The sequence below is a fragment of the Vibrio sp. L85 genome, assembly GCF_963871815.1.
Taxonomy (GTDB): domain Bacteria; phylum Pseudomonadota; class Gammaproteobacteria; order Enterobacterales; family Vibrionaceae; genus Vibrio; species Vibrio harveyi.
On record NZ_CAWMYL010000176.1, the window covers coordinates 57,672 to 418,834 of the forward strand.

Genomic DNA, 361,163 nt, shown 5'->3' on the forward strand with positions numbered 1-361,163 from the left:
AGCTTCAGGCTTAACGCGTTGGCTGACTTCTAACGGTCGGAATACACGCTCACGGTCTTTTACCGGCAATGTCACAACGAAAGTTGTGCCCATCCCTTTACTACTACGAACCTGAACATCGCCTTCCAACATATCGACAAGATTCTTAACGATGGTTAAGCCTAAACCACTACCACCGTATTCTCGTGTTGTTGTTGCTTCTTCTTGTACAAACGGTTCGAACATTTGGTCTAACTTGTCCGACTCAATCCCGATCCCCGTATCAGTAATTTCAACAACCAATACACTGTTCTCTGCACCATAAAATTGCTCAAGCTCGGCATGGATCCGGATAGAACCCGACGGAGTAAACTTGGCGGAGTTACTAACAAGGTTAAACAGAATTTGGTTGAGTCGAACTTGATCCGTAAAGATTTCGACATTCGGATCCAGTTTGTTTTCGATAACCAGCTCAACACCTTTATTTGTACAGATTGGACGATAGATATTTTCCAATGTGCGAATCGTATCGGAGAATGAGAACGGGTGCTTCTGGATATTAAACTTACCTTGCTCTATCTTGGAGAAATCCAAAATATCATTCAGTACGGCAAGTAAGTGCTCACCACTGTGGCACAGAACATCAATTTGGCTCTTCTGCTCTTGAGTTTCTACCGTGTCTTTAAGCAATTGCGCAACACCTAAGATACCGTTAATTGGAGTACGGATCTCATGACTCATCTTCGCAAGGAAATCAGCTCTAGCTTGTGCAGACTTCTCTGCTTCTCTACGTGCGATATTACTTTGCTTTTCCGCTTCAATCAGAGTTGTAATGTCTTGCCCTTGCACAATGATGCCACTGATATCACCATCGACACGAATTGGTGATAGGTTCCAACGGTAAATCTTATTCCCAATTGGAACGTTGACGCCTGTTAACGTCGCACCTTGCGCTGCCATCTTTAGGTGAGGTGTCAATTTATCTTTGAAGCCTTGGAAGACAGGATGCATGGTTTCATTGTCATCTTCGATAACGAGCTCTTTGCGTGCTGCAGGGTTCATTTGGATAAGAACACTTTCCTCAGACCACACCATAATCGGTGATAACGCGAAGTTAAACAGGTCTCGGAATGACTTCTTCTGCGCCTCTAGTTCCTCAAAAGTACTTTCAAGAGTAGAGCCGATATGATCGAACTCTTCGATATCCGAGCCATCAAAGCGCTCAAAGCCCTTTTCCTCACGCGCGGAACGAGTATAGGACATCAGAGACTCCAACTGCGCCGCTACCTTACTCTCGATCCATTCTTTAGTGAGCAACGCAATCATGATCATACCGATGATAGAAGCCAACATTGCTAGGATATGTTGGATCTGTAACGTAACAACGCTTTGGTTATCCTGCACAGTAAGCAAGCATAACTCTGTCGTCACGGCATTCACTTCTATTGGAGTTTGAATCACTAGAAGTTTGTCGAGCCTTCTTTCTGAACCTTTGCGCTGCAAAATATCCGCAACATTGTATGGCTCGTCACCAATTAAGGAGTTAGCTAAAGGGACGTTATTCGCCACAAGGACCACATTGTCGACATTACTTTCGCTTTTTAGCTTCTCCATCAAAGCGAAGTTGTTATCAAGCACTACAACATTAAAAGAGAAGCCAAGCACTTCACCTGTCGCAGGATCCAACACTGGCACGCGACGCGTCAGCATATGTCTAGAACCAATAGAGGTCATCACATTAATGTAATACCAGTTATTACTAAAGGTGACGCGGTTCGCCAAACTGTCGAGGATAAGATCATTCACACCATAGAAATGTGCATTACCATCATCCCAAATGATGCCCTTATGATCGGTCAGAAAGCGAAACTCTGGCGTGTGCGATGGGTCACTTTGATCGATACTGAGAAAGAAAAAGTTAAGTGCATCAGTGTCGCGATTGGTGTAAAAGTCACGAATCACTTCACTTTTTGAGTTGCTGTCATGATGTATTTGAATCGCCGCAAAGTGACTATCAAATATATTGTGGATCAATGCAGAGGTTTGTTGCTTCGTTCTGTCGACTTCTTGCCAAATGATCTGTTTAGAGAAGTAATAGCTCTGAATAAAAATCCCTAGAATGATCGGAGCAAGAACAAGAATGATGATCTTTGTTATGAGCGTCGCCAGTGAGCGACGCTTCTTTATGTTTGATCGAGTTATTGTCATCAATTATCTGAATATCTAAATGCACGCTTCTTCAGCGTTTCGATTCTTTCCGGTGAATCAGCTTTGGTAACAATTTCAAAATCACCGGAATATACGGTTGGGACAGGTTTTCCTTCCAAATCCCACTTAATGGCTTCTGCCATGGCAATACCAGTATCATCATTCATACGCATGACAGTGATATCTAAGTCGCCTTTCTGAATAGCGTCAAGCTCTGCTGAACCACCGCCCCAACCGTTGATCATAACGTCACTTCGCCCTAAATCTGCTAACGCCTCAACAGCGCCTAACGCAACATCAGTCGAGCACGCATAAATAAAATCAACATCTGGGTGCTTTTCTAAACTTGCTTTTGCAGCATCATATCCCGACTGCTTTGTTGCTTTAGTGTAGTACGCTGATTGTAGTTCAAAGTTATTATCACGGTTAACCTGATGAATAAACGTGTCACCTCTCACATCACTAATGTACCCTTCCGAGAAATAGAGCACGCTGTAATAGGTGTGCTTCGGAAAGTACTTTCCGAATTCTATCGCTAATTCACGGCTACCTTCCGCGTGATCAAATCCGACATATAAAAACGGTTGATGTTTATCCCATTCACGCACTGGTGTCGTGATATTTTGTAAGATCAATTTGGTGTTTGTTGAATCAAGAACGTGTTCAACAAATTTGCGGTGTCTGGTTGTATCTAACGTAAAAATCAAATAATCGGATTTGCTCTTCAGCGCTTCCATTAACGACAAGCTTTGCTGCTTAATATCCGCATTAGGGCGTGTGAAAACTTGGTTGATCTGATAGTTGATATTTAGCTTGTCCAAGCGCTTTTCAAATGCCGCAATGTTTCGTACCCAGTAATCAGATACTTGCTGCCCCGGATAAACCACGGATATTTTAAGCGGACGCTTTTTGTTTTTAGAGAATGGTACAGGACGTTCACGAACGGCTTCTGCTAAAGCATTAGTGAGTTTTCGCTGCTGCGGGAATTCATCCAAGAACTCTTGATAACCCCAGTAGCCATTGAGCACTTGCGTTGCATGTGAAACAGGAGAGAAACCGACCATAGAAATCAGGGAAAATAGTAACGCTTTTTTCATCTGTTGCTCTTTTAGTTTTTTATGGAGCATGGAACTGCTCTATTTTATTACCTAGCCGAGTCATCCTTTACCCTATAATTCTGATATCCATAAATTGCCCGCTTCTATATAAATTTTTTTGATATTAAGCCTAGCAGGGCATCAATGTATTATGTGTTACTGTCGCCTGAAATGATACCCATAATAGACAAAAATAAACCGCCATTTGAAGGCGGTTTGCTCTCTAATACGCATAGTGTTAATTCAAATTGCCCAACATTGAACTAGCAGCACATATTTGGACTTTTTAGTTGATTAGAAGTTGTACAGCTCAATATTGGTCGAAAATATCACTTGCGAAAATCATTGATTAATTTGAACACTTCACTCGTGTTTGAAATGCAAGAGCATGTTTTTCATCGATGCAAATTTCAGCATCTTCGCTGACTAAGAGCTCTTTCTTAGCTTTAGTCAGTTGCTTGATAAAGTATTCCGCTTTCATCGCGACGCTTTTGCTTTCAAAAGAAGAGAACCATTCCAAGGTTAATGGTCCCTTCCCTTTCAGTGCTTTTGCACCTTTCCCGCTCTGATGCTGTTTGAAGCGTCGATCCACATCATTCGTTACACCACAATACAGCGCATTGCGGTTATTACGGATTAGATAGACGCTCCAATTTTGCTCGGCAGTCTCACTCATGAAAGCAGAGATTCAACCTGTTCTTTTAATGCGGTCAGCTCTGCACGAAGTTCTGCCACTTCTTGTTCTAACTGGCTAATGCGCTCAGAACCGGCTGATGATGGCGCCGCACTTGCCACAGCCAACTCACTGATGTCTACCTCACCACAAAATAGATGCATGTAACGTGATTCACGCTTGCCCGCCTCGCGAGGCAGTTTAACCACAAGAGGTCCTTTCTCTTCGCTTGCAAGGTGCTCAAGAACGTTTTCAACTTCCTTTACATCATTAAATGTTGCTAGGCGATTAGTGCGCGTGCGAATTTCGCCAGGGGTTTGAGCACCACGAAGCAGCATGCAACATACGATGCCTTTCTCTTGCTCGGTAAGTTGTAGGTCGCCAAACTCGGTATTACAGAATCGGTGTTGGTATTTGCTGACACGGCTATTGAAACCACTTTCATCACTGACAAGACGACGCTCGATGAGTGCATCAACCGCGTCTAGTACGTCTGCTTCAGACAATGACATGACAGGTTCGCGGTTGCTTTTTTGATTACATGCGTTCGTCAGCGCATTAAGGCTTAGGGGGTATTGGTCGGGGGTGGTGACTTCTTTTTCGATTAAGCAGCCAATTACTCGTGCTTCAATTGCCGTTAGCTCAACTTTCATAATGCATTTCCTTATTATTGTTGCATTTGAATTTGGGTATCAGGCTAAAGCATAGCGCATGGACCTGACACCCTTTGCGAATCGGGTTAGGTCTTAATGCTCTGATAGAATCGACACTTTGGTCATTTTTCCATTCTCGTCAATCATCATTATCTTCGAACGATTGAGTTCGACTTCAGTGATTTCGAGTTGCGTTCTAGCAGCCACATACGCTGCTTTGAGTTTGGTAGCCAAAGAATCGTCTTGGTTATCGACCTCTTGGCTTTCGACTTGCTCCGCAATAGTCCCAGAGTTCATTTCGAGCTTCATATTTTTGTATTGAATGAAGTTGATGATATAGCGAAGGCTCCACCATGACAACGAGTCCCTTCACTCAAGTGAGCAACATTCACGCTTTTAACACTCGATTGTTAATGCCACATCAGAATTGATGGATAAATGTCCAACCCAGCATGACGTTTGATCTAAAGACTGTTATGCCACGAGATGTTGTGCTTTAATCGAATCAGATATTCACAAATTAGGAAAGGGAACCATGAGTAGCGTATTTGAAATCGTGAACCAAGCTCGTCGTAAAAACAAACTAAAACGTGAGCTGCTTGATAACGAGAAAAAAGTTCGTGACAACCGTAAACGTGTAGACCTACTAGAAAACCTTCTAGACTACATCAAACCAGAAATGTCTCACGACGAAATCGTTGCAATCATCAAGAACATGAAAGCAGACTACGAAGACCGCGTTGACGATCACATCATCAAGAGTGCAGAAATTTCTAAAGCACGTCGTGACATCAGCCGTCGTATTCGCGAACTGACTGAAGAAGACAAACAAACTAGCGGCAAAAAATAAGCCCAAATAGTTGTAGAATTTAACCCCGAGCAGGGATAACTTGCTCGGGGTTTCTTTTTGTAACTTACAAAACCAGTGTGTACAATAACACCAATTCTTGTTCCCAAAACACCCAATTTCTCTATGTCTTCTACTTCTTCTAGCGTGCAACCAACGTTAGCAAAACAACTTTTCACTATGACCTGGCCAATGCTGTTTGGCGTATTGTCATTGATGAGCTTCCAACTTGTCGACAGTGCCTTCATTGGGCAACTGGGCGTTTTACCACTTGCGGCACAAGGCTTCACTTTACCATTACAAATGGTGGTTATTGGCATTCAAGTTGGTTTGGGTATTGCCACTACCGCAGTGATATCGAAAGCACTAGGAGCAAACGACACCCACTACGCAAAACAATTAGGTGGGTTAGTCCTAATGATTGGCTCTGTCGGCGTAGCTGTACTTGGTTTGATCATTTGGTTATTGCGTTACCCTATTCTCTCTTTATTAAGCGCACCAGAAACCGTCATGCCAATTATCGACAGCTACTGGCCATGGTGGTTGCTAAGCTCATGGACGGGTGCTGTGCTGTACTTCTATTACAGTATTTGTCGTTCTAACGGTAATACTATGCTGCCAGGCACCATGATGATGGTCACCAGTGTGGTGAACTTAGTGCTCGATCCACTATTCATTTTCACCTTTGATTTAGGCATCAACGGTGCCGCTATCGCTACGATAATCGCGTTCGGGTTTGGCATTTTGGTTGTGGCGCCTCGCGTACAAAAAAATCACTGGGCGACGTTCCAATGGCAAGAGCTGGATGTTGTGAAAAGCGTTCGCTCCATCGGTCACATTATGGGACCGGCAATGATCAGCCAATTATTACCACCACTCTCTTCTATGCTGGCGACGAAGCTATTGGCAGGCTTTGGTACCGCAGCGGTAGCATCATGGGCGTTAGGCTCTCGTTATGAGTTTTTTGCTATTGTTTCTGTACTTGCACTGACGATGTCAATGCCGCCGATGGTTGGTCGTCTACTAGGAGCGAAAAACTACACCGACATTCAGTCTCTCATCTCGATTGCGGTTAAGTTCATACTTGGTTTCCAATTGCTGATTGCTGTGATTACGTTTATCGCTGCAGACCCACTGGCATTATTGATGACCAGCGACGCGCAAGTCACCCATGTACTTGAAATGCACTTGATGATTGTACCTATCAGTTTGGGCTCGCTTGGTGTATGTATGTTGATGGTTTCGATCTGTAACGCCCTTGGTAAGTCCTACACGGCACTGACCATTTCGGCACTGCGCCTATTTTTGTTCTTCCTTCCGTGTTTGTGGATCGGCGCACAAATGGGTGGGATTCAAGGGCTACTTATTGGCGCGTGTTTGGGTAATATCTTAGCTGGTATCGCGGCTTACTTAACCTATAGAAAAACAATTCGTAAGCTCACAGAAGCTCATGCTGCCGCTTAAATAAGCAAGAAAAACGAAAGCCCTCGCATTGAGGGCTTTATGGTTTTTATACACTAGGGTCTGTTGATCTTTCGCGGTTAAATTTCACTCAGATGGGGACGCCTAGCCGAACCCTTGGGGCAGCGTTTGTAAAGAAAGACGTTAGCCTAGCGCCACTTTATCCGCTGGGAACACAACACCAGTCTGTCTTCTCACCTCAGTGAGCACTTTAGCAACGATAAGTGAGCGCTGCTTCATTTGTGGATCAATCGAGCCAACTTTGAGTTGCTTAGCAAATGCTTGCGCTTCGTAGAACATGTGGTTCTCTTCTTGAGGCAATGTTAGTACTTGTTTACTCTCACCTCGCAAAATGCGCTCAACACCACGTCCTGTGGCAATCATATCTACCAGCACACTGCCCTGTTCACCCTGGAATTCACTTGGGATTAGCGAATCGCTTACCTTGGAATGTAATAGGTTCACGTTAAAGCCGTCATACGCCAACGTCACACTGCCACAACCATCGACGCCAGAAGGCAAAATGTGAGCACTTGCTTCTATGCTGTGAGGCTCGCCAAACAACTCAATCGCGGAGCCAACACAGTAGTAACCGATGTCCATAATCGAACCGTTGGAAAATTCTGGATTAAATGTATTTGGATTCTCGCCATTTAAATATTTCTGATATCGAGAAGAGTACTGACAATAACTGATCGTGGCATGACGAAGAGGGGCGATCGCTGGTAGGCTGTCTTTTAGCACTTGAAAATTCGGCGTATATGGTGACATGAAAGCTTCGAACAACACGACGTTATTTTCTTCAGCGGTCTTAAACATCGCCTGAGCAAGAGGATAATTTGAAGCCATCGGCTTTTCGCAAATCACGTGCTTACCCGCTTTAAGCATTTGCATTGCCTGAGGCGCATGCAACGAATTTGGACTCGCTATGTAAACGGCATCGATATCGTTATCAGCCCCTAATGCTTCTAAGCTATCGTAATAAGATTGCGCATTATAAGGCTTGCCAAATTCGCACGCTTTCTCAACATCACGTGAATACACAGCTTGAAGACAAAATTCTTTGGTCTGGAGCGCAGCTTCAACAAATTGTTGAGAGATCCAGTTCGTCCCGATCACAGCAAGTTTGAACATGTTACTTCCTTTTCTTTATCGTTCTAGAAGCCGTAAGGAGTTCGGCTCGCAGACACGATTTAAGCAAGCTTTAGTTCATTAAACAACTCAAACAGTTGATTCGACTTGTAAGGTTTCGGTAAGTAAGCATCCATTCCCGCAGCAAAGCAGTTTTGAATATCTTCTTCGAGCACACTCGCTGTCAAAGCAATAATGGTGATCTTCCCACTTCCTACTTCTTTCTCCCAGCGGCGAATTTCTTTTGTTGCGGTCAAACCATCCATAACTGGCATCATGCAATCCATAAGAATTGCATCAAACTTCTCCCCCTTAGTGATGGCTTCTAATGCCTCTTGCCCATTGCTGGCAATCAGATAATCGTATCCCGCCTTATCTAAGAAAAAGCTGGCTATCTTTTGGTTCATCAAGTTATCTTCAGCAATCAAAATGCGACGATGTGTACGTGACTGGTTGATATTATGAACCACTGCCGAATGTGTGACATGGTAACTTTGAGTATTTTGTTCAATGTGTGCGAGTTCATCAATGGCATGCCTAAAGCGGTTACCTAAAAAAGGTAAAGTCAGCACAGAATGAATACGCTCAGAATTGGTGTAGGTAGAGATCAAATGATGTTGGCAAACAATGATTCGGCTAATATCAACCGTACGCGCTAACTCGTCTATTACAGAATCCAACGCCACTCTGCCATCATGACAATAAAAGATCACTTCCAGCCCCTTTGTAGAAGTCGGTAAATCCTTAATACTGCTTACCTCTGAAAGCTGAATACCAGCTAAACGACACTCTTTCATAATTTGATCGGCATACGCGTAGTTATCTCCAATGAGAATACCGTTACGAATGGTTTCTGAGCGCCAACCTACGGTCGGCAACACTTCCACTTCAATTGAGAACTCAAAACTGGTTCCCACTCCTTTTGAAGACGTCGCGGTTAACTTGCCGCCCATCATAGCCACCAGTTGACGACAAATGGCCAAGCCTAGTCCTGTCCCTCCAAACTGACGTGATATACCTTCGTCTTCTTGAGTAAAAGGCTCGAAGATGGAATCAAGCTTGTCCTTTTCTATACCTACACCGGTGTCAGATACTCGAAAAGTCAAAAATACGCTCTTTTGTGTGGTGGATTCTTGGTAGTCAACATCCACATTGATGCAGCCCTTCTCTGTGAACTTCACCGCGTTCGATACCAAGTTCATGACGATTTGCTTGATTCGATGGTCATCAACCTTGATGCGCGCGGGAATACGCTCATCTAAATTGATATTCAGTTCTAATTGCTTGGACGTGGCTTTGGACTGGAACAAAATCATCGATTGGTACACGACTTCGCGAATATCTGTTTCGATAAGAGAAAGCTGTAAATGACCTGATTCAATCTTAGATAGATCAAGGATGTCATTAAGTAACGTGAGCAAGGTATGCGACGAGGTATCAATATCGGTTAAAACTTCTTTTTGATGATCTGAAAGTTCGCTTTGTGACAGGATCTCTGTCATCCCGATAATCCCGTTCAAAGGGGTTCGAATTTCATGAGACATGCTTGCAAGAAAGACCGACTTTGCGCGGTTTGCCGAAATAGCAGATTCTTTGGTTTGCAAAATCTCTTCTGTTTGTCGGTTTTGCTCCTCCATCATTCGATTAACTTGTTGTGCAAAGATCGTGAACTCATCATTGCCATCAACCACCACCTTCTCCCCTTTTACATGTTCATGGATTAAGGTGTTAAGCGAATAAATAATCGAGTCCAATTTACTATGCACACGATACCAAGTACCAAAGCCTAACCAACATAACAGGATGATGATGACCATCACGCCCGAGGTCATTAGCGTAATGCTCTGCTTTTGCGAACTGACTTGGACCAACAATGCACTTTCAACCTGTTGCGTGAAACCCGCGGTAATGACTTGCAAACGTTGAACACGGTGGTCAAGATCTCGTAAATAAGTCACATAGTCAGATTGGGACATCTCTCCTGCCAATAAACGTCCTCGGGCTTCGATACTCGACAAATAACGAGGAGACGTATACAAACTAAGGAGCTTTTCTACCTGCTCATTTGATGCACCTAACTTTAAGAATCCTTCCAGACTCTGCTGTTGGCGCTCAATGGCTTGAAAGAACATATTTTGATTCGGTTGGCTATCAGGCTGTAGCACCAACCGATACGTCAACCAAGCTTCTTTTTGCGTCCAGTAAGAAAGTTGAGCAAGATAAGCGATGAAATCTTGCATCCAATGTGCTTCATCACTATCAAACAAGTGATTATGTTGAACCAGTGATTGAGACATTTCTTGCAACAGGCGAAACGACCAATCTCCGGCATCCACACTGTCTCTCAAGTCACCAGAGATCAAATCTAACATCGCTCGCTTAAGGTCATCAGAATACTCGGCAGTATAACTGTTCTGTATAAACTTCTCGTAGATAGAAAGCGCTCTATCACGTTGTACTTTCACTTCAATTGGTAAAGGCTGCTCTTCTCCATATCGATGACGCTCCTTCTCCATGTCATAGACAAAATGAGACGCTTCGGAAATCAGTTTCAACCCTTGAATATTACTGACCGTTTGATTGAGTTGATCGACTCTTTGAGAGTTAACGACAAATTGGTGAACGGCAAACACAGAAATAACCACCGCGGGTAACAGTGCGAGTAGAGCTAAACGTAATTTTATAGAAAGTTTTATCATCCGTTTGCCCGTGTTAGGAAAAGGCTCTCGAATTAATACTAGACCACTTTCATAGATTGAATATGAACTTGTATGAAGTGTTTTATCGGCAACTTAATCGGTCTGAACTGCCCAAACGGCTAAAAACAACACTCATTACCCTTCTATACATTGAGGTCATAAGAAGGAAAAATGTGATTGCTTGCAAAATTTTGCTGCATCATTTTTAAACAGATTTAGTTAAACCAACTCATACCATGGGCGAACTTAAAGATACCGCCTAAAATGGCGAAAAACGTTTACCATTTAAGTGTTAAAGATTATCCATATCACATTATTTAAAAGGAAGTTCACCTTGTTACATATACTCACTTTGAGATGAACCTTTATTGTCGCGAAATAAGTTTTATAGATAGGAAAAGTCAATCCCTATAAAACACCGCTTTAGTCACATTAATAAGCCAAAAAATGAATCATACCCCACACTTTTAACTGGATTTATTTTTCCTAGCAGAATAAGACCTCCACCCGTACAATCCGCACACATAATTATTACAACCCAATTACAAAACACCCTCACTTCACGCTCTACCGTTGAGGTAACAGCAGAAAGTAAGGTCAGCCCCCAAAACGTGAAAGGTCCAAAACAACAATGAGTCCAGAGAAATATCTCCAAGACTGGCAAACTAGCCAAACGATTGCTGAATCTATTTCCCCTCTTATTGGTAAGTTATATCGTCAAAAAGGAATCGAAGTGGTTCTGTTTGGTAAAACACTTATCAACGCAACAACCATCGACATTCTCAAAACTCACCGTATTGCAAGACGTTACACCGGAAGCCCTCTTTCTCTTGAACAAACCATGCCAATCATCCAAGCGCTGTGCGAAATGAGCATCTCGTCTTGTCGTGTTGATGTTGGTCAGCTTGCTGGTATGTACTGGAAAGATCACGAAGATACTGCCGCACTTAGCGACTTTTTACACACAGCACTTCAAGGTGCTCGTGATGCCGACTCTTCTCTAGCAGCTCGTGACGTGGTTCTTTATGGCTTCGGTCGTATCGGCCGCCTATTGACTCGCCTGCTGATTGAAAAGAGTGGTCCGGGTTACCCGCTTCGTCTGCGTGCAATTGTTGTGCGGGGCGGAAAGAAAGGCGATCTAGAAAAACGTGCTAGCTTGCTACGTCGTGACTCTGTTCATGGACAATTCAACGGTAGTATCGTGATTGATGAAGAGCGTAAAGCACTGATCGTGAACGGTAACTACATTCAAATCATTTACGCTAACAGCCCAAGTGATGTGGACTACTCGGTTTATGGTATCAACAACGCACTTGTTGTTGATAACACGGGTGTTTGGCGTGATGCCGAAGGTCTAAGCCAACACGTAGCGTGTAACGGTGCAGAAAAAGTACTGCTTACTGCACCAGGTAAAGGCGACATCAAGAACGTCGTATTTGGTGTGAATGAATCTGTGATTCAAGAAGATGACACTATCATCTCCGCAGCGAGCTGTACGACTAACGCTATCACTCCGGTTCTTAAAGCCCTGAACGACAAGTACGGTGTGCTTTCTGGACACATTGAGACCGTTCACTCTTACACCAACGATCAAAACCTAATCGACAATTTCCACTCAGGCGATCGCCGTGGTCGTAGTGCTTCATTGAACATGGTTCTTACGTCAACAGGCGCAGCGAAAGCGGTAGCAAAAGCACTTCCAGAACTTGCAGGTAAGCTTACAGGCAACGCAATTCGTGTACCGACTCCGAACGTATCAATGGCTGTTGCAAACCTTAACTTGGGTGAAGATGTAGACCGTGATTCGCTGAACGAATACCTACGTGAAATGGCATTAAACTCTGAGCTTTCTGCGCAGATCGATTACACAGATTCGACAGAAATCGTATCAAGCGATCTAGTGGGCTCTCGCCACGCAGGTGTGGTCGACGGTCAAGCAACCATCGCTCAAGACAAGCGCTGTGTACTGTACATCTGGTACGACAACGAATTTGGTTACAGCTGTCAAGTTGTACACTGTATGGAACAAATGATGGGTGTTCGTTACCAAACATTCCCTCGATAAGGTGAACCTTGCTCCACAACGTTAACCACAATGTGTAACGAGCAACACCCCAGCATTTGTTTTAAATAATAAGCGCCTTGCGCATTACTAATATACTTCCCCGCTTATACGCCTGATGACCCTCAGGCGTTTTTTCGTTTTAAGACACTTTGACATTCCTCAGACAAATCGATGCGAAATTGAACGTTAGATACCCAAATGACCTCAATATTCAGAATTCAGAGCGTTGTTACTAGCGCTAGTTCAAAGATAAATCGCTTGCGTAAAAGTTCACTATTGCCGAGGGATTTATCAAAGAATTGGCGTTAGTAACACGCTCCCTAGGGCAAATTGTCTTGCTGAAACTAGAATTTTGAGGTTATTTGGGTATGTTCATGTTTCGTTCATATTCAAAATCGTAGTATGAACCCATAGATTGAAAGAGAGGTCATGATTATGAATCGAATTATCGTTACTGCATTGGCACTGATTACTGGCTTTTTTACTTTGGTATTTAGCCTAATCATGGCGATTCCATTGACCATCGCAGCCCTAATCACTGGTAAACGTATTGAAAAACGCGTAAAGCAAATGCAGCGAGAAATGCATGAAGAATATGAATTCAATACGGGTAAGTCCGACGCAATTGAAGGCGAGTTTGAAGAAGTTCGTCGCTAACGCTTCTGAAGGTTCCACACTCCCCCTATGTTCCTGAGCAACCTTCTTTGCTGACATCCTATCTCGTTAAGAGTTAGGATGTTTTTTTATTGGTCATCGACAAAAAAGGCTACCATTACGGTAGCCTTTTAACTTCATGAGCAGTGCATTCTACTTGGTTAAATCGTCACAACCACACGCACTGCCAGCAACATTAAAACGATGCCAGACAGTCGGTCAATCAATACTGCCTTTGAGCGAATACGGTCAACAACTCGTGAGTTAGACAATACCAATGTGATGAACGTATACCACAAACCATCAACAACAAATGGGGTCGCGACGATAATCATTTGGTTACTTAGGTCATTACCTAACGCAACAAATTGACTGAACAGTGCAATAAAGAACAGTGCAATTTTCGGACTTAGAATCGAAATCAGAAAACCCTCTCGCGCCGATTGCAAAACCGTCGTCTCTTCACCGGATTCTAACTTCGCCGCTACGCCCCCCTTTGAACGCAATGCATTGAAACCAAGATACGCCAAGTAAGCTGCACCAGCTAAACTAATAGTCTTAAATAACAATGGGCTTTGTTGAAGTACCACGGCCAAACCGATCAAGGTAATGAAAGCATAAATACCGATACCAAACGCGTGTGCCCATGCGGTAGCCAAACCATTCACACGACCACCAGCCAACGAGTGCTTAGCAACAATCGCTAAACTCGGTCCTGGCGACATCGCCCCTAGTAAACACACGGTAAAAAGTGATAGCCAAACTGTTAGTGTCATAAGAATCTCCCCTCTTTGACGCTAATCTATCAATGGAATAGGTATAATTAGAAATCAAAGTTTTTCATACTAGCCATGATTTGAAATCATAAGGCAACAATGCATTTATTATCGAATGGAATACTCTGAAATCTGCATGACCGAACGAATCTCTTCGCGCACCCATTTATGTGCAGGATCCGTATCGTATTTTGGATGCCACATTAACCAATACTGATGAATAGGCGTTTCGAAAGGTAGTGCTTTATGGGCTAAGTCCCAATGCTTTGCGAGATTGACCGCAATATGCTCTGGAACCACCATCAGATGTTCACTAGAAACTAGGCGATTGATAGCAGCAGAGAAGAAAGGCACTTTGAACGTGACATGACGTGTATGCCCTAGCTCTCTTAACGCTAAATCGGTGTAAGAATCTTTATCTCCACCGCCTGTTACTTTGATATGAGAGTAAGAAATTAAATCTTCAACGCTGATGCTATCTTGCTTTGCTAAAGGGTGAGAGGCTTTCATCAAACAGACTGATGAGTCTTCGCCAATCTTCACACTAGACACACTTTGAGGCTTCTCTGGATACATGGAAGACGCGATATGAATACCAGTCTCATGAAGCTTATCTAGAAAGTCTGGTTGCCACAATCGATACGCCATATCCAACCGAGGAGCAAAGCCACTCAAGTGCGAGGCAATGTCAGGGAGTACGTATTGTGCGACGTAGTCACTCGATGCCAATACTAGCTCCCCTTTCCAATCTGCGGGTTCAAAAGGCTTGTCATCGAGAAGATGATCGAACTCAGCCAATAAGTCGTCCAACTTCTCTTTTAGAAGTAGTGCTCTTGGCGTTGGAATCAGTTGGTTCCCCTGCCGAACCAATAAGGGATCGCCGCACAACTCACGTAACTGTGCTAACTGACGGCTTACCGCCGATTGGGTGATATGCAAACGCTCGGCAGTTTTGCTCACATGGCACTCTTCAAGCAATACATGCAAAGAACGCAGCAGATTCAGATTGATGTTATTCAGCACGTTCTACCCATTTCGCGCGCCAATCTGCGGCGGCATACTCTTCTGGCCAGTATTCAACTTGTTTGCAAATCAACCCATCTCGCACGGTGTGAAAAGTAATCGCCCGATCGGAACGAACGCCATCGCTTACTATAACGTCAGTGACCACTTGCTCACCGTCACTTACGATACGCTCTATAGTAAAGGTCCACTCACCTTCTGCTGGATAAGCAGAGTTCAATTGGGCAAAATTCTTTCTGCCACGAATCACTTCTTTCGTCAGTGGCCAAACTACTTCACAATCAGGCGCAAGGAGTTCCGCTGCTGCATAGAAGTCATTGCTTGCCATTACTTTCCAGAAGTTGAGGACGATGTCTTTCTCGGTCATTTTACGAATTTGCTCCCTGTCGTATTGAAAAACTCCGTTAACACGGTATGTGTCATCACGTTACGAAGCTCTGGATAGCTTTGGATATAATCTCGAATCTCGTTGAGGCGAGCGATATTCGGAACTTCGACAAACAGCATCATATCGGTTTCACCACTGATTGCATGGCACCATTTCACACCATCAATTTTGTACAGATCATTCGCGTAGTTATCACAGTGATGACTAGAGGCTGATGTATCAAACTTCAGCGCCATATACGCACAAATCGTCGACTCTTTGGATGTCGCAATATCGGCATGATAGCCAAGGATCACTTGGTCATTTTCAAGCTTTTTGATTCGAGCTGTCACAGCAGAACGTGACAAGCTAACTTGCTCTGAGATTTCAGTAATAGAGAGACGGGCATTCTGCCGTAATAGATCTATGATCTGATGATCAAATTTGTCCATAACATCACCAAGCTTTCCTTAATTTTTTCATTCTACTCAATTACAACTTATTGAAAACCGACAATTTGCTGTTTATCGGTAAAACAACCGTCATTTTGACGGTCGACAACATCATTTTGATATGCAGAATTTAGATATGCTTGTGGCTTGCATTACCTAGATGTTCGAGGTCGTTATGGAACAACTCAAAAAAGACATTACGCTGATATCAGGAATTGGTCAGCTATCGACAACCTTAATGGGCACGGGTCTATTTATGATTCCAGCGATTGCCGCTGGCATTGCAGGGCACTTCTCACTTTGGGCTTGGATTATTTTATTCATTGCTATTTGTCCCATCGCTTTGACTTTCGCTCAGTTGGGCAAGCGCTATCCAAGTGCTGGCGGCACGGCGTATTTTGTTCGTAAAGCATTTAATAGCAAACTAGAGAGCAGCGTCGCGTGGTTATTTGTTAGTGTTATTCCTGTTGGTGTCCCTGCTGCTGTCGCACTTGCCGCTGGCTTTTTACAACAACTGTTACCAGAGCCCATTAGTAACCACCTTTTCGCTCAAATTCTCACAGTGGCTCTGCTAGTGGTCGTTAATCTACTTGGTACTAAATCATCGGGGCGGCTACAGACGGTCATCGCATTGAGCATTTTTGCTTTAGTCGGTGCATTTTTATGGAAAGGCGATGTGGGACCTGTTGATTTAAGCATGCCTAAGATAACGACGGATTCGACATGGTCAGTTGCTGCAGCGCTTGGTGTCATGTTCTGGTGTTTTGTCGGAATAGAAGCCTTTGCACACATGGGAGAAGAGTTTAAGAACCCGCAACGAGACTTCCCGATCGCGATCATCGTTGGCTGCTTTGTCGCGGGAGCAACCTATTGGGCATGTTCTGTCGTGATATTGAAGTTTGGTGCTTACGGCAGTGCTGAGTTCGACAGCGCATCAATTCCTTGGTTGAGCGCACATCTATTTGGTGATCATGCGAAATGGCTTATCAGTATTATTGGTTTCTCAGCATGTTTCGCTAGTGTAAACCTCTACACTCAAAGTCTGGCTCGAATGGTGTGGGCGCAAGCAAGAGAACACAAGCCAACCAGTGCTATCGCGAGAGTGTCCGTTCGGGGCGTTCCTGCCAATGCAACGCTAGTCGTTGGCGCAATTTTGCTTGCTTCTTGTGTTATTGGTTCGCTATCGGGACTGGATTTGGAGTTCTTCCTTAAGCTCGCGAATGGCATTTTTGTTCTGGTCTACCTGCTTGCTATGCTTGCCGCTTATAAGTTGTTGCAAGGCTGGGGAAAGACGCTCGCGGGAATTTCTTTGGTATTGTGCACCGCAGTGTTCATTTGTTTGGGTTGGTCTATGCTTTACGCCATCACTATTTTTGCCGTGCTGTCTTTACCGTGGAAGCAATGGCGAAAAAAGAACCCTAAACGGGTGATTGAGCAAGACTGATACTCTTATTCAAACAGCTCAGAAATCTGTTCAACCAGAGCATCAATCTCACCAAGCGCGACATTGCCATAACCAAGAACCACTCCTTGCCAATCTCGCACTTTATACTCTGGGTGCTCATAAAAACTCATCGGGCGCAGCACGATACCTCGAATCTTCGCTCGCTGTGTCCATTCGTTCTCATCAATACCATGTTGCCACTTCAACGTGATATGAAGACCGGCAGCTTGACTGATCACCTTAACTTTATCACCAAAGTGTTTTTCTATCGCCATACACAATTGCTCATGTTTGGTTTTGTACAGTCGACGCATTTTACGAATATGGCGGAGTAACCCTCCTTCAGTGATGAAATCAGCCAAAGCCTCTTGAGTATGAGAGGGAGAATCCCCGCTTAGCGCATCTTTAATCACTAAGCATTCTTCAACTAAAGCATCCGGTACAACAAGATACCCAAGCCGCAACCCGTTAAACATGACTTTACTAAAAGAGCCTACATAAAGAACGCGATCATCACGTCCCATTTGGGCTGCAAGCCCTTGCAAGCTGGTATATGGGCGATGGGCAAACTGAAACTCACTGTCGTAATCATCTTCGATAATCCAACGTGACTGTTGCACCGCCCAGTTAATGATCTTTCCTCTTTGTTCGGTATTAAGCGTTGTGCCCATCGGATATTGGTTACTTGGCGTGACATATAAAGCATCTGCATTGCTGGCCGTTACCGCTTCCACATCGAAACCCAATTGCTCTCGAATATAGAGTGGCTCAAATTGATATTGCTGGAATTGAATCAACTTACGCATTTGCGCGTAGCCCGGTTGTTCCATCAAGACTTTGCTACCCGGCTTAAGAGTAACCATAGTGGCAATCGACAACGCTTGCTGAGCCCCGGAGGTAATAATTATCCGCTCAGGGGAACAGCTCACAGAGCGGCTTGATGCAAGGTAGTTAGCTAAAGCGCAACGCAATGCCCAGCTTCCTTGAATATCTTGATTGCCCAACAAGCACGTGCGAGACATATGGCGTGCGAGTAACTTTTGCCATTGAGCCATCGGAAATGCGTCTAAATCAGGCACACCCGGTGCAAATGCACGGTTGATATCAAAGTTACTTTTCGGTGATAAGCCCTTCTTTTCTGAATTAGGCTCAGGCAGATACTGCTCTGGTAATTCCACTGCGACATAAAATCCCGAGCCTTTTTGGCTGATTAAATAACCTTCCGCCACCAACTGCTCATAGGCTGCGATCACCGTATTCCGGCTGATATTAAGCCCTTGTGAGAGTTTTCGTGTTGAAGGTAACTTTCCGTTTTTTGCCCACAATCCTTGAACAATTTTCTCGCGAATTGCGAAAAATAGCGCCTGTTGACGCGTCCCATCACTGTGCTTTAAGTACAAGTCACCAATATCAATCAAAGACAAACTGGATCCATCCATAAGTTAAAACTGGCTCTCTTTAAGCTACCAGTTAAGCGCTACATTGCAATCAAAGATTGAGGAGCAAGTGCTTACCCATATGAGTAAATAAGGAGAAAAAATGTTATCCAGCACCAATAGAACCGAGATAAAGAAAGGCGCACATAAGGCGGTGACGGATGTCGATAAGCTACACGCCATAATAGACGAAAGCTTGATCGCTCATATTGCAATAACCAATGATACGGGTCCGGTGGTTATCCCTATGTTGGCTTGGCGTGTCGACAATTATGTCTATATCCATGGCGCGAACAACAGCCGGCTATTACGCTCGCTCAAACAAGGAGTACAAACGTGCCTAACCTTTACTTTATTTGATGGTTGGGTGTTAGCTCGAAGTGCTTTTCATCATAGCGCACATTATCGCAGTGCCGTCGTCTTTGGGCAGTTTGAAGTCGTAGAAGATAATAATGAGAAAGACAGACTTCTGAATCATTTTATTGAGCAAATTGCGCCAGGTCGAACCGAAGAAGTGCGTTTGAGTAACGAAAAAGAGCTCAAAGCGACCATGTTACTGCGCATCTCCTTGGCGGAAGCATCGGTCAAAGTCAGTAACTTTGGCGTCAACGACGATGCAGAAGACATGGATCTTCCCGTTTGGGCGGGAGTCTTGCCGTACCGAACTGTGGTAGGTCCGCTTCAAGCTTGTGACGATTTATATGAAGGTATAGTAGAACCAGATTATCGTAGTGCTTACCCTAATCGTTGGCAGGAATAAGCACCGTAAAGCGCGCCCCACCTAAATGGCTTTCGCCGACAGAAAGCTCCCAACCCAGTTGCCTTGCTGCACTGGTTGCAATGGCTAACCCCAAGCCAAACCCTTTCACGTCGGCGTTACGGCTCCCATCTAAACGTGAGAACGGGATAAACACTTCTTCACGTTTCTCTTCCGGAATGCCAGGACCATCGTCTTCAATATCAACAATCCAAAAGTGCTCTACAGAACGAATCGTGACCTCTACGCTGAATTCCCCATAACGTTTTGCGTTTTGCAGTAAGTTATCCAGAACCAAGTTCCCTAATGTTGGCTGTAGATGGATAGACTGGTAATCGAGAGCATTTTCAACGGTCAGCTTTGCTTGTTCTAACCCACGATAATTCATGCGACTCTTGCACCACAAAGGCAACTCAATCGTTTCGATAGAGTCTTGTAACGAATGGTTCTTAAGGCTAAGTCGAGAAAGCATCACGATGTCGGATGTCAGATCCGTAACGACGTCTACGTAACGCTCAATGTCATCATGCAGTTCAGCTTGCATCTCACCCTCAGTACGCCTTGCTAAATCAGTGGCTAATTGGATTCGACTAAGTGGCGTTCGAACTTCATGAGGGATGGCTTGAGTGAAAATGTGTGTTTGACGCACTCTTCTTTCGATTTCTTCAGACATACCATTAAAGCCGTTCGCCAGCTCTTTAATCGGTGAAGAGTATTGTTCCAACTTAACGCGAGTATTCAGCTCACCTGAGCCAAATAATCCTTGTGCCTTGGTCAGTTGTCGAATCTGACGATCCAACCTTCGTACAGGGATGTATACCATAACTCCGAGGCTACAAATCACCGTGAGCAGTAGCGTCAAAATAAAGATGATTTCGGAGTCTTCATCCCAATCAATATCCGGACTGAAAAAATCACTCTTTTCTTTAAACACTAAGCTCTGAGTGGTATTAGGCAAAGGAAACACTGCGGCGTATATGCTTCCATCAATCAAATAGACCGGAACGCCTTGCATTCGATAAAGTAACTCGCAGTCCAAGCAAGGTGGCGTGCCATCCCAATTGTCGACAAGCGTTAAATCAAAGATGAAGAAATCTTGCTTTCCGTTTGCCGTTAACTTTTTGTAGAGAGAGTCCGGCGTACCTCGTTGTTCAATGTATTGATCAACAAAGTAAGCACCATCGTTGAGAAAAACACTGACTTCTGTTTTGCGCATATACTCGCCCCCCATAAAAAGGAACAAGCCAATCGTTAACGCAAGACCTGTCACCAGCCCTACATAGAGACGGGAAAACACAGAGAACATCGATTATTTGCCCGTCAGCATGTAACCGCGATTACGCACTGTTTTAATCGTTGCGGTGTGGATGTGCGCTTTGGCGAATTTTTTACGTAACGATGAAATGCGCATATCAATTGATCGATCGGTAATGCAGTACTCAATACCTCTCGCTAAGCGGCAGCATGACTCTCGGGAGACAGGTTTGTCGACATTGAGCATCAAAAGTTCCAAGATTTCGAACTCAGAATCCGTCAGGTCAATATCTTGTTCTAGATAGTACGCTTTAGAGCGACGCGTACACAGTTCAATACCGTATCGGCTCAATTCTGTCTCTTCAACCGTATCGACCTGACGGCAATAGCGACGCAAGGCGGCTTCAATCCGAGCTAAGAGAATATTACCTTTGATGGGCTTGGTTAGGTAATCATCAGCACCAAACTTAAACAAGCTTACTTCACTCATTTCATCATCTGTTGCAGTCAGAACAATAATGATCCCGTGAAAAAACTCGCGTGCTTCCTGACATATCTCTGCGCCATTTTTACCCGGGAGCATCAGATCCAGCAACACCAAATCAGGCTTCAAATCTTTGATTGCATCTAGTGCATTTAGACCATTGTCGACCACAGTCACTAGGTAGCCCTCAGCCTCTAGGTACATTTTGGTTAATCGAGCAATCTCAGAGTCATCCTCTACGAGCAAGATTTTATTGCCAACCATGATCTATTCACTCCATCTATAAAACAGGAGAAGTATATCGTTCGTTTTGTAGGGTGCAACCCACACCGCCGACACTTTTCCTACACAGAACAGCTTACAAAGCCTTACAAACCATACATTTACAATCGGCCGTATCATTGTAGGAGCCAGGAAACAGAACAACCCTCTATTTTATAAATGAATATCAAAACTTTAATTCGGAAATAAAACCAAGAATCACATATAAACCCGTTATTATTTTAGTTTTATCGAATTAACAACCTTACAACTAACCATTTTTAGTGGTTATGACTATATTTGCGCATATAGACAGAAATTTCCTATCCCCCTACATTCCTCGGCGAACCTTCAGTTTGTGAGTACAAAAAGATGAAATTCGCTCAATTAACACCTTTAGCAATGCTGTGTGTGGTCAGCCTATCTTCGTTCGGTAGCAATGAATTCAGTTCGGATACGTCAACACCTCAACCAAATCCAATCACAAGCACCGTATCTATCCCAGCAGCCGTCTCTTCACAGTTTCCACCGAAGTTAAAAGTCGCTTCTGATGCGGGGTTTACCCACTACTTGAAAGTTTCTGTTCCAGCAACCCACGATGACCAATCATTTCATATCATTGCGGTCGATGATGGAGCAAATAATGAGAAAATTTTTCGTGCAGCCAAAATCATCCAGCACTTACTCACAAACCAACCGGGGTCTAAATTCGGTGCCGACAAATCTGAGATCGCTAAGACACTAGCTGAGCACGATGCCACTTTAATGCTGACGAGAGACGATGATCAAAGCAATGAGCTATTAACTAAAGTTTTTGTTGGGGAACTGATTCGCCAAAACAAATTGAGTGATGCGGTATTAGATTCTGGTTTAACACACAGTTTTGATACCGATTCTTTAGAAAAGTTTGTTGCTAGCATGACGGTATTGAGTGAGGACGATATGGATGTTCTCATCGATTCCATCACGTCCACATTAATGAGCAGCCAAGACACGCCAAATTGGCTGATAAACAGTCAATCTTTGATGTATCGAGAGCTGACAGTCGAAGGTGACTGTCATTACATGAGCAACTTTTCGGATTACTGCGCCTATCTCGGAGAACACGCCGATCGAGATGCCGCTTTTGAAGAAATTTTACACTTGGTCCAAGCGCAAGGTATTGCACCTAACCCGTCGACTTCGTCATTGCAAAATGAAATCCAAGCACACGCGCTAAACATCTACAACGATGCTCAAGCAGGTAAGCAAACTGTCTGGCAACCGACTCAGCGTGATTGGCAAGATTGGGAGTCTGACGACTTTGATCCTGAACGTGTAAAACAAACGGGAAGATCTTATTCTCATGAATACTTTGCTGCCGCTTTTGAAGCCTACATGGGCGTAGCGAAAGCAAATGGGCATGGCTTAGATGGCTATCAAGCACTGACTCGTTCAGCGATGCACACGCAAGATCCACAAGCCGTTGAGTGGATTAGTGAACTCTTCCACAGCCACTTACAATACACTGCACACATCGATTCTGAAGGCGTCAAAGTCTACACAGATAACACCCGACCAGGTACGGTTCCTACCTTCCGTATGTCACCAAATGAAAACGGTGTAGTTGAAGCATATACCTATAAATCCCAATGGTTAATAAACGTGAAGATCATTGGCGACCAAGCGATGGATGTCATCGGGAATGATCAAAATAATACGTTTGAAGGCAACGGGCAAAACAACCGTATTTACGGCGAAGGTGGCGTTAACACTTATATCGTTTCGCACGCATTCGCAGACTGTACCCTTTTAACTGCGAAGAACGTATCAGTGACCTGCCCTAGCACTGGTACCGATGAATTATTCGATATACACAACATTCAATTTACCGATCAAATCCTAGATGTAACCAAGCGATAAATGATGAAAAACATGAAGAAACTTACTTTGCTCGCCCCTTTGCTCCTTGTTGGTTGTGGTGGTCTTGCCGTAATGGATCGATCCGATGCGGTGAAAGCACAACCTGAAATGTTGGTCAAAACAGATGGCGATTTCTGGGGATTTGGTGCTGATGGCTATTTCGACTTTGCTGGTAAGTACAAAGGAAAATACTCACGCAGCGCCTCAAAGTCGAGCTGGTTCAATCGCGTATCGTTTAAAGACGGGGCGATGGGTGCAGAAGTCACGCGTATCGACAATGGTAAAACTTGGCTATTGAGTTGCACGGGCGGCAGCATGTCAGTTAACTATATGGGCGTCGATTTCGGTGGAAACGATCCTTACACATGCCAAATCACCCAAGACGGTGTAAAAGTCGGTGAGTTTGCGATGGAGCCTAAATCGGCACTGATTGATATCAGCTTAGAAAAGAAAGAAACAGGCACCGTTCGCGTTGGCGACACTCATTTCAATGTGGAAACCGTACACACTAGCCCTGATGCCATGATGGCGGTAGACATTCCATTGGGTTACAGCTTTAAACAAGGCACACAAGAAATTGCGGCAGTGCAAACAAACGGCACAATCGCAGTACAGATGCTGCCAGAACTTAGCGAGCAACAAAAAGATGTTGTTGCTATCGGTGCGGTTGCAAGTGCACTGAGCTGGCGTCCCGAGCAGTAAACGTCTCATACCCTAAAAACCAAAGCCGCTAAAACGAGCGGCTTTTGTTTACTAACAACACTTGTTCTTACAAAGGCTATTTTTCCAATCGAGCCGCATATTGCTTAGGCGTTAAACCACGATGTTTTTTGAACATACGATTAAAGCTGGCCACATTGGTGTAACCGAGGCGCACCGCTATATCTTCAATGCTGACGTGCTTACTCAACAAACCCGCAGCAACATTGCTCAATACGTAACCCGATACCGTGGAGAAATTGAGACCTAGTTTATGAAGCCGGCGTTGAAACTGCTGGTCAGATAATCCTAACAACGCAGAGACACGCTCTAGCGTTGGTAATCCGTAATGACTGCTGTAGTGCACCACTTCATATATCACTTTCAGTTCATCTTCTGGATCGGGCATATTGAGTAAATCATCCAAATCGGAAAAACTCATTGCTAAACGGTTGTCCTCGCGATGAATTACCTGTCGAGAAGCGAGACGGTCATCGCCGTTAATCCATATTTCGGTCTTGGGTTGGCTCCATTCTACTTCACAGCCAAAGTACTCTTTATAGAGCTCACCGTTTTTCCTAGAGCCAGAAATCATCACGCGCAATGGTTTGTAATCTTGTCCCAGAAATTCACGTAAAATCTTAATCATGAAAATCGCACAGCGAATGCTGTCATGTACTTTCACTGAGGTTTCAACGAAGGGGTTATGGTAAGTCCACTTGATGATCTTCCCTGACTGCTCGCCAGCAAAAAAAGCCCCCGATTGCAGGTTACTCACTCCGTAATTCACACGTCGAATCGTACTGGCTAAATCGTTACCAGAAAATAACCATCGACCGACAGGACCGAGTTTCTGCAATTCGATGCCACGACTCAAATTAAGCACCACATCAGGATCATTACTGAGTTGCTCAACACGTCGATACCATTCCGCGACCGCCTTTAAAGGCACCAATGTCATTGGGTTATGAAACACCGACGACGGGATCCCAAGCTCTTCAGAGCTCAAATTATACTTAGATAACGCGAGGTTATGCATATTTAAAATACCCATCGCGCGAATAAATCGAACCGTTTTCATAACCAATCACATCAAATTTAATCTTATAGTGATTGAATTTGTCACAAACCCTCACCTATTTCAATTCCAGATCACAATACGCCAACAGTTTGATAGAGGAGTGTTTAATGAGTTTACTGAGTGTCCCATTTGTCGGAACAGGCGCAGATACAGCGTTACATGTTGTCGCTGCCGTCGTTTTAATCGCGAGTGTCGCTGGCGCATGTTACGGCTTTTGGAAAATCCATGAGTTGCCAATCAATAAGGCACACAGCAAAGACCATCACCAGATAGGGCTTATCACCGCCCTCACCTGGATAGGATTTGTCTGGCACTGGGTATGGGTGTTAGCCGTAATCTTTGCATTCGTTGATATGGAAAAAGCCATCATCAATCTGCGTGATACATGGAAAAGTAAACCGCAAACAGAAACACAGCCACAAGAGGAGGCATAATGTTAGAAGGTTTAGCGGTATGGGCACTCTTCATCTACCTGCTCCGTTTAGTCGGTATGCCTTGGAACAAAGCAACCAAATCGTTCGCTTATCTTGGCGGTTTAGGTTGGTTAATGTTCGTATGGGTAGGTCTCATTAACTTCACGCCTATGGACTTATCTGGCGGCTCTGTTGTGCAATCACCGCACATCCAATTGCGTCCAGATTCGACCAACGTGAAAGGCAAAGTTGACCATATTTACATCAAACCAAATCAACAGATTGAGAAAGGTCAGCTCATTTACGAACTCGATCCAACGCAATATGAGATCGCATTGAACCAAGCAAACGTGTCAGCTGATTCAGCTCGGGTAGCACTGGCAACAGCACAAGGTGATATCGAGATTGAAGAAGCAAACCATCAAGCTCTGGTACAAGATCTAGAAACCTCCAAGAGCCAATTAGAAGCGGCGAAAGTTGACTACAAATTGCAGAAAAAGATGCTCGATCGTTACGTTGAACAAAACCGTGTGGTCCAAAACACCATCACGGAAAGCGACATCGACAAACAATCGAGTGCCGTTGATATGGCACGCCACAACGTGTTAACTCTTGAATCTCAAATTAAGAAGAAACAAGTTGATATCTCACGAGCAAAACTGGCAATTCATAAAGCAGAATTAGCAGTTGAAACCAAACAGGCTGAATTGCGCCAAGCTGAGGAGCAAATTGCAAAAGCGCAATGGGATTTGAACAGTACAAAAGTTCACGCACCAGCAGATGGCTTTGTGACCAACTTTATCTTGCGTGAAGGTCAACGTGTTTCGATGATGCCGCGTATCAATATGTACACCAACGAGAAGTATGTTCTGATGCGCGTCAATCACCAAGCGATTCGTAACATCAAACCAGGTCAACCTGCGGAATTCTCTTCTTCGGTTTATCCTGGCAAGATCTTCTCTGCAACCGTAGAGGGCATTGTTGAAGCGACTGGTGAGTCACAAGGCAACCTACTTGGTTTGGATGATTCCGTTCGCGCTACAACTGGCAAGAACTTACAGAATAAGCATCACTTTGTCCGCCTTAAGATTGACGAGCCAGAAGGCTACGATATCCCTGTCGGTTCGGTTGGCTTAGCATGGGTCAGCGGTGAGAAGCCGATTGGTTTCCTAGCGTTCTTGGATGTGATTCGTGGCATCATCATCCGAATGAAGTCTCAATTGTACTTCTTCTACTCTATCTAAACTCATAAACCGCCAGTTCTGCTGGCGGTTTTCTTTTCATTTGTATCCAAGCACGTACTTTTCCCGTATAACAAATAGTTAGTCATAAGCGGAGAAGATTCATGTCGGCAAAGGAAAGAAGCCTACCTACCCATCGTATCTCAAGATTCAGCAAGTTTGCTTCCCTTGCAACCCGTGTCGCAGGCAACGTAATTGCAGAAGGCACTAAACAAATCGCCAAAGGTAATAAACCTAAAGCGAAAGACCTGTTGCTGACGCCACAAAACATCGCGCGTTTAACAGACCAACTTGCTCACTTGCGTGGCGCTGCAATGAAGCTTGGTCAAATGCTCTCAATGGATGCTGATGATGTTTTAGAACCTGAACTCGCCGATATTCTCTCCCGCCTTCGCTCCAACGCAGACCCGATGCCAGCCAAACAGCTAAATGGAGTAATGGAAAGTTCATTAGGGACGAATTGGAAAGCCGAGTTCCTGTCCTTTAACTTCAAGCCAATTGCCAGTGCCTCAATCGGACAAGTACACCAAGCCTACAGCGACGGAGGTGATAACCTAGCAGTCAAAGTGCAATATCCTGGCATAAGAAAGAGCATCGACAGCGACGTAGACAACGTGGGTACTTTGCTCAAAGTCGTTGGGTTGATTCCCGAGTCTGTTGATTACAAAGGGTTGCTGGAAGAAGCCAAAAAGCAACTGCATGATGAAGCCGATTACGCACGAGAAGCGCAATTTGCCATTCGTTATCATGACGCTTTGAAGGATCACCCTCATTTTGTCGTGCCAAAGATTCACACTGAAAGTTGTTCAGAATCCGTTCTCGCTATGGAATTCATTGATGGCAGCCCGATTGAGCAAATTGAACACTATGACCAAAATACGCGTGACTTCGTTATGCACAGCCTGCTCGAATTGCTATTCCGAGAGCTGTTCGAATTCAAGATGGTGCAAACCGATCCCAACTTTGCCAACTATTTATACATAGAGAACACCCGTCAAATCGGCTTGTTAGATTTCGGTGCGACTCGCGAGTACAGCGAACGATTCAGCACTGGTTATCGCCAAGCTTTTGCATCGGTTGTTAACGACGACGAACAAGGCTTGAACGATGCACTGGAACAGATTGGTTTCTTCAGCACAACCATCATGCCTACGCAGCGCCAAGCGATTCTTGATTTGGTAAAAATGGCATGTGAGCCAATGTTAGTGGATGAGCCTTATGACTTCAAAGCTAGTGGTTTAGCCCAGAAACTTCGAGAAGCTGGAACCATTCTAAGCATGGAGCAAGACTACTGGCACACGCCACCAGCAGATGCCCTATTCCTACATAGAAAGATCGGCGGAATGTACTTGCTGGCAGCCCGGAGTGGCGCAAAAGTGAACATTCGCCAATTGGTCTCACCTTACCTACAGATAAGTAACCAATAGGCTATTGTTTTTCTGCTAATTTCGAGTACCTTGATCAGCTGCCTATAAGAATAATCTGACTGTCGGGGTGCTCGGTGAGTAAGTTTCAAGACCTCTCCACTCTAATCGAACAAATTGTCCAAGCAGACGAAGCGGATCAAGTCACCGCTTTGAATGATTCTATCGAATGCGGTCTCGAGCCCGGTGCTGTTGCGCTTATCCTCGAAGCCTTTCCTATCGATGATCGTGTGCGCTTGTGGCGTGCATTACCACTAGAGCTACATATTGATGTACTAACGGAAATGCGTGCTGAAGTGCGCCTTTCTATCATCGAAGCATTATCGGAAATAGAGCTAAAGCTCACGCTAGCCAAGCTAGATAACTTATCTTTAATCGAATGGGCAGACTCTCTGCCAGAAGAGTTCATCAATGAAGCACTAGAGCTTATCGAGAAAGATGAACTTGAGCTTTATGATCAAGCGAACGAATACGAAGACGAACAACTCGGTCGTTGGGCAGAGCGTAAGATAATCACCCTCCCTTTTAATATCACCGTTGGTAAAGCAAGACGCTTGATGGAGCGCTATAGCTACGATACACCACAGCAAGTGTATCTCATCAACCGTAAGAAACAGTTTCGTGGTGCGGTAAACTACTATGAAATCTTGCGTAGTGAAGCTGACATCCGCCTTAAAACTTTAGCGATTGAGACCGTCACCGTACTCGATAGTAAAATGGAACTTCCGGAAGCAGTGGAAGCACTTGAGCACAGTGCGCTTCCGGCACTTCCGGTTACCGATGCGGATCAAACCCTGATCGGTGAAGTGGATTGGCAATTTGCATTGAGTACTCAACGTGAAATCTACGAAGCACGTTTGATGGCGGGTACCGGTATGGACGAAGGCGATGACTTATTCGCCCCTGTTTTAAAGAGTTCGCAAAAGCGTGGAGTTTGGTTGGGTATAAATTTACTCACTGCAATTCTAGCCTCCGTCACCATTGGTCTATTTGAAGACGTGATTGCGCAGGTGGTCGCCCTTGCTGTGCTGATGCCAATAGTAGCCTCAATGGGTGGTATCGCTGGTAGCCAAACACTGACCCTGATGGTTCGTGCTATGGCATTAAACCAGATCACTCCAGGTAACCGTTTTGCATTACTCAAAAACGAATTGGGAATCGGCTCTCTTAATGCATTGCTGTGGGCGCTGATCATCGGTGGTTTAGCAGGGCTTTGGTTCCAATCTCCCGTATTGGGCGGCACCATTGCTCTGGCGATCATCGTCAATATTGTTACTGCAGCCTTATTTGGTGTGCTTATCCCAATAGTTTTAGACAAGCTCAAACTCGATCCAGCATTGGCGGGCTCAGTGATTCTGACCACGGTAACGGATGTCGTTGGCTTCTTTGCCTTCTTAGGTACCGCAAGCCTAGTAATGTTATAAAAAGAATTACTCTAGTTAATTAATTCATCATTAGCATTATAATTACAAATTGCAATCCGCATTTGCAATTTGCAACAAACAGTTAAATTTAGGCAACTCATATCACAGAAACCGTGTTTTTTCGGTGGTTTTAAAGTTGGCACACTAACTGCATTGTTTAAAGTGACCCTTCTTAAGCCGAGGGTCACCTAGCCAACTGACGTTGTTAGTGAACTTGAATTTGTTCACAAGTATATAAGCCAATCGCACTCTTTGCGGTTGGCTATTTTTTTGTCTATTCCTTCTCCAACTTCTTCGATTTACCCTCCCGCGCTCAGCAATCAACCTTATTGAATAACTTTACAATCGATTACACAAGTAAAAGTTACGACGTTATCCGTTATAAATACCCACTTAACCCAAATCATCAAGTCAAACTCACAAAAGAATAAGCTTACAAATCGCCTTTCGATTAAATAACAAACAACGGTTACCAGCAAGCTCATAAAAACGTTTGCCAACCATCACTAAAATCAATCAAATCGCAATTTTATAAACAAACCACATAAATATGACATCATAACCACGAACCACCAATAACACCGATTTCATTACACATTACAGAAAACAAAACCCACTTGTAGCTAAACTTTTTTGATTTTTCAAAAAACCATAACACCATGTTTTAAAAAGCATTAATAAATAAAAACCTTAAAGCAAACGCTTAAGTGACAAAAAACTCATTGACTATGAGATTTACATCACGATAATACGCGCCGTTTGCCCAGAAATTGGGATCTATAATTCGTTTTAATTTTCTTTGCGGAGGTAAAAATGGCTGCAGACAATAACTACAGTCTTGGACCGGTTCCTAACACTGCCAGAAAGGGTGTTGCATCATTAACCATGGTAATGTTGGGACTCACTTTCTTCTCCGCAAGTATGTGGACAGGCGGTTCGCTCGGTACCGGACTTTCTTTTGATGATTTCTTCCTCGCTGTTCTTATTGGTAACCTAATCCTCGGCATCTACACTTCTTTCCTCGGTTACATCGGCGCTTCTACTGGTCTCTCTACTCACCTCCTTGCTCGTTTCTCATTTGGCTCTAAAGGCTCTTGGCTCCCTTCCGCTCTTCTTGGCGGCACACAAGTTGGTTGGTTTGGTGTTGGCGTGGCTATGTTTGCAATTCCAGTAAACAAAGCAACAGGCATTGACACAAACACACTCATTATCATTTCTGGTCTACTCATGACTGCAACGGTTTACTTCGGTATCTCTGCACTAATGGTACTTTCAGCGATTGCAGTACCAGCGATTGCTCTGCTTGGTGGTTACTCAGTAGTCGAAGCGGTAAACAGCGTTGGTGGTGTAGCTGAGCTACAAAAAGTACAACCAGCACAACCTATCGACTTTTCTGTAGCGCTAGCAATGGTCGTTGGCTCATTTGTCAGTGCAGGGACACTAACTGCAGACTTCGTACGCTTCGGCAAAAAGCCAAAAGGTGCCGTGATGGTCACAATGGTGGCATTCTTCATCGGTAACTCATTGATGTTCATCTTCGGTGCCGCAGGTGCCGCAGTAACCGGTCAATCAGACATTTCAGAAGTGATGATTGCGCAAGGTCTTCTTATCCCAGCTATCATCGTGCTTGGCTTAAACATCTGGACAACCAATGACAATGCGCTTTACGCATCAGGTCTCGGATTCTCCAACATCACAGGCTTGCCAAGTAAATACATCTCTATGGCAAACGGTTTAATAGGTACATTGTGCGCACTATGGCTGTACAATAACTTTGTAGGCTGGTTAACCTTCCTATCGCTTGCAATTCCACCAATTGGTGGCGTCATTATTGCGGACTTCTTCATGAACCGTAAACGTTACAAAAATTTCGCAGCAGCAGAGTTCCAAACAGTCAACTGGGCTGGCATTATCGCGGTAGCGATTGGCGTTGCAGCAGGTCACTTCCTTCCGGGCGTAGTACCTGTGAACGCGGTACTAGGCGGCACAATCAGCTACCTGATTCTAAATCCTATTCTTAATAAAAAGACACTGGCACAGCAGCCAGCGTAAGGAACCATCATGACAACACTATTGATCAAGAACGCAACGCTTAAGGGACAGGAAGGTCTCCAGCAAATTTTGATTGAGGATGGTCAATTCAAGCGTATTGAAGACAATAATGTAGAACTAGATTACACAGGTGACACTCTTGATGCGGAGGGTGGCATGGCTGTCGCGCCATTCTGTGAGCCGCACATTCACCTAGACACCACGCAAACCGCTGGTGAGCCGAGCTGGAACATCTCTGGTACACTTTTCGAAGGTATCGAGCGTTGGGCTGAGCGCAAAGAAATGTTGTCGATTGAAGACGTAAAATCACGCGCGAAACAAACACTTAAGTGGCAAATTGCAAACGGTGTACAGCACGTTCGTACTCACGTTGACGTTTCTGACCCTACTCTAATTGCTCTAAAAGCAATGGTAGAAGTACGCGAAGAAATGAAAGAGTGGGTAGACATCCAAATCGTTGCGTTTCCACAAGAAGGCATTCTGTCTTATCCGAACGGCAAAGAATTGCTAGAAGAGGCAGTTCAGTTGGGTGCTGACGTTATTGGTGCTATTCCTCACTTTGAATTCACTCGTGAGTACGGCATCGAGTCTCTGCACTACGTTTTCGAACTGGCACAGAAATACGACCGTTTGATCGACGTACACTGTGATGAGATCGATGACGAGCAATCACGCTTTGTTGAAACACTTGCAGCGCTAGCGCACAAGTTCAACATGGGTCACAAGGTAACCGCAAGCCATACAACGGCGATGGGCTCTTACAACGGTGCTTACGCATCTCGCCTGTTCCGTCTGCTACGCATGTCTGGCATCAACTTTGTTGCAAACCCATTGGTGAACATCCACCTTCAAGGTCGCTTCGATGATTACCCGAAACGCCGTGGTGTGACTCGTGTAAAAGAAATGTTGAACGCCAACATCAACGTATGTTTTGGTCACGATGACGTCTTTGATCCTTGGTACCCACTAGGCACTGCAAACATGCTGCAAGTTCTGCACATGGGTCTGCACGTATGTCAGGTAATGGGTTACGACCAAATCAACAACTCACTTGATCTGATCAGCACCAATTCAGCACGCACACTGAACATTCAAGACAAACACGGCATTGAAGCAGGTAAGCCAGGTAGCTTGCTTATCCTTCCTGCAGAAAATGGTTTTGATGCAGTGCGCCGCCAAGTACCTGTTCGCTACTCTGTTCGCCACGGTAAAGTCATTGCTGAAACTCAACCGGCAACAACGCACATTCACCTTGGTCAACAAGAGCAAGTAACGTACAAGCGTTAATCTCTAATCTGCACATACAAAAAAGGGTCTGACTTGCATCAGACCCTTTTTTATTTCTTTACGCGTTGCGTTAGCTGTCTACGGCAACTAATGACATTTCTTAGCAACGAGGGTGTATTCCCTAAATAAACAACCTTGCCATCTTGATCAATGATTGCAGGAACAACCTTTAAGCCTTTCATGTCTGCGCCGTATTCCACCAACTTACGCTCTAGCTCATATAAATCCTGCATAGCTTGGGCTCAATTTATAATTCTCAATTTCGCGTGAATGCTATCCCTCTGAAGGAGGATTAATATTGATCCAGATCACAAAATGGCGATCCAGTTTATGCTTGGCTCAAACATGAGACAGCACAAGCGATCTTGCGCTATTTCCACCATTTTAGATTGTTATCTGTTGTGATATTACTTCAAATTATATTTCATAATATAGATAGTTTACGTAATAAATATTTGCACTCGTGTTGAACAAGCACTAAAGTTAGCAAGTTAGTTGAGCTTTATATTAAAAAGCCAAAAATCGCCCAAAGTAGATTTACCACTAACAACGTCAAAATTAGTACTTATAAAATAAAAGAATAAAACCATATAGGGTCAACAGCGATGTTGACCCTTTTCTTTATCTCTTTTTTATCGAGCTATTCAGTTAAGATTTGAGCTTTTTAATAAAAATGTTTGCATGTGATAACTGACGGTTATCAGCGAGATAAGTGGATTCACAATCAAACAGCGTTCAATAATAGCTCCGAACCAAACATCTCGGAGTGAACACATGAACATTTTCAACAAAACAACATTGGTCGCGGCGCTATCTCTTCCCTTACTTGCAGGATGCGTGACTCCGGGAGAAGACGATCCAAATGCATTAACAAAACAAGGAGCCGCTGGCGGTGCACTTCTCGGTCTTACTATGGGCGCATTAACTGGCGACGCAGAGCTTGCAATGAAAGGCGCTGTCGCAGGTGGTGTTGCTGGCGGAGTAGCAGGAGCTGGCGCAGATATTCACAACAATCGAGAAAACATTCGCCATGATAGCCGTAACGAAGCGATTGGTGGCATCAATGGCGGTCAGAATACAGCAACCACCAACGCACCTCAGCAATGGCAAGAAATCGATAACTTTGTTGGGGATTGGAACGTAAACATCCAAAACCACAATCGCGATTTTAAAGGCTTAGACGGCTTACAAGCGCACGGTTCTCTGGCGAAAACAACAGAAGCAAATATTAAGGTGACCAACTCGCAAGGTGTTGACCTTAATGCCGCATTCACGTTCGACCAACAAGCTGGCTATCAATTGACATTAACTAACCAAGCAAAAGATGTATCGGTCGCATTTGCAGGCGAGCAACAAGCGCAAAGCAATCGCTACAACTTTTATCCGATGAACATTAACGACGTTATCTATCAAGGAATTCCAACCGGTGATGTACGTGTGGAACTAGGTTTCGCAGGTCCAAACGTTTGGACCATCGATAGCTATGCATACATCGACGGAGCAGAGCAAAAAGTGCAGACGTTCCGCTTCACTCGTACACAATAAAACGACAACGTATTCATCGTAACATCGCAATAACAACGTCTCATTTGGCAATTTAATAAAGGCTTAGGCATACTCTGTCTAAGCCTTTATTTTTTAGAAGAAATCCATGTCTCAACTCAATACATCAGAGCTCAACCGATTTGAGTCTCAGTTCCTTCAATTTATGCAACAAGAGATGCAAACCGATGCGGCTCACGATCTCAGCCATGTCCGCCGCGTAGTCAAGACAGCTCGCCAACTTGCACTTCAAGAAGGCGCTGAGTTAGCAGTTGTGTTACCCGCAGCCTATTTGCATGATTGTTTCACCTATCCCAAAGATCACCCAAACCGTAAACAAAGCTCCGCTATTGCGGCAACCAAAGCCATTTCGTTTCTTGAAAGTATCGATTACCCTGCTCAATACCATGACGCCATTGCCCACGCGATCGAATCGCACAGTTTTAGCGCCAATATTACGCCGAATACTTTGGAAGCTCAGGTCGTCCAAGACGCAGACCGCTTAGATGCGCTTGGCGCTATTGGCGTTACACGCTGTATTCAAGTCAGCACGCTATTTGATGCCACCTTGTATAACGAACAGGATATGTTTGCAGAGCATCGAGAACTGGAAGATAAACGATTCACCATCGATCACTTCCAAACCAAACTGTTTAAAATTGTAGATACGATGAACACCAAAGCGGCGTATGAAGAAGCTGTGAAGCGTAAAGCATTTATGCAATCTTACCTAGAACAGTTGCGCCAAGAAGTAGAAGGTTAATATGTCGGAAAGTCACAACCTAATTAAAGAGCTTAAACGCCAGCTCAAGTTGTCCGGTATACACTATGTCGATGTAGCAAAACACTTGGGCTTAAGCGAAGGTTCCGTAAAGCGCTTATTGGCAGAAGGCAGTCAAATTAGCCTCGATCGGTTGGAGCGAATCTGTCAACTAATTGGTTTGGAAATGGCAGAATTGTTTAAGCTATCAGCGGCACGTAACAAAGGGCTGGAATCGCTCACGTTAGAGCAAGAAAAGCAGCTGGTCGACGATAAAGGCTTGTTGCTTGTTGCGGTATGTGTGGTTAATGGTTATCGCTTCGAGCAAATCATCGAGCAATACACCTTTGATGAATTGGAGCTCATACAAAAGCTCGCACAACTCGACCGCCTCAATATCATTGACTTGCTACCAGGCAATAAGATTCGTCTGCGTATCTCCCCGACTTTTCGTTGGCACACCGGCGGTCCTATTCAGCGTTTCTTCCAACAACAAGTTCAAGATGCCTTCTTCCAAAGCTATTTCTCCGCCGAAGATGAAAAACTGGTGATGGCGACGGGGCTGATGAGCTTGCCAACAAACAAAAAGATGCAACAGAAGCTACAGAAGGTCATTGATGAGTTTTACCAAATCTGCCAAAGCGACGACTCATTAGACATGAACGAGAAACACGGTACTTCTCTAGTGATTGCCATGCGTCGCTGGACATTTCCGCTGTTTAAGCCTTGGGAACGTAAATAGGGACTACCTGATGCTCGATAAACTCAAAAGCCTATCTATCAAGACAAGACCTATTCTCCCTTTATTCGTGTTAATTGCATTTGGTGGTTTTGCTGTGTTCGTTGCAACGCTTCTGCAACTTTCCAATATGGTTAAAGAGTCTTATCTGATTCCGAGTGGTGTAGCGGCTTTATGGGCTCTTGCCGCTTGGGTGATGATCTCAAGCTTTCAGCATGTTCCAGAGCTTACGCCAAGCCTTGGCTTTTTCAAACGAATGAAAGCTCGCATGGTACGTCTGTTTTTTTATCTCATTGCTTTGGGCTTTATAGGATTGTCTGGCTTCATCCTATTTGTCACATTGAGAATGCTCAGTGTCTGGTTCCGACACTAAATTCATACTCGTAATACATAAAAGCACCAGTTCGTATCAAATCACGAATTTATGCAATCAAAAGTAGCATTAAGTGTTACTTTTGGTTTCTCATAACGTAACTCTTTTCTTCACACTGGCTTCCTAAAGCCAAGCCTTTAAAGTGCTCCCATCTCAACGCTATTTCGCCTTTACGGAGCCAGCATGTTTCTCACTAAACGATTCTTCCCTTATTTCGTCACTCAGTGCCTTGGTGCACTGAACGACAATATCTACAAAAATGTTCTTTTACTGATGGTGACGTACAGCCAAATTGACTCGCTGCCAATGTCGGTTGACCTTTTTGTTAACCTTGCAGCTGGCTTGTTTATCTTTCCCTTTTTTCTGTTTTCTGCCCACGCAGGTGCGATTGCAGACAACATGGACAAAGCAAAATTGATCCGCCGCTTAAAACTTATTGAATTAGTGATCATGAGTTGCGCTGCGACTGCCATTATGACGCAGAGTGCTATCCTGATGCTCGTCCTCCTCTTCATGACTGGTACTCAATCGGCTTATTTCGGTCCAGTGAAATACGCTCTACTTCCTCAAGCGCTAAAGTCGAATGAACTAGTGAAAGGTAACGCTTGGGTTGAGATGGGGACTTTCCTTTCGATTCTGATTGGTACATTAAGCGCTGGTCTATTGCTCGCAGTTCCAAACGGCATGATTATCGCCTCTTGCATTGTGATTACGCTATCTCTGCTTGGCCTGTTAAGCAGCGCTAACATCCCTTCTCTGCCAAGTAAGAAAAGTGACAAAGTAAAGCTCGAGCCTATTACTGGTTTGAAGAAAACGCTCAAACTGGCACAAAAACAACGCGGTATTTGGATGTCGATTCTAGCCATCAGTTGGTTCTGGTTTATGGGCGCAACTTACCTGACCCAATTTCCAAATTTTGCTCGCGAACACTTATTCGCAGACAGCACTGTGGTTTCTCTATTATTGGCTCTATTTTCAATTGGTATCGCTACGGGTTCATGGCTATGTGAGAAGTTGTCTTTCAATCAAGTAGAACTGGGCATTCTGCCATTTGGTATTTTGGGCTTAACAATTTTCAGTGCAGACCTTTTATGGGCGGTGCCTGCAATCGAATCTTTTCCAAGTCAGTATTACGATATACATAACTTTGTTACTCAGTCTTCGCATATTCGAGTGATGATCGATTTGTTCTTGGTTGGTGTGAGCGGCGGTGTGTTTATTGTTCCCCTTTATGCGTTTATCCAATCACGCTCTGAGGAAGGCGAATGTGCTCAATCTATTGCAGCCAATAACATAATGAATGCACTATTTATGGTCGCTTCTGCTGCTGTTTCAATCTTGATCTTAAGTGTTTTAGAGTTCTCTATCGTTGAACTGTTTGCCATTTTGGCCGTCGGTAACTTCATCGTAGCTGTCTACGTTTACCGCCAAGTACCTGAGTTTACTCAGCGCTTTGTTAGCTACTTACTAAGCCACTGTTTGTACCGAGTATCCGTAACTGGTCGTCAGCACATCCCAGAGCAAGGTGCAGCTCTGATTGTGGCAAACCATGTGAGCTATGTAGATGCTTTGATTCTAATGGGCACATCAACCCGCCCTGTGCGATTTGTGATGGACAAATCAATCAGCGAGCTGCCTGTTCTTAAATACGTTTTCCGCCATGCTGGCGTCATCCCAATTTGCTCTCCACGCAAATGCGCAGAGACTTACAAAAAAGCTTTCGAACAGATTGAGCAGGCTCTTAGTAACGATGAAGTTGTTTGTATCTTCCCTGAAGGTCGCTTGACCTCAAATGGCGAACTAGGCGAGTTCAGACCCGGTGTTGAGAAGATTTTAAAGCGTACACCTGTACCCGTGATTCCAATGGCGTTAAAAGGCTTATGGGGATCTTTCTTCAGTCACAAAAATGGACATGCGTTAACTAAACGCCCTACTCGCTTTTGGTCTCGTATCGAAGTCAATATCGGTGAGTTATTGCAACCAGCCACACTAGATCGCCATTTGTTACAAAAAGAAGTGCAAGATTTGCTAATTCGCTGACAGTAGCCCTGTGGAGAATTTAGTAGGATAAAATCAACATCATAAATCTAGGAGGTATTATGAAAATCATCATCTTACATGGTCTTTATATGCATGGGCTGGTCATGCAGCCTCTTAGCCAAAAGCTGAGAAAGCTGGGCTACGAGACCCAAGTATTGAGTTACAACACGGTTTCAATTAATGAAGAATCGCTATTTAACTCCATCGACAAAGCGCTTAACCCGTTGACTGCTAATGTGTTAGTGGGTCATAGCCTAGGTGGCTTGATGATTAAACGATACCTCGCAAGCAGAAAACCATCGACAAGCCTCGTTTCTCACGTTGTTGCAATTGGCTCACCGCTGAAAGGCGCTTCCATCGTGACTCGCATTCAGGATTTAGGTTTAGGTGCGATTCTTGGTAACTCACCATACCATGGTCTGAATAAGCACGAGGACAGTTGGACTTTCCCACAAAAGCTTGGCAGCATCGCTGGCACGATGGCAATTGGTGCAAGACCCATTCTAATGCACAGAGACAACACCATGTCTGACGGTACGGTTACTGTCGATGAGACACGCTTAGAGGGCATGCAAGACCATATTGAGACCAAACAAACTCATACCAGCCTTATATACAACACCTACGTGCCTGCACAGATTGATCACTTTATCAAAACTGATCACTTCAGCCGATAGCGCACTTTTCCATCAAGTAGTTGCAATCTACTTTTCAAGCCAAGGCGTTCGCAGTACTATCCCTACTCCGACCACTCATTTGAGTGTCGGAGTTTTTTACTTCTGACCATATTGGTTGGATTCAATGTTCTCAGGGCGGGGCGAAATTCCCCACCGGCGGTATACTCTTGTGAGTGAGCCCGCGAGCGCTCGATTCGTCGAGGTCAGCAGATCTGGTGAGATGCCAGAGCCGACGGTTATAGTCCGGATGAAAGAGAATAAGAAAACATCAGCGTTTTCCTCAACGTTCTTTGTTGATGAACACTGGTGCACTTCTTTTTGGATCGCATTTTTATTGCGTGGGTTTGTGCCAACTTACCGTTGGCGGCTCAGCGCATGCATAAAATGTGACGATCCCTCATACCGCCCTGATTCTGGTGATATTTAGGAGTTAACCATGAATCAGTCATCACTACTTGCCGAATTTGGCGACCCAATTACTCGCGTTGAAAACGCACTTATCGCACTTAAAGAAGGTCGTGGCGTACTTCTTCTCGACGATGAAGATCGTGAAAACGAAGGCGACATCATTTATTCCGTAGAGCACTTAACCAATGAGCAAATGGCTCTTATGATCCGCGAATGCAGCGGTATTGTTTGTCTGTGTCTGACCGATGCTCAAGCAGACAAGTTGGAACTGCCACCAATGGTTGTAAACAACAACAGCGCAAACCAAACGGCTTTCACGGTTTCTATTGAAGCAAAACATGGTGTAACAACTGGCGTTTCTGCCGCTGACCGCGTGACGACCATCAAAACAGCTGCTAATCCAAATGCAAAACCAGACGACTTGGCTCGTCCTGGTCACGTGTTCCCGCTACGCGCTCGTCCTGGTGGCGTAATGACTCGCCGTGGTCACACAGAAGGCACTATCGATCTAATGCAAATGGCTGGTTTGCAGCCTGCTGGCGTGTTATGTGAGGTGACAAATCCAGATGGCACTATGGCAAAAACACCAGAGATCGTCGCGTTTGGTCGTTTACACAACATGCCAGTACTGACCATCGAAGATATGGTTGCTTACCGTAATCAATTTGATTTGAAGCTAGCGTAATCAACACGTATTTGCTCTAGTAAAAAGCCGCTGAACTCAGCGGCTTTTTTGATCGATTTGGTTCCTTTTCTAGTAGTTATACTTAGTAAAAATAAAAGGAATCAACATCATGAAAGGAATTACTCGCAGCGCACTTATCGCGACACTACTCTCCACCAGCTCTTTGACTTTTGCATCGAGTTGCCCAGATATCTTGCAAGGTAAGCAACGACTTCTCAATTCAACAGAAGAAATAGCCCTGTGTGATGCCTTTAAAGGCAAAACACTATTGGTTGTGAACACCGCGAGCCAATGCGGCTTCACTCCCCAATTCGAGCAACTGGAACAGCTACACCAAACGTACAAAGATCAAAACTTTTCAGTTGTCGGCTTTCCTAGTAACGACTTTCGTCAAGACCGTGGTAGCGAAGAGAAGACCGCAAAAATCTGTTACCTCGACTATGGTGTCACCTTCCCTATGATGGCTAAAACGTCTGTCCTAGGTGAGGATGCAAATCCAGTATTTACCCAGATCAGTACCCAAGCGGGCATTACACCGAAATGGAACTTCTACAAGTTCTTGATCAATAAAGAAGGCAAAGTCGTCGCGACCTTCCCAAGCTCAACCTCTCCAACAAGTACTACGCTTACTAACATAATTGAACAGCAACTGTAAGGAAGGCTGCTATGACAACCACACGTACGACGATGTTGCAATTGGGTTATTTGGGGCTGTTGCCATTTCTGTTCAGCTTGGTTCTCATCGTTACGGAAAGGACTTTGTTTAACTTGTCTGGGGAACAATTTTTTATCGCTTACAGTGCAGTGATTTTGAGTTTTCTCTCAGGGGTACTTTGGGGCAATGCTATTGATCATTTTTATCACCGCTTGAGTCGCAATGCATTGGTGCTCAGTAATTTATTTGTCCTACTCGCTTGGGGAGCGCTACTACAAGGTAACAAACACTATGTGATTGCAACTCTGTTATTGGCTGCTGGTTACATTGCCGTTTGGTACGCGGAAAAGCTGATTCGAAAAATAGAAAAAGAGGCGGAGCCAAAAGGTTACCAGATGATGCGAGGCAAGCTCACGACAGGCGTAGTGCTCATACATGGGTTGGTTTTAATTGCATAATCTGGTCTGTCCACCTACCAGATCACAAAATTACTGTTGTTATATAAAACAATGTTCATTTCGTGAACCTATAGCAATTTTGAACACTGTTTTGTTCCAATTATGAACAGGCAAGCATATAAGTACTCAAAAGCATTCACAAAGGATATGAATATGTTTTTTCGTAAACTTCTTTTTAGTACTGCAGTTATCAACGCAACAGCAGGTTGCGTGTCTTACCAAGCTCATCAAGCTGCGGTCAATACGGTGAATAACACTGGCATGGTTTTAAATACCGTGGTGAAAACCACTATAGCCCAACCTTGTAACGTTGCCGTCACCATGGCGAGCTTGTTTTACCCAAACGCGATCTTTATGACCGATATGCCAACAGCAGCTTGCACAGCCGTCCTACGCTAAAGCGAACAAAACAAAAAAATGGCGACCTCATTGGTCGCCATTTTTCATTTTATAATTAAAGCGTTAGTAAGTAGTTTACCAACTTGTTGTACTCATCGTAGCTTCGGATTTCGTTCGGTAATACGATGTACTTGTTGTTAACAACCACCCCCGGAACACCAGTCAACGTACTTTGCTTAAACTGCTTATCGAAACCCTTTTGCATCGAGTTTACGGCAAAGCTGTTGTATGCCGCATCAAATTTCTTACCATCTACCCCATTGTCCACAAAGATTTGCTTCAATTCAGCTTCATTTTGAGGTGCTTGACGTTTCTGGTGAATTTGAGCAAACATCGCCGGTACCATCGTCTTCTCTACGCCCAAAGACACCATTGTCGCGTATGACTTCGCCATCGGCACCGCCATATTGCCGCCCATAAATGCGACATGTACTTTCTCAAAACTCGCGTCTTTTGGTAGCGATGGTTTTAGGTTATCGATGACTGATTCAAATTTGTAACAGTGTGGGCAATAGAAAGAGAAAAATTCGGTTACTGTCGGTTTCTTCGACTTCTCTACGTCCAACACTTTGTAATGTTTACCCGCTTCAAATTGCGCAGCGTGAGCAGTGAATGCCAGTAATAGAGTGCTACAAAGAGCAAATAGCTTTTTCATGTTTGATTCCTTCAGGCACACGTGTGCCGTATTCATTAGTGAGTTTTTAAAAAGCCCAGCAGGGCTGGTTTGTGATGAATAAAAGGATCAAACAATAGGAGGACGGTAAGGTTTATAAACCACAGTCACTGCTTTCGGTGTGGGTGATTTATCGATCAGTGCGAGGCTATGCGGGAGCAAGATGACATCATCTTGCAAAAGGTTAGTTGGAATTTTCACGATACAGGAAGAGCTGCAACTGGTATGTGCTTGCTGCCCTTTTTCCATCAAGTGATCACTATGGTGCGACTCGATGCAATCCTTATTATCTACACCCATTTTTTGATGAAGTTCAGCGACAGGGTCTTTGTTTGAACTCACATCAATTGGTGCCGTTGCTGCACGCACACTCGACACGACACCCGTTAGCAACATGGCTAATAGACAAAGCATTGTCGTCAGGAATGTACGGTTAAAACTCGGCATACAACTTCTTCAAAATATGGTGAATCTTCATCATACAGAATCCTTCTTTTCATACAAGCCAATCACTTAGTAGCACGTTCACAAACCAGAGGATTCTGACACTCGATACCGACTGCAATGCCGATAACACTTGAAATCCTTATGAAACCTGAGTAATAGTTAGATCAGTTTTTGTACAAACAAGGAAAGATTAATGCTTAAAAAGAGATTCTTTAAAACAAAAGACGAAGTCGAAGTCACGTTCGAGCTAGACAAAAACCAGTGGGAGTCGATTCAAATTGCAGGCGACTTTAACAACTGGCAACCAGAACCAATGAAGCTCGTGAAGAAAAGTGGACAGTTTAAATTTAAAACACGCTTGCCGAAAGAACAGAATATTCAGTTCCGTTACCTATTTAACGAAGCTGAGTGGGAAAACGACCCACAAGCGGATGCCTACGTACCAAATGGTTTTGGCAGTGATAACAGTGTCGTGTGCACTCAAGAGCAACCAGCTTAATCACACAGACAGAAAAGATAGGCGTACTCAGTGCGCCTTTTTTATCGCCAATTTTTCATCGAGTGACCATTGATTGTTGCTATACAACAACAGTGTTTTACCTAAAGTGATATATATCAACAAAAGCCATTTCCTTAATATACCTACATCGCAGCGAGATAGATGTTCTTAACTAAAAGCTGCTCTCATACAAAAGCAACTCTCAAACAAAGAGATGAAGGAAACAAAAGATGAAAAAACTGATTGTAATTACAGGTGCAAGTTCTGGTATCGGTGAAGCAATTGCCCGTCGTCTAAGCGATGAAGGTCACCCACTTCTTCTTCTTGCTCGTCGTGTAGAACGTTTGGAAGCCCTAAACCTGCCAAACACGCTATGTGAGAAAGTAGACGTAACAGACAAGTCTTCATTTGAAGCTGCGATTGCGAAAGCGGAAGAGAAATTTGGTCCAGCTGATGCACTAGTAAACAACGCAGGTGTGATGCTACTTGGTCAAATTGACACACAAGATGCATCAGAATGGAAACGCATGTTCGACGTGAACGTACTTGGTCTGCTAAACGGCATGCAGTCTGTGCTTGCACCAATGAAATCACGTAACAGCGGTACTATCATCAACATCAGCTCAATCGCAGGTAAGAAAACGTTCCCTGATCACGCAGCTTACTGTGGTACTAAATTTGCGGTTCACGCGATTTCTGAAAACGTTCGTGAAGAAGTCGCAGCATCGAATGTTCGTGTAACAACAATTGCCCCAGGTGCGGTAGAAACCGAACTGCTTTCTCACACAACATCGCAAGAAATCAAAGATGGTTACGGTGCATGGAAAGAGGACATGGGCGGCGTTCTTGCTGCTGATGACATCGCACGTGCAGTTGTATTTGCTTACCAGCAGCCACAAAACGTTTGCATCCGTGAAATTGCATTAGCACCAACTAAGCAACAGCCTTAATCTATACGATTTTAAGACGACGAAATTCAAAAAGCGGCTTCAAAGCCGCTTTTTCTCTTTATGTAATCAACGCTCTTCATGTAATCAGCAATCTTCGGTAAATGAGGCGACCGTAACGCTACCGCCGGAGACAGCATCTTTGTAATAAACGTAGCATTTCTTGTGCCACACGTTATCTTTCGTAAAGCCAATAAACGCTTCCCTACCCGCGGCATCACTGCCTTTGTTTGTAACGTAAACTTGCTCAGCATCGATATTAAAGCTCCGCAAAACATTATCTCGGTGTGCAGTGGGATACCCATTACAGGTATAAATGTCATCGATATAGGTATAACACTGGTTTTCAAGGCCTTGAGTCAGGGCCTTAGAGAACACAATATCCGAGCCTGTTTTCATCACCGCTTCGATTTCTTTTAATTTTGCCACGCGTCCATCACTAAAAAAACCTAAAATTCGAGGTGCAGAAGTGACAGACACGAGGGCCAATACAACGACAACAATAACCAGCTCTAACAAAGTAAACCCTTTGCTTCTCCTCATAATCTATCTCTCTACAAATCCAAGCAAGCCACCAAAGTAATGAAGAAAATTATTTCATAACCACACAGTCGCCACGTAAGCGTTTGTAAGAGGTCGTGCACTTCGTAGACAAAAAAGCCGAGCAGTTGCTTGCTCGGCTCAATCGGCTAACGCTGAAGAAGAAACCTTCTTTACTTCCTCGGCTTAATCGTTCGATAAGCCACATCAGTTAGGTAGTCATTTAGGCGATGTGATGCCGTGACCGCTTCCTCGGCATCAGTATGGCTGACAGCGCGTAAAACGGCAGCATGAAGAGAAGATGCTTCAACCAAATCTGAGTCTTGGTTTTTAAATGCAAACCAAAAGCGACGGGATAAACCTTGTAGTGGTGCCATCGCTAACTGTAGATATTCATTACATGCAGCTTTGACGAGCAAGGTATGGATTTCTTTAAGTAAAGACGCGTAAAGCAGGTCATCTTTGTTTTCTGCACAAGCTTCTAACTGCTCAGCCAACATTAACATCTGCTGCTTCTCTTCAACACTTGCTCGCGAGGCAGCGTAGTTGACACATAAGGCTTCAATGTCGCGACGGACTTCTAGGATCTTTAGTTGGCTCTCGACAGAGATTGCTGGGATTTGAATTCCACGTCGCGGGTGGATCTCAACCATACATTCATAAGCCAATCTTTGTAACGCTTCTCGAACTGGCGTTCGCCCAAGCTCTAACTCTTCTGCCAACTGCTTTTCACTGACCATACTCCCTGGTTCTAATTCGCGGAAGATGATCATTTTTTCAAGTTTGCTGTATGCAACTTCTGTCTTATTGACTGAATTTACGGTCATTCTCGTTCCTATTCCATTGATCAATCTTTTAGTGAGCAATCTCACGATAAGAAGTTTTGCCATTGTACCAAAAAAAGAAATACGAATATATTAAAAACATACAACTGATATATCAGATGAACATCAGTCATCTATTAGTGAGGTAAGAATGAAATCTTGGAACATTATCCGTCGTTATGAACACACTCCTGATCTACCTGTTTTGGCTGAAGTAGAAGTGCTAGTCATTGGCGGAGGTCCTGCTGGTGTTGCCGCAGCTGAAACGGCTGGTCGTCTAGGTAAGAACACTTGGTTAATTGAGAAATACGGTTTTTGCGGTGGTGCTGCCGTCGCGGGCTTATCTGGCACTATTTGTGGTATGTACATGGCATCGGACGATGAAAATGCACAGCCAGAACAAGTAGTATTCGGTTTTACAGAACGTTTTCGTCAAGCATTAGAAAACAAAGGTGGTGTCACTGCTCCACAGCGTTACGGTAAAACGTACACAGTGACGCACGATCCTTTGATGTGGCGTGAAGTTGCTGATGATTTCCTAGAGCAAGCAAATGTCAAAACTCTATTCCATACGTCAGTCACTGGCGTGATCATGGAAGGTGACACATTTAAAGGCGTGATCATCGAATCAAACGCAGGGCAAAGTATCATCTTAAGTAAACAGATCATCGACGCTTCTGGTGATGCTGCTGTGGTAGCTCGTGCGGGCATGGATTATTACTTTGGCGACAATGGTCGTATTCAAAACCCAACCATGTTCTTCCGTTTTGGCGGTGTCGATATGGACACTTATCTCGACTACTACGGCAACGACACGATCTGCCCTCCAAAAGTCACCGAAAATATTCTTGCAGCCAACGAAAGCGGCGAATACCAGTTGCCACGTCATAAGATTTGGATTTTTCCGACCACACGCGCGAATGAGCTGATGGTTAATGCGACACGCCTTGCAGGTCAAGATGGACGCATGCTGAACGTCATTGATCCTGAAGATTTCACAGAAGCCGAAGTGTTCGGTCGTCGCCAAGTTCGTGAGTACGCCCGTTTCTTGAATAACTTTGTTCCTGGTTGTGAACAGGCATTCGTTGTCGACACCGGTGTAGAAGTCGGCATTCGTCAAACGCGCTCTATTGTTGGTATCGAAACGCTAACTAATGAAGACGTTGTTAACTGTCGCAAGCGTGAAGACGGTATTTGCCGTACCCCTTGGCCTATTGAATTGCACTCCGGCGATAAACCAAAACTGCACTGGCTAATTAACGATTACTACGACATCCCATTCCATACGCTAGTGCCAGTGGTTGGTGAAAACATCATTGTTGCTGGTCGATGCTTGAGCGCTGAACACGAAGCGCTTGCTTCTGCTCGCGTCACCGCGCAATGCTTTGAGCTTGGTCATGCAGCTGGCGTTGCTGCTGCACAAGCGATTGATACAAATACGGCGATTCGTGACTTAAATGTCGCGGAGATTCGCGCCACCATGATTAAAAATGGCTCACGCCTGTAAGGACTGAAAAATGACCGATCTAAAAATTGAACGTGTAGAACTTTACGCTGTAGCAGACCGCGATGCAGCACCTGTACCATGGGCAGATAACCAAGAACCTTTGTTATACACCAATAACATCGTCCGTCTAATTTGTAACGATGGTACAGAGGGGTTAGGCGCAACAATCAGCTACACAGAGAACGATTTTGACCGCTGCATTATCGAATCTCAACGCACCATAGTTCCAGGTTTACTGGGTAAAAATCCATTGGCAACTCAAGAGCTCTACAACTGGTTAATGGCGCGTTGTACTTGGGGTGGTCTGCCGGCTAAAGCGCCAATTGATATTGCAGCATGGGACATCAAAGGCAAAAAAGCGGGCATGCCTCTTTACATGCTTTTAGGTGGCGCTCGAAACAAAATGTTGTCTTACGCATCGACGCCAATGTTCGACACCGTAGAAGAGTACTTCCCGTACCTAGACGACTGTATTGCACACGGCTTTAAAGCAATCAAGCTTCACTGCTACTGCGTGTACGAAAAGGACGTTGCCCTTGTTGACGCAGTTCAGGCTCGTTACGGCAAAACAGGCATTCGATTCATGCTTGATACGGCAACCTTCTACACGCCAGAACAAGCAATGGCAATGGCCAAACGCCTAGAACGCTACCACTGGGAATGGTTAGAAGCACCGGTTTCTGATTACGACTACAACACTTATAAACGCCTAGTTAAAAACACTGACCTTGAGATTTCTAGTCATGGTAACTGCTTGTTAACACTGCAAGAAGTGACCTATGCCTTATCACAAGAGATGTGGTCTGACATTCGCCAAGACGCGACGGTTTGCGGTGGTATTACACCTCTAAACAAATGCTTCCACATTGCAGAGGGCTTCTCTAAGAACCTAGAGATCCAATCAATGGGTTACACGCTAACGCAAGCCGCAAACCTGCACGTCGCTCTTGCGCACAACAACTGCAAATTCTTTGAACAGTTCTACCCTTACGAAGACTTTGAGCTAGCGTCGAAAACCGTTATCCGCACCGACAAAGAAGGTTATGTCCGTGCTCCTGAAGGCAATGGCTTAGGTGTTGAAATGGATTGGGACAAAGTGAAAGAAATGTCTGTGGCGTCGTACGTTTTCGAATAAACCGCATGCTTCACGACATAAACAATTAATACAGAGACAGCAAAAGACTGACATCCCTCTACCCCTACACTGTCTGCCTTTCTAATTACTCGTATGGGAACGGGAGAAAGGCAGACACCCTGAGTGTCAGTGACAATAAACAAGGCCGTCCGAGTATTCTCATTAATAGACAATATTGGAAAGTCACAATGAAATTGAATACTTCAGAAATCGACTGGAAACTTACTTTTGGCAGTTTTGGATTTGTACTGCTTCTAGGTATTCTTGCAGTGGTATACCCAGAAGCCGTAAAAAGCACCATGAGCGGCATGCTAGATTTTACCGTCATTAACTTCGGTTCTGGTTTCCTTTGGTACACACTTTTTGCAACAGGTGCCCTATTGTTCCTCGCCTTTTCTAAATATGGCGATATTCGTATGGGTGACACCAAACCTAAGTTTACGAAATTCCAACTGTTCGCAATGGCATTGTCTGCGGGCATGGGTGCAAGCACCATGTACTGGGGCTTTATTGAAGCGGTATACTACTTCATGGACCCTCAGTTCGGTATTACAGATAAAGCCATGGCAATGGAATACGCTACAGCTTACAACATGTTCCACTGGGGCGCTGCAGGCTGGTTTATCTACCTCATTGTAGCCATCCCATTCGCCGTCGTATTCTACCTAAAGAAAAGCCGTCGAATGAGCTTAAGTGGTGTCATTAACTCACTGTTTGATGACCGTTTACCGGTTTGGGCACAAAAGTTTATTGACCTACTGTTTATCATCACAACGCTTGCCGCAACCGCATTAACATTAGGTTTGGGCATCCCGATGATTTCCTCTAACCTAGCGAGCTTAACAGGCATACCAGACAATTTAATGTTGGGTATTGGCGTTATCCTTGGGTTGTCAGTGATCTTCTCTCTCAGCTCTTACATCGGTATTGAGAAAGGCATGGCCCGCCTATCTAGTGCAACCATTTATATCTGTGCAGCGTTTGTTGGTATCATCTTCATCATCGGACCATCAGCTCTGATCATGAACAACTTAACCAATGGCATTGGTATCATGTTGACTGAATACATCCGCATGAGCACCAACACAGATCCATATGGCACAACGTTGTTCCCTCAATACTGGACGGTATTCTTCCTAGCGAACTGGATTTCTTACTCACCGGGTGTAGGTGTCTTCATCACTAAGATCATCCAAGGTCAGAAGCTAAAAGACGTGGTTCTCATCCTCGTGATTGGCGGCACAATGGGCTCTGCGGTTATCTTCGGTGTATGTGGCACCTTCTCAATGGATCTTGTAAACAACGGCGTCGTTGATGGTGTCAAACTGATTGGTGAAGGTCAGCCAACTGAGTTGGTGAAGCAAGTATTTGACTCAACATCTATTCCAATGTTGCTAACTGCTATCTACCTAGTCACGATGATTCTGTTTACAGTAACAACATTAGATGGCACCTCGTATTCACTAGCAGGCATCGCAACTAAACAGCTAGATGAAGAAGCAAACGTAAACCCAATGTTTCGTCTGTTCTGGTGCTTATTGCTAACTGCACTACCAATCATCTTCTTACTGATTAATGCTGACTTGAATATCCTTAAAGCGTTCCCTGTACTGATCATCGTATTGATCGTGCCAGTGTTCTTCATCGCGGCGGTTAAAACACTCCAATACCTTAAGCAAAACTACGGACAAATTATGGAGCATCAACGCCAACAAGACGAACTTCTTGCAAAACAAGCACAAGAGCAACAAGTTGAAGTAACAAACTCGACACCCGCTCCTCAAGCTAGCTAGCATCGACTTCTAACTCTCAAAAGCTCCGATAAACGTCGGAGCTTTTTTTATTGGTTGTTAAGTTCAATCACTACCGTCTATAAATTCCACAAGACTATTGATGTTTATTGAAATCACTGACAAATTTGTTTAAGTTTCAGGAAGAATTCCTACAAAGCGCATCACTGCCATGAATGTACAAGACACTAAGCAATCAATTTTCATCGTTGAAGACGATCCTAAACTGCAAGCCATGTTAAGCGAATACTTTGTTGAACAAGGCTTCAACGTCCGTTGTATCGATAATGGAACAGATGCTCCAGATGCGATTATAGAGGCTCAGCCCGACCTCGTACTGCTTGATTTAATGTTGCCTGGTCAAGATGGATTGAGCGTCTGCCGCCAGATTCGCGAGTGCTTTAAAGGCAAAGTCTTGATGCTAACTGCTAGCGACGATGATTTTGACCACGTCGCTGCCCTTGAAATCGGTGCCGATGACTTCGTAAACAAGCCAATCAAACCACGAGTTTTGCTTGCGCGGATCCGCATGCTGTTGCGTCGTAAGGAGGTAACGACATCTGATTCCGATACTTGTCTAGAAGTGGGGTTACTATGTCTTAACCGCCTACGTAAGGCTTGTGCTCTAAATCAGGAGCTCATTGCCCTAACCGATGGTGAATTTGACTTACTTTGGGTCCTCGCAAACCACCCTGAACAAACTCTTTCTCGCGAGTGGCTAACAAAAACCTTACGTGGTATCGAATATGACGGCACTGACCGTACTATCGACAACCGCATCGTTACCTTACGCAAAAAACTGGGCGACAGCACCACTCCACCACAAAAGATCATCACTGTGCGTGGTAAAGGCTACTTGTTTATGCCTGATGCTTGGAATGCGTAATGAAACGTATTTATCTGGAAAGCTTCTTAGGTCTGATTATTCTTTTTGTCGCTAGCTTAGCTGGTTATGAAATCATTGTTTATCAACTAAACACAGACTACGACTACCTACTAGAAGAACATGAAGCGCAAGCTTTCCACGAACTTATTTATCCGATTTATCGCGAGAAAGGTGAGGACTACACCATTCAACAATTGGAGAAGTTCGCCTCATCTAGCCATATGTTGTTGATCGCGCAAAAGATGACGAACCTCCCTCCAGAGATTCAGTCAGCCTTCGATGAAGATCCTTCCGTCAATACCAAATTTGATGAAGATCGCGACCTTTGGTTTCGCTTTGAGCCGGGCTCCCCAGTATTTAGATTGAGCCAAAACCCCAATAGCCCAATCATTCAAGCCATTAATTTTGACGATAACATTGTTTGGCTGTTCTTCCTCGCTGGATTTGCACTGTATTGTGTTTTGCTGATTTGGTTTTTAAGCCGCCGCGTAAGAGCTTTAGAGAAGGTTACGATGGATTTTGCATCCGGTGATTTTAATGCTCGCGCCGATACCTCCAGCGCGAAGTCGGTGGGAACATTGAACAAAAGCTTTAACCATATGGCAGAAAAGGTTTCTCGTCTTATTACGAGCAACAAAATGCTAACCAATGCTGTTGCTCATGAGCTAAGAACACCAATCTTTCGACTTCAGTGGCAAGCCGATCTTCTGGCGGATGCTTCATTAAATGAGCATCAACAAAAATACGTCGATAGCATCGTAGAAGATATTGACGACATGGAAAAAATGGTCGAAGAACTGCTCTATTACGCCAAAATGGAACGCCCAAATTCTGAGATACAAACGTCAACCGTTGTATTGTCTCACTTTCTTCAATCGCTCCTCCCTAAATGGCAACGAGATACCTCTCTATCCATTGTGATCGATGATGCCGAGTCACAGGGTGTTGTTGTCAACGCTGATCCAAAGTTACTCAAACGTGCGCTGGATAACCTACTGCGCAATGCGATGCGTTATGCTGAGAGCGAGATTGTTTTGGAGCTGGTTGAAACTCCTGACCAATGCTGCATTCAAATTCATGACGATGGCTGTGGTATTGAGGAAAAAGATTGGCCTCACTTGTTTGATGCTTTTTACAGTGCAGATAAATCTCGAAACAAAAGCACCAGTGGCTTCGGTTTAGGGCTTGCAATCGTAAAACAAATCGTCGATTTGCAAGACGGTTCTGTATCTGTCTCTCACAGCCCTCTTGGCGGTGCCTGCTTCACCGTTTGCTTTCAAAAATAAAATCATAAACTTATCAATAACCTCATCAGAGCTGTTACAAAACACGACACTTCAATACATTCGATAGACAGAGCACAACAATAAAACAGTGTACATTTAATCCATTATTTCACAGCAATAATGGATCACCAAATGTATAAACCTCTTGTTCTTCTCACCCTTTCTTCCACGCTTGCTGCTTGTGCCTATAACCAAAAGCCTGTCGTTGATATGACCAATGTCGATCAAGCTCAATACGAACAAGACTTCGCTTATTGCCAAGGCTATGCCGAAAAAGTCGACAAAGGCGAAGCAGCAAAAGCTGAAGCGAAAAATGGGGCTGTAACGGGTGCTCTCGTTGGTGCCGTAGCTGGCGCACTCGAAGATGGGATCGGTGGTGCTGCTGTAGGTGCAGTAGCTGGAACAGCTGTCGGTGCTGGCGCAGGTGCGCTTGGCGGTGCAAATGACTCAACCAAAACCCAATCGCTTGTACTACGTAAATGCCTAGCAAATAAAGGCTATACGGTTTACGACCTTGATTCATAAAGTATAAATGAGCATCAATGGCATAAAATAATGGTCAGGCGACTTCTTTTTCACAAATGTTTCACGCTCGACCTATTACTCTCAACTTTCGCAATTTGATGCCTTTTCTTTTATCAGGGGGATGCTTATCCCTCAAGCACCCCTTCTTTTTTGGCTCAGCAGTATAGGCCCCATTTTGAAACCAGGAAAAACAGGCATTCGCCGGATATTGGACGCAACCGGCTATTCACTTCAAGGATTGAAAGCAGCATGGATTAACGAAGCAGCATTTAGACAAGAGTTAGTACTGACGTTAGTGCTCTCTATCGCTGCATTCTTGCTTCCCGTCACCATGCTTGAACGGACAATGATGATCAGCAGCTTACTGCTGGTTGTAATAGTTGAATTGATTAATTCCGCCATCGAAGCGGTTGTCGATCGTGTCAGTGATGACTGGCATGAACTCAGTGGAAGAGCCAAGGACATTGGTTCCGCAGCAGTATTCGTTGCGCTTGCTCTCGCCCTATTTGTTTGGGCGTCGATTTTAATTTAGTTACATCGAAGTGCGTCAATTATGAAGACAATTGAACTACCAACGAAAGGTCTCTCTTACGTTACCTTTACGCTTTTACTCGCCTTGTATTTCGCCCTTGTGGTGAACATCCCCATTTACAAGGAATTGGTTCACATCCTTACTAATCTCGATCAAGTTAAGATCGGTTTCATTATTACCATTCCCATCTTCTTTTTTGCCGCGCTGAACTTCTTATTCAACTTGTTCAGTTGGCCTTGGATCAGTAAGCCATTCTTTATGTTATTGCTGATCACCTCTGGTATCGTGAGCTACGCGAGCTACAACTACGGTACACTCTTCGATACCGACATGATCACCAATATTGTCGAAACTGATACCAGTGAAGCAAGTTCCTACTTCAGCGCTTACTCGTTGATCTGGACAGTTTTGATGGGGGTACTTCCTGCATTACTTGTCTTTAAAGTGAAGTTTCAATCGCTAAAAGGAAACTGGCTAAGATTCACATTAACTAAAATCGTCTCAATGCTTGCTTCTTTAGTGATCATTGCCGTGATTGCTGGTTTGTATTACCAAGACTACGCATCCGTTGGTCGTAATAATAGCTACCTAAAGAAAATCATTATCCCTACTCAGTACGTGTATGCGATCTCTAGTTATGTCAAAGAAACCTACCTGACAACACCACAACCATACCGTGAGATTGGCACTGATGCTAAGCAATCTCAGCTAGCTTTAGAACAAGCCAAAGAGAAGCCTACTCTGGTTGTCTTCGTATTAGGAGAAACTGCGCGTACTCAAAACTACCAAATCAACGGTTACGATCGCGAAACCAACCCATACACCAGCAAGCTAGACGTCATTTCATTCCAAGACGTTTCCTCTTGCGGTACAGCAACAGCGGTTTCCGTTCCTTGTATGTTTTCGCAACTGCCTCGTAGCGACTTCGATCGTAGTACAGCAGATAACCAAGACAATGCTTTGGATATAATGCAACGTGCTGGCATTGATTTGATGTGGAAAGACAATGACGGCGGAGATAAAGGCGTCGCGCATAAGATCAATAAGATGGATGTGGACCGCAGCCAGAAAAATGAACAGTGCAACGGCAGCACTTGCTATGACATCGCATTGCTAAATAACCTAGATGATCAAATCGCAAGCATGAAAGGTAACCGCCTTGTTGCGCTGCATCTCATTGGTAGTCATGGTCCAACGTATTTCCAACGCTATCCAAAAGACAAAGCCTTCTTCCAGCCAGACTGCCCTCGTGCAGACATCGAAAACTGTAGCGTTGAACAAATCGTCAATACTTATGACAATACTATTCGCTACACGGACTTCGTTTTGGATCAAACTATAGCGAAATTGAAAGCGCTAGAAGACAAATACAATACGGCCATGATTTATGTTTCTGATCACGGTGAGTCTTTAGGTGAAAATGGCTTGTTCTTACACGGCATGCCTTACGGATTGGCACCTGATTTCCAAAAGCGTGTTCCTATGATACTTTGGATGTCTCCGGGCTTTAAGCAAGCTAAACACATCAATACTGATTGTTTGGAACAAGAGGCGCAACAAACCGCGACGCACTCTCACGATAATGTATTCCACTCTTTACTCGGCATCATGGACGTAGAAACCGATGCTTATGATGGAGATTTGGATATCTTTAAAACCTGCAGAACATCTTAGTATCAAACAGCACGATAAAGCCTGATTCATATGAATCAGGCTTTTTTATGACCTTTTGCTCTCAGAAATCCAACAGGTTCTCGTTATAATGTTTATCCCGTCAACGAACAAAGTAGAGCCAAATGAAAATTGGCATCATTGGCTTGGGCGACATTGCTCAAAAAGCCTACCTTCCTGTTATCACCCAGATTCCAAATGTTGAACTGGTATTTTGTACTCGTAACGCAAATACACTTAACACACTGGCTCAACAATATCGCATCACAGAAACCTGTCAGGACTACCAACAGTTGGTTGGCATGGGTGTGGATGCAGTAATGATTCATGCAGCGACGAGCATTCACCCTCAAATCGCATCTTTCTTTTTAGAACAAGGCATCCCGACATTTGTTGACAAACCTTTGGCGGACAGCGCTGCTGAGGTGGAAAAGCTATACGAACTAGCAGAACGCGTGAATCAGCCTTTGTATGTCGGTTTCAATCGCCGTCACATTCCGCTCTACAATCAGCATATGCCGGGCGTACAGCAAGGCGAACTTTCAGGCTTGAAATCAATACGTTGGGAGAAGAATCGTCATCAATTACCGGGGGATATTCGTACCTTCATTTTCGATGATTTTATCCACCCTCTCGATAGCGTGAACATTACGACCAAAGCAGATCTACAAGACGCTTACATTACGCACCAAATGGAAGGCGACCAACTGGCTCGTTTAGATATCCAATGGCAGCATGGTGAGACACTGTTTCACGCATCAATGAACCGCCATTTTGGTATCACAACGGAGCGAGTCCAAGCTTGCTATTCAAATAAAGCGATTGAATTTGATTCATTTGTTGAAGGGAAAATGTGGCAAGACAATCAAGAGCAAAAGCTCAGCTTGAAAGATTGGACGCCAATGCTGACCAGTAAAGGTTTCCACTCTATGTTGCTTGATTGGTTTAACGTCATTCAGTCAGGTAAAGTCGCCACTGAAATTGTCCAGCGCAACATTGCTAGTCATCAACTTGCAGAAGCGCTCTGCCTTCATATCGAACACGTAGCACGTCGTTAATTAAGCACTAAAACGAGCGCGGAATGCTTTGGGTGCCAGTCCCATGGTTTTAATGAATACTTTTCGAAACGCGCTCGCATCTTGATACCCCACGTGATAAGCAATCGCCTCAAAAGCGAGGTTGCTTGATTCCAGCAAGTCACATGCTTTTTGTACCCGGAGGTGTTGTAGATACTGATTCAAGTTCAAACCTGTCGCTTTTTGGAAACGTCTCTGAAGCGTGCGCTCAGTTAAACAACTGATCTCCGATAGAGCTTGGTTTGAAATCACATGGGAGAAATGATCGGCCATGTAGTGCTGAGCACTAAGAACGGCACTATCGCCGTGTTGAAAATTAGGCATGAATTGCTGATAAAAACGTTGCTCTCTGGCACCAGTATCAACCACCAGCATCTTTCCCAATAACCGCATCACCGAAGGCGTGCTTAGCTGAGATACCAGCTCCAACCCTAAATCGAGCCAAGACATCATGCCACCAGCTGTGATGACACTGCCCTCGTTGATAAGGATGGATTCAGGCTTAAGCATCACGTTAGGAAACCTATCTCGGAATAACCCTGCCAGCCCCCAGTGTGTCGTGCACGCTTTGTTGTTCAACAAACCAGCTTGAGCGAGAACAAAAGCCCCGGCACATGCAGACGTAACAACCGCTCCTGCTTTGTGTTGCTCAAACAGCCAAGATGTTAACGCCTCACTTGGCGAAAGATAATATTGCTCCGCGCCGCTTGGCGGCAATATGACGACCGTGAAATCACCGGCTCGAATAACGTCTTCTTGCCAATCAATGATGTCTGCATCAAAGCGGCATTCAGCACCCAACTCAATCGCAGCGCGGCTTGCCATCTCAAACAGCTCCTGCAAACCATAGACTGACGCTTTTGAAGCCCCCGGATAGTTCACAATAGCAATGTTTATCTTGTTCATTCCAATTGTCGTTTTTAACCTATTTTTTGTCATTTTAGATACTGAGCAAGATAAAAGAAAGCACGCATAATAGCTCCCATACCAAAGCAATACATTCACTGAAAACAAAAGGAAAACACCATGAGCCAAGCAGCACTTCTTGTTATCGATCTACAAAACGACTACTTCCCAAACGGTAAATTTCCTCTATGGAATACAGAAGCAACACTAAACAACATCAAGAGCGCAATTGCTAAAGCGAATGAGAAAAATATTCCTATCATTCATATTCAGCACATTGCGGATCCGGCAATGGGTATTGCACCTTTCTTTAATGAGGGATCCGAAGGTGCTGATATTCACCCTGAGATCTTAGCGCTGGCGCCGAGTGCAGATGTAGTTATCAAGCACTTTGCAGACAGCTTTGAGCAAACAAACCTTGAAGAAGTGCTGCAAAAACATGGGGTAACAGAACTATTGGTATGCGGTATGATGACGCAAAACTGTGTCACTCATACTGCGATTTCTAAAGTGGCAGAAAAGTATGATGTCTCAATTCTTATGGACTGCTGCACAACGGTTGACGAAATGATCCACAACATTGCCTTACACGCAGTCTCTACCCGCGTCCCCCTAATAACTGCAGAACAAAAGCTATAAACGAAATATTATAGAGGTATGCATAGAACGCATACCTCTATTCACTTTTTGTAATTTGTCTCGCTAGACAATTATCTCTACACTTCGCGCTCATTTTTCTACTTGAGCGCAATGCATGCTTTTTTCTCAATCCATTTTCGCTCAGGTGCTGAGAATGTCCGTCATGTTGGGGCTATCTTTAGTTATCGTCCATCACTCTCCTAGGTTGCTGGAAATATTAGCAGAGCAAGCCATCAACAGCGGCTGTCACCAAACCACAGGCGACGGCGAGCATCATGATCATTCTCATCACCACCATCATTAATAAGAGCAAATTATGAGTATTTTCCGATTTCCAATTCTTGTTTGGCTTGGAATAGGGATTTTGATTATTTGTCTAGGGATCAGACAATCTTTCGGCATTTTCATGATGCCAATTTCAGACTACTTTCACACTGGTCGCGAGTTCTTTAGCTTTGCTATTGCATTGCAAAACTTGTTGTTTGGTGTGTTCCAACCGTTTGTTGGTATGGCTTCAGATCGTTGGGGCGCGAAGCGTATTATCATTTTAGGTGCCATTTCTTACGCTTTGGGTCTCTACCTGACTTCTATCGCAGTTGAACCAGCCATGATGTACCTGTCACTTGGTGTTTTGGTCGGTTTTGGTCTGAGCGCGACCAGTTACGTGATCGTGCTAGGTGCCGTTGCAAAGGTCGTCCCTGCGCAACATGCTGCGAAAGCATTTGGTTTGACAACAGCCGCAGGTTCATTCGGTATGTTCGCCATGATCCCAGGTGCCCAAGCGCTGTTGAGTGATTTTGGCTGGCAAGGCGCGCTTCAAGCATTCGCTGTACTGTGTAGCTTTATGATCATGTTTGCACTGTTCATGAGAACGGCGAAACCACAAGCGAGCAATGCAACTAATGCTCAAGAAGACACACAAACTCTAAAAGAAGCATTGAAAGAAGCCTTTTCACATAAAGGCTATTGGCTAATCCATGCTGGCTTCTTTGTTTGTGGTTTCCACGTAATGTTCATCGCGACTCACCTGCCGAGTTACTTAGCCGATAAAGATTTACCGGCATCAACGGCGGCAATGGCGCTAGCGTACGTCGGTATTTTCAACATCTTTGGCTCGTACTTCTGGGGTGTAATGGCAGACCGCTTTAACAAGCGTCATGTTATGTCTGCACTTTATTTGATGCGCACAGTCGTAATCGGTGCTTTTGTGACGCTACCTGTCACCGAACACACCGCTGCTATCTTTGGTGGTGCAATTGGCTTTTGCTGGTTAGGCACAGTGCCACTGACTTCCGGCTTAGTTCGTCAAATCTTTGGAGCTCGTTACCTTTCCACCTTGTATGGCTTGGTGTTCTTTACGCACCAAGTAGGTAGCTTCTTAGGAGCTTGGGTTGGTGGTCGTATTTACGATTACTACGGTTCGTACGACCCAATCTGGTGGTCAACCGTTGTATTAGCATTTATTGCAGCACTGATTCACCTGCCAATCAATGACAAGCCAGTCCCTCGCTTGAACTTAGCTACTGCCTAACCTGAAAGGCTCTCGACATTTCTCCTTGAGAGCCTTTTCTTTACTCCATCTCATGCGGTCTAGTACCTGTATTAAATCTGTGTTCTCATCAATGATTGCTTATTTAAGATAAAGTGTGTCCATTCATCCTCTGTTAAGATTCGTGTGACATACTTAACACAACGCTATAAATCAAAAAGGGTTTTAAATGAGAACACTCGGCAACATCATCTGGTTTGTATTCGGTGGCGTATTCATGGGTTTGCTATGGTGGTTCTTTGGACTTCTAGCATTCATCAGCATCATCGGCATTCCATGGGGACGCGCTTGTTTTGTAATGGGGAACTTCTCGTTCTTCCCATTCGGTAAAGAAGCAGTCTCACGAGATGAATTAACCAATGAAATGGACATAGGCACGAGCCCACTTGGTGTCATTGGTAACGTAATTTGGTTTGTGTTTGCAGGTATCTGGTTGGCAATCGGTCACGTACTTTCGGCCGTAGCGTGCTTTGTCACCATCATCGGCATCCCGTTTGCCCTTCAACACCTGAAACTTGCGGTTATCTCTCTAGCTCCGATCGGTAAAACAGTCGTGACAACAGAAGAAGCAGCAATGGCTCGCTACAATATCAATCGTTAATATACTAAACCCTCTAAGCTTCCGGCTTAGAGGGTGATTCCCGTCAAGAGCAACCCCATAATCGCCACTGCGTATTCAATCATCGTTGATTGTATGTTCATATCGACTCCTTAAAAGTTGAAGTTAACGCCTAGCTCCACACTATTTTCTTCACTTACCTTCGTGGAACCTGGAGAGACTCTATGTTCACCAAATGTGTATTTCACGTAAGGTTCAACCCACTTTGGTTTTAATGTAATTCGCACTTCATGGTTTGTACGATGACCGCCCTCCGTGAGCTTTTTATCGTAGTTATAAGCATAGCCGAGGCTGACAAATTCAATTGGTGTATAACTTGCCCCGATGGTGTTTCTCCATTCTCTTGTTGTATTTTCGAATGCCGGAAATGACTTACCAATAGCACTTTTTCTCCATTCGTGAGAGCTATTGGCATAAACCATCCAATCTTCACCCAACGCTGTTCCAGTAAATACGCCGGCGTCATACACATCAAACAAATCAGCACGTCCGTAACTCACAAAAGCCTCGGTATAAAACTGTCCCAGCATGACACCATATCCAGTCCCAAGTTCTAGGTAACCAGTCGAGTCGATTTCCGCTGAAATATTCCACTCTTCCGTTGCTTGTAAGTAGCCGCTGGCAGTGACAATCCATTCATCATCTGTATTGGATACGTCCAATCCAAACTCTGGCATTTTATAGTCAGCGGAAAAACACGGGACAGCAAAGAGCGCGCAAAGCAATGTCAAAGATTTATTCATTGGGGAGACCTGTGAAGAAGAGTTAAAACAAAAAAGGAGCCACTTTATTCAAGCGGCTCCTTGCTACTTACCCTTATGCGATTAGCTTACGAACGCTCAACGCGGTCGCGAATCGCTCTTTTTATTTGCTGACGTTGCTCTTGTGACAGAGATTGAACCTTTTGTTTCAGCTCTGCACGCTGTTCTTTGGTTAACTCATTTGCAGGAAGATTTACTGGACCTTCGATCGGGTGACCAATTTCCGGCTCGATTGGGTTAACTGGCGACGGCAGTTCAATTGGATGCATTGGCACACCTTCAATTGGATGGCTAATATCCGGGCGGTTCGTAACACCTGCGAATAAACGACCATCTTCATTACGGAATACGACTTCTGTACCATCTTCTAAGCGTACGATGTAGTTATCACCCTCTTTTGAAGTGTGTCCGACAACCTCACCGTCTTCATTTCGAATCTCACTACCATTAACGGTGTAAGAGGCACCCGAATCACCGACGGCAATGTTTATCGTGTCTGTTTCGTCTTTACTGATAAACACATGGTTGCCATTATCACCAACGATAACCGCAGCGCCTTCAAGCTCGATGATGTCACCATATGTAGGAACAACGCCGCCTCCGTAACCAGGATCTACATCTTCTTCAATAGGATGCTCGATCTTAGGTTTTACCTCTTCGACTACTAGACGACCATCGTCAACAGATAAGTGAATAAAGCCTTTGTCATTCACAAACACCAATTCATTATTGCGAACTTCAATGTTACCAACTACGTTACCAGAAGCGTCTTTCACCACATCGCCGTCAGTGAAGTACAGCTCACCGCCAACGTTGAATACGGTGTTACCTTCTACGCCGCGAATAGCTACTGTGTTGTATTCGCCGTTGTCACCTTGAATTGCCATGCCATCAAAGTGCTCACCTTCGAAGGTTTGTACCGATGCAACTCCTGCAGGCTCACTTGGGGAGTCCGAAGAACCAGATGATGAACAACCGGCTAGAAAAGACGCTGCGATAACTGCACTTAGTAATTTAACTTTCATGATTTACTCTCTTAATTTGTCGAAATTCAGGGCTGCCTCTTGCAGATTCAGTGGACTCCCTGCCCGATGAAGAGAAGTATATTGAGCGGTGTTTTATTGCTCTAATCGCTTATAAGAAACCCGCCATTAACGGCGGGAACCGATGGTTATTATTGTTCTTGAGGGCGTTCGAGGTGACTAATGATCACTTCGGTCACGATATTACGTAACCAGTGCACGGTTTCGTTGCGACGATTCTTATGATGGAAGTAAGCGTGCAAACACGGTTCTATCACCATGCCATCCAACTCAATATCCAACCTACGTAGCTTATAAAGTTTATCGACATTGACGGTTTTTGATGCAGGAAACACCATATCTGAGTTTGCGACTACGTCGATGATGGCTGATGGAAGCTCTGATCTAAAAGCAATTTTTGGCTCTACCCCTTTAATTTTCATGATCTTTTCTGAAAAAGAAATGTTCGAGTTCCAGTCAGCAGCGATGACAGTTGCAAATTCTAGATCATTGCAATCAGATATCTGCAGTCGGTGACCTTGCAGAGGATGATCTTTTCGCACATAAGCACAGAATTCATCTTTAACGATCATTTTAGTCAGAAGCTCTTTGGGTGCATGGTTTATTTCGTAATTAACTCCTAACACAACTTCGTCCTTGATGATCTCTTCCATGGTTGAGCGAGACCAATTCAGCAAATGAATTTGGACATGAGGGGCAGCTTGCCTGATGGCTTGAAAGATCTCACTCGCGTAAGAACTAAGAATAAATGGTGCCAGAGCGATCTTTACCGTGCCGTTCATTTCCAATGGGTTAAATGCCTTGGAACCATTTAACGTTATGGAAATATCATCCAACAAAGGCGCTAAGCTCTCTGCAAGATCATTGGCATATTCGGTTGCTCGCAAACCATGGTGAGTTTTCACAAAAAGCTCATCTTCAAAATGATCACGCAATCTTTGTAGCGCTTTGCTCACGGCGGGTTGGGAAACAAACAAACGTTCAGCAGCGCGCCGCATATTGCGCTCTTGATGAAGAATGATGAATGTCCTGAGCAGGTTTAAGTCAAGAGTTGAGAATAGATCTTTAGCCATGTTCCACTTCGTTAATAACTTGAGGTTATTATTCAGCATAAGAACAGATTGGCGCAGTTTCCAACCGAAGTGCATGAATTCTTTGCGCTCGATAACTCTCTATGACACAAAAATAACAAAACAGACAGTAAGATTATTTTGAAAAAAGGAATAAATGACGACGCAAATTTGTAAATGAACTCATCGTCTGACGCCATACATACATTACATTCCTGCTGTCAATGTATGAAGATCTTCGACTCGATAGGCAGCAAAGAAAAGAGATGATGGGGTGAAGTCTAGAGGAGATAGGAAAGGTTAATGCCATCAAACATGCTGCGTTTAATGAGAAAGATAGAAAGCAAAAACGTTGGCTAAACACCAACATAAAGAAATTAAAAGACCTGACTTCAAACACTTTGAAATCAGGTCTAAACATACTCAAGAGCCAAACAGCCTCTTGGTTTTAGCTATTTACTGTGGTGTTACTTGCTCATTTGGATCAATGAGCGACCAATCAACCACTCTAGCTCTTTGTCACTGCCTACGCCAAACTGGCTCTCAGCCATTTTGTACAAACGATCAATGCCGTTTGCCGCAAACTCGTGCGCGCTCTCAGAAGTAACAATATGGTGGAATAATAGACGCAAAATCGCTAAGAATTCAGAGTCTTCTAGAGCCGTGATCCAGCTCTTTGAAAACGCTTCTAGACCTTTATCGAATTCTAGATGTTCAACGAACATTTTGAAAATACGACCGTCTAAAGCGGCGGTAAAGTCCGTTTTCTTAGGGAAATGGTGGCTAATACCTGTACGCGATACACCTGTCTGCTGGCTTAACGTGGTGTAAGACATTTTGTCATAACCAAGTCTCAGAAGCTGATCAACAACGGCATCCATGATCTTCTGGATAGTGATTTCGGTATCTTCTTTACTACGCTTTGGCATATTTTAAGCTCTTCTCTTTGTAAATCCATCTAACTCACAATTAAATGAGGCCAGAATGAAAATCATCCTCAGCATTATGTACTGTATACCTCAAACATCAAAGTTAGAGGACCAATCATAACTAAACTGCACTGCGTAACGTGCAATTTACAGTGATATTTCTGTCAATACATGTGACTCAAAATATGGCGAAAAGTCCACTCCATCAAAACCTTGCACCAAATCATTCATCGAAACTATTCTCAGGCTAAGAATGATAATTATGTAAAAATAATTAATCCGGAAATAGTCTTATAAATTGAACCCCAGTTCAACTCACCTGACAGAAATCTCACGAATATCTAGGTTAATTGATTTTAAATATTGATACATATCACACTAATTTCCTTAAGGAAGTTCTAATAAAATTAGTTAACCCTCCATTAACAACATAGCATACTGTCCTTTTTTTATCCAAAATCATTCATTTTTGTAGATAGAGATCAAATACCTGATAGAATACTGACAGTATTTACAAGAGGATTCGTTATGAGTGTCGGATTAGAAGAAAACCAAGTATGTGAAGCTTGCGGTTGCGCTGGTGAAATGGGTTTTATCATCAAAGAAGGCGACGATGTCGCTGACGTAACGATTTTCGCAGAGACTAAAGCAGCACTTGAAGCTGAGTTGGCGAAATACATCGAACTAGCAAAACAAGTTTGTGCAGGCGTTGAATACAACGTTTCTGAACTAACGGAAGATTCGAAAGAGCTTACTGCTCGATTCAAATTTGAAGTAAGCGCTGAAAAGCTAATCTTCGAACTTAAGACTCGCTCTCTAGCGCGTTAATCGTCGATATTTCATCGTTAGATAGGTAAAAGCGAGCATCCAGCTCGCTTTTTTGATCTCTGATGAACCTATCTATTTCTTGTCTTTCTGAAACACAACCCACTTCAACGAGCCATTAGTTTCAAAATCATTTTCATCGGTACACATCAGTAGCACCCCATCTACGTTTAGCACTGCCCCAGTAGTGTAGGCTTTGTCGTCATAGTAACAAACACGCTGCCCTAGCTTACCGTCTGCCACCACTAACGCTTTTGAATCTGGCGTACTATAGGATTTCGCCATCGCAAAACTTGATAAAACAGCAGCAACGCTTGCAAGCAAAACAGAAATCGATCTTACATTCATGAATATCCCCTTAATGAAGAGCCATAAAACTAACAAAGAAGTGCTTTCAGTTCTTGGCAGCATCTCATATTCTTGAGACATGGATAGGTAGCAGCCCCCCAAGCTTTACGTTATCCTTTTCTCGCTTTTACCAATACTGTGGCTGCTATGCGCATTTTTCCTCTTTTATTAGCTCTGGTGTTTTTCTCGAGCTCTTCTATCGCTTACGAGCTTGATTACTATGCTAAATTCGGTCATACCGACAACTACGGTAATATCGATCTCCGCAACAAGCCCTATACGACCCTACCTGATGGTCTTGTCGTAAAAGGAAACCTCAATATTTCCCAGACACCGATTACTAAACTTCCTAAAGGACTCGATGTTCAAGGCAGCCTTGAAGCAACGAATAGCGCCCTCAAAACGATAAGACCAGGAGTTAAAATTAAAGGCTATGCAAATTTACTTGGTAGTAAAGTTGAACGCTGGCCTCGCGGTGTAAAACTGGGTGGTTATTTGAATTTAACCGATACCCCGTTAGCTAACCTACCAGCAAGACTAAGAGTAAAAGGCGACTTGAGCGTCATTCGGACACCATTGACCGAACTACCAGAAGGATTGGTGGTGGATGGTAACCTCTATATAGGAGGTTCAAAGGTCACAACATTTCCTGACACCATGACAGTCAAAGGCAACATCTTCTTGGGAGGAAATCGAGTGACAAAGTGGCCAACGAATTTGACCTTAGGCGGTGCGGTTGCACCATAAAAGTAATTGAAGTGAGGAACGAGCTCAGAATCTAACAAATAACACGCCTGAGATAGATTCCGATTAGGTCCCGTTCCTCGCAATTGAATGTCCATTGCTACTTCGCGCAATGGACAATAGCAAGGTTATTCTTGGTTATTTACTGGGTTAGCGTAACTTGCAACCAAGTAACTGTGCGCACCTATCGGTAGCTGTTCAAGTTTCTCTTGCAACTGAAATTTTACTGACTCAGTGATCGATTCGTCTTCACGACCCGCAGCGAGCAAGTTGATAGGGAATACGCGGTAGTTATTGTGGATTTGGCGATCGATTTCGTTTGCCAACTCATCCGGCGTCTCGAACTCTTGATCGATCACATCACCAAATGCGACATGCACTTTACCTTTGTAACCCACGATACCTTGGATGATGCTTTCAATATCTTCAAACTCACCTTTTTCATAACTGCCGTTCTCTGCTTTTTCATACAGTTCTTTAGCTTTTGCAATATCACAAGGGTCATTTTGGTAAGAGATAGAAACAGGCACAATCTTCAGTGAACGAGTGTATTCACCAAAGCTGATTTTTTGCTTACGACCTTCAACATGGAACATCTTCAAGATTGCTGGGTCAGTGAAATCATTACCGTCTTTCGCACGACCTTCTTTTTGCGCAATCCAGATTGAGTTACCGGTATCTAAAGAGTGCTTGATATAGCCCGACAGTAGACCAAGCGCTTTCATCATTTCACGTGGTGCTTTCGCAGAACGTTTTACGATGAAGCTCTTGTTGAGCCTCATTAGCTCCGTCGCACAAGGTTTCTTAAGCAGGTTATCACCAATCGCAATACGCACTGTACGGTGGTCTGTTTGGTGTAAACCAAAGTTAACAAGCGCGGGGTCCATTGCGATATCGCGGTGATTAGAGACAAACAAGTACGATGTGTTCTTGTCGAGTTTGTCCAAACCAGAAAAAGTAACTCCGTCAGTAGTCGTATCTAGTGTGTCTTTAAGGTACTTCTTCACTTCTAGCTGAATGGCTTCCACAGAATCCAGTTTACTCCACTTCGCTTTTAAGTAGACACGGATAATCGGACTCATGAGTGTTTTGAACCACGCCGCTTTGTTTGCAAAACGGTGGTTTAAAATCGCACTGATAAACTCATCGTCTTTGATCAGGCGGTCCAGCGCAGCTGGAATTTCTTCGTCGTTGTATGGACGAATTTCAATATAAGGATCGTTATTGGCAGTCATTATTCAATTCATTTCAAAAAAAGCTGGCACATTTTACGCATTGTTTTGCCAACCCGCAGCATTTCAGACCATACTTTTAACATGGTCATACCAGTAGCATTACAATTTCTATTCGCAAAAAAATCTGTTATCCGGTTGGCAATTTAGGGGTTTAGCGTTACCCTTAGCGCCCCAAAAACTCTGGTATTCACAATGAACTACGCAATTGAATTTCACGACGCTAATTACCCTTTTCTTAATGTTGCTGCGCGTAAAAAAGCGCTAAAACACAGCTTACTATCAGTAGTGGAAGGTTTGGCGATCATTAAATTGGGTAAACATGAGTATGCCATTGAACCGGGTCAACACTTCTGGATTCCTCAGGGATGTTTGAGCTCCCTCACCTTTTTACCTAACACACGAGTAACTCGCTGTGACTTCTCTGTGCGCTTAACTGATGCATTTGCTCAACAAGCAGGCTACGTGAAACTACCTGTGTTATTGTCAGCGCTGATTGAAAAGTTGGTGATGACAAAAGCACGCAGCGAACATCAGCTCGACTTGCTAGCGGTTGTGAAACACGAAGTGCTAACACTCAAACCAATGCTTACCAGTTCAGCATTAACGGATTCTATCAATAAGTGGAAACCAGGCTGTGAATCTCAGATTTCCATTGAGCTTTGTCTAGTATTAACGCTTCGAGAAGCACGCAAGATGAAGTTATCCGGCAAAAAACAAGCGGATATCGTTGCGAAGCTATTTAACGACAATGAAGAAGAATACGAACAGCTTTGCTTTTTGGTGTTTGGGGAAGCGCTATAAAGGGTAAGTCGCAATAGAATACAAAAAGGACGCATCAATGTGCGTCCTTTTTATTTTGATTCGAATATTAAAACGGTACTTCGATCTGCATCATCCAATCAGCGTCATAGTATTCATGCCAGCGGTAATCAACACGCATTCGTGGTTCACTGCCGTTCTTGTCACCAAAGCCGATGCTGAACATTAAGCCATGACTTCTCAGCCACTCTTCTGTACTCATTTTGGCTTCATCATCACGCAGTTCTTCTGGCATCCATAACCCGAGCCCAAAATAGTTACTATCTAAATTTTGAGTAAGTATTGGAGAGTCTTCAGACTTAAACGCCCATTGATCCCAGTAACTTTCTGTCGGACCTTCTATCTGTTTTTCTGCGGTATACCAATTGAGCGTATCGATACTAAGAACGCCAACACTGTCAAAGATGTCTTCACAAACTGGCATGGTGTTATCAGCAAATACAACGGAACGATCAGATAAATAGTTACATGCGGAACTCGCCTGTGTTGCCACAAGCATTGCGCATGCACTAAGTACGACGATTCTGACCATGAAAACCTGACCTCTCAGTTCTCAGATTACGATTGTTTATATAAGCCTTCGCTTAGCAATAATTCACTGACCGTTGATGTTGTATACCCGCTAATATCGTTACCTTCGAGCAATGCATTGCGAATATCGGTGCTCCTGATTTTCACTCTCTCAGGGCATGCCATCACAGTCCAACGTTCCGTAATTTCTTCTGCTTTGTAAAATTTAGCAAATTTGAAGAAATTATCAGGACCAATGACAAAAGTTATATCGGCTTGCGTGTGGATTTCTTGAATTTTTTCTAATAACGCAAAAGTCGTCACACTTTGTCCTGGTTGGTACAAAGTTTGCTCAAGGTCTGAGCGTTGAACATTAGAAAGCCCCATGTCTTTAATAAAGGCATCAACCAGTTTGCACCGAATTGGGTAATCCAACATATTTTTGCCCCAAGCGTGTGCAATGCTTGGTTCTAGTAGCACAAGATCAAAGTGGCTCAGTGACTCGATCACACTCTTGTGACCTAAGCTTGGTGGGTTAAATGCGCTGCCAAAAACGGCGATTTTTTTCATATCCGGTGATTACCTGGTTGAAGAGAGTTTTCTAATCCGATGAATTCGGTATGATACTACTAATCTTTAGAGCTTTTTGACACTAAAGCGACGTTTATAGACATCAACTGCATGGTTTGTCGCCATTTGTGAACTATAAACGCCTGCGACAGTATGAATTTATTCACACTCACTTGGTGTCGTACATATTTGCAGGAAAAGGAACCCTAAATGGAACAATCCATCCGCGATGAAATGCGAGTACTCCCTTCTATCGACCCGCATTTCGAAATTGAACGCCGTGTCGCTTTTATTAAGCGTAAATTGCAAGAAGCAGGCTGTAAGTCTCTTGTTCTTGGCATTAGCGGTGGCGTTGACTCAACGACATGTGGTCGCTTGGCTCAACTGGCTGTAGACCAACTAAACGAAGAAGCTGGTGCCAACAACTACCAGTTTATCGCTGTTCGTTTGCCTTACGGCGAACAAAAAGACGAAGATGAAGCACAGCTCGCACTTTCTTTCATCCAACCAACGCACTCTGTATCGGTAAACATTAAAACCGGTGTCGATGGTCTTCATGCCGCTTCTCACATCGCACTTGAAGGAACAGACCTTCTTCCAACGGATGCTGCAAAAGTGGACTTCGTGAAGGGTAACGTAAAAGCGCGTGCACGCATGGTCGCTCAATACGAAATTGCTGGTTACGTTGGTGGCTTGGTTCTTGGTACTGATCACTCAGCAGAAAACATCACTGGTTTTTACACTAAGTTCGGTGATGGCGCGTGCGATATGGCACCACTATTCGGCTTGAGCAAACGTCAAGTTCGCGAAGTTGCAGCAACATTGGGTGCGCCTGAGCAACTCGTGAAGAAAGTACCAACGGCAGACTTAGAAGAGCTTGATCCTCAAAAAGCTGATGAAGATGCTCTGAGTTTAACTTACGAACAAATCGATGACTTCCTAGAAGGCAAGCCAGTATCTCAAGAAGTCAGCGATCGCCTTGTGGCTATCTACAAAATGACTCAGCACAAGCGTCAGCCGATCCCAACGATCTACGACTAAATCACAATTGTGCACGTGAACGATTCGTTTTTAAATCGTTCAGCAATAGATAAAAACGCCGCTAATTTAGCGGCGTTTTTGTTTGCTTGTTACAAGCAGTGTTTATGCTCAGCAACGTTAGTCTGTTAGCGTCACATCCGTTTCTGGAATAGCACAACACGCGAGCACTTTACCCATCGCGCGCTCTTCTGCGCTCAGTGCAGGCACGTCAGGATGCTCTACCTGTCCTGATTCTAATTGAACCTTACAAGCACCACACAAGCCCGCACGACAACTATTGGTAATACTTTGACCGGCATTCTCAACTTGTTCAAGTAACGTTTGTTGGTTGTTACCCATCAACTTAAAGCCGTTGAATTCAATCTCAACACTTTTCTCTGGCTTAGCTTTTGTCGCTGCAACACCAAATGCTTCTTGATGATAATTGCCTTCTGGGAGCCCCTTCTTAAGCAATAGGTTTTTCGCCTTTTGCATAAAGCCGTCAGGACCACAAACAAACACTTGGCGCTGTTCAACATCTTTGATCTGTTTTATGTGAGATAGACTGATTCGCCCCTTAAGACCAAACCAATCTATCGCAGGTTGCGTTAAGCAGATCTTTACATCCAACCCCGGGTGTTGGCGCTTTAACTCGTTTAACTCATCTTTGCATGGAATATCAATCTCGCTGCTGCACTGATGGTAGAACACCACATCATCGAGTTGGTTGTGATCAGCCAAGTAACGAACCATCGACAGCATTGGTGTTACGCCGCTACCAGCAGACAACAGCAATAGAGGCTGAACAGAATGCTCTTTTAGATGAAATTGGCCATCTGGCGTTTCCGCTTCCAGAACATCCCCCACTTGTAGGTTGTCAAGCAAAGCATTGGATACGCGCCCACCAGAAACACGTTTCACCGAAATTGCGTAGCGTCCCGGGCGAGACGGGCTAGATGACAGCGTATAACGACGCCCTACTTTCTTACCGTCTATATCCACTTCAATAGGTAAATGCTGTCCCGGTAAGTACGTTGGTAATTGACCTTTGCTTGGCTCAAGCCACAAGGTGACAAAGTCGCGTGCGATTTCTTCTCGTTCGACACAAGTTAGCGTCATTCGCTGAGGAGAGTTGTCTGGATAGAACTCTGGCTCTTTGTATTCCAGCACTTCAACTTTGTCACCAGAACGAATAATGCCTTCGTTCAGAGCAACAAGGTTTTGACCGAAGAACACGCCCCCACGCTCGTTTGCACGAAACTCTTGCAATGTCTTCAGTGGTTCTTTGCTTTCTCGAAATGTGCCTCGCTGAGTATTAACGGTAGTTAGAATACATCGCTCACATGGTTTTACTGATTCAAATTCCACTTCGCCAATGCGAATACGCTTCCATGAGTCTTCTTCAAATGGCTTGGTATCAGATACCACAAGGTTGGTTCGGAATTGATCCATTGAGTGCAGCTCAGAGCTTCTGCGGTTTAATTCTTCCAGTGATGCCTCACTGATGACAAGTACTGGGTAGCCATCGGCAAAGCTGACGTTGTGACCCAGTTTCTCTCTTATGCGATTTGATTGCTCACCAGTAAAAAGTAACTCGACGCGAAGACCTAATACTTTGCTAAACCAATCATCCGCTTCATCCGTGGTGGTATATGCCGTAAAACTGTCTTTCCAAACCGTTGCAGGTGCTTCCTGCATTTTGAAATCTTGATAGCGAATCTTTAGTGGCTCTTCGCCAAGACTGGTAAACACCACTCCGTCTGGCAACAGCGCGGACTTGATGGTCACCATTTGAGGGAATTTTCGAGCTGTCACCATTGAGCCATCTGACGTCGCAATCATAAATCGACGATCAAAACTCAATCCTTGTTTTTCTACCCAAGCGGAAGATAACGCAACGCCTCCGACGGATTTGACTGGAAAAACATTAATTTGGGACAAAACTGATTGCGACATAGCCTTCTTCCTACAGGTACTTTCTCATTATTGGACTATCATATCCTTATAACAGTTATGACCCAAGCCTCTATAAAATATCGATTTATAACCGCACCTTCGTCAGTCACCCGATATGACACTTGCTTTGCAGGTGGAAGAACTTCTTTTTATGAATGGAGTCCCATAAATTTGCATAGTATTGACGAAACTAGGATTGCCAAGATGTGATATAGAGCACATAATTCGCCAACTTTTTGACACTATAGATAATCTATCCGGAGCATAGACCATGGATACTAATAAACTGATTCTAATTCTACTTTGTATCTTCCTTCCACCAGTGGCGGTTTACATGGAAAAAGGTCTAGAGAAAGACTTCTTCATCAACCTAATCCTGACTTTCTTCTTCTTCCTACCCGGCACAATTCACGCGCTTTGGTTGACGATGAAGTAACCAACTGAGCTCCTACCGTAAAGAAATGTGAAAAATGGGGTGAAATAGAACTGCAATTCCTCTATCATCCTGTCGCCTAAGCGCAAGCGTTTGCTCTTGAGGTAAATGCAGCGTTTAGGCTCCAAACATAACTTTTTAATGGTGGGAGCAATTAATGACAACACTGACTATTACTCGTCCTGACGATTGGCACGTTCACTTACGCGATGGTGAAGTTCTAAAAGATACCGTTCGCGATATTAGCCGTTATAACGGCCGTGCGCTGATCATGCCAAACACCGTCCCACCAGTGACCAATACTGAAATGGCATTAGCCTACCGTGATCGAATCCTTGCTGAGCAACACGGCGAGCAATTCGAACCTCTTATGGCGCTATACCTGACAGACAACACCACGCCAGACGAAATCCGCAAAGCCAAAGCAACAGGCAAAATTGTCGCAGCAAAGCTTTACCCAGCAGGTGCAACCACCAACTCTGATTCTGGCGTAACCGATGCAAAGAACATCTACCACGTTTTTGAAGCGATGGAAGAAGTTGGCATGCTGCTTTTGGTTCATGGAGAAGTGACTCACAACCACGTTGATATTTTTGACCGTGAGAAGGAATTCCTAGACACGGTTCTTGCTCCTATCGTTAACGACTTCCCTAACCTAAAAATCGTTCTTGAACACATCACGACGGCGGATGCCGCAAACTTCGTTAAGAACGCTTCTGATAACGTCGCAGCAACCATCACTGCTCACCACCTGCTGTTCAACCGTAACCACATGCTAGTCGGCGGCATTAAGCCTCACTTCTATTGCCTGCCAATCCTTAAGCGCAATACCCACCAACAAGCGCTTATCGAAGCAGCGACAGGCGGCAGCAAGAAATTCTTCCTAGGTACAGATTCAGCGCCGCACGCAAAAGGCGCAAAAGAATCAGCTTGTGGTTGTGCAGGTTCTTATACCGCACACGCAGCACTAGAACTTTATGCAGAAGTGTTTGAGAATGAAGGCAAACTAGAAAACCTAGAAGCATTCGCAAGCTTAAATGGTCCTGATTTTTACGGCATCGCTCGCAACTCAGACACAGTAACGCTAGAAAAAGCAGCTTGGGATGTACCAGAAACGATGCCGTTTGGTAGCGACATCGTTGTGCCAATTCGTGCAAATGAAAAGATTGAGTGGGAAGTGAAGTAATCATCTCCACGAAATAAAAATGGGTCATGCCACCATATTCGATATGGAAACGCATGACCCTTTTCTTTTGGCTCCTATAAAGCCTTATGTCTACTGTCTACTGTCTACTGTCTACTGTCTACTGTCTACTGTCTACAGAGTAATTATTTACCACGAACTTTCTCTACCAAAGTCCAAGCTGCAACCACAACCAAGCCAGCGATGACACCAATCACACCATTAAGCAATGTCGGCACAATCGCCGTCGCAATCGTATGGCCACGGAAATCCATGATGATCGGTTCAATCAGATGATGAATTGCAGGCACGTTATGGACAACAATACCGCCCCCAACAAGGAACATTGCCGCAGTACCCACCACAGCAAGCATCTTCATCAACTTAGGCGCAAACGCCACTAATGCTCCACCTAGCTTGGCTTTCAGTCCTTCACCATTTGATGTGCGTTCTAGGTAAAAACCTAAGTCATCAAGCTTAACGATGCCAGCGACTAAGCCGTAAACACCAATGGTCATCAATACCGCGATTAAGCTGACCACAAGAATTTGCGTTACGATGCTTGAGCCTGTCACCGTACCCAAAGCAATCACGATGATTTCTGCAGAGAGGATAAAGTCAGTACGAATCGCACCGGCGACCTTTCTCTTCTCGTACTCTTCAACCGATTCTCCGGTATTGAGCTCTTCTTTCTTCTCTTCATGTTGGTGCGCATGAGGAAAAAGCTTTTCTAAGATCTTCTCAGCCCCTTCAAAGCAAAGAAACAAACCACCAATGAGAAGTAATGGCATGATCAGCCAAGGAATGAAGGCACTGATCAACAACGCCGATGGCACTAGAATCAGTTTGTTTTTAAACGACCCTTTTGCCACCGCCCAAACCACCGGGATTTCTCGTTCTGACGCTACGCCAGACACCTGTTGCGCATTTAGCGCTAAATCGTCGCCCAGAACACCAGCGGTCTTTTTCGCCGCCATCTTCGACATCAACGCGACATCATCCAATACAGCTGCAATGTCATCCAACAGTGTTAGTAAACTTGCTCCAGCCATTTATTTATCTCTTTTATGGAATTGAATAAGTAACAAAATGTAACACCAATAAACTACTCAGCAAAGTTATGATTTCGCAAAGAATAAGGTCACAAATTGTGTTTTCTATTGCCGTGGCTTTGAGACAGGACTAGTCTTGTCTTACCTTTCACGCACACAAAAGAAAAAGTATAGATGAAAAGCGGATACACTTACCCAATTGGTACCCCAGGTCAGTCATGGGGTGAAGCAGAACGTAAAGCTTGGCGTGAGCAACGTGACGTAAAACGTAGCTACCAAGAAGAAGTCGTGACCAAAATTAATGCTCTTCGCGAACGTTTTGATGTTGAGCAATACGGCGCGCTCTCTTACGACGAGGCGCGCTTCCCTCTGTTTTGTATCAAGACTCGTAACTGGGATGCTGCAAAACCGGTTGTTTTAGTAACTGGCGGCGTACATGGCTACGAGACAAGTGGCGTACATGGTGCGCTGAAGTTTGTTGATACGCAGGCAGAGCGTTATGCAGAACACTTCAATATTGTCGTTGCACCATGTGTCAGCCCTTGGGGGTACGAGGTGATCAACCGCTGGAATCCAAATGCGATTGACCCAAACCGCTCTTTCTACGCAAATAGCCCTGCGGAAGAGTCAGCTAACTTGATTAAGCTTGTTGCGACCTTAGGTGATGTTCTAATGCACATCGACCTGCACGAAACCACCGATTCTGACGAGACCGAATTCCGCCCTGCACTTGCAGCACGTGATGGTCTTGAATACATCGAAGGCATGATCCCAGATGGTTTCTACACGGTGGGCGATACAGAAAACCCGCAACCTGAGTTCCAAAAAGCCGTCATCGAGTCAGTAGCGAAAGTAACGCACATTGCACCTGCTGACGATAAAGGCGAAATCATTGGTTCGCCAGTGGTGCAATTTGGTGTGATTAATTACCCAATGGTGAAGCTGGGTCTGTGTGGCGGCGTCACCAACTGCACTTACGGCACTACAACAGAAGTTTACCCAGACAGCCCGAAAGTCACTGATGAAGAGTGTAACGACGCTCAAGTTGCAGCACTTGTAGGTGGTTTAGATTACGTGCTTACTCAGCTATAACAAGCGGTTCTTATATTGCTCCGGTGTAATGCCGGAGTATTTCTTAAACATGGCGATAAAAGGACTGGCCTGGTTGTAACCCAATGTCAACGCTACCTCTTTTACTGTTTGCCCCTTCCTTAACAACTCCATCGAATGCAAGTAACGCACTCGCAATCGCCACTCGGTAAAACTCATCCCTAACTCACTTTGGCAATGGCGAGCTAAAGTGCGCTCCGTGGTATGAACCTTTTCCGCCCATTCCCCCAAGCTAATTTCATCAGTTGGCGCTTCTTCGACGGCTTTAAGAATTGGCTCCAGATATTTGTTGTCTGTGGTTGGCAAAAAGTGATGTTCGACTTCTTGTTTGGCTAGCTGATCCAACAAGACCTGAACGAGGCGTTTATCTTCTTCGCTCTTAGCAACATTAATATCACGCTGGCGAAAGTCTTCCACAATCGCCGAAACAATGGGCGTCACTTTGATCAAGCTCGTTTTGGATGGAAAGTGCTGAGTCAACTCTGGGTCGATATTTAACGAGCAGTATTCCAAAGGCTTACGATTATAACTGGTGTGACGGATCCCAGCCGGTACCCAAATCGCAAGATGCGGAGGCGCTAAGAAACGTGTGTCTTCCGCATCCATTTCTAGTATGCCGCCACTGATCAGTTGAACCTGCCCCCATGGATGGCTATGTATACGAGTTTCCGTGTTCGACAGAAAGGCTTCGAAATTCATAAATACATCTGATGGTGCTCTATCAATTGATAATGATGGATGAAGATTCCTTGTGCTCTTTTTCAAATTTGTCTTCCTATCGCTTACGATGTCTTTCCAGAGATACATTTCATTATAAAGACCTGTCAGACTAGCGCCATTAATTATTCTGCGATGAGGTTCTCATGGTTTATTTGCTTCCGTTTTTTACTGTCATGATTTGGGGTGGAAATTCCATCGTAAATAAAATGGCAGCAAGTGCCATCGAACCAAGTGCCATGAGCTTCTATCGTTGGTTTGTCGCTATGGTGCTTCTGACGCCATTTTGCTTACCAGCGGTTATCAAACAGCGCCATGTGATTCGCCCATACTTGGCTAAGTTAGCGTTCCTTGCGCTACTGGGCATGGTACTAAACCAATCACTCGGCTATTACGCGGGTCTTACGACGACCGCTTCTAACATGGCACTGATTACGTCTCTCGTTCCTTTGATCAGTGTTTTCTTGAGTGTACCTTTACTTGGCAAGTCGATTTCCATGCTGAGCGTGGCAGGTGGTGTGATTTCATTAGGCGGCTTGGCGTTTATGTTAGGGCACGGCGATATCACCTACTTCCTGCATCAAGATATGACGCAAGGTGACAGCTTGATGCTGCTGGCTGCGCTTTGCTACGCAATTTATTGTGTGTTACTAAAACGCTGGAAGATGCCTTTCAACAGTATGACTTTGGTTTACATGCAAGGCTTTTTCTCATTGGTTATGCTTGCGCCATTGTGGCTAAGCAGCGATCAACTTCTACCAAGCCAAAGCGCATTACCTTTAATTGCTTACGCTGGTATTGCCGCGTCTATCTTTGCTCCATTGATGTGGGTAAAAGCGATTGACTTGATTGGTGCTGACTCAAGTGCCATGTTCATGAACCTGATGCCTGTGGTTTCGGTAGCTCTCGCTTCAACCATGCTCGGCGAAGAAGTTCATGTTTACCACATCATTGGCGGTATGTTGGTTATCTCTGGCGTTATCTTGTCGCAAATGAAAGTACGCAGAAAAGGCAAAGTCATCGACCCAGAAGCTCAAACTGCAACGAGCTCATAGCAACTAAAAAGAAAAGAGCCATGATGGCTCTTTTCTTTTTGCTTTCATTTGGATTAAAGGGCTTCAGCCTGCTGTTCCAATTCTTTGCTTGTCTTTTGGCTCACAAACTCTTTGTATAGCGCCGCTTTATCCGTTGGATCAATATCCGTTCCTGCCGTTACAGCAGAGTTAAACATCTTTTCTGATTCAATCTTTGGCATGACTACTAGCGCACAAATTTGCTCTACACCACCAATTTCAACCAGTGATACTTGCTCAACTTGGCTCTTTTGAATTGAAGTATTAGTTATTTGCTTAGCGATTTGCTCAAAAGATGTGCCAGAGGTTTGACCGTCAACAGAGCTATCAATTTTTTGATAGTTCTTCTCTAACACACTGACTTTAATATCAAGGTTTTGCGCAAGCGTGTTACGTGCTAGAGAGATAGCGTGGTTACGATCAACAGAAAAGTTACCTGACGCCGTAACACAGTTTGACGCTGCAAAGCCATTCGCTGAAGTTGGGTTTAGTACCCAGCTAGGCACATTGCTGCCTTTGTTGGTTTCCACTTTCGCCGTGTTTTCAGAACCACTTTGACTCGCACAGCCAGATAAGATCACTGCGCTGATTGCAGCGGTAAGAATTTGATATTTCATCTTCAATTCCTTTTAGATAATTGAGTTGGACTGCGCATGATAGGTTTTCATTCTATCGTTGACCTTTTTGAGATATTTGCGAGTCTCGTTATAAGGTAAGTTCTTGATAAGGTGCTCATATACTTCATCAGAACTCATGGTATTGATTTTCTTAATCGCACTAGAAACACGTCGCTCACCAAATGCTTTGGCCACATTACCTGACCCGGTGTTGTAAGCCGCGATCACACTGTAAGTCGCACTTTGTGGGTCTTTAATGCCTTTTAGGTATCGACTCTGAAGAATTTTTAGATACGCCGTGCCAGTTTCGATATTCAAATTGGGATCGTATAAGTCATTCGCTTTCATCGGCTTATCTTTACCGCGATATAGCTTATTCACGTCATGACCAGCGGTTGTCGGCACGATTTGCATCAGCCCGTATGCTGGCACATGAGATTTTGCTTTCGGGTTGAAATGCGACTCTTCGTGCATGATTGCCAAAACAAGTGCAGGCGGTAGTTCTCGCTTTGCACTTTCTTGTTGAATCGCAGGAAGGTACTGATTGGCGCGGTTCGCCAGTGATGATTTTGGAATCTTGACCTTATACTCAACAATCTTTTTAGGCTGCTGCTTTAACTGCTTTTCTTGCTGAGCTAATTCTTGCTTCACAGCAGCAATGCGTTTTTCTTCCAGCTTCACCATTTGTTGTTTTTGCTGAACAATCACTTGCTCTTGCTTTTGTTCACTTAACACTGCACTTTTCTCAGCAGCAAAGATGTCAAGTTGACTCATTTGGCGCTCAGTTTGCGCCTCAATCTCTTTCTTCACCTCTTCGAAAGTCTTTGGTTCTACTTTAATTTCCTCAACGAAAACCATTGTGGGCTCAGCTTTTTTAGGTTGAGTTACACCAACTTCTTCAAACACCTTGGCGTTTTTCTCGATAACGGCATTGACGACTTCAGCTTCAACAACTGGAGCTTCGGCTTTTTCTTCTTCCGCAGGCGGTAAGTAGCTAACCGTAATCTCACCTTTCTCCAAATCAACAACGGTTCGTGCGTTATGTTGTTCGTCATAAACCACTACCACATCCGGAGAAGGTATTTTGGTGTCACCCCATTTTTGAATAGAGGCTTTCTGTTTTTTGTCCCAGTCCGCTAAGTAAGCTTGCTGCCATTGATTGAACTCTTGAATTTGGGCGGCATACCATTGCTCAAACTCATCCGTATCATCAGCGGTTAATTGTTCGATTTCTTGGTCCAGTTCAGCAAAAGGATCATTTGCAAAACTTGGTTGCATCACAATTAGGTTTAACAACGCAGCCAGTGCGCAATATTTCAATTTCATAAATTGAGTTACCGTAATTTGTTAAATCAGAAATAAGAAGACAGATCTCCGACACTCTCAGCTTGTTGCTCAAACATTTGCTCTTCAATGTCTATCACCAAACGCTCGCATTCTTTGCTTGAGCACTGCTTTGCGATGAACAAGCTTTCCTCAAGTTCTCCTTGCTCAAACTGCCATTGAGCTAGCCAGTGCTTGATTTCACTGTTGGAAATTGCGGGAACATCGACATACTGTTGATAGTAGTTTTCAGCTTTGGTCACGTCTGATTGAGATAAGAGCAAGGTGACCAAACCTGCGGCATCCATCGCAACGCTAGGTTCTTTGATGATCAACGGTAATATCGGCTTGATGTGCTGGTACTGCTTTGTTGAGTAATACGCAACGGCATAGTTCAGCGCTGTGGTTTGGAGATTGGTTTTGTAGCCAGTATCATTCACATTCGCACGGCACTGAGCTTGACTCTTACTCACTGAAGAAAACTGAATATTGGTCAGTTCGTAAGTTAGACTCGCAAAAGGCCACGAATCTAAAGTTTCACGAATGAAACCACCTTCAAGCAACTTGTCTTCGTATTTTTTGCGAAGCTCTAAACCGAGCCCTTTACGACACAATGACTTCATTTGTTTCGTGGTCAGTTCATGCTGTCTTTTCACTTCAACTGACACTTCTGCATCACTGGTTTTAAGCTCATAATCCGTGCCGTTGAACGACCAAGAGTGAGAGTCGGAAGCAAAAACTGGTAGGCCTAAAAGGCCTACCAGCACAAGCAAGTATCTGTGGTTACAGATCATTTGCGTTACTCACTTGACCAGATGGTCCTTGAGTATTGTTGCTTCCGTCAGTCAAACCGCCAGTTGTTGAAATTTTGTGGTCTGAGCTTGCGTTTTGACCTTCACGAACGCGCTTTTTGTTTTCTGCAGCTGCTTGCTTTGCCGTCGCCTCTAGAGAAGGGGCATAAACCGCAACGGCTAACATCCAGTCACCATCGCTACTCTTAAAGGTTTTAACAGAAACACCTGGAGGAACTTGACCCGCCGCAAATGACTTGTACGAATCAAAGCTCTTGATGTTGTTCATGAACGTGTGTTTGTCTTCTGCCAATACTTTCGCATCTGCTGGGTTAACGCTCTCAGGTGGGTACTCGAACTGTTCATTCTTCTCTAACTGGTTCTCTGTGAAACCACCTTCCCAGTAAACTTGTTCACCTTGCATTACTGCAATCAGACCGTTTCTCGCTTTTGCTTGCGCTTGAGATTTAGACATACCAAGCAGCTTGCGTTTCACGCTCTTATTCTTGTTGTCACGAATGATCGAAGAACCGAAACCAAGTACAAACGACTCGCCCGTTTCAGCGTTGGTAATCACTTTCGCACCAACAGGAGGCATCACACCCGCCTGCAGATCAGCGATGATTTGTTTGAAAATCACGTTTGGTTCTGTAGTCTGAGTCAGAGCGCCCACTTTACGCTTCGTTTGCTCACGTGTTTTCGGCGTTGAAATCAAACTAACACGAACTAGGTTTTCACTTGGATCATCATACACATCGAACGTCACGTAACCTGCCAACGCGCCTTTTACTGACTCAGCACAGTTATCGCTCATCATGCTTGTGGTGTTTGCCGCGCCTTCTGTCGCAGTATCAATCACATCCATGGTTTCGTTGATCGCTGTCGCACACATGTTGCTCATGCCTTCCATGTTTTCCATTAATTGCTTTTTCGCAATTTGGAAAGCTTTCATGTATGCACCACGCTTAGATAACAACGTCGCGTTACGGTTTTCGTAAGTTTCGTAGCTACCAGAACCCGTAGATAGAATACCGATACCCGAGCCAACTGCGATCATCTTAACGCCATCACCTTCGTCTTCGATCAGGCTTTGGTGAGCAACAAGTACCGCGGCTTTCGGGTCTGCCGCCACAACTAGATCACCCACCTCTTTTACGTCATCTGTATTTACAGCTTGTGTTTCAGAAGGTGCATCGGTTGCAGGAACGAGATCATTAAGGTCAAAATCTACATTTGCATGTGCAGAACCAAAGGCACTTGCTAGTACCAATGAAAGAAGTGTTTTTTTAAACATAAATATCCTGTAGAGGTCTTAAAGCACGTTGATTTGGTAATCGTTCAAAACACGTAGCTTGGACTGATAATTTGGCTGATGAATGCGCAACGTTGGCTGGATAAACTGAGCAAGGTCATTGGCGTTGTTTAATGAGCGAAGTCGGACAATAACCTTGCCAGAACGACTTTCAATCTTGATATCAGAAACGCCGTTAATCGCACTAAGCAAGGTATAAAGTTGACCTTGTTGACCCGCCGCTTTCGGCGTAAAGATCAATTCTCTAACCGGGCCACCACGCATTGCCATTTTTTGGACGGCGCTATGTAACGCTTGAGTCAGCATTTTCTGGTTTTGATCGACAGCCAAGTGCACTGACGCTAGTTCATTCAGCATCCCCTCTTTGTTAGGAAGGGTCATCAGTGTTGGATCGTTGTGCCAATTACCGTATTCATTACCCGCTCGGTCTAATAGCTTAGCCGCCAATTCCAACTGCAAGCCGGAAGGCGTCACTTTCTCTTTTTCTTGAACTTGAAGAATGATGGTTGCCTGCTCTGGAGTACCAGAGAGATCGAAGCCCATCTGAGCAAGAGAGCTACTGAACGTGGTTTGAACAACCGGAAGGTGCGCATCCACGTAAACGGCAGGTTGCCCTAAACTCTTGATAAGTTGAGCGATCTTAGCCTCAACCTTTTGGCGTTCAACAGACACATCGAGCGTCACGACAAGCACACCATTTGGTTTAGTTTGGCTAGAAATTTCGCTCCAACCAGTAATCATACCTTGCGATTGCATTGATAAGGATTGGACAGCCACATCATGCAAGTTAAAGTCATCACTGACCGCATTTGCCGACATGCTTGAATAGGTTTGCTGGAGGTAGCCAGATTTAACCATCACGCCCAAAACTTGGCTGATAGCACGACGAAATGCATCTTGCTCAGCCGCTTGGCGCGCACTTAAACCTTGCTTAGCGTTCGGGATACCCTCACCGATGACCACAACAGAAACCGTCGAGTCAGAACCCCAAACAATACCCTCGTCTGAGTCTTCTTCTGTTTGCGTTGGTGGCATAAGACGCACATTCACACAGGTATCATCGCCGTAGATTTCAGGTTGCCCAAAATCCGCAGTGATCATCCCTCTCTCGATTCCAGTTACTAACATTTCTCGAGCAGCTTGATTAAACTGTTCGTTGAGTAATTCGGAATCTTCAGAAGATAAAGAAAGTGAAACCTGCCCATTTAAAAACAGTCGCAGGTTATTGATCGCATCCGCTTTCGCCCCCTCTATCGCTAACGCACCACGACCATATGCGCACCCCTGCTCAACAAGAGCCAGTGTTGACTGGCTCTTATCAAGTTCAAGCGCAACTGCAGGTGCAACCGAAAGCAATCCACCGAGGGTAAGACTAAGACTTATCCCTTTTGCGCCCATGTGCTGCGTTCCTTCATGAATTCCATCGGGACACCGACGCTAACTGCAAAGATTCGACGCTGACGATCTGGACGGTAAATACCCTGCTCAGCTTCGTCTTTCACTTGATCAGCAAGCTTACTGTCTTTCCAGCGGACAATTTTGCCTTGAGCACTTTGTTGGCTAGGGTTAACCGTCGCCACACCGATTGGCTCAACAAAACCTGCACTGTACTCAAATACAACCATGGTTTCATTTGGTAATACACCAGCATTTTGACCACGATCTAGCGAGATTCGGTCGCCTTTAATGCCCATAACTTGTGCTGTTGCTGGCATCTCTTTTAGCAGACGAGTCAACATGATATCGAAACCACGTGACGCCATTTCGTTCATCACAGAATCAACGTCTTTACTACTGGTGTAGTTAAAACCGCGGTAGTAGTCACCATTTGCGATTACGGTTGTGAAGCTTTCCTTATCACGAACATCAAAGTTAGAAACGCGGATCTTACCGATATTCGGGTAGCTCAGCTTTTCACGAGTGTACGGGTCAATAACACCCGTCGTCATTTCCATTGATGTTTGGAATAAAGACTGCGTAGAACCAAAGAGCATATCGCCAGTTTTAAGCACGTCGACCTTCATGATGTAGTCCGTCGATAACTTGTCACGACCACTCATTTTTTGTGCGACTTTTGCTGCACCTTCATCGGCAAGAATCTCTTCCAGCGCCGCGTTTACTGACTTAGTGTCACGCGTCAAGATACGGAAACGGTTCACACCCGCAAATTGGTTTTCTAACGTGTTCTCAAGCGCTTTCGTTTCGAACTTACCAATACTTGAATGCATTGCATTGAATACATCGGCAGATTTGCCTTGAAGGTTCTCGCTAACGTCAGTTTGAACGTCACCGAAGTAAAGACGAATAGTCTTTTTAGCTAACGGACAACGGCTGTCTTTCTCGTTTGCTTCGTAAGTACAGAATTGAAGACCTTGAGTGTTGAAGTATGCTGGAACTTCGATGTCACTGTTGGTGAATTCAAACGCTGACTTACCAATGATTAAAGACGAGTTGCCTGCGTTACTCTCAACTGCGTAAGTTTGTTGGCTGGGTGTGCTATTACACCCAGCCAGAACAAGACCAGCAGCGACAAGTGTTGCGATCTTTGAATATTTCATTACGACTTAACTTTCTCTGCTAAAACTTTGTCTAGGTTCTCTAGTTGTTCGATTGTGTTTTGGTCTAGAGAAATCATGTCGTTTGCATCGTAAACAAGAAGAGAACGTGCTTTCATCTCGTTGTAAGCTTCAACAACTGGCACTTCTTCTTTTGCTTCTGCATCCGCTTCGCCTTCTTCTTCAGACTCATTCGATAGGAAAGAAAGTGCGTTGCCTAAACCCGCCATTGCAGAATCTTGCGCAATTACTGCCGCGTTGTCTGAAGCAATAATTGCAATTTCAGCTGCCTCAAGCGCGATGTCTTTCGCTAGCTCAACGTTCTTGTCAAAGATTGAATCAGACGCCGCTTTGTACGCTTCAACTTGTGGGCGAATTTTCTTGTTTTCAGCTTTGCCTTCATCGAATTCATTCATCGCAACAAGAAGCTCTTCATCACTCTTATCAGCATTGATCTTTAGGAAACCTGCTACGTCTGCATGCTTGTCTGCTAGTGTGCGGTAGTCTTGGAATACAGCACATTGACGCTCTTGAATCGATACCATCACTTTAGATACTTTGTCTACAGCGTAAGATACTGGTGTGTACTCAGAGCCTAGCTCAGTACAAGATTTAACAAGAGCTGCACTCATTTCGTTGCGGTCAACCGTCGCAGACTCCATACCTGGCATTGAAGAACAACCTGCTAGTGCGGTAGCAAATAGAGAAGCCATGACTGTTTTTTTAAACATTTCTGTATCCTTTAGATCAATACTGAATAGATAGATTTATTAGTAAGCTTTTTAATTATTTTTTGCTCAGCAGCGTGTTTTGCCGCCGCAGAGCTAGCTTGGGATTTACCTAACACGGTGATCACTTTTTGGGTCACCATATGAGATGAATTTGAATCGAAGACTTTAAGTTGAATACTTTGCTTGGCGACAAAGTCTTTCCCTTGTCGTCCCTGCTGGGATTTCGTCTTGATATAAACGGAGATGCCACCATGATTCGACGCAAATGCGTGACGTGATAGCAACTCGTGAATTTGATGAGAAAAAGCATCATTCGATGCGACAAACGAAATCGAGAGCATTTCTCTCTTCGCGTTCATCGTTTCGCTAATCTGTAGGTGTTGTGCACGGTATGACTGTGCAGCATCGGAATCTAAAATACCGAGCACATCGAGCTGAACGGCACTTTTCGTCATTAGCTCTTCAGCATGAAAGTAGTCCTTCACACCACGCCAGTTGTTGTTGAGATTTTTAAGTTTTATCGCAGCCGTTTGGTACGAGACCGTCAAATCATGCTCAACCTGTTTCTGCCAGGTTTTCTTACTCAGCCGATAGCGATACTCACAACCTTTCTCGCCACATTCATGACTTAAAACTTCCAAGTGAGGGATTTCAATTGGAAGTGAATGTATGGATGAATCCTGAGAAAAAGAGGAGTCGACACCATGGGAAGTCTTAACAATAGATGACTTTTCATTCACTTCGATAACACTAATCAAGTTAAGTGCCAATTGCTTCTTAGCATCTTTTAGAGCGACATGTTCAGCGTCACCAAACCCTGAAGCATACAGATACCCAGAGTCCACCCCTGCATATATCTTTATACTAATTAGTGAGATAGCTAAACTAAGACTTAGAACACGGAACAAGAGACTAACCATAAAGTGTTATTTAAAAACGGGCAGAACCATACGAAATAATTAAACCGTATGCAATTGAGCAAACAATCACCAAACAGCATTCAGAATGAATATTTATTCACAAATGAAATTATGTGACATTCATTCCACAATTACAGATCCTTACACAACCCTTACAAACAAAGACACATCATTCTCAAAAGTAAGATAACCAACAAAACAGATATTCAATTAATTGAATTAGTGCGCTTTTTATCAATAGTGTATTTTTTTAATAAGTGTGACTTATGTTTTATCTATAAAATGATAAAACTCGATTTTTGAAGGATTTTTAGCCAGCTTTCGGATTGCTTAATCCAACTCGAAACGACACTGATGTGATAAATGTTTTGCTGACGTATTTAAGAGTCGTTGCATTGCTGTTACATTGAAGCTAAACAACGCACAAAGGAATGACAGATGAGCAGTGGTCAAAGAGACATTACCCTTCGTTTTCTTGCAGAACCTGGAGACGTAAACTTCGGTGGCAAAGTACACGGCGGCGCCGTAATGAAGTGGATCGATTTAGCAGCTTACGCATGCAGTGCAGCTTGGAGTGGAAAATACTGCATTACCGCGTACGCTGGTGGTATTCGCTTTGTCGCCCCAATTCATGTTGGGAATTTAGTCGAGGTCAGTGCCAAGGTCATTTATACGGGGCGCAGTTCAATGCACATTGCTATTGATGTACAAGCCAGCGATCCAAAAGAATTGAAAAACCGCCTTACAACACATTGCATCGTCATCATGGTTGCGGTTGACGAAGACGGAAAGCCAACTGATGTTCCTAAGTGGAAACCGGAGTCTGAAGAAGATAAAGCGCTCGAACAATCAGCTATTCGCCTAATGAATATGCGCAAGCAGATTGGCGAAGAAATGGAAGCTCACGTCAAATATCTCAAATAAATCAACTTATATACCCAAGTGTCCTCCAGACACTTGGGTGTACCCGTGAAGTAATGTCATGGTTCTGTCATTCACTTCATGCCAGGTTCAAATTGTCATAAATCTTTCACTTTGATTTGGTTAAATCCACCCACAATTTTGGTGTTGGGTAGAGTTTGGATCTTGAGCTTAAAAAAGACCACGTTAAGTGAAAATACATTAACCAATTTAAAAGCGGTCGAATATCAGTGGGTCAGAACCATGTATGTCGAAGGCTATAACGAAGAAGAAATTAACCATTACATACAAACTTGTTTTGGTGGTGACTCAACTTTTGCCGATCTATTCCGCCGTGTTGCTCTACAGCAAGAAAGTTTATATACCTTACTTCAATATGTAGGCTGTGCTCCCTCTAGCCGCGAGTTTTAACGCTTTCTCAGAAAATCCAGCCCCTTCCCTCTAAATACGCTTAAATTAATTCTGTGAAGTGATACGCAGGGCATTCTGATGTCACTGTGTAATCCATTGCAAACTGGTTAGTCTGTATCGGAAACAAGAAAGCATAGAGATTCTACGGGTATAAAAAAACCTGAGTCGAGACTCAGGTTATGGTTACAAGAAACTGTTAGTGATTAAAGCGTAAGGAACTAAGCTAACAGCCAGCTATGCGTAACGCCAATAAAGCCTGATATTACTGATCGGCGGCCAAACCAAAAGCGTAATATCGATGCTAAATATAAGGGCGACCATTTGGTCGCCCTTTTCTAGTTATTCTTTTCTCTCAGAGACCAACTGAGATTATCCTTTCACACCACCAGCTGTCAGACCACCGACTAACCAGCGTTGTGCAAGCAAGAATACGATTGTAATTGGTAGTGCAGACAATACTGCTGCAGCTGCGAAATCACCCCATAGATAGTTCTGCGGGTATAGGTACTGCTGCATACCAACTGCTAGTGTGTAGGAGTTTACATCAGAAAGTAGTAGAGATGCTACCGGTACCTCACCTACAACACCGATAAATGACAAGATGAACACTACAGCTAGAATTGGCACAGATAGTGGTAGTAGTACCAAACGGAACGCTTGCCATGGCGTAGCGCCATCCAATGCCGCGGCCTCTTCTAGCGAGTTATCAATCGTCTCAAAGTAACCTTTAATGGTCCACACGTGCAGTGCAATACCACCTAGGTAAGAGAAGATCAAACCACCGTGCGTGTTTAACCCCAGGAACGGAATGTACTGACCTAGTTTGTCAAACAATGCGTAAAGAGCCACAAGCGCAAGTACCGCCGGGAACATTTGGAAGATCATCATCGCTTTCAAGATGGTGTTCTTACCTTTGAAGCGTAGACGTGCAAACGCGTAAGCCGAAGTTGTTGACAGTGCCACGATAAGGATTGACGTGATACCCGCAACTTTTACTGAGTTCCAAAGCCAAGTTAGTACTGGGAATGGAGGCGGTGTTACAGAACCATCTGCATTTGTTACCGAGAAGCCTAGTGCTAACTTCCAGTGCTCTAACGATGGGTTGTCTGGAATCAGACTACCCGTTGCAAAGTTACCCTCACGGAATGAGATCGCAATGATCATCAGCAGTGGGAAAATAATCAGTGACAGGAAAGCCCAAAGAGCAATATGGGTCGCCCATACACGGTACTTTAAAGATTTACCTTGTACTATAGCCATGGTCGTTACTCCTTAGTCCTGAGATAGCTTAGTGAAACGTAGGTTCAATAGTGCTAGCGCGCCAACCAATAGGAAGATAAGCGTTGCGATTGCACTTGCTAGACCGAAGTCTTGACCACCTGCACCTTCAAACGCGATACGGTACGTGTAGCTTACTAGTAGGTCGGTGTAACCCGCTGGCTCAGAAGTACCAATCATGTTTGGACCACCGCCAGTCAATAGCTGAATCATTACGAAGTTGTTGAAGTTAAACGCAAAGCTCGCAATCAGTAGTGGAGTCAGAGGTTTAATCATCATAGGTAACGTTACTTTCATGAAGTTTTGGACGAAGTTCGCACCATCGATTGCAGACGCTTCATAAAGGTCATCAGGAATCGCTTTTAGTAGACCCATACATAGAATCATCATGTAAGGGAAACCAAGCCAAGTGTTCACGATCATTACCATGGTTTTCGCTAGGAATGGGTCTGAGAACCAAGATGGGCTAATACCAAAGATAGCGTTCAATACCATGTTGATCTCACCAAAGCTTTGGTTGAAGAGACCTTTAAAGATTAGGATTGAGATAAACGCCGGAACCGCATAAGGCAGAATCAATAGCACTCGGTACACTGCTCGACCTTTAAGCTCCTCCCACTGAACAACACTCGCTAGAACTAAGCCAATAACTAGCGTGAACACAACCGTCAGGATTGAGAATACGACCGTCCAGATGAAGATACTGATGAAAGGCTCTTTGATGCCGTCGTCTTTCCAAACTCGCTCAAAGTTATCTGTGCCAATGTTTACGACAAAACCAGGAGAAACTGTGTTGCCAACAAACTGACCATTCTCATCAACGGGTTGGTAGTAACCCACATCCATGTTTGGACGCAATAGTTCTTGAGTACGGTTGTTGAACAGTGATTCGCCATCATCTTGAAGTGTGTATAGCGGAACCACAGCTGCGAACTTACGTAGACCGCTCATACGAATGTCATCGCCGCTTGGAAGGTGCAAGTCAACGCTGCTAAGTGCACTGCGGTTCTTAACGATAGTTTTGATTGGCTCTTTGTCACCAGTCGCTTCAGTGATAGGCGCTAAATCAAGATCCGTTGCAGAGAAGCCGTCAAGTTGGAAGGTTGGCGTTGCTAATAGCTCGTCGCCTTTCTTCACAACAATTTGATGACCTTGCTCAGTCTTGTACAGAGTGAATGGGAAACTTTCACCACTCTGATAAGTTCTGTCTAACAGTACAGTCTGTGCACGATCGAAAGAAAGCTGGTTTTTCGCGCTGTAGTTAGTAAACGCCAGACCGACGGTATATGCCAAAGGGAACAGGATGAATAGAATCATCCCGGCAATACCAGGGTAGATGTATCGGTGAGCGTAAGTTTTCTTACTACCAAAAATGAATAGCGCTAATGCGGTTAGAATGATCGTAAGTAGCGCAAACGCAATCTCACCGCGAGAATACATTAAGATAGTTGCGTAGCCATTGATAATGCCGACTGTGCCCAATAGTGCCCATTTGGTGAACACTTTTTTGCTGCTTGGTAGGCTGGCTTCTGGTGCTGTCATAGCATCTGTACCTTGAACTGACTGCATAGGGAACCTGCTAGCGAATATAGGATAAATATAGAAAAGTAAGGAGGAGTTGCCCCCTCCTTAAAAAGGGTATTACTGAATTATTTAGTCATTTGTTTTTCTGCATCTGCTAGAGCAGCATCTACAGTTTGACGACCGTCAACAACGTTGATGATAGCGTTCTTAGCTGCACCCCAGAATGCATTCATTTGTGGGATGTTTGGCATGATTTCACCGTTCATCGCGTTGTCCATTGTTGCTGCGATACGAGTATCTGAATCTAGCTCACGTTGGAACGAGTTAAGCGCTACTGCACCTAGAGGCTTGTCGTTGTTAACCATACGTAGACCATCGTTAGTTAGTAGGTAGTTCTCGATGAACTCTACCGCTAGGTCTTTGTTAGGTGATGCAGTACTGATACCAGCAGTTAGTACACCAACGAATGGCTTAGAAGACTGACCTTGGAATTTAGGCAGTGTTGTTACACCGTAGTTGATGCCAGACTTCTCGATGTTGCCCCAAGACCACGGACCGTTGATAGTCATTGCTGCAGTACCTTGGTTGAACGCAGACTCAGATACTGAGTAGTCCATATCCGCAGAGATTACGCCTTTGTCTACTAGACCTTTAACGAAGTTCATCGCGTCTTTCACGCCTTCCTTCGCGATACCAGCATCTTTAATGTCGTAACCTTCAGATGTGTATTTAAACGCGTAGCCGCCATCAGCTGCCATTAGTGGCCATGTGAAGTACGGTTCTTTTAGGTTCCACATGATCGCAGACTTACCGTCTTTCTTAAGCTTCGCATCTAGCGCTGCTACTTCTTCCCAAGTCTTAGGTGGGTTTGGAACAAGGTCTTTGTTGTAGATTAGAGATAGAGACTCAACTGCTACTGGGTAACCGATAAGTTTGCCGTCGTAACGAACTGCATCCCATGCAAAATCAACGATGCCGTCTTGAATTTCTTTAGATGGTTTGATTTCAGCTAGTAGACCAGATTCTGCGTAGCCACCGAAACGGTCGTGAGCCCAGAATACGATATCAGGACCATCACCTGTCGCTGCAGTTTGAGGGAACTTGTCTTGTAGACCGTCTGGGTGAGCCACTGTTACCTTGATGCCAGTGTCTTCTTCAAACTTCTTACCAACTTCAGCAAGACCGTTATAGCCTTTGTCGCCGTTGATCCAGATAGTCAGTTGTCCTTCTTCGATGGCAGCATTAGCACCAAAAGAACCCAAAGCAACAAGAGTACCTAGTGCTACAGCGCTTAATTTTTTCATGTTCGTATCCTTTTTATATTTTTGATGTAGGGCTAGTCCATTGAGGTTCAGCCGTATTTCGACATATATCATCTGAAATAATCCTATATGTCTCATCCTCCTAATCCCTACGCCCTTGCAATTATGACGTATTTTCGTGATCTGAATCGCCAAGGGTTAGAGACTCAAATCACAAAATGAATACTTCCTGTGATCGGTTTCAACTTTAGGTCACGCAATAATGTGATTTCAGCCCAACTCCCACTCTACTCCTCCTTTTTGACTCCTCCCCGCCTACTCCCCCTACAATTATTTCGATTAGGAGGATGTAGCAGTGAACACAATCTTAGAAACTGCAGTCATCCAAGAGTGGATGGTAAGAACCCTTTCCCAGCAGTACCTACCCTATAGGTGAAAAGATTTGCTGGTTTTTCATTGCCATACGAGTGGAATGTCATTATTGGTGTTGTTTGTGGTAATTATTTCACGGGGGAGACAACACGAATAATGTGGGGGAGAGAAACTCGTATTTGGCTATGATGGGTAGTGCTCCAGTTCAGGACATTTGGAGCGCTACCCTGTTTTTCTTACCAATCCCAATAACTTACCGATTCCTACTGTTACTGCTCGCTAGATAATTCATATAATGATGAGCGGTGAATAATAAAAATTGATCGAGGACGAGCTACATGGCGAGTGTCACGTTAAAAAATGTTTGTAAAGCGTATGGCGACGTACTGATTTCTAAGAACGTAGATCTAGAGATCAACGAAGGTGAATTCGTTGTTTTCGTAGGTCCATCAGGTTGTGGTAAATCTACCCTGCTACGTTGTATTGCCGGTCTTGAAGACATTACTTCAGGTGATTTGTATATTGGTGACCAGCGCATGAATGACGTAGAACCATCCAAACGTGGTGTTGGTATGGTGTTCCAGTCTTATGCTCTTTACCCACACCTAAACCTATATGACAACATGTCATTTGGTCTGAAACTAGCAAAAGCTGACAAAGCTGAAATCGATAAGCGTGTTGAACACGCAGCAGAAATTCTACAGTTGGGTCACCTGCTAGAGCGTCAACCAAAAGCACTTTCTGGTGGTCAACGTCAACGTGTTGCGATCGGTCGTACGCTTGTGTCTCAACCAGATGTATTCCTTCTTGATGAACCATTATCAAACTTGGACGCAGCACTGCGCGTAAACATGCGTGCGCAAATCACGAAGCTACAACGCCAGCTTGGTTGTACCATGATCTACGTTACGCACGATCAGGTTGAAGCGATGACAATGGCTGACAAAATTGTCGTTCTTGATGGTGGTTATGTATCACAAGTTGGTAAGCCATTAGAGCTTTACCACTACCCACAAAACCGTTTTGTTGCTGGTTTCATCGGTTCACCAAAGATGAACTTCATGAGTGTTTTCATTGACGAAGTCGAATCAGAGCGCGTAAAAGTACAACTTTCTAACGGTGTATCATTCTGGATCCCAGTAGATGGTACGACGGTGAACCGCGGTGACCGTATGTCACTAGGTATTCGCCCAGAGCACTTAGTTCAAGCCGTTGACGCTGATGCGACAATTCACGGTGAAGTGATGATCGTAGAGAAACTAGGTAACGAGACTCAAGTTTACCTAAACCTAGAAGGTGCGGACGCAGACGTTATCTACCGTCAACCAGATACACTACCAGTAGAGTCTGGTGACAAACTAGAAATCGGTATCCCTGCACATCGTTGTCACCTATTCCACAGCGATGGTCGCGCATGCCGCCGACTACATAAAGAAAACGGCGTAGATTTCGAGTAAAACTTCTTTCACCTTTGCTTGCTACCAATCCCTCTCATTCGAGAGGGATTTTTTATTTCCGAAACTAACGTATTAATTTTCCGTCCTAAGAATTAATTCGATAGACCATAAGCAAATTAAAACCTTAGTTTCTTTTCAATCCTTTACGATTAGTACTTTTACCCGCCCTACTCAGACAAGTATTAAGTTTTTCCTAAACTGCCAATATTAGCCGAAGGTCTAAATTTCATTCTTATTTCCACTTACCTAAACAGAGCGAATTTTTAAACTAATTTCCGAATTATGGTGATTGATAGATCGGTTTTCTGCGGTCACCGACAAACACATTTTATTTATCACTAAAAAGCGTTAACGACACGGATATTGGGAAACGACACCCAATGGCGGTAGCGTGTCTTAAGGGAAATTAGGTTATGAAACACAAAGGACTCATACGTTCTCATGAGATGGAATTCGCATTTTTATACCGCATCTCTGATCTCGTAGTCATCGTCTCGTTTATGCTGTTTTTGGTTGTCAAAGATGCCAACACGTCACTCTACAAAGATTACGTTATCCTATCTTTCGTAGGCAGCGTTTCTTTCCTCATCATGGCTGAGAGCGGAAAGCTATATCGTTCTTGGCGCACCAGTTCATTTAAAGAACAAATATTTATCCTGTGCATTTCATGGTTAGTGACCTGCACCTTCCTGTTTATGGTTCTGTACTTTTCTCAAGTACATGTCTTGTTCGAGCGCTACATTCTTGCATCTTGGTTCTTAATTACACCAGTACTACTTCTTTCTTGGCGCGTTGCGTTTCGTGCGGTCTTGGCATACATGAGAAAGATGGGCTACAACACTAGAACTGCAATTATTATTGGTCAAACGCCACACGGTTTAACACTTGCAAATGAACTAGAAAGCCACACAGAGCATGGTGTCTTATTTGATGGTTTCTACGATGAGCGCTCTAAAGACCGATTGCCAGAATCCGAATACCCAATAAAAGGCAATGTTGGCCTAGCCTTAGAACGAGCTAAACGCGGTGAAGTGGATTACGTTTATATCGCTATGCCAATGCACGCTAACGAGCGTATTGCATCATTCCTGACTCAGTTTTCAGACACCACGGCGAACACTTACCTTATCCCTGATTTCTTTACCTATAACTTACTGCACTCTCGTTGGGATCAAATAGGTCAAGTTCAAACACTCAGCGTTTTCGATACACCTTTCGCTGGTATTTCATCATGGGTAAAACGTCTAGAAGATATTGTTTTATCAAGCATTATCTTGCTTCTTATTTCACCAATCCTACTCGCAATTGCTATCGGCATTAAAGCTACATCTAAAGGTCCGGTTATCTTTAAGCAATTCCGCTACGGATTGGATGGCAGAAAAATTGAAGTTTGGAAGTTCCGTTCAATGACCACGATGGAGCAAGGGAACGACGTAAAACAAGCCACCAAAAACGATCCTCGCATTACACCATTTGGTGGGTTCCTGCGTCGCACTTCTCTTGATGAACTGCCCCAGTTTATCAATGTTCTGCAAGGCACGATGTCGATTGTCGGTCCGCGTCCGCATGCGGTTTCACACAATGAGGAATATCGCCAAATCGTCGACCGTTACATGCTAAGACACAAAGTAAAACCAGGCATCACAGGCTGGGCGCAAATCAATGGCTACCGTGGTGAGACCGATACACTCGATAAAATGGAAAAGCGTGTCGAGTTCGATTTGGATTACATCCACCAATGGTCAGTTTGGATGGACATCAAAATCATCTTCCTGACGATATTCAAAGGATTTACAGGTTCAAATGCGTACTAAGTCGATCATGATAAAAAAGACGTACTTGGGGGTTGTTCTAGTACTAAGCTCTGCTGCTTCAATGGCAGAACCGATGGCTTACAGAACCGAATCAGGCATTGAGTTTATTCCTACCGTAGGCGTGTTTTATGAAGGCAATGACAACATTGCGAAAGCTGACCAAGGTGAAAACGTTGAATCAGTAAATATTTGGGGTGTTGAGCCAAGCCTATTAACAAAGATTGAACGCAATCAATACCGTGCAGACTTGCTTTATAAGTTAAGCGCGGGCTTCTCCTCTGATGAACAAAATGATTACGATGATCATCTTATTCAATTCACTAACTTCTTTGAGTTTAATCATCGTAACCGCTTGGTCTTGGATTACCAATTTCGCGCTCAGCATGAAGAAAAAGGTGAAGAGTTTACTGAGGGGCAAGGAAACAAAATTACCGATCCGTTGGAGTTTCATCGCAATGTTTTCAGATCCAATTACATATTGGGCTCTGACGGTTCAAAAGGACGGTTTGAGTTTGGTATAGGTTACCAAGATAAAACCTATCAGAACTACCGTGATGGACTGCCAGGAAAGCCTGACTCTAAAACCAAATACAACGACTTTCGAGCGCCGAGCGCGCATCTCGAATTTTATTTGCGCGCCACACCCAGGACTTATTGGTTAATCGGAACAAAACAAACCTTAACAGATTATCAAACAGATAATCCAAATGTACCTTCCAAAGATAATCACTCGGGCTTCTATTACACCGGTGCTCAGTGGGAAGTCACGGGGAAAACACAAGGTATCGCGCGATTGGGTTACCAAATAAAGGACTTCGATAGTCATCAAAGAGAAACCTTCGAGGGATTTAGTTGGGATATCGGATTGGAATGGCAACCACAGGAACACACGCTCCTGACCTTAAAGACGACTCAAGCTGCGGTTAGCCCAGATCAGGATGGCGATTACAACTTGCAAACTCGTTATACGCTAGCGCTCAAGCAAGATTGGAACAGCTACTTAACCACACGTTTAGAAGCACTCTATCAGCAAGATGACTATACCGGCGTCACACGTAACGAGGATCGCTACGCCTTGTCCGCAGGTGTGGATTATCAAATTAAGCGCTGGGTACTACTTAAGGCAGATTGGCGCTATCAAGATAAAAACTCCAACTTGCAGGGCTATAGTTTTGACCAAAACGTTTGGTCTATCAGTGCCCGATTCTCTTTATAACAAGGAATATCAATGAACCTTTTAACAACGCTGCTTGGCTTAACGCTGGTTCTATTTAGCGCCTTTGTTTCGGCAAATACCAGTGAGCAAGATTATTTGCTCGATACAGGCGATACCATTTCTGTACAAGTGTATGGCGAAGAAGATCTGACGATAAAAAACATCCTAATTACGTCAGATGGCTACTTCGATTACCCATACCTAGGACGCATCAAGGCGATCAACAAAACACCAAAACAGCTGAAATACGAAATAGAAACCGGGCTAAAAGGTGATTACCTCATTAACCCTAAAGTCATGGTCACAATCAACAGCTTTCGACTTTTCTATGTGAACGGTGAAGTAAGAAAACCAGGTGGGTTTGAATATCAACCAGGGCTCACCATAGAAAAAGCGATCGCTCTAGCCGGTGGTTTGACAGACCGAGCATCAAGAAAAAGTATCAACCTTACCCAACATGCAACAGGTAAAACTGTTGAAAGCGTCAACATGCAGCGCTCGGTAGAGCCTGGCGACATTGTATTTATCGATCAGAGCTTCTTCTAATGACAGGCAATTCAATGAACGGAATTCATTCTACTCATCCTTCTTCCAATCGCATCGAGTTGATTCGTTTTGGGCATCACTACCGAACACTTAAAAAGAACTGGTTAAGCATTTTAGCGTTTACCATCATCTTTTCTCTCACTTGCACTTGGTATATCTATTCGAAAAAGTCGGTATACCAAGCCACTGCTACCCTTCTTATTCAAGAAGAGCAAAAAAGTGCACTCTCAATTGAAGAAGTGTACGGCGTGGACACCACTAAAAAAGAGTACTTTCAAACTCAAATCGCCATTCTGAAATCAAATCACATTGCCGATAAAGTGATTACTCAGCTTAACTTAACCCAACACCCTGAGTTCACAGGGTCGAGTAGATTTGAGCAGAAAATTGATGAGATTAAGTCCATCCCACTAGTACAAGATGTGTTACGAGTGTCTCCAAACCCTGAAGAAACTCAACAGCATGCAAAGCCATATTACCAAGCTCTTCAAGCATTCAAAGAGAAGCTAGAGATCGAACCTGTACGTAACACTCAACTAGTGAAAATTCGCTTTCGCTCTACTGATCCCGAGCTTGCTACCAAGATTGCGAATGCCGTCGGTCAGGCATACATCGATACCAACTTCGAAGCCAAGTTAGTAATTACTCAAAACGCAGCGACTTGGTTGACCAATAACTCACAAAAGCTAGAACAACGCTTGAGAACGTCTGAGCAAGCGCTACAAGACTTCTTATTGCAAGAAGGTCTTATTGATATCAATGGTATTGATGATATCTACGCCAGTGAACTCGAAGAGCTAAGCCGCAAGTTAAATGCCGCGATTAACAACCGTATTGAAGCGCAGACTCTGATCGACCTTTTGAAGCGTAAATCTTCACAAGACTTAGATAGCCTTCTGTCTATCGACGAATTTGCAAACCAAGCGCAGATCCGCGATCTTAAACTTTCTGAAGCTCAAGCTGAGAAAAATGTCTCTGAGCTTTCTCAACGCTATGGACCAAAACATGACCGTATGGTTCAAGCTAGGGTTCAGCTAGATTCAATTCGCACCCGAACTCAACAGCTGATTCGCGAAATCTCATTCAGCAAACAACAAGACTTACTCGCAGCGAAAGCGCAAGAAGATATGCTTCGCGCGGAATTAGACAGCAAAAAATCAGATTTCCAAATGTTAGGCTCCCAAAAAGCCAAGTATGAGCAACTGAAGCGAGAGGTCGAATCGAACAAAGATTTATATGAAGCGTTTTTGAACCGCGAGAAAGAGACCAGCGCCACTAGCGATTACAAAAACGTCACTGCGCGTTTTACTGATCCAGCAATCATTCCGCTTTTCCCGATTGCGCCACAACGTATGAAGCTGGTGTTAATTGCAACCTTCTTTGGTTTTGCTATTGCCTGTGCGCTTGTCATCATTTTAGAAACATTGCGTGAAGTGATTCGTACTTCTTCAGATGTACAAGAAAAGCTGGGTGTCACCTGCCTAGGCACAATACCAAGAGTGAAAAAGCGTAATCTACGCAAAGGTGGGGTGAGCTATACCGCTTATCTCGACAAAGATGAGAAACTGTTCAGCGAAGCCTGCCGCTCGGTCAGAACCTCTCTCCTGCTCAGATTAACAAACTCGAAACAGAGAGTGCTCCCTTTCACTTCAGCTATTCCAGAAGAAGGCAAAACATCAACGAGCATCAATATGGCAGTGTCTTTTTCCACCATGGAGAAAGTCTTGATCATCGATTGCGACTTACGCAGACCATCGATCGCCAAACGTTTTAATATCTCGGAGTCGAGCCCTGGACTCACCAATATCCTTACGATGGATACATCGCTAAGTGAGTGTATTGTTCGCAGCGAGGAGGCGAATCTAGATGTATTGCCTGCAGGGATTATTCCACCAAACCCACAAGAGTTGTTGGCATCCGATCGTTTCGACAAATTGATCGAATACCTCAAGGGGAAATATGACCGCATCATTATTGATACGCCTCCACTGCTATCAGTGAGCGATGCACTCATTCTAGGTAAGAAAGCAAACGGATTAATTACGGTAATCCGATCAGAATCGACCAAGGCATCATTGGTTAACGCAGCGCTATCTAAACAAATTCAACACTCAGTTCCTTCGCTTGGCGTTCTGATTACTCAGGCAAAATCAAAGGAAGGAGAAGCGAATTATGTCCAGCAGTACGCCTATTAGCCTTAGCATGCAGTGGTACCAACTGTTAAAGGAGCAGGACAGCCCGGTACTGATTTATCAAATGGGAAAAGTGGGGTCGAGCGCGTTGGAGAAATCGATTCCAAAATCGATTCATCTACACGATCTGATGTCTATCGATGCAGAAAAACAGATATCTCCAGTTCGTGCACAACTGCATAACCCTGCGACTAACTACATTAAGCGCTTATTAAAGCGCTTGATCATGAGTCGCATGCTCAAGCGTAAGAAACAAGTCCGCATCATTTCTTTAGTGCGTGAGCCGATTGGTCGAAACATATCCATGTTCTTCCAATCCCTACCATTCTGGATGGCGGCAAAGTACTTAAACGATGACAGTGCAGTACGCTCTGAACGTTCTCAATTGTTACATGAAGCTTTTGAGGAGCATGTAAACCATCAATATCCATTGGAATGGTTTGATAATGAAATCAAGCCACTCACTGGCATCGACGTGTTTACACACCCTTTTGATCATGAGCTTGGATATCAAGTTTACCAAAAGGACAACTTCTCTCTTATGGTTGTTCGTGTCGATAAACTCGATCAGTCACAAAAAGCAATTAGCACCTTTTTACAACAAGAAGTAAAGGTGCAGCATGACAACCAAGCCGATAACAAGTGGTACTCCCCTCTTCTTGTTGAATTTAAACGTACTTTTCATCCCAAAGTAGCGCTCATTGAAGAAATGCTCACTTCTAAATTCACTAAGCATTTCTTTTCTGCATCTGAGATCGAAAAGTTCAAAAAAGATTACTTATCTGCCTAATTATGAAAACAAAAATACTTCATATCATCAATGACTTATCCAAAAATGGGGGCGCGCAAAAATTCCTTGTGGATCTTGTGATGGAACACGCACCTCAATACGATATAAAGATTCTTGTATTGTGCGATGACAACGACTATCTGGACTTGTTATCTGCTCAAGGCATCGAATGTTTTAACTGGAAAACGCTTTCACTAAAAGAAAAGTGGTCACTGTTGCGTTGGCCTGATTTAGTTCATGGTCACCTATATCCTTCCATCTATCTCGCGCTATTAGCTGTGGGGAAAAAACGAATTCAAACCGAGCATTGTTCTTATAACCGCCGCCGTGACTACCCCCTATTCAAATTCATGGAACACCTGCTTTACAGAGGTCATAACCTTACTGTTAGCATCAGTGAAAAAGTGCAAGAAGAGCTCGTGAAATTCATGCCTCACTACCAACACAAATATCGTGTTGTACACAATGGCGTTGATCTCGAACGTTTTCCAATGGTCGCAAAGTCCGCCAGTTCAGTGCTACAAAAGCCAGTTATTAATATCGGTATGGTCGGAAGACTGCATGAGCATAAAGACCATGAAACCTTGATTCGTGCGACTGCCCTAATGCCGACCAATTATGAGCTTCACTTAGCGGGAGATGGTAGTAAACGCACCGAACTACAGTCTCTTAGTCATCAACTCAATATTGCCGAAAGGGTTCATTTTCACGGCATCATCTCTGATATTCCGTCATTCCTGAGCGACATCGACGTATACGTCCAGTCTTCTAAAGTGGAAGGCTTCGGTTTAGCTGCGGTTGAGGCGATGGCAGCAGGTTTGCCAGTATTGTCTTCTGACGTACCTGGATTAGATGAAGTCATGGGCAGCAGCGAATACCTGTTTGATCTGGGAGATTCAAAGCAACTTGCCCACAAATTAACTCAACTTTGCACCACCCAAGAAATGTACAACAGAGCAAGCGAGTACTCAGTTAATCGCGCCAAGTTATACACCATCGACAAATTCCGAGACGGTTACTATGGACTTTACCAGCAACTCTGCACCAGTAAGTAGTCGCATCTCATTACTGGCAGCAATTACGCTCTCCCTCTTTTTCGCACCATTTAAAGTGGGAGCAGGTAGCCTCGTACTCGCGCCTTCCGATATTGCAAGCTTGCTCTCGATCGGTTTAGTCGCTCTTATCATACTGGAAGGTAAAACCCATGCATTGCTACATCCTCGCATGGGCTTCTTATTACTGTTTACCAGCTATGTTTTTGTCAATGGACTTCTTAATCGTGTCCCATTTATGCCTTTGGTCACGGAGACAGTTCAATGGGTAGCCATATTAAGTTTGCTGTGTTTACTTTACGCCTACGGTGTCTTTAACGACGACCGAATCATGGTCTATTTTACATACAGCTTACTGGTGGTTTGCTCTCTTGTTGCGCTGTGGCACTTCTCACAAGGCTACCAGAGTGGATTCAAGCTACTGGGCGTGAGTAAGTACGCCTTCGGTGTTCTCTGCTCCCTACTCTACCTTTACAGAGACAAAATCCGCGCCTTTCCCCTATTAATGCTATTTGCATTCGTACTACTGGTTCTTTCTCAAGAGAGAAAAGCGTTGCTCGGTTTTTGTTTGTTGGTTTTTATGGATCAACTGGTGATCAAGCGATTAGTACGACAAACCATCAGTGAGACCTACACTTGGACTGTTCTGATTGGGGTAAGTTTGGTCATCTTCTTCATCGTATCAACAACGCTTTACGTGGGTTTTGACCAGCTTGCAGACAAGCTCGAAATTACTCAAGAAGACATCCTATTTGCCAACCAAAGTGAAGCGCGTTGGGTCTCCAATTTACACCGTAAATTGCTCTTGGCAAACGGGTTAGACATCTTGCTTCAATATCCAATTTTAGGTGTCGGAGCAAAGATGTTACCTCACTACATGATCAACTACTTTAACTACGATGAGTTAGCGATTTACACCCACAACTTTGTTCTAGATACCTCTATCGAATACGGGCTATTAGGCATTTTGTTGTTATTTGGTGGTTATGTGCACTTTATGAAGGGCTGTTTCAACTCATTGGAAGAGAATAGAAAGAGCTTCCTACTCGCAATCTACGCTCTAATCATGGTGTTTTTTGTCGCCGTGAATACCACCATCATTTTAATACTTTTACTACCCGTCATGATCAGTAAAGCAAGGCACTATAACCTCCAGCAAGAGACAACCGTTTCGGCAGAGTTCCACTCTCAACCTGCTCATGATTCAAAACCCAATTAACTGATTTCGCCACCAACCAACAAATAGAAATGGCGAAGAGCAAACAATTTAAAGCTATCAAGGATAGGATAAATGAAATATTCAATCTCTCGACAATTTGAGAAAAACCGAGAACTTCAAGCAGACAATTTCGTGCTGGTTTACCAAATGGGTAAAGTCGGTTCGTCGTCTATTGAGCATACTTTGGGTGAGCGTAAAATTCCGAGCTACCACATCCACACGTTTGATGATCACGAAGAGTTCCAGATGTACCACAATAAAAAAGATGTGAGTAAATTCTTCGACTTTAAAAACCGCACTATGTATCGCCTTGTTCTCAACAAAAGAAAACGCATCTTACAAAAGCGCGACAACATCAAGATTGTGACTCTGGTACGTGATCCAATTGCAACGGTTTTCTCCCGCTTTTTCCAAGACCTGCATATTCAATTCATCGAAGGCAAGAAAAACGACGCTATCCATCGCGATATGGATGTGACTTACAAACATTTAGAGCATTGCTTCGATAACTACCTTAACCTTAATTATTTTGCTAACTGGTTCGATAACGAGCTTAAACGTAACTTCAACATCGATGTACTTCGCCAAGAGATTGATAACACTCAACCTTTTTATACATTCAGTAATGAAAAGGCGAGTGTCATTCTAATTAAATGCGAACAGCTGAGCTCCCTTGATAAAGAGATCGGTGAGTTTCTTCAGCTTGATGATTTTATTCTTAAAAACAGCAACGAAGCAAAAAACAAGTGGTATTCCAATATCCATCAGTACTTTAAAGAGCGTTACGACTTCTCCAAGCTTTTCTACATGTACGATCTTCCTCTTTATCGTCACCTTTACTCAGAGCAAGAGCGTGCAGCATTTAAGAACAAGTGGAAGCAAACTCCAGGGACCAAAGCATAATGAAGAAAGTACTGCACATAACCGAAGCTTTTGGCGGTGGGGTTCAAACAGCACTCTACAGCTACGTTCACTCTTCGCGTAGCGAAGCATTCGAGCATTCATTGCTTGCTCGTGCTCGCTCAAATGATATGACTAATGAATCAAGCAACCATGTCTTTAGCCACACAAAATGGGTAGAGGGCAACTTATTGCAATTCATGAAGGACGCAAACGCATTCATTGCGGAGATCAAGCCAGATTTTGTTCACTTGCACTCAAGTAAAGCGGGCTTTCTCGGTCGATTCTTAAAGCTCGGTCATGCTCGCCTTATCTACACGCCCCACTGTTATGCATTTGAACGTGAAGATATTTCCAATTTTGCCAAACAGATTTACAAGACGTTAGAAAAAATCGCGCTTAAAAAAATCGATGTTGTTGCTGGGTGCAGTCAACGCGAATGCGATTTAGCCATCAGCATAGGCGCTAAGCGCGCTGAGTTACTCAATAACTACGTAACCTATGGTAGCGAAGAGCGCAGTCCAAATACTAACAAAACTCAACTGAAATTGGTCATTCTAGGACGAGTCGCTCCACAAAAAGATCCTCAGTTCTTGCTTGATACACTCGGTCAAATCAAAAAGGCTGAGTTAGCACATGATATTGATATCACTTGGATTGGTGGCGGCGAGAGAGAGCTTGAAGATCAGTTACGTGCACAAGGTATTAAAGTCACGGGCATGATTCCACGAGATGAAGTCGTTAGCCTACTCAAAACTTCGGATTTGTACTTACATACTGCTGCTTGGGAAGGTATGCCGCTGACCATTCTTGAAGCGGCGAAGCTGCATTTACCTATGGTCATTCGCTCTATCGGTGCCACCAAAGATCTTAACTACCCTTTCTTGGCACAAGGTCCACAAGAGATGGCAAAACAAATCACCCATTGCATTAATCACTACCACGATATTGACTTCAATCAGTACTCAAAGGAGCTCAATGAAACATTTAGTGAAGAAAAACAGCGAATCGCGCTAATCAGCATTTACAGCTAGAGGATCAAATGCTTCAACAACTACAACAAAAGCGCGCAGCCACTCAGAACAAGGAAAAAAGTCTGTTTTCCCTCGGCTTTCAAACCGCAGTTACCCGTGTTCTGAGTGCTGGTTTTGCGTTTCTTTTAACGCTCATCGTTTCCCGAGTCACAGATGCATCGACATCAGGGCAGTTTTTCTTTTTGTTTAATCTCGCTTACTTCACTGCCATTATTTCTCAGTTAGGATTTGATGTTTCGCTTGTTAAGTACAACGCTATTGGTTTCTCGAATAACAATAGTGAGGAACAGAGCAACAACTACCGTATCGCGCTAGCACGAAGTCTGTTGTTTAGTGTAGCAGCGTGTACTTTTATCTACTTGGCATTCAACTTTTTCCCCAAACACGTAAACACAACTGGCGTTTCCGACGCTGCACTGGCACTTGCTTTGTTGTCGATCCCATTACTCGTTATTGGACAGACAAATAGCCGAGTATTGCAAGCCTCTAGACGAGTTGTCCCCTCGCTATTTGCGTTACAACTCGGCGTGAGCTTCTTTATGGTTGCGCTGGTATTAGTGGCTCAGAGAGCTTACTCAATTGATGCAGATCTCCTTATGATTTTACTCGCCATAGCAACAGGGGCTGTCGCTCTCCAATCGAGCATCAAATGGCTTAAGTCTGATCAATATAGTCATGGGAAAACGGAGAAAAATACCGAGCTAACCTATTCAGCAAAACAAGTTTGGTTTGGCAGCATCTTTTCCAATTTGGTTCAATGGGGCAGCTTGGTCATTGCGGGTTTCTTTCTCGCAACTTCCGATCTTGGCTTACTCGCTGCAGCACAACGCACCTCATTACTCATTGGCTTTGTGTTAGTCACAATTAACTTCGTCGTCGCTCCGATGTTTGCTTCACTCTATAAGGAAGGAAAACTAGATCGACTGCAAAGCCTTAGTCGTTTGGCATGCCGTGCAAATATTGGAGCAGCAATGATTCCCGTGGTTGTGTGCGTCGCCTTTCCTGAGTTTGTTATGCAACTGTTTGGCAAAGAGTTTACTGCAGCTGCGCCCTTACTCGTTGCATTGTCGCTAGGGCAACTAGTGAATGTAGCAACAGGTTCAGTTGGGTTTTTATTGCTTATGAGTGGACATGAAAAGACCATGAAATACATCACTATCGTATCTGGTGTCATCTCCATTACATTACTGGTCACGCTCTCTCAATGGTACGGCGTATTAGGCGCAGCTTGGGCAATGGCGATAGGTTTAGCAATCCAAAACTTAGCCGCACTCTACTTCGTGAAACGTTATCTTGGCTTTTTTCCAGTGGGGTAAATATGACAAATACGATTGCACGAATTAGCTTTATCGGAGTGTTACTACTGACGATTTCTCTATCGCTTTGGAAGAGTTCTGATATCAGTCATGTCACATACCAAAATCTAGAGAATTATGTCGGCGGCTCAAGTACGTTACATTTTACCTTTAGCCTTTTGATTGGTTTTCTAGCCGTGTTTAACTTCCCTAAATGGGTGACAGCAACAAACGCGGACATGTTTGGTATTCGGTTACTGATCGTCCTATTGTTTATCGTCTCTTTAGAGGAGTTCAGCCAATTGTTTATCGCAACTCGCTCCTTCAGTTTTGATGACTTAAGCACTAATTGGATCGGTATTATATTAGGTTATTTCTGTGCCAAACTTATAAAACTCATTGTTAAACAATAACATTTTCGGCGCACTCAACACTCTAAAGCGACAAACTATACGCCTCGAAATAGCAACTCAACATAGGCGTCTTTGGTGAGCACTTTTTTGGATATTTTTCTTAAATGGCGAGATATACTCTCGCCCTATTACATTAATATGAGCATCGGTTATGTCTTTGCATCCAACTAAAATCACCTTCTTTGAATTCCTAACACCACTTATCACTGCAGGTAAAAAGACAATCACGATTCGTGATGAATCAGAAAGCCACTACGTGCCCAATACCGAAGTGGAAGTGTTTACCTTAGAAACAGATCGCAAGGTATGCGACATTAAAATCCTGTCAGTAGCACCACTGAAGTTTGATGACATCAACGAGTTCCACGCAGAACAAGAAGCGATTGAACTGCCAAAACTGAAAGAACTTATCCGTGAGATCTACCCAAATATCGATGAGCTGTATGTGATTGAATACGAACTGATCAAGTAAGATTCACAAATTACTAGACGACTGGTCTAATCGCTTTTATAGTATTAGTCATGAATGCAAAAACGAACGATACACGCCAACACATTCTTGATGTCGGCTACCAGTTGGTAGTGATCAAAGGTTTTACCAGTGTTGGACTCTCAGAACTATTAAAGGTAGCGGATGTGCCGAAAGGCTCTTTCTACCACTACTTCAAGTCGAAAGAGCAATTTGGTGAGGCATTGATTGAAGATTACTTCTCTCGCTACCTTAAAATGATCACAGCCCACTTTACTGAAAGTGAAGGCTCTGGTTCTGAGCGCCTGTTGAGCTACTTCGAGCGCTGGATGGCGATTGAAAATGGTCGATGTAATGCCAACAAATGCTTGGTGGTGAAGTTGAGCGCGGAAGTTTCTGATCTTTCAGAAGCAATGCGTGTAAGACTGGCTTCGGGTGCCACTCAAGTGGTGAAAGCCATCGAAGATTGTGTCCAAGCGGGCATTGAAGACGGCTCTATCCAAGTTGAATCAGCAGAACAAACCGCCCACTTGATTTATCATCAATGGATTGGTGCAAGCTTACTCAACAAACTGTATCAGGATCGTTCCGGCTTAATACGCAGCTTTGAGAGCACTCAAAGTATGCTAAAAGGCAAATAACGAACCACACTTAATCCGCCTTATCTTTACCCAAAAAGTACGGCGGATTTTTTAGGAATAAAAACTAGACGACTGGTCTAATAATTAATATAGGAACTTACCATGACCCAAACGCTTAACCGTCAAATCGTATTGGCTAACCGTCCAAAAGGTTCGCCAGTCCCAGAGAACTTCCGTTTAGAACAAACTGCTATCCCTACTCCAAGTGAAGGTGAAGTGCTTCTGCGCAGCGTATACCTATCTCTCGACCCATATATGCGCGGTCGAATGAATGAAGGCAAATCCTACGCAGATCCTGTTGAACTAAACGACGTAATGGTTGGCGGGACCGTTTGTCAGGTCGTGGAATCGAAGAACTCTGACTTCCAAGCAGGCGAATGGGTGGTAGCTTACACAGGTTGGCAAGATTACGCGCTATCTAACGGCGAAGGTCTATTTAAATTAGGCAGTGAGCCGACGCATCCTTCTTATGCCCTTGGTGTGCTTGGCATGCCTGGCTTTACCGCTTATGTGGGTTTATTGGAAATTGGTCAGCCTAAAGCTGGTGATACCTTAGTTGTCGCTGCTGCAACCGGTGCGGTCGGCTCTATGGTTGGTCAAATCGGTAAGCTAAAAGGTTGTCGTGTAATCGGTATCGCAGGCGGCGCAGAGAAGTGTCAGTACGCAAAAGAGACCCTAGGCTTTGATGATTGTCTTGATCACACCGCAGATGACTTTGCAGAGCAACTAGCAGCAACATGCGACAAAGGTATCGATGTCTACTTTGAAAACGTAGGCGGTAAAGTCTTTGATGCCGTGTTACCTCTGTTAAATGTCGGCGCTCGCGTGCCACTTTGTGGTTTGATTTCTCAATACAACGCGACAGCGTTACCAGAAGGTCCCGATCGTATGTCGATGTTGATGGGCAACATCCTGGTCAAACGCATCAAGATGCAAGGTTTCATCATTTTTGATCACTATGAGCAAAGCTACACAAATTTCGTGAAAGATGTAAGCCAATGGCTAGCGGAAGGCAAAATCCACTACCGTGAGCATTTAGTAGAAGGTTTAGAAAATGCGCCAGAAGCATTCATCGGTCTGCTGGAAGGCAAAAACTTCGGCAAACTTGTTATTAAAACTAATCAACCTGTATAAGAAAAGGATTCTTCTATGATTAAACTGCATCACTTAAACCAGTCTCGTTCAAAACGCATCATTTGGTTACTAGAAGAGCTGGACGTAGATTATGAGGTCGTACCCTACCTTCGTGACAGCGTCACCTTTTTTGCTCCACCTGAGCTCAAGAGCATTCACCCACTCGGCAAGTCACCCGTATTGGAAGATGGCGACGAGATCGTTACAGAGTCTGGTGCCATCACTGAATACTTAATAGAGAAGTACGCGGACGGGCGTTTTGCACCAGAACGTGGCAGCAAAGCTTACACGCAATACATTCAATGGATGCACTTTGCAGAGAGCTCAGCCATGGTTCCATTGCTTCTCAAAATGTTTGTCGCTAAAGATGGCGCGCAAACGAATTTCCTAGCTGACTATGCAGATGCGGAAACCATGAAAGTCATGGGTTACGTTGATCAAAGCCTTGAAGGAAAAACCTACTTTATTGAAGAGCGGCTAACAGGCGCGGATTTCATGATGTCGTTTATTGTCGACATCCTAAACAAGTTTGGCGTTATTGAGCGTTTCCCTAACATTCAACGCTATGGTGCACAGCTTGCCACTCATCCAGCATTCCACAAAGCTGAAGAGCTAGAGGTAAAGTATGGCTAACTTAATGACTGCCAATCTGCGCTGAGTAGCCTAAGTTTCTGTCTATTTCCGATTTAATTGAAATAGACAGAAATTATTCATATAAGCCATATTCAAGAACAACCTTTAATCCATACGACAAATAATGTTAATTGACACAAAGGCATTGTTTAACAAGCACTTAAAGCATAGGTGATACCTATCACACTGATTGCTAATAACAGTTTTTTTATTCTCAGTTGCAGCGCTATTCTCCTTGCATAACTTTCGAGCAGTTGCCGAAAAGTCGATAAATAATCACTATATTGCAAGGAAAATCAAATGAGCAAAAAACTGACTACAGCAGCAGGTTGCCCTGTCGCCCATAACCAAAACGTTATGACTGCTGGTCCTCGTGGCCCTCAACTATTACAAGACGTTTGGTTCCTTGAAAAATTAGCGCACTTTGACCGCGAAGTGATCCCAGAGCGTCGTATGCACGCAAAAGGCTCTGGTGCTTACGGTACGTTCACTGTAACGCACGACATTACAAAATACACTCGCGCGAAAATCTTCTCTGACATCGGTAAAAAAACAGAACTATTCGCTCGCTTCACGACCGTAGCTGGTGAGCGCGGTGCAGCAGACGCAGAGCGCGACATCCGTGGTTTCGCACTAAAATTCTACACTGAAGAAGGTAACTGGGACTTGGTTGGTAACAACACACCAGTATTCTTCCTACGTGACCCACTAAAATTCCCAGACCTAAACCACGCAGTAAAACGCGACCCTCGCACTAACATGCGTAGCTCTACCAACAACTGGGATTTCTGGACATCACTACCAGAAGCATTCCACCAAGTGACTATCGTAATGAGTGACCGTGGTATCCCAGCTTCTTACCGTCATATGCATGGTTTTGGTAGCCACACATTCAGCTTCATCAACGCAGAAAACGAGCGTTACTGGGTGAAATTCCACTTCAAAACTCAGCAAGGCATCAAGAACCTGACTGACCAAGAAGCAGAAGCGATCGTAGGTAAAGACCGCGAAAGCCATCACCGTGACCTTTACGAAGCGATTGAGCGTCAAGACTTCCCTAAATGGAAGATGTACGTACAGATCATGCCTGAGCTAGAAGCGGATGAAGTCAACTTCAACCCATTCGACCTAACAAAAGTGTGGTCTCAAAAAGACTACCCACTGATCCCAGTTGGTGAGTTTGAACTGAACCGTAACCCAGAAAACTTCTACGCAGAAGTTGAGCAGTCAGCGTTCAACCCAGCAGCAGTAGTCCCTGGTATCGGCTTCTCTCCAGATAAGATGTTACAAGGTCGTCTGTTCGCTTACGGCGATGCTCAGCGTTACCGCCTAGGTGTGAACCATCATCAAATCCCTGTGAACGCACCTCGTTGCCCTGTTCACAGCTACCACCGCGATGGCGCAATGCGCGTTGATGGCAACTTTGGTTCAACACTGGGTTACGAGCCAAACTACAAACAAGAATGGGCAGAGCAACCAGATTACTCTGAGCCACCTCTACGCATCAATGGCAACGCTGATCACTACGATCACCGTGTAGACGAAGACTACTTCAGCCAAGCGGGTGACCTATTCCGTCTGATGAGCGAAGAGCAACGTCAAACTCTGTTCGACAACACAGCTCGCGCAATGGACGGTGTGCCAGAGTTCATCCAACAGCGCCACGTTCAACACGCATACCAAGCGGACGAAGCGTACGGCAAAGGTCTTGAGATTGCGCTAGGCTTAAACAAGTAAGCGAACGCTGTAATCATCACGCTGTGTGATTAAAAGACATAAAAAAGGAGGTGCCCAACAGCACCTCCTGATTTCAAATTACTAATCCTTAATCACTAGCCACAACCAATGCTCAAGGAGATTCATTATGATTAACTTAGATTTCTTTAAGCTCTTTGATACCAAAGAACTGTTTATCTATTACTGACACATCAACTACTGATTTTTAGCGACCGCTTTGATCAGTACTGATGTATCCATGCGCCCTAAACCATCGCGTTGAAGGTCTGCGTATTGCTCATCCACTTTCTTAGTCAGTGGAAGTTCTAGACCCACTCGCTCTGCTTCTTGCAGGCAGAAACCCAAGTCTTTGCGCATCCAATCAATAGCGAAGCCAAAATCGAACTTATCTTCCGCCATCGTATTTGCGCGGTTTTCCATCTGCCATGAACCTGCAGCGCCATGCTTCAACGTTTCTACAACTTGAGCGATGTCCAAGCCTGATTTTTGTGCCAGTAGCAAAGCTTCACTCAGACCTTGTAAAACACCACCAATACAGATTTGGTTTACCATCTTACAACGTTGACCCTGACCGTTTTCACCCAGTAGCGTCATCTGCTTCGCGTACACATCCATCGCTGGAGACACACGATCAAAAATGCTCTGTTCGCCGCCACACATGATGGTTAGTACACCGTTTTCTGCGCCCGCTTGACCACCAGAAACTGGCGCATCAATGAAGTGATTGCCGTACTTTGCACACGCTTCAGCCAGCTCAACCGCTAGGTCTGCTGAGGTCGTTGTGTGGTCCACTAACACTGCATCCGCTTTCAAGCCAACCAGAATGCCTTCTTCACCGTAAACAACGCTACGAACGTCATTATCATTACCCACACAGGTGAAAACGATGTCACAGCCTTCTGCCGCTTCACGTGGTGTTTCACAAGCCACGCCTTGGTATTCTTCAGCCCATTTGTCGGCTTTCGCTTTTGTGCGGTTGTATACTTTGGTTTCAAAGCCCGCTTTACTGAGGTAACCAGCCATTGGGTATCCCATCACACCCAGACCAATAAATGCTACTCTTAGTTTTTCCATTGCAAGCCTCCTTGAATTCGAAGTAAGTGACGTTTTGAAACTATTACTATCTGAAACAGTTACTATTTGAAACATGTTACTAAAGATTTCAGAACATTACTTGTAATAATTTCGTCTTAAATAAGCGCAACAAACTCAATTAAAGGCGAAGCCACCAAAAGTGATAATAAAAGCGTCACAATTGACGGAATCGCATCTTTCCAAGTATCAAAACGAAAATGGAAAAGCATCGCACCAACGGAGGTGAAAACAATAAAACTTGCACCTATCGCGCTTAACAAGTTGTTCGTCGATAACAAGCCAATTAACATCAAAATTGCACCCGTTACCTCAACCAGTCCAACCAAAAACATAGCGGCACGGTTCAACCCATATTTTTGGAAGAACGCGAGCTGAGGCTCAAAAATCGGCTTCACCCAACCGATGATTTTGATAGAACTGGCAAACAAGAAAAACGCGATTAACAACCCTTGAATCAACACCATAATTTTAACTCCCGAACAGATGATGGAAGTATTAAAGCATTCCACTTGAAACTTAAGGAGAGTAGTATTTAGCTACTTATCATTCCAAACAGGAATGCATCATGGATAAATTTGATTGTTTGAAAGTCTTTTCTCGTGTTGCTCAGTTAGGTTCATTTACTGCCGCGGCTAACGAACTCAATACCACTCAGAGTGCAGTGAGCAAGAAGATCGCTTGGCTTGAGAGTGAAGTCGGCATCACCTTGTTTCATCGTCATGCTCGCGCTATCAGCTTAACTTCTGGTGGAAAACAATATCTCGAACTGGCACAAACACTCACAGAGCAAATGGATTCCTTCGAGTCGCAACTTAGACAAGAGCAAGCGTCGGTCTCTGGCGAGCTCAAGCTTTCAGTGCCGAGTGCGTTTAGCGTTCGCTTGTTATCTGCGCCACTGAATGAGTTTCTCAACCAACATCCGGAACTTAGCGTCGATGTGTCAGTTTCGGACAAGTTTGTCGATTTAGTTGAAGGCAATGTTGATATCGCGATTCGTGCCGCCTACCTAAAAGACTCGGGGTTAAAAGCGCGTTGGTTGATGGATAACGAATTGGTTTACTTCGCTTCTCCAAGTTACATCGACAAGCGCGACCCTATTCTTAGTGCTAACGATTTGAGTACGCACTGCTGCTTAACCTACTCACTCTCCAATCCGTCTAACTTGTGGCGTTTTAGCGATGGTGATGAAGCCATTAAAGTCAAAGTGAAAGAGCAGGTTCGAAGTGATAGTCCTGAGATGTTGGTGCAAATGGCAAAGCTTGGGCAAGGTATCGCTGCAATGCCAAAATGGATGGTAGAACAAGAGCTTAACAACGGTGAGTTAATTCAAGTATTAACGCAATATCAATCAGTTAAGCTACCAATGTACTTGGTTTACAAAGATAGTGAGTACCAACCTCAGCGCATTCGCACTTTTATTGATTTCTTAGTTCAGCACTTTTCGCAGGGATAAAAAAAGCTCCATCAAAAATGATGGAGCTAACGAGCAGATAGCCTTAGTGGGATTATCCCCAAATGACTTCAAGATGCAGTATTCAGAGCTTGGTCACTGACTCGAGTTCGAGGAAAACATCGCAGCGTAATAGTGAGCTATTTCCAAGATGTTTGACAAAGAAATCGCTTCAGTGACAAGCTCCCGAAGGGCGAGTTGATTTGGTTTGCATACTTTGTTAATGATTTTTGATTTAGCACCACTAGAACTTTAAATCGTTGCCTCGCCTGAAAACCAAATCATTCTCGCTGAACCATGCATATCGAGGTTACTTGGGGATATGTACTTAAGGGATTCTTTTCGCCTGCAACAGTGCTGCTGCATTGAGCATCGCGTCTTTAGTGCTGACATCCAGCACCTTCATTTTTCTGAATCGTTCTGGCTCTTTGATGGCGACATCGTGAGCGAAGATTACAAACCTCGCCTTGGCGATATCTTTGTCAGTGATTCGGTTAATGATGCCGTTCGCCCCTTGCGTTTCGACCTTGATCTTAATGCCTAACGCACAGGCGGCTTTCTCTAATGACTTCGCCGCTAAGAAGGTGTGCGCCACACCTGATGGACAAGACGTCACGGCAAGAATGTCTGCTTCGCCCTCGCCTTGCACAGATGTATACGCTTGAGATTGACCAACCGGACTGTCGTCTTCTGTGACCGTCTTCTTAAGCGCAATAACAATCAATGCGGTGGTAAACGAGCCTGCGATTGTGCCGACAATGTAGCCAATCTTGCCGTCCACAACTGGCAGCACAATCCAGCCGCCCCACGGAGCATGGTTAATGACATGGAACATAAACCCAATCACGTTACCGACGATACCACCAGCAACAATCGCAGGCAGTACGCGAGCTGGGTCACCCGCCGCAAACGGAATTGCTCCTTCGCTGATGCCAATCATGCCCATGATGCCCGCGGCTTTACCCGCTTCACGTTCATCACGTTTAAACTTACTTGGCGATAGAAAAGTTGCTAACGCCATACCTAAAGGCGGGGTACAAATCGCGATACCGACACCACCCATCAACCACGGCTGAGTATTCACCTGTGTCTGAGCAAACAAGGTCGCCACTTTGTTGATAGGACCGCCCATATCAAACGCGGTCATTGCACCCAGTACGGTGCCCAACATCACTTTGCCTGAGCCAGCCATACCCGTGAGCACATCGTTCATAGTCGTCATTGCGCTGGCGATAGGTGAACCAATCACCCACATCACTGCGCCACAGGTGACAAACGTACCAACCAGTGGGTAGATAAAAATCGAGCCGAGGGAGCTCATGCTGTCCGGCAATTGAATCTTCTTCAGTAGCCAAACCACAAAGCCGGCGAAAAATCCGACGACAATCGCGCCCAAGAAGCCAGTGTTGTAATGACTAACCGCAATCCAAGATCCAATCATTCCCGGAGCAAGACCAGGCTTATCAGCGATCGAATAGGCAATGTAACCACCTAATACCGCGGTAAATAGTGTCAGACCTGCAATGCCCATTTTGGCGATATCAGCCAGAATGCCTTCTTTCGGAACCCCACCATGACCTGAGATCATCACAGAGAGAGATAGCAATACACCGCCCGCGACAATAAACGGGATCATATGTGAAGTGCCGAACAGCAAGTGCTCTTTCATTCTGCTCAGCTTTTGTGCCCAAGGGCTAAGGGGTTCAGATGCGAATTCCAGAGGATCTAAACCTGAGTCGTTTGCGTTCGACTGAATGTCAGTGAGTAGTTCGTGCGCTTCATCCACTGATTTCGCTGCTTTTAACTTATTGACGAAACCATCTTCAATGATTTTGGTGGAGATTTGTGCCAAGACTTCGATGTGGTGATGATCATCCCCATCCGGAGAAGCCAGCATGAAAAATACGTCAGACAGTTCGCCGTCATCAGCACCGTAATCAATCCCTTTGCGGCTGATGCCCACTGCGACTGCGGGTTTTGCGACCGCATTGCTTTTGGCGTGAGGAATGGCAATACCCTCGTCAAAGCCGGTATTGCCAATCTCTTCTCGTTTCCAAATGTCCGCCAAGAACTGACTTTTGCTAGTGAGCTTGCCCGCCGCGTCCAACAATTCGACGAGCTCTTTGAGCGCTTCATCTTTGGTTTGAGCCTGCAAATCCAAGCAAATGGTTTCCGGTTCAATAAGGTTTAATATGTCCATTGTTTGTACCTTGCAATGTTCACGCTCGAGAGTCATGAGTTATTTGTTCCATCTATGACTGTGTACAGAGTAACCAACACTCGTCCTTTCCAATACAGGACAAAAAGTGCATTAACTGGATTAATGTAACATGAGATTTAAACTGTGATAGAGCTCTTGCGATTATCTGCTTTAAATCCATCCTTCCGACGGTCACTATGCTAAAATCCACAAAAAAATAAAGTGGATAGAACATGAAGATCGTAGCGGTGACAGCGTGCCCTACAGGCATCGCTCATACTTATATGGCGGCAGATGCACTAATGAAAGCTGCGCCTAAGCATAACGTACAAATTAAGGTTGAGACGCAAGGCGCGATGGGTATTGAGAATCAGCTCACTCCCCACGATATTGCACAAGCGGATCGTGTCTTAATTGTGTCCGATATTGAGATTGAACAACCAGCTCGCTTTGAAGGCACCAACAAAGTCCAAATCCCGATTGAAGACGTGTTACTCAATGTCGATAAAGTATTCCTTGTACACTGTCGATGATACGCTGTGCTGATGAACGAATACCAAATCACCTTTTTTGTCGACGATATTAATGCCAGTGCTCATGTCGCACAGCCCCTCAATCGCGTCGCCAAAAAGTTCAAAAGCACATTACACATCATCAACATAACCCAAAATCGCGTCGCTGAACTCACTAAGTCAATCGCGGTTTTACAAGTTGGCTTGCAGCAAGGCGACTTGTGTCAAATCACGGCTATTGGTATTGACGCCGAGCTTGCCTGTTTCGTTATCAAAGATATGATTGCTGAGAACTTCACCGTTGTGGGTTCTCACATCAACTACGAGTTCTCAAGCCAACTTGCTGAGCGTCTTCCGCAAATTTGCCCGCCTTGTGAAATTAAATGGCATTACGCCAAAGCGCACACTGAGCTCACCAAGTTTGAGTGCTTGAAAGGGCTAGCGCAGCTTATTCATCCTATTCATCCAGACGAACTCATTCTCGCCTTTATCAAACGCGAAGAACGATCTTCAACCGCAGTAACACCAGGCATTGCTCTACCCCATGTCATGTTCGAAGGTGTGGACCACATTTCTGTCGCAGTTATCGCTAACGAGATTCCGATGGATTGGGCATCCAAAATGGGTGAGGTGCATCTTGCTATAGCATTAGTAATGCCAGCGAAACCCACACGCGAGCACATCATTGCAGCAACCAACTTAACTCGTAATCTACTGACCGACCAAATGGCTGAACGTTTACTGCTAACAAAAAGCAGCGTCGACTTGCAGGCGCTTCTGATGTACGCCATGTCGAGGCTGCTCGCTTAGTCTTTATTGTTTTGATTTCTGTTCTAGATTGAACCGCGATATTCCGTTGGCGTTCTGCCCGTTCGGTTCTTAAAGACTCGGCAGAAGTAGTTCACATCTTTGAATCCACAGCGCACCGATACCTCATTCAACTTAAAGTTGTATTTCTTGAGCATAAACTTCGCACGGTCTACCCGTACCCACGTAATGTAATCGGCTAACGTCATGTGACCTTGCTGACGGAACAAACGCGACAAATGGTTAGAAGAAATGCTGAACCTCGACGCAATGCTGTCACGCGTAATTGGGCGATGGAAGTTCTCTTGGATATAGATACAAATGCCCTGATACAGGTCTTGCACTCGGCTGTGCGCCTGCGTCTCAATAGGCGCATCTAACATCGACTTAGCGTATTGCAACAAGGCTTGCAGCAACAGCTCATCCATTGGCTTCTTATTACACTCACGAGCCAATGAACTCAGCGCTTCCAAGATATTATCAATGGCAAATCCAGAACGAGTTTGAATACTGTGTTTTTGAATATCGTAAAAGCTCGCTTCCCCTTTACGTTTGGACACGAGACTCAAACCCAATTGACGGCGACCAAAGAGAATACTTAATACCGAGCAATCTGTATCCCAGTCAGGTTTATTCCAACAGTTAGGCGGAATAAATATCGCGTCACCGGTTTTCGCCACGATATGCGTCACTTTGCGATCATGACTTTCCATTTCATTAATATATTCACCAGATAAGACCAATTCTAATCGAGGGAAGTTAACCTGATAGCTAAATTCAGGCGGTGTATGAAAATCACCAGCAAACCATATATTGTGGAATGGTTCTCGCTCGTTTAATACTGATGAAATCAAATCATGAAAAATCATTTTACGTACTCTTAAACACGCATCCATGATGCTATACCTATAGATATACACCCTACTGGATTTTTGTGCTATTGAGCAAAATCACACTTCCATTTTAAGGTTACAAAAATCCAGTTAACGCATCAATTATCCAGTCTAGCAAATCATCAACAAAGCCTTCAAACCCTTATATATGGGAGCAATAACACATTTCACTTATGGTTCACCGACTTCCACATAATGTCACAGATATGCAGTAAGTTTATCCAGTAGACGATCTACATCACACTCTAGTCGGGCGGTTACAATCGTCCAGTAAATGCATTTTTTCTTCACTACTGTCTCCGCTTGGTTAATTTCAAAATACCCCTGAAATAAAAATTATATTTATAGGGGTTCGACAATGATCACCAAACTAATAAATGAAGACTTGATTAAGCTTGATCTTCAAGCGACTTCAAAAGAAGACGTATTTAAAGAACTGGTTGCAGTTCTACACGCCCAAGGTCGTATTTCAGACCAAGAGCAATTTCTTGCAGATATAAAAGCACGTGAAGAATTAGGTAACACCGGATTTGAGGATGGCGTTGCTATCCCACACGCGAAAAGTGCCGCGGTTCTTGAACCAGCGGTTGTGATCGGCGTAAGCAAATCAGGTATCGAATACGGCGCAGAAGACGGTTTGCCTTCAAAACTGTTCTTCATGATCGCTTCTCCAGACGGTGGCGATAACCACCATATCGAAGTACTTGCAGAGCTGTCTTCAAAACTGATTGAAGATGGTTTTATTGATGCATTCTTAGGTGCAGCAAACAGCCAAGACGCACTGGCACTCCTACTGGCTAAAGAAGAGCCACAACCAGTGGCGGACGCACCAGCAAACCAAGGTTTCATCATTGGTGTTACTGGTTGTCCTGCTGGCGTTGCGCACACTTACCTAGCGGCAGAAGCGCTAGAGAAAGGTGCAGCGGCGATGGGTTACGAAATCAAGGTTGAAACGAACGGTTCAATCGGTGTGAAAAACAGCCCAACCGCAGAAGAAATCGAGCGTGCAGACGCAATCATCGTGGCATGTGACAAACAAGTCGATATGAACCGCTTTGCGGGCAAACGCGTGGTTAAAACTAACGTAAAAGCCCCTATCCGCGATGCTCAAGGTCTGATTAACGAAGCGTTAAGCGCTCCAGAATACCAAGCAGAAGCAAGCAGCAATGCACAAGCGTCTGTTGCAAACAAAGCCTCTCAGGCTCGCTCGGACCTTTACCGCTACTTGATGAACGGCGTATCACACATGATCCCATTCGTTGTAACGGGTGGTCTGTTGATTGCACTTGCTCTTGCAGTCGGTGGTCAGCCAAGTGAAGCGGGCATGGCAATTCCTGAAGGCAGCATGTGGAACCAAATCCTCAACGTAGGTGTGGTTGCCTTTACGCTGATGATCCCAATCCTAGCCGGTTACATTGCTTACGCGATTGCTGACCGTCCTGCTCTAGCTCCTGGCTTGATCGGTGGTTGGATTGCAAACAACGGTTCTTTCTACGGCGCAGACGCTGGTACAGGCTTTATCGGTGCCATCATCGCTGGTCTGCTTGTGGGTTACTTCGTGAAGTGGATTACGTCGATTAACTACCACAAATTCATTCAACCTTTAGTACCAATCATGATTGCGCCAATCACAGGTTCGCTATTCATCGCTGGTCTTTTCATCTTCGTTATCGGCGCGCCAATCGCAAGCCTAATGGACGGTCTGACTGCGCTACTAACAAGCATGAGTACAGGTAACGTCGTTCTACTAGGCATCGTACTTGGTGGTATGGCTGGCTTCGATATGGGTGGTCCATTCAACAAGGTCGCGTTCCTATTCTCTGTGGGCATGATTGCGAGCGGTCAAACTCAATTTATGGGTGCGATGGCGTGTGCAATCCCTGTTGCACCTCTAGGCATGGCACTGGCAACGGCGCTTGGTCGTAAGTTCGACCTGTTCGAAGAATCAGAAACCGAAGCGGGCAAAGCTGCAGGCGCTATGGGTCTGGTTGGCATCTCTGAAGGTGCGATTCCATTCGCAGCGCAAGATCCAATGTCAGTGATTCCAGCAAACGTACTTGGCTCAATGGTAGCGGCAGTAATGGCGTTCTCATTCGGCATTACCAACAGTGTTGCTCACGGCGGTCCAGTTGTGGCTCTACTTGGTGCGATGAACCACCCAGTACTTGCTCTGATTTGTATGGCAGCTGGCGCAGTAGTTACCGCAGTAACGTGTGTAACTCTGAAGAAAGTTCGCAAAGCAAAAATGATGCAAGCAGCCGCTTAATCACCCCTACCCCCAAATGGCTCCTATGGCTTGGGCAATGTCGCTCAAGCCATGATTTTCTCTCATGGTGACACTCTATGTCTGATTTAACGATGTCCGATACACAAACAATTCAAACTCAAGCTAAGCATCCGATGTTTTTCCTGATGAACAACGTGATTCAAAACTACGCTTGGGGCAGTACTACTTCTGTTAACCAACTGTTTGGCATTGAAAACCCAACGGGCGAGCCACAAGCAGAAGTATGGATGGGCGCGCATCCAAACGGTTGCTCATTGGTGATGGTAAACGGTGAGGAGACCAAACTCTCTTCACTGATTGCTCAAGACATGAATGCCTTTCTGAGTGAAGAAGTCACAAACCGTTTTGGTGAACTTCCATACCTGTTTAAAGTGCTTGCCGCTGAGAAAGCACTGTCGATTCAGGTTCACCCAAACAAACAACAAGCAGAATTAGGCTTTGCACTGGAAGAAAAACAAGGCATTCCCCTAACCGCTGCAAACCGTAACTACAAAGATCCAAACCACAAACCTGAGTTGGTTTACGCGCTAACCGAATACCAAGCGATGAATGGCTTCCGCCCAATAAGTGAAATCATCAGTTTCTTCTCTGAACTGGCGATTCCTGAGCTACAAGGCTTGGTGGATGACCTTATCGCAAACCAAACGCCAACGGGCTTGGCGACCTTCTTCTCGGGTCTACTGTCACTAGAGGGCGAACAGAAAGAGATGGCGTTGACGGTGCTATTGGCTCAAGCTCGCATCACCGACTTACCTCTGTTCAACCTCATTCTTGAACTAGAGAAGCAATACCCTGGCGATATTGGTTTGTTTGCGCCACTGATGCTCAATGTGATTACCCTACAACCGGGCGATGCCATGTTCTTAGATGCAGAAACGCCACACGCTTACTTGAAAGGTACAGGTCTTGAGATCATGGCGAACTCAGACAACGTACTGCGCGCTGGTCTGACACCAAAATACATGGACGTGAAAGAACTCGTTGCGTGTACACGCTTCAACGAGAAGGCATTCGACAGCCTATTGCTCGCACCAAACGAAATCGACGATATGTTGGAATACCCAATTCCTGTGGACGATTTCAAATTTGCCATCGTTAAGCAAGCTCACCAACGCACTCTAGAAGTTCAAACCGCTGAGATCCTTATGCCTCTGGATACCAAACTTGTGCTGACTCATGCAAACGGCGAAACATGCGAAGTTGAAAAAGGACAATCAGTTTTCATTCCAGCTTACGCAAAACAGGTTACTTTGGATTGTGAAGGTCGCGTCGCACGCGCTTACAGTTAATCGTTATTATTGATAGTACGCCACTAAAACCAACGCCTCGCCACTCGCGGGGCGTTTTGCTTTTAACCTTAGTCTTTTTAACCCTAGTAAAGCAATGGTTAATTGAGCGCTATAGTCTTGATCCAAAACAGAAAAATTTCCCTACAAAACCAAGAAACTGTGTAAGACTTATTGAGTAGCCCTGTTGATAAAGGTGGCAAGATGACTCACAGAAACGCTCGCTCTCTTCATGCCATTATCGGCGCACTCGTCGGTGATGCAGCATCTCTCGGATTTCATTGGCTTTACGATCAAGAACTCATCAGGCAGTTTGGTTCTCCGCATCCGGAATTTCATCAACCTAACCGAACTGAATATCATGACAAAGGTTATTTTGCCCACGGTAGCAAGCAAGTCGGTGACCTCACCCACTATGGCGCGCAGCTTGTTGCCATGTTAGATGCTCTGGTTCAAACCGGGCACTACGACGAGGCGCGTTACATTCGCTCCTTTCGAGAATGGTTTGATTTTGGTGGTAAATGGCAGGGCTATACAGACAAACCGACTAAGCAAACACTGCTCAACATTCATGAGTTGGAAGCCAAAGAACTGCGCGTAGCTTTGTGCGGGGCTGACGACACACAAAACCCTGCATTATCTAAGCTTCCGCCTTTGGTGGCTTTTCATTCCGATGATGACAAACTCGCTAAACTGGTCGATTCCGCCGTACGGGTTACCAATAACAACGACATCGCAGTTATGTACGCCCAAGCTGTCGCTGTGATGATTCAGATGGCATTGCAAGGCGCTGCGCCCAAAGCGTGTGTAATGGCAGCTCAGACGGTTTCTCCAAAGATTGCCAGCGATATTCAACGTGCAGAGGCGATGAGTGGCAGAAACGCCACCAGCGTTGCGGAGTCCGTTGGAATGCATTGCGGTTTAGACGCTTCGTTTGTGGTGATTTGTCATTTGTTGATGAATTCAGAAAGCTACGAAACCACCATGCGTGAGAACATTTACTGTGGCGGCGATTCAAGTGGGCGAGCCATTCCGCTCGGTGCTATTCTCGGGGCAAGTTACTACGACACGCCAATGTCGATTCCAAATCATTGGATGGATCAAACCGCGCTACCCCGTCGTTTACTGCAGTGCTTATAACCCTCTTGAACCAGCGAAAAGAACAGAAACCATACTCTGGTCTTTTCGTTGGTGATGATTTGAATCTCGCCTGACAGAAATAATCCTCGAAATCTTTACGCTATCCACCTACATTGAAGATAAAGCAAATCAAAGAGATAGCCTATGGACCTTAACTTGTTAAAAACGTTTGATGCGGTCATGAAATCAAAAAGCGTCAACGATGCCGCTACCGCATTAAACATCACTGCGCCCGCCGTGAGTCACGCACTCAACAAGTTAAGAGATCAATACCAAGATCCCCTCTTTGTTCGTCAAGGCAGAGGTATCGTCCCGACGAATTTCGCGATTGAGCTACACGCAGAAATCAAAGAGCCTTTAAGTCTATTGATTAACGGTTCGAAATCTCGTCAAGAATTCACGCCAGAAACCAGCCAACGCACGTTTCGAATCTCTAGCCATAAAGATATCGATTTAATGCTCGTACCAGCCTTGGCAAAATACAAATCTCAGCATGCGCCATTGGTGTCTATTGAAGCGGATGTGGAACACTTAAACGAACAAGACCGCCAAGACGATTTAAGACGCCGACGCGTGGACGTGATTCTTGCTACCGTGCCTTTGACGGATCATGGTTATCACAATGAATTGTTATTTGAACAGGAACTTATGGTGACAGTAAGCCAAGATCACCCTCGTATTCAGGACGCACTCACGTACGACGACTTCATGCGTGAATCTCATGTGACTTGGCGAACTCAGCGACTCAATACCAATGCTTTAGACTCTTTGATCATTGAAGATACGCTGCCACCAAGGCAAGTGGCATATTCGACAGGTTCGAGCATGACAGCGCTTCAATTAGTGTCTCAAACCGATTGGATATGCGTCACCTCGCGTTGGTTCTCTGACAACTTGGCAAGCAAGCTCGGATTGAACGCTTTCCCGTTGCCCTTTGAAGCCAATAAGGTGCCTATTTACATGACTTGGCACCAATCACAAAAGAGCGACAAAGGGCATGAATGGCTGAGGAATGCAATTAAACAGGCGGTCGCTCAATCCATTGACTAACAGACAAATAATCACAGAACATCCATAGAAAAAGGGCGAAGCCTGCTGCTTCGCCCTTGTTGCTATTAGCCTTCGAATAACCAGTTTTGCCAACTCTGCATTCTCAAAATTACTTTACGTACAATGCTGAACATTTCCCATTTCGGTGAGTACACCGCAACATGTGCATCTGTGCCGGATGGCAATGGCATGTCTTTTACCAAGTCTGGATTATCCAGTTCCACTTTCACTAAGATTCGACCACCAGCAGGAATTTGTTCTGGGTACTTCATATTGCCTGATGGTGATACCGCGCCTTGAGCAAAAATGTCATTCACTTGTGTCACATGCGCCTTGTAAGCATGACCGGGAATGGTATTGAAGGTCACTTCCGCCGGATAACCGACTTTTACGTATCGTGCTGGCGCTTGTTTAAATGCAGCAAACAGTTGTTTGTCTTCTTTGTGGACGAAGGTCAGGTTTCCTTGAAACGGCACAATGCGACTCTTCATCCCCGGACGCAGCGCCACTTGCGTGACATAGCCATCCGTTGGTGCGGTGACGGTGGTTTTACTCAGATTAAACTGTGCAACCTCGAGCTCTGATTGGTATTTGCTTTGATTGGCCTTTTGTTCCAGCAATTGGTTCTCAATATCGTCCACTTTCTCTTGAGAAGAATACCCCTTACGCCCTAACTTTTGGTATCTCTCCAGCTCCGCCTGATAGAAATCAATCGCTGATTCGGTACGTTTGATATCACCTTGAATACGGCTCACTTTATCTTTGAACGGTGTATCGTCAATTTGATAGAGAGGGTCACCCGCTTTCACTTGTTGGTTTCCTTGCACATACACTTGAGTAATTATACCTTCTACCTGAGAAGTGATTGGTGTCGTCACACTGTACAAACGCGCCATGCGAGAAACGGGTTGATACATTGCCATATAGAGAAAAATCCATCCCACGATGAACATGCCAATAACGGATGCCGTGGTGAGTGTCCACTTGGTTTTAGGTACACGAAATACTCGAAATACGATAACGCACAGCGCTACGTAACTTAGGATGATAAGAGTTTCCATTATTCGCCCCCTCTCACTTGCTCAAGTTGATTGATACGAACCAGTAGTTGCTCATAATCTTGTTGAGATACCGAAGGCTTAGCACCTAACCAGTTTTGCTTCTCTCCGTCGTACATGGCTGCCCATATCCAAAGAAACGGCCAAATCACATGAAGAAAGAACAAGCTCACCCAACCGGCAATATGAATCGCATCGGCATGGGGATGGTTGCGCTTTTTTGCAATTTCGTAGGGGATATCATGTAAGGCTATCAATCCAAAAATCAGAATCAATAGCACCACAAATAAGATCGCCAGAGAGGCGTAGTCCAACATTAAATTCATTGTGGAAGCTCCTAGTTTAAGACGCTCTAGACGTTTAAGACGATCTAAACAATGCTAAAACGTAACTGAGTGATGACTTTCCTTAAGCTTGTCGCTCCGTCGCAATGAAGAAATTGTAGGATGAGGCTTACATCAGGACTATTGATTCCTATTTAAATGACAGTTTAGTGATATTTAATTGTCCATAAAATCATCAAGTTAGACCTCTATACCCATTCAAATCCTGAATAATTTCAGAATAAGCAGAACAGAATCGAATCTAGCTTTCTACAGGCAGAAAAAAAGCGATACCAATATTGATATCGCTTTGGATAAGGTTGCAAGACCAGTAAATAATCCGAAAAAATCGATTGGACCCCTCCATCTCTCTAAACGGGTATTAATAACCCAGCACAAGCAACAAACCTAAATCACTTTTTCATCTGGTTATTGACCCAAACAAGTGTCACCCATACGTGCAGGCGCAATCTGGTCCAGGACTTTGTTTAACGCTTTCCAATCACTCGCCATCTTATTTGCTTGTTCCTGTGTTAGTACTGCTCCATTTGCAGCAATACGGTCATGCTCTACTTTGGTGTAGTGGAAGATTGTCATATCTACTGCTTTGTCATCTTTGTAGGCATTCTTCATATTGACGACGTTCTTCTCACTGTCATCAACAAACACAACGTCCCTAAAGCTTTGATCTGTCTTATCTAAAATGTACTCAAGCATGGTGCCTTTGTTCATACCTGTGGTCATCATAATGCCATTGATGTAGCTCAGCGGGCGCTTGGGATTATCGATATAGATAGGCAGTGCGTCTGAACCTTTCTCTTTAAGCGCAGTGCGTGTCATATCAAATTGATTACGCATCATTTCACGCTCTGTGGCGTAACGATAATTTGGAGAACGAGACGTTAGAGCCATCACCGTTAGACCATCATCTTGCCAGCCGCGCAACATCGCAGGCACGCCATTTTCGATGGTTTTCATCGGTACTAGCTCGTACAGCATGCCGATAGAGTCTTGAAAAAGACAATCGACTTTATCGCCATCTTTCGGCTTCACATCCAATTTACCGCGTTGCCATTGGTACCAAATATCGCCCCCAATATCGGAAGTCGAAGTCAGCAAAGTATTGTCGATATCAACCACGATCAGTGGATTTTTCCCTGCTTCTTTCAGCTGAGTTACTTTAGCCGCAACATCGTTAAAGTTGTTGGTATCTTTGACCTCCACATCTGCCATTGCGTTAGTTGCGAATGCCAGTGCGCAAAATAGAGCCACTTTTTTTAGCGTCATAGTATTTCCTTAAGTTGATTCTTTCCGAATAACTCGAGCTTTTCAATATTAATTACGTTATAACATAACAAAAATATCGTAACTTTTTGTTACATTCCAACTATATAATTGATATCCATCACATAAATGAGAGCACGGTTTCGTTTTAACGCTCTTCTCGTCGGAGTTCTGTGTACGCAAACCATTATTCAACATCATTTGTAATCGTCGTAAAGTAAGAGACAAAAAAGAGCAGAGACGAATCTCTGCTCTTTTGCCTCCGCTTAATGGATAGTGTGATAGTAAACGCTTCTTCCCGACAAATTAGCGCTGTATTCACTTCTGTATGCGTTATTTCTTCGCGTGGAACATCGCTTGCCCACTCTTATCTTTGTTCGACCAAAAATTGATGTTGAACTGAGCATCATCGCTCATCTCAATTCGGTGCCAATATTGCGAAGGACTGGTAGCAAACTGGCCTGCATTAATCACCACCACCAATTCTGCTTCTGTGGCATTTTCATCAGCAAAGCCGTAGTAAGTCACTTGCCCTTCCATGACACACAGCTGCCCAAACACACCCTCAGCGGTATTATGATGAGTCAGTAGCGCTGGTGGCACATTGTCTTTAGTGAAGAAAGGCGTTGAACGTTGAACAGTCCAGTCTTTAGGAATTCGTAAGTGCGACATAATGATACCCTCTCTAATTACAATTCTTTTCGTTTAAATCGGTTAAGCCTGACCGGCTTGAGACAACTCTCGAAGTAATGGAAATGCTTGGCTGACTTGTTCGCCCGTCACGACGAAGCCCTTGAGTCGGCTATTTTCATCTTCAGCCTTTGCGGCAATGCCTGTTTGAGAAATCTGCACGCTCCAATTCGTCACCGAACTAAAATCGCCCGCTAATTGAATTGGGTAGCTCGGCGTTTTCACCTTTACCATCATAGGCGGTAGTTTCAACTCTGCTTCTTGCCCTAGTAGCTGTTTGCCCAAAGCATTGGCACTTAGCACGATCGGTTGGAGATAAGGCATCATTCGACCTTGGATTTCAGCACAATCGCCTAATGCGAACACATTGGCTGCTGATGTCTGTAATCGGGCATTCACCTTGATACCTTTATTGACGCACACCCCACAAGCCTTCGCTAACCAAGTGTTAGCACGTAAACCCGCCGCTGAAATCACTACATCAGCTTCAATTGCTTTACCTTGGCTCAAGCTTGCCACCAGCGAATCATCTGAGTGATTAATCGCAGCAACTCCAGTCTCCAAGGCTAGTTGAATACCTTGCTGCTTAAGTTGGTTTTCGAGCGGTAATGCGACGAATTCAGGAATCAAGTTAGCGAGCAAACGGGGATTTGGCTCAACCACCGTAACCGCTTTACCACTGGTTGCGAGATCCATGGCGATCTCGACGCCGATCAAACCACCACCCATTACTAGAATTCGTTTCGCACGACTGATTTGCTCTTCCGCTAATTGATATTCTTGTAGCGAGTTCAGCGTTGTCACCTCAGGTGCTGCATCACCAGATATTGGCGGCACAAAGGCTTTCGCGCCTGTCGCAAACACCAGTTTGGAGTAAGAATAGGTTTGGCCGTTGGCGACCACTTGCTGGGCTTGCACGTCGACATGCTCAATCATGGTATGGGCAAATAACTCAATGTTGTGTTCCTGTGCAAACGCCTCACCACTTTTAACCACTAAGTCTTGGGCCGTTTGTTTGTTACTGAATACATGACTCAAATCGGGCTTGTTGTATTCCGCGCCATCATCAGCAGTAAACACTTGCAGCGGAATATGTGCGTCCATTCGACGCACTGTTTTCACCAATTGGTAAGCCGCAAAGCCGCTACCAATAATCACAATAGGTGCTTGCATATTCGCCCCCTTACCCGTTGTATTCGACAAAGACGTCTTTACCCAAGTGACATTCTGGGCACAAGAAGTAATCTGGCACTTCAGACCATGCTGTACCCGGTTCAACGCCTTGATTAGGCTCGCCTTTAGCTGGGTCGTATACCCAATTACAAACGGTGCAAACCATGCATTGACAATCTGCAGGATGCGCCTCAGTACTAGGGTTGCTAGAAGCAGCATCTACTGCCGCTTGTGTTGCTACTTGTGCAGCGGGTTGTGATTGAACTTGTGGTGCAGACGCAGCAATCGCCGGAGAAATAACAGGACTTGTCAGGTCATGCTTCGCCCACAACTTCGCGATGTTCTGACCATGTTCGCGACATTCACGCATCGCTTTACCATCTGGTCGCCATTTGGTTTTCAAACTCACTGCGGTTTCAAAGCCTGCGTCGGTCAATCGAGCATGGATACGATCCACCGCACCACCGTTCCAACCGTAGCTACCGAACGCAGCAGCTTTCTTCGCTTTAAAGCGCAGACCGGTAATTTCTTCTAGCATGCCAGCGATCTTCGGCATCATGACGTTATTCATGGTAGACGAACCAACCAAGATGCCTTTTGAGCGGAATACATTGGCGAGAATTTCATTCTTATCATGCTTAGAGACATTAAAGACTTTGACCGCCACGCCAGGGTCGACATCGTGAATGCCTTGCGCGATTGCATCGGCCATCATTCGGGTGTTGTTTGACATAGAATCGTAGAAAATCGTAATGCGATCTTCTTGATAATTGTCTGCCCATGCTAAGTATTGCTCGATGATTTGAACTGGATTATCGCGCCATACAATACCGTGTGACGTAGCGATCATGTCGACAGGCAAATTAAAGCTCAGCACTTCTTTGATTTTGGCGGTTACCAAACTGCTGAACGGCGTTAGGATGTTTGAGTAGTAACGCAAACACTGTTCCATCAACTCATTTTGATCCACTTCATCATTGAACAGGCGTTCATCGCAGTAGTGCTGACCAAATGCGTCGTTACTGAATAGCACCGCATCGCCCGTTAGGTAGGTCATCATGCTGTCTGGCCAATGCAGCATCGGCGCTTCCACGAACACTAGTTGCTTGCCATTACCGATATCGATGCTGTCGCCCGTTTTTACGGTTTTAAAGTTCCACTCGGGATGGTGGTGATGACCAACGATGGAGTCAATCGCCGCTTCTGTACAGTAAATTGGCGTATTCGGAATCTTCTCCATTAATGCCGACAATGCGCCTGAGTGATCTTCTTCAGCATGGTTTACCACGATAAAGTCGATAGACTTAAGGTCGATTTCCATCTCTAAATTTTGGATGAATTGTTGACTGAATCGATGATCGACCGTATCAATCAATACGGTTTTCTCTTCACGAATTAGATAACTGTTGTAGCTGGTACCTTTTGTCATTTTGTATTCTGTACCGTGGAAGTCTTGAACTTCCCAATCGCGTTGACCTACCCAGTGGATGTTGTTTTTTACGTGAATTGTCATAATTACTACCTTGAATGACGAAATAAATAAGAAGAACTGACTTTTATACTGCATCGGGCATGCCAACTTTTTAACTTCTTTATTTTCAACAAGTTAAAACAAAATCAACAATAATAACTGTCATTAAGACACAGTTGAAAATTGTCATTAAGACACTACAATAGTCATATTGACACAATTGGCATTGGTTATGACTTCTTTAATCGCGCAGTGGCTACACATCACACAAGACCTTAACTCAGCACTCACTCAGCAAGCTCGTTTTGATACGTTGTTAACCACGATTCGAGAGGTATTAAAGTGTGACTCTTCTGCCCTTCTTTTGTATGAAGATCAGCACTTTAAGCCATTAGCGATCAATGGTTTGGCAGAAGAAGTGCTGGGACGCCGTTTCTCCATTGAGCAGCACCCAAGGTTAGAAGCCATTGCCCGAGCTGGCGACATCGTGCGCTTTCCCTCTGACAGCGACTTACCTGATCCTTACGACGGCTTGATTCCAAACCACGATGACAAACTACATGTCCATTCCTGCATTGGTTTACCTTTGCTGATCGACGATCAGCTCATTGGTGCTATTACGATTGACGCCTTCGACCCCAACCAATTTGATGGGTTGCGTAACCAAGAATTACGTTTTGTTAGTGCATTAGCCGCAGGTGGCTTACATACAGCTCTACTGTTAGAGCAACTAGAAACTCAAGCGAGCCTGCCACGTGATTCTTACGCCGAGAAACGCACCTTGAGCAACGAAATCATTGGCAACTCTCAGGGGATGAAGAATCTTCAAGAACAAATAGATGCAGTCGCCGATACCGAGTTGTCTGTACTGATCATGGGTGAGACTGGCGTGGGTAAAGAGTTGGTCGCCAGTGCTATTCACCATCGCTCCAATCGTTCCAGCAATACCTTGGTTTACCTCAACTGTGCGGCACTGCCGGAGTCCGTAGCAGAGAGCGAACTGTTTGGGCACATCAAAGGCGCATTTACGGGCGCAATCAGTAATCGTAAGGGTAAATTCGAACAAGCAGATGGCGGCACACTGTTTTTGGATGAAGTTGGTGAACTGTCATTAGAGCTACAAGCCAAGTTACTTCGAGCCCTACAATACGGCGACATCCAACGAGTGGGTGACGACCGTCATATCCGAGTCAATACACGCATTGTCGCCGCCACCAACCGTATTTTGCATGAAGAAGTCACCGCTGGGCGTTTTCGAGCCGACTTATATCACCGCCTAAGCGTCTTCCCACTTCATGTGCCACCTCTTCGCGAACGCGAGGATGATGTTGTGTTGCTGGCGGGCTTCTTTGCTGAACACTTGAGAAGTAAGCTCGGATTGAACAGCATTCGCTTGTCCCCTACGCTCGTTCACGCGCTTAAGGATTATTCGTGGCCAGGCAACGTTCGAGAACTCGAACATGTCATCAAACGGGCTGGAGTTTTGGCAAAAGCACGCACCCATTCCATGGATATTGAGTTAGTCGAACAAGATTTTGATATTCGAACGCCGAATCAGAACATCAAGAACGTTGAAGAAACGAAACAAAACTCTCGCTTAGAGCTGCCAGAAGGCGGATTAAAACCAGCCACAGACGCATTCCAAAAAGCGATGATTGTTCGAGCACTGGAAGAGAACCAAGGTAACTGGGCAGCAACGGCACGTCAACTTGAGCTGGATAACGGTAATTTGCACCGTTTAGCAAAACGCTTAGGAATAAAATAAGGATTGAGTAAAAAGCATGTGAGATGGTGGAATTCCACAAGAAAATCGTTTTCGCTTATGTCAAAATGCGCCATCTCAATCGACAAGTCATAACGTAATGAATTTTCAAGCTGCTATTTTTGACATGGATGGTTTACTCCTCGATACGGAACGTGTGTGCATGCGCATTTTCCAAGAAGCGTGTGAAGCACAAAACCTCCCATTCTATAAAGACGTTTACCTTTCAATCATTGGTCGCAATGCAGCCGGCATTGAAGTGATTTTCCGCAAAGCTTATGGGGATGATCTTGACCGCTTACACAAAGAGTGGCGCGACCGATACGATGCGGTAGTTAAACACCAAGCCATTCCGGTCAAAGAAGGAGTGATTGAGCTACTTGAATGGTTGAAAGAGCAAGGGTTACCCGTTGCTGTTGCGACTTCTACAGCAAAAGAAGTGGCGAAAAAGAAGTTGGAATTGGCAGGTTTAAGCCAGTATTTCGACAACTTAACTACCGGTTGTGAAGTTTCACACGGTAAACCCGATCCAGAAATTTATTTGCTTGCGGCAAGTCGTTTAGACATAGAACCAACCAAATGTCTCGCCTTTGAAGATTCAAATAATGGCGTTCGTGCTGCTGTTGCTGCCAACATGGTAACTTTCCAAATCCCAGACCTCGTTGAACCTTGTGAGGAAGTGCGTGGATTTGGTCATGCGATCGTTCCTTCACTGCACCACGCTCTCGCTGAGTTAAAACAAGACTAAGCAATTTTTGCTCATTGAAATGACTCAAAACGCTCCAACTTTCGGAGCGTTTTTTGTGAACAAAATTTACCCAACTTTACACTGTCATGTGTAGTTCTATTCACAACATTAATGGATAATCGTTCGCATAACCACAAAGAAAAAGAGGATTATCTTATGCTCAACAAAACGCCTTTAACTTGGCAAACTATCGCTTTGCACTGGGTAACTGGACTCGCTTTTATAGGTGTGTTCGCACTTGGTTTATACATGGTGGATTTACCACGCAGCCCAGTAAAATTCGAATGGTACGGGATTCATAAATCGCTAGGCGCTATCCTTTTAGTTATCGCTCTTGCTCGTCTAGTGTGGCGCTTAAAAGAAGGCGCTCTACCACCAGCTTCTAAGATGCCAGCATGGCAAGACAAAGCAGCCAAGGCAGTCCACGGTATTCTACTGTTAGCCACCTTAGCAATGCCTATCTCTGGTATTGCTATGAGTGCTGGCGGTGGTCGAGCTGTTGATATTTTCGGGTGGGTGATCATCGCAGAAGGCGCAGAAACACCTTGGCTGCAAGAGCTTGGCTCAACGATTCATCACTCTGCGGTAGAAGTGCTCATCTTAGTGTTTGTTTTGCACGTTGCTGGCGCTATCAAACACCAAGTGATCGATAAGGATGGCACCATCTCACGTATGCTTGGTCGCAGCTAATCTTCTTAATTTTATAAGAAAAAACGCCACTTAATGCGAATTAAGTGGCGTTTCCATTGAATATTATTCAGGCTACTTTTGCTGTTCTGCCAGTTCAAGCTCCCAATAAGGCGGTTGACCGTAATACTCCGCGAAATAGTCAATAAACGCTCGAACTTTAGGGGCGATCAGGCGAGAGCTCGGGTAGACCGCCCAGATACTCGCATTCATCACTAATGGATAGTCTTGTAATATTTCGACTAACTCACCTTTTTGTAGCTGTTTGTATACGCTCCAAATCGAGTTAATTGAAACCCCAAGCCCATCAATGCAAGCATCACGCATTGCATCACCATTATCGGTTCTAAAGCTGCCAGAAGCGCGCATCGAGTACTGTCCTTCTGGGGTTTCAAATACCCAGTTCTCCAAACCAGCCAAAGTCACACATTCATGATTTACAAGCTCTTCTGGCGATTGAGGTGCGCCATGCTGCGCCAAATACTCCGGTGACGCGACAACAATACGACGATCTGGAGCAAGTTTGCGTGCCACCAGAGACGAGTCTTTGAGCTCGGCAAGGCGAACAGCAACATCGAAGCCACCTTCCACCATGTCGATAATCGAATCGGAGAAGCGAAAATCAATGGTCAGCTCTGGGTACTTTGCCATAAACCCTTTAAGTGCTGGCACTAAATGCAAGCGCCCAAAAGATGCAGATGCGGTGACTCGTAACGTCCCTGTTGGCGCCTTGTGACCAACACCTACAGCACCTCGTGCCGCTTCAACCGTTGCCAACACTTCTTCAGCATGAGGTAAGAATGCCTGCCCCTCTTCTGTTAACGAGACCTTGCGCGTGGTTCGATGTACGAGGCGCACACCCAAACCTTCTTCCAATTTATTAATATGGGCACTAGCAACCGCAGGAGATAATCCCAGCTCTTGTCCCGCCATACTGATATTGTGGGTCGATGCTAAACGAACGAAAAGTTTTAGATGTTCTATGTTCATTTCATTTTCAACTTATTCTATAAAGTCTGAGGTTATTAATGACTATTTTCTTCCCACACAATAGTAAAGCAATCAATTTGAAGCAAAGACTTTTAGAAGAAACTGATAGGTAAATAGAAATCTAACTCGAAGACTTCTTCGTGATTAAGAAAATGGTTTTTATGATAGTGCACATAAGCAGGTGTCGAACGTTGCTTAAAACCAGAGTTAGGTAACCACTTTTCCAATACCATGCTGATTTGCGGCAAAAGCTCACCATAGACGCCTGTTAATCGGAACACCGCGTGTAAGCCACCTGGAATGGTCATTTGATTCACCACACCACGGTATTTAAGCGGTTTATCAATCGCCATGCACGCGACATAGCGACACTTATCCAGCTCTACCCAAGCAGGGTTGGAATGGTGCAAACCATATTGAGTAGAGAAATCACGCTGCTCAGAGTTCGCCCACGCTTTCAGCACCAGCCACGCATTACGAATCGAACGGTTGTAACCTTCATGGCGAACGTACGCAGCAAAGCGTTGTGGAACTTCAATAATCTTTGGCTCTGGTAGAGTGCGCTTTGCGACTCGATGATACCCTGCTGCCACTTCCGGATCCTTCAAATACGGCTTTTCTGCCACATGAAGGTCATGCTTACGCCATGCTCCTGGAGACAATTCAAACGTCGCTTTAAAAGCACGACTAAAAGACGACACTGAGCTGAAACCACACTTATTAGCAATTTCCAATACTGACGATTTAGTATCAAACATCAACTGATTTGCTGCGTATTCCATTCGCGTACGACGTATGTATTGATGAATAGACTCACCTACTACATCTTTAAATATACGGTGGAAGTGCTGTTCAGAATACGCCGCTACATCAGCTAGCTCTTTGGCGGATAATTCTCTACTGATGTCTTGATGAATATAGAACAGCACGTCATTGATTCTGGAAACCTGTTGCTGGCTCATAACTTATCGCTTTACTGAAATAGCATAAATGGACATGTTTAACAGCATAAATGGACACACCTTAGTTAGCAAATCCCATGTACTATCTTTCACATAAAATTAAAAAATACGAGAAACACAACACATGGAAATCGCACAATCACTGCAACAAGTAAAGTCATCGTACATTCGAGAGATCCTCGCTGCCGCTAGCGATAAAAACGTCATCTCACTTGCTGGTGGTTTGCCAGATGAAAAAACCTTTCCTATCGAGCTGATGAAGCCAACATTAGAGAACTTGGCAAACATGCCTGAAGTTTTCCAATACGGTTCAACGGCAGGCTATGGACCACTACTAAACTTCCTAAACGGTTACTTCAAACTGCCTGAAACACACACTGCGATGATCACTACTGGCTCCCAACAAGGTTTGGATTTGATCGCACGTGCTTACGTGAATCCAGGTGACAAAGTCGTGATGGAAGCGCCAAGTTACTTGGGTGCCATGCAGGTGTTTGGTTTAGTTCAAGCAAACATCGTTACCGTTTCTCAAACAGAATTTGGTCCAAACCTTGATGAGCTGGAGCAATGCTTCGCTAAGCAACAACCGAAGATGTTCTACGCCGTGCCAGATTTCCATAACCCAACAGGTGTTTGCTGGGCACTGGAAACACGCCAAAAGGTTGCGGAGCTTTGTATTCAATACAACGTGGCTTTCATTGAAGATGCACCATACCGCGAGTTACGCTTCTCTGGTGAAGCTCTGCCCTTGGTATCTGACTTCTGCCCACAAAACTCTATCGTGTTGCGTTCTTTCTCTAAGATCGCTTCTCCGGGTTTACGAATCGGTGTTGTAACGGGTAAAACCAGCTACCTAGAGCCACTGATTAAAATCAAACAGGGTGCAGACCTGCATTCTAGCGTGCCTATGCAAGCCCTGTTGCACGGTCTATTGCAACACGATAACTTTGCAACCCACATCTCTACTATTTGTGAGCTATACAAATCGCGCTACGACGTGATGTATGCAGAATTAGAAAAACAGCTTCCGACAAGTTGTGTATTGAAACCGGTTGATGGCGGTATGTTCGTATGGGTGGAGATTCCAGAGTGCGATACGTTTGAGCTAGCGAAGTCATTGCTTGCGAACGGTGTAGCTGTCGTACCGAGCCCAGTGTTCTACCCAGAAGGTTCAGAAGTAAAAGCAGCGCTTCGCTTGAACTTCACCAACGCAACACCTGATGAACTCAGAGTTGCCGTAACCCGTTTAGCTGATGTACTGAAGGCGCTGTAATCCGAATTCCCCTTTAGAATCCAATCACCTGCCTTTGGGATGCGAATTAAGTCCCAAAGGCAGCAGTATAAAAAGTTCCCTAAAAAATTTATTTTTTTCTCTCAAAATCAACTCTCTAGCTTAAGTGTCTGTTTTCGCTTGATCCTCGCACTATCGCAAAAAATAGATCTCGATCACGTATTTGAAGCTTGGAAAAGTTACGTCTATCTTTCAGAAAAAAGACATCGCCCTTGCAGCATCATCTGCGAATTCAAACACTTTTGATCGTGATGGCTTATCACCATCGAAAGTCGAGCTGACACCATCAGCAATGTCGTCTTGTGAAGATGAAGATGAACGTGGTGAGGACGCAATTACAACCATTCTGAATGTCGCTATACCAATCCGCGATTGGTCTTATACACGTCGGCTTAGCGCATCATATTACAGAGGGGTTTATCAGGATGAACAATCGACCATCGAAAGGACTCGTCTTCACGGGCTTGTCCGCCATGCTTTCTCTCGCAGCCATACAAACAGCGCATGCGGGCAATTCACCAAACTGTAGCGACGTACTAGCGGGTAACAAGACCGCCGCTTCTCAGAAAATGACGATATTGCTGGGTGAAGACATCACCAAATCAAATCTAATCACTACTGTTGTCCCAGCAAAAAATAATCCGTTTGTGACCGAAGAGCTTGTCTCTGTCTCTAACAATGTTTCACCAAATGGACCGTTATCCAAGCAGTCATTAGAAGAAATCAAGCAAGTACGAGAAAACATCGAAAAAGCAGGCGTAGAAGTGAGTAAGCTTCAAGGGACTTTTGAAGTAGCGTTTGTGAGCCTTATTGACGGGCACTGCCAGTTCTCAACCAACCAACTCACTACGCATGCAAAAATCGATTTTGACCATTTAGAGGGGTTAACTGCATTTTCAATACCAGCTCTGCTAACAATGGTCGATAAGTCTTATTCGATGGCAGAAAAACGTATTGCTGAAGAAGAAGCGAAACTCGCAGAAGAAAAGGCGCGCCAAGAAGAAGTAGAACGTGAGAAAGAAAGACAACAAGAGTTAGCGGCAGCCGCAGCAGCAGCTCGCTATCAAGACCCAAATGTTTTGGTTAAAGTTGAAAAGTTCGATGGCTCCAATGTGACCTTCTCTGTGACTAACCTATCCGCTGATGGTGAACTACAACCAAACTTCAATACGTTTAGAGCATACCAAACAGACAAAGGTGAACTTATCTACAAATCAGAATCCTTATTGAGCTTAGTAGACAGCGAGGGAAATGGTCTAACAACCGTGGGAATCGCTGAACTCGGTCCAGAAAGTGGAACTGATCTGGTGATTGCTCCGGGAGAAACACGCACTTTCATTACCAGTATCGAGTCGGAAGTCGCATCCGAAATGAAGCTTAGCCTAGAATTTCCTGCGAAAGTGTTGAATACCGACGAAGCATTCTCGGTGTCATTTACTGATGCGGTCGCCATGGCAACGGCGGGCTTGAATTAGATAGCAAAATTGACGATTACACAAAAACAAAAGCAGACCTCAGGTCTGCGTTTATTAGTTCTGGCATTTATACGCGTTAGCGAACATTGTCACTGAGCTCGAAAAACCAAGCGGTTGGTACAAATAAAGAGTGTCACCCCCCAGTTCAGCAGCTTTGATACGCATTTGGTTCAGCGTTCCCCAAACCATATCTTTGTCCGCATGCAACCAGTAGTCATAGAAGTGACCTTCTGAACCGATCACTGTACCTAAATGTTGGCAGTTCGCGATTGCGTTTGCGTCATCCCAAATCACTTTTACTTGTTCAGATTCTTGTGTTGGGAACGTCACACAGCCAGTTAATAACGCTGCTAATGCTGCACCAGTCATTAACTTTTTCATAATTTCATCGCCTTAGAATTAAATCGTCTGCGGATTCTATTTATCGTTTAGGCAATGACCAACAAATTATTTTTATGCTTTACATAACCGCTCGTTTAGGAGCTTTCTTAGGCTTCTTTAATGCACGCGCATCGCGAATTTTCAGCGTCATCAATGTTAGGTTCGTGAAACCAGCAAGCAACTCAACCAACTGAACAATATAGAAGGTCGTATCAAACTGATTACTTGCGGCTAAATGCTGCAAATAAATCGCCGCCGGAACCAAAATCAAGATGCCGTTCATCGCAACGAAAGGCATACGCTTTTTCTTTGCCGCTAGAGGTCCTTTTTTCACATTCGGAGCCATCTTTGATCCGGTTATGCCAGCTGCTGCCATAAGAGGGACAACTGCCCAAATCGCGTACGAGATATAAGTTTTAACCGCCAAAATTGTGTGATGATCACCAAACAACTCAACCGCGACTGTACTGGTGAAAAAGCTCATGATGAGCAGGTATGCACTAATAGAGGTGATTCGATGAGCAAAGCTGAGTGTCTTTTTCATAGCGATATTCTCTTTTCATGTTGTTGGGACTCACGGTACAAAAAAAGATTACACAACAACCATTGCATACGCAACACTTGCACCTGAAATAAAATCATTAAAATTTAGCTTAATTAAATGGATTTTTATTAAGTTTATGTTTTAGTTAGTAATTTAATAGAAAACATAAATAACTAGGCGATTTGCTTTTTGACCAAATTAGAGTAAAACAGAGGAGTAAGCGGCAAGAGGGACTGAATTTGACTTCGAAAAACAAACTGATCCGTTACCAATCTAAAGAAGTAGCGGACGTATTCAGCAAAGAAGACGAGTTAATCAAGCTTGTTCAATCTGGTCAACTTTCTCAAGTATTACTGTTGTGGCAAGTCAAAAGCCCTACGCTAGTGCTTCCAGCAGGTAAGAAGTGGACAATTTCAGAGCAACTAGAACAAGGTCTAGCAGACTCAGGTTGGAGGCTGTTTTCACGTAAAACCGGCGGTGCACCAGTTCCACAGGTTCCGGGGATCATAAACCTCTCTCATATCTACCACTGGCCTGAAGGTCAACCTTACGACATTAAAAAAGCGTATCTCGACTTATGTTCCGTACTCGCCGTGTTTTTTAAACAGTTAGGTGTCAAAGTTGATGTGCACGCTACGCCAAACTCCTATTGTGATGGCGAATACAACTTAAATATTGATGGGAAAAAAGTGGTTGGGACAGCACAACGTGTCTTACTGAAAAAAGGCGGAGGACAAGTAGTGCTCTCTCAAGCCTGTATTCTCATAGATGCTGACGTAGAAAAAATCGTTGAACCAGTAAAGCTATGTAATCACCTTTGCGGGCATAACGATGATATTCGTGGCGACGTTCATACTCCCCTATTCGACCATATAGAACAAAAACTAAGTGTTGATACGTTGTTTCAAACGCTGACTCAAGCGTTTTTGGATCACGCGAAGCGTTGAGTCTATTCGCGATATTCATCAAAAAAGGGAGCGTTTGCTCCCTTTTATCATTTATTAAACTCATTAAGTTAAAAACGAACTTCCACTTCAACGCCCTCAATCCATCTCGTTTGCTCTACTGGTTCGTCAAAAGATAATGTGACTTTCAGGTACGCTGGTTGACCCTCAAACGGGCTTTGCAGCTCTTGGGGTAGCTTGTTAACCACTTCAACCGGTCTTGAAACTGTCGCAGATAACTTTTTACCGTCAGGAAAGATGACCTTCGCTTTGGTTCCTTTTTGGCTGTAATCCAGATACTTAGGATTTAAAAATGCGGTAATGTCCGGTGTTACGTTCTGAGCTACCGTCAATAATGGTGCATTCTCTGTAACGCGCTGACCTTCATGAACATGAATATCCAAAACTCGACCACTAAACGGGGCTCTAAACGTCAAGCTCTCTTGTTGGGCACGCTTTACGACAAGCTCTTGCATTAACGCTCGATACTGCTGTGCAACCGGTCCCGCCAATGCCAATTGCTCTCTATCACGTTTGGCATTGATGTAAGCTATTTCTTGGTCGCTCAATTGGCTATCAATGGCATTGCTCACGTTAACTACCGCAGCGTAATCCACTTCTGACACCTGACCTTTCTTTCTAAATTGGTCGTACTTTTGCTGAATTTGTTGCACCTTAGCGAGGCTTGTTTTGGTACTGGCTATCGCTTGCTGGTACAACTCATCTGTACTTTGAACCTTGTTATTGGACAACGAAACCAACTCTTTTTGTAAAAACTCGACTTCTTTGTTTAACGCACTATCTGCCAATAGAATTAAAGACTGCCCCTTGCCTACCTCGTCTCCAACATTCGCCGGAATCGGTCCAACAATTGCGGCTTGAGTCGCCGTTATCGTTAATGGATAAGAGGTCACGATACCGGGCGCAGTCACTAGAATCTGCGTCTTAAACAAGTAATAAGCCATAAATAACAGTGGGCTAATGACAATTGCCAAAATCAGATACCAACGAAGTCGATAACCACCACGCTTCGCCTGACCGTAGGCGACTTTCATGCCACTCTCAGATTGTGGCTTGTTCTTTTTATCTAAGTGAAAGTTAACTTTCATACTAAAACTTTTTGCCTCGTTTCAATACCCACCAAGGTGCCATGCTAGATTCTTCGTGACTGCGTCTTACTACCTCATTCACCATCGAAAACGCCGTTATTAGACGCATGAAAAACTGATAAACGGGGTATAGAAATAGCCATTTCGTAAATTTTAAGTCTTCTTTTCTTCTCTCAGACACCAGCCCGATATAAACAATAAATATGATTAGAGAGAGAAATAAATACGTTAAGTACAGCAACAGCATTAACGCTAAAACAAATTTAAGCGGATACGCTATAAGCATATACACCGTAAAAATAACAACTAACAAAGGTAATAAGACGTTTTGAACCACACCATAAGCGAGAGTAAATAGAAAATTACCCCACCCCAAAAGAGATGGTGATAATCCTTCATTGTGCTTACGCAAAAATAGGAAAAGCAAATCGCCATCCCACCTTAAACGCTGCATAACTAGCCCTTTTAAGGTATCTGGAACATCGGTATGCCCAATCGCATGTGTGGCAAAAGCTAATTTATTGTTTGGATAGCGTCGCTTATATTGTTTTAAACGCATGGTTAGATCCAAATCTTCTGCAGTATGCGTATCCCAGCCACCCACTTGTTTGAGTAAGTTTTTTCTAAAAGCCCCAAACGCACCTGAAATATTATTTAATACGCCCCATTTTGCCATCCCAGTTTTGCCTGCTTGCATGGACAACATGTATTCTAAGGACTGCATTTTTGTCAGAATATTGGCGTCATGATTTCTAACCCGTAACGCGCCTCCGCTTGCAATCACATCTTTCGATGTAAATTGTTTCATCATGGTAAACACCATGTCGTTATCAAAGGAGGTATCACCATCGACGTTAATCACAATCTCGCCCTGAGCAACAGATAAACCAGCATTAAGAGTCGACACTCGACCGCCACGTTGCCACTTTGGAATAACCCGTACTTTGCGATTGCGGACGCCAGCGTGACGTAGTTCTCCGTTCAACGCCGCTTGGTAAGTATCTTGGTTCTGTACCGCGCCATCTACGACGGCGAGAATTTCTATGTGACCCGGATACACTTGTTCAACTAAAGTGTCGATGGTGATTCCAATCGCATCCCCTTCGCCATAACAAGTGATGACAAAACTGATCGATGGAAACTGCGTCAACTCAACGTCTTCCTGATCATACGACCATCGAAAAATGCCCGTTAATACCAACAGGTACAAGGGCAGTTCGATAATAATCATGACCGGGAATAGCAGTAGCCACAGCTCTTCATTGTGCAGCAGCATCCCGCGAAGATAATCAAGCAGAACAAGACTATCTTGCAGCATAAATATCACCAACCAGTGTTTCTAACCATACCGCTACGCCATCTTCAATACTTGCTTGAGGAAGTGCCCATGAGAAGACATTGAGTTCAAACTCTTCATCTTCAATTTGGCTTCCCAGTACCGAGAGTTTGTTCTGCAATACCGATAAGCTAGACGTTTCGGTATTCGGCATGAGCACCAGCAACACATCTTGCTTAAATTGGCAGCAGATATCCGTATCTCTGAATATCTCACTAAGACGCTTAGTCAGTTGATCCATCAAGGAGAAAAGCTTGGCGTCACCGTGCTGCTTTCCGTACTCATCTAAAGATGGAAGGTGTAACCCCAAAAGTAGGTGATGCTCTTTGTGGCGCATAGCGACTTTATTTAGCCACGCGAGTAAGTTCTGGAAGAAACTGTTCTCAACCTTGCCTTTGATTGAGAGCTCAGGAGCTTGAGAGGACTTTCCGTGCTGGAATATGTATTCTCCTGCTTCACCTAAACGGTATTGGTAAAGCTTGCGCACAACGAGATCATCAACCTTCATCTTCTCATCACAACTCAAGCATTGGCTCATCGTTGCTGCTTCAACAAAAAGATTAGAGCACTGATTACAAACGTGATTCTCTAGAGGGCGGTCGTAGTCCACACCAATGTGTCTTAGTTGCGTTAAACACTTTGGGCATTCCAACTTACCGCGGCGTTGAAATGACTGCTGCTCACCAACGTGACCACAAGTAAAGCAGTGGAGCGAACTCTGAGACTCAATGTCGATACTGCTGCATTGAGGGCAAACTTCAACGTAATTCAAGTGACCGCTGTTGCAATGCGTACAGACACGAATACGATCCATCAGTTGTTCACTTTCTAAAATATCTCTTGCTTTCTCGGACAACACGTAGCGATAGGTTGAGTAAATGTCAGGGTAAAACGCTTCTATCAGTGGATACGTATAAATTGAAGAAGATTCAAGGCTTTTCATCGCCGTTAATCTGCGGTTTCTATTTATGCCAAGCCAGCCAATCAGCGGATCTAAGGACGTCACCTGAGGTACCGATTCGAGGCGGCTTCGCGAACTTTGCCATGCTTTATAGGACGTCGTTAAATCAAAAGTGCCATCAGTAACACATCGAGAATATGGTGTTTCAATCGTGGTGTAGACAGCCCAACTCCATCGCTCTTGCTGTTGGTAAAAAGCTTTAAGTATTCCTTCAAGTTGCTTTGGTTCCGAAGCGTTTACACAAAACATACCTCCCATACCAACAGGCAGTGCCTCTACCTCATTGATATACTCAACATTTTCCAGTTCGTATTCCGTTGGTTTATCCCCGAGCCAATAGAACTTTTCATTCTCAATTAACATGATTATTACTCACACAAATATTAGAACGACCTACTAATTAAAAATATAGAACCTTTACAGATCTTTTTTGAATAATTTAATCGACAGGAACGCAAAAAATGCCTTGAACCCGAACCGCTAAATGACGTGGTCAGGTAAACAGCAGTGAATTTATATAATTTTCAAATCAGGGCGTTACAGAGCGGTACTTTCACGCTGGCACGCCGAAGCAGTCAATTAATTGACAGAAAGAATAACGTTGAACTTATAATAAATAAATGAGGATATATATTTTAAATTAATACGAAGAAACGAGAACATTAAGGAACCTTTATTAAGCAAGCTGAATATCATTTATCTATGTGGTTTATGATCGCTCTTATTACCACTATATCTATTTATTTTAATAGCCGTTTCGGCGTTCAGCATTTAAGCACAGCAATTGGTCTCATTGTTAAGACGATTATTTCTATTTTTTCATCTTCACTTTACACACATAAAATAAATTAGATTAATTCTTAATTTTCAATTACAAAGCGTCGTTTTATTGTTTGCTATATTTTTGCTTTATAAATAGAAAGAAAATTTAATTTGCATAACCAAATATTATAAAATAAAAAAGACACCTTTAAATTAATAAGCAACAATTACATTTAGCAACAGTATTCATATCTATGAAATGTGTTGTTAAGCCTACCTCCTCTATCATCACGACCAAAAATGCCAAAGGTATGAGAGCTCTTCTTCAACGCTCAAATCGCTTGATTAGCTCACTCAATTTCGAAATGAGATCTACCTCAAACATTTATCCATGACGGAAATAGTTGAAGCTAACGCCCAAAAGCCTCAGAATGTCGCACTTTTCGCGTCGCGCATAAAATCGACGCCTTGTTATCAAACTCGACAATTGAGAATCATACATATGGGTTTTACCTCGTTAGGTCTATCTGCTCCAATCCTTAAGGCTATTCAGGAAAAAGGCTACGACACCCCTTCGCCGATTCAGGCTCAAGCAATTCCTGCTGTTTTGGAAGGGAAAGACGTAATGGCAGCAGCACAGACTGGTACAGGTAAAACGGCGGGCTTTACGCTGCCAATTCTTGAACGTCTGTCAAACGGTCCACGCGTACGCGGCAACCACATCCGCGCATTGGTGCTGACACCAACTCGTGAGCTTGCGGCCCAGGTACAAGAAAACGTATTCATGTACAGCCGTCACCTACCTCTAACGAGTGCAGTGGTATTTGGTGGTGTGAAGATCAACCCACAAATGCTTCGCCTGCGTAAAGGTGCAGACGTATTGGTTGCAACACCAGGTCGCCTAATGGACCTATACAACCAAAATGCAGTGAAGTTCGACCAACTAGAAATGCTAGTACTGGACGAAGCAGACCGCATGCTTGACATGGGTTTCATTCGCGACATTCGCAAGATTCTTGAATTGCTACCGAAGCAACGTCAAAACCTATTGTTCTCTGCGACATTCTCAAACGAAATCCGTGAGCTTGCGAAAGGTCTGGTCAACAACCCTGTTGAGATTTCAGTTAACCCAGCAAACTCGACAGCACGCACCGTAGAACAATGCATCTACCCATCAGACGTGAAGAAGAAAGCACCAATGCTGGTCAAGCTGATCAAAGATGGCGATTGGAAACAAGTATTGGTATTTACCAAAACCAAGCATGGCGCGAACCGCTTAGCCAAGTTCCTAATCGACCAAAAGATTACAGCAGCTGCAATTCACGGCAATAAGAGCCAAGGCGCACGTACTAAAGCTCTAGCTGACTTTAAATCTGGCGAAGTTCGCGTATTAGTCGCAACAGACATCGCTGCGCGCGGTATCGACATTCCTCAGCTTCCTCAAGTGGTTAACTTTGAGCTGCCAAAAGTAGCTGAAGACTACGTTCACCGTATCGGTCGTACCGGTCGTGCTGGTGAAGTGGGTAAAGCGATTTCTTTAGTATGCGCACTTGAAGCATCCGAGTTGTTTGCGATTGAACGTTTAATTCAACAACTGCTGCCTCGTAAAGAACTGGAAGGCTACGCACCAACTAACGTATTGCCAGAGTCGAAGCTTGATACTCGCCCTATCAAGCCAAAGAAACCGAAAAAGCCTAAGAAGCCAAAAGCAGAAGGTGAAAACGGTCAAACAGCTGAGAAGAAAAACAACGGCGGTAACAACAAACCAAAGCGTCGTTTCAACAGCGACAACAAAAATGGCAAGGGCGAAAACAAATCAGGCAAAGGCGGCGCTGGTAAGCCAAAAGGCAACCGTGATGGTCAAGGTCGCACAAACGACAAGCCAAGCGGTAACAAACCGAATACCAAACAGCCTAATACGAACAAATCAGGCGCAAATAAAAATGGTAACGGTGGTAAACCATCAGGAAACCGCAAGCCTAACAGCGGTAAACCTGCGGGTGCAAAACCTTCAAACGGCAAACCGTCAGGCAACAAGCCATCAGGACAACGTCGCAAGCCACGTCCACAAGCAGCAAAATAATAAAAAACAGCCCCTCACAATTAGGGGCTGTTTTTTTGGGCAGTATGGCGAATAGCAAGCTTAGATTAATGCCACTCCATTTCACCACTTAGCACTTTCGCGCCCAGTTCAAGATCACCTTCTGTCGCAGCAAACTGTGGGTACTTAGCCTTCATCGCTGCCGAAATCTCGCTTGATGATGGCTTGCTTGACTTTTCTAACGTCTGCTCAATGTCTGCGATGTAGTTTATAGTGAATTGAACACCTTCCACACCTTTCGGCATATCACCAAGGTAGTGTCCCGGAATCACGGTTTTTGGTTTCAGTGCTTTCATACGCTCCAACGATTGAGACCATTGAGCTCGCTCTTGTTTCGACTGAGTGTCCGCCATCCAAACATGAACACCACTGTAAACCGATACACCACCAAATACAGTTTTCTCCGCAGGCACCCAAAGGTAAGCATCATGAGTATTGATTTCTTTTACTTCAATGCGCTTACCTTCAAGCGTCAGGGTGGTGTCATTGAGCACAGTAGGCACAACAATTTTTGATGGTGCCCCCTCTTCCAAAATAGGTCCCCAGTACGCCAGTTTCGCGTCTTTTGTTCGTTCGATATGTTTAACAACCGCTTCGCTCGCAACCACTTTTACATCAGGGAATGCAGCAACAATAGGCTCTAAGCCAAAATAATAGTCTGGGTCACCGCTGCTGATGTAAATCATCGACAGCTCTTTGCCAGTGTTTTTAATCTGTTCCACCAATTTTTTTCCGTCTTTGACGCTAAATTGTGCGTCAAACAACATCAGCTCTTTTTCACCAGAAACAAGCACAGAGCTTGCAGGAAAGATCGCATTTTTACCGGGGTTGTAGTGGGTAATCGTTAAGTCCGCAGCCGACACATAGTTCGATGCCGCTAGTGCTGTGATCAGTAGAGTAATTGAACGCTTATTCATCATCTTATTCCGTATTAGAGAACCAACTCATGCGGCTCGTTTAGTGTTGAGGTCATCTTATTTGATTGGTTTTAGATGAAATAGACAGCAAATCAACTTTCACTATTGCGAAATCCGGACATATACTGTGACGGCGATTTTCTTAAGGTGAAGCAACAGAATGGACAGACTTGAGGCAATGAACGTCTTTGTCACGATCGTAGAGCGAGGAAGCTTAAGTGCTGCCGCTGAGCATCTCGATCTTTCGCGAACTAAAGTGACACGTTATCTAGGTGAGCTCGAAAAGTGGATGGATACTCGTTTACTCCACCGCACAACTCGAAGCCTCAGCTTAACCAGTGCAGGGAAAGAGACGCTTGAGATTGCACGAGAGCTACTTGCACTTGAAGAGTCCCTAAGCGGAATCCGAAACCAAAATCGAGTGAATCTAAAAGGTCAATTGCGTATTACCGCAAGCTATTCCATTGTGAGTAGCTTCCTCATTGATGCAATCACAAGCTTTGTTGAACAATGGCCTGATGTGGCGATTGATATTGTGTCGACAGATGAAACCGTAAACCTCGTGGAATCACGCATTGATCTTGCCATACGCATCACCAATGAGTTGCCTGCTAATGTCGTAGCAAAGCAATTAGGTGAATGCCGCTCGGTGATATGTGCGTCCCCCAAATATATCGAACAAAAAGGGGCACCGTTAAACGCCCAAGACCTAGGACACCACAATTGTCTTTCCTTTAGCTATTTTGGTCGTTCCGAGTGGATATTCTCTGGACCAAACGGTGATGAATCAGTCTCCATCAAAGGCAATATCAGCGCGAATACCCCGGAAGTACTGCTTGCTGCCGCTTTAAATGGTAACGGAATCAGCTTACAGCCTTTCCCAACCGTGAAGGATTTGCTCACTGAGGGTAAGTTGATTCAGCTGTTACCAGAATGGCACCCAAAAACGTTAGGCGTTCATGCCATCTATGGCACACGTAAACAAGTCACACCGTTATTAAGAGCCTTTATCGACCATCTCTCCATTAGCATGTCGGAATCCAAGCGCTGGTGAGCACTTTTCCGCAAACGTCCTAACCTTACTCTCAACCTGTGTTAGTCTAGCGAAATCCGTGACTAAGATAGGTTGAGACGTCATCATGACATACGATGAATTTAATCAATTCTGTGGCTCATTCGCTGCTACTTCTCATGTTGTTCAATGGGGTGATGCGCACGTTTGGAAAGTCGGTGGAAAGGTATTTGCTATTGGTGGCTGGAGCAAAGACAAGCAGCCTGCATTTACGTTTAAAGCTTCCCCTTTAAACTTCGATTTTTTAAGTGATTATGAGGGTTATATTCCTGCCCCTTATTTCGCAAACCGTGGTATGAAGTGGATTCAACAAACGGAAACCTCCGGACGCCTAGACGAAGAGCTAAAGTACTATTTATCAGAATCTTATCGATTAGTTGCACTTGGCTTGAGTAAGCGAAAACGCGATGAATTGGGCATTGAGCTGCCACCAGCCAAATCTTAAGGGTGAACATGGAAGATCTTGTTCAATTATTGCTCGCCGACCCTGAGCGTATGAAAGCAATGGAATGTGCTCGCTCACTGGCTTTACCAGATTGCTACATTGCTGCAGGCTTCGTACGAAATCTAGTTTGGGACCATCTTCATCACAAACCGCAGCCTACCCCACTCAATGACCTTGATATTGTCTACTTCGACCCAAATGAAATAGATAACAAGGCGGCGTTGATTTATGAAGCCCAGTTAACTGCAATGATGCCAGAGTTCAACTGGCAAGTACGTAATCAAGCAAACATGCACCTAAAAAATGGTGATAAGCCATACCAAAGTACCTTGGATGCGATGAGTTACTGGCCAGAAAAAGAGACGGCGGTTGCTGCCAGATTGAACGAAAAGAACCAGATAGAGTGCATTTCAGCGTTCGGATTTGAGTCTTTGTTTAGAGGTTACCTGACTTGGAATCCAGAACGACCATTAGTTTTATTTCGACAGCGATTAACTCAGAAAAATTGGCTAACCATTTGGCCAAACCTAAAACTTGTACTCAAGTAACCTCAAGGTTCTCGGATATATAAACTAAATAAAAAGGACTTTATCTTTATGATCACTTGCTATGTTCGTTATGTCATTGATGCAAAAAAAACCAAAGAGTTTGAAGAGTACGCAAAAATGTGGATTCCGTTAGTAGAGAAATTTGGCGGACAACACAACGGCTACTATCTTCCATCTGAAGGTGCTAACAATATTGCACTGGCATTATTTACATTCCCAAGCCTCGCGGCGTATGAGGAATACCGAGAAAAGTCGCTCAACGATGAAGAGTGCATCCAAGCCTTTAAGTTCGCGGAAGAGACCGACTGTGTATTGAGTTACGAACGCAGCTTCTTCAGACCTGTTTTTAACTAACTCAGCCACACCGCACTTGATGCCAATATTCTTAAAAGCGCTGTGTTACTAATCTCTAACCTCAGTATGATGTAGCCTTTCCATGCGACACATCGAAACGTTCGCCTCATTAAAATTGAGTGTGAAAACGCTCAATCAAGAAATCCAAAAACAAACGAAGTCGCTTGGGTTGATACTGGCGGCTCAGGTAAATCACGTTCAAATCCGCGCCTGCAGAAGAGGTCGATGCGTTGAAGTTCTTCATATAGCCATTTAACACCGTCACTAAACGCTGCTGTTTGATGTCCTCTTGTACATCAAGAATCGATTTCAACGCAATACCCGCGCCATCTAACACCCACTGACGAATCACTTCGCCATCATCAGAAAAACGCTTCGGTACGACAGTAACAACATTGTGCTGCTCTTCATCTTGAAAGTGCCATGTTTTCAACTCTTCATTGCTGCGAACCATGGCTAAACAATCGTGATGTGCTAAATCTTGTGGCGTGATCGGCGTACCTTTCTTTGCCAAATACTGAGGAGAAGCACAAAGCACTCTACGACTGGACGCCAGTTTGCGAGAGATAAGGTTGCTGTCGGCTAGCTCCCCATATCGGATAACGATGTCCAAACCGGACTCAGCTAAGTTGGATAAGTTATCGTTCAAATACAGATAAGGGATCACATCGGGATAGAGCTGACTAAATTCCGACAGTATTGGCGAAATGTATTGCTTTCCAATATCACGAGGAGCCGAGATTTTAAGTGTGCCGCGCACTTCTTTGGTGCCAGTTTGGAGTAAGTTCTCCGTCTCTTTGACGCTGTCGATGATTTCCAAGCATGCCTGATGGTACATAGCGCCAGAGTCCGTCAGTGAGATATGCCTTGTACTGCGATTAAGTAATTTCACCCCATAGCGATCTTCCAGCGACTGCAATCTTGCCGTTACTGTTGCTGGCGATAAGCCGAGCTCTCTGCCAGCCGCCGCCAACCCTTGGTTCTTCACTATGCTGACAAACAGCGTCATATCCGAAAACTTGTCCACATTCCCTCCTTAAACTTCATTATTCATCTTAGCTGAATAATCAATTCAAATATTACTCAATTATCAAATTTATTCCAATCAATATACTGACTCCATCGAAACGAGATTGGAGAAACAAATCATGACAACAGAAAAAACCATTTATGTCGTACTGGGTGGCACATCAGGTATTGGCGCTGAACTTAGCCAACAACTTGCGAGCGACAATGCGGTTGTCCACGTAGCAAGCCGCAAAACAGGGTTAGACATCAGCGATGAACAGTCGGTTTACCACTACTTCGAAACTATTGGTGCTTTTGACCACCTGATCGTCACAGCAGGTTCTTATGCTCCAGCAGGCAAAGTGGTGGATGTAGAAGTTTCCCAAGCAAAATACGCGTTCGATACCAAATTTTGGGGCGCCATCAACGCAGCGAAACATGGAGCACGCTACATCAAGAAAGGCGGATCAATCACGCTAACGTCCGGCATGTTATCGCGCAAAGTTGTTGCTAACACCTACGTAAAAACCGCGATTAACGCTGCCATTGAAGCAACCACAAAGGTACTGGCGAAAGAACTGGCTCCGATCAGAGTGAATGCAGTCAGCCCAGGTTTGACCAAAACTGAGGCGTATCAAGGCATGAACGAAGACGACAGAAATGCCATGTACAAACGCACACAAAATAGCTTACCAGTGGGCAAAGTTGGCGAAGCCAGTGACGTTGCAAAAGCTTACCTACTTCTGATTGAAAACACCTATATGACCGGTGCCGTGATTGATGTCGATGGTGGCGCACTGCTTGGCTAACAACACGCGTTTGGATAACAACAAATAAAAACAAGGTGCCAGAGCAAGAAAAAAGCATGGCACCAATGGGTTAAAACTAATTAAAAAAAGAGACTCCCCCATGAATAAAGAAAAAATGCCGCTGCAGGTATGGATCTTAACACTTGCAGCTTTTGCTATCGGTACCGCAGAATTTGTTATTGCAGGAATCCTTCCTCAAGTCGCCAACTCTTTGTCCATCACGGAAGGACAAGCCGGTTACCTAATCAGTGCCTACGCACTTGCCATTGTATTTGGCGGTCCGCTACTTACGATTTACTTAGCACGCTTTAACAAGAAAGCCGTACTGGCTGGGCTAATGGTGCTGTTTATTCTCGGCAACGTGCTGTCCGCTTTCGCGCCGAACTACTTTGTATTGATGGTCAGCCGAGTGATCACAGGTTTAGTTCAAGGTCCTTTCTACGGCATCGGTGCCGTGGTCGCGACCAATTTGGTTTCAGAAAAAATGGCAGGTCGTGCGGTCGGACAAATGTTCGCGGGCTTAACGCTGGCTAACGTTTTAGGTGTGCCTGGCGGTACCTGGATTGGCTTGCAATTCGGCTGGCACACCACTTTCTTGACCGTTGCAGCTTTTGGTTTAGTCGCTCTGTTCTTTATCACTTCAGTGATCAAATCCACCGGTCATGGCGAAGCAAAAGATGTCAAAGCACAATTAGCTGCGTTCAAAAACCCAATGCTACTTATCAGCCTTGCGATCACCGTATTTGCTTGGTCGGGATTCATGACTCTGTATGGCTACATCGCCCCTATCGCCATGCACATCACTGGCTTTGGTGAAAGTGCCGTAACTTGGATTCTGGTTATCGTTGGTGTCGGTCTGATTGTTGGTAACACCATGGGTGGTCGTTCATCGGATAAAAACCTACAAAAAGCATCTATGTTCTGGGCTATCGCGATGATTGTGTCACTCGTACTGGTCGGAATCACTGTAGACAGCAAAGTGCTGTTCATTGCCACCGCCTTTGTATTTGGTATTGCGTCATTCGCCAACGTACCAGCAATGCAGCTTCGAGTAATGAACCACGGTGGTGAAGGTCAGGAATTAGCAGCGACGGCAAACATCTCGGCGTTCAACTTAGCTAATGCCTTTGGCGGTTTCTTAGGCGGCATGGTGCTCGATAGCCAAATGGGCGCAAGCATGATCCCTTACGCAGCCATCATTGTTCCACTGATTGGTTTGCTATTCATCGCCAAGGCAAACCGCAAAGAAAGCAAACAGGCTGAGTTAGCTCCGAGCTTCAACAACTAATGTCATCCCTACAGGTAGCCCTGACTTAACGCTTCTCGAGCAAGCGGGGCTACCCAATACGAATCACCAGGAAAATACTATGAAACTCTACATTTACGAACATTGCCCATTCAGTGCTCGCGTCCGCTACGTTGCTGGCATGCTGAATATCCAACTCGACGTCATCAATATTGCTTATGACGACGATAAAACCACAACAGACCTGATTGGAACCAAGCAAGTGCCACTTCTTATCAAAGACAATGGTGAAGCGATGGCAGAAAGTCTCGATATCATCGCTTACTTCCTTGAACTGGCAACATCAAGTGAAACAAGCCAACCGTCGCAAGCGGTGTTGGATTGGCAAAAAATCGCGTTCCTTCCATTACAAAAAGTGGGTTACCCACGTTGGTCAAACATGGATTTGCCAGAGTTTGCCACTCAGTCTGCACAACAAGCTTGGCGCGCAAAAAAGGAAACGGATGCACTCAACTTTGATGCACTTCTGCAAGACACACCAAACATTGCCAAAGAGGTCGAAGCGCTCATTGAACGTGCGAAAAGCGTGTTGAATCTCGACTCTTATCAGCATGTGACTTTGGTAGACGAAGCGATCCTATTTTCTATTTTGCGCGGGTTCTTCAGCGCCGCAGAAATCCAATGGGACAACGCTGTGAAAGATTGGATGGAATCTGTAAGCAACAAGACCCAAGTACCACTACTTAAGTAAGGAATCGATCATGAGCAAACTATTTGAACCAACACAGCTGAAACAACTAACTCTGCAAAACCGCGTAGCCATGGCTCCAATGACCCGAGCGCGCACTAGCCAACCGGGAAACATTCCAAACCAAATGATGGCGACTTACTACAAGCAGCGCGCTACCGCAGGGTTAATCATCTCTGAAGCCACCCAGATTTCAGACGATTCGCAGGGTTACTCATTCACACCAGGCGTCTACACTGATGAACAAGTGGCAGGCTGGAAAACCGTCACTCAAGCAGCAAAAGAGCAAGGCGCAGCTATGTTTTGTCAGTTGTGGCATGTCGGTCGTGTATCACACCCAACATTCCAAAAAGGTGAACAGCCTATTGCCCCATCAGCACTAAAACCCGTAGAAACCCAAGTGTGGATTGCCGACGAGCAAGGCAACGGCAACATGGTCGATTGTGTAGAGCCACGGGCGATGACTCAAGCCGATATTGACCGTGTGGTAAGTGATTTTGCCCATGCAGCGAAACGTGCGATTGAAGCAGGCTTCGATGGCGTCGAAATCCACGGCGGTAATGGTTACCTGATTGACCAATTCCTACGTACCAATTCAAACCACAGAACCGACAACTACGGCGGTACTCGCGAAAACCGACTTCGCTTTTTATTAGAAGTGGTCGATGCGGTGAGCGAAGCCATTGGTGCCAACAAAGTGGGAGTACGACTCGCACCTTTCATCACTTTCAAGGACATGAACTGCCCGGACATTGTGCCAACCATCCTCGATGCATCGAAACAACTTCAAGCTCGTGATATTGCGTACTTACACCTGTCTGAAGCGGATTGGGACGACGCACCAGTGATTCCAGAAAGCTTCCGCATCGAACTGCGCGAATACTTCACCAATACGATTATCGTCGCGGGCAGTTACACCCAAGAGCGTGCTGACGAGGTACTTGAGAAAGGTTATGCGGATTTAGTCGCGTTTGGACGCCCGTTTGTGTCTAACCCAGACTTGGTGGCGCGCTTACAGCACCAACAACCTCTGGCAGAACTGGATGGCTCCACACTCTTTGGTGGTAATGAACACGGCTATACAGATTATCCGGCGCTTAGTTGAGAGGCTTTACCCGCTTCTGATAACGATTCATAGCGTGCCGTATTTCTCAGATTAATCAGTTGCTATCCCATAAAAAGAAAAGCGCAACACAGCTCAACGTTTTCTTAAGTTTGAGTGTAATAAACTGGCTGCATATTCAGAATGCAAATTTAGGAGAACGCTCGTGTCTGATGAAAAAACAAAACAGGAAGTGACGGTTGTTGATATTAAAATGCCATTTATGTCGATGGTGATCTTTATGGTCAAGTTCGCTATCGCTTCAATTCCTGCAATGATCATCCTAGGTATTATTTTCAGTATCTTAGGGGCGCTTTTTGGTGGGATGTTCCACGGTATGGGTCACATGTAACCGACTAATCCACAAATAAAAACACTCTCCACGTTTTACTCATGGAGAGTGTTTCTTTTTAATCCACCAGCACTAAAGAATCTAAGATGCCTTTGCCGCTGTGGATGCCACCTTCGTTTTCACTGGCTGGTTTACTGCGAATCAAATAGCCCGCGTAGCCATCCAATTGCGTTACAGGTTCACCTTGATAGTGCGCCGTGAATAAGCCAATTTCACTCACAAGATCCGTCACCACGCTCTGCTTTGCATCACGCACCGCAATCGTCGGAGTTTCTCTTTCATGCGGATACAAACGCTGCATCAAAGCCCAAGCGCTGTATTGCTCTTGCGGAAGTCGACTCAGCTGTTTCGCAATATCGTCACCAAAGATACAGTGACCACCGCCCTCACCTTGGTTTTTCAATACCCATTCGTCTTTGTTACCAGAAGCAGCAAACCATTTGATCGTATCAGTGTTAATTGGCTTCATCTCTGCCAATACGCTTTTGACCAACTCGGCTTCTTCAAGATTGAGTCCCCAGCGCTGATACTCACTTGCCGGCATCATGGTTAACAACATTTGCATTGATTTGCTGGTCGCCAACTGTTGACTGATGGTCGCATTCATCGCCACGTAGTGCTTTTCCATGAACAAACGAGTCTGGCTCAAGGTGTGGCAACAGATTGGTTCATTTAGCTCTGGCGAGAAGTAGTCCATATATTGATAACCTGCGCGCAAGTACACAACGTCAAGACCGCCAATGTTTTCTAACAAGAGGCGTTGATTGTCACCACTCGATAGCTGTGAACTTAGCTGCTCAAAGGTACGTCTTACCGTGCGAACGCCAAGCTTCTGCAATTCCACTTCGAGTAAGTGTTGGTCATACACATTGTCTTCGTTTTTCTGCACCACCATCAAAAACGTCGGTGCGCCTTCTTCATTAAAATGCGCTTTGACTTTTCTCGCGGCAGTGGCAATGCCAAGCGCAAGTTGCTGCATGCCTTGGTTATCAGCTGGCGTTGCCGTTTTATCTTCTAACCATTGTTGGTAAACGCTGCCCCACTGAGAGCTCAAAAATTGATGCAGCTCTGTGGCACGCTGACCAAAAGGCGCCATCCCAGCCGCAATGCCATTAAACTCGATGACTTTCGCGCCGTGTTGACGATCATCCATAAAGTCGGTTCGTATTAACAACAGGGGTTGGCGTGCTGCTTCATGGTGAACCTCTTTATGCAGTTCCAACAAACGCTCAAAGAAAGTATCGGCTTTGCCTAGCTCGGCTAAGGAGGTTTGCAGGAATTCATAATCCTCAGACACATGACTGATCAGCTTGGCGATCAACGGCGTCACTTTCTTCAAATGTGCGAATACATCACGCTCTATCGTCATTGGCGCAAAGCTAAAAGGACAGTGTCTTGCGGTGTTATCTGCTTGACGAAATGCCACGCCGTGCATGATTGCCCACTCACAAGCTTCTTCAATCACTTGTTGCGGGATGGTTTGTTTGTCTGAGGTACTCATGTTTTTGCTTCAAAATTTTTCGCCTAATGTACTTAAGACGCTGGAAGTTGCAATAAGACGCACACTTTCTCGATTTATTTTTCGTTTTTTTGCTCAACAAAGCGCCGAGTCATATCCCGCCGTATGTTTAACCCTCTTTCTTTGCGGCGGATGACTGGTTAAAATGCACAAAATTGCGCACTAACTGGATAGATCATGGCAAAACTTACCCTTCAAGAGCAGATGCTAAAAGCAGGCTTGGTTAACGAGAAAAAACTGAAAAAAGCGAAAAAAGGCTCTAAAAAATCACGTGTTCAAGCTCGCGAAGTAAAAGCGGCGGTTGAAGAGAACAAACGTCAGCAGTTAGAGCGTGACAAGCAATTGAGCGAGCAACAAAACGCTGAGCGCTTGAACAAAGAAATCAAAGCGCAAATCAACCAACTGATTGAAATGAACAAGGTTGATTTGAAAGATGGCGACATCAAGTACAACTTCACACACGGCACGCTAGTGAAATCTCTGTACGTTGAGTCAGAGATCCGCGAACAGCTTATCAAAGGCATCTTGGCAATCGCGATTGTTGGTGAAAGCTACGTTGTCATCCCACGTGGTGTAGCAAACAAGATTGCTCAACGCGATGAATCAGTGATCATCGAACAGAAAGAACCAGAAGCAGACATCCCTGCAGAAGATGACCCGTACGCAGATTTCGTCGTACCAGACGATCTGATGTGGTAATGCTCCGCTGCGTGGAACCCAAATTGAAAAAGCCGCGATCATCGCGGCTTTTTTGTGTTTACTATTCGCTCTCTTGATGGCGTTGTCGAATGTAATCGACGATGTGTTTTATCTGGCTCTGCGCGTGTCTTCGTCCTAGATAGTACGCGTACATAACACGCTTACGAGGCTCCCAGTTTTCAATTTGTAACGTCACGATGTTTTCATCCTTCACCATAGACGCTGGCAACATACCCATATATTTGCCTGACTGGATCGCGTGATACGCCAAACCAAGATCATCCACCGTCAAACCTTGTTGTGGCGATACAGCGACTTCTTCAAATTGCTTGTTCACAAACATCCAGTTCATTGCAGGACGAGTTATCACTCCCGGCAGTGATTCCAACTGTTCGATGGAAAGAGTGAGTTCACTCAATTGATGGTTTTCAACGTAATCACGATGGGCACAAACGACGTATGGAATATCCCATAAATGCAATGCGATTGCAGATGAATCGACAAGTGGACCGACTCGGAATGCTAAATCGATGTCATCTTTAATCAGATGCTTATTGTCGTTCGACAGAGAAACATCAAGCTGAAGATCGGGGTGCTGTGCTGCAAAGTCGATAAGCCACGCCCCAAGAAAATCAATGCCAGCACGAACGGGCATCGACACATTCAACTTCCCCTTAAAGGCAACTTCAGAATCCACCGCAAAATCTATCGACTGGCGGATCGTTCCAAGCAGAGCCGAGCAGTTTTGATAAAGCTCTTCACCGCGAGTAGATACTTTGACTTCACGGGTGGTGCGATGAAGCAGCACTAAACCCAAGTTGTTTTCTAGCGCTTCAATACGTCGACTCACCGTACTGTGAGGAATTTCTAATCGCTCAGAAGCGCGCTTTAAACTGCCCTCTTCGACGACGGTGCAGAATACCTGCAAATCATCCAACACTCGTTTCACCCAGAACTCCTTTTAGCGAGTATGAATTTCTATTATCCCATTTTTGGAATAGTGATATTCAATATCGCCAATTTTTTCTCTCAGCGCAAGCGTCTAGTATTTGATTCACAGACACGGCAAATGCCCATTAATCGAATCACGAGGATGACATCATGAAAGCAGTATTACTGACTCAAACAGGCGGCAGCGACAAACTGGTCTACCAAGACGTAGCACAACCAACATTGAAAGAAGGACAAGTTTTGGTTCGCATTCACGCCGCACCAGTGAACTTCATTGATACCATCATCCGTGAAGGCAATATGCCTCCGGGTATGATGCCAGAGTTGCCATACATCTCTGGTGTAGAAGGCAGTGGCGTGGTTGCCGATTCAAACAACACAAGCTTAAAAGAAGGCACGAAAGTCGCGTTTCTTGGTCCAATTGGCGCATCAACTTACGCAGAGTTTACTGCTGTCGATGCAGATAAATTAGTAGTGCTACCAGAATCGGTCGACCTTCAAGAAGCCGCTGTTCTACCTGTTAACTACTTTACGGCTTACCACATGCTACATAACGTTGCTCGAGTTGAAGAAGGCAAAACAGCGCTGGTTTACGCAGCGTCCGGTGGCGTGGGTACGGCATTGATTCAATTGGCTAAGCTAGCAGGTCTAAACGTTATTGCTTTAGAGCGACAAGCCCACAAAGCAGAAAACGCATTGAAGATGGGTGCGGACCATGCATTTACCTCTGATAGCGATTGGGTAGAGTCAGCTAAAGAAGTTACCGAAGGTCGCGGAGTGAACTACATCTTTAACCCAGTAGCTGGCGATACCATAGTGCAAGACTTGGAAGTACTAGCACCACTTGGTCACGTTGTTGTGTTTGGTTTCTTAGCGGGTATGGGTGAGACAAACTTACAAGCCGAGGCGATTAAGCACTTTAGCAAAGCGCCAACTATTACTTACTCAGAAATCTACGCGACTTACTTCAACGACTACCCATTGGTGAAATCATCCATGGAAGCGCTTTACGAACTCCTAGAGCAAGGCAAAATTAAACCTGTGTTTACCACACTGCCGCTGTCCGAAGCAGCGCAAGCACACGATAAAATCGAAAGTGGTTCAGTGATGGGCAAAATGTTGTTGCTACCGTAAATCTATAGATTCCTCACCATGAAAAAGGTCGCTGTAATCGCGACCTTTTATCTTCTTGGACTTCGTTATTCTGCAAGTAACTTCGGCCAGTTTTTATCCCCGCTCGCAATGTTACCCGGAATGTCTTGTTGCCAAGAGGCTTGAACGGATTTGCTGTAGTTTAGGTAGAGCTTTCCATCGTGAATATTCCACGCATTGGGGTCTATCTTGGCGGTATAGCCTTTGCTCACTGCCCAAGCACAGTAGCCGCCATATTGCGGTGCAAATTTCTCAGGATTTTTCGCAAATGCATCTCGATTTTCAGCCGATGAAAAGTACCATTTGGCATCATTCCAACGGTAAGTGAAATCGCTGTCACCTTTTACCGGTTTCGATTGAGTGAAGTATGCGACAGGGTCATAACCACGAATCGCTTTACCGAGAAAGTCGCTATAAACAGGATCAAGCGCGAAAGCAGGAAGCGTCAAACTCCCCCAAATGAAGAATACGCTCAAAAGTTTCGATATCAGCTTCATAACTTCCTCTCTCATCTTATCCAATGTCGATAATCAGTCGCTTACCAGTATAGACAGGAAAAATCAGAAGAAACTTTCAGGTTTAAAGCATCTCAGCCTCGAAACGCGCCGTTCGAGCTTGGGCGATAGTACAGTTGGTTTCTGACATTAGCTCCGCCAAAGTAATGTTTGGATTCTCCAAGACCAATCGAATCAGCTTGGTTTCCAAAGGTTCAAGCTTATCGCTGTGTTTAGCCAGACCAACTTCCATTTTGTTTATCACGAACCGCATCGGCTCAGATTCTTCTGCCTTGATATGATCGAGGAACACTTTTAAATCCAACGCATCACCAGCAATTTGCCAATTACGAGAGCGTCGAATGCGCTTCATTTCGCACTTCTTCTCAGCCGCAATTGCTTTAGCTCGCTTAGCATGATCGCCACCAATTCGGTGAATCAAAGATGGTAGAGGGATGGAGATAGTCTTGTCAGTCATCACAATAGTGGCATGGTTAATTTCGTCGCCTATGATAAACAGCTCGCCTCATTTTTTCATCGAGAAAACCTAATCGTTTTCAAAGCGTGGTGATTTTGGTCGAAAATACAAGGTTTATGCTTGCCCGCTCAATAGACTTTAAAGATTCTGGCACCTTTCATTCTTGGACAAGGTGATATAAGAAATGGAGCGCATTTTAAGCCCTTATATTTCTGGCTATTTGCATTTAAATGGCAAGCCCGTCGAGGGCATCAATATAGAAAGGACGATTGTTTTCAACGGTGTTGCTTCTGACTCGACGCAATCTGACGCCGAAGGGCACTTTGTTTTTGAAGCTGTGCTATTAGATTCCAAACACCAACAACATTCTTTGCAAGATATTCGAGTGAAGCTGGATCTGAGTACCGAGTTTCAAGGTGATGAAGTGACGATATGGCAATCAAAAGTACACTCATTTCACCCGTCTCCCCTTCTGCTCATTTCTCTTGAAAGCTTAGCTTGTAATTTGAACTCCCCACTCAAAGTGTTCACTTACCCTACAACACAAACGGAACCAGTCACCAATGAAATCTATAGTGTTTGCGACCTAAATGCGCTTACTTTCGAAGAGCTTTATTAGGTATTACCCCACCACAGACACATTATCAGCCACCCATTTAAGAAGCTGTTTTGCGGCTTTGGACAGCACTTGGTTTTGGCGCACTATGTAGCCAAAATCTGTGTTGGGGAAACTAGGTAATGGCGTGACTTCTCGCGAGAGTTTCAACCTTGGGTCGAGGGAGAAGTCAGGTACAATCGCAGTTCCAAATCCGGCTTCAGCCCAATCTATTTGAGCTTCAACACTGCCGACTTCCATGACCCTATGCCTAGGAAGATTTAGCTCTGGTAGAGACGCGTCAATCAACTCGCGCGTTCGGGTGTCGTGACCGAGCAAGATCAATGTTTGGTTCTCTTCACTGTTTTCTCGCCAATCAAAGATGTTATCGCCGAAAGCACACCAATGAATTTGAGTAAGTGACGTAAAGTGCAATGGTTGGCTCTCTTTCTGCGCAATAACAAAGCCGATGTCTGCACGAGCACTTTTTACCAAATCTACCGCTTGTGATGATGTAGTGTTGAACAGCGCCAAATCAATTCCAGGATATTCACTTTTAAACTGTTGAAAAGGCTTGATAAGTAATAGGCGCGAGACAATATCACTCGCTGCAATCGAGAGCGTTCCTTGCGTTAAGTCATTGATGGCATTGAGGTCGGATTGGCAGATTTGCAACTCATTCAGCATGTGCTCGGCAGTGTCTAACAAACGCTTTCCGGCTTGGGTCAATTGCACAGGGTTGCGTTCAATCAACTTAGTGCGAGTGGCTTGTTCTAGCTGTTTGATATGAAGACTCACATTTGGCTGCGTCATGTGCAGTTCAATCGCTGTTTTTCCGAAATGTTTCACTTCTGCCAAGGTGACAAACGTGCGTAACCAGTTCAAATCCAACATAGAAAATTACCCGATATGAGTTTCTTATCAAGTTAATGAGTATAATTAATTTCTCTTATTCATGCGAGCATCCTAAGATTTTCCGGTCTGTTTTTGGAGAATGAATTATGTCGTCTATCGTTGTTGTGGGTGCAAACTGGGGTGATGAAGGCAAAGGCCGCATCGTTGACTTTTTGGCAGAGCAAGCTTCTGCAAGCATTCGTTTCCAAGGTGGTAACAACGCGGGTCATACCGTAGTTAACGACCTAGGTACGTTTAAGCTACACCAGCTACCAAGTGGCGTTTTCAACCCTGACTGTTTAGCAGTATTAGGTCCGGGTATGGTAATCAGCCCAGCGTCGCTGTCTCAGGAGATTGCGGAAGTTGAAGAAGCGGGCGTTAAAGTGAACATGTGCATCTCTGATCGCGCAACACTGTGTCTACCTCTACACGCACTAGAAGATACGCTAGAAGAACAACGCTTAGGCGACAAAGCATACGGTTCAACTCGTCAAGGTATTGCACCTGCATACGGCGACCGTGTGATGAAAAAAGGCATCCTAGTTGGTTGGTTGAAGCAGCCAGAAGTCCTAGTAGAGCGCATCAAATTCTGGATGGAGTGGAAACTTCCTCAACTACGTGCGCTTTACCCAACGTTCGAGTTTGAACAAACCGCTGAAGAGATGGCGAGCTGGTTGTTAGAAGTATCTGCACCTTGGCGTGACGCTATCTGCAACGTAACGCTGCCGCTAAAAGAACTGCAAGCAAAAGACCAAACTCTACTGTTCGAAGCGCAGCTAGGTGCAGGTCGTGACCTTGTTTACGGTGAGTACCCATGGACAACATCTTCAAACGTTGTGTCTATGTATGCTGGTATCGGTAGTGGTCTTCCTGCTCTTCGTCCAGAGCGTGTTATTGCGGTAGCAAAAGCGTTCAGCTCATCGGTAGGTACCGGCACACTAATTACTGCAATGGAAGAGCAAGATGCATTCCGTGAACTAGCGGGTGAGTTCGGTGCAACAACAGGTCGTCCACGTGACATGGGTTACTTCGATGCAGTAGCAACGAAGAACGGTGTTGAGCTTCAAGCAGCGACTGAAATCGCACTGACAAAAGTGGACTGTCTGACTGGTCTTAAAGATCTAAAAATCTGTGTTGGTTACGAAGGCGAGCACAGCGAAAACCCAATTTGGCCTCAAACGGCTGCACTAGCACCAATCTACGAGAAGATGGAAAGCTGGAGCGAAGACATTACTGGTTGTCGTAAATTCGAAGAGCTACCAGTCGCGGCACAAAAATACGTTCTACGTATTGAAGAGCTGATGGGTGTACCTGTGAAGATGGTATCGGTTGGTCCTGGTCGTGAACAAATGATTATGCGCTAAGACGTGAATTAACACGTCTATTGGCAAGCGGCTTTTATCTTTTCCGGGGTAAAGCCGCTTTTTTTTAGTTCTAGCCCGTCATTGTGCGCTTCCAGCACAGTATGCTGTCATTCAGTCATCATCGACAAACTATCCGCCCACACAAAGTTACAAATAAAGCTCAAAAGAGAAATAAAAGCTCAGCAAAAAACACCAAAAACACTCGTATTCATGACTATCTCATCATCAAAAACCTGCATTTTCATCGTTCATAAATCCAGTATTTAATCTCAAAAACTTCACTCCCAGAAACAAATAAAATCACATCAAAATCACCCTAAGATAATGCAAAAAAATCGTCTTTATCTCAGCCAATTTCTACTCGAACAGGCACGACCAGTTGCCTAAATAGCAACTAAAATTGAATAAACTCGCTTTATGGTCGCCTTATATTTAGATAAGGAAACCCATACTTTTTATTTTAAAATAGTAGTTTATAGATAATTTATAAGATCTAACTCACACATTTGAAATGTTCAATTCCTAAAAATGAGACACTTGTTATAGTTTTACGCAATTACTTGCTGGTAGCACCGATAACTGTGAACAATAAATTCTTTAAAAATCCGTCCAAGAGTTGGAGTGACAACATTGCATTGATAGTTGTTGGTGTACTCTCTTTTAGCATCACTATGCTGGCTTTTATCCCTTTTGCACACCAATATCATAAAAAGCTCACAGAAGAAGCTATCTTGACGATTGAGTCTGAATTTCACGATAACGTGGAGCAGTTAACACACCTGTTAGACGATAACTTTTTTCTTAAGTCGTGCGACGACCTTATCCATGATCTCAGGACAAGCATTTTTGGTTTGGGCATGGCAAAAGACATTGCCACCTTCGATCAAAACGGAAAAGTGTTGTGCACGAGTAGCGAACGCCACCCGTCTTTCAGTATCTATTCGTCAATATTGACGCGTCTTGGTGACAGTGATGTGCATGCAACATTGGCTTTTACTAAGCGAGCGCTCACCAACAACCAAGCTCTGATTCTCTTTTTCACCAAACAACAAGGACGAGGAATCAGTGTTGTTTTCCCGAAAGAGGTTTTGGAAGTTCTCGTTAGCGATATATTTCGTTTTGGTGATATGGATTACCGAATCGACATCACAGACAAAACCGCTATAGATTCTATTGCACTCAACCCACTTAGAATGGAACAAGCCAGTTCCGAGATTTTGCCTTTTACCGTCTACTCTGCAATCAGCTATCCATTCTATTTTCAGTTCTTAGGTAGCAAGCTTTGGATTGGGTTATTGGGAATGGCATGTGCGTTGATTGTTCACCTATTTTTCTCTTCCAAGAAGTTCGCCAAAAATAGCTTAGAATTCTCTCTTGCTCTTGCCATTAAAGGGCGTAACTTAACCGTTCATTATCAACCCATTGTCGATCAACGTGATGGCAGCGTTATTGGTGGAGAGTCACTTGTTCGCTGGAACGATCCAGTACAAGGGTTTATTTCACCAAGTATCTTTATCCCTCTGGCAGAAAAGGTGGGGTTGATCGATCAGATCACTTACCTTGTGCTAGATAAAGTGATCAGCATGATAAGCAGTAACAAGCTTGCGTTCCATGACCGCTACATTAGCGTCAACGTGAGCCGCTCATTGATCCTCAGAGAAGACTTTATTCAAGAGGTTGAATCGCGTCTTAAATATCATTATTTCATTAGTGAGCGTTTGGTGTTTGAAATCACCGAAGAAGCCATCTTCAGCGCGAGTGAACTGGCTATACTTCGAAAGCACTTGGACCGATTAACCGCACTTGGTATCCGAATTGCGGTGGATGATTTTGGTACCGGATATTCGGGTTTAGATTTTATCGGTCAATATTCATTCGACATCATCAAAATCGACCGCGTATTCGTTAACAACCTTGGTAATGGCCAGACGATCCAACCTTTGTTGGAAGCAATCCACACCCTGACAAGAAACCTAAGCATGTCAGTGATTGTCGAAGGAGTAGAAGAGCGAGCGCAATTGCAAGTCTTGCACGATCTCGGTTTTTACAACATTCAAGGGTTCTACTTTTCAAAACCACTACCTAAACCTCTCTTTCTCGATTATTTAGAAGTAAAGCCAACCGTCGCTTTTCAAAAGTTCGCACCTGCCGTCAGTTAAGCAGCGATCATCAACCACCAGTTGAACAAGCAGATTGGAGCTCGTATGGCTAACCAAAGGTAACTCAAGTGAACTGTCACTCCGAGTTCTCTCGCAGGGTCTTTACTTACAAATCAATTAATCAAATGTTGTCCAGATTACCGGAACATCTCACTTGTTAATGAAGCACGCCAATTAGGTTAAACACTTGATTTAATGTTCTTTAAGTGATTAGTTGATCACGATTTTCATCTGTAAATTGGTGAAGTTGTACTCAAAAAATCTACTGTTCTGTTTTTAGGATAGATAACGTTTCCCCCAACATCTAACCCAAAAACAGGTGATTCCTATGACCAAAAAGTTTCTCCGCCTCAGTTCGATCACGCTTGGTTTGTGCATGAGCTCATTTGCTTTTGCCAATGCCGATTTACCAAACATCAAAATTCTGGCGACTGGCGGCACTATCGCTGGCGCAGGTCAATCTGCGACAGAATCAAATTACACCGCAGGAAAAGTCGGTGTTGATTCGTTGATCGCCGCCGTACCCAGCATGACGAAGATCGCCGACATTTCTGGCGAGCAAGTGGTCAGCATCGGCTCTCAAGATATGAATGACGAGGTGTGGCTTAAGTTGGCTAAACGAGTGAATGAGTTACTCGCCCAAGATGACGTGGATGGCATTGTGATTACTCATGGCACTGATACATTAGAAGAGACAGCCTACTTCCTCGATTTAACGGTAAAAAGCGATAAACCAGTGGTTATCGTTGGTGCAATGCGCCCTTCTACGGCAATGAGTGCTGACGGTCCGGTTAATCTCTACAATGCGGTGGTCACAGCAACAGACGAAGATTCTCAAGGTCGTGGTGTACTGGTTGCGATGAATGACACCATATTTGATGCGCGTGACGTAACAAAAACTAACACAACGTCAGTCAGCACTTTCCAATCTCCTAACTTTGGTCCGCTAGGTTATATCCACAACAGTGATGCGAAATATCAAAGAAGCCCGGAACGTAAACACACTACTGAAACAACCTTCGATGTTTCCAAGCTCGATAAGTTGCCACAAGTCGGAATCGTTTATAACTATGCAAATGCGTCGAGCTTACCTGTTAAAGCATTCGTCGATGCGAAGTTTGATGGCATCGTCAGCGCAGGTGTCGGCAATGGTAACTTGTACCACACGGTATTTGATGAGTTAGAAAAAGCAAGCAAAGACGGCATTCTGGTTGTTCGTAGTTCTCGTACGCCTACCGGCTCAACCACTTTAGATGCAGAGGTTGATGATGATAAGTACGGTTTCGTAGCATCAGGTACACTAAACCCACAAAAAGCACGTATTTTGCTGATGCTATCACTGACACAAACCAAAAATTACCAAGACATTCAGAAGATGTTTCAGCATTACTAGGGTCTATTGACCTTTTGAGGTTAAATTTAAGAGGAGGCACAAGTGCCTCCTCTTTTTTTGACTTATTACAGGAAACTTAGCCGAACAAGCGGCGCTTCATCCCTGCTCTTTCAAGAATCCGCGTAGTGATCTCTTCTACAGACAAAGAAGACGTATTGATATACGGAATTGCTTCTCTTCTAAACAACGCTTCTACCGTATCTAGTTCCAGTTTGCATTGTTCCGTACTCGCGTATTCGCTGCCTGATAAGCGGTTCTCGCGAATCTCATTCAAACGTTCTGGATTGATGGTTAGACCAAACAGTTTGTGCCGATGAATTTCGAACTCCGGCAACAAACGCATCATCTTGACGTCTTCAGCGATAAACGGGTAGTTCACCACACGTAAACCAAACTGCATCGCCATGTAAAGACTGGTTGGGGTTTTGCCACTGCGTGAGACGCCAAGCAGAATAATGTCAGCCTCCTCCAAGCCTTTGAGCGTAATACCATCATCATGAGCAAGTGTGTACTCAATCGCCGCGATACGGTCAAAGTAAGTATCGGAATCTTTGCTCACGCTTCTTGAACGCTGCATCTTAGGCTGAGGAGCCATCTGAATGTCGTCTTGTACCTTTTGCACAATGCTTTCTAGCACGTCATAGCTGTAAGCGGGAGCTTTGAGCAACACTTCACGAATTTCTGGCACAACAATCGAAAAGAAAACCAGCGGTTTCACGCCATCACGTTGGTAGGAAATCTCGATTTCTTTGATGACATCGGCAACTTTGTCTTCACTTTCAACAAAAGGAAAGGTTTTTTCATTAGGAATAAAGGGAAACTGACCCAAAACAACATGTCCTAATGTCTCACATGTTATGGCCGTTCCGTCAGAAACATAGAATACATCACGACTTTGGTTATTTATTTGCATTTTAGTTTAATTTTTCAAATTCATTTGAGTAGGATGGTTTACATAATATTAATAAATGAGTTTGGCTTGCAATTACGTTCCCCACAGCTTTGAAAATTCTTCGGAGTTTTTTTCAGCAAATACGTAATCGTTTGCCTTTCATATCAACCAAGAAAAGTGTTGATACATGTTTGCGTCGGAAAATTCGTTTAAGCCCTAGTTGGGAAGTTGTAGTTAACGCCCCTTATCTACAATGGCTGCTATCAGCCCGAAACTGTGTCTTCAATGACATTGACCTGCAAGGATGCATAACCACTGTTCGAGGTTGGTATTAATCCCTACAAAGCTGCAATGTTTCTGGAGAAAGACATGCAAAAGAACACCCTCTGGTTCAATGGACTATCCATGGATGATGTCGACAAAGTCGGCGGTAAAAATGCTTCACTTGGCGAGATGGTTTCTAACCTAGCCAATGTTGGTGTATCGGTACCAAACGGTTTTGCGACAACCTCGTATGCGTTTAACCAATTCCTTGACCACGAAGGTTTGGATGAGCGTATTCACCAACTACTTGATGAACTGGACGTTGAGGATGTAGAAGCCCTGCGCAAGACAGGTGCCACCATTCGTCAATGGGTATTAGAAGCCCCGTTCCCAGCGGATCTTGAACAAGACATCCGCGATAACTACAAAGAACTGACAGATAATCACCCTGAGATTTCTGTTGCTGTTCGCTCTTCTGCAACTGCAGAGGATCTGCCGGACGCGTCATTTGCTGGTCAGCAGGAGACGTTCCTAAACGTAAAAGGCATTGATGCAGTCTTAGAAGCGACTAAGCACGTTTACGCTTCTCTGTTCAATGACCGTGCAATTTCATACCGCGTACACCAAGGCTTTAACCACCGAGGCATCTCGCTATCGGCAGGCATTCAACGCATGGTGCGCTCGGACAAAGCCTCTTCTGGCGTTATGTTTACCCTAGATACAGAATCTGGCTTCGATCAGGTCGTATTCATCACCTCTTCTTGGGGCTTGGGTGAAATGGTGGTTCAGGGTGCAGTTAACCCTGATGAATTCTACGTTCACAAGCCAATGCTAGAAGCGGATCAATACCCTATCGTTAAGAAGACGTTTGGCTCTAAGCAGATCAAGATGATCTACTCAAGTAGCCAAGAGATCGGTAAGCAAGTTGAGATCATCGATACCTCTGTAGAAGAGCGCAATGCCTTCTCTCTGAACGATGAAGAGATCAAAGAGCTGGCAAAACAGGCAATGATCATCGAGAAGCACTACCAGCGTCCTATGGATATTGAGTGGGCAAAAGATGGTATCGACGGCAAACTTTACATCGTTCAAGCACGCCCTGAAACCGTATGTTCTCAAAGCGAGCAAAACGTAATTGAACGTTACGAGCTAAGCAACAAAGCGGACGTTTTGGTTGAAGGTCGTGCAATTGGTCAACGTATCGGTAAAGGTCCAGTACGTTTGGTTGACTCTCTAGACCAAATGTCATTAGTCCAAGACGGTGATGTACTGGTTACAGACATGACTGATCCAGATTGGGAACCAGTGATGAAGAAAGCCTCTGCGATTGTTACAAACCGTGGCGGTCGTACTTGTCACGCTGCCATCATCGCACGTGAACTTGGTATTCCGGCTATCGTTGGTTGTGGTGACGCCACCAGCAAACTGACTGACGGTGAGACCGTAACAGTATCTTGTGCTGAAGGCGAAACGGGTTACGTTTACCAAGGCGAGTTGGACTTCGAAGTGAAACGCTCTGCGGTTGATGAACTTCCACTGCTACCAACCAAAGTCATGATGAATGTGGGTAACCCAGACCGTGCATTCGACTTCGCTCAGATTCCAAACGAAGGTGTCGGTCTTGCGCGTCTTGAATTCATCATCAACAAGATGATTGGTATTCACCCGAAAGCGCTGCTGAACTTCGACGCACAAAGCGATGAGCTAAAAGCTGAAATCACTGAACGTATCCGTGGTTACAAAGATCCAATCGACTTCTACGTTAGTAAGCTAACAGAAGGCATTGCGACCATCGCGTCAGCATTCTGGCCAAAGCGCGTCATCGTACGTATGTCTGACTTCAAATCCAACGAGTACAGCAACTTGGTTGGCGGTAAAGGTTACGAACCACATGAAGAAAACCCTATGCTGGGCTTCCGTGGTGCATCTCGCTACATTTCTCCAGTGTTTGAAGACTGCTTTGAGCTAGAAACTCAGGCAATCAAGCGCGTTCGTAACGAGATGGGTCTGAAAAACGTTGAAATCATGATCCCGTTCGTTCGTACACCGAGCGAAGCGGCATCGGTTATCGACTTACTTGCTAAGTTCGACCTACGCCGTGGCGACCAAGGTCTAAAAGTCATCATGATGTGTGAACTGCCATCAAATGCGGTACTTGCTGACGAATTTTTGAAGTACTTCGATGGCTTCTCTATCGGTTCAAACGACATGACTCAGCTTACACTTGGTCTTGACCGTGACTCTGGCGATGTTGCACACCTATTCGATGAGCGTAACCCAGCGGTGAAAGCCATGCTACAAATGGCGATCGATGCGGCCACTAAAGCAGGCAAATACGTTGGTATCTGTGGTCAAGGTCCATCAGACCACGATGACCTTGCAGAATGGTTAATGGAACAAGGCATCAGCTCTGTGTCATTGAACCCAGATACGGTTATCGATACCTGGTTGAAGCTAGGTAAAGTGAGCAAATAAGCCACTCTACTCTGTCGATAATATAGCCCTCAAGCTCCTGAGTTTGAGGGCTTTTTACTGTGTCTTAATTATGTCAAACCTACGTGAGTTCGTGACAGCAATCCCAACCCAATAAGCTGATCAATTCTCCCTGTTAAAATTTTCACCTAGAATAAAAGGATATGATTTCATAAAAGAACGGACCTATGAAAAAGCCTCTTGCTCTCATCACCGCATTAACGCTTCTTGCTTCTCCCGCTTATGCAGACTGGGATGACATTTCCAACAGCCTTTCAGACCTAGGAGATGCCGTCTCTGACACCGCGAAAGAAACTTGGGACAGCACCAAAGCCTTCTCCAAACAAGCTTGGGAGGACTTCACCAATTGGTCAGAAGATGCGATTAACACCGCTGGCGAGTGGACCGACGCAAGCATTGAAACCAGTAAAGGTTGGATCGATGAAGCGGACAAGAAGATCACCGAACTGATGGAAGGCGATACACCTGAAGAAGCACGCCAAGCGATTGATCTTATGGCGGATAGCACACTTCTCAAACTGTTCAATGAAGAGCCTAAAGCCAAAGCACTGTACGACAAGGCATACGGCTACGCGGTTTTTGATTCACGCAAACTATCGCTGATGTTCCATACCAACTCAGGCTCTGGGGTTGCGGTCAACAAGTCCACAGATCAACGTACTTATATGAATATGTTTGGTGCGGGTGTCGCCCTTGGTGTTGGTGGTAAGTTCTACCAGCAAGTCGTTCTGTTTGAAAAAGAAAAAGACTTTAACACCTTTGTCGAAGAAGGTTGGGAAGCATCAAGCGAAGCTTCTTTAGTCGCTGGTGAGGACGGCGAAGAAATGACAGCGCAATTCAACAGCGGCGTAGCAGTATATCAGCTAAACACCACAGGGTTATTAGTTGATGCCAATGTTTCTGGCTCAAAATACTGGGTGAATAAAGAGCTAACCGATTCACAGTAACCTCTTAGTGACAATGATTTATTGATGGGGAGCACAACGCTCCCCTTTCTGATCACTTTGGGATATCAGCATGTTGCGTTATGCTTACCCCAACCTTTATCGAACTCCCGAATCACCATGCCCAGCGACGCATTCAACACTCAGCTTGCAGAAACAATATCTGCCCTTAACTCACCAAGCTTTACGCCTAAACTCATGCGCGTGATAGCTTCACTACTGAGTTTTGATTGCGCAGTGATCCTCGGCTACCGCGAAGGCAAACACCCTATCTACCTGTATGATTCGATTGAAAATGAACGCGAGCTACTGTTCCAGCGTTATCTCACGACTTCTTTTCAAAATGACCCATTTTATCAAAAACTTAACGCTAACAAAGAACAAGGTATCTTTACGCTCAAAGACGTGGTGAGAAAAGATGTCGCGCGCAACGATCTCGATTATCAAGCCTACTGCGAGCAGTTCTACCATCAAACTGGCTGGAAAGATGAACTCAGCATGTTGGTCGAAATCGAACCGACACGTTGGGTGATGTTCTACTTCGGTTTTATGCAGGACGATAAGCGCTTCACCAAGCCTCAAGTAGCCACGCTCAAATCTTACTTTGCCATTATTCAGTCTTTGTGCCGACAGCACTGGAAACAAACCGAGTTTACACTCGCCGAGCCAGTTTTCAGTCCTACCACCTACTCGGGACAAATGCGTACTGCAATTGAATCCGCTCTGGCATCTTTTGGCGAAACTGTCCTCACTAATCGAGAACAAGAAATTGCCGCATTAATCGCGCAAGGCTATGACAGCAAAGAGATTGCAACGCAGCTAGATGTCGTAGAAGGCACAGTCAAGAATCACCGTAAACGCATCTACGCACAACTGAATGTGGCGTCTTTAAGCGAGTTCTTTCAGTTGTTTCTCAACCACCTGATCACTCAATCAAGATAACAAACTGTCCCTTTAGGGATATATCTCGATTCCGCATCGCCTTTTAATCTGAATACAACCGAACCAGATAAAGATAAGACGATGACACTGATTGAAGATTTACAAACTCGCGGCTTGATTGCCCAAGCGAGTGATTTAGACCAAGTTCAACAACTGCTTTCTGAGCCACAAACCTTGTACTGCGGCTTCGATCCAACCGCAGGTAGCTTGCACATCGGTCACCTTGTTCCACTTATTATGCTCAAACGCTTTCAAGATGCAGGACACCAAGCCATCGCCCTGATTGGTGGGGCAACGGGTATGATCGGCGATCCAAGTTTTAAAGCAACAGAGCGCAGCTTAAACTCAGAAGAAACCGTAACAGGCTGGGTAAAAGATCTGTCGAACCAAATTCAACAATTGATGAATAACCAAGTCAGCAAGCCAATGCTCATGGTAAACAACGCAGATTGGGTGAAGCAAATTAACGTGATCGACTTCTTCCGCGATGTGGGTAAACACTTCTCCGTGAATACCATGATCAGCCGAGAGTCGGTTAAGCAACGCTTACAACGCCCAGACCAAGGGATTTCATTCACCGAGTTCAGTTACGCACTGCTGCAATCTTACGACTTTGCAGAATTAAACCGTCAGTACGGCTGTCGCTTACAAATCGGTGGTAACGACCAGTGGGGCAACATTGTTAGCGGCATTGACCTTACTCGCCGTCAAAATGGTGAACAAGTATTTGGCTTAACCTTACCTTTGATCACCAAATCCGATGGCACTAAATTTGGTAAAACCGAAGGAGGTGCAGTGTGGCTGGATCCAAGTAAAACCTCGCCTTACGCCTTCTACCAATTCTGGTTATCCGCGGAAGATGCCGATGTTTACCACTTCCTACGCTACTACACCTTCTTGAGTTGCGATGAGATTGCAGCAATTGAAACACAAGACAAAGAGAGTAAAGGCAAACCGCAAGCACAGCGTATCTTAGCGGAACAAATGACAAGCTTTGTTCATGGCGAAAAAGGATTAGCAAGTGCAGAACGAATCACTCAAGCGCTATTTAGCGGTGATGTGCAGCAATTGAGCTTGAGCGAGCTAAAACAGTTGGAACTCGATGGCTTACCGAGCATGCAAAGTGCTGAGCAAGACTTGGTTGAGCTTCTGGTTGAATCCGGTCTAGCCAGCTCAAAACGCGTTGCTCGTGAGCTAATTGGCAACAACGCCATCAGTGTGAACGGCGAAAAAATCGATACAGAAAAACCAAGCTTGAACTTCCCACTGTTCGACCAGTACTGGTTGCTTCAACGCGGTAAAAAGCACTTCTGCTTGGTGAAGCGTCTCGAAGGTTAATCGCTCACACTAACTACCGATAATCTAGCTAACTTAACTAAAGCACGAGCCACTGTGCTCGCGTTTTAGTTTTCCTATTTTGTGAAGCTAAGAGCTAACTTGAGCGCAGATGCCCGCTATAGTGTTGTTCTTCAAAAACAACAACATGACCAAAACCATGATCAGACACATTCTACTCATCAAATTTAAAGCTTCTGCCACCAGCGAAAAAATTCAGCAATTACGAGAGCTATTCGAAACCATGCCAACGAAAGTAGAAGGCGTAACCGACGTTGAGTGGGGCTTAAACAACAGCCCAGAAGGAAAGAACAAAGACTACACGCACGCCGTGATAATGACATTTTCTGATGAAGCAGGTCGTCAGAATTATCTGCCTCACCCTGAGCACGACGCCTTGAAAGAAGTATTTAGACCTCTGCTTGAAGACATCATCGTATTCGATTACGAGATTTAGTATCGGCTATTCATTCCAAATCGGTGGGACATATCATCATCCATACGTCCTCCCTTCCAGCCGCCAGAGCCCAATAAATTCAACACATCTTGCGCGTTGTAGTCACCACCTTCGAAAAAATCATTGGCGACATCAGTGCGCAGAGACTGAATTTCAGTAGCTTCTTCTGAGTTAAGCGCTTCAGGGTTAGCATAAAGCGCTAAAGCAATGTGTTGTTGGCGCTTACTTAACTCAGTTGTACTGCTCTGAACTTGACCAATAGAAAAGTAGTCACGACTGCCATAGCCCTTTATTAGCCTTGCAGACAGTAATTTAATGACCTTTTTGATTCGACGGCGTTGGATAACTCTCAGCACATTAATTCCCTATTTCTATTTGATGACAAGTGACGGTTATCAAAAGTCGCGTTATGTTTTGTGCATAACCTCGTGATGCTTTAGAGTATCACGGTTTAATACAGTGTTCAATAAGCATGGAGCGCCAGAGTGAAAATTGACGATCTCAAACTGTTCATTAAGGTGGTGGATTTAGGTAGCTTTACCGCCGCAGCCAATGCGCTGGACTTACCACGTGCGAATGTAAGCCGGCGAATTGGAGAGTTAGAACAATCTCTTGGAGCACAGCTATTCCATCGAACAACACGCAGTTTATCGCTCACCAACAACGGCGAGGCGTATTACGAGAATCTGCAAAAAGCACTCACTATGCTCGACTCTGCAAATGAGCAAGTCAGCAACGATACCAATGAGGTTCGCGGTCGAATCAAGCTCGGTTTATTACCTGAAACCGATGAACTAGTGCGCCCTATTCTGTTCGACTTTCACGATCAATACCCTCATGTTGAGTTAGATATTCGTAATATCAACAACGGCTTTCATGATATGTTCCAACAAGGCTTGGATATTGCGTTTCACGGTGGTGCATTATTCGATTCTGATATTGTGGCACGCAAACTGCTGACGCTCGACCGATGCTTGGTCGCCTCCCCGAGCTACCTACAAACCCATGGAACGCCGGAAACACTAGAGCAATTAAAAACGCATCAATGCGTGTGCTTCCGTTGGCCAAATGGCGACATTGATAATGTCTGGCATTTTCAAGAACAAAGCGTACAACTCAGTCCCAAGCTTATCTCGAATAACATCGGTTTTATTAAAAACGCCACCATCTTAGATCGCGGCATTACTTTTATGCCCAAACTACTCGTAAAACGTGAATTAGAATCGGGCACTTTGGTCCAGTTATTGTCACAGTATTCGGTAACAGAAGAGTCTGGCTGGCTACTCTACCCTCAACCTAAAACCCTAAGCCAAGCGAGTCGATTACTTATTGAGCATCTAATTAAAGAAATCCCCAAATTGGTTTAGATACATTATTGTCTCATTTTTTGAGACAGTGAGTCTCAGAGTCGAGTAATTATCTGAACAGCGTTCGATTGTATGATGGCACCAAAATTAGGGAGCCATCTTATGAACCGTCTATTCAAAACCACAGCGTTAAGTGCAGCGACACTCGCGCTGCTTGGTTGTAACCAAAACCAAACCACATTCGCCGAACCTGAATCTCCTCGACCAATACAAGTCGTCGAAGTAAAGGACAGCAACTCCGCCTCAAGCAAATCATTTAGCGGCATTGTTCACGCCAAAGAAAGTGCTTCTCTTTCTTTTCGTGTACCAGGCACGGTAGAAAGCGTTTTGGTGAAGAAAGGCGATCATGTCGAGAAAGGGCAAGTCATTGCTACGCTTGACCCACACGATTATCAAGTCTCATTAGAAGAGCTACAAGCTCGTATGCTGGAGGCAAAGTCCGCACATAAACTGGCGAAAGCGGAGCTTAAGCGCGTTAAGCAAGCAACTGACGATAATGCCATTGCTAGCGTTAATTTAGACCGTGCCATCAGCGGTTATGAACGCAGTCTATCCGCTGTCAAAGTGGTAGAAAAAAACATCCAGCGAGCGGAAGACGCACTGACTTACACCACATTACGCGCACCATTTTCTGGCAACATTGGTGAAGTCCGTATTGATGCTTTCGAACAAACCCTGCCTGGCGTGAGCGTGGCTACGATTCAGCAAGATGGGCAATGGGAAGTGGATATCGATGTGCCAGAAAATATGGTTCGACAGTTTAACCTTGGTCAATCTGCAGCACTTTCTTGGTATGGTGCTGAGCAAACCTACAGTGCAAAAGTCGCCGAGATTGCTCCGAAGAAGCATTTAATCAAGCAAACTTATCCTGTCACGCTAGCGATCGATTCTATTTCTAAAAACTTGTTCAATGGTAAAGCGGTTACGGTAACGACTTCGTTCCAGCCGAATCAATCAAGCCACTGCTTCCCATACTCTGCCATTTTGGGCGAAAAAAAGACCCTACACGTCAACGTGGTGCGAGATGCTGTCGTACACAGTGAACCCGTTAACTTGCAATCCATCGATTCTCATCAAGCTTGTGTTTCCGGCGATTTCCAACAAGGTGACTATGTCGTTATCAGCGGAACTCACTATCTCAAACCAGGCGATAACACACCAAACCTAACCATCAAAACGCTATAGGTTCAAACCATGATCAATTTAGCCGAATTCGCGATAAGACAGCGTACTTTCGTGTTGTTCTTCATCGCCTTAAGTGTGGTGGCGGGTATTTACTCCTACTTCGACCTAGGGAAATTAGAAGACCCAAGCTTTACCGTTAAAACCGCTGTCGTGGTGACCTTGTATCCGGGAGCATCGGCTCAAGAAGTCGAACAGCAAGTGACCGATACTATTGAGACTAAGCTGCAGGAAATGGCAGAACTGAACCGATTACGTTCATTGTCTCGTCCTGGAATGTCGATGGTATTTGTCGATTTGAAAGAGAGTCTCAATTCAAAAGCGTTGCCTCAGCAATGGGACTTACTGCGACGTAAAGTGAACGACGTGAAGCTACAACTGCCTTCTACGGCACAAATCAGCATAGTTCAAGATGAGTTTTCTGAAGTGTACGGCATGCTTTTCTCTATCCACAGTGAAGACGCAGCACCAGAAGAATTACGTCGTTATGCAGAAGAGCTTCAGCGCCAAATTAAGGCAGTAAAAGGCATCAAAAAGATCGAACTTCACGGCGTACAGCCACGTGTCGTGCACATCGATATGCCTGATGAACGTTTAGCACAATACGGCTTATCTGTTGCGCAAGTGTGGAACCAGCTCAGCACACAAAACATGACCTTTGAAGCGGGGAAATTCGATGCAGGAACCGAGCGTATTCGCATCACGCAAACCAGCGAGTTTCAATCACTAGACGATATTCGCAACTTGGTAATCAAAGGTGGCGTAAGTGAACTAGGCACAGGTCTAATTCGCTTAGGTGACATCGCCGAAGTGAGTATGGGATACCAAACTCCCGCGCTGACAGAAAGTCGATTTAATGGTCAACCTGCCGTGACTTTGGCGGTGAGTCCTGTTGAAGGCATTAACGTTGTGTCATTGGGCGATACCATTCGTGACATTATCCATAACTACGAGCAAACATTGCCGCTCGGCGTCGATATTTCTACCGTCGCTTATCAGCCAGAGGAAGTACAAAAAGCCATTGATGACTTCGTGGGCAACCTACTGGAAAGTGTCGGTATCGTATTCGTGGTGCTGCTGGTCTTCATGGGCTTTAAAAGCGCAACGATTGTTGGCTCAAGCTTGTTGCTAACAATCTTGCTCACGTTGATTTACATGAACATCGCGGGAATTGATTTGCATCGTGTCTCGCTAGGTACCTTCATCCTTGCGCTAGGCATGTTGGTAGATAATGCCATCGTGATCACTGACATGATGATCGTGAAGCTGAGCAAAGGCATTGAGCGCACTCGTGCTGCTATTGATTCAGTCAAGGAAACGGCGGTACCACTACTTGGTGCCACCATCATCGCCATCATGGGTGCAAGCCCAGTATTGTTTTCGAAAACTGACTCGGCTGAATTTGCTGGTTCAGTATTCTACATTGTTGCTTCATCGCTGCTACTGTCTTGGCTGGTAGCCATGACCTTCACCGTATTGATGTGTTGGATGTTCATCAAACCAACACCCGCGGATGAAGATGCCAAACCAAGCCGATACAAGCAATTAGTGTTTTGGACAGTCGACAATCCGATGAAAGCACTGACAGCATTGATTCCGCTGATTTTAGTGACTGCATTTGCCGTGCCCAATGTAGCGGTAAACTTCATCCCACAATCGGATCGCCCTATCGTGTTCCTAGATTACTGGCTACCAAATGGCGCCAAGATTGAGCAAACCTCAGCAGACATGCGCAAAGTCGAACAGTGGCTGCTCAAGCAACCTGAAGTAGAAAGTATTTCTAGCTACATGGGCGCAAGTGCACCTCGATTCTCTGTGACTGTAGAACCCGAACCGTTTGATCCCGCATATGGTCAGATTTTAATTAATACCAAGGATTACGCAGGCATCAGCCAACTTGTTGAACGTGGTGATAAATGGCTGCAGAACACATTCCCGGACGCAGAGCCCCGCTTTAGAGCGCTGAAGCTCGCAACCTCGGACAAATACGCAGTCGAAGCTCGCTTCTCTGGTCCAGATGAAGTAGTACTGCATCAGCTAGCGGATCAAGCAAAAGCCATTTTTGCTACTCATCCTGATGCAAAATACGTTCGTGATGACTGGCGCCAAGAGAGCAAGGTTCTCAAACCCATCATCAATCAAGACAAAATGCGTCAAGCTGGTATCAACCGTGCGGACATCGCCTTTGCTTTAAAACGCGCTTCTGACGGCATGCCTTTGGGACAGATGAATCTCAATGATGAGCTCATTCCAATTCAACTGCGTGGCACTTCTCAAAACATGGCGTCACTGGAAACATTACCTGTACGTTCACTACTGGGCATGCACAGCGTACCTCTTGGTCAGGTGGTTGATGGCTTTGAGTTAGTACCAGAAGAGAGCATGATTTGGCGTCGTAACCGAGTAAAAACCATCACTGCGCAAGCGGGTGTCGCACGTCACTCGACACCTGCGACAGTAAGAAATGCAGTGAAAGATCAGATTGAAGCCATTCACCTTCCTGCGGGCTACAGCTTGGAATGGGGTGGAGAGTTCTACGACGAACACAAAGCTGTTACGGATATCTTCAAGCAATTACCGAAAGCGATGTTAATTATGGTGATCATTTTGGTCGCGATGTTTAACGGCTTTAAACAACCAATCATCATTTTTGCGACTTTGCCATTGGCCGCAACGGGCGCAACCTTTGCTTTGCTTGGTTTTGATAAACCATTCGGTTTTATGGCATTGATTGGTGCGGTAACGCTGACTGGGATGATCATTAAAAATGGCATTGTATTGATGGATCAAATCGAACTAGAGCGAGCAAATGGACGCGCATTAGTCGATGCCATTAAGGAGGCTACCGTCAACCGAACGATGGCGATTTCTATGGGGGCATTAACAACAGCCCTTGGAATGATTCCGCTGCTGTCAGACCTATTGTTCGACCAAATGGCAGCAACCATTATCGGTGGCTTGGCCGCAGCGACAGTATTGTCATTGTTCATCATGCCGGCACTGTATCGCTTGGCATACAAAGAAAAGCCACAAACAACCCACACTGACGCCAAACTGAAGGAGGCGTAATCATGAAAAAGTTCGTTCTTGCGCCACTTGTATTGGCAATGAGTTTATCCGGTTGCGCTGTTGGTCCCGACTACCAAGCGCCAACCACAAGTATGGCTGAAACCTATCTTCATGCTGAGCAAAGCAACGTCAGCCAGGTTAGCGAAAAAGAAGCCTTTTGGTGGACGGAATTTAATGATCCGACGCTGAACGATTTAGTCCTTGATATGCAAAGCCAAAACATCCCGTTACGAGTGGCAGCAGAACGCATAAAGATGGCTGAGAACTACAAAACCGTTGTAGAGTCATTCAAAGTACCAACCGTCAATATTGGCGCGGGTTACTTCAACTACCAACTGAGCAAAAATGATTCTCTGCTGGGTCCTGCACTCAATCCGATTGGTGATTCAGCAGCAGGTTTACCGCCACAGATTGGCAACACGACACTATTAGATAATCAACATGATGGCGTTTTTGCTGGTGCAAGCATCGCATGGGAAGTGGACTTATTTGGGCGTCTTGAGCGTCAATCTAATGCGGCAAAGATTCGTGTAGAACAAGCTGAAATCTATCAGAGTGGGCTCACCACATTGCTCACCGCTGATTTGATCCACAACTACTTACAATATCAAGGTGCAACAGAACGTCTCGCGTTGGCAACATCCAACCTAGAGGACCAACAAAAAACCATGGATTTGGTCGAAAAGGTGGTTCGCAGTGGTTACGGTTCCGAGCTCGATTTAGCCCAAGCTAAAGCAACATTGGCAGCAATGGAATCCTTCATCCCTCAATTGGAAATCGCACAACAAGTGCACAAGCATCGCATTGCGGTACTACTTGGTGAGCCTTTATCGAAAGTCGAGATACGACTCGCTCAGACACAAACAGTACCTACCATGCAAAATGTGGTACCGATTGGGCTGCCTTCTGACCTGTTGCAGCGTCGACCAGATATCCGCATTGCGGAACGTGAAATGGCTGCCATCAATGAAGAACTCGCAGCCAGTGTGGCCAATCAATATCCGAAGTTCTTCCTAACAGGGGCGCCAGGTGTTTCAGCGTCTAGCTTTGATGACTTATTCAGTAGTGATTCATTTGGCTGGGTAGGCTCAGCAGGTATCAGTTGGAATGTATTTGACGGAGGTCGTGGTGAAGCGTTAGAGAAAATCAACCAAGCTCGTTTTGAATCCGCCACCTTGGCTTACCAACACGCCGTTGATTCCGCATTTACAGAAGTAGACTCGACCCTATTTGCTTACGGAAGAAGCCAAGAGAACCAACGCCGAATTAAAGAAGCGCTGGAGGCAACGGACAACGCGGTCAGCAAAGCGAAATCACTCTATCGCGCAGGTTTAATCGATCACTTATCCGTCCTTGATGCACAGCGACAAAAACGCATGATGCAAGACCGTCAGCTTGCTGCCAAATTGCAAACGGCACAAGTTACCGTCGCACTCTATAAATCATTAGGCGGTGACTGGGCGTTGGAACAACCACCAAAACAAGACGGTAAGTAACGCGTTTTTGTAAAAACGGTTTTGGGGAGAGGATCAGATTCATCTGGGACCTCGAATCTGCCCTCTCCTCTTTTTTATATAAAGTCGCGCATTGATACGCATTTCCTATAGTTAAAAGGATTGAAATCAGAGAGTAAGGAAGGAACTCCCTCATGATGACACTAATTTTTGTACTATTGTTAATCGCGATGCTCAGTGCATTTTTAGGCAAGAAAGCGATGGGTTATGCCTTCTTTGCTTCCTCCGTGATCATTGGGCTGTATTGGTTCAACCATCATGCAACCGACCCTCTAGCTATTTTGTTGTAGGGGGCGTTGATATGAATCGCAACTATTTGGCTTTACTCAATACCCTCGGATTACTCGGCATGACCGCCGTGTTGTTAATTGGTTTTGTTCTGCAATTTGTACTCAATGAACTGCCTTGCCCATTGTGTCTGTTACAACGCATTGGCTTTGTCATGATCATGTTCGGCTTTCTATTGAATGTGGTTTACGGTCCGCACGCTCGACATTATGGCGTGGTTCTAATTGGCGCACTTTATGGAGTAGCCACATCGCTAAGACAAGTCTCACTGCATGTCATTCCGGGAACGCCTGGTTATGGTAGCCCTATCTTAGGTATGCATTATTACACTTGGGCGTTTGTCTTGTTCGTCGCGACTATATTTGCGGTGGCGGTCATCCTTATGCTCACCAGTAAAGAAGAGTCACCGGAACCTTACCAAATGAGCAACCTTGGTCGAATTGCTTGCCTGTTGGCTATCTCCGTTGTCGCACTTAATGCCATCGGTACATTTGCCGAGTGTGGTCCATACCAATGCCCTGATAACCCAGAAAGCTACTGGCTATTTAATTAGGGGCTTTTTGAGCTGATTCGACGAGGAGTCATGCATAGGTTAACGCAACCTTGTATCACTCCTCTTTTCTATCTGTCATGGGAATACCATACTCAGAGTAATCCGACTTGGTTCAAATTCATTAGTATGCAACTGGATGTCATTCAAACATGTCAGTATGTTTAGAGGTAAACGTGCCGATTAATTCTCTCATCATGTTTTATTAGAACAGGAGTGGTTATGAACTTTGTCGACGGTGTATTACAAGTCGAATCCTTTCTCGCGGTGACTCTTGGAATCATCGTTTTATTCTTAGGTAGGCGATTAACGCAAGCGAGTACTTTCCTCAAAGAGTTCAGTATTCCAGAACCGGTTTCTGGCGGTATTTTGGTGTCCGTACTGTTTGCGGTGATTCATTACGTTACCCAAATTGATGTCCAATTCGATCTCGCGACTCGTGACCTACTCTTAGTGTATTTCTTTACCACCATCGGCATTAACGCAAGCTTGCAAGATCTGTTTAAAGGGGGAAAGCCTTTATTAATTCTGCTTTCGGTCACCATCGGCTATATGTTGATTCAAAACCTTACTGGTATCGGAATCGCCACCATGCTCGGTCAACCAGAAGCGGTTGGCTTGCTAAGTGGCACAGTCTCATTAATTGGTGGGCATGGCACTGCTATCGCTTGGTCACCAAGAATTGCTGAAATTTTTGACCTAAATACCGCCATGGAAATCGGTATCGCTAGTGCGACATTCGGTTTGATCTTAGCAAGCTTGATGGGAGGACCTATTGCTAAGTACCTGATCAACAAACACAACCTCAAACCCACGAAAGTTGAAGAGATGGATGTCGGTACCGCGCAAGATGAGCCTCAACCCTCGATCAATGCCTATGACTTTTTAGACGCGATGTTAGCGATTCATGTATGTATTATCTTAGGTGCAATCTTGAATGAAGGCGTCAGCAGTTTAGGGTTAGAGCTGCCATTGTTCGTAACTTGTCTGTTTGCTGGTATTCTGATTTCTAACCTGATACCTGCTTCTTACCCGCGCCTAACAGGAACGCGCTGGCCGGCTAGAAAACCCGCGGTTGCATTGATCGCAGATATGGCGTTAGGAGCATTTTTGGCGATGTCACTGATGAGTATGCAACTATGGGCTTTGGTGGATTTGGCAGGACCGATTTTCATCATTCTTGGCGCACAGTTTCTTGTCGCTATTTGTATCGCGATTTTTGTCGTTTTCCCTTTGATGGGAAAAAACTACGATGCGGCGGTGGTTTGTTCTGGTTTTGGTGGAATTTCTCTTGGTTCCACTCCAACGGCGATGGCAAATATGTCGGCAGTCGCACAGAAGTACGGTAACTCTCACCAAGCGTTTATCATCGTGCCTTTAGTCTGTGCGTTTTTTATCGACTTAGCCAACGCACTGATCATTCCATACTTCATCAATTGGATTGGATAATTAAAACGCCATCTGGTTAAAAAGAGGACACTTCGGTGTTCTCTTGCTTTATTCAAGCAAATATTGCTACCACTTCCCCCCTCACTAAGTTGTATAATGTTGACCTTGAAATATTTTGTTACGAACTCTGTAACTCTTGAGATGAACATGAACAGCAGCAGATGGGTTGGCCTTTCAATTGGCACCCTCTTTTTAATCGGAACCCTTATTCTTTTTGGTTCGACCGTACACGCCTCTTGGTACAAGATCCCAATGGAAGCCGTTAATGGCATTGCTTTTACCCTGTCATTCGGCTTAGGGCTGAATCACCTGTTTGCCTACATTTCTGCGTTTATTACCCTTGCAGCCTTATTCTATCTTGGTTATGCAATAGGTTACCGTATCCACCAAAAACTCAAGTAGACATCTCAAACTTAAGACTCATTTTAATCACCCCGCATAGTACTTAAGTACTAGTTTTTCCTCAATAATTTACCGGTTAACGCACTTTTTACGCGGACATATTGAGATCGGAGCATTTTCCCGAAAACCGTATAGTTTTATGCAACCCCGCCTCATAGAATAGTTTATAAAAACGGCAGTAGGTATCGAGCAACTATATGAAATGCAGTGTCGCTTGCAGACGAGAAAAACGCCCGAAAAAGCATATGCGCCTCGCATTTCCTTATTTATGCGGGGCTGGTTCTATGTTTCTCTCGTCCTCCATCCACACTCAACCCATACAGAATCCTCTCTCTGACTGCCCATTATTTGCTGTTCCTTTGAGACATAACTATGGACAGAACGCAGTTCACCAAAATTTTTACGCGCTACTATATGCGCTCCACAAGTCTTGGGATTCTTATCACCTTAGTCGCTTGTGCAATCAGAGGGGTTGATTATGTTGTATACCTTCCTTATATATTTTCCGCGATGGTCTGTTTTGCCTACCTTTGGGTGGGCAAATCATTTGCACTCGAGCAAAAGCATCAGTCTGTTGTCATCGCTCTGATCCTCGGCTATACCCTCACTTTTTACCTGTATTACTTCTTAGGCGGGCACTTTCTCTTCTCTTCGTTAGTCACCGTGAATCTCCTTTTAACCCTGATTGAGTTTGGCGTATTTTGGTCGGCACTCACATATGTCTTATCAATGGCAATCTGCTTTAACATTGATTTGATAACCGCAGGTAATTACCTGTTTAAACTACAGGGTTTAAGTGAGTTCTCCATTCGGAGCACGTTTCTTTACTTGTTCAATCTCTTTATTTACCAAGGCTTGCGCTCCATCGAGTGCTATTGGTTTAGCGCCTGGCAAACGCAATATGAACAAGTTGAAAAACTAGAAAGACTGCTCGAGATTGACGAGCTAACAGGGTGTTATTCCCGATTCAAAGGCAATCAGTTGATCGAACAACAGATACAACGAGCTCAACCGTTTACTCTGTTATATATCGACTTAGATGGCTTTAAATCGGTGAATGACGAATTCGGTCATGACGCCGGAGATAAAGTACTACAAATCACCGCCCAGCGTATTTTAAACCTACTCAGTGGTGGTCAGTTCGCAACAAGGATAGGTGGTGATGAGTTTATTGTTTGCCTCCCTGAGCTAGAAAGTACAAAGGACTTAGAACAATTTCAGTCTTCGCTGCACCAAGCGTGTAGCGCACCTATTTTTATCCATTTTCAAAACGTTCACATCGGTTTGAGTGTTGGTATTGCACGTTTCCCTTATGAGGGCAATAGCAGCGATTCCTTAATCCAGCACGCAGACCAAATGATGTATCTCACTAAAAGATCAAGAACATAGATTTGCGACTCATACCGAGTCGTTTCAAGCAATCAAAAATATAATGAGTTCAGGACGTAGATATATGGTTAGCAAGTTAGAATTTTCGCATGCTGTTGCAACAATTCGAAAGGAGAGAGGTTTAACTCAAGGTCAGTTGGCAGACGAGTTAGCACGGAGTTACAGTGCTTTTGAAAGCTTAAATCAACCTACATTAAGTCAATGGGAAAGCGGAAAAGTCACACCGAGTTTATTAAAAAGGCTCGCCTTCTCTCATTATATTGGTGAGCAATATCAATATACCTCAAGCGAGTATAAGCGCGTTAAAGCCTCGCAAAGTAAAAACATTTATTTAAGCTTTAAAGACATTGTTTATGAGTATCAAGTCACCGATGTAAAGAGTTGCTCACTCAATCAAATAAGCGCGTCGGAGTATCAACAAATTGATGCAGTCCACAAGCAGTTAATCACCCCAGGCGGTATGGCAGATACGCTCAATCAATTTGATGAATCTTCAAGTAAGGTACGCCTGTATTACTGTAAAGGCATGTTAGTCGGACACCTTATTTATCAAGAGCTGAGGTCTGAATTTAGGATTCTAAGCTTATGGCATTTGGGGCGCTCTATCCTGAAGTTTTTAGTCACCGATATCATCCAAGTCATGGGGAATGCGGTTGTCCACTTTCCGGTTCATGAACCCGTGGTAAAGCAACTTTTATTCGACATTTTTATACGGGATTTCTATCACCATCGGCGAGTCACGTACTTCAAAGCACCCGCCACTCAAATATTTGAAAACCCAATGGTTAAACACTGCTTCGATGGATTCTTAGATCTTGTTTTGTATCGCTTCCATCAAGTAGGAAATGAATTTATGCAGTCTCGACAGGAGGCCCACTAATGATGAATAACAATCCAACCACCAACACCATCTTATTATTCACTTGCAACAACATTCAAGGAAGAGGCTTACAGACGACAATCGAACAACAGCTTGGTCAACCAGTCCTCTTGGCGAAAGGAGCAAGTACTGATCTTCCTGTTTATCGCGATGAACACTATGTTGCTATTGTCGACAGTTCACTGCCAGATCTCTCTGGGGTTAAAGTCGTGCTCAACGAGCTCGATCACGTTGATGCGACCGTTTTGGTTAATGCCGAACCTAATTTGGGCATAGAGAGTCTGCTCTCTTGGTCGAACTTAAAAGGTCTGTTTTACTTCGATGAAGATTTTGACAAGGTGATTCGAGGATTAAAAGGTGTTGTGAATGGTGAAAACTGGCTCTCACGCGACATACTCAATCGTTTAGTGAGCTATCTTGTAAACTTAAATCACTCGGTTTCTGAGCTCGACACGAAACTCGAAATTGAGCTAACTCGACGTGAAATGCAAGTACTTACAGCGCTTTGCCAAGGAGGTTCTAACCTCGATATCGCCGACTCGTTGTTTGTAAGTGAGCACACTGTGAAGTCACACCTCTACAGTATCTTTCGCAAACTTGAAGTGAAGAATCGAATGCAGGCGATCACTTGGGCAAAACGAAACCTGTTCTAAATCAAGCCGTTCTCAGGCTGAGAAATCAAAAGGGAGCACGGAAGCCCCCTTTCAAAAGTGCTTTCCGTTATTGCATTAAGTGGTAAACACGCAGAGACTCTGCCATTGCCGCCCAATCGTCACCCAAGAATGTTAACGTAACGGGCTGGTTTGCCAATAAAGTGATGCTTGAATCTTCAAAGCGCCCAGCCGTATCACACTCCAAATGAACAAAAAACGCCGCTTTATTTGCCCGTAGGGTCACTTGGTTTGCTTCAATCGTTACTTCAATATTTGCTTTAACCATAGGCAGCGTCTTAAGTTCATGAGTGCTAAACCAGGTATTGTTGATTCGTTCATCACCCACCTGCGCTTCCACATACAAGAACCCTGATTTCAGGTCGCCCAAACCAACTAGGTCAACCTGCTCATCTAAAGACCAAATGACAGTATTGCTATCATTCGTCACCGTTTTCTCTATCTGCCAAGTTTTCTCAATTTCGCCTTGCCAATTAACCCAATGAAGTTGAATATCCGCACTAACTGGTATTTTGGCATCGTTGAGCAGATGCAGGCTCAAGTTGCCTGTGTGTTCCGAGAACACGAAATACTGAGGTGCAAAAAAGCGTTTCGCATGGTAATGCAACTGCTTCCAACGACCACTGTATTCGATGCTAGACCATGAACTCACAGGCCAGTTGTCATTAAGTTGCCAATACAACATGCCACGACATATCGGTGCGATGGCTCGCCAATGGTCACACGCAGTTTTGATAGCCATCGCTTGCTGCACTTGGCTAAGGTACAACATTTGCTCAAAGCCGCTAGGAAAACGGAAATATCGGGTGAACATCTCAGTAATGATGCTGTTACCACGTGGGTTCTTTTGGTGCTGCTCAAAGGTAGGTGACGTAACGTTCCAGTCTTGTTCCGGTACAAACTGTTTTGCTTCCGCAAACGAAGGCCAAGATTGGAAACCAAATTCTGAGCAAAAGCGAGGATTAATGTTTAGGTAGGCATTAAATGATTTTCCTGAATGCCAAACGTCCCAAAAATGCATGTCGCCTTTACTGTCATCATGCCAAGCATCTCCGAAGTCCAGTTCACCATTACAAGGAGAGCTCGGCCAAAAACGACGAGAATCGTCCAACTGTCCGATCACCTGCTCTATCATGCGATTGAGACGGTCATAGTTCACCGTATATTTCACTTTGTTATGCTTGGATTCGTCATACCAGCCAATAGCTCCAATAACTTCATTGTCGCCACACCATAACGCAATAGATGGGTGTTCTTTTAAGCGTGGAATTTGGAAACGCAGTTCTTGTTCAACTTCTTTTAAGAAGTCATCGCTAGAAGGGTAAAGCGAACAAGCAAACATCATGTCTTGCCAAACTAACAGCCCCAGTTCATCACACAAGTCATAGAAGGTTTCACTCTCATACTGCCCACCACCCCAGACACGAATCATGTTCATGTTGGCATCAACGGCACTTTGTAAAAGCGTTCGGTAGCGGGTTTCGCACTCACGCCCCGGCATGGCATCGATCGGAATCCAGTTCGCCCCCTTAGCATTAATCGGAGTGCCATTAATGATGAATTCCATCGCCGATCCATGTTCATCAGCTTGATTGTTTAAGCTCAACTCTCGTAAACCAATCTTACGGACTAGAGTTTGTTCACCAGAAGTGACTGAAATGGAATAGAGGTGCGCTTCACCATAACCAGCCGGCCACCAAAGCTTAGGCTCGCTCACAAGGAATTCACAGTGGTAGTGACCACTTCCTTCGGTTTGGAGCACTTGTCGTTCACCATTAAAATTAACAATGATTTCATGACATTGATTACCAGTCTCTACCTCTATAAGAACGTCAACCAATACACTTCCATCTGTCTGCCATTGCTGGTTTGTGGAGAAGCTTTTTAACCACACGTCCTCGACAAAATCGATTTGAATCGGGTCATAGATACCCGAGACCATTAAACAAATGCCCCAGTCCCATCCCGAATGACATTGAGTTTTGCGGAGCAAATTCATGTGTGGAATTTGGTTGTTGCCCATTGCAGAAGGAATAGGAAACGGCAGTTTCTTTGCTCGCTCTGCGCCTTCTAAGTCTACGCGAGCAAACTCAACTCGAATCGTGTTAGTGCCTTGTTTTAAGTAAGGTTTAATATCAAGACGTTGTTGGGCAAACATGTTGCTGCAAGTTAGTACTTGCTCACCATTAATGTAAAACGTCGCTAAAGTATCAACACGAGTAAGTGTCATCCAAACTTGTTTGGCAAAGAGCACTGCGTCATCCACATCAAACTGACGTGAAATATGCCAATCACACGTTTCAATCCAACGAACTTTCGCTTCGTTATCCGCAAAATAAGGATTAGGGATGAGCTCTGCTTGTAACAACGCAGAAACGTTGTCTCCGGGCAAAGTCATTGGAATATCGATATCTGGGTGCTGTGGTGAAGTTAACTGCCACATTCCATTGAGTTCAACATGAGCCATAGGATAAGACCTTTAATTTTTATTAGAACAGGTTGGCTCAATGTAATCCTGAGATGTCCTTGCAAGAATAAGGGAAATGTCATTTACGTATGAAATGCGGCGCACTTCACGCAAAAAATCTCTACCCCAAAATCAGTAATTTGCTTCAGATTTCCATAATTAATCTGGCTCTACGGTTATATTGGTGTGCTCAACGTGCTAGTATCAGCGGCTTTTTGATCATCCTCACACTTTTCGAGCTATTCGTGTGAGGGAAATGCACGGCTTCCGAGCCCTAAAAAGCGAAGTAATTATGTCAAATATGACGAACGCCGCCTCTCATGCTCCTATTCAGGAGGCAGACTATTCTGCGATTCATCCTCCTTCCCTTCTCAAGCGTCTTGAACTCACTAACCCTGTTTTCTGGTTAAGTGGTAGCTTCCTCACTGTGTTTGTTTTGCTAGCTCTAACGAATACAAACTCTCTGACCGCAATGGTTAATGCAGGCTTTGGCTTTGCAACTCAATACTTCGGTGCCTTCTGGCAAGTATTACTCCTTCTGAATTTCCTTATTGGTTTGGCTATTGCGCTAGGTCGTACGGGTTACGTACGCTTAGGTGGTTTAGCGAGACCAGATATCGATACCTTTAAATGGCTATCAATCGTACTTTGCACCCTACTTGCTGGTGGCGGTGTATTCTGGGCTGCAGCTGAGCCTATTGCTCACTTTGTTTCTGCACCACCTTTATATGGTGAAGCCTCACCAAAAGCCTCTGCAATCAATGCGCTTTCTCAGTCTTTCATGCATTGGGGCTTCCTTGCTTGGGCTATCTTAGGTTGTCTTTCTTCTGTGGTGTTAATGCACCTTCACTACGACAAAGGTTTACCGCTTAAACCACGCACTTTGATGTACCCTGTGTTTGGCGACAAAGCGATTCACGGTCGAATTGGTGATGTCGCAGACGCGTGCAGCATCATTGCTGTAGCCGCTGGTACTATTGGTCCAATCGGCTTCTTAGGTCTACAAATCAGCTACGCATTGAACTCTCTGTTTGGTTTGCCAGATACCTTCATTACTCAAAGCCTGGTGATTGTCGCTGCGATTCTCATGTACACTTTGTCAGCGCTAAGCGGCGTGAGCAAGGGCATTCAACTTGTTAGCCGTTACAACATTGTGTTGTCTGTAGCATTGATTGGTTACATTCTGTTCTTCGGACCAACTAGCTTTATTGTGGATGGTTACGTACAAGGCATTGGTCGCATGGTTGATAACTTCTTCCCAATGGCGCTTTATCGCGGTGACACAGAATGGTTAAGTTGGTGGACGGTTTTCTTCTGGGGTTGGTTTATTGGTTACGGACCAATGATGGCGATTTTCATTGCTCGTATTTCACGAGGCAGAACCATTCGTCAGTTGATCCTCTCTATCAGCATCGCTGCGCCTTTGATCACCTGCTTCTGGTTCAGCATTGTTGGCGGCAGCGGCTTGGCCTTCGAGCTAGAAAACCCAGGTTTGATTTCATCAGCATTCGAAGGCTTTAACCTTCCCGCCGTTCTACTTGCCATTACCTCTGAATTGCCATTCCCAATGGTGATTTCAGTATTGTTTTTGATCCTGACTACGACTTTTATCGTAACGACTGGTGATTCAATGACTTACACCATTAGTGTCGTGATGACGGGTTCTACCGAGCCAAATGCCGTTATTCGTTCATTTTGGGGCTTGATGATGGGTGTGGTGGCAATCGCACTTATTTCTATGGGCTCAGGTGGTATCTCTGCACTGCAGTCTTTCATCGTCATTACGGCAGTACCCGTGTCTTTTATTCTGCTGCCAAGCATTTGGAAAGCACCAAGCATCGCGAACCACATGGCGAAAGAGCAAGGTTTGATTTAGTACGTTACTGAGTACGCAGCCTTAACTAAATGAAAATCGGCCCCGATAGATAACCTGTGTCGGGGCCGAATATTATGGTTTGGATTCAAAAAGTTTCACTACTTACAGATGAAGTTTACGCAGTTCTTTCTTATCCACTTTACCAACGCTGGTCTTAGCAATCTCGTCCACTATCTTCACTTTAAGTAGTAATGCTTCTCTAGCAAGAATCCCTTTATTGATGAAGTCTTTCGCAAAACCTAACAGTTCCTTTTCTGTGACTTGAGCGTCTTCTTTCAATGTCACCAAAGCTAACGGCACTTCACCCCACTTGTTGTGCGGCATACCAATCACCGCAACTTCGGAAACGCTCTGATGCTGGTGGAGAATGTCTTCAAGCTCTAAAGAGCTTACCCACTCACCAGATATCTTAATCATATCTTTTACGCGGTCAGTGATTTTGATAAAGCCTTCATCATCAATATGCGCCACATCACCTGTGTGCAGATAACCGCCACGCCATAGTGCTTTAGAGTTTTTGTTGTCTTTGTAGTAGTTAGGCGTTAACCAAGGTGCACGAACAACAATTTCACCAGCGGTTTCGCCATCATGAGGCAGTTTGTTCATATCCTCATCCACAATATACGCTTCTACAAGCGCAACTTTCTTACCTGTCTTCGAGCGATATTCCGCTTGTTGGTCGACATCTAACTCTAATTGCTCAGGCGTCAATTGGACGATAGAAAGAATAGGTCCAGTCTCACTCATGCCGTAACCAGCAAATACGTCGATATCACGTTCTAGAGCTGATTTACATAATGCTTTTGGTAGCGCAGCACCACCAATGACGACTTTCCACCCAGAAAAGTCCATCGCCTTCGACTTTGGAGAGCTCAGAAGTAGATGCAAAATAGTCGGCACACAGTGTGAGAACGTCACCTTCTCTTGCTCAATCAGGTTAAGCAAAACATCTGGAACATACTTACCCGGGTAGACTTGCTTAACACCAAGCATGGTTGCCATATATGGAAGCCCCCAAGCATGGACATGAAACATCGGCGTAATCGGCATGTAGATGTCACCTTGATGCAATCGACCTTGTGAAGCATTGGTACCGATTGTGCTTAGTATGCCCATAGTATGAAGAACAAGTTGACGATGCGTGAAGAAAACGCCTTTTGGAAATCCTGTAGTACCCGTGGTGTAGAAAGTTGTCGCCACCGTGTTTTCATCGAAATCAGGGAAATTGTATTCCGTGCTTTCCTGTTCAAGAAGGCGTTCATACTCACACTTTTCATCATCACGTAACACAACGTAGCGAGTGACCGTATCAATGCGACCTTTGATCTGGTCTAAAATTGGTAGAAACTCTTCATGAATAAGAATGATGTCATCTTCGGCATGATCAATGGTGTAAAGGATCTGTTCTGGAGACAAACGAACGTTAATCATGTGCAGCTTGGCACCAATCATTGGGATAGCAAAGTAACACTCAAGGTAACGGTGGGAGTCGTAATCCATCACAGCAACCGTATCGCCTTTTTTCACGCCCATTTTGGTAAGCGCGTTGGCAAACTGTCTTACACGGTCATGAAACGTTTTGTAGCTATGACGGCGGTGGTTAGCGTAGACGATTTCTTGCTCTGGGTTGAAAGCAACTGGGGAAAACAGCAAGTTTTTAATTAGTAACTGATAATTGGATGGATCATTTACATACTGGTTCATATCGGGGGTTCTTTTTGTATTTTTCTTAACGTTCGCTTTGCGAGTGACTCTATTATCGCTCAAAAGCGTGACTGTATTCAGTACACAAGAATAAGATTAGATTCGAAAGTTCTATTGTAGCTCTCTAACGCCAACTCAGAAATGCTTCATCCCTAATCATTGAAACTAAGTTTTGTGATAGTCCGGAGAAAGTGCAACGAAACCGTCACAGTTTGTCGTTAGCATACCTCACACACTCATAAGCCTCGCTCTGTACTGAGCGAGAAGTTACATCGTCCTCAACCCAACTAGTGAGAACCGAACTATGTCCAAACCTTTGTATGTATTTGATATGGATGAGACCTTAATCAACGCTGATTGTGCAATGATTTGGAATGAGTTTTTGGTGGAGAAAGGCATCGCAACTGAGCCTAACTTTATTGAGGAAGATCTTCGCCTAATGGGCTTGTACGCAGAAGGGAAAATGGAGATGGAAGATTACCTAGCGTTTTCCATGAAGCCAATAGAAAACATGTCGATTAAAGAAGTCAACGCCTTGGTTGAAGAATGCGTTGAAAAGCATATTCTGGCTAGACAGTACCCTCAAGCCAAAACGCTCATTGAACAACTGTCTCGTGATGGTATTGATATGGTCATCATCTCAGCAAGTGTCACTTTTTTAGTGACAGCTGTTGGACGACATCTGGGTATTCCGACTGCTCTTGGAATTGACTTGGTGGTGTCTGATAACCGCTATACCGCAGAAATCGATGGAATCCCAAGTTACCGAGAAGGCAAAGTTACCCGATTAAAACAGTGGTGGGCGACGCAGGCAAAGTCCTATTCGGAAATCCACTTCTATACTGATTCAATCAACGACTTGCCACTGTGTGAATACGCAAATTACGTCTACCTTGTGAATCCATGCCCTCGCTTAAAAGTGCACGCTGATAGACCGAATTGGACCTTGTTGAATTGGGGTTAGTGACGCTTTCTAATTAGCTAGAATATTACACCACTATGCTGGTGATCCTCAGCAAGACCTAAAGGCAACAGTTTCTATTCCTAAAACCAGCCAAAATATATACCCAAGCGACTGCAAGATGCAGGATTCTGAGCAAACTGCCTTGGGTATATAGATGAAACCAACTTAAAAAGTCATATTAGGTCTAGCTTATTAACTACTTTCTAGCTAAATCTATTTTGATTTTATGCTGCGCTATCTTGATATTTATTTATTAAAAATCTATAGGTTGGCTCTGGAACAATCTTTCTAATTCCTTCAAAGTCACCTGATTTTAATAATGCTCGCACTCTAGAAGCACTGATTACCTCATTATTACTAGAAATTCGTTCGATAATTTCAACCTCAATACCGTACTTTGGAAGCAATTCTTGCATCTTCTGGTTATATTGATTTGTAATCATACATTTCGGCTCATCACCTAAGAATATCTTCGTAATATTCAATTTTGGTGCAATATATTCGCAAAAGAACCAAGCTTCCATTGAAGCGTCAGCTTTTGCTTCATTTGTCTCTTTGTCGAAGTAATCTGGATACGTCAATTCAGTGCAAATGAACTTGCCTCCTCTTAAAACAGTTACATTTTTCAAGTGGCTTGTACTCTCTGTAACTAGTCGTAGACGGTCCTCAAAACTAAAAAACGACTTATCTTCCTCGATAACAAAAATAAATAACTTGTCGACATTTTTAGCTGCATACTCAAGTAGATGTAAGTGTCCTTTTGTTATTGGATTACAATTAACAGCAACACTACCTATTTTTAGGTCTAAGTCTTGAGCATGCTGTTCAAGTAAAGACAAGTAGTTTTTCATTTCGCAAGATTCTAATGATTGTGCTGTTTTTCTAAATAAAACATATTTAATGTTTTCTAATACTTGAAAGAATTTGCCACAAAGAATTATGTTAGAATTTTTAGTTACATCTTTATCTATTATTGGCAACAACATCTCTTTTGCTATTGATTCTCCCAAAACTCGATTTCCACGTGGTGAAAAATGACAGTGGTTTTTTGCTAAGTCTAAAAAGAAATCATCTCCACGGTCAAATTTATTAAGATCTAAATTATAAATTGAGTCATCCTGACATCGACTAAATTCGTCATAGTCAAAGAGCACAACAATATCACCTTCCTTAATATCTGTCTGCACCAGATTATTGATTGCAAGTAGTAGATTCAGACCTTGTACACCATGGTTTTCAACTCTAATGTTATCTTTATATTTATTAATCTCTTTTTGAACTTGACTAACGATTGTATCTTCATTGCATGTACCAACAGAATATGTCGTCGACGTTCCAAAAAACAATATACGTTTATCATGAACATCAGGCTGATATATTGTTGTTCTGATACCATTTTTAACAGAGACATATGGATTCTCCATATCTCTTAGTAGAACTTTCGTTGCTTTAATTATTGGTGGCTTAGAATTAAAAAGAGCATTAAAGTCTACACCTTGATAGTCTCCATATATTTTTTTAATGTAATCTGGCGCATTATTTTCCCTACTCCACCTTGGACGCTCTTTATTGTATAAGTCTATATCTGAAAGTAGCATTCTTTCTGTTTTATTTTTATTTTTTAATTTTTCACCTTTACCAGAAAGGAATATTAAAATTGGCTTAGCGCCTTTACTTTCTACATAATCTTTAACGAACTTAACTTTATCATAATCACAAACGGTCTCATTAATACCATCAATAATTTTTATAACATCATCTAGTATTTCAGATTTATCATTAACGGTTGTTATTTCAGATTTATCGACTTTTGAACTTAATACATATAAATTTTTTAGAATATGATAGTTATCGGCTCCTGAGACAGATGCATATATAGATTCTGCATACTTAACTGCATTTTTATAATCACCAACTCGACAATAAAGTTTTTTTAACTTTCTGTTTTTTTCTATATTAGTTTTGTTTGATGTTATAAAATTTTCCATTAGATATTTTGCTATTCTCAATCTAACTGATAATTTTCTAAAGTCCATGCCTGCAACCTAAATTCACAAAATAAATACAAAAACAATCTGACATAAGTCAAACCTATGAAGATTATCACATGTCAGACCACTGAATTGTAATGAAATGTAATGATTGGTAATGGCAATGTGAGCTAACAATAGTTAGTTTAGATACCCAAACTTATTAACAACAAGGTCAATTAAGAAGATCGAACAAGTAGAAGGCAAATGCAGGACGTAAAACATACTATTTGATGTTTTTGTGACTTGAAGTTAAGCACTTCGAGACATAATTGAAGCAGCTAAGTTTAACTAACTTCAATCGGTTTGTTTCAAGACTTAATAACACATCCAAAAAATTGACAATACTAACAATAAAGAAGTCTAATTGCTCTATCCCATCATTACTCATATGTTCACGCAACCTCTCGAAACGGTTGCCTTCTAACGTTATATTTGAGCTTACGGAAATTAGAGTCAATGAGAATATTAGGAAGTCATACTTTTAGCGGATAGCATACAACCTTGACTTACTTTAGAAAGACGAGTATTGAAAGAATAATTCTACGAGATGTATATATCAATATTAATCTGAATAAATAGTAGCTTATTGGCTTTTCTTACTTTTTCCTATCCTGAATTTATTTTACGAGATAGGGAAGTAATTATAAAAATGACACCAAACTTGTAATTAAAAAATAGTATTAACCATATAAAACATCGCAAAAAAGATAATTAAAAAATCTCATATCAATTGATATTTTGTGTAATTATATCTACTTTTTTTTCTAGCTTAGAGTCAATACAGTTTGACATTTCCAATCGTTCTAACACTTCTTTTTCAAATGTCTCGTCAGCTCTTTCAATCCATTTCAAAAACTTTTTTTGGGGATAGCCATATTGAGTTGCGTACCAAAACTCAATACTTAGGCAAAATCCATCTTTGATAATTAAATTATATACTCGACTAAACTCCCCTTTATACTTTAAACTTCCTTCCAAATACTTAGAAAACGTATATTTGCCTATTTTTACGTTTTCACACTTTATTGGTGGATAGCTATAGTAAAAACTATCGATAAGATATTTTTCTTTTTCCAATATCATTTCTTCAGATTCCGGGAATTCTCCCCATTGACGATTTGCTCTTTCAATAAAGTCTCTCATTGACTCCGTATGCTCTCCACGAGTAGAGTCTGAACTTGGATTCGGATCATGATAATATTCAAAATATTCTTTTTCTAAGTAGCTTGAGAGTTGATCATTTGTTTTTATACTTCCGTCTATCGACTTTATTTTTATTTTAATAAAAAGGTCACCTTGTTTATTCACTGGCGCAATAGGATTAAAAAACACTCGAAAAAAAGAAAAATTCACAGAAGCCAAATCAATTACAGTTTCGTGTTCTTCATTAGATGAACTAATGTCAAAATTTCCAAGATCAATGTCATCTTCATATAAATAACTTTCAAGAATGTTATTTGGACACTCAAATGAAATAACATATTCGTCAATTTTAAACATGTAATTAAAAAAACTAGAAAAATCTGGTTTACCACGAAAACCATCTTTATACACCTCGAAGAAATCCACACATTAATCCTTATTCTTTAATAAAAGAGAATCTACATCTCTAACACGTTTCAAAGCTCTTTTACTCCCAGACATTATTAGCTGTTGTCTATAAGATACAAGGCCAAAGTATGGTAATGTGTGAGGGCTCTCAGTCACATCTCCATTTATTACCAATCCAATAAACTTACAGCATCTTACGAGGCTGCTAGGAGATAATGGTGTTTGCCTTGCAGCAATATTAGGGACGAGGTCAAATGGATTGGTTCTAGTTTTATTCGAATTGAACTTCATTCCAATTCTGTTTGCATTCATCTCAATCTTTTCTGTACTTACACCGCCAGCATGGACCGCAACTTCCTGATTAGTTAGCTTCAAGGTTGGATATCTTCTCTTCACCCATATAAGCGCGGTATTGAAAATGATGGCTCCTTGACTGTGGACTGTCCATTTAACCTTTTTCCTCTGCTCAGCGCATTGTTTCATTACAGTAGCTAAGTGCTGGGCATTATGTGAGGTAAGTTTGAATTTATCAAAACCACATTCAATAATATCAAAGTGCCATCCATCTGAGGGGTTATGGAACAACGTATACTCCCTTGGTTGGTCTTCATTATATGCAACTTGAGTATGTAGACCCATTAAGGTTGCTGCTTTTTGATAGCCGTTTAACATCCCATTTACTGAAGCGTGTATGGTGTTTACTTTATGAGTCTGCTTAGCTCTATTGTGTCTCCACTCTGACAACAAAGCCGTCGCGGCAATATTGCCTTGCGACCCATCATACTCACCATCTTTACCCTGCTCTCTTTTGACATGATACATTTGTGTCCTTTGATAAGAGTTAGTGCTAATTCGACGACCATGTAGTTTCTCGTCAAAAGCAATATCATGGATAACAACCATACCATCCTTAAGGATACAGGTTATCAAGTAATGGTAGTTTTTAAACGGGTAAGTAGAGCGAAAGATTCTTACTAATGGATTACGTTTATGCCTTACTACAGACTTGGCGCTTGGGTTTGCCGACACAAAATACATCTCTTTGACTACCTGTTTTTGGTCATACTCGTTTAGAGAAGCAAGCATCAATAGAGCTTGCCTAGAAATATTTATCTTTTTTGCGCTAAAAAGAGAAGTAGGAATAGTGATTTTGCGACTGAGAAACTGATCCAGTTCAACCGCAGATCTATTATTTACAGTTATGTAGTCAAATGCATCTTTTCTTCCAATAAATTCCCAAGTCATTTCGCCGTCCTTCAAATCGTATTAACTCAGAATGGTAATTGAAAACAGATTCAGTTCGAGATGGTTATGAAGAGGAAATACTGATTTTTCGATTGACTAGAGAATTATATCTTATTGAGAAACATATCGTTTTCATTGATGTTAGCTTACTCATAATGCGAGTCGTACTGCTCCTCTCGTTGCTCGAAGTCGCCTTCATCACAAATTAATCAATTGATTAAATAGCGATGAATTTTTCGTATGTCGTATAACGAATCGCCGTCTTATAATTAATCAAATGTTTAATATTTTGAGAGGCAACGGTGACAAAAGCTCAAAGAAAAGCAGGAAGACCCACAGACCAAATTGATGCTCGTGAAAAGTTAATATTCCACGCACGCGAGCTCTTCACCATCATGGCCTACGACAAAGTATCCACTCGTTTGGTCGCACAAAAGGCTGGAGTGAATGTCGCGATGATTCGTTACTACTTTGGAAATAAGGAAGGGCTATTTGAAACGATGCTGCGCGAGACACTGTCACCCATGCAGAAGCAACTGCAAGCTCTCGTATCAGACAGCAGTGAGCAAAATTTTCTCGACTTAATGCGCACCTATTACCGAGAAATGATCAAAGTGCCGCAGTTTCCTCGCTTAATAGCTCAAGTCATGCACATGCCTCCTTCCGAAACTCAACGAAAGTTACTTGAAAAAGTATTTGCCGACATCAGCCAACCAATGCAAGGGGTTATCTTCGATAAGTTGGTCGACAGTGGTGTTCTGCGAAAGGGAGCTGACCCGCAACTTTGTCGTGTCTCTTATATCAGCTTAATGGTTTTCCCTTTTATGGCACCACCAGCGCTGCTCGCCATACACGGTATTGAACTCTCAGAAGCATTCTTGAACCGGTTGTTCGAACACAACATACAACTGATGAAACATGGACTCTTAGACTCGGGCGACCAATATGAAAATGAATAAAAAACTGCTGTTCTTTCCTGCCCTTGCTGCCGGGATCGTCATTCTGCTTTTGGCAATTAAACTCAAACCAGATTTGCCAGTAAAACCTGCGGGGGATCGCGCAAGGTTAGTCGAAACTGTTCCTCTTGAACTGAAAGCCATTGCTCCTATCGCTATTGGGTTCGGAAAAATTACACCCAAAATTGAGTGGAAGGCTATCGCCGAAGTCACTGGAAAAGTAGTTTATCGCCACCCTCAATTGGAAAAAGGGCAAGTACTACAAGCAGGAACGGAGATCTTAAGGATCGATCCACTCGATTACGAATTAAAACTGGTTCAAGCTCAAGCCGACCTTAAGTCTGCACAAACCTCTCTGGCCAAGCTAAACCAAGAAGAAGCGAACTTAAAAAGCACGCTAAAAATTGAAGCGAATCGTTTAGTGATCGCCAACAAGGAACTTGCTCGTAAACAAAACCTACGCAAGAAAGGCTTAACATCACAATCTGATGTGGATCAACAAGAGCAAAGTGCGCTTTCTCAGCGTAAGTTGGTGCTTGATATTGAAAATCAGATAGGTTTGATGCCAGATGAGAAGCGTGTCGCTGAGGCGTTAGTTAAGGTCAACGCTTCGAAAGTGGATGAGGCGAAACGTTCACTTGATAAAACCATCATCACGCTCCCATATGATCTGCGCATTGCTCTGGTGGATATCGAACAAAATCAAGTAGTGAACCTTCAACAAACTATGGTCACAGGGCATGGCATTGATGTGATGGAAGTTGAAGCTCAGCTGTCGATACATGATATGCAAACCCTTGCTTCAAGCATCGGTGAGTTTGTACGTGATGAGTCTGGTATCCCACAACCTGATATGAATGCTATCCACGCCATTATTGAGCTTAATAGCGGCAACCTATCTGCGTCTTGGTCTGCTAAAGTCGCGCGTATCAGTGAGACGGTGGATCCAAGCCAAGCCACCGCTGGGGTGATATTGGAGATTGAGCAAGATTATCGAGCATTGAAACCAACGTCTGTACCACCTCTCGTGAACGGTATGTTTGTACGTGCGTTGATTGAAGGACAACAGAATCCAAGCTGGGTTATTCCTGAACGCGCGCTCCATGGAGACAAGATCTACCTGATGGGTGAAGATAACCGCCTTCAAATCGTGACTGTTGAGGTACTCTATCGACGCGACAACCAAGTCGTTGTCGAAGGTGCCTTGGAACAAGGTCAAAAGTTAATCATTAATGACCTGTTGCCTGCTATCAACGGCATGTTGTTGAAGGAAGCATCAGAGCAGAGCCAAACGGTGACTGAGGGGTCCGACTCATGATCCGATTCTTTGCAAAACACCCAACCGCAGCCAATTTGTTGATGTTGACGTTGCTTATCTTGGGTATTTCTTCCCTCTCTGGCATCAAGCGAGAAACCTTTCCGGAGTTCGATCCCCCTTATATTCTTGCTGGTGTGGTTTATCCAGGAGCATCCCCTCAAGAAGTGGAAGAGAGTATCTGTGTTCGTATGGAAGACGCCGTAGATGGACTCGCTAATATTGAAGAAACTCAGTGTGAAGCTATTGAAGGGTCAGCTCGTCTCATCTTAAAGTTAAATGAGGACGCCGATATAGGTCGCATGCTCGTTGACGTTCAAACTCAAATTAACTCGATCAATGACTTCCCACAAGAAATTGAGTCGCCCGTAGTTCAAGAACTGGACTGGAACGAGCCTGTCGTTGATGTGGCAATCACTGCAGATACGACTTGGCCGGAATTAAAAGGGTATGCCGAACAACTTAAACGCACACTAAAACTCGATTACGGCGTGTCTTTGGTCGATGTGGCAGGCTTCTCGGATCATCAATACAGGGTAGAGCTTGATACACAAGCGATTCGACAATTAGGTCTGAGTGTGGGTGATATTGCGGAGCAAATTGGTCGTCAAAACGTTAAGTTACCAAGTGGTAATGTTGAAACACCAGACAAAAATTTCCTGATTCGTTTTGACGAACGCCGCGTTACGCCAGAAGAACTAGAAACTATTGTTGTTGGTTCAGGTCCGAATGGCTCAATCATTCGCTTAAAAGACATCGCTACGATTACAGATCGCTTTGAATTAGATGAGCAGAAAGTACTCTTCGATGGTCACCCTTCTGCCCTTCTAAAGATCAGTAAAAACAAAGAAGACGATGCTCTCAGAATTAAAGAACGTGTCGCTCAATTTGTGGAAGAACAGCAAGCCATTGCGCCAGACGGAGTCATGCTACAAATGACCAATGATCTCTCGTCAGTGCTTTGGGATCGTCTTACTATGATGGTCAAAAATGGCTGGCAAGGTATCATTTTGGTCTTCGCTACGATGTGGTTGTTTTTTAGCTTTCGCTATTCATTTTGGGTTGCCGCCGGTTTACCTGTTGCATTTTTAGGTGGCTTGTTTTTGATGGCACAGCTTGGACTATCCATCAACATTATGTCCTTAGTCGGCTTGCTAATGGCGATCGGTATCATGATGGATGACGCAATCGTTATAGCGGAGTCCATTGCCGCTCACCTTGACCGAGGCGAAGAGATCGATGACGCCGTTATCAAAGGCGTTAAGAAAGTTTTACCGGGTGTAATTTCTTCCTTCTTAACCACCGTTTGCATCTTTGGTAGCCTGCTGTTTCTACAAGGTGAAATGGGTGCAGTGCTAAAGGCGGTTCCGCAAGTACTTATCTTGGTATTAAGCTTGAGCTTAGTGGAAGCATTTTTGATTCTACCCAACCACTTATCTCATTCACTGCATAAACAAAAACAGGAAAAGACCACACCAAAGTTCAAACAAAAGCTACTGGCATCTTTTGAGAACTTCCGTAATACCACGCTGGTTAATGCCGTAGATAAAGTGGTTGAGTATCGCTACGCTTTCATGGGCAGTGTCATTACTTTGCTGCTGATTTCTGCCGCAACGTTAATTGGCGGTTTGCTTAAGTTCCAGCCCTTCCCTGAGCTAGACGGTGATATTGCCGAAGCTCGTATCATTCTTCCTCCTGGGTCTTCGCTATCCCAAACAGAGGCAGTGGTAGATAAGATCGTCGCATCAGCGCAAAAGCTCGATAAAGAATGGACTGAAAAAGTTGAAGGCGGTAATCCGCTCGTACTACACATAACCAGTCAATTCAACGCGAATGCCGATGCCAACGAATCAGGTCCCCATATCGCAACAGTTAGATTGGACTTATTAGGGGCAGAAAGCCGCAACACTCTCATTGATGACTTTATCGCAGCATGGCGTGAAGATATTGGAGAACTCGCAGATCCCATCTCTCTGGTATTCAAACAGCCCACGATGGGACCGGGTGGTCGAGCGATAGAAATTCGTGCAAAACATGATGATCTTGATGCATTGAAAGCAGCTTCGATTGATATTCAACAGTATCTTAATGAATTTGACGGTGTTCATGGCGTGCTAGATGACATGCGCATGGGTAAAGAGGAAGTTCTGGTTAAATTGCGTCCCGGCGCAGAAGCTTATGGCATCAATGGTCAGCTTGTTGCAAACCAACTGCGTGCGGCATTTTTTGGTCAAACCGCTGACGAAATCCAAGTCGGCGTTGAGAACATTTCGATAGAAGTTCGACTAGATAAAACGCAAGCAGGCGACTTACAACAGTTGGCGAACTTTCCGATTATCTTGCCAGACGGTAGCCAAATTCCGCTCGCGACCATTGCTACATTGAATTTCCAGCGCAACTACGTACGCATCCAACGTATTGATGGATTGCGCACGGTGAGCGTATTTGGTGATACCGACAACACCAAGGCAAACTCAACCGCTATCATTCGCCAATTCCAACAAGATGAAGCGCCAAAATTGATGCAGAAGTACCCTGGGTTACGTTTCGACTTTGAAGGCGAAGCTAAAGACACCGCCGAGACCGGAGCCTCTATGGGCAAAGGCTTCTTGCTTGGGTTATTTGGCGTGTTTGCCATCCTAAGTTACCAATTCCGCAGTTACTTGGAACCGTTTGTAGTCATGCTCGCGATCCCACTTGCTTTTATCGGGGTAGTATGGGGGCATATTGTGCTTGGGCATTCCTTAAGTATGCCGAGCATGATGGGCTTTGTCTCATTGGCTGGTATCGTAGTAAACGACTCAATCCTGCTAGTACAGTACATACGCCATCATGTAGATGAAGGTGACAATGTTCATGATTCTGTCGTTAAAGCGAGTAGAGAACGTTTCCGTGCCGTATTCCTAACCTCGATGACAACCGCTGCAGGTTTGCTACCGTTGCTAACGGAAACCAGTTTGCAAGCCCAAGTTATCCAACCTCTGGTTATCTCTATCGTGTTTGGTATTTTCGCCTCGACGTTGTTGGTACTGTTTATGATTCCTGCCGCTTATGCCATTTTGGCTGACTTCGGTCTAGTTCATAAGCACGAAGAGATCTAAAACAATCCGATAAGTTTCCTTATCAAAACAAACAAGAGCGGCTTAGGTCGCTCTTTTTGTTTTCAGTGAATAACGTTAAAAGCCACACAAACACGTAACAATTAAAAGGTTATTATGAGGCATTAAGTGCAAATATGAACAATTGAGAATGCGATATGTTGACTTTTATATAACTAATTCAAATGACAGGCACCGTGTTTATGATAAGTTTTATTATCAAAAACGACATTTAGCACAGTAAAAACACACACAGACAACACATTCACAATTTGAACTAACGATAATGAAATCATTGATTGAAGAATTAACATTTTAACAATGATTACAACAATGTTAACTTTAGCCCCGTTGGTCGCACTGGTGGTAAGCCTCTCACCAAGCCTATTGTCAGTATGATATGGACGTTCGACCATCTCCAAAATGAATAGACACCCAAATTGGTGCCCTTTTTTCGCCCGCGAAGGTATTCTTCGCGGGCTTTTTTCTTTCTAACTATTTCAACTCACTACTGTTGCCTATCATGTCGCCAGATATATCGTTCGTTTTCACTAACTCGTAAACACAAAAAAAGCCAACCTAGTTAAATAGATTGGCAAACAGAGCAACAAGATTGACGCCGATAATTCATCACGTCGCCCTTGTATCGGATGTACTTTGGTTAATCGCGCTTCCTTGTGACTAACACGGAATCTTTAACGTCAGAGCTTAAGATTTGGTTGCCTCTATCTTCTGGCACTTGATCTTTACCAACTGCGCTTGTTGTTCTTTGATGTGTTTAACAATGCGCTCATCACGTTCATCAATGGCGTCCATGTTCATTTGTTGGATGTCCGCAACTGCCTCATGCTTCATTGTTGTAAATTCTTGATGTAGATCTGCACTCCACTCATCTTTGTCTAGAGTGTTAGCAGCAGCGATTGGTGATGACATTACAGCAATAAGACCTAGAGTAGATAGAAATACGCTTTGCATAATAAGCTCCTTAGGGATTAGCAGTTCATTGGGTTGCATCCTATACGTTGCACATAGAATGCCAACTTTTTAAACCTTTAATATCAATAACTTAAAATAAGCATCATTTTTCCACCATCTGCTCGGTGGCGAATTTCACACACTCAGTGTTAAATTAACCAAGCAAATTTATGAATATTTAATCATTCACTCAATTTATAGTATAGGAAGTTCATTTCAGTTCGCTTAAGGTACAAAAAAAGCAGCCCGAAGACTGCTTTGTAATTTCGTTCTAGGTGAAACTAGCTTTGCATACTTTCTCTACCAGTTGTATTCGCTGACGGCTTCTTGAACTTACTCATCACACGCCCGAAAAAGCGTTTGATTGCTCGGAAGATGTTTTTAATGTCTTCAAGCATCAGGTACAAACAAGGCACCAAAATCAAGGTAAGTACAGTAGCAAACAGCACTGCGAAACCAAGGGCTACTGCCATAGGGATAACGAATCGAGCCTGCAAGCTGGTTTCAAACATGATGGGTAAAACACCAGCAAACGTCGTGATCGATGTCAGCGTGATCGCTCGGAAACGTGCACACCCAGCCTCAACGACTGCTTGCTTGATGCTCATGCCTTTTTCACGCACCTGGTTGACGTAATCTGTCATCACCAAGGAATCATTGATAACCACACCCGCTGCCGCGATCAAACCAAACGTCGACATCATGCTGATGTCCATATCCAGCCAGAAGTGTCCCCAAATCGCACCTGTTAAGCTAAACGGAATCACCGACATGACGATCAGCGGTTGGGTATAGCTCTTCAACGGCACAGCCAGCAAGATGTATACGATGATCATGCCTGCAATGAAGAACATGATTTGCTCGTTACGCTGTGCAGCTTGCTCTTCAATATCACCGCCCAATTCCGTTTTCACACTCGGGAAAGCTTGCTTCATGTCCGGTAAGATGTTGTCGTCAATTACCTTCACAACTTCTTGAGGTTCAACCAACTCTTCATCAATAGAACCATAAACGTAAACGGTTTGGTAACCACCTTCTCGTCGAATGCTACTCACACCCGGTTGTTCGTTGATCTTAACCACATCACCCAGCATGACCTTTTTCCCTGCTGGCGTCGTGATCACTGCATAGCGTAAAGAAGAAAACGCTTCACGAGTCAATTGCGGGTAACGCACCATGACTTTGATTTCTTCACCATCACGAATAATGCGCTGCGCTTCACCACCATAGAAACTGCCACCAACTTGTTCTGCAATCATCGTCAGATCCAAACCAAGGTCGTAAGCAACTGGAGCAAGTGATAGTAGAACTTCTTTGCTACCGGAATCGATAGACGAAGATACGTCATACAAACCTTCTTCTTGCTGCAGTCGACCAATCAAGTAACGACCAGCTTCATTCAGCTCGTTAATATCCGAACCAAACAATAAGTAACCAAACTCATCACGATCACCACCGCCTGCACTTTGCTCACGGATCTTAAAGCTCTTCATTCCCGGAATCACAGGCATAGCTTCACGCCAACGACGCGCAAGCTCAAAGGTATTAAATGGACGTAATTCTTCATCGACAAGTGGCACAAGAATGCGACCTTCAGTACGACTGCGGTTGTAAGACAGCACGTCACGAATCATACCTTGACCGTATTCATCGATGATCTGATCTTCGATTTCTTGCATCACACCTTCAATGGTTTTTAGCGCATTAATGGTTTGCTCACTCGATACCGTGTCATTCATTTCAATCGTAATCGCAGGATAATCCGTTGGTACCTTTGGATTCGGAATCACACGCACATAGTTAGAACTCACCAAGGCTGCACTAATAAGAAGCAAGCCACAGAAGAAGGCAAATACAGTCCAGCGCCAATGCGTACAAGCTTTAACAAAACTACGGTAAGGACCATTCACAAAACCAAAGAAACGCTTGTTAAAGCTATCACGCCATCCATCTGGTTTGATTGGTTTGAAGTTCGTATGCGCCAAGTGAGCCGGAAGAATCAACTTAGATTCAATCAAACTAAAGGTAAGACACAGGATCACAACACCAGCAATGCCATAAAAGAAAGCACTATCAATACCACTAGAAAGCAGGAAAGGTGCAAATACCGCAATCGTAGTCAACACACCAAAGGTAGCTGGGGTAGCAACACGTTTAACGCCAGTGACAACATTTTCGACACCACCGCCCTTCTCTTCGATTTCACTATAAGCACTTTCCCCAGTCACGATAGCGTCATCGACAACGATACCGAGTACCATAATAAAGGCAAATAAAGAAACGATATTTACAGTGATACCAAGCATGGGCATCATCATCACTGCGCCTAAGAAACACACTGGCAGCCCTAACATTACCCACATCGCCAAGCGGAAACGCAAGAACACGCTCAGCATGATCGCTACAAGCGCCGCACCTTGAAGCAAGTTTTTCAGCATCATATCGAGACGACCATTGAGGTAATAGGTCATATCAACCAGTACTTTTAACTGAATATCGCTAGGTAACGTTTTGTTCTTTGCTTCAATATAGTTACGAACAGACTCTGCAACAGGAATGATGTTTTGGTCGCGCGTGGCTTGAACCGCCATGTAAATTGCGTTTTGACCTGAATATTCAAAGTAACGATCTTCTTCTGTGAAGCCATCTTTGATGGTTGCAATGTCTTGCAGTAACACCTTGGCGCCATTTGCGCCGAGTTTAACGGGGATATTTCGAAATTCATCGCCATGGTAATACTGGTTCTCAATACGAACCGCAATCATACCTGCGTTGGTTTTCACCTCACCTGCGGAGAAGTTAGCAGAATAGCGACGAATCGCATTACTCACGTCATTCAGTGTTAGATCATACTTACGCAAAACAAGTGGGTCGACTTCAATCGCAATCTCTTCCTCTGGCGCACTGAGATCCACTAACATAACGTTTTGTAGTTGCAGAAGCTCATCTTCGACTTGTTTAGCAATAGGTTTGAGCTCTTCAAGAGGTCGGTCCCCGACTAACCCCATCTCAATCACTTCTTGCCGCCACTCCACTTGATAAACGTTAATCGGCTCCATGCCCGCAGGCAAATTGGATAAGGTGTCCACTCTTTGCTTTACATCGTCCAACACACGTTTGATGTCCGCGTTCACATCCACTTCAATCGACACATGCGCACTGCCTCGGGATGCGCGTGCGACCGTCTTTTTGATGCCGGTGACGTCTTTAATCGACTCTTCCACTTTCACCAAAATACTCTCTTCAATTTCTTGTGGAGAAGCACCTGGATAAGCAGCACGAATATTGATGTAGTTGACCTCAACATTCGGGAACATTTGGCGTTGAATGAATAAGAAACTCACGATGCCCATTACGATGATGAACACCATCATTAAGTTTGCAGCGACAGAGTTATTGGCAAAATAGGCAATAATGCCTTTTTGTTGATTCTCTTCCATGATTGACTCCTACTTACTGTACGACGGTTTCGGAGTCGTCATTCTTTTTTGCGACTTGGACTGCCATGCCTTTTTGCGGGTACTCAGGCAAAGTCAGAACAAGCATGTCTGATTGCTCCAAGCCTTCCCCAACAAGCAAAAACTCACCTTCTGCACGAAGCACGTTTACTGTTCTTGGCTGCAGTTCATTTTCACCATTCACTACCCAAACCGTTCGGTTTTTCACTAACTCTTGTGGTAAGCGATAAATGTGCTTTAGTTCTTTACCTGTGAAACTCACTTCGACATACGAGCCAAACTTAATCGGCGGCTGCTTGTTATCTAAGCCATAAGGATCTTTCACCTGAATGACCATGTTGATCATACGTGTCGCGCTGTCGATCATTCCTAAATCTCGAACGACCTTACCTTCTCTCGTTGTTGAAAGAATACCTTGTTGGGTCACCGTTGCTCGCAGTTCTTTTAAGGAGTCAGGGAGGAACGCACTGTCAAAGCCTGCGATCGGAACATGGATCTCTGCCACTTCAATGTTGTTTAACGTAGCCACGCGAGAACCAGAAGAAACAAATTGACCGACACCGATGTCGCGTTCAACAACGAGAGCATCGTAAGGTGCTACCACTTTGCAGTTTTCTAGGTCACGCTTTGCTCGTTTTAGGGCTGCTTGCGCTGACTTCACTTGCGCTTGAGCACTTAACACCTGTGGTTTGCGTAAATAGAGGTCTGTAATTTGTTTATCGCTTAACTTCTTCGCTTGACGTTTCGCTACCTCAGCTTTTGCTTGCTCTTCAATTAGAGCTGCACGAGCGCTTGCTAAACCGGCTTCAGCTTGGAGTACTGCCGCTTCGTAATTATCACTTTCAATCGTGAATAGCACTTCACCACGTTTAACGATGCCACCAGTGACAAAGTTTGGATGCCAACTCACGACCTCACCGCTGACTTGTGCAGCGAGGTGGGTTTTCTCAAAAGGGACCATCTCACCATGACTGGTGATTACGACTTTATGATCGGTTGGAAAAAGTGAAGAAGTTTGTACTGTAGGTTCAGTAACGGTGTCTTTGGTTGACTCTTTTTCTGGTGCGGTCGCAGCGATAGCGGCATAGCCCGCATAAGCCCCCCCCATCACGACGAAGGGTAAAAGCCAACGTAATACTGGTTTTGCTAACATCAAAAATCCTTTTTTATTTTTGTATTCTCCTATTCATCCCCATCAGGCATTCGCCTTAAGACCACGTTAAAAATCCGAGATTTTGTAACTGGACCTTACACTCCCCGCGGACAAACAGTGAGATATTTGCATCTGAAATAGACAACTTTATAAAAGAGCCGTGCTTCCGCTGTTTTTGTGACTATCGATCACAAAAGAACTATCCATGGCAAGTTAATAAAATTAACAAAAACTTAACCACTTTCGCAAGTTACGACCTCTCACACTCACCGTTTATACGCAATAGGTGTGCCAATCGTTTACTTTTTAAATATCAATAAGTTAAATTAATCTAGCTATTTTTTGTAGTTCAGTGTTGGTAATTACCACCAGATATTAGTGATATTAACCATTTACCAACAAAACATAAGTTAAAAACATGATATTGTCCGCCTGAATAATATTCCATTTTCATGCATTAAATGTGGTTTCGCGCTCTTTGCCTTGAATGTGAAAACTGCGACTTAACCTAACCCGCTCGCATTACCAGTTACCAACGCTTGATATATAATCAAAAGGTTATGATAAACAAGGAAGTGTGCATTGCGACGTTCTCTCTCAAAAGCCCTCTTGGGCTCTATGCTCTTACTGGTCTCAGCGTGTTCATCCATTCAACCCAGAGATCCAAGTGAGAAATCCACCAGCTTTCAATTTGGCTATCAAAATGATTCTGCTTTGGCTGATTTTTTTGAAAGCTACGACAAAGATCCAGACTCTGATACCGGTTTTTATCCACTAAACCAAGGCAATGACGCACTTCTTGCTCGAATAGCTCTGATTGAATCCGCCGAGAAAAGTTTGGATTTGCAGTACTACATTTACCGTAGCGACGAAACTAGCCAACTGATGACATGGCGATTGTATGAAGCCGCTCAACGCGGTGTACGTGTTCGCCTATTGCTGGATGACATGCAAAAACGCAATGATGAAGGTATGGCGCAACTGAATGCTCACCCTAACATCGAAATTCGTTTGTTCAATCCTCATCAATACCGAGACGCGCGCGTATTTGCTCTTGCGAGTGACTTTGACCGCCTTAATCGTCGTATGCACAACAAGTCACTAATATCAGATAGTGTCTCCGCGATTGTTGGTGGCAGAAACATTGGCAATGAATACTTCTCTTTTGAATCTAATGTCGAATTCGGCGATTTCGATGTCATGCTTTATGGCGAGGCTGTGACACAAACCGCGGATCAATTCGACCTTTACTGGAACAGCTTGTATGCGATCCCAATGGAATGGATTGTGCCTGAATCAGAAAGAGTTGCCGACGATGCCATTAAAACTCAAGTTAAGAACTTGAAATTAGAAGAAAAGTTCTCTACTGGTCCTTATAATTTTAAAGAACTCGATCTTTACGAAGAACTGCAACAGGGCAAGTTAAATTTATACTGGGGACAAGGTGAAGTTTGGTTCGACTTGCCCGATAAGATTGCAACTCAAGAAAGCCAACTTGTTGCCAACCTCAGTGAACTGTTAGCAAACGTAGATAACTCTTTTGTACTAATATCCCCGTACTTTGTGCCAACAAAATCTGGGACAAAAGCACTGACGGACGCGGCAAAGCGAGGTATCGACATCACAATAGTCACAAACAGCTTGGCATCGAACGATGTGTTTGCCGTTCATGGTTGGTATGCGAAATACCGAGAAGACTTGGTTAAAGCTGGGATCAAGCTTTGGGAAGTGAAAGCCAGCGCAAAAATCAAAAGTAAATGGAGTCTCACGGGCAGTAGCAGAGCAAGTTTGCATGCCAAAGCCATGATGATCGATAGTAAAACTCTGTTTGTTGGTTCCATGAATTGGGATCCACGTTCCGCTGAACTCAATACCGAAATGGCAGTCGTCATCGAACAACCTGAATACGTGCAAAAATCCTTAGCGCAGTTGCCCAAACAGCTCAGAGAAAATGCCTATAAAATCGTAATCAAAGATGGCGACATAGCGTGGGTTGATATGGAAACTGGTGAAGAATTCGATTCGGAGCCAGAAGCCAGTGTATGGAGAAAAATGGGCGCTTGGTTCTCTGGCATACTTCCAATTGAAGATCAGCTATAACCCTCGTTATGCGCCTGCTGAATACCAGAAACCAGAGAAAATAGCCCACCGCTCAGAACATAAGGGAGTCGTGTTCTATTGAAACGTAATACGACAAAAATAGAAGAGTGAAAAAGGAATCACGATGTCAGTAAAATGGAACGAATATTATCAAAAGGTCGCGCAGCAGCCGCACCGTCCCAACGTCGAGCGTGCAGCGAATTTACTTACTCTCGATAATAAAACCGCTATAGATGCGGGATGTGGAACTGGAAGAGACTCTCAGTATCTTCTTAGTCGAGGCTACACCGTTCATGCTTTCGATGCGCATCAAGACGCTGTCGAAACCTGCTTAACTCGCTTTGAAGGCAACCCTCACTATTCCATATCCCATTCTTGTTTTAGTGATTTTACGTATCCTGCTTGCAGTTTATTTATCGCCAGCGCCAGTTTGTTCTTTTGTCCTAGCGAACACTTCGCCAAGGTCTGGCAAAAAATCAACAAAGCATTAGTACCTAACGGCGTATTTTGTGGCGACTTGTTAGGAATCAACGATTCTTGGGTTGAGGCAGATACTCACCCCAACATCTGTGCTTTCACCAAAGAGAAAGTGGAAGCTTTGTTTGAAGGTTATGAAATACTTCATTTTCACGAACGAGATGAAGATGGCACAACAGCTGTTGGACACACAAAGCATTGGCACACGTTCAGCGTCACCGCCATTAAACGTTAATTAAAAGGTAAGCTATGTACCATTTCCAAGGCGTGACACTGCGACGCGCGACCCCTGAAGAAGCAAAGAATCTATATCAGTTAATTACTGGAGATGAACGATGGGCTAAATTCAATGGTCCTTACTTTCCATATCAAACTCCGACACTGGAAGGCTTTCGTAACAACACCTTACAACGCCTAATAAAAGGTGAAGACATGTTATTGATTGAGTTCGAGGGTAAACCTGTTGGCTCTGTAAGTTGGTATTGGGAATGCGAGAGCACGCGTTGGTTAGAAGCTGGGATCGTCATTTACGATTCTAACTACTGGAACAAAGGGTTAGGTTTTAGCGCATTGGTGCCTTGGATAAGCCATATCTTTGATACACAAGAGATAGAGCGAGTCGGATTAACCACATGGTCAGGTAACCCGAGGATGATGCGCTGTGCGGAGAAACTCGGCATGCAGCAAGAAGCACGAATTCGTAAAGTGCGTTATTACCAAGGCGAATACTACGACTCGGTCAAATATGGCGTATTGAAAGAAGAGTGGCAAACACTGATCCAAGGCATGTTCAGCCCAGATCAATTCGCATAGATCACTTACACAATACCGGAGTAAAAAGAGCAAACGCCCTACAAAGTGAGATAGCCCGCCACAAGACGAAAAGCTAATGACTCGTCAGAACACATTATAAAACAAGTGTTTTTCATGAGTTCTTTGCTAAACATAGTCGCTATTTGCTATGGTTTCAGAGATCCATCCACTCTCGACGCAAAAGGACGTTCTATGCGCTTAATCATCGGCATATTCTTCGCTGCTCTACTCTCTTTCCCATCTCTAGCATCAGAAGAAAAGTATTCAGAATCCGACCTTTTAGATCGCCCTTTGATGGAACGTTATATCCTCGACGAATTAAAGTCTCTACGTCAGGAACAACAGGATTTAGAACGACGGATGGTCGTCGAGATCACCGACCGCGAACTTACCGTAGCCGATAAATCATTGAACTACGCTAACGTCACCGTCACCTACTTCTTCTATATCATCGCAGGTGTTGCATCGCTAATTGCCTTTGTCGGTTGGCAGTCACTGCGTGAATTTAAACACAACACCAAAGAAATGGCAGACAAGCGACTAGAAAAAATCGCTCAGGAATACGAGAAAAAGTTCCTAGCATTAGAACGCGACTTAAAACGCAAAACTCGCATCATCAGCGAGAACAACAAAGAAATCGAGAAAATCAACGAAATCCATAACTTATGGCTTCGTGCACAAAGCTCACAAACTCCAGAGCAACGTATCGATATCTACGATGAGATTCTGCTGATTCGCCCGGGCGATTTGGAAGCACTGACTTACAAAGCAGATGCCGCAATGGAGATCAAAGAATACCACTGGGCACTGAGCTTATGTAATCGCGTTTTGGAAGTAGATGACACTAACGGACCGGCGCTTTATCAACGTGCATGTGCGTACTCTCGACTCGGCATTGAAGAACAAGCGATTGAAGATTTGGAGCGTGCAATAGATGCCAGTCCATCAATTCGCGACTTGTTAGCTGAAGAGCAAGATCTGGAACTGCTTCATGGGCATGAACGCTTCGAGCAACTTCTCACAAGTAACACTACAGAGTCTAAGCATGAGTAGCCACTTCAATCTCGAAGACGCCAGCCAAGTTCTCGTTGGTGCTTTTGCTTTAGCCGTGCCAATTTCATTTTCGGAAGAGGCATGGCGACTAGGAGAAAGCCTGCCTTTTATTAACTTACTGATGTTGTTTAGCCTTTCAGTACTCTTTTTAGGTTTTTTCGCCTATCAAAGTGTATTTCAAAGCAACATCAAGACTCGTATTACGGTATTTATTTTTCGTGTCGTGATTGCTTATTTTATTGCCGCTGTAGTTGTTGCTCTGGTTCTATTTTGCATCAACAAATTGCCAATGTTTACCGACCCAATTATCGCTCTTAAACGCGTAATAGTCATAACCATGCCAGCTTCAATGGGCGCTATCGTCGTCGATAGTTTTGATAAAGAATAGAACCACATTCTCGTCACTAGGGGCTAATTGCCCCTAATCATCCAACGTTAAGTTCGACCCCGAATGCTCTTTCCCTAATATGTCTTCTGGGTTTCTTAACGCACACGTTTCAAGCGACAAACAGCCACATCCAATGCACCCGCCTAAGTCATTTTGCAATGCTTTTAGCTTTTGAATTTTTAGATCCAATTGTGCATGCCAATGACTTGCCATGGTTTCCCACTGTTGCTTGTTTGGCGCTTGATGCTTGGGCAACTCTTCTAATGCCTGTTTGATTTCTTCGAGGGATAGTCCAACTTGTTGAGCAGCTTTAATTACCGCAATACGACGAAGTACACTGCGGTGATACCGCCTTTGATTGCCTTGGTTTCGCCAGCTTGATATGAGTCCTTTCTGCTCATAAAAGTGCAGTGCTGAAACCTTTACTCCAGAACGCTTTGCTACCTCACCAACACTGATTTCCATGCTTTGCCTCTTGTTCTTACAAATGCCAACCTCAAGCTTAATTGAGGTTTTAAGTTACATTACGCTAACAAATTAAGCCATTAAAGACGATGAAAAAGAAAATCCTGTACTCATTGGCTATGCAGTATTTAGAGGGCATTCTTCACGACTATTTATGATAAGAAAATTCTAGCAACAGATGCCAAAACGGTTACGGTAGGGATGATGCGACGCTTGGGTTAGAAAATGAATGGCAAAAACAGGTTGATTGCCATTCATTAGCTTTAGTGGGATCTTTCTCTGTGTGAACGCAGATTACTGCTGAGCAAGGATCATACGCGCATTAAGCGGCTGAATTGGACGGTTGTTGTGTCCCATTGCTTTAGCAAACTCTTTCACCTGCTCAGGTGAGATCGTTTTAGTGTCTTTGATTACCAACCAACGAACTCCTTCAGAGCAAGGCGGAGTCGTTAGAGAACCATTAAAACGGTAGTAATCTTTATCACTTGGGATAAGCGCGTCCGCATCAAACGGGACTTCAATAGCAACATCATGATCTTTATTAGGGATGTTTTGCAGTAACTTAGCTAGATCTGGATTCTCATTACCCAGTTTGAAGAACACTGCGACAACGGCTAGGTGACCCGCCTTATCAGCATGCACAAAGTGCGCTTCTAGAGGGTATTCCTTTCCATCTACATGGTTTTCTGATGGCGTGTGGAAGTGAAATTGTTTTAATACGAACTCTTTGCCATCAATCGTCAGTGTATTTTTCCCTTCTAAACTCGTCTGTAAGGTATGACCGTTGTTTAGCAATGAAATAGCTTTACCTTGATAATCAAATTGAAGCTTATCTAGTTTGGCTTCAGTAGACGATTGAATATTAATTGGGCTTTGGTTTTGTCCTTTAGCGCATTCGGAAGCAAACTCCCCCCAATGAGCAGGTCCATGCTCCCCCTCGTAGCCCCAATTCGCCGCATTCGCGGAGCTCGCAAATACCAAAGCAAGACCAAGTGCTGTTAGTGACTTTTTCATGTTTTCTCCTTGTTTTCTTCCATTCGAGTGTTGTGAAAGCACACTCATACTAATCGTTGTGGAAACATACATAACAGACTGAAAACAATGATTGCGAGCTAACTTTGGAACCCATCACTCTAGTCGCGAAATTGAGATATTACTTAGGATTCAAAAGTGAGAAAACATCTCACAAACGAAAAGACCGAGCACGAGGCTCGGTCTTTATTTTTGAATCACTTATCGAGCGTATCAAAGATGCTCAGATATTAGTATTGCTATAAAATAGAGAACACTAATTTAGAAGAGAGCGAATCCCGTCATAGTACCATTCCTGTACTACCTAGTCGTGCTCAGCTCTGGATCTTCTGTTTGTAAGTTCTCGGCTAACCCCATTTCTCCTGCTGCAAAGAGTACGCTCCCTAATGCGGATAGGGTTTCATTGCCCTCACGGTCTGGAAACTCACCCGCTTTAGCAACCGTTTCTGGCTCGATAGTGTTTTTACACACAACGCTCAAACAGCCCTCATCTTCTGGTTCTACATTGGGAACACCCAACACGTCATCAGCCAACACACTCACTGGGAAAGTGCTAAATAGGAGTGCTGCCAACATCAAATGTTTCATTCCATACACCATACATTCACGTCAAAGATAAAAACTAAGACAATGATAATGTGAGAATGTTCTAAGGGAAAGTACGTACGACTAAATCAATGGACTGTACATACCTGTCTCAAACTTAGAAATGCAACAGATGTTTATGGTTTAATATCCATTCCAACTTTGAAACAAGATTAATTTTTTTCATCGTAAACCTTTCGAAAGTGCTTTACTTCTTCTTGGTGCTCATCAGCCCAACAAACCAGTTCGTACAAAGGCTTAACCAACTCCCGCCCCAACTTCGTTAGTTCATATTCTACTCGTACAGGTACCTCAGGATGAACAGTTCTATTCACATAACCTTCTCGTTCAAGATCACGAAGAGTTTGGGTCAACATTCGCTGAGAGATTCCTTCTATTCTTGATTTCAGAGCATTAAATCGTTCTGAGCCATCTACAAGAGCAAAGAGGATCAAAAGCGACCATTTATCGCCAATCTGCGCTACAACATTACGTACAGGGCAATCTTCATTATTGTGAAAAACACGCCTTTCTGAGTTAACTTTCTTTGCCATTTGTCGCTCCCTTCTCAATCTATTGGTTACCAAAAAGTGCCTAACTAAGTATTTGGTGCCTTCTTGTTATGCAGGTTACTATTAATTACTATGGTTATCAATGTATACCTTAATAGCAAGACGACCATTGGAGTTACCTATGTTTAAATCACTTACCTCACTTATTCTTCTATTTGCAAGCACAGTGGTACACGCGCAATCTAAAGACACGTTGATCATTGATCTGCCATCGCTCCAGAAAACGAATTGGTCAGAACAAGAGGTTGAGAATGCAGAATTGATTACTGATTTCGTTCAAAACCTAATGAATAATCACAATTTTAGCTACATCCTGGAGCACTATAACGACAGCTCTTATGTACAGCACAATCGAAATCTACCTGATAAAGTGACAGGCTTAGTTAACTTCTTGGAAGAGTTTGTCGAAGACTACCCAGACTATGCCTATGATGTTAAACATATCTACGTAGACGGCGATTACGTGATCTTCCATTCACATGCCACATTAGATAGAGAGGACAGAGGAAATGATCAAAAAGGGATGAACATCATCGACACATGGCGCATCGAAGATGGCAGAATTGTCGAGCACTGGGATTCGATTCAAGCACTTGATTTCTCGATGAGGGTTTATTCCCTAATCAGCGGTGGGGATATCGCTAACTCGAATGGTGTTTTTTGACAAATTGATGTTAAGAGATAGATATCATTTTGCTCTAAATTGCCTTTCAACAATTGATTATTTTTATAACGAAGAAATTCTTAGTCTCACCATCCCAGCAGAATGAAAGTAATATGTGCGGCGATAAAAAACTAGAGACACAGCCGTAGCTTTATGATGTTACAGAAACAAAAACGCCCAAGGTTCACTTGAGGCGTTTTTGTCAAGTTGAGATAAAAAAGTCAGACCATCTCAATCAAATGCTCACATCAACTCCGGCCCATTTGTTCTGAATGGCTCTGACTTTAAATCCAAATCCACTTTACAGGTGATGACGTGACTTCTAGTTCACCCCAATCGCCCGACAGAAAATACTGATCATTCGATAATTGAAAAACATCAATATTGCCATAATCCTCTTCACCGGAAACATCTTTAAATGGAGTTTCGTTTCTACTTATCCATTTAACGCGCTTTAAGCCTTGAAAAACAATCTTACCTTTCTTATAACAATATTGCTCATCACTCTCAGGTGTCGTATACAATGGGTGATTCTCTGTTAAGACCGCTTCAACAATAAAAGATAAAGCTATCTTCAAAATAAATACCAGCAAAGCCTTCCCAGTGATAATAATTACTCATAACACAGCCCCCTATAAATCAAAGTCAATTGGTGTGTGATTTTCAGGGCTCTTACGCGTTACTTGATTACCAGCAGGATTTACCCTTTGACCACTAGAAGTTTTAAGCTCAACATGAGGGCCAGCACTACCAGGTGCACGTTGACTTCCACCTTTAATAGTTACCCGAGCCACTCCATTTTCAAAGGACCGTTTGCTGTTTTGGTGGATTTAAAACCTACCGATTCCGCTTTTGCTTTTATGGCGCTGGTCGTGGTTGAACCATCAGTTTTTATCATGCTTCCAACTTGCTGCCCACGTCCCCCCTTTGTAACACATCCCTGAGATTTAGCCTTGCTTTTACTGCTCTTAGCCTGCTTTTTAGCAGCGTCTTTCGCCTTTTTCTTCGCGATATCCCTTAATAGCTTTTTAAGGAGCGCTCGTGCCGCAGCAGCAGTCGTCGCCGCTATTGCAGCTGCCACCGGATTTCTACCATCCAGGTCCACATACCCTAATGGATCACCATTCACACAAGCATAGAGATTGATCCCACCTTGTTCTTGTAGTGAGTCTAAGTGGTCAAATTCACTATGCCACGACACTGATCCCATTCTTCGAGATAACAAATTGTGAAAGTATCATATCTTTGTTACTTTCCTCCGCTCACAGTTCTTTAATTTCTTTATCACAGTATTTTTTTATTGCTTTAAAAGTTACAATCTATGTGGTGTTGCCAATTGAAATGCATAAAGTGACAACCCTGCTAAAAATATAGCCGGAATAGGCGAGTCTGATAACAACCAGGAGACAAAATCTTTTGGCAAAAGGCAATACCTGCCCAGTTAATACATCACCTATTTAACCTGATTCAAAGAGTAATCAAAGAAAATGTATGGCTTATTCCTGTCGAAGTTTAGAACCATCGGGGTTACATGCTTCTTCGTCGATCAACGTTGGATAATAATCTTTTTTATCTTCCATTCCATAAAATAAAGTTCCATGGATTCCCTGAACATCGCACTTTCTAACCCTCCGGTCCCACAAATTCTTTAAAGCCTGTCTAACAACTAAATTATCTAAATCAATATCTTCTATAAACGCGATGTTAGTTTTGCCAATAAACAATAATGAAAACTCATCGTCTGTTGCCGAAAAAATATCATATGTTGCGTTAATTGCGTCATCTATAATCTGTATATTCTTCATTTTCTGACTTTTCTCCTGAAGTAAAATCTTAAAAGACTATCGTCACCATTATATACCTATCAAAACTATCTTATTTCCGACATAATATTAACTAGTTTAGTATTTTTTCTGTGATAAATATTCATATTTAATTTATAAAATACCTTCCAGTCCATCTATTTTTAAATTCTGTGCAAAGGGGACTTTCAACACATAGACCGTCATTGAAATTTGTAACGGAATTCATAACAATATTACCTAAACCTCAGTATCCTTTAGATCTAACTAAACCTTTTCAGATAATTTAAATAATGAGGCTATAAAGACTAACATTGCTATCATGGAATAGAGAAAATCAGTTCAAAAAGTCATGGAGCAATCGTTGTTCATCGCTTTGTTGTGCTTCTTCCAGTTTGTTGTTTCGTAAAGATGTTTAGGTATGAGACTTTCACAAATTGTGGGGGTAAAAGTCAATTGTCGTAACTTTTTGATTTAGTATCATTGATTTTAGGAGTAGAGGCTCGGGGTATCTTCTGTTATTTTTATTTTTACGTAAACATAATTATTAGCATATAGGTTAAGCTAACAACGCAGGTAAGGTAAATAGAATCGATAACCAAATTAGACCTACCCACTCGAAAAGTCACCACGCTTGGTTGATTTAGCTCTATCCACTTTAACAACAAAAGTTGCCCAAGGTTCAATTAGCTACACGTTAGTGTATATATTACCTTATGATTTAATATGCTTCTACTTTCATTCAAGAGCATTTTATCTTTATTTATCTCACAATAAGAAAGTGCATATCCTGATATTTTTTTACCATTTATGTTTCCCTTAAACTTACATACACTATTTGACTCTGTACCATTAGCAAGCCTGAGTGTTGGCTCACAGTGCACATCAAAGATCTCAAAATCTTCTACTTCACTTGGGTTAATTCCAACCAGAGTTAAGTGAAAAGATATATATAGAGATAAAAATATGAATATAGCCATAAGCATTATTATAGTAATTTTTTTCAGTTTACTTCTCACACAAAACTCCTTTGACAAACCTGTTGTATACATCAACAATCACACATAAAAATTTTGAGGGAGGAAAGATGGTACTAGCCATATCACATACTTTCTATTGGACTCTCTTTCAATTTTTTCAATACCATCAGTTACTTCTTTGGGATAGTAATTCTCTAAAGATCTATCTGGTACGCATGGTATTGGGATACTTTGTTGACCATCCGGGTCCACATACCCTAGCGGATCACCATTCACATAAGCATAGAGGTAAATCTCGCCTGCTCTGCAACCAACTCTATGGGGTCAGAGAACAATCATTGTGCATAGATCTATTCTATTTCTTCTAGCTTATTGTTTTATAGCGATATCTAGACATAAGTTTACGACAATTGGAAAGGACAACAGATCGATTGTCGCAAGTTTTTTAATTAGGTTTATTTATAGTCAATGGATAAGATCCATTTCCATTCCACTCTATTTTGCTAAGATATTCTAACAAAGTCTTTTCTGCGTAGAGTGAACCTTGATTAACATCAAGATGAAAAACTTGATAGCAACCTAAACTTTCAGCATCTCAAATAGCATTCTCACCATTATTATTTGATGTTACAATAACTCCATATCGACCAAAATCAGGAAATATCCCTTCAATTTCCCTAGTTATTCCTTCTTTATTTTTAAAAACAAATGGATAATTAAAGTCTATGCCAATTTTTTCATAAAAATCTATGCATAGTTTTCTTGCCGCATTAAATAATTGGAATATTTCTTGAATATTTTCACTTCTAGATTCGCATTCTACTTTATAAACTTCCAAATCTAAAAAACCAGACTAATCAAAGCTCACTAGCCAATATTTATCTCTCATTATGATTTTCACTGATATCCATGATGAGCACTTATAATCAATTTCATATTTAATATTTTCAGAATCTAATTTATTCAAAAATTCAAATAATTTCATATTTTCCAGCCATGATTTGTCAACCATTTTTAGCAATAATAGAAAACTTGGGGGCCGAATCTTTTGGCTCACCATCTTGATTTAGTGCTCCTCCTTTAGTTCCATGAACATGCCACCAAGAACTCCATACGCACCAGCAGTCTCTAAGATTCAAAATGTTCATTGTTAAAATTACCAAAGCGAACCTAATAAACATTATGCAATCCTTTAAAATCATTAATAGATGTAGAAATATTAAACTCTGCTTTGAGAAAAATAGTCATTTCGGTATAGTAACCTCGACTATATACAATAAGATTCATTAGTGGAAATAACGTTAATTCATACCATCATAAACATAACTTATACCATCATAGAATCATGTATATTGAACGATAGCTTTAATAAAAGGTAATTGGAGTTTATTGAGATGCTATTATGACTATTATAGTTCTCCTGCTCGCTGACCATTTGTGACAATATAAGAGTAACTCTGTGGTAGCCCGATAAAATCAAAGAGTTCTACATCAGTAATTCAGTTAAATAGTTAGAAAATTCAGGAAAAAGAAGAATCACGAAGATTGATGTAGAGCGGTTAAAAGAGGTAAGTCAGAAAAAGTATGGAAGGTGTTAAAAAGAGTTCATGAAGTGATAAATATTACTCTCTTACAAAAAACTCCGAAAAACACTGTAGTTTTTCGGAGTTTTTAACTGGTACCAGAGTGGCGGAGGTAAAATTCTCCTAAGAGAGCCTAGGAACTATTTTACCAGCTTTGCTCTATTCCCAATCAAGAATAACCTTGCCTGACATACCGCTACGCATTACGTCGAAGCCTTCTTGGAAATCATCAATCTTGTAGTGGTGCGTGATGATTGGTGATAGATCCAAACCAGATTGGATTAATGAAGCCATCTTGTACCATGTTTCGAACATTTCACGACCGTAGATACCTTTGATCACCAAACCTTTGAAGATAACTTGGTTCCAATCGATACCCATGTCTGATGGTGGAATACCTAGAAGTGCAATGCGACCACCGTGGTTCATCGTCGTTAGCATGGAGTTAAATGCTGACGGGTTACCAGACATTTCTAGACCTACGTCGAAGCCTTCTGTCATGCCTAGCTCAGACATTACGTCTTCTAATTTCTCTTCAGCCACGTTTACTGCACGAGTTACGCCCATCTTACGAGCAAGCTCTAGGCGGTATTCGTTTACGTCTGTGATAACAACATGGCGAGCACCAACGTGTTTCGCTACCGCAGCTGCCATGATGCCGATTGGACCAGCACCTGTGATCAGCACGTCTTCACCGACGAGGTCAAAAGAAAGCGCGGTATGTACAGCATTACCAAACGGGTCAAAGATTGATGCTAGATCGTCAGAGATGCCTTCTGGGATTTTGAACGCGTTAAACGCTGGGATCACTAAATATTCTGCGAATGCGCCTTCACGGTTTACACCAACACCGATCGTGTTGCGACACAGGTGAGTACGACCACCGCGACAGTTACGACAATGACCACACGTGATATGACCTTCACCAGAAACGCGGTCGCCGATTTCAAAGCCACGAACTTCCTGACCAATCGCAACCACTTCACCCACGTATTCGTGACCTACAACCATAGGAACTGGAATTGTCTTTTGCGACCATTCGTCCCAGTTGTAAATGTGTACGTCAGTGCCACAGATAGCGGTTTTCTTAATTTTGATCAGAATGTCGTTGTGGCCAACTTCCGGTTTTTCAACCTCAGTCATCCAGATGCCTTCTTCAGGCTTTAGCTTTGATAGTGCTTTGATTTTCATAATATTCACCCAATATTGCCCCGCTCTATGCGTGGCAAAAAATTCTTTCATCTACCGTCATTAAAGAAAAGGTAAAGGCTTTACCCATGAGCCGACTCAAAAGAGTTGGGAAAGCCTTTGTAGCCTTTTAGTCTCTCAGACTTAGATGATGCCCATATCTTTACCAACTTGGATAAACGCATCGATTGCTCGGTCTAGCTGCTCACGAGAGTGTGCTGCAGACATTTGAGTACGGATACGCGCTTGACCTTTTGGTACTACAGGGAATGAGAAGCCAATTACATAGATGCCTTTCTCTAGTGCGCGCTCAGCAAATTCTGCTGCTACTTTTGCGTCACCTAACATAATTGGAATGATCGCGTGGTCAGCACCACCCATAGTGAAGCCTGCGTCTTCCATTCGAGCACGGAAGTGTGCTGCGTTTTCCCATAGACGCTCACGTAGGTCACCGCTCTCTTCTAGTAGATCCAGAACGCGGATAGAAGCGTTTACGATTGCTGGTGCAACAGAGTTAGAGAATAGGTATGGGCGAGAGCGCTGACGTAACCAGTCAATCACTTCAGCTTTACCAGATGTGTAACCGCCTGAAGCGCCGCCCATTGCTTTACCTAGCGTACCGGTGATGATATCGATACGGTCCATTACGTTATGGTGTTCGTGCGTACCTGCACCTGTTTTACCCATAAAGCCAACAGCGTGAGAATCATCAACCATAGTTAATGCGCCGTACTTATCTGCTAGGTCACAGATAGCTGGAAGGTTAGCCACTACGCCGTCCATTGAGAACACACCGTCAGTTACGATAAGAATGTGGCGAGCACCCGCTTCTTTTGCAGCGATCAATTGTTGCTCTAGTTCTTCCATGTTGTTGTTTGAGTAGCGGAAACGCATCGCTTTACATAGACGAACACCGTCAATGATTGACGCGTGGTTTAGAGCGTCAGAGATGATCGCATCTTCTTTACCCAGGATAGTTTCAAATAGACCCGCATTTGCATCAAAACATGATGTGTAAAGAATCGTGTCTTCTTTACCTAGGAACTTAGAAAGCTTCTGCTCAAGCTCTTTGTGGATGTCTTGAGTACCACAGATGAAACGTACTGAAGCCATACCAAAACCGTGCTCGTCCATGCCTGCTTTGCCCGCTTCGATAAGCGCTGGGTGGTTAGCAAGACCAAGGTAGTTGTTTGCACAGAAGTTTAGTACTTCTTCACCAGTAGAGATTTTAACAGCCGCTTGCTGTTGAGACGTAATGATACGCTCTGCTTTGTAAAGACCTTCCGCCTTCACTTCTTCAATTTGCTGTTCAATCTGTTGGTAAAATGCAGAAGACATTCGCAATTCCTTCCTGTTTATTTTGTCGAGTTTTCACTCGATTAGAATTAGGTTGAGCCTTTATGTGACGGGGGTCACAGGCAATTACTTCTCAATTAAGTGTAGTGTAATTCAAGGAAGGAAAAACGATTATCCCTCAAGGTGGAAAAGCATTAATGAATTCTAGGCACGAATCCAACTAATGCTTTTCTATGAGGTTGTATTGAAAGGAGTTATAGCCAAGTTGGCGTTGTTAAAAGCGCTTCAAACTCCTTCGCTGGCAATGGTCGGCTATAGTGGAAACCTTGTCCGAACTCACAGTTTAGGTTTTTCAAGTAATCAACGTGACGCTGCTCTTCAATGCCTTCTGCGACGATCTTAAGGTTAAGCGCTTTCGCCATTGCAATAATAACGTTCACAAGCTCACGATCCGATTCATTCTCAAACATGTTCTGTAAGAAACTACGATCAATTTTAAGTCGGTCAAATGGGAATTTCTGTAAGTAACTCAATGCTGAGTAACCGGTACCAAAGTCATCAATCGTTAGCTTCGCCCCCATCGCACGTAAGTTATCTAACATGCCCATCAGTTCATTGCTGTGGTTGAATAAAAGACTTTCAGTAACTTCAACATCAAACAATTCTGGCGGCAGCCCCGACTCCTCAAGGTGAAGCTTGATTTGCTCAAAGAGGCGATCACAGTATCTGAACTGCACACTAGAAAAATTTACTGATACAAACAAGGGTGAATCTTTCTGCCACTTCGCTGCTTGGTGACATGCTTGACGAATAGCGAAATCACCAAGTTGATGAATCAAGCCGTTCTTTTCTGCAATCGAAATAAACTCTTCTGGGTTCACAAACCCAAACTTGTCGTCATTCCAACGCATTAGAGCTTCAGCGCCGACAATCGCTCCGCTTTCTAAATCAATAATAGGTTGGTAGTAAAGCTCTAATAAGTCTTGCGAAATGGCGTTACGCAAGCGAGTTTCCAACTCTAAGAAGCGCTGCAAATCTTGGTTCATGTTGTGATCGTAAAAACAGAAAGCGTTACGTCCATCCTGCTTAACTCGATACATGGCCATATCCGCGCACGCCAACAACTGCTCGGCGTTATCACCATCTTCTGGGAAGACTGACATTCCGACACTCGCCGAGAGGAAAAACTCGTGGTTTTGCCATACAAACGGCTCGTTAAATACAGATAGAACCGTTGTCGCAAATCGTTTTGCGCTGTCCGCATTGTGCAAGTCTGGAATCACTAACAAAAACTCATCACCGCCAATCCGAGCCAATAAGTCTGTTTTTCGAACTGCGTTGTGCAATCTTTCCGCTGCGAGTTTTAATACTTCATCACCAACGAAATGTCCCATGGAATCATTAATCTGCTTGAAGTGATCAAGGTCGATGAACATCACCAACACATTCGAACCGATGCGTTCTGCACGTGAAAGCTCTAAGTCGAGACGCTCGGAGCCATAAACTCGGTTTGGTAATCCGGTCAAGGAGTCATGTTTCGCTTGATAAGCTAACTCCATCTCTGACGATTTACGGCGCTCGATTTCACTGGTCAGGCGCTGGTTCTGTTGAGAAAGAAAGTCTTTACGCTTTTTCTCCTCTTCCAATTTTATTTTCAGCTCTACACGAGTGTTGTTTAGCGTGAATGCATAAAGCAACCCAACCACAATCATGATGGCAAGTACACTTAAACCATTAATGAACATGCGTGAAGTATAAATATCTCGCTCACTGAGTGATTCAAACCACGCCATCAACTTAAAGTGATGATGTTCAATGGGTACTTCAAAATAGATTTTTTGCTTTAGCTCTTTGGCAAGGGCTTCTGGATCCGTGATGTTTTCTTGTTCCAGCTTACGACTAATAGAATCCCAAACTTCCATTTCCACATCGTTGATCTTTAACACCATCCGGCTATAGCTGCCTTCATGTTCTTGATTCGTCAGTTGGGAAATCACCACTTCTTTGTTGATATCAGCAATCAAAAAGCCAACAGGCTTGCCAGAAAACATCACTTGCTTAACGACTTGAATGAGGACCTTACCATCATTTTGTATCGCTCTAACTTCCTCAGGATGAGCATGGTCGTTAAGCAATCGAGACGTATCGATGCGATGATCTGTTTTAACGCCCGTAGTGACGATGGTTGAACCATCTAGACCAACTAACGTCAGCTTGGTGTAGATGATCTGGTTGTTGACGGTTTTCGCGTCGGCTTTCTCTTGCAGCTTACGCTTCAAGTTGATCAAACTAGCACCTAGGCCATATTCCATCGACATGCCTGAAGCAAGATTCGCAAAGAAGGTCTGCACCGTTTTATCAGTTGATAAGTGGTCGACATCTTCGCTGGCTATCGTGAATAAATTATCGAGAGTACCCGCGTAGCTTTTTACCTTTAGGTCAAGTTCACGATGCTGAGAATCTTTTAATTTGTTTTGACCTAAACTCGTCACAGTAATAATCATCGCTAAATAGAGCGACACCAAAATAGCACTGACGGTGATGATCTTCTGGCTTGATATCTTTTTTACAGACTTTCTCATATATCGTTCTTACTATCTTCTAAGAAGTAGTCATTATAAAAATAGTAAATTGACGGGTAGTATTTCTCGACCAACTTCTGGTACGTCCCATCTTTTTTAATTGACTTCAAATATTGATTAAATGCGGCTTTTAATTCAGGAGAGTCCTTACGGAAGGCAACCGCCATTTTTTGATTTTCGGACACAGGACCAATTACTTTGATTTCTCCTGGCCACTTTTCCAATGCAATCAGTGTATCTGCTACATCAAGCAGTGTACTTTCTGCATCATTCTTCATTATCGCTGGCACCATCTCATTCAATCGACGCTGCCCATCAGGCAAAATAACTTTTGCTCCCGTGTCATACAGATTGTAAAGGTTCGGGTCTAGACACGAGTGCTCCATCGCCAGAACTTCACGACCTTTGATAAGCGATTTCACCATCGAGATATCGTTCTCAATGGAACCTGTCGGTTTGATTGGAGTAAGCGTGGAATCTGTGCGTGCGACTAACCAAACCGCAGATGGGAAGTAATCATCAGAAAAATCGACGACATGAGTTCGCCAATCAAGAATAGTGACTCCGTTAGCAATCAGATCACCTTCAATGGGCATCGTTTTGCCAACCTGAAGCTGAGCATCTTTGTACTCAACTTGTTGACCTGTCAGTTTGCCTACCACATTGTTCCATTGCGCTGGTACGTATTCATATCGGACGCCAAGAGACTGAGCAAACCCTTTAATAATATCCACATCCAGCCCTGTCAAAGTCTGCACTTCACCTTGGTCGATGTAAGAAACAAAGTTCGCGTATGGCACACCGATATGACGCAAAACGCCGCTGTCTTTGATGTCTTGTAAATCACCAGCAAACACTGAAGCAGAGAGTAGTGACGTCATACCAACAGCCATTGCCGTCATGGTTCGTTTGATTAATTTCACTGACATGGTGAATATCCCTCTCTTTAACAAAGCGCCCAAACATGGGCGCTTTGACGATAAACAACATTAGAACGAGTAATAAAGATCCGCAATGGCTTCAACCAGACCTTCTACATCTCTCTCATCATGGAATAAATGAGTCGAAATGCGCAACGCATGTGTTTCGTACGAATCATCCTTGTACAACTTGAAGCTTGTTGTACGGATGATGTAACCATAATCTTCACGAAGACGATCACGGAACTGCGTTAGTCGTTCTTCATCTGTTACATCAAAAAACGGGTTAAACGTAGTCAGACCGCTAGTTAAGCCCTCAACGTTTGGCGAGTACATTTGCGCCTCAGGTAACGCTTCGCTAAGCAGCACCTTACATAACTCACTTAACTCCAAGATGCGTTCTTGAATTCGATCGCGACCAATTTCATCCCACATCTTACAGCTGTCAGCAAGTGCTTGTTTTGCTGGGTAGTTGTCATTACCAATGTACTGCATTTGTAACTGCTTACCTAGGTAATCTGCATGAGATAAAGAAGAGTTAATCAACCACAATGGGTTTTCACGATCGCTCCAGTACTCATTTAAGCGTTTACCGTTGTCACGTACATATAAGATACCCGTAGCGCCCGGACCACACTGCCATTTATGACCAGAACCTGCATAGAAATCACAGTCCATGTCATGGAAATCAAGATCGAACATACCCACAGTGTGCGCACCGTCAACTAAGGTCGGGATTCGATGTTGCTTAGCCAAAGAACAAATGGCTTTCGCTGGAAGTGTTGTGCCAGTTTTGTAGGTGATATGAGAGAACACGATTAACCGAACATTTTGATGTGCTTGAATCGCATCGCTGAACGCTTGAATATAGTCTTCTTCTGTCACATCTTCTGTACCAGTGAAGACAGGAAGTTGAATCTCTACGACATCCACACCAAATCGATGCTTGGCAACGTTCATAGGGGACGTCGCCGCAACGTGTTCGTGATGAGTGGTTAAGATCACATCGCCCGGCTCGAAGTGAAGACCGTTGATGATAGAGCATAGACCATCAGTAGTGTTACGACTCAAGATGATTTCATCCGCATTTGCACCAAAGCCCGGTGCAACTTGCGTCACCATTTCAGACACATAAGGCCATGAACCAAATTTATTCTTCATGTCCCACGGGTATTTCGCAACCAGTTTGTTGTTGTCCTCATACCCTTCAAGAACATGTCTTGGCATTGAGCCCGTAGTACCGATGTTCATATAAGTCGTTCGCTTATCCAAAACGAACTGCTTTCGAACTTTACGCCAGAGGCGTCTTTCATTTCTTTTACCTAGTCTGCTCCAATCGATATTCTGTTCCTTTGCTTGAACAGCACCAGAAAACGCCGAAGCACTGACGCCAGCCACAACTGCACCAGTTGCACCTTTTAAAAAATTGCGGCGGCTGCGATTAGTCTTAATAGATTCCTTGTCGCTCATCTTTTCGATCCTTGTCGGAAGTTTAGCCATATTATTAATTATGAATCCGTAACTAACTGTTACTTAAACATTATTACCAAATAGATTCCCTGTTTAGATTTTTCGGCGGCAATTAAGTGACTTTAGTTCCATTTTTTTATTTCATTTGATGATATAAGCAACAGTTCTTTACTATAAAAATAAACAACTAAACGCATATTACAATATTCACTAAAACACCTAACTCTAATATAAATAGAAATTAATTTTATAATGTAAAAATCATAAAAAAGCGTGAGTTGTAATATTTACGAAAAAAATTAGATAGCAAGGTTAATATTAAGTTCTAGCACGTCAAATATGTAATAGAATAAATTTAATTCATCAGCGCTATCATTCGTTTGTTGAAATAACAATCATGACGAATTATTAAGCGAAAAATTCTATTTAAACAGTAGATTTGTTCGATGAACAGAAAGGGAAAGTAAGCAAGAGGAAGGTGGCGGTAGCTATACCCAAGTAATCTCGAGACACTTCATTCAGCGAGAATGGCTTGGGTATAGATAGATTAAACGGCTCGTAATGTGAACTTTTGTTGATATTGAGATGGTGTGCTGCTGGTCTCTAGATAACTGTGATGCAACATGAGTATCGACTGTACAATCTTGGTCCCAATACCTAGCGAGCCTCCCTGTGCTTCTTCTTCAATATGGTTAATAAAGGCAAAATGAATTCTTGATTTATCGTCACTCAAATGAGCATGACAATGTACTTCAGAACGCATTGGACTGTGGCGCAGCGCATTTTCAAGCAAGTTAAGCACCAACCGCTCTAAAAGACCTTTATCACCCACGGTTTGAATTTCGTTATCGACGTCTATTTTTAGCAGCACTTCTTTTCGAGCAAACTGGCTTTGCATCGTCTCGGCGCACTCTGCCATCAAGGCTCCAAGATCCACTGGTCGATACTCGTAATTCGGCATGGGAGCTTCTTTTCGAGCTACGTCCAACAAAGAGTGCAATTGCGTAGACAGCTTCTCACAGTTTCTGAAAGCGACGTCAATCAAAGGGTCGGATTCCGGATGCTGCAAACGCCACGTTTCCAAATAGCCAAGAACGCTCGATAACGGTGTTTTTAAATCATGACTGAGCTGCAATAAGCTTTGACGACGATGAGACGATTGATACTCCAACTGCAAAAACTGTTGCTGGATATGCTTCGCCATCATCTGATAGGAATTTGCTATCGGTACTAATTCCGGAACTTGGCGCGTAAAATCGGGTTGCAGGCGGAAATCATGTTCTGCTTGTTGTTGAAGCTGATTGGTCACACGCTCAATCGGGTTCAATAAACTGCGTTTCACTAACACATAAGCACCTAATGCAAAGCCTAAAATAGACACTAAAACTAACCCAGCGAGCGCGATATAAGGTGTGTCTACTTGGGCGTTGGCAATCGCATCATGTCTGGTACTGCCAATGACTACATAGAGATAACCCACGGTTGAGCCGAGTTCCTCAATCGCTGCTACGGAAAACACTTTGTGCTCGCCACGATTACGAGGATCTTCGCCTAAGATGGGGAATGGCTCGTCATTCAAGAATCGTTTAATTGGGTTAAGATCTACCTTACCCATGATCTCTGCACCTTCTGGTGCTGCATGGGTAGTGATGTTGCCTTGGCTATCAAGAAAGTAAATTTCGAAATCCGGACCAATCAACATAAGGGTATGAAAGATGGATTTAAGCGCTTTCGGGTTGTAATCCGTACCTATCATCAACGGATTATCATCACGCATGTGGCTTGCCAGCTCTTTGTGCAGACTCTGTTTAGTGCGTAATTCAATGGTCTCTTTTTGCCAATTGTACGTTAATGCAATAACGGCTGCTGCTAAACAAAACCATAGGCTCGTGAACACCACTAAGCGAGATTTGAAGCTCATCCTAGCGCCTCCTTAATCAGTCATTACTCGGGTAGTAAAGCTACTGTCGCGGTTGAAACTTGTACCCCACGCCCCATACCGTCTGGATAAAATGATGATCAGAGTCAGACAAAGACAACTTGCTACGTAGGCGATTGATGGTGCTACACACCGTATGATGATAACCGGAATGGCTGGTATTCCACACATGGTCGAGTAATTCATCTTTACTGTAGACTCTACCTGGGCGTGTCGCGAGGAATTGCAGCAAGGTAAACTCTGTCGCGGTAAGAATGACATCCTTGTCATTTAGGGATACCTGATGCAATTCTGGAATAATTCTTAATGGACCAAAATCCATGCTATCTTCAAGTTCACTTCTTTCAACTTGTACTTCAACGGTTTGACTTACCCGTCGCAATACATTGCGTACTCGAGCTTGAAATTCTAATACGCTAAACGGCTTGGTAATGTAGTCATCCACACCCGCCTCCAAACCATCCACTTTATCCATCTCACCATCTCTGGCAGTCAGCATGAGCACAGGGCTCCAATCTTGTTGCTGACGTAAATAATGGCAGATATCTAAGCCGTCACCATCTGGCAAACCTCGGTCAAGAATGAGTAAATCAAAAGGTTGTTGTTGGTATTGCGCTTTGGCTTCGGCGACATTCGTTACCCGCAACACTTGGTGTCCTTGAAACTTGAGATGCATTTGAACCAGTTCTGCCAAATCATCATCGTCTTCTACCAGCAAAATGTTCGCGACTAAATTGATTGCCTGCTGTTCCATGGTCCTTTCCCTGCGTCTGAGAATCCTCACTTTGCACATGACCGGAACAAATCGGAATTTCTTTCAAAAAAGGTTCCGATGACGCCATGAGGGTTAAAGCGCTCGGCTACAAGCGCTTTGGAAAGGAGACGCCATCGGAGCCTGTATTACTCGACTCGGGTGATAGTGAGTTTCGCTCCAGGATTCAGGAAGCGATGGTTCGCAGAAAGCGCAGAATTGGCTAAACCATCATCTTTACTTACCACTCCAGCGTGAAACGCCACTACGTCATTTGTGTCGTTACGAGTAGCATTAAAGCCTTCACCACCGCCTGCAGGTCCCGGAATGGTGGCTGCAAGTTCATCGTTCAATTCCGTGCCGGAATCCCAAACGTTCATGCTCATTTCGTAGCTTTCTCCCACCGCCAATGATTTAAGCGATAGACCCGTTTCCCCAACAAACGCATCGTTGGTGTTCACAAACATGGAAGCGACTGAAACGTAGCCCGCTTTGTGTGGGTCAACTGTAAAGGTTACGGAATCACTTGAACCAGGAAGCACTAAACCATTACCTGACAACGTTTGGTAGACATAGTCATTGGAATCCTTTAGCGCTAACAGCTCGGCATTGCTGCCCCCTTCTGCAAGATGCTCAAGCTCAACAGAAGCGCTTTTGCCAATTTCAAACAATTTGTATTTGTCGTTGTGAGCCAAAATCGCAAGTGGCGACATTGGTTGATTCGCGGTCAAGTTTGCAACGTTAATCGTGTAACGGTATGACTTCACCACATCATTATCATCATCGCTTGGACAACCGGCGAGTAAGCCGACTGAAGCTGCTACGAGTAAGATTCTGTATTTCATACATCCCCCTTACTTCACAACAATTGTGATGGTTGCAACTGGGTTCAGCCAACGATGGCTGCTGCTGTCTAGGTCACTGATGCCGCCAGTTGGATCGCTATCACCAAGGTTACCCGGATGCACGTGAACTTTGTCATTAGTCACTGCCGCTTCAACACCGGTGCCGCCTGTACCAAAGGTAATGAAAGGTGGATTTGGCATGCTACCTTTAAGTTCATCATTGGCTTCTGTGCCTGCATCATAACTTCTTAGCGTTGCTCGGTATGTGCCAGCTTCCGTTGGGATTTTCCAGCTATCTAGCCCCACGAAACCATCATTGGTTGGCAGAAGCATCGCACTAAGAGACAAGTATCCATGATCACCACTGTTCATGGTAAAGGTGGTTGCGACACCCGGATTCAAAATACCACCAGCCGGGTTCTCAACCACAACACCACCAGCATTACCAATGACACTAGCAAGACCCGAGATGTCACCACCTTCCGCCATTGCTTCTAACTCTGGGGTAGCGGCTTCACCGGTTCTGAACATCTTAAGATCAGAGCCATGCGCTGCGACAATCAGTGGCGTAAAGTAAATGCCTTTTGTCGCGTTAGTCACGGTGATTTCCAGTTCTGCTGCATTCACTGATGCAGAGCCTAGTGCCATAGCGACTGAAGTCATGACGAGTCCGAGTTGGGTACGTTTTTTCATTGTGATTCCATCCTTTAATGAGGGTTGAACTACTCAAGCCCATGTTTACGGCTTTACTTCTTTGTTTGTAACTTGAGTAGGTTAAGCATTACGTTTTGCGTTCTTGCCTCTAAGAATGACGAACAAATCTATCAGCAACTTCATCGAATTCTCATAAAATTCTCACAAGTTCTGTTCGATTTTTTCAGCAGCGATTTTTACTCTTAATCAGCTATTTACACTTCGTGTACTCCCCTCCTACAATGCGGTATTCCCTGTTTAAATCACGATTCTCAGCATGATTCATAACGTACTGGCTGCTTACTATGGCGAAATCTACGGCATCACTTTTTTCAATCACTACTTGAACCATTACGCCCATGGTGAACAACAAACGCTGTGGCAAACCTTGATTGAAGTAGAAGAGCTCACCGCAGAAAAGCTCAAGCCTGTATTACTAGCAAATGGCATGGATATCGAAAGCCGACACCAAGAGATGCTTGATAAAGGCTTGGCAGACGCAACCAAGTGGATAGAGTTGCCATGGCTGGAGTTGGTGGCAACTCTTCGGAAGTGGGTAGAACCTTATGAGGTCAAGTATCGAGAGTGGCATGAAGAAATGAAAGCTTCACAGCAGTATTCAATCGCTGAGCGAGAAGCTATCGAGTTGATTGCGGACCATGAAACAGCCATTTATCACTGTTGGCAGCACTACCATATTGGTGAATCTGGCTTGCCTGCCCTGAATGCCTTCTTAGCAAAATATCGCTAAAGCGAGACGGTGACACTTGAACCGAACAAAACCGTACCAGACAATACCGTTATTCCGCTGCGCAGAACTGAACAAATATGGTTAACCCAAAACTCATTGCCCTACTCCCTGATCTTGCTTCGTTTATCTTAGTGGTAAACGAGGGTAGTTTTACCGCTGCAGCCAAACAGCTTGGCGTGACGCCATCGGCTTTAAGTAAGTTGATCACACGGTTAGAACAAGCCCTCTCAGTGAAACTGTTCGAGCGAACGACTCGCAAGTTGATCATCACTCAAGCCGGGCAAAAGGTTTACGACCAAAGCATCGCCATGGTGAATGCGGCGCAGCAAGCGGTTGAATTATCGGCGGAAGATCATACCGAGCCCACGGGTGCACTCACAGTGGCTGCACCCGAAGCGTTTCTTAACTCGGTGCTTCAACCATTTGTGTTGCCATTCCTAGATCGCTACCCAAACATTCAGCTCAAGCTACGTGCTGCTGATGGTGAGATTGATCTTTTTCGCCAAGGTATCGACGTAGCATTTAAGCTCACCGACAAACCCGATGAGAATCTGGTACTCAAAGAGATCAGCAAGACCAATCTTGTTTTGTGTGCCTCTCCAGATTACCTTACCAAACACGGTATGCCAGAGCATCCGACTGAACTTGAGCAGCACGATTGTATTTATCTTGCTGAAAACGACAAAGACAACATCTGGTCTTTCTTTAAAGAAGAAGCTTTCCACTCTATTGCCGTGAGTGGACGCTACGCCGTTAACCACTCTCAAATGCGCTTGAACGGGGTTAAGTCTGGCTTGGGAATTGGAATCTTCCACGACTTCGTGATTAAAGACGCGTTAGAACGAGGAGAAGTGGTAGAGGTTCTGTCTGATTGGATGATCAAAAGTAACTACCACGGCGCTATCGCGATGCAGTATGCACAAACCAAATACATGCCTGCTCGCCTGCGCGTGTTTATTGACTTCGTTAAGGAGCACTTAGTCTCCGGAGAGGCTAACCATGTTTGAAGAGACTAACCATGTTTAATGCCATTCACCACGTCGCCATCATTTGCAGCGATTACCCAACATCAAAACACTTTTACACCCAAGTCTTGGGGCTAAAAGTCATTGCTGAAAATTATCGTGAAGCTAGAGACTCTTACAAGCTCGACCTTGCTCTACCTGATGGAAGCCAAGTTGAGCTGTTTAGCTTTCCGGGCGCACCGAATAGACCAAGCTTTCCCGAAGCACAAGGGTTGAGACATCTCGCGTTTTTGGTTGATGATGTTGATCAAGTAAAAGCCTACCTCGAATCGAATGACGTTGAAGTTGAGCCAATTCGCATTGACGAGTTCACAGGCAAAGCATTTACCTTCTTCCAAGATCCAGATGGCTTGCCGCTGGAGATTTATCAGAAATAAAAAGAGCCAGCAATTCGCTGGCTCTTTTACTATTTTACTCGTCTCTTGCTAGTTCAACGCCGTTTTCAGCTTCTCGACGCGGTTGAACAACAGCCAATCCAGTGCGAGAACGGTAACAATTGCCAAACCGCCCATCGGAAACGCCAAACACAATACTACCAACGTTACTAAACCAAGCTTCCAAATGCCGTCTTGTTGAAATTTAGGTGGCGCCCCTAATGCAGCACTGCGACTTGGTCGACGAATCCACCACATCACAACCCCTGTGATTGAGATTAAAATGAACGCCAGACAGAACACCACGTTGAGCACTTTGTTCAATACACTCACATCGCCTTGGTGCAATGACACGCCTGCCGCCATGAACTTGGCAAACAAACTGTAATCTTGCCATGTGACGTCCACCAACAAGCGACCGGAATATTGGTCAAAGTGACTGGTGCGATCTTGTCTTGGATCGGAAATATCACCGCCCATTGAGTTAGCAGCCACGGTGTAAACACCTGTCTCAGAGCGTGGCAAAAATAGCTTATAGCCAGTAAAACCCATCATTTCTTCCTTGTGGACGATATCATCAATAGATAGTGCATCATGACTGCCTGCATAAGCCGATTCTTCCTTCATGTTGGCGTGATCATGAGCTGGTTTATCTTTCGACTGTGGCACAGCAGCAAGCTCTAAGTTCCATGGCACCTCTTCTGATGCACCATGATTCAGGTCTTTGTGTATCAGTGTCGACTCTGGTTTCTCACCCCATGTGTAATAGGTTGGGAAGGTATTCCAAGCTTGCACCATTTTCGCGCCCCATATCCCAGCCCAAGACAGACCTGAAATCAAAAAGAACAACAGAACAATTGATAGCACACCGCCTAAATTCGCATGCAGATCTCGCATCAAAATACGAGTTCCACTGCCAAAACGAATTTTCAAAAAGCCAGCACGACTTGCGTTGTCTCTTGGTAACCACAGGTACAAACCAGACACCAACAGTAAAATGCCTAAACTGGCGGCGATTTCTATTAACCGATCACCCAAATCACCAATAAGCAAAGTGCCATGGATGTTATTCATCAGTTCATAGATGCTATCACCACGGTTAATCGTCCCTTGTACTTCTCCGGAGTATGGGTTCACAGCAACAATCAATGAGCTGCCTTCTTGATTTTGAATCGAGAATCGGTTGGCGATATCAGATGTTTTTGCAGGCACAAATTGGGTGATATTAAAATCGGGATACGCCTGCTTTACCGCGTCTAACTGTCTAGAGACAGGAACGGTTTGCTCTTGCGGTATAACGTGCAACGTTGCCTCATATCGAGCCAGTTCGATTTCATCATCAAACAGCATCACTAACCCCGTAAGGGAGAGCATCAACATAAATGGAATAACGAATAAACCTGCGTAGAAGTGCCATCGCCACGTCATAAAATAGATGGACTTTTCGCGTGAAGCTTCCTTGAGTTGAGGCTTTGCCGAGTTTCTCAACATGTGTATTTTCCTTTTTTCATTGTGAACACCCAAATTCAGTCAAACGCATCCTGAACATACTCATCGGTATGTGACGTCATTTGACTTAGATTCGGGAGTACCACTGCTCGAATGGCAGTGTTGTTGGCTTTATTTACTTGTAATTGTTTTTGTTATGAGAAAAAGGAAATTGGGGGAGCACGAGGAACTGGCGTTTCAAATCGCACACTTAGAGCCAAATAAGTGTAGCTGTCAGAAACGACCAAGCTCAATCTTGAGAGTATCGGTGTCGTTGGAAGTGTATCGTGATGAAAAGTCGAGAAGTGGCTGAACGGACAAGGCTTACCTTTGTGGCTGACGGAGTTGTCGCCCTCTTCTATCTGCACCAACTCAAAACCGTTCAGTGTACATAGCGTCGCCCACACCCCCATGCTGTTACCATGAGCATTGATAACAGGCATCAGTGTTACTAGTACCCAACTTAGAGCACTAGCAAATAACATGGAGCGGTAAAAAGGAATTAATCTACGCATAACGGTGACTTAACAAATTTCACATAGCGTAACCAATTCTGAGTGCTAGCTCAAAAAGAGGATTCATAAGTGGCTGCTACCTCACAGGTTTTCTTGAATACTGTGATTGACAGGCACAAAAAAGCCCGCCGAAGTGGCAGGCTGATGGTCATCTTTTCAAGTTGGATAAACGGTTAGCTAAACAGCTTGCTCCAAATACTTGGGTTACGCTTATCGTGGTACTCTTCGCGTAGACTATCGATTTCACGTAATTGATCTTTCGCTTCTTGTAGCTTGCCCGCATCAAGATCAGCTTCAATCTTATCTAGCGTTACCGTCAACTTGTTAAAGCCTTCTAGGTAGATATCAAACTTCTCTGGTGGGTAATTACCACGCTTAGATTGTTCGACGATCGCTTGCAAGCTATCAATCGCAGATTTCATGGTTTCAACATCAGACGCTTCCGCCGCCTGTTTGAATTCCATCTTCATCTGCTTCATGTTTTGTTTTAAATCGACGGCTTCTGCCATTGCATAAGTTGAGCCTAACGCAATCACACACCCCAGTATTAAAGGACGTAACATCTTCACTTCTCCATTGAATGCCGAATTCTGAGTCGGCTTTTTAATGCGAGCAGTGTAAAGCAATCCCTTAACACTTGCATAACCAAAAGTGTAATCAAGTTTATGCGTTGCGAATCTCGTCATACTCTGCGATTGGCTTACGACCGCGCAACTCTAAGAAGGCTAAGAATTGTTGTGCTGAGTGAGTAATAACTTTGCTACTGTCGATACCCACTCTGTCCATTAACTCGCCGACTAAGCTAAGATTACCCACATCATGGCAGAAGTGTGCATCGCTGCCGGTAGTGAAAAATACACCCAATTCTTTGCCGATTTGTGCAATCTCATGGCAGCGGTCTACACTACCGACGCGGCTATTGCCCTTCAGAGTGGTGTTGTTAATTTCAATCGCTACATTGTGCTCTTTAGCGCACTTCAGCACAGCTTCAAAATCAAAGTCAAAGTTCGGGTTACCTAAGTGACCCAACGCATCAACACGACCATTTTTGATGATATTCAACAACGCTTCCGTGTGCGTGGCACTATCTGCAGGGCGGAATACTGGCTCATGAAAACTGGCAATCACCCAATCCAAATTTCGATCAACGCTGTCGGGAATGTCGATATCACCTTGAGTGTTCATGATGTTAGATTCAACGCCACGAATGATCGCAACCCCCTCAAGAAAACGAGGCAGAATTTTCTGGTTAGAGAAAAACCAGTAATGAGGCGCACCCGGCATTGATTCAGCGTGATCGGTCGTACAGAACATATCAAGCCCGTTCTCTTTTGCCGATTTCGCGTTTTCAATCAACGTACTGTATGCGTGACCACTGGCGTACGTATGCGTGTGGGTATCAACCTTAAATTCCATCATCAACTCTCTTGGTGCGCAAATTGGCGGCTATTGTATACCCACAAGTCACCTGTCGTCAGCCCAATCTTAGCTTGCAACCTCACCCTATTCTTCGCTGATGGTTTTGATCAAAGGCAGAGCCTTCTCCCAGCCGTGGTTGAACATCGACACAAAATCACTATGAGTGTGAATGGTTATACTCAGCAATAAGCGATCCTCCAAAGTATCGATCTGATAGATCTCTCGCGATCCGATCCACTTTGACGCTAAGTCTCCATCCAATTGCTGCCGATTATCTGGGTTAAAAATGGCAACATGATGAAACTCCAGTTTTTGTAGCGGCTGTACTGTGTCAATTATCGCTCTCGTTCCGCCCATGTCTGGGTCAAAAAAGGTCATGTCACAACCTTCTTCCCATGCGCCATCAAATTGAGACTGAGGCGAAAAGGCTTGTGCCCATCGTTTGTATAGTTCGACATCGGTCAGCACGCTCCATACGCGCTGAGGTGTTGCGGCAATCTCGACGTGATAGTTTAAAGTCAGCATGTTTTCTCTCCCTGCACCTTTCTTGACGCTAGCTCATTCTGATTAAAAATCAAACAGTCACTGACGTTTACACTTCATTTGTCACAGCTTGCTAGGCTAAACCTCCCCTTAAGGTGTTTTAGCTCGCAGTACATGTACGCGGCGTGCCGAGAACCTAACCCAACAGGTATTCAATACCGTCGCTAACACAATCAAACTCACTCCTGCAACTTGGCTATGACTCATTTGGTCGTCAAAGAAGGTCCATTGCCATACTGCGGTAAACAACAGATTGGTGAATATCAGCGGTGCAAGCTGCGAACCACTGCTTGCAAGCTGGTACGCTTTGGAACGGAATACTTGCGTATTAATAATGAGTAACGACATCAAAAATACGAGTGCAGTATTGGGCGTTTCAAAAGTGCTTATCGATAGGGAATTAACCAACATACTCGCATCATTCACGAACACGAGTGGCAAGATAAGCAGTGCCGCTGTGCCGAAGGTCCAAAAATTGATTTCTAGTGGTGATAGACCACTCTTACTTGCTTTGTAGAGCGTCAATTGAGAACCCGAGTTAAACAGCCCACCAGCTAACCCCAAGAGCAAATCGATACGCCATGTAAACTCGCCATCTGCACCCGCCAATAAAATCACACCTGAAAACGCCATAACGAGCGCTACGATAGTCGACATTCGAATCTGACCACGCATAAACAGCTTCTCGACGATGGGCATAAACAGTGGTCCAGTTGCGAACAGTACAACCCCTTCAACCAAGGTGAGCGTTTGCAAAGAAGCAATGAAACACAACTGACACATTGCGATGAAAAGAGCACGCAGAACAATTGGTTTAATAGTACCTGCAGTAGGCAAAGTCAGATTCTTAAAGCGCAGCATGACCAATAAAATGAGAGCTGGAGTAAAGAAGCGTAAAAAACTGAACATGGTCACGGATAAATCATCACTGAGCTGCTTTGCTAACAGCCCTGTAACAGATAAGCTTAATGTCGACATCAACATAAAGATGACGGGTTTATTTTCTTCTTTCATTGGATACTCCTTAATTCACGGAGTATTTTAGGAAAAGGCGTTAGTGATAAATAGCGAGTATTTTTAAACGCTAATGTAAGTAAAACTTACAAGTTAAATTAAATCCAGTTCATAGAGAGAGCCGAAGCAGTATGCGCAAATTAGTCCCACTAAAATCCATCTACGCATTTGTCGCTGTAGCGGAGACAGGCAGCATGACAGAAGCCGCCCACCTACTCTCTGTGAGCCACTCTGCGGTGAGCCAAGCCATCAAATCGTTAGAAGGTCAGGTCAATAAACCTTTGTTTGATCGCATTGGTCGCCAAGTCAGACTCAACAATGATGGTAAAAAGTATTATCGCAAAGTGGCGCCTGCGTTGGAGCAAATCGTCGATGCTACTGAAGCTTTGATTCACGATCAAAACTCCAAGCGTATTACGCTCAATATGGTTAACTCACTTGCTTTGCATTGGTGGATCCCTCGCATGTCGAGCTTGCAAGATTACGCCCCTCAGTTGGATGTTCGTCTGTCTAATTTGGTGGGATTGTTTAGCTTAGAGCAAGAGGGGATTGACGCTGCGGTCGTGCATGGCAGTCCTCAAGAGTGGCAAGATTACTATTGTGAAAAGCTGAGTGAGGATGAGCTAGTGTTGGTGTGCAGTCCCGAGTTACTAGAACAGCCTGATAACCGAGACATTCAACAGCTGCTATCAACTTACCCCATCATTGAAGTCACTAACGATCGCCGAAAGCATGACTGGCAAGTTTGGGAAGAAGAGACAGGATTACTGCGACCTACCAATAAAAAGCCAATGACCTTCAATATGTCCATTCAAGCGGTGCAAGCAACGACAAGACGTTTGGGGTTATTGGTAACCCATCGTCTATTTGTCAAAGATGACATCAAATACGGGCAATTGGTGGAATTGGGCGAGCCTGTGGTCAACCCATACCAGCAGTTTTACTTTGCTTGCCCACCACACAAACTCAAACAGGAAGCCTTTCATTTACTGAGGTCTTGGCTAAGACAAGAGTTTAGCTGATACGCCAACATGCCCGTGTGCTAGAGCAGCGATCACACGATTTGTATTGAACCTAAAGTTTCGCCAGCACAAAGGTGCAATCGATTGAACATTAAATTGAGATAATCGACTTTATACCCAAGTGACTTCACGGTGCAGGATTCAGAGCGTTATCATTGATTCGAGAGTAAGGAAAACAACGCAGTGTAATAGCTAGCTCTTTCCAAGTTGTTTGACGCAGCCTTTTGTTTGACTAAAAAACGAGTCGAAGACACGCTCCCAAAGGGCACTCTTTGTAAATAGTAAGGGCCTTGGCTTGTATACTTTGTTGTCGATTCTTGATTTAGACCCACTAAACCTTTAAATCGCCGTCGCGTCTACAAACCAAGTCATTCTCGCTGAACCTAGCATCTCGACGTTACTTGGGTATAACGTGGATTTATTTGCATCACGAGTGAATAGATTAATGCCGGAATTGGTATAAAGTAAAAAGAGTGCTTTTGAAATCCAAGGATGGCTTTATGAGATTGTATCATTTCTTTATGAGTGGCGTTGTTCTCATTGCCCCACTTTCTAGCTCAGCCGAAACGATGGGTGAAGTCAGTTCACCTGACGTGAAACCTTTTATTATTGGCGGACAACAAGCTACAGCCAACCAACTCCCTTTCTTTGCACGCGTCATTTTACACCGTACGGGTTCCAGTCAGTTTGCCAACATTTGCGGTGGTACCATCGTTAATGACAGGTACATCATGACCGCAGCACACTGTGTCGAACCGAGTGTCTTCACTGGCGGATGGACAATCAACGATCTTCGCGTGTTGGTAAAAAACCCAACCATGAACGATGTGTTTGTGGAAGAATTTAAAGACGTGCGAGCTATCACCATTCATCCAAACTACGATCCAGATGACCTTTGGATTAACGATATTGCTGTCTTGGAGCTCACGCGTCCAATTACCGACAACGTCCAATCCATCACACTACCACAGGACTTTGGCGACTACAGTGAGCAGACGGTATATCAAATCTTTGGGCTTGGACAAACCTCAACGAACGATACATCAGGCCCTAACTATCTACGCTGGGCAGAAATCCAACCCTTAACAGATTTACAGTGTGCCTCACTTGTTTCAGGCTTTAACTCACAAGAAAGCTTGTGCGCTAATGGCTTCCCTAACCGAACTTACACTGGGATATGTGCAGGAGACTCTGGTGGTCCTTTGACCTATCAAGACAGCAACGGGGATTATCAACAAATCGGCATAGTGAGCTACGGATCTTCGGTTTGCGAGTCTCCCGCTATTCCTAGCGTATTTACAGAAGTACTCAATTACACTTCTTGGATCGAGGCGCAAACCAGTTCCGGAGTAAAAACGGTCTACAACGCCACTCTGGCTGAAAGCGAGGATTACCATAGCGAAGGGGATTCAGGGTTCGATCCGGAAGACACCACCAGCAATGATTTTGGCAATAATAACAGTGGTGAAAGCAGTGGCGGTTCACTTGGTTTCGGACTGGTCACTCTTGGCAGTTTATTCGCTTGGGTCAGACGCCGTCAGCCCTTGTAGCACGTGCTTTAAACCTCACTTACAATTTTTAGAATAAAAACTCTAAAACTTATCATTTTCCAGTACATCTTAAGCCGATAATCCTGTTATTATCGGCTACCCAACTACTTTCAGATCAAGTCCATGAATAATGCTGCATCGAGTCGCCGTATTTCAGCGATGCTGTTTTTGACTCTTGGCGTCATATTGTCCGTGTTTGCTGGTTTTGCGCTGTCGCAGATGTTTGTTATTGAGCAAGATTCCTTTCAGCTAATTTCTGCCGTCAGCTCCGTCATGATAGTGAGTTTTCTTCGTTATCAATGGCGCGCATTGCCTGCAGTAATACTCGGGTTATTCGCTTATTATTTTTGGACCGGAAGAACACTCGAACATGCGTTGCTTTACGCTTTCACTGTTCCATTGTTGCCTTTCGCATTTTCTAGCTTGTTTCATTACCTCAACAACCGTGCCCTCTATCAACCCGCAGAGCAAAGGATCACTTTATTCTTTGTCGTCATTGGGTGCTTATTTCCGTTCGCTAATACGATCAAGATGATGTTGGTCAACACCTTTGTTGATGGTCAATTTCTAAGTCCGGACTTTTTGTTCTATGCCACACTAGGGAATTACTTAACTCAGTTGTTGGTGACACCTATTTTGTACGTCATGGTGAGCTTACTCACCGATACCGACACACAATCGTATCTTGCCTTAGACAAGCGTTTAAGAGTTTCAAACTCTCGCTGCCGCGGCTACATAACATGGCTAGTAAGCTGTATTGCCATTTTTATTACTGCGGTACTTTCTTCATCCTCTTTCATGCTCAACTCGCTGAGCTTCTTTGCCGTACTTCTTGTCGTGATTGGTTTAGCTAAGCACGGACTCATTCGCCCACTGTTTGTTGGCGCGCCGTTCATTTTATTGATCATTAATGACAGTATCAGCCACTACAACGCAGGCTTAATTGGTGACAAACAGTTCTATGGTTTGCTGATCATCATTACCGTGCTCACTACCTTGGCGTATTTACTCGGTGGCTATTCAGTGAAGCTGTTCGAGATGACACAAAGACAGATTCGTTCAGAGCGGATTGACCCGTATTCAGGCTTGTCCAACATCGCCCAGTTAAAAGAAGACATCAGTCGTCAACGCCATTCCCTGTTGCTCTATCTTGATCTAACGCCAACGCTTTCTATGCTCACAGACCTCGGTCATGAGGGTAAATCGCAATTAATCATGCAACTGAGTGAGTTTCTTTATTCTCGCAACGACAGTATCAATCGCTGCTACCGCCCACCTTTCTCTACAGGGTTGTTGAGTTTTACTCATTACTCAGACCTCGCAGAGGAAGAGTTGCAAGAAGTCGTGGAGTACCTAGAGAGCTTTCAATTCTATTGGCGTGGCACCTCTGTTGCTCTTGTTTCGCCAACGATATTTTGTACCGTCGTTCATCACGGGCAAGACATTGAAAAGGTGGTGTCGATTTTGTGTGATCAACCACCTCAAAGCGATCGCAGTATTCATTGGATTAACGCACAATCGTTCGAAATGGACCGCGTCGATAAACTCAACCATATCCAACAGGTGTTTAAGCGCGAGCAGTTTGAACTGTTCTGCCAACCATATATGAAGCTCTCAGGTGTCGAAGAAACTAAGCACAGTTTTGAAGTGTTGTTACGCCTAAAAGAACAAAACGGAAAAGTGCTCTCACCTGCGGCATTTTTTCCTCTGATCAACCAATTCGGATTAGAGATAAAACTTGACCACTGGGTGATAATCAACACGTTTCGAATGCTTGGGGACAAGGTAAAAAACTGGGATGACATTGGGCATTGCGCGATCAATCTTACCGCGAAAACCCTAAGTGCAGAAAACCTAGCCTCTCGCATTATAGAGAGTGCCAAAAGCTTTAATGTACCGTTGGAAAAGATTTGCTTTGAGATTACTGAATCTTCAGCACTCATCAATGAACAACAAGCGATTGAAACCTTAAGCTTGTTACGCAAACTCGGCTGTAAAGTCGCAATTGATGATTTCGGTACTGGTTACGCTAGCTTTGCTTATTTGCGCCGCCTGCCATTAGATATTCTGAAGATTGAAGGGGCATTTGTACGTGAAATCACTAAGAGTGAAACCGACCGATTGATCGTCAGTTCCATTGCGACGGTTGCGAAAGAAATGCACTTAGAAACCGTCGCAGAGTTCGTAGAAACCGCAGAACATAGCGAGATATTACGCAGTTTGGGGATCAACTTTGCACAAGGTTATGGCGTCGCAAAGCCTATGCCGCTGAGTCGTTACCTAGCGAACCTCTTTGACCAGCAAGACAAGAAAGAACAGTTACCAGCGCCAGAGTTCGCAACTTTATAGCGGTTTGCGTTTTAAGCGGGAATTGATGATGTCTTCAATCAATTTCTGCTCTTTCTTGGCTTTCTCATAATTTTGTTTACTGCGCCAACGTTCCAACACTTTCTCTAGCCCCTGCACTCGGGCATGTTTGTACTCAAGGTGTTTTTGTACCGAAGCGCATTCTGCTTGCATCACGGCTTGTTCGTGTTCGTGGTGGTGAAGCATTTTTTGTAGCATGTGATCAACGCGATTTAAGTTCATCAGCGTCGCGCTATTAAGCACAGGTGTTGCAAGGGCGGATTGACCCGCATGGTTTTTGAGTTCAGAAAGCTGCTCTAGCTGCATCGCAAGATGAGAGTGACGCTGCCGCATCACATCGAGCTGCTGTCCCACTCTATCACGCTGCTTTTCTTCCATTTGCTGCAGCTTACCAACAGCTTTTAGTTTGGACTCCATGCTGTAACCTTATTGCGCCTCACTCTGGAACATCTGCGCCAACGCCGTCAAACTGGTTGGGTAGTCTACGGCTTCATTTGCAGACTGTTGTAGATAAGCACGCAATTGTGGATACATAGAAACCGACTGATCCAACTCAGGATCTTGTCCTGGTTGATAGCCACCCAGTGGTAATAACTCTTTAACTTGCAGATAGTTGGAGTAAAGCTGACGGAAGTTATTAGCAATCGTGCTGTGCGCCTCGTGAGTACAAGCGTTCATACAACGGCTGATAGAAGCATTGATATCAATCGCTGGGTAATGCCCTTGCTCAGCCAATTGACGAGACAACACAACGTGCCCATCCAAAATTGCACGAGCAGAATCAACCACAGGATCTTGTTGGTCATCACCTTCGGCAAGCACGGTATAGATTGCGGTCAGACTGCCATGCGGGTTTTCGCTGTTACCCGCTCGTTCTAAAAGCTGAGGCAAAACGCTGAATACCGAAGGCGGATAACCTCGTGATGCTGGCGGCTCACCTAAAGACAAGGCAATTTCTCGCTGCGCCATCGCATAACGCGTCAAAGAATCCATCAGGAGCAATACGTCTTTACCTTGGTCACGAAAGTACTCAGCAACTCGGTGACAAAGTAATGTAGCGCGCAATCGCATCAGTGGCGATTCATCCGCAGGTGCGGCGATAATCACCGCTTTCTGACGAGCTTCTGGTGTTAGGTTTCGTTCAATAAACTCGCGGACTTCTCGACCACGTTCGCCAATCAAACCCACGACAATCACATCGGCCTCTGTGTTCTGCGTGATCATTCCCATCAAGACACTTTTACCGACACCACTGCCAGCCATCAAGCCAATGCGCTGCCCTTTACCCACGGTCAATAAACCATTGATAGCACGAACGCCAACATTAAGAGGTGTATCGACCGGGCGACGTTTAAGTGGGTTGATCGGTTTAGGTTCAAGTGAAACACGATCTCCCCCTTTAAGTGGCGCACCGTCATCGAACGGTTCACCTAATCCGTTGACCACCCGCCCTAACCATTGCGAACTAAGCTGTACCGTGCTGTCTCCATCCAGTGGAATGACTTTGGCACCAGCAAATAAGCCACCTAAACGGCGAATAGGCATTAAGTAGGCGACGGTATGATCAAAGCCAACCACTTGCGCTTCGATCATATCCCCTTCTGCGGTTTCAACTAGGCAACGTTGTTCCAGTTTGAAACGACAGCCAACGGCTTGAAGCATCAAACCATTTACTTTGATCAATCGCCCTGTCACTCTCGCAACGGGAATTGAATCGAGCGACGCTAATGCATCGCTCAAACGCTCACTTAATACTTCATGGCTTAAGGTGCTATTCATCTTCGGTTTCAACCTGCGGAATCGACACTTCATCAAGCAGGTGCTGCTTTACGTTGTCCATACAAGCTTCCAAGCGTGAATCGCAGCTCGCATCAGCTTCGGCATCTTCGGTGACAAGCTGACAACCGCCCACAGGCAACTCGGCATTTGCAACCAACTTCCAAGCTGATGGCAAATCTGCATTAATCTGATTAATACGCTCTAAATCCTGCGGATTCAAATGCACAATCACACTCTCCGCTTTGCCCGGCATTGCCGATAGCGTTTCATCAACCAAGGCTAAGATTTGCTGTGGGATTAAGGTCAGCTCAGCACGAATAACCTGCTGCGCCACCTTTTGTACTAACTCGCAAATCATGTGACGTTGTTGCTGTTCTTTTTCGTTCTGCCAACGAGACAGAGCATGGAACAACTCATTCACTGGTTTCGCCGCTTCCATAAAACCTTGCTTTCCAGATTGCTCTCCAGAAATAAACCCTTTTTGAAAGCCTTCTTTTTGTCCATCGAGCAAGCCTTGTTGTTTACCCTGCTCAATGCCTTGACGTAGACCTTCATCATGACCTTGCTGTAAACCCTGTTGAAAGCCAGCCTCAAGCTGTTGCTGAATATCAGCTTGAGTATCTTGCCAACCTTGATTTTCCAGCGCGAAGTCATCTTCAATATTTACTGGCTGTGCCAAAGGTGGAAAGCGATGTAAACGGTAACCACTTGGGGGTAAACGCATGGTATTTGGTGCTTTGTCTGCCATTGCGTTACTCCACCGTTGGCTCTTCGTAAAGTAGCAGTTGAATTTCGCCCGACTCATCGAGCTCACGAACTAGCTGCATAATGTCCTGACGTGCACGCTGCACTCGGCTCAATACCACGGCGCCGCGCAGTTCCATATCGTCTTCTAGCGCTTTAACCATACGTTGAGGCATAGAACGTTTGATTGCCTGCTGCATAGTAATCTCGGAGCCTTTCAATGCCACAGCCCACAATTCCAATGGGATCTGTTGAACCAGTGCATCCATGGTTTCTTCGCGCTGACGACCCAGCACCATGAAGTCGAACATGTTCTCTTCGATTTCATTCACAACATCCTCGTCGTGCAGTTTGAGCATTTCCATCAAGGACGCGCGGTCACCTTCAAATCGGTTAATGATGTCTGCCGCTTGCTTCACACCAGACAAAGGCGTGGTTTGGCTAGCAGAAACCTTGTCAATACAACGCTCTACAAGCTCGTGCAAATCGTTCGCAACTTGGTGATCGATATCTTGCAACTGAGCAATGCGGAACAAGATCTCATCATGGTAATCCTGCGGCAGGTGCTTCAATACGGCTGAAGAACTGTCCGCTGGCAGATAAGCTAAGAAAATAGCCTGCATCTGTGGGTGCTCGTTGACGATAAATCGTGCCAACGTTTCCGCCTCTACCCACTGTAAACGCTGCATGTTATTGCGAATTTCATCGCCATACAGGTTGTTGAGCAACCCCTTTGCCAAATCGTTACCTAACGCTTTACGTAGCGTATTGGACAAGTATTCTTTTGACGCGCCACGAATGCCACTGTGCTCTCGGAAATCTTCAAAAAAGTTTTGGATGACACCACGAGCAGAATCACTTTTGATGCCATTCAACTTCGCCATTGCGCGAGTCACACGCTGGGTTTCATCACGAGTAAAGTTTTGCAGCACTTTTGCAGCTGCGTCCTCTCCCATCCCCAGTAGCACAAGGGCGGTTTGTTCTACATAACTAAGCGTCTGTTTTGACGTCAACGGCGCTGTGTTCATTGATGTTTACCCATTGTTTCAGAATTTCGGCTACACGCTCTGGCTCTTCGTTGGCAATAAGCTGTAGGTGTTTCAATTGAATCTCAAGTGGAGAGCCTGCTGGCGGTAACATGTCACTGTTAACATCCAATCCAGACGAAACGGCAATCCCTTTCTCTGATAGTTTGCGATTGAGCACTTCTTCACGCTCACGCTCTTCACGAGTTTGTAGGTTGTCGTAATCCGGTTCGATTTGCGGCTCAGCAAACTCCAGCTCAGGAGCAGGTTTGTCTGCACCTGTGAGATGCATGATAAGCGGACGAAGAACAAAGAAGATCATCGCCAAACCCAACATTCCGCCAATCACGTAACGCAAAGGCTGCTGTACCGTCGGGTCTTGCCACCAAGGCATTGCCGGCGGCGCGTCAATCTCGATTGGAGTGAAGTTGAAGCTCATAAGGCTCAAGCTATCACCACGAGCGTTTGAGATACCAACTGCGTCCATGATCATGGTCGAAATTTGCGTTTTATCGGCTTCGCTCCAAGCCACACCATCCGGCGCCGCTTGTGAGTTCAGCAAGACCGAAACACTTAACTTGTCTATCTGACCTTGTTGGTATTGAGTACGACGAACACTGCTACCCACTGCGTATTGACGGTTGATCTCCGAACGCGCGTTTGAGTTCTGGCTGTCATTTGTTGGCGTTTCACCAGTGACTGGCGGTTGGTTGCTCAATGAACCAGGGATACCAAGAGCGATTTGGTCAATTGAGTTATTTTGAATCGTATGCTCATTACGGACCACTGGAGCGTTGTCCAGAATTTCTTGAGTTTCTTCAACTTGGCTGAAATCCATATCTGCCGCGACTTGAACACGGAAGTTACTTGGTCCCACGATTGGGGTCAGCATGTCAGCGGCACGTTGAATGATTTGTTTCTCAACGTTTTTTTGATATTCAAGGTATTTGGCGTTCACTTTGCCAGCTTCAGCAGAAGCAACGTCTGCACTCAGTAGGCGACCGTATTGGTCAACGACAGAGACAAACTCCGGCTTCATTGCCGTCACACTGCCAACCACCAAGTTAATGATCGCTTCAACTTGCTCAGGCTTAAGGTCTTCACCCGGTTTAAGCTCTAGCATGACCGAAGCCGACGGGTTTTCCGTATTTTGACGCACAAACAGGGTTTGACGAGGAATAGCAAGGTGCACACGTGCGTTTGCGACCGAGTTTAGAGACATGATAGTACGTACTAACTCACCTTCTAAACCATGACGGTAGCGTGCAGTTTCCATGAACTGACTGGTACCAAGAGAACTGTCTTCTTTTAATGAATCAAGACCCGTTGGCAGCTTCGCTTTTACCCCTTTTGAAGCCAAAAGCATACGGATACGTGCAACCTCACCTTCAGGAACCAGCACTTGTCCATTTTGCTCTTGCATACGGTAGCTGATGCCTTCCGTTTCTAATACCGACACAATCTCGCCAATATCAAAGCGCTCTTGCTGGCTATATAGAGGACGGAAGCTCTGAGAAGAACTCCAAAGCGCGACCACAATGAGCGCGGCAACAATAGCAGCCAAAACAGCAGACAACACCAGGTTGCGTTGGCTGCTTGACCACAATTGCTTGATTTTGTTTGTAACGTCATCCATTCCATTGCTTGAAGAGAATGACTGAGTGGTGCCAGTATGCATTGCAGAAGTACCGGCGACTTGAGTGGATAGTTCTGACATGTATTACACCGGCATCTTCATAATATCTTCAAATGACATCACGACTTTGTTGCGCACTTGCATCAAAGCATTGAATGAGAGACTCGCCTTTTGGCTTGCAATCATTGCCCCGACCAAATCATCACTTGCCCCAGTTTCTACAGCCGTCATTTTCTGGCTTGCGACTGACTGATGTTGATTGACCGTATCGAGCACGTTCGTCATCGCTTGTGAAAAAGAAATTGGAGTATTCAAGGTTTTCTGATCAAGTGGGTTTGCACTTACCACAAATTCCGGAGGTTGAGCTTGTGTTCGCATCACCTCCATTTTTGACAGCATTAGCTGCTCTGCTGAAACCGCATTGGTTGGTTGACTTGCCATCTTTGTTTTCCCCTTTTAGGCAGCCGAGCCAAGCGCCGACTGTAGATCAATACCGTGCTCGCGCATTGCCGCGAGCTTGTAACGTAACGCACGGGTAGAGACACCCAATGCGTTTGCGGTTTTGGTTCGGTTTCCACCAAACTGACGTAATTTATCTAGAACAAATTGAAACTCAGCTTGCTTCTTCGCTTCGACATGTCCAAAGCTTGAAACAGGCTCAACAGACTGGACTGGTGTTAACAATTCAATCGGCAACATCAAGTCATGGGCGGTAATGTAATCACCGTGACGCATGACTAAAGCGCGTTGAATAACGTTTTCGAGTTCACGAATATTGCCTGGCCAGTGATATTGGCTCAGTGCTGAAATCGCATCTTGGGACAGATGACAACGACTGCCATCTTGGTATTTTTCGATGAAAAATTGGCTGATCGGTAAGATGTCTTCTTTGCGCTCACGCAGCGGCGGCCAATGCAATGGCAGTACATCCAAACGATAGTAAAGGTCTTCACGGAACGTGGCTTTTTGCACTTCTTCACGCAAGTCTTTGTTGGTCGCCGCGATCACTCGGATATCCAGTTGAATTGCTTTGTGACTGCCAACTCTTTCCACCTCACGCTCTTGAAGTACGCGTAGTAGTTTCGCTTGCACTGCTGGCGACATCTCACCGATTTCATCCAACAAAATGGTGCCACCATTGGCTTCTTCGAATTTGCCGCTTTGTGAGTTTGTTGCTCCGGTAAACGCGCCTTTTACATGACCAAACAACACCGCTTCCAACATGGATTCTGGAATAGCCGCGCAGTTGACCGCGACAAAAGGTCCATCCGCTCTTGGAGATTGTTCATGCACATAGCGAGCAAGCACTTCTTTACCCGTACCCGATTCACCAGTAATAAGGACGCTTGCATTAGTGCACGCTGCGCGATGAGCTAATTGAAGCACCTGTTTGCTACGCCATGATTCCGCCACGATGTTTGCCAATGGCTTACCTAAAGCTTCTACGCGCTTAAGTAAATTCAGTAATTGGTTGGTTTCGAACGGACGAAGTAGGTAGTCTGTCGCGCCTGACTTCATTGTTTCCGCAGCTAAGATGCCCTGTTCTTGATCGACAACAGCGATCACGACACCAGCATTGCGTTGCTTCTGGTGACATGCCACAAACTCACGCACACACATATCAGGCAAGTTAGAACTCACCAGAGTAATACAAGCACGCTCTTGCAAGAGTGCGCTACGACCAGTGCGGCTGTGTTTTGTCGAATATCCTGCATTCTCAAGTACACCCAACACTGGTTGAGCAAGGTTATCATTTGGCTCAACCAACAAAATATCTGTTTTCGTCATCATTGAACCTTTACCTTCTCTTGTTGGGGTTGTTTTACTTCTGGGCGATTTTTCGCAATCACACGTTCATTGTCTCGAACAAGTCTTAGTGTGACTCGGCGATTTTTAGCTTGTCCGGCTGACGTGTTATTGCTGGCGATAGGGTAGCGAGCGCCATGAGCACGAACTTCAATCATGCTGCGCTCAGCACCTAGCGCAACAAGGGCATCTGCGACTTGCTGGGCTCGTTGACGTGATACGCTTAAATTTGCAAGCTGAGAGCCTACATTATCGGTGTAACCATCGATCAAAATCTTAGTGACGCGCTCATCGACAGACACATAACTGTATAAGGCGGCCAATGTGTCTGATTGCTTAACACTTAATTGCTTTTGACCAAAATTAAATGGCAGATTGATATCGCGTGCTTGGGAAAACGAAAGCTTAGGCAAACGAGCGCGGCACTGGTTGAAGGACTCCAATACACTTTGCATTCGGATAGTTGGTAACGTTACACCGCTAATAGCGGAAGGATTACTTCCGTCAAGTGACAATGTCACCCAACGACCTGAAGCAACTTGCTCCAGTAATGCATCTGCACCATGGTCAAACTTAAACCGATTCGTCGCCAATTTATACTCAACCAACGCCCCATCTTTCGTATAAAGCTCATTAGACCATGGAGCATTCTCACTACTTAGCACCGCGCTATTCCATTTATTGTTGTTATTTCGAACATCTGCAATAAACGAAATTTGGCTATTTGGTTCCGCTAGGAAATAAAACTTCCCCTGTGGAACATTTGAATGCATCAAGTTGCACTCAAACTTATTTCCTTTATATGTCCAATTAGAAAGATCCATGGGTATGGTGATCTTTTCTCCAGCAACTGAAGAATTAGACAAGGTTAATAGTGCAATAGAAAATAAGCTTGAAAATATTATTAAGCCATTTCTGCCTAGGTATATCTTACAAAGCCCTGACATAGAATGGTTAATTAAATATGCCATCAAATTAGGAAATTTGGCATAGGTAATCATATTAAGACCCTATTCTGAAATATTAAAATTGGTCAACAAACGCCCACGAAAGCAGGGTTCATTCTTACTTAAACTTAATTTGACCAACAAAAAATGGTTTGTATTGCATGAGGTTAGATGAATTTATTATCTATCAATCCAAAATGATTGAATTAACATCATCTTAGCTTCCGCTTGTTATATTTTTTATTAACTATTTTATAAGCCACAACCTAACTCTTTTTAATTTTCATTAAAAGTGCATATAGTTACCTACAAATCAACATGTGAACTAAAGTCACAATATTCAAAGTTAACACTAAAGGATTATTAAATTTTATGTATAGACTGGCCGCCATTAAGTTGAAGCAGTTTAGATTGTTAACGCACGGTAAAATATAGATGGAAAACAAAGTTAACGAGCCTATTTCCGACATCAATTTGTTAGATGTATAATTATTAGGCAAACCTATTCATATCATTCGTGAAAAGCTCGAAATTTTGATTTCAGAATCCTGTTCTAGCCTCACAAATGAATTGCAAAATTGGCTCAGCTCAAACAAAGTCGAAGCGAGCTTAATTTCAGTCGAGCTGCATCGGTTCTCGCCAACTTTGTTGGATAAGGACCAAACGTCCACTTACCAACATCAAGATGAGGGCATGGTGTATGTTCATGGTGATTCGCAAACTCTGATTAAGTTAGCAGACCGTTTTTACGGCGCGACGACTGAGCGAAGTTCAACTTCATTAACCGCTAGTGACTTACGATTGCAAGAACGGATTAGCCGAATCATCACCAATTGGCTCGCTCCTCAAGAAATGTGGCAACTTTGTGAGTATGAAACGCCACGCGGAATTGGCTTACACGCCGAACTTTCCATCGCGTTTGAAGACTATCAGGGCACCATTCACCTCAAGCTAGACAGTGCGATGATTCAAACTCTGATTGAGCAGCTGGAAATGCACAGCGATGCCGATCTGTATCAGCCGTTTTGTCGTTCTTTAGAATCCACCCCCGTTCGTCTCAACGTCGTGCTAAGCAAAAAAACCATGGCGCTCAGTGACGTGGTGGGGCTACAGCCTAACGATATTTTGCCAATAGAGCTTCTAAATACCGTGCCTATCAGCATTGGTCCCCAAACCCTTTTCACTGGTCGTGTTGCCGAGCAAGACGGTCAGCTTGTTTTGATTTTTAACCCAGATAAGGAATCGCAGCGATGAGCGAAGCGCAAGAGAACACAGCATTCGACGCCGATGAATTAAATTTTGATGATTTTCAGTTGGAAGATTTTGAAACTGAGCCAACTTTTAAAGCTGAACCTGTTGCCGAGCGCGATTTGAGTTTCTTCAAGAGCATTCCAGTGACCGTAACACTTGAAGTCGCGAGCAAAGAGATACCGTTAGGTGACTTGATGAAAGCTGGTGAAGGCACCGTCATTGAGCTTGATAAACTCAACGGTGAGCCTCTAGACGTTAAAGTTAATGGGTCGCTAATGGGACAAGCAGAAGTCGTCGTTGTTAACGATAAATATGGACTTCGCCTTATTGATGTACACGACTCCGCACTTAGCGGTGTAGGTCGATAAGTTCGGATGGATTGCGCAATGAATGTTCTGAGTGTTTGTCAGCGTCGACGATCTTTGCTGACGATGGTGGTGTTCGGTTTATTACTGTTTGCACTGCCAACCATGGCGGCGGACAACGGCTTAACAATCCTATCGGTTTCCGACGGCGACACACAACAAGAGTACAGTGTGAAGCTTCAGATTCTGTTGCTCATGACAGCACTCAGCTTCTTGCCAGCGTTTATCCTCATGGCAACCAGCTTTACGCGTATTATCGTCGTACTAGCAATTTTGCGTCAGGCTTTAGGTTTGCAACAAAGCCCACCAAACCGAGTGTTGGTGGGTATTGCTTTGACGCTGACGATTCTGATTATGCGTCCCGTTTGGACTGACATTTACGACAATGCGTTTAAGCCCTATGACAACGGTGAAATTACTTTGGTTCAGGCGTTTTCTGTGGCTGAAAAGCCAGTCAGAAGCTTTATGTTAGCGCAGACGCACCAAAGCTCATTAGAGCAGATGTTACGTATTGCAAATGAGCCAATAGATCAAAATGTTGAAGACATTTCTTTCGCTGTTGTACTGCCAGCATTTGTGATCAGTGAACTCAAAACGGCTTTCCAAATTGGCTTCATGTTGTTTATTCCATTTTTGATCATCGATCTGGTGGTCGCTAGTGTCTTAATGGCAATGGGTATGATGATGTTGTCACCTCTGATCATCTCCCTACCCTTTAAACTGGTCATTTTTGTTCTTGTTGATGGTTGGGCGATGACGGTTGGCACCTTATCTGCCAGCTTTGGGTGATGGGAGAACATCATGACACCAGAATTAACCGTCACTCTATTCTCTGACGCAGTATGGCTTATCATCTTGATGGTGGCAGTGCTTGTTGTACCTGGTTTGATTGTTGGTTTGTGTATTGCGGTATTTCAAGCCGCAACACAGATTAACGAACAGACACTGAGTTTCTTACCGCGTCTATTAGTCACACTCCTTATGGTGATTTTCGCAGGTCACTGGATGCTGCGAAAAATCATGGAGCTGTTCGATTACCTATTCCACAACATTCCGGGGATGATCGGCTAATGACGGTCTCATTCGCGGAATTGTCCATGATTCTTGGTCAACTTTGGTGGCCATTTTTCCGTGTTGGCGCGGTGTTTATCTCCATGCCATTTTTCGGAGATGCACTTATTCCTGTTTGGGTGCGCAGCTTGCTCGCCCTTTCTATTGTGGTGATCACCGCTCCACTGATGCCACCCATGCCAGAAGTCGAACTCTTCTCTATGACGTCTCTGTTTCTTGCTTTCGAGCAAGCAATCTGGGGCGTGATGTTTGGGCTGATTCTGCATATGCTGTTCAATGTCTTTACCATGCTTGGTCAAGTCATCTCTCTGCAGATGGGTTTAGGTATGGCGATGATGAATGACCCAGTGAACGGACTTTCGGTCGCCATTCTTGGACGTATTTTTCTGATTTTTTCTACTTTGCTGTTCCTTGCACTTGAAGGACATTTGTTGGTTATCGACATTGTCATTCAGAGCTTTGTCGTTTGGCCGGTCGGCTCAGGTATTACCGCTCTATCTCTTCAAGGCATTATCAACATATTTGGGTGGATGTTTGCCTCTTCACTTGCTTTAGCGCTACCGGCTATCGTGTCCATGCTGCTTGCAAACATCAGCTTTGGTGTGATGAACCGAGCAGCCCCGTCACTTAACGTGTATGCACTCGGCTTCCCGATGACCATGTTATTAGGTCTATTTAGTGTTTTGATTTCAGTGTCCGGCGTCCCAAGCCGCTACACCGCATTGGTGCATGACACGATTCGTTTTCTGAACAACTTTATGTTGGGGGGCTCATGAGCGATCAGTCGTCACAAGACAAAACCGAGAAAGCTTCCCCCCAGAAGGTAAAAAAAGCCCGCCAGGAAGGGCAGATTCCTCGCGCAAAAGAGTTCACGACTGCTGTGATATTTTTAGCGGTGGCGCTGTTCTTTTATTCTCAACTGAATGGCATTTGGGAAAGCATCTCGGGCGTATTCCGCTACAACATGACCTTGACTAAAGCAGACTTAAAAAATCCAAAACAGTTGGTTGAGCACCTAGGTCAAAGTTTGGCTGTCATTATTGAGATGCTGTTACCGCTTTTCACGGTGATCATCATTGTGACCTGTGGCAGTAGCCTGGTGCTAGGTGGCTGGATGTTTCGACCAGCCAACGTGATGCCAAAGCTAAGCAAGCTCAACCCTATCTCAGGTATTAAGCGCATTTTCTCGACTCGCTCAGTCGTTGAGCTGTTGAAATCGACCTTCAAGGTTTTGGTTATCTTCGGCATCCTGTATGGCTACTTGGACAACCATTTGCAGCCGCTACTTGGTATGCAAAACTTGCCGTTGAGCCAAGGTTTTTCTCTGATCATGTCGATTTTGTTCGAAGGTCTACTGCTGATGGGGTTTGCTCTATTACTGTTTGGGGTTATTGACATTCCTTACCAACGTTGGGAACACCTCAAGGAACTACGAATGACCAAACAAGAGCTCAAAGAAGAGTTCAAAAACAACGAAGGTCGCCCTGAAGTCAAACAACGTATTCGACAAATTCAACAACAGTTTGCTCGTCGTAAAATCGACAAAATGGTGCCAACTGCAGACGTAGTGATCACTAACCCGACTCACTACGCCGTCGCATTGAAATATGAGCCATCACTTTCTGATGCGCCATTTGTGGTCGCAAAAGGCGTCGATGAGACCGCAATGCACATTCAACGCATTGCCCGCGAGAACAAGGTCGAGATCATCAACTCGCCGCCTCTTACTCGTTCGATTTATCACACCACCGCAATTGAGCAAGCCATTCCGAGCCAGCTCTATATCGCTGTGGCTCACATTCTAACTTACGTTTTGCAATTGAAAGCCTTTCGTAAAGGGGAAGGAAAAGAACCAACACCTTTGCCTCACTTTTCAATTCCAAAGCATTTGCAACACTGATTAACCCGCGTTTACCCAAGGACACGAGAGTATGTTTAACCGGTTAAAACAACTTCAAACTTCCACCAAAGGCTATATGGGAATTCCAATTGTCTTGCTGATGGTTTTGGCAATGGTAATTTTGCCTCTACCACCATTACTGTTGGATGCGCTGTTTACCTTCAACATCGTTTTAGCGATTCTGGTATTGCTGGTCAGCACTACAGCAAAGCGACCACTCGACTTTTCAGTTTTTCCAACCATTTTGTTGGTCGCGACGTTATTACGCTTAACACTGAACGTAGCATCAACGCGTATCGTATTGCTTGAAGGTCACAACGGTGGAGATGCGGCAGGTAAAGTTATCCAAGCCTTCGGTGAAGTGGTTATCGGTGGTAACTATGTCGTTGGTATGGTGGTGTTCACCATCTTGATGATCATTAACTTCGTCGTGATCACCAAAGGTGGTGAGCGTATTTCTGAAGTATCCGCTCGCTTTACCTTGGATGCCTTACCAGGTAAACAAATGGCGATCGATGCCGACCTCAACGCTGGTTTGATCGACCAAGAGACTGCACGTCTGCGTCGTAAAGAAGTCGCGAACGAAGCCGATTTCCACGGCTCAATGGATGGTGCATCTAAGTTCGTTCGTGGTGATGCTGTCGCAGGTTTACTGATCCTATTCATCAACATCATTGGTGGTATCAGTATTGGTGTATTCGAGCACGGATTACCTGCTTCCGAAGCCTTCAAGACTTATGCCCTACTGACCATTGGTGACGGTCTCGTTGCACAAATCCCATCACTATTACTTGCTACTGCCGCTGCCATTATCGTTACTCGTATCAACGACAGCGACAATGGCATGTCAGAAACCATGCATAAGCAGTTACTGGCAACACCAGCAACTTTGTTCACCGTTGCTGGCATTATGGTGGTGATTGGTATCGTACCGGGCATGCCTCACTTGGCATTTTTCACCTTTGCTGCAGTATTGGCATTTGCTGGATGGCGACAAAGTAAAAAGCCCGTTCAAGACCCACAAATTGACCAAGTAGAAGCGCTTTCTCATGCAATGCAAGAAGAAGAGACCACGCTAACTTGGGATGATATTCCACACGTTCACACTTTGTCTCTTGCCCTAGGTTACCGCTTAGTGCATTTGGTCAACAGAGAACAAGGTGCACCTTTGGCACAGCGTATTCGTGGTGTGCGTCGCAACCTCTCTGAACAAGTGGGTTTCTTACTGCCTGAAGTCCGTATCCGCGACAACTTAAGCTTAAAGCCAAATCAATACACCATCGCTCTAAATGGTGAAGTGATTGAACAAGGCTTTATCGAACCAGAACGCTTAATGGCAATTGCTGTTGGTGAAACCTATGGCGAAGTCGATGGTATTCTAGGAAGCGATCCCGCTTACCAACTGCCAGCCGTTTGGATTGAGCATCAAGAGAAAGCCAAAGCACTGAATATGGGCTATCAAGTAGTTGATGATGGTACGGTAATCGCCACCCATATCAGCAAGATCATGAAGACCAATTTGGCAGAGTTGTTTACGCACGATGACGTCGAAGCCATGACTCAACGCCTCACAGCACAAGCGCCAAAACTGGCTGAAGCTTTAGCGGCGGCATTAACACCTGCCCAACAGCTTAAGGTGTATCGTCAGCTTCTGCTTGATCAAGTGCCACTAAAAGACATTCGCACCATCGCCAATACCATGTTGGAATCATCGGAAAACACCAAAGACCCAATTCTGCTTGCTGCAGACGTACGTTGCGCACTCAAACGCACCTTGGTGAACCTAGTTGCTGGTCAGAAAAACGAGTTGAACGTATACGCCTTGTCTGACGAGCTCGAACAGATGTTAATGACATCGTTGCAACAAGCGCAAGCAGCAGGCACGGTAATGCTAGACAGCTTCCCAATCGAGCCAAACATTCTTGGACAGTTCCAGCAGAACTTACCCTTGATTCGTCAACAGCTTAAGCAGCAAGGTCTGCCACCAATTTTACTGGTGATGCCTCAGCTGCGACCATTGTTGGCGCGCTACGCCCGCACCTTTACCCAAGGGTTGGCAGTCCTGTCTTACAATGAAATTCCAGAAAACAAACAAATTAACGTGGTAGGTAACCTTGGATAATCTCATCTCAAACCAAGCGATGTACGACTATTTGTGTTGCCTTGCCGAGGAACACATTGTCACGGAAGACGATAAATTAGTCTTTGATGCACTCAAACACAATGACATTCAGCATGCTTGTCAGGCAATTCGTGAGACGAAAACCGGAGAAGTGGAATACCAACACCTCACATTACGTTTTGGGTCGCGTGGTGAGCAGAGCGTGTATCAATTTGAGCTTTCTGAGCAAATGCTGTTTTGCTTAGATCTTTACAGCTTGTACCTCGCACTTCGCCAAACTCAATTTCAATTGGAAGCGTTTCATCCCGATTTGATCAGCAACGTGGTCGTACCAATTCATGTTGATGCACTGCTTTGGCAGCCTGGCGCACACTTTCTTGAGCAAATGATTCAGTTTCACAATGCAGGATTTCAACATGTCGTGCCCTCCCTGCAAGCAGATAAAGCGCTCTGCTTACACGAGCGCGTTGGTACTTTGGTTGAGCAGCTCAAAGAAAACGCCTTTGCACTCTGGTTCGAGATCGCGACAAATCAAATTCATTTTGAGCATATTGTGGATTTCGAGCCAGACATGATTAAGTTATCCGTGACGATAGAAAACAAAGAAGATCAACATGCGTTTTTGCCTATCGCTCGTTTCCTACGTCGCAATCAATTCCCATGGGTAGCAGGGCGTGTCGCAAGCCAAGTAGAACTCAACCGCTACCGTTTATTAGGCGCGAGTTACTATTTCGGATACTTCAGCGATATTCCTACGTCACTGTCTTTTCAATCGTTTGATGACGAATAAAGTAAGAATGCCGTAGAACAATAAGGGCGAATTCTAAATTTAGAGTTCGCCCTTTTTTTATACCCAGTAATCTTGAGATTCTTGGTCCAGCAAGGTTGATTTGGTTTGTATGCACGAAGGACTTAGTTTGTAGATGTGATGACGATTTAACAGTCTACTGGGGCTAAATCAGTCACTTTCTGGAATGGGCGTCACCAAAAACCATCAAAATGACCCATTTAGAAAAAATATTTAACTTTCTAATTAATCATTAAAACCAATCAACCGCCTCTTGTTAGTGAGCAGGGAAATTCCCGAGGCCTGAAAAGATATTGAAAACCAAGGAGACTTACGATGGCTTTATCTATGCATACTAACTACGCTTCACTTGTTACTCAAAACACGTTAAGCAACACAAATGGTCTTTTAAACACCGCAATGGAGCGTTTGAGCACAGGCTTCCGCGTTAACTCAGCAGCTGACGACGCTGCAGGTCTGCAAATTGCTAACCGTCTAGAAGCACAAACTCGTGGTATGAACGTAGCAATGCGTAACGCACAAGACGGCATCTCAATGATGCAAACTGCGGAAGGCGCGATGGATGAAATGACTAACATCGTTTACCGCATGAACGACCTAGCAACACAATCGTTGAACGGTTCAAACAGTGCTACTGACCGCGCTTCTCTTGATAAAGAATTCCAAGAGCTAACTAAAGAACTTAACAACATCGTTGACAACACTAAGTTCGGTGGTCAAAACCTACTTAAAGGCGGCGGCTTCGGTGCAGGCGCTGTATCATTCCAAATTGGTGCATCTTCAGCTGAAACACTGTCTGTAGACGCAAGTGCTGGTATTACTGAAATCACAGATATCCTAGCTGATGCAGCAATCACTGACGGTGTTGGTGACGCAGCTAAAGCGAAAGCAGCTCTTGATAAAATCAGTGGCGCTGCAGGTCTAGTTGAAAAGATTGGTTCTTCTCGTGCAGACTTCGGTGCGAACATCAACCGTCTAGAACACACTATGACTAACCTTGGCAACATGGTTGAGAACACTTCTGCAGCGAAAGGTCGTATCATGGATGCTGACTTCGCAGCTGAATCTTCAAGCATGACTAAGAACCAAATGCTTATGCAAGCTGGTACAACGGTTCTTTCTAAAACGAACCAACTGCCTGGTATGGCAATGTCGCTACTACGTTAATAGTCCCCTTCTATTAACTAAGAAGTTACAACATTTAGTTCGTCTGAAAGCTCTAAGCCTCCCATTCATCCGGGAGGCTTTTTTCGTTCACATAGGGTTGATTTATACCTATACCCAAGTGACTTCAAGATGCAGGATTCAGAGTGTTGTCATTGATTCGAGAGCAAGGAAAACAACGCAGTGTAATAGCCAGCTCTTTCCAAGTTGTTTGACGCAGCCATTTGTTTGACTAAAAAAGCGAGTCAAAGACACGCTCCCAAACGGCACTCTTAGTAAATAGTAAGGGTCTTGGCTTGTATACTTTATTGTCGATTCTTGATTTAGACCCACTAAACCTTTAAATCGCCGCCGCGTCTACAAACCAAGTCATTCTCGCTGAACCTAGCATCTCGAGGTTACTTGGGTATAAGTGAAAAACCGCCACGCAAAGATTTATTAACGACGAATGTAGATACTACTTGCACCATTGTTTTGATTAGTAGGGACACGAAATCCAGCTTTGAGCATGGTGTTGATCAGCACCTTATTAAACAGCTCAAACTCCGCAGATTCCGCACCATGAGTCGGATGGTAAGATTTAAGCTCAGGGAATCGCGAAACCGCTTCAATACGAATACTCGCCAACTCCTCAGCATTAATACTCTGTTTACTGCGTAGTTTGGTTCCAATGAAGGCTTCGTATGCACGGGCACACTTCATAAGTCTAAAAACAAAATCATTCATTACTGTCGTTCTTTTTTGGATCTAATTGAGGAATAGCCGGACGTTATACCCAAGTGACTTCAAGATGCAGGATTCAGAGCGTTGTCATTGACAACCACAAAAATTGCAGGGGCATAAGATAGCAAAAACAGTTCTCTTATTAGGGTAAGAAAAATCTGAAACACTTAGCAGTAAACCCCGAAATCTGCTCACTATGCGTACAGCCTCATAGCCTCATTTTCTCCTCTCGATACCCAACTTATTCTCACTCAACCAAGCCTCTCAGGTTACTCGGGTATTGCGTTAAATCTTTGCCTATTTTTGGTCGCCTCTTCTATTTGGGAAACCCCAAGAGTATTCAGGGGAAGAGCGGAACCAACAGGTGGAAAATCCGCTTCCTCCCAACCACACAAAATCATCGTAGTGCATTGTTTTATATAGACTTAAACATTAGGCACGCATCTTGCGATAGACAATTTATTAGTGGCACTGCGACAGCTCGCAGTGCCAACCACAGATGAGAGAGGGAGCGACCTCATGAGTTCATTAGATCCAATACGCATGGCAACCCAATTCGCCACGTTAGATGTTCAACCATTTCAGAAACGCTACAAGCTGCAAACAGACAAGTATCAATCTCAATTAACAGCGTTAGGCAAAGTAGAAACTGCCCTTCGCGACTTCCGCACCGCCGTCAAAGAGATGAACAGCAGCACCAACAGCGTTATCAAAAACAAAGCTACGACATCTCAAGAAGGTTTTTTTACTGCTGAGGCCGATGCCAAAGCTTTGGTGGGTAACTATCAGATCTTCGTTAAACAAGTTGCAACCTCACACCAGATCTCTACGGGTATGCCCGCAAGCTTGGATGCATCAACAGAAATCCCTGCGGTGGGTTCTTTAGATTTCACCATCAACGGTGAAAGCATGAGCTTGGACTTATCAACCGTTGATAACGACGGCGATGGTAAAGCAACCATGACAGAGCTGGTTAGTGCAATCAACAACGACGCCGATAACCCTGGCGTTAACGCCACACTTGTGCGCTCTAACGGTCAAACTCACTTTATGTTGTCTAGCACCAAAACAGGTGTCGCAAACACAATCAATGCGAGCGCATCGGGTACTGGTGAAGCATGGTTTGAAAATGCTTTCACTAGCACGACTGAGATAAGTAAACCACAAGATGCCATTATTCGACTTGGTTCAGAAACCAGCGGTCTAAAGCTAACTAACGCAAGCAACACTTTTGAAGGCGTGATTGATGGTGTCGACCTTACAGTAACGAAAGCGCAAAAGTCAGGTGAAACACCGATTGCACTTGAAGTGAGCACAGATTCAGAAGGCACAAAAGAACAGGTTGATAAGTTCGTTGAAGCATATAACTCATTGATTTCAACCATCGATGAATACACCAAAACAGGTGGCGAAGATCAAGCACGTGGCGTACTTGCCAGTGATCCAACCATGCGCACTATCGAAAGCCAGGTTTCGAGCCTAGTTCGTGGTGAACACGGCGGCATGCGTTTGAGTGAAATCGGCATTACGTTAGACCGTTCTGGAAAGATGAAAGTCGATCACACCAAGCTTAACGAAGCTCAAAAGAGCAACAGTGCTGCACTAGGGTCCATCTTTAACGGTGATGGTGCACTTCTAGATTCACTGGATGACATGGCAGAACCTTTCCTGAAGTTCTCTTCTGGCACATTCAAATCTCGCAAAGATGCACTACAAGCCAACCTTGGACGCATCGAAGATAAACAAACCACGTTAGAGCGCAAGTACGAGATGTCGTACAAACGCTACATCAAACAATTTACCCAAATGAACACGTTAATGACGCAAATGAACCAAACCCAGTCGTTGTTTGGTTAAGGCTTTAGGAGAACTACTCATGCTCATGGATTCCGGCTACGACTCGTACCAGCAAGTCGATCTTGATGCACAAGCTGCATCAGCAAACCCACATCAGCTCGTTGTCATGTTAATCGATGGCTTACTCGATGAAGTTGAACGCATACGCGGTCACCTAGCTGCCAACCGACTTGCGGAAAAAGGCGCAAGTATTAACAAATGCATGAACATCCTCATTGGATTAAGCAGCGCTTTAGATGAAGAGAACGGCGGTGAAATTGCTGACAACTTACGTCAACTTTACGACTTCTGCCAAGTAGAGCTGTTCTACACCAGCGTACAAAACGACACATCACGTCTAGACAACGTTGAACGTGTCATGGGTAACATTCGAGAAGGTTGGATGAATTTTGGACAGCAAGCATAAAGTGTCGCCAGAGCGATTTCGCCACTTATCAAAACTGATCCAAATCGCCACTAAAACGGCTGATTGGCGAGCTCTTAAGCGCTACGACTTACAGTTGCGAGAGCTGCTTATTAGCCACAAGCCATTCTTGAAAGACCCAAAACTGGCGCCGGAAATCCAACGAGCGAAAGCAGTGCACGCAAGTGCTTTTACTACGTTGGAAAAAGCCACCAACGAGCTAGAGCAAGAAATGAGTTCGGTGAGTAACCAGCAAGAGCGAGCCATGGCGTATCAACTTGCAATGACCATGGAGCTAACACAATGATGGTAACCAATTCAATTTCTGGCGGTGTTGCTTCTCAGCCAACCCAAGATGGGAAAGTAATGCAGGCACGATCCGAGCAAGGGTTTTCTGCATCATCTTCTCAAACTCAGCAAGAAGCGCTATCCGGTCACGTTCCTGTACCCGGCTTTCGTTTGAATGCACAAGCGTTGCCTAAAGCGCCTGCCGATACAGAAACAACCGAGCAAGGTTCAAGTTCTGAAGATGCCCCGGTGGATGCCCTACTCAGTTCTCAAGCTCCAGCGACGCCAGCCAATTTAGCAGCTCAAGCACAAGCTCTGATGCAAGGCATGGTGAAAGCAGCCGGCAAACAAGGCGAATCTGGTCAAGTTACGACCAAAGCGATAAATGGCTCAACGCAAGCAACCAGTACGGCAACTCAACCACACTCTACACTGGGAGCGGCGACGCAAACGTCAGAGAATCAAAGCATAGCCAAAGCTAGCGCCACAAATCAGGTCAAAGTATCTGCAGCAGATTTGCAAACACTCCTTAACCAGCCAGTTCAGGGACAGCCTTTGACGGCTAATGCGCAAGTGCAGTCACCGACAGCTCATGCGGCGCACACCAATCCTACGACGCCGCTCGCAGCAACCCAAGCTCAGGGGTCGGAATGGGCGGCAGTTCGTGTCGATACCAGTTCTGGTAAATGGGGTGAGCAGATGATGCAAGTACTTCAAGACCGCGTGACGTTGCAAGCACAACAGAACCTGCAAGAAGCCAAGATTCGTCTCGATCCGCCAGAACTCGGTAAGTTGGATCTATTGGTTCGTGTCGAGGGAGATCGCTTAAGCGTGCAAATCAACGCTAATAGCACCGTAACACGCGAAGCATTGATGCAAGTTTCAGAACGCTTAAGAACGGAACTTCAAGAGCAAAACTTCGTTCATGTCGATGTCAATGTCGGCTCGGATCAAGGTCAAGAGCGACACGCGCATGATGGCAACCAAGAAGAGGCATCTATCTTTGCCGCTCGCGAATCCAGCACCTTTCAATCTAATACAACAACAAACTATTCAGAGCATTGGCTAAACACTCAAGCCTAATGAATCACCGAGGAAAAAGGTTATGACCAAACAACAAATGATCGCCCTGTTTATCGCCATGATCATCACCAGTGCCCTCGTTTCCGGAGTCACTGTGATTGGTGGTATTTGGTATCTAAACAAAAGCGCACAGTCAGTATCATCGGCGTCCAGTTTCAACGATTATTTAGAGGACTCCCCACTGGCTTTTCTAGCGGTCGAGCAACCAACGAGTAAAGGGCCAAGCTTCCATCCGTTGGAGAGAGTGGTATTGACTATCAAAGGTAAAAAACAAACGCACTTTGTAATGTTAGAGCTAGCCTTAGAAACACGTCGCCCTGAGCGCATCAAAAGCATCGATGACTACATGCCTATGGTGCAGAACTCATTGCTTAAGCTATTCAGCGATAAAACATTCGATGAGCTACAACAAACAGGTGCTATCGACACTTTGCAAAGTGAGGTGAAAGAAACCTTGCTACTGGCATTCGCAAAAACTGACATCGTGCGTGATATCGATGATGTTCTGCTAACCAAATACGTTGTGCAATAACGGGGCACAACTATGTTGGAGATGAACTTACAGGAAAGTTATACCGAGACGGAGGAAGTGAACACGCCGTCTCGCCCGATTGACGAGAATGCGCTATTGCAGCGTCATCAGATCATGGTCAAACGTGTTGTGAACCAACTGCGTGTTCATGCAACGTCTCATTGCAGCATCGAAGATATGCAACAAATTGGTCTGATTGCTCTTGTTGAAGCGGGTCGTCGTTACGGGGATGTGGAAGATCCACACTTCCCTGCTTTCGCCGTTTGTCGTGTTCGTGGTGCCATTCTCGATGAGCTACGCCGATTGGATTGGCGATCACGCAAGACACGTCAGCAAGCGCATGAGCTGAACGACGTGACCCGAGATCTCACTCGTGCTCTTGGCAGAATGCCAACCGATGCCGAGATCATTAAAGCCCTCGGCACCGATGAGAAAGATTACTACAACCGCCAAAACGCGGCGCTTGCAGGCGAAATGCAAAGTCTCGATCAGTTGATGGAAAGCGGTAATGACAGCCACTTTGGTGGTCAATATGACGGTATGGAGCATGAACATATACGTCGTAGCTTAGACAGTGCTCTTGGCAAAATGCCAAAACGAGACCAACTGTTGCTGACCTTGTTTTACCAACACGAACTCAACCTACATGAAATCGCGCTCGTGCTCGACCTGACACCACCTCGCATCTGTCAGTTGCACAAACAAGCGCTTAAACAACTTAACCAATTAATGTCCTCTTAGGAGTCACGAGATGCAAAAGTTTTTTGGAGCCATTACTGTCCTGTTGTGTGTCTTCGGCGGATACATGTGGGCAGGCGGTAATCTGGGTGCAATCTGGCAACCCGCTGAATTTATGATCATCATTGGTGCCGCTGCTGGCTCACTGATCATTGGTAACCCTCCGCAAGTCTTGAAAGAAATGCGTCAGCAATTGCGCGCAACCATTTCAGGTCCTGACGAAGAGTATGAATACTACATGGAGTTAATGGCGCTGCTTAACAATCTACTAGAGACTGCTCGCAGCCGCGGTTTTAAGTTTCTCGATTCACATATTGAATCACCAGAACAGAGCTCTATGTTCCTCGCTTATCCAAAAGTAAGTGACGACCATCGTCTTATTTCTTTCATTACTGATAATTTACGTTTAATGGCAATGGGACAAATGTCGCCTCATGAATTAGAGGGACTGTTAGAACAAGAAATCGAAGCAATTCAAACCGAAATGCTGTTGCCATCGCGCTCTATGCAACGCACCGCAGAAGCACTTCCTGGGTTCGGTATTCTTGCTGCAGTTGGTGGCATCATCATTACTATGCAAGCCATTGATGGTTCAATTGCCCTAATCGGTTATCACGTTGCTGCTGCCCTCGTCGGTACATTCATTGGTATTTTTGGTTGTTACTGTTGTTTAGATCCACTCAGTAACGCCATGGCTCAGCGAGTGAAACGAAACATGACGGCTTTCGAATGTGTGCGCGCCACTTTGGTCGCTTACGTTGCGAAAAAGCCAACATTGCTCGCTATCGATGCTGGTCGTAAACACATTCAGTTAGACATCAAACCTACTTTCAACCAAATGGAGAAGTGGCTATCTGAACAGGAGGGATAATGCAAAAACAAGAGCATGTGGTGTTCAAACGCGTCAAAGCACACAACCATGATGAGTTTCATGGTGGCGCGTGGAAGGTCGCGTTTGCCGACTTTATGATCGCTTTGATGGCGCTGTTTCTTGTACTTTGGGTCATGCAGGTGGTCGACAAGGAAGAGCGCAAAGCCATTATGGCTCACCTTCATAGCTCGAGTGTCTTCGATAAGAGTTACGGTAACCCTTTCGATACCTCGCAAAGTATCTCTCCAATCGACTTGGCACAGGACTCTTCTGTGCCAAGTAAACACAACTCGAATCATGTCGTGAGCTCGTACTTCCAAGGTGATGGCGATGGTCCAGAAATCGACTCGCTGATCCCTGGTAACTTCGACACACAAGAGCAACTTGCTCTACTGGCGAAAGTCATCGATGAAGTGGTAGGTCAAATCAGCGCACAAGGTAACGTCAACGTAACCATTACGCCACAAGGTCTACGTATCGCACTGCAAGATGATTACAAGCAGCACATGTTCAGTCGTGGTGGCGCGGAGTTGACCCCTTTCTTTGAAGATTTACTGCTTGCGCTTGCACCTGTGTTTGAACGCATCAGCAACCCATTGATCATCAGTGGTCATACTGACTCTACACCTTTCAAAAAGCACTTTGGTCGACAATCAAACTGGGCATTGTCCGCGTCTCGTGCCGACGTTGCGAGAAAAACGCTTGTTGAGGGTGGCATGCCTGATGAGCGAGTCATGCAAGTCACGGGGATGTCCGATCGTGCGCTGCTTAACCCGGATGAACCAGATTCAAGCGAAAACCGCCGTATAGAGTTGTTTATTCTCACTACGCCCGCTGCTCAGGTTTTAGAAACCTTCTTCGGAGACCAGCAAGACAGTGAGCTAGAAAAAGCAAAACAGAAAGCGGAGTTTAACCAGCCAGTGATAAGACAAGAAGTGATTCGTTATTCTGTTGAATCTGACAATCAAAAAGCCAAGATTCAAGACCTCTAAACCCAAAAAGGTCACCAGTTTCATTCCTTCTGCGTGACCTTTTTTTTCCCCAATATCATGATTGCAGTAATTGTTTAGTTGAGTTCGATATGCCATTACCCGCGGCCAATAAGCCTAACAATGATTCGCTAAAGAAAGCGTTCCTTTGGCTAATCGTTTTTGATTATCTATTGCTGGGATTCTTTCTTACTCAGTTATCAAGTTTAAGCCTGAATAGCGGTACCATGATCAGTTTGCTGCTCGTTGTTTACAACGTCTTGCTGGTCTCATTCTGTTACCAGCGCACCAGCAATCATGACTCCTACATCATCTATCCAGTGTTATCTGCAACCTTGCTGGCGTTTACCTTCCTCCTGTATTTTTTCTTTTTGGTGTAGCGACACGACTCGCTCATTTAATTTGGAACTAAGATTTACGTCAGCACATACTCGCTTATCATCTTGTTGAATGAGATTAGATCGAACGAGCCTTTTATCTCAAAGCTCACTCGCCCAACCTCACTGAGAAAGAACTCAATCTCACAGTCTAAATCGAACGTGCCTGATGTCTCAATTGAGAAAGCATTTATCTTGCTATAAGGAAGCGACGTGTAATCCACTTTTGAGCCAGTGATGCCCTGAACGTTAGCAGCGATAACACGCTTGTTGGTGAACACCACTTGGTCACGGACGGTTTTAAAGCCAGCAAAAACGGTCTCACCGTCAATTAAGAACTTGTGAAAATCGTCGCGAACTTTAGAGACTTCTATTGGCTTAAGCTTGAATACCGAGGAACTGTCAAAATCGATCATGGCATTACCTTGTGTTTGAATAAGTAGAGTGACGACTCCATTAATAGCAAAGTCTCTACAACGAACCTACTCATATTCATCACTTTTCTAACTCCATCTCGTTTTTGGGTTTCCAACGGCTTATTTCCATCCTTGTCGCCACTGCTGTGTATCTTTTAGATCATGCCAATCTAATTCACGCTCTCGCTTGGTCATAACCGCCTCAATCACACACCTCACGACATTGCCCTCTTCATCAAACTCCATTTCTGAAATGATAAAGTGCTTTTCTTTATTTACGGGTTGTGCCGCCGTCCATTTACTACGAAGCAATTTCTTAGGATGAATCCGATTCATAACGCCCTGCCATTCATACAAAAAACCTTGCTCTTCTTACGTATAAAGAGACAAATGCAATCACTTTCAAGACAAGAAATTATTTTTGAAAAATTACGCTTTTTTCGATTGGTTTGATCTGTTTTTGCTGCGGTTCCTGTTAGTTTGAAAATTCGTTCAAACACAACAAATCAGACAACAACAATGAAAAAAACAACATTATTACTTGCTTCCGTAGCACTGGCAGTTTCTGGCGTCGCTCAAGCCGACAAGCTAGAAGACATTCAAAAATCAGGAACATTGCGTGTCGGTACAACTGGCGATTACAAACCCTTTTCTTACTATGACGGCAAAAGTTACTCTGGTTACGATATTGATGTCGCGAAACACATCGCCGAGCAGTTAGGCGTAGAGCTAAAGCTGGTTCGTACTACTTGGAAAGACCTGCTGACAGACCTTAACCAAGACAAATATGACATCGCGATGGGCGGTATTACACGTAAGATGCAACGTCAATTGAATGCAGAACAAACTCAGGGTTATATGACGTTTGGCAAGTGTTTCTTGGTCGCAAAAGGCAAAGCCGAGCAATACAACACGTTGGATAAAGTAAACCAAGCATCCGTTCGTGTAGGCGTTAACATCGGTGGCACCAACGAGAAATTCGCCGATGCAAATCTGAAAGATGCCAGCTTTACTCGTTTCGAAAATAACTTAGATGTGCCGAAAGCTGTCGCTACGGGCAAAGTGGATGTGATGGTTACCGAGACACCTGAAGGTCTATTCTATCAAGTCACCGATGAGCGTTTAGAAGCCGCACGCTGTGAAGACCCGTTCACCAAAGGTCAATTTGGTTACCTTATCCCGAAAGGCGAACAGCGCTTATTGAATACGGTGAATTTCATCATGGACGACATGAAGCTCAAAGGCATTGATGATCAATTTATGCACCACAACTCACTGAAGTAATTTATTAGCCGGCTTTTCCAAGCCGGTTTTTCTTGCTTCTTTTAGCACTTAACGCCATATTGTAATGCTGCGCTAATTTTACCGCACTAACCATCTCCTGATGGTTCTAATATCAACCATGATTAATAGGTAAAATATGAAATTCTCAAGCACGCTCCCTAAAGCTCATGAACAGCTTCTAAAAAAGATTCTTGCGGTATTTACTGCCGACCAACGCATCCTCGGCATTGGAGCGAGTGGCTCTTATGCTTCTGATTCAATGGATAAATACAGTGATTTGGACTTGGTTATCGCCATCAACCCTGATGATGTGGAATCGGTGATGACAGAACGCTTTGCACTTATCGATAAGGTAGAAGGACAAGTCGCGGCGTTCACTGGTGAGCACGTGGGAGAACCAAGGTTGGTCATCGCGATTTACGCACCTGATGCCATTCACGTTGATTTCAAATTTGTCGCACTGCAGGATGCAGCAGCACGCGTGGATCATACAAAAGTACTTTGGGAGCGCGATGGTCAATTATCGCAAGTCTTCACCACTTCGCAGCCCCATTACCCTCAACCAGATCCGCAATGGATTGAAGACCGCTTTTGGATTTGGGTCCATTATGGCGCGACCAAAATTGCGCGTGGTGAGTATTTTGAAGCAGCTGAGTTCTTGTCTTTCCTTCGCTCGGTTGCCATATCACCACTGGCTTTACAGCAACAAGGATTAACCCCTTCAGGTGTAAGGAAGATTGAATCCCGTTTGCCTAAGTTTAGTGAACAGTTAAAGCAGACCGTTGCTATGCCAGAACGCGACGCCCTTATTCCCGCATTCCAAAAGATCATTGAACTCTACTTAGCATTGCGAGAAAACGAGCAGGTCAGTATCAAACCACAAGCCCAACAGCTTTGTATGGATTATTTTACCCAAGAGCTAATGGGTAAGTAGAAACAGTAAAGGGGATAGTCATATCCCCTTTTTGTTGTACCCTCACGCTGTGCTGTTACTAACGCCACCGTTGTTGTTCAAAGCCTTATAGTGAATAAAAGTAGCATGGTCGCTGAATGCAGAGGCGTCACTAAAAAGTGGTGGGCACTTAATAAAACTTCCTTAACTTGAGAACCGTCGACTCAACATCTCGAAGCTTACGTAAACGAACGCTGAGAAAGCTCTGATTGATACCCACCGTTTCAGTGGCTAAGCGCTGGCTTTTTCCTTCGACTAAGTGCATTCGAAGTGCTTTTATTAATACTGTTGAGCGAATTTTAGTAAGCTGAATCAATAACATCAGTTGTTCTTCTGAAACTTGACCTCTTCTAAGTGCCATCACCTTTTCTCCTTGAGCGCAGAGTTTAAATTGCCTTATGAATAGTCAAACTTTTTAATTTCGGTATTGGCGTAAGAACTCGCCAAAACCAAGATCCCCGGTCCAAAAATTAATCGCGTGTTCAACGCCTTGGCTGGTGTAGGTTGCCCCACTGATTCCATCGACAGAGTAAGCGTCTTGTGTATTGCGCCCTTCCTGTACGATACGAATCGATGGATGACCATGGTCGAATAAAGGCTTATCTTTGAACTGCTTTGTCCAGTTAGCGTTATCGGTAATCTCCGCCCCTAATCCTGCGCTCTCCCCATGTTTGTAAAACGACAGACTCGCAATGTGGTAGTTGTCGCTATAGAGGGCTAAGTAGCCATAAATCAAACCAAATTTACCTTCACCACGAATTGGCAAAACAATTCGAGAGACTTGCCCGTTATCATCTTTAATCAAATACACAGGCAACCTATTTTCACGCATTTTAATCCCAGCAAGATCATCACGGGAAGATAGCTTTACTGCATTACTTGGGTCGATGGGAAATGCAGAGAATGACTCGTCTACACTCATGGAGGCATCGCGATATTCACCGCTATCAAGGTCGACGGCTTCAACCGATACATATTGCTCCATCAATTTCTTCATCGGCATACGCTTGTCCATTAACCCTGCCGATTCTGCGAGGGTAAGACGCTGATCCAACTGCGTCAATTTAGGTGGCTCTTTCTTTGCTTGCTCGGGTTCAGAACAACCACTCAAACTAAACAACGCTGCTGCGACCAACGCCAAACCTATTCGTACTTTCATTGAGCCACCTTATTTCAGCTTACGAGGCACCACTTGCGCGATCACTTTGAAGTCACCTTGATTGGTGTTTACTACCATCGTCAGGTACTCACCAAGTTCTAATTCACGCTTTGGACCAAACATCATGAAATGGTGTGTATTTGGCGTAAGCGCGAGTTTTTTATGTGCAGGAATAGTGATGCTTTTCACCATAAACATTTTGCGCTTACCCGCTTCATACTTCGTCCCGTGTAGCATGGTCTTGTCGAATTCATCCACTTTGAAGCCATTGATGACTAAAGCTTCATCTGAGTTATTGTGAATGGTCATTTTCGACCCCGTTCCCTTTGCACCGCTGGCTAACTGAAAGATGACTGGTGATTCAATTTGTACTTTTTCTTGTAAGTTTTCAGTCGCCCAAGCAGAAGACATCATGGCAAAGACAGTAATCAGAGCGGTCAAAAACGGGCGGAATTTTGTAAGTAACATTTGGTTGATTCCTAAAATGATTAAAGTTGAGAGATGACCTTGTCCAGATCCATACTCGCTGAATAGCCGATGTGCATGTCCACCAGCTTTCCATCGCGATTGATGAGGTAAGTTGTGGGTGTCACCCCAATAGAGAAACGTTCTTTAGTGATGCCCAATTGATCTTTCACCATCGGAAATGAAAACCCATATTTGGTGGCGTATTCATTTAAGTCGACCTCGTAGTCATCAATGTTAATCGCTATCACTGCGACTTCATCGCTTCGACGTGCATATACGTCTTGCCATTTCTTCATCATGGCAATGCACGCACCGCAGGTGGAAGACCAAAATTCCAGAACAATTTTCTTACCTTGATAGCTTTCAAGACTTACCGTTTGTTGCGCCGCATTCATTGCAGCAATATCAGGACTCGGTTGCCCGATTTGTGCTTTTTGGTCTTTACAACCAAATAACGCAAGCATGGCTAACAGCGCGATCACGTAGCGGCGTTTATGCCACATCTAACACCTCCTCTCCGATGTACTTGCCGTGTTGGAGGCGGATGATTCGGTCCGTGTACTGACCTAAGCTTGGGTTGTGGGTGACCATAATGATGGTTCGGTTTTGTGCATGGAGTTTTTGGAAAATATCGAGGACGATTTTTTCGTTCTCCTCATCCAAGTTACCAGTGGGTTCGTCAGCAAACAGGATCGGGCTTTCATTCACAATCGCGCGAGCGATGCATACACGCTGCTGCTCACCACCAGAAAGCTGACTCGGTAAGTGTTCAAAGCGGTGCCCTAGACCTACTTGTTCTAACACTCGCTTTGCTGCTTCTTCATCGGGCACACTATGGTAATGCTGCGCAAGCATCACGTTCTCCAGAGCAGTGAGATAAGGAATGAGATGAAACTGCTGGAAGACCAGACCGATTTTCTCTGCTCGAAATGCTCGTCGCCCTTCTTCATCTAGGCTGTCCGCTTCCTCACCATCGAGGAACACCTTGCCTGAGGTCGGATTGTCCAAACAGCTGAGGATATTCATTAAGGTCGTTTTACCTGAGCCCGACGCCCCCATAATGGCAACAAACTCCCCTTTTTTGACCTCAATATTGATATCGTCCAATGCATGAACTTGGTCAAAAACCTTGCATAAGCCTTCGGTCTTAATAGCGTAATCTGACATGGTTAATCTCCTTTGAGCACTTTAGCCGGATCGATACGAATGGCTCTGATGGTTGGAAGCGTTGCAGCCACTAAAGCCGCAGCGAAAGAAAGTAAGCTAGTGATAACCAGCACAGGGAAACGTAAATCAATGGTGGCGTTAAACACCGAGTGTCCAAGAAATTGCGCTAACACATAGCCGATTAGCAACCCTGCAATAACTGCAGCAAAGGTAATGGCAAGAGTTTCAACAACAATCTGACGAGTAATGGATTGATTGGATGCGCCCAAAGACTTTTGTAGTGCGAACTCATAACGTCGCTCAGAAATCATCGACGTCATGGTTGTATTCACGCATAAGGTAGACAACACTAAAATGACCAAAGCGACGATGCCCATTAACAGCTTAATCTTATTGAGTACTTTACCTTCCGATGCTGACACCTTTCGGATAGGACGAACAAGCAAGTCTGGGTACTGCTGCTTCAAAGTCGATTCAAACTGCCCTACCTGACCTTTATCATTCGTTAGACTGAACATGGCAAAATTGATTTCATCCCCTTTTTTCAACCATTTTTGTACGAACGGTAGGTTTACAATTAGGTAGTTATCTTCATCCGAACCTGACTCAATGATGCCCTTAATCTTGAACGTATAACGGTCACTTTTGTTGTAGACCGTCAGGTCAGAGCCAACTTTGAGTTCTAATTTCTCTGCCAGTTTCTTTCCGATCATGACATTCCGATCATCAAAAGAGACACCAATCCATCGACCTTCCACTTGCCAATAAGGAACCAGTTTTTTCAACTGCGAAAAGTCGATACCCATTAAGACAATTTTCTCTAGCTCGGCTTGTACCATGCCGTACAGATATGGGCTGGAAGCAATTAAACTGTCTTTAGGTGCCTCAGCTTTGATCTGTTGGTATTGCTTTGTCGTTAATGTCGCTGTCGCGTCCGGTCCTACAAAAAAGTTCGCTCCGTAGTTTCGTAGCTCATGACTCATCTTCTGGTTAATGTCGAAGTAGACCCCTGCCATTGCAGTAATGATTGCCGCGCCAACCGTCAACGCCATAAACACCACGAGAACACGTTGCGCACGTAATCTCAACGAACGCCAAACTAAGGTAAGCAGCATAGAGGAAGATTTATTTGCGGCCATACAACACCTCAATTGGGTAGAGAGAAGCAATTCTGCGTGAAGGGAAGTAAGTACCTAACACTGTAATTAGGGTCGAGATAAACAGCACCACTGGAACGATGATCCAATCAAAAGAGATGGATGAACCAAACAGTGCATAACCAACCACTTTGGATAATCCCCACCCGGCAAGGCAACCAAGTAAGCCGCCCAACACGCCACAAATCATCGATTCAGAATAGAACAACGCATACACTTGCCAGTTGTGAGCACCAAGGGACTTCATCAAACCAATCTCTTTGGCTCGCTGCAATATCGCATTGGTCATTAATGAGGCGATCCCCATCGCAGAAGCGATCAAGGCGGCAAACGTCACAACAAACAATAAGCTTTGGATCTTATGAATCACCATGCCTTCTGAAGCGGCAACCTGCCACAAAGGCTTCACCATTGCGTTATTCATCGCACCTTCTAATTGGAAAGAGATTGAGGAGACAAACGCCGTGCAGAACCAAAGGTCATATTCATCCGAATCGAGCGATTCCAAATCTTCACGTGCTTTTTTTGATAGTGCGTTTTCCGGCACCGTCAATGCTGAGACTTTTACCGATTGTACTCGTCCTTCCAAACCCAGTAGTTTCTGCCCAAGGTTCAACGGCAGTAACACTGCGTTCTCATCCGTCGTGCCATTTTCCAGTAAACCCGTTATCGTTACTGACAATGTGCGGTTTTCGATGCCGCGCAACTCAAGCTTGTCACCAGATTTAAGACCCAGTTTTTGCGCCAATGACTGCCCTACCAAGGCTTGAGCTTTTTCATCATCTGGCCATTGACCATCGACATGCCAATACGTCGAGATGGTTTTATTACCCGTTCGGTATTTGCCATCGTCAGAAACAGGCAGGTTTTTATCAAAAAAAGTACCGATAATATTGACGGTTTTATTGAACTCAGACGCTTTAACTTGCCCACGTACAAATGGAGCAAAACCAATAATGTTATTGCGCCAAAAGATATCCATGATGTTGGGCAGTTCACTCTCTGCAAGTAAGTCTTCTTTTTCCAACTTGTTGACGTTCTTCGCCAAAATATCTGGCAGCTTTACTTGTCCTTCAGGAGAGATTTCAATGTTGGCACCATAGCTTTTCATCTCCATCGACATCTTGTTACCGATATTGATTGAAATAGCCAGCAGCGCTGAGATTAGGCTCGCCGCGAGAAAAACCGTAACGACGGCGAGTAATTTTCGGTTGGTATCATGTCGCCATGACTGACGAAGCATTCTGATTAACATGATTACTCTCCTAACGGATTTAGCGGTTCAACGTCCGCGTATTTCCATGGATCATCACGGAAAGCGTCATAAGATTGCTCAGAGGTAAAGAAGTAGGTCTTTCCTGAGAATGAATAACTGTGCTCAGCCTCCATATTGCTGATCTTCTCGCCATTGACTGGATCTGTCGCCATGACTTCCACCACGTCACTAAAATATTTCAGACCGCTTTCTAGGGTTGACTTCGAAATTACGATTTCATGATTCGCGACGGTCCATTTAGGAATAGGGATTGGGTTACACCCACCAGGCTTACCAATCGAAGGAATAAAGATATGTACGCCACACGCCAAGCACACCACTTGATCACCAACTTGCGCGTATCCTGCATCACCACACAGCATGCAAGCATCAAAGACAACGCCAAATTTCTCTTCACCGGCAAAACGATCAATGATGAAAAAGCGCACCACTTTGCCATCGCTTGCTACCCATTCAAATCGGTGCAGTTTTCCATCGATTAATTGCTCAGAGATAGGGACATGGACAGCGCCATCGGCTGCCACTTCAATACGTTGCGCTTCTGAACGACGAATCGGTTGAGAAGCGACAAGATCCCAGAAAAGCAGTGCAACCAGAATCGTAGCGATAGTCGCAATATTAAAACGCACTTTACGTTGAGCTGAATTCAAAACCGCTTGATGTTTGCGTCGTTCAATCGCGGATTCAGCTTGCTTCACCTGCTCTTGTAGTGGTCGAGTCTGAGTAACGAAAAAGACAGTCACACAAATAGAAACTAATGCCAGTACGGCGTAAGACAGAATCCAAGAGAAGTTGGTGACTTTAGATACGTAAGACAGTAAACCTTTATCGAGACCAAGAATCCCTAGCTTCATGCACGCCAGAATAATCTCACCAGAGAGGGGCAATGCTGCCAGCACTAACAACAGTAAACAAAGTGCATTACGAGCCATCTTGGATAGGGATTTGGTCGTCAAAGAGACCGCGATCTTGATTAGTGCAATCAAGACAAATCCTAGAACCACAGAACTGATGTTTAAAATCAGCTCGGTGTTAATAACGTTGGTTGTGCTCAACATCGTGAGCTTGGCTTCTTTTGCCCAAACAAAACTGCATAGAAAGACCGTTACGCTTTGCAAGCACACCAATAAGACCGAAGGCAATCGCCATATGGCACCAAGTAAAGCCGACAGGAAGATAACGCCAAGATAAACACTGTTAATAATAAGTACATTCACTTGGCTAAATGGCAGTAGATGAAACAGTGCGGAACCAGAGAGCACCGCAAGCACAAACCACCCAATCTGGTGTTTATACAAAGCGTTAGATTGCGCAGCCCACAGCACACCAAATAGCATCGCTGGGAGCAAAAAAACGAGTAAGACGTGAGAAAGATAGAAGCTCATATTTACCACTGACCATTCATGCACAGTGCATCAGACAGATAAGTCACTCAAAAAAACAGAGCAACCAGACCACAAACTGCGGCCTGGTTGTTACACAAGGAAGGTTACTTAATGCCTACGTACTTAAACTTGTATTGAGCATCAAATGGTTTGAACCAACGACCAACGCCAGTTTCTTCATCCGTATGACGCAGCAAACCCGCTTTTGACGGTGGATCGATGTGGAATGTAAGCTCGTAGTTACCCACACCTAACATGTTGATATTTGAGCCGTAGTGAGGACCATCTGCTGCCACCATCGGCATGAAGGTCCCCTCTTGCACTTTACCGGTATCGACGTTTTTCAACGTGTAGTTAATGGTTAGGTAAGGGATCCACTCACCCGCACCAAAGCCGTTTTTGTTACCAGCAAGAGCATGGATGTCTGCCTCTAAGTGCACTTCCGATTTAGAAGCTGCACGCATCATACCTTGAGGCTCCATCGTAACGGGCTTAAGGTAAACAGCAGCAATCTCCATACCATTCATTTCAAGAGGTTCACCAGCTGGGTGCTCAACGAAAGGTAGATCATTTGCCATAGCCATGCCTGATAGAGCTGAAGCAGCCACTGCGGTAGCGATGAGTTTTTTATTCAACATAGTAATGTCCTTTACTTACTTGATTTTACAAAGATTTTTTCATGTTTAACAACGAGCTTGCTGAGCAAGATCTCGCTTACTTCTTGCTTTCATTACGATAAGCGCAAAGACTGCTGCCACGATAAGCGCCAGTTGAGGCAGCAAAGTTTCCATGTATGGGTAAATGCCCAACGGAGCAAACTCTGGCGCGCCTGAAATTAATGTCGGTTGGAATAACTTGCCTTCAATCAGCTCTAGGACACCTTTACCCGCAAAGACAAACGCCATCAGATACATGAATCCGCCAGTAAAGATGAAGAAAGGTTTCAGAGGGAGCTTGACCACGCTATAGCGCATGACAAAGAAGATCACCGCGAGCAGTAGCACGCCAATAGCGAATCCAGCAATCAGGGCGACCATGGTTTGAGAGTTGGTATCGGCTGCCAAAGCAAAGTAGAACAAGACCGTCTCTGCACCTTCACGGTAAACCGCTAGGAAGCTCGCCAGCCATAAACCAAAGAGAGAACCTGTGGTGATCGACGTGGCAAGTTTGCTTTCGAGGTAGCGCTTCCATTGAGCGGCTTCAACTTTGGAAAGCAGCCAGTAACTCATAGAGAACAGCACGACAACAGCAATCAACATGGTGATGCCTTCAAGCAGCTCTCGACTTGCGCCAGAGTTTTCAAATAGCCACTGGAACAATACCGCGGTGATCGCACTGGCAATCAGACCAACAACGACCGAATTTTTGACAACATATAGCTTGTCAGAGGCATCGTTTTTGATCAGGTAAGCGGTAATGGCGGCAACGATAAGCAGCGCCTCCAATCCTTCACGGAAAATAATGGTGAAGCTCGCGATCAACATCGCCCACCAACTCAAGTTGCCTTCAGATAGATTGCCTGCTGCATCCATCAAGCCTACTTTTAGCTTTTGCACTTGCTGGTCAATATCAGCCTGAGCTTGATTTGCCTTTAGCATACTGACAATACGGGTGAAGTAGCCTTCAAGTTCTGATTTGAATGCGCTGTCTCTCGACCCCACCGCATTTTCCATACCTGATGCTTCAAAATGATCGAAGTAAGCATCTTGTACCGCAAGAATAGCCGCCGTTTTGTCACCATGTTTATAGCTATCAATAGCGCCATCAATCGCAGTCATGATATCGCTGACGACAGGGTTCCAATCACGTGCAGCAACTGCTGTATCGGCGTCCTTCGCAGTATCAGGAACTTGGAAATCGCGTGTCGCTGGCAGACCCGGTAATTCGTCTTTCAATCCTTGAACCAAGGTCGACAACTCATACCCAAATCGGATCAGGTTTTGTTGATTAAAAGGTTGCTTGGTGATTTTGGCAATAGAGCGGAACGCTGCGTTGTATTCTGCTGAACGCTCTGCAGATCGATGTAACCGAATAGCGATTTCCAGCTCGGTATTTTTGTACCCTTTGAACTGCGCTTGTTGCACTAAATCGAATGCACGCTGTTGTTTTTCTGCTGCGCTTTCTGGTTGTTCGCCAGATTCACGATATTCAGTCAAAGCCGCATTGAGCTGGGTGTCGATGCTTGTGACCGCTTCACGCCAAAACGGCAAGATATCCTCGGTATGTAGATTGGTGTTTTCAGCTTTAAGTTGGTGACCTGACGCCAAGATCTCCGGCAGACCCAGAATTTCTTTTTTCAACCAATTGATTTCCGTATCCACTTCATCAACTGGTTTTCCCGCAACGATTAACTTGCGAATGTCACCAAACTTCGCCTCTAGTTGATACGCGTATTGCTGCGAGTAATTAATTCGTACCGGACCTTCTAGGCTTTCAAACACCTCGAAATACGCCATTTGTACTGTTGTTTTTGCTTGGTCTTTATCGCCTTGTTCATAAAGCTGAGATGCTTTATCTAAGCGCTGCGCAATGTCGTTGACCGCACTGTCATAGTCAATCGCAAAGGCAAAAGAGGAATAAATAGAGACAAGTAACACCAAGAGTGTTGAGAACGTCGTTTTCTTTACCGCCAACATAGTTCGTCCACAAAACATGAATATTTCGTGAACGCTATTGCAAATTATTATCATTTACAATGAGTAAAATTTGCTGGGTGAAAACAACCATGAAGCACGTATAAGTGGTAAGAAGCTATCGCCTCAAATGTAAGGCTATGATTTTGTGGAGATATTTGCGTTACAGGATTTTTTAGTATTCATCTGGATAATAAATACGACAAAATCGACAAAACTTAAGTTTTCACTTCTGATGACAGGATATCATCCTGTTGTGAACTGTTTTCATCCGAATGAAAGTGCATATAAAACGAAAGTTCACGGTCCAATAAAAGTAAAAATGTAGAAATAAAGTCTGTATACCCAAGTGACTTCAAGATGCAGGACGAAGAAGATAGGCTCGAATAGCTGGCAAAAGGAAAATACCCACGACACATGCCATGGGTATTTCATTTTCCGGTTCGATTACATCACACACTCTTTGGCGGCTTGCGCTTTTTCGATGCCTTCTTCAATCAAAGATTTGGTTTCTTCACTACCGATCGATGACATTACTTTATCCATCACCTTATCCACCGTCGACTCTGAAGACGCTTCCACCAAACAAGCGTATGCGTTGGCAATATGCTCTTTTGCTTCAATCAAGGCTTGTGGATCACTGAAATCCACATTCATCGCTTCCTCTACAGATGCAGCTAACTGTTCTGCAGATTCAGCAGCATCACCAAACTGATCGAGATTGAATGCATCTTCTACCGATTCCATCTGCTCTTGAACCGTATCAATCGCTTTGTTTGCTGCTTCTTGTGCTTGGTCAATGGCTTTGCTTGCGTCATCACAGCCAGCCAGCGCCACTGCCAATACCATTATTGAGATTGTCTTTTTCATGTTTGTTCTTCTAACAAGTAAATCGCTCATCATCACAATACGTGATAAGCCAATAGATTTTAATTCAAGAGTTGTAAGAAGAGGAAACAGAAATACTTGAAAGCCCTAAAAACAAAAGCCGCTAAAACGAGCGGCTTTTGTTTTTGTCTTAACTTAATTATTTAACCAGCCGTTAAACTCACTAAGCTATTCTACCGTGGCTAATCGCCATCATTTCATCATACGACCGTTGTAACGCATCAAATGTCCACTCGAAGTACACTCTTCGCTCCATCAGTGGCGCAATTTGATCGGCATAAAATGATTCAATAGTAAGATCAGAGTACTCAACTTGTAGGCTATCGCCGTCCGTCCCCCAATCTTCGTATTCACGATTACCAATGAGATCATAAAGATTGTTACTTAAGAAGCTGTATATCACTAAGAATGATTTTACTGCATCTTCAGAAAAGTTAAGCATGCCGGCAATCTGCGCCACGTCATACGACTTTTCTTTATCACCTTGGTTAATATCAAGCCTTACCAATTGGGTCTCCCACGTTGCCAATTCACCGTGGGAGTCCAAGACATGTTGATTCAGGGCTTCAAACACCTGAAAAAAGTCTTGGATCATTGCAATGTATTTGTCAGACATAACGTCCCTTATTGTATTTGGTGAACGGGCGATCTTCGCCGCCGTATTGTTGCTCACCCTAGCCAGTGGTTGTTAAAACGTAGACTACAAGTTGCAGCATTGCATACTGCCTCTGTAATCTTATTGTCATTTTTGAGTGATTAGTCAACTAATAGCGAAGGGTCATCAATGCCCATGTAATCACACAATTCACGCTTAATGCGGTGGAATTCTTGGATTGAAACGAAGTAGTCGGCGTAATCAGTTTTGCCTTCAATACCAATATGAATCGATGTAAAAGTCTCAATTGCCGTGGTAATTTCAATGAAATCATTCGCAAGCGAGAACGTCACAACATGATCCATATTTAGGTAACGCCCTGACTCGATTTTTAATGCCTTCGCCATGATGATTTCCTACAGCCTAAAAGTAATAATGAAATTCGGTAACTGGACAACAGACCGATGAACAGCCACACAGTGACTGAAATTCTGCGCCAAGATTGACGTGAGACTATCATAAGCGCTCGCCTTCAAAATTAGAGCCAAACCGCACTTTCACTTGGATTTACTTACAAATGAAACATTTACCAAAAATCTGACCGCAAATTCACAAACAAGGTAAAAAGCGCGTGTATTTCACAAAATATACAAACAAAAAGACCGCTGAATTAGCGGTCTTAAGAGCGTTCATAGGACAAGAGCATTAGATGTTGATTTGGTACATCGCGAAATAAGTATCCGCTTGGATAACATGCTTTTGGTTATGCTGTTTCAGCGCTTCAACAGCGTTTACAAATGGGTCATCTCCTGCAAATGCTTCCGCTAACTTGGAGTATCGCTTAGAAGACGAGAACAACACATGCGCCAGTTCTTCTGCACTGACTTCTAATTCTACTGTCTCTTTATAAACGTTGACCGCTTGAAACCCTTCACAATCGCTGAAGTTGATAGCATGGTCGTAGTTGGATTCAACCAAGTCCATCTCGATACCAAGCTGCTCAAGAGGTTTTTCTAGCAGTACTTCAAAATCATAAACCACGACATGTGCTTTAGGCTGGCAAACACGCTGTAGCTCTGCCAATAAAGCCGTTGATTTTGCATAAGAGAGCGAGCCAGCAAACGTCACCACATCCACACTACTGTCTGAAAAAGGTACGTGTTCACCGTCACCAACATGATATTCAATACCTACTGATGGTTTGGCTTGTTCAATCATTGATGTGCTCGGGTCAACCCCATGAACCTGCTGACAGAACTTAGCCAAAGCAAACGTCGATACGCCCGTGCCGCAGCCGATATCCAATCCCAATTGAAACTGAGGTAACTCTTCCAAATTGGCTTGCAAAATCACTTGATGCAGTGGCGGACGATAAGCCGCGTAGTGCTTAGAAATGACTTGGTTGTATTCTTCGCTCACTGATATTCTCCCAAAAAACTGTCGATGTTAATTAATCGTATAGTGTCGGATATTACTGCCACTCAAAAGCAAAAAGCCACTCAATTGAGTGGCTCTATCTCACAACTTTAAATCCTTAGCGATTTTGTACTAAACGCAGCAAGAAACCGACCTATAGCTTAGGCTCCGCTTCAAACTGTTTAAGCTCATCAGTAATCTCATTCCATGGCGCTTTCGAACCGACAAAAATGTGGAAACTCGGTTTGTCGGCAGGGATATCGTCAAGGATACCTAAACGAACATTCACAATACCGTTGTTCTTTTTCGAATAGAGGCTAGAGCCGCAATGACGGCAGAATGAGAGTTCGGTATTTGCGCTCTTCTGATAGGTTTGGATATGCTCTTCACCTTCGATAACTATCAGCTTGTCGAGTGCAACACCTCCCGCCGATGAATAGTCAGAACCCGTAAACTTGCGGCATTCAGAACAATGACAATTGCCCATGTATTTGAATTCATCCGCAACTTCGATTTTTACCTTGCCACACAGACATGAACCTTTGAGTACTTCCATTTTTTAGTCCTTCTCTTATTGGAATTAAGGTAACCATGCCAGTCCCATACAACGAAATAAAGATAAGTAAGTCAGGTTTGCAAAAATGGAACGAAGAAAACCACCGCACTCTTCCATAAGCGCAGTGGAAAACAACTAGGACAAGTCGTTGCTTTTTTTAGAAGCGGAACTCTGCGCTTAGCGCGTAGCTGTTCTCAACAACTTTTGCTTCGTACATGGTGTACTCTAGTGCAACGCGAGCTGGGCCCAATGTCACACCAGCACCTACGCCGTAGTAGATGTCGTTTGAATCACCAAGGTTAGTTTGGAAGTGACCCATACCGACACGACCGTAAACGTCGAAAATAGTGATTGGTAGTGTTAGTTTCGCACTCGCTAGCCAAGCATCAGAATAGATGTGCTCGAAGTCTTTGTGCGTATCGATGAAATCTGCATATCCACCTTCAATCGATAGTAGGTCATTAAACTGGTAACCGATGTAAAGATTGTAACCGCTGTTTTGATCACTAAAGTCTGTGTTCTCGTTCTTTACTTGGTATTCAGAATATAGGTAGCTAGCACCAATGTATGGGTTAGCAGCAGCTTGTGTAGCAAAGAAGATAACAGCGATTGGAAGAATAAATTTGTTCAGTTTCATTTCTTAATAACTCTCAATATAAAAGGTTGACTAACATTCCCTAGTCCTTCAGTACGTGATGCTCATGCATCAATTTTTTATTTCCTTATTGCAAGTGACTTCAGGGAACGTTGCGCCTTTTCTCTTTAAGAAGCTCGCCCCTCACTTGCGGTGTGGGATGCATCATCCTGTGTTTTCGCCGCTGTGACATAACGTAAAGCTCAGCAGTTAATAAAACTTCATCACTGGCATATAAACAAAATATAAAACCAATAAATACATAAACTTAAACATCAAAAAAGAGAATAAAACAAACAAATTAATTGGAACTTTTCTTCCATTCTGTGTTGATTTCCTAGGTAAAAAGGAAAGCATTAGAGGTAGAGAGCGGAAATTGGTGTTCCGATAACGAAATGTGTAGAAAATCACGTTACTCGCGCTTTAAATTGTCAGCAAAATCATTCAATTGAGACTACATTTACTCAATGAGATGAATAAAAAATAGAAGAGCGAGCGTGAATGCCTGACAAAAACATCAGTTTTATCGTAGATGAGTGGCGTTTTGTGCCCAATGAGGGGCAAATACAGTTTGCTGACTCATGCATTACGATTGATAACCGTCTCTCAAAGTTGCTTGAGTTCTTGTGTCTGAACCCAGGACTGACTCACACGCGTGATGAACTTATCGAGCAAGTGTGGGGCGGCAGTGTATTAACCGATCAAGTGGTCACCCAAGCGGTATTTGAACTCAGAAAAGTGCTGAAAAAACACAGCCAACAGGAATGCAGCTACATCGTCACCGTCCCAAAGCGTGGGTATCGATTTGATGGCGAAGTAAAACTGGAAAAAATCGCGATACAGAAACCTGAAGATCAGGTGATTGAAGAGGAAGAGTCGCAAACTGAAGCCTCGAAACCCGCGATAGAGGCCGTTGAGCACCGTCCTAAAAAGAGCAAACAACCCATCTTAATTGGTGCACTTTCTTTGATTGTTCTTATTCAGGCGGCATTTTTACTGTTTAGCGCAAACGACTCAAAACCGAACCCTGATACTCACACCGGGCACTTAAGCCATTACGAATTTCGTTATGCAGTATTGAATGTCAGTGAGGATGTGAAAGCACGACCAGAATTGTACGGCATCGTCATTAAGTTCATGGAACACATTGGGTTTTACAGCAATATTCGTGTAGTCAAATCTAAAGAACACAGAAAACTCGCCGCCGTAGAGTTCAGCATCTCCACCAGCAAGAGCAGCGATGGTAAAAAGTTGCGTTTGTTGTTCCAGTATCACAATCGCGTTTCAGGGCAGACTCATTTAAATCGTCGTTACTCGACCAACTTTGAACGGTTTCATCAAACTTTCCCATCCATGATCGATGACATGCTACGCGCGATGTACATTGAGGTCCCGGAAGAAGAGTTGGAACACAATGTGTCAATCTTCCCTAAAGATCCTGAAGCTGTAAAAGCCTTGATGTCTGGAACGGGCGCTTTGTACAACAACGCTGGCTATGAAAATGCGATGGAGTATTTTCGTCAAGCAAAAGCACTCGCACCAGATAACGCCTACACCATTTCGGTAAGCTACATTGGTGAAGTCATGAGAGTATTTGCAAAAGATGAAGCGAATAAGAAGCAAGTAATTGAAACACTGAACAAAGAGTACTCTTCTTCTTTGTCCGAGGTATTGAAGCGAGGGAATAACCCAAGAGTGTGTGAAGCCAACGCAATCTTGGCGCTGTCGGAAGATAACCCAGATAAGGCATCACAAATACTGTTGTCGATTCCGTACAATCAGCAAACGTCCTTAACTTATCTATTACTAGCGAAAGCGGAAGAAGCTCGCGGTCATACAAGTGGGGCAAAAGAACTGTATTTGCAAGCGACACAAAACACGTCGTCGCCAATTGCACTGAAACTTGCGGGTCCATTGTTCTTTGACAGCAACTTGGACACCATGATTAAAGAATTGCAAAGCGTAAAAAGCGAAGCTAACCCATAGTGGTTAGCTTCGCATTAAAGTTTAGAAATATTGTCCTGCCACACGTCGAGAAGAAGGTTGTCGGCTGATCAAGATATGGCATAGCTCAAGTAGCAAACCAAACGCGAGCGCACTGTAAACGTAGTGCTTATCGATATTCAGCCCTAACCCTTCAACAATCAGCAGCGCGCCTAATACGATGAGGAACAGCAGCGCGAGCACTTTCAATCCGGGATGGCGAGTAATCACAGCCTGAACTTTATTCGCCATCAACATCAGAATCACGCTTGAAGAGATGATCACACCAGCAAGAATGGTGATGTCCTGCGTTAGGCTTGCCGCGATAATCAACGAATCGAGAGAAAACACCGCGTCCACCGCAATAATCTGCAATATTACCGTGCCAACTTGCCCAGCAAAGAATTGATGTGGTGGCGTTTCAATAGGCACGACCCACGCCCAAAGCTCTTTGATGCCTTTAAACAGCAAGAATGCACCACCAACAATAAAGATAAGATCATTACAAGAGAGGGATACCCCTTGGTATTCGACAAACGGTTCTTTCCAAGACAGCAACCAAGATACCGAAAATACCAGCGCAATGCGGTTTAACACCGCTAAACCGATACCGAGATTACGTACGCGTTGACGCAAATGAGCAGGAAGACGCTCAGTCATGATGGTAATAAAGACGATGTTATCGACACCCAGAATGAGTTCTAACATGAGTAACGTGCCGAAGGCGATAAAGTAGTCGAGATTCATTATGTAAGTTCTCTGTGCAAAGTACGAAAGAATAGTTATTCAATATCCACTCTCTCCTAAGCAGGCACTACCTTGCGCTCAAGTCCCCTCTCTAACATGGGGAAGTCTGTATTCCGTTCTTAGGTGCTTTGGGTGAGTTGTTCCCTAATGACGCGATTATGAGTAGCGTCTTTTCATTGCTTTGTAGAACACGTAAAGCAATTTGATCGCGATAAGTGTCATCACTTTCTCCAAGGTTGTGGTTAATCAGAGGAAGGCTATTGTATTCACCAGTTTCATAACCACATCACAAAGCACTTAGAAAAAGATAAAGAAAATATAAAACAAATAAACACCTTAATTTCATGGCTTTAAATAAACTAAAAACCACCAAAGGTGAAAAATTCGTACCAAAAGCAACGGTTTCTTTGGCTTATAAAATGACATGAGAGAGATATGATTTTTTGCTGAGAGAGACTTGACGCTTTTTCCGATGGTTGACCGTACACTCGCCCTATAAAGAGGAGAACGTAATGCTGTCATCGATTGAACAATTTCTACAAATCCTGAGTGACTACGACATACTGCTCGGTCTGATTTTCATTTTGGCTTATCAAATCTTCAGTACGATCGCGACGAAAGCACTCACTACGTTAGCGCGGAATAAAAAAGTCAAACCACCAAGAATATTATTCATTACCAGAACGGTGAACATTTTGTTGTTCGTCTTCTTATTTGCTACGTTTTTGCTCGTGAGCGGCATTGGCTACGGGAATTTTTCTATCTTCCTCTCTTCTGTGTTTACCGTTCTAGGCGTGAGCTTTATTGCTCAGTGGTCAATTCTGAGCAACATCACTGCTAGCTTTCTTATCTTCTTCGTTTTCCCTTACCGTGTCGGCGATAACATTCGTATTGATGATGGCGCAGGAATTGAAGGAACGATCATAGACATTCGTTTGTTTCACACCTTGATAAAGCATGAAGACGGCGACTTTTCGACTTATCCAAATAACCTCTTGCTACAAAAGAACGTCACCAAGAGAACCCATAAGAATGCCGTTGAGCCGACTCTACAAAAGGTCACCGACGTAGATATCGATGTTAGTGTCGGTGTTGATGACCTTCAGATACAAGAAAGCCGAGCATAGTGCTCGGCTTTCTCATTTTTGTTCGGTCAATTTAGAACACGCAGTGCTTAGCAAAGTCTGTCGCTTCGTTGGCTGTCCAATCGCCTTTTGGCTTCTCTTTTAAATCTTCACACCACTGCTCGCTACCGATGCCATCTTGCAGAACGCAGTGCTTTGCAAAATCTACTGCGTTGTCAGCGGTCCACTCTGTTTTAGACTTGTCACGCATGTCTTTACACCAAGCTTCTGTGCCCACTTCGTCAGTACATGCGGTAAGCGCTGTTGCCGCTAGCAGTAGCATTACCAATTTTTTCATAAATTCAGGTTCCACTTTCAATTGATGAATGGACTATACCCAAAATATCAGCGCAAGTGTTAAGACTCAGACAATTTATCGACGTTCACTCTGTAAAAGACGTGAAATTCGGCGAAATCAACCTAACTGTATCAATAAGCGAGTAAATATTAGCCGTTGAGCTAAAGACGACGAGCTTGGGTCAATGCTTGGAGATTTACAGAGCCGGAACCAAAGCACGCTAAACGCAGCTCTAATGCCATTTGTTCAAAGTGATCGACAACAGACTGTGTGCTGATTGTTGCGGCTTTTAATACCGCACCAGCTTGCCCAACTAGATTGGCACCCAGATGTATCGCCTTCGCGGCTTCTAAGCCGTTATGCACGCCGCCAGACGCAATTAAAGGTAAGTCAGGGTATTGAGCGTGAATTTGCTCTAAACACTTAGCCGTTGGAATGCCCCAGTCACGAAACAACTCAGCTGCGCGCTGCATCTTATTGTCTGTCTGACAGTAACCTTCGACCGCTGACCAACTTGTACCACCAGCGCCCGCAACATCAATCGCATCCACGCCTACTTCAACAAGTTGTTTCGCCACTGCGCCACTGATGCCAAAACCCACCTCTTTGATGATCATCGGAACATCAATGCGCTGTTTTAGCTGCTCAATCGATTTAAGCACACCAATCCAATCATGGTCGCCATTCTGTTGAAAAGCTTCTTGCATAGGGTTGAGATGCACAAATAAAGCGTCCGCTTGGATAAAGTCGACCGCACGTTGGGCGTTGTCGAGACGTTGTTTGTCTCTCAGTTGAGCGGCACCCAGGTTGGAATACAAAGGCACGCCCTTGGCGAGATCACGAATGGTTTTACCCAGGCCTGAATGTAGGCTGTCTTCTAGGCTCACTCGCTGTGAGCCAACCCCCATCGCAATGCCCATTTCACTAGCCGCTTCTGCCAAACGACAGTTGATGATTTCTGCGTCTTTTGCGCCGCCAGTCATCGAACTGATCAAAAACGGCAACACCAATGAATGACCAAGAAACTCGCTCGAAAGATCGATGGTGTTAAAGTCACATTCAGGCAATGCGCAATGCTCAAATTCGACAGACTCAAAGCCCGCCGTTTTGCTTTTCATGTTCATGTCATGATGTAAAACAGCGTCTAGATGTAAGTCTTTTCGATTAGATTGCGGAGCCATAATGTCACCCTAAAGTAAAACAGTCGCGCAGTATTGCGATCCTTGTCATTGCCGTCAATGCGAAAATTCGGAAATTGAACAATTTATTTGCCGAATCGAGCCTTGTGGGCTCTGGTCTTATGACTAAGGAATCATATTAAGGAGCAGCGTTTAAAACACTGCGCCTCACTGCTCTATTAAGCTTGGGTAACGATTAACAATGTTGCCACTCCGATGTGCCAAGAGTGGCAGTTCTATACGCCATTTGCGCTATTGAGTCTCGACCGATTGAATAAGCGCCACCACAGTGCTGGTTGTAGGCGGTTTGAACTGGTCTGGATCATCACAGAATTGAATTTTGCCTTTCTCTTCAACATGGAAAAGCGGAATCATCAAATTGTCTTTGTGGTGATCAAGGTAATGTTGGTAGGTGAAACTCTCGCTTAGCTTGGTGTGTTTGATTTCTGCCCCTTGGCTCAACAAACTTGCCATTTGGGTGTAACTGACGTTGCCACCCATCAGCAATTTGCCGTGATACTCTTCGGCAACCGAGTGTTTTTCATTGCCGTTAGATTTGGTTTTCTGCAGGCAATGTACTTTATCTTCGCCGAACTCGCCGACAAATTGCATACACGCCATGATATTGAAGTGTTGGTCTGGCGTCAGTGCCACCACTTGTCCAATACCAATCAGGTTCAGGTTATCATCCGCATGGCTAGAGATCGGGTTACCGTAGTAATGGTCTAAGCCCAACATGCGAACTTGGCTGATGTAATCCCAGTTAGAATCGGTGAGCAGAACTTTGCGATCGTATCTCGCCAGTGCTTTTCCTATCTCTTGCGCCACTCGGTTTGCGCCAATCAATAGAAAGCCTCTCGGTGCTGGCTCAGCCACGCCCAACACTTTAGCCATAGGGCGAGCCGTAGCACTTTGTAGTACCACGGTGCCGATGATCACCATGAAGGTCATTGGCACCAACAGCATGGCTTCTGAAATGCCATATTCTGTCAGCTTGATAGCAAACAGAGACGAGATGGATGCTGCAACAATACCTCGCGGCGCAACCCAAGAGAGGAACAGCTTATCCTTGAAGGTTAAGTTACTGCGAATAGTTGAAGCGAAAATCGAAAGTGGACGCGATACCAACTGCATGAAAACAAACAACATTACCGCACCAATGCCAAGCGCGGCAAAGTCATCAAGACTGATTCGAGCCGCTAAGAAGATGAACAACCCGGTGATCAACAAGATGGTTAAGTGTTCTTTAAAGTGCAGGATCTGCTGAATGTTGATGCCCTTTGCATTTGCTAACCACATGCCCATCACGGTAACCGTCAGTAGCCCTGCTTCCGATTCCATTTGGTTAGAAATCGAGAACACACCGAGCACCACCATCAAAACCGCAAATGGCTGAAGGTATTCCGGCAACCAAGCTCGGCGCAAAACGGTAGATACCGCAGCACCGGAGGCAACACCAAGAATCAAACCCACCGCAATGATGGTACCGAATACTTCGATACTGTTTACGGCATTGTGCGAGACAATAAACTCGTACACCATCACCACAAACAGCGCGCCTAGTGGGTCAATGAGAATGCCTTCCCAACGCAGAATATTGGCGAGTTTGGAGCTTGGGCGCACGGTCCTTAGCAATGGTACGATCACCGTTGGACCAGTAACTACGGTTAAACTGGCGAATAAAATCGCAAGCTCCCAAGTAAAGTTAAGGAAATAGTGCGTCGCCACACTGGTTGCCACCCAAGATATGATTGCGCCGACAGACACGATGCTCCACACCGAACCGCTCACACCACGGATCTCTTTAAAGTTAAGGGTTAAACTGCCCTCAAATAGAATCACCGCCACAGCGAGGGAAACTAAGGGGAAGAGTAAATCCCCGAGAATGTCATCTGGATTGAGCCATTGTAGAATCGGACCAACAATGATCCCTGCTAATAGCAAGAACAGAATGGCAGGTAAGCGCATTCGCCACGCCAACCATTGACAACCTAAACCGATAACCCCAACCGCCGACAGCACCAGCGCTTCGTTGCCCACTTGCATTTATCATCACCTAATTTGTTATTGTTATTGTTATGGTGAGCTTTCGCCCAAAACCAATTAACTCTATAAAAAAGATTAGTTTAGTGTGAATGCTCCGCCAGTTTTCGTTCAAATATGCGACTCTCCCTCAAAATTCTCGGTCTGTGTTGTATACCCAAGTAACCTCGAGATGCTCGGTTCAGCGAGAATGACTGGGTTTGTAGACGAGGCGGCGATTTAAAGGTCTAGCGGGTCTAAATCAAGAATCGACAACAAAGTATACAAGCCCAGTCAACTCGCCCTTTGGGAGCGTGTCATTGACCCGATTGCTGCGTCAAACAACTTGGAAAGAGCGGGCTATTACGCTACGTTGTTTTCCTTGCTTGCTTTCGGTAAAAACAGAGAATCAATGACAACGCTCTGAATCCTGCATCTTGAAGTCACTTGGGTATATATCCCGTTAGCTTGCCACACAGTGAACTAAACTTAGCTAAGTTGCTCAAAGTTAAGGGTTCTCAAACAAGGAAGGGAGTGCAACAGTTGTTAATCTCATTGGCGGTCATCTTGGCGGTTTGTGCCATAGTCATCACATGGAAAGCAGTCGGTCGAATATCAAGGCTCGAAGACGAAGTGTCTCTGCTTCATAAAGAACTGACAGAGCTGCGTGCGCGTTGGTTTGAGGGAGACACATCAACAAATCCACAGCCTGAGCATAAGGTTACAGCAGCACTGCATGCGTCAACACCACCAGACAGTCCCGTACCACCTAATGATCCGGATCCTAAATCAGATCCAGAGCCAAGAACTGCGTCTCTAGCAGCCAAAGAAGTGCCACAACCAATTGTTGAGCCGAGCCTCCCGTCACTCGACGAAGTGCACATTGGTGGTTTAGCCCATAGCAGTGAATCCGTTTTTGAGAAGCAAGCCAATAAACTGCTGACCAACATCCAAGAAAATTGGTTGGTTTGGGTTGGCGCGCTCGCCATGTTGATTGGTGGTGGTTACCTCGTGCAAGTGATTGGCAGTCATATCGAGTTCTCACCAATCATGCGCGTGACCATCGCATTCTCAATCTCCCTTGCTACCGTGATAGCAGGTGAGTGGTTCCATCGCCGTGAGCAAAAATCCTCAGACCGAGCAGAACGAGCGAAAGGTTTTACTTACGTGCCTGCTGCCATTACCGGAACAGGGTTAACAGGGATTTACTGCACAGTGATCTTTGCGTTTGTCTTCTATCAACTATTATCGCCTAGTGCATCGCTGCTGATCTTAGCGGGCGCCGCATTTTCGAGCTTAGCTCTCTCCCTGCGCCAGGGACCTTTAATGGCTGTACTTGGTTTGATCGGCGGCTACTCCGCGCCCCTGTGGATTGGCGGCGCAGAGCCCAACTATTACTTGCTCGCGGGCTATATCACTGCGATTTCAGTTGCCGCGACTTTGTTAATGCAAAAGATCCGACACGCTTGGATTTCACCATCGATAACCGTGCCGCATGTTTTGTGGATGCTTCTGCTGATCGAAAGCATACCAATAGAGCAACTATTCTCTTGGCTTACGCTCTTCCTTTCACTCAGTTTGTACCTGTTGTTTGTCGTACCAAGAATGGGCTGGATGCTCAAACCGCGTTACCATCATTGCCAAGGTAAGTGGACACATCCGCCAACAGGCATTGCTCTGGCTATCACGTTGTTAATACTGTCGGCATTGGCTCGCATGTCCAGCGTTGATACCGCAGAGATGGTTTACTTCTATGTGTTCTTTATTGCCATGATTTGGCTACCAGCCGTTCGAAAGGCTTGGTCGTTAAGAATCTTTTTACCATCAATTTTGGTGGCTTCTACCGTAATCATGCTGCTTTCTATCGCGCTTGAGTCTATCTATATGGCAGAGGGACAAACATCAGTGTTGGTTGCGCTCGGTGTCAGTATTGCATTGATTGCACTGCGAACGTTATTCCAGACACTAGCAGGTGATCACTCACGGCTGACGGGTATCCTCTTACTTGTTCTTGCCCCAGCAATGACATTGATTACCCTGCTCTACGCGCACGAGTTTATGAGTCGTCATGTTTTTGCTTGGACACTCTTCACCGCCGTGATTGCGGTTTATTACGCCTTACTCGGACAGAAATTCAAAGCTCTGGCGCTGGAGTGTTCAGCTATCATGCACGCCATCATTGCAGGAACGGCTTTTGTTTGGCTCAATGACACATGGCTTACGACTGCCATTTCGATTCAAGTGGCAGTTATGGCATTACAAACTCAAGCCAACTTGTTCCGCCCTGCAAGTTGGGCAGTGAAAGTTGCCATGGGGATCTTGGTCGTGCGTCTGACTTTGCTACCATTCATTCCAGAGTGGCAACCCGTTAATGCAGGGCACTGGGCTTGGGTATTGATCAGTTACTTGCCGTCTTTGGCGATTCTTGCTTACGCTCGTACTGTATTACATCACTCAGATACAGAGCTAGCCAATTGGTTTGAAGGTGCGTTTTTACACGTGTTCTTGATGGCAGTGTTTACTCAGACCAACTACTGGCTGACGGGGCAATACGGCTACCTTGGCTACGTCGATTTCACTTCTGCCATTGTGTTTGCCAACCAAGCGTTAGTGATGGGATTGGTTTACAGCTATCGCAGCAAGTTCGCGCAGCAATTAGAACGTGTTTATCAAGCTTACAGCTACCTACTTTGGGGCGTCTTTGTTGTGTTGGTAATGCTACTCAATAGCCTTGAATCACCGTTGATGACCAATAATGTTTCCGCTGAGTCCGTGCCTGTGTTCAACATGCTATCAGTCGGCTGGCTACTGCCTGCAATTATTTTGCTAGTAACTACTTACAAACACTGGAACACACTGCAAATCCCACGTCCTATTGTTGCTAGCTTTGGTCTTATCTTAACGGCAGCTTGGCTAGGTATGTCGATCCGCCAATTCTGGCAGCCTATCTCGATGACGCTAGCTCAACCAACGGGTATGGCAGAGCTGTTTACCTACTCGATTGCTGGTTTGATTGTCGGCGGCTTACTCACTTGGGTAGGCGCAACACGTAAAGCGATGACGATTCAACGCATTGGTTTGGCAGTGTTGGCGTGCGTCGCGCTTAAGGTATTCTTGTGGGATGTAAGCTCACTAGATGGCTTCTGGCGAGCGGTTAGCTTCTTGGGGTTGGGGGCGTCACTGATTGGACTTGGGTGGTTGTTCCAAAAACTCCATCGTTCGGTTGCAGGACCTGTTGAGCAAGCAGAATAGTGTTTGAACAAAGAAAGAGATTCCCGACGTCGCTCTCGGGAATGACCCAGAAGAGTATTGAGCGGTTGACGAATTCTAAAGCGGAATACGCGCCTAATGATCGTCTTTTCAGAGTTGAGGAATTAAGTGTCTGGAATCTCTCTTTTAATCGCGAACTAGAAAGGCGATTCCCAACTCTTTTCAGGTTTTTGAAACCACATATAGAATCGAGAAGGGAATCTTGGAGTGTTCTTGAAAGGTTATTTCAGGAGCGCCACAACCGTATGGCGACGCACATTCGCTTGTGCATTAAGCGCTTGGAACGTTGAGGTAAATTGATCTGACGTTGCCATAAATCCATCGAGTTTCGAATTCACATCCTCGGCACTCATCTGGTTAGATTTACTTTGCACCGAACGCATCTGAGCACTCAACTCACCGTGAAAAGCTTTGGCTTCTTCCAAGCTGGTTTGCACTTGTCTTAAATGCTGATTCACCTTGGCAATAGTTTGTTTGATGCCATCGCGAGAACCTAGGTCAAAGCTTAACTCTGCAATACCGTCAGGTTCCGATTTTAGGTTCAGAACATTGGCGTGTCCCGCTGGGAATCGATGCCCTTCACCCGTCACCAATACCTTTTGCTGCATTTGCTGATAAGCAGTATCGCGCGCTTCAAATAAAATAGTGCCGTCTTCCGCCAGTGATGAGCGCATTCCCATCGCAATCAAACTGCGATCGAGCATTTTCACCGTACGCGCACCATCCGCCTGACCGTCAAACTGGATCATCACCGATTGGCCCTGCGGAAAATCCAAGCGAATTTGCTCTGCTTTTTCACTCAAACGATGTACGTTCAAACCTGGGATAGAGAAGCGGCGAATATCGGCTTTATCCAGTTTTAGGTGCAGTTCGTTATCAATCACCTTTTGTCCATCAAAACGCGCCTGATCAACCACTTGTTGAATGGACGTTTTGGAGCGAACTAAGCTGTCTTGCAAACCAGGGACGTTCTGTGTGCCTTGGCTAACGGCTTGGGTCAAACCTCGCTTAATTTGAGTCAGCTCTCTACCAATCACTTGCAGCGATTTTGATGCGATCTGCACAGCGGTTGCTTGTTGCTGACCTTGAGTAAGCTGAATACCGGAAACAGAATAGGCTGACGCGGTGTCAGCCTGAACTTGCCTAGGACGCGGTTTAATCGCACTGCTCGTATCCGCTGAGCGGGTCGGCATGATAGAGGCTTGTTCTTGCCCACCTAAGCGTATACTGTGGGGTCTTACCTCTACTGTGCTCATCACCATATAAAACTTCCTTAAATACGATCAAACAGGTTGAGATCGTTGATCTTAACGTAGCTAGCTTGCGTTGCTTGTAACGCTGCCATGTAGTTGCTCAAACGTACTGATGCTTCACCGTAATCGAGCGCAGACAAATCGTTCGTCACTTTATCAACAAACAGCTTGTTTTCGCCGTGAGCTCCATCCATCAGATCTAGGTTGTTGTGGCGTCCACCAATCTCTGTGATAGCACCTAATACGTTTGCAGAGGTATCATCAATGGCAGCAAGGCTAGCGTCCACTTCAGCTCGAAAATTCGGACTCGGCTTCTCAAATTCTGCAATTAAAGCATCAAGTTGGTTCAGCACATTGTCGCCACTGCCAAGCTCTAAAATGTCTTTAGCGGTCATGTTGGATTCCATGGTGACACCTTTAGCAACCGTCACAACACGCTTATCACTGTTGCCGTCTACTTGGTAAACACCGCCCCCGTTACTCACCGCTGGTTTGTCGGTTTGGGTGCCTGAAAACAAGTAATGACCTTCTTCGTCTTGTGCATTAAAGGACGACTGTATGGCGTCTCGGTAGCTTTTTAGTTCGGTAACCATGCCGCTGCGGTCATCATCGGTTAACGAGCCATTTGCCCCCCAAAGCACCAAATCGCGAACACTTTTCAGGCTTTCATTCACAGAATCCAAATGTGTTTCTTGCGCAGAAAGCGTCGTTTTAAGATTGGCAATATTGCTTTGGTACTGACCGATTGCGCTGTTTTCACGCTCAAGGTTAAGTAGCTTAATGGACGCCATTGGATCGTCTGAAAGCTTGGTCAGTCGATTACCTGTCGACATTTGTTGTAGCACATTCCCCAAGCCTGCGTTGTTGGTTTGCAGACTTTGCAGCATCATTTGGCTGAATTGAGTGTCACTGATTCGCATATCGAGTTCCCTTTAGAAAAGCTGCAATACAGCATCGAAAAGTTGGTTAGCTGTGCTAATGACTTTCATATTGGCATTGTGTGCGTTAGCAAACGTCATCAAGTTCGCCGCTTCTTCATTACTGTTAACCGCACTAACATTATCGCGTGCTGCGTGAGCTTGCTTGTTCATTGCGGTTTTTGCTTCATAATCTGCCGCAGCTTGGCGCGCTTTAATCGCCGTTTCACCAACCATTGCGGTAAATGCATCGTTCAAGCTCAAAGAACCAAAACCTGTAATGGCGACCGGTTTGTTGCTCAACTTAATCAAGTTATTCAGTACGTCGGCATTACCTGGCGCGCCATCACTTGAGAATGCCAATTCCTCTGCGCTGATTCCCGTAATTTTTAAGCTAGATGAAGGGTTTGCTGGGTCGTAACTGAACAAAGGTTTGCCCGGGTTACCTTTAAGGTCTTTACCCGTCGCAAGTACCGCGTTGTACTCGTCTGCCATCGCCTTTGCCATATCGTCTAGTGCCACTTGGTTTGGCATTAGGATTTCTGTTTGATAGTCGTTAATCGCGCCCAATTTGCCGCCGACAGATTGATCGAGACCAAAACTTTGAGAAGCAAACTCAACATTTAAATCAGCAAGATAAGGATCGGAAGGGTTTGGCTTCGACGTTAGCTGACCGTAATCAGTCCCCATCACCAAAGGCTGACCTGAAGCGAGTGTCACTTGCATGCTTCCATCAGCTTGATCCGTTGTCTTGATTTCAACGATCTGAGAGAGCTCACCAATCAAAACATCACGAGTATCCATTAGCTGAGCTGGGTTACCGCCCGTTCCCTGCATTTCGACAATCTGTTTGTTTATGTGAGCGATGTTCGTCATCAAGCTATTGGCATGATTTAACGCCGCATTACGTTGCTCACTCATGTCTTTATGCTGATTATGAAGCGACTCGGTTAACGTATTGAAGCGACGCGCTAACGCTTCTGATTCGTTGATAATTTGCTGACGGTATGGAATTGATTCTGGTTTTACTGTGGCATCATTCAAAGCTGCGTTAAGCGAATCCAAGCCCGCAGAAATACTAAAACCATCAGCGCCAAGCGTACTTTCAAGCTGGCTCATTGCGGTAGTGTAACCACTTGAGTATGACGCTAGGCTGTTTGTCGACCAAGTCTGTTTGACCAAAAACTGGTCTGTTACGCGGCGAATACTTGTGACTTCAACACCAATGCCCGGACTGAGCTTGTTGTACTTGCCATCCCCTACAGATGCCATAAGCGCTTGTTGACGGCTGTATCCTGGCGTATTGATGTTTGCCACGTTTTGCGCCGTCACTTCAAGTGCGACTTGGTTTGCGTTCAAGCCTGAAAGGCCGATATTAACAAGGTTCATTTACAGCTCCATTTTTCTGATCAGCGGCTGAGTAAACGCGGTCGTCATACCGGCTTCACCGAGCACTTGTTTAACAGAGGCGACCACTTGCTGCACGGAATTAACTGCATCAGTGACTGTGGCGATATCATCACTTTCAAGTTGTGACTTGCGTTCAAGCGAGGTCACTTTTCCATCATTCGCCGAAGAGATACTGCGTGATTGGTCGAATGCTACCTCACGCATTGATGGGCTTAGCTGTTGAACCAACATATTGGCAATGCCCGCATTTTGCTTTTTAGCAAGCTCCATTGCCAGTTGACCGTCATACATATCGCGAAACACACCTTGTTGTTGGCTAGCAAATGGACTGTCTTTGTCAGCCAACACGTCGCTACTGCTGCGCATTTGACGAAGCACCATTTGCAGAAACATGGCTTCAAACTGACCTGCAACCACTTCCAAGGCACCTTCTTGATCACGGCTTCTCTTGATATTCGCTAACGCACTATTGTCGTGATACAACATGGAGCTCAGTTTGGCTTGATCGTTACTGGTATCTAATTTCATCTCAAATTCCTTAAATCACGACAAGCTCGGCATTCAACGCACCCGCTTCACTGAGTGCTTGCAGAATCGACATCAGATCCGTTGGTGTCGCACCTAAGCTATTCACTGCATTGACGATGGTGTTTAGCTCCGTTCCCGGCGGCCATATCACCATTTGCGCAAGCTCTTCATCAACGTTAATTTGCGTTTGATCTATGACTTTTGTATCACCACCAGCAAAGGCGTTCGGCTGGCTAACTTGTTGCGATTCCGATATACGGACAGTCAAGTTACCGTGGCTAACTGCCGCTTCGCCCACTTTGACATTTTTACCGATGACAACGGTGCCAGTACGAGAGTTGAAAACAATTCGAGCCGGTTTACGACCTTCTTCCACGCTCATCTCTTCTAGCATTGACATCATGGTTACACGCTGCTGGGTATCCATTGGTGCTCGCATTTCAACGCGTGCTTTGTTGATTGCTTTCGCTACATTTGGACCAAAGGTGTTGTTGATTTCACGGGCGATGTTTTTTGCGGTAGTGAAACTTGGCTTACGAAGGTTTAACGTGATTTCACCACGCTGGTTAAAGTCTGTTTCGATTTCTCGCTCCAACGTTGCACCGTTTGGAATACGACCTGCAGTTGGAGTATTCACTTCTACCTTGGAACCGCTTTTGCCTTCTGCCGACAAGCCGCCAACTACCACACTACCTTGAGCGATGGCATAAACTTCACCATCAATACCGCGCATTGGTGTAAGTAATAGCGTACCGCCACGTAAGCTTTTCGCGTCACCAATAGAAGAGACGACAACGTCGAGTGTTTGACCCGGTCCCGCCATTGGGTCTACCGATGCAGTAACACTCACCGATGCCACGTTACGTAGTTTCGGGTTCATGCTGTCATCAATTTGCACACCAAATTGGCGTAACATGTTGGTAATCGATTGAGCAGTGAATTTAACTTGGTTGCGGTCACCTTGACCTGCTAAGCCCACTACCAAACCGTAGCCGACCAATTGGTTTTCTCGGATGCCCTGAACATCCACCAAGTCCATGATCGGAATTTCCACTTCAGCTTGCGAAGTGGCAGGAAGTCCCAAGGTCAATGCCAATAGGAAAGAAGAAAAGAATGCGTTTATTGGCTTCATTAGAATGGTACCCATGGGCTGTTGAAGAACTGCGTCAGCCACCCAGCTGCGTTGCTGTCAGCTAATGCGCCGCGACCTGCATAGGTGATACGAGCATCTGCAATACGCTGAGAAGAAACTTGGTTGCTACGGTTGATATCATCAACACGCACGATGCCTGTTAGGCGAATAAATTCATCGCCTTGGTTAAGTCGCAACCACTTTTCACCGCTAATACGAAGCACACCATTTGGTAGCACTTCATGCACAGTAACCGTGATTGCACCCTGTAATTTGTTGCCCTGTGAACTAGAAGCGCTGCCATCAAAATTACGGCTGCCGTCCACGCTTACACCCAATTCATCGATGGTTTTAGTGCCAATGGTTGGCGCAACAAAATTTACAGTGGAGCTTTTACCAAACTTAGTGCCTGCTTTTTTGCTGGATTCCGTCTCTTCCGATAGCTGCACCGTCAAGACATCACCAACACGGTAGGCACGTCGGTCTTGGAATAACGTCATGGTGTATTGGTGACGATAAAGGCTACCTGAGTTTGCTTCTGGCAAGGTGTAATCCAACACCGGCGGCGCGTATTCCTCTGCATTTGGTTCAGGCGGAATAAACTCCTGACGCCCAGCACATCCCACCAGCAACACGACGGCAACTGCCCAACTTTTCGAAAGCCATTTCATTGCTTTTTCCTTCATCATCACCAATTTCTTACCTACATTGCCTGTGCGACAAACTTCAGCATGTCATCCGCTGCAGAAACGACTTTTGCGTTCATTTCGTATGCGCGCTGAGTTGTGATCATGTCGACCATCTCTTCAACAACTTGCACGTTAGAGCCTTCTAAAGCCCCTTGCTTAATGCTGCCCGCGCCATCTTCACCTGCGATTAACTCGTCAGCTGGTCCGCTTGCTGCTGTTTCACGGAACAAGTTGCCACCCACTGCTTCTAAGCCCGCAGGGTTAATGAACTTAGCCAGAGTGATTTGGCCCAGTTGCTGCGGCGTCGGGTCATCTGCTGACGTAGTTGTTACCGTGCCATCCACACCAACAGAGAATGAAATGGCGTTATCTGGGATCTGAATTTGAGGTTCTAGTGGTAGACCTTGACTGTTCACCATCAAACCTTCTGAGTTGATATGGAACTGACCATTTCGGGTGTACATGATCTGACCGTCAGAGTTTTCGATTTGGAAAAAGCCCTGACCCATTACCGCCAAGTCAAACTCACCAGTCGTATTTTGCGTGTTACCTTGTGTGAAGACTTTTTGCGTCCCCACGACACGAACACCAGAACCCAACTGAACACCGGTTGGTAGCTCGTTAACTTGGTCAACTTGCGCGCCTGGCTGACGCTGAATGCTGTAGAACAGGTCTTCAAACACTACTCGGTCACGCTTAAAGCCGACCGTGTTGACGTTTGCTAGGTTGTTCGAGATGGCAGTCATTTTTGTATCTTGAGCTGCCATGCCCGTTTTACTTACCCATAATGCTGAATGCATTGGTTATCTCCTTTGTGGCAGGAATTATCTAGAAGCACGATTTACGTTGAGCAAAAAGTGTTATCTCGCTGCCATCAATTTGTTTCCGGCTTGCGCCAAGGTTTCTGCGGTTTTCATCATGCGAACTTGCATCTCGAAGTTGCGCGTCAGTGACATCACGCTGAGTAGTTCATCGATGGCTGAAACGTTACTACCTTCGATATGCTCTGGTGCCAATTGCACCGTTTCATCAGCGACAAAAGGCACACCATCAACACTGTGCAGTAAGCTGTCGCTTTCTTTCTGAAGTTGGTTAATGGCAGGTTTCACCATTTTTAAAGTGCCAACTTCAACTTCTGCACCACCGCCCGGTGGGATCACAGACACGCGACCGCGCTCACTGATCTCAATCTTTTGAAAATCAGGCACGATCATTGGTCCGTTTTCACCTACAACGGGAAATCCATTGATACTCATGGCACCAAACGTATCGATTTTGATGTTACCCGCACGCGTGTAAGCCTCATTTCCAGCCGGTGTTTCTACTGTTAGGTAGCCTTCACCCATGATCGCAACGTCTAAGGGGCGTCCCGTTTTCATGATGTCGCCAGAATCAAAACGCGTTGATGCAGAGTTCGTCACCACCATGGTGCGACCATCAAAGCCCGCACCTTGCAATTCAACGCTTCGTACACGTTCCATATCCGCACGGAAACCAGCAGTATCGGCGTTCGATAAGTTGTTAGAACGAACGTGCTGAGCCTTAAGAACTCGGCTCGCACCAGACGTTGCAGTAAATAACAAGCTATCCATGCAATACTCCCATTACACTGCGTTGAACAGAGCTTGAGTTAGCTTGTCGTTGGTTGAGATGGTTTTGGCGTTCGCTTGGTAGTTACGCTGCGCCGTCATTAGCGCGACAAGCTCACTGGTTAAGTCAACGTTAGAACCTTCCAATGCACCCGGAGTAAGGTCACCCAGTGTACCTGTACCCGGAACGCCCATGATCGGCGCACCAGAGCTAAAGCTTTGTGTCCAAGCGGTACCGCTCACTTTCGATAGACCTTGCGTGTTAGCAAAGTCCGCAAGCACTACTTGACCTTGAAGTTGAGATTGACCATTGGTGTACGTCGCGTAAACCATGCCGTTGTCTTCCACTCGAACGCCAGCAAGTTCACCCGATGTGTAACCATTTGGATTATTGGTGCTCACGCCAAATGCAGCACCAAACTGAGTACTACCTGAAAGGCTAATATCAACGCTCATTGCGTTTGCACCCGCGGCTGGGAATGCCACATTAAATGCGCCAGCAGGAGAAGCCAGCGTACCATCGGTATTAAATTGAACGGTTTGAGCTGTTGCAGGAGTCGTAGGCGCGCCATCCACTTCTACATTCACTTGCCATTCGTTATCTGACGTTTTAGTGAAGTACTGAGTCACCGTATGGGAATTGCCTAGCGAGTCGAAAACCTTGGTGGTGTAAGAAGAGTTGAATGATTTAGGGTCCGAAGAATTAAATGGATAAACCGCTTGATCAATCTTGGTCGCACTTGCATCGAAGTTAGCAACAAATTCTAAGCTGCTTGTTGCTTTAGCACTCAGAGAAGAAGTGGATACCTTGATATCGCCGACTGAACCTGTTTGCAGGTTATTATTGTTGTCAACGCTGTAGCCTTGTAGTTTGGTTCCGTTGTTCGCGGTAACGAAATTGTTCTTATCTGTGCTAAATACACCAGCACGGGTGTAGAGCATTTGACCCATAGAGTCTTTGGTCACAAAGAAACCGTTGCCGTTAATTGCTAGGTCCATTGCTCTGCCAGTACCCGTTACAGAACCGTTTTTTTCGAAGTTCTGAGAGATTGACGCCACTTCTACGCCGCCTGGCTGCATGCCGTTGTAAACCGCCGCGAATTCAGTACGACCGCCTTTGAAACCATACGTCGAAGCGTTAGCAATGTTATGACTGATGGTGTTCAATTCTGTATTGGTCGCGTCCAGACCACTAAGTGCGATGTTAAAACTCATAAATAACCTCTGATTTCCTTATTTGGTTAAGCACCAAACTGAGTAATTTGATAGAAAGGAACGTTGCCAACGCCTTGAACATTGACCAGTGCTGAGCCACCTGAGCTTGGAATACGAACCTGCTCAACCGTGCCTGCCAGCAAAACTTTAGGGCTTTTCTGCCCATCTTGAACTTCCACCGCAACGGTGTACTTACCCGGTTTCAAACCGAGCTCTTCAGGATTAATGGAGAATTCCAAATCACCAGCAGCGTGCGCGCCAAGAGGCACTTTCGTTGATTGACCAAACTGGTCTTTCACCACTAGCGTTACTTGGTTAGAACCATGTTCTAGCTCTATCTTGCCGTTTTGCGCGCCTTCACCGAGTTCAAACTCATTCGATGAAACGTACACGGTTTGACCAACCAAACCAGCGGTCGAAAGCACTTGCATGTTGTCGAGTAACACCATGCTGTTTTGCATCAACTTCGACATGTTTTCGGTACTCTGCACCTGAGAAAACTGCGCAAGTTGACCAACGTACTCGGTTCCGTCTAACGGGTTTAGTGGGTCTTGGTTTTGAATTTGTGCCACCATCAACGAGATAAACTCATTTTGCAGTGAGCTGGCACTGTTCATATCTGATGGGTTGGCGGAAACACTTGCGTCACTGCCAGACTTGGTTGTTACCGGCTTATCGGAAGACAGTGGGGTGTATTGTGCGATACTCATTAGCTACCCTGCCCTAATCGAAGCAGACCTTGCTGCATGCTTTTCACATTCGCCAATACCTCGACATTGGTCTCGAAGCTGCGTGTCGCTGACATCATGTCTGCCATTTCTGACACCACATCAATATCCGGGTAGTACACGTAACCTTCATCGTTTGCCAATGGGTTATTAGGTTCGAAGCGCTTCTCTGCCTGCCCTGCATTTTTCACAACATCCACAATGCGAACTTCTGCATTTGGATAAGCACTGTTCTCTGTTGCCATTTGCGTTTTTTGATACACAGTTGCAAACACAGGTTTAAGTGCCTTGTAGGCATCATCTGGGTTGGCAGACACCGCATCGGCGTTTGCAAGGTTACTGGCTACCGTGTTCAGACGAACGGTTTGCGCCGTCATCGCTGAGCCAGTGATCGAATAGATATCAGTAAATGACATGTTTAACGTCCCTCAATCGCTTTCGCCAAGCCACTGAATTTCATGTTGAGAAACGTCAGGCTGGTTTGAAAGTCCATGTTGTTTTGTGTGAATTTGGCTTGTTCAACACCAAGTTCCACGGTGTTGCCGTCTTTGCTGTTTTGGTAAGGCACTGAATATTGCGCCTCTACCTGAAACTTCGGCACTGATTTGCTCACACTTCCCGTCGACATATTGTTCATCACGGTGGTGAAGCTCAGGTCCTTTGCCAAGTACCCTGGGGTATCAACATTTGCTAGGTTACTGGCGAGGACTTTGGTACGCTGAACGCGAAAATTAAGTGCCTCTGGATGTACACCTAACGCATTTTCGAATGTGATTGCCATGCATCTTTCCTTCAAGTCGGCTCGAATACGCCAAGAATGAAACAAGATGCGTGCCATAAAAATTAACCATAAAAATCAATGAATTACAAACAAGGAAGGAAGCCTCGCTTCCGGTTTACGGAAACCACTCAAAACAAGGGGAAAGGTCGATTTCCCCAAATTATGCTGCTTTGTGGTTTGGTTTTGAGTGCCAGTTCGATAAGTGCCGCTGCCGCTGAGAAAACCCTCACGGCGAACGAACTAAAAGTCACCGTCAGTGAACAATTTGAGCAAGAAGTCGCACAAATCGCGCGTTCACACCATTGGGGAACCTATCAGCTCGAATATCGTATTTGGGTTCCGGGTTCTGCCAATCACTTGCCCGCCTGTACGTCGCCTTTGGTCATCGCAGGACGAGATAATCGCCCACTGCCTGTTGGCAATTTGAAGCGCGCGGTCAGTTGTGAGGACATCACCTCTCCTTGGCGAATCAACGTTACAATCAAATCTGCAGTGACACTCCCTGTCCTCGTTGCGACCAGCACAATTGGGCGTAACGAAACGATCTCCGCGACTCATTTAAAATCTGAAACGCGCACGATTTCGCGCCAAGACGACTTCTACACACAAGTGAGCCAAGCGGTAGGATTGGAGACCTCTCGCCGTATTCGCGCCGGACAAATTATTGATCCTTCAAACCTAAGCTCCCCTGCTCTGGTTGAGAAAGGCAACGAGGTGATTATTGTTGCGAGCAAAGATGGATTTAGCGCCAGTACCAAAGGCGTCGCCCTAGAACAGGGAAGGAAAGGTCAGCAGATCGATGTAGAAAACATCAGCTCTGGCAAAGTGATACGAGCAGTCGTGACAGGGTTAAATCAAGTACATACTCAGTTCTGATTTTGGACTCAGGTTATCATTTTTTGATTTTTACACTCGTCAGCACAGGTGAACTTCGAGTACAAAAAATAAATATTTAATGTTCATCACACCCTAGTCGCCTATTCGATTTAGAACATGATGATTGAGGACAACAGCATGAAAATCGACAAAGTCGCGGGCGGTCATGTCCCACAAACGAAATTCCAGCAAGCAAGCAAGAAGCCTGTCGAAACCATCGCACAGAGCAAAACTAGCGAGCCAGCATTCCAAGCTAACACTGCCGCCATCGATCGCGCTCAAGCAGAAATGAAATCACTGCCAGACGTAGATATGGCAAAGGTTGAAGAGATCCGCAACGCATTAGCACGTGGTGAACTGAATCTGGATACCAAAGCACTATCCAAAGCAGTAATGCAGTTCCACACTGGTCACGAGTAACGCAGCGCACTAGGAGTCATGCATGGCAACGGCCGCATCGCAGCACATTCAACAATTTGTTCGTTCCCTAGCGGAAGACATTAAACTCTACCAGCAATTGCTAGAGCTTATTCAGCAACAAAAAACGCTGTATTTGAAGTTTGATGGGGAATCGCTTAGCGAGAACATTCAAAAGCAAACGCCAATTTTGAATCGACTTAGTCGCTCGGCGAGTGAAAGAAGTCAGTTGATGCGCTCGCTTGGACTCCCTTGCAACGAAACCAGTGTGAATCGAATTTTCAATGCTCTGCCTGCTAAAATTGGCACGCAAGCAAGAAAACAATGGGCGCTGTTGGAAACCTTGGTAAAACAATGCCAAACGGACAATCAGAGCAACGGTCAAAGCTCTGCGGCGTTCCAAGAGTTGGTCAGTCAACTCAAGCAACCTGTGCAACACACTTATGAAGAGCGTTCGTTCTAAACAATTCTCGCCTTGCCTACAGAATCTTCCTCCATCCAGGTCGATTACTGTGGGCTTTTTTGCGTTTTGGCTCACCTGCTTTCCTTCTCTCTCAATAGCCAAACCCAACGAAGAAACCATTACCCAACAATATCAAGTGCTCGCGCCCTACCAGAGCCAAATTGCCAAACGTCTCGATTCTGTTCGCCCATTGCTCGATCATATTTTCAAACAGCTTAAGCAGCAGTCATTACCGCCCACATTCGTTTTGTTGCCCATGTTGGAATCGTCTTATAACCCTCAAGCCGTCTCACATGCGAATGCTGCGGGTCTATGGCAATTAATCCCTGCCACAGCGACACGATTTGGTTTACAAGTATCAGACACCGATGATGAACGGTTTGATACCAAAGCCAGCACTCAAGCGGCGTTGAAATACTTGGCGTTCCTGTATGAGAAGTTTGATCAAGACTTGGCACTGACTCTAGCAGCTTACAACGCGGGCGAGGGACGCGTATCAAGGGCTATGAAAAATGCGGGTAGTCGAAATTTTGATGCGCTCACTTTACCCAATGAAACACAAGAGTACGTCAACCGCTTCTACGCACTAGAGCGCTTGGTTGATGTACAACAACTTCGTACGGATTCTTTTCAGCCTTTGCTGTTATTTTCCGACCAGTCATCTATCTACGCCAAACCGCTTATAGGCCTTAGTCGATTACCACCTCTGGTCGAATTGTGACACCTATCACTAAAACTCGACAATGTCAGGTGTTCGTAAAAATACAAGATCCTGTACTGCCAATTTGCAAACTCGTGATCTCGATGCAAACGCGTGCATAAAAGTTAAGGTAATGTATCTCAAAGATAAGAAAGAGCAGTGGTTTGCTGATAATTCACCAATTTGTGCTTGTGTATTGAGTAGAGATGCATCACATTACGGGTGCAAATTCAGTGAAAAACAATGGTTAGACCTATTAATTATTTACACAACAAATATAAAACCGCTATTGTTTTTACAGATTGAAACAAAATACAGAATATCGAGATGACGCTTCGCTTGCGCGTCTGGAATAAGTCCGGGTTCCGGGGGGGAGCTCGGACTTTTTTATTGGCTAGAAGTTACAACTTTGATCGAAGGGTGATTACAACAACTCTTTTGCGATTAGTTGGAGCAAGAAGGTTTCGCGTTCAATGCTCATTCCTTTCTTTGGGCTTTCTGCCATCGTCTTTTCATTATGCACAATCGCATCATGCACATTCATCCAAACTGGACGCATGCCGTTTTTCACTTCGTAATCTTCATAAGACGTTTCACCTAGCTCACGGTCAATCTTGCACGTGTAGCAGTATGACGTCATGTGCATCACATCCGCATCGTCTTTGTACCAAGGACGAAACTCTTCAAAGATACCAAATGGCTTAATGTTGTGAATGTTTTTCGCACCAGTTTCTTCTTCAAGTTCACGAACCAAACCTGCAATCACGTCTTCGCCTTCATCAATACCACCACCCGGCAGAGTGTAGTCGTGGTAACGTTCAGTGTAGAGGAGAAGAACATCTTCACCATCAAGCACAATGGCACGTGCTGCATTACGCTGAAAGATGATTTTGTCATCCAAATGTTCGATGTCTGGGTGCGTAGTTGTTTTTAAGTGTCTCATCGCAGGATCCGCTGTGAATGTTTTGCGCGCATACTACCGAAATTCATAACTATTCCCAAGTTTCAATTTGCGCAAGCCTACAACAATGCCACCCAAGATAACCTTGAGATACTTGGATATACAGACGAACAGTGAGCAAATTCTAAAATTACACAGAATTCCCTTTCAAGCGTCGTGCTTTTAACAAACATAAGACAGTATTTTTCTTAAACTCTCCTATAATCAACACACTACTCGTAATTCCCACGCGGAGATCAAGAATGAAAAAGACGGCTTTAGTAACGGCAGTGGCGGCAGCAATGGTGTTGGCAGGTTGTTCTACTTATGAAGGTGCAACTCGCTCAAACGAATACACATCAGCAGCAAACCCAGCAGCAGTATACTGCGTGCAGCAAGGTGGTGAACTAGATACAGTGACAGAAAACGGTGAACGCGTAACTTACTGCCTATTGTCTGAAAATGAGCGTGTTGAGCAGTGGGAATATTACCGTAAAAACCACAAAGAAGACGCTGAGTCGTAATGGTTAACATTTACGCAATCTAAGATTGCACAATCCACAACAAAGGAGCTTCATGCTCCTTTTTATTTTATCTAAACATTCCAGATTTCTGACACTTAGTCCTTTATTTACCAGCCTTACCGCATAGCGATACCATATCGAACGCCGTTTTATTTCTGACATTCCTCTGACATTACTTTCCACTTGGGCAATAAAATTTCTCGCGCACATCACGAAATTTCACGTTTTTTCCACATTTTTATTGGAGCGGGTGGTCAGGATGAAAATAGATACTGTCAAACAAGTCGAATCGGCACAATCCAACCTTGTTGAAGACTCAAAAATTACTGAAGAATCAAAGCGCGTTATCTACAAAGCGATGTTGAGTGCATTGACCATCATCGCGATTAGTATTTTAGTGAACCTGAGTATTCGCGTAGATTACGTTCTACTGGGCTCAAGCTTGGGTGAAACATCCATCACTGAAACGCTACAACTGATCATGTTAGCCGTCGCTTCTTGGTCGTTCTATCGCGTTTCCAAGCAAGAAGCTCACTTATCGCACGCCGCGATCCTTATCTCTGGCTTTTTTGCGGTATTGATGATCCGCGAAATGGATTACTGGTTTGATATGATTCACCATGGCTCTTGGGTATTCCCAGCCTTAGCAGTAACAGCACTCGCATGTGCAAAAGCTTACCAAGGTGGTAAAGGTACCGTGAATCAGATGGCGGTTATACTTCAGTCGCCATACATGAAACTGCTAATTGGCTCTGTTGTTTTATTGGTGGTATTTTCTCGCTTATACGGAATGGGAAGTTTCTGGCAACACGTTATGGGTGAGCACTACGTGCGTGATGTGAAAAACATCTCTGAAGAAGGCATCGAGCTATTGTGCTACAGCCTTATTGCACTAAGCGCAGTTCGTACTCGTCGTGAACTTAAACGCCAGTAAACCTGAGTTTCATTCCGATACACTCGCTTCTGGGTCAAGGCGTTGATTTAACGCCGTGAGTATCGGATGAAACACAGCCAACGCTTGTTGCGCTGCAAAAACTGAATCATCAAAGGCCGTCATTTCGATGGCCTTTTTCATCTCTTCGATTTGGTTTTTAACGTCTTGTGTTAAAGGCAAAGTTTGGAGTTTTTCTATTGCTTTTAAAGCTATCGCTAATGGTTTCGCTTGTACTTGAGCCAAGTCTCGCTTAAATGCCTTGTTTTTCACCCCTTCCAAATAAACACGATAAGTCGTCAGTTCATCAAATAAAAGAAACGCATCTGCCTGAGTGCCTGAGTTTGGATATGGCACACTGATATGCTCAGCGATATCTAGCGAAACAGTGAGCTCTATTCCCATGTCTGCACAACGCGATTTCAATACCCGTAATAAGCCTTGTTCATCCATCAAGGTCTGGATCTCAATAATGCGCTCTAAATGGTAGTCATTGGAAAGCAGTATGACTTCGATAGCTTGTCCCATTTGACATAACCCACTTTTCAGTAGCTCTTTTGCCGCATTTTGCATGTTCTGTACGGTATTCAGGGAACGACTCTCGATGATGACTTGCTGATCAGGAAAGTCGATTCCCCTAACCTTGGCTAGCTGACCAAAATACTGATACATCGCATCCGCTTCAGAGATCGTTTGACCTTGAGTGACCCCTCCACAAAAAACCAATGCCGTCGACTCAAAATCCCATTGGTTTAAAACGGAAACTAAAGCTTCCACACGTGAGCACCCTTCAGCACTGAGCTGATCATGCACCAAACGCTTACCTAGAATGATCACTACCTTGTTTAACTTCATTACCGAGATCTCAATTACTCATACTTTCGCGAACAATTTGTATACAAAAATTTGCTTTGCCAATACTCTTTCAGAAATTAACATCTAATTAACAATGTCGTTCTAGAGACCTTGACAAAGGTCCGCAAAGAAAGGAAGTCAATTATGCTGTCGATTTTCGATATTTTTAAGGTCGGTGTCGGTCCTTCTAGCTCCCACACCAATGGTCCTATGCTCGCAGGTTACCATTTCACTCAATTGCTTAGCGACTCTATGGCGAAAGTGCACAAGGTGCAAGTCGACCTTTACGGCTCTTTATCGCTCACCGGTAAAGGACACCACACGGATCGTGCTACCGTCTTAGGGCTAATGGGTAATAAACCCGACACTATCAAGATGACGAGCGCGAAAAGCGCGCTACAACATACCATTGAACACGGCACGCTCTCTGTCGCAGGTGTTCATGAAATCGTGTTTAGTTATGAGCACGATATCGTCTTCCACAGCGATAACCTTCCTCTTCATGAAAACGGCATGACCATCACGGCTTTTGATGCTGCTGGTGAGCAAGTGGCGTTTGAAACTTACTATTCCATCGGTGGTGGCTTTATTGCCACTGCAGCCGAGCTAGAAAACGGTGGCAATGAGGCAGAAATCCAAGTTACTTACCCTTTCACGTCTGCTGACGAGATGTTAGAAAAAGCAGAGCAAAACGGCTTTAGCTTAGGGGGGATGATCCTTCAAAACGAATTGGCTTTCCGTGAGCAAGAAGAGATCGACCAAAAAGCAGAACAGATCTGGAAAGTAATGTCGTTGTGTATGCAACGTGGCTTTGACACCGAAGGCATTCTTGAAGGCGGGTTAAACGTCACACGCCGAGCACCTAACCTACTCAAAAAGCTTGAAGCTAACGCAGCAGTAGAAAACGATCCAATGGAGATCATGGATTGGATAAACCTATTTGCTTTCGCAGTAAGTGAAGAAAACGCGGCTGGCGGTCAGGTGGTCACATCGCCGACCAACGGCGCAGCTGGCGTCATCCCCGCGGTACTCATGTACTACCATCGTTTCATCAAAGAGCTCGACAACAAACAACTGAAAGACTTCTTAGCTGTGGCTGGGGCGATTGGTATCTTGTACAAAACCAACGCTTCGATTTCTGGTGCAGAAGTCGGATGCCAGGGAGAAGTCGGCGTTTCTTCTTCTATGGCAGCAGCAGGTTTAACCGCACTGCGTGGTGGCAGCAACGAGCAAATCTGCATTGCTGCTGAGATTGCTATGGAGCATTCACTTGGCATGACTTGTGATCCAATTGGTGGTTTGGTTCAAGTTCCGTGTATCGAACGAAACGCGATGGGCGCAATGAAAGCCATCAATGCATCACGCATGGCGTTAAAACGCACTAGCAAATGTCTTATTTCATTAGATAAAGTTATCGAAACCATGTACCAGACAGGTAAAGACATGAACAAGAAATATCGTGAGACGTCACTCGGCGGTCTGGCAGTGATTCACATGGCACCACCTTGCGAATAGCATACTTTATTTCAGCGTTTGCTAATTAATATTTTTCATTGTTGGCGGATAAAATTCCGCCAACGTCTTTATTCCTGCATAAAAATCACGCTATCTCCCACCTCACTCTCGACTGCTTATTATTTCAACGTCTTTTCAAAACCTTAAAAATCACTAAAGAATAATAGTCTTATAAAATGTTATTTTTTAGTCATTTATTCACATAATTCCTAGTTGATCTAGAACAATACATTAGCAAGGCAAACGTTTCGCATTAGAAAATTTAGTGCATTAAATTCGTTTTATGCGACAATTGTTTCAATATGTAACATAGCGTTTAAGTAACATTTAACAGAAATAATAACTACCTTTCTCGCAATAGTGAGTATTTAATTATGTGGAATAAACTAAATAAATCTATGATGTTCTGCCAAATGATGTTTGGCTTATCATTCTACGGCGTGTTAGTCAGTCTAACGCGTTTTTTCTTAGAGGATCTGAATTACAACGAAGCTGATACCATGATGATCGTGGGTGCCTTTTCTGCGATTGGTCCCCTATTTGCGATTGCTGGCGGTTTCATCGCTGACAAATTTTTAGGAGCTTACCGTTCTCTATCGATTGCCTTCCTAGCATTCGCATCTGGTTACGCGCTGCTTGTTCTTGGTGCTTCGGCTACCAACGTACCACTGTCTATGTGTGGTATCGCACTAGCAAGCTACGGTCGTGGTTTGATGTCACCTTCCTACCCTAGCTTGTACAAACGTACCTTTAAGTCTCAAGAAGACTTTGAGAAAGGCTATCCAATCAACTACTCAGTGAACAACGTAGGCGCCTTCCTAGGTCAATACCTGTTCCCAATGATTGTATTGGTGATTGGCTTTAATGGCGGTTTCACCATCTCTGCAGTAATGGCAGGCGCAGCACTGGTTATGCTACTTGTGTTCCGCAAAGGCTTGGTTGGTGTCGCATCAGATCTAGACAAACAAACCGTTAGCATCAAAAACTGGATCTTCTTTGCTCTTATTTCTGTGGCGATGATTGCGTTGGTATTCTTCATGTTCTCAAACATGGATATCGGTCAAAACATCGTTTACGCCATTGGTGGTGCAGCAATTCTTTACTTTGTTTCTTTGATGTTGAAAGCAAGCAAAGCGGAATCATTGAAGATGGGTACCATCCTTATCGTAACCTTCCTAACCACGTGTTTCTTCGTTTACTACGGTCAAATGATGACTTCAATGAACATGGTGGCGATCAACACACTAAAAGGTTCCCTATTTGGCTTTATTCCACTAGAACCTGAAGCTGCAATGGCGATGAACCCGCTATGGTGTATGGTTGGTGGTCCTATCGTAGCTGGCTTCTTTGGTGTGCTAGAAAAACGCGATATTCACCTATCTACAGCAACTAAAATTGCGTTGGCATTCGTGCTAACAGCGATTGCTTTCGGCATCCTAACCTTCGCTGTAACCACAGTGGGCGAAGACGTAATCATCATGCCTGAGATCTTCCTAGCGATTCACTTCTTCCAAGCAATTGCAGAAGTGATTGTAGGCTCAATGGTCGTTGCATTTATCCTATCGGTTGCACCGAAGCACATTGAAAACTTCTCAGTAAGCTTGTTCTCTGTTGCTATCGCGCTGAGTGGTATTGTTGGTGCTGCATTCTCGACTTCTATCGCTCTAGAAAAAGGGCAAGAAATCACCCAAGAAATCGTACAACACGTCTACGGTGATTACTTCCAATTGCTAACCGTGCTCGCTGTTGTAATGGTTGCTATCGCACTAGGTGCTTCTTTCATCATCCGCAAAATGCTTGAAGCTGCCAAACGCAGTGAAGCTGAATTGGAAATGGTTGAGGCTAACGCACAAAACTAATATTCCTCTTCACCTAAATGCAAAAACGGAAGCCAATTGGCTTCCGTTTTTTATCGACAGAGGTTTGTCGCTTAGCGAGCGTTGGCTATGCAGCAAGCGTAAACATCAAATACGCGTTCAATGCCAGTACAAGAGTGACGATAACCACACCCGAATAAGATACCCATTTGTTGTTTTTGAACTCGCCCATCAAGCGCTCGCTGTTGGTAAAGATAAGCAGTGGAATAATCGCCAGCGCAATACCGAAGCTTAATACCACTTGGCTCATCACCAAAATATCAGTGGTGTTCATACCCAAACCAATCACCACAAATGATGGCGCCATGGTAATGAAGCGGCGCAACCACATTGGAATAGAGAAGCGTACAAAGCCTTGCATCACGACTTGTCCTGCCATGGTTCCCACTACTGTGGAAGATAAACCCGAAGCAATCAGAGACACACCAAATAGCACAGAGGCTGCTTTACCTACGAGTGGGGTCAGCGTCATGTACGCGGTTTCAATTTCTGCTACATGCTGGTTACCAGAGTAATGGAAAACAGCTGCTGCCATCGCCACAATAGCGATATTCACAAAGCCCGCTATTACCATCGCAATCAACACGTCAAAACGAGTAGTACGAAGACGTGTTTTCGTACTTTCACCATAGTTGTTTTTGAACAATGCCGAGTGAAGGTATATCACGTGAGGCATCACAGTTGCGCCTAAAATGCCCGCCGCAAGGTAGATTTGGTGCGAGTTAGTAAATGTTGGGGTTAACAAACCTTTTGCCATTTCACCGCCAGCGGGGTGAGCGAAGAACAATTCCGCAATGTAGATAACCGCAACCAGCATCAGAAGCGAACCAATCACCACCTCTAGCGGCTTTTGACCTTTCTGGTTAAGCGTCAGAATCATCACTGTCGCAACGGCAGTGATCAACGCCCCTTCCATCAAACTGATACCAAAGACAAGCTGAAAGCCGACTGCTGCACCAATAAATTCCGCTAGGTCAGTTGCTATCGCTATGATTTCAGCCTGAATCCAATAGAAACCCACTGCCCATTTATTAGGTAGATGGTCGCGTAAGTGTTCTGCGAGGTTTTTGCCTGTAACAATGCCAAGTTTAGCGGACAAATACTGAATCAACATCGCCATGAGGTTTGCCCAAAGCACAACCCAAAGCAGTTGATAGCCGAATGAAGATCCCGATTCAATATTCGTTGCAAAGTTACCTGGGTCAATGTAACCAATTGCAGCAATAAACGCTGGACCTAACATGAGTAACTTGCGTTTTATTTTGTTAAAGGCTGACGCGTTTTGTGCCGCCGTTGTTTGTATCGCTGTAGCGTGTAAATTATTGGACGTACCATTCATGAGCGTATTCCCCTCTCGTCGATAGAGAAAATCATACGCCAACCTAAATGAGAATCAATATCATTTAGGTGTACAAAAATGGTAATTAAGATTTCAACAATTAATTTTCAATTATCAATAAACAAAAGCTATCAGAATAACTTTAAATCTAGAAGTGTCATAAACAACAATGCCGCGTTAAACGCGGCATTGAAAGTAAGGAGATTTCGACCATTTAGTCGCGGCGACCGCGAAGTTGGATCGGTTGAGTAGAAGCGTCTGTTTGAATCATAACACCACCATAAGCAGCATCATTTCGACCTTTTAGAGTCAGGTTAGAATCTGCGCGTTCCACATCAACTTGGTTAGCTTGGCTTGTTGTCATATCAATGGTACCTGTGTATGACCCATCGCCAGCGAATGCCACATTTACTGAACAAACCATTAAGCCTAGTGCGATTAGTTTTTTCATACGTCACCTCTGTTGTTTCTGGTACATCATTTCGATATAGAAACTTTAGCAACGCCGCCCAAGTAGCACGAGGAAAACCCGAATTTACCAAATGGAAATCCCTGTTGGAAAAAGGCTTTTTTGCCATAAACTTAGAATTGACCATTCCCTGTCTTTCCGCTGTTGAGGCAGCGCTATGATGCCGTAGCAAACGTTGGCTGGAGTAAAAGAATGACAATCAATCTAGATATGCAGAACGTCTTGGTAATAAAGCGCATGTACGATCTGCGCAACGTTCGCTTGGTCGCGGAATCAATGGGAAAAACCTCCGGCGCCATCAGCAAAAACCTCACTAAAATGAAAGCGCAACTGGACGATCCTCTGTTCATTCAAACCAAAAATGGATTTGAACCAACCTCATTTGTGGAAGCCAATATGCCTCATTTCGAGCAAATCTTGGCGAGCGCAGACGCAATCAAACCCCAAGAGTTTTCCCCGCCGCTTTATACTGGCGACGTTGCAATCTACGCCAACACACTTTTTTGGGATCGTTTTGGCGATAAACTTTACCTAGAGTTACTCAAGCAAGCGCCGCATGCCAATTATGCATTTTTAAGGTGGGGGGCTGATGCTCGCAATCGCATCATTGACGGTGAGAACGCCATTGCTATTCATTACTTTGATGAAGATCTACCTCAATCCATCGCACAAAAAGAGTTGGGAAAAGGCAAAGCGGTATTCTTTGTACGCAAAGATCATCCTGCCAAGGACTTCCAATCGTTGGGCGATTATACCTTTGTTTTGTTCAAGACGCCTGGTTGGAACGATCATAAATACCCACTTTTGGATCGCTTAAAAAACATCGGCTTTCATGTTGATCCAAAAGTTGAGATTGAACATCCTGCCATGATTCACAGCATCATCATGAACACCGACCATTTCGGTATTACGATGAGTGGTAACGTTCCTGAATCATGTCGTAGCATCGAACTTCCAAATGGTTTAGAGCTCGGTGTGAGCTTTGTGATGAGCTGCCGACGTTCTCAGCAGCACGACCCACAAAACCAATGGCTGTTTAGTGTGATTCAATCCATCATCAAAAGGCACACCAAGCCAGACTAAAATTTGATTTCTCCCAATATGCCCAAAGTAATCGCTTGGTGGTGTTTGTTGAGGTATTCGATATCTTGTAAATAAGCCGTATGGTGACAATCTTCCATATTGGCTTGAAACTGGGCATCACCATTGGCTGCCATCGTGCGCATGTGATCGACTAACGCCGTTAAGCGCAACGTCATTACCTCCACCAACTCTTCGCGTTCTAATCGGGAGCAGCCATAGGCATCACAAAAGATTTTGGCTCGTCGAATTTGTTCTTCTAACGTGCCCATCTTGTCATCTTCATCAGTCTTAAATGGCGCCCAACCGTATATAGAAAAAGCAATATCCCAAATTCGCGGCGCAGGATGAGCGGTATCGAAATCAAATACGCCGCTCACGACATCCCCATCTAAAGCCACGTTATAAGGCATGAAATCACCGTGACAAATCACTTCTTGCGGCGAGCGAGCTGGCAACATCCAATGATGAACATCTTGATCATGCTGTTTAAGGAAACTCTCCGACGCATCATGATAACAACGGAGCAGGTTTGCGGCAGATTTCAACGCAGTGAGCGAAGCAATCGGTCCTTCTAACGGGTAGTTATAGCTGTCACCCTCAACAAAGGTCAGCAACTCTTTCCCGCCCTCAATCGACACTGCTTTTGGACATGCAGTAAAACCATGTTGATGAAGATGTTGGAGTAATTGATGGACGGTCATCGTCCAGTGGCTAGCTGGTCTACTGACCAAATTACCTTTACGATAAATGGCATTATCCCTGCCCCCTTCTAACGCTTCCATTACTGCTCCTTGATAACCAGAGCGCATGCTCTGTGAGTGATGACGACATGAAACGTACTCTGTCATCTTAGCACCCGAACTTTGGTCATGACGGTTGATAATGTTTCAGATTGTTAGCTCTATCTCAGTTCGTGCTCATCTTGTCATTTTGCCCCCCGATAGCCTGAAAATCGCTTGGACATCTGGTTACGCTTGTAAGCTTTTTACTAGCCATTGAGTAAAGGCTTTGACATGCGGCTTCTCGCCACAACGAACGATCATATGATGTGCGCCTCGGCTTGGCATTGACCAATGACCCACTTGGACCAAAGTACCTTGTTGAAGATGATCTTCTACTAACAAGTCGCGCACTAATAAGACACCTAGCTGATTCACCGCAGCCTCAATAGCCAACAAAGAATGTTCAAATTCTCCCGCTAACTTTACGCTCCCTCCTCCGTGCCCTTGGTACGCAAACCAACCTTGCCATGTTTCCTGATAGCCACCAGTCGCAAGTTTCGGCAAACGGACAAGATCAACCAGATCAGAAACGGGATTTAGTAAAAGAAACCCCGGACTTGCTACCAAAATCCAGTTCTCTTGCGTGAGTTGCGTTGCGTGTTGCGAAGACCAATCACCATAACCATTAATGATTTCCACATCCGCGATGTCGCTATTACTCGGCACTGCATTTGCGGTAGTAGAAACTTTAAAACTCACTTCAGGATACTGGCGATGAAAATCAGCGAGTCGAGGTATCAACCATTGGGAGCAAAAGCTGTGCGCCACGTATAACGTTAACTGGGTCTGTTTTTGGCGAGAGAAAAGGTGTTGAGTTGCGGCGAACAAACTCTGGAATACATTGCTAACCACGGGCAAGTAATCGTGTGCTGCTTGGGTCAAAATGAGTTGTGCGCCATTGCGTTCAAACAAAGTGGCATCTAGATACATTTCCAGAGATTTCACTTGTTGACTAACCGCTGCGCGGGTGACATTGAGCTCTTCAGCCGCTTTAGTAAAGCTGCGCAATCTTGCCGTCGCTTCAAATGCTTTTAAAGAATTGAGTGGGGGTAAGTTCTGCATCTGTAGCTCCAAACAAAAGAACACGAAAAGTGTAAGTCAGAGCTGTGACATTTCGATGAAAACAAAAAAGCCAGCGACAAACGCTGGCTTTTAGAATCATTAAGCTAATGGTGGATTATTTAGCTTCTTCAGTTGTTTGGTATTGGAACGCAGGAACAACAACTTCTACACGACGGTTTTGTTCACGACCTTCACGAGTTTCGTTGCTCGCTACTGGGTTAGCTTCGCCCATGCCTTTAACTGTCATACGGTCTGCAGCAATACCTTCAGCTTGGAAGTGATCAGCAACTGCTTGTGCACGCTTCTCTGTTAGCTGTTGGTTGTAAGCTTCAGAACCTGTTGTGTCACTGTAGCCGTTGATTTCAACTTGAGCTTGTGGGTAAGTGTTCATTAGCTCAACAGTACCGTTGAACGCAGAAGCGTCTTGTAGTTCAGCACTTTCTAGACCAAATTGTACTGTTGCAGTTTGAGCTGGGTATTCGTGCTCAACGATGCGAGTTACAGGACGAGTTTCAACCACTTCTTCTTGAACTACTGGCTCAGAACCAAACTTGTAGTTGAAGCCGATACCGAAGAAGTCAGAATCCATGTCGTCGATGATGTCATCAGACATGTCTTGGTAACGTTGGTACTCAGCGCGTAGGCTCCAGTTGTAGTTGATTTGGTATTCAGCACCTAGAGAGCCCGTTGGTACAAAATCTTTCTCATCGCCAGCCATCATGTAAGCAGCACCTACTTTAGCAAATAGGTTCCATGAGTCTGTTAGAGGTAGGTTGAACTTAGGAGCTAGAGTCAGTGCCCATAGGTCGCCATCAACAGTGTTTTTGCCAGCTTTGTTGAAGTTAGCAGTAAAGTTACCTAGGTAGTCAACGCCGTATTCAGCTGCAACGTATTCGTTAAAGTTGTAGCCAAGGTGCATACCTGCTGCAAAGCTATCGTCATCACATGGTGCGTCTAAGTGACATGCGTCGTTTAGTGCGTTGTAACCAAGTTTGCCACCGATGTATGTATCAGCAAGAGCAACATTTGACATTACGCCACCAGCAAGAACGGTAGCCACTGCAAGAGCAATCTTTTTCATTATTTTTTTCCTTTATGCGAAGGCGACCCGATTACTTTCCCCAGCATACGCTGTCATCAAGAAAGTCAGAACCTGCACTGTTTTTAGTGATTAAAACTACGCCAACAATCTCTATTAACGCATCATCGCATGACGCTCTAATTGGGATATTTCCATTAGGAGCGCTGGTTGGAATTTTGATACACCTATCTGCCACGTCTTGTCCCAAGCGTTTAAACCTGAACGATTGGAGTGATAGATAACGATGAGCAAACCTCTGTAGGTACAAGATTCCGCGAGAAAAATTATCCGGCTTCCATCTTGTAATTACATAGCAACTTAAAACTAATTTAACTGGCTGTGCCTACTTTCAACCTCACACTCAAGGCTGTTACCCCTATGAGATGTTATGATTTTTGTGACGAGAATCTCGAAATGGACTTTAACAGAATAAGTATCGCTAAATTAAATTAGATTTTTTATCGACACGATAAATCCAACTTATCGAGACTCACATAAGCATCAGAAATTGCAGCTTTTTTGTCTTAACTGCGGAGAAAGTAGCTCATTAATAGAGAACGCGGAGAGAATAATGGCAGGAAAGACAGCCCGCAAAGTACGGGCTGTGAACGAATTGCGTTAAATTTTGTCAGATACGGCTAGCGTCGCTGCTAAAATATCTTGCCCAAACAACACACTACGCTCTGGAGACCAACCGTAAAGTGGGTCGGGATGGTTGTTGTTGTCTTTGAATGGCATTTCAATGGTGTAAGACAGACATTTAAATTGCTCTGCTACCCAGTTAGAGCCAACGGTTAGGTTCGCTTTACCTGGTTCATCTTTGTCGTAACCAATCTCGTCTTGGAACTCTGGTGTAATCGTCAGAAGTGCTTGTTTAAACGCGTTTTCCAACTCAGCCATGCCTTCGTCATAAGAAGGAATGCCTTCAGATCCCGCTACAAAATTGTAAGGGATAGCTTCATCACCATGAATATCTAGGAACATATCCACGCCAGTTTCTAGCATACGTTCACGAACCAAGAAGACTTCTGGGCTCTTTTCCATTGATGGCGTTTGCCACTCTCGGTTGAGGTTCACACCCACTGCGTTAGTACGCAAGTGACCACGAACACCGCCGTCTGGATTCATGTTTGGTACAACGTAAAGTACTGCTTTTTCTAGCAATGCACGCGCAACCGTGTCGTTTTCATCCAACAGACGTTGAATCATGCCTTCCATGAACCATTCTGCCATCGTCTCGCCTGGATGCTGACGTGCAATCATCCAGATTTTCTTTTTACCTTCTTCTGGCTCACCGAAAGTAAGCAAGCTCATGTCATTGCCATCTAGCGTGTGACCCAAAGTTTCCAACTGGCAGTGGTGTGCACTTTGTGCCATGTGTAATAGGTCTAGATGACGATCGTACGTGTATGGTGCAAAGTACGCGAAGTAGATTGAGCTGCGCTCAGGGATAACAGTGAAAGTCAGCGTATCACCATCGAACTCTGCTGGCACGCGGAACCACTCTTCACGATCGTAAGACGCAACAACGTCGTAGCCTTGCCAACCTTCTGGGTAAGCCGACTTCGCAAGATCAAGTAGTTTGATGGTGTGCGATTGCTCGGCTTCGGTCTCAAGACGGAAGTGGAACCACTGGTAGAATTCCGACATGTTGTCGTTAGGGATTTTAAGTTGGATGTCGTTTTTGTCGTCTGCTTTCACTACGTGAATGCTGCCGCTGTCGAAGTTGCTGAATACTTTCATTCTATTACTCACCTTTTGCATCTGAGCTTGAAAGACTGAGGCTAACACAAAGGGAAGAGGTGCCTCTAACGATTTCACTTCTTCCCTATCCGTTTGCGATCAAAATATTCAGTTTAGTCGAGCTTATCCGCTTTGCCTGCTGGTCCCGCAAGTTTTGCTAGCCACTTATCCCAGATAAATGGTGTTTGCTCATTATCTTCTGCTTCCTCTTTTCGGCGTACGGCATTACGCACCATCATTGCCCCTGTCCAACGAAAAGGCTCTGGTGGGAATTGTCCTAATGGTCCTCTGGCTAAACCGCTTCGCGTCCAGTCATTATCTAACCCCAATACGAATGAAGATAAGATCTTTCCGCCCATTCGAGTCTGAGCCACACCGTTACCCGAATAGCCAAAGCCGTAAAAGACATTGTTCTGTTTATCTAGCTCGCCAAAGAATGGGAAACCGGTAGCAGAACGATCCGAACCACCCGTCCATGAATAAGCGAATTCTGTTCCTTTTAAACGCGGAAACAGCTTATCGAACGACTTACGCAGCAGATTTTGATAGTGCGTTGGTTTATTAAACATCACGTCGACGCGGTTATTGTAAGAGAATTGGTTGCCGCCCTTACCCAACATCAAACGACCATCTGGCGTATCTCGATAATAATGGACGAAGATACGTGAATCCAACACGCTAGAGCCCGTTTGCCATCCTGATTGAGGCAAAGCGTCACCCAGAGGTTTTGTAATCACCATATCTGAAGAGACAACAACGATGCTGTTGTTAAATTGCTTAAAGTGTTCCACCATCCAAGCATTTAATGCCAACACTACTTGCTTCGCTTTGATGCTCGCATTAGGCGTACTAACGGTTGCAGGTTGACCATAATCTAAACGCGTCATTGGCGTATTTTCATAAACCTCAACACCCAGTTCGATAGCAACACGACGTAGCCCTCTAGCCAACAAAGCCGGCTGGACGCTTGCGGCAATAGGAGAGTGAAAACCGTCCACATGCCTTGGTGAGCCAGCATTCTCTCGCAGCTCTTCAGTCTGACAATGTCGCCAACTATTCACGTTTAGCCGCTTAAGTTCATCCACGACCGGCTGCATACTTCCGGTTTGCGCATGGTTTGTCGCCGTGTAGTAAACGCCTTTCAAGGATAACTGTGCATCGATATTATGCTGCTGACAAAACGCCTCAATTTCCAAGACTACTTGCTCCGATTCTTTTACTAACCATGCCGCTTGTTGTTCACCAAACAAGCGCTTCAATGTTGGAAACTTTGTTGACCAAGTCAGCATACAACCACCATTTGCGCCCGATGCCCCGCTGCCACACAAGCCTTTTTCAATCACAACCACTTGTTTTTCCGGCGATTGCTGCTTAATCATGATCGCAGTCCAAAGACCTGTATAACCACCGCCGACAATCGCCACATCCGTCGCTATATCTTGTTGGAGTGCCAATGGCGGCGTTGGCTGTTCCATTTCCAGAGCTTGCTTGAACCAGTAAGAGAGATGAGTCATTCCGTATCCTTTGTAAAGTGGCACACAATCTTGCTTTAGTACCACTTTACAAACGAACATGAGAATCAACGAGCGAGAAAACCTGACGCTGAGCGTTAGAAAATATTGCCTATTAATAATAAATATAAATTAAGCAATAAAAAAAGGGGAGCAAAGCCCCCCAACATTCCTATAAATAACACACAGCAAGGATAAAGCAGAAATTAATAAATATTAGCTAGCGAGAATATAAATTAACGGTTACCTAACTCTCTCAAACGATATTCGTATTTCACGTTTAAAATTGGTTGGTAGGCAATTTGTCCGTTATCTTGTAGAAACTCATCCACCGTAACTTTACTATCGGTGATTGAGAAAGAATTTTTGTCTACTTTTGCAAAAGAGCCATACAGTTCTTTGCTTAGTTGTAGAGATGTCTTACCTTGATATTCTTTAATCATTTCAAAGCCCATCTCGTAAGCAGCTTGCTTGCTGTCGACGACATTACCTTGAATCGATTTGCTGTTATTTGTCCATTGATACCCACCAGCGAATGCAGCAATTGGCGAAGCGGTTAGTGCAATGAGACCAACAAGAGTGATTAAACGTTTCATAATATGCTCCTTACTTACCTTTTAAATATCGAGTTCCAAGTGCTCGATGAATGTAGCGTACGTATAGAGACCTATAGCGAATAAAATTAATTTCAAAAAAGATTAAAATTAATTCATTTTATTTATCGGCTTTCTTTAAACGTCTTTGACTCTAAAAAAATAAACACTAGAAAAATCCATAGATTACGTTTTATACCTAACTCACTTCGAGATACTTGCTTCCGCAAAAATGGTTTGATTCGCACTCAAAACAACGATGTGTATCGCTTGTTTGTCTTCAAAGCTCATTCAGTCCCCCTAGATAGTGACAATGACTATTGGTTACTAAAGAAACGAACCCACTTATTAGCTCACTCAACGGGTTTGTCTGAGCACAACAACACGCCCTGACAATTTCATACTAAACCATACAAACCTCGCTTCTTTTTTCTCTTAAAATCTTCGCCAAAAGAACACCGTTCAAAACCAGCTCCCGTCAATGCTTGAGCGAAATAAGACAACTCTCTTTTATCGCCCTATTTTCGCGTTTTATATCAAGCGCTCACGCCTCTTTGACAGAGCCGAACAACTGGAAATGAGTTTGGAGTGAAATGACCATGAATAAATCCATCCTTGATCACAGCAGAACCATTTATTCCGATGAGTACGCTGACATTTATCGTCCAATTTGGACCTACCGCGTAAAATTCATCGCACGCGCTTTATTCTACAGAAAGTCGTTTAAGTACCTTGCGGACAACATTGAAGCATCACTGCTCGAACTGCTTTGCACTCGTACACACCGATTCTTAGAGAAGCCATTTCGTCCTTACATTATTAAGAATGGGCCTGCTTTCGACCGTTCTGCGCTTGTTGTCGATCACTACAACTCGGTAGCAGACCTGATCTCGCCTGAACTGATTCAAGAGATCTACACCGATGCGGAAGGTCTAACTCTGACTTCATTTGAAATTGACGACATCTTGTATTCGGTCCGCTTGGTTTACGAAGCGCGTTACCAAAAAGAAGGTGATATGAGCTTGGTGCTGCATAGCCAAGAAGATGGCAACTTCTACACTCTTTCTTTCAGCTTGGGTCATGAGAATGGCGAACGATGCATCATGATTGGTGGTTTACAAGGACCACGCAGCTGTGAAGAAAATAACGCAAAAATCAAAAAGCTGACGCGTAAGCTATACGGTCAACGTCCGAAAAGCTTGATGGTTGGATTGCTGGCTATCGTTGCGCAGGTTTGGGGCATAGAAACACTGTTGGCAGTAAAAACTCAATCGCACACTTACGCAGCTAAGCGTTACAGCAAAGGCAGAATCAAAACCGATTACGATGCGCTGTGGCTAGAACTTGGTGGCACAGAATACGACCGTAACTTCTACTCTATCGACGTAAATGCACCTCGTCGTGATATTGAAGGTATGTCTCGTTCAAAACGTTCTATGTACCGTCGTCGTTACGAATGGCTAGACAACACCAAAGTCACTTTCGAACAAGTCCTAAGAAACTAAAAGGCTAAAAGCTAAGGGGAAACGTTTATGCGTTATTCATTCGTTACTGCTTTGGTGTTGTCGACACTTTCTTTGTCTGCCAACGCAACCACCAGCGAACACATCATAGGTACAAACATTGGCTATGGCGGTGTGAACTACGACGCACCGACGAGCGAAGAATCAGGCGACATGTTCTTAGGTGAGATTTATTACCGCTACATGCCAACGCATAACTTTGGTATCGAAGCGGGTTATAAAGGCGCGTTTGACGGTATTGGTTCGATACTCGTGAGTCCGATTTCAGAAGTCACCGATACGAGCTTCTCCGGACCTCGCTTAAGTGGCTATGCTAGCTATCCACTGGGTTCAGGCTTCGAGCTTTACGGCAAGGCAGGTGTCACTCTCTACACTCTCGAATACACTTATAAAGTGAACGGTCAGAGCAAAAACATCGAACACTCAAGTGTTGGTGGTGAAGCGGCTGGCGGTATTGGCTGGAGCTATAAACACTTTGGTTTGAATGCAGAATATGTGTATTCAAAAAACAGCGATTTTGACTCTAGCGGCGTGATGTTTGGTGCGCAATTGCGTTTCTAAACAAGGCTTACAGGTTAATACAAAAGGCAGCGAGAGGCTCATTCGCTGCCTTTTCTTTTTTGTATTTACGGGCGCATATCCCGCTCATTAGTTAATGCGTTAATGCCAAAATAATCCCCACCAGAATCGAAGTAACCCCAATACCCCGAGTGAGATACCATTTCTCAGACAGAAACCAAATCCCCATAAACAATCCAAACACGATGCTGATTTGCCTTAGTGCCACCACCAAACTTACGTTGTCTGTCATGGTCATCGCAAACAACACCAAGCCGTAGGTGGATGCCATCATTACCCCTGCCATGCTGGCTGTTTTGCGGATCTGCCACGCTGTCTTAATCTCATCTAGCTTACCCGTAACTAAGCACCAAACAAGAGCAGGAATACCTATCGCCCAAAACTGCACACCCAAGTAGAAAATTGCACTGTACTGATCATTCAAGATCTCTGATGCTTGTCCGGTGAGTAAACTCAGCGCTTCTTTATCGACTACCGAGTAACCCGTTGTGCCTATTGCGGCAATCAATGCCCAGAACACACCAACGTTCAAATAAGCACCCAATGTCATCTGACGAAAGTTCGTCAGTGGTACCAGCATACAACCAAGAGTAATTAGTAAGAATCCAAGCCACTGCTGACTAGATAATTCATGTCCCAATGCAACACTGATTACGCCGACCATCATCACTGGCAGTGCCCGAGCAATCGGATAAACCACACCCACATCAGCGTGCTTATAAGCGACAATCAAACCAACCAGATAAACCATTTGTGAAATGCCGCTAATGAACAGCAATCCCCAAAACTCACTCGGTAATGATGTCCAGCCAATGGTTGCCAAATACCAAATCAAATAAGGGGTAAGAATGAAACATGCAGAAAAGCTGGCGGCCATGGTAAACGCGAGTCCAGAGCCTGAGTTGCTTTTGCCAAGGATATTCCAGCCCGCATGGAGAACAGCAGAGAAAACGACGAGACTAATCGCCAACAAATCCATTTCAACGTTCCTATCTGAATAAAAGAAAGGCCCCGAGATGGAGCCTTAGATAATGAGAAAATCCACTTAACGATTGAGTTCCGCCAGAGATTCAATGCTAATGGCATCGTGTCGCCAATATTCGATATCGCAATCAATCAACTCACCGTGTTGGTTGTAGTTGATGCGCTCCACCACCATCGCGGGCGTGCCGGCTGTCGCGCGCAGTGCCTGAGCCATTTCCCCCAACAAAGTACTGGTTGAAATGCGGTAGCGAATCTTTTGATACGTCACGCCATAATGCTCGCGGTAAATGTCCGTCAGTGAATTTGATAAATCGTAGTCCAACAGGTTCGGAAACAGCTCTGGGCGAATGTAGTTTGTTACGAATACTACAGGTCTATCTTCAAGGTATCGCACACGGTCGACTCGATACACATCCGAGAAAGGCTGCAAGTCCAGCAAGCGCGCAGCTTGTTTGTTTGCCAACGTTCCTTTTGCTGCAACCAACTCCGTTTTTGGCACGCGATTTTGCGCTTTCGCCATGTTCGGGAAGTTCAGAGTTTGGGTTGGGTCGTAACGCAATGGCTCGGGTGAGATAAACCAACCTCGGCGATCTTCGCGATAGATTCGACCTTCTGCTTCCAGCAGTGATAAAGCTTCACGCAGAGTGACGCGCGTAGTATCGAACGACTCCGCCAACTTACGCTCTGCTGGCAGTTTTTGACGCGGCGATAGCATGCCCGCTTCAATCTGTTCAACAATCGAATCTTTAATTTTTACGTATTGCACGAAGTGTCCTTATCTTTTGCGCCAAGCTTGTGTGCGATTCTCTAACAATTTACCCAAAGTCATCTGAACAATCTTCGCAATTGCAGCAGCAATCATGATCATCACCGCCATTGCCGCAGCAGCGCCAGTTTGACCTGCATCATCCATATTCAGAATCGAGACCGAAGCCGGAATCGTATCGGTTGAGTAAAGGAATACTACCGCAGAAGTGGTGGTCAATGCATTAACAAACAAGTAAGTCGCAATGTCCAAAATCGCAGGTAAACACACAGGTAATGTCACTTTAAAGAACAACTTGTATTGAGGAAGCTTCACCGATGCCGCCGTGGCTTCAATCTCCGATGGCAACTGCTTTAGCGCTGTCAGGGCTGTCATGTGACCCACGGTGTAGTAATGCACTACCGTGTTAATTACCAAGAATGCCATGGTGCCATAAAGCACGTTCAGAGGATTATTCGCATCATTGAAGTAAAAGATGTAACCCAAGCCAAGCACCATACCAGGAACCGCCATTGGCACGACGCTAAGCATTTGCATCACTTGACGAATTGGACCAAATGCACGCCCTTTCTCAATACAGTACGCACCGACAAAGATGATGGCTGTACCAATAACCGCTGTCCAACCTGCCAGCGTTAGCGAGTTGAAGAATGGGCTCCAACCGTAAGTGCTCATTTCAGCAAAGTTGTAGTTGTTTAGCGTCAGCGCTTTGTTCCAAGGCCAGAACGTAACTAACGAGCCATATACCGCCATACCAAGTACTGCCAGCACTGCGATAGAAATGATGCTGCAGTAAACCAAACAAATGCTGTCGCGCGCTTTGTTAGGCTCTGGCTGATAAGGCACCGAGCGCGTGTCGAATAAGCTCTTTTGTTTTTTCTGTACCCAGCGGTCTGCGCCGAACGCCATTACCGCAGGAAATAGCAACATAATGCTGGTCACCGCACCCATCGCAAAGTTTTGCTGTCCCACAACTTGCTTGAAGATGTCAGTCGCCAGAACGTTATAGCTGCCACCAATCACTTTCGGCACACCAAAGTCCGTGATGACCAGCGTAAAGACCACGATAAGCGTACTGATCAAACCGTATTTCGCCGCAGGTAACGTCACCATAAAGAAGGTTTTGATGGGTGAAGTTTTAAGTGCACGGGCGGCTTCATACAAGCGAGCATCTGAAGTGCGCAGCGAAGTGGTCAAAATCATCAATGCATGAGGGAAGGTCCAGAAAATCAAACCCATCGAGATACCAATCACGCCGTAAACCGAGTTTCCTAACAGCATCTCTTTGGCAATGCCTTGATTACCGAAAAGGAAGATCAAACTGATCGCTGGTAACAACGAAGGCGCAAGGATTGGCGCAGTGCCTAGGATTTGAAACAAACCTTTAAACGGCATGCATGAACGAGTCAGCGCGTAGGCATAACCAAACGCAAGCGCACCCACTACCGAGGTCACAATCACGCCCAAAGTGAAGGTGTTTCCCACCGATACCCACAAGCTTGAAGAGGAAAAGTACGTCGCAAAGTTTGCCAATCCGACAAATTCGCCATTGGCATTTTGCACACTCTTGGTCAACATTGCCCAAAGCGGCATTAAGATGAACAGCACCATCATGGTCGACAAACCAGCGAGCAAACCAAACAACACAAGGTTGTCGCGGCTGACACGTCCGAGTAGGGATTTTGCTTTGTCTTGTGTGGTCAGGCTATTCATCGTCATTGTCTTCGCATCCATGTTTACACCTACGCCGCTAGCGCTTTATCAACCGAGGGCACGGCGTAACCATGCAGCCCTTCTTCAGCAAACTGGATGTAACGTACATCGCCCGCCTTGATATTGAGTTTTTGAACCGTTTCCACAGGAACATCCACGACGATGGTTTTCGTTGAGCTGTCGTTTTGCAATACGCAATCAATGCGGAAAAACGCCCCCAGAAACTCGGTTGCGGTAACTCGCACAGGTAAAGAGTTGGTGTAGTTGTCAACGAACTTGATGCTTTCAGGGCGCACCGCAAGGTCGAAGCGGTCACCACGTTGAATCTTACGATTGGTCAAGCTTGGCGCTGACATCAGGGTTTCTGCAATTCGTACTTGGGAGTCCGTTGCGACTGAGGTTTCAATAAAGTTCATGCTGCCGACAAACTCAGCAACAAAGCGCGTTGCTGGTTGTTGGTAGATTTCTTGAGGTGTGCCGACTTGCTCAATCACACCATGGTTCATTACCACGATACGATCCGCCATCGACAGCGCTTCGTCCTGATCGTGCGTAACCATGATGGTGGTGATGCCAAGCTTACGTTGCAGCTTACAAATCTCGTCACGTAAGTGAACACGTACTTTTGCATCCAGCGCTGACAGCGGCTCATCAAGTAGCAGTAGACCCGGAGACAACGCCAATGCGCGAGCAAGTGCCACACGCTGCTGCTGACCACCAGAAAGTTGGTTAGGAAATTTCTCGCCAGAGGTTGGAAGACCAATGGTTTCTAGCCAGTAATCTACTTTCTCTAGCGCTTCTTTGGTCGACATGCCTTGGTTCTTCAAACCCACTGCAATGTTCTCTTGCACAGTTAGGTTCGGAAACAGCGCGTAAGATTGGAATACGATGCCGAAATCGCGCTTCTCTGGTGGTAGGAATGTGGTCTCTTGACCGTTTTGAAAAATCGCACCAGACGTTGGCAAGTCTAAACCTGCAATGGCACGTAGCAGAGTGGTTTTACCGCAGCCAGAAGGACCAAGAAAACAAACGAACTCGCCCTTTTCAATCGCTAGCGAAATTTTCTTTAATGCAGTGAACTGTCCGAATTGCTTCACTACATTTTCGATATTTAGGTAATGTTGGTTAGTTGACATAACACACGCTCCAAATGGTATATACCAACCTTAATTTTGGAGTGTTACGTTCCAATGACAAATTTATAGCCAGAAGATGACAAATAGATGAAGGGAGATGGGGTTTGTTTAAGTGACAATTAGAGATTCCCGACTCACTCCTTCGTCGCTCTCGAGAATGACGTGGTGAGTGTGGATTATAAATTCTGAAATCACATCCGCGGCTCAGAACGACAAGTTTTGACCTTCACTCCATATACTTAAGATCGTCATTCCGGACGAGCCTAAGCGAGCCATCCGGAATCTCTTACAAGTACTATATTCTGAGATTCCCGACTCACTCCTTCGTCACTCTCGAGAATGACGTGGTGAGTGTGGATTACAAATTCTGAATCACACGCATTGCTTAGAATTACGAGCTTTGACTTACACTCCATATGCTTAATATCGTCATTCCGGACGAGCCTAAGCGAGCCATCCGGAATCTCTTACAAGCACTATTTTCTGAGATTCCCGACTCACTCCTTCGTCGCTCTCGAGAATGACGTTGTGAGTGCGGATAGAAGCTCCCAACTTTCTTAAGTCCGTCATTCCAGCGAACCTAGGTGAGACTAGGAATCTACTTTCAACAAACTCTGAAATAACAGAGAAAACAAAAAATCCACCTCAACCGAGGTGGATTTCAGTATTCAACTCAAAGCAAATTCAATTAAGACTTTGGCTCTGATTTCGCGTCGAACTTCTCAGACCATGCCGCTAGAATCTCTGCACGCTTGCTGCCCATTTGCGCGAAGTCCATCTTCGCCATGTTCTCTTGAACGTTCGGGAAGTTAGACACGGTCGCTTTCACTTCTTTATGTGCAACCACTGGGTACATTTCTACGTAAAGCTCGTTTGCAGCTTTAGAGATTGACCAGTCGACAACACGTTTCGCTGCATCAGACTCTTTTACTAGACCAACGGCTTCTGATTCCCAGCCGATGCCTTTTGGTGTGATCACCGCTAGTGGCGCACCCTGTGTTTTCAGCTTCGCGCCGCGACTTGCCATCGAAATACCGATAGCCACTTCACCCATGCCCGCTTGAACACATGGCTTAGAGCCCGAGTGCGTGTAGTGTGCAATGTTCTTGTCTAAGTCACGCATGTAGTTCCATGCCTGATCTTCACCCATGTTTTGTAGCCAAGCAGAAACCTGCATGTAGCCAGTGCCTGAAGACGCTGGGTTCGGCATTGCAATGTGACCTTTGTAAACCGGCTTCGTTAGGTCTTCCCAAGACGTTGGTTTCGGTAGGTTAAGTTGTTTCGCTACCGCTTCGTTGAAACAAACTGCGTTAAAGAACGCATCGTTACCAAACCAAGCTTGGTTTGATTGAGGGTCGTTTAGGTTCGCGTGCAGCTCTTCCAAACCTTTTGGTGTGTAAGGCTTAAGAAGACCTTCATCTTTAAGCAGTGCCATTGAGGAGCCAGCAAGACCCCAAACCACTTCCGCTTGAGGGTTGTTCTTTTCTGCCAGCAATTTCGCCGTCATGATACCGGTGGAATCGCGAACCCACTTAATCTTGATATCTGGGTTATCTTTCTCAAACGCAGACTTGTATTTAGCAAGAATGTCAGTTTCGAAAGCGGTGTAAACCGTGACTTCCTGTGCTGCCATTGCATTCGTAGCTAGCAGAGAGACAAGTGCAGCCAGCGATCCTTTCATCAAACGGTTTTTCATCATTTTCTCCAGTTAATTTGGTCTGTACCAGTTGACGATATCCACCCTACTGAGCCTTTGTGACGAAATCATGACCATTAAATGGCAGTTTTACGAAAATTTGCGCTGAATAATCGTTCGTTCGATCCGCCATTTTCTGGATATTAAAGTTTTATGAAATTGGATATTCGCCTATTTACTGCCCTTTTCTTCCTCGCTAGAGTGAACTCGAAATTTGGTGTAGACCAATTAGCCTATTCTGATGGAAATCGAGATGAAAAACGAATACCTACTACTGACTCCAGGTCCTCTATCTACTTCTGAAACGGTACGTGAAGCCATGCTTAAAGACTGGTGTACTTGGGATGATGAATACAACAAAGACATTGTAGAAGTGATCCGCACTAAGCTTGTAAAACTGGCGACGGAGCAAGACGGTTACACCAGCGTACTAATGCAAGGTAGCGGCACCGCATCAGTAGAAGCGACGATTGGCAGCGCCATTGGCAAAGATGGAAAATTGTTGGTTGTCGACAACGGTGCGTACGGTGCACGTATCGCTCAGATCGCTGATTACCTAAATATTCCATGCCATGTAGTTTCCCCAGGCGAAACATCACAGCCACACTTGAACGAGGTGGAAACTGCATTGGCATCGGATCCTGCGATCACACACGTGGCGATTGTTCACTGCGAGACAACCACTGGCATGCTCAACCCAGTTGAGGCATTTGCTTCTGCGGCAAAAGCACACGGTAAAGTGGTGATTCTCGATGCCATGTCGAGCTTTGGTGGCATTCCTATCGATATTGCTGAGCTAGGCATCGATTTTATGATCAGCTCTGCAAACAAATGTATTCAAGGCGTACCGGGTTTTGGCTTTGTGATTGCGAAACAAACTGAGCTAGAAAAGTGCCAAGGTCAGGCACGTTCTTTGAGCCTTGACCTTTACGACCAATGGCATTGCATGGAAGTGAACCACGGCAAATGGCGTTTCACATCTCCAACGCACACGGTTCGCGCTTTCTATCAAGCATTGTTAGAACTGGAGCAAGAAGGCGGCATTGAAGCTCGTCATAACCGTTACCAAACTAACCAGAAAACACTGGTTGCAGGTATGCGCTCTTTGGGTTTCGAACCGCTACTGAATGATGAGCTTCACTCGCCAATCATCACTTCTTTTTACTCTCCGACGCACAGTGATTACCAGTTCAAAGCGTTCTACACACGTTTGAAAGAGCAAGGTTTTGTGATTTATCCGGGTAAGGTATCGAACGCAGATTGCTTCCGTATCGGCAACATTGGCGAAGTTTACCCAGCAGATATCGAGCGCTTAATCGGTGCGATTGAAAAAGCAATGTACTGGCAAGTTGCGTAAAGCAGCCTTCTGATTGAGAAAGCGTTATGACTCAGAATATCAAACCGACCCATTTCCGCAGCGAAGGCGATGTCAACACGACACCAGCGCGCCAAGCTTGGAATGCATCGATGGACGATGAACGCACGCAAGCATTATTGAAGCGTGATTCGGAAGTCTTTCTTCATCAAGCTATGTCGACGCCTTGCTTAGATACCTTGGAAGCAGCAGGAGGCATCTACATCCAAGATGCTACCGGTAAAAAGTACATGGACTTCCATGGCAATAACGTCCATCAGCTGGGCTACGGTCATCCGCATGTGATTAAACGTGTGCAAGAGCAAATTGCCAAACTGCCGTTTTCACCACGTCGTTTTACTAATGAAACCGCGATTGAATGTGCCGAAAAACTCACCCAAATCTGTGGCGGCGAGTTGAATCGTGTGTTGTTTGCTCCGGGTGGCACATCTGCGGTTGGCATGGCGCTTAAACTAGCCCGCCACATCACGGGCAACTACAAGGTGGTGTCGTTGTGGGATTCCTTCCACGGCGCATCATTGGATGCCATCTCAGTAGGTGGCGAAGCGTGTTTCCGCCAAGGCATGGGACCATTAATGGCAGGTGTTGAACGCATTCCACCAGCAGTGTCTTACCGAGGCGCTCTCCCAGTTGCCGGCGGCAGCGACGTGCATTACGCCGATTACCTCGAATACGTGATTGAGAAAGAAGGTGGCGTGGGCGCGTTTATCGCAGAAGCGGTTCGTAATACCGACGTACAAGTGCCGAGTAAAGCCTACTGGAAACGCATCCGTGAAATCTGTGACAAACACAATGTCATGCTGATCATCGACGACATCCCTAACGGCATGGGTCGCAGCGGTGAATGGTTTACATACCAAGCCTACGACATCGAGCCAGATATGCTCTGCATCGGTAAAGGTTTGGGTGGTGGCTTAGTGCCTATCGCAGCCATGGTCACCAAAGACAAATACAACACCACCGAGCAAATCTCAATGGGTCATTACACTCATGAGAAAAGCCCTATCGGTTGTGCTGCAGCACTGGCAACCATGGAAGCCATTGAGCAAGACGGCTTGCTAGATAAAGCCAAAGCCGACAGCCAGTTCATGCGTGAAAAGCTGCTAGAGATGAAAGCCAAATACCCAGTGATTGGTGATGTGCGTGGCATCGGCATGTTATGGGGCATTGAACTGGTCACTGACAACGAAAGCAAAGCACGCGCGTATGACGAAGCGGAAGCTGTGTTGTACCAATGCCTCAACAACGGCGTGAGCTTCAAGGTATCGCAAGGCAATGTGATTCAACTCAGCCCACCGCTGATCATCACTCGCGAACAACTGACAGAAGCGTTGGCGATCTTTGAAGAAGCGATCGCCAAAGTGTGTAAAGACTTTAACTACTTTTAGGGTCAATAGACCTCAACAAAAACCAATTTATCCTGAGCGCGGTACCAACGTGTAGACAAGCGCTCTGGCAAGCAAGAAAAAGGATTGAACATGAGCAACTCACCAATTCAAGCAGTGATCTTTGACTGGGCTGGCACTATCGTCGATTTCGGCTCTTTCGCGCCAACCAGCATCTTTGTGGAAGCGTTCAAACAAGGCTTTGATTTCGATATCGACCTTGAAGAAGCGCGTGAACCAATGGGACTTGGTAAGTGGGATCACATCCAAGCTGTGGGTCGCATCCCTGCAGTTGATAAGCGTTGGAATGAGAAGTTTGGTCGCTCAATGACCAGCGAAGACATCGACGCTATCTACGCAGCATTCATGCCGCTGCAAAAAGCAAAAGTGACTGATCATGCAGAGCCTATCTTAAATGCGATTGAAGTTGTGAACAGTCTGAAAGACAAAGACATCAAGATCGGTTCTTGTTCTGGTTACCCTCGCGAAGTGATGGACGTACTGATTCCAGTGGCAGCGGATTACGGCTACAAACCGGATTACGTAGTAGCAACGGATGACCTGCCGCAAGGTGGTCGCCCAGCACCATTTATGGCACTGAAAAACGTGATTGAGCTGAATGTAACGGACGTTAATGCGTGTATCAAAGTGGATGACGCCGCACCGGGCATCGATGAAGGTCACAACGCCGGTATGTGGACCGTTGGCTTGCTGCTTTCTGGTAACGAAGCCGGTCTAACGTTTGAAGAATACCAAGCTGCGGACGAAGCAACGCTTAATGCTGCTCGTGAAAAGGCGCGAGCAAAGCTGATTAAAAGCTCTCCTCACTACCTAATCGATACGATTGCCGACTTCCCAGAAGTCATTGCTGATATCGAACGTCGCCTAGCAGCAGGTGAGCGTCCTTAGTCCACAGTCATTGTTCTCACGCATAAAAAACCTCTCAGCATCGAGAGGTTTTTTGTATCACGTATTAGTTTCTAACCAAATGAGGTTAGTTGATCGCAGTACTCGCTCGGCGTTTTAACTTAAAGCCCATATCCGTTGCATGCTCTACAGGCTCACCTTTAATGGCTTGCAGTAACTTGTCTGCAGCTTTCGTCCCCATGCGTTCGTAGTCGAATTCCGCACAGGTCAAACTTGGATAGGCGTGCTCACCCATAGAAGAGCCTTCTAAACAGATAATCGCAATGTCGGTCGGGACTTTCAGCACTCGGCGATGACACTCAAACAACGCGCCAATCGCAATCTCTTCATGGCTACATACCAGAGCATTCAAACTTGAATCACGCAATAATAGCTTCGCCAACCCTTCCGCACCTAATTGTGAAGATGGTGCTTCGTGGGTGGTTAAGAAATGGTCCGGCGCAAGGTAGTTCTCAATCATCGCGCTTTGCCAGCCGTGTAGCTTACGTTGCAAAGTGGAGTGATCGCCACGCGCACCAATGAAGCCCACGTTCTTGAAGCCTTGCTCAATCACATGCTTGGTACACGCTTTACCCACCTCAAAATGATCAACACCGATATTGAGATAACTGGCTTTCGAACTTAACTCAGCAATTTCCAATACTGGCGTGTTCGAGGCTTCCAAAAGCTGATTAGTACGTTGGCTGTGTTCATTACCAAACAGCACCACTCCAGCTGGACGGCTCTCAAGAAATGTCGAAAGCAGTTTCTCTTCTTGCTCTACCGAGTAGTCGCTGTAACCAAGCAGCAACTGATAACCTGCCTTGTTCAACGCTTGTTGAAAGCTCGGTAAGAAAAGCGCGCAAGCTTTTTCAAACAGGGAAGGAATGATAAGAGCGATGGAGTAACTTTCAGCAGACGCCAAAGCCCCTGCCGCTTTATTCGGGATATAGCCGAGCTCATCAACCACTTGTTGAATCTTTTCTCTCAGCTTGTCAGATACTAGCTCGGGCGTTCGTAATGCTCGCGACACCGTCATGGTGCCTACGCCGGCTTTTTTAGCGACGTCCGCCAAGGTGACATTGCCAGTACTTCTTCGTTTGCGAGGTTCGCTCATTGTTCTTATTTAGTGTTCTCTATTTTCTGCCGCGACATCTTACCACAGCGTTTTAGTGGTTTTGATATTAGCGCATTAGAAGTCGATCACAAGCATATGAAACTCGGATGACTTATAAAAATGGTAGCGCTATCACAATTTATGATAGCGCTATCAGATAGCGCTACCATTTGTGATCATTCTCAGGTTTTTCTGACAAATTGATCGATAAAGTACCCATCAACAAAACAACAAATCGGAAAGATCCAATGCTACGTGAACTGATTAACTCTGATGTGATTCGCATCCATTCTGATGCTACTGACTGGAAAGATGCGGTGAGCAAATCCTGTGAAGCACTGATTGAAAATGGCGCGATTGAGCCAAGCTACGTGGACGCTATTTACCGCTCACACGAAGAGCTCGGTCCTTACTACGTGGTAGGTCCTGGTATGGCAATGCCACACGCTCGCCCTGAAGATGGCGTTAACCGTTTGTCTCTTGCCATCACAGTGATTCAAAACGGCGTGAACTTCGATTCTGAAGGTAACGACCCAGTGAAAATGCTGGTTACGCTAGCCGCGACAGACAGTAACTCACACGTGGATGCGATTTCTAAACTGGCTGAGTTGTTTATGAATGAAGAGCATGTAGAAGCCATCTGCACCGCTCAAAACACACAAGATGTTCTAGCGATCATCGAAAAATACTAACTCCTGATGTGCCCTTCGAAATGGGCATACACCCCTATAAAAAGAAAAGGTCTGAATTATGAAAATTATGGTTGTTTGCGGTCACGGTCTTGGTACTAGCCTAATGATGGAAATGAGCATCAAAGGCATCGTGAAAGAGTTGAATGTAAACGCAGAAGTAGATCATATCGATCTAGGTTCTGCAAAAGGTACGGATTGTGACATCTTCATCGGTACTAACGACATCGTTGAACAGTTGAACGCGCTTGGCGTTGAACCACGAATCGTTGCGCTTGATAACATGGTCGACAAAGTGGCAATGAAAGAGCGTCTATCTGTGGCACTTCAAGAGCTTGGCGCTCTATAAGGTGGCGTTATGGAATTTTTCAGTTTCTTAATGAACGATGTCCTATCAGAGCCGGCGGTTCTGGTAGGTCTTATCGCCCTAATCGGCTTAATTGCCCAGAAAAAACCGGTCACCGAGTGCATTAAAGGCACGGTAAAAACCATTCTTGGTTTCATCGTGCTTGGCGCGGGTGCAGGTCTGGTTGTGACTTCACTGGGTGACTTTGCGACAATTTTCCAACACGCGTTCGGCATCACAGGCGTGGTTCCAAACAACGAAGCTATCGTCTCTATCGCGCAAGAAGCGTTTGGTAAAGAGATGGCGATGATCATGTTCTTCGGTATGTTAGTGAACATTCTGATCGCTCGCTTCACGCCATGGAAATTCATCTTCCTAACAGGTCACCACACGCTATTTATGTCGATGATGGTAGCGGCAATCCTTGCTTCTAGCGGCATGAAAGGTGTTCCACTGATCGCGCTTGGCTCTCTGGTTGTGGGCTCTGTGATGGTGTTCTTCCCTGCGATTGCTCACAAGTACATGAAGCAAGTCACAGGTTCTGACGACGTTGCGATTGGTCACTTCTCTACCCTTTCTTACGTACTAGCGGGCTTTATTGGCAGCAAGTTCGGTAACAAAGAACACTCTACTGAAGAGATGAACGTACCTAAGAGCTTGTTGTTCCTACGTGACACGCCAGTGGCAATCTCGTTCACTATGGGCATCATCTTTATGGTGACGTGTATCTTCGCTGGCGGTGACTTTGTACGCGAAGTTAGCGGTGGTAAGCACTGGTTCATGTTCGCGCTGATGCAATCCATCACATTCGCCGGTGGTGTGTACGTTATCCTTCAAGGTGTACGTATGGTTATCGCAGAAATCGTTCCAGCATTTAAAGGTATCTCAGACAAACTAGTGCCAAACGCAAAACCTGCGCTTGATTGTCCGGTTGTATTCCCATACGCACCAAACGCAGTATTGGTTGGCTTCCTATCGAGCTTTGCGGCGGGTCTCTTGGGTATGTTCCTACTTTACGTGATGGGGCTTACTGTGATTATTCCAGGTGTCGTTCCACACTTCTTTGTAGGTGCAGCGGCAGGTGTATTTGGTAACGCTACAGGCGGTCGTCGCGGTGCAATCTTGGGTGCTTTTGCACAAGGTCTACTGATTACCTTCCTACCAGTATTCCTAATGCCAGTACTGGGCGACCTAGGCTTTGCTAACACGACCTTTAGTGACGCAGACTTCGGCGCTGTTGGTATCTTACTGGGTCTGATTGTTCGCTAAGTAGCCTGAATATGACTAGCTGATAACTGACTTGATTGATGCGGGAACAGGCTCATCGGCATCAATCTTCAAGAATCTCTAGTCATAGCAAACGACGAACTTTAGAAGAAAGCAATCGTTGAAAGAAAACAAACGCCCCTCACGTGAGGGGCGTTTTTCTTTTTGGCACTATCTTAAGAAAGCTTGGCTTATTGAAGCGTAGTTCCGTTCGATAGCAGCTTTCTTGTCGGCTCTTGCTCGGTGTATTCAACCGCATCATGTTCCGCGAGTTTATCGACTTCCGCCTGTTCACCCACCACAACCAACACGTGTTGTTTCACTAGAGCGTCGACCACTTCAATGTTGTGCTGACGAAGAAGCGCTCTCACTTCGCTCTCTTTTCCTTCATGATACTTAACAAAGTAACGTGCAGGTTGCTGCTCGGCTTGATCTTGGCGTTCATCCACGAGAGGAAATCCTTGATTGTTTGCCAAGCTGCTTGAGCTCAGTCCGATTGCCAATAGTGCGGTAGCGCCTACCGCAGACAAAGAAAGTAAGGTCAACTTCTTCATAGTCACTCCTTATTGAAAGGTCAGAGTCCAACTGTTGATGGTGCCTGTGTCTCTTCTGGCATTGTCCACCGCTTTAAGTTCCCATGTGCCTTGTGATTCAAAACCAGAGAAGTCCGCTTGGAAACTGGTTTTAATGTCGTTCGCACCACCACCCGCATTGTCGTGCAGTACTACTTGACCACCATCTGGTGACGTTAGCGTGACACGAAGATCGCCAATGTAGGTGTGAGTGATATCCAAGTCGATAGTCACTGAGCCTGCATCGCCAGAGCGAGCTACATCTAATGGGCTTACAATACCTGCAGAGCTGTTGTCAGGAATTGCTACTGCATTCGAGTTGGTGTAGCTAGAAGGTGCAGAACCGCCACCTGATGAATCGCCCGAGCCGTTATGCGTTGCAACAAGAGAAACACCAGAGTACGCGCTGTAGCCGTAAACCAATACTTCATATTGCCCTGCGCCAGATACGTTCAAGCTACAGCTTTCGCCATTACCGCCCGCCCATGAACGACAGTCGTAAGTGCTGGTACTTGGTGTGCCATTGAAGCGTACGTAAAGGTCAGCATCACCAGAGCCACCACTCATGTTGAATGTCGCTTGCGTTGCATCCGCAGGGACGTCAAACACGAATACTGTGCTTGATTTGCTGCCGCCAGAAAGCTGCGTTTTCGCCACGCCATTTTCTAGAACGTTGTCGCTGCCAGAACCGCCGCCATCCGGACCATTACAGCCTGCGTCTAGGTATTGTTTCGCAGCTTCTGCATTCACAAGACCATGACCTGTACGGTTATCACGACCTATTACGTCGATGTCCGTTGCTGTCTTGATCAGTGCGTTACGTACTTGCGCTGCGGTACAGGTTGGATGGTAGCTCCACACCAAACCCGCAACACCGGTTACATGTGGCGTCGCCATCGAAGTACCGTTGTAGTACTCGTAGTCTTCACCCTTGGTGGTCGATACCGTGATGTCTTGACCAACATAGCCCAACAGCTCCTGACCGAAGGCACGATCAACGGTTACTGACACAATACGCGCCGCGTTGTTTTGATCGACAAGGAAAGGATTCTGCAAACCCGGTAGCTCAGAGTTACTGTACACAATCGCCGCACTTGCGCCTGCGTTGTAACACGCTTGAACTGCATCGATTTCTGGGTAGTTGCCTGATGATTGGTTACCCACACGCTCGGTCAAACAGATCTTGCCAGACATATCGCCACAGCTGAAGCTGCTACCAGATACGTCACAGCTTGCTAGTGTCGCCGTGATAGAACCGGCTACTGGATCAGGACCGTAACTGCCACCCGATTGGATCAAGCGGTTGTGAGGAACGATGCCACGCTCGAACTGGCTAACACCATTCAAGCGAATGTCTGAAAGCTTACCCTCGCCCACTGTCACCGTAGATAGAATCGCTACGCCCGGACCTGCGATTTCAACTTGGTCTGTAGCTTGAGAGAACGCCGCGTGATCACGCTTATCATCCACCGCCGCAACCGACATTACTGAATCGTAAGACGCTGGGTAGCTATGCGCAGTGTTACCATCGTTACCCGCAGCGGCAATCAGCAATACGCCTTGGTCGTAAATGGTTTGCAACGCGTTTTTCTCCGTCACACTCGACTGGCTACCACCAAGGCTCATGTTGACGACGTTCGCGCCGTTGTCAGCACAAGTTTGTACCGCTTTCACCAAGCTGGATGAGTAGCCCCAACCCGCTTCATTGAACACCTTAACAATGTGCAAATTCACGTTTTGGTTTGGCATAACGCCTTTGATGCCTTCCGTGTTGGCAATCGCGGCAATCGTACCCGCTACGTGTGTACCGTGAGCGTTGTTATTACCCGGAACACTCCAAGAACCGGTACCGCTATCATTTGTACCCGACACTCGGTTACCACTCAGATCGTTGTGCGCCAAATCGTAACCCGAGTCGATGATACACACGGTGCGATTCCCTGCATTTGAGTCATTCAGAAGCTGAGCATTCACCGCCTCATAGCCCCAAGGGATAGTCTCGCTTAACAGATAACGCGGTGGGTCAATTTCAACGTATTCCACGTCGCTGCGGTTACGCAGTTGCCCCAACTCCGAGTCTTCCATTTCCACGCTGTAAATCGCGCGATTTCCTAGCTTTTCCACTTTACGCGCTTTGAGCTGATCTAAGACCGACTCTTGCGCGATACGTGGTCCCCAGAATGAGTTCCCACCCAATGCTGAAGGACTGGACGTATCTTCTTTAAATTTGACGATGTATTTGGTCGGCAAGTTAGATTCGTCGACCCCCGTCAGAGGAGCCGCATGCGCTGACATCGAAAATGTCAGTGCCACTGCAACGGCAGACAATGAAAACAAGCCATTTAATTTAGTTGTTGTGTGATGCATTTGCTCTATTCCTTTTTGAGCTGATTTTTATTCACTTTACGCTCATGAAAAATCATTCACCTATCATTAACATGAGCTACTCAGCTATAGATTATTTGTAAAGAAATCCAAACAATTGATTTTGTGAATGCATAATTGTTAATAAAAGATCATTTAATCAACAGATAAAGTGAACATCAAAAGAGAACCAATTTTCTTATAAAGCAATTACTTATTAACACCAAAAGTGCATGTTAAATTAATGTTAGTGAGTAATTATTCTAGATTTTATAAAATTATGTTATTTACTAAATCTATTGAAAGTTGAACGCGGTACCAGAATTGACAGAATGAATAATTAGATATTTGACTAAGTAGGGTATTTACTCAGAATGAGGACGTTTGGTGAGATAAATTCTCACCTAAATCATGACGATAATCATCACAGAGAGTGAATCATGAATAAAACTATTACGTTACTTAGTGCATTATTACTACCACTAAGTTTTGCTCACGCTGCCGAGCCAACATTGTCTCCAGAGATGGTCAGTGCCTCTCAAGTAAGAAGCGCGCAAGCGAAACAAACTTACACTTATGTCCGCTGCTGGTACCGCACCAGTTATTCAAAAGATGAACCTGCGACCGATTGGGAATGGGCAGAAAATCCAGACGGCAGTTACTTCACGCTTGATGGCTACTGGTGGAGTTCGGTTTCTTTCAAGAACATGTTCTACACAGACACACCGCAAAGTGTTATCAAGCAACGTTGTGAGCAAACTCTGGACCTAGCAAATGAAAATGCTGACATCACCTTCTTTGCAGCCGATAACCGTTTCTCCTACAACCATACCATCTGGAGCAACGACCCTGTCATGCAGCCAGACCAAATCAACAAGGTCGTAGCGTTGGGTGACAGCTTGTCTGATACAGGCAACATCTTTAATGCATCACAATGGCGATTCCCGAATCCAAATAGCTGGTTCTTGGGACACTTCTCAAACGGTTTTGTGTGGACTGAGTACATTGCTCAAGCGAAAAACTTACCGCTATACAACTGGGCTGTAGGTGGCGCGGCAGGCGAAAACCAATACATCGCTCTGACTGGTGTAGGTGAGCAAGTTTCCTCTTACTTGGCATATGCGAAATTAGCGAAAAACTACAAGCCTGCTAATACCCTGTTTACCCTTGAGTTTGGTCTAAATGACTTCATGAACTACAACCGTAGCGTGCCAGAAGTGAAGTCAGACTACGCGGAAGCCTTGATTAAACTGACCGATGCAGGTGCGAAGAACTTGTTGTTGATGACACTACCAGATGCAACACGTGCACCACAGTTTACCTACTCGACTCAAGAAGAAATCAACAAGATCCGCGCGAAGATCGTGGAAATGAATGAGTTCATCAAAGCACAAGCGGCGTATTACACTGCACAAGGCTACAACGTTACCTTGTACGATACGCATGCACTGTTTGAAAGCTTAACAGCAAATCCAGAGCAACACGGTTTTGTAAACGCGAGCCAAGCTTGCCAAGACATCAACCGCTCTTCATCGGTAGATTACCTATACCATCATGCATTGCGTTCTGAGTGTGCGTCTTCTGGCTCTGATAAGTTTGTATTCTGGGACGTAACACACCCGACCACAGCAACACACCACTACGTGGCAGAAAAAATGCTAGAAAGTACGAATCAATTGTCAAACCATCCTTTCTAAGCTAACGAAACTCATAGAACCTCTCTGTAGTCGAGAGGTTCTAATTGCCTTATTCCCATTCATAAGCCAGAGATTGTATTCGTCGTTCGAACTCGATAAGTTGAAAGAAAACTCTGAGGTCAACGTCATGCTCGAACATCCTTTAACTCAACGCGCTCTTGAAATCATTCGCTCGAAATCTGTTGGAGCACCTCAATCACATCCATTTTCGGTCACAATTAACTTCCATCCCGATCGTTTGACCTCTCAAGGCATACCTCTTCTCAAAGCAATTGCGCAAGACGGAAAGCTCAAATCTCAGTTTGAAACAGGCACAAGTAATGGCGGATTAACAGCTTATAAAGGCGGAGAGCGTTGGCGTTGGGAGCAACGCGTGTTTGATGGTGTGTACGACAATAGCCAACCAAATCAACGCCCAAAGTATGGCGCGTTAAACTTCTCAGGTTCAGAAGTTGGCGCTTCACCAAGATTTGGGTCGAGCTACTTCTTATTGAAACCAGAGATCACTAAACGAGCGACATTTTGTTATCCAGATAGCTTCTTCGAGCCAGAGCATTTCGCCACCATTGAACATGTTCAACCCTTGTTGGATGAGTTAAACGCGCAAGCGCCTGACAGGTTGGACGCCTATATCGAAACTCAAATCCACGGCGATTTGCGCTTGGAGGAAGATATTCGAGCCTTGGTGCTCGATCCTTCATTTAAAGGCACAGAGGTAGAAGATTACGCTCGCGAGTTACCAGTTGAAATTCGTTGGCACAGTGGCTTTTGTGTCTCAATAGAAGACATCAATCTTTATCCAGACTACCGAGGACAAACCATTTTAGACATCGCAAATCAAGTTGCAGAAAATGGCATGCTAACACCACGCATTATTGGTGAAGCGGTAAAAGCAAAAGCGTTTGACGAGCAAGATTTGAAGAAAGTCTGGCACTACTTAGCGCGATTTGGGTTTGATTATCGATAAGCTAACGATTAAAAGCCACCAGCCCAGCTATCGAATTCATCAATCACATCTAGCTCTTTTTGAGTTCGAGGACGAGGATAATAAGGTAGAGCAAGTAGCTTTTCTGACGGGATTAGCAGCCAATCCGGTGACATCTTCATACGCACCAATTCTTGCTCCCCTTCACGACGCACAAACATATAATAACCATCAACGTGAGTATTGGCATAACTTGCGATTTGAACGATTTCTCCACTTGGCAGCTTTACTTTGCGTCCCAAAGGATAGAGACGATGCAATGCAAAACTCACATGCGCATCTTCAAGATAGCCCTTTTTGAATCGAGAGATGCCAATCGCAGTCGATGTTGTTCGATGAGACCAACCCGCCAATATCAACCCTTTGAGAGAATCTTTGAATGGCTGCCCTTTTGGCTCACCTTCATTGGAGATGAATTGCACAGTTAACGTGTCACCTTGCTCATCTAAAATTTGCAAAAATTGTTCACCAGTTTTATCTGCCATTAATTTCACGCTACTGCTCCGCCAAAGGTTTATGAATGAAATACTATATACAACTTGGCAAGAGCTAGCTATTACGCTGCATTGTTTTCCTTGAACTCGACTCAATGACAACGCTCTGAACCCTGCATCTTGAAACCACTTGGGTATAAAGCCCCTAACGCAAAGTTCAAGGTCGTTTTTCGTCAATCTTGCTATGATAATTTGGTCACTTTTTAAGGAACAAAGAATGAATCTAAAACACTATATTGTATTGCCTATGATGGCAGCGGTGCTGTTTGGTTGTGCTCAGCGCAATTCTGATGACACCATGAACACAATGACAATTCATGTCGCTCCTGAGCGTGTAGACTGCGTGGGTGTGGCTCCAATGAAGTGCATGGTCGTGGACGGTAACTACTTCTATGATCAAATTGACGGTTTTGAATTTGAACCCGGCTATGAGTACACCTTAAAAGTCAAACGCATCCAGCAATTTACTCCAGAGAATGCGCCAGCAGATACAAGTTTGTACCGATATGAACTCATTGAAGTACTAGAGAGACGATAGCCCAAGATTAACCGCCTGTTGAAAGGAAATCATTATGTTTGGAAGTTGGAAACGAAACCGCCAAATTCGAGAAATCGCAAAAGATATTACACCTAAACTCGTGCTCAAGTATGGTGAGAAAACGGATTACGCGAAGAAAGAGATCGATTGGGCACTCAAAGAAAATGGAAAAACAGACGACGCTTTCGCCCTTCTCGCATACGGCATGTTCATTAACCAAACCACTTACGTGTCGATAGGGCTAAGCCAAGAGCTGGGTGAGCATGTTGAATTTCAATCAGAAGTCTCACTTGCCTTGTTTGACCAAGCGACAGATCTTGTAAGCGTCAGTGCTTTACTGACTTACGCAGAAATTCAGGACTGCAACAAACAACAACCCGCCACCGATTCTAATGATTTCGATGCTGACAGCGGAGACTTCGGGGGAGAAGGCGGCGGTGGTGAGTAGCATTACGCCAAACTGCAATGGTAACAACATGCGGCGATGATTCATCTCAAAACTTACCGTTAAAAGGCTCATCACGAGCCTTTTACACCAACGAAACTTCGGCTCGCTCTATTACTTACACCAAGCCTTTCAATTTCGCCAAACCATAAGCGGCGATGGTGACGCAGTCTTTGATTTCACCATCTATCATCATTTGCTCGAACGCTTCAACTGTGAACGAGCGTGTGATCAAGTCTTCTTCTTCACTGTCTAGCTGATTGCCCACTTCAGACAACTCACTCGCAAAATACACATGACAAGTCTGGTTTAAGAATCCATAAGCGATGAACTGCGCACCAACGTATTCCATCTTATTGGCTTGCATGCCCGTCTCTTCTCGAAGCTCACCTTTTGCTAACTCAAGATGATCCGCATCTGGATTTGATTCCCATGCCCCTTGTGGGATCTCCCAACAACGTTGCCCTACGGTGTAACGAAACTGCTGTACTAAGTGAATCACGCCGTTATCGATCGCCAGAATCGCTGCACAGTCTGGCTTGTCGACCACACCGTAGATGCCTTCTGCTCCGCTAGGGCGTTGGATCTTATCTTCACGTACCGTCATCCATTTATTTTGATACACCACTTTGCTGTCTAGCTGCTTGATGTCTGCCATGAGAGTCCTTACTGCTTGATTCTTAAAAATTAGTTATTGGATTAGCAGCCATTCTAACGCTGTTTGCGTGTCAGTTTGTAGACGGTTTTCAAATTCAACGCGCTTATTGGTATTCAATATGTCGCATCAAAACAATCATTCATCGCAATGATTACGATGGCGCGAAATGGCAATTTTTCAGTTCGAGGAACTCATATAGTTAACCCATCGACGCAAGGCATGGCTTTGCAAACTTGTTCATTATTGATTGAGGGTTCTTATGAGCGCATCGGATAAAGTCTACGGTTTCAACACTCCACAGCGTCTGTTTGTTGGTTATACCTTGGCGGTATTGGTAGACCTTACGGTACTGAACTTCTATGACGAATACTGGGACTTTGTAACGATTGATTCGTTTACGATTTCTTTCGCCGCGGCATTGCTGCTTCAGTTGCTTTTGAAGCTGTCGATCAAAGCGGAACACAAAATTGCAGAGTACTTTAAATCGAAACCGGGCACGGCACCTAAGATTTATCGCGGTCTTTCGACTTACGTTATTTTGGTCGGTTCGAAGTTCGTGATGCTAGAAGCAATTAACATCCTATTTGGTGACAAGGTTGACTTTAGTGGTCCTTGGAACGGTGTCGTCGCCTTCTTTGCGGTGGTGTTTACCATCCTGATTTCAGAAGTCATCGTCGGCAAGATTTACTTCAAGCTTGGTGAGAAAGAACAACAAGTGCAAGGCGAATTGACTGAAAAAAACGCAAACTAATAAGCAAGATCGATTGACACAAAACAGTATCGATAAAAACAAAAAAGCGCTGAGAAATCAGCGCTTTTTTCGTTTATTTGTCTACTTAAGCTTAAGCGATGAGGATGCTCTTAAGCTCATTCAATGATTCCACCGTGTAGCTTGGTGCAATGCGCTCATCCACACTTGCGCCTGTGGTGTTCAGCCAACATGTTTCAATACCGAAGTTGTTACCACCCAAGATATCAGAATGCAGGTTGTCACCCACCATCAAGACGCGCGTCTTACACGGGTTACCCATTTGTGTCATCGCGTACTCAAAGATGCCTAGATCCGGCTTGGCAATGCCGACTTGTTCAGAAATCACCACGTGCTCGAAGTAATCGCTCATACCTGTGCGTTCTAGACGAATCGCTTGCAGCTCGGTAAAGCCATTGGTGATGATGCCCATTTTGGCTTTACCTTGCAGCGCTTCCATCAACTCTTTCGCACCCGGCAACAAAGTGCAGATGTCTGCCATCGCTTCTAAGAATGCCGTGTTGAGATCCGCCGTCGTGGTATTGAGCTTTTCTGCCCACTCAGTAAAGCGTTTGTGCTTGAGCTCATCTGCTGTCACTTTACCATCTTGGTAATCTACCCAAAGTGGCTTGTTGACCGTTTGGTAGTGGGCAAAATCTTGCTCGGTGAAGTCTACGCCTTTGCGAGAAAACATTAGCTGCAAACCTTTGAAGGCATCAAAGTGAAACAAGGTTTCGTCAGCATCAAACAAGATCCAATCGTATTTCATTTTCTTCTTTCCAATATCCAGGTCGTTTTCTGCCACATAGTCTAATTGTTTTCTTCTTGAAGATAATCTCTATAATTGGAAAATGATTGTATCGTTTTTCTCAACAATATGACTAATAATAGATAACCCCAATAACCTAGGAGCACGCCGTGAATGCCATTGCGTCACTGCCAGTATTTGTCGCTGTCGTCGAATGCGGCAGCTTTTCCCTTGCAGCCAAGCAGTTGAACCTCACCAAATCGGCGATCAGCAAACGCATTAATCAACTCGAAGATGACCTCGGTATTCGCTTGCTTAATCGCACCACAAGAAAGCTCAGCTTAACCGAAGCTGGACGTCGATACTTCGAGTACGCTTCACAAGCAGTGAACCTTGCTCAACAAGGTGTCGATGCCGTTTCCGAGTTGCAAGGTTCACCCCAAGGTAGGCTTAAAATCACAGCCCCTATGTCTTTTGGCGTTTTGCACGTTGCGCCACTTATCAGCGAGTTTCTTGCACGTTACCCGAAAATTGAGGTCGATTTGCAGCTAGAAGACGCCATGGTGGATTTGGTCGAACAAGGCTTTGATTTGGGGATTCGCATTGGCGAACTTGCGACTTCTAACCTTGTCGCTAAGCGCCTTGCTCCGTGTAAAAGCGTACTGTGCGCCTCTCCCGCATACCTAGAAGAATTTGGCGTACCAACCAAACCAAGCGATTTGGTGACACACAACTGTTTGCGTTATTCGTATTTCCGAGGCGGGGTGGAATGGATGTTCATCAACAGCGGTAACGAATATAAGGTACTGCCGAAGGGCAACTTTGTGGTCAACAACAGTGAAGCGATTCGCCAGTTGCTATTAAGAGGCTCAGGTATTGCGCAGTTACCGACCTTTATTGCAGCCAAAGACTTTGCAGCAGGCAACTTAAAACCGCTTATGGAAGAATTCTCTCTTCCTGAGCATGCCATCTATGCGGTATTTCCAGAGCGCAAACACATGCCATTGAAAGTGCGAGTGTTCATTGACTTCATCAGCGAAAAACTCGGCACTGATACACCGTACTGGGATCGCTATTGACAGGTTCTGACACTTCATCACGTTAACCTTGTTTCGAACTTAACTAATGAAATGAGGACAACAACATGGAAACCGTGATTGAAACTGTACAATTTCGTCTTATCGATGGCGTAACAGAACAGGACTTTCTCTCCGCAGCGAAACTGTCACAAACGTTTGTGAAACAGCTTCCGGGCTTTCTTTACCGCTCACTGAGTCACGAAGCCAAAAAAGCAATGCGTGGACAGACATCATCTATTGGCGTTCACTGGAAGACGCAAATCATGCCGGTGAGCAATTCACCCAAAGCGAAGACTGCAACCCTCTCATAAGGCTAATTGAATCAGAAAGTGTAGAGATGAAGCATCACAACATGAAAATGTGTAGCCAATTGGAAGGATAACCAAGGTAGGAACATTATGAGTAAATCAGAGCGACTGTTTGAACTACTGACGTTATTGCGTGCTAAGCGCTACGCCGTGACAGCGAAAGACCTGGCAGACACGATGCAAGTCAGCGAGCGCACTATTTATCGTGATATTCAGTCGTTGCTGAACTCTGGTGTTCCTATTCAAGGTGAAGCGGGAGTCGGTTACATGCTACAAGCTGGCTCTCATTTACCGCCATTAATGTTTAGCGAAAAAGAGATGATGGCACGAGAACTTGGTATGCATATGGTGCGTGCTTGGTCTGATACTGAACTCGCCGATGCATCGCGTTCCGCTTCTGCCAGAATCCTTTCTGTATTGCCGGACAAACTCAAACAACAAGTGGAAAACTGTCCACTTATCGTGCCTGACTACCATGTGCAGTCAGAAACCGCAAAACGCGGACAACTGTTGCGCCACGCCATCGATAACCACTTTAAAATCAGCTTGGATTATGAAGATGAGAACGGGCAAGTGACTGAGCGAAGAATTCAACTATTAGGTCAATTCTTTTGGGGAAAGGTTTGGACACTCGTCGCGTGGTGCGAACTGCGCCAAGATTATCGCCAATTCCGCTTAGATAGAATCCAAGCGATGCGAATGCATGATGAAGAATTCTTAATAGAAGAAAACAAATCCCTCAAGCACTATATCGCACAGTATGAGGCGAGGGATTGATACTTGCCGAGAGCTAAAAATATAAGTCAAAGTGATGAATCGAATTTTATCCAAAAATTATGATCGTTGACCTTACAAAACCTCCAATATATAAAACGAATGTCGGTAAATTCAGAGAATTTAATTATACTAAACACCTCAAACACAAAAATGACATTTATAATATGTTATTTAAATAAGTTAAAAAATACATAAAAGTAACAAAACTATCAATTTAAACAAAAGATAAATTGATGACCCGCACAAGAAAAATAAAAAATAAATCAAACCGACTAATTATCTTCTATTTAAATAATATAGAAGTTAAAGTATTTGCTCATTTTATAAAATGGAAGAAATAAATGAGATTAACTAAAACTTCAATCGGTATTCTATTCAGTTTATCTTTTAATACACTTGCTACCACACCTGATCCAACTTTTGAACCGGGTAGAGGGGAAAACGGAAAGATTGGACATGATAAATGTTCTATTGCAATCTGTACAAATGATGGCACTCCTGATTTAGGAAACAAAAATACAAGATATGACCCTAGCCTCGTTTATCCAGTAAAAGGTGAGTATCCGGAAATTTTCTTCGGACCAAACCCACTTAATATCAAATATCAAGACCCTATGTGGTGGCAAAGATTTACGCCAATTGGGGCTGATCATAAACCAAAGAAAAAATCAGGTAAAAATTGTTCTGGGAGCTCATGCAAGTCCAACGATACTGGCCCAGGTAATGGCTCAGGCACTGATTCAGGTAATGGTACCGGCTCAGGTAATGGTACCGGCTCGGGTAATGGTACCAGCTCAGGTAATGGTACCAGCTCAGGTAATGGTAATGATTCAAGTAATGGAGATGGTGGCAGTTCTAACGTAAATGAAATTTTAGATAGAATAGGAGGAATGGTAGACCTTGATAATATAAGTGTGTCGTATTCCAGTAGTGAAACTGGCGGATACTATACCGAGACGCTTGATGAAAATGGTAACGTTACCTCAAGAACCAAAAAAGACCCAGACAAAAAGACCACATTTTCGTTCTCGTTTGGTAATCGTGAAGAGGCAAGAGTACCTTGGATGGAGGCTCCATCTTCCTCCATGAGTCGCGCAATAGGTATGTTCAAAATGCTCAATACAGAAGTAAACCCTTGGGCAGACTCGAATAGCTTCCTCGGTAATGAAGACATAGCGTTAGTCTCTTTGAGTAATTCCGGCTACGCTTTTTCGGGTTTACAAAACCGTACGAATACTATAGTCACCAAATCAAATAACCAAAACGCGTTATTTTTTGAACTAGCACAGAAAGGTGATATCTCAACACTCACTCTTGGTGAATTAGCGCAAAACACACCTATTAAATTAATAGATCTTATGTCAGACCGTTATGTGGGCTCATCTTTTTCCTTTTCACCTTTACTAGCTTTTCATGATAAGGAAGCACTAGCAGGTATGCTGCAAAATAGAAAAGGGCTAAGTAGAGTGCAAAAAGGTAATTTAGTATTAAACTTACTTGAAAATAACTTATTTGCCTTTTCAAATTCACAAAATCTACGAAATACAACATTAAAAGAATTTCTTAATGATCCCATCATAGATAAATCTCTTAAAGACACTAAGCTATTAGAGTTTGTTGACTATGACCTTCTTAAATCGGATAGATTCCTCAGAGGAGATGATTTACTTCTAGGGGAAGGAAATTTAAGTTCTGGTTCTGATAGCGTAAACAATACAATGAAAGGGGGTATTGAAGTGACAAACGATGAAGATTCAAGCATTTGTAAGTTTGTTGGAGGACACTTTACCTGTAATTTCAATTCTGATTCTAATGATGTTGTGGGAGATATTGAAATGACGAATAAAGAAAAAGCCGCAGCTTGTAAGTTAGTTCGAGGACGTGTTCAGTGTAACTAATTTAGTTTTTCTGAGAAAGTGGCGAATACTACCCTAGCCACTTTCTTTTTCTAAATAACTAGATCTTCTAAACGATTACTCTTCCCCCCTACTTCTTCACTTTTTGAAACTTAGAACACATCATTAATCTTATGTTTCATTTTTAACAGGTGCGCAACCGCCGTAGGAGCGCTAACTTAAGTAGCACGTCAACCACACCGGAGCGTGAAGCTATGAAAGTACTGATTCAATACACCCAAGCGGGTAAATATCGTGACCAAGCGTGGGAATCACTGACGCTAAAAGCAAAAGGCGAGATTCAAGCCGTGACGCCTTCTTATGCCGCTCAGCTTATTGAGCAAAACAAAGCGAAGCTTGTAATGACCGACGACGAACAAGTGATCTTCCATTCTTAAGTAAAAAGCATCGATAAAAATGAGTTCAAATTAGAGCTCATTTTTGTTTGATTGGTAAGTGGGCTATTACGCTCAATCTTGAATGGTTTTGTTACCACAATTTTCACAGATCAAATGACGAGAAAAATCGTCCATCGAAGCTAAAAAAGCACCGAAGACAGCACTTTTGAGAAACCCAGTAATGAACTCTTTCTTCCCGCGGTTTTTATCACCCTCAAAAGCACTTTTCTTTCTAACTAAAACCACAACGTGGTGCGTTTCCACTCCACATTTAGGACACAGAAACACTTCTGTCTTTCTTGACATATTAGCCTCCTAGGTAGGTATTTCTTAGCAACGTAACGATTACCATGACCGTGCATCAACTTTGGCTCGCAATGCTCGAGCATACTCGGTTAACAGCCTTGCATTGTCTGCGCTTTCAGCGTCTCCACAAACTCGACCTTGATAGGTAATATTGGGGCTGGAATAGATAGGTACTATGTTCTTTTCGTAGCTCATGATGGTTCCAGAGTCACCACATAATGCAGCATGAGCATACCGCTTGATCTGTAACTGGTTATCCTCAGCTGTCATGGATTCAAGTGTTCTACCTTGAACTTGAGATGATAGCGTTTCTAAATCATGTTGTGCCCATGCTAAGTGCCCTAGTTCATGCTCCAAAGCTAGTGGACCAGCTCGTACATCGGAAACCACGAAGTTAGGAAATAAATCAACCCATGTTTCTGCTATTTTGTACTCAAAATCAAAGTAACTGCTGTCCTCACTTAACACCAACACGACATAGAAATTTGGTTCCTGATACGCACGTTCCAACAAACTGCTGTGTTGCAGGTTGAGTTCGTAATGTGAAGACAACATATCTTCAGGTTTAGCGTTGTGAGCATCAAAGAACTCATAACCAGCGCTCTTACGGATCATAGGAACACATGAGTTTGCGAGAATAAGATTCGAAAGGGCTAAATCTTCGCCGATTCGCTCTTCCAAGGCTTCTATGCTGAAGTCATTGAGAATTGAATAGTCAAATACGAATTGAACCCAAGTCTCCACTTTTTCTTCGTCAGCGCATTGCGAAAGTACGAGCTTTTGAGAGTCAAAATAGAGCAAAGCACTTACAAACGCCGTCCCCACAATTAAGCAAATACTTACAACTTTCAGCTTCATACATTCTTCTTATGAATTTCATAGACAACAAAAATAAGCATATGAAATTTATAAATTAATGAAATTGATATGTAAATAAGCGCTTATTGATTATGAGAATAAGCACCATGAGTAAGTGTGGTTATTCGTCCTCGTTTAGACGACGAATCAATTTGGCTGGCGTTCCACCATATAAACAATCTGGCGGCACATCACTGTTCACCACTGAGTTGGCTGCAATCACAGAACGAGCGCCAATGGTTACGCCTTGGTTGATGACTGAGTTCCCGCCAATCCAAACGCTATCTTCAATCGTGATTGGTTTACAAAACGTTTCCCATTTTAGTCGGCTACGGTAATCCAGCGAGTGAGATGCAGTGTAAAGCTGAACACTTGGTCCAATAAGCACATGATTACCAATGGTGATTTTAGCGCCATCAAGCATCACGACATTCATATTGATAAAGGTCTCTTCACCGATTTCAATCGTTTTACCAAACTCACAATGGAACGGCGCACGGATGATGCTCATCCCAACCTTGCCAAATAGGTTCTTTTGCAGTGCATCACGTTGGGATTCATCGGTGTTGCCATTGAATGCCATCAATGCATGAGTTGCGTGGGTTCGAATCGCATCAATTTCTTTGTCTGCGCCATCGAATACTTGGCCTGACATCATTTTCTCTAGTTCGGTCACAGGATCTTTCCTACAGCTTTTAACTTAGCTAGGTTAATGCAAAAGAGGAATAAAAAAAGAGAAAAGCACGCGCTTTTCTCTTTCCTATTTTATTTAAGTGGCACTAGGGTCGGTTACACGATTTCCCAGCTGTGAGTCATCTCTACGCCCATACCGAGCATCAGGCACACGGAACAGTATTTCTCTAACGAATCAGCAGCAACTTTCGCTACGATTTCTGGATCTAAGGCTTCACCCGCCACTTCAAAATGAATGTTCACTTGAGTAAAAATACGCGGTGCCGTTTCACGACGTTCGGTTGTGAGCTTCGCATTAACAGAAGCCACTTTCTGACCTGCTGACTTCAATCCATCAACCACATCAACAGAACTACAACCACCAGCAGCCATCAATACCATCTCCATTGGGCTTGGTGCAGTCGCACCGCCATTGCCATCCATCACAACGGAGTGACCAGATTGAGACTGACCTAGGAACTTAAAGTCTTCGACCCATTTTACTTCTGCTTGCATGGTTTCCCTCATTATTACTTCTGTCTCATCGGCAACCTATCACCAATGAGCGTTTGTTTGGTGCCATTACTGTAGCCCTCCGGTATAAAAGGGCAAAGAATTTTTCACTATTGTTGCAATTTTTTAGCTCTAACTTCTGTCTCCTTACGTAACATTCATTGAGAAAAATGACGTTTGAGGAAGTTATGAAGAAAGTATCTAAGCTATTGGTGGGATTCTCATTCACACTCCCTGTACTGTTCATCTTATTAAGTAAAACAGGCACTGCCGATACCATGGATAAGGTGAACGCATCTGGCAAAACCGACATTGCTACTTTGGCTGGCGGCTGTTTCTGGTGTACTGAATCAGATTTAGAACAATTACCGGGTGTGTTGGACGTCGTATCTGGTTATTCAGGTGGTGATTTAGCAAATCCGACCTACCGACAAGTCTCTTCTGGCAAATCTGGCCATATAGAAGTGATTGAAGTGAAGTTCGACCCAAGCATTGTTAACTACGAGCAAGTTTTGGATTACTTCTTCCGCCATATCGACCCGACTGACGACAAAGGCTCATTCGTCGACCGTGGTCCCCAATACCGTCCTGCGATCTTCTACCATAATGCGGAGCAAAAACAGATTGCTGAGCAATTTATGATGGAAATCGACAAGGCGATGATTTATCCGAAGCCACTTAAAACGGAGCTTATTGAGTTTGAAAAGTTCTACCCTGCGGAGTCTTACCATCAGGATTACTACAAAAAGAGTGCCCTGAAATACAAATATTACCGCTATGCGTCAGGTCGAGATAAATACCTAGATGAAGTGTTTGGTGAGGATCGTAAAGACAACCCAAAAACACTACGCGAGCTTATCAACGAAAAAGATCTGATGACAAAACTGAAGATCTATGAAAAACCGTCTGATAAAGAGATCAAAGCGAAGTTGACTGATCTGCAGTACTACGTAACACAAGAAGAAGGCACAGAGCGTCCCTTTAACAACGAGTACTGGGATAACAAAGAAGCGGGCATCTATGTGGATATTGTCACTGGTGAGCCACTGTTTTCATCGACGGATAAATACAAATCAGGTACAGGTTGGCCAAGCTTTACTAGACCAATCAATCCAGGTTACATCGTTGAGAAGACCGACTTTAAATTGGTTTATCCACGAACAGAGATTCGCAGCAAGTTTGGCGATTCGCATATTGGTCATGTTTTCAAAGACGGACCAAAACCAACAGGGTTACGTTACTGCATGAACTCAGCAGCCATGAAGTTTGTACCAGTAAGCGAAATGGCAAACCTGGGTTACGACGATTATCTGTACCTATTTAATAACTAAACTCGCTTAAGACAACGAATTAGGAGTGAACATTCAGAACGATGAAAGGTTTTAAATCCAACCTTCCCATAAAAGTCTGTCCAGTCTGTGAGCGCCCGTTTTCTTGGAGAAAGAAGTGGGCGTGAAATTGGGATGAAATCGTTTATTGTTCTGAGCGTTGCCGAAGAAGAAAATCAACGAAGACGTAGATCACTCCGAACCTCTCTAGTGCGTATTTTGCCCCAGTTAGTACAATCTTTACCAAGGTAGTAATGCGCCATCATAAGCCCAAAACGCCCCGCTATCTTGCGGGGTTGCTTTTTCTATTAACCCCAACAAATCCTTTGCAACTCGCTCTGGCGTGAACAGTTTTCCTTCTGGCACATTGGTTTGAAAAGGCGCAGACAACGCCGTATCAGTGGTTCCCGGATGGAGCGCGAGTACCGTGCCATGCTTGAGCATTCTTTGCCACTCAATTGACATGGTTTTGAGGAACATATTCAACGCGGCTTTTGAGGCTCGATAGCTATACCAACCGCCCAATTGGTTATCGTTAATACTGCCAACTTTAGCAGAAACAGTCGCGAACTTAGGCTGTGTGCTGCGTTTGAGCTTAGGTGTAAAGTACTTCGCCAGTAGTAAACTGGGCAAGGTGTTTACCATTATCGTTTGCTGGAAAAAGTCTGCGTCGAGAGAGCTCAAATTCTTCTCCGGACCTTTCTCTTGGGAGTGCAACATACCCACGCAGTTCACCAACCAATCAACATGCTCGATGTACTCACTGAGCGCTTTCACCTCCTCATCTTGTGTCACATCCACTTGATGCCAAATAACATTGGGATGATGCCAGTTGGGGTGTTGCCTACGATAGGTCGCGTGAACACGAGCTTGAGGAAAATGTTCCGCCGCGCACGCAACCATGGCAAATCCAATTCCGCCATTCCCACCTACGATCAATATTTCCATTACAAGGTCTCCAAATTTTCCATGTAGCGCTCCGCGGTTTCAAGGATAGCTTGTCGTTGCTGTGGTTCCATATTGTCCCAAGAGCGGAAAATCATCCCGATACGAGGATTGGTCGCCAATCGCTTGTCATGCTTGTTCATAAAACGCCAATACAAGCTGTTGAATGGGCATGAACCTTCACCACTGCGTGCTTTGTTGTCGTAATGGCAGCCCTTACAGTAGTCGCTCATTTTATTAATGTAAGAACCACTAGCTGCATAAGGTTTAGTGCCGACAATACCTCCATCAGCAAACAGCGCCATACCACGTGTGTTTGGCATCTCTACCCACTCGATCGCGTCAACGTATATACCGAGATACCATTCATCCACTTGAGATGGTTCGATCTCAGTTAGCAAACAGAAATTACCAGTGACCATTAAACGTTGGATATGGTGCGCATAGGCGTAGTCAAGGGACTGACCAATCGCATTACGCATGCACGCCATTTTTGTTTTGCCATTCCAGAAGAAATCAGGCAGTTTTCTGCTCGCTTCCAGTTCGTTCTTTTTCGGGTAATGAGGCATGTTCGCCCAGTACACTCCGCGGATGTACTCTCGCCAACCTAAAATCTGGCGAATAAAACCCTCAACCTGAGAAATATTAATGTCTGGGTTTGAATGGAATGCCTTGAGTGACGCATCAATGACTTCTTGCGGGTGCAGTTGTTTGCTGTTGAGAGAAAACGAAATCCGACTGTGATACAAACTCCATTTAGCGTCGTGTTGCCCAGTCATCGCGTCTTGAAAACGACCAAAAAGAGGCAAGCAAACTTGGCAAAAATGAGCAAGTAAAGACAAGCTTTGAGCACGGTTAATCGGCCACAATAAATCCCCTTCAAAGTGCCCTATCGTTTTAATTCCATGACGTGTTAATCGCGCTTGTATCTCACTGACATCGGTACTAAACATTAAAGGTTGTGGCAACTGCTCAATATCTTTAGTTTTGAGTTTGTTGCGATTATTCGCATCATAGTTCCACTTCCCCCCAACAGGTTTGCCATCTTGCATTAAGATGTTGAAACGCTTGCGCATGCGGCGATAAAAGTGCTCCATCATGATGTGTTTGCCTTGCGGGAACTGCTCTTCGATCTCTTCAAACGGCAACAAAAAGTGCTCTGAGTCAACGCAACGCGTTACTACGCCATTGAGCTTAAGTTTGGCAAGTTGTTCCAATAATCGGTATTCATCAGGGCGTTGATATTCAAACTTGCTTGCACCAACTTCGCTGACAAAATGCTGGAGAAGTTGCTCAAGATCCCCAAAAGATTGGGTATCATCCAACGTAAGGTGCAAGACTTGATGACCTTCGCTCTGACGCTCTTTCGCAAACTTTTCCATTGCAGAAAAGAACGCACATACTTTTTGAATGTGATGCGTCACATACGTATTCTCTTGTTTTAACTCTGCAATCAAATAGAGAACGTGGTCATCAGGTTGCTCAAACCAAGTATGTTCGCAATTGAGTTGATCACCCAAGATCAACCGAACGGTATCAAACTGCATCATGATTTCTCCATAGAAGACGCATTGCCATGACTTTCCATCGCAATCGGCCAATCAACCATGTCCACATTATCCAAACGTGCACCATCACAATGCCCATCCCACTTATCAATAAACTCATGGTTGGGGTCGTACATTTGCGTCTGCTTTTCAAGATTGAATTGCCTTGAACCACGAGGGTCCGCACCAACGCCTGCGAGGTATTGCCAATTTCCCCAATTTGAAGCCACATCGTAATCAATTAATTGAGACTCAAAATATGCAGCGCCATAGCGCCAATCTAGCCCTAGTTCATGTACAAGGCAGCTCGCGACCAGTTGTCTGCCACGATTCGACATGTACCCAGTTTCATTGAGTTGATGCATACACGCATTAACGAGCGGGAATGGCGTCTCGCCTTTTTTCCATTGTTGGAAACGATGGGCGTAAAAGCTGGTCAATGGCGTTTGATTGCGAATCCCACCAAAATGAAACAGCTGCCGACCATATCGTCGCGCATACCAATAAAAGTACTCACGCCACAGCAATTCAAAGTAAATCCAATACGTCGAATCATTAGCACCATAATCCGCTTCATAACGCTTTAACATGTCCACGATCCTTTTCGCCGAAACACAGCCATGTGCTAACCACGGAGAGAATTTAGTGGAATAGTCCATGCCATCTAAACCGTTGCGTGTCTGTTTGTATTCACTCGCAAGCGGCGAATCAAAATACCGACGACAATGCTCAAGCCCCGCATGCTCTCCCCCAGCAAATGGCATTGGCTTTAAGTCGCGAGTTAAGCTCAATGTTGGTAAAGAGAGACCTTTGGGTAGTGGTGGAAGTGTGGAGACTCTGTCGGCAGGTTGCGAAATAGATAGCTTTTCTACTTGCTTACGAAACTGGGTAAAGGTATCAGGTAGCGCATTGAGACTGAACGGGAGGTCAGCCAACCTAAATAAACTTCGCACTTCTTGCTGAACAACCGTTACGTGGCGTTCCTCCGCCTTAACTTCTTCGATGACACTTTGCTCGTCGCAACCCGGCATAGCATCAACGTAAAGCCTTGTAACACCAAGATTTTTGAAGGCATGTTTTAATGCTTGATAAGGATGCAAGTCGACAACAAGCAAACGTTGTTCAAGTGCATTTAAAGACAGGTTGAGGTAGTGTAATGACTCATCTAAAAACTGTCTTTTTGGCTGACCAAACTCGGATGTTTGAGCATAGTGCGCCAAAAATGGTGAAACCTTGGGATAACAGTAAAGACAGGCAAGAAAATCCACTTCTTCTACAGCTTTGGTCAGATTTGGGTTGTCATCCAGTCGCAAATCATTGGTAAACCAATACAGTCCTATTGTTTTGTTCAAACGAAGCTCCTTTTGGCACTTTTCTGTTATGCGTATGCCAGATTCTACGAACCTTAGTTGGTCAAGATCAGCACTTCGTTTACATTGCTCAAAACTCCATCACTCAAACTTTTATGCACCCTAGATGTCATCTTTAGAAATCCGTTTTAGAAAACTA

The 361,163-nt window shown here is 44.6% G+C and carries 353 protein-coding genes, 1 pseudogene and 1 riboswitch (1 of these 355 only partly in view); of the genes and pseudogenes, 182 read left to right on the forward strand and 172 right to left on the reverse strand.

What is annotated here, in order from left to right; all coding sequences use genetic code 11:
• The 5 genes from luxQ to AACR11_RS17695 form a co-directional block, all read right to left on the reverse strand.
• Positions 1-2,187 carry the 5' portion of a quorum-sensing autoinducer 2 sensor kinase/phosphatase LuxQ gene (gene luxQ, locus AACR11_RS17675; protein WP_029790047.1) on the reverse strand. It extends 393 nt beyond the left edge of the window, so the window shows 2,187 of its 2,580 coding nt (coding positions 1-2,187); it begins with the start codon at positions 2,185-2,187; its stop codon lies off the left edge, out of view.
• The gene (locus tag AACR11_RS17680) at positions 2,187-3,284 is read right to left on the reverse strand and encodes an autoinducer 2-binding periplasmic protein LuxP (RefSeq protein WP_029790048.1); all 1,098 of its coding nucleotides are present in this window, start codon (positions 3,282-3,284) and stop codon (positions 2,187-2,189) included. Before AACR11_RS17680 ends, luxQ begins: the two co-directional genes overlap by 1 nt.
• Positions 3,285-3,633: 349 nt before the next feature.
• Positions 3,634-3,960: a GIY-YIG nuclease family protein gene (locus AACR11_RS17685; protein WP_005453578.1), complete on the reverse strand. Its 327-nt coding sequence runs from the start codon at positions 3,958-3,960 to the stop codon at positions 3,634-3,636.
• Positions 3,957-4,610, reverse strand: a complete 654-nt coding sequence (locus tag AACR11_RS17690) for a YceH family protein (RefSeq protein ID WP_005453575.1) — start codon at positions 4,608-4,610, stop codon at positions 3,957-3,959. Before AACR11_RS17690 ends, AACR11_RS17685 begins: the two co-directional genes overlap by 4 nt.
• 93 nt (positions 4,611-4,703) lie before the next feature.
• A complete protein-coding gene (locus AACR11_RS17695) occupies positions 4,704-4,907 on the reverse strand; it encodes a hypothetical protein (RefSeq protein WP_009696233.1) in 204 nt (67 codons plus the stop codon).
• 238 nt (positions 4,908-5,145) lie between these two features.
• Between AACR11_RS17695 and AACR11_RS17700 the strand changes: the two genes are divergently transcribed.
• The gene (locus AACR11_RS17700) at positions 5,146-5,460 is read left to right on the forward strand and encodes a DUF496 family protein (protein ID WP_005453573.1); all 315 of its coding nucleotides are present in this window, start codon (positions 5,146-5,148) and stop codon (positions 5,458-5,460) included.
• Between the two features lie 123 nt (positions 5,461-5,583).
• Positions 5,584-6,921, forward strand: a complete 1,338-nt coding sequence (locus AACR11_RS17705) for an MATE family efflux transporter (protein WP_029790049.1) — start codon at positions 5,584-5,586, stop codon at positions 6,919-6,921.
• A 141-nt stretch (positions 6,922-7,062) separates the two neighbouring features.
• On the opposite strand, the gene AACR11_RS17710 is transcribed toward AACR11_RS17705, so the two are convergent.
• Both AACR11_RS17710 and AACR11_RS17715 read right to left on the reverse strand, forming a co-directional pair.
• Positions 7,063-8,052 carry a Gfo/Idh/MocA family protein gene (locus AACR11_RS17710; RefSeq protein ID WP_029790050.1) on the reverse strand — a complete coding sequence of 330 codons (990 nt, stop codon included), beginning with the start codon at positions 8,050-8,052 and terminating at the stop codon, positions 7,063-7,065.
• A 59-nt stretch (positions 8,053-8,111) separates the two neighbouring features.
• The gene (locus tag AACR11_RS17715) at positions 8,112-10,748 is read right to left on the reverse strand and encodes a hybrid sensor histidine kinase/response regulator (protein ID WP_029790051.1); all 2,637 of its coding nucleotides are present in this window, start codon (positions 10,746-10,748) and stop codon (positions 8,112-8,114) included.
• Between the two features lie 631 nt (positions 10,749-11,379).
• On the opposite strand from AACR11_RS17715, the gene AACR11_RS17720 reads away from it, so the two are divergent.
• Complete coding sequence (locus AACR11_RS17720; RefSeq protein WP_005433296.1) at positions 11,380-12,813, forward strand: glyceraldehyde-3-phosphate dehydrogenase; 1,434 nt, start codon at positions 11,380-11,382, stop codon at positions 12,811-12,813.
• 435 nt (positions 12,814-13,248) lie between these two features.
• On the forward strand, positions 13,249-13,470 hold the full coding sequence (locus tag AACR11_RS17725; RefSeq protein WP_029790052.1) for a hypothetical protein: 222 nt from the start codon (positions 13,249-13,251) through the stop codon (positions 13,468-13,470).
• Between the two features lie 158 nt (positions 13,471-13,628).
• Here AACR11_RS17725 and AACR11_RS17730 read toward each other — a convergent pair whose 3' ends face one another.
• From AACR11_RS17730 to AACR11_RS17745, 4 genes are all read right to left on the reverse strand, one after another.
• A complete protein-coding gene (locus AACR11_RS17730) occupies positions 13,629-14,243 on the reverse strand; it encodes a LysE family translocator (RefSeq protein ID WP_005433441.1) in 615 nt (204 codons plus the stop codon).
• A gap of 108 nt (positions 14,244-14,351) precedes the next feature.
• Complete coding sequence (locus tag AACR11_RS17735; RefSeq protein ID WP_029790053.1) at positions 14,352-15,266, reverse strand: LysR family transcriptional regulator; 915 nt, start codon at positions 15,264-15,266, stop codon at positions 14,352-14,354.
• Positions 15,256-15,633, reverse strand: coding sequence for a nuclear transport factor 2 family protein (locus AACR11_RS17740; protein ID WP_009703354.1), 378 nt, complete (start codon positions 15,631-15,633; stop codon positions 15,256-15,258). Before AACR11_RS17740 ends, AACR11_RS17735 begins: the two co-directional genes overlap by 11 nt.
• Positions 15,630-16,085 carry an Lrp/AsnC family transcriptional regulator gene (locus AACR11_RS17745; RefSeq protein WP_017188717.1) on the reverse strand — a complete coding sequence of 152 codons (456 nt, stop codon included), beginning with the start codon at positions 16,083-16,085 and terminating at the stop codon, positions 15,630-15,632. Before AACR11_RS17745 ends, AACR11_RS17740 begins: the two co-directional genes overlap by 4 nt.
• A gap of 175 nt (positions 16,086-16,260) precedes the next feature.
• On the opposite strand from AACR11_RS17745, the gene yjeH reads away from it, so the two are divergent.
• Complete coding sequence (gene yjeH, locus AACR11_RS17750) at positions 16,261-17,529, forward strand: L-methionine/branched-chain amino acid transporter (protein ID WP_029790054.1); 1,269 nt, start codon at positions 16,261-16,263, stop codon at positions 17,527-17,529.
• Positions 17,530-17,534: 5 nt separating this feature from the next.
• Here yjeH and pdxR read toward each other — a convergent pair whose 3' ends face one another.
• A complete protein-coding gene (gene pdxR, locus AACR11_RS17755) occupies positions 17,535-18,968 on the reverse strand; it encodes a MocR-like pyridoxine biosynthesis transcription factor PdxR (RefSeq protein ID WP_029790055.1) in 1,434 nt (477 codons plus the stop codon).
• A 100-nt stretch (positions 18,969-19,068) separates the two neighbouring features.
• Between pdxR and AACR11_RS17760 the strand changes: the two genes are divergently transcribed.
• Positions 19,069-19,725, forward strand: a complete 657-nt coding sequence (locus AACR11_RS17760; protein ID WP_029790056.1) for a pyridoxamine 5'-phosphate oxidase family protein — start codon at positions 19,069-19,071, stop codon at positions 19,723-19,725.
• Here AACR11_RS17760 and AACR11_RS17765 read toward each other — a convergent pair.
• Both AACR11_RS17765 and AACR11_RS17770 read right to left on the reverse strand, forming a co-directional pair.
• Entirely contained in the window at positions 19,706-21,028 is a 1,323-nt protein-coding gene (locus AACR11_RS17765) for an ATP-binding protein (RefSeq protein ID WP_029790057.1), read from the reverse strand. The genes AACR11_RS17760 and AACR11_RS17765 overlap by 20 nt on opposite strands.
• A gap of 3 nt (positions 21,029-21,031) precedes the next feature.
• Entirely contained in the window at positions 21,032-21,724 is a 693-nt protein-coding gene (locus AACR11_RS17770) for a response regulator transcription factor (protein ID WP_005453547.1), read from the reverse strand.
• 369 nt (positions 21,725-22,093) lie between these two features.
• Here AACR11_RS17770 and AACR11_RS17775 point away from each other — a divergent pair, with 369 nt between their 5' ends.
• Positions 22,094-23,623 (forward strand): hypothetical protein, encoded by a 1,530-nt coding sequence (locus AACR11_RS17775; RefSeq protein WP_029790058.1) that lies wholly within the window; start codon positions 22,094-22,096, stop codon positions 23,621-23,623.
• A 12-nt stretch (positions 23,624-23,635) separates the two neighbouring features.
• Entirely contained in the window at positions 23,636-24,325 is a 690-nt protein-coding gene (locus AACR11_RS17780; RefSeq protein ID WP_029790059.1) for a hypothetical protein, read from the forward strand.
• Between the two features lie 76 nt (positions 24,326-24,401).
• Here AACR11_RS17780 and AACR11_RS17785 read toward each other — a convergent pair whose 3' ends face one another.
• Complete coding sequence (locus AACR11_RS17785) at positions 24,402-25,403, reverse strand: AraC family transcriptional regulator (protein ID WP_009696245.1); 1,002 nt, start codon at positions 25,401-25,403, stop codon at positions 24,402-24,404.
• A gap of 107 nt (positions 25,404-25,510) precedes the next feature.
• Between AACR11_RS17785 and AACR11_RS17790 the strand changes: the two genes are divergently transcribed.
• The 6 genes from AACR11_RS17790 (at position 25,511) to AACR11_RS17815 (ending at position 33,244) form a co-directional block, all read left to right on the forward strand.
• Entirely contained in the window at positions 25,511-25,837 is a 327-nt protein-coding gene (locus tag AACR11_RS17790; RefSeq protein WP_005433326.1) for an MFS transporter, read from the forward strand.
• Positions 25,837-27,060 (forward strand): HlyD family secretion protein, encoded by a 1,224-nt coding sequence (locus AACR11_RS17795; RefSeq protein WP_005453541.1) that lies wholly within the window; start codon positions 25,837-25,839, stop codon positions 27,058-27,060. The genes AACR11_RS17790 and AACR11_RS17795 overlap by 1 nt, the downstream gene beginning before the upstream one ends.
• A gap of 101 nt (positions 27,061-27,161) precedes the next feature.
• Positions 27,162-28,484: an ABC1 kinase family protein gene (locus AACR11_RS17800; protein WP_029790060.1), complete on the forward strand. Its 1,323-nt coding sequence runs from the start codon at positions 27,162-27,164 to the stop codon at positions 28,482-28,484.
• 74 nt (positions 28,485-28,558) lie between these two features.
• A complete protein-coding gene (locus AACR11_RS17805; RefSeq protein WP_029790061.1) occupies positions 28,559-29,905 on the forward strand; it encodes a magnesium transporter in 1,347 nt (448 codons plus the stop codon).
• An 813-nt stretch (positions 29,906-30,718) separates the two neighbouring features.
• Entirely contained in the window at positions 30,719-31,957 is a 1,239-nt protein-coding gene (gene codB / locus AACR11_RS17810; protein ID WP_005453535.1) for a cytosine permease, read from the forward strand.
• Positions 31,958-31,966: 9 nt separating this feature from the next.
• Positions 31,967-33,244: a cytosine deaminase gene (locus AACR11_RS17815; RefSeq protein WP_009696249.1), complete on the forward strand. Its 1,278-nt coding sequence runs from the start codon at positions 31,967-31,969 to the stop codon at positions 33,242-33,244.
• A 50-nt stretch (positions 33,245-33,294) separates the two neighbouring features.
• On the opposite strand, the gene AACR11_RS17820 is transcribed toward AACR11_RS17815, so the two are convergent.
• On the reverse strand, positions 33,295-33,477 hold the full coding sequence (locus AACR11_RS17820; protein ID WP_005453531.1) for a hypothetical protein: 183 nt from the start codon (positions 33,475-33,477) through the stop codon (positions 33,295-33,297).
• Positions 33,478-34,018: 541 nt separating this feature from the next.
• Between AACR11_RS17820 and AACR11_RS17825 the strand changes: the two genes are divergently transcribed.
• From AACR11_RS17825 to AACR11_RS17870, 10 genes are all read left to right on the forward strand, one after another.
• On the forward strand, positions 34,019-34,789 hold the full coding sequence (locus AACR11_RS17825) for a hypothetical protein (protein WP_009696250.1): 771 nt from the start codon (positions 34,019-34,021) through the stop codon (positions 34,787-34,789).
• Between the two features lie 106 nt (positions 34,790-34,895).
• Positions 34,896-35,549, forward strand: coding sequence for an HD domain-containing protein (locus AACR11_RS17830; RefSeq protein WP_017819324.1), 654 nt, complete (start codon positions 34,896-34,898; stop codon positions 35,547-35,549).
• Between the two features lies 1 nt (position 35,550).
• Positions 35,551-36,288 (forward strand): helix-turn-helix domain-containing protein, encoded by a 738-nt coding sequence (locus tag AACR11_RS17835; protein WP_029790062.1) that lies wholly within the window; start codon positions 35,551-35,553, stop codon positions 36,286-36,288.
• A gap of 10 nt (positions 36,289-36,298) precedes the next feature.
• Positions 36,299-36,658: a hypothetical protein gene (locus AACR11_RS17840; protein ID WP_009701806.1), complete on the forward strand. Its 360-nt coding sequence runs from the start codon at positions 36,299-36,301 to the stop codon at positions 36,656-36,658.
• Positions 36,659-36,841: 183 nt separating this feature from the next.
• A complete protein-coding gene (locus AACR11_RS17845) occupies positions 36,842-38,698 on the forward strand; it encodes an MFS transporter (protein WP_029790063.1) in 1,857 nt (618 codons plus the stop codon).
• 59 nt (positions 38,699-38,757) lie between these two features.
• The gene (locus tag AACR11_RS17850) at positions 38,758-39,375 is read left to right on the forward strand and encodes a cob(I)alamin adenolsyltransferase/cobinamide ATP-dependent adenolsyltransferase (RefSeq protein ID WP_005453520.1); all 618 of its coding nucleotides are present in this window, start codon (positions 38,758-38,760) and stop codon (positions 39,373-39,375) included.
• 122 nt (positions 39,376-39,497) lie between these two features.
• Positions 39,498-39,638, forward strand: a riboswitch (FMN riboswitch).
• A gap of 173 nt (positions 39,639-39,811) precedes the next feature.
• Positions 39,812-40,468 carry a 3,4-dihydroxy-2-butanone-4-phosphate synthase gene (gene ribB / locus AACR11_RS17855; RefSeq protein WP_005453519.1) on the forward strand — a complete coding sequence of 219 codons (657 nt, stop codon included), beginning with the start codon at positions 39,812-39,814 and terminating at the stop codon, positions 40,466-40,468.
• Between the two features lie 109 nt (positions 40,469-40,577).
• Positions 40,578-41,123, forward strand: coding sequence for a glutathione peroxidase (locus AACR11_RS17860; RefSeq protein ID WP_029790064.1), 546 nt, complete (start codon positions 40,578-40,580; stop codon positions 41,121-41,123).
• 11 nt (positions 41,124-41,134) lie between these two features.
• Positions 41,135-41,581 (forward strand): DUF3429 domain-containing protein, encoded by a 447-nt coding sequence (locus AACR11_RS17865; protein WP_029790065.1) that lies wholly within the window; start codon positions 41,135-41,137, stop codon positions 41,579-41,581.
• 153 nt (positions 41,582-41,734) lie between these two features.
• The gene (locus tag AACR11_RS17870; protein WP_029790066.1) at positions 41,735-41,980 is read left to right on the forward strand and encodes a hypothetical protein; all 246 of its coding nucleotides are present in this window, start codon (positions 41,735-41,737) and stop codon (positions 41,978-41,980) included.
• Positions 41,981-42,035: 55 nt separating this feature from the next.
• Here the strand turns inward: AACR11_RS17870 and AACR11_RS17875 are convergent, their stop codons facing one another.
• Positions 42,036-42,635, reverse strand: coding sequence for a thiol:disulfide interchange protein DsbA/DsbL (locus AACR11_RS17875; protein WP_005453513.1), 600 nt, complete (start codon positions 42,633-42,635; stop codon positions 42,036-42,038).
• Between the two features lie 87 nt (positions 42,636-42,722).
• Entirely contained in the window at positions 42,723-43,100 is a 378-nt protein-coding gene (locus AACR11_RS17880; protein ID WP_017188701.1) for a hypothetical protein, read from the reverse strand.
• Positions 43,101-43,293: 193 nt separating this feature from the next.
• Here AACR11_RS17880 and AACR11_RS17885 point away from each other — a divergent pair, with 193 nt between their 5' ends.
• Both AACR11_RS17885 and AACR11_RS17890 read left to right on the forward strand, forming a co-directional pair.
• Positions 43,294-43,599 (forward strand): isoamylase early set domain-containing protein, encoded by a 306-nt coding sequence (locus tag AACR11_RS17885; RefSeq protein ID WP_009696260.1) that lies wholly within the window; start codon positions 43,294-43,296, stop codon positions 43,597-43,599.
• A gap of 230 nt (positions 43,600-43,829) precedes the next feature.
• A complete protein-coding gene (locus AACR11_RS17890) occupies positions 43,830-44,549 on the forward strand; it encodes an SDR family oxidoreductase (RefSeq protein WP_005453507.1) in 720 nt (239 codons plus the stop codon).
• A gap of 84 nt (positions 44,550-44,633) precedes the next feature.
• Here the strand turns inward: AACR11_RS17890 and AACR11_RS17895 are convergent, their stop codons facing one another.
• Both AACR11_RS17895 and AACR11_RS17900 read right to left on the reverse strand, forming a co-directional pair.
• Positions 44,634-45,089: a prepilin-type N-terminal cleavage/methylation domain-containing protein gene (locus AACR11_RS17895; protein WP_005453505.1), complete on the reverse strand. Its 456-nt coding sequence runs from the start codon at positions 45,087-45,089 to the stop codon at positions 44,634-44,636.
• Between the two features lie 170 nt (positions 45,090-45,259).
• A complete protein-coding gene (locus AACR11_RS17900; protein WP_005453503.1) occupies positions 45,260-45,913 on the reverse strand; it encodes a GntR family transcriptional regulator in 654 nt (217 codons plus the stop codon).
• 148 nt (positions 45,914-46,061) lie between these two features.
• Between AACR11_RS17900 and AACR11_RS17905 the strand changes: the two genes are divergently transcribed.
• The 9 genes from AACR11_RS17905 to AACR11_RS17945 all read left to right on the forward strand — a co-directional run bounded on the left by AACR11_RS17905 (position 46,062) and on the right by AACR11_RS17945 (position 56,300).
• Positions 46,062-47,417, forward strand: a complete 1,356-nt coding sequence (locus AACR11_RS17905) for an FAD-dependent oxidoreductase (protein ID WP_009696263.1) — start codon at positions 46,062-46,064, stop codon at positions 47,415-47,417.
• A gap of 10 nt (positions 47,418-47,427) precedes the next feature.
• Positions 47,428-48,552 carry a mandelate racemase/muconate lactonizing enzyme family protein gene (locus AACR11_RS17910; RefSeq protein WP_009696264.1) on the forward strand — a complete coding sequence of 375 codons (1,125 nt, stop codon included), beginning with the start codon at positions 47,428-47,430 and terminating at the stop codon, positions 48,550-48,552.
• 188 nt (positions 48,553-48,740) lie between these two features.
• Entirely contained in the window at positions 48,741-50,345 is a 1,605-nt protein-coding gene (locus AACR11_RS17915) for a BCCT family transporter (protein ID WP_005453498.1), read from the forward strand.
• Between the two features lie 169 nt (positions 50,346-50,514).
• Positions 50,515-51,228, forward strand: coding sequence for a response regulator (locus AACR11_RS17920; protein ID WP_029790068.1), 714 nt, complete (start codon positions 50,515-50,517; stop codon positions 51,226-51,228).
• Entirely contained in the window at positions 51,228-52,514 is a 1,287-nt protein-coding gene (locus tag AACR11_RS17925; protein ID WP_029790069.1) for an ATP-binding protein, read from the forward strand. The genes AACR11_RS17920 and AACR11_RS17925 overlap by 1 nt, the downstream gene beginning before the upstream one ends.
• A gap of 132 nt (positions 52,515-52,646) precedes the next feature.
• Positions 52,647-53,039 (forward strand): glycine zipper family protein, encoded by a 393-nt coding sequence (locus AACR11_RS17930; protein ID WP_005453491.1) that lies wholly within the window; start codon positions 52,647-52,649, stop codon positions 53,037-53,039.
• Positions 53,040-53,214: 175 nt separating this feature from the next.
• Positions 53,215-53,571 (forward strand): diacylglycerol kinase, encoded by a 357-nt coding sequence (locus AACR11_RS17935; RefSeq protein ID WP_029790070.1) that lies wholly within the window; start codon positions 53,215-53,217, stop codon positions 53,569-53,571.
• Between the two features lie 21 nt (positions 53,572-53,592).
• Complete coding sequence (locus AACR11_RS17940; protein ID WP_029790071.1) at positions 53,593-55,245, forward strand: phosphoethanolamine transferase; 1,653 nt, start codon at positions 53,593-53,595, stop codon at positions 55,243-55,245.
• Positions 55,246-55,367: 122 nt separating this feature from the next.
• Positions 55,368-56,300 carry a Gfo/Idh/MocA family protein gene (locus AACR11_RS17945; protein ID WP_009703475.1) on the forward strand — a complete coding sequence of 311 codons (933 nt, stop codon included), beginning with the start codon at positions 55,368-55,370 and terminating at the stop codon, positions 56,298-56,300.
• Here AACR11_RS17945 and AACR11_RS17950 read toward each other — a convergent pair whose 3' ends face one another.
• On the reverse strand, positions 56,301-57,224 hold the full coding sequence (locus AACR11_RS17950; RefSeq protein ID WP_029790072.1) for a GlxA family transcriptional regulator: 924 nt from the start codon (positions 57,222-57,224) through the stop codon (positions 56,301-56,303).
• A 120-nt stretch (positions 57,225-57,344) separates the two neighbouring features.
• On the opposite strand from AACR11_RS17950, the gene AACR11_RS17955 reads away from it, so the two are divergent.
• The 4 genes from AACR11_RS17955 (at position 57,345) to AACR11_RS17970 (ending at position 60,013) form a co-directional block, all read left to right on the forward strand.
• Complete coding sequence (locus tag AACR11_RS17955) at positions 57,345-57,863, forward strand: cysteine hydrolase family protein (protein WP_029790073.1); 519 nt, start codon at positions 57,345-57,347, stop codon at positions 57,861-57,863.
• A 154-nt stretch (positions 57,864-58,017) separates the two neighbouring features.
• The gene (locus AACR11_RS17960) at positions 58,018-58,167 is read left to right on the forward strand and encodes a hypothetical protein (RefSeq protein ID WP_009696272.1); all 150 of its coding nucleotides are present in this window, start codon (positions 58,018-58,020) and stop codon (positions 58,165-58,167) included.
• Between the two features lie 12 nt (positions 58,168-58,179).
• Positions 58,180-59,394: an MFS transporter gene (locus AACR11_RS17965; protein ID WP_029790074.1), complete on the forward strand. Its 1,215-nt coding sequence runs from the start codon at positions 58,180-58,182 to the stop codon at positions 59,392-59,394.
• A 187-nt stretch (positions 59,395-59,581) separates the two neighbouring features.
• On the forward strand, positions 59,582-60,013 hold the full coding sequence (locus AACR11_RS17970) for a YccF domain-containing protein (protein WP_005433505.1): 432 nt from the start codon (positions 59,582-59,584) through the stop codon (positions 60,011-60,013).
• A gap of 110 nt (positions 60,014-60,123) precedes the next feature.
• Here the strand turns inward: AACR11_RS17970 and AACR11_RS17975 are convergent, their stop codons facing one another.
• The 4 genes from AACR11_RS17975 to AACR11_RS17990 all read right to left on the reverse strand — a co-directional run bounded on the left by AACR11_RS17975 (position 60,124) and on the right by AACR11_RS17990 (position 63,834).
• Positions 60,124-60,774 carry a hypothetical protein gene (locus AACR11_RS17975; protein WP_029790075.1) on the reverse strand — a complete coding sequence of 217 codons (651 nt, stop codon included), beginning with the start codon at positions 60,772-60,774 and terminating at the stop codon, positions 60,124-60,126.
• Between the two features lie 86 nt (positions 60,775-60,860).
• The gene (locus tag AACR11_RS17980; RefSeq protein WP_009696275.1) at positions 60,861-61,817 is read right to left on the reverse strand and encodes a hypothetical protein; all 957 of its coding nucleotides are present in this window, start codon (positions 61,815-61,817) and stop codon (positions 60,861-60,863) included.
• A 149-nt stretch (positions 61,818-61,966) separates the two neighbouring features.
• Positions 61,967-62,908: a LysR family transcriptional regulator gene (locus AACR11_RS17985; RefSeq protein WP_029790076.1), complete on the reverse strand. Its 942-nt coding sequence runs from the start codon at positions 62,906-62,908 to the stop codon at positions 61,967-61,969.
• A 464-nt stretch (positions 62,909-63,372) separates the two neighbouring features.
• Entirely contained in the window at positions 63,373-63,834 is a 462-nt protein-coding gene (locus tag AACR11_RS17990) for a TetR/AcrR family transcriptional regulator (RefSeq protein WP_029790077.1), read from the reverse strand.
• A gap of 528 nt (positions 63,835-64,362) precedes the next feature.
• Here AACR11_RS17990 and AACR11_RS17995 point away from each other — a divergent pair.
• Positions 64,363-64,662, forward strand: coding sequence for a YfcZ/YiiS family protein (locus AACR11_RS17995; protein WP_029790078.1), 300 nt, complete (start codon positions 64,363-64,365; stop codon positions 64,660-64,662).
• A 72-nt stretch (positions 64,663-64,734) separates the two neighbouring features.
• Here the strand turns inward: AACR11_RS17995 and AACR11_RS18000 are convergent, their stop codons facing one another.
• Positions 64,735-65,007, reverse strand: a complete 273-nt coding sequence (locus tag AACR11_RS18000) for a YnjH family protein (RefSeq protein WP_005453446.1) — start codon at positions 65,005-65,007, stop codon at positions 64,735-64,737.
• 147 nt (positions 65,008-65,154) lie between these two features.
• Between AACR11_RS18000 and AACR11_RS18005 the strand changes: the two genes are divergently transcribed.
• On the forward strand, positions 65,155-65,754 hold the full coding sequence (locus AACR11_RS18005; RefSeq protein WP_005453444.1) for a hypothetical protein: 600 nt from the start codon (positions 65,155-65,157) through the stop codon (positions 65,752-65,754).
• A gap of 125 nt (positions 65,755-65,879) precedes the next feature.
• Here AACR11_RS18005 and AACR11_RS18010 read toward each other — a convergent pair whose 3' ends face one another.
• The gene (locus tag AACR11_RS18010; protein ID WP_029790079.1) at positions 65,880-66,986 is read right to left on the reverse strand and encodes a 1-acyl-sn-glycerol-3-phosphate acyltransferase; all 1,107 of its coding nucleotides are present in this window, start codon (positions 66,984-66,986) and stop codon (positions 65,880-65,882) included.
• 192 nt (positions 66,987-67,178) lie between these two features.
• Here AACR11_RS18010 and AACR11_RS18015 point away from each other — a divergent pair, with 192 nt between their 5' ends.
• Positions 67,179-67,787 (forward strand): hypothetical protein, encoded by a 609-nt coding sequence (locus tag AACR11_RS18015; protein WP_009697130.1) that lies wholly within the window; start codon positions 67,179-67,181, stop codon positions 67,785-67,787.
• Between the two features lie 67 nt (positions 67,788-67,854).
• Here AACR11_RS18015 and AACR11_RS18020 read toward each other — a convergent pair whose 3' ends face one another.
• A complete protein-coding gene (locus tag AACR11_RS18020; protein ID WP_005453441.1) occupies positions 67,855-68,337 on the reverse strand; it encodes a hypothetical protein in 483 nt (160 codons plus the stop codon).
• A 26-nt stretch (positions 68,338-68,363) separates the two neighbouring features.
• Positions 68,364-68,885, reverse strand: coding sequence for a nicotinate-nicotinamide nucleotide adenylyltransferase (locus AACR11_RS18025; RefSeq protein ID WP_009697132.1), 522 nt, complete (start codon positions 68,883-68,885; stop codon positions 68,364-68,366).
• Between the two features lie 210 nt (positions 68,886-69,095).
• Here AACR11_RS18025 and nadE point away from each other — a divergent pair, with 210 nt between their 5' ends.
• A complete protein-coding gene (nadE, locus tag AACR11_RS18030) occupies positions 69,096-69,926 on the forward strand; it encodes an ammonia-dependent NAD(+) synthetase (RefSeq protein ID WP_029790080.1) in 831 nt (276 codons plus the stop codon).
• A 117-nt stretch (positions 69,927-70,043) separates the two neighbouring features.
• Here the strand turns inward: nadE and AACR11_RS18035 are convergent, their stop codons facing one another.
• Positions 70,044-71,861: a hybrid-cluster NAD(P)-dependent oxidoreductase gene (locus AACR11_RS18035; RefSeq protein WP_017819339.1), complete on the reverse strand. Its 1,818-nt coding sequence runs from the start codon at positions 71,859-71,861 to the stop codon at positions 70,044-70,046.
• A gap of 271 nt (positions 71,862-72,132) precedes the next feature.
• Here AACR11_RS18035 and AACR11_RS18040 point away from each other — a divergent pair, with 271 nt between their 5' ends.
• On the forward strand, positions 72,133-72,297 hold the full coding sequence (locus AACR11_RS18040) for a YqaE/Pmp3 family membrane protein (protein WP_005453437.1): 165 nt from the start codon (positions 72,133-72,135) through the stop codon (positions 72,295-72,297).
• Positions 72,298-72,451: 154 nt separating this feature from the next.
• Positions 72,452-73,480, forward strand: a complete 1,029-nt coding sequence (gene pyrC, locus AACR11_RS18045) for a dihydroorotase (RefSeq protein ID WP_005453436.1) — start codon at positions 72,452-72,454, stop codon at positions 73,478-73,480.
• 143 nt (positions 73,481-73,623) lie between these two features.
• Here the strand turns inward: pyrC and AACR11_RS18050 are convergent, their stop codons facing one another.
• On the reverse strand, positions 73,624-74,529 hold the full coding sequence (locus tag AACR11_RS18050) for a DUF808 domain-containing protein (protein WP_009697135.1): 906 nt from the start codon (positions 74,527-74,529) through the stop codon (positions 73,624-73,626).
• 174 nt (positions 74,530-74,703) lie between these two features.
• Between AACR11_RS18050 and AACR11_RS18055 the strand changes: the two genes are divergently transcribed.
• Positions 74,704-75,621: a M14 family metallopeptidase gene (locus AACR11_RS18055; RefSeq protein WP_029790081.1), complete on the forward strand. Its 918-nt coding sequence runs from the start codon at positions 74,704-74,706 to the stop codon at positions 75,619-75,621.
• Here the strand turns inward: AACR11_RS18055 and AACR11_RS18060 are convergent.
• On the reverse strand, positions 75,616-76,404 hold the full coding sequence (locus AACR11_RS18060) for an AraC family transcriptional regulator (RefSeq protein ID WP_005453431.1): 789 nt from the start codon (positions 76,402-76,404) through the stop codon (positions 75,616-75,618). The genes AACR11_RS18055 and AACR11_RS18060 overlap by 6 nt on opposite strands.
• A gap of 98 nt (positions 76,405-76,502) precedes the next feature.
• Between AACR11_RS18060 and AACR11_RS18065 the strand changes: the two genes are divergently transcribed.
• Positions 76,503-77,411, forward strand: a complete 909-nt coding sequence (locus AACR11_RS18065; RefSeq protein ID WP_005453428.1) for a DMT family transporter — start codon at positions 76,503-76,505, stop codon at positions 77,409-77,411.
• 53 nt (positions 77,412-77,464) lie between these two features.
• On the opposite strand, the gene AACR11_RS18070 is transcribed toward AACR11_RS18065, so the two are convergent.
• The 8 genes from AACR11_RS18070 to AACR11_RS18105 are packed head-to-tail and all read right to left on the reverse strand — an operon-like array spanning position 77,465 to position 85,603.
• Positions 77,465-78,046 (reverse strand): hypothetical protein, encoded by a 582-nt coding sequence (locus tag AACR11_RS18070; RefSeq protein ID WP_017819341.1) that lies wholly within the window; start codon positions 78,044-78,046, stop codon positions 77,465-77,467.
• Positions 78,047-78,058: 12 nt separating this feature from the next.
• Positions 78,059-79,372 carry a transglycosylase SLT domain-containing protein gene (locus AACR11_RS18075; RefSeq protein WP_017819342.1) on the reverse strand — a complete coding sequence of 438 codons (1,314 nt, stop codon included), beginning with the start codon at positions 79,370-79,372 and terminating at the stop codon, positions 78,059-78,061.
• 26 nt (positions 79,373-79,398) lie between these two features.
• On the reverse strand, positions 79,399-80,136 hold the full coding sequence (locus AACR11_RS18080) for a hypothetical protein (protein ID WP_223295754.1): 738 nt from the start codon (positions 80,134-80,136) through the stop codon (positions 79,399-79,401).
• 16 nt (positions 80,137-80,152) lie between these two features.
• Entirely contained in the window at positions 80,153-81,454 is a 1,302-nt protein-coding gene (locus tag AACR11_RS18085) for a hypothetical protein (RefSeq protein ID WP_029790084.1), read from the reverse strand.
• Positions 81,455-81,472: 18 nt separating this feature from the next.
• Complete coding sequence (locus AACR11_RS18090; RefSeq protein ID WP_029790085.1) at positions 81,473-82,870, reverse strand: hypothetical protein; 1,398 nt, start codon at positions 82,868-82,870, stop codon at positions 81,473-81,475.
• The gene (locus AACR11_RS18095; RefSeq protein ID WP_029790086.1) at positions 82,852-84,030 is read right to left on the reverse strand and encodes a hypothetical protein; all 1,179 of its coding nucleotides are present in this window, start codon (positions 84,028-84,030) and stop codon (positions 82,852-82,854) included. The genes AACR11_RS18090 and AACR11_RS18095 overlap by 19 nt, the downstream gene beginning before the upstream one ends.
• Positions 84,030-84,758, reverse strand: a complete 729-nt coding sequence (locus AACR11_RS18100; protein WP_009697141.1) for a hypothetical protein — start codon at positions 84,756-84,758, stop codon at positions 84,030-84,032. Before AACR11_RS18100 ends, AACR11_RS18095 begins: the two co-directional genes overlap by 1 nt.
• A gap of 11 nt (positions 84,759-84,769) precedes the next feature.
• Positions 84,770-85,603, reverse strand: a complete 834-nt coding sequence (locus tag AACR11_RS18105; RefSeq protein WP_017819344.1) for a hypothetical protein — start codon at positions 85,601-85,603, stop codon at positions 84,770-84,772.
• A gap of 513 nt (positions 85,604-86,116) precedes the next feature.
• Between AACR11_RS18105 and AACR11_RS18110 the strand changes: the two genes are divergently transcribed.
• On the forward strand, positions 86,117-86,602 hold the full coding sequence (locus AACR11_RS18110) for an acyl-CoA thioesterase (protein WP_005453411.1): 486 nt from the start codon (positions 86,117-86,119) through the stop codon (positions 86,600-86,602).
• Positions 86,603-86,764: 162 nt separating this feature from the next.
• The gene (locus AACR11_RS18115) at positions 86,765-87,010 is read left to right on the forward strand and encodes a hypothetical protein (protein ID WP_005453409.1); all 246 of its coding nucleotides are present in this window, start codon (positions 86,765-86,767) and stop codon (positions 87,008-87,010) included.
• A gap of 369 nt (positions 87,011-87,379) precedes the next feature.
• Here AACR11_RS18115 and malG read toward each other — a convergent pair whose 3' ends face one another.
• From malG to malE, 3 genes are all read right to left on the reverse strand, one after another.
• Positions 87,380-88,270 carry a maltose ABC transporter permease MalG gene (gene malG, locus AACR11_RS18120; RefSeq protein ID WP_005432001.1) on the reverse strand — a complete coding sequence of 297 codons (891 nt, stop codon included), beginning with the start codon at positions 88,268-88,270 and terminating at the stop codon, positions 87,380-87,382.
• Positions 88,271-88,282: 12 nt separating this feature from the next.
• A complete protein-coding gene (gene malF, locus AACR11_RS18125) occupies positions 88,283-89,857 on the reverse strand; it encodes a maltose ABC transporter permease MalF (protein ID WP_005453407.1) in 1,575 nt (524 codons plus the stop codon).
• A gap of 80 nt (positions 89,858-89,937) precedes the next feature.
• Positions 89,938-91,116 (reverse strand): maltose/maltodextrin ABC transporter substrate-binding protein MalE, encoded by a 1,179-nt coding sequence (gene malE, locus AACR11_RS18130; RefSeq protein WP_005453405.1) that lies wholly within the window; start codon positions 91,114-91,116, stop codon positions 89,938-89,940.
• 668 nt (positions 91,117-91,784) lie between these two features.
• Here malE and malK point away from each other — a divergent pair.
• The 17 genes from malK to AACR11_RS18215 all read left to right on the forward strand — a co-directional run bounded on the left by malK (position 91,785) and on the right by AACR11_RS18215 (position 109,988).
• On the forward strand, positions 91,785-92,903 hold the full coding sequence (gene malK, locus AACR11_RS18135) for a maltose/maltodextrin ABC transporter ATP-binding protein MalK (RefSeq protein WP_005453403.1): 1,119 nt from the start codon (positions 91,785-91,787) through the stop codon (positions 92,901-92,903).
• Between the two features lie 413 nt (positions 92,904-93,316).
• Positions 93,317-94,717, forward strand: coding sequence for an undecaprenyl-phosphate glucose phosphotransferase (locus tag AACR11_RS18140; protein WP_005453401.1), 1,401 nt, complete (start codon positions 93,317-93,319; stop codon positions 94,715-94,717).
• Positions 94,707-95,933: an outer membrane beta-barrel protein gene (locus AACR11_RS18145; protein ID WP_005453399.1), complete on the forward strand. Its 1,227-nt coding sequence runs from the start codon at positions 94,707-94,709 to the stop codon at positions 95,931-95,933. Before AACR11_RS18140 ends, AACR11_RS18145 begins: the two co-directional genes overlap by 11 nt.
• 12 nt (positions 95,934-95,945) lie before the next feature.
• Positions 95,946-96,479: a polysaccharide biosynthesis/export family protein gene (locus AACR11_RS18150; protein ID WP_005453398.1), complete on the forward strand. Its 534-nt coding sequence runs from the start codon at positions 95,946-95,948 to the stop codon at positions 96,477-96,479.
• A complete protein-coding gene (locus AACR11_RS18155) occupies positions 96,479-98,674 on the forward strand; it encodes a GumC family protein (RefSeq protein WP_029790089.1) in 2,196 nt (731 codons plus the stop codon). Before AACR11_RS18150 ends, AACR11_RS18155 begins: the two co-directional genes overlap by 1 nt.
• Positions 98,652-99,461 carry a putative capsular polysaccharide synthesis family protein gene (locus tag AACR11_RS18160; protein WP_017188677.1) on the forward strand — a complete coding sequence of 270 codons (810 nt, stop codon included), beginning with the start codon at positions 98,652-98,654 and terminating at the stop codon, positions 99,459-99,461. Before AACR11_RS18155 ends, AACR11_RS18160 begins: the two co-directional genes overlap by 23 nt.
• Positions 99,462-99,463: 2 nt before the next feature.
• Positions 99,464-100,516 carry a glycosyltransferase gene (locus AACR11_RS18165; protein WP_009697146.1) on the forward strand — a complete coding sequence of 351 codons (1,053 nt, stop codon included), beginning with the start codon at positions 99,464-99,466 and terminating at the stop codon, positions 100,514-100,516.
• The gene (locus tag AACR11_RS18170; protein ID WP_029790090.1) at positions 100,482-101,732 is read left to right on the forward strand and encodes an O-antigen ligase family protein; all 1,251 of its coding nucleotides are present in this window, start codon (positions 100,482-100,484) and stop codon (positions 101,730-101,732) included. The genes AACR11_RS18165 and AACR11_RS18170 overlap by 35 nt, the downstream gene beginning before the upstream one ends.
• 72 nt (positions 101,733-101,804) lie before the next feature.
• Positions 101,805-102,635 carry a putative capsular polysaccharide synthesis family protein gene (locus AACR11_RS18175; RefSeq protein WP_029790091.1) on the forward strand — a complete coding sequence of 277 codons (831 nt, stop codon included), beginning with the start codon at positions 101,805-101,807 and terminating at the stop codon, positions 102,633-102,635.
• Positions 102,635-103,666, forward strand: a complete 1,032-nt coding sequence (locus AACR11_RS18180; RefSeq protein WP_009697149.1) for a glycosyltransferase — start codon at positions 102,635-102,637, stop codon at positions 103,664-103,666. Before AACR11_RS18175 ends, AACR11_RS18180 begins: the two co-directional genes overlap by 1 nt.
• A gap of 8 nt (positions 103,667-103,674) precedes the next feature.
• Entirely contained in the window at positions 103,675-104,982 is a 1,308-nt protein-coding gene (locus AACR11_RS18185) for an oligosaccharide flippase family protein (RefSeq protein WP_029790092.1), read from the forward strand.
• A 2-nt stretch (positions 104,983-104,984) separates the two neighbouring features.
• Positions 104,985-105,374 carry a VanZ family protein gene (locus tag AACR11_RS18190; RefSeq protein WP_050908213.1) on the forward strand — a complete coding sequence of 130 codons (390 nt, stop codon included), beginning with the start codon at positions 104,985-104,987 and terminating at the stop codon, positions 105,372-105,374.
• Positions 105,375-105,525: 151 nt separating this feature from the next.
• Entirely contained in the window at positions 105,526-105,846 is a 321-nt protein-coding gene (gene yqfB / locus AACR11_RS18195; RefSeq protein ID WP_029790094.1) for a N(4)-acetylcytidine aminohydrolase, read from the forward strand.
• A 50-nt stretch (positions 105,847-105,896) separates the two neighbouring features.
• A complete protein-coding gene (locus AACR11_RS18200; RefSeq protein WP_029790095.1) occupies positions 105,897-106,484 on the forward strand; it encodes a TetR/AcrR family transcriptional regulator in 588 nt (195 codons plus the stop codon).
• 102 nt (positions 106,485-106,586) lie between these two features.
• Positions 106,587-107,618, forward strand: coding sequence for an NADP-dependent oxidoreductase (locus AACR11_RS18205; protein ID WP_029790096.1), 1,032 nt, complete (start codon positions 106,587-106,589; stop codon positions 107,616-107,618).
• A 15-nt stretch (positions 107,619-107,633) separates the two neighbouring features.
• Entirely contained in the window at positions 107,634-108,251 is a 618-nt protein-coding gene (locus AACR11_RS18210; RefSeq protein WP_029790097.1) for a glutathione S-transferase family protein, read from the forward strand.
• A gap of 300 nt (positions 108,252-108,551) precedes the next feature.
• A complete protein-coding gene (locus tag AACR11_RS18215) occupies positions 108,552-109,988 on the forward strand; it encodes a catalase (protein WP_029790098.1) in 1,437 nt (478 codons plus the stop codon).
• A gap of 195 nt (positions 109,989-110,183) precedes the next feature.
• Here AACR11_RS18215 and AACR11_RS18220 read toward each other — a convergent pair whose 3' ends face one another.
• The gene (locus tag AACR11_RS18220; RefSeq protein WP_029790099.1) at positions 110,184-111,062 is read right to left on the reverse strand and encodes an NAD(P)-dependent oxidoreductase; all 879 of its coding nucleotides are present in this window, start codon (positions 111,060-111,062) and stop codon (positions 110,184-110,186) included.
• A 116-nt stretch (positions 111,063-111,178) separates the two neighbouring features.
• Entirely contained in the window at positions 111,179-111,547 is a 369-nt protein-coding gene (locus AACR11_RS18225) for a DoxX family protein (protein ID WP_029790100.1), read from the reverse strand.
• Between the two features lie 101 nt (positions 111,548-111,648).
• On the opposite strand from AACR11_RS18225, the gene AACR11_RS18230 reads away from it, so the two are divergent.
• Positions 111,649-112,536: a LysR family transcriptional regulator gene (locus AACR11_RS18230; RefSeq protein ID WP_029790101.1), complete on the forward strand. Its 888-nt coding sequence runs from the start codon at positions 111,649-111,651 to the stop codon at positions 112,534-112,536.
• Positions 112,537-112,861: 325 nt separating this feature from the next.
• Here AACR11_RS18230 and AACR11_RS18235 read toward each other — a convergent pair whose 3' ends face one another.
• A complete protein-coding gene (locus tag AACR11_RS18235) occupies positions 112,862-114,733 on the reverse strand; it encodes a fructose-specific PTS transporter subunit EIIC (RefSeq protein WP_020194036.1) in 1,872 nt (623 codons plus the stop codon).
• Positions 114,734-114,966: 233 nt separating this feature from the next.
• Here AACR11_RS18235 and AACR11_RS18240 point away from each other — a divergent pair, with 233 nt between their 5' ends.
• Both AACR11_RS18240 and AACR11_RS18245 read left to right on the forward strand, forming a co-directional pair.
• Positions 114,967-115,266, forward strand: a complete 300-nt coding sequence (locus tag AACR11_RS18240; RefSeq protein WP_005441202.1) for a PTS fructose transporter subunit IIB — start codon at positions 114,967-114,969, stop codon at positions 115,264-115,266.
• Between the two features lie 12 nt (positions 115,267-115,278).
• Positions 115,279-116,055: a PTS sugar transporter subunit IIA gene (locus AACR11_RS18245; RefSeq protein ID WP_017819357.1), complete on the forward strand. Its 777-nt coding sequence runs from the start codon at positions 115,279-115,281 to the stop codon at positions 116,053-116,055.
• 23 nt (positions 116,056-116,078) lie between these two features.
• On the opposite strand, the gene AACR11_RS18250 is transcribed toward AACR11_RS18245, so the two are convergent.
• Positions 116,079-116,921 carry a helix-turn-helix transcriptional regulator gene (locus AACR11_RS18250; protein ID WP_005451367.1) on the reverse strand — a complete coding sequence of 281 codons (843 nt, stop codon included), beginning with the start codon at positions 116,919-116,921 and terminating at the stop codon, positions 116,079-116,081.
• 382 nt (positions 116,922-117,303) lie between these two features.
• Here AACR11_RS18250 and AACR11_RS18255 point away from each other — a divergent pair, with 382 nt between their 5' ends.
• The 4 genes from AACR11_RS18255 (at position 117,304) to AACR11_RS18270 (ending at position 122,708) form a co-directional block, all read left to right on the forward strand.
• Positions 117,304-119,211, forward strand: coding sequence for a PTS fructose transporter subunit IIABC (locus AACR11_RS18255; RefSeq protein ID WP_029790103.1), 1,908 nt, complete (start codon positions 117,304-117,306; stop codon positions 119,209-119,211).
• A 92-nt stretch (positions 119,212-119,303) separates the two neighbouring features.
• Entirely contained in the window at positions 119,304-120,521 is a 1,218-nt protein-coding gene (manA, locus tag AACR11_RS18260; RefSeq protein ID WP_408642793.1) for a mannose-6-phosphate isomerase, class I, read from the forward strand.
• Positions 120,522-120,722: 201 nt separating this feature from the next.
• Entirely contained in the window at positions 120,723-121,658 is a 936-nt protein-coding gene (locus AACR11_RS18265; RefSeq protein WP_029790105.1) for an ADP-ribosylglycohydrolase family protein, read from the forward strand.
• Positions 121,659-121,802: 144 nt separating this feature from the next.
• Entirely contained in the window at positions 121,803-122,708 is a 906-nt protein-coding gene (locus AACR11_RS18270; RefSeq protein WP_029790106.1) for a LysR family transcriptional regulator, read from the forward strand.
• 65 nt (positions 122,709-122,773) lie between these two features.
• On the opposite strand, the gene AACR11_RS18275 is transcribed toward AACR11_RS18270, so the two are convergent.
• From AACR11_RS18275 to norV, 6 genes are all read right to left on the reverse strand, one after another.
• Complete coding sequence (locus AACR11_RS18275) at positions 122,774-123,769, reverse strand: HlyD family secretion protein (RefSeq protein WP_029790107.1); 996 nt, start codon at positions 123,767-123,769, stop codon at positions 122,774-122,776.
• Positions 123,769-124,092 (reverse strand): DUF3302 domain-containing protein, encoded by a 324-nt coding sequence (locus AACR11_RS18280; RefSeq protein WP_029790108.1) that lies wholly within the window; start codon positions 124,090-124,092, stop codon positions 123,769-123,771. The genes AACR11_RS18275 and AACR11_RS18280 overlap by 1 nt, the downstream gene beginning before the upstream one ends.
• 426 nt (positions 124,093-124,518) lie before the next feature.
• Positions 124,519-125,376, reverse strand: coding sequence for a DUF2608 domain-containing protein (locus AACR11_RS18285; protein ID WP_029790109.1), 858 nt, complete (start codon positions 125,374-125,376; stop codon positions 124,519-124,521).
• 330 nt (positions 125,377-125,706) lie between these two features.
• Entirely contained in the window at positions 125,707-126,045 is a 339-nt protein-coding gene (locus AACR11_RS18290) for a DUF1971 domain-containing protein (RefSeq protein ID WP_029790110.1), read from the reverse strand.
• A gap of 42 nt (positions 126,046-126,087) precedes the next feature.
• The gene (gene norW / locus AACR11_RS18295; protein ID WP_029790111.1) at positions 126,088-127,236 is read right to left on the reverse strand and encodes an NADH:flavorubredoxin reductase NorW; all 1,149 of its coding nucleotides are present in this window, start codon (positions 127,234-127,236) and stop codon (positions 126,088-126,090) included.
• Positions 127,237-127,246: 10 nt separating this feature from the next.
• Positions 127,247-128,749, reverse strand: a complete 1,503-nt coding sequence (gene norV, locus AACR11_RS18300; protein WP_029790112.1) for an anaerobic nitric oxide reductase flavorubredoxin — start codon at positions 128,747-128,749, stop codon at positions 127,247-127,249.
• A gap of 190 nt (positions 128,750-128,939) precedes the next feature.
• Here norV and norR point away from each other — a divergent pair, with 190 nt between their 5' ends.
• The 3 genes from norR to AACR11_RS18315 all read left to right on the forward strand — a co-directional run bounded on the left by norR (position 128,940) and on the right by AACR11_RS18315 (position 131,907).
• On the forward strand, positions 128,940-130,472 hold the full coding sequence (gene norR, locus AACR11_RS18305; protein ID WP_017819364.1) for a nitric oxide reductase transcriptional regulator NorR: 1,533 nt from the start codon (positions 128,940-128,942) through the stop codon (positions 130,470-130,472).
• 97 nt (positions 130,473-130,569) lie between these two features.
• The gene (locus AACR11_RS18310; RefSeq protein WP_017819365.1) at positions 130,570-131,217 is read left to right on the forward strand and encodes an HAD family hydrolase; all 648 of its coding nucleotides are present in this window, start codon (positions 130,570-130,572) and stop codon (positions 131,215-131,217) included.
• Positions 131,218-131,373: 156 nt separating this feature from the next.
• Positions 131,374-131,907, forward strand: a complete 534-nt coding sequence (locus AACR11_RS18315) for a cytochrome b (RefSeq protein WP_017819366.1) — start codon at positions 131,374-131,376, stop codon at positions 131,905-131,907.
• Positions 131,908-131,979: 72 nt separating this feature from the next.
• Here the strand turns inward: AACR11_RS18315 and AACR11_RS18320 are convergent, their stop codons facing one another.
• Positions 131,980-132,894: a LysR family transcriptional regulator gene (locus AACR11_RS18320; protein WP_029790113.1), complete on the reverse strand. Its 915-nt coding sequence runs from the start codon at positions 132,892-132,894 to the stop codon at positions 131,980-131,982.
• 92 nt (positions 132,895-132,986) lie between these two features.
• Positions 132,987-133,856, reverse strand: coding sequence for an AraC family transcriptional regulator (locus AACR11_RS18325; protein ID WP_009697173.1), 870 nt, complete (start codon positions 133,854-133,856; stop codon positions 132,987-132,989).
• A gap of 124 nt (positions 133,857-133,980) precedes the next feature.
• Between AACR11_RS18325 and AACR11_RS18330 the strand changes: the two genes are divergently transcribed.
• From AACR11_RS18330 to AACR11_RS18340, 3 genes are all read left to right on the forward strand, one after another.
• A complete protein-coding gene (locus AACR11_RS18330; protein WP_009699691.1) occupies positions 133,981-135,129 on the forward strand; it encodes an aminotransferase-like domain-containing protein in 1,149 nt (382 codons plus the stop codon).
• 181 nt (positions 135,130-135,310) lie between these two features.
• A complete protein-coding gene (locus AACR11_RS18335) occupies positions 135,311-135,676 on the forward strand; it encodes a hypothetical protein (RefSeq protein WP_339367393.1) in 366 nt (121 codons plus the stop codon).
• Complete coding sequence (locus tag AACR11_RS18340; protein WP_029790114.1) at positions 135,573-136,622, forward strand: hypothetical protein; 1,050 nt, start codon at positions 135,573-135,575, stop codon at positions 136,620-136,622. Before AACR11_RS18335 ends, AACR11_RS18340 begins: the two co-directional genes overlap by 104 nt.
• A gap of 54 nt (positions 136,623-136,676) precedes the next feature.
• On the opposite strand, the gene AACR11_RS18345 is transcribed toward AACR11_RS18340, so the two are convergent.
• Entirely contained in the window at positions 136,677-137,003 is a 327-nt protein-coding gene (locus AACR11_RS18345; protein WP_005451338.1) for a DUF4156 domain-containing protein, read from the reverse strand.
• 79 nt (positions 137,004-137,082) lie between these two features.
• Positions 137,083-137,547: a hypothetical protein gene (locus AACR11_RS18350; RefSeq protein WP_079324974.1), complete on the reverse strand. Its 465-nt coding sequence runs from the start codon at positions 137,545-137,547 to the stop codon at positions 137,083-137,085.
• Positions 137,548-137,786: 239 nt separating this feature from the next.
• Here AACR11_RS18350 and AACR11_RS18355 point away from each other — a divergent pair, with 239 nt between their 5' ends.
• Positions 137,787-138,494: a lipoate--protein ligase family protein gene (locus AACR11_RS18355; protein WP_029790117.1), complete on the forward strand. Its 708-nt coding sequence runs from the start codon at positions 137,787-137,789 to the stop codon at positions 138,492-138,494.
• A 68-nt stretch (positions 138,495-138,562) separates the two neighbouring features.
• Here AACR11_RS18355 and AACR11_RS18360 read toward each other — a convergent pair whose 3' ends face one another.
• The 3 genes from AACR11_RS18360 to AACR11_RS18370 are packed head-to-tail and all read right to left on the reverse strand — an operon-like array spanning position 138,563 to position 142,260.
• On the reverse strand, positions 138,563-139,600 hold the full coding sequence (locus AACR11_RS18360; protein WP_009697177.1) for an HlyD family secretion protein: 1,038 nt from the start codon (positions 139,598-139,600) through the stop codon (positions 138,563-138,565).
• A gap of 1 nt (position 139,601) precedes the next feature.
• A complete protein-coding gene (locus AACR11_RS18365) occupies positions 139,602-140,918 on the reverse strand; it encodes a glycosyltransferase family 2 protein (RefSeq protein ID WP_017819371.1) in 1,317 nt (438 codons plus the stop codon).
• Positions 140,905-142,260 carry a TackOD1 domain-containing metal-binding protein gene (locus tag AACR11_RS18370; RefSeq protein ID WP_029790118.1) on the reverse strand — a complete coding sequence of 452 codons (1,356 nt, stop codon included), beginning with the start codon at positions 142,258-142,260 and terminating at the stop codon, positions 140,905-140,907. The genes AACR11_RS18365 and AACR11_RS18370 overlap by 14 nt, the downstream gene beginning before the upstream one ends.
• 901 nt (positions 142,261-143,161) lie before the next feature.
• Between AACR11_RS18370 and AACR11_RS18375 the strand changes: the two genes are divergently transcribed.
• Positions 143,162-144,742, forward strand: a complete 1,581-nt coding sequence (locus AACR11_RS18375) for a DEAD/DEAH box helicase (protein WP_029790119.1) — start codon at positions 143,162-143,164, stop codon at positions 144,740-144,742.
• Between the two features lie 65 nt (positions 144,743-144,807).
• Here AACR11_RS18375 and AACR11_RS18380 read toward each other — a convergent pair whose 3' ends face one another.
• Positions 144,808-145,677: a Vmh family MBL fold metallo-hydrolase gene (locus AACR11_RS18380; RefSeq protein WP_050582052.1), complete on the reverse strand. Its 870-nt coding sequence runs from the start codon at positions 145,675-145,677 to the stop codon at positions 144,808-144,810.
• A 160-nt stretch (positions 145,678-145,837) separates the two neighbouring features.
• Here AACR11_RS18380 and AACR11_RS18385 point away from each other — a divergent pair, with 160 nt between their 5' ends.
• The 4 genes from AACR11_RS18385 (at position 145,838) to AACR11_RS18400 (ending at position 148,096) form a co-directional block, all read left to right on the forward strand.
• Positions 145,838-146,731, forward strand: a complete 894-nt coding sequence (locus AACR11_RS18385; protein WP_009697182.1) for a LysR family transcriptional regulator — start codon at positions 145,838-145,840, stop codon at positions 146,729-146,731.
• A gap of 85 nt (positions 146,732-146,816) precedes the next feature.
• A complete protein-coding gene (locus tag AACR11_RS18390) occupies positions 146,817-147,194 on the forward strand; it encodes an MmcQ/YjbR family DNA-binding protein (protein WP_005451324.1) in 378 nt (125 codons plus the stop codon).
• 8 nt (positions 147,195-147,202) lie between these two features.
• Entirely contained in the window at positions 147,203-147,742 is a 540-nt protein-coding gene (locus tag AACR11_RS18395) for a nucleotidyltransferase family protein (RefSeq protein WP_079324976.1), read from the forward strand.
• A 48-nt stretch (positions 147,743-147,790) separates the two neighbouring features.
• Positions 147,791-148,096 carry an NIPSNAP family protein gene (locus AACR11_RS18400; RefSeq protein ID WP_029790121.1) on the forward strand — a complete coding sequence of 102 codons (306 nt, stop codon included), beginning with the start codon at positions 147,791-147,793 and terminating at the stop codon, positions 148,094-148,096.
• Between the two features lie 109 nt (positions 148,097-148,205).
• Here AACR11_RS18400 and AACR11_RS18405 read toward each other — a convergent pair whose 3' ends face one another.
• Positions 148,206-149,123, reverse strand: a complete 918-nt coding sequence (locus tag AACR11_RS18405) for a LysR family transcriptional regulator (RefSeq protein WP_029790122.1) — start codon at positions 149,121-149,123, stop codon at positions 148,206-148,208.
• Between the two features lie 121 nt (positions 149,124-149,244).
• Here AACR11_RS18405 and AACR11_RS18410 point away from each other — a divergent pair, with 121 nt between their 5' ends.
• The 5 genes from AACR11_RS18410 (at position 149,245) to AACR11_RS18430 (ending at position 153,361) form a co-directional block, all read left to right on the forward strand.
• Entirely contained in the window at positions 149,245-149,913 is a 669-nt protein-coding gene (locus AACR11_RS18410; protein WP_005451320.1) for an SDR family oxidoreductase, read from the forward strand.
• A 100-nt stretch (positions 149,914-150,013) separates the two neighbouring features.
• Complete coding sequence (locus tag AACR11_RS18415; protein WP_005451319.1) at positions 150,014-151,201, forward strand: MFS transporter; 1,188 nt, start codon at positions 150,014-150,016, stop codon at positions 151,199-151,201.
• A gap of 79 nt (positions 151,202-151,280) precedes the next feature.
• Positions 151,281-151,910 carry a GrxB family glutaredoxin gene (locus AACR11_RS18420; protein WP_009699218.1) on the forward strand — a complete coding sequence of 210 codons (630 nt, stop codon included), beginning with the start codon at positions 151,281-151,283 and terminating at the stop codon, positions 151,908-151,910.
• A 10-nt stretch (positions 151,911-151,920) separates the two neighbouring features.
• The gene (locus tag AACR11_RS18425; protein ID WP_029790123.1) at positions 151,921-153,012 is read left to right on the forward strand and encodes an alkene reductase; all 1,092 of its coding nucleotides are present in this window, start codon (positions 151,921-151,923) and stop codon (positions 153,010-153,012) included.
• Positions 153,013-153,175: 163 nt separating this feature from the next.
• Positions 153,176-153,361 carry a hypothetical protein gene (locus AACR11_RS18430; protein WP_005451314.1) on the forward strand — a complete coding sequence of 62 codons (186 nt, stop codon included), beginning with the start codon at positions 153,176-153,178 and terminating at the stop codon, positions 153,359-153,361.
• 58 nt (positions 153,362-153,419) lie between these two features.
• Here the strand turns inward: AACR11_RS18430 and AACR11_RS18435 are convergent, their stop codons facing one another.
• Entirely contained in the window at positions 153,420-154,862 is a 1,443-nt protein-coding gene (locus tag AACR11_RS18435) for a glutathione synthase (protein ID WP_029790124.1), read from the reverse strand.
• Positions 154,863-155,057: 195 nt separating this feature from the next.
• Between AACR11_RS18435 and AACR11_RS18440 the strand changes: the two genes are divergently transcribed.
• Positions 155,058-155,579 (forward strand): DUF2058 domain-containing protein, encoded by a 522-nt coding sequence (locus AACR11_RS18440; RefSeq protein ID WP_005439241.1) that lies wholly within the window; start codon positions 155,058-155,060, stop codon positions 155,577-155,579.
• Between the two features lie 61 nt (positions 155,580-155,640).
• Here the strand turns inward: AACR11_RS18440 and AACR11_RS18445 are convergent, their stop codons facing one another.
• Positions 155,641-156,528, reverse strand: coding sequence for a LysR family transcriptional regulator (locus tag AACR11_RS18445; RefSeq protein WP_029790125.1), 888 nt, complete (start codon positions 156,526-156,528; stop codon positions 155,641-155,643).
• A 152-nt stretch (positions 156,529-156,680) separates the two neighbouring features.
• Here AACR11_RS18445 and AACR11_RS18450 point away from each other — a divergent pair, with 152 nt between their 5' ends.
• Positions 156,681-157,664: a quinone oxidoreductase family protein gene (locus tag AACR11_RS18450; RefSeq protein ID WP_029790126.1), complete on the forward strand. Its 984-nt coding sequence runs from the start codon at positions 156,681-156,683 to the stop codon at positions 157,662-157,664.
• A gap of 65 nt (positions 157,665-157,729) precedes the next feature.
• On the opposite strand, the gene AACR11_RS18455 is transcribed toward AACR11_RS18450, so the two are convergent.
• Both AACR11_RS18455 and AACR11_RS18460 read right to left on the reverse strand, forming a co-directional pair.
• Positions 157,730-158,179 (reverse strand): YHS domain-containing (seleno)protein, encoded by a 450-nt coding sequence (locus AACR11_RS18455; protein ID WP_029790127.1) that lies wholly within the window; start codon positions 158,177-158,179, stop codon positions 157,730-157,732.
• A gap of 82 nt (positions 158,180-158,261) precedes the next feature.
• Positions 158,262-158,654, reverse strand: a complete 393-nt coding sequence (locus AACR11_RS18460) for a ribosome recycling factor family protein (RefSeq protein ID WP_029790128.1) — start codon at positions 158,652-158,654, stop codon at positions 158,262-158,264.
• Between the two features lie 184 nt (positions 158,655-158,838).
• On the opposite strand from AACR11_RS18460, the gene AACR11_RS18465 reads away from it, so the two are divergent.
• Entirely contained in the window at positions 158,839-159,273 is a 435-nt protein-coding gene (locus AACR11_RS18465; RefSeq protein ID WP_029790129.1) for a DUF6795 domain-containing protein, read from the forward strand.
• Positions 159,274-159,276: 3 nt separating this feature from the next.
• Here AACR11_RS18465 and AACR11_RS18470 read toward each other — a convergent pair whose 3' ends face one another.
• Entirely contained in the window at positions 159,277-160,143 is an 867-nt protein-coding gene (locus tag AACR11_RS18470; protein ID WP_005451305.1) for a LysR family transcriptional regulator, read from the reverse strand.
• Between the two features lie 107 nt (positions 160,144-160,250).
• Here AACR11_RS18470 and AACR11_RS18475 point away from each other — a divergent pair, with 107 nt between their 5' ends.
• The 3 genes from AACR11_RS18475 to ansB all read left to right on the forward strand — a co-directional run bounded on the left by AACR11_RS18475 (position 160,251) and on the right by ansB (position 165,059).
• Complete coding sequence (locus tag AACR11_RS18475) at positions 160,251-161,507, forward strand: adenylosuccinate synthase (RefSeq protein WP_005451302.1); 1,257 nt, start codon at positions 160,251-160,253, stop codon at positions 161,505-161,507.
• 635 nt (positions 161,508-162,142) lie between these two features.
• On the forward strand, positions 162,143-163,666 hold the full coding sequence (locus AACR11_RS18480) for an EAL domain-containing protein (RefSeq protein ID WP_445286010.1): 1,524 nt from the start codon (positions 162,143-162,145) through the stop codon (positions 163,664-163,666).
• 328 nt (positions 163,667-163,994) lie between these two features.
• Positions 163,995-165,059: an L-asparaginase 2 gene (gene ansB, locus AACR11_RS18485; RefSeq protein ID WP_029790131.1), complete on the forward strand. Its 1,065-nt coding sequence runs from the start codon at positions 163,995-163,997 to the stop codon at positions 165,057-165,059.
• A gap of 76 nt (positions 165,060-165,135) precedes the next feature.
• Here the strand turns inward: ansB and ppsR are convergent, their stop codons facing one another.
• A complete protein-coding gene (ppsR, locus tag AACR11_RS18490) occupies positions 165,136-165,972 on the reverse strand; it encodes a posphoenolpyruvate synthetase regulatory kinase/phosphorylase PpsR (protein WP_005451298.1) in 837 nt (278 codons plus the stop codon).
• A 348-nt stretch (positions 165,973-166,320) separates the two neighbouring features.
• Here ppsR and ppsA point away from each other — a divergent pair, with 348 nt between their 5' ends.
• The 5 genes from ppsA to AACR11_RS18515 all read left to right on the forward strand — a co-directional run bounded on the left by ppsA (position 166,321) and on the right by AACR11_RS18515 (position 172,386).
• Complete coding sequence (gene ppsA / locus AACR11_RS18495; RefSeq protein ID WP_029790132.1) at positions 166,321-168,690, forward strand: phosphoenolpyruvate synthase; 2,370 nt, start codon at positions 166,321-166,323, stop codon at positions 168,688-168,690.
• Positions 168,691-168,875: 185 nt separating this feature from the next.
• A complete protein-coding gene (locus AACR11_RS18500) occupies positions 168,876-169,655 on the forward strand; it encodes a hypothetical protein (RefSeq protein ID WP_017188640.1) in 780 nt (259 codons plus the stop codon).
• 117 nt (positions 169,656-169,772) lie between these two features.
• Positions 169,773-170,594 (forward strand): LuxR family transcriptional regulator, encoded by an 822-nt coding sequence (locus AACR11_RS18505; protein WP_029790133.1) that lies wholly within the window; start codon positions 169,773-169,775, stop codon positions 170,592-170,594.
• A gap of 81 nt (positions 170,595-170,675) precedes the next feature.
• Positions 170,676-171,932 (forward strand): tyrosine--tRNA ligase, encoded by a 1,257-nt coding sequence (gene tyrS / locus AACR11_RS18510; protein WP_029790134.1) that lies wholly within the window; start codon positions 170,676-170,678, stop codon positions 171,930-171,932.
• Between the two features lie 157 nt (positions 171,933-172,089).
• Positions 172,090-172,386, forward strand: coding sequence for a Dabb family protein (locus tag AACR11_RS18515; RefSeq protein WP_079325018.1), 297 nt, complete (start codon positions 172,090-172,092; stop codon positions 172,384-172,386).
• Here AACR11_RS18515 and AACR11_RS18520 read toward each other — a convergent pair.
• The gene (locus AACR11_RS18520; protein ID WP_029790136.1) at positions 172,383-172,742 is read right to left on the reverse strand and encodes a DUF6559 family protein; all 360 of its coding nucleotides are present in this window, start codon (positions 172,740-172,742) and stop codon (positions 172,383-172,385) included. The genes AACR11_RS18515 and AACR11_RS18520 overlap by 4 nt on opposite strands.
• Before the next feature lie 129 nt (positions 172,743-172,871).
• Here AACR11_RS18520 and AACR11_RS18525 point away from each other — a divergent pair, with 129 nt between their 5' ends.
• The 11 genes from AACR11_RS18525 to AACR11_RS18575 all read left to right on the forward strand — a co-directional run bounded on the left by AACR11_RS18525 (position 172,872) and on the right by AACR11_RS18575 (position 185,129).
• Positions 172,872-173,753 carry a LysR family transcriptional regulator gene (locus AACR11_RS18525; protein WP_005451283.1) on the forward strand — a complete coding sequence of 294 codons (882 nt, stop codon included), beginning with the start codon at positions 172,872-172,874 and terminating at the stop codon, positions 173,751-173,753.
• A gap of 102 nt (positions 173,754-173,855) precedes the next feature.
• The gene (locus AACR11_RS18530; protein ID WP_029790137.1) at positions 173,856-174,938 is read left to right on the forward strand and encodes an efflux RND transporter periplasmic adaptor subunit; all 1,083 of its coding nucleotides are present in this window, start codon (positions 173,856-173,858) and stop codon (positions 174,936-174,938) included.
• Positions 174,939-174,947: 9 nt separating this feature from the next.
• Complete coding sequence (locus AACR11_RS18535) at positions 174,948-178,004, forward strand: efflux RND transporter permease subunit (RefSeq protein WP_029790138.1); 3,057 nt, start codon at positions 174,948-174,950, stop codon at positions 178,002-178,004.
• A gap of 2 nt (positions 178,005-178,006) precedes the next feature.
• Positions 178,007-179,500: an efflux transporter outer membrane subunit gene (locus AACR11_RS18540; RefSeq protein WP_029790139.1), complete on the forward strand. Its 1,494-nt coding sequence runs from the start codon at positions 178,007-178,009 to the stop codon at positions 179,498-179,500.
• Between the two features lie 152 nt (positions 179,501-179,652).
• Positions 179,653-179,808: a DUF5993 family protein gene (locus AACR11_RS18545; RefSeq protein WP_005451278.1), complete on the forward strand. Its 156-nt coding sequence runs from the start codon at positions 179,653-179,655 to the stop codon at positions 179,806-179,808.
• Positions 179,809-179,819: 11 nt separating this feature from the next.
• Positions 179,820-180,359, forward strand: coding sequence for a disulfide bond formation protein B (locus AACR11_RS18550; RefSeq protein WP_009697204.1), 540 nt, complete (start codon positions 179,820-179,822; stop codon positions 180,357-180,359).
• 219 nt (positions 180,360-180,578) lie between these two features.
• Positions 180,579-181,805: a sodium/glutamate symporter gene (gltS, locus tag AACR11_RS18555; RefSeq protein WP_029790140.1), complete on the forward strand. Its 1,227-nt coding sequence runs from the start codon at positions 180,579-180,581 to the stop codon at positions 181,803-181,805.
• Between the two features lie 147 nt (positions 181,806-181,952).
• Entirely contained in the window at positions 181,953-182,207 is a 255-nt protein-coding gene (locus AACR11_RS18560) for a hypothetical protein (RefSeq protein WP_026000163.1), read from the forward strand.
• Between the two features lie 372 nt (positions 182,208-182,579).
• Positions 182,580-183,596, forward strand: coding sequence for a GGDEF domain-containing protein (locus AACR11_RS18565; RefSeq protein WP_009697206.1), 1,017 nt, complete (start codon positions 182,580-182,582; stop codon positions 183,594-183,596).
• Between the two features lie 64 nt (positions 183,597-183,660).
• Positions 183,661-184,476, forward strand: a complete 816-nt coding sequence (locus tag AACR11_RS18570; protein ID WP_005451271.1) for a helix-turn-helix domain-containing protein — start codon at positions 183,661-183,663, stop codon at positions 184,474-184,476.
• Positions 184,476-185,129, forward strand: a complete 654-nt coding sequence (locus AACR11_RS18575; protein ID WP_049536360.1) for a LuxR C-terminal-related transcriptional regulator — start codon at positions 184,476-184,478, stop codon at positions 185,127-185,129. The genes AACR11_RS18570 and AACR11_RS18575 overlap by 1 nt, the downstream gene beginning before the upstream one ends.
• A 67-nt stretch (positions 185,130-185,196) precedes the next feature.
• Here AACR11_RS18575 and AACR11_RS18580 read toward each other — a convergent pair whose 3' ends face one another.
• On the reverse strand, positions 185,197-187,614 hold the full coding sequence (locus AACR11_RS18580) for a beta-mannosidase (protein ID WP_029790142.1): 2,418 nt from the start codon (positions 187,612-187,614) through the stop codon (positions 185,197-185,199).
• Positions 187,615-187,906: 292 nt separating this feature from the next.
• On the opposite strand from AACR11_RS18580, the gene AACR11_RS18585 reads away from it, so the two are divergent.
• Positions 187,907-189,490, forward strand: coding sequence for a BCCT family transporter (locus AACR11_RS18585; RefSeq protein WP_029790143.1), 1,584 nt, complete (start codon positions 187,907-187,909; stop codon positions 189,488-189,490).
• A 102-nt stretch (positions 189,491-189,592) separates the two neighbouring features.
• On the opposite strand, the gene AACR11_RS18590 is transcribed toward AACR11_RS18585, so the two are convergent.
• Positions 189,593-191,194, reverse strand: coding sequence for a long-chain fatty acid--CoA ligase (locus AACR11_RS18590; protein ID WP_029790144.1), 1,602 nt, complete (start codon positions 191,192-191,194; stop codon positions 189,593-189,595).
• Positions 191,195-191,498: 304 nt separating this feature from the next.
• Between AACR11_RS18590 and AACR11_RS18595 the strand changes: the two genes are divergently transcribed.
• The gene (locus AACR11_RS18595) at positions 191,499-192,158 is read left to right on the forward strand and encodes an HAD family hydrolase (protein ID WP_029790145.1); all 660 of its coding nucleotides are present in this window, start codon (positions 191,499-191,501) and stop codon (positions 192,156-192,158) included.
• 224 nt (positions 192,159-192,382) lie between these two features.
• Here the strand turns inward: AACR11_RS18595 and AACR11_RS18600 are convergent, their stop codons facing one another.
• The 3 genes from AACR11_RS18600 to AACR11_RS18610 form a co-directional block, all read right to left on the reverse strand.
• Positions 192,383-194,194: a citrate lyase ligase gene (locus tag AACR11_RS18600; protein ID WP_079324978.1), complete on the reverse strand. Its 1,812-nt coding sequence runs from the start codon at positions 194,192-194,194 to the stop codon at positions 192,383-192,385.
• Between the two features lie 723 nt (positions 194,195-194,917).
• Complete coding sequence (locus AACR11_RS18605) at positions 194,918-195,760, reverse strand: hypothetical protein (protein ID WP_029790147.1); 843 nt, start codon at positions 195,758-195,760, stop codon at positions 194,918-194,920.
• Between the two features lie 3 nt (positions 195,761-195,763).
• Positions 195,764-196,987 (reverse strand): hypothetical protein, encoded by a 1,224-nt coding sequence (locus AACR11_RS18610; RefSeq protein WP_029790148.1) that lies wholly within the window; start codon positions 196,985-196,987, stop codon positions 195,764-195,766.
• A 302-nt stretch (positions 196,988-197,289) separates the two neighbouring features.
• On the opposite strand from AACR11_RS18610, the gene AACR11_RS18615 reads away from it, so the two are divergent.
• From AACR11_RS18615 to AACR11_RS18625, 3 genes are read left to right on the forward strand one after another with little or no spacing between them, the layout of a single operon-like run.
• Complete coding sequence (locus AACR11_RS18615; RefSeq protein ID WP_005449834.1) at positions 197,290-197,946, forward strand: TetR/AcrR family transcriptional regulator; 657 nt, start codon at positions 197,290-197,292, stop codon at positions 197,944-197,946.
• Positions 197,933-199,261, forward strand: coding sequence for an efflux RND transporter periplasmic adaptor subunit (locus AACR11_RS18620; protein WP_079324980.1), 1,329 nt, complete (start codon positions 197,933-197,935; stop codon positions 199,259-199,261). Before AACR11_RS18615 ends, AACR11_RS18620 begins: the two co-directional genes overlap by 14 nt.
• Positions 199,258-202,359, forward strand: coding sequence for an efflux RND transporter permease subunit (locus AACR11_RS18625; protein ID WP_079324982.1), 3,102 nt, complete (start codon positions 199,258-199,260; stop codon positions 202,357-202,359). Before AACR11_RS18620 ends, AACR11_RS18625 begins: the two co-directional genes overlap by 4 nt.
• 705 nt (positions 202,360-203,064) lie before the next feature.
• On the opposite strand, the gene AACR11_RS18630 is transcribed toward AACR11_RS18625, so the two are convergent.
• The 3 genes from AACR11_RS18630 to AACR11_RS18640 form a co-directional block, all read right to left on the reverse strand.
• Positions 203,065-203,331, reverse strand: coding sequence for a hypothetical protein (locus AACR11_RS18630; RefSeq protein WP_079324984.1), 267 nt, complete (start codon positions 203,329-203,331; stop codon positions 203,065-203,067).
• Positions 203,332-203,612: 281 nt separating this feature from the next.
• Entirely contained in the window at positions 203,613-206,771 is a 3,159-nt protein-coding gene (locus AACR11_RS18635; RefSeq protein ID WP_029790151.1) for an efflux RND transporter permease subunit, read from the reverse strand.
• A 13-nt stretch (positions 206,772-206,784) separates the two neighbouring features.
• Positions 206,785-207,942 carry an efflux RND transporter periplasmic adaptor subunit gene (locus AACR11_RS18640; protein WP_009697217.1) on the reverse strand — a complete coding sequence of 386 codons (1,158 nt, stop codon included), beginning with the start codon at positions 207,940-207,942 and terminating at the stop codon, positions 206,785-206,787.
• Positions 207,943-208,524: 582 nt separating this feature from the next.
• Here AACR11_RS18640 and AACR11_RS18645 point away from each other — a divergent pair.
• The 5 genes from AACR11_RS18645 to AACR11_RS18665 all read left to right on the forward strand — a co-directional run bounded on the left by AACR11_RS18645 (position 208,525) and on the right by AACR11_RS18665 (position 212,773).
• On the forward strand, positions 208,525-210,042 hold the full coding sequence (locus tag AACR11_RS18645) for a phospholipase D family protein (protein ID WP_029790152.1): 1,518 nt from the start codon (positions 208,525-208,527) through the stop codon (positions 210,040-210,042).
• 124 nt (positions 210,043-210,166) lie between these two features.
• A complete protein-coding gene (locus tag AACR11_RS18650; RefSeq protein ID WP_029790153.1) occupies positions 210,167-210,754 on the forward strand; it encodes a class I SAM-dependent methyltransferase in 588 nt (195 codons plus the stop codon).
• A gap of 14 nt (positions 210,755-210,768) precedes the next feature.
• The gene (locus AACR11_RS18655; protein WP_029790154.1) at positions 210,769-211,332 is read left to right on the forward strand and encodes a GNAT family N-acetyltransferase; all 564 of its coding nucleotides are present in this window, start codon (positions 210,769-210,771) and stop codon (positions 211,330-211,332) included.
• 192 nt (positions 211,333-211,524) lie between these two features.
• A complete protein-coding gene (locus tag AACR11_RS18660) occupies positions 211,525-212,385 on the forward strand; it encodes a tetratricopeptide repeat protein (protein ID WP_005448770.1) in 861 nt (286 codons plus the stop codon).
• Positions 212,378-212,773 (forward strand): DUF2391 family protein, encoded by a 396-nt coding sequence (locus AACR11_RS18665; protein WP_005448769.1) that lies wholly within the window; start codon positions 212,378-212,380, stop codon positions 212,771-212,773. The genes AACR11_RS18660 and AACR11_RS18665 overlap by 8 nt, the downstream gene beginning before the upstream one ends.
• A 33-nt stretch (positions 212,774-212,806) precedes the next feature.
• Here AACR11_RS18665 and soxR read toward each other — a convergent pair whose 3' ends face one another.
• The 4 genes from soxR to AACR11_RS18685 form a co-directional block, all read right to left on the reverse strand.
• Entirely contained in the window at positions 212,807-213,238 is a 432-nt protein-coding gene (soxR, locus tag AACR11_RS18670) for a redox-sensitive transcriptional activator SoxR (RefSeq protein ID WP_017819402.1), read from the reverse strand.
• A gap of 294 nt (positions 213,239-213,532) precedes the next feature.
• The gene (locus tag AACR11_RS18675; protein ID WP_017819403.1) at positions 213,533-214,252 is read right to left on the reverse strand and encodes a carbonic anhydrase; all 720 of its coding nucleotides are present in this window, start codon (positions 214,250-214,252) and stop codon (positions 213,533-213,535) included.
• 318 nt (positions 214,253-214,570) lie between these two features.
• Complete coding sequence (locus AACR11_RS18680; RefSeq protein WP_017188617.1) at positions 214,571-214,858, reverse strand: hypothetical protein; 288 nt, start codon at positions 214,856-214,858, stop codon at positions 214,571-214,573.
• Between the two features lie 170 nt (positions 214,859-215,028).
• On the reverse strand, positions 215,029-215,409 hold the full coding sequence (locus AACR11_RS18685) for a winged helix-turn-helix transcriptional regulator (RefSeq protein ID WP_029790987.1): 381 nt from the start codon (positions 215,407-215,409) through the stop codon (positions 215,029-215,031).
• A gap of 139 nt (positions 215,410-215,548) precedes the next feature.
• On the opposite strand from AACR11_RS18685, the gene AACR11_RS18690 reads away from it, so the two are divergent.
• Positions 215,549-216,091: a nuclear transport factor 2 family protein gene (locus AACR11_RS18690; protein ID WP_017819406.1), complete on the forward strand. Its 543-nt coding sequence runs from the start codon at positions 215,549-215,551 to the stop codon at positions 216,089-216,091.
• Positions 216,092-216,375: 284 nt separating this feature from the next.
• On the opposite strand, the gene AACR11_RS18695 is transcribed toward AACR11_RS18690, so the two are convergent.
• The 14 genes from AACR11_RS18695 to AACR11_RS18760 form a co-directional block, all read right to left on the reverse strand.
• On the reverse strand, positions 216,376-216,684 hold the full coding sequence (locus AACR11_RS18695) for a hypothetical protein (RefSeq protein ID WP_079324986.1): 309 nt from the start codon (positions 216,682-216,684) through the stop codon (positions 216,376-216,378).
• A gap of 188 nt (positions 216,685-216,872) precedes the next feature.
• Positions 216,873-217,292, reverse strand: a complete 420-nt coding sequence (locus tag AACR11_RS18700) for a hypothetical protein (RefSeq protein WP_223295756.1) — start codon at positions 217,290-217,292, stop codon at positions 216,873-216,875.
• A gap of 295 nt (positions 217,293-217,587) precedes the next feature.
• Positions 217,588-217,896 (reverse strand): hypothetical protein, encoded by a 309-nt coding sequence (locus tag AACR11_RS18705; RefSeq protein ID WP_029790784.1) that lies wholly within the window; start codon positions 217,894-217,896, stop codon positions 217,588-217,590.
• Positions 217,897-218,579: 683 nt separating this feature from the next.
• Positions 218,580-218,912, reverse strand: coding sequence for a hypothetical protein (locus AACR11_RS18710; protein ID WP_079324988.1), 333 nt, complete (start codon positions 218,910-218,912; stop codon positions 218,580-218,582).
• Between the two features lie 556 nt (positions 218,913-219,468).
• Complete coding sequence (locus AACR11_RS18715) at positions 219,469-219,711, reverse strand: hypothetical protein (RefSeq protein WP_079324990.1); 243 nt, start codon at positions 219,709-219,711, stop codon at positions 219,469-219,471.
• A gap of 904 nt (positions 219,712-220,615) precedes the next feature.
• Complete coding sequence (gene tdh, locus AACR11_RS18720) at positions 220,616-221,647, reverse strand: L-threonine 3-dehydrogenase (RefSeq protein ID WP_005448756.1); 1,032 nt, start codon at positions 221,645-221,647, stop codon at positions 220,616-220,618.
• 141 nt (positions 221,648-221,788) lie between these two features.
• A complete protein-coding gene (locus AACR11_RS18725) occupies positions 221,789-222,982 on the reverse strand; it encodes a glycine C-acetyltransferase (RefSeq protein WP_009701478.1) in 1,194 nt (397 codons plus the stop codon).
• Between the two features lie 212 nt (positions 222,983-223,194).
• On the reverse strand, positions 223,195-225,522 hold the full coding sequence (locus AACR11_RS18730; RefSeq protein ID WP_009697225.1) for a putative bifunctional diguanylate cyclase/phosphodiesterase: 2,328 nt from the start codon (positions 225,520-225,522) through the stop codon (positions 223,195-223,197).
• Positions 225,519-226,451 carry a transporter substrate-binding domain-containing protein gene (locus AACR11_RS18735; RefSeq protein WP_009697226.1) on the reverse strand — a complete coding sequence of 311 codons (933 nt, stop codon included), beginning with the start codon at positions 226,449-226,451 and terminating at the stop codon, positions 225,519-225,521. Before AACR11_RS18735 ends, AACR11_RS18730 begins: the two co-directional genes overlap by 4 nt.
• A 60-nt stretch (positions 226,452-226,511) precedes the next feature.
• Positions 226,512-227,912, reverse strand: a complete 1,401-nt coding sequence (locus AACR11_RS18740; protein WP_005448743.1) for an aminotransferase class V-fold PLP-dependent enzyme — start codon at positions 227,910-227,912, stop codon at positions 226,512-226,514.
• 547 nt (positions 227,913-228,459) lie between these two features.
• Positions 228,460-229,833, reverse strand: a complete 1,374-nt coding sequence (locus AACR11_RS18745; protein ID WP_005448741.1) for a sensor histidine kinase — start codon at positions 229,831-229,833, stop codon at positions 228,460-228,462.
• A 40-nt stretch (positions 229,834-229,873) separates the two neighbouring features.
• Positions 229,874-230,605: a response regulator transcription factor gene (locus AACR11_RS18750; protein ID WP_029790775.1), complete on the reverse strand. Its 732-nt coding sequence runs from the start codon at positions 230,603-230,605 to the stop codon at positions 229,874-229,876.
• Positions 230,606-230,751: 146 nt separating this feature from the next.
• Positions 230,752-231,447, reverse strand: coding sequence for a spondin domain-containing protein (locus AACR11_RS18755; RefSeq protein WP_029790774.1), 696 nt, complete (start codon positions 231,445-231,447; stop codon positions 230,752-230,754).
• 9 nt (positions 231,448-231,456) lie between these two features.
• Positions 231,457-232,140: a spondin domain-containing protein gene (locus AACR11_RS18760; RefSeq protein ID WP_005448735.1), complete on the reverse strand. Its 684-nt coding sequence runs from the start codon at positions 232,138-232,140 to the stop codon at positions 231,457-231,459.
• Positions 232,141-232,417: 277 nt separating this feature from the next.
• Between AACR11_RS18760 and AACR11_RS18765 the strand changes: the two genes are divergently transcribed.
• From AACR11_RS18765 to gloA2, 3 genes are all read left to right on the forward strand, one after another.
• A complete protein-coding gene (locus AACR11_RS18765; RefSeq protein ID WP_029790773.1) occupies positions 232,418-232,891 on the forward strand; it encodes a hypothetical protein in 474 nt (157 codons plus the stop codon).
• 77 nt (positions 232,892-232,968) lie between these two features.
• Complete coding sequence (locus tag AACR11_RS18770; protein WP_029790772.1) at positions 232,969-233,898, forward strand: LysR family transcriptional regulator; 930 nt, start codon at positions 232,969-232,971, stop codon at positions 233,896-233,898.
• 11 nt (positions 233,899-233,909) lie between these two features.
• Entirely contained in the window at positions 233,910-234,293 is a 384-nt protein-coding gene (gene gloA2, locus AACR11_RS18775) for an SMU1112c/YaeR family gloxylase I-like metalloprotein (protein ID WP_009697230.1), read from the forward strand.
• Positions 234,294-234,341: 48 nt separating this feature from the next.
• Here the strand turns inward: gloA2 and AACR11_RS18780 are convergent, their stop codons facing one another.
• The 6 genes from AACR11_RS18780 to AACR11_RS18805 form a co-directional block, all read right to left on the reverse strand.
• On the reverse strand, positions 234,342-235,781 hold the full coding sequence (locus AACR11_RS18780; RefSeq protein WP_079324994.1) for a PepSY-associated TM helix domain-containing protein: 1,440 nt from the start codon (positions 235,779-235,781) through the stop codon (positions 234,342-234,344).
• 152 nt (positions 235,782-235,933) lie between these two features.
• Positions 235,934-236,293, reverse strand: coding sequence for a hypothetical protein (locus AACR11_RS18785; protein ID WP_074051782.1), 360 nt, complete (start codon positions 236,291-236,293; stop codon positions 235,934-235,936).
• Between the two features lie 173 nt (positions 236,294-236,466).
• Complete coding sequence (locus AACR11_RS18790; RefSeq protein ID WP_009697233.1) at positions 236,467-236,856, reverse strand: cytochrome b562; 390 nt, start codon at positions 236,854-236,856, stop codon at positions 236,467-236,469.
• A gap of 100 nt (positions 236,857-236,956) precedes the next feature.
• Positions 236,957-237,709 carry a phosphatase gene (locus AACR11_RS18795; protein WP_026138185.1) on the reverse strand — a complete coding sequence of 251 codons (753 nt, stop codon included), beginning with the start codon at positions 237,707-237,709 and terminating at the stop codon, positions 236,957-236,959.
• An 87-nt stretch (positions 237,710-237,796) separates the two neighbouring features.
• Entirely contained in the window at positions 237,797-238,237 is a 441-nt protein-coding gene (locus AACR11_RS18800; RefSeq protein WP_005448715.1) for an SRPBCC family protein, read from the reverse strand.
• 108 nt (positions 238,238-238,345) lie between these two features.
• Positions 238,346-239,269 carry a DMT family transporter gene (locus tag AACR11_RS18805; protein WP_029790770.1) on the reverse strand — a complete coding sequence of 308 codons (924 nt, stop codon included), beginning with the start codon at positions 239,267-239,269 and terminating at the stop codon, positions 238,346-238,348.
• A 131-nt stretch (positions 239,270-239,400) separates the two neighbouring features.
• Here AACR11_RS18805 and AACR11_RS18810 point away from each other — a divergent pair, with 131 nt between their 5' ends.
• The 3 genes from AACR11_RS18810 (at position 239,401) to AACR11_RS18820 (ending at position 244,190) form a co-directional block, all read left to right on the forward strand.
• On the forward strand, positions 239,401-240,291 hold the full coding sequence (locus tag AACR11_RS18810; protein WP_029790769.1) for a LysR substrate-binding domain-containing protein: 891 nt from the start codon (positions 239,401-239,403) through the stop codon (positions 240,289-240,291).
• Positions 240,292-240,812: 521 nt separating this feature from the next.
• On the forward strand, positions 240,813-241,841 hold the full coding sequence (locus AACR11_RS18815) for a S1 family peptidase (RefSeq protein WP_029790768.1): 1,029 nt from the start codon (positions 240,813-240,815) through the stop codon (positions 241,839-241,841).
• A 123-nt stretch (positions 241,842-241,964) separates the two neighbouring features.
• Positions 241,965-244,190 (forward strand): sensor domain-containing phosphodiesterase, encoded by a 2,226-nt coding sequence (locus AACR11_RS18820; RefSeq protein ID WP_029790767.1) that lies wholly within the window; start codon positions 241,965-241,967, stop codon positions 244,188-244,190.
• On the opposite strand, the gene fliJ is transcribed toward AACR11_RS18820, so the two are convergent.
• The 8 genes from fliJ to AACR11_RS18860 are packed head-to-tail and all read right to left on the reverse strand — an operon-like array spanning position 244,185 to position 252,064.
• Complete coding sequence (fliJ, locus tag AACR11_RS18825) at positions 244,185-244,625, reverse strand: flagellar export protein FliJ (RefSeq protein WP_005448699.1); 441 nt, start codon at positions 244,623-244,625, stop codon at positions 244,185-244,187. The genes AACR11_RS18820 and fliJ overlap by 6 nt on opposite strands.
• 9 nt (positions 244,626-244,634) lie before the next feature.
• Positions 244,635-245,987, reverse strand: a complete 1,353-nt coding sequence (gene fliI, locus AACR11_RS18830) for a flagellar protein export ATPase FliI (protein WP_029790766.1) — start codon at positions 245,985-245,987, stop codon at positions 244,635-244,637.
• Entirely contained in the window at positions 245,980-246,735 is a 756-nt protein-coding gene (fliH, locus tag AACR11_RS18835) for a flagellar assembly protein FliH (protein WP_079324996.1), read from the reverse strand. Before fliH ends, fliI begins: the two co-directional genes overlap by 8 nt.
• A 4-nt stretch (positions 246,736-246,739) precedes the next feature.
• Positions 246,740-247,759 carry a flagellar motor switch protein FliG gene (locus AACR11_RS18840; RefSeq protein ID WP_005448694.1) on the reverse strand — a complete coding sequence of 340 codons (1,020 nt, stop codon included), beginning with the start codon at positions 247,757-247,759 and terminating at the stop codon, positions 246,740-246,742.
• Complete coding sequence (fliF, locus tag AACR11_RS18845; protein ID WP_005448691.1) at positions 247,722-249,473, reverse strand: flagellar basal-body MS-ring/collar protein FliF; 1,752 nt, start codon at positions 249,471-249,473, stop codon at positions 247,722-247,724. The genes AACR11_RS18840 and fliF overlap by 38 nt, the downstream gene beginning before the upstream one ends.
• 3 nt (positions 249,474-249,476) lie before the next feature.
• Positions 249,477-249,833, reverse strand: a complete 357-nt coding sequence (gene fliE / locus AACR11_RS18850) for a flagellar hook-basal body complex protein FliE (protein WP_005448690.1) — start codon at positions 249,831-249,833, stop codon at positions 249,477-249,479.
• Positions 249,834-249,848: 15 nt separating this feature from the next.
• Positions 249,849-251,180, reverse strand: coding sequence for a sigma-54-dependent transcriptional regulator (locus tag AACR11_RS18855; protein ID WP_009699564.1), 1,332 nt, complete (start codon positions 251,178-251,180; stop codon positions 249,849-249,851).
• Complete coding sequence (locus tag AACR11_RS18860; protein WP_339367392.1) at positions 251,180-252,064, reverse strand: MotY family protein; 885 nt, start codon at positions 252,062-252,064, stop codon at positions 251,180-251,182. Before AACR11_RS18860 ends, AACR11_RS18855 begins: the two co-directional genes overlap by 1 nt.
• Between AACR11_RS18860 and AACR11_RS18865 the strand changes: the two genes are divergently transcribed.
• The 10 genes from AACR11_RS18865 (at position 252,021) to lafA (ending at position 260,829) form a co-directional block, all read left to right on the forward strand.
• Positions 252,021-252,191: a hypothetical protein gene (locus AACR11_RS18865; RefSeq protein WP_226982153.1), complete on the forward strand. Its 171-nt coding sequence runs from the start codon at positions 252,021-252,023 to the stop codon at positions 252,189-252,191. The two genes, AACR11_RS18860 and AACR11_RS18865, sit on opposite strands and share 44 nt — an antisense overlap.
• A 458-nt stretch (positions 252,192-252,649) precedes the next feature.
• Positions 252,650-253,399 (forward strand): FliM/FliN family flagellar motor switch protein, encoded by a 750-nt coding sequence (locus tag AACR11_RS18870; RefSeq protein WP_223295760.1) that lies wholly within the window; start codon positions 252,650-252,652, stop codon positions 253,397-253,399.
• On the forward strand, positions 253,396-253,764 hold the full coding sequence (fliN, locus tag AACR11_RS18875; RefSeq protein ID WP_005448686.1) for a flagellar motor switch protein FliN: 369 nt from the start codon (positions 253,396-253,398) through the stop codon (positions 253,762-253,764). Before AACR11_RS18870 ends, fliN begins: the two co-directional genes overlap by 4 nt.
• A gap of 18 nt (positions 253,765-253,782) precedes the next feature.
• Positions 253,783-254,550 (forward strand): flagellar type III secretion system pore protein FliP, encoded by a 768-nt coding sequence (gene fliP, locus AACR11_RS18880; RefSeq protein WP_005448685.1) that lies wholly within the window; start codon positions 253,783-253,785, stop codon positions 254,548-254,550.
• A gap of 12 nt (positions 254,551-254,562) precedes the next feature.
• On the forward strand, positions 254,563-254,832 hold the full coding sequence (gene fliQ / locus AACR11_RS18885) for a flagellar biosynthesis protein FliQ (RefSeq protein WP_005448684.1): 270 nt from the start codon (positions 254,563-254,565) through the stop codon (positions 254,830-254,832).
• Positions 254,832-255,608, forward strand: coding sequence for a flagellar biosynthetic protein FliR (gene fliR, locus AACR11_RS18890; protein WP_029790761.1), 777 nt, complete (start codon positions 254,832-254,834; stop codon positions 255,606-255,608). The genes fliQ and fliR overlap by 1 nt, the downstream gene beginning before the upstream one ends.
• Positions 255,605-256,732 carry a flagellar biosynthesis protein FlhB gene (flhB, locus tag AACR11_RS18895; protein WP_029790760.1) on the forward strand — a complete coding sequence of 376 codons (1,128 nt, stop codon included), beginning with the start codon at positions 255,605-255,607 and terminating at the stop codon, positions 256,730-256,732. The genes fliR and flhB overlap by 4 nt, the downstream gene beginning before the upstream one ends.
• A gap of 31 nt (positions 256,733-256,763) precedes the next feature.
• Positions 256,764-258,854, forward strand: coding sequence for a flagellar biosynthesis protein FlhA (flhA, locus tag AACR11_RS18900; RefSeq protein ID WP_079324998.1), 2,091 nt, complete (start codon positions 256,764-256,766; stop codon positions 258,852-258,854).
• A gap of 19 nt (positions 258,855-258,873) precedes the next feature.
• A complete protein-coding gene (locus AACR11_RS18905) occupies positions 258,874-259,644 on the forward strand; it encodes an EAL domain-containing protein (RefSeq protein ID WP_029790758.1) in 771 nt (256 codons plus the stop codon).
• A 333-nt stretch (positions 259,645-259,977) separates the two neighbouring features.
• Entirely contained in the window at positions 259,978-260,829 is an 852-nt protein-coding gene (lafA, locus tag AACR11_RS18910; protein ID WP_029790757.1) for a lateral flagellin LafA, read from the forward strand.
• A 435-nt stretch (positions 260,830-261,264) separates the two neighbouring features.
• Here the strand turns inward: lafA and AACR11_RS18915 are convergent, their stop codons facing one another.
• Entirely contained in the window at positions 261,265-261,552 is a 288-nt protein-coding gene (locus AACR11_RS18915) for a hypothetical protein (protein WP_029789620.1), read from the reverse strand.
• A 516-nt stretch (positions 261,553-262,068) separates the two neighbouring features.
• Between AACR11_RS18915 and fliD the strand changes: the two genes are divergently transcribed.
• The 9 genes from fliD to AACR11_RS18960 all read left to right on the forward strand — a co-directional run bounded on the left by fliD (position 262,069) and on the right by AACR11_RS18960 (position 268,690).
• Positions 262,069-263,406: a flagellar filament capping protein FliD gene (gene fliD / locus AACR11_RS18920; protein WP_009702927.1), complete on the forward strand. Its 1,338-nt coding sequence runs from the start codon at positions 262,069-262,071 to the stop codon at positions 263,404-263,406.
• A 19-nt stretch (positions 263,407-263,425) separates the two neighbouring features.
• Positions 263,426-263,812, forward strand: a complete 387-nt coding sequence (gene fliS / locus AACR11_RS18925) for a flagellar export chaperone FliS (RefSeq protein WP_005448674.1) — start codon at positions 263,426-263,428, stop codon at positions 263,810-263,812.
• Positions 263,796-264,116 carry a hypothetical protein gene (locus AACR11_RS18930; RefSeq protein WP_009702929.1) on the forward strand — a complete coding sequence of 107 codons (321 nt, stop codon included), beginning with the start codon at positions 263,796-263,798 and terminating at the stop codon, positions 264,114-264,116. Before fliS ends, AACR11_RS18930 begins: the two co-directional genes overlap by 17 nt.
• On the forward strand, positions 264,113-265,180 hold the full coding sequence (locus tag AACR11_RS18935; protein ID WP_029789122.1) for a flagellar hook-length control protein FliK: 1,068 nt from the start codon (positions 264,113-264,115) through the stop codon (positions 265,178-265,180). Before AACR11_RS18930 ends, AACR11_RS18935 begins: the two co-directional genes overlap by 4 nt.
• A gap of 22 nt (positions 265,181-265,202) precedes the next feature.
• Positions 265,203-265,712 carry a flagellar basal body-associated FliL family protein gene (locus AACR11_RS18940; RefSeq protein ID WP_005448671.1) on the forward strand — a complete coding sequence of 170 codons (510 nt, stop codon included), beginning with the start codon at positions 265,203-265,205 and terminating at the stop codon, positions 265,710-265,712.
• Positions 265,713-265,724: 12 nt separating this feature from the next.
• Entirely contained in the window at positions 265,725-266,453 is a 729-nt protein-coding gene (locus tag AACR11_RS18945; RefSeq protein WP_005448669.1) for a FliA/WhiG family RNA polymerase sigma factor, read from the forward strand.
• A 10-nt stretch (positions 266,454-266,463) separates the two neighbouring features.
• The gene (gene motA / locus AACR11_RS18950; protein ID WP_005448668.1) at positions 266,464-267,321 is read left to right on the forward strand and encodes a flagellar motor stator protein MotA; all 858 of its coding nucleotides are present in this window, start codon (positions 266,464-266,466) and stop codon (positions 267,319-267,321) included.
• Positions 267,321-268,313, forward strand: coding sequence for a flagellar motor protein MotB (locus tag AACR11_RS18955; RefSeq protein ID WP_005448665.1), 993 nt, complete (start codon positions 267,321-267,323; stop codon positions 268,311-268,313). Before motA ends, AACR11_RS18955 begins: the two co-directional genes overlap by 1 nt.
• Before the next feature lie 89 nt (positions 268,314-268,402).
• On the forward strand, positions 268,403-268,690 hold the full coding sequence (locus tag AACR11_RS18960; RefSeq protein ID WP_029789123.1) for a hypothetical protein: 288 nt from the start codon (positions 268,403-268,405) through the stop codon (positions 268,688-268,690).
• 35 nt (positions 268,691-268,725) lie between these two features.
• Here AACR11_RS18960 and AACR11_RS18965 read toward each other — a convergent pair whose 3' ends face one another.
• Entirely contained in the window at positions 268,726-269,103 is a 378-nt protein-coding gene (locus AACR11_RS18965) for a PH domain-containing protein (protein WP_029789124.1), read from the reverse strand.
• A 120-nt stretch (positions 269,104-269,223) separates the two neighbouring features.
• A complete protein-coding gene (locus AACR11_RS18970) occupies positions 269,224-269,439 on the reverse strand; it encodes a TIGR02450 family Trp-rich protein (RefSeq protein ID WP_005448652.1) in 216 nt (71 codons plus the stop codon).
• Positions 269,440-269,622: 183 nt separating this feature from the next.
• On the opposite strand from AACR11_RS18970, the gene AACR11_RS18975 reads away from it, so the two are divergent.
• Together AACR11_RS18975 and AACR11_RS18980 are read left to right on the forward strand one after the other, a co-directional pair.
• Positions 269,623-270,387 carry a transporter substrate-binding domain-containing protein gene (locus AACR11_RS18975; protein WP_029789125.1) on the forward strand — a complete coding sequence of 255 codons (765 nt, stop codon included), beginning with the start codon at positions 269,623-269,625 and terminating at the stop codon, positions 270,385-270,387.
• Between the two features lie 136 nt (positions 270,388-270,523).
• Positions 270,524-271,321, forward strand: a complete 798-nt coding sequence (locus tag AACR11_RS18980; protein ID WP_029789126.1) for an aminoglycoside 6-adenylyltransferase — start codon at positions 270,524-270,526, stop codon at positions 271,319-271,321.
• 148 nt (positions 271,322-271,469) lie between these two features.
• Here AACR11_RS18980 and AACR11_RS18985 read toward each other — a convergent pair whose 3' ends face one another.
• From AACR11_RS18985 to AACR11_RS19060, 16 genes are all read right to left on the reverse strand, one after another.
• Complete coding sequence (locus AACR11_RS18985) at positions 271,470-271,700, reverse strand: PapB/FocB family fimbrial expression transcriptional regulator (protein WP_009699420.1); 231 nt, start codon at positions 271,698-271,700, stop codon at positions 271,470-271,472.
• Positions 271,701-271,754: 54 nt separating this feature from the next.
• Positions 271,755-272,498: an NADH:ubiquinone reductase (Na(+)-transporting) subunit C gene (gene nqrC / locus AACR11_RS18990; protein ID WP_009696933.1), complete on the reverse strand. Its 744-nt coding sequence runs from the start codon at positions 272,496-272,498 to the stop codon at positions 271,755-271,757.
• Between the two features lie 9 nt (positions 272,499-272,507).
• Positions 272,508-272,966, reverse strand: coding sequence for a copper chaperone PCu(A)C (locus AACR11_RS18995; RefSeq protein WP_005448646.1), 459 nt, complete (start codon positions 272,964-272,966; stop codon positions 272,508-272,510).
• Between the two features lie 20 nt (positions 272,967-272,986).
• Positions 272,987-273,469, reverse strand: coding sequence for a TlpA family protein disulfide reductase (locus tag AACR11_RS19000; RefSeq protein WP_009696931.1), 483 nt, complete (start codon positions 273,467-273,469; stop codon positions 272,987-272,989).
• Positions 273,459-274,133 carry an ABC transporter ATP-binding protein gene (locus tag AACR11_RS19005; RefSeq protein ID WP_017188592.1) on the reverse strand — a complete coding sequence of 225 codons (675 nt, stop codon included), beginning with the start codon at positions 274,131-274,133 and terminating at the stop codon, positions 273,459-273,461. Before AACR11_RS19005 ends, AACR11_RS19000 begins: the two co-directional genes overlap by 11 nt.
• Positions 274,134-274,135: 2 nt before the next feature.
• Positions 274,136-275,272, reverse strand: coding sequence for an ABC transporter permease (locus AACR11_RS19010; RefSeq protein ID WP_029789127.1), 1,137 nt, complete (start codon positions 275,270-275,272; stop codon positions 274,136-274,138).
• Entirely contained in the window at positions 275,259-276,545 is a 1,287-nt protein-coding gene (locus AACR11_RS19015) for an ABC transporter permease (protein WP_029789128.1), read from the reverse strand. Before AACR11_RS19015 ends, AACR11_RS19010 begins: the two co-directional genes overlap by 14 nt.
• Before the next feature lie 2 nt (positions 276,546-276,547).
• Positions 276,548-277,951: a Fe-S-containing protein gene (locus AACR11_RS19020; RefSeq protein WP_029789129.1), complete on the reverse strand. Its 1,404-nt coding sequence runs from the start codon at positions 277,949-277,951 to the stop codon at positions 276,548-276,550.
• Positions 277,952-278,055: 104 nt separating this feature from the next.
• The gene (locus AACR11_RS19025) at positions 278,056-278,589 is read right to left on the reverse strand and encodes an iron transporter (RefSeq protein ID WP_017188589.1); all 534 of its coding nucleotides are present in this window, start codon (positions 278,587-278,589) and stop codon (positions 278,056-278,058) included.
• A gap of 45 nt (positions 278,590-278,634) precedes the next feature.
• Positions 278,635-280,587, reverse strand: a complete 1,953-nt coding sequence (locus tag AACR11_RS19030; protein WP_029789130.1) for an FTR1 family iron permease — start codon at positions 280,585-280,587, stop codon at positions 278,635-278,637.
• Between the two features lie 444 nt (positions 280,588-281,031).
• Positions 281,032-281,454: a hypothetical protein gene (locus AACR11_RS19035; protein WP_017188588.1), complete on the reverse strand. Its 423-nt coding sequence runs from the start codon at positions 281,452-281,454 to the stop codon at positions 281,032-281,034.
• Positions 281,455-281,635: 181 nt separating this feature from the next.
• Positions 281,636-282,088 carry a hypothetical protein gene (locus AACR11_RS19040; RefSeq protein ID WP_005445358.1) on the reverse strand — a complete coding sequence of 151 codons (453 nt, stop codon included), beginning with the start codon at positions 282,086-282,088 and terminating at the stop codon, positions 281,636-281,638.
• A gap of 140 nt (positions 282,089-282,228) precedes the next feature.
• Positions 282,229-282,474 (reverse strand): hypothetical protein, encoded by a 246-nt coding sequence (locus AACR11_RS19045; protein WP_029789131.1) that lies wholly within the window; start codon positions 282,472-282,474, stop codon positions 282,229-282,231.
• Between the two features lie 298 nt (positions 282,475-282,772).
• Entirely contained in the window at positions 282,773-283,486 is a 714-nt protein-coding gene (locus AACR11_RS19050) for a class I SAM-dependent methyltransferase (RefSeq protein WP_029789132.1), read from the reverse strand.
• Positions 283,487-283,637: 151 nt separating this feature from the next.
• Complete coding sequence (locus AACR11_RS19055; protein WP_009696921.1) at positions 283,638-284,039, reverse strand: GFA family protein; 402 nt, start codon at positions 284,037-284,039, stop codon at positions 283,638-283,640.
• 157 nt (positions 284,040-284,196) lie between these two features.
• A complete protein-coding gene (locus AACR11_RS19060; RefSeq protein ID WP_029789133.1) occupies positions 284,197-284,676 on the reverse strand; it encodes a porin in 480 nt (159 codons plus the stop codon).
• 498 nt (positions 284,677-285,174) lie between these two features.
• Here AACR11_RS19060 and AACR11_RS19065 point away from each other — a divergent pair, with 498 nt between their 5' ends.
• Positions 285,175-286,659 carry a winged helix-turn-helix domain-containing protein gene (locus tag AACR11_RS19065; protein WP_029789134.1) on the forward strand — a complete coding sequence of 495 codons (1,485 nt, stop codon included), beginning with the start codon at positions 285,175-285,177 and terminating at the stop codon, positions 286,657-286,659.
• Positions 286,660-286,680: 21 nt separating this feature from the next.
• On the opposite strand, the gene AACR11_RS19070 is transcribed toward AACR11_RS19065, so the two are convergent.
• Entirely contained in the window at positions 286,681-287,403 is a 723-nt protein-coding gene (locus AACR11_RS19070) for a TerC family protein (RefSeq protein WP_009705022.1), read from the reverse strand.
• Positions 287,404-287,915: 512 nt separating this feature from the next.
• Between AACR11_RS19070 and AACR11_RS19075 the strand changes: the two genes are divergently transcribed.
• Positions 287,916-288,530, forward strand: a complete 615-nt coding sequence (locus AACR11_RS19075; protein WP_029789135.1) for a mechanosensitive ion channel domain-containing protein — start codon at positions 287,916-287,918, stop codon at positions 288,528-288,530.
• Between the two features lie 31 nt (positions 288,531-288,561).
• Here the strand turns inward: AACR11_RS19075 and AACR11_RS19080 are convergent, their stop codons facing one another.
• The 3 genes from AACR11_RS19080 to AACR11_RS19090 form a co-directional block, all read right to left on the reverse strand.
• Positions 288,562-288,825 carry a DUF3012 domain-containing protein gene (locus AACR11_RS19080; RefSeq protein ID WP_079325002.1) on the reverse strand — a complete coding sequence of 88 codons (264 nt, stop codon included), beginning with the start codon at positions 288,823-288,825 and terminating at the stop codon, positions 288,562-288,564.
• A 161-nt stretch (positions 288,826-288,986) separates the two neighbouring features.
• Positions 288,987-290,006, reverse strand: a complete 1,020-nt coding sequence (fni, locus tag AACR11_RS19085) for a type 2 isopentenyl-diphosphate Delta-isomerase (RefSeq protein WP_079325004.1) — start codon at positions 290,004-290,006, stop codon at positions 288,987-288,989.
• Between the two features lie 249 nt (positions 290,007-290,255).
• A complete protein-coding gene (locus AACR11_RS19090; RefSeq protein WP_029789137.1) occupies positions 290,256-292,049 on the reverse strand; it encodes a cation:proton antiporter in 1,794 nt (597 codons plus the stop codon).
• A 510-nt stretch (positions 292,050-292,559) separates the two neighbouring features.
• Between AACR11_RS19090 and AACR11_RS19095 the strand changes: the two genes are divergently transcribed.
• Positions 292,560-295,277, forward strand: coding sequence for a DUF2339 domain-containing protein (locus AACR11_RS19095; protein ID WP_079325006.1), 2,718 nt, complete (start codon positions 292,560-292,562; stop codon positions 295,275-295,277).
• 239 nt (positions 295,278-295,516) lie between these two features.
• Here the strand turns inward: AACR11_RS19095 and AACR11_RS19100 are convergent, their stop codons facing one another.
• The 12 genes from AACR11_RS19100 to flgB are packed head-to-tail and all read right to left on the reverse strand — an operon-like array spanning position 295,517 to position 305,537.
• A complete protein-coding gene (locus AACR11_RS19100; RefSeq protein WP_050933714.1) occupies positions 295,517-296,557 on the reverse strand; it encodes a flagellin in 1,041 nt (346 codons plus the stop codon).
• Positions 296,558-296,568: 11 nt separating this feature from the next.
• Complete coding sequence (gene flgL / locus AACR11_RS19105; RefSeq protein WP_005445368.1) at positions 296,569-297,468, reverse strand: flagellar hook-associated protein FlgL; 900 nt, start codon at positions 297,466-297,468, stop codon at positions 296,569-296,571.
• A 12-nt stretch (positions 297,469-297,480) separates the two neighbouring features.
• Positions 297,481-298,854: a flagellar hook-associated protein FlgK gene (gene flgK, locus AACR11_RS19110; RefSeq protein ID WP_005445369.1), complete on the reverse strand. Its 1,374-nt coding sequence runs from the start codon at positions 298,852-298,854 to the stop codon at positions 297,481-297,483.
• Positions 298,855-299,403 (reverse strand): rod-binding protein, encoded by a 549-nt coding sequence (locus tag AACR11_RS19115; RefSeq protein ID WP_005445370.1) that lies wholly within the window; start codon positions 299,401-299,403, stop codon positions 298,855-298,857. It lies immediately after the preceding gene.
• 10 nt (positions 299,404-299,413) lie between these two features.
• On the reverse strand, positions 299,414-300,535 hold the full coding sequence (locus AACR11_RS19120) for a flagellar basal body P-ring protein FlgI (RefSeq protein WP_045487002.1): 1,122 nt from the start codon (positions 300,533-300,535) through the stop codon (positions 299,414-299,416).
• Positions 300,535-301,206 (reverse strand): flagellar basal body L-ring protein FlgH, encoded by a 672-nt coding sequence (gene flgH, locus AACR11_RS19125; RefSeq protein ID WP_009696916.1) that lies wholly within the window; start codon positions 301,204-301,206, stop codon positions 300,535-300,537. The genes AACR11_RS19120 and flgH overlap by 1 nt, the downstream gene beginning before the upstream one ends.
• A gap of 32 nt (positions 301,207-301,238) precedes the next feature.
• A complete protein-coding gene (flgG, locus tag AACR11_RS19130; protein ID WP_005445374.1) occupies positions 301,239-302,024 on the reverse strand; it encodes a flagellar basal-body rod protein FlgG in 786 nt (261 codons plus the stop codon).
• A gap of 60 nt (positions 302,025-302,084) precedes the next feature.
• On the reverse strand, positions 302,085-302,816 hold the full coding sequence (flgF, locus tag AACR11_RS19135; RefSeq protein ID WP_029789141.1) for a flagellar basal-body rod protein FlgF: 732 nt from the start codon (positions 302,814-302,816) through the stop codon (positions 302,085-302,087).
• A 12-nt stretch (positions 302,817-302,828) separates the two neighbouring features.
• A complete protein-coding gene (flgE, locus tag AACR11_RS19140; RefSeq protein WP_005445376.1) occupies positions 302,829-304,028 on the reverse strand; it encodes a flagellar hook protein FlgE in 1,200 nt (399 codons plus the stop codon).
• A 26-nt stretch (positions 304,029-304,054) separates the two neighbouring features.
• Positions 304,055-304,738, reverse strand: a complete 684-nt coding sequence (gene flgD / locus AACR11_RS19145; protein ID WP_005445377.1) for a flagellar hook assembly protein FlgD — start codon at positions 304,736-304,738, stop codon at positions 304,055-304,057.
• Positions 304,738-305,172 (reverse strand): flagellar basal body rod protein FlgC, encoded by a 435-nt coding sequence (flgC, locus tag AACR11_RS19150; RefSeq protein WP_005445378.1) that lies wholly within the window; start codon positions 305,170-305,172, stop codon positions 304,738-304,740. The genes flgD and flgC overlap by 1 nt, the downstream gene beginning before the upstream one ends.
• 2 nt (positions 305,173-305,174) lie before the next feature.
• The gene (flgB, locus tag AACR11_RS19155) at positions 305,175-305,537 is read right to left on the reverse strand and encodes a flagellar basal body rod protein FlgB (RefSeq protein WP_005445380.1); all 363 of its coding nucleotides are present in this window, start codon (positions 305,535-305,537) and stop codon (positions 305,175-305,177) included.
• 78 nt (positions 305,538-305,615) lie between these two features.
• On the opposite strand from flgB, the gene flgA reads away from it, so the two are divergent.
• The 4 genes from flgA to AACR11_RS19175 all read left to right on the forward strand — a co-directional run bounded on the left by flgA (position 305,616) and on the right by AACR11_RS19175 (position 308,014).
• Positions 305,616-306,413, forward strand: a complete 798-nt coding sequence (gene flgA / locus AACR11_RS19160; RefSeq protein ID WP_017188579.1) for a flagellar basal body P-ring formation chaperone FlgA — start codon at positions 305,616-305,618, stop codon at positions 306,411-306,413.
• A 138-nt stretch (positions 306,414-306,551) separates the two neighbouring features.
• Positions 306,552-306,833 carry a flagellar biosynthesis anti-sigma factor FlgM gene (gene flgM, locus AACR11_RS19165; protein ID WP_026000156.1) on the forward strand — a complete coding sequence of 94 codons (282 nt, stop codon included), beginning with the start codon at positions 306,552-306,554 and terminating at the stop codon, positions 306,831-306,833.
• A 22-nt stretch (positions 306,834-306,855) separates the two neighbouring features.
• A complete protein-coding gene (gene flgN, locus AACR11_RS19170) occupies positions 306,856-307,293 on the forward strand; it encodes a flagellar export chaperone FlgN (protein WP_005445383.1) in 438 nt (145 codons plus the stop codon).
• Between the two features lie 43 nt (positions 307,294-307,336).
• Positions 307,337-308,014, forward strand: a complete 678-nt coding sequence (locus AACR11_RS19175) for a lytic transglycosylase domain-containing protein (RefSeq protein WP_029789143.1) — start codon at positions 307,337-307,339, stop codon at positions 308,012-308,014.
• Between the two features lie 403 nt (positions 308,015-308,417).
• Here the strand turns inward: AACR11_RS19175 and AACR11_RS19180 are convergent, their stop codons facing one another.
• On the reverse strand, positions 308,418-308,936 hold the full coding sequence (locus tag AACR11_RS19180) for an NUDIX hydrolase (RefSeq protein ID WP_029789144.1): 519 nt from the start codon (positions 308,934-308,936) through the stop codon (positions 308,418-308,420).
• Positions 308,937-309,196: 260 nt separating this feature from the next.
• On the opposite strand from AACR11_RS19180, the gene AACR11_RS19185 reads away from it, so the two are divergent.
• Positions 309,197-309,457 (forward strand): putative hemolysin, encoded by a 261-nt coding sequence (locus tag AACR11_RS19185; protein WP_005445386.1) that lies wholly within the window; start codon positions 309,197-309,199, stop codon positions 309,455-309,457.
• 259 nt (positions 309,458-309,716) lie between these two features.
• Complete coding sequence (locus AACR11_RS19190; protein WP_009696910.1) at positions 309,717-310,391, forward strand: hypothetical protein; 675 nt, start codon at positions 309,717-309,719, stop codon at positions 310,389-310,391.
• Positions 310,392-310,400: 9 nt separating this feature from the next.
• Here the strand turns inward: AACR11_RS19190 and AACR11_RS19195 are convergent, their stop codons facing one another.
• Entirely contained in the window at positions 310,401-311,243 is an 843-nt protein-coding gene (locus AACR11_RS19195) for a YdcF family protein (RefSeq protein WP_029789145.1), read from the reverse strand.
• Between the two features lie 144 nt (positions 311,244-311,387).
• On the opposite strand from AACR11_RS19195, the gene AACR11_RS19200 reads away from it, so the two are divergent.
• Entirely contained in the window at positions 311,388-312,758 is a 1,371-nt protein-coding gene (locus AACR11_RS19200) for an L-serine ammonia-lyase (protein WP_005445390.1), read from the forward strand.
• A 374-nt stretch (positions 312,759-313,132) separates the two neighbouring features.
• Positions 313,133-314,617, forward strand: a complete 1,485-nt coding sequence (locus tag AACR11_RS19205) for a peptide MFS transporter (RefSeq protein ID WP_009696908.1) — start codon at positions 313,133-313,135, stop codon at positions 314,615-314,617.
• Positions 314,618-314,702: 85 nt separating this feature from the next.
• Here the strand turns inward: AACR11_RS19205 and AACR11_RS19210 are convergent, their stop codons facing one another.
• Both AACR11_RS19210 and AACR11_RS19215 read right to left on the reverse strand, forming a co-directional pair.
• The gene (locus AACR11_RS19210) at positions 314,703-315,974 is read right to left on the reverse strand and encodes an Nramp family divalent metal transporter (RefSeq protein ID WP_005445392.1); all 1,272 of its coding nucleotides are present in this window, start codon (positions 315,972-315,974) and stop codon (positions 314,703-314,705) included.
• Between the two features lie 214 nt (positions 315,975-316,188).
• Positions 316,189-316,425 (reverse strand): hypothetical protein, encoded by a 237-nt coding sequence (locus tag AACR11_RS19215; protein WP_005445393.1) that lies wholly within the window; start codon positions 316,423-316,425, stop codon positions 316,189-316,191.
• Positions 316,426-316,635: 210 nt separating this feature from the next.
• Between AACR11_RS19215 and AACR11_RS19220 the strand changes: the two genes are divergently transcribed.
• Positions 316,636-317,526, forward strand: coding sequence for a LysR family transcriptional regulator (locus AACR11_RS19220; protein ID WP_005445394.1), 891 nt, complete (start codon positions 316,636-316,638; stop codon positions 317,524-317,526).
• On the opposite strand, the gene AACR11_RS19225 is transcribed toward AACR11_RS19220, so the two are convergent.
• The 6 genes from AACR11_RS19225 to AACR11_RS19250 form a co-directional block, all read right to left on the reverse strand.
• On the reverse strand, positions 317,523-318,308 hold the full coding sequence (locus AACR11_RS19225) for a phosphotransferase enzyme family protein (protein WP_029789146.1): 786 nt from the start codon (positions 318,306-318,308) through the stop codon (positions 317,523-317,525). The genes AACR11_RS19220 and AACR11_RS19225 overlap by 4 nt on opposite strands.
• 186 nt (positions 318,309-318,494) lie before the next feature.
• Positions 318,495-319,370, reverse strand: coding sequence for a LysR substrate-binding domain-containing protein (locus AACR11_RS19230; RefSeq protein ID WP_029789147.1), 876 nt, complete (start codon positions 319,368-319,370; stop codon positions 318,495-318,497).
• A gap of 115 nt (positions 319,371-319,485) precedes the next feature.
• The gene (locus AACR11_RS19235) at positions 319,486-320,451 is read right to left on the reverse strand and encodes an OmpA family protein (RefSeq protein WP_005445398.1); all 966 of its coding nucleotides are present in this window, start codon (positions 320,449-320,451) and stop codon (positions 319,486-319,488) included.
• Positions 320,452-321,069: 618 nt separating this feature from the next.
• Positions 321,070-322,194: a M14 family metallopeptidase gene (locus AACR11_RS19240; RefSeq protein ID WP_005445399.1), complete on the reverse strand. Its 1,125-nt coding sequence runs from the start codon at positions 322,192-322,194 to the stop codon at positions 321,070-321,072.
• A 113-nt stretch (positions 322,195-322,307) separates the two neighbouring features.
• The gene (locus AACR11_RS19245) at positions 322,308-323,708 is read right to left on the reverse strand and encodes an FAD-dependent oxidoreductase (protein WP_029789148.1); all 1,401 of its coding nucleotides are present in this window, start codon (positions 323,706-323,708) and stop codon (positions 322,308-322,310) included.
• A gap of 233 nt (positions 323,709-323,941) precedes the next feature.
• The gene (locus AACR11_RS19250) at positions 323,942-324,301 is read right to left on the reverse strand and encodes a DUF3316 domain-containing protein (RefSeq protein WP_009696903.1); all 360 of its coding nucleotides are present in this window, start codon (positions 324,299-324,301) and stop codon (positions 323,942-323,944) included.
• Between the two features lie 590 nt (positions 324,302-324,891).
• On the opposite strand from AACR11_RS19250, the gene AACR11_RS19255 reads away from it, so the two are divergent.
• Positions 324,892-325,803 (forward strand): VirK/YbjX family protein, encoded by a 912-nt coding sequence (locus AACR11_RS19255; protein ID WP_017188571.1) that lies wholly within the window; start codon positions 324,892-324,894, stop codon positions 325,801-325,803.
• Positions 325,804-325,830: 27 nt separating this feature from the next.
• Entirely contained in the window at positions 325,831-326,382 is a 552-nt protein-coding gene (locus AACR11_RS19260) for an outer membrane beta-barrel protein (protein WP_005445404.1), read from the forward strand.
• A 91-nt stretch (positions 326,383-326,473) separates the two neighbouring features.
• Here the strand turns inward: AACR11_RS19260 and AACR11_RS19265 are convergent, their stop codons facing one another.
• The 5 genes from AACR11_RS19265 to AACR11_RS19285 all read right to left on the reverse strand — a co-directional run bounded on the left by AACR11_RS19265 (position 326,474) and on the right by AACR11_RS19285 (position 332,698).
• Positions 326,474-327,379, reverse strand: a complete 906-nt coding sequence (locus AACR11_RS19265; protein WP_029789149.1) for an EamA family transporter — start codon at positions 327,377-327,379, stop codon at positions 326,474-326,476.
• 66 nt (positions 327,380-327,445) lie between these two features.
• Positions 327,446-328,150, reverse strand: coding sequence for a phosphonate utilization transcriptional regulator PhnR (gene phnR, locus AACR11_RS19270; protein WP_005374048.1), 705 nt, complete (start codon positions 328,148-328,150; stop codon positions 327,446-327,448).
• Positions 328,151-328,159: 9 nt separating this feature from the next.
• Positions 328,160-329,884: a putative 2-aminoethylphosphonate ABC transporter permease subunit gene (locus AACR11_RS19275; protein WP_029789150.1), complete on the reverse strand. Its 1,725-nt coding sequence runs from the start codon at positions 329,882-329,884 to the stop codon at positions 328,160-328,162.
• A gap of 8 nt (positions 329,885-329,892) precedes the next feature.
• Positions 329,893-330,999 carry a putative 2-aminoethylphosphonate ABC transporter ATP-binding protein gene (locus AACR11_RS19280; RefSeq protein WP_029789151.1) on the reverse strand — a complete coding sequence of 369 codons (1,107 nt, stop codon included), beginning with the start codon at positions 330,997-330,999 and terminating at the stop codon, positions 329,893-329,895.
• 688 nt (positions 331,000-331,687) lie between these two features.
• A complete protein-coding gene (locus AACR11_RS19285; protein ID WP_005384363.1) occupies positions 331,688-332,698 on the reverse strand; it encodes a putative 2-aminoethylphosphonate ABC transporter substrate-binding protein in 1,011 nt (336 codons plus the stop codon).
• Positions 332,699-332,948: 250 nt separating this feature from the next.
• Between AACR11_RS19285 and phnW the strand changes: the two genes are divergently transcribed.
• The 3 genes from phnW to phnX all read left to right on the forward strand — a co-directional run bounded on the left by phnW (position 332,949) and on the right by phnX (position 336,364).
• Complete coding sequence (phnW, locus tag AACR11_RS19290) at positions 332,949-334,052, forward strand: 2-aminoethylphosphonate--pyruvate transaminase (protein ID WP_029789152.1); 1,104 nt, start codon at positions 332,949-332,951, stop codon at positions 334,050-334,052.
• A gap of 26 nt (positions 334,053-334,078) precedes the next feature.
• The gene (locus tag AACR11_RS19295) at positions 334,079-335,458 is read left to right on the forward strand and encodes an aspartate aminotransferase family protein (protein WP_029789153.1); all 1,380 of its coding nucleotides are present in this window, start codon (positions 334,079-334,081) and stop codon (positions 335,456-335,458) included.
• 90 nt (positions 335,459-335,548) lie between these two features.
• Complete coding sequence (gene phnX / locus AACR11_RS19300; protein ID WP_029789154.1) at positions 335,549-336,364, forward strand: phosphonoacetaldehyde hydrolase; 816 nt, start codon at positions 335,549-335,551, stop codon at positions 336,362-336,364.
• 85 nt (positions 336,365-336,449) lie between these two features.
• Here the strand turns inward: phnX and AACR11_RS19305 are convergent, their stop codons facing one another.
• On the reverse strand, positions 336,450-337,478 hold the full coding sequence (locus AACR11_RS19305; RefSeq protein WP_005442357.1) for a LacI family DNA-binding transcriptional regulator: 1,029 nt from the start codon (positions 337,476-337,478) through the stop codon (positions 336,450-336,452).
• Positions 337,479-337,726: 248 nt separating this feature from the next.
• On the opposite strand from AACR11_RS19305, the gene AACR11_RS19310 reads away from it, so the two are divergent.
• Genes AACR11_RS19310 through AACR11_RS19320 form a run of 3 tightly spaced genes read left to right on the forward strand, consistent with a single transcriptional unit; the run spans position 337,727 to position 339,782 of the window.
• The gene (locus tag AACR11_RS19310; protein WP_029789155.1) at positions 337,727-338,170 is read left to right on the forward strand and encodes a PTS sugar transporter subunit IIA; all 444 of its coding nucleotides are present in this window, start codon (positions 337,727-337,729) and stop codon (positions 338,168-338,170) included.
• A 58-nt stretch (positions 338,171-338,228) separates the two neighbouring features.
• Positions 338,229-338,516, forward strand: a complete 288-nt coding sequence (locus AACR11_RS19315; protein ID WP_005374080.1) for a PTS sugar transporter subunit IIB — start codon at positions 338,229-338,231, stop codon at positions 338,514-338,516.
• Between the two features lie 9 nt (positions 338,517-338,525).
• Entirely contained in the window at positions 338,526-339,782 is a 1,257-nt protein-coding gene (locus AACR11_RS19320; protein ID WP_005384349.1) for a PTS ascorbate transporter subunit IIC, read from the forward strand.
• Positions 339,783-339,970: 188 nt separating this feature from the next.
• Here the strand turns inward: AACR11_RS19320 and AACR11_RS19325 are convergent, their stop codons facing one another.
• The gene (locus tag AACR11_RS19325) at positions 339,971-340,333 is read right to left on the reverse strand and encodes an ATPase (RefSeq protein ID WP_029789156.1); all 363 of its coding nucleotides are present in this window, start codon (positions 340,331-340,333) and stop codon (positions 339,971-339,973) included.
• Between the two features lie 9 nt (positions 340,334-340,342).
• On the reverse strand, positions 340,343-342,718 hold the full coding sequence (locus AACR11_RS19330) for a S8 family serine peptidase (protein WP_079325010.1): 2,376 nt from the start codon (positions 342,716-342,718) through the stop codon (positions 340,343-340,345).
• A 434-nt stretch (positions 342,719-343,152) separates the two neighbouring features.
• Here AACR11_RS19330 and AACR11_RS19335 point away from each other — a divergent pair, with 434 nt between their 5' ends.
• Both AACR11_RS19335 and AACR11_RS19340 read left to right on the forward strand, forming a co-directional pair.
• Complete coding sequence (locus AACR11_RS19335; RefSeq protein ID WP_086028060.1) at positions 343,153-344,412, forward strand: SGNH/GDSL hydrolase family protein; 1,260 nt, start codon at positions 343,153-343,155, stop codon at positions 344,410-344,412.
• Positions 344,413-344,539: 127 nt separating this feature from the next.
• On the forward strand, positions 344,540-345,379 hold the full coding sequence (locus AACR11_RS19340) for a DUF3626 domain-containing protein (protein ID WP_029789584.1): 840 nt from the start codon (positions 344,540-344,542) through the stop codon (positions 345,377-345,379).
• A gap of 8 nt (positions 345,380-345,387) precedes the next feature.
• On the opposite strand, the gene AACR11_RS19345 is transcribed toward AACR11_RS19340, so the two are convergent.
• Positions 345,388-345,891 (reverse strand): hypothetical protein, encoded by a 504-nt coding sequence (locus AACR11_RS19345; protein WP_029789585.1) that lies wholly within the window; start codon positions 345,889-345,891, stop codon positions 345,388-345,390.
• A gap of 217 nt (positions 345,892-346,108) precedes the next feature.
• On the opposite strand from AACR11_RS19345, the gene AACR11_RS19350 reads away from it, so the two are divergent.
• The gene (locus AACR11_RS19350; RefSeq protein ID WP_005445420.1) at positions 346,109-346,429 is read left to right on the forward strand and encodes a DUF4377 domain-containing protein; all 321 of its coding nucleotides are present in this window, start codon (positions 346,109-346,111) and stop codon (positions 346,427-346,429) included.
• 34 nt (positions 346,430-346,463) lie between these two features.
• Positions 346,464-346,877 (forward strand): DUF6559 family protein, encoded by a 414-nt coding sequence (locus AACR11_RS19355; protein ID WP_029789586.1) that lies wholly within the window; start codon positions 346,464-346,466, stop codon positions 346,875-346,877.
• Between the two features lie 115 nt (positions 346,878-346,992).
• Here AACR11_RS19355 and AACR11_RS19360 read toward each other — a convergent pair whose 3' ends face one another.
• Positions 346,993-347,532, reverse strand: coding sequence for an NUDIX domain-containing protein (locus AACR11_RS19360; RefSeq protein WP_005535149.1), 540 nt, complete (start codon positions 347,530-347,532; stop codon positions 346,993-346,995).
• A 259-nt stretch (positions 347,533-347,791) separates the two neighbouring features.
• Here AACR11_RS19360 and AACR11_RS19365 point away from each other — a divergent pair, with 259 nt between their 5' ends.
• Positions 347,792-348,283 carry a hypothetical protein gene (locus tag AACR11_RS19365; RefSeq protein ID WP_005445423.1) on the forward strand — a complete coding sequence of 164 codons (492 nt, stop codon included), beginning with the start codon at positions 347,792-347,794 and terminating at the stop codon, positions 348,281-348,283.
• 91 nt (positions 348,284-348,374) lie between these two features.
• Here AACR11_RS19365 and yjjG read toward each other — a convergent pair whose 3' ends face one another.
• Complete coding sequence (gene yjjG, locus AACR11_RS19370) at positions 348,375-349,049, reverse strand: pyrimidine 5'-nucleotidase (RefSeq protein WP_005445424.1); 675 nt, start codon at positions 349,047-349,049, stop codon at positions 348,375-348,377.
• A 149-nt stretch (positions 349,050-349,198) separates the two neighbouring features.
• On the opposite strand from yjjG, the gene AACR11_RS19375 reads away from it, so the two are divergent.
• The 5 genes from AACR11_RS19375 to AACR11_RS19395 all read left to right on the forward strand — a co-directional run bounded on the left by AACR11_RS19375 (position 349,199) and on the right by AACR11_RS19395 (position 353,485).
• Positions 349,199-350,107 carry a LysR family transcriptional regulator gene (locus tag AACR11_RS19375; RefSeq protein ID WP_005432509.1) on the forward strand — a complete coding sequence of 303 codons (909 nt, stop codon included), beginning with the start codon at positions 349,199-349,201 and terminating at the stop codon, positions 350,105-350,107.
• Between the two features lie 65 nt (positions 350,108-350,172).
• Positions 350,173-350,418 (forward strand): hypothetical protein, encoded by a 246-nt coding sequence (locus AACR11_RS19380; RefSeq protein ID WP_223295759.1) that lies wholly within the window; start codon positions 350,173-350,175, stop codon positions 350,416-350,418.
• Positions 350,419-350,505: 87 nt separating this feature from the next.
• Positions 350,506-351,192, forward strand: coding sequence for a helix-turn-helix transcriptional regulator (locus AACR11_RS19385; RefSeq protein ID WP_029789587.1), 687 nt, complete (start codon positions 350,506-350,508; stop codon positions 351,190-351,192).
• Positions 351,193-351,533: 341 nt separating this feature from the next.
• On the forward strand, positions 351,534-353,090 hold the full coding sequence (locus tag AACR11_RS19390) for a hypothetical protein (protein WP_029789588.1): 1,557 nt from the start codon (positions 351,534-351,536) through the stop codon (positions 353,088-353,090).
• 212 nt (positions 353,091-353,302) lie between these two features.
• Positions 353,303-353,485, forward strand: a complete 183-nt coding sequence (locus tag AACR11_RS19395; RefSeq protein WP_017817347.1) for a hypothetical protein — start codon at positions 353,303-353,305, stop codon at positions 353,483-353,485.
• Positions 353,486-353,557: 72 nt separating this feature from the next.
• On the opposite strand, the gene AACR11_RS19400 is transcribed toward AACR11_RS19395, so the two are convergent.
• The 4 genes from AACR11_RS19400 to AACR11_RS19415 form a co-directional block, all read right to left on the reverse strand.
• Positions 353,558-353,791, reverse strand: coding sequence for a hypothetical protein (locus AACR11_RS19400; RefSeq protein WP_005445432.1), 234 nt, complete (start codon positions 353,789-353,791; stop codon positions 353,558-353,560).
• A gap of 39 nt (positions 353,792-353,830) precedes the next feature.
• A complete protein-coding gene (locus AACR11_RS19405; protein WP_009696883.1) occupies positions 353,831-354,649 on the reverse strand; it encodes a hypothetical protein in 819 nt (272 codons plus the stop codon).
• Positions 354,650-354,770: 121 nt separating this feature from the next.
• The gene (locus tag AACR11_RS19410; protein WP_017817349.1) at positions 354,771-355,325 is read right to left on the reverse strand and encodes a sugar O-acetyltransferase; all 555 of its coding nucleotides are present in this window, start codon (positions 355,323-355,325) and stop codon (positions 354,771-354,773) included.
• 113 nt (positions 355,326-355,438) lie between these two features.
• Positions 355,439-355,837, reverse strand: a complete 399-nt coding sequence (locus tag AACR11_RS19415) for an OsmC family protein (protein WP_029789589.1) — start codon at positions 355,835-355,837, stop codon at positions 355,439-355,441.
• 185 nt (positions 355,838-356,022) lie between these two features.
• On the opposite strand from AACR11_RS19415, the gene msrB reads away from it, so the two are divergent.
• Positions 356,023-357,165: a peptide-methionine (R)-S-oxide reductase MsrB gene (gene msrB, locus AACR11_RS19420; RefSeq protein WP_029789590.1), complete on the forward strand. Its 1,143-nt coding sequence runs from the start codon at positions 356,023-356,025 to the stop codon at positions 357,163-357,165.
• A 41-nt stretch (positions 357,166-357,206) separates the two neighbouring features.
• Positions 357,207-357,353, forward strand: a pseudogene (locus AACR11_RS19425) (DUF2256 domain-containing protein).
• Between the two features lie 49 nt (positions 357,354-357,402).
• On the opposite strand, the gene AACR11_RS19430 reads toward AACR11_RS19425, so the two are convergent.
• Genes AACR11_RS19430 through AACR11_RS19440 form a run of 3 tightly spaced genes read right to left on the reverse strand, consistent with a single transcriptional unit; the run spans position 357,403 to position 361,006 of the window.
• Positions 357,403-358,110, reverse strand: coding sequence for an SDR family oxidoreductase (locus AACR11_RS19430; RefSeq protein ID WP_029789591.1), 708 nt, complete (start codon positions 358,108-358,110; stop codon positions 357,403-357,405).
• Positions 358,110-359,654 (reverse strand): cryptochrome/photolyase family protein, encoded by a 1,545-nt coding sequence (locus AACR11_RS19435; protein ID WP_029789592.1) that lies wholly within the window; start codon positions 359,652-359,654, stop codon positions 358,110-358,112. Before AACR11_RS19435 ends, AACR11_RS19430 begins: the two co-directional genes overlap by 1 nt.
• On the reverse strand, positions 359,654-361,006 hold the full coding sequence (locus AACR11_RS19440) for a DASH family cryptochrome (RefSeq protein ID WP_029789593.1): 1,353 nt from the start codon (positions 361,004-361,006) through the stop codon (positions 359,654-359,656). Before AACR11_RS19440 ends, AACR11_RS19435 begins: the two co-directional genes overlap by 1 nt.
• Positions 361,007-361,163: the final 157 nt, after the last annotated feature.

Bases quoted from the DNA above. Each gene is read 5' to 3' on its own strand.
- AACR11_RS18420 (WP_009699218.1), top strand. From the start codon at position 151,281: ATGAAACTCTACATTTACGAACATTGCCCATTCAGTGCTCGCGTCCGC.
- AACR11_RS18790 (WP_009697233.1), bottom strand. From the start codon at position 236,856: ATGTTACGTCCTTTAATACTGGGGTGTGTGATTGCGTTAGGCTCAACT.
- AACR11_RS18155 (WP_029790089.1), top strand. From the start codon at position 96,479: ATGACAGGCAATTCAATGAACGGAATTCATTCTACTCATCCTTCTTCC.
- AACR11_RS18185 (WP_029790092.1), top strand. From the start codon at position 103,675: ATGCTTCAACAACTACAACAAAAGCGCGCAGCCACTCAGAACAAGGAA.
- AACR11_RS18310 (WP_017819365.1), top strand. From the start codon at position 130,570: ATGAATTTTCAAGCTGCTATTTTTGACATGGATGGTTTACTCCTCGAT.
- AACR11_RS17970 (WP_005433505.1), top strand. From the start codon at position 59,582: ATGAGAACACTCGGCAACATCATCTGGTTTGTATTCGGTGGCGTATTC.
- AACR11_RS18625 (WP_079324982.1), top strand. From the start codon at position 199,258: ATGATCCGATTCTTTGCAAAACACCCAACCGCAGCCAATTTGTTGATG.
- AACR11_RS18235 (WP_020194036.1), bottom strand. From the start codon at position 114,733: ATGGACATATTAAACCTTATTGAACCGGAAACCATTTGCTTGGATTTG.
- AACR11_RS18140 (WP_005453401.1), top strand. From the start codon at position 93,317: ATGAAACACAAAGGACTCATACGTTCTCATGAGATGGAATTCGCATTT.
- AACR11_RS18190 (WP_050908213.1), top strand. From the start codon at position 104,985: ATGACAAATACGATTGCACGAATTAGCTTTATCGGAGTGTTACTACTG.
- AACR11_RS18530 (WP_029790137.1), top strand. From the start codon at position 173,856: ATGAACCGTCTATTCAAAACCACAGCGTTAAGTGCAGCGACACTCGCG.
- AACR11_RS19355 (WP_029789586.1), top strand. From the start codon at position 346,464: ATGTTTGGAAGTTGGAAACGAAACCGCCAAATTCGAGAAATCGCAAAA.
- AACR11_RS18150 (WP_005453398.1), top strand. From the start codon at position 95,946: ATGAACCTTTTAACAACGCTGCTTGGCTTAACGCTGGTTCTATTTAGC.
- AACR11_RS18425 (WP_029790123.1), top strand. From the start codon at position 151,921: ATGAGCAAACTATTTGAACCAACACAGCTGAAACAACTAACTCTGCAA.
- fliS (WP_005448674.1), top strand. From the start codon at position 263,426: ATGCTCATGGATTCCGGCTACGACTCGTACCAGCAAGTCGATCTTGAT.
- AACR11_RS18320 (WP_029790113.1), bottom strand. From the start codon at position 132,894: ATGAACATAGAACATCTAAAACTTTTCGTTCGTTTAGCATCGACCCAC.
- AACR11_RS17925 (WP_029790069.1), top strand. From the start codon at position 51,228: ATGAAACGTATTTATCTGGAAAGCTTCTTAGGTCTGATTATTCTTTTT.
- AACR11_RS19190 (WP_009696910.1), top strand. From the start codon at position 309,717: ATGAAAATAGATACTGTCAAACAAGTCGAATCGGCACAATCCAACCTT.
- AACR11_RS19315 (WP_005374080.1), top strand. From the start codon at position 338,229: ATGAAAATTATGGTTGTTTGCGGTCACGGTCTTGGTACTAGCCTAATG.
- AACR11_RS17920 (WP_029790068.1), top strand. From the start codon at position 50,515: ATGAATGTACAAGACACTAAGCAATCAATTTTCATCGTTGAAGACGAT.
- AACR11_RS17850 (WP_005453520.1), top strand. From the start codon at position 38,758: ATGAAAATCATCATCTTACATGGTCTTTATATGCATGGGCTGGTCATG.
- AACR11_RS18725 (WP_009701478.1), bottom strand. From the start codon at position 222,982: ATGTCTTCTGCATTTTACCAACAGATTGAACAGCAAATTGAAGAAGTG.
- AACR11_RS18395 (WP_079324976.1), top strand. From the start codon at position 147,203: ATGGAAGATCTTGTTCAATTATTGCTCGCCGACCCTGAGCGTATGAAA.
- AACR11_RS19215 (WP_005445393.1), bottom strand. From the start codon at position 316,425: ATGAAAAAACTAATCGCACTAGGCTTAATGGTTTGTTCAGTAAATGTG.
- AACR11_RS18410 (WP_005451320.1), top strand. From the start codon at position 149,245: ATGACAACAGAAAAAACCATTTATGTCGTACTGGGTGGCACATCAGGT.
- AACR11_RS18805 (WP_029790770.1), bottom strand. From the start codon at position 239,269: ATGAAAGAAGAAAATAAACCCGTCATCTTTATGTTGATGTCGACATTA.
- AACR11_RS17820 (WP_005453531.1), bottom strand. From the start codon at position 33,477: ATGCAGGATTTATATGAGCTAGAGCGTAAGTTGGTGGAATACGGCGCA.
- AACR11_RS19200 (WP_005445390.1), top strand. From the start codon at position 311,388: ATGCTGTCGATTTTCGATATTTTTAAGGTCGGTGTCGGTCCTTCTAGC.
- fliQ (WP_005448684.1), top strand. From the start codon at position 254,563: ATGACACCAGAATTAACCGTCACTCTATTCTCTGACGCAGTATGGCTT.
- flgA (WP_017188579.1), top strand. From the start codon at position 305,616: ATGAATTACAAACAAGGAAGGAAGCCTCGCTTCCGGTTTACGGAAACC.
- AACR11_RS19320 (WP_005384349.1), top strand. From the start codon at position 338,526: ATGGAATTTTTCAGTTTCTTAATGAACGATGTCCTATCAGAGCCGGCG.
- AACR11_RS19405 (WP_009696883.1), bottom strand. From the start codon at position 354,649: ATGAAGCTGAAAGTTGTAAGTATTTGCTTAATTGTGGGGACGGCGTTT.
- AACR11_RS18090 (WP_029790085.1), bottom strand. From the start codon at position 82,870: ATGGGCGCAAAAGGGATAAGTCTTAGTCTTACCCTCGGTGGATTGCTT.
- AACR11_RS18705 (WP_029790784.1), bottom strand. From the start codon at position 217,896: ATGAAGAATATACAGATTATAGATGACGCAATTAACGCAACATATGAT.
- soxR (WP_017819402.1), bottom strand. From the start codon at position 213,238: ATGGAAATCAGTGTTGGTGAGGTAGCAAAGCGTTCTGGAGTAAAGGTT.
- AACR11_RS19100 (WP_050933714.1), bottom strand. From the start codon at position 296,557: ATGGTGATGAGCACAGTAGAGGTAAGACCCCACAGTATACGCTTAGGT.
- AACR11_RS18000 (WP_005453446.1), bottom strand. From the start codon at position 65,007: ATGAATGTAAGATCGATTTCTGTTTTGCTTGCAAGCGTTGCTGCTGTT.
- AACR11_RS18025 (WP_009697132.1), bottom strand. From the start codon at position 68,885: ATGAAAAAAATCGCCGTTTTTGGCAGCGCATTTAACCCACCAAGCTTA.
- AACR11_RS18815 (WP_029790768.1), top strand. From the start codon at position 240,813: ATGAGTGGCGTTGTTCTCATTGCCCCACTTTCTAGCTCAGCCGAAACG.
- AACR11_RS19365 (WP_005445423.1), top strand. From the start codon at position 347,792: ATGAGCGCATCGGATAAAGTCTACGGTTTCAACACTCCACAGCGTCTG.
- AACR11_RS18975 (WP_029789125.1), top strand. From the start codon at position 269,623: ATGAAAAAAACAACATTATTACTTGCTTCCGTAGCACTGGCAGTTTCT.
- AACR11_RS19250 (WP_009696903.1), bottom strand. From the start codon at position 324,301: ATGAAACGTTTAATCACTCTTGTTGGTCTCATTGCACTAACCGCTTCG.
- AACR11_RS17780 (WP_029790059.1), top strand. From the start codon at position 23,636: ATGAAGAAACTTACTTTGCTCGCCCCTTTGCTCCTTGTTGGTTGTGGT.
- pyrC (WP_005453436.1), top strand. From the start codon at position 72,452: ATGACAACACTGACTATTACTCGTCCTGACGATTGGCACGTTCACTTA.
- AACR11_RS18255 (WP_029790103.1), top strand. From the start codon at position 117,304: ATGATCACCAAACTAATAAATGAAGACTTGATTAAGCTTGATCTTCAA.
- AACR11_RS18440 (WP_005439241.1), top strand. From the start codon at position 155,058: ATGGCAAAACTTACCCTTCAAGAGCAGATGCTAAAAGCAGGCTTGGTT.
- AACR11_RS19010 (WP_029789127.1), bottom strand. From the start codon at position 275,272: ATGGCCGCAAATAAATCTTCCTCTATGCTGCTTACCTTAGTTTGGCGT.
- AACR11_RS18580 (WP_029790142.1), bottom strand. From the start codon at position 187,614: ATGGCTCATGTTGAACTCAATGGAATGTGGCAGTTAACTTCACCACAG.
- fliP (WP_005448685.1), top strand. From the start codon at position 253,783: ATGAATGTTCTGAGTGTTTGTCAGCGTCGACGATCTTTGCTGACGATG.
- AACR11_RS18160 (WP_017188677.1), top strand. From the start codon at position 98,652: ATGTCCAGCAGTACGCCTATTAGCCTTAGCATGCAGTGGTACCAACTG.
- flgN (WP_005445383.1), top strand. From the start codon at position 306,856: ATGGCAACGGCCGCATCGCAGCACATTCAACAATTTGTTCGTTCCCTA.
- AACR11_RS18755 (WP_029790774.1), bottom strand. From the start codon at position 231,447: ATGAAATACAGAATCTTACTCGTAGCAGCTTCAGTCGGCTTACTCGCC.
- fliH (WP_079324996.1), bottom strand. From the start codon at position 246,735: ATGGCAGACAAAGCACCAAATACCATGCGTTTACCCCCAAGTGGTTAC.
- AACR11_RS19260 (WP_005445404.1), top strand. From the start codon at position 325,831: ATGCGTTATTCATTCGTTACTGCTTTGGTGTTGTCGACACTTTCTTTG.
- AACR11_RS18945 (WP_005448669.1), top strand. From the start codon at position 265,725: ATGTTGGAGATGAACTTACAGGAAAGTTATACCGAGACGGAGGAAGTG.
- AACR11_RS17940 (WP_029790071.1), top strand. From the start codon at position 53,593: ATGAAGACAATTGAACTACCAACGAAAGGTCTCTCTTACGTTACCTTT.
- AACR11_RS18365 (WP_017819371.1), bottom strand. From the start codon at position 140,918: ATGCTGCAAGATAGTCTTGTTCTGCTTGATTATCTTCGCGGGATGCTG.
- nqrC (WP_009696933.1), bottom strand. From the start codon at position 272,498: ATGAAAGTACGAATAGGTTTGGCGTTGGTCGCAGCAGCGTTGTTTAGT.
- AACR11_RS17760 (WP_029790056.1), top strand. From the start codon at position 19,069: ATGTTATCCAGCACCAATAGAACCGAGATAAAGAAAGGCGCACATAAG.
- AACR11_RS19045 (WP_029789131.1), bottom strand. From the start codon at position 282,474: ATGGCGAAGGCATTAAAAATCGAGTCAGGGCGTTACCTAAATATGGAT.
- AACR11_RS18265 (WP_029790105.1), top strand. From the start codon at position 120,723: ATGACTCACAGAAACGCTCGCTCTCTTCATGCCATTATCGGCGCACTC.
- AACR11_RS17765 (WP_029790057.1), bottom strand. From the start codon at position 21,028: ATGTTCTCTGTGTTTTCCCGTCTCTATGTAGGGCTGGTGACAGGTCTT.
- AACR11_RS19185 (WP_005445386.1), top strand. From the start codon at position 309,197: ATGAAAAAGACGGCTTTAGTAACGGCAGTGGCGGCAGCAATGGTGTTG.
- AACR11_RS18070 (WP_017819341.1), bottom strand. From the start codon at position 78,046: ATGAAATATCAAATTCTTACCGCTGCAATCAGCGCAGTGATCTTATCT.
- AACR11_RS18200 (WP_029790095.1), top strand. From the start codon at position 105,897: ATGAATGCAAAAACGAACGATACACGCCAACACATTCTTGATGTCGGC.
- AACR11_RS18630 (WP_079324984.1), bottom strand. From the start codon at position 203,331: ATGCAAAGCGTATTTCTATCTACTCTAGGTCTTATTGCTGTAATGTCA.
- AACR11_RS18745 (WP_005448741.1), bottom strand. From the start codon at position 229,833: ATGAGCTTCAAATCTCGCTTAGTGGTGTTCACGAGCCTATGGTTTTGT.
- malG (WP_005432001.1), bottom strand. From the start codon at position 88,270: ATGGCTATAGTACAAGGTAAATCTTTAAAGTACCGTGTATGGGCGACC.
- AACR11_RS18170 (WP_029790090.1), top strand. From the start codon at position 100,482: ATGGACTTTACCAGCAACTCTGCACCAGTAAGTAGTCGCATCTCATTA.
- AACR11_RS17860 (WP_029790064.1), top strand. From the start codon at position 40,578: ATGAAAGGAATTACTCGCAGCGCACTTATCGCGACACTACTCTCCACC.
- AACR11_RS19435 (WP_029789592.1), bottom strand. From the start codon at position 359,654: ATGCAGTTTGATACCGTTCGGTTGATCTTGGGTGATCAACTCAATTGC.
- AACR11_RS18205 (WP_029790096.1), top strand. From the start codon at position 106,587: ATGACCCAAACGCTTAACCGTCAAATCGTATTGGCTAACCGTCCAAAA.
- AACR11_RS19325 (WP_029789156.1), bottom strand. From the start codon at position 340,333: ATGAAGAAGTTGACCTTACTTTCTTTGTCTGCGGTAGGCGCTACCGCA.
- lafA (WP_029790757.1), top strand. From the start codon at position 259,978: ATGGCTTTATCTATGCATACTAACTACGCTTCACTTGTTACTCAAAAC.
- AACR11_RS18315 (WP_017819366.1), top strand. From the start codon at position 131,374: ATGCTCAACAAAACGCCTTTAACTTGGCAAACTATCGCTTTGCACTGG.
- AACR11_RS17685 (WP_005453578.1), bottom strand. From the start codon at position 3,960: ATGAGTGAGACTGCCGAGCAAAATTGGAGCGTCTATCTAATCCGTAAT.
- norV (WP_029790112.1), bottom strand. From the start codon at position 128,749: ATGACAATTCACGTAAAAAACAACATCCACTGGGTAGGTCAACGCGAT.
- AACR11_RS18675 (WP_017819403.1), bottom strand. From the start codon at position 214,252: ATGAAAAAGTCACTAACAGCACTTGGTCTTGCTTTGGTATTTGCGAGC.
- AACR11_RS18085 (WP_029790084.1), bottom strand. From the start codon at position 81,454: ATGTTTAAAAAAACACTTCTTTCATTGGTACTAGCAAGTGCCTTTGGT.
- AACR11_RS17950 (WP_029790072.1), bottom strand. From the start codon at position 57,224: ATGAACAAGATAAACATTGCTATTGTGAACTATCCGGGGGCTTCAAAA.
- AACR11_RS18590 (WP_029790144.1), bottom strand. From the start codon at position 191,194: ATGAACCAGTATGTAAATGATCCATCCAATTATCAGTTACTAATTAAA.
- AACR11_RS18685 (WP_029790987.1), bottom strand. From the start codon at position 215,409: ATGGCAAAGAAAGTTAACTCAGAAAGGCGTGTTTTTCACAATAATGAA.
- AACR11_RS18225 (WP_029790100.1), bottom strand. From the start codon at position 111,547: ATGGTGTTGATTCAAGGGTTGTTAATCGCGTTTTTCTTGTTTGCCAGT.
- AACR11_RS18360 (WP_009697177.1), bottom strand. From the start codon at position 139,600: ATGAAAGTTAACTTTCACTTAGATAAAAAGAACAAGCCACAATCTGAG.
- AACR11_RS17790 (WP_005433326.1), top strand. From the start codon at position 25,511: ATGAGTTTACTGAGTGTCCCATTTGTCGGAACAGGCGCAGATACAGCG.
- AACR11_RS17690 (WP_005453575.1), bottom strand. From the start codon at position 4,610: ATGAAAGTTGAGCTAACGGCAATTGAAGCACGAGTAATTGGCTGCTTA.
- AACR11_RS18905 (WP_029790758.1), top strand. From the start codon at position 258,874: ATGTACGACTATTTGTGTTGCCTTGCCGAGGAACACATTGTCACGGAA.
- AACR11_RS18035 (WP_017819339.1), bottom strand. From the start codon at position 71,861: ATGTCGCAATCAGTTTTGTCCCAAATTAATGTTTTTCCAGTCAAATCC.
- AACR11_RS18015 (WP_009697130.1), top strand. From the start codon at position 67,179: ATGAACTACGCAATTGAATTTCACGACGCTAATTACCCTTTTCTTAAT.
- AACR11_RS17830 (WP_017819324.1), top strand. From the start codon at position 34,896: ATGTCTCAACTCAATACATCAGAGCTCAACCGATTTGAGTCTCAGTTC.
- AACR11_RS18730 (WP_009697225.1), bottom strand. From the start codon at position 225,522: ATGAGAAAGTCTGTAAAAAAGATATCAAGCCAGAAGATCATCACCGTC.
- AACR11_RS18475 (WP_005451302.1), top strand. From the start codon at position 160,251: ATGTCGTCTATCGTTGTTGTGGGTGCAAACTGGGGTGATGAAGGCAAA.
- AACR11_RS19115 (WP_005445370.1), bottom strand. From the start codon at position 299,403: ATGAAATTAGATACCAGTAACGATCAAGCCAAACTGAGCTCCATGTTG.
- AACR11_RS19210 (WP_005445392.1), bottom strand. From the start codon at position 315,974: ATGAATGGTACGTCCAATAATTTACACGCTACAGCGATACAAACAACG.
- AACR11_RS19305 (WP_005442357.1), bottom strand. From the start codon at position 337,478: ATGAGCGAACCTCGCAAACGAAGAAGTACTGGCAATGTCACCTTGGCG.
- flgG (WP_005445374.1), bottom strand. From the start codon at position 302,024: ATGCATTCAGCATTATGGGTAAGTAAAACGGGCATGGCAGCTCAAGAT.
- AACR11_RS17865 (WP_029790065.1), top strand. From the start codon at position 41,135: ATGACAACCACACGTACGACGATGTTGCAATTGGGTTATTTGGGGCTG.
- AACR11_RS18380 (WP_050582052.1), bottom strand. From the start codon at position 145,677: ATGAATAAGCGTTCAATTACTCTACTGATCACAGCACTAGCGGCATCG.
- yjeH (WP_029790054.1), top strand. From the start codon at position 16,261: ATGGAACAACTCAAAAAAGACATTACGCTGATATCAGGAATTGGTCAG.
- AACR11_RS18610 (WP_029790148.1), bottom strand. From the start codon at position 196,987: ATGACTTGGGAATTTATTGGAAGAAAAGATGCATTTGACTACATAACT.
- AACR11_RS18385 (WP_009697182.1), top strand. From the start codon at position 145,838: ATGGACAGACTTGAGGCAATGAACGTCTTTGTCACGATCGTAGAGCGA.
- AACR11_RS19330 (WP_079325010.1), bottom strand. From the start codon at position 342,718: ATGCATCACACAACAACTAAATTAAATGGCTTGTTTTCATTGTCTGCC.
- fliI (WP_029790766.1), bottom strand. From the start codon at position 245,987: ATGAATAGCACCTTAAGCCATGAAGTATTAAGTGAGCGTTTGAGCGAT.
- ppsA (WP_029790132.1), top strand. From the start codon at position 166,321: ATGCAAAAGAACACCCTCTGGTTCAATGGACTATCCATGGATGATGTC.
- AACR11_RS18960 (WP_029789123.1), top strand. From the start codon at position 268,403: ATGCCATTACCCGCGGCCAATAAGCCTAACAATGATTCGCTAAAGAAA.
- AACR11_RS19310 (WP_029789155.1), top strand. From the start codon at position 337,727: ATGCTACGTGAACTGATTAACTCTGATGTGATTCGCATCCATTCTGAT.
- AACR11_RS19205 (WP_009696908.1), top strand. From the start codon at position 313,133: ATGTGGAATAAACTAAATAAATCTATGATGTTCTGCCAAATGATGTTT.
- AACR11_RS18435 (WP_029790124.1), bottom strand. From the start codon at position 154,862: ATGAGTACCTCAGACAAACAAACCATCCCGCAACAAGTGATTGAAGAA.
- AACR11_RS18100 (WP_009697141.1), bottom strand. From the start codon at position 84,758: ATGTTTAAAAAAACAGTCATGGCTTCTCTATTTGCTACCGCACTAGCA.
- AACR11_RS18865 (WP_226982153.1), top strand. From the start codon at position 252,021: ATGGGTATGGTGATCTTTTCTCCAGCAACTGAAGAATTAGACAAGGTT.
- AACR11_RS17700 (WP_005453573.1), top strand. From the start codon at position 5,146: ATGAGTAGCGTATTTGAAATCGTGAACCAAGCTCGTCGTAAAAACAAA.
- AACR11_RS18760 (WP_005448735.1), bottom strand. From the start codon at position 232,140: ATGAAAAAACGTACCCAACTCGGACTCGTCATGACTTCAGTCGCTATG.
- flgF (WP_029789141.1), bottom strand. From the start codon at position 302,816: ATGGATAGCTTGTTATTTACTGCAACGTCTGGTGCGAGCCGAGTTCTT.
- AACR11_RS18180 (WP_009697149.1), top strand. From the start codon at position 102,635: ATGAAGAAAGTACTGCACATAACCGAAGCTTTTGGCGGTGGGGTTCAA.
- AACR11_RS19235 (WP_005445398.1), bottom strand. From the start codon at position 320,451: ATGAAAAAGATTGCTCTTGCAGTGGCTACCGTTCTTGCTGGTGGCGTA.
- AACR11_RS18545 (WP_005451278.1), top strand. From the start codon at position 179,653: ATGATGACACTAATTTTTGTACTATTGTTAATCGCGATGCTCAGTGCA.
- flgB (WP_005445380.1), bottom strand. From the start codon at position 305,537: ATGGCAATCACATTCGAAAATGCGTTAGGTGTACATCCAGAGGCACTT.
- pdxR (WP_029790055.1), bottom strand. From the start codon at position 18,968: ATGGATGGATCCAGTTTGTCTTTGATTGATATTGGTGACTTGTACTTA.
- AACR11_RS17885 (WP_009696260.1), top strand. From the start codon at position 43,294: ATGCTTAAAAAGAGATTCTTTAAAACAAAAGACGAAGTCGAAGTCACG.
- tyrS (WP_029790134.1), top strand. From the start codon at position 170,676: ATGACACTGATTGAAGATTTACAAACTCGCGGCTTGATTGCCCAAGCG.
- AACR11_RS18505 (WP_029790133.1), top strand. From the start codon at position 169,773: ATGCCCAGCGACGCATTCAACACTCAGCTTGCAGAAACAATATCTGCC.
- AACR11_RS18515 (WP_079325018.1), top strand. From the start codon at position 172,090: ATGATCAGACACATTCTACTCATCAAATTTAAAGCTTCTGCCACCAGC.
- AACR11_RS19415 (WP_029789589.1), bottom strand. From the start codon at position 355,837: ATGCAAGCAGAAGTAAAATGGGTCGAAGACTTTAAGTTCCTAGGTCAG.
- AACR11_RS18340 (WP_029790114.1), top strand. From the start codon at position 135,573: ATGAACAATCGACCATCGAAAGGACTCGTCTTCACGGGCTTGTCCGCC.
- AACR11_RS18985 (WP_009699420.1), bottom strand. From the start codon at position 271,700: ATGGCACTTAGAAGAGGTCAAGTTTCAGAAGAACAACTGATGTTATTG.
- flhA (WP_079324998.1), top strand. From the start codon at position 256,764: ATGTTTAACCGGTTAAAACAACTTCAAACTTCCACCAAAGGCTATATG.
- AACR11_RS19025 (WP_017188589.1), bottom strand. From the start codon at position 278,589: ATGTTGAATAAAAAACTCATCGCTACCGCAGTGGCTGCTTCAGCTCTA.
- norR (WP_017819364.1), top strand. From the start codon at position 128,940: ATGACTTCTTTAATCGCGCAGTGGCTACACATCACACAAGACCTTAAC.
- AACR11_RS18935 (WP_029789122.1), top strand. From the start codon at position 264,113: ATGATGGTAACCAATTCAATTTCTGGCGGTGTTGCTTCTCAGCCAACC.
- AACR11_RS18415 (WP_005451319.1), top strand. From the start codon at position 150,014: ATGAATAAAGAAAAAATGCCGCTGCAGGTATGGATCTTAACACTTGCA.
- AACR11_RS18055 (WP_029790081.1), top strand. From the start codon at position 74,704: ATGAAAAGCGGATACACTTACCCAATTGGTACCCCAGGTCAGTCATGG.
- AACR11_RS18765 (WP_029790773.1), top strand. From the start codon at position 232,418: ATGATTCATAACGTACTGGCTGCTTACTATGGCGAAATCTACGGCATC.
- AACR11_RS17825 (WP_009696250.1), top strand. From the start codon at position 34,019: ATGAACATTTTCAACAAAACAACATTGGTCGCGGCGCTATCTCTTCCC.
- AACR11_RS18560 (WP_026000163.1), top strand. From the start codon at position 181,953: ATGAACAGCAGCAGATGGGTTGGCCTTTCAATTGGCACCCTCTTTTTA.
- AACR11_RS18565 (WP_009697206.1), top strand. From the start codon at position 182,580: ATGGACAGAACGCAGTTCACCAAAATTTTTACGCGCTACTATATGCGC.
- AACR11_RS19015 (WP_029789128.1), bottom strand. From the start codon at position 276,545: ATGTTAATCAGAATGCTTCGTCAGTCATGGCGACATGATACCAACCGA.
- manA (WP_408642793.1), top strand. From the start codon at position 119,304: ATGTCCGATACACAAACAATTCAAACTCAAGCTAAGCATCCGATGTTT.
- AACR11_RS18390 (WP_005451324.1), top strand. From the start codon at position 146,817: ATGACATACGATGAATTTAATCAATTCTGTGGCTCATTCGCTGCTACT.
- AACR11_RS18375 (WP_029790119.1), top strand. From the start codon at position 143,162: ATGGGTTTTACCTCGTTAGGTCTATCTGCTCCAATCCTTAAGGCTATT.
- malK (WP_005453403.1), top strand. From the start codon at position 91,785: ATGGCGAGTGTCACGTTAAAAAATGTTTGTAAAGCGTATGGCGACGTA.
- AACR11_RS17800 (WP_029790060.1), top strand. From the start codon at position 27,162: ATGTCGGCAAAGGAAAGAAGCCTACCTACCCATCGTATCTCAAGATTC.
- fliN (WP_005448686.1), top strand. From the start codon at position 253,396: ATGAGCGAAGCGCAAGAGAACACAGCATTCGACGCCGATGAATTAAAT.
- AACR11_RS18540 (WP_029790139.1), top strand. From the start codon at position 178,007: ATGAAAAAGTTCGTTCTTGCGCCACTTGTATTGGCAATGAGTTTATCC.
- AACR11_RS17795 (WP_005453541.1), top strand. From the start codon at position 25,837: ATGTTAGAAGGTTTAGCGGTATGGGCACTCTTCATCTACCTGCTCCGT.
- AACR11_RS18970 (WP_005448652.1), bottom strand. From the start codon at position 269,439: ATGAATCGGATTCATCCTAAGAAATTGCTTCGTAGTAAATGGACGGCG.
- AACR11_RS18575 (WP_049536360.1), top strand. From the start codon at position 184,476: ATGATGAATAACAATCCAACCACCAACACCATCTTATTATTCACTTGC.
- AACR11_RS18810 (WP_029790769.1), top strand. From the start codon at position 239,401: ATGCGCAAATTAGTCCCACTAAAATCCATCTACGCATTTGTCGCTGTA.
- AACR11_RS17995 (WP_029790078.1), top strand. From the start codon at position 64,363: ATGAGTGTCGGATTAGAAGAAAACCAAGTATGTGAAGCTTGCGGTTGC.
- AACR11_RS17770 (WP_005453547.1), bottom strand. From the start codon at position 21,724: ATGGTTGGCAATAAAATCTTGCTCGTAGAGGATGACTCTGAGATTGCT.
- AACR11_RS18455 (WP_029790127.1), bottom strand. From the start codon at position 158,179: ATGAAGCTGATATCGAAACTTTTGAGCGTATTCTTCATTTGGGGGAGT.
- AACR11_RS19120 (WP_045487002.1), bottom strand. From the start codon at position 300,535: ATGAAGCCAATAAACGCATTCTTTTCTTCTTTCCTATTGGCATTGACC.
- AACR11_RS17955 (WP_029790073.1), top strand. From the start codon at position 57,345: ATGAGCCAAGCAGCACTTCTTGTTATCGATCTACAAAACGACTACTTC.
- AACR11_RS18460 (WP_029790128.1), bottom strand. From the start codon at position 158,654: ATGACTGACAAGACTATCTCCATCCCTCTACCATCTTTGATTCACCGA.
- AACR11_RS18175 (WP_029790091.1), top strand. From the start codon at position 101,805: ATGAAATATTCAATCTCTCGACAATTTGAGAAAAACCGAGAACTTCAA.
- AACR11_RS19230 (WP_029789147.1), bottom strand. From the start codon at position 319,370: ATGCAGAACTTACCCCCACTCAATTCTTTAAAAGCATTTGAAGCGACG.
- AACR11_RS17835 (WP_029790062.1), top strand. From the start codon at position 35,551: ATGTCGGAAAGTCACAACCTAATTAAAGAGCTTAAACGCCAGCTCAAG.
- AACR11_RS18740 (WP_005448743.1), bottom strand. From the start codon at position 227,912: ATGAGCGACAAGGAATCTATTAAGACTAATCGCAGCCGCCGCAATTTT.
- AACR11_RS18245 (WP_017819357.1), top strand. From the start codon at position 115,279: ATGAACGAATACCAAATCACCTTTTTTGTCGACGATATTAATGCCAGT.
- AACR11_RS18230 (WP_029790101.1), top strand. From the start codon at position 111,649: ATGGATAAATTTGATTGTTTGAAAGTCTTTTCTCGTGTTGCTCAGTTA.
- AACR11_RS18780 (WP_079324994.1), bottom strand. From the start codon at position 235,781: ATGTTGAGAAACTCGGCAAAGCCTCAACTCAAGGAAGCTTCACGCGAA.
- yjjG (WP_005445424.1), bottom strand. From the start codon at position 349,049: ATGAAATACGATTGGATCTTGTTTGATGCTGACGAAACCTTGTTTCAC.
- AACR11_RS18165 (WP_009697146.1), top strand. From the start codon at position 99,464: ATGAAAACAAAAATACTTCATATCATCAATGACTTATCCAAAAATGGG.
- AACR11_RS17890 (WP_005453507.1), top strand. From the start codon at position 43,830: ATGAAAAAACTGATTGTAATTACAGGTGCAAGTTCTGGTATCGGTGAA.
- AACR11_RS17710 (WP_029790050.1), bottom strand. From the start codon at position 8,052: ATGTTCAAACTTGCTGTGATCGGGACGAACTGGATCTCTCAACAATTT.
- AACR11_RS18995 (WP_005448646.1), bottom strand. From the start codon at position 272,966: ATGTTACTTACAAAATTCCGCCCGTTTTTGACCGCTCTGATTACTGTC.
- AACR11_RS17705 (WP_029790049.1), top strand. From the start codon at position 5,584: ATGTCTTCTACTTCTTCTAGCGTGCAACCAACGTTAGCAAAACAACTT.
- AACR11_RS19195 (WP_029789145.1), bottom strand. From the start codon at position 311,243: ATGAAGTTAAACAAGGTAGTGATCATTCTAGGTAAGCGTTTGGTGCAT.
- AACR11_RS18955 (WP_005448665.1), top strand. From the start codon at position 267,321: ATGCAAAAACAAGAGCATGTGGTGTTCAAACGCGTCAAAGCACACAAC.
- AACR11_RS17815 (WP_009696249.1), top strand. From the start codon at position 31,967: ATGACAACACTATTGATCAAGAACGCAACGCTTAAGGGACAGGAAGGT.
- AACR11_RS18680 (WP_017188617.1), bottom strand. From the start codon at position 214,858: ATGAAACATTTGATGTTGGCAGCACTCCTATTTAGCACTTTCCCAGTG.
- flgM (WP_026000156.1), top strand. From the start codon at position 306,552: ATGAAAATCGACAAAGTCGCGGGCGGTCATGTCCCACAAACGAAATTC.
- phnW (WP_029789152.1), top strand. From the start codon at position 332,949: ATGAAAAACGAATACCTACTACTGACTCCAGGTCCTCTATCTACTTCT.
- phnX (WP_029789154.1), top strand. From the start codon at position 335,549: ATGAGCAACTCACCAATTCAAGCAGTGATCTTTGACTGGGCTGGCACT.
- AACR11_RS18010 (WP_029790079.1), bottom strand. From the start codon at position 66,986: ATGACTGCCAATAACGATCCTTATATTGAAATTCGTCCATACAACGAC.
- AACR11_RS18275 (WP_029790107.1), bottom strand. From the start codon at position 123,769: ATGGAAACTCTTATCATCCTAAGTTACGTAGCGCTGTGCGTTATCGTA.
- msrB (WP_029789590.1), top strand. From the start codon at position 356,023: ATGAAGAAAGTATCTAAGCTATTGGTGGGATTCTCATTCACACTCCCT.
- AACR11_RS17910 (WP_009696264.1), top strand. From the start codon at position 47,428: ATGACCGATCTAAAAATTGAACGTGTAGAACTTTACGCTGTAGCAGAC.
- motA (WP_005448668.1), top strand. From the start codon at position 266,464: ATGCAAAAGTTTTTTGGAGCCATTACTGTCCTGTTGTGTGTCTTCGGC.
- AACR11_RS18660 (WP_005448770.1), top strand. From the start codon at position 211,525: ATGCGCTTAATCATCGGCATATTCTTCGCTGCTCTACTCTCTTTCCCA.
- AACR11_RS19390 (WP_029789588.1), top strand. From the start codon at position 351,534: ATGAGATTAACTAAAACTTCAATCGGTATTCTATTCAGTTTATCTTTT.
- AACR11_RS19000 (WP_009696931.1), bottom strand. From the start codon at position 273,469: ATGTGGCATAAACGCCGCTACGTGATCGCGCTGTTAGCCATGCTTGCG.
- AACR11_RS18690 (WP_017819406.1), top strand. From the start codon at position 215,549: ATGTTTAAATCACTTACCTCACTTATTCTTCTATTTGCAAGCACAGTG.
- flhB (WP_029790760.1), top strand. From the start codon at position 255,605: ATGAGCGATCAGTCGTCACAAGACAAAACCGAGAAAGCTTCCCCCCAG.
- AACR11_RS18240 (WP_005441202.1), top strand. From the start codon at position 114,967: ATGAAGATCGTAGCGGTGACAGCGTGCCCTACAGGCATCGCTCATACT.
- AACR11_RS19180 (WP_029789144.1), bottom strand. From the start codon at position 308,936: ATGAGACACTTAAAAACAACTACGCACCCAGACATCGAACATTTGGAT.
- ansB (WP_029790131.1), top strand. From the start codon at position 163,995: ATGACCAAAAAGTTTCTCCGCCTCAGTTCGATCACGCTTGGTTTGTGC.
- AACR11_RS18345 (WP_005451338.1), bottom strand. From the start codon at position 137,003: ATGAAAAAGTTAATGACTGGTGCAGCATTAGCAGCGTTATTAACTGGC.
- AACR11_RS18110 (WP_005453411.1), top strand. From the start codon at position 86,117: ATGAGCAGTGGTCAAAGAGACATTACCCTTCGTTTTCTTGCAGAACCT.
- AACR11_RS19225 (WP_029789146.1), bottom strand. From the start codon at position 318,308: ATGGAAGCGTTAGAAGGGGGCAGGGATAATGCCATTTATCGTAAAGGT.
- AACR11_RS18800 (WP_005448715.1), bottom strand. From the start codon at position 238,237: ATGCTGACTTTAAACTATCACGTCGAGATTGCCGCAACACCTCAGCGC.
- AACR11_RS18285 (WP_029790109.1), bottom strand. From the start codon at position 125,376: ATGACGCTAAAAAAAGTGGCTCTATTTTGCGCACTGGCATTCGCAACT.
- AACR11_RS17990 (WP_029790077.1), bottom strand. From the start codon at position 63,834: ATGCCAAAGCGTAGTAAAGAAGATACCGAAATCACTATCCAGAAGATC.
- fliE (WP_005448690.1), bottom strand. From the start codon at position 249,833: ATGGCAAGTCAACCAACCAATGCGGTTTCAGCAGAGCAGCTAATGCTG.
- AACR11_RS19285 (WP_005384363.1), bottom strand. From the start codon at position 332,698: ATGATGAAAAACCGTTTGATGAAAGGATCGCTGGCTGCACTTGTCTCT.
- flgK (WP_005445369.1), bottom strand. From the start codon at position 298,854: ATGAACCTTGTTAATATCGGCCTTTCAGGCTTGAACGCAAACCAAGTC.
- AACR11_RS17680 (WP_029790048.1), bottom strand. From the start codon at position 3,284: ATGAAAAAAGCGTTACTATTTTCCCTGATTTCTATGGTCGGTTTCTCT.
- AACR11_RS18280 (WP_029790108.1), bottom strand. From the start codon at position 124,092: ATGAATTTAATGTTGGACTACGCCTCTCTGGCGATCTTATTTGTGGTG.
- AACR11_RS17985 (WP_029790076.1), bottom strand. From the start codon at position 62,908: ATGGCTAAAGATCTATTCTCAACTCTTGACTTAAACCTGCTCAGGACA.
- AACR11_RS18785 (WP_074051782.1), bottom strand. From the start codon at position 236,293: ATGCGTAGATTAATTCCTTTTTACCGCTCCATGTTATTTGCTAGTGCT.
- fliR (WP_029790761.1), top strand. From the start codon at position 254,832: ATGACGGTCTCATTCGCGGAATTGTCCATGATTCTTGGTCAACTTTGG.
- AACR11_RS19400 (WP_005445432.1), bottom strand. From the start codon at position 353,791: ATGTCAAGAAAGACAGAAGTGTTTCTGTGTCCTAAATGTGGAGTGGAA.
- AACR11_RS17945 (WP_009703475.1), top strand. From the start codon at position 55,368: ATGAAAATTGGCATCATTGGCTTGGGCGACATTGCTCAAAAAGCCTAC.
- AACR11_RS18290 (WP_029790110.1), bottom strand. From the start codon at position 126,045: ATGTCGCACTTACGAATTCCTAAAGACTGGACTGTTCAACGTTCAACG.
- AACR11_RS17930 (WP_005453491.1), top strand. From the start codon at position 52,647: ATGTATAAACCTCTTGTTCTTCTCACCCTTTCTTCCACGCTTGCTGCT.
- AACR11_RS17875 (WP_005453513.1), bottom strand. From the start codon at position 42,635: ATGAAAAAGCTATTTGCTCTTTGTAGCACTCTATTACTGGCATTCACT.
- AACR11_RS17785 (WP_009696245.1), bottom strand. From the start codon at position 25,403: ATGAAAACGGTTCGATTTATTCGCGCGATGGGTATTTTAAATATGCAT.
- AACR11_RS19275 (WP_029789150.1), bottom strand. From the start codon at position 329,884: ATGGATGCGAAGACAATGACGATGAATAGCCTGACCACACAAGACAAA.
- AACR11_RS19060 (WP_029789133.1), bottom strand. From the start codon at position 284,676: ATGAAACTGAACAAATTTATTCTTCCAATCGCTGTTATCTTCTTTGCT.
- AACR11_RS18570 (WP_005451271.1), top strand. From the start codon at position 183,661: ATGGTTAGCAAGTTAGAATTTTCGCATGCTGTTGCAACAATTCGAAAG.
- yqfB (WP_029790094.1), top strand. From the start codon at position 105,526: ATGTCTTTGCATCCAACTAAAATCACCTTCTTTGAATTCCTAACACCA.
- AACR11_RS18620 (WP_079324980.1), top strand. From the start codon at position 197,933: ATGAAAATGAATAAAAAACTGCTGTTCTTTCCTGCCCTTGCTGCCGGG.
- AACR11_RS18965 (WP_029789124.1), bottom strand. From the start codon at position 269,103: ATGATCGATTTTGACAGTTCCTCGGTATTCAAGCTTAAGCCAATAGAA.
- AACR11_RS17895 (WP_005453505.1), bottom strand. From the start codon at position 45,089: ATGAGGAGAAGCAAAGGGTTTACTTTGTTAGAGCTGGTTATTGTTGTC.
- flgD (WP_005445377.1), bottom strand. From the start codon at position 304,738: ATGAGTATCGCACAATACACCCCACTGTCTTCCGATAAGCCGGTAACA.
- AACR11_RS18075 (WP_017819342.1), bottom strand. From the start codon at position 79,372: ATGAAATTGAAATATTGCGCACTGGCTGCGTTGTTAAACCTAATTGTG.
- AACR11_RS19075 (WP_029789135.1), top strand. From the start codon at position 287,916: ATGCTGTCATCGATTGAACAATTTCTACAAATCCTGAGTGACTACGAC.
- AACR11_RS18915 (WP_029789620.1), bottom strand. From the start codon at position 261,552: ATGAATGATTTTGTTTTTAGACTTATGAAGTGTGCCCGTGCATACGAA.
- AACR11_RS18095 (WP_029790086.1), bottom strand. From the start codon at position 84,030: ATGAAATATTCAAAGATCGCAACACTTGTCGCTGCTGGTCTTGTTCTG.
- AACR11_RS19065 (WP_029789134.1), top strand. From the start codon at position 285,175: ATGCCTGACAAAAACATCAGTTTTATCGTAGATGAGTGGCGTTTTGTG.
- AACR11_RS18215 (WP_029790098.1), top strand. From the start codon at position 108,552: ATGAGCAAAAAACTGACTACAGCAGCAGGTTGCCCTGTCGCCCATAAC.
- AACR11_RS19295 (WP_029789153.1), top strand. From the start codon at position 334,079: ATGACTCAGAATATCAAACCGACCCATTTCCGCAGCGAAGGCGATGTC.
- AACR11_RS18370 (WP_029790118.1), bottom strand. From the start codon at position 142,260: ATGTTAATTGAGAATGAAAAGTTCTATTGGCTCGGGGATAAACCAACG.
- AACR11_RS19350 (WP_005445420.1), top strand. From the start codon at position 346,109: ATGAATCTAAAACACTATATTGTATTGCCTATGATGGCAGCGGTGCTG.
- AACR11_RS18650 (WP_029790153.1), top strand. From the start codon at position 210,167: ATGTCAGTAAAATGGAACGAATATTATCAAAAGGTCGCGCAGCAGCCG.
- AACR11_RS18940 (WP_005448671.1), top strand. From the start codon at position 265,203: ATGACCAAACAACAAATGATCGCCCTGTTTATCGCCATGATCATCACC.
- AACR11_RS18450 (WP_029790126.1), top strand. From the start codon at position 156,681: ATGAAAGCAGTATTACTGACTCAAACAGGCGGCAGCGACAAACTGGTC.
- ribB (WP_005453519.1), top strand. From the start codon at position 39,812: ATGAATCAGTCATCACTACTTGCCGAATTTGGCGACCCAATTACTCGC.
- AACR11_RS19380 (WP_223295759.1), top strand. From the start codon at position 350,173: ATGGAAACCGTGATTGAAACTGTACAATTTCGTCTTATCGATGGCGTA.
- AACR11_RS17845 (WP_029790063.1), top strand. From the start codon at position 36,842: ATGTTTCTCACTAAACGATTCTTCCCTTATTTCGTCACTCAGTGCCTT.
- flgL (WP_005445368.1), bottom strand. From the start codon at position 297,468: ATGCGAATCAGTGACACTCAATTCAGCCAAATGATGCTGCAAAGTCTG.
- AACR11_RS19430 (WP_029789591.1), bottom strand. From the start codon at position 358,110: ATGGAAATATTGATCGTAGGTGGGAATGGCGGAATTGGATTTGCCATG.
- AACR11_RS18635 (WP_029790151.1), bottom strand. From the start codon at position 206,771: ATGGAAGAGAATCAACAAAAAGGCATTATTGCCTATTTTGCCAATAAC.
- AACR11_RS19035 (WP_017188588.1), bottom strand. From the start codon at position 281,454: ATGAAAAAGACAATCTCAATAATGGTATTGGCAGTGGCGCTGGCTGGC.
- AACR11_RS18655 (WP_029790154.1), top strand. From the start codon at position 210,769: ATGTACCATTTCCAAGGCGTGACACTGCGACGCGCGACCCCTGAAGAA.
- AACR11_RS17870 (WP_029790066.1), top strand. From the start codon at position 41,735: ATGTTTTTTCGTAAACTTCTTTTTAGTACTGCAGTTATCAACGCAACA.
- AACR11_RS18640 (WP_009697217.1), bottom strand. From the start codon at position 207,942: ATGTTAGCAAAACCAGTATTACGTTGGCTTTTACCCTTCGTCGTGATG.
- gltS (WP_029790140.1), top strand. From the start codon at position 180,579: ATGAACTTTGTCGACGGTGTATTACAAGTCGAATCCTTTCTCGCGGTG.
- AACR11_RS19005 (WP_017188592.1), bottom strand. From the start codon at position 274,133: ATGTCAGATTACGCTATTAAGACCGAAGGCTTATGCAAGGTTTTTGAC.
- AACR11_RS18840 (WP_005448694.1), bottom strand. From the start codon at position 247,759: ATGAACACAGCGCCGTTGACGTCAAAACAGACGCTTAGTTATGTAGAA.
- AACR11_RS17960 (WP_009696272.1), top strand. From the start codon at position 58,018: ATGTCCGTCATGTTGGGGCTATCTTTAGTTATCGTCCATCACTCTCCT.
- AACR11_RS18795 (WP_026138185.1), bottom strand. From the start codon at position 237,709: ATGGAATTTAAGGTTGATACCCACACGCATACGTACGCCAGTGGTCAC.
- AACR11_RS18400 (WP_029790121.1), top strand. From the start codon at position 147,791: ATGATCACTTGCTATGTTCGTTATGTCATTGATGCAAAAAAAACCAAA.
- AACR11_RS19255 (WP_017188571.1), top strand. From the start codon at position 324,892: ATGACCATGAATAAATCCATCCTTGATCACAGCAGAACCATTTATTCC.
- fni (WP_079325004.1), bottom strand. From the start codon at position 290,006: ATGGCTCCGCAATCTAATCGAAAAGACTTACATCTAGACGCTGTTTTA.
- AACR11_RS19360 (WP_005535149.1), bottom strand. From the start codon at position 347,532: ATGGCAGACATCAAGCAGCTAGACAGCAAAGTGGTGTATCAAAATAAA.
- AACR11_RS18145 (WP_005453399.1), top strand. From the start codon at position 94,707: ATGCGTACTAAGTCGATCATGATAAAAAAGACGTACTTGGGGGTTGTT.
- AACR11_RS17840 (WP_009701806.1), top strand. From the start codon at position 36,299: ATGCTCGATAAACTCAAAAGCCTATCTATCAAGACAAGACCTATTCTC.
- AACR11_RS17915 (WP_005453498.1), top strand. From the start codon at position 48,741: ATGAAATTGAATACTTCAGAAATCGACTGGAAACTTACTTTTGGCAGT.
- AACR11_RS19040 (WP_005445358.1), bottom strand. From the start codon at position 282,088: ATGTCTGACAAATACATTGCAATGATCCAAGACTTTTTTCAGGTGTTT.
- AACR11_RS18735 (WP_009697226.1), bottom strand. From the start codon at position 226,451: ATGTCAGTGAAATTAATCAAACGAACCATGACGGCAATGGCTGTTGGT.
- AACR11_RS18005 (WP_005453444.1), top strand. From the start codon at position 65,155: ATGCGCATTTTTCCTCTTTTATTAGCTCTGGTGTTTTTCTCGAGCTCT.
- AACR11_RS19245 (WP_029789148.1), bottom strand. From the start codon at position 323,708: ATGACTCATCTCTCTTACTGGTTCAAGCAAGCTCTGGAAATGGAACAG.
- AACR11_RS18330 (WP_009699691.1), top strand. From the start codon at position 133,981: ATGGAAATCGCACAATCACTGCAACAAGTAAAGTCATCGTACATTCGA.
- AACR11_RS17745 (WP_017188717.1), bottom strand. From the start codon at position 16,085: ATGGACAAATTTGATCATCAGATCATAGATCTATTACGGCAGAATGCC.
- AACR11_RS18820 (WP_029790767.1), top strand. From the start codon at position 241,965: ATGAATAATGCTGCATCGAGTCGCCGTATTTCAGCGATGCTGTTTTTG.
- AACR11_RS19090 (WP_029789137.1), bottom strand. From the start codon at position 292,049: ATGCAAGTGGGCAACGAAGCGCTGGTGCTGTCGGCGGTTGGGGTTATC.
- AACR11_RS18325 (WP_009697173.1), bottom strand. From the start codon at position 133,856: ATGAGCCAGCAACAGGTTTCCAGAATCAATGACGTGCTGTTCTATATT.
- gloA2 (WP_009697230.1), top strand. From the start codon at position 233,910: ATGTTTAATGCCATTCACCACGTCGCCATCATTTGCAGCGATTACCCA.
- AACR11_RS18210 (WP_029790097.1), top strand. From the start codon at position 107,634: ATGATTAAACTGCATCACTTAAACCAGTCTCGTTCAAAACGCATCATT.
- AACR11_RS19055 (WP_009696921.1), bottom strand. From the start codon at position 284,039: ATGGAAGTACTCAAAGGTTCATGTCTGTGTGGCAAGGTAAAAATCGAA.
- AACR11_RS18770 (WP_029790772.1), top strand. From the start codon at position 232,969: ATGGTTAACCCAAAACTCATTGCCCTACTCCCTGATCTTGCTTCGTTT.
- AACR11_RS18040 (WP_005453437.1), top strand. From the start codon at position 72,133: ATGGATACTAATAAACTGATTCTAATTCTACTTTGTATCTTCCTTCCA.
- flgC (WP_005445378.1), bottom strand. From the start codon at position 305,172: ATGTCATTTACTGATATCTATTCGATCACTGGCTCAGCGATGACGGCG.
- AACR11_RS18065 (WP_005453428.1), top strand. From the start codon at position 76,503: ATGGTTTATTTGCTTCCGTTTTTTACTGTCATGATTTGGGGTGGAAAT.
- nadE (WP_029790080.1), top strand. From the start codon at position 69,096: ATGGAACAATCCATCCGCGATGAAATGCGAGTACTCCCTTCTATCGAC.
- AACR11_RS19385 (WP_029789587.1), top strand. From the start codon at position 350,506: ATGAGTAAATCAGAGCGACTGTTTGAACTACTGACGTTATTGCGTGCT.
- AACR11_RS18220 (WP_029790099.1), bottom strand. From the start codon at position 111,062: ATGGAAAAACTAAGAGTAGCATTTATTGGTCTGGGTGTGATGGGATAC.
- norW (WP_029790111.1), bottom strand. From the start codon at position 127,236: ATGCAAGCACCTATTGTGATTATTGGTAGCGGCTTTGCGGCTTACCAA.
- AACR11_RS19265 (WP_029789149.1), bottom strand. From the start codon at position 327,379: ATGGATTTGTTGGCGATTAGTCTCGTCGTTTTCTCTGCTGTTCTCCAT.
- AACR11_RS18535 (WP_029790138.1), top strand. From the start codon at position 174,948: ATGATCAATTTAGCCGAATTCGCGATAAGACAGCGTACTTTCGTGTTG.
- codB (WP_005453535.1), top strand. From the start codon at position 30,719: ATGGCTGCAGACAATAACTACAGTCTTGGACCGGTTCCTAACACTGCC.
- AACR11_RS19240 (WP_005445399.1), bottom strand. From the start codon at position 322,194: ATGAAAGTATTCAGCAACTTCGACAGCGGCAGCATTCACGTAGTGAAA.
- AACR11_RS18350 (WP_079324974.1), bottom strand. From the start codon at position 137,547: ATGAAAAAGACACTCAGCTTTGCTCATCGAATCACCTCTATTAGTGCA.
- AACR11_RS18500 (WP_017188640.1), top strand. From the start codon at position 168,876: ATGAAAAAGCCTCTTGCTCTCATCACCGCATTAACGCTTCTTGCTTCT.
- AACR11_RS19395 (WP_017817347.1), top strand. From the start codon at position 353,303: ATGAAAGTACTGATTCAATACACCCAAGCGGGTAAATATCGTGACCAA.
- AACR11_RS17980 (WP_009696275.1), bottom strand. From the start codon at position 61,817: ATGAAAGTTAAATTACTAAGTGCAGTTATCGCAGCGTCTTTTCTAGCC.
- AACR11_RS18665 (WP_005448769.1), top strand. From the start codon at position 212,378: ATGAGTAGCCACTTCAATCTCGAAGACGCCAGCCAAGTTCTCGTTGGT.
- AACR11_RS17905 (WP_009696263.1), top strand. From the start codon at position 46,062: ATGAAATCTTGGAACATTATCCGTCGTTATGAACACACTCCTGATCTA.
- AACR11_RS17880 (WP_017188701.1), bottom strand. From the start codon at position 43,100: ATGCCGAGTTTTAACCGTACATTCCTGACGACAATGCTTTGTCTATTA.
- AACR11_RS19340 (WP_029789584.1), top strand. From the start codon at position 344,540: ATGCTCGAACATCCTTTAACTCAACGCGCTCTTGAAATCATTCGCTCG.
- fliJ (WP_005448699.1), bottom strand. From the start codon at position 244,625: ATGGAGTCCAAACTAAAAGCTGTTGGTAAGCTGCAGCAAATGGAAGAA.
- AACR11_RS17715 (WP_029790051.1), bottom strand. From the start codon at position 10,748: ATGATAAAACTTTCTATAAAATTACGTTTAGCTCTACTCGCACTGTTA.
- malE (WP_005453405.1), bottom strand. From the start codon at position 91,116: ATGAAAAAATTAAGCGCTGTAGCACTAGGTACTCTTGTTGCTTTGGGT.
- fliF (WP_005448691.1), bottom strand. From the start codon at position 249,473: ATGTCAGAACTATCCACTCAAGTCGCCGGTACTTCTGCAATGCATACT.
- AACR11_RS18470 (WP_005451305.1), bottom strand. From the start codon at position 160,143: ATGTTGGATTTGAACTGGTTACGCACGTTTGTCACCTTGGCAGAAGTG.
- AACR11_RS18980 (WP_029789126.1), top strand. From the start codon at position 270,524: ATGAAATTCTCAAGCACGCTCCCTAAAGCTCATGAACAGCTTCTAAAA.
- AACR11_RS18585 (WP_029790143.1), top strand. From the start codon at position 187,907: ATGTCAAATATGACGAACGCCGCCTCTCATGCTCCTATTCAGGAGGCA.
- AACR11_RS17695 (WP_009696233.1), bottom strand. From the start codon at position 4,907: ATGAACTCTGGGACTATTGCGGAGCAAGTCGAAAGCCAAGAGGTCGAT.
- AACR11_RS18270 (WP_029790106.1), top strand. From the start codon at position 121,803: ATGGACCTTAACTTGTTAAAAACGTTTGATGCGGTCATGAAATCAAAA.
- AACR11_RS17720 (WP_005433296.1), top strand. From the start codon at position 11,380: ATGAGTCCAGAGAAATATCTCCAAGACTGGCAAACTAGCCAAACGATT.
- fliD (WP_009702927.1), top strand. From the start codon at position 262,069: ATGAGTTCATTAGATCCAATACGCATGGCAACCCAATTCGCCACGTTA.
- AACR11_RS19020 (WP_029789129.1), bottom strand. From the start codon at position 277,951: ATGAGCTTCTATCTTTCTCACGTCTTACTCGTTTTTTTGCTCCCAGCG.
- AACR11_RS19220 (WP_005445394.1), top strand. From the start codon at position 316,636: ATGACAATCAATCTAGATATGCAGAACGTCTTGGTAATAAAGCGCATG.
- tdh (WP_005448756.1), bottom strand. From the start codon at position 221,647: ATGAAAATCAAAGCACTATCAAAGCTAAAGCCTGAAGAAGGCATCTGG.
- AACR11_RS18050 (WP_009697135.1), bottom strand. From the start codon at position 74,529: ATGGCTGGAGCAAGTTTACTAACACTGTTGGATGACATTGCAGCTGTA.
- AACR11_RS19280 (WP_029789151.1), bottom strand. From the start codon at position 330,999: ATGTCAACTAACCAACATTACCTAAATATCGAAAATGTAGTGAAGCAA.
- AACR11_RS17725 (WP_029790052.1), top strand. From the start codon at position 13,249: ATGAATCGAATTATCGTTACTGCATTGGCACTGATTACTGGCTTTTTT.
- AACR11_RS17730 (WP_005433441.1), bottom strand. From the start codon at position 14,243: ATGACACTAACAGTTTGGCTATCACTTTTTACCGTGTGTTTACTAGGG.
- AACR11_RS18600 (WP_079324978.1), bottom strand. From the start codon at position 194,194: ATGGACTTTAGAAAATTATCAGTTAGATTGAGAATAGCAAAATATCTA.
- AACR11_RS18750 (WP_029790775.1), bottom strand. From the start codon at position 230,605: ATGGAACAGCAGGCAATCAATTTAGTCGCGAACATTTTGCTGGTAGAA.
- AACR11_RS17975 (WP_029790075.1), bottom strand. From the start codon at position 60,774: ATGAATAAATCTTTGACATTGCTTTGCGCGCTCTTTGCTGTCCCGTGT.
- AACR11_RS18595 (WP_029790145.1), top strand. From the start codon at position 191,499: ATGTCCAAACCTTTGTATGTATTTGATATGGATGAGACCTTAATCAAC.
- AACR11_RS19080 (WP_079325002.1), bottom strand. From the start codon at position 288,825: ATGAAAAAATTGGTAATGCTACTGCTAGCGGCAACAGCGCTTACCGCA.
- AACR11_RS19070 (WP_009705022.1), bottom strand. From the start codon at position 287,403: ATGAATCTCGACTACTTTATCGCCTTCGGCACGTTACTCATGTTAGAA.
- AACR11_RS17900 (WP_005453503.1), bottom strand. From the start codon at position 45,913: ATGACCGTAAATTCAGTCAATAAGACAGAAGTTGCATACAGCAAACTT.
- AACR11_RS18250 (WP_005451367.1), bottom strand. From the start codon at position 116,921: ATGATTTTTCATGATTTGATTTCATCAGTATTAAACGAGCGAGAACCA.
- AACR11_RS18855 (WP_009699564.1), bottom strand. From the start codon at position 251,180: ATGACGAAAACAGATATTTTGTTGGTTGAGCCAAATGATAACCTTGCT.
- AACR11_RS17775 (WP_029790058.1), top strand. From the start codon at position 22,094: ATGAAATTCGCTCAATTAACACCTTTAGCAATGCTGTGTGTGGTCAGC.
- ppsR (WP_005451298.1), bottom strand. From the start codon at position 165,972: ATGCAAATAAATAACCAAAGTCGTGATGTATTCTATGTTTCTGACGGA.
- AACR11_RS18020 (WP_005453441.1), bottom strand. From the start codon at position 68,337: ATGGTCAGAATCGTCGTACTTAGTGCATGCGCAATGCTTGTGGCAACA.
- AACR11_RS18465 (WP_029790129.1), top strand. From the start codon at position 158,839: ATGGAGCGCATTTTAAGCCCTTATATTTCTGGCTATTTGCATTTAAAT.
- flgH (WP_009696916.1), bottom strand. From the start codon at position 301,206: ATGAAATGGCTTTCGAAAAGTTGGGCAGTTGCCGTCGTGTTGCTGGTG.
- AACR11_RS17740 (WP_009703354.1), bottom strand. From the start codon at position 15,633: ATGACCGAGAAAGACATCGTCCTCAACTTCTGGAAAGTAATGGCAAGC.
- AACR11_RS17965 (WP_029790074.1), top strand. From the start codon at position 58,180: ATGAGTATTTTCCGATTTCCAATTCTTGTTTGGCTTGGAATAGGGATT.
- AACR11_RS19030 (WP_029789130.1), bottom strand. From the start codon at position 280,587: ATGTTGGCGGTAAAGAAAACGACGTTCTCAACACTCTTGGTGTTACTT.
- malF (WP_005453407.1), bottom strand. From the start codon at position 89,857: ATGCAGTCAGTTCAAGGTACAGATGCTATGACAGCACCAGAAGCCAGC.
- AACR11_RS18550 (WP_009697204.1), top strand. From the start codon at position 179,820: ATGAATCGCAACTATTTGGCTTTACTCAATACCCTCGGATTACTCGGC.
- flgE (WP_005445376.1), bottom strand. From the start codon at position 304,028: ATGAGTTTTAACATCGCACTTAGTGGTCTGGACGCGACCAATACAGAA.